The organism is Streptosporangium sp. NPDC000239, from assembly GCF_040300765.1.
Classification (GTDB): Bacteria; Actinomycetota; Actinomycetes; order Streptosporangiales; family Streptosporangiaceae; genus Streptosporangium.
Map to the genome: position 1 here is coordinate 1 of NZ_JBEPEI010000004.1, position 455,172 is coordinate 455,172.

General features: G+C 69.8%; 440 protein-coding genes, 4 tRNA genes and 6 pseudogenes (1 of these 450 only partly in view). 167 read left to right on the top strand and 283 right to left on the bottom strand.

Going from position 1 to position 455,172, the window contains the following annotated elements:
* Positions 1–369: 369 nt before the first annotated feature.
* The 7 genes from ABT340_RS12095 to ABT340_RS12125 form a co-directional block, all read right to left on the bottom strand.
* Complete coding sequence (locus ABT340_RS12095; protein ID WP_352010743.1) at positions 370–1,329, bottom strand: anti-sigma factor RsbA family regulatory protein; 960 nt, start codon at positions 1,327–1,329, stop codon at positions 370–372.
* Positions 1,326–2,147, bottom strand: coding sequence for an MEDS domain-containing protein (locus ABT340_RS12100; protein ID WP_352010744.1), 822 nt, complete (start codon positions 2,145–2,147; stop codon positions 1,326–1,328). Before ABT340_RS12100 ends, ABT340_RS12095 begins: the two co-directional genes overlap by 4 nt.
* A gap of 267 nt (positions 2,148–2,414) precedes the next feature.
* Positions 2,415–3,056, bottom strand: a complete 642-nt coding sequence (gene lipB / locus ABT340_RS12105; protein WP_352010745.1) for a lipoyl(octanoyl) transferase LipB — start codon at positions 3,054–3,056, stop codon at positions 2,415–2,417.
* A 16-nt stretch (positions 3,057–3,072) separates the two neighbouring features.
* Complete coding sequence (locus ABT340_RS12110; RefSeq protein ID WP_352010746.1) at positions 3,073–3,258, bottom strand: PspC domain-containing protein; 186 nt, start codon at positions 3,256–3,258, stop codon at positions 3,073–3,075.
* Between the two features lie 255 nt (positions 3,259–3,513).
* Positions 3,514–4,488 (bottom strand): alpha/beta hydrolase, encoded by a 975-nt coding sequence (locus ABT340_RS12115; RefSeq protein ID WP_352010747.1) that lies wholly within the window; start codon positions 4,486–4,488, stop codon positions 3,514–3,516.
* Between the two features lie 172 nt (positions 4,489–4,660).
* Positions 4,661–5,779: a hypothetical protein gene (locus tag ABT340_RS12120; RefSeq protein ID WP_352010748.1), complete on the bottom strand. Its 1,119-nt coding sequence runs from the start codon at positions 5,777–5,779 to the stop codon at positions 4,661–4,663.
* Entirely contained in the window at positions 5,776–6,267 is a 492-nt protein-coding gene (locus tag ABT340_RS12125) for a SigE family RNA polymerase sigma factor (RefSeq protein ID WP_352010749.1), read from the bottom strand. Before ABT340_RS12125 ends, ABT340_RS12120 begins: the two co-directional genes overlap by 4 nt.
* Before the next feature lie 149 nt (positions 6,268–6,416).
* Here ABT340_RS12125 and ABT340_RS12130 point away from each other — a divergent pair, with 149 nt between their 5' ends.
* The 5 genes from ABT340_RS12130 to ABT340_RS12150 all read left to right on the top strand — a co-directional run bounded on the left by ABT340_RS12130 (position 6,417) and on the right by ABT340_RS12150 (position 12,617).
* Positions 6,417–7,256 (top strand): undecaprenyl-diphosphate phosphatase, encoded by an 840-nt coding sequence (locus ABT340_RS12130; protein WP_352010750.1) that lies wholly within the window; start codon positions 6,417–6,419, stop codon positions 7,254–7,256.
* 84 nt (positions 7,257–7,340) lie between these two features.
* Positions 7,341–9,863 (top strand): ATP-dependent helicase HrpB, encoded by a 2,523-nt coding sequence (gene hrpB / locus ABT340_RS12135; RefSeq protein WP_352010751.1) that lies wholly within the window; start codon positions 7,341–7,343, stop codon positions 9,861–9,863.
* Between the two features lie 234 nt (positions 9,864–10,097).
* On the top strand, positions 10,098–10,949 hold the full coding sequence (locus ABT340_RS12140) for an SPFH domain-containing protein (protein WP_352010752.1): 852 nt from the start codon (positions 10,098–10,100) through the stop codon (positions 10,947–10,949).
* Positions 10,942–11,139, top strand: a complete 198-nt coding sequence (locus tag ABT340_RS12145; RefSeq protein ID WP_352010753.1) for a type II toxin-antitoxin system antitoxin — start codon at positions 10,942–10,944, stop codon at positions 11,137–11,139. The genes ABT340_RS12140 and ABT340_RS12145 overlap by 8 nt, the downstream gene beginning before the upstream one ends.
* Before the next feature lie 47 nt (positions 11,140–11,186).
* On the top strand, positions 11,187–12,617 hold the full coding sequence (locus ABT340_RS12150) for an amidase (protein ID WP_352010754.1): 1,431 nt from the start codon (positions 11,187–11,189) through the stop codon (positions 12,615–12,617).
* A 48-nt stretch (positions 12,618–12,665) separates the two neighbouring features.
* Here the strand turns inward: ABT340_RS12150 and ABT340_RS12155 are convergent, their stop codons facing one another.
* The 5 genes from ABT340_RS12155 to ABT340_RS12175 form a co-directional block, all read right to left on the bottom strand.
* Positions 12,666–13,538, bottom strand: a complete 873-nt coding sequence (locus tag ABT340_RS12155; RefSeq protein ID WP_352010755.1) for an aldehyde dehydrogenase family protein — start codon at positions 13,536–13,538, stop codon at positions 12,666–12,668.
* Positions 13,531–13,728 carry a hypothetical protein gene (locus ABT340_RS12160; protein ID WP_352010756.1) on the bottom strand — a complete coding sequence of 66 codons (198 nt, stop codon included), beginning with the start codon at positions 13,726–13,728 and terminating at the stop codon, positions 13,531–13,533. The genes ABT340_RS12155 and ABT340_RS12160 overlap by 8 nt, the downstream gene beginning before the upstream one ends.
* Positions 13,721–15,148 carry an aldehyde dehydrogenase family protein gene (locus ABT340_RS12165; RefSeq protein WP_352010757.1) on the bottom strand — a complete coding sequence of 476 codons (1,428 nt, stop codon included), beginning with the start codon at positions 15,146–15,148 and terminating at the stop codon, positions 13,721–13,723. The genes ABT340_RS12160 and ABT340_RS12165 overlap by 8 nt, the downstream gene beginning before the upstream one ends.
* A gap of 3 nt (positions 15,149–15,151) precedes the next feature.
* Entirely contained in the window at positions 15,152–16,090 is a 939-nt protein-coding gene (deoC, locus tag ABT340_RS12170; protein ID WP_352010758.1) for a deoxyribose-phosphate aldolase, read from the bottom strand.
* A gap of 167 nt (positions 16,091–16,257) precedes the next feature.
* A complete protein-coding gene (locus ABT340_RS12175) occupies positions 16,258–17,817 on the bottom strand; it encodes a M4 family metallopeptidase (RefSeq protein ID WP_352010759.1) in 1,560 nt (519 codons plus the stop codon).
* Between the two features lie 222 nt (positions 17,818–18,039).
* On the opposite strand from ABT340_RS12175, the gene ABT340_RS12180 reads away from it, so the two are divergent.
* The 4 genes from ABT340_RS12180 (at position 18,040) to ABT340_RS12195 (ending at position 23,240) form a co-directional block, all read left to right on the top strand.
* Positions 18,040–19,182 (top strand): FAD-dependent monooxygenase, encoded by a 1,143-nt coding sequence (locus ABT340_RS12180; RefSeq protein WP_352010760.1) that lies wholly within the window; start codon positions 18,040–18,042, stop codon positions 19,180–19,182.
* Positions 19,183–19,369: 187 nt separating this feature from the next.
* Positions 19,370–19,543, top strand: a complete 174-nt coding sequence (locus tag ABT340_RS12185) for a hypothetical protein (protein WP_352010761.1) — start codon at positions 19,370–19,372, stop codon at positions 19,541–19,543.
* Positions 19,544–19,659: 116 nt separating this feature from the next.
* A complete protein-coding gene (locus tag ABT340_RS12190) occupies positions 19,660–22,554 on the top strand; it encodes a helix-turn-helix transcriptional regulator (RefSeq protein WP_352010762.1) in 2,895 nt (964 codons plus the stop codon).
* 47 nt (positions 22,555–22,601) lie between these two features.
* Complete coding sequence (locus ABT340_RS12195) at positions 22,602–23,240, top strand: helix-turn-helix domain-containing protein (protein ID WP_352010763.1); 639 nt, start codon at positions 22,602–22,604, stop codon at positions 23,238–23,240.
* A 7-nt stretch (positions 23,241–23,247) separates the two neighbouring features.
* On the opposite strand, the gene ABT340_RS12200 is transcribed toward ABT340_RS12195, so the two are convergent.
* Together ABT340_RS12200 and ABT340_RS12205 are read right to left on the bottom strand one after the other, a co-directional pair.
* Positions 23,248–24,495, bottom strand: coding sequence for an MFS transporter (locus ABT340_RS12200; RefSeq protein ID WP_352010764.1), 1,248 nt, complete (start codon positions 24,493–24,495; stop codon positions 23,248–23,250).
* A gap of 109 nt (positions 24,496–24,604) precedes the next feature.
* A complete protein-coding gene (locus ABT340_RS12205) occupies positions 24,605–25,009 on the bottom strand; it encodes a RidA family protein (RefSeq protein ID WP_352010765.1) in 405 nt (134 codons plus the stop codon).
* Between the two features lie 172 nt (positions 25,010–25,181).
* On the opposite strand from ABT340_RS12205, the gene ABT340_RS12210 reads away from it, so the two are divergent.
* Positions 25,182–25,796 (top strand): hypothetical protein, encoded by a 615-nt coding sequence (locus tag ABT340_RS12210; RefSeq protein WP_352010766.1) that lies wholly within the window; start codon positions 25,182–25,184, stop codon positions 25,794–25,796.
* Positions 25,797–25,966: 170 nt separating this feature from the next.
* Complete coding sequence (locus tag ABT340_RS12215; RefSeq protein ID WP_352010767.1) at positions 25,967–26,593, top strand: hypothetical protein; 627 nt, start codon at positions 25,967–25,969, stop codon at positions 26,591–26,593.
* 132 nt (positions 26,594–26,725) lie between these two features.
* Here the strand turns inward: ABT340_RS12215 and ABT340_RS12220 are convergent, their stop codons facing one another.
* Both ABT340_RS12220 and ABT340_RS12225 read right to left on the bottom strand, forming a co-directional pair.
* Positions 26,726–27,166 carry a MarR family winged helix-turn-helix transcriptional regulator gene (locus tag ABT340_RS12220; protein ID WP_352010768.1) on the bottom strand — a complete coding sequence of 147 codons (441 nt, stop codon included), beginning with the start codon at positions 27,164–27,166 and terminating at the stop codon, positions 26,726–26,728.
* A gap of 3 nt (positions 27,167–27,169) precedes the next feature.
* The gene (locus ABT340_RS12225; protein ID WP_352010769.1) at positions 27,170–27,589 is read right to left on the bottom strand and encodes an SRPBCC family protein; all 420 of its coding nucleotides are present in this window, start codon (positions 27,587–27,589) and stop codon (positions 27,170–27,172) included.
* A gap of 343 nt (positions 27,590–27,932) precedes the next feature.
* On the opposite strand from ABT340_RS12225, the gene ABT340_RS12230 reads away from it, so the two are divergent.
* On the top strand, positions 27,933–28,073 hold the full coding sequence (locus tag ABT340_RS12230; protein WP_352010770.1) for a hypothetical protein: 141 nt from the start codon (positions 27,933–27,935) through the stop codon (positions 28,071–28,073).
* 21 nt (positions 28,074–28,094) lie between these two features.
* Here ABT340_RS12230 and ABT340_RS12235 read toward each other — a convergent pair whose 3' ends face one another.
* The 5 genes from ABT340_RS12235 to ABT340_RS12255 all read right to left on the bottom strand — a co-directional run bounded on the left by ABT340_RS12235 (position 28,095) and on the right by ABT340_RS12255 (position 35,437).
* A complete protein-coding gene (locus ABT340_RS12235; RefSeq protein WP_352010771.1) occupies positions 28,095–29,861 on the bottom strand; it encodes an ABC transporter ATP-binding protein in 1,767 nt (588 codons plus the stop codon).
* Positions 29,862–29,863: 2 nt separating this feature from the next.
* Positions 29,864–30,751, bottom strand: coding sequence for an ABC transporter permease (locus ABT340_RS12240; RefSeq protein WP_352010772.1), 888 nt, complete (start codon positions 30,749–30,751; stop codon positions 29,864–29,866).
* Positions 30,748–31,830 (bottom strand): ABC transporter permease, encoded by a 1,083-nt coding sequence (locus ABT340_RS12245; RefSeq protein WP_352010773.1) that lies wholly within the window; start codon positions 31,828–31,830, stop codon positions 30,748–30,750. Before ABT340_RS12245 ends, ABT340_RS12240 begins: the two co-directional genes overlap by 4 nt.
* A 74-nt stretch (positions 31,831–31,904) precedes the next feature.
* A complete protein-coding gene (locus ABT340_RS12250; protein WP_352010774.1) occupies positions 31,905–33,821 on the bottom strand; it encodes an alpha/beta hydrolase family protein in 1,917 nt (638 codons plus the stop codon).
* Positions 33,818–35,437 (bottom strand): ABC transporter substrate-binding protein, encoded by a 1,620-nt coding sequence (locus ABT340_RS12255; protein WP_352010775.1) that lies wholly within the window; start codon positions 35,435–35,437, stop codon positions 33,818–33,820. The genes ABT340_RS12250 and ABT340_RS12255 overlap by 4 nt, the downstream gene beginning before the upstream one ends.
* Before the next feature lie 126 nt (positions 35,438–35,563).
* Here ABT340_RS12255 and ABT340_RS12260 point away from each other — a divergent pair, with 126 nt between their 5' ends.
* Positions 35,564–35,830 (top strand): glutaredoxin family protein, encoded by a 267-nt coding sequence (locus ABT340_RS12260; RefSeq protein ID WP_352010776.1) that lies wholly within the window; start codon positions 35,564–35,566, stop codon positions 35,828–35,830.
* Between the two features lie 8 nt (positions 35,831–35,838).
* Here ABT340_RS12260 and ABT340_RS12265 read toward each other — a convergent pair whose 3' ends face one another.
* The 8 genes from ABT340_RS12265 to ABT340_RS12300 form a co-directional block, all read right to left on the bottom strand.
* Complete coding sequence (locus ABT340_RS12265; protein WP_352010777.1) at positions 35,839–36,408, bottom strand: TMEM165/GDT1 family protein; 570 nt, start codon at positions 36,406–36,408, stop codon at positions 35,839–35,841.
* A gap of 236 nt (positions 36,409–36,644) precedes the next feature.
* On the bottom strand, positions 36,645–37,694 hold the full coding sequence (locus tag ABT340_RS12270) for a UDP-N-acetylmuramate dehydrogenase (protein ID WP_352010778.1): 1,050 nt from the start codon (positions 37,692–37,694) through the stop codon (positions 36,645–36,647).
* A gap of 52 nt (positions 37,695–37,746) precedes the next feature.
* Positions 37,747–39,036 carry a glycosyltransferase family 2 protein gene (locus ABT340_RS12275; protein ID WP_352010779.1) on the bottom strand — a complete coding sequence of 430 codons (1,290 nt, stop codon included), beginning with the start codon at positions 39,034–39,036 and terminating at the stop codon, positions 37,747–37,749.
* Between the two features lie 102 nt (positions 39,037–39,138).
* On the bottom strand, positions 39,139–39,567 hold the full coding sequence (locus tag ABT340_RS12280) for a MaoC family dehydratase (protein WP_352010780.1): 429 nt from the start codon (positions 39,565–39,567) through the stop codon (positions 39,139–39,141).
* Positions 39,567–40,013: a MaoC family dehydratase N-terminal domain-containing protein gene (locus tag ABT340_RS12285; RefSeq protein ID WP_352010781.1), complete on the bottom strand. Its 447-nt coding sequence runs from the start codon at positions 40,011–40,013 to the stop codon at positions 39,567–39,569. Before ABT340_RS12285 ends, ABT340_RS12280 begins: the two co-directional genes overlap by 1 nt.
* 231 nt (positions 40,014–40,244) lie before the next feature.
* Positions 40,245–40,409, bottom strand: a complete 165-nt coding sequence (gene rpmG, locus ABT340_RS12290; RefSeq protein ID WP_036325591.1) for a 50S ribosomal protein L33 — start codon at positions 40,407–40,409, stop codon at positions 40,245–40,247.
* Positions 40,410–40,482: 73 nt separating this feature from the next.
* Positions 40,483–40,556 (bottom strand) — tRNA-Met (locus tag ABT340_RS12295).
* Positions 40,557–40,756: 200 nt separating this feature from the next.
* Positions 40,757–40,829, bottom strand: a tRNA-Thr gene (locus ABT340_RS12300).
* A gap of 203 nt (positions 40,830–41,032) precedes the next feature.
* On the opposite strand from ABT340_RS12300, the gene ABT340_RS12305 reads away from it, so the two are divergent.
* The gene (locus ABT340_RS12305; protein ID WP_352010782.1) at positions 41,033–41,686 is read left to right on the top strand and encodes a hemerythrin domain-containing protein; all 654 of its coding nucleotides are present in this window, start codon (positions 41,033–41,035) and stop codon (positions 41,684–41,686) included.
* Positions 41,687–41,692: 6 nt separating this feature from the next.
* On the opposite strand, the gene ABT340_RS12310 is transcribed toward ABT340_RS12305, so the two are convergent.
* Positions 41,693–44,941, bottom strand: coding sequence for an ATP-binding protein (locus ABT340_RS12310; protein ID WP_352010783.1), 3,249 nt, complete (start codon positions 44,939–44,941; stop codon positions 41,693–41,695).
* A 40-nt stretch (positions 44,942–44,981) separates the two neighbouring features.
* Here ABT340_RS12310 and ABT340_RS12315 point away from each other — a divergent pair, with 40 nt between their 5' ends.
* Positions 44,982–45,293 carry a hypothetical protein gene (locus ABT340_RS12315; protein WP_352010784.1) on the top strand — a complete coding sequence of 104 codons (312 nt, stop codon included), beginning with the start codon at positions 44,982–44,984 and terminating at the stop codon, positions 45,291–45,293.
* Positions 45,294–45,300: 7 nt separating this feature from the next.
* Here ABT340_RS12315 and ABT340_RS12320 read toward each other — a convergent pair whose 3' ends face one another.
* Both ABT340_RS12320 and ABT340_RS12325 read right to left on the bottom strand, forming a co-directional pair.
* Entirely contained in the window at positions 45,301–45,873 is a 573-nt protein-coding gene (locus tag ABT340_RS12320; RefSeq protein WP_352010785.1) for a YceI family protein, read from the bottom strand.
* Positions 45,874–46,152: 279 nt separating this feature from the next.
* Entirely contained in the window at positions 46,153–47,097 is a 945-nt protein-coding gene (locus tag ABT340_RS12325) for a ribose-phosphate diphosphokinase (protein ID WP_352010786.1), read from the bottom strand.
* Between the two features lie 233 nt (positions 47,098–47,330).
* Here ABT340_RS12325 and ABT340_RS12330 point away from each other — a divergent pair, with 233 nt between their 5' ends.
* Both ABT340_RS12330 and ABT340_RS12335 read left to right on the top strand, forming a co-directional pair.
* On the top strand, positions 47,331–48,116 hold the full coding sequence (locus tag ABT340_RS12330; protein WP_352010787.1) for an alpha/beta fold hydrolase: 786 nt from the start codon (positions 47,331–47,333) through the stop codon (positions 48,114–48,116).
* 78 nt (positions 48,117–48,194) lie between these two features.
* Positions 48,195–48,560 carry a YybH family protein gene (locus tag ABT340_RS12335; RefSeq protein WP_352010788.1) on the top strand — a complete coding sequence of 122 codons (366 nt, stop codon included), beginning with the start codon at positions 48,195–48,197 and terminating at the stop codon, positions 48,558–48,560.
* 12 nt (positions 48,561–48,572) lie between these two features.
* Here ABT340_RS12335 and ABT340_RS12340 read toward each other — a convergent pair whose 3' ends face one another.
* From ABT340_RS12340 to ABT340_RS12355, 4 genes are all read right to left on the bottom strand, one after another.
* Positions 48,573–49,232: a hypothetical protein gene (locus ABT340_RS12340; RefSeq protein WP_352010789.1), complete on the bottom strand. Its 660-nt coding sequence runs from the start codon at positions 49,230–49,232 to the stop codon at positions 48,573–48,575.
* A 133-nt stretch (positions 49,233–49,365) separates the two neighbouring features.
* Positions 49,366–50,805: an MFS transporter gene (locus tag ABT340_RS12345; protein ID WP_352010790.1), complete on the bottom strand. Its 1,440-nt coding sequence runs from the start codon at positions 50,803–50,805 to the stop codon at positions 49,366–49,368.
* Positions 50,806–51,055: 250 nt separating this feature from the next.
* Positions 51,056–51,352, bottom strand: coding sequence for a heavy-metal-associated domain-containing protein (locus ABT340_RS12350; RefSeq protein WP_352010791.1), 297 nt, complete (start codon positions 51,350–51,352; stop codon positions 51,056–51,058).
* A 140-nt stretch (positions 51,353–51,492) separates the two neighbouring features.
* Positions 51,493–52,077 (bottom strand): hypothetical protein, encoded by a 585-nt coding sequence (locus tag ABT340_RS12355; protein WP_352010792.1) that lies wholly within the window; start codon positions 52,075–52,077, stop codon positions 51,493–51,495.
* Positions 52,078–52,223: 146 nt separating this feature from the next.
* Here ABT340_RS12355 and ABT340_RS12360 point away from each other — a divergent pair, with 146 nt between their 5' ends.
* Positions 52,224–53,135: a hypothetical protein gene (locus ABT340_RS12360; protein ID WP_352010793.1), complete on the top strand. Its 912-nt coding sequence runs from the start codon at positions 52,224–52,226 to the stop codon at positions 53,133–53,135.
* A gap of 492 nt (positions 53,136–53,627) precedes the next feature.
* Positions 53,628–53,939: a hypothetical protein gene (locus tag ABT340_RS12365; RefSeq protein WP_352010794.1), complete on the top strand. Its 312-nt coding sequence runs from the start codon at positions 53,628–53,630 to the stop codon at positions 53,937–53,939.
* A gap of 72 nt (positions 53,940–54,011) precedes the next feature.
* On the opposite strand, the gene ABT340_RS12370 is transcribed toward ABT340_RS12365, so the two are convergent.
* Positions 54,012–54,212 (bottom strand): hypothetical protein, encoded by a 201-nt coding sequence (locus tag ABT340_RS12370; protein ID WP_352010795.1) that lies wholly within the window; start codon positions 54,210–54,212, stop codon positions 54,012–54,014.
* Between the two features lie 445 nt (positions 54,213–54,657).
* On the opposite strand from ABT340_RS12370, the gene ABT340_RS12375 reads away from it, so the two are divergent.
* Positions 54,658–57,876, top strand: a complete 3,219-nt coding sequence (locus ABT340_RS12375; protein WP_352011273.1) for an amidase domain-containing protein — start codon at positions 54,658–54,660, stop codon at positions 57,874–57,876.
* A gap of 426 nt (positions 57,877–58,302) precedes the next feature.
* On the opposite strand, the pseudogene ABT340_RS12380 reads toward ABT340_RS12375, so the two are convergent.
* Positions 58,303–58,494, bottom strand: a pseudogene (locus tag ABT340_RS12380) (transposase); the annotation flags it as partial.
* A gap of 115 nt (positions 58,495–58,609) precedes the next feature.
* Here ABT340_RS12380 and ABT340_RS12385 point away from each other — a divergent pair.
* Both ABT340_RS12385 and ABT340_RS12390 read left to right on the top strand, forming a co-directional pair.
* Complete coding sequence (locus ABT340_RS12385; protein ID WP_352010796.1) at positions 58,610–59,305, top strand: hypothetical protein; 696 nt, start codon at positions 58,610–58,612, stop codon at positions 59,303–59,305.
* A 136-nt stretch (positions 59,306–59,441) separates the two neighbouring features.
* Entirely contained in the window at positions 59,442–60,203 is a 762-nt protein-coding gene (locus ABT340_RS12390) for a class I SAM-dependent methyltransferase (protein WP_352010797.1), read from the top strand.
* 299 nt (positions 60,204–60,502) lie between these two features.
* Here ABT340_RS12390 and ABT340_RS12395 read toward each other — a convergent pair whose 3' ends face one another.
* Positions 60,503–61,549, bottom strand: coding sequence for a methyltransferase (locus ABT340_RS12395; protein WP_352010798.1), 1,047 nt, complete (start codon positions 61,547–61,549; stop codon positions 60,503–60,505).
* 265 nt (positions 61,550–61,814) lie between these two features.
* On the opposite strand from ABT340_RS12395, the pseudogene ABT340_RS12400 reads away from it, so the two are divergent.
* Both ABT340_RS12400 and ABT340_RS12405 read left to right on the top strand, forming a co-directional pair.
* A pseudogene (locus ABT340_RS12400) lies at positions 61,815–62,030 on the top strand (transposase); the annotation flags it as partial.
* Between the two features lie 302 nt (positions 62,031–62,332).
* Positions 62,333–62,644: a DUF6355 family natural product biosynthesis protein gene (locus ABT340_RS12405; RefSeq protein ID WP_352010799.1), complete on the top strand. Its 312-nt coding sequence runs from the start codon at positions 62,333–62,335 to the stop codon at positions 62,642–62,644.
* A 254-nt stretch (positions 62,645–62,898) separates the two neighbouring features.
* Here ABT340_RS12405 and ABT340_RS42450 read toward each other — a convergent pair.
* From ABT340_RS42450 to ABT340_RS12435, 5 genes and pseudogenes are all read right to left on the bottom strand, one after another.
* Positions 62,899–63,960: pseudogene (locus ABT340_RS42450) on the bottom strand (IS630 family transposase).
* Between the two features lie 56 nt (positions 63,961–64,016).
* The gene (locus tag ABT340_RS12420; protein WP_352010802.1) at positions 64,017–64,640 is read right to left on the bottom strand and encodes a S26 family signal peptidase; all 624 of its coding nucleotides are present in this window, start codon (positions 64,638–64,640) and stop codon (positions 64,017–64,019) included.
* 49 nt (positions 64,641–64,689) lie between these two features.
* Positions 64,690–66,432, bottom strand: a complete 1,743-nt coding sequence (locus ABT340_RS12425; RefSeq protein ID WP_502992490.1) for an ABC transporter ATP-binding protein — start codon at positions 66,430–66,432, stop codon at positions 64,690–64,692.
* A gap of 167 nt (positions 66,433–66,599) precedes the next feature.
* Complete coding sequence (locus tag ABT340_RS12430) at positions 66,600–67,151, bottom strand: TlpA family protein disulfide reductase (RefSeq protein WP_352010804.1); 552 nt, start codon at positions 67,149–67,151, stop codon at positions 66,600–66,602.
* Positions 67,152–67,190: 39 nt separating this feature from the next.
* Entirely contained in the window at positions 67,191–67,736 is a 546-nt protein-coding gene (locus ABT340_RS12435) for a MauE/DoxX family redox-associated membrane protein (protein WP_352010805.1), read from the bottom strand.
* 1,140 nt (positions 67,737–68,876) lie between these two features.
* On the opposite strand from ABT340_RS12435, the pseudogene ABT340_RS42455 reads away from it, so the two are divergent.
* Positions 68,877–69,216 (top strand): annotated as a pseudogene (locus ABT340_RS42455) (transposase); the annotation flags it as partial.
* 260 nt (positions 69,217–69,476) lie between these two features.
* Entirely contained in the window at positions 69,477–69,896 is a 420-nt protein-coding gene (locus ABT340_RS12450) for a site-specific integrase (RefSeq protein WP_352010808.1), read from the top strand.
* A gap of 223 nt (positions 69,897–70,119) precedes the next feature.
* On the opposite strand, the gene ABT340_RS12455 is transcribed toward ABT340_RS12450, so the two are convergent.
* A tRNA-Tyr gene (locus tag ABT340_RS12455) sits at positions 70,120–70,204 on the bottom strand.
* A gap of 278 nt (positions 70,205–70,482) precedes the next feature.
* Between ABT340_RS12455 and ABT340_RS12460 the strand changes: the two genes are divergently transcribed.
* On the top strand, positions 70,483–70,977 hold the full coding sequence (locus ABT340_RS12460; RefSeq protein ID WP_352010809.1) for a YajQ family cyclic di-GMP-binding protein: 495 nt from the start codon (positions 70,483–70,485) through the stop codon (positions 70,975–70,977).
* A 461-nt stretch (positions 70,978–71,438) separates the two neighbouring features.
* Here ABT340_RS12460 and ABT340_RS12465 read toward each other — a convergent pair whose 3' ends face one another.
* Positions 71,439–71,834 (bottom strand): cupin domain-containing protein, encoded by a 396-nt coding sequence (locus ABT340_RS12465; protein WP_352010810.1) that lies wholly within the window; start codon positions 71,832–71,834, stop codon positions 71,439–71,441.
* 213 nt (positions 71,835–72,047) lie between these two features.
* Between ABT340_RS12465 and ABT340_RS12470 the strand changes: the two genes are divergently transcribed.
* The 4 genes from ABT340_RS12470 to ABT340_RS12485 all read left to right on the top strand — a co-directional run bounded on the left by ABT340_RS12470 (position 72,048) and on the right by ABT340_RS12485 (position 75,741).
* Positions 72,048–73,010, top strand: coding sequence for a GlxA family transcriptional regulator (locus tag ABT340_RS12470; protein WP_352010811.1), 963 nt, complete (start codon positions 72,048–72,050; stop codon positions 73,008–73,010).
* Positions 73,011–73,070: 60 nt separating this feature from the next.
* Positions 73,071–74,078 carry a hypothetical protein gene (locus tag ABT340_RS12475; protein ID WP_352010812.1) on the top strand — a complete coding sequence of 336 codons (1,008 nt, stop codon included), beginning with the start codon at positions 73,071–73,073 and terminating at the stop codon, positions 74,076–74,078.
* A 138-nt stretch (positions 74,079–74,216) separates the two neighbouring features.
* Positions 74,217–74,792: a pyridoxamine 5'-phosphate oxidase family protein gene (locus ABT340_RS12480; protein ID WP_352010813.1), complete on the top strand. Its 576-nt coding sequence runs from the start codon at positions 74,217–74,219 to the stop codon at positions 74,790–74,792.
* Between the two features lie 79 nt (positions 74,793–74,871).
* Positions 74,872–75,741 carry a metallophosphoesterase gene (locus tag ABT340_RS12485; protein ID WP_352010814.1) on the top strand — a complete coding sequence of 290 codons (870 nt, stop codon included), beginning with the start codon at positions 74,872–74,874 and terminating at the stop codon, positions 75,739–75,741.
* Here the strand turns inward: ABT340_RS12485 and ABT340_RS12490 are convergent.
* Complete coding sequence (locus ABT340_RS12490) at positions 75,713–76,432, bottom strand: GntR family transcriptional regulator (RefSeq protein ID WP_352010815.1); 720 nt, start codon at positions 76,430–76,432, stop codon at positions 75,713–75,715. The two genes, ABT340_RS12485 and ABT340_RS12490, sit on opposite strands and share 29 nt — an antisense overlap.
* A gap of 123 nt (positions 76,433–76,555) precedes the next feature.
* Here ABT340_RS12490 and ABT340_RS12495 point away from each other — a divergent pair, with 123 nt between their 5' ends.
* Both ABT340_RS12495 and ABT340_RS12500 read left to right on the top strand, forming a co-directional pair.
* Entirely contained in the window at positions 76,556–77,359 is an 804-nt protein-coding gene (locus tag ABT340_RS12495) for a tyrosine-protein phosphatase (RefSeq protein ID WP_352010816.1), read from the top strand.
* 16 nt (positions 77,360–77,375) lie between these two features.
* Positions 77,376–78,644, top strand: a complete 1,269-nt coding sequence (locus ABT340_RS12500) for an MFS transporter (protein WP_352010817.1) — start codon at positions 77,376–77,378, stop codon at positions 78,642–78,644.
* Positions 78,645–78,700: 56 nt separating this feature from the next.
* Here ABT340_RS12500 and htpX read toward each other — a convergent pair whose 3' ends face one another.
* The 7 genes and pseudogenes from htpX to ABT340_RS12535 form a co-directional block, all read right to left on the bottom strand.
* Positions 78,701–79,552, bottom strand: coding sequence for a zinc metalloprotease HtpX (gene htpX / locus ABT340_RS12505; RefSeq protein ID WP_352010818.1), 852 nt, complete (start codon positions 79,550–79,552; stop codon positions 78,701–78,703).
* A 75-nt stretch (positions 79,553–79,627) separates the two neighbouring features.
* Complete coding sequence (locus ABT340_RS12510) at positions 79,628–81,424, bottom strand: NADH-quinone oxidoreductase subunit N (RefSeq protein WP_352010819.1); 1,797 nt, start codon at positions 81,422–81,424, stop codon at positions 79,628–79,630.
* Complete coding sequence (locus ABT340_RS12515) at positions 81,421–83,199, bottom strand: complex I subunit 4 family protein (protein WP_352010820.1); 1,779 nt, start codon at positions 83,197–83,199, stop codon at positions 81,421–81,423. The genes ABT340_RS12510 and ABT340_RS12515 overlap by 4 nt, the downstream gene beginning before the upstream one ends.
* 187 nt (positions 83,200–83,386) lie before the next feature.
* Positions 83,387–85,270 (bottom strand): NADH-quinone oxidoreductase subunit 5 family protein, encoded by a 1,884-nt coding sequence (locus ABT340_RS12520; RefSeq protein ID WP_352010821.1) that lies wholly within the window; start codon positions 85,268–85,270, stop codon positions 83,387–83,389.
* Positions 85,271–85,470: 200 nt separating this feature from the next.
* Positions 85,471–85,752, bottom strand: a pseudogene (nuoK, locus tag ABT340_RS12525) (NADH-quinone oxidoreductase subunit NuoK); the annotation flags it as partial.
* A gap of 1 nt (position 85,753) precedes the next feature.
* Positions 85,754–86,290, bottom strand: coding sequence for an NADH-quinone oxidoreductase subunit J family protein (locus tag ABT340_RS12530; protein WP_352010822.1), 537 nt, complete (start codon positions 86,288–86,290; stop codon positions 85,754–85,756).
* Between the two features lie 8 nt (positions 86,291–86,298).
* On the bottom strand, positions 86,299–87,237 hold the full coding sequence (locus ABT340_RS12535) for a 4Fe-4S binding protein (RefSeq protein ID WP_352011274.1): 939 nt from the start codon (positions 87,235–87,237) through the stop codon (positions 86,299–86,301).
* Between ABT340_RS12535 and ABT340_RS12540 the strand changes: the two genes are divergently transcribed.
* The 3 genes from ABT340_RS12540 (at position 87,203) to ABT340_RS12550 (ending at position 91,005) form a co-directional block, all read left to right on the top strand.
* A complete protein-coding gene (locus tag ABT340_RS12540; RefSeq protein ID WP_352011282.1) occupies positions 87,203–87,412 on the top strand; it encodes a hypothetical protein in 210 nt (69 codons plus the stop codon). The genes ABT340_RS12535 and ABT340_RS12540 overlap by 35 nt on opposite strands.
* A 185-nt stretch (positions 87,413–87,597) precedes the next feature.
* A complete protein-coding gene (locus ABT340_RS12545; protein WP_352010823.1) occupies positions 87,598–88,950 on the top strand; it encodes a serine/threonine-protein kinase in 1,353 nt (450 codons plus the stop codon).
* A 96-nt stretch (positions 88,951–89,046) separates the two neighbouring features.
* The gene (locus ABT340_RS12550) at positions 89,047–91,005 is read left to right on the top strand and encodes an ABC1 kinase family protein (protein WP_352010824.1); all 1,959 of its coding nucleotides are present in this window, start codon (positions 89,047–89,049) and stop codon (positions 91,003–91,005) included.
* Positions 91,006–91,018: 13 nt separating this feature from the next.
* On the opposite strand, the gene nuoH (ABT340_RS12555) is transcribed toward ABT340_RS12550, so the two are convergent.
* Genes nuoH (ABT340_RS12555) through ABT340_RS12570 form a run of 4 tightly spaced genes read right to left on the bottom strand, consistent with a single transcriptional unit; the run spans position 91,019 to position 93,402 of the window.
* Complete coding sequence (nuoH, locus tag ABT340_RS12555) at positions 91,019–91,966, bottom strand: NADH-quinone oxidoreductase subunit NuoH (RefSeq protein WP_352010825.1); 948 nt, start codon at positions 91,964–91,966, stop codon at positions 91,019–91,021.
* The gene (locus ABT340_RS12560; protein ID WP_352010826.1) at positions 91,959–92,495 is read right to left on the bottom strand and encodes an NADH-quinone oxidoreductase subunit C; all 537 of its coding nucleotides are present in this window, start codon (positions 92,493–92,495) and stop codon (positions 91,959–91,961) included. The genes nuoH (ABT340_RS12555) and ABT340_RS12560 overlap by 8 nt, the downstream gene beginning before the upstream one ends.
* On the bottom strand, positions 92,488–92,997 hold the full coding sequence (locus tag ABT340_RS12565) for an NADH-quinone oxidoreductase subunit B (protein WP_449343621.1): 510 nt from the start codon (positions 92,995–92,997) through the stop codon (positions 92,488–92,490). The genes ABT340_RS12560 and ABT340_RS12565 overlap by 8 nt, the downstream gene beginning before the upstream one ends.
* A 33-nt stretch (positions 92,998–93,030) precedes the next feature.
* On the bottom strand, positions 93,031–93,402 hold the full coding sequence (locus ABT340_RS12570) for an NADH-quinone oxidoreductase subunit A (protein ID WP_352010827.1): 372 nt from the start codon (positions 93,400–93,402) through the stop codon (positions 93,031–93,033).
* A gap of 218 nt (positions 93,403–93,620) precedes the next feature.
* Here ABT340_RS12570 and ABT340_RS12575 point away from each other — a divergent pair, with 218 nt between their 5' ends.
* The 11 genes from ABT340_RS12575 (at position 93,621) to ABT340_RS12625 (ending at position 106,069) form a co-directional block, all read left to right on the top strand.
* A complete protein-coding gene (locus tag ABT340_RS12575; protein WP_352010828.1) occupies positions 93,621–95,075 on the top strand; it encodes a polysaccharide deacetylase family protein in 1,455 nt (484 codons plus the stop codon).
* A gap of 145 nt (positions 95,076–95,220) precedes the next feature.
* On the top strand, positions 95,221–95,310 hold the full coding sequence (locus ABT340_RS12580; RefSeq protein ID WP_352001834.1) for a putative leader peptide: 90 nt from the start codon (positions 95,221–95,223) through the stop codon (positions 95,308–95,310).
* A 208-nt stretch (positions 95,311–95,518) separates the two neighbouring features.
* Complete coding sequence (locus ABT340_RS12585; RefSeq protein WP_352010829.1) at positions 95,519–97,372, top strand: 2-oxoacid:acceptor oxidoreductase subunit alpha; 1,854 nt, start codon at positions 95,519–95,521, stop codon at positions 97,370–97,372.
* The gene (locus tag ABT340_RS12590; protein ID WP_352010830.1) at positions 97,365–98,411 is read left to right on the top strand and encodes a 2-oxoacid:ferredoxin oxidoreductase subunit beta; all 1,047 of its coding nucleotides are present in this window, start codon (positions 97,365–97,367) and stop codon (positions 98,409–98,411) included. Before ABT340_RS12585 ends, ABT340_RS12590 begins: the two co-directional genes overlap by 8 nt.
* A gap of 292 nt (positions 98,412–98,703) precedes the next feature.
* On the top strand, positions 98,704–99,666 hold the full coding sequence (locus ABT340_RS12595) for an NAD-dependent epimerase/dehydratase family protein (RefSeq protein ID WP_352010831.1): 963 nt from the start codon (positions 98,704–98,706) through the stop codon (positions 99,664–99,666).
* Between the two features lie 93 nt (positions 99,667–99,759).
* Positions 99,760–100,425: a polysaccharide deacetylase family protein gene (locus tag ABT340_RS12600; RefSeq protein WP_352010832.1), complete on the top strand. Its 666-nt coding sequence runs from the start codon at positions 99,760–99,762 to the stop codon at positions 100,423–100,425.
* A 153-nt stretch (positions 100,426–100,578) separates the two neighbouring features.
* Positions 100,579–101,502 carry a glycosyltransferase family 2 protein gene (locus ABT340_RS12605; protein WP_352010833.1) on the top strand — a complete coding sequence of 308 codons (924 nt, stop codon included), beginning with the start codon at positions 100,579–100,581 and terminating at the stop codon, positions 101,500–101,502.
* A gap of 29 nt (positions 101,503–101,531) precedes the next feature.
* Entirely contained in the window at positions 101,532–102,623 is a 1,092-nt protein-coding gene (locus ABT340_RS12610; RefSeq protein ID WP_352010834.1) for a GNAT family N-acetyltransferase, read from the top strand.
* A 147-nt stretch (positions 102,624–102,770) separates the two neighbouring features.
* The gene (locus tag ABT340_RS12615) at positions 102,771–104,087 is read left to right on the top strand and encodes a nucleotide sugar dehydrogenase (RefSeq protein WP_352010835.1); all 1,317 of its coding nucleotides are present in this window, start codon (positions 102,771–102,773) and stop codon (positions 104,085–104,087) included.
* Positions 104,077–105,255, top strand: coding sequence for a glycosyltransferase family 4 protein (locus tag ABT340_RS12620; RefSeq protein ID WP_352010836.1), 1,179 nt, complete (start codon positions 104,077–104,079; stop codon positions 105,253–105,255). The genes ABT340_RS12615 and ABT340_RS12620 overlap by 11 nt, the downstream gene beginning before the upstream one ends.
* Positions 105,256–105,289: 34 nt before the next feature.
* Complete coding sequence (locus ABT340_RS12625; RefSeq protein WP_352010837.1) at positions 105,290–106,069, top strand: class I SAM-dependent methyltransferase; 780 nt, start codon at positions 105,290–105,292, stop codon at positions 106,067–106,069.
* A 34-nt stretch (positions 106,070–106,103) separates the two neighbouring features.
* Here the strand turns inward: ABT340_RS12625 and ABT340_RS12630 are convergent, their stop codons facing one another.
* Positions 106,104–106,964: a glycosyltransferase family 2 protein gene (locus ABT340_RS12630; RefSeq protein ID WP_352010838.1), complete on the bottom strand. Its 861-nt coding sequence runs from the start codon at positions 106,962–106,964 to the stop codon at positions 106,104–106,106.
* Between the two features lie 35 nt (positions 106,965–106,999).
* Here ABT340_RS12630 and ABT340_RS12635 point away from each other — a divergent pair, with 35 nt between their 5' ends.
* The 3 genes from ABT340_RS12635 (at position 107,000) to ABT340_RS12645 (ending at position 110,592) form a co-directional block, all read left to right on the top strand.
* Positions 107,000–107,575 (top strand): dTDP-4-dehydrorhamnose 3,5-epimerase family protein, encoded by a 576-nt coding sequence (locus ABT340_RS12635; protein ID WP_352010839.1) that lies wholly within the window; start codon positions 107,000–107,002, stop codon positions 107,573–107,575.
* Positions 107,576–107,577: 2 nt separating this feature from the next.
* Entirely contained in the window at positions 107,578–108,471 is an 894-nt protein-coding gene (locus tag ABT340_RS12640; protein ID WP_352010840.1) for a hypothetical protein, read from the top strand.
* A gap of 273 nt (positions 108,472–108,744) precedes the next feature.
* Entirely contained in the window at positions 108,745–110,592 is a 1,848-nt protein-coding gene (locus ABT340_RS12645) for a DUF4082 domain-containing protein (RefSeq protein WP_352010841.1), read from the top strand.
* 88 nt (positions 110,593–110,680) lie between these two features.
* On the opposite strand, the gene ABT340_RS12650 is transcribed toward ABT340_RS12645, so the two are convergent.
* The 3 genes from ABT340_RS12650 to ABT340_RS12660 form a co-directional block, all read right to left on the bottom strand.
* A complete protein-coding gene (locus ABT340_RS12650; RefSeq protein ID WP_352010842.1) occupies positions 110,681–112,123 on the bottom strand; it encodes an O-antigen ligase family protein in 1,443 nt (480 codons plus the stop codon).
* A 3-nt stretch (positions 112,124–112,126) separates the two neighbouring features.
* The gene (locus ABT340_RS12655) at positions 112,127–112,918 is read right to left on the bottom strand and encodes a hypothetical protein (RefSeq protein WP_352010843.1); all 792 of its coding nucleotides are present in this window, start codon (positions 112,916–112,918) and stop codon (positions 112,127–112,129) included.
* Between the two features lie 130 nt (positions 112,919–113,048).
* Positions 113,049–113,981, bottom strand: a complete 933-nt coding sequence (locus tag ABT340_RS12660; RefSeq protein ID WP_352010844.1) for a hypothetical protein — start codon at positions 113,979–113,981, stop codon at positions 113,049–113,051.
* A 223-nt stretch (positions 113,982–114,204) separates the two neighbouring features.
* Here ABT340_RS12660 and ABT340_RS12665 point away from each other — a divergent pair, with 223 nt between their 5' ends.
* Positions 114,205–115,398 carry an acyltransferase family protein gene (locus ABT340_RS12665; RefSeq protein WP_386192082.1) on the top strand — a complete coding sequence of 398 codons (1,194 nt, stop codon included), beginning with the start codon at positions 114,205–114,207 and terminating at the stop codon, positions 115,396–115,398.
* Between the two features lie 28 nt (positions 115,399–115,426).
* Here the strand turns inward: ABT340_RS12665 and ABT340_RS12670 are convergent, their stop codons facing one another.
* The 9 genes from ABT340_RS12670 to ABT340_RS12710 form a co-directional block, all read right to left on the bottom strand.
* Positions 115,427–116,323, bottom strand: coding sequence for a phytanoyl-CoA dioxygenase family protein (locus ABT340_RS12670; RefSeq protein ID WP_352010845.1), 897 nt, complete (start codon positions 116,321–116,323; stop codon positions 115,427–115,429).
* Between the two features lie 66 nt (positions 116,324–116,389).
* Entirely contained in the window at positions 116,390–117,289 is a 900-nt protein-coding gene (locus ABT340_RS12675; protein ID WP_352010846.1) for a glycosyltransferase family 2 protein, read from the bottom strand.
* Between the two features lie 17 nt (positions 117,290–117,306).
* Positions 117,307–118,854, bottom strand: a complete 1,548-nt coding sequence (locus ABT340_RS12680; protein WP_352010847.1) for an oligosaccharide flippase family protein — start codon at positions 118,852–118,854, stop codon at positions 117,307–117,309.
* A gap of 56 nt (positions 118,855–118,910) precedes the next feature.
* Positions 118,911–119,951: a hypothetical protein gene (locus tag ABT340_RS12685; RefSeq protein WP_352010848.1), complete on the bottom strand. Its 1,041-nt coding sequence runs from the start codon at positions 119,949–119,951 to the stop codon at positions 118,911–118,913.
* A 5-nt stretch (positions 119,952–119,956) separates the two neighbouring features.
* Positions 119,957–121,270 (bottom strand): DUF4910 domain-containing protein, encoded by a 1,314-nt coding sequence (locus ABT340_RS12690; RefSeq protein WP_352010849.1) that lies wholly within the window; start codon positions 121,268–121,270, stop codon positions 119,957–119,959.
* Positions 121,260–122,303, bottom strand: coding sequence for an NAD-dependent epimerase/dehydratase family protein (locus ABT340_RS12695; RefSeq protein ID WP_352010850.1), 1,044 nt, complete (start codon positions 122,301–122,303; stop codon positions 121,260–121,262). The genes ABT340_RS12690 and ABT340_RS12695 overlap by 11 nt, the downstream gene beginning before the upstream one ends.
* A 5-nt stretch (positions 122,304–122,308) precedes the next feature.
* Complete coding sequence (locus ABT340_RS12700; protein WP_352010851.1) at positions 122,309–122,959, bottom strand: PIG-L deacetylase family protein; 651 nt, start codon at positions 122,957–122,959, stop codon at positions 122,309–122,311.
* The gene (locus ABT340_RS12705) at positions 122,956–123,750 is read right to left on the bottom strand and encodes a sugar phosphate nucleotidyltransferase (protein WP_352010852.1); all 795 of its coding nucleotides are present in this window, start codon (positions 123,748–123,750) and stop codon (positions 122,956–122,958) included. Before ABT340_RS12705 ends, ABT340_RS12700 begins: the two co-directional genes overlap by 4 nt.
* Entirely contained in the window at positions 123,747–124,982 is a 1,236-nt protein-coding gene (locus tag ABT340_RS12710; protein WP_352010853.1) for a class I SAM-dependent methyltransferase, read from the bottom strand. The genes ABT340_RS12705 and ABT340_RS12710 overlap by 4 nt, the downstream gene beginning before the upstream one ends.
* Positions 124,983–125,113: 131 nt before the next feature.
* Between ABT340_RS12710 and rfbC the strand changes: the two genes are divergently transcribed.
* Positions 125,114–125,713, top strand: coding sequence for a dTDP-4-dehydrorhamnose 3,5-epimerase (gene rfbC, locus ABT340_RS12715; RefSeq protein WP_352010854.1), 600 nt, complete (start codon positions 125,114–125,116; stop codon positions 125,711–125,713).
* Between the two features lie 148 nt (positions 125,714–125,861).
* On the opposite strand, the gene rfbD is transcribed toward rfbC, so the two are convergent.
* The 7 genes from rfbD to ABT340_RS12750 all read right to left on the bottom strand — a co-directional run bounded on the left by rfbD (position 125,862) and on the right by ABT340_RS12750 (position 132,356).
* Positions 125,862–126,719: a dTDP-4-dehydrorhamnose reductase gene (gene rfbD / locus ABT340_RS12720; RefSeq protein ID WP_352010855.1), complete on the bottom strand. Its 858-nt coding sequence runs from the start codon at positions 126,717–126,719 to the stop codon at positions 125,862–125,864.
* Positions 126,716–127,717 (bottom strand): dTDP-glucose 4,6-dehydratase, encoded by a 1,002-nt coding sequence (gene rfbB, locus ABT340_RS12725; RefSeq protein ID WP_352010856.1) that lies wholly within the window; start codon positions 127,715–127,717, stop codon positions 126,716–126,718. Before rfbB ends, rfbD begins: the two co-directional genes overlap by 4 nt.
* Positions 127,714–128,781 (bottom strand): glucose-1-phosphate thymidylyltransferase, encoded by a 1,068-nt coding sequence (locus ABT340_RS12730; RefSeq protein ID WP_352010857.1) that lies wholly within the window; start codon positions 128,779–128,781, stop codon positions 127,714–127,716. Before ABT340_RS12730 ends, rfbB begins: the two co-directional genes overlap by 4 nt.
* A 2-nt stretch (positions 128,782–128,783) precedes the next feature.
* The gene (locus ABT340_RS12735) at positions 128,784–130,238 is read right to left on the bottom strand and encodes a sugar transferase (RefSeq protein WP_352010858.1); all 1,455 of its coding nucleotides are present in this window, start codon (positions 130,236–130,238) and stop codon (positions 128,784–128,786) included.
* A 252-nt stretch (positions 130,239–130,490) separates the two neighbouring features.
* Positions 130,491–130,847, bottom strand: coding sequence for a hypothetical protein (locus tag ABT340_RS12740; RefSeq protein ID WP_352010859.1), 357 nt, complete (start codon positions 130,845–130,847; stop codon positions 130,491–130,493).
* Positions 130,848–130,887: 40 nt separating this feature from the next.
* Positions 130,888–131,508, bottom strand: a complete 621-nt coding sequence (locus ABT340_RS12745; RefSeq protein ID WP_352010860.1) for a GntR family transcriptional regulator — start codon at positions 131,506–131,508, stop codon at positions 130,888–130,890.
* Positions 131,505–132,356: a DMT family transporter gene (locus tag ABT340_RS12750; protein WP_352010861.1), complete on the bottom strand. Its 852-nt coding sequence runs from the start codon at positions 132,354–132,356 to the stop codon at positions 131,505–131,507. Before ABT340_RS12750 ends, ABT340_RS12745 begins: the two co-directional genes overlap by 4 nt.
* Before the next feature lie 100 nt (positions 132,357–132,456).
* Between ABT340_RS12750 and ABT340_RS12755 the strand changes: the two genes are divergently transcribed.
* Together ABT340_RS12755 and ABT340_RS12760 are read left to right on the top strand one after the other, a co-directional pair.
* Entirely contained in the window at positions 132,457–132,879 is a 423-nt protein-coding gene (locus ABT340_RS12755) for a guanyl-specific ribonuclease (RefSeq protein ID WP_352010862.1), read from the top strand.
* A 6-nt stretch (positions 132,880–132,885) separates the two neighbouring features.
* On the top strand, positions 132,886–133,386 hold the full coding sequence (locus tag ABT340_RS12760; protein ID WP_352010863.1) for a barstar family protein: 501 nt from the start codon (positions 132,886–132,888) through the stop codon (positions 133,384–133,386).
* 72 nt (positions 133,387–133,458) lie between these two features.
* Here ABT340_RS12760 and ABT340_RS12765 read toward each other — a convergent pair whose 3' ends face one another.
* The 5 genes from ABT340_RS12765 to ABT340_RS12785 form a co-directional block, all read right to left on the bottom strand.
* The gene (locus tag ABT340_RS12765) at positions 133,459–133,680 is read right to left on the bottom strand and encodes a BldC family transcriptional regulator (protein WP_352010864.1); all 222 of its coding nucleotides are present in this window, start codon (positions 133,678–133,680) and stop codon (positions 133,459–133,461) included.
* Positions 133,681–133,693: 13 nt separating this feature from the next.
* Positions 133,694–133,927, bottom strand: a complete 234-nt coding sequence (locus ABT340_RS12770) for a hypothetical protein (RefSeq protein ID WP_352010865.1) — start codon at positions 133,925–133,927, stop codon at positions 133,694–133,696.
* 348 nt (positions 133,928–134,275) lie between these two features.
* Complete coding sequence (locus ABT340_RS12775; protein ID WP_352010866.1) at positions 134,276–134,665, bottom strand: hypothetical protein; 390 nt, start codon at positions 134,663–134,665, stop codon at positions 134,276–134,278.
* Positions 134,662–135,057 (bottom strand): hypothetical protein, encoded by a 396-nt coding sequence (locus ABT340_RS12780; protein ID WP_352010867.1) that lies wholly within the window; start codon positions 135,055–135,057, stop codon positions 134,662–134,664. The genes ABT340_RS12775 and ABT340_RS12780 overlap by 4 nt, the downstream gene beginning before the upstream one ends.
* Positions 135,054–135,281 (bottom strand): hypothetical protein, encoded by a 228-nt coding sequence (locus ABT340_RS12785; protein WP_352010868.1) that lies wholly within the window; start codon positions 135,279–135,281, stop codon positions 135,054–135,056. The genes ABT340_RS12780 and ABT340_RS12785 overlap by 4 nt, the downstream gene beginning before the upstream one ends.
* A gap of 184 nt (positions 135,282–135,465) precedes the next feature.
* Between ABT340_RS12785 and ABT340_RS12790 the strand changes: the two genes are divergently transcribed.
* From ABT340_RS12790 to ABT340_RS12800, 3 genes are all read left to right on the top strand, one after another.
* A complete protein-coding gene (locus tag ABT340_RS12790) occupies positions 135,466–136,686 on the top strand; it encodes an NsdA family TPR-like regulatory protein (protein WP_352010869.1) in 1,221 nt (406 codons plus the stop codon).
* Positions 136,687–136,707: 21 nt separating this feature from the next.
* On the top strand, positions 136,708–137,016 hold the full coding sequence (locus ABT340_RS12795) for a 4a-hydroxytetrahydrobiopterin dehydratase (protein WP_352010870.1): 309 nt from the start codon (positions 136,708–136,710) through the stop codon (positions 137,014–137,016).
* A 136-nt stretch (positions 137,017–137,152) separates the two neighbouring features.
* The gene (locus tag ABT340_RS12800; protein ID WP_352010871.1) at positions 137,153–137,857 is read left to right on the top strand and encodes an HAD family hydrolase; all 705 of its coding nucleotides are present in this window, start codon (positions 137,153–137,155) and stop codon (positions 137,855–137,857) included.
* A 292-nt stretch (positions 137,858–138,149) separates the two neighbouring features.
* Here ABT340_RS12800 and ABT340_RS12805 read toward each other — a convergent pair whose 3' ends face one another.
* From ABT340_RS12805 to ABT340_RS12820, 4 genes are all read right to left on the bottom strand, one after another.
* Positions 138,150–138,476, bottom strand: coding sequence for a hypothetical protein (locus tag ABT340_RS12805; RefSeq protein ID WP_352010872.1), 327 nt, complete (start codon positions 138,474–138,476; stop codon positions 138,150–138,152).
* A 266-nt stretch (positions 138,477–138,742) separates the two neighbouring features.
* Entirely contained in the window at positions 138,743–139,234 is a 492-nt protein-coding gene (locus tag ABT340_RS12810) for a GNAT family N-acetyltransferase (RefSeq protein ID WP_352010873.1), read from the bottom strand.
* A gap of 40 nt (positions 139,235–139,274) precedes the next feature.
* Positions 139,275–139,973 carry a hypothetical protein gene (locus ABT340_RS12815; protein ID WP_352010874.1) on the bottom strand — a complete coding sequence of 233 codons (699 nt, stop codon included), beginning with the start codon at positions 139,971–139,973 and terminating at the stop codon, positions 139,275–139,277.
* 229 nt (positions 139,974–140,202) lie between these two features.
* A complete protein-coding gene (locus ABT340_RS12820; RefSeq protein ID WP_352010875.1) occupies positions 140,203–140,778 on the bottom strand; it encodes a TetR/AcrR family transcriptional regulator in 576 nt (191 codons plus the stop codon).
* Positions 140,779–140,854: 76 nt separating this feature from the next.
* Here ABT340_RS12820 and ABT340_RS12825 point away from each other — a divergent pair, with 76 nt between their 5' ends.
* Positions 140,855–141,424, top strand: coding sequence for a dihydrofolate reductase family protein (locus tag ABT340_RS12825; protein ID WP_352010876.1), 570 nt, complete (start codon positions 140,855–140,857; stop codon positions 141,422–141,424).
* Here the strand turns inward: ABT340_RS12825 and ABT340_RS12830 are convergent.
* Positions 141,326–142,666: an RNA polymerase sigma factor gene (locus tag ABT340_RS12830; RefSeq protein ID WP_502992497.1), complete on the bottom strand. Its 1,341-nt coding sequence runs from the start codon at positions 142,664–142,666 to the stop codon at positions 141,326–141,328. The two genes, ABT340_RS12825 and ABT340_RS12830, sit on opposite strands and share 99 nt — an antisense overlap.
* 11 nt (positions 142,667–142,677) lie before the next feature.
* Positions 142,678–143,043 (bottom strand): YciI family protein, encoded by a 366-nt coding sequence (locus tag ABT340_RS12835; RefSeq protein ID WP_352010877.1) that lies wholly within the window; start codon positions 143,041–143,043, stop codon positions 142,678–142,680.
* A gap of 323 nt (positions 143,044–143,366) precedes the next feature.
* Here ABT340_RS12835 and ABT340_RS12840 point away from each other — a divergent pair, with 323 nt between their 5' ends.
* Positions 143,367–144,224 (top strand): NAD(P)-dependent oxidoreductase, encoded by an 858-nt coding sequence (locus ABT340_RS12840; protein ID WP_352010878.1) that lies wholly within the window; start codon positions 143,367–143,369, stop codon positions 144,222–144,224.
* Between the two features lie 12 nt (positions 144,225–144,236).
* Here ABT340_RS12840 and ABT340_RS12845 read toward each other — a convergent pair whose 3' ends face one another.
* Positions 144,237–146,471, bottom strand: coding sequence for a transglycosylase domain-containing protein (locus tag ABT340_RS12845; protein ID WP_352010879.1), 2,235 nt, complete (start codon positions 146,469–146,471; stop codon positions 144,237–144,239).
* A gap of 155 nt (positions 146,472–146,626) precedes the next feature.
* On the opposite strand from ABT340_RS12845, the gene ABT340_RS12850 reads away from it, so the two are divergent.
* From ABT340_RS12850 to ABT340_RS12860, 3 genes are all read left to right on the top strand, one after another.
* Positions 146,627–148,144: a serine hydrolase domain-containing protein gene (locus tag ABT340_RS12850; protein ID WP_352010880.1), complete on the top strand. Its 1,518-nt coding sequence runs from the start codon at positions 146,627–146,629 to the stop codon at positions 148,142–148,144.
* 112 nt (positions 148,145–148,256) lie between these two features.
* Entirely contained in the window at positions 148,257–149,369 is a 1,113-nt protein-coding gene (locus ABT340_RS12855; protein ID WP_352010881.1) for a sensor histidine kinase, read from the top strand.
* Entirely contained in the window at positions 149,366–150,019 is a 654-nt protein-coding gene (locus ABT340_RS12860) for a response regulator (RefSeq protein ID WP_352010882.1), read from the top strand. The genes ABT340_RS12855 and ABT340_RS12860 overlap by 4 nt, the downstream gene beginning before the upstream one ends.
* On the opposite strand, the gene ABT340_RS12865 is transcribed toward ABT340_RS12860, so the two are convergent.
* Positions 150,009–150,593 carry a CGNR zinc finger domain-containing protein gene (locus ABT340_RS12865; protein ID WP_352010883.1) on the bottom strand — a complete coding sequence of 195 codons (585 nt, stop codon included), beginning with the start codon at positions 150,591–150,593 and terminating at the stop codon, positions 150,009–150,011. The genes ABT340_RS12860 and ABT340_RS12865 overlap by 11 nt on opposite strands.
* A gap of 72 nt (positions 150,594–150,665) precedes the next feature.
* Between ABT340_RS12865 and ABT340_RS12870 the strand changes: the two genes are divergently transcribed.
* Complete coding sequence (locus ABT340_RS12870; protein WP_352010884.1) at positions 150,666–151,427, top strand: class I SAM-dependent methyltransferase; 762 nt, start codon at positions 150,666–150,668, stop codon at positions 151,425–151,427.
* 34 nt (positions 151,428–151,461) lie between these two features.
* On the opposite strand, the gene ABT340_RS12875 is transcribed toward ABT340_RS12870, so the two are convergent.
* Both ABT340_RS12875 and ABT340_RS12880 read right to left on the bottom strand, forming a co-directional pair.
* Positions 151,462–151,602: a hypothetical protein gene (locus tag ABT340_RS12875; RefSeq protein ID WP_352010885.1), complete on the bottom strand. Its 141-nt coding sequence runs from the start codon at positions 151,600–151,602 to the stop codon at positions 151,462–151,464.
* A 171-nt stretch (positions 151,603–151,773) separates the two neighbouring features.
* The gene (locus ABT340_RS12880) at positions 151,774–152,349 is read right to left on the bottom strand and encodes an HD domain-containing protein (protein WP_352010886.1); all 576 of its coding nucleotides are present in this window, start codon (positions 152,347–152,349) and stop codon (positions 151,774–151,776) included.
* A gap of 117 nt (positions 152,350–152,466) precedes the next feature.
* Here ABT340_RS12880 and ABT340_RS12885 point away from each other — a divergent pair, with 117 nt between their 5' ends.
* Entirely contained in the window at positions 152,467–152,847 is a 381-nt protein-coding gene (locus ABT340_RS12885; RefSeq protein WP_352010887.1) for a nuclear transport factor 2 family protein, read from the top strand.
* A 91-nt stretch (positions 152,848–152,938) separates the two neighbouring features.
* Here ABT340_RS12885 and ABT340_RS12890 read toward each other — a convergent pair whose 3' ends face one another.
* The 3 genes from ABT340_RS12890 to ABT340_RS12900 all read right to left on the bottom strand — a co-directional run bounded on the left by ABT340_RS12890 (position 152,939) and on the right by ABT340_RS12900 (position 155,566).
* The gene (locus ABT340_RS12890) at positions 152,939–153,502 is read right to left on the bottom strand and encodes a hypothetical protein (RefSeq protein WP_352010888.1); all 564 of its coding nucleotides are present in this window, start codon (positions 153,500–153,502) and stop codon (positions 152,939–152,941) included.
* 196 nt (positions 153,503–153,698) lie between these two features.
* Complete coding sequence (locus tag ABT340_RS12895) at positions 153,699–154,286, bottom strand: hypothetical protein (RefSeq protein WP_352010889.1); 588 nt, start codon at positions 154,284–154,286, stop codon at positions 153,699–153,701.
* A 161-nt stretch (positions 154,287–154,447) separates the two neighbouring features.
* On the bottom strand, positions 154,448–155,566 hold the full coding sequence (locus ABT340_RS12900; RefSeq protein WP_352010890.1) for an NAD(P)/FAD-dependent oxidoreductase: 1,119 nt from the start codon (positions 155,564–155,566) through the stop codon (positions 154,448–154,450).
* A gap of 381 nt (positions 155,567–155,947) precedes the next feature.
* On the opposite strand from ABT340_RS12900, the gene ABT340_RS12905 reads away from it, so the two are divergent.
* A complete protein-coding gene (locus tag ABT340_RS12905) occupies positions 155,948–157,027 on the top strand; it encodes a cellulose binding domain-containing protein (RefSeq protein ID WP_352010891.1) in 1,080 nt (359 codons plus the stop codon).
* Between the two features lie 291 nt (positions 157,028–157,318).
* Here the strand turns inward: ABT340_RS12905 and ABT340_RS12910 are convergent, their stop codons facing one another.
* Together ABT340_RS12910 and ABT340_RS12915 are read right to left on the bottom strand one after the other, a co-directional pair.
* Entirely contained in the window at positions 157,319–157,930 is a 612-nt protein-coding gene (locus tag ABT340_RS12910; protein ID WP_352010892.1) for a histidine phosphatase family protein, read from the bottom strand.
* Complete coding sequence (locus ABT340_RS12915; protein ID WP_352010893.1) at positions 157,927–159,159, bottom strand: PEP/pyruvate-binding domain-containing protein; 1,233 nt, start codon at positions 159,157–159,159, stop codon at positions 157,927–157,929. The genes ABT340_RS12910 and ABT340_RS12915 overlap by 4 nt, the downstream gene beginning before the upstream one ends.
* Positions 159,160–159,218: 59 nt before the next feature.
* Between ABT340_RS12915 and ABT340_RS12920 the strand changes: the two genes are divergently transcribed.
* Complete coding sequence (locus ABT340_RS12920) at positions 159,219–159,614, top strand: DNA-binding protein (protein ID WP_352010894.1); 396 nt, start codon at positions 159,219–159,221, stop codon at positions 159,612–159,614.
* Positions 159,611–160,246: a transcriptional regulator gene (locus ABT340_RS12925; RefSeq protein ID WP_352010895.1), complete on the top strand. Its 636-nt coding sequence runs from the start codon at positions 159,611–159,613 to the stop codon at positions 160,244–160,246. Before ABT340_RS12920 ends, ABT340_RS12925 begins: the two co-directional genes overlap by 4 nt.
* 150 nt (positions 160,247–160,396) lie before the next feature.
* Here ABT340_RS12925 and ABT340_RS12930 read toward each other — a convergent pair whose 3' ends face one another.
* The 3 genes from ABT340_RS12930 to ABT340_RS12940 all read right to left on the bottom strand — a co-directional run bounded on the left by ABT340_RS12930 (position 160,397) and on the right by ABT340_RS12940 (position 162,116).
* Entirely contained in the window at positions 160,397–161,026 is a 630-nt protein-coding gene (locus ABT340_RS12930; RefSeq protein WP_352010896.1) for a Fic family protein, read from the bottom strand.
* Complete coding sequence (locus tag ABT340_RS12935; RefSeq protein ID WP_352011283.1) at positions 160,924–161,217, bottom strand: hypothetical protein; 294 nt, start codon at positions 161,215–161,217, stop codon at positions 160,924–160,926. Before ABT340_RS12935 ends, ABT340_RS12930 begins: the two co-directional genes overlap by 103 nt.
* 407 nt (positions 161,218–161,624) lie before the next feature.
* Entirely contained in the window at positions 161,625–162,116 is a 492-nt protein-coding gene (locus ABT340_RS12940; RefSeq protein ID WP_352010897.1) for a MarR family winged helix-turn-helix transcriptional regulator, read from the bottom strand.
* A 66-nt stretch (positions 162,117–162,182) separates the two neighbouring features.
* On the opposite strand from ABT340_RS12940, the gene ABT340_RS12945 reads away from it, so the two are divergent.
* The gene (locus ABT340_RS12945; protein ID WP_352010898.1) at positions 162,183–163,040 is read left to right on the top strand and encodes an alpha/beta fold hydrolase; all 858 of its coding nucleotides are present in this window, start codon (positions 162,183–162,185) and stop codon (positions 163,038–163,040) included.
* A 93-nt stretch (positions 163,041–163,133) separates the two neighbouring features.
* On the opposite strand, the gene ABT340_RS12950 is transcribed toward ABT340_RS12945, so the two are convergent.
* From ABT340_RS12950 to msrA, 8 genes are all read right to left on the bottom strand, one after another.
* Positions 163,134–163,532, bottom strand: a complete 399-nt coding sequence (locus tag ABT340_RS12950) for a DUF3592 domain-containing protein (RefSeq protein WP_352010899.1) — start codon at positions 163,530–163,532, stop codon at positions 163,134–163,136.
* A gap of 772 nt (positions 163,533–164,304) precedes the next feature.
* Positions 164,305–164,661, bottom strand: a complete 357-nt coding sequence (locus tag ABT340_RS12955) for a hypothetical protein (protein WP_352010900.1) — start codon at positions 164,659–164,661, stop codon at positions 164,305–164,307.
* Positions 164,658–164,831 carry a hypothetical protein gene (locus tag ABT340_RS12960; RefSeq protein ID WP_352010901.1) on the bottom strand — a complete coding sequence of 58 codons (174 nt, stop codon included), beginning with the start codon at positions 164,829–164,831 and terminating at the stop codon, positions 164,658–164,660. The genes ABT340_RS12955 and ABT340_RS12960 overlap by 4 nt, the downstream gene beginning before the upstream one ends.
* 66 nt (positions 164,832–164,897) lie before the next feature.
* A complete protein-coding gene (locus ABT340_RS12965) occupies positions 164,898–165,272 on the bottom strand; it encodes a type II toxin-antitoxin system death-on-curing family toxin (protein WP_352010902.1) in 375 nt (124 codons plus the stop codon).
* On the bottom strand, positions 165,269–165,472 hold the full coding sequence (locus ABT340_RS12970; protein ID WP_352010903.1) for an Arc family DNA-binding protein: 204 nt from the start codon (positions 165,470–165,472) through the stop codon (positions 165,269–165,271). Before ABT340_RS12970 ends, ABT340_RS12965 begins: the two co-directional genes overlap by 4 nt.
* Before the next feature lie 367 nt (positions 165,473–165,839).
* A complete protein-coding gene (locus tag ABT340_RS12975) occupies positions 165,840–166,256 on the bottom strand; it encodes a type II toxin-antitoxin system VapC family toxin (RefSeq protein ID WP_352010904.1) in 417 nt (138 codons plus the stop codon).
* The gene (locus ABT340_RS12980; protein ID WP_352010905.1) at positions 166,253–166,459 is read right to left on the bottom strand and encodes a hypothetical protein; all 207 of its coding nucleotides are present in this window, start codon (positions 166,457–166,459) and stop codon (positions 166,253–166,255) included. Before ABT340_RS12980 ends, ABT340_RS12975 begins: the two co-directional genes overlap by 4 nt.
* Before the next feature lie 102 nt (positions 166,460–166,561).
* Positions 166,562–167,224 carry a peptide-methionine (S)-S-oxide reductase MsrA gene (msrA, locus tag ABT340_RS12985; protein ID WP_352010906.1) on the bottom strand — a complete coding sequence of 221 codons (663 nt, stop codon included), beginning with the start codon at positions 167,222–167,224 and terminating at the stop codon, positions 166,562–166,564.
* Positions 167,225–167,362: 138 nt separating this feature from the next.
* On the opposite strand from msrA, the gene rarD reads away from it, so the two are divergent.
* Positions 167,363–168,295 carry an EamA family transporter RarD gene (gene rarD / locus ABT340_RS12990; RefSeq protein ID WP_352010907.1) on the top strand — a complete coding sequence of 311 codons (933 nt, stop codon included), beginning with the start codon at positions 167,363–167,365 and terminating at the stop codon, positions 168,293–168,295.
* Positions 168,296–168,424: 129 nt separating this feature from the next.
* Here rarD and ABT340_RS12995 read toward each other — a convergent pair whose 3' ends face one another.
* The 17 genes from ABT340_RS12995 to ABT340_RS13075 form a co-directional block, all read right to left on the bottom strand.
* Positions 168,425–169,420, bottom strand: coding sequence for a polyprenyl synthetase family protein (locus tag ABT340_RS12995; protein ID WP_352010908.1), 996 nt, complete (start codon positions 169,418–169,420; stop codon positions 168,425–168,427).
* Positions 169,421–169,434: 14 nt separating this feature from the next.
* Complete coding sequence (gene nuoN, locus ABT340_RS13000; RefSeq protein ID WP_352010909.1) at positions 169,435–170,988, bottom strand: NADH-quinone oxidoreductase subunit NuoN; 1,554 nt, start codon at positions 170,986–170,988, stop codon at positions 169,435–169,437.
* Positions 170,985–172,532: an NADH-quinone oxidoreductase subunit M gene (locus ABT340_RS13005; RefSeq protein WP_352010910.1), complete on the bottom strand. Its 1,548-nt coding sequence runs from the start codon at positions 172,530–172,532 to the stop codon at positions 170,985–170,987. The genes nuoN and ABT340_RS13005 overlap by 4 nt, the downstream gene beginning before the upstream one ends.
* Complete coding sequence (gene nuoL / locus ABT340_RS13010; RefSeq protein WP_352011278.1) at positions 172,532–174,373, bottom strand: NADH-quinone oxidoreductase subunit L; 1,842 nt, start codon at positions 174,371–174,373, stop codon at positions 172,532–172,534. The genes ABT340_RS13005 and nuoL overlap by 1 nt, the downstream gene beginning before the upstream one ends.
* Positions 174,374–174,443: 70 nt before the next feature.
* Complete coding sequence (gene nuoK, locus ABT340_RS13015) at positions 174,444–174,740, bottom strand: NADH-quinone oxidoreductase subunit NuoK (RefSeq protein WP_352010911.1); 297 nt, start codon at positions 174,738–174,740, stop codon at positions 174,444–174,446.
* Positions 174,737–175,663 (bottom strand): NADH-quinone oxidoreductase subunit J, encoded by a 927-nt coding sequence (locus ABT340_RS13020; RefSeq protein WP_352010912.1) that lies wholly within the window; start codon positions 175,661–175,663, stop codon positions 174,737–174,739. Before ABT340_RS13020 ends, nuoK (ABT340_RS13015) begins: the two co-directional genes overlap by 4 nt.
* Positions 175,656–176,171, bottom strand: a complete 516-nt coding sequence (gene nuoI, locus ABT340_RS13025; RefSeq protein WP_271216307.1) for an NADH-quinone oxidoreductase subunit NuoI — start codon at positions 176,169–176,171, stop codon at positions 175,656–175,658. Before nuoI ends, ABT340_RS13020 begins: the two co-directional genes overlap by 8 nt.
* Positions 176,158–177,510, bottom strand: a complete 1,353-nt coding sequence (nuoH, locus tag ABT340_RS13030; RefSeq protein ID WP_352010913.1) for an NADH-quinone oxidoreductase subunit NuoH — start codon at positions 177,508–177,510, stop codon at positions 176,158–176,160. The genes nuoI and nuoH (ABT340_RS13030) overlap by 14 nt, the downstream gene beginning before the upstream one ends.
* Before the next feature lie 7 nt (positions 177,511–177,517).
* Positions 177,518–179,986, bottom strand: a complete 2,469-nt coding sequence (locus ABT340_RS13035) for an NADH-quinone oxidoreductase subunit G (RefSeq protein ID WP_352010914.1) — start codon at positions 179,984–179,986, stop codon at positions 177,518–177,520.
* A gap of 64 nt (positions 179,987–180,050) precedes the next feature.
* Positions 180,051–181,337, bottom strand: coding sequence for an NADH-quinone oxidoreductase subunit NuoF (gene nuoF, locus ABT340_RS13040; protein WP_352010915.1), 1,287 nt, complete (start codon positions 181,335–181,337; stop codon positions 180,051–180,053).
* On the bottom strand, positions 181,334–182,035 hold the full coding sequence (gene nuoE, locus ABT340_RS13045) for an NADH-quinone oxidoreductase subunit NuoE (RefSeq protein WP_352010916.1): 702 nt from the start codon (positions 182,033–182,035) through the stop codon (positions 181,334–181,336). Before nuoE ends, nuoF begins: the two co-directional genes overlap by 4 nt.
* Complete coding sequence (locus tag ABT340_RS13050) at positions 182,032–183,345, bottom strand: NADH-quinone oxidoreductase subunit D (protein ID WP_386195092.1); 1,314 nt, start codon at positions 183,343–183,345, stop codon at positions 182,032–182,034. The genes nuoE and ABT340_RS13050 overlap by 4 nt, the downstream gene beginning before the upstream one ends.
* Before the next feature lie 17 nt (positions 183,346–183,362).
* Positions 183,363–184,040 carry an NADH-quinone oxidoreductase subunit C gene (locus ABT340_RS13055; protein WP_352010917.1) on the bottom strand — a complete coding sequence of 226 codons (678 nt, stop codon included), beginning with the start codon at positions 184,038–184,040 and terminating at the stop codon, positions 183,363–183,365.
* Between the two features lie 53 nt (positions 184,041–184,093).
* Positions 184,094–184,645: a NuoB/complex I 20 kDa subunit family protein gene (locus tag ABT340_RS13060; RefSeq protein WP_352010918.1), complete on the bottom strand. Its 552-nt coding sequence runs from the start codon at positions 184,643–184,645 to the stop codon at positions 184,094–184,096.
* A gap of 2 nt (positions 184,646–184,647) precedes the next feature.
* Positions 184,648–185,007 (bottom strand): NADH-quinone oxidoreductase subunit A, encoded by a 360-nt coding sequence (locus tag ABT340_RS13065; RefSeq protein WP_352010919.1) that lies wholly within the window; start codon positions 185,005–185,007, stop codon positions 184,648–184,650.
* A 134-nt stretch (positions 185,008–185,141) separates the two neighbouring features.
* The gene (locus ABT340_RS13070; RefSeq protein WP_352010920.1) at positions 185,142–186,419 is read right to left on the bottom strand and encodes a geranylgeranyl reductase family protein; all 1,278 of its coding nucleotides are present in this window, start codon (positions 186,417–186,419) and stop codon (positions 185,142–185,144) included.
* Positions 186,420–186,565: 146 nt separating this feature from the next.
* Positions 186,566–187,291 carry a demethylmenaquinone methyltransferase gene (locus ABT340_RS13075; RefSeq protein ID WP_352010921.1) on the bottom strand — a complete coding sequence of 242 codons (726 nt, stop codon included), beginning with the start codon at positions 187,289–187,291 and terminating at the stop codon, positions 186,566–186,568.
* A 391-nt stretch (positions 187,292–187,682) separates the two neighbouring features.
* Between ABT340_RS13075 and ABT340_RS13080 the strand changes: the two genes are divergently transcribed.
* Entirely contained in the window at positions 187,683–188,960 is a 1,278-nt protein-coding gene (locus tag ABT340_RS13080; protein ID WP_352010922.1) for a delta-60 repeat domain-containing protein, read from the top strand.
* Here ABT340_RS13080 and ABT340_RS13085 read toward each other — a convergent pair whose 3' ends face one another.
* Positions 188,961–189,158 (bottom strand): DUF4229 domain-containing protein, encoded by a 198-nt coding sequence (locus ABT340_RS13085; protein WP_352010923.1) that lies wholly within the window; start codon positions 189,156–189,158, stop codon positions 188,961–188,963.
* Between the two features lie 269 nt (positions 189,159–189,427).
* Between ABT340_RS13085 and ABT340_RS13090 the strand changes: the two genes are divergently transcribed.
* On the top strand, positions 189,428–189,667 hold the full coding sequence (locus tag ABT340_RS13090) for a BldC family transcriptional regulator (RefSeq protein ID WP_184711992.1): 240 nt from the start codon (positions 189,428–189,430) through the stop codon (positions 189,665–189,667).
* Between the two features lie 133 nt (positions 189,668–189,800).
* On the opposite strand, the gene ABT340_RS13095 is transcribed toward ABT340_RS13090, so the two are convergent.
* Complete coding sequence (locus ABT340_RS13095) at positions 189,801–190,040, bottom strand: hypothetical protein (RefSeq protein ID WP_352010924.1); 240 nt, start codon at positions 190,038–190,040, stop codon at positions 189,801–189,803.
* A 10-nt stretch (positions 190,041–190,050) separates the two neighbouring features.
* Positions 190,051–190,887 (bottom strand): hypothetical protein, encoded by an 837-nt coding sequence (locus ABT340_RS13100; protein ID WP_352010925.1) that lies wholly within the window; start codon positions 190,885–190,887, stop codon positions 190,051–190,053.
* 114 nt (positions 190,888–191,001) lie between these two features.
* Between ABT340_RS13100 and ABT340_RS13105 the strand changes: the two genes are divergently transcribed.
* Positions 191,002–191,304 carry a PLDc N-terminal domain-containing protein gene (locus ABT340_RS13105; protein WP_352010926.1) on the top strand — a complete coding sequence of 101 codons (303 nt, stop codon included), beginning with the start codon at positions 191,002–191,004 and terminating at the stop codon, positions 191,302–191,304.
* Between the two features lie 69 nt (positions 191,305–191,373).
* Here the strand turns inward: ABT340_RS13105 and ccsB are convergent, their stop codons facing one another.
* The 7 genes from ccsB to ABT340_RS13140 form a co-directional block, all read right to left on the bottom strand.
* Complete coding sequence (gene ccsB, locus ABT340_RS13110; RefSeq protein ID WP_352010927.1) at positions 191,374–192,342, bottom strand: c-type cytochrome biogenesis protein CcsB; 969 nt, start codon at positions 192,340–192,342, stop codon at positions 191,374–191,376.
* Positions 192,332–193,930 (bottom strand): cytochrome c biogenesis protein ResB, encoded by a 1,599-nt coding sequence (resB, locus tag ABT340_RS13115; protein WP_352010928.1) that lies wholly within the window; start codon positions 193,928–193,930, stop codon positions 192,332–192,334. Before resB ends, ccsB begins: the two co-directional genes overlap by 11 nt.
* Complete coding sequence (locus ABT340_RS13120) at positions 193,930–194,676, bottom strand: cytochrome c biogenesis CcdA family protein (protein ID WP_352010929.1); 747 nt, start codon at positions 194,674–194,676, stop codon at positions 193,930–193,932. Before ABT340_RS13120 ends, resB begins: the two co-directional genes overlap by 1 nt.
* Positions 194,666–195,247: a TlpA family protein disulfide reductase gene (locus ABT340_RS13125; RefSeq protein WP_352010930.1), complete on the bottom strand. Its 582-nt coding sequence runs from the start codon at positions 195,245–195,247 to the stop codon at positions 194,666–194,668. The genes ABT340_RS13120 and ABT340_RS13125 overlap by 11 nt, the downstream gene beginning before the upstream one ends.
* Before the next feature lie 56 nt (positions 195,248–195,303).
* A complete protein-coding gene (locus tag ABT340_RS13130) occupies positions 195,304–195,942 on the bottom strand; it encodes a histidine phosphatase family protein (RefSeq protein ID WP_352010931.1) in 639 nt (212 codons plus the stop codon).
* A gap of 219 nt (positions 195,943–196,161) precedes the next feature.
* Complete coding sequence (locus tag ABT340_RS13135) at positions 196,162–197,106, bottom strand: LysR family transcriptional regulator (protein WP_352010932.1); 945 nt, start codon at positions 197,104–197,106, stop codon at positions 196,162–196,164.
* Between the two features lie 232 nt (positions 197,107–197,338).
* Positions 197,339–197,644 (bottom strand): hypothetical protein, encoded by a 306-nt coding sequence (locus ABT340_RS13140; protein WP_352010933.1) that lies wholly within the window; start codon positions 197,642–197,644, stop codon positions 197,339–197,341.
* 498 nt (positions 197,645–198,142) lie between these two features.
* Here ABT340_RS13140 and ABT340_RS13145 point away from each other — a divergent pair, with 498 nt between their 5' ends.
* The 3 genes from ABT340_RS13145 (at position 198,143) to ABT340_RS13155 (ending at position 200,421) form a co-directional block, all read left to right on the top strand.
* Positions 198,143–198,625, top strand: a complete 483-nt coding sequence (locus tag ABT340_RS13145; protein WP_352010934.1) for a vitamin K epoxide reductase family protein — start codon at positions 198,143–198,145, stop codon at positions 198,623–198,625.
* 30 nt (positions 198,626–198,655) lie between these two features.
* Entirely contained in the window at positions 198,656–199,435 is a 780-nt protein-coding gene (locus ABT340_RS13150; RefSeq protein ID WP_352010935.1) for a DsbA family protein, read from the top strand.
* A 392-nt stretch (positions 199,436–199,827) separates the two neighbouring features.
* On the top strand, positions 199,828–200,421 hold the full coding sequence (locus ABT340_RS13155) for a Uma2 family endonuclease (protein ID WP_352010936.1): 594 nt from the start codon (positions 199,828–199,830) through the stop codon (positions 200,419–200,421).
* Between the two features lie 323 nt (positions 200,422–200,744).
* On the opposite strand, the gene hemL is transcribed toward ABT340_RS13155, so the two are convergent.
* From hemL to ABT340_RS13190, 7 genes are all read right to left on the bottom strand, one after another.
* The gene (gene hemL / locus ABT340_RS13160; RefSeq protein WP_386195059.1) at positions 200,745–202,085 is read right to left on the bottom strand and encodes a glutamate-1-semialdehyde 2,1-aminomutase; all 1,341 of its coding nucleotides are present in this window, start codon (positions 202,083–202,085) and stop codon (positions 200,745–200,747) included.
* Between the two features lie 677 nt (positions 202,086–202,762).
* Positions 202,763–203,401: a bifunctional DNA primase/polymerase gene (locus ABT340_RS13165; RefSeq protein WP_352010938.1), complete on the bottom strand. Its 639-nt coding sequence runs from the start codon at positions 203,399–203,401 to the stop codon at positions 202,763–202,765.
* 202 nt (positions 203,402–203,603) lie between these two features.
* Positions 203,604–204,590: a porphobilinogen synthase gene (gene hemB, locus ABT340_RS13170; protein WP_352010939.1), complete on the bottom strand. Its 987-nt coding sequence runs from the start codon at positions 204,588–204,590 to the stop codon at positions 203,604–203,606.
* 141 nt (positions 204,591–204,731) lie between these two features.
* The gene (locus ABT340_RS13175; RefSeq protein ID WP_352010940.1) at positions 204,732–206,312 is read right to left on the bottom strand and encodes a bifunctional uroporphyrinogen-III C-methyltransferase/uroporphyrinogen-III synthase; all 1,581 of its coding nucleotides are present in this window, start codon (positions 206,310–206,312) and stop codon (positions 204,732–204,734) included.
* Positions 206,309–207,229: a hydroxymethylbilane synthase gene (hemC, locus tag ABT340_RS13180; RefSeq protein ID WP_352010941.1), complete on the bottom strand. Its 921-nt coding sequence runs from the start codon at positions 207,227–207,229 to the stop codon at positions 206,309–206,311. The genes ABT340_RS13175 and hemC overlap by 4 nt, the downstream gene beginning before the upstream one ends.
* Positions 207,226–208,545: a glutamyl-tRNA reductase gene (locus tag ABT340_RS13185; RefSeq protein WP_352010942.1), complete on the bottom strand. Its 1,320-nt coding sequence runs from the start codon at positions 208,543–208,545 to the stop codon at positions 207,226–207,228. The genes hemC and ABT340_RS13185 overlap by 4 nt, the downstream gene beginning before the upstream one ends.
* 70 nt (positions 208,546–208,615) lie before the next feature.
* Positions 208,616–209,323: a redox-sensing transcriptional repressor Rex gene (locus tag ABT340_RS13190; protein ID WP_352010943.1), complete on the bottom strand. Its 708-nt coding sequence runs from the start codon at positions 209,321–209,323 to the stop codon at positions 208,616–208,618.
* A 215-nt stretch (positions 209,324–209,538) separates the two neighbouring features.
* Between ABT340_RS13190 and ABT340_RS13195 the strand changes: the two genes are divergently transcribed.
* The gene (locus ABT340_RS13195) at positions 209,539–209,787 is read left to right on the top strand and encodes a glutaredoxin family protein (protein ID WP_184711971.1); all 249 of its coding nucleotides are present in this window, start codon (positions 209,539–209,541) and stop codon (positions 209,785–209,787) included.
* Here the strand turns inward: ABT340_RS13195 and ABT340_RS13200 are convergent.
* Entirely contained in the window at positions 209,784–211,565 is a 1,782-nt protein-coding gene (locus ABT340_RS13200) for a putative quinol monooxygenase (protein WP_352010944.1), read from the bottom strand. The two genes, ABT340_RS13195 and ABT340_RS13200, sit on opposite strands and share 4 nt — an antisense overlap.
* Positions 211,566–211,768: 203 nt before the next feature.
* On the opposite strand from ABT340_RS13200, the gene ABT340_RS13205 reads away from it, so the two are divergent.
* The 3 genes from ABT340_RS13205 (at position 211,769) to ABT340_RS13215 (ending at position 214,170) form a co-directional block, all read left to right on the top strand.
* Positions 211,769–212,413 (top strand): sigma-70 family RNA polymerase sigma factor, encoded by a 645-nt coding sequence (locus ABT340_RS13205; RefSeq protein ID WP_352010945.1) that lies wholly within the window; start codon positions 211,769–211,771, stop codon positions 212,411–212,413.
* A gap of 154 nt (positions 212,414–212,567) precedes the next feature.
* Positions 212,568–213,206, top strand: a complete 639-nt coding sequence (locus ABT340_RS13210; RefSeq protein WP_352010946.1) for a DUF5667 domain-containing protein — start codon at positions 212,568–212,570, stop codon at positions 213,204–213,206.
* A 97-nt stretch (positions 213,207–213,303) separates the two neighbouring features.
* Entirely contained in the window at positions 213,304–214,170 is an 867-nt protein-coding gene (locus tag ABT340_RS13215) for an HAD family hydrolase (RefSeq protein ID WP_352010947.1), read from the top strand.
* 27 nt (positions 214,171–214,197) lie between these two features.
* Here the strand turns inward: ABT340_RS13215 and ABT340_RS13220 are convergent, their stop codons facing one another.
* From ABT340_RS13220 to proC, 8 genes are all read right to left on the bottom strand, one after another.
* On the bottom strand, positions 214,198–215,049 hold the full coding sequence (locus ABT340_RS13220) for a lysophospholipid acyltransferase family protein (RefSeq protein ID WP_352010948.1): 852 nt from the start codon (positions 215,047–215,049) through the stop codon (positions 214,198–214,200).
* The gene (locus tag ABT340_RS13225) at positions 215,046–216,062 is read right to left on the bottom strand and encodes an NAD-dependent epimerase/dehydratase family protein (protein WP_352010949.1); all 1,017 of its coding nucleotides are present in this window, start codon (positions 216,060–216,062) and stop codon (positions 215,046–215,048) included. Before ABT340_RS13225 ends, ABT340_RS13220 begins: the two co-directional genes overlap by 4 nt.
* A gap of 23 nt (positions 216,063–216,085) precedes the next feature.
* Positions 216,086–216,184, bottom strand: a complete 99-nt coding sequence (locus tag ABT340_RS13230; RefSeq protein WP_018654693.1) for a 30S ribosomal protein bS22 — start codon at positions 216,182–216,184, stop codon at positions 216,086–216,088.
* Between the two features lie 296 nt (positions 216,185–216,480).
* Complete coding sequence (locus ABT340_RS13235) at positions 216,481–216,684, bottom strand: helix-turn-helix domain-containing protein (protein ID WP_012887307.1); 204 nt, start codon at positions 216,682–216,684, stop codon at positions 216,481–216,483.
* Positions 216,685–217,005: 321 nt separating this feature from the next.
* Positions 217,006–217,803, bottom strand: coding sequence for a phosphatase (locus ABT340_RS13240; RefSeq protein WP_352010950.1), 798 nt, complete (start codon positions 217,801–217,803; stop codon positions 217,006–217,008).
* A gap of 44 nt (positions 217,804–217,847) precedes the next feature.
* Positions 217,848–219,011, bottom strand: coding sequence for an acetoin utilization protein AcuC (locus ABT340_RS13245; protein WP_352010951.1), 1,164 nt, complete (start codon positions 219,009–219,011; stop codon positions 217,848–217,850).
* Between the two features lie 166 nt (positions 219,012–219,177).
* Positions 219,178–220,428 carry an MFS transporter gene (locus tag ABT340_RS13250; RefSeq protein ID WP_352010952.1) on the bottom strand — a complete coding sequence of 417 codons (1,251 nt, stop codon included), beginning with the start codon at positions 220,426–220,428 and terminating at the stop codon, positions 219,178–219,180.
* Positions 220,429–220,507: 79 nt separating this feature from the next.
* Positions 220,508–221,302, bottom strand: coding sequence for a pyrroline-5-carboxylate reductase (proC, locus tag ABT340_RS13255; RefSeq protein ID WP_352010953.1), 795 nt, complete (start codon positions 221,300–221,302; stop codon positions 220,508–220,510).
* Between the two features lie 121 nt (positions 221,303–221,423).
* Here proC and ABT340_RS13260 point away from each other — a divergent pair, with 121 nt between their 5' ends.
* The gene (locus ABT340_RS13260) at positions 221,424–221,921 is read left to right on the top strand and encodes a hypothetical protein (protein ID WP_352010954.1); all 498 of its coding nucleotides are present in this window, start codon (positions 221,424–221,426) and stop codon (positions 221,919–221,921) included.
* Positions 221,922–221,928: 7 nt separating this feature from the next.
* Here ABT340_RS13260 and ABT340_RS13265 read toward each other — a convergent pair whose 3' ends face one another.
* Entirely contained in the window at positions 221,929–223,056 is a 1,128-nt protein-coding gene (locus ABT340_RS13265; RefSeq protein ID WP_352010955.1) for a CU044_5270 family protein, read from the bottom strand.
* Positions 223,049–223,618 carry an RNA polymerase sigma factor gene (locus ABT340_RS13270; RefSeq protein ID WP_352010956.1) on the bottom strand — a complete coding sequence of 190 codons (570 nt, stop codon included), beginning with the start codon at positions 223,616–223,618 and terminating at the stop codon, positions 223,049–223,051. The genes ABT340_RS13265 and ABT340_RS13270 overlap by 8 nt, the downstream gene beginning before the upstream one ends.
* Before the next feature lie 193 nt (positions 223,619–223,811).
* On the opposite strand from ABT340_RS13270, the gene dnaK reads away from it, so the two are divergent.
* The 6 genes and pseudogenes from dnaK to ABT340_RS13300 all read left to right on the top strand — a co-directional run bounded on the left by dnaK (position 223,812) and on the right by ABT340_RS13300 (position 231,376).
* The gene (dnaK, locus tag ABT340_RS13275) at positions 223,812–225,683 is read left to right on the top strand and encodes a molecular chaperone DnaK (RefSeq protein WP_352010957.1); all 1,872 of its coding nucleotides are present in this window, start codon (positions 223,812–223,814) and stop codon (positions 225,681–225,683) included.
* 26 nt (positions 225,684–225,709) lie between these two features.
* Entirely contained in the window at positions 225,710–226,306 is a 597-nt protein-coding gene (grpE, locus tag ABT340_RS13280; protein ID WP_352010958.1) for a nucleotide exchange factor GrpE, read from the top strand.
* A gap of 34 nt (positions 226,307–226,340) precedes the next feature.
* The gene (gene dnaJ / locus ABT340_RS13285) at positions 226,341–227,528 is read left to right on the top strand and encodes a molecular chaperone DnaJ (protein ID WP_352010959.1); all 1,188 of its coding nucleotides are present in this window, start codon (positions 226,341–226,343) and stop codon (positions 227,526–227,528) included.
* Between the two features lie 2 nt (positions 227,529–227,530).
* Positions 227,531–227,783: pseudogene (locus ABT340_RS13290) on the top strand (heat shock protein transcriptional repressor HspR); the annotation flags it as partial.
* Positions 227,784–227,961: 178 nt separating this feature from the next.
* The gene (gene clpB, locus ABT340_RS13295) at positions 227,962–230,547 is read left to right on the top strand and encodes an ATP-dependent chaperone ClpB (RefSeq protein ID WP_352010960.1); all 2,586 of its coding nucleotides are present in this window, start codon (positions 227,962–227,964) and stop codon (positions 230,545–230,547) included.
* An 88-nt stretch (positions 230,548–230,635) separates the two neighbouring features.
* Positions 230,636–231,376: a hypothetical protein gene (locus tag ABT340_RS13300; protein WP_352010961.1), complete on the top strand. Its 741-nt coding sequence runs from the start codon at positions 230,636–230,638 to the stop codon at positions 231,374–231,376.
* Between the two features lie 45 nt (positions 231,377–231,421).
* Here ABT340_RS13300 and ABT340_RS13305 read toward each other — a convergent pair whose 3' ends face one another.
* On the bottom strand, positions 231,422–231,910 hold the full coding sequence (locus ABT340_RS13305) for a hypothetical protein (protein WP_352010962.1): 489 nt from the start codon (positions 231,908–231,910) through the stop codon (positions 231,422–231,424).
* A gap of 220 nt (positions 231,911–232,130) precedes the next feature.
* Between ABT340_RS13305 and ABT340_RS13310 the strand changes: the two genes are divergently transcribed.
* Complete coding sequence (locus ABT340_RS13310; RefSeq protein ID WP_352010963.1) at positions 232,131–232,730, top strand: hypothetical protein; 600 nt, start codon at positions 232,131–232,133, stop codon at positions 232,728–232,730.
* On the opposite strand, the gene ABT340_RS13315 is transcribed toward ABT340_RS13310, so the two are convergent.
* Together ABT340_RS13315 and ABT340_RS13320 are read right to left on the bottom strand one after the other, a co-directional pair.
* The gene (locus ABT340_RS13315) at positions 232,706–233,344 is read right to left on the bottom strand and encodes a TetR/AcrR family transcriptional regulator (protein WP_352011280.1); all 639 of its coding nucleotides are present in this window, start codon (positions 233,342–233,344) and stop codon (positions 232,706–232,708) included. The two genes, ABT340_RS13310 and ABT340_RS13315, sit on opposite strands and share 25 nt — an antisense overlap.
* A gap of 117 nt (positions 233,345–233,461) precedes the next feature.
* The gene (locus tag ABT340_RS13320; RefSeq protein WP_352010964.1) at positions 233,462–234,574 is read right to left on the bottom strand and encodes a CapA family protein; all 1,113 of its coding nucleotides are present in this window, start codon (positions 234,572–234,574) and stop codon (positions 233,462–233,464) included.
* Between the two features lie 147 nt (positions 234,575–234,721).
* Here ABT340_RS13320 and ABT340_RS13325 point away from each other — a divergent pair, with 147 nt between their 5' ends.
* From ABT340_RS13325 to ABT340_RS13340, 4 genes are all read left to right on the top strand, one after another.
* Positions 234,722–235,141 (top strand): Fur family transcriptional regulator, encoded by a 420-nt coding sequence (locus tag ABT340_RS13325; RefSeq protein WP_352010965.1) that lies wholly within the window; start codon positions 234,722–234,724, stop codon positions 235,139–235,141.
* 21 nt (positions 235,142–235,162) lie between these two features.
* A complete protein-coding gene (locus ABT340_RS13330) occupies positions 235,163–236,614 on the top strand; it encodes a catalase (protein ID WP_352010966.1) in 1,452 nt (483 codons plus the stop codon).
* A 243-nt stretch (positions 236,615–236,857) separates the two neighbouring features.
* A complete protein-coding gene (locus ABT340_RS13335) occupies positions 236,858–237,412 on the top strand; it encodes an HD domain-containing protein (protein ID WP_352011281.1) in 555 nt (184 codons plus the stop codon).
* A 135-nt stretch (positions 237,413–237,547) separates the two neighbouring features.
* Positions 237,548–238,369 carry a Rieske (2Fe-2S) protein gene (locus ABT340_RS13340; RefSeq protein WP_352010967.1) on the top strand — a complete coding sequence of 274 codons (822 nt, stop codon included), beginning with the start codon at positions 237,548–237,550 and terminating at the stop codon, positions 238,367–238,369.
* A gap of 56 nt (positions 238,370–238,425) precedes the next feature.
* Here the strand turns inward: ABT340_RS13340 and ABT340_RS13345 are convergent, their stop codons facing one another.
* Both ABT340_RS13345 and ABT340_RS13350 read right to left on the bottom strand, forming a co-directional pair.
* Positions 238,426–238,653: a DUF8836 family protein gene (locus ABT340_RS13345; protein WP_352010968.1), complete on the bottom strand. Its 228-nt coding sequence runs from the start codon at positions 238,651–238,653 to the stop codon at positions 238,426–238,428.
* 29 nt (positions 238,654–238,682) lie between these two features.
* The gene (locus ABT340_RS13350; RefSeq protein WP_352010969.1) at positions 238,683–239,438 is read right to left on the bottom strand and encodes a sulfite exporter TauE/SafE family protein; all 756 of its coding nucleotides are present in this window, start codon (positions 239,436–239,438) and stop codon (positions 238,683–238,685) included.
* 154 nt (positions 239,439–239,592) lie between these two features.
* Between ABT340_RS13350 and ABT340_RS13355 the strand changes: the two genes are divergently transcribed.
* Complete coding sequence (locus ABT340_RS13355; protein ID WP_352010970.1) at positions 239,593–240,201, top strand: response regulator transcription factor; 609 nt, start codon at positions 239,593–239,595, stop codon at positions 240,199–240,201.
* On the opposite strand, the gene ABT340_RS13360 is transcribed toward ABT340_RS13355, so the two are convergent.
* Positions 240,142–241,815, bottom strand: a complete 1,674-nt coding sequence (locus ABT340_RS13360; protein WP_352010971.1) for a sensor histidine kinase — start codon at positions 241,813–241,815, stop codon at positions 240,142–240,144. The genes ABT340_RS13355 and ABT340_RS13360 overlap by 60 nt on opposite strands.
* 95 nt (positions 241,816–241,910) lie before the next feature.
* Between ABT340_RS13360 and ABT340_RS13365 the strand changes: the two genes are divergently transcribed.
* Positions 241,911–243,809: a serine hydrolase domain-containing protein gene (locus tag ABT340_RS13365; protein WP_352010972.1), complete on the top strand. Its 1,899-nt coding sequence runs from the start codon at positions 241,911–241,913 to the stop codon at positions 243,807–243,809.
* Positions 243,810–243,824: 15 nt separating this feature from the next.
* Here the strand turns inward: ABT340_RS13365 and ABT340_RS13370 are convergent, their stop codons facing one another.
* Together ABT340_RS13370 and ABT340_RS13375 are read right to left on the bottom strand one after the other, a co-directional pair.
* On the bottom strand, positions 243,825–244,745 hold the full coding sequence (locus ABT340_RS13370) for an SPFH domain-containing protein (RefSeq protein WP_352010973.1): 921 nt from the start codon (positions 244,743–244,745) through the stop codon (positions 243,825–243,827).
* A 94-nt stretch (positions 244,746–244,839) separates the two neighbouring features.
* A complete protein-coding gene (locus tag ABT340_RS13375) occupies positions 244,840–245,634 on the bottom strand; it encodes an ABC transporter ATP-binding protein (protein WP_352010974.1) in 795 nt (264 codons plus the stop codon).
* A gap of 66 nt (positions 245,635–245,700) precedes the next feature.
* On the opposite strand from ABT340_RS13375, the gene ABT340_RS13380 reads away from it, so the two are divergent.
* Positions 245,701–246,420: an Rv1486c family protein gene (locus ABT340_RS13380; RefSeq protein WP_352010975.1), complete on the top strand. Its 720-nt coding sequence runs from the start codon at positions 245,701–245,703 to the stop codon at positions 246,418–246,420.
* A gap of 19 nt (positions 246,421–246,439) precedes the next feature.
* Here the strand turns inward: ABT340_RS13380 and ABT340_RS13385 are convergent, their stop codons facing one another.
* Both ABT340_RS13385 and ABT340_RS13390 read right to left on the bottom strand, forming a co-directional pair.
* The gene (locus ABT340_RS13385) at positions 246,440–247,078 is read right to left on the bottom strand and encodes a response regulator (RefSeq protein ID WP_352010976.1); all 639 of its coding nucleotides are present in this window, start codon (positions 247,076–247,078) and stop codon (positions 246,440–246,442) included.
* Positions 247,075–248,205: a GAF domain-containing sensor histidine kinase gene (locus tag ABT340_RS13390; protein WP_352010977.1), complete on the bottom strand. Its 1,131-nt coding sequence runs from the start codon at positions 248,203–248,205 to the stop codon at positions 247,075–247,077. Before ABT340_RS13390 ends, ABT340_RS13385 begins: the two co-directional genes overlap by 4 nt.
* Before the next feature lie 112 nt (positions 248,206–248,317).
* Between ABT340_RS13390 and ABT340_RS13395 the strand changes: the two genes are divergently transcribed.
* The 4 genes from ABT340_RS13395 (at position 248,318) to ABT340_RS13410 (ending at position 251,612) form a co-directional block, all read left to right on the top strand.
* Complete coding sequence (locus tag ABT340_RS13395; protein WP_352010978.1) at positions 248,318–248,983, top strand: SDR family NAD(P)-dependent oxidoreductase; 666 nt, start codon at positions 248,318–248,320, stop codon at positions 248,981–248,983.
* Positions 248,980–250,107: an S-adenosylmethionine:tRNA ribosyltransferase-isomerase gene (locus tag ABT340_RS13400; protein ID WP_352010979.1), complete on the top strand. Its 1,128-nt coding sequence runs from the start codon at positions 248,980–248,982 to the stop codon at positions 250,105–250,107. The genes ABT340_RS13395 and ABT340_RS13400 overlap by 4 nt, the downstream gene beginning before the upstream one ends.
* 91 nt (positions 250,108–250,198) lie before the next feature.
* A complete protein-coding gene (locus tag ABT340_RS13405) occupies positions 250,199–250,753 on the top strand; it encodes a hypothetical protein (protein WP_352010980.1) in 555 nt (184 codons plus the stop codon).
* Positions 250,754–250,931: 178 nt separating this feature from the next.
* Positions 250,932–251,612, top strand: coding sequence for a response regulator transcription factor (locus ABT340_RS13410; protein WP_352010981.1), 681 nt, complete (start codon positions 250,932–250,934; stop codon positions 251,610–251,612).
* Positions 251,613–251,697: 85 nt separating this feature from the next.
* Here ABT340_RS13410 and ABT340_RS13415 read toward each other — a convergent pair whose 3' ends face one another.
* The 3 genes from ABT340_RS13415 to ABT340_RS13425 all read right to left on the bottom strand — a co-directional run bounded on the left by ABT340_RS13415 (position 251,698) and on the right by ABT340_RS13425 (position 253,378).
* Positions 251,698–252,324: a TetR/AcrR family transcriptional regulator gene (locus ABT340_RS13415; RefSeq protein WP_352010982.1), complete on the bottom strand. Its 627-nt coding sequence runs from the start codon at positions 252,322–252,324 to the stop codon at positions 251,698–251,700.
* On the bottom strand, positions 252,321–252,752 hold the full coding sequence (locus tag ABT340_RS13420; RefSeq protein ID WP_352010983.1) for a hypothetical protein: 432 nt from the start codon (positions 252,750–252,752) through the stop codon (positions 252,321–252,323). The genes ABT340_RS13415 and ABT340_RS13420 overlap by 4 nt, the downstream gene beginning before the upstream one ends.
* 86 nt (positions 252,753–252,838) lie before the next feature.
* On the bottom strand, positions 252,839–253,378 hold the full coding sequence (locus ABT340_RS13425; protein ID WP_352010984.1) for a hypothetical protein: 540 nt from the start codon (positions 253,376–253,378) through the stop codon (positions 252,839–252,841).
* 385 nt (positions 253,379–253,763) lie between these two features.
* Between ABT340_RS13425 and ABT340_RS13430 the strand changes: the two genes are divergently transcribed.
* The gene (locus ABT340_RS13430) at positions 253,764–254,075 is read left to right on the top strand and encodes a PASTA domain-containing protein (protein ID WP_352010985.1); all 312 of its coding nucleotides are present in this window, start codon (positions 253,764–253,766) and stop codon (positions 254,073–254,075) included.
* On the opposite strand, the gene ABT340_RS13435 is transcribed toward ABT340_RS13430, so the two are convergent.
* Positions 254,051–254,914 (bottom strand): lysophospholipid acyltransferase family protein, encoded by an 864-nt coding sequence (locus ABT340_RS13435; protein ID WP_352010986.1) that lies wholly within the window; start codon positions 254,912–254,914, stop codon positions 254,051–254,053. The two genes, ABT340_RS13430 and ABT340_RS13435, sit on opposite strands and share 25 nt — an antisense overlap.
* Positions 254,911–255,651 (bottom strand): GNAT family N-acetyltransferase, encoded by a 741-nt coding sequence (locus ABT340_RS13440; RefSeq protein WP_352010987.1) that lies wholly within the window; start codon positions 255,649–255,651, stop codon positions 254,911–254,913. The genes ABT340_RS13435 and ABT340_RS13440 overlap by 4 nt, the downstream gene beginning before the upstream one ends.
* Positions 255,652–255,766: 115 nt before the next feature.
* On the opposite strand from ABT340_RS13440, the gene serB reads away from it, so the two are divergent.
* On the top strand, positions 255,767–256,984 hold the full coding sequence (gene serB, locus ABT340_RS13445; protein WP_352010988.1) for a phosphoserine phosphatase SerB: 1,218 nt from the start codon (positions 255,767–255,769) through the stop codon (positions 256,982–256,984).
* A gap of 9 nt (positions 256,985–256,993) precedes the next feature.
* On the opposite strand, the gene ABT340_RS13450 is transcribed toward serB, so the two are convergent.
* The 5 genes from ABT340_RS13450 to ABT340_RS13470 all read right to left on the bottom strand — a co-directional run bounded on the left by ABT340_RS13450 (position 256,994) and on the right by ABT340_RS13470 (position 263,446).
* Positions 256,994–259,081 carry an FUSC family protein gene (locus ABT340_RS13450; protein WP_352010989.1) on the bottom strand — a complete coding sequence of 696 codons (2,088 nt, stop codon included), beginning with the start codon at positions 259,079–259,081 and terminating at the stop codon, positions 256,994–256,996.
* Between the two features lie 16 nt (positions 259,082–259,097).
* Positions 259,098–259,592 carry a SixA phosphatase family protein gene (locus ABT340_RS13455; RefSeq protein WP_352010990.1) on the bottom strand — a complete coding sequence of 165 codons (495 nt, stop codon included), beginning with the start codon at positions 259,590–259,592 and terminating at the stop codon, positions 259,098–259,100.
* Positions 259,593–259,798: 206 nt separating this feature from the next.
* Entirely contained in the window at positions 259,799–262,132 is a 2,334-nt protein-coding gene (locus ABT340_RS13460) for a sodium-translocating pyrophosphatase (protein WP_352010991.1), read from the bottom strand.
* 514 nt (positions 262,133–262,646) lie between these two features.
* The gene (locus ABT340_RS13465) at positions 262,647–263,093 is read right to left on the bottom strand and encodes an ATP-binding protein (protein WP_352010992.1); all 447 of its coding nucleotides are present in this window, start codon (positions 263,091–263,093) and stop codon (positions 262,647–262,649) included.
* A 2-nt stretch (positions 263,094–263,095) separates the two neighbouring features.
* Positions 263,096–263,446 carry an STAS domain-containing protein gene (locus ABT340_RS13470; RefSeq protein WP_184711921.1) on the bottom strand — a complete coding sequence of 117 codons (351 nt, stop codon included), beginning with the start codon at positions 263,444–263,446 and terminating at the stop codon, positions 263,096–263,098.
* Positions 263,447–263,600: 154 nt separating this feature from the next.
* On the opposite strand from ABT340_RS13470, the gene ABT340_RS13475 reads away from it, so the two are divergent.
* Positions 263,601–265,943 (top strand): DEAD/DEAH box helicase, encoded by a 2,343-nt coding sequence (locus ABT340_RS13475; protein ID WP_352010993.1) that lies wholly within the window; start codon positions 263,601–263,603, stop codon positions 265,941–265,943.
* A gap of 893 nt (positions 265,944–266,836) precedes the next feature.
* Here the strand turns inward: ABT340_RS13475 and ABT340_RS13480 are convergent.
* From ABT340_RS13480 to ABT340_RS13520, 9 genes are all read right to left on the bottom strand, one after another.
* Positions 266,837–267,493, bottom strand: coding sequence for a 3'-5' exonuclease (locus tag ABT340_RS13480; protein WP_352010994.1), 657 nt, complete (start codon positions 267,491–267,493; stop codon positions 266,837–266,839).
* Between the two features lie 703 nt (positions 267,494–268,196).
* Positions 268,197–268,772: an Rv3654c family TadE-like protein gene (locus tag ABT340_RS13485; RefSeq protein WP_352010995.1), complete on the bottom strand. Its 576-nt coding sequence runs from the start codon at positions 268,770–268,772 to the stop codon at positions 268,197–268,199.
* 127 nt (positions 268,773–268,899) lie between these two features.
* Positions 268,900–269,250 (bottom strand): TadE family type IV pilus minor pilin, encoded by a 351-nt coding sequence (locus ABT340_RS13490; RefSeq protein ID WP_352010996.1) that lies wholly within the window; start codon positions 269,248–269,250, stop codon positions 268,900–268,902.
* A gap of 44 nt (positions 269,251–269,294) precedes the next feature.
* Complete coding sequence (locus ABT340_RS13495) at positions 269,295–269,543, bottom strand: DUF4244 domain-containing protein (protein ID WP_352010997.1); 249 nt, start codon at positions 269,541–269,543, stop codon at positions 269,295–269,297.
* Positions 269,544–269,701: 158 nt separating this feature from the next.
* On the bottom strand, positions 269,702–270,286 hold the full coding sequence (locus tag ABT340_RS13500; RefSeq protein WP_352010998.1) for a type II secretion system F family protein: 585 nt from the start codon (positions 270,284–270,286) through the stop codon (positions 269,702–269,704).
* A 368-nt stretch (positions 270,287–270,654) separates the two neighbouring features.
* Positions 270,655–271,374, bottom strand: coding sequence for a type II secretion system F family protein (locus ABT340_RS13505; RefSeq protein WP_352010999.1), 720 nt, complete (start codon positions 271,372–271,374; stop codon positions 270,655–270,657).
* The gene (locus tag ABT340_RS13510; RefSeq protein WP_352011000.1) at positions 271,371–272,699 is read right to left on the bottom strand and encodes a TadA family conjugal transfer-associated ATPase; all 1,329 of its coding nucleotides are present in this window, start codon (positions 272,697–272,699) and stop codon (positions 271,371–271,373) included. The genes ABT340_RS13505 and ABT340_RS13510 overlap by 4 nt, the downstream gene beginning before the upstream one ends.
* Entirely contained in the window at positions 272,696–273,742 is a 1,047-nt protein-coding gene (gene ssd, locus ABT340_RS13515; RefSeq protein WP_352011001.1) for a septum site-determining protein Ssd, read from the bottom strand. The genes ABT340_RS13510 and ssd overlap by 4 nt, the downstream gene beginning before the upstream one ends.
* A 1,010-nt stretch (positions 273,743–274,752) precedes the next feature.
* Positions 274,753–275,526, bottom strand: a complete 774-nt coding sequence (locus ABT340_RS13520; protein ID WP_352011002.1) for a Fic family protein — start codon at positions 275,524–275,526, stop codon at positions 274,753–274,755.
* 324 nt (positions 275,527–275,850) lie between these two features.
* On the opposite strand from ABT340_RS13520, the gene acs reads away from it, so the two are divergent.
* The 5 genes from acs to ABT340_RS13545 all read left to right on the top strand — a co-directional run bounded on the left by acs (position 275,851) and on the right by ABT340_RS13545 (position 281,227).
* Complete coding sequence (acs, locus tag ABT340_RS13525) at positions 275,851–277,836, top strand: acetate--CoA ligase (RefSeq protein ID WP_352011003.1); 1,986 nt, start codon at positions 275,851–275,853, stop codon at positions 277,834–277,836.
* A gap of 274 nt (positions 277,837–278,110) precedes the next feature.
* Positions 278,111–279,367, top strand: a complete 1,257-nt coding sequence (gene nhaA / locus ABT340_RS13530; RefSeq protein ID WP_352011004.1) for a Na+/H+ antiporter NhaA — start codon at positions 278,111–278,113, stop codon at positions 279,365–279,367.
* Positions 279,364–279,852: a phage holin family protein gene (locus ABT340_RS13535; protein ID WP_352011005.1), complete on the top strand. Its 489-nt coding sequence runs from the start codon at positions 279,364–279,366 to the stop codon at positions 279,850–279,852. Before nhaA ends, ABT340_RS13535 begins: the two co-directional genes overlap by 4 nt.
* Positions 279,849–280,772 (top strand): alpha/beta fold hydrolase, encoded by a 924-nt coding sequence (locus ABT340_RS13540; RefSeq protein WP_352011006.1) that lies wholly within the window; start codon positions 279,849–279,851, stop codon positions 280,770–280,772. The genes ABT340_RS13535 and ABT340_RS13540 overlap by 4 nt, the downstream gene beginning before the upstream one ends.
* The gene (locus ABT340_RS13545) at positions 280,769–281,227 is read left to right on the top strand and encodes a DUF309 domain-containing protein (protein WP_352011007.1); all 459 of its coding nucleotides are present in this window, start codon (positions 280,769–280,771) and stop codon (positions 281,225–281,227) included. Before ABT340_RS13540 ends, ABT340_RS13545 begins: the two co-directional genes overlap by 4 nt.
* 443 nt (positions 281,228–281,670) lie before the next feature.
* On the opposite strand, the gene ABT340_RS13550 is transcribed toward ABT340_RS13545, so the two are convergent.
* Complete coding sequence (locus ABT340_RS13550; protein ID WP_352011008.1) at positions 281,671–282,870, bottom strand: MarP family serine protease; 1,200 nt, start codon at positions 282,868–282,870, stop codon at positions 281,671–281,673.
* Between the two features lie 73 nt (positions 282,871–282,943).
* On the opposite strand from ABT340_RS13550, the gene ABT340_RS13555 reads away from it, so the two are divergent.
* Positions 282,944–283,534: a HEAT repeat domain-containing protein gene (locus ABT340_RS13555; RefSeq protein WP_352011009.1), complete on the top strand. Its 591-nt coding sequence runs from the start codon at positions 282,944–282,946 to the stop codon at positions 283,532–283,534.
* Here ABT340_RS13555 and ABT340_RS13560 read toward each other — a convergent pair.
* The 6 genes from ABT340_RS13560 to ABT340_RS13585 all read right to left on the bottom strand — a co-directional run bounded on the left by ABT340_RS13560 (position 283,484) and on the right by ABT340_RS13585 (position 288,447).
* Complete coding sequence (locus ABT340_RS13560) at positions 283,484–284,125, bottom strand: NUDIX hydrolase (RefSeq protein WP_352011010.1); 642 nt, start codon at positions 284,123–284,125, stop codon at positions 283,484–283,486. The two genes, ABT340_RS13555 and ABT340_RS13560, sit on opposite strands and share 51 nt — an antisense overlap.
* 73 nt (positions 284,126–284,198) lie before the next feature.
* Positions 284,199–284,963 (bottom strand): endonuclease III, encoded by a 765-nt coding sequence (gene nth, locus ABT340_RS13565; protein WP_352011011.1) that lies wholly within the window; start codon positions 284,961–284,963, stop codon positions 284,199–284,201.
* 48 nt (positions 284,964–285,011) lie between these two features.
* On the bottom strand, positions 285,012–285,752 hold the full coding sequence (locus tag ABT340_RS13570) for an rRNA methyltransferase (protein WP_352011012.1): 741 nt from the start codon (positions 285,750–285,752) through the stop codon (positions 285,012–285,014).
* 51 nt (positions 285,753–285,803) lie between these two features.
* Entirely contained in the window at positions 285,804–286,625 is an 822-nt protein-coding gene (locus tag ABT340_RS13575; RefSeq protein WP_352011013.1) for a TrmH family RNA methyltransferase, read from the bottom strand.
* A gap of 101 nt (positions 286,626–286,726) precedes the next feature.
* Positions 286,727–287,824, bottom strand: coding sequence for a DmpA family aminopeptidase (locus ABT340_RS13580; RefSeq protein ID WP_352011014.1), 1,098 nt, complete (start codon positions 287,822–287,824; stop codon positions 286,727–286,729).
* Positions 287,821–288,447, bottom strand: a complete 627-nt coding sequence (locus ABT340_RS13585) for a TetR/AcrR family transcriptional regulator (RefSeq protein ID WP_352011015.1) — start codon at positions 288,445–288,447, stop codon at positions 287,821–287,823. Before ABT340_RS13585 ends, ABT340_RS13580 begins: the two co-directional genes overlap by 4 nt.
* 136 nt (positions 288,448–288,583) lie before the next feature.
* Between ABT340_RS13585 and ABT340_RS13590 the strand changes: the two genes are divergently transcribed.
* Both ABT340_RS13590 and ABT340_RS13595 read left to right on the top strand, forming a co-directional pair.
* Complete coding sequence (locus ABT340_RS13590; RefSeq protein WP_352011016.1) at positions 288,584–290,008, top strand: APC family permease; 1,425 nt, start codon at positions 288,584–288,586, stop codon at positions 290,006–290,008.
* 277 nt (positions 290,009–290,285) lie between these two features.
* Complete coding sequence (locus ABT340_RS13595; protein ID WP_086567499.1) at positions 290,286–290,966, top strand: Crp/Fnr family transcriptional regulator; 681 nt, start codon at positions 290,286–290,288, stop codon at positions 290,964–290,966.
* A 3-nt stretch (positions 290,967–290,969) separates the two neighbouring features.
* On the opposite strand, the gene ABT340_RS13600 is transcribed toward ABT340_RS13595, so the two are convergent.
* The 4 genes from ABT340_RS13600 to sp36 are packed head-to-tail and all read right to left on the bottom strand — an operon-like array spanning position 290,970 to position 293,246.
* A complete protein-coding gene (locus ABT340_RS13600; RefSeq protein ID WP_352011017.1) occupies positions 290,970–291,767 on the bottom strand; it encodes an MBL fold metallo-hydrolase in 798 nt (265 codons plus the stop codon).
* Positions 291,764–292,603 (bottom strand): NUDIX hydrolase, encoded by an 840-nt coding sequence (locus ABT340_RS13605; RefSeq protein WP_352011018.1) that lies wholly within the window; start codon positions 292,601–292,603, stop codon positions 291,764–291,766. Before ABT340_RS13605 ends, ABT340_RS13600 begins: the two co-directional genes overlap by 4 nt.
* 32 nt (positions 292,604–292,635) lie before the next feature.
* Positions 292,636–293,094: a RidA family protein gene (locus tag ABT340_RS13610; RefSeq protein WP_352011019.1), complete on the bottom strand. Its 459-nt coding sequence runs from the start codon at positions 293,092–293,094 to the stop codon at positions 292,636–292,638.
* Positions 293,091–293,246, bottom strand: a complete 156-nt coding sequence (sp36, locus tag ABT340_RS13615) for a Sp36 family protein (protein WP_221460272.1) — start codon at positions 293,244–293,246, stop codon at positions 293,091–293,093. The genes ABT340_RS13610 and sp36 overlap by 4 nt, the downstream gene beginning before the upstream one ends.
* Positions 293,247–293,404: 158 nt before the next feature.
* Here sp36 and bagA point away from each other — a divergent pair, with 158 nt between their 5' ends.
* Both bagA and bagB read left to right on the top strand, forming a co-directional pair.
* Positions 293,405–294,409, top strand: a complete 1,005-nt coding sequence (gene bagA, locus ABT340_RS13620; protein WP_352011020.1) for an ATPase BagA — start codon at positions 293,405–293,407, stop codon at positions 294,407–294,409.
* Positions 294,406–295,554 carry an ATPase BagB gene (gene bagB / locus ABT340_RS13625; protein WP_352011021.1) on the top strand — a complete coding sequence of 383 codons (1,149 nt, stop codon included), beginning with the start codon at positions 294,406–294,408 and terminating at the stop codon, positions 295,552–295,554. The genes bagA and bagB overlap by 4 nt, the downstream gene beginning before the upstream one ends.
* Before the next feature lie 158 nt (positions 295,555–295,712).
* On the opposite strand, the gene ABT340_RS13630 is transcribed toward bagB, so the two are convergent.
* Complete coding sequence (locus ABT340_RS13630) at positions 295,713–296,009, bottom strand: WhiB family transcriptional regulator (RefSeq protein WP_012887233.1); 297 nt, start codon at positions 296,007–296,009, stop codon at positions 295,713–295,715.
* A gap of 308 nt (positions 296,010–296,317) precedes the next feature.
* Between ABT340_RS13630 and ABT340_RS13635 the strand changes: the two genes are divergently transcribed.
* On the top strand, positions 296,318–298,543 hold the full coding sequence (locus ABT340_RS13635) for a transglycosylase domain-containing protein (RefSeq protein WP_352011022.1): 2,226 nt from the start codon (positions 296,318–296,320) through the stop codon (positions 298,541–298,543).
* A 192-nt stretch (positions 298,544–298,735) separates the two neighbouring features.
* On the opposite strand, the gene ABT340_RS13640 is transcribed toward ABT340_RS13635, so the two are convergent.
* The gene (locus tag ABT340_RS13640; RefSeq protein ID WP_352011023.1) at positions 298,736–299,191 is read right to left on the bottom strand and encodes a GatB/YqeY domain-containing protein; all 456 of its coding nucleotides are present in this window, start codon (positions 299,189–299,191) and stop codon (positions 298,736–298,738) included.
* An 80-nt stretch (positions 299,192–299,271) separates the two neighbouring features.
* On the opposite strand from ABT340_RS13640, the gene ABT340_RS13645 reads away from it, so the two are divergent.
* Together ABT340_RS13645 and ABT340_RS13650 are read left to right on the top strand one after the other, a co-directional pair.
* Positions 299,272–300,195: a metallophosphoesterase gene (locus tag ABT340_RS13645; RefSeq protein ID WP_352011024.1), complete on the top strand. Its 924-nt coding sequence runs from the start codon at positions 299,272–299,274 to the stop codon at positions 300,193–300,195.
* 32 nt (positions 300,196–300,227) lie between these two features.
* Positions 300,228–300,301, top strand: a tRNA-Pro gene (locus tag ABT340_RS13650).
* Between the two features lie 613 nt (positions 300,302–300,914).
* Here the strand turns inward: ABT340_RS13650 and ABT340_RS13655 are convergent.
* The 20 genes from ABT340_RS13655 to ABT340_RS13750 all read right to left on the bottom strand — a co-directional run bounded on the left by ABT340_RS13655 (position 300,915) and on the right by ABT340_RS13750 (position 323,146).
* The gene (locus ABT340_RS13655) at positions 300,915–301,739 is read right to left on the bottom strand and encodes an SDR family NAD(P)-dependent oxidoreductase (RefSeq protein ID WP_352011025.1); all 825 of its coding nucleotides are present in this window, start codon (positions 301,737–301,739) and stop codon (positions 300,915–300,917) included.
* Between the two features lie 206 nt (positions 301,740–301,945).
* Positions 301,946–303,769: an AfsR/SARP family transcriptional regulator gene (locus tag ABT340_RS13660; RefSeq protein WP_352011026.1), complete on the bottom strand. Its 1,824-nt coding sequence runs from the start codon at positions 303,767–303,769 to the stop codon at positions 301,946–301,948.
* Positions 303,770–303,940: 171 nt separating this feature from the next.
* Complete coding sequence (locus ABT340_RS13665) at positions 303,941–304,618, bottom strand: hypothetical protein (protein ID WP_352011027.1); 678 nt, start codon at positions 304,616–304,618, stop codon at positions 303,941–303,943.
* A gap of 583 nt (positions 304,619–305,201) precedes the next feature.
* On the bottom strand, positions 305,202–305,489 hold the full coding sequence (locus ABT340_RS13670) for a hypothetical protein (RefSeq protein ID WP_352011028.1): 288 nt from the start codon (positions 305,487–305,489) through the stop codon (positions 305,202–305,204).
* Positions 305,490–305,493: 4 nt separating this feature from the next.
* Entirely contained in the window at positions 305,494–306,144 is a 651-nt protein-coding gene (locus ABT340_RS13675; protein ID WP_352011029.1) for an antibiotic biosynthesis monooxygenase, read from the bottom strand.
* Positions 306,145–306,306: 162 nt separating this feature from the next.
* Positions 306,307–307,563 (bottom strand): MFS transporter, encoded by a 1,257-nt coding sequence (locus ABT340_RS13680; protein WP_352011030.1) that lies wholly within the window; start codon positions 307,561–307,563, stop codon positions 306,307–306,309.
* Positions 307,564–307,582: 19 nt separating this feature from the next.
* Entirely contained in the window at positions 307,583–307,807 is a 225-nt protein-coding gene (locus tag ABT340_RS13685; protein WP_352011031.1) for an acyl-CoA carboxylase subunit epsilon, read from the bottom strand.
* 11 nt (positions 307,808–307,818) lie between these two features.
* Positions 307,819–309,390 (bottom strand): acyl-CoA carboxylase subunit beta, encoded by a 1,572-nt coding sequence (locus ABT340_RS13690; RefSeq protein ID WP_352011032.1) that lies wholly within the window; start codon positions 309,388–309,390, stop codon positions 307,819–307,821.
* 83 nt (positions 309,391–309,473) lie between these two features.
* Positions 309,474–310,235 (bottom strand): SDR family oxidoreductase, encoded by a 762-nt coding sequence (locus ABT340_RS13695; protein ID WP_352011033.1) that lies wholly within the window; start codon positions 310,233–310,235, stop codon positions 309,474–309,476.
* Positions 310,236–310,332: 97 nt separating this feature from the next.
* A complete protein-coding gene (locus ABT340_RS13700; protein ID WP_352011034.1) occupies positions 310,333–312,297 on the bottom strand; it encodes an SDR family oxidoreductase in 1,965 nt (654 codons plus the stop codon).
* A 15-nt stretch (positions 312,298–312,312) separates the two neighbouring features.
* On the bottom strand, positions 312,313–313,260 hold the full coding sequence (locus tag ABT340_RS13705; RefSeq protein WP_352011035.1) for an aromatase/cyclase: 948 nt from the start codon (positions 313,258–313,260) through the stop codon (positions 312,313–312,315).
* 41 nt (positions 313,261–313,301) lie between these two features.
* On the bottom strand, positions 313,302–314,087 hold the full coding sequence (gene fabG, locus ABT340_RS13710; protein WP_352011036.1) for a 3-oxoacyl-ACP reductase FabG: 786 nt from the start codon (positions 314,085–314,087) through the stop codon (positions 313,302–313,304).
* Between the two features lie 64 nt (positions 314,088–314,151).
* The gene (locus ABT340_RS13715; RefSeq protein WP_352011037.1) at positions 314,152–314,424 is read right to left on the bottom strand and encodes an acyl carrier protein; all 273 of its coding nucleotides are present in this window, start codon (positions 314,422–314,424) and stop codon (positions 314,152–314,154) included.
* Between the two features lie 65 nt (positions 314,425–314,489).
* Positions 314,490–315,707: a ketosynthase chain-length factor gene (locus tag ABT340_RS13720; protein ID WP_352011038.1), complete on the bottom strand. Its 1,218-nt coding sequence runs from the start codon at positions 315,705–315,707 to the stop codon at positions 314,490–314,492.
* Positions 315,704–316,957, bottom strand: coding sequence for a beta-ketoacyl-[acyl-carrier-protein] synthase family protein (locus ABT340_RS13725; protein WP_352011039.1), 1,254 nt, complete (start codon positions 316,955–316,957; stop codon positions 315,704–315,706). The genes ABT340_RS13720 and ABT340_RS13725 overlap by 4 nt, the downstream gene beginning before the upstream one ends.
* 23 nt (positions 316,958–316,980) lie before the next feature.
* Positions 316,981–317,307, bottom strand: coding sequence for a TcmI family type II polyketide cyclase (locus ABT340_RS13730; protein WP_352011040.1), 327 nt, complete (start codon positions 317,305–317,307; stop codon positions 316,981–316,983).
* 65 nt (positions 317,308–317,372) lie between these two features.
* Positions 317,373–318,842, bottom strand: a complete 1,470-nt coding sequence (locus ABT340_RS13735) for an FAD-dependent monooxygenase (protein ID WP_352011041.1) — start codon at positions 318,840–318,842, stop codon at positions 317,373–317,375.
* Positions 318,843–318,890: 48 nt separating this feature from the next.
* A complete protein-coding gene (locus ABT340_RS13740; RefSeq protein WP_352011042.1) occupies positions 318,891–319,928 on the bottom strand; it encodes a methyltransferase in 1,038 nt (345 codons plus the stop codon).
* 619 nt (positions 319,929–320,547) lie between these two features.
* Positions 320,548–321,240, bottom strand: a complete 693-nt coding sequence (locus tag ABT340_RS13745; RefSeq protein WP_352011043.1) for a helix-turn-helix transcriptional regulator — start codon at positions 321,238–321,240, stop codon at positions 320,548–320,550.
* A 439-nt stretch (positions 321,241–321,679) separates the two neighbouring features.
* On the bottom strand, positions 321,680–323,146 hold the full coding sequence (locus tag ABT340_RS13750; protein ID WP_352011044.1) for a DHA2 family efflux MFS transporter permease subunit: 1,467 nt from the start codon (positions 323,144–323,146) through the stop codon (positions 321,680–321,682).
* 132 nt (positions 323,147–323,278) lie between these two features.
* On the opposite strand from ABT340_RS13750, the gene ABT340_RS13755 reads away from it, so the two are divergent.
* Positions 323,279–323,929: a TetR/AcrR family transcriptional regulator gene (locus ABT340_RS13755; RefSeq protein WP_352011045.1), complete on the top strand. Its 651-nt coding sequence runs from the start codon at positions 323,279–323,281 to the stop codon at positions 323,927–323,929.
* A 205-nt stretch (positions 323,930–324,134) separates the two neighbouring features.
* Here the strand turns inward: ABT340_RS13755 and ABT340_RS13760 are convergent, their stop codons facing one another.
* Positions 324,135–324,395, bottom strand: coding sequence for a hypothetical protein (locus tag ABT340_RS13760; protein ID WP_352011046.1), 261 nt, complete (start codon positions 324,393–324,395; stop codon positions 324,135–324,137).
* 143 nt (positions 324,396–324,538) lie between these two features.
* On the opposite strand from ABT340_RS13760, the gene ABT340_RS13765 reads away from it, so the two are divergent.
* Complete coding sequence (locus ABT340_RS13765; RefSeq protein WP_352011047.1) at positions 324,539–324,796, top strand: holin; 258 nt, start codon at positions 324,539–324,541, stop codon at positions 324,794–324,796.
* Positions 324,797–324,968: 172 nt separating this feature from the next.
* Here the strand turns inward: ABT340_RS13765 and ABT340_RS13770 are convergent, their stop codons facing one another.
* Positions 324,969–325,565 (bottom strand): TetR/AcrR family transcriptional regulator, encoded by a 597-nt coding sequence (locus tag ABT340_RS13770; RefSeq protein WP_352011048.1) that lies wholly within the window; start codon positions 325,563–325,565, stop codon positions 324,969–324,971.
* Positions 325,566–325,706: 141 nt separating this feature from the next.
* Here ABT340_RS13770 and ABT340_RS13775 point away from each other — a divergent pair, with 141 nt between their 5' ends.
* Positions 325,707–326,726 (top strand): aldo/keto reductase, encoded by a 1,020-nt coding sequence (locus ABT340_RS13775; protein ID WP_352011049.1) that lies wholly within the window; start codon positions 325,707–325,709, stop codon positions 326,724–326,726.
* 131 nt (positions 326,727–326,857) lie between these two features.
* On the top strand, positions 326,858–327,163 hold the full coding sequence (locus ABT340_RS13780) for a hypothetical protein (protein WP_352011050.1): 306 nt from the start codon (positions 326,858–326,860) through the stop codon (positions 327,161–327,163).
* Positions 327,164–327,280: 117 nt separating this feature from the next.
* Here ABT340_RS13780 and ABT340_RS13785 read toward each other — a convergent pair whose 3' ends face one another.
* The 3 genes from ABT340_RS13785 to ABT340_RS13795 all read right to left on the bottom strand — a co-directional run bounded on the left by ABT340_RS13785 (position 327,281) and on the right by ABT340_RS13795 (position 332,254).
* Positions 327,281–328,414 carry an acyl-CoA dehydrogenase family protein gene (locus tag ABT340_RS13785; RefSeq protein WP_352011051.1) on the bottom strand — a complete coding sequence of 378 codons (1,134 nt, stop codon included), beginning with the start codon at positions 328,412–328,414 and terminating at the stop codon, positions 327,281–327,283.
* The gene (locus tag ABT340_RS13790) at positions 328,404–330,323 is read right to left on the bottom strand and encodes a B12-binding domain-containing radical SAM protein (protein WP_352011052.1); all 1,920 of its coding nucleotides are present in this window, start codon (positions 330,321–330,323) and stop codon (positions 328,404–328,406) included. The genes ABT340_RS13785 and ABT340_RS13790 overlap by 11 nt, the downstream gene beginning before the upstream one ends.
* 95 nt (positions 330,324–330,418) lie before the next feature.
* Positions 330,419–332,254, bottom strand: a complete 1,836-nt coding sequence (locus tag ABT340_RS13795; RefSeq protein ID WP_352011053.1) for a non-ribosomal peptide synthetase — start codon at positions 332,252–332,254, stop codon at positions 330,419–330,421.
* Between the two features lie 1,111 nt (positions 332,255–333,365).
* On the opposite strand from ABT340_RS13795, the gene ABT340_RS13800 reads away from it, so the two are divergent.
* Together ABT340_RS13800 and ABT340_RS13805 are read left to right on the top strand one after the other, a co-directional pair.
* Complete coding sequence (locus ABT340_RS13800) at positions 333,366–334,328, top strand: hypothetical protein (RefSeq protein WP_352011054.1); 963 nt, start codon at positions 333,366–333,368, stop codon at positions 334,326–334,328.
* Positions 334,325–335,719: an MFS transporter gene (locus ABT340_RS13805; RefSeq protein WP_352011055.1), complete on the top strand. Its 1,395-nt coding sequence runs from the start codon at positions 334,325–334,327 to the stop codon at positions 335,717–335,719. Before ABT340_RS13800 ends, ABT340_RS13805 begins: the two co-directional genes overlap by 4 nt.
* Here ABT340_RS13805 and ABT340_RS13810 read toward each other — a convergent pair.
* The 11 genes from ABT340_RS13810 to ABT340_RS13860 form a co-directional block, all read right to left on the bottom strand.
* Positions 335,710–336,702 carry a LacI family DNA-binding transcriptional regulator gene (locus ABT340_RS13810; protein ID WP_352011056.1) on the bottom strand — a complete coding sequence of 331 codons (993 nt, stop codon included), beginning with the start codon at positions 336,700–336,702 and terminating at the stop codon, positions 335,710–335,712. The genes ABT340_RS13805 and ABT340_RS13810 overlap by 10 nt on opposite strands.
* 179 nt (positions 336,703–336,881) lie before the next feature.
* A complete protein-coding gene (locus ABT340_RS13815; protein ID WP_352011057.1) occupies positions 336,882–337,835 on the bottom strand; it encodes a diiron oxygenase in 954 nt (317 codons plus the stop codon).
* On the bottom strand, positions 337,832–338,107 hold the full coding sequence (locus ABT340_RS13820; RefSeq protein ID WP_352011058.1) for a PqqD family protein: 276 nt from the start codon (positions 338,105–338,107) through the stop codon (positions 337,832–337,834). Before ABT340_RS13820 ends, ABT340_RS13815 begins: the two co-directional genes overlap by 4 nt.
* Positions 338,107–338,886 carry a hypothetical protein gene (locus ABT340_RS13825; RefSeq protein ID WP_352011059.1) on the bottom strand — a complete coding sequence of 260 codons (780 nt, stop codon included), beginning with the start codon at positions 338,884–338,886 and terminating at the stop codon, positions 338,107–338,109. Before ABT340_RS13825 ends, ABT340_RS13820 begins: the two co-directional genes overlap by 1 nt.
* Entirely contained in the window at positions 338,876–341,059 is a 2,184-nt protein-coding gene (gene asnB / locus ABT340_RS13830; RefSeq protein ID WP_352011060.1) for an asparagine synthase (glutamine-hydrolyzing), read from the bottom strand. The genes ABT340_RS13825 and asnB overlap by 11 nt, the downstream gene beginning before the upstream one ends.
* Before the next feature lie 31 nt (positions 341,060–341,090).
* The gene (locus tag ABT340_RS13835; protein WP_352011061.1) at positions 341,091–341,234 is read right to left on the bottom strand and encodes a hypothetical protein; all 144 of its coding nucleotides are present in this window, start codon (positions 341,232–341,234) and stop codon (positions 341,091–341,093) included.
* 54 nt (positions 341,235–341,288) lie between these two features.
* On the bottom strand, positions 341,289–343,055 hold the full coding sequence (locus ABT340_RS13840; RefSeq protein WP_352011062.1) for an alpha/beta hydrolase family protein: 1,767 nt from the start codon (positions 343,053–343,055) through the stop codon (positions 341,289–341,291).
* Positions 343,052–343,576 (bottom strand): DinB family protein, encoded by a 525-nt coding sequence (locus ABT340_RS13845; protein ID WP_352011063.1) that lies wholly within the window; start codon positions 343,574–343,576, stop codon positions 343,052–343,054. The genes ABT340_RS13840 and ABT340_RS13845 overlap by 4 nt, the downstream gene beginning before the upstream one ends.
* A gap of 25 nt (positions 343,577–343,601) precedes the next feature.
* A complete protein-coding gene (locus ABT340_RS13850) occupies positions 343,602–344,630 on the bottom strand; it encodes an ArsR/SmtB family transcription factor (protein ID WP_352011064.1) in 1,029 nt (342 codons plus the stop codon).
* Positions 344,630–345,811 carry an adenylosuccinate synthetase gene (locus ABT340_RS13855; protein ID WP_352011065.1) on the bottom strand — a complete coding sequence of 394 codons (1,182 nt, stop codon included), beginning with the start codon at positions 345,809–345,811 and terminating at the stop codon, positions 344,630–344,632. Before ABT340_RS13855 ends, ABT340_RS13850 begins: the two co-directional genes overlap by 1 nt.
* A gap of 11 nt (positions 345,812–345,822) precedes the next feature.
* Positions 345,823–347,250, bottom strand: coding sequence for a coproporphyrinogen-III oxidase family protein (locus tag ABT340_RS13860; protein ID WP_352011066.1), 1,428 nt, complete (start codon positions 347,248–347,250; stop codon positions 345,823–345,825).
* A 327-nt stretch (positions 347,251–347,577) separates the two neighbouring features.
* Here ABT340_RS13860 and guaA point away from each other — a divergent pair, with 327 nt between their 5' ends.
* The 3 genes from guaA (at position 347,578) to tmk (ending at position 350,866) form a co-directional block, all read left to right on the top strand.
* The gene (gene guaA / locus ABT340_RS13865) at positions 347,578–349,167 is read left to right on the top strand and encodes a glutamine-hydrolyzing GMP synthase (protein ID WP_352011067.1); all 1,590 of its coding nucleotides are present in this window, start codon (positions 347,578–347,580) and stop codon (positions 349,165–349,167) included.
* Positions 349,168–349,321: 154 nt separating this feature from the next.
* Positions 349,322–350,104 carry an SDR family NAD(P)-dependent oxidoreductase gene (locus ABT340_RS13870; protein ID WP_352011068.1) on the top strand — a complete coding sequence of 261 codons (783 nt, stop codon included), beginning with the start codon at positions 349,322–349,324 and terminating at the stop codon, positions 350,102–350,104.
* A gap of 114 nt (positions 350,105–350,218) precedes the next feature.
* Positions 350,219–350,866 carry a dTMP kinase gene (gene tmk, locus ABT340_RS13875; RefSeq protein ID WP_352011069.1) on the top strand — a complete coding sequence of 216 codons (648 nt, stop codon included), beginning with the start codon at positions 350,219–350,221 and terminating at the stop codon, positions 350,864–350,866.
* 174 nt (positions 350,867–351,040) lie between these two features.
* On the opposite strand, the gene ABT340_RS13880 is transcribed toward tmk, so the two are convergent.
* Positions 351,041–352,924 carry an ABC transporter ATP-binding protein gene (locus ABT340_RS13880; protein ID WP_352011070.1) on the bottom strand — a complete coding sequence of 628 codons (1,884 nt, stop codon included), beginning with the start codon at positions 352,922–352,924 and terminating at the stop codon, positions 351,041–351,043.
* A gap of 449 nt (positions 352,925–353,373) precedes the next feature.
* Between ABT340_RS13880 and ABT340_RS13885 the strand changes: the two genes are divergently transcribed.
* Positions 353,374–353,622 (top strand): DUF6400 family protein, encoded by a 249-nt coding sequence (locus ABT340_RS13885; protein WP_352011071.1) that lies wholly within the window; start codon positions 353,374–353,376, stop codon positions 353,620–353,622.
* Positions 353,609–353,839: a hypothetical protein gene (locus ABT340_RS13890; protein WP_352011072.1), complete on the top strand. Its 231-nt coding sequence runs from the start codon at positions 353,609–353,611 to the stop codon at positions 353,837–353,839. The genes ABT340_RS13885 and ABT340_RS13890 overlap by 14 nt, the downstream gene beginning before the upstream one ends.
* Positions 353,840–353,842: 3 nt before the next feature.
* Here the strand turns inward: ABT340_RS13890 and ABT340_RS13895 are convergent, their stop codons facing one another.
* From ABT340_RS13895 to ABT340_RS13915, 5 genes are all read right to left on the bottom strand, one after another.
* Positions 353,843–354,958, bottom strand: a complete 1,116-nt coding sequence (locus ABT340_RS13895; protein ID WP_352011073.1) for a methyltransferase domain-containing protein — start codon at positions 354,956–354,958, stop codon at positions 353,843–353,845.
* The gene (locus ABT340_RS13900) at positions 354,955–355,095 is read right to left on the bottom strand and encodes a hypothetical protein (RefSeq protein ID WP_352011074.1); all 141 of its coding nucleotides are present in this window, start codon (positions 355,093–355,095) and stop codon (positions 354,955–354,957) included. Before ABT340_RS13900 ends, ABT340_RS13895 begins: the two co-directional genes overlap by 4 nt.
* A 140-nt stretch (positions 355,096–355,235) precedes the next feature.
* Complete coding sequence (locus ABT340_RS13905) at positions 355,236–356,093, bottom strand: helix-turn-helix domain-containing protein (RefSeq protein ID WP_352011075.1); 858 nt, start codon at positions 356,091–356,093, stop codon at positions 355,236–355,238.
* 5 nt (positions 356,094–356,098) lie between these two features.
* Positions 356,099–356,611 carry a DUF6879 family protein gene (locus ABT340_RS13910; RefSeq protein ID WP_352011076.1) on the bottom strand — a complete coding sequence of 171 codons (513 nt, stop codon included), beginning with the start codon at positions 356,609–356,611 and terminating at the stop codon, positions 356,099–356,101.
* Positions 356,580–356,855 carry a hypothetical protein gene (locus tag ABT340_RS13915; RefSeq protein WP_352011077.1) on the bottom strand — a complete coding sequence of 92 codons (276 nt, stop codon included), beginning with the start codon at positions 356,853–356,855 and terminating at the stop codon, positions 356,580–356,582. Before ABT340_RS13915 ends, ABT340_RS13910 begins: the two co-directional genes overlap by 32 nt.
* A 218-nt stretch (positions 356,856–357,073) precedes the next feature.
* On the opposite strand from ABT340_RS13915, the gene murJ reads away from it, so the two are divergent.
* On the top strand, positions 357,074–358,636 hold the full coding sequence (murJ, locus tag ABT340_RS13920) for a murein biosynthesis integral membrane protein MurJ (RefSeq protein WP_352011078.1): 1,563 nt from the start codon (positions 357,074–357,076) through the stop codon (positions 358,634–358,636).
* Positions 358,637–358,726: 90 nt separating this feature from the next.
* Here murJ and ABT340_RS13925 read toward each other — a convergent pair whose 3' ends face one another.
* The 3 genes from ABT340_RS13925 to ABT340_RS13935 form a co-directional block, all read right to left on the bottom strand.
* Complete coding sequence (locus ABT340_RS13925) at positions 358,727–359,350, bottom strand: hypothetical protein (RefSeq protein ID WP_352011079.1); 624 nt, start codon at positions 359,348–359,350, stop codon at positions 358,727–358,729.
* Positions 359,334–360,611 carry an aspartate aminotransferase type Ic gene (locus ABT340_RS13930; RefSeq protein ID WP_352011080.1) on the bottom strand — a complete coding sequence of 426 codons (1,278 nt, stop codon included), beginning with the start codon at positions 360,609–360,611 and terminating at the stop codon, positions 359,334–359,336. The genes ABT340_RS13925 and ABT340_RS13930 overlap by 17 nt, the downstream gene beginning before the upstream one ends.
* 117 nt (positions 360,612–360,728) lie before the next feature.
* Complete coding sequence (locus ABT340_RS13935; RefSeq protein WP_352011081.1) at positions 360,729–361,736, bottom strand: aldo/keto reductase; 1,008 nt, start codon at positions 361,734–361,736, stop codon at positions 360,729–360,731.
* A gap of 106 nt (positions 361,737–361,842) precedes the next feature.
* Between ABT340_RS13935 and ABT340_RS13940 the strand changes: the two genes are divergently transcribed.
* Both ABT340_RS13940 and ABT340_RS13945 read left to right on the top strand, forming a co-directional pair.
* Positions 361,843–362,385, top strand: a complete 543-nt coding sequence (locus tag ABT340_RS13940; protein ID WP_352011082.1) for a TetR/AcrR family transcriptional regulator — start codon at positions 361,843–361,845, stop codon at positions 362,383–362,385.
* Between the two features lie 136 nt (positions 362,386–362,521).
* Positions 362,522–363,265 carry a group II truncated hemoglobin gene (locus tag ABT340_RS13945; RefSeq protein ID WP_352011083.1) on the top strand — a complete coding sequence of 248 codons (744 nt, stop codon included), beginning with the start codon at positions 362,522–362,524 and terminating at the stop codon, positions 363,263–363,265.
* Between the two features lie 2 nt (positions 363,266–363,267).
* Here the strand turns inward: ABT340_RS13945 and ABT340_RS13950 are convergent, their stop codons facing one another.
* Positions 363,268–364,236, bottom strand: coding sequence for a magnesium transporter CorA family protein (locus ABT340_RS13950; protein WP_352011084.1), 969 nt, complete (start codon positions 364,234–364,236; stop codon positions 363,268–363,270).
* A gap of 20 nt (positions 364,237–364,256) precedes the next feature.
* Positions 364,257–365,312: an FAD-dependent oxidoreductase gene (locus tag ABT340_RS13955; protein WP_352011085.1), complete on the bottom strand. Its 1,056-nt coding sequence runs from the start codon at positions 365,310–365,312 to the stop codon at positions 364,257–364,259.
* 237 nt (positions 365,313–365,549) lie between these two features.
* On the opposite strand from ABT340_RS13955, the gene ABT340_RS13960 reads away from it, so the two are divergent.
* Positions 365,550–365,981: a hypothetical protein gene (locus ABT340_RS13960; RefSeq protein WP_352011086.1), complete on the top strand. Its 432-nt coding sequence runs from the start codon at positions 365,550–365,552 to the stop codon at positions 365,979–365,981.
* Positions 365,982–366,052: 71 nt separating this feature from the next.
* On the opposite strand, the gene ABT340_RS13965 is transcribed toward ABT340_RS13960, so the two are convergent.
* Positions 366,053–367,249 carry a benzoate/H(+) symporter BenE family transporter gene (locus ABT340_RS13965; RefSeq protein ID WP_352011087.1) on the bottom strand — a complete coding sequence of 399 codons (1,197 nt, stop codon included), beginning with the start codon at positions 367,247–367,249 and terminating at the stop codon, positions 366,053–366,055.
* Positions 367,250–367,379: 130 nt separating this feature from the next.
* Here ABT340_RS13965 and ABT340_RS13970 point away from each other — a divergent pair, with 130 nt between their 5' ends.
* A complete protein-coding gene (locus ABT340_RS13970) occupies positions 367,380–367,946 on the top strand; it encodes a helix-turn-helix domain-containing protein (protein ID WP_352011088.1) in 567 nt (188 codons plus the stop codon).
* A gap of 241 nt (positions 367,947–368,187) precedes the next feature.
* Positions 368,188–369,432 carry an MFS transporter gene (locus ABT340_RS13975; RefSeq protein ID WP_352011089.1) on the top strand — a complete coding sequence of 415 codons (1,245 nt, stop codon included), beginning with the start codon at positions 368,188–368,190 and terminating at the stop codon, positions 369,430–369,432.
* On the opposite strand, the gene ABT340_RS13980 is transcribed toward ABT340_RS13975, so the two are convergent.
* Both ABT340_RS13980 and ABT340_RS13985 read right to left on the bottom strand, forming a co-directional pair.
* The gene (locus ABT340_RS13980) at positions 369,413–370,162 is read right to left on the bottom strand and encodes an MBL fold metallo-hydrolase (protein WP_352011090.1); all 750 of its coding nucleotides are present in this window, start codon (positions 370,160–370,162) and stop codon (positions 369,413–369,415) included. The genes ABT340_RS13975 and ABT340_RS13980 overlap by 20 nt on opposite strands.
* A 182-nt stretch (positions 370,163–370,344) precedes the next feature.
* On the bottom strand, positions 370,345–370,773 hold the full coding sequence (locus tag ABT340_RS13985) for a hypothetical protein (protein ID WP_352011091.1): 429 nt from the start codon (positions 370,771–370,773) through the stop codon (positions 370,345–370,347).
* A gap of 121 nt (positions 370,774–370,894) precedes the next feature.
* Here ABT340_RS13985 and ABT340_RS13990 point away from each other — a divergent pair, with 121 nt between their 5' ends.
* A complete protein-coding gene (locus tag ABT340_RS13990; RefSeq protein WP_352011092.1) occupies positions 370,895–371,725 on the top strand; it encodes a putative RNA methyltransferase in 831 nt (276 codons plus the stop codon).
* Between the two features lie 175 nt (positions 371,726–371,900).
* Positions 371,901–373,667: a S9 family peptidase gene (locus ABT340_RS13995; protein WP_352011093.1), complete on the top strand. Its 1,767-nt coding sequence runs from the start codon at positions 371,901–371,903 to the stop codon at positions 373,665–373,667.
* On the opposite strand, the gene ABT340_RS14000 is transcribed toward ABT340_RS13995, so the two are convergent.
* Entirely contained in the window at positions 373,668–375,206 is a 1,539-nt protein-coding gene (locus ABT340_RS14000; RefSeq protein ID WP_352011094.1) for a PP2C family protein-serine/threonine phosphatase, read from the bottom strand.
* 121 nt (positions 375,207–375,327) lie between these two features.
* Here ABT340_RS14000 and ABT340_RS14005 point away from each other — a divergent pair, with 121 nt between their 5' ends.
* Positions 375,328–379,506, top strand: a complete 4,179-nt coding sequence (locus ABT340_RS14005) for a HAMP domain-containing protein (protein WP_352011095.1) — start codon at positions 375,328–375,330, stop codon at positions 379,504–379,506.
* Positions 379,507–380,139 (top strand): response regulator, encoded by a 633-nt coding sequence (locus tag ABT340_RS14010; RefSeq protein WP_352011096.1) that lies wholly within the window; start codon positions 379,507–379,509, stop codon positions 380,137–380,139.
* An 89-nt stretch (positions 380,140–380,228) separates the two neighbouring features.
* On the opposite strand, the gene ABT340_RS14015 is transcribed toward ABT340_RS14010, so the two are convergent.
* On the bottom strand, positions 380,229–381,455 hold the full coding sequence (locus ABT340_RS14015) for an NYN domain-containing protein (protein WP_352011097.1): 1,227 nt from the start codon (positions 381,453–381,455) through the stop codon (positions 380,229–380,231).
* Between the two features lie 267 nt (positions 381,456–381,722).
* Between ABT340_RS14015 and pyrE the strand changes: the two genes are divergently transcribed.
* Complete coding sequence (gene pyrE / locus ABT340_RS14020; RefSeq protein WP_352011098.1) at positions 381,723–382,259, top strand: orotate phosphoribosyltransferase; 537 nt, start codon at positions 381,723–381,725, stop codon at positions 382,257–382,259.
* Here the strand turns inward: pyrE and ABT340_RS14025 are convergent, their stop codons facing one another.
* Both ABT340_RS14025 and ABT340_RS14030 read right to left on the bottom strand, forming a co-directional pair.
* A complete protein-coding gene (locus ABT340_RS14025; protein ID WP_352011099.1) occupies positions 382,260–382,667 on the bottom strand; it encodes a hypothetical protein in 408 nt (135 codons plus the stop codon).
* 88 nt (positions 382,668–382,755) lie between these two features.
* Positions 382,756–383,475, bottom strand: coding sequence for a DedA family protein (locus ABT340_RS14030; protein ID WP_352011100.1), 720 nt, complete (start codon positions 383,473–383,475; stop codon positions 382,756–382,758).
* A 167-nt stretch (positions 383,476–383,642) separates the two neighbouring features.
* Between ABT340_RS14030 and fbaA the strand changes: the two genes are divergently transcribed.
* Positions 383,643–384,665, top strand: coding sequence for a class II fructose-bisphosphate aldolase (fbaA, locus tag ABT340_RS14035; protein WP_352011101.1), 1,023 nt, complete (start codon positions 383,643–383,645; stop codon positions 384,663–384,665).
* Between the two features lie 228 nt (positions 384,666–384,893).
* Here the strand turns inward: fbaA and ABT340_RS14040 are convergent, their stop codons facing one another.
* The 4 genes from ABT340_RS14040 to ABT340_RS14055 are packed head-to-tail and all read right to left on the bottom strand — an operon-like array spanning position 384,894 to position 387,845.
* Entirely contained in the window at positions 384,894–385,568 is a 675-nt protein-coding gene (locus ABT340_RS14040; protein ID WP_352011102.1) for an NAD(P)-dependent oxidoreductase, read from the bottom strand.
* Complete coding sequence (locus ABT340_RS14045) at positions 385,565–386,386, bottom strand: SGNH/GDSL hydrolase family protein (protein WP_352011103.1); 822 nt, start codon at positions 386,384–386,386, stop codon at positions 385,565–385,567. Before ABT340_RS14045 ends, ABT340_RS14040 begins: the two co-directional genes overlap by 4 nt.
* Positions 386,383–387,093, bottom strand: a complete 711-nt coding sequence (locus ABT340_RS14050; RefSeq protein WP_352011104.1) for a hypothetical protein — start codon at positions 387,091–387,093, stop codon at positions 386,383–386,385. The genes ABT340_RS14045 and ABT340_RS14050 overlap by 4 nt, the downstream gene beginning before the upstream one ends.
* Positions 387,090–387,845, bottom strand: coding sequence for an SDR family NAD(P)-dependent oxidoreductase (locus ABT340_RS14055; protein ID WP_352011105.1), 756 nt, complete (start codon positions 387,843–387,845; stop codon positions 387,090–387,092). The genes ABT340_RS14050 and ABT340_RS14055 overlap by 4 nt, the downstream gene beginning before the upstream one ends.
* A gap of 68 nt (positions 387,846–387,913) precedes the next feature.
* On the opposite strand from ABT340_RS14055, the gene ABT340_RS14060 reads away from it, so the two are divergent.
* The 3 genes from ABT340_RS14060 to ABT340_RS14070 all read left to right on the top strand — a co-directional run bounded on the left by ABT340_RS14060 (position 387,914) and on the right by ABT340_RS14070 (position 390,289).
* Entirely contained in the window at positions 387,914–388,402 is a 489-nt protein-coding gene (locus tag ABT340_RS14060; RefSeq protein WP_352011106.1) for a MarR family winged helix-turn-helix transcriptional regulator, read from the top strand.
* A gap of 73 nt (positions 388,403–388,475) precedes the next feature.
* Positions 388,476–388,892, top strand: a complete 417-nt coding sequence (locus tag ABT340_RS14065; RefSeq protein WP_352011107.1) for a DUF3151 domain-containing protein — start codon at positions 388,476–388,478, stop codon at positions 388,890–388,892.
* A gap of 113 nt (positions 388,893–389,005) precedes the next feature.
* On the top strand, positions 389,006–390,289 hold the full coding sequence (locus ABT340_RS14070) for an adenylosuccinate synthase (RefSeq protein ID WP_352011108.1): 1,284 nt from the start codon (positions 389,006–389,008) through the stop codon (positions 390,287–390,289).
* A 94-nt stretch (positions 390,290–390,383) separates the two neighbouring features.
* Here ABT340_RS14070 and ABT340_RS14075 read toward each other — a convergent pair whose 3' ends face one another.
* Positions 390,384–390,782 (bottom strand): nuclear transport factor 2 family protein, encoded by a 399-nt coding sequence (locus ABT340_RS14075; protein WP_352011109.1) that lies wholly within the window; start codon positions 390,780–390,782, stop codon positions 390,384–390,386.
* A 62-nt stretch (positions 390,783–390,844) separates the two neighbouring features.
* Between ABT340_RS14075 and ABT340_RS14080 the strand changes: the two genes are divergently transcribed.
* Positions 390,845–391,342 carry a winged helix-turn-helix transcriptional regulator gene (locus ABT340_RS14080; RefSeq protein WP_352011110.1) on the top strand — a complete coding sequence of 166 codons (498 nt, stop codon included), beginning with the start codon at positions 390,845–390,847 and terminating at the stop codon, positions 391,340–391,342.
* A 5-nt stretch (positions 391,343–391,347) separates the two neighbouring features.
* Here ABT340_RS14080 and ABT340_RS14085 read toward each other — a convergent pair whose 3' ends face one another.
* Complete coding sequence (locus tag ABT340_RS14085) at positions 391,348–391,932, bottom strand: HD domain-containing protein (protein WP_352011111.1); 585 nt, start codon at positions 391,930–391,932, stop codon at positions 391,348–391,350.
* Positions 391,933–392,053: 121 nt separating this feature from the next.
* Between ABT340_RS14085 and ABT340_RS14090 the strand changes: the two genes are divergently transcribed.
* The 3 genes from ABT340_RS14090 to ABT340_RS14100 all read left to right on the top strand — a co-directional run bounded on the left by ABT340_RS14090 (position 392,054) and on the right by ABT340_RS14100 (position 399,661).
* Complete coding sequence (locus ABT340_RS14090) at positions 392,054–393,163, top strand: GlxA family transcriptional regulator (protein ID WP_352011112.1); 1,110 nt, start codon at positions 392,054–392,056, stop codon at positions 393,161–393,163.
* A 382-nt stretch (positions 393,164–393,545) separates the two neighbouring features.
* Positions 393,546–399,092 (top strand): LamG-like jellyroll fold domain-containing protein, encoded by a 5,547-nt coding sequence (locus ABT340_RS14095; protein ID WP_352011113.1) that lies wholly within the window; start codon positions 393,546–393,548, stop codon positions 399,090–399,092.
* Positions 399,093–399,295: 203 nt separating this feature from the next.
* Positions 399,296–399,661, top strand: a complete 366-nt coding sequence (locus ABT340_RS14100) for a hypothetical protein (protein WP_352011114.1) — start codon at positions 399,296–399,298, stop codon at positions 399,659–399,661.
* Between the two features lie 180 nt (positions 399,662–399,841).
* Here ABT340_RS14100 and ABT340_RS14105 read toward each other — a convergent pair whose 3' ends face one another.
* Positions 399,842–400,765, bottom strand: a complete 924-nt coding sequence (locus ABT340_RS14105) for an alpha/beta fold hydrolase (protein ID WP_352011115.1) — start codon at positions 400,763–400,765, stop codon at positions 399,842–399,844.
* A 55-nt stretch (positions 400,766–400,820) separates the two neighbouring features.
* On the opposite strand from ABT340_RS14105, the gene ABT340_RS14110 reads away from it, so the two are divergent.
* On the top strand, positions 400,821–401,396 hold the full coding sequence (locus ABT340_RS14110) for a TetR/AcrR family transcriptional regulator (RefSeq protein ID WP_352011116.1): 576 nt from the start codon (positions 400,821–400,823) through the stop codon (positions 401,394–401,396).
* Between the two features lie 47 nt (positions 401,397–401,443).
* Here ABT340_RS14110 and ABT340_RS14115 read toward each other — a convergent pair whose 3' ends face one another.
* Positions 401,444–403,135: an SGNH/GDSL hydrolase family protein gene (locus ABT340_RS14115; RefSeq protein ID WP_352011117.1), complete on the bottom strand. Its 1,692-nt coding sequence runs from the start codon at positions 403,133–403,135 to the stop codon at positions 401,444–401,446.
* Between the two features lie 311 nt (positions 403,136–403,446).
* Here ABT340_RS14115 and ABT340_RS14120 point away from each other — a divergent pair, with 311 nt between their 5' ends.
* Positions 403,447–404,838 carry a hypothetical protein gene (locus ABT340_RS14120; RefSeq protein WP_352011118.1) on the top strand — a complete coding sequence of 464 codons (1,392 nt, stop codon included), beginning with the start codon at positions 403,447–403,449 and terminating at the stop codon, positions 404,836–404,838.
* A 57-nt stretch (positions 404,839–404,895) separates the two neighbouring features.
* On the opposite strand, the gene ABT340_RS14125 is transcribed toward ABT340_RS14120, so the two are convergent.
* The 4 genes from ABT340_RS14125 to ABT340_RS14140 form a co-directional block, all read right to left on the bottom strand.
* Positions 404,896–406,011 (bottom strand): hypothetical protein, encoded by a 1,116-nt coding sequence (locus ABT340_RS14125; protein WP_352011119.1) that lies wholly within the window; start codon positions 406,009–406,011, stop codon positions 404,896–404,898.
* A complete protein-coding gene (locus ABT340_RS14130; RefSeq protein ID WP_352011120.1) occupies positions 406,008–406,526 on the bottom strand; it encodes a SigE family RNA polymerase sigma factor in 519 nt (172 codons plus the stop codon). The genes ABT340_RS14125 and ABT340_RS14130 overlap by 4 nt, the downstream gene beginning before the upstream one ends.
* 115 nt (positions 406,527–406,641) lie before the next feature.
* On the bottom strand, positions 406,642–407,118 hold the full coding sequence (locus tag ABT340_RS14135; RefSeq protein WP_352011121.1) for a lamin tail domain-containing protein: 477 nt from the start codon (positions 407,116–407,118) through the stop codon (positions 406,642–406,644).
* Positions 407,119–407,199: 81 nt separating this feature from the next.
* A complete protein-coding gene (locus tag ABT340_RS14140) occupies positions 407,200–408,114 on the bottom strand; it encodes a sigma-70 family RNA polymerase sigma factor (RefSeq protein WP_352011122.1) in 915 nt (304 codons plus the stop codon).
* An 83-nt stretch (positions 408,115–408,197) separates the two neighbouring features.
* Here ABT340_RS14140 and ABT340_RS14145 point away from each other — a divergent pair, with 83 nt between their 5' ends.
* Complete coding sequence (locus ABT340_RS14145; RefSeq protein WP_352011123.1) at positions 408,198–408,647, top strand: carboxymuconolactone decarboxylase family protein; 450 nt, start codon at positions 408,198–408,200, stop codon at positions 408,645–408,647.
* A 73-nt stretch (positions 408,648–408,720) separates the two neighbouring features.
* Here ABT340_RS14145 and ABT340_RS14150 read toward each other — a convergent pair whose 3' ends face one another.
* The 3 genes from ABT340_RS14150 to ABT340_RS14160 are packed head-to-tail and all read right to left on the bottom strand — an operon-like array spanning position 408,721 to position 411,688.
* The gene (locus ABT340_RS14150) at positions 408,721–409,155 is read right to left on the bottom strand and encodes a DUF6463 family protein (protein ID WP_352011124.1); all 435 of its coding nucleotides are present in this window, start codon (positions 409,153–409,155) and stop codon (positions 408,721–408,723) included.
* Entirely contained in the window at positions 409,152–409,748 is a 597-nt protein-coding gene (locus tag ABT340_RS14155; RefSeq protein WP_352011125.1) for a DUF2867 domain-containing protein, read from the bottom strand. The genes ABT340_RS14150 and ABT340_RS14155 overlap by 4 nt, the downstream gene beginning before the upstream one ends.
* Positions 409,745–411,688, bottom strand: a complete 1,944-nt coding sequence (locus ABT340_RS14160) for a fumarylacetoacetate hydrolase family protein (RefSeq protein ID WP_352011126.1) — start codon at positions 411,686–411,688, stop codon at positions 409,745–409,747. The genes ABT340_RS14155 and ABT340_RS14160 overlap by 4 nt, the downstream gene beginning before the upstream one ends.
* An 85-nt stretch (positions 411,689–411,773) precedes the next feature.
* Here ABT340_RS14160 and ABT340_RS14165 point away from each other — a divergent pair, with 85 nt between their 5' ends.
* Entirely contained in the window at positions 411,774–412,421 is a 648-nt protein-coding gene (locus ABT340_RS14165; RefSeq protein ID WP_352011127.1) for a TetR/AcrR family transcriptional regulator, read from the top strand.
* A 246-nt stretch (positions 412,422–412,667) separates the two neighbouring features.
* On the opposite strand, the gene ABT340_RS14170 is transcribed toward ABT340_RS14165, so the two are convergent.
* A complete protein-coding gene (locus tag ABT340_RS14170; RefSeq protein WP_352011128.1) occupies positions 412,668–413,453 on the bottom strand; it encodes a GntR family transcriptional regulator in 786 nt (261 codons plus the stop codon).
* A gap of 202 nt (positions 413,454–413,655) precedes the next feature.
* Between ABT340_RS14170 and ABT340_RS14175 the strand changes: the two genes are divergently transcribed.
* From ABT340_RS14175 to ABT340_RS14195, 5 genes are all read left to right on the top strand, one after another.
* Complete coding sequence (locus tag ABT340_RS14175) at positions 413,656–413,979, top strand: hypothetical protein (protein ID WP_352011129.1); 324 nt, start codon at positions 413,656–413,658, stop codon at positions 413,977–413,979.
* Between the two features lie 228 nt (positions 413,980–414,207).
* Entirely contained in the window at positions 414,208–414,432 is a 225-nt protein-coding gene (locus ABT340_RS14180) for a hypothetical protein (RefSeq protein ID WP_352011130.1), read from the top strand.
* Positions 414,429–414,773 (top strand): hypothetical protein, encoded by a 345-nt coding sequence (locus ABT340_RS14185; RefSeq protein ID WP_352011131.1) that lies wholly within the window; start codon positions 414,429–414,431, stop codon positions 414,771–414,773. Before ABT340_RS14180 ends, ABT340_RS14185 begins: the two co-directional genes overlap by 4 nt.
* 637 nt (positions 414,774–415,410) lie before the next feature.
* Positions 415,411–415,644 (top strand): hypothetical protein, encoded by a 234-nt coding sequence (locus tag ABT340_RS14190; protein ID WP_352011132.1) that lies wholly within the window; start codon positions 415,411–415,413, stop codon positions 415,642–415,644.
* 10 nt (positions 415,645–415,654) lie between these two features.
* Positions 415,655–415,948 (top strand): BldC family transcriptional regulator, encoded by a 294-nt coding sequence (locus ABT340_RS14195; RefSeq protein ID WP_352011133.1) that lies wholly within the window; start codon positions 415,655–415,657, stop codon positions 415,946–415,948.
* Between the two features lie 404 nt (positions 415,949–416,352).
* Here ABT340_RS14195 and ABT340_RS14200 read toward each other — a convergent pair whose 3' ends face one another.
* Positions 416,353–416,862 carry a GNAT family N-acetyltransferase gene (locus ABT340_RS14200; protein ID WP_352011134.1) on the bottom strand — a complete coding sequence of 170 codons (510 nt, stop codon included), beginning with the start codon at positions 416,860–416,862 and terminating at the stop codon, positions 416,353–416,355.
* 90 nt (positions 416,863–416,952) lie between these two features.
* Positions 416,953–417,819, bottom strand: a complete 867-nt coding sequence (locus tag ABT340_RS14205; protein WP_352011135.1) for an SDR family NAD(P)-dependent oxidoreductase — start codon at positions 417,817–417,819, stop codon at positions 416,953–416,955.
* A gap of 80 nt (positions 417,820–417,899) precedes the next feature.
* Here ABT340_RS14205 and ABT340_RS14210 point away from each other — a divergent pair, with 80 nt between their 5' ends.
* Positions 417,900–418,463, top strand: a complete 564-nt coding sequence (locus ABT340_RS14210; RefSeq protein WP_352011136.1) for a TetR family transcriptional regulator — start codon at positions 417,900–417,902, stop codon at positions 418,461–418,463.
* A gap of 649 nt (positions 418,464–419,112) precedes the next feature.
* Here ABT340_RS14210 and ABT340_RS14215 read toward each other — a convergent pair.
* Positions 419,113–420,288: a hypothetical protein gene (locus ABT340_RS14215; RefSeq protein WP_352011137.1), complete on the bottom strand. Its 1,176-nt coding sequence runs from the start codon at positions 420,286–420,288 to the stop codon at positions 419,113–419,115.
* On the bottom strand, positions 420,285–420,848 hold the full coding sequence (locus tag ABT340_RS14220) for an RNA polymerase sigma factor (RefSeq protein ID WP_352011138.1): 564 nt from the start codon (positions 420,846–420,848) through the stop codon (positions 420,285–420,287). Before ABT340_RS14220 ends, ABT340_RS14215 begins: the two co-directional genes overlap by 4 nt.
* 159 nt (positions 420,849–421,007) lie before the next feature.
* Here ABT340_RS14220 and ABT340_RS14225 point away from each other — a divergent pair, with 159 nt between their 5' ends.
* Entirely contained in the window at positions 421,008–421,934 is a 927-nt protein-coding gene (locus ABT340_RS14225; protein ID WP_352011139.1) for a glycerophosphodiester phosphodiesterase family protein, read from the top strand.
* Between the two features lie 2 nt (positions 421,935–421,936).
* On the opposite strand, the gene corA is transcribed toward ABT340_RS14225, so the two are convergent.
* Entirely contained in the window at positions 421,937–423,052 is a 1,116-nt protein-coding gene (gene corA / locus ABT340_RS14230; protein ID WP_352011140.1) for a magnesium/cobalt transporter CorA, read from the bottom strand.
* Positions 423,053–423,492: 440 nt separating this feature from the next.
* Between corA and purD the strand changes: the two genes are divergently transcribed.
* The 5 genes from purD to ABT340_RS14255 all read left to right on the top strand — a co-directional run bounded on the left by purD (position 423,493) and on the right by ABT340_RS14255 (position 430,287).
* Complete coding sequence (gene purD, locus ABT340_RS14235; RefSeq protein WP_352011141.1) at positions 423,493–424,725, top strand: phosphoribosylamine--glycine ligase; 1,233 nt, start codon at positions 423,493–423,495, stop codon at positions 424,723–424,725.
* Positions 424,726–424,847: 122 nt separating this feature from the next.
* On the top strand, positions 424,848–425,882 hold the full coding sequence (locus ABT340_RS14240; RefSeq protein ID WP_352011142.1) for a hypothetical protein: 1,035 nt from the start codon (positions 424,848–424,850) through the stop codon (positions 425,880–425,882).
* Between the two features lie 268 nt (positions 425,883–426,150).
* On the top strand, positions 426,151–427,416 hold the full coding sequence (murA, locus tag ABT340_RS14245; protein ID WP_352011143.1) for a UDP-N-acetylglucosamine 1-carboxyvinyltransferase: 1,266 nt from the start codon (positions 426,151–426,153) through the stop codon (positions 427,414–427,416).
* Positions 427,417–427,643: 227 nt separating this feature from the next.
* Positions 427,644–428,933, top strand: coding sequence for a GTP cyclohydrolase IIa (locus ABT340_RS14250; protein ID WP_352011144.1), 1,290 nt, complete (start codon positions 427,644–427,646; stop codon positions 428,931–428,933).
* Between the two features lie 415 nt (positions 428,934–429,348).
* Positions 429,349–430,287 (top strand): EamA family transporter, encoded by a 939-nt coding sequence (locus ABT340_RS14255; protein WP_352011145.1) that lies wholly within the window; start codon positions 429,349–429,351, stop codon positions 430,285–430,287.
* Between the two features lie 94 nt (positions 430,288–430,381).
* On the opposite strand, the gene hisC is transcribed toward ABT340_RS14255, so the two are convergent.
* From hisC to ABT340_RS14290, 7 genes are all read right to left on the bottom strand, one after another.
* A complete protein-coding gene (gene hisC, locus ABT340_RS14260; RefSeq protein ID WP_352011146.1) occupies positions 430,382–431,443 on the bottom strand; it encodes a histidinol-phosphate transaminase in 1,062 nt (353 codons plus the stop codon).
* Between the two features lie 195 nt (positions 431,444–431,638).
* Entirely contained in the window at positions 431,639–432,502 is an 864-nt protein-coding gene (locus ABT340_RS14265; protein ID WP_352011147.1) for a hypothetical protein, read from the bottom strand.
* Positions 432,503–432,859: 357 nt separating this feature from the next.
* A complete protein-coding gene (locus ABT340_RS14270; protein WP_352011148.1) occupies positions 432,860–433,525 on the bottom strand; it encodes an NUDIX hydrolase in 666 nt (221 codons plus the stop codon).
* A 19-nt stretch (positions 433,526–433,544) separates the two neighbouring features.
* On the bottom strand, positions 433,545–435,359 hold the full coding sequence (locus tag ABT340_RS14275; protein WP_352011149.1) for a DUF4434 domain-containing protein: 1,815 nt from the start codon (positions 435,357–435,359) through the stop codon (positions 433,545–433,547).
* A 60-nt stretch (positions 435,360–435,419) separates the two neighbouring features.
* Positions 435,420–436,508, bottom strand: coding sequence for a glycosyltransferase (locus ABT340_RS14280; RefSeq protein WP_352011150.1), 1,089 nt, complete (start codon positions 436,506–436,508; stop codon positions 435,420–435,422).
* Positions 436,509–436,527: 19 nt separating this feature from the next.
* Complete coding sequence (locus ABT340_RS14285; RefSeq protein ID WP_352011151.1) at positions 436,528–437,790, bottom strand: nucleotide sugar dehydrogenase; 1,263 nt, start codon at positions 437,788–437,790, stop codon at positions 436,528–436,530.
* 195 nt (positions 437,791–437,985) lie between these two features.
* On the bottom strand, positions 437,986–439,659 hold the full coding sequence (locus tag ABT340_RS14290) for a glycosyltransferase family 4 protein (protein WP_352011152.1): 1,674 nt from the start codon (positions 439,657–439,659) through the stop codon (positions 437,986–437,988).
* 56 nt (positions 439,660–439,715) lie between these two features.
* On the opposite strand from ABT340_RS14290, the gene wecB reads away from it, so the two are divergent.
* Both wecB and ABT340_RS14300 read left to right on the top strand, forming a co-directional pair.
* Entirely contained in the window at positions 439,716–440,885 is a 1,170-nt protein-coding gene (gene wecB, locus ABT340_RS14295; RefSeq protein WP_352011153.1) for a non-hydrolyzing UDP-N-acetylglucosamine 2-epimerase, read from the top strand.
* Positions 440,886–440,947: 62 nt separating this feature from the next.
* Positions 440,948–443,020, top strand: coding sequence for a glycosyltransferase family protein (locus ABT340_RS14300; RefSeq protein WP_352011154.1), 2,073 nt, complete (start codon positions 440,948–440,950; stop codon positions 443,018–443,020).
* Positions 443,021–443,032: 12 nt separating this feature from the next.
* Here the strand turns inward: ABT340_RS14300 and ABT340_RS14305 are convergent, their stop codons facing one another.
* Positions 443,033–443,431: a hypothetical protein gene (locus tag ABT340_RS14305; protein WP_352011155.1), complete on the bottom strand. Its 399-nt coding sequence runs from the start codon at positions 443,429–443,431 to the stop codon at positions 443,033–443,035.
* Between the two features lie 286 nt (positions 443,432–443,717).
* On the opposite strand from ABT340_RS14305, the gene ABT340_RS14310 reads away from it, so the two are divergent.
* A complete protein-coding gene (locus tag ABT340_RS14310) occupies positions 443,718–444,464 on the top strand; it encodes a MerR family transcriptional regulator (protein WP_352011156.1) in 747 nt (248 codons plus the stop codon).
* A gap of 40 nt (positions 444,465–444,504) precedes the next feature.
* Complete coding sequence (locus tag ABT340_RS14315) at positions 444,505–445,335, top strand: hypothetical protein (protein ID WP_352011157.1); 831 nt, start codon at positions 444,505–444,507, stop codon at positions 445,333–445,335.
* A 119-nt stretch (positions 445,336–445,454) separates the two neighbouring features.
* On the opposite strand, the gene ABT340_RS14320 is transcribed toward ABT340_RS14315, so the two are convergent.
* On the bottom strand, positions 445,455–446,915 hold the full coding sequence (locus tag ABT340_RS14320) for a flotillin family protein (RefSeq protein WP_352011158.1): 1,461 nt from the start codon (positions 446,913–446,915) through the stop codon (positions 445,455–445,457).
* 46 nt (positions 446,916–446,961) lie between these two features.
* Positions 446,962–447,162: an NfeD C-terminal domain-containing protein gene (locus ABT340_RS14325; protein WP_352011159.1), complete on the bottom strand. Its 201-nt coding sequence runs from the start codon at positions 447,160–447,162 to the stop codon at positions 446,962–446,964.
* Between the two features lie 408 nt (positions 447,163–447,570).
* Between ABT340_RS14325 and ABT340_RS14330 the strand changes: the two genes are divergently transcribed.
* Both ABT340_RS14330 and ABT340_RS14335 read left to right on the top strand, forming a co-directional pair.
* Complete coding sequence (locus ABT340_RS14330; RefSeq protein WP_352011160.1) at positions 447,571–450,279, top strand: M4 family metallopeptidase; 2,709 nt, start codon at positions 447,571–447,573, stop codon at positions 450,277–450,279.
* A gap of 184 nt (positions 450,280–450,463) precedes the next feature.
* Positions 450,464–452,338: an NAD(P)-binding protein gene (locus ABT340_RS14335; RefSeq protein WP_352011161.1), complete on the top strand. Its 1,875-nt coding sequence runs from the start codon at positions 450,464–450,466 to the stop codon at positions 452,336–452,338.
* Between the two features lie 68 nt (positions 452,339–452,406).
* Here the strand turns inward: ABT340_RS14335 and ABT340_RS14340 are convergent, their stop codons facing one another.
* Both ABT340_RS14340 and ABT340_RS14345 read right to left on the bottom strand, forming a co-directional pair.
* Complete coding sequence (locus tag ABT340_RS14340; RefSeq protein ID WP_352011162.1) at positions 452,407–453,438, bottom strand: acyltransferase family protein; 1,032 nt, start codon at positions 453,436–453,438, stop codon at positions 452,407–452,409.
* 66 nt (positions 453,439–453,504) lie between these two features.
* Positions 453,505–454,311 carry an SDR family NAD(P)-dependent oxidoreductase gene (locus tag ABT340_RS14345; RefSeq protein WP_352011163.1) on the bottom strand — a complete coding sequence of 269 codons (807 nt, stop codon included), beginning with the start codon at positions 454,309–454,311 and terminating at the stop codon, positions 453,505–453,507.
* Between the two features lie 158 nt (positions 454,312–454,469).
* Here ABT340_RS14345 and ABT340_RS14350 point away from each other — a divergent pair, with 158 nt between their 5' ends.
* On the top strand, positions 454,470–455,172 hold the 5' portion of the coding sequence (locus ABT340_RS14350) for a sensor histidine kinase (RefSeq protein ID WP_352011164.1). It continues 1,598 nt past the right edge of the window; the window shows 703 of its 2,301 coding nt (coding positions 1–703); the start codon lies at positions 454,470–454,472; the stop codon falls past the right edge of the window.

Below are 455,172 nucleotides of genomic sequence, written 5' to 3' on the forward strand. Positions count from 1 at the left end.
TCGCAATCACGAAGGATCACGCGATGGCCGTCCTCATTCACGGCGCCACGCCATCTAGCTGGGGAAACTCATACACCACGTCCGTGGACGCAACCCCGGCCTCCGACCTCGGCCGCCGACTGGCCCCGCCCCGCGCCGCGCCGGGCCCTGCGGGCCGAGCAGATACGTCCCCGCCGACCCGGCCCTCTTCCCAAGATCGTCGCGCGGGTCTTGGGCGCGTTCGCGGCAGCGCATGATGACCGGATGCGCTCGAAACCCTGGCCGAGACGCTGGGGTTCGCCTCCACCGCCGAATCGGCCGACGCACTGCGCCCCTACGGGATCACACCGCTGTCCACACTGTTCGAAGGAAGACGCCCAGCCACACGCTTCAGGGGAGGACACCGGGAAGGGTGACGTGCAGGCGGATGATCGTGCCCGTCTCCGGGGCCGAGCGGACCTGCACCAGGTCGCAGATCTGGTGCACCAGCCACATGCCCCGGCCGCGCAGCGAACGCGGGGAGGGCGCCATGCGGCCGATCATGGGGTCGCTCATCACCCCCGCGTCACGGAACTCGCAGATCAGCGACCCCTGCTGCACCCACGTGCGCAGAGTCCCGTGGCCGCCGCCGTGCGCGATGCTGTTGCCCGCGACCTCGGTCACCGCGACGAGGGTCTCCCGCAGCCGGTCTCCCGTCAGCCCGTGCGGCGCGGCGCAGGCGATCACCTTCTCCCTGACGGCCGCGAGGTCCCCCCTGGCGTAGGGGAACTCCTCGTACGGGTCGCAGGCGGGTTCGAGCTCCGCCCAGGAGAACGGTTCCCTGACGTAGTCGGAGGAGGGCCGCGAACCGTCGTCCGTCAACGTGTACGGATGACAGCGGCTGATCGCCCGCATCATCTCGGGGTCGATCGTCGCGGTGTCGTAGGGGCACAGCAGCCACCAGGCGGGGGAACCGGTGAAGGCGAGGTTCAGCAGCCATTCGTGGTAGCGAAGCTCCTCGATCTCCGCGCCTCCCCGGCCGTGCCAGTCGGTCTCGCCGATGCCGCGCACCGGTCTGCCCTCCGCCGTCCGTTCGCCGATCCAGCGCTGCCAGGCGGGGATGAGCCTGGCGGGGTTGCGGCCGAGCGCCTCGGTGTCCATGAACACCACGCCGGGGTCGGTGCCGGGCAACTCCTCGCGCAGCATCCGTTCGCGGTCCTCGGGCACGGAGATCAGGACGATCTCCCCCGCCGCCAGGGCGTCGTCGATGAAGGAGCGGACCCCGGCGAGGAACTGCTCCTCCCCGGAGTAGGTGTAGAGCTCGTGGCGCAGGCCCGCCGTGTCCATCACACCGGTGGTCTCGGTAGTCATGGCGTCAGCTCCACGCGTATCTCGCAGTTGCCGTAGCCGAGCATCTCCCAGCACGACCTCACTGTCGGATTCGCGCCCTCGATCGTGATCCGGTGGACCGAGGTGTCGGCGGCGGCCTCGACGAGCGCGCGCATTCCGGCGGCGTCCATCAGCTCCAGCTCGTCGAGATGGAGCCGTAATGTCGGTGAGAGCGCCGTCGCGGCGGCCAGGGCGGCACCGAACGCCGCGGCTCCGTCGGAGTCGACGACTCCGCACACGGCCCAGTCTCCGGGCCCCGAGCTGAACATCCGAAACGACGGTCCCGCGCGTCCGGTACCCAGTTCGCTGGGGTGCACACACGCCACATGGTCAAGGGTCGCGGCGCCGAAGCTGTCGTGGCCGTACGCGCAGACCATGATGGCCTCGTGGTCGGCCACCAACCGGTCGAGGCGCAGTTCGTGGTCGATCAGCGCCTCGATCCCGATCTCGGGTGGGACGAGCTGATCCATCACGGCCAGTACGCGCAGGGCTCGATATCCCTGTCGTCCCGCCATGTCGGCCTCGCGCCGTACGAGACCGAGCATCGGGCCGAGGTCGGGGGTCGGGCCGTCGCCCAGGACGGAGCGGGGGTCGACGAGGGTGGCGTCCCTGGGGACCTCCGCGGAGGCGATGGGGTCGAGGGGCGAGCCGACGATGACGACCTTGTCGCCGAACAGCTCACCGTCGGCCAGGAAGGCCGAGGTCACGGCCGCGTATCCCTGGTGGGGCTCGACGATCCAGCACACGTGCTCGCCGACGTCGACCAGGTCGAGTGTCGGCGTAGTGCCTGACTTCCGCACCGCGAACCACCCCGCTCTCGCCGCGTCACCCCGGCGTAGCCTACTGCGCCTGGATCAGCCGACTGCCCCACGAGGCCCGCCGGAACCGTACGGCCAGCCGACCGCCCAGAAGCCCCGTGGGCCGTACGACCAGGCAGCCGTCCCGAACCCGGGTGACCGTACAAGCCAGGCGGTCGTTCCAAAGCCGGGCGAGCTGTACGGCCAGGCGGTCGTTCCGAAGCCCGGTGGGTCGTACGGCCAGGCGGTCGTGAAGGCCGGGGGAAGGGGTCAGCTCGCCTCGAAGGCCGCCGCGACCGCGGCCCTGACCCGGTCCATGACGCCCGTCGTCGAGGTGATCTCCCTGTCCAGGGAGGTCATGTCCACCTCGGGCATGCCGCAGGCCACCGCCCAGCCCCACGGGGTCAGGTCGCCGTCGACGTTGAGGGCGAAGCCGTGGCTGGTCACGCCACGGCTCTGCCGCATGCCGATCGAGACGATCTTCCGCCCGGTTCGCTTCGTCCAGACGCCGGTGAGCAGCGGTGAGCCGGGCGGGGTGTCGCGGCGCTCGGCCGGGACGTCGAGCGCGTCGAGCGCCCGCACCAGCCTGAGCTCCACCTCACGGACGTAGTCGACGATCCCCTCGTCGTCGCCCAGCTTGACGATCAGGTAGCCGACGAGCTGTCCGGGGCCGTGGTAGGTGAGCTGGCCGCCCCTGCCCGTGTTGACGACGGGAATGCCGTGGGAGGGGTCGGGCAGATGCTGCTGCAGGGTTCGTCTGCCCGCGGTGTAGACCTGCGGGTGGCTGAGCAACCAGAGCGTGTCGGAGCGCTCGTCGCGCTGCCGCTGACCGACCAGGTCGGTCATCCGTTCCATCGCCTTCTCGTAGTCGACCAGGTCGTCCTGCAGCAGTGTCAGCGGCCGTTCCCTCATGCCCCCAGATTAGTTGTCAGTAGCGAGTCGCCGGTGCCTTGGGGAGGAAGATCCACATCAGGACGTAGGCGACCCACATGGGGCCGGGCAGCAGGGAGAGCAGCAGCCAGAGGATCCGTACGACGGTGGGTGACCAGCCGAGGCTCTCCGCGATGCCGCCGCAGACTCCAGCGATGATCTTGTGGTTTCTCGAACGGTGCACTTCTTCTCCCCGTGTCGTGGTCTGTTCGTCTGGTTCAACGAGTGGCGGGAGAACCCCCGTTCCCTCGCCGACCCTGAGAAAACCCTGACAGGGTTCGACGGGCGGGCGCCCAAGGCGAACCGACGCCCCAGACCGGACCGACGGCTCAGGCGGAGCGGCGACATGGACGGGCCGTGACCCAGGCGGGTCACGGCCCGCATGGATCACGGCCCTTGTGGGTCACGGCCCTTGTGGGTCACGGCCCTTGTGGGAACCTCAGCGGCCGAGGATCCTGCGTACCCAGGTGTCGCGGGTCCGCAGCGCGTCACGGCCGAGCCCGCTGTCCGGGAAGTACATCTCGAAGCCGTGGAAGCCGCCGTTCCACACGTGCAGTTCGGCCTCGCCGCCCGCCGCCCAGATACGGCTGGCGTACTCGACCGACTCGTCGCGGAACAGCTCGGCCGACCCCAGCTCGATGTACGCCGGGGGCAGACCGGACAGGTCCGTCGCCCTGGCGGGAGCGGCGTACGGCGAGACGTCGGGGCCGCCGACCCCGTCGCCGAGGACCGACTTCCAGGCGAAGAGGTTGGCGGCCCTGTCCCAGGTGCCGATCCCGTCGTACTGGTGGGTCGAGACGGACTCGTTGCGGTCGTCGAGCATGGGGACCAGCAGCAGCTGCCCGGCCAGCTTGGGACCCTTGCGGTCGCGGGCCATCAGCGACATGGCGGCGGCCAGGTTGCCTCCGGCGCTGCCGCCCATGACGATCAGGCGCTCCGGGTCGTAGCCGAGCTCCTCGGCGTGGTCGGCCGTCCAGAGCAGGCCGGCGTAGCAGTCCTCGGCGGGCCCGGTTCCGGGGTTCTCCGGGGCGAGGCGGTACTCGACGTTGACCACGACGAAGCCGAACTCGACCACCATGTCGACCAGGCGGGGGGTGTCCATGTGCCGGTCGCCCATGACCAGGCCGCCACCGTGCATGTTGTACAGGCCCGGCGCGCCGGGCACGCGCTCCTTGGGCCGCAGGATGGTGACGGCCAGGTCGGGGGCTCCCGGCCTGCCCGGGATCGTGCGTTCCTCGGCCTCGACGGGCCGGTCGCCGATGACCACCGCGGCGGGCTGGGCCATGGCCTCAAGTCCGGCCCGGGAGGCGGCCAGCGTCTCGGCGTTCAACGGCTGGGGCGGGCTGTCGCCGCGCATCGCGGCGAGCAGTTGTCCGAGCTCGGGGTCGAAGGGGACGGGGGAGACAGTCGTCATGGGGACCTCGGTCGTTGTGGAACGGCAGGCAGGGACAGCCTAAATCGCCCTTTTCTCCCCCTTCACCTGGCCCCTCTTCGATATACGATTTTTATATACGATTTCTTGGTCCGGCCCCTGTCCGCCCCCGGAAGGCGGACAGGGGCCGCAGCGCCCAGTCGTCGAACGCCTACTAGTCCAGCTGATGCAGGGCGACGTGCCAGGACCCCGCCTCGGGCCTGAGCCCGGACAGCAGGCGGTCGGCCTCCTTCGAGGCGGCCTGCAGGTCGGAGCCGAGGTCACCCCCGCGCGGCAGCCGGTCGCGCCGTACGACGGCGACCGTGACCTCCGCCGAACCGTTGCCGAAGAACTCCCACATGACGGGCTTGGCGCCGCAGGGTGCGGACCTGGCGAGGACCCCGGTCCTGTCGGCCTTGTCCGCCCAGATGAGGGCGTGCAGATCCTCTCCCTCGCAGCGGACGTACACCCGGCCCTTGCCCTCCACCGTGCCCTGGAAGGCGTGCTTCTCGTTGATCTGGGTGAGGTGACCGCCCGCGACCTGGTGGCTGTTGGGCAGGCCCCCGAGGTTGAACTCGCCCTGGGTCGCGAGGCGGGCTCCGTTGTCCAGGCAGATGTCCGGCGAACAGGAGGCACTGGAGACCCCCTGGTCGTGGATCGCGATCTCCCACAGGGCGGGGCCACGAACGGCGTCCGCGAGCGCCCGGTCGTACCCCTGGGGAGACTGCTCCTCGGGAGAGGGATCCTTGGGGGTGTCCTCGACCGTGGTGGGGACGGTGAACACCTCGACCGTGACGGGGACCCCGGCGGTGAGCCCGTCGAGGCTGCCGAACGCCGTCCACTCCTGTCCCCGCTCGTTCTCCCCGCAGGTGCCCACGTCCACCCGGTCGCCGTAGCGCACGAACACCCGGCTCGCGTGGGCGCAGTTGACGCGGTAGGAGGTCTTTTCGCTCTTCGGGACGAACGAGAGCCGCTCCACCTTCCCCGTCTCCTCCGAGCGGACGCCCGCCAGCCGTACTCCCTCTTCGCCCACCCGTTTGATCGGTTCGCCCACCTGGGCCATGATGCTGCCGCCGTCCCGCGTGCCGCCGTCCCGTGTGCCGCCGGACAGCAGGGTCGGCGTCAGGACGAGCGCGGCGGCGGTCACGGCGGCGACCGTTCCCACCGCGGCCCACCTGCGCCGTCTGATCCTCCTGCCCTCGGTGAGGATCTCCTCAAGCCGGGCGCCGCCCCCGTGGCCGCCCGTGCTGCGTTCGGCGAGCAGTTCCCTCAGGTCGTGCTCGGTGTGGCTCATCGCTGTGCTCCCGTCATCGTCCGAACCCCCTGGTCGACCCGCAGCCGGGCGAGTGCCCTGCCGAGTTGGCTCTTGACCGCCCCGACCGAGCAGCCGAGCACGCCGGCGACCTGGGCCAGGGTCATCTCCTCGAAGTAGTGCAGGACGACCACGGCGCGCTGACGCCCCGACAGCGTGCCGATCGCCGTCCACAGCGCGTCCCGGTCGCCGATCTCCCGGGTGAAGTCCCGTCCGTCGTCCCGGTCGGGCATCACCTCCGTCGGGACCTCGCCCCGCCAGCGTCGCCGCCACCAGGAGGCATGGGTGTTGGCGATGATCCGGTACACGTACGGATCGGGGTCGCCGTCGATCCGGCGCCAGGCGAGCCATGCCCTGGCCAGCGCCGTCTGCACCAGGTCCTCGGCGATCGCCCAGTCTCTGGTGAGGAGGTACGCCGTTCTTCGCAACCGTTCATGACGTTGCGCGACGTACTCCGTGAACTCGGTCATCTTGTCCTCCAGAGTGACGTCCTCATGGAGGACTACCGGTTGGCCCACGGATTCGGATGACACCGGCGTATCGGCCGAATGACCGGGTCACGTCAGGTGCCCGGCTCCGCTAGCCTCGCCTACGTCACGCACGTACTCCGGGACGGAAGGTGCCCAAGTTGATCGGCTGGTTCGAAGCGGTGGTCCTCGGCCTCGTTCAGGGGTTGACGGAGTTTCTGCCGATCTCCTCAAGCGCCCACATCAGAGTCGTCTCCGCGTTGTTCGGCTGGACCGATCCCGGCGCGGCGTTCACCGCCGTGATCCAGATCGGTACCGAGGCGGCGGTCGTCATCTACTTCCGCAAGGAGATCTGGGAGATCATCTCCACCTGGGTCAGGTCCCTGTGGACGCCTGACCTGCGCTCCCACCACGCCGCCAGGATGGGCTGGTACATCATCGTCGGCACGCTGCCGATCGTCGTGCTCGGCCTGCTGTTCAAGGACAGCATCGAGACCGTCTTCCGCGACCTGCGGCTGATCGCCACGACCCTGATCGTCTTCGCCGTGATCCTCTGGTTCGCCGACCGTACGGCCCGCAACAAGCTGACCCTGCAGCGCCACCTCAGCTTCCCGCACGCCCTGATCTACGGCTTCGCCCAGTCGCTGGCCCTCATCCCCGGCGTCTCCCGCTCCGGCGGCACGGTCAGCGCGGGTCTGCTGCTCGACTACCGCAGGGAGGAGGCCGCGAAGTACTCCTTCCTGCTGGCCATCCCGGCGGTGCTCGGCGCGGGCGTGCTGGAGCTGTTCAAGATCGGTGAGGCCGACAGCCCCGACTGGGGGCCGACGATCCTGGCCACCGTGATCTCGTTCGTCGTCGGCTACGCGGCGGTCGCGTGGTTCCTGAAGTACATCAGCACCCACAAGTTCACCGGCTTCGTGATCTACCGGATCATCCTGGGCCTGGTCATCATCGCCCTGGTGAGCACGGGCGTCCTCGACCCCATGTCCTGAGGCCCCGTGAGAACCCCGGAAGAGCCCTTCGTGAGGTCCCCGGCGGAGCCTCACGAGAACCCCGTGAGATCCCGGTAGTTCCCCGTGCGCCCCGACTGGTCCGCCCTTCCCGTCCGGCACGCCCTGCCCGAACTGTCCGCCGCCCTCGACGAGTACGGCGCGGCCGTGCTGACCGCGCCGCCGGGGACAGGGAAGACCACGCTCGTCCCGCTCGCGCTGGCCGGGCTGGTCGGTGACCCGCCGGTCCGGCCGTTCGTCGCGACGGAGCCGCACAGGGTCGCGATGGCGGAGCCGCGCAGGGTGATCGTGGCGGAGCCGCGCAGGATGGCGGTGCGGGCCGCGGCGCGGCGGATGGCGTGGCTGCTCGGGTCCGAGGTCGGCGGGCCGGTCGGCTTCGCCGTACGGGGGGAGCGGCGGGCGGGGCCCGAGACGGTCGTCGAGGTCGTCACCACGGGTGTGCTGCTGCGGCGGCTCCAGCGTGACCCCGAACTCGGCGGTGTGGACGTGGTGCTGCTCGACGAGTGTCACGAACGCCACCTGGACGCCGATACCGCCCTGGCCTTCCTGCTGGACGTCAGGTCCGCGCTCAGGCCCGACCTGCGGATCGTGGCGGCCTCGGCGACGGCGGACGCGGCTCCCCTGGCGGCGCTGCTCGGCCAGGACGGGCCGCCCGCGCCGGTCGTGCGGGCCGAGGGCGTCGCGCACCCGGTCACCCCGGTCTGGGCGCCCGCCCCCGCCACGGTCGCTCCCCCGCACGGCCTGCGGGTCGATCCGGCCTTCCTGGCCCATGTCGCCGCCGTCGTACGGCGGGCGCTGGCCGAGCACGAGGGGGACGTGCTGTGTTTCCTGCCGGGGGTCGGGGAGATCGCCAGGGTGGCCGCGCACCCCCTCGGGGACGTCGAGGTGCTCCAGGTGCACGGCCAGGCCCCGGCCCGGGTCCAGGAGGCCGTGCTCGCGCCGGGCACGCGCAGGCGGGTGGTGCTGGCCACCTCGGTCGCCGAGTCGAGTCTGACCGTTCCCGGGGTCCGGATCGTCGTGGACTCCGGGCTGGCCAGGGAGCCGAGGACCGACCACGCCAGGGGGCTCGGCTCGCTGACCACCGTGCGGCTCTCCCGGGCCTCGGCGACCCAGCGCGCGGGCCGAGCGGGGCGCGAGGCGCCGGGGGTGGTCTACCGGTGCTGGTCGCCGGTCGAGCACGAACGGCTGCCCGAACACTCCGCCCCCGAGATCGCACTGGCCGATCTGACGGGCTTCGCCCTGCAGGCGGCCTGCTGGGGGGACCCTTCCGCGAGCGGTCTGGCGTTGCTGGATCCCCCTCCGGCCGCCGCGATGGAGGCGGCCCGCCGTACCCTGCACGCGCTCGGCGCCCTCGACTCCCCCGGGGGCCGTGTCACACCGAGGGGGCGGGAGATGGCCGGGGTGGGGGTCCATCCCCGCCTGGCCAGGGCCCTGCTGGACGTGGGGCCGGAGGCGGCCGAGGTGGTGGCGCTGCTGTCCGAGCGGCTGCCGGGGGACGCGGGGGACGACCTGGTGGCGTTCTGGCGTGCCGTACGGCGAGGCGGGGACGGTTTCGCCGCCCGCTGGCGTCAGGAGGCGCGGCGGCTGGCCCGCGACGCGGGTCGCGCCTCCCCTTCGGGCATGGGGGACGACGCGGTGGCCGGGCTGGTGGTGGCGCTGGCCTATCCGGAGCGGGTGGCCAGGCGCCGGGGCGGCTCCTATCTGATGGCCTCGGGGACGGCCGCCGAGCTGCCCTCCGGGTCGCGACTGGGGAGCGCGCCGTGGCTCGCGGTCGCGGTCGCCGACCGGCCCGCGGGGTCGGCCGCCGCCCGGGTCAGACAGGCCGTGGTGATCGACGAGGAGACCGCCAGGCTGGCCGCCGCCCCTCTGTACGACCGTGCGGAGGAGGTGGTGTGGCGGGTCCCGCCGGGTGAGCGGCGCGGTGACGTCTCGGCTCGCCGGGTCGAACGCCTGGGCGCCGTCGAGCTGTCCTCGGTCCCGTTGCCCGACGCCGACGTCAGGCCCGCCCTCCTGTCCGGCCTGCGCGCCGAGGGTCTGTCGATCCTGCGCTGGACCCCCGAGGCCGTCGCCCTGCGGGAACGGCTGGCCTTCTGCCACCGGGCGCTGGGTGAGCCGTGGCCCGCGGTGGACGACGACGCCCTGCTCGACGCGGTCGATCTGTGGCTTGAGCCCGAACTGTCGCGGGCCCGTCGCAGGGCCGACCTCGAACGGCTGGACGTGGCGGGCTCCCTGGGCCGGCTGGTTCCGTGGAGCGCGCGTCTCGACGAGACCGCTCCCGAGCGGATCGAGGTGCCCAGCGGGTCGCGGATCAGGATCGACTACTCGGGTGAGCGGCCGGTGCTGGCCGTCAAGCTCCAGGAGTTGTTCGGCTGGGACGAGGCGCCCAGGATCGCGGGGGTCGCGCCGGTCGTCCACCTGCTCTCCCCCGCCGGGCGGCCCGCCGCGGTCACCGACGACCTGGCCTCGTTCTGGCGCGGCGACGGCTACCGCTCGGTCAGGGCGGAGCTGCGCGGGCGCTATCCCCGGCATCCGTGGCCCGAGGACCCGCTGTCCGCGACGGCCACCCGCCGAACCAACCCCCGGCGCTGACCCCTCACCACCGCCCCCCACCACAGATCCCCACCACGGACCCTCATCGCGGCCCTCGCCCCCGGGCCCTCAGCGCCGGGTGAAGCGGCCCTGGGCCGCCCGCCGTACCGGCCGCACGCTGAGCGAAGAGTCCCTGGCCGTCCCCTCTGTCACTGAGCGTGCCGAATTCCGGTTCACACATCGATGATCACGCGCTATCTTAGTGATATCACTCCGATAGCAAAGGTGGAGCACATGGAACGACGTGCCTTCCGGATCAACGGTTTCGCCGTTCTCCTCGGACTTCTGGTCCTCCTCGCCGTCCTGGCCGGGATCGCGTTCTCCGGCGGCGACGTCGTCAAGATCGTGGCCGGGGTCGTTGCGGTGCTGACCCTGGTCGTCCTGGGCAGCGGCTTCGTCGTGGTCAACCCCAACGAGGCCCAGGTCGTGCAGTTCCTCGGCCGCTACGTCGGCTCGGTCAACGACGCGGGCCTGCAGTGGGTGCTTCCCTTCACCACCAGGCGCCGCATCACCCTGCGGGTGCGCAACTTCGAGACGGCCAAGCTCAAGGTGAACGACGCCGACGGCAGCCCCGTCGAGATCGCGGCCGTCGTCGTCTACCGGGTGACCGACACCGCCAAGGCGGCCTTCTCCGTGGACGACTACGAGGAGTACATCGCGATCCAGTCGGAGGCGGCCGTGCGGCACCTGGCCACCAGCCACCCCTACGACTCCCACGAGGGCAGCGGCACCAGCCTGCGCGACGGCGCCGAGGTGGCCGCCGAGCTGACCACCGAACTGGTCGACCGCACCGAACTGGCCGGGGTCGAGGTGCTTGAGGCCCGCATCACCCACCTGGCCTACGCCCCCGAGATCGCCCAGGCCATGCTGGTCCGCCAGCAGGCCGCCCAGGTGGTCGCGGCTCGCACGCACATCGTCTCCGGCGCCGTTGGTATGGTCCAGCTTGCACTCAACCGGCTGGCCGAGGAGGGCGTCGTGGAGCTCGACGAGGAGCGAAAGGCCCAGATGGTGTCCAACCTCCTGGTCGTCCTGTGCGGCGACCGGGCTACCCAGCCGGTGGTCAACGCCGGCAGCCTGTATGCCTGAGCGGAAAAAAGTCCTGCTCAGACTCGATCCGGCCGTCTACGAGGCGATCGCCAAGTGGGCGGCCGACGATCTGCGGAGCGTCAACGCCCAACTGGAGTACGCGCTGCGCCTGGCGCTCAAGGGGGCGGGCCGCGATCTGCGGCGCGCCGGGGCGGATAACGCCGATGAGCCGGACAAGTCATCTGATTGAGACGTGATGCGCTTCCCCTGGCGCACTTGCCGGATAACACTCGGTTCATGTCCTGGGTGGGAAGGTCCGCAGCCGAGATAGCCGAGGCCGTACGCCGGGGGGAGGTCACCGCCCCCTCGGTCGTCGAGGACCACCTCCGGGTGATCGCCGAACGCGACGGACGGATCGGGGCCTTCCGCAGGGTCCGCACGGAACGGGCGCTCGCCGAGGCGCGGGCCCTGCAGGAACGCGAGGACCTGGCCACGCTGCCGCTCGCGGGCGTGCCCGTCGCGATCAAGGACGTCGTCGCGGTCAGGGGCGAGTCCATGCGGAACGGCTCCGCGGCCACCTCCTCCGTCGCGGCGGCCGAGGACCACCCGGTGGTGGCCAGGCTCAGGGCGGCGGGGGCGGTGGTCGTCGGGATCACCAACGTGCCCGAACTGTGCCTGGCCGGTTTCTGCGACAGCGTCTACGCCGTCACCCGCAACCCGTGGGACCCCCGGCGCACCCCCGGCGGCTCCTCCGGCGGCAGCGCCGCGGCGGTCGCCGCCGGGATGGTCCCGCTGGCCCACGGAACCGACGGCCTCGGCTCCCTGCGCGTCCCCGCCGCCTGCTGCGGGATCGTCGCCATCAAGCCCGGCCAGAAGGTCGTCCCGCCCCCGGAGCACGACTGGTACGGCATGGCGGAGAACGGCCCGCTGGCCACGACCGTGACCGACCTGGCGCTGGCGCTCGCGGTGATGGCGGGCGACATGTCCCTGGCCCTGCCCACCACCTCCCACCGCACGTCCGGCTCCCCCGGCTCCTCTGGCGACTACGGGGCGCTGTGGAGCGACGGAGGACGGGGCGCGCCGATCCCGCCGCGCCCCTCGGGACTGCGGGTCGGCGTGGCCCGCCTGCCGGTGCCGCCGGGCTTCGCGATCGACCCCGAGCTGCAGCGGGCGGTCGTCGAGGCGGGCCACACCCTGGCCGCCGCCGGGCACACCGTGGTCGAGCACGAGACGCGGCTGCCGAGCTGGCTGGGCAGCGCCACGATCGCCGCCTGGTTCGCCTGTGCCCTGCGCGAGACCCGGGGACTCGACTCCCGCAGACTTGAGCGCCGTACCCGGGCACTGGCCAGGGCGGGCAGGCTGCTGGCCAGGATCGGCAAGGACGGTTCGCGGGGCAGGGAACGCTGGCGCGCCCGGGGCGCCGACCACTGGTTCGGCAAGGCCGACGTGCTCATCACCCCGACGCTCGCCGCCTCCCCTCCCCCCGCCGAACGCTGGGGCCGCCGGGGGCTGCTGGACAACACCCGCGTCAACCTGACCTACGCCCCGGCGACCGGCGCCTGGAACATGGCCGGCTGGCCCGCCATGAGCGTGCCGTACGGCTGGCACTCGACGGGCATGCCCATCGGCGTGCAGCTCGTCGCCCCGCCGGGAGGTGAGGCCCGCCTGCTCGGCCTGGCCCAGCAGTTGGAGGCCGCCCACCCCTGGCTCCGCCACGCCCCTTCGTGAAGAGGTCCCCCGGTCCGTGGCGGAGGGTTCCGCCACGGACCGGGGCGGTCACACGCCGGTCGGGTGCCAGACCGTCTTGGTCTCCAGGAAGGTGGTCATCCGCCGGGTTCCGGGGTCGGCGTACCAGTCGGTCACGGGCACCGGGCGCAGGACCCGCTTGAGGTTCTCCGCCGCGGCCTCCTCGCACGTGACCGCCAGCTCCGCGTCCGCGACGCCGGTGAGGTCGAGGGCGTTGACGTCCATGTGCGAGGCCAGCCAGGGCGCGATCTCCGCCGTCGAGCCGGTCAGCACGTTGACCACCCCGCCGGGCAGGTCGGAGGTGGCCAGCACCTCCGCCAGCGTGACGGCGGGCAGCGGCGCCCGCTCACCGGCGACCACGACGCAGGTGTTGCCGGTGACGATCACCGGGGCGACGACCGAGACGAGGCCGAGCAGCGGGTCCTCGGGTGCGACGACCGCGACGACCCCGGTCGGCTCGGGCGTGGAGAGATTGAAGTACGGCCCGGCGACCGGGTTGGCCGCCCCCATCACCGCGGTGATCTTGTCGGACCATCCGGCGTACCAGACCAGCCGGTCGACGGCCGCGTCCACGTTCCTGCCCGCCTCGGCCCGGCCCGCGCCCGCCGCGACCAGCTCCGCGACGAACTGCGCCCGGCGCCCTTCGAGCATCTCGGCCACCCGGTACAGGATCTGACCCCGGTTGTACGGCGTCGCGCCCGACCAGCCGGGGAAGGCCTTGCGGGCCGCGGAGACCGCGTCCCTGGCGTCCTTGCGGGACGCCTTCGCGGCGTTGGCCAGGAAGTCGCCCTTGGAGGAGGTCACCGGATAGGACCTTCCGCTCTCCGAGCGCGGGAACGCCCCGCCGATGTACAGCTTGTAGGTCTTACGTACGGCCAGCCGTACGGGATCGGTCTTACTCATCGCCCCGCCCTCTCCACGTGCTCTCCTGCTGGGAGAGCCGGGCGGGCACGAAGACCTGACCGCAGCGGCTCACCCCGCACCGGTGGGCGAACCAGCCGCGCAGCGCGGGACGGCCCGCCCTGGCGAAGCCGTGTCCCCTGGTCGCCTGGCCACGGCGGCGACGGCGCCCGGACTCGCGGTGGTCACACATCGAGATACGCCTCCAGCCCGTGTCGTCCGCCCTCTCTGCCGTATCCCGACTCCTTGTAACCGCCGAACGGCGAGGTCGGGTCGAACCGGTTGAAGGTGTTGGCCCACACGACGCCGGCGCGCAGCCGGTCCGCCATCCACAGGATGCGTGAGCCCTTCTCGGTCCACACCCCCGCGGACAGGCCGTAGGGGGTGTTGTTCGCCTTCTCCACGGCCTCGGCGGGCGTACGGAAGGTCAGCACGGACAGCACAGGCCCGAAGACCTCCTCTCGCGCGATCCGGTGCGACTGCGCCACCCCGGTGAAGATCGTCGGCGGGAACCAGAAGCCCCGTTCCGGCAGCGGGCACACCGGGGACCAGCGTTCGGCCCCCTCTGCCTCCCCGGCGTCGGACAGCTCACGGATCCTGGCGAGCTGCGCGGCGGAGTTGATCGCGCCGATGTCGGTGTTCTTGTCCAGCGGGTCGCCCAGGCGCAGTGTGCTCAGGCGCCGCTTCAGTGCCGTGAGCAGCTCCTCGGCGACCGACTCCTGGACCAGCAGGCGGGAGCCCGCGCAGCACACGTGCCCCTGGTTGAAGAAGATGCCGTTGACGACGCCCTCGACGGCCTGGTCCAGCGCGGCGTCGTCGAAGACGATGTTGGCGGCCTTGCCTCCGAGCTCAAGGGTGAGCCGTTTGCCGGAGCTCGCGGCGGACCTGGCGATCCGGCGCCCCACCTCGGTCGAGCCGGTGAAGGCGATCTTGTTCACGTCGGGGTGGTCGACCAGGGCCGCGCCGGTCTCGCCCGCGCCGGTCACGATGTTGACCACGCCCGGCGGCAGGTCGGCCTGCTGACAGATCTCGGCGAACAGCAGCGCGGTCAGCGGGGTCGTCTCGGCGGGCTTCAGCACGACCGTGTTCCCGCAGGCCAGCGCGGGCGCGATCTTCCAGGCCAGCATGAGCAGCGGGAAGTTCCACGGGATGATCTGGCCCGCGACGCCCAGCGGCCTGGGGTCGGGACCGTACCCCGCGTGCCCGAGCTTGTCGGCCCAGCCCGCGTAGTAGAAGAAGTGCGCCGCCACCAGCGGCAGGTCCACGTCACGGGACTCGCGGATCGGCTTGCCGTTGTCGAGCGTCTCCAGCACGGCCAGCTCACGCGAGCGTTCCTGGATGATGCGGGCGATCCTGAACAGGTACTTTGCCCGTTCGGAGCCCGGCATCGCCGACCAGGCGCCGAAGGCCTTGCGTGCGGCGCCGACCGCCCTGTCCACGTCGGCCTCGGTGGCCCACACGACCTCGGACAGGACCTCTTCGGAGGCGGGGTTGACGGTCTTGTGCGCGGTGCCGCCCTGGGAGTCGACCCACTCGCCGCCGACGAACAGCCGGTAGGAGGGCCTGATGTCGACGACGGCGCGGGATTCGGGGGCCGGTGCGTATTCGAACATCGATCAGTCCAGGGTGAAGTAGTCGGGACCGGCGTAGCGGCCCGTGGCCAGCTTCTGACGCTGCATCAGCAGGTCGTTGAGCACGCTTGAGGCGCCGAGCCGGAACCAGGCGGGGTCGAGCCAGCCGTCGCCGACGGTCTCGTTGACGAGCACCAGCATCTTGATCGCGTCCTTGGTGGTCTTGATGCCGCCCGCGGGCTTCACCCCGACCTTGCGGCCCGTGACGGCCAGGAAGTCGCGGACCGCCTCAAGCATCACCAGCGTCACCGGCAGGGTCGCGGCGGGCTGCACCTTGCCCGTCGAGGTCTTGACGAAGTCGCCTCCGGCCAGCATGGCCAGCCAGGCCGCGCGCCGTACGTTGTCGTAGGTCACCAGCTCGCCGGTCTCCAGGATCACCTTCAGGTGCGCCGTACCGCACGCCGCCTTGACCGCGGCTATCTCCTCGAAGACCTTGAGGTAGTCGCCGGACAGGAAGGCGCCTCTGTCGATCACCATGTCGATCTCGTCGGCGCCCGCCGCGACCGCGAAGGCCGTCTCGGCGACCTTGACGTCCAGGGAGGAACGGCCGCTGGGGAAGGCGGTGGCGACGCTGGCGACCCGCACCCCGGAACCGGCGAGCGCCTCGACCGCGCGGGGGACCAGGTCGGGGTAGACGCACACCGCGGCCACCTTCGGCACCGAGGGGTCACCGGGATCGGGGCGGACCGCCTTGGCGCACATCGCGCGCACCTTGCCCGGCGTGTCGGCCCCTTCGAGGGTGGTCAGGTCCACCATGCGGATGGCGAGGTCGATGGCCAGCGCCTTGGACGTGGTCTTGATCGATCGGGTGCCGAGCGTCGCGGCTCGCTGGTCGGCGCCCACACGGTCGACACCGGGTAGGCCGTGGAGGAGGTTTCGCAACGCGACGTTGGACGAGGCCACGTCGGCGAGCGAAGGAGTCATAGTCGACACCTCTCCAGCATGCCGACTGGTGTCTTCAGTTCCAAACCGGGTGTCGGCCAGTCACGGCACCGGTTTTCGTCAACATTCGCCGATTCCTTCGGGAAATCGGAGGGATCTTCCCCCTGAGGGGGCGGGCGGGGCCGAAAAAACCCCGCCCGCCCCAGAGATCAGCAGGTGTCCTCACCGGACTGCGGGCCGACGTTGACGGCGGTCCACGCCGCCTTGGTCGCGGTCACCTCCGCGCAGGTGAAGAGCATCTTGGCCGCGTGGACGGTGGCCAGTCTGCTCCTGCCGAGCGTCCAGGCGGAGCTTCTGAGCTGCAGCCCCGAGTAGAAGATCTGCCCGGCCTTGACGATCCCGATGCCGGTCAGCCTCGACGGCCCCCCGCAGACCGGGCTCACGGGCTTGCCCACCGGATTGGTGCCCTCGGCCAGCAGGTAGAACCAGTGGTTCTGCGGCCCCGCCGCCCTGTGCGGATCGAGGCCCGAGGGCACCGGGTAACAGTTCGGGTCGCCCGCGAGGGACGGATTGAACATGTAGCGGATCGGGCCGGTGCCGACCATGTTCACCTCCTCGCCGACCAGGTAGTCCGGCTCGTCCAGGTCGGCGGGGTGGTTGACGTAGTGCTCGGTCAGCGCGCCGAAGATGTCCCCGGTGGACTCGGCCAGCGCCTTTCCTTCCGCGTCCCTCGCGGGGCCGCCGACTCCCGAGGTGTCGAAGACGGCGTGGCCGTACTCGTGGGCGACCATGTCCAGCGAGACGAGTTGCCGGTCGTTCGCCTGGTTGTGGCCGAAATAGACGTAGCTGCCGTTCCACTGGTTGTCGACCGTGTTCAGTCCGACCCGAGCCGGATAGCCGCCTCCCGTGCCGTTGACGCCGCTACGGCTCAGCCACTGCTTGAGCATGTCCGAGAACTTCTGCACTCCGAACATGACGTCGACGCAGGCCGTCTCCAGGTTGGTGCCCTGCCCGTTGCCCCAGCTGTCGGTCGACTTGGTGTAGGGGCCTCCCGACACGCCCCCGCACTGCAGGTTGGGGAAGTTCGGGTCGATCATGGAGTAGCGTCCCCCGGACCCCGAGGTCCGGATGGTCACCGGGTTGCCGTTGAAGCGGCTGTTGCCGATGCCGTGGGCGATCTGGTCGACGGAGTCGACGACGGTCCCGTCGAGGGCGTCCACGAAGACACGCCGCGAGACGGGAGCCACCTGCGTCCCTCCGGTGACGACGGTCTCCCACGCCAGTCTGGGGTGGCCGGTCATGGCGTGGACCAGCAACCTGGGTGTGCCGACGCCGTACCCGGCCTTCTCCCCTGTCCCCGCGGTCTCGCCGAGGGCCTTGGCGGCGGCCTCCGCGGCGCTCACCCGTGGCGTCACGCCCGCCGCGCCGAGGTTCAGCGTGGCCCGCTGGCCGGTGACGACGGCGTTGCCCACGGTGCCCGTGCCGTCGGTGGACACGATCACCTCGCCGCCGTACACCGGCAGCCCGTGGTGGGTCCGCCGGTAGAGCAGGTAACGCAGGCCGCCCGGCCCCGAGGTGATCGTGGGAGGGGTGAGGGCGTCTCCCGGCGCGAGACGGAGTTCCTCCGCGTGCTCGCGGATGCTCCTGTCCGCGCCGGCGATCGCGCGCTGGTCCGGTGTTCCCGGGGAGGCTCCGGCGCTTCCCGTCAGCCCGGACACCCCCATCACGGCCACGGCCACGACGGCGCCCAACTTCGTTCTGGGGTTCATCCTTGAAGACTCCTTCGGTCAGGAGCCACAGCCGGCCGGGCTGCCTCAAACATGACACCGGAAACAACCCGGAAGAACCCCATAAACATCCATATTTCCGACGTATGGATGCTTTCTCAGGAAGCCTCGCTCTTGATCGGAAATCCCGGAACGGCGATGCTGACATCGATTCCCATGCACGACCGGTTAGGCGGGGGAGTTTCATCCGGTTAGTGAGGTGCCATGACCGAGCGGACAGTCCTGATCTCCGGAGCCGGGGTCGGCGGGCCGACGGCGGCCTACTGGCTGGCCAGGCACGGCTTCCAGGTCACCGTCGTCGAACGCGCCGGGACGCCGCGCTCCAGCGGGAACCCGGTGGACGTCAGAGGCCCCGCCGTACGCGTCGCGGAACGGATGGGCGTCCTGTCCCGGCTGCGCGAGGCCGCCACCGGCACGACGGGCCTCACCTTCGTCGACGCGGCGGGCAGGCGGGTCGGCCGGATGGACATGCGCGCCTTCCAGCAGCCGGACGAGGTCGAGGTACCGCGCGGTGATCTCGCGGCGATCCTGTACGAGGCGAGCCGCGACCACGCCGAGTTCCTCTTCGACGACTCCGTCGTGACCCTCGACCGTGACGGGCGCGGGGTCGAGGTCACCTTCGAGCGCGCCGGGCCCCGCCGCTTCGACGTGGTGATCGGCGCCGACGGCCTGCATTCGCTGACCCGCCGGCTGACGTTCGGCACGGGGGACGGACTCATGCGCCACATGGGTCTCTACGTCGCGACGCTGCCGTTCCCCGGCCGGTCCGGGCCTGACCGGGACATCCTCATGCACAACGTCCCCGGCAAGGCGGTCGCCGTCAGTTCCACGCCCAGCGGCGCGTTCTTCCTGTACCGCAGCCCGGCGGAACCCGGCTTCGACCACCGCGACGTCGAGCAGCACAAGCGGCTGCTGACACGCGCGTACGCGGACGTCTCCTGGCGCGTGCCCGAACTCCTGGAGCGGGTACGCGCCGCCGACGACCTCTACTTCGACTCGGTGAGCCGGGTGAGCCTGCCGCGCTGGTGGAACGGCCGGGTCGTCCTCCTCGGCGACGCCGCGTCCTGCGTCTCCCTGTTCGGAGACGGCTCCACCATGGCCATGGCCGGGGCGTTCACCCTCGCCGAGAAGCTGGCCGCGAGTCCGGACGACCCCCAGGCGGCCTTCCGCCGGTACGAGGCCACCCACCGGCGCCTGGTCGAGCCCAGGCAGCGGGCCGTCGGGCAGGCGTCGGCGCTCATGGTGCCCGCGACGCGGGGCGGCATCCTGGCGCGGAACCTCGCCACCCGCCTGTGGCCCGCCGTGGCCGCCGCCGCCCGGCTGAAGCGCTCCCTGCGTGCGGGATAGGCCTCTGCGGGGCCGAACCCGTGGAGGGCCTAAGGCGGCCCCGCCCCGGCCTAGGTATGCCCCCGACCGCCGGGGCCGTGGAGATAAGGCATCCGTCCGATGTGGCGACGGGGGCCTTAGGAGGAGTCTCGAAGGTGTAAGGAAATCGCACCACCGGGGGCAGTCGCCCCGTGAGGAGGAAGCCGAAATGGCTCCCGAGTTCCACCACCAGCTGATCGAGCAGCGCGCCGCCGACCTTCGCAGAGAGGCCGTCGAGTACCGCCGCGCCCGTGAGGCCACCCGGCGGCAGGAGGCGGAGCAGAAGCGACAGTCCTCCGGTGAGCGCCGCAGGGGTCTGTTCCGCAAGCCCGCTTCCGCATGACCACGTCACGAGGGCCCGGCCACCGGTATTCACCCGGCCGGGCCCTCCACCCCCCGTAGGTCGTCACCTCTTCTGCCGAGAGATAAATGGGAAGAAGAGTTCGTATAAGGCATGACATGCTGGAAGACATGGTGGGTCGGGCGGCAAGCCCCGTCTTCGTAGGGCGGGAGATAGAACTCGCCGCTTTGTCCGAGTCGTTCGAGCAGGCCCGGAGCACCGCGGCCGCGACGGTGCTGCTCGGGGGCGAGGCGGGGGTCGGCAAGTCACGGTTGATCGGGTTCTTCGCCGAGCGCGCCGCGAGCCGGGGGGCGCACGTGCTCATCGGCGGCTGTGTCGAACTGTCGACGGAGGGCCTGGCCTACGCGCCGTTCACCGCGGCGATCCGCCAGCTCGTGCGTGAGACGAGCGCCGAGGAGGTCGCGGCGCTGCTGCCGGTCGGCGGGGCGCGCGACCTCGCCAGACTGCTGCCCGAGTTCGGCGAGCCGAGCGGTGAGGTCGAGACCGACACCGCGAGGGGGCGGCTCTTCGAGCAGATCCTCACCCTTCTGGAACGGCTGGCCGAGCGCAACCCGGTGATCCTGGTCATCGAGGACATCCACTGGGCCGACCGGTCGAGCCGTGACCTGATCGCCTTCCTCAGCCGGAACCTCCGTACCGCCCCGGTCCTGATGGTCATGACCTACCGCTCGGACGAGTTGCACCGCCAGCACCCGCTCCGTCCCGTCCTGGCCGAGCTCGGCCGGGTCGAGGGGGTCGCCAGGCTGGAGCTGCCCAGGCTCACCCGTGACGAGGTCGCCGCCCAGATGGCCGGCATCCTCGGCACGACCCCGGAGTTCTCCCAGGTCGGGCAGGTCTTCGAACGCAGCGAGGGCATCCCCCTGTTCGTCGAGGCGCTGCTCGAATGCGGCGTCGACTCCTCCTACCCCGACTCCCTGCACGACCTGATCCTCGGCGCCGTCGAACAGCTGCCCGACGAGACCCAGCGGCTGCTGCGCATCGCCGCCGCGGGCGGCATCCGGGTCGGCCACGACCTGCTGGCCGCCGTCAGCGGCCTGTCCGACGTCGATCTTGAGGACACCCTGCGGCCCGCCATCGCGGCCAACGTGCTCCAGGTCGCCGACGGCCGCGCCTACGCCTTCCGGCACGCCCTGATCCGCGAAGCCGTACACGACGAGCTGCTGCCCGGCGAGCACGTACGGCTGCACGCCCGCTTCGCCGAGGAGATCGGCAGGGACCGCACCCTGGTCCCCATGGGCCGGGCCGCCATCGAGATCGCCCACCACTGGTACTCCGCCCGTGACGACCTGTGGGCCCTCATCTCGGCCTGGGAGGCCGCGGCCAAGGCGTCCAGGACCTTCGCCTACAACGAGAAGATGCAGCTGCTCGAACGGGTGCTCACGCTGTGGAACAAGGTTCCCGACGCCTCCTCGCGCATCGGCGTCGACCACACGACGGTCCTCGAAGAGGCCTCCGAGGCCGCCCACTCCTGCGGTGAGATCGACCGCGGCATGAAGTTCGTCAAGGCCGCGCTGGACGAACTCGACGAGCAGACCCAGCCAGGCCGGGTCGCCGAACTCCTCGTACGGCTTGCCCAGTTCAAGATGTCGAAGCGCAGGCCGGGAGCTCTCGACCACTTCCGCTACGCGGCGCGCCTGGTCCCCGACCCGAGTCCGGAACGCGCCGTGGTGCTGTCCAAGCTGGGGTCCTACCTGATCTTCAGCGGTGAGGTGACGGAGGGGACCGCGCTCACCGAGGAGGCGCTGCGCATCGCCCGCGAGCACAACGACGAGTGCCTCGAAGCCGACCTGCTGCTCAACCTGGCCCTCGGTCCCTCCATCGAAGGCCGGCTTGAGGAGACGGTCGCCATCAACGAGACCGCCCAGGCCATCGGCCTGCGCAAGGCCTCCGGCCGTATCGTCCTGCGGGCGCTCAGCAACACCGTGGACGCCCTCAACAACATGGGCCGCTCCGCCGAGGCGGTCGAGCTGGCGCTCGAAGGCGAGCAACTGGCCAGGAAGTACGGCCGTTACCGCGTCTCGGGGACGTTCCTGGCCAACAACCGGGCCGAGGCCCTTGAGTCGCTCGGCCGGTTCGAGGAGGCCGCCCAGCTCGCCGAGCAGGCGCTCACCATGGACCCCACCCTGCGCACCCGCCACCACCTGCGCCGCATCAGGGCCGACGTGGCGGTCGCCCGGGGTGAGACCGAGGTGGTCAGGTCCGTGCTGAACGAGGTCGAGGCGTTCACCGTCCTGGACGAGTTCACCCAGGAGCGTTCGGCCAACTCCCGGCTCAGGATCGGCCTGCACCTGCTGGACGGCGAACCCCTGGCCGCGCTCGACGTCACCGAACGGGTGGTCGGGGAGGCGCAGATCACCAGCAAGCCCATGCTCGGCTGGCGGGTGCTCTCCCTGCTGGCCGCGGTCGCCGAGGCCGCCGAGCCCATCGCTCCTGAGCGCGCGACGGCGCTGCGCGCCCAGGTCCAGGGGGTCGGGGCCACGATGGGCGTGCACAGCCCGGTCGCCGAGGCCTACCGGCTCAGCGTCAACGGTGACCACGACGCCGCCGCCATCACCTGGGAACGGCTCGACCGGCCCCACCCCCGTGCCAAGTCGCTGCTCCACGCGGGGCGGGCGGCGGCGGGCGCGGGTGATCGTGAGGGCGCCGCCGTACGGCTGCGTACGGCGCACCCCATCGCCGTCGCGCTGTCGGCCCGGCCCCTGCAGGCGGAGATCGAGGCGCTGGCCCGCAGGATCGGGGTTTCCCTCACCGGGGAGGGCGTCCCGGCCGCGACGGCGCCGGCAACGGCTTCCGCGACGGCGCCGCTGACCCCTCGCGAGCAGGAGGTGCTCCGCCTGGTCGCCCAGGGACGGTCGAACCGCGACATCGCGGCCGAGCTGTTCATCTCGGCCAAGACCGTCAGCGTGCACGTCTCCAACATCCTGGGCAAGCTCGGTGTCTCCACCAGGGGCGAGGCCGCCGCCGCGGCCCACCGCCTCGCCCTCATCGGCTGACGTCCTGCATCATGTGATGCGTACGGGCAGCCATGTGAGGGGGAGCCATGCGGAGCGAGAACGGCGCCGCCTTCGACGTGACCGGTTCTCTCGCGGCCTCCTTCGCGGCTCCCGCCGTACGTGACGCCCCCGCCGAGGCGGCCGGGGTGCGTGAGGCGATCGCCGCCAACCTGCGCCGTGTCCGCCTGGCACGCGGTCTCAGCGTCCGTGAGCTGGCCGAGCTGACCGGGGTGAGCAAGGCGTTGATCTCCCAGGTCGAGCGGGGCGTCGCCAACCCCACGGTCGAGGTGCTCTCCCGGCTGGCCACCGCCCTCGAACTGACCTTCGGCGAGCTGACCCGCGTCAACCTGGTGGGGCCCGAGGTCGTCCGGCGTGGGGAGAACGCCCCCCTGCTGGTCGGTGACAGCGCGGTCCGCACCCTGTTCGCCGCCCCCGACCGCCGCCGTTTCGAACTGGCCGAGGGTGACATCCCGGCCGGGACCCGCAGCGCCAAGAGCTCACACGGCCGGGGGTCGGTCGAGCACGCCTACGTGGTCTCCGGGGAGGTGACGGTCGAGACGGCGGAGTGGTCGGTCACCCTGGCCGCGGGGGACGCCCTGCGGTTCGCCTCCGAGTCCGACCACCTCTACGTCACCGGCGCCCTCCCCTGCCGCGTCCTGACCCTGATCTCCTTCTCCGAGGACTGAGCCCCGTTCAGGGGGTCTCCCGCGCGGGACCCGTCCTGAGCAGGGGAACGGCGAGCAGGGCGATGGTCAGGATCGTGGCCAGCCCGGCCACCAGTATGGGAACCCGCAACGTGGTGGCGGCGGCCAGCACTCCCGCCAGCCCGCTGCCCACGGGCATGAGGCCCCAGGCCATCATCCGGTAGGCGCCAGAGACGCGGCCCATCGCGCCCGGCGGGGTGAGGCGCTGGCGGCGCGTCGCGGAGAGCACGTTCCACAGCCCCACGCCCGCGCCCATCATCGCCACACCCGTCCAGGCCGCGGCGACGGTGCCCACCAGGCCGACCAGCGTGATCCCGCCGCCGGAAACGACCATCCCCGTGATCATCACCGGGCCGTCGGAGACCCGCCTGGCCAGGCGCGGGGCCAGCCAGGTTCCCGCCAGGGTGGCGACGCCGAACGCCATGACCAGCGACCCGACCGTACGGGGGCCCATGCCCAGGCTGTCGACGGCGTAGAGCGGCAGCAGGGTGTCGAAGGCGGTCGAGGCGACGCCGGCGACCATCACCATGGTGGCGAGCGTGCGCAGCCCGGGGTGTCCCAGCAGGAGACGGATGCTCTCCCCGACCCCCGCCACCAGCCGGGTACCTGTCGCCCCGGCGTCGGCGGGGAAGGCGGGGAGGGTGGCCACGAGCAGCGCGGCCGCCACGAAGCTGAGCCCGTCGACGGTGAAGGCCAACACGGGGTTGACGGCGATCACCAGGCCACCGGCGAGGGGACCGATGACGGTCATGGCCACCGTGTTGACGGCGTAGAAGCGGGAGTTCGCCTCCTGGAGATCATCCGGTCCGGCCAGGTGCACCATCATGACCTGGGAGGCGGGGTCGGCGAAGGTCTCGGCGAGCGTCAGCAGGAAGGCGAAGACGCACAGCAACGCCACCGAGTCCGCGCCTGCCGCCATGGCCGTCACCAGCACGGCCGTCAGTACGGCCCGCACCCCGTGCGCGGCGACCAGCACGGTCCGCGGCGGCGACCGGTCCACGACGGCCCCGGCGGGCAACGCGCCCAGCAGCCACGGCAACGTCTCCGCGAAGGCCACCGCGCTCGTCGCCAGCGGATCCCTGCTGCGCAGCGCGACATAGAGGGGAAGGGCCAGGAACCGCACCCCGTCCCCGCACAACGAGATCGTCCACGACCACCAGAGCCGCCGGAACCGCGGAGTCCGCACACCCACCGGCGGATTTCCCTCGGTGGCGCCGTCGGCCCGGGCGTCCGCCATCGTCCACCTCCGTGTCATGGAAACTGAACGAGGCGGTCCCGATGCTATCGAAAAACAATCTTCTTACTAAGGGATTTTCTTCTGCCGGAGACGGCCTACCGCGCTTTCCCTACGATTCGGAAATGGCGGCCACGGCTTCGATCTCAATGAGGATGTCAGGCCGGAACAGGCCCGCGACCTGGACGAGGGAGCTCGTCGGAGGACGCTCCAGGTTGATGAACTCGTCCCGTACGGCCCGCACGGTCGCCAGCGCCGAGGTGTCCACCACGAAGATCGTCAGCTTGAAGACGTCGTCCCAGGTCGCCCCACCCGCTTCGAGGGCGGCTCCCACGTTCCGCATGACCTGGCGGGTCTGCGCCTCCCAGTCACCCGCCGTCGCGACCGTCCCCTCGGCGTCGATCGGGACCTGCCCCGAGGTCCACACGATCCTGCTACCAGGGGGAATGCTCGCCACGTGGCTGTAGCCGTTGGTCGGCGGCAGGGTCGAGGGCGTTCCGAACTCGATGGATGTCATGGTCCCGTTCCTTGTGCTGTGTCACCCGTAACACCCGAAACTCTGCCAGGCCCTCCCGTTCACACGACCACGGGGTCGGGGCGTGAGGGCCTTTCGGATCCGCCGGCCCAGGACCGGAGAAGTGGAATTCTTTCCGTCCGGCCATGGAACGGGATTTGTATAGCGTGGCCATATGGATTTCTTCACCGCGCCACCGCCTCCCGAGCGGAAACCGATGAAGCGGGAAAAGAGACCACCCTGGCTCGGCCCTCCCGAGGATTTCGTCGGCGCCGTCGTTCCCGTCGACCGGACACTGTTCCGCACGGAGGCACTGGCCATCGTGCTCACCGACGCCCTCGCCTTTCCCGAAGGGGTGACGCTCAACGTGCGAATGGCGTTCCGCCGGTTGGAGGGAGTCAACGACGACGTCTGGTGGGACCGCCACGACCGGCTGTTCGATTTTCACGGCCATCACGGCTCCCGCCTCTCGGATGAGGTCATGCGGCTCGGCGTCCGTTTCTCCGACGGGTCGAAGGCGACGACCGTGGACGGCGCTCCGGGGACCGGGGAACAGCCCTCTCCGCACTCGGACGGGCCGGTCCTGCACCTCCAGGGATCGGGCGACAGGTCGGGAGGCGACGACTTCGCCACCGGGCACTGGCCGTTGTGGTTGTGGCCGTTGCCGCCGCCGGAGCCGTTCGAGGTCGCCGTCGAGTGGCCCGCCTTCGAGGTGCCGCTGACGTTCACCGAGATCGACGGCGCACCGCTCGTCGCCGCCGCGAGGCGCGCGCACTCCTACTGGCCCTGACCCTCCCCTGGCCGACGAACCGCGCGGGTGCGCCAGCCGTACAGGAAAAGGATTTTTCTGGATAAATCCGTCTATATGGGTGCGCCGTATCGATCGGGACACCGCACTTATGGGGTGCTATGTGGTGAAAAAACACCCGGACGGGCTGTGAGGTTGCGTACTTTGACCGCATGGATTTCTTCACCCCCCCTCCACGACTCGGCCGGGACCTGGCCTCGGAGGAGAGAGATCAGCCCCCGTGGGCAGGCCCCCCGAAGGATCTGCTCGGCGGCACCGTGGCCGTCGAGCAGACGCTGTTCCAGAGCGACTCGATCACGATCGTCCTCGCCAGTGCCGTCGCCTTCCCCGAGAACGTGAAGTTCCACGTACGGCTGGCGGCACGGCGACTCCTCGACGAGGACGAGGACAGCTGGTGGGAGCGGCGCGGCCTGATGTTCGAGGGACGCCGCAACCGGACCCGCCCCAGCCGCCTCCTTGAGGACGAGGTCCTGCGCTTCGGCGTGCGCCTGCCCGACGGCTCCAAGGCGACGACCGTGGACGGCAGGACGAACTCCGACGAGTGGCCGCCGCCGCGTCCCAAGGGACCCGTCCTGCGTCAGGGCGGCGGAGGCGGCGGGGGCGGTGGAGGCCGCCTGGCCACCGGCCACTGGAACCTGTGGATGTGGCCGCTGCCGCCGCCGGAGCCGTTCGAGTTCGTGGTCCAGTGGCCCGCGTTCGACGTGCCGCTGACCTTCACCAAGATCGACGGCGAGGCCCTCACCACCGCCGCAGAACGGGCCCGCTCCTACTGGTCCTGACCACCCGTCACGCGGGCCTGGCCGCCTCCGGCGCCCACACGACCACCGGTCATCCGGCGAAGAACACCGAGCACGCCGCCGGTCCCAGGAAACACACGGCCAGGACCGGCGGCTCCCTCGACCCGGCCCGGCTCAGGGGTCGGCGAGAGGGCGGTCGGCGAGAGGGCGCATCAGGGCCTGCAGGGTGGACAGGTCGGGAGTGGCTCCGAAGAAGGCCGCGTCGGCGGCCTCCACGACGCCGATGGCCCGCCGTGCCAGCTCGGCGCCCTCGTCGGTGGTCCTCAGCAACTTGGCCCGGGTGTCCGCCGGATCGACCTCCCGCCTGAGGAGGCCCTTGTCCTCCAGCCTGCGCAGCACCTGCGAGGTCATCTTCACGTCGGTGCCCGCGCGCCTGGCCAGGCTGAGCTGGTTGGGACTCTCGCCGTGGGAGTTCATCCACCAGGCGGTCGCCAGCAGCACGAACTGCACGTGGGTGAGGTCCAGCGGGGCGAGGGCGGCGACGATCTCCCGCTGCCAGCGCAGCGTGACGTGCCACAGCAGGAACCCCGGGCTCTCGTCCGGATGGGCGACCACGGCCTAACCCTCCTCCGCCCGCTTCACCAGCGCGGCCACCACGTCGGGGAAGTCCGCGGTGATCGCCGGACCGAGCTGGGGCCCGACCTCGTCCGCGGCCTGTCCGACGATCTCCGTACGGTAGGTCACCCGGGTCCGTCCCGCGTCGAGCCGCTCCAGCCGGTGCACGGTGCGCACGACGAACCCACCGGCGTCCATCTCGTCGGTGAACACCTCGCCCGGCACGATCTCCACCAGGCGCAACTCGATGGGGCCCTCCCCCGGCGGGGTCATCCTGAACGCCGTGCCCACGGCGAACGGGCCGTCGACCTCGATCTTCTCGATCCCGTCGTTCCACTGTGGCCACGTCTCCATGTCGGACCAGCGACGCCACAGCGCCTCAGGAGCGGCGGTGGTCTCGACGCTGTGCTCGTACTCCCACATGGGTCTCCCCTTCGACATTTAGGATGCGCGCAGACTATCTTCGCGGCGACTAACCCGTCAAACCCTCCCCGAACCCATCCGGCGACGTCCACGTGCAGGGATGTCGAGGACCCGGCCAACGGGCCCGTCCTCACCCACGGCCCGATGGACCACCACCAGGCCGTTCCCGCCGAGGGCGGCCCATGACCACCGGCACCGACACGACGCCGACACGACGCCGAACTCGGCCACCACAAGGACTGGCAGGAGTCCGAACGCCGGTACCTGCGTTCGGCCGGGAGCGGCGGGGGCCCGGCCGCGATGTTCGCGGGCAGGCTGAAGGCGCGGCGCGTACGCCGAGGCGGTGCCGCCGCTGCGCGTCGCCGCCGAACGCCGGCGCGAGATCAGGCGGCGCTACGACCCGGACGACCTTGAGCTGCTGACCAGGATGGTGGATCCGGCGAGGGAGTTCGCCGAGGCGGAGGCCGCCCTGACCCCCGGGTGACCCGGGCAGGCCACTGCGGCGTTAACCGAGCCAGCCCGGGGAGCCGTCGGGGACGCTGGCCAGCAACGTCCGCGTGTAGGGGTGGGAGGGGGCGTCGAGGACCTGGTCGACGGGGCCCGTCTCCACGCACCGGCCCGCCTCAAGCACGTAGAGCCGGTCGGCGACCTGACGGACGACCGCCAGGTCATGGGTGATGAACAGCATCGCCATGGACAGCCGTTCCCGCAGCTCTGCCAGGAGGGCGAGGATCTGCGCCTGCACCGAGACGTCGAGCGCGGAGACCGGTTCGTCGCAGATCAGCAGCCGGGGCTCACCCGCCACCGCACGGGCGATCGCGACCCGCTGACGTTCACCGCCGGACAGCGCGGCGGGGCGCGTCCCGGCCGTGTCGCGGCTCAGGCCGACCGATTCGAGCAGCCGGGCGACGTCTCCCGGGGCAGCCGACCGGTCGTCGGCGCGCAGGGCCTCGGCCAGGGTCGCCCCGATCGTGCGGACGGGGTTGAGCGTCGAATAGGGGTCCTGGAAGATCATCTGCGCGGTGCGCCGGGCCTGGCGCACCGCCGTACGGCTCAGCCTGCCGTAGTCGGAGCAGTCGATCCCGTCGAGCAGGACCGTGCCCGCGTCGGGGCGTTCCAGCCCGGCGACGCAGCGGGCGAGCGTGGTCTTGCCCGACCCAGACTCACCGACCACGCCGACCACCTCGCCGGGTGCGACGGTGAGGCTCACCCCGGCGAGGGCGGGCCGGGCGGATCCGGCGAAGGTTCTGCGCAGGTCACGCAGGTCGAGCACCGGGGCGGCCGTGACCGGGGCGCCAGGCGCGACCCCCGGTGCGGGCGCGGGCCTGGCGGGCAGCTCGGCGGCGCGCAGGCAGGCCGACTCCCGCCCTGGCCGTACCGGCAGAGCCGAGGGCCGTACGGCCAGGCACCCGGGCACGGCCAGGGAGCAGCGGGCGGCGAAGGCGCACCGGTCGGCGACCGCGTCGTGGGCCGGCACGGAGCCGGGGACGGCCGGGATGACGGCCAGGCGCCGGTCGGCGGGCGGTTCGGCCGCCAGCAGGGCCCGGGTGTAGGGGTGGAGCTGCTCGTCCCGTACGGCCGCCGCCCCACCACTCTCCATGATCCGCCCGGCGTACATCACCATGACCCGGTCGCAGGTGGAGAAGGCCAGCCGCAGGTCGTGGGTGATGAGCACGAACGCCATGCCCCGGTCCCGCTGAATGCGCCGGACCAGGGCGAGCACCTCACGCTGGGTGGTCGCGTCGAGCGCGGTCGTCGGCTCGTCGGCGACCAGCACGCGGGGCCCGCCCGCGAGCGCGGCGGCCAGGCCGACACGCTGCCGCATGCCGCCGGACAGCTGGAACGGGTAGCGCCCGGCCACGTCCCCGGGCAGCCCGACCTCGGCCAGCAGCCTGGGCACCTCGGTCGCGGCGTCGGCCCCCTTCGGCAGCCCGTCGGCGATCTGCCTCCCCACCCGGCGCAGCGGGTTGAGCAGCGTGAACGGGTCCTGCATGAGGAGGGAGACCACGCCGCCGCGCTGCCGGGCGCGGGTTCGGGGGTCGTCGTCGACCCGCACGCCGTCGACGCTCACCCGGCCGGAGGCGTCGAGTCCCCTGGGCAGCAGGCCGAGCGTCGCCCTGACCGTGAGCGACTTGCCGGAGCCGGACTCACCGACGATCGCGAGGGACTCCCCCGGCGCGACGTCGAAGGAGACCTCGGACAACAGGGTCCTGCCGGTCGCGGGCTGCCGTACGGTCAGCCCCTCGACCGTGATCCCGCCCTCTTGTGCCATCCTCAGCGCGCCCTTCCCCGCGCGTCCACGCGTTCGTAGAGCCAGTCACCCACGATGTTGAGCGCGGCGGCGACGGCGATGATCGCCAGGCCGGGGGCGATCACCGTCCAGGGGTTGGCCAGGAACTGGGTGCGGTTGTCCGACAGCGTCCGCCCCCAGTCGGGTGAGCCCGCCGCGACGCCCAGACCGAGGAAGGACAGCGAGGCCAGCGAGACCAGGGCGTAGGCGAAGTTGAGGAACACGTTGGCCAGTGCGACGGGCGCGATGTTCGGCCACACGTGCCGCGTCATGATCCGCCAGGAGGAGAGGTTCTTCATCTGGGCGGCCTCGACGTAGGGGCGGTGCCGCTGTTCGAGTACGGCTCCGCGCACCACCCGTGTGTCGGTCGGCGAGAACAGCACGACCAGTACGGCGATGGCCAGGCCGTACCCGCCGCCGAGCACGCCCGCCACGACGATGGCGACCAGCAGGGCGGGCAGCGAGAACACCAGGTCGGCCCAGCGCATGACCAGCGCGTCCACCCAGCCGCCGAGGTATCCGGCGGGCAGCCCGGCCAGGTTGCCGACGACCATCGAGCCGAGGGCCACGCACAGTGCCCCCGGCACGGCCGTACGGGCTCCGGCGACCAGCAGGTCCAGCACGTCGCGGCCCAGGTCGTCGGTGCCGAGCGGGTGGCCGGGGCCGGGGCCGCTGATGCCCAGCATCAGGTCCTGGGCGGTGGCGTCCGGCACGATCCAGGGGGAGAAGGCGGCGGCGACAGCCGCCAGGACAAGCACCAGGAGCGCGACGGCCACACTCACCGGGGCGCGCAGCCACGCGGGCCGCGCCGCGCCTCTCCTGCGGACCTCCACGGCCTCCTGCGGACGACGGCCGGTGAACGGGCGCCTCACGAGGCCCTCCCGCCGATCCTGACCCTGGGGTCGGCCAGGGAGTAGCCGACGTCGACCAGGAGGTTGACGGCGGCGATGAGCAGGGTGAGCAGCAGCGCGAGCGCCTGGACCACGGGCACGTCCTTGAAGGTGACCGAGTCGACCAGCAGGGAGCCGAGGCCGGGCAGCGCGAAGGTCACCTCGACCAGTACGGTCCCGGCCAGCATGCCGGTCACGACCAGCCCGGCGGCGGTGAGGATCGGCACGAGCGAGTTGCGCAGCGCGTAGGCCAGGACCCCGGCGCCGCCCAGGCCGCGTGCCCTGGCGAAGACCACGTAGTCCTGGTCGAGTTCGCGGATGAGCGCGGCCCTGCTGAAACGGACGAGCATGCCCACGGCGCCCACGGCCAGCGCGGCGGCAGGCAGCGTCAGGTGCCAGATCCGGTCGGCCAGGCCCTCGCCGGTGCCGTACACGGGGAACCAGCCGAGCCAGGCGGCGAAGACCACGAGCAGCAGCAGTCCCACGGCGAACGGCGGGGCGCTCAGCCCGACCACCCCGGCGGTGACCGTGAACCGGTCGGTCGCCCTGCCCCGCCGTACGGCTCCCGCGACGCCGAGGGGGACGCCGACGAGCACCGCGAGCAGCGTGCCGTACCCGGTGAGCGCCAGGGTGAGCGGCAGTCGTTCGCCGATCATGTCCGCGACCGGGGAGCCGGTCCTGATGGAGACGCCGAGGTCGCCGCGCAGGGCGCCGCCGAGCCAGGTGAGGTACCGCACCGGCAGCGGGTCGTCGAGGTGGTAGCGGGCCTGGATGGCGGCGATGGTCTCCGGCGTGGCGGGACGGGTGCCGAGCAGGGTCTGCTGGACCGAGCCCGGGGCGAGGTAGAGCAGGCCGAATACGCCCACGGAGACCAGGGCGACGACGACGGCGGTCCCCGCCAGCCTGCGCGCCAGAAAGGCGCCCCAGCCCCGCCCGGCGCGCCGGACACGGTGACCGCCCTCTCCCGGAGCGGCCTCCCGGACGCCCCCGTGAGAGCCGTCCCCCGTGGCGTCCTCGCGCGAGCCGTTCTCCCGGACGCCCTCGTAAGCGCCGCCTCCCACGGCGGCCTCCCGGACGTCCCCGTGAGAGCCGTCGTCCCCGTCCCACGGGAGGCCGTCCCGGCTCCGCCCGTCCATCACAGCACCCCGTTCTCCGTCAGCCAGGCGAGCACGCGGCCGGCCGCGTCGTGACGGTGTCCCGGCTCGGTCAGCTCGTGGCCCTCCCGAGGGTAGACGACGAGCTGAGTCCTCACTCCGGCCGCTGACCAGGCACGATAGAGCTGGTCCGCCTGCCCGGCGGGGGTGGTTCTGTCCTCGGCGCCGTGCAGGATCAGCGTCGGGGTGGTCACGGCTCCGGCGTGACAGACCGGGGAACGCGCGGCGAGAAACTCCCTGCCCTCCGGGGTGGTCGCGTCGGCGCCCCGGTGGTACAGCGGGTCGTAGCCGCCCGCGAGATTGCTCGCGGTGGTGAAGCTGAGCCAGTCGGCGACGCCGGACATCACGACCGCCGCCCTGAACCTCCTGGTCCGTGTCACCGCCCACGCGCTGAGATAGCCGCCGTAGCTCAGCCCGAGCACCGCCATCCGCCCGGGGTCGGCGATCCCGGCCGCCACGAGGTGGTCGGTCCCGGCGAGCACGTCCCCGAGGTCCTCCTCGCCGACGTGCCCGATGACCCGGCGGGCGTAGTCCTGCCCGCGTCCGCTGCTGCCCCGGGGGTTGGGCAGCAGTACGGCGGCGCCCGCGTGCGCCAGCGGCAGCGCGAGCTGGTTGGACTCGGCGGGGGCGAAGGCGCTCGACCACAGCCAGGTCGGCCCGCCGTGCGCGATCACCACCAGCGGCCTCGGCCCCGGCGCCTCCCCGGAGGTCAGCAGCAGTCCCTGGACCGTGAGCCCGTCGGGCCCGGTCCAGCTCACCTCCTCCTGCCGTACGGCCAGCCGCGCGAGGTCGGTGTTGAGGGCGGTGACCTGGTGCCACTCACCCTCGGTGAGGACGGCGAGCGCGATCTCCGGTGGTCGCCCGGCCGTCTCCCAGACGGCGGCGGCACGGGTGCCGGTGCGGTCCGGCGACAGCGACGGCTGACCGTCGCGCCCGCCGAGGGTGCCCCAGGCCGTCCAGCGGCTCAGCACCCGCCCTTCGGCGGTCATGGTGCCGCCGTGCGTGCCGGTTCCCGACCACCCGGTGAACCACAGGGTGTGCTCGTCGAGCCAGCCCAGGTCGGTGACGTCGTCCACGGTGGTCAGCCGGGTCACCGTACCGCTCTCCAGGTCGAGGTGGACGACCCGTCCCGAGACGATGGACAGTCCCTCGACCACGACGGCCGCGCGTCCACCGGGGGCCAGCCTGGGGCGGCTGAGCTGCCAGGAGGTGGTCAGCAGGGTCCGGGTCCCCCCGGTGGCCGGGTCGATCAGGACGAGGCCGGGCCGGTAGTACCCGCCGGGGGTCTCATCCGCCGAGGTCACGGCCAGGGCGAGGCCGTCGCGCCAGTCGGCCTCCCAGACGGTCAGGCCGGGGGTGGGGACGGGCCTCGGGGCCGGGTCCCCGACCCTGAGCAGGGCGAGCCGCCGCAGCCGTCCGCCCGGGGTCCTGACGAAGGGGTCGGCGGCCGGGTCGGCCACCCGGAGCCCGAGGTGGCTGCCGTCGCGTTCGCTTCCGGGGTCGGCGAGCCGTACGAGGACGGTGCCGTCGGCGTCGGCGACCAGGTCCTCGATCTCCCCGCCGACCCCGGCCCGCCAGACGGTGACGAGGTCGTCGCCCGCGCGGACCTCGACGTGGTCGAGGGCCTGCCCGTCGCCCGAGGCGAGCAGCAGCCGCCCGTCGGGCAGCCAGCGGGTCAGCGCGTGCCCGCGTCCCGCGACCTCGGGAACCGGGGTGGGGACGGCGTCCGCACGGGTGAGGTCGAGCACGTGGGCGACGGGTTCGGCCTCGGACGGGGGCAGGACGCAGGCGACGCGGGTGCCCTCGGGGTGCAGCGCGACGGCGTCGGGCACCCGGAGGGTCGCCAGGGCCGCGTGCGCCCGCAGTCCCGCGTCCCGCGAGAGGTCCACGACGGTCATGGGCGGGTGGTGAGCTTGGCGGCCCAGGGGCCGACGAAGAAGTAGGGGCCGAACTCCCCGGCGCCGATCTTCGGTCCGAACGCGGTGGCCGCCTCTCCCCACCACAGCGGCTGGTAGGGAACGTCGGCCGCGGCCCTGACCAGCGCGTCGCCCAGCAGCCTGCCCCTGGCGGCGTCGTCGGTGCTCTTCTTGGCGTCGTCGAGCAGCCCGGTCACCTCGGCGTTGGCGTACTCGGCGATGTTGGAGCCGTTCTCCCCGGCGTAGGCGCCGTTGAGCAGCTGCTGGACGTACTCGGAGGGGTCGCCGGTCGTGGCGAAGTACCACCCGAGGTAGACGCCGGAGTCGTGCTTGCCCAGCTCGGAGATCCACTGTTCGAGGGGGATCTCCTTGACCTCCAGCGTGATGCCGATGGTCTTGAGGTTCTCGGCGAGGGTGAGGGCCGCCCTGCCGAGCTGGGGGCCGCTGCTTGGGTAGGTCAGCACGTCGGAGAAGCCACCCGGCACCGAGGAGAGCGCCAGCTCCTCCTTGGCCTTGGCGAGGTCGAAGCCGTACTGCGGGATGCGCGCGTAGAGGTCCTTGACCTGGGCCTCGTCGAGCACGCCGCCCCACTGGGCCGGGTCGGGGACGGTCGTCGCGACCTGGCCGTGGCCGCGCAGCACGCTGCGCACGATGCCCTCGCGGTCCACGGCGTGGGCGACCGCCTTACGGACGTGGACGTCGTTCCAGGGCTTCTTGGCGGTGTTGAAGGCCAGGGTGACCAGGGACCGGTCGCTGGCCGTGCGGACCTCGACGCCGGAGATCGCCTTCCACTGGTCGATCTGCTCGGCGGGGACGTTCAGCGCGACGTCGACGGATCCGCCGCGCATGGCCAGCAGCCGGGTCGACTCCTCGGGGACGAAGTCCAGCCTGATCTGCCGGTAGGGGACCTTGCCGCCCCACCAGGCGTCGTTGCGCTCCAGCGTCACGTGCGAGTCGGGCGCGAACTCGGTCACCTTGTACGGCCCGGTGCCGAGGATCTTCCCGGCCGGGGTGCCGATGTTCTCGCCGGTCGTCTCGACGAACTTTCTGCTCGTGATCTGCAGGGTGCCCGGGGAGGGGGTCCAGGCGAAGGAGGCGTCCGGCTCCTTCAGGGTGATCGTGACCGTGGAGCCGTCGGCCTTGATCTCGTCCACGTTGGCGTAGGCGTAGGCGTAGGCCGAGGTGGAGCCCTTCCTGGCGTGCAGGTCGAGGCTGGCCACGACGTCGTCGGCGGTCAGCGGGGTGCCGTCGGTGAAGGTCACCCCGGAACGGATCCGGTAGAGGTAGGTCTTCGGGTCCTTGCGCTCCCACGACTCGGCGAGGGCGGGCTGGAGACCGCCGTCCTGCCCGACGCCGACAAGCGCCTCCTGGCAGAGGAGGGCGACGACGTAGTTCATGATGCCCGCCTCCTTGCTCGCGTCGAGTGAGCCGATCGAGGAGGGCAGCGCGACCCTGAGCAGGTCGGTCTTCCCGGCGGCGGGAGAGGGAGGGGTCGAGCCGCAGGCGGCGAGACCGGGGATCGCGGCCAGGCCGCCCACGATGGCGAGGGATCTCAGGAGGGAACGCCGGGTGAGGGCGACGTCGGGGAGACCGGTCACGGAGACCTACTTTCTGCGACCAGCCAGCCTGTCTAGCTGCTGCGTCTACCATTACTATCCACTTGGCTCTGGAGAGTATTCGCCCGACGGCGCCCCGGTCAAACCCACCTTCCGAATGGGAAATGCATGGACTCCCTCACCGTTTACAGCGCCCCCTGGTGCGGCCACTGCCAACGCCTGAAGTCCCAGCTCACCCGGGCCGGCATCCCCTTCACGGAGGTGGACGTCGACCACACCCCGGGGGCGATCGAGCGCATCACCGAGATCGGCGGTGGCTCCTGGCTCATCCCGACCGTGGTCATGCCCGACGGCACCGGCCTGGTCAACCCGAGCCTGCGGGAGATCCGCGAACGGCTCGGGCCGGCCGAAGGCGAGGCTCCGGCCGCCCCGTGAGCCCCGGCTCAGGCGAACAGCGGCTCGACCAGCAGCACGACGCCGAAGACGGCGAACGCGGCGGCGGCGCCGTACTTGATGACCTTCTCCGGCAGGTGCTTGCCGAGCATGCGGCCGACCAGGATGGCCAGCGCGTCCGCGGCGACCATGCCGACCGTCGAGCCGAGCCAGGTGCCGAACCAGCCGTACTGCGTGGCCAGCGTGATGGTGGCCAGCATGGTCTTGTCGCCGAGTTCGGCGAGGAAGAACGCCACGGTCACCGCCACGATCGCCGACCTGGTCGTACGGCTGGCCTTCTGCTCCTCCTCGTCGGTCAGCTCGTCCCCGCGCAGCGTCCACACGGCGAACCCCAGGAACGCCAGGCCCGCCACGATCGTGATGGCCGTGGTGGGGATCAGGTCACCGGCCAGCCTGCCCAGGCCGACGCTGACGAGGTGGACGACCGCGGTGGCCAGGGTGATACCGGCCAGGACCGGCCACGGTTTGAACCTGGTCGCGAAGGTCATCGCCATGAGCTGGCTCTTGTCGCCGAGTTCGGCGACGAAGATCACGGCGAGACTGATCCAGAATGCTTCCAACGAGCTGCCCTTCCGCGCGCGGCCGGGCCGGAAGGGGCACCCGGGGAGTCTCGGGCACGACTTCGGCCCGGCGGCATCGATGTATGCCTGCCAGGCCGAAGGTCTCGTCCGCCTCGGCGTCTCCGCCTCAAGGCCCGCGCGACCGGGCGCCGTGGCGCCAGTATGTCGATCACGCGATTGGGACTACTCCCCCTCGGGTGTTACCGGTCCACGATAACAGGCGCCCGCAAATGCCCTCACAGGCCGGTTCCGACCATCACGGGCTCGTTGACCAGCGTGACCCCGAACTTCTCCAGCACGCCGTCACGCACCTCGCGGGCCAGGTCGAGCAGCTCCTCGGTGGTCGCGGAAAGCTCGGGGTTGGTCATGGCCAGGGTGTGCTTGGTCGAGATGCGCGCCGGGCCGCGCCGGTAGCCCTTGGGGAAGCCCGCGTTCTCGATCAGCCAGGCCGCGGGGACCTTGACGGAGCCCCCGGGCATGTCCCAGCGGGGGAAACCGGGCACGCGCAGGTCGAGTTCGGCCGCCTCGGCCGCACTGAGGACCGGGTTGGTGAAGAACGAGCCCGCGCTGTGGGTGTCCGGGTCCGCCGGGTCGAGCACCATGCCCTTGCCCGCGCGCAGGGCGAGCACGGCCTCACGGGCCCGCCCGAGCGGCACCCGCTCCCCCAGCTCGACGCCCAGCCTGAGGGCCAGTTCCTTGTAGGCAACCGGCCCGGACAGGTCGTCGGCGGCCAGCTCGTAGGTGACCGAGAGCACGACGTGCCTGCCGAGTTCCTCCTTGAACGCGCTGTCGCGGTAGGCGAAGCCGCACTCCGCCGCGTCCATGTCCCTGACCTCGCCCGTCCCGCGGTCGTAGACCCGCACCCCGGTGATCGTCTGTGACACGTCCTGCCCGTAGGCGCCGACGTTCTGGATCGGCGTCGAGCCGACCAGCCCGGGGATGCCGGACAGGCACTCCACCCCGGACCACCCCTCGGCGACGGTCAGGGCGACCAGGGCGTCCCAGTCCTCCCCCGCCTGCGCGGTGACCCGGACCCTCCCGCCCTCGGTCTCGGTCCGCACGCCCCTGGACGCCACCCGCACCACCAGGCCGTCGAAGCCCTCGTCGGCCACCACCAGGTTGCTGCCGCCGCCGAGCACGAGCACCGGCTCCCCCGCCGCGTCCGCCGCCGCGACCAGCTCGACGATCTCCTCCGCCGACCCGGCCTCGGCGAACGCCCTCGCGGCCCCGCCCAGCCCCAACGTCGTGTACGGCGCCAGCCGTACCCCTGCGACCCGCTCAGTCATGCGCTTCCCCACGCCCGGTGCGACAATCCGGCGACCAGCCTACGGGGAGCCGCTATGTGGAGCGGAGCAGGCCGAGCACCCGGTCGTAGGTCCTGCGCGACTCCCTGTCCCGGTAGGCCGGGTCGACGTCGTGGTAGCCGCGGTGCCGTTCCTGGTGGACGGGCAGGTCCCGGTCGAGGGCGACGACCGTGCCGGGCAGCAGCAGGGAGAACTCCAGGTCGGCGTTGCGGTAGTAACGCGCGTCCCGGGAGAAACCGCCCGCCGCGAGCGCGGCGTCGCGGCGTACGGCGAACAGGTGGCCGAGCACCCCCTTGACCTCCCCGGGCCCCGCCTCGTGCCAGTCGTGGCCGTCCTCCCCCGGGTCGACGCCCTTCCAGCCTGCCGCGACCACGTCGTCCTCAAGCACCTTGATCAGGGGGGTGATCGCGTCGCCGTCCAGGATGGTGGAGGTCTCCATCACCACGTGCACGTCCGCGCCGTCGAGCTTCAGCAGTTTCGTACGGCTCTCGCCCCACCCCGCCGTGCCTCCCCGCCAGTGCGCGATCTCGGCCACGTGCCAGGCCTCGACCCGGTGGGGGTACTCCTTGACCAGTTCCTCAAGGACCTCGCCTGCCCCGTCGACGTTGCCCAGGTCGAGGGCGATGATCCTGGCCTCGGTGCGGGCGACCACGGCCCTGACGCACTCAAGCAGGTCCTCCGGCCAGCCGTCCACCACGAGCGCGACCGTCACGCTCGGCGGCGCGACCGGCTCCTCGGGCTCGACCGGGGTGACCTCCTCGTCCAGCCGGGAGACCGACAGGCTGGCGTCCCACAGCAGCTGGGATTCGATCATCCGCTCGGGGTCCCCGCGGTCCTCCCCGGTCCTGTCGCGGCCGCCGGCTCCGGAGGCGTTCCCCGGCCCACGGTTCTTCCCGGCTCTGCCGGTGAGTTCGACGCCCTCGGGCTCCTGGGCGGGAGCTGCCTCGGTCCCGGCGACCCGTTCGGCCTCCAGGTCACCGAGCCGTTCCGGGCGGGCGCCGGGTGCCGCGGCCTCCCGCACCCGCTCGGCCTCCGAGGTGCCCTCCTCAAGCGGTACGGTGCCGGTCACCCGGCCCGCTTTTACCGATCCCTCGGCATTCTCCGGATTTATCGGCTTTTCGGGTACTGGTACGGCGCTGACCGTCGGCCACACCTCGAAAGACGGCCGGGGAACCAGGTCGAAACCCTCGCCGAGCGCGCGGACGAGCCAGCCCTCGGCCTCGATCTCCCCGCGCAGCGTCTCCGCCCCCGCGAGATCGTCACCGGTCCTGGCCCTGACCCACCGCTCGGCGAGAGCGGTCACGTGAGGTGGTACTTCGCTCATTCCAGGACGCTACCCACGCACGGAAGGAGAAATCAGGCGAAACAAATCCCGCCGGGCACGACACTCCACCCCCGGACCCCGGGGCCCGGGGAGGCCGTACCGTCAGGCCAGCTGGACCACCGCGCGGGCCTTGGAGAGCACCCTGGAGTCGGCGGAACGGGCGGTCAGCGCGACCACCACGCGCTTGTCCTCAAGCTTCTGCTCGATGAGGCCGCTGACCGTGATGACCGCCCCCTGCTCGTCGTCCGGGACGACCACCATGGAGGAGAAGCGCACGCCGTAGTCGACGACGGCACCGGGGTCGCCCGCCCAGTCGGTGACGAACCGGCCGCCCTGGGCCATGGTGAACATGCCGTGCGCGATGACGTCGGGCAGGCCGACGGCCTTGGCGAAGCGCTCGTTCCAGTGGATGGGGTTGAAGTCGCCGGAGGCCCCGGCGTACATCACCAGGTTGACGCGGCGGACCGGGTAGTCGACCGCGGGGATCTCCTGCCCCGTCTCGACGTCGTCGTACTTGACCGTCGCGGCCATCAGCCCGCCCCTCCGCGCTCGACGATGGTGTTGTAGGTCGTGCAGACAGGCTCGCCCTCGACCGTGGAGACGTCGCTCCTGACGGTGATGAGCTCGTTGCGGCCCACGCTGCGGATGTCGGTCACCGTCGAGACGGTGACCAGCTCGTCGCCGGCGTGGATCGGCCGCTGGTACTCGAAACGCTGCTCACCGTGGACGACCATGGCGAAGTTGAGCCCCAGCTCCGGGTCGGCCAGGATCGAGCCGCCCGCCAGGCTGAACACGATGGGGAAGGTCGGAGGGGCGATCACGTCCGGGTGACCGACGGCCCGCGCGGCCTCGGCGTCCCGGTAGACCGGGTTGTCGTCCCCGATCGCCGCCGCGAACTCCCTGATCTTCACACGGCTGACCTCGTAGGGCGGAGAGGGCGTGGACGCCCGCCCGACGAAATCGCGGTTCAGAGCCATCGTGCTCCTTTACGGATATCGAGCTGGTTGGGGGCCGCCGGTACGGCCACCAGGAAACCGTAGCCCTCCCCGGCCTCCGCGCGGCTGTCGGTCATGGTCAACACCCGGGCAGGAAAGCTGTGCGAACGCGACAAACCGGCGCCCTCTCGAAGAGGACGCCGGTTCGCGTTGAGTTTGCGGGTGCTACCGAGGCAGCCGTCTCCCGAAGAGATGCGGGAGTCCTCGCGAGAACTAGCGGGTCTCGCGGTGCGCCCGGTGCGTCTTGCAGTTGGGGCAGTACTTCTTCAGCTCAAGCCGATCCGGGTCGTTGCGCCGGTTCTTCCGCGTGATGTAGTTGCGGTGCTTGCACTCCTGGCAGGCCAGCGTGATCTTCGGCCTAACGTCGGTGGCAGCCACTTGGGAGTGCCTTTCTACGTTCGGGACTGGGACAACCCGCACCGGTGCCCCGTAAGGGAGACCGGGAGGGTAGTAGCGGAGGCCGGACTTGAACCGGCGACACAACGATTATGAGCCGTTTGCTCTGCCTGACTGAGCTACTCCGCCTTGGAGCCATCTGAGTGACGGCCCCCGCAAGGATACCCGACCTGTGGACTGACTGCGTACTTGCGCAGGTCAGGGCCATCTTCCGGGTTTCCCCGGTTATGCCCCGTCCACTCGCCGGGTCCTTGAGCGTCTTGCGGTGGGCCTCAACGTCCACCCAAGCCGAAAGCCCCAACCGATTGGTCAGGGCCTGGAGGCTGTCGAGCCCCTTTACGGAATCGAACCGTAGACCTTCTCCTTACCATGGAGACGCTCTGCCGACTGAGCTAAAGGGGCCTGCCCGCTCTGACTTGGCGTCTTTTCTTCGCCTCGTCGCTGCGGACAGGTGTAACCATACACGGCTCGGCGGCGTGATGCGAAATCAATCCGGATCATCACGGGACCGGGGCCCGCGCCCACGCCAAGTGGTCACCAAGTGCCACATAAGCGGCCTCTCACATCGTGGTCTCACCACGAGACACACCACCGAGGAGAGAGCCGTGACGACCCCCGAACTACTGGGTTTCCAGATCACCCATCGCGCCATGCGAGGGGAGACCCGCCGCCTGGCCGTACTCGCCACCGAGCTGGCCGAGGGAAGGCAGACGGCCGACGTGGCCCGCGCGGCGGCCGTCGGCGCCTACGTCACCCGGCTGTGCGCGGGCATCCACCACCATCACGTGTCGGAGGACGAGGTGCTCTGGCCCGTCATCGAACGGTCCGCGGGGGCCGAGGTCGACCTTCGGGACCTGAGCGACGACCACTCGGAACTCGACCCGCTGCTCGCGGAGGTCGTCGGCCAGGCCGCCGCCTTCGCCTCGACCGTCTCGACCGGGGACGCCTCCCGCCTCGCGGCCCTGCTCACCAGGCTCGCCGACATGCTCGACGAGCACATCGAGGAGGAGGAACGGCTGCTCTTCCCGATCATCATGAAGTACGTGTCCGTCGCCGACTGGGCGAAGGTCGAGAAGGCCGTCCGCAAGGGCGGTGACATCAGGACCGAGCTGCCCAGGATCGAGGAGTACGCCAGGCCCGAGGAGCTGGTCCGGCTGCGCAGGATGGCGGGTCCCGTGCTGACGGTGCTGCTCTCCCTGCTGCGCGGCGGCCACCGCCGCCGCAGGCGGATGATCTACGGCCCCCTCGCGGACGGCTGAGCGCTCTCAGGTCTCGCGCGCCGAGGCCAGGGCTCGGGCCGCCTCACGCGCCCAGTGCGGGGAACCGATCCGTTCCGCGACCCGTACGGCCCTGGCGTAATGGCCTGCCCCGTCCTCGCCGAGGAGCTCCGCGAGGTCCCCGAGGACATGCGCGACCGGCCCCAGGGTCACCGAGCCCGACGACAGCCCGGCCAGCTCGTCGTCCCACGGCAGCAGGTCCTCGTAACACCGCCGGGCGACCTCCCGATCGCCCAGGGTCACGGCGTTACGGGCCCGCAGCGTCAGCCGGATCAGCCAGTAGTAGTCCTGCCTGGCCCGCCAGTACGGCTCCCAGACCGCCCTGGCCTCCTCGTGCCTCCCCTCGGCGGCCAGCGCCGCGACCAGCAGTTCCGAGGTGTCGGGCGGGAGCAGCTCGTAGACGGCCCTGATCTCCTCGACGTCCTGGGGCAGCCCACCGGCCAGGCGGGTCACGAACCGGCCGAAGACACCGACGGCCAGGGCCTGCGGCCCCCCGGCCGCCGCCATCCGCTCCGCCGTACGCGTGTAGGAGCGCTCGGCGGCGGCGAAGTCGCCCCTGACCAGCAGGACCAGGGCGTCCAGCATCGCCAGCACGCTCAGCGCCAGCCCCAGCTGGCCGGTGGTCGAGTGTTCGAGCGCCCGGTCGGCGTGGTGACGGGCGGCGGCCAGGTCGTTGCGGCCCAGGCTCACCATGAAGAGCGCGTGGTGGCCCTGCATCCGGTATCCGGGCAGCCCGGCGCGCCCGCCGAGCTCGACCAGTTCCCGCCCGACCGCTTCGAGCTCGGCCCGCCGGTGCGGCGTCAGCAGGACGAAGTAGCGCGCGTTGAGCGCCAGGCAGACCAGTTCGGCGCGGCCCGACTCCCTGGCCAGGCGCAGCGCCTCGGCGCTGTGGACCTCGCACTCCTCCTCCCGGTGCCCTTCGAGCTCGAAGGTGAGCGTGGCCAGCAGCCTGCAGCGGGTCTCGTCGTCGTTCTCGCCGGTCAGGGCCTCCTCGACGGCGGCGACGAACTCCTCGTCCACCCGCCGGGCCGGCTGGATGGACCAGGTCACCGGGGCGTCGTAGGCGGTCAGCGCCCGGGTGAGCCCCGTCCCGAGCCGCCGCGCCACCTCGATGGCCCGCCGCCGGTCCGCCCTGGCGGCCAGCACGTCGCCCACGTGCGCCTCGGCGCCCACCAGGCCGCACAGCAGGTCGAGTCGTTCCCTGTCGTCCTCGACGAGGCCGAGCGCGCCCCGGTAGAGGGCCCCCGCCTCCCGGTGGGCGTGCAGGTCCGCCGCCCGCCGCGCCGCCGCCACCACGTACGGCACCGCCCGCCCGGCCGTGGCCGGGGTCGCGGCGGCCAGCGCGTGGTGTCCCAGGGCCAGGACGTCACCCGGCCTGGCCCGTTCGAGCGCCCCGAGGACCCTGCCGTGCAACCGGGTACGGCGCAGCCCCGGCGTGTCCTCGTAGAGGGTCTCGCGGACCAGGACGTGGGCGAAGCGCACCCGCCCGGGGGCCGGCTCGGTCAGCAGCCCCGTCATGACGCCCGCCTCAAGCCCTTCGAGCACGGTGTCCTCGTCGCACCCTTCGAGCGCGAGCAGCACGTCCACGTCCACGTCCCTGCCGACGACCGCCGCGTCCCGCAGCGTGGTCCGCGCGGTCGCGGGCAGCCTGGCGATCCTGCGCCTGATCAGGTCCCGCACCCCGGGTGGCAGGGCCAGGGCGGCTCCCGTGCCGTCCGTGCTGATCAGCCTGGCCGTCTCGGAGACGAAGAGCGGGTTGCCCCCGGTCCGTTCGGCGACCGCGCGGACGGTCTCCGGATCGACGTCGTGTCCCGAGCGTTCCCGCAGCAGTGTGGCCACGTCCGCGACGTCCAGGCCGCCCAGGGCGAGCCGGTGGGTCTCCCGCCCGGCCAGGGCGGCCCAGGTCGCCTCAAGGTCGTCGGTCGTCTCGGCGCTCCGGTAGGTGGCCAGCACCATGATCTCCACGGTCGCGAGCCGTACGGCCAGGTGGCGCAGCAGGCGCAGTGTCTCGGCGTCGGCGCGGTGGACGTCCTCAAGCACGACCAGCAGCCGGGTTCCGCCGGTCACGACGCGCGTCAGGTAGTCCTCGGCCGCCATGGCGAGCCGGAACCGGCCGGTCGCCGGGGTCTCGTCGGCCAGCAGGGGCGTGAGCCGTACGGCGAGGTCCTCCTGGGGCGGGCGGACGGCGGCCAGGGCGCGCAGGGCCTCGCTCCACGCCCAGGCCGGCGGCGCCCCGCCGTCGGTCTCCGGGCACCGTCCGGTGACGGTCAGCCATCCCCTCCCCGCCAGGCGCCGGGCGAAGGCGTTGGCGAGCGTGCTCTTGCCCACGCCCGCCTCCCCGCCCAGCCAGACCGTGCGCGGCCCACGGCCGTCGGCGACGGCGTCGAGCGCGGCCAGCTCCTCCGTACGGCCGACCATCTCGACGGCCGGTTCCTCGGACGGCATCGGGCGTGGGGACGGCAGGGGACGTTCCGGTACGGCCGAGCGCAGCCGGGCCGCGTGGGTGAGGATGTCGCTCTCCAGGGCACGCAGTTCGGGGCCGGGATCGACGCCGAGCTCCTCGGCGAGGGTCTCGCGGGCCCTCCTGATCGCGGCCAGCGCGTCCGCCTGCCGCCCCGCCCGGTAGTGGGCCAGGGCGAGCAGCCGTACGGCGTTCTCCCTGAGCGGGTGGGCGCGGACGTGCTGTTCAAGCCGTACCTCGGCGTTGCGGCCGAGGGCGAGCAGCGCCTCGGCGCGGTGTTCGACGGCGGCCAGCCGCAGGTCGTCGAGGCGCGCGGCCTCGGCTACGGCCCATTCCTGGTCGGCGAACTCGGCGTAGGCCTGCCCCTGCCACAGCGCCAGCGCCCGGTCCAGCAGGTCGAGCGCCCGCGCCGCCCCGTCCCCGGCGAGCGCCGCGGCGGCCTCCTCGACCGTCGCGGCGAAGGCCCAGGCGTCGACCAGTTCGGGGTCGAGCCGCAGCCGGTAGCCGGGCGCGGCGCTGACCAGCACGGTCGCGGGGGTACGGGGCCGCCGGTCGGGTTCGAGGGTCCGCCGCAGGTTGGACACGTACACCTGGAGCGCGGCCAGCGCCTTGGGCGGGGGTTGTCCACGCCAGAGGTCGTCGATGAAACGATCTGTCGAGACCACGTGGCCGCCCGCGGCGACCAGCCGGGCCAGTACGGCCCGCTGCCGGAAGGCGCCCAGGTCCGCAGGACGACCGTTGACCTCCGCCTGGAGCGGACCAAGAACACGCAACATAACGGAAAGTAGCGTATTTCACATTACGCAAAGGAGCGCGATGTCCCAGGAACCACGCAGGGCGGCGATCCGGGCGCTCGACGAGAGCGACCGGCGGCACTGGTACTGGTACGGCAGGGACGGCGACGGCCACGTGTGGCTGTTCGAGGCCGTCATCGACGACGGCGGCGAGTACTGGCCCGTCAGGCACGCCGAACTCGGCGCCGACGGCGTCGCCCGCCGGTACTCGTGGCGGCACATCTCCGACGAACACGGTTTCCTGGCCGAGGGCCCGCTCTATCCCGACGACTTCGGCCTGAACCCGCTGACCGAGGAGGAGTTCGCCACCCTGTGGGACGCGCTCGGCGGGTGATCCCCTCTCACACGACGAGCGCCGCCTGGATCTCCAGGAAGATCTGCACCTTCTCCCCCAGTGTCAGTCCCTCACCGCCGGGAATGGGGCTGTTGAAACTGACCCCGAAATCCGTGCGGTCGATCTCGCCGCGCGCCGAGAAACCGACCCGGGCACCGGCCCTGGGGTCCGGAAGATAGGGGTCGGGGCCGAAGCCGTTGATCTCGACCCTCAGCGGGACCGGGCGGGTGACCCCCTTGAGTGTGAGTTCGCCGTCCAGGACGAACTCCTCCCCCTCACGCCGCAACGCGTCGGCGTGGTAGGTCAGGGTCGGATACCTGTCGATCTCCAGGAAGTCCGCCGAGCGCAGGTGGTCGTCCCGCTGCGGGTTTCCGGTGTCCACCGAGGCCAGGTCGACCCGCGCGGTGACGCTCGACTCCAGCGGGTCGGCCCCGGTGACGATCCGCCCCTCGAACGCGGTGAACCGCCCGCGCACCTTGCTGATCAGCAGGTGCCGTACGACGAAACCGACCTCGGAATGGGCCGGATCTATCGTCCACGTCCCCGCCACATATCCCGGAATTTCCACGGTCTGTGTCACTGTCGCCTCTTCTGGTATGCCGGATGAGCTACACGACCTCATCCTGGAATGCCGGGAGGAAGGACACAAGAACGCACTTCGGCGCCAATCTGCGACCTGGAGACGACCATGGAGCCCTTCGTGGGCTTTCTGTTTTCCGGCCCCTTCGTGAACACCGTTTTTGAGAAGCCCGGAAATCGGAAAGACCGCATTCTCGAAGTGGTTCCCCGTACGGGAAAGACACCTTTCCCGTACGGCGCATTTCCGTACGGCGGATTTCCCGTACGGCGGTGCCGGGTTTCAGGAGGCGTCGAACAGGGCGCTGACCGACTCGCCGTCGTGGATGCGGCGCATGGCCTCGGCGAGCACGGGGGCGATCGACAGGACGCGGAGCTTGGAGTCCGGCTTGAGATCGGGAAGCGGGACGGTGTTGGTGCAGACGATCTCCTCGACGTCCGGCTGCTCCCCCAGCCTGTCGAGGGCCCCTGCGGCGAACACCCCGTGGGTGCAGGCGATCCGCACCGACCTGACGTCCCGCTCGCGGAGCCGGTCGAGCAGTTCGATCACGGTCGTGCCCTTGGCGATCTCGTCGTCCAGGACGATGACGTCCTTGCCGGTGACGTCGCCGATCACCGAGCCGATCGTGACCCGGTCGTCGCTGAAGCGCTGTTTGGCCCCCATCGCGACCTCGGTGCCCAGCAGCCGGGCGAAGGCCGCGGCCTCCTTGGCGTTGCCCAGGTCGGGAGAGACGACGACGGTGTTGGACAGGTCGTACTGCCGGAAATGGGCGGCCAGCTCGCGCAGGGCGTGCAGGTGGTCGACCGGCACGCTGAAGAAGCCGTGCACCTGCGGGGAGTGCAGGGTCATGGTGAGCACCCGGTCGGCGCCCGCGGTCGCCAGGATGTCGGCGACCAGCCGCGCCCCGATCGAGATGCGCGGGGCGTCCTTCTTGTCGGAGCGCGCGTAGGAGAAGTGCGGCATCACCACGGTCGTCCTGGCCGCCGACGCCCCTCGCGCGGCGTCCAGCATCAGCAGCAGCTCGACCAGGTTCTCCTGAACCGGCGGGACGAGCGGCTGGATCAGGAACACGTCCCGTTCCCGGCAGTTGGCCTGCAACTGCACCTCAAGACAGTCGTTGGCGAACCGTTTGATCCTTACCGGATGCAGCGGTGTCCCCAGGTGGGAGCAGATCTCCTCCGCCAGTTCAGGGTGGGCGCTTCCGCTGAACACGGTGATGTCTCGCACAGCCGCTCCTCGCTCGGACTGGTGCTGAATCGGTCAGGCGAGACGCATGTTACATGTGCCCTCAAATCGGACTTACCCCCACTCCGTTGGCGCCTTCACCAGGTGGAAACGCCCGGATGTCGACCTGATCGCCGAAGGAGGGACCGAAAGTGTCGGTCCCCCTCCCTACCCTTGGCCGCGACGGTGGCGCGCCCACGCGTCCCTCACCCGACCTCACGAATCGAGACAGGATCTTGAGCACAGTCATCTCCCAGGACGGCACGGTCGTCGACTACGACCGATACGGTGACGGACCCGCCGTCGTCTTCGTCGGCGGCGCCACCCAGCACCGTGCCATCGACCACAACACCGGCCAGGTCGCGCGACTGCTCGCCGCCGAGGGCTTCACCGCCGTCGACTACGACCGGCGCGGCCGTGGGCGCTCCGGCGACACCGCGCCGTGGGCGCTTGAGCGCGAGGTCGAGGATCTCGCCGCGCTGGTCAAGGCCGTCGGAGGGACCGCCACCCTCTACAGCAGTTCCTCAGGGGCCACCGTGGCCCTGGCCGCCGCGGAGGCCGGGATCGGCGTCACCGCACTGGCGCTCTACGAACCGCCGCTGTTCGCCGGTGCCGACCACACCGAGCACCTGGCCGCGCTACGCGCCCTGCTGGCCAAGGGCGAGAACGACGAGGCGATGCGTTACAACCTGACCTCGGTCATCGGGGTTCCGGCCGAGGTCGTCGACGGGATGGCCCAGTCTCCCGGCTGGGCGGAGATGGTCTCCGTCGCCCCGACGCTCGTCTACGACCTCGCCGGCGTCCACGAGATCAACGTCGACCCCGACTGGGCCGGTCGCTGGTCCTCGGTCACCGTGCCGACGGTGGTCTACTCCGGTGACCAGACCTTCCCCGGCCTTCCCGAGGCCGCCGACGCGGTGGCCGCGGCCCTGCCCAACGCGACCCGCCGCGTCCTTCCCGGCCAGGGCCACGGTCCCGCCCCCGAGGCCATCACCCCGGTGCTCCTGGAGTTCCTTCGCTGAGTCCCGGTTCTGTCGGACCTCCCTGGCATGATCCCTGTCGTCCGAGGCGACATGCCGCGTTCGAGGGGAGCATGGGCGATGAGCGTTGACGATGTCCGAGAGCGTGCCGTCCAACCGGAGGATCTCAGCCGGTTCGTCGTGGAGCGCCTCAACGCGGGCGACGTCGAGGGGCTGGTGGCGCTCTACGAGCCGGACGCGGTGCTGGCGCTGCCCGGCGGCCTGCTCGCCCGGGGGGCCGACGAGATCCGCCAGGCCTACACACGGCTGGTCGGCGACCGGCCCGTCTTCACCCCCGGACGGAGGCTGCCCGCACTGCGCAACGGCGACCTGGCGCTCACCTCTGTGCTCCTGCCCGACGGCGGTGTCACCGTCGAGGTGGCCCGTCGTCAGAGTGACGGCACGTGGCTGTGGACGATCGACCAGCCCGACCTGCTGGGGCGGTGACGCCCTCGGTGTTCACTCGGGCTCCGGGACCGGTGGTGCGGAACGGCGTCCGCTGAGGAAGCGGGCGCCGACGAAGCCGACGAACAGGGCGGCGAGCGTCCACACGACCGTCTGACCGATGGTCGTGATCCGTTCGTTCCTGCCCGGAGGAAGCACGACCATCTGTACGGCCGCGCCGACCGGCACGACCATCCTCGCGAGAAGACCGATCGCTCCCGGCCGTACGGCACAGGCGCCCACGGCCCCCAGGGGCGCCCCGAGGACGACACCGGCCACCCACCATATGGGCGATTCGGAGAGATACCAGGAGAGCAGCGGTTCGCCTCTCCAGACGGTGTCCACGAAGGCGTAGGCCGCCGTGGCCGCGAGCAGCGCCACGGCCCCGGCGACGGCCCCCCGGACGAGCGGCCTGGAAGTCCTCTCCCCTGGGTCACCCCCCATGGTGCGGGCCATCAGCCATCCCATGGCGACCGCCAACCCCGCCCAGGCCCAGCCGGAGTCGATCATCACGCTCACGATCTCGATGGCCGACGCCCCACTGGTCGTGGCGACCCGGCTTTCGAGGTCCGCGTAGTGGTTGGAGGTCGCGTTGACCAGAGAGGTCGCCGCCCCGAAAACCGCCCCGAACAGCACCCCGATCCGGACGCTCGCTCCGAGCTTCACGAGTCTCACGGGCGAATGTTCTGCGGTCATGCTTCTTACTTCTACCGCATATGGCCTGACATGCCGGATCATCCACTGGAATACCGGTCCACGGCTGAACCGACGATCCGGGGGCCCGCCGAAGCGGACCCCCGAAACCGTCTCACGCGTGGGCCGTCTCCTTTTCCCCATCTGTTTCCCCACCCGTGCTCTCGGCCGCCCGCTTCGGTCTGCGGATGAGCAGCAGGGCGAGGACGGCTCCCACGACGGCCACCGTTCCCGCGCCGACGAAGGCACCCTGGAAACCGTCGGTGAGACCGGCGAGGTCACCCGGTTCGACCGGCCGGGAGGTGGCGATCGCGGTCATGGCCGCCAGGCCGATCGCCGAACCGATCTGGTAGGTGGTGTTGACGATGCCCGAGGCCAGTCCGCTCTCCTGCGGTCCCACCCCTGACATGGCCGACATCATCGCCGGGATGTACGCCAGGGACATGCCCACGGCCGCGATCAGGGAGGCGGGCAGGACGTCCACGGCGAACACGCCGTCCGGCCGGGCGAGGGACAGGCCTCCGACACCCGCCGCCATGACCGCGAGGCCGATGACGATGAGCGGCTTGGCGCCGAACCGGCCGAGCAGCCGGGCGGTGATGCCGATCATGAAGATCATGATCGCGACGGTCATCGGCAGCAGCGCGGCGCCACTGGGGAACGCGCCGTAGCCGAGGACCTGCTGGAGGTAGAGGTTGAGGAAGTACCACATCGGGATCCAGGCCGCGCCGAGCAGCGTCATCGCGAGGTTCGCGGTGGCCAGGCCCGGGGTGCGCCAGACGGCGAGCGGCATGAGGGGTTCGCGAACGGTGCGCTGGACCACCAGGAACAGCGCCAGCAGCGCGAGCGCTCCGGCGAACTCAAGCACCGTCGCCGCCGAGGTCCAGCCCTGCTCAGGGGCCCGCACGATGGCGTAGACCGCCAGGGCGATTCCCGCGGTCACGGAGACCGCGCCCAGCACGTCGACCGAACCGCGCCTGCCCCGGACGGAGGGAAGTAGCGCGGGCACGGCCGCCAGGGTGGCCAGGCCGATGGGCACATAGACGATGAAGACCCACGGCCAGCTCAGGTACTCGGTGATGACGCCGCCGAGGAACACCCCCGCGGTGCCTCCCGCCGGGGCGGCCGCGCCGTACAGGGCCATGGCCTTTCCCAGCTCACGGGGGTTGTGCCCGAAGAGCATCATGAGCAGGGTCATCGAGGCGGGGGCGATGAGCGCTCCGCCGACTCCCTGGATGCCACGGCCGAGGATCTCGACCCAGGCGGTGCTCGCCGCCGCGGCGACGACCGATCCGGCGATCAGGATGACCCAGCCGGTGGTGAAGACCTTACGGGCGCCGAGCAGGTCGGACAGCCGCCCGCCGAGAAGCAGCAGGCCGCCGAACGCGATCACGTAGGCGTTGAAGACCCACTGCAGACCGCCCGGGGAGAAGCCGAGGTCGCGCTGCATGTCGGGCAGGGCGACACCGATGATCGAGGTGTCCATGATGACCATGAACTGCGCGGCGGCGAGCACGACGAGTGCCTGCCACCTGCGTGGATTGACGGCATTCATGCCGCACTCCTGATTTCTCGCATTCCTGCCGACGAGGCAGGATGGGGGTGGGGATTGGGTGTGATTCGACTCGACCGGCCCCGCGGTGGGCGTGCACGCCAATGCACGCCCACCACCTGTTGTCGGGCAGCTTGTTCTGGTTCCTGTCCTTGGGTGGCCTGTTCCTGGGCGGCACCTTGTTTCCGGGAGAACGCCGCCCCCTGTACGGCACCGCCCACAGGTCGTGTTCGCTACCCCCAGGGGGCATCGCCTAGGCGGCGCCGGCGGGCGAGGCGGTGGCCAGCGTGTAACCCGCCTGCTCGACCGCCACACGGATCTCCTCGTCGGAGAAGCCCGCTCCGCTGACGGTGACCGCGCCACTGGACAGGTCGACCCGGACGTCGGTCACGCCGCCGACCTTGCCGATCTCGGCGGAGACCGACGAGACGCAGTGGCCGCAGGTCATGCCGCTGACCGTGTAGACGTTCGCCTCAGCCGCCCCGGCGCCACCGGTCACCGCCTGCGCGGAGTCGCCGTTCTGGGTGCCGCACGCACACGCAGTGCACATTGCCCTCTCCTCTCGTTACCCACGGGGGGTATGTCGTCGTGTGGCATCAACATACCCCCCAGGGGTTCTATTTCCAAGTGCGGCGACGAATCTTCCGGGCGACGGAACCCGATCGGGGCGCACCGGCGGTCCCGGTCGCCTCAGCTCTGCCCGGAGACGTTCGCGCTTCCCTCCTGGCGTTTCGGGGGGAGCGCGGCGAGCACCTGCGGGATGCTCCTGCCCAGCACGACCCGCTCGTCCGCCGTCAGCTCCCACCTCCCGCACGACCGCGCCTCCTCCCCCCGGCAGACGATGTCCACGACCTCCCCGAGGACCGCCACACCGTTCTCGAACCGGCCCCCGACCACCGGATCGGCCCGCAGGCAGGCTTTCAGCACCTTCTGCTGCGCGGGCTCGGTGAGCATTTCGTGGATCACCTTGAGTGATCCGGAGTGGTAGGAGGAATACTCCGAATTCTCGACAAGTCCCCGGATCGCGTTCCATCCGGCGAGCAGAGGGACGGCGAAAGCGGTGTAGTTCTTTTTGCAGGCCTCCTGCCAGTCGTCCGGCGGCGTGTAGGCACCGGGATCGAAACCGGAGGGATAAAGGCCTTCGCCGCCGGCGCCTCCCGTCGGCGTGGCCGTCGCACTGCTCTTCACCTGCGCGGAGGAGGTCGGCGCCGAACCACAGGAGGTGAGAAACGCCCCGGCCATGACAACCGCGACAACGGTCCTGAGGGAATTCATCCCACAATCATGGCCAGGTGCCGATCGGAAAATCTCCCGTTCCAGCCGGAGGCTCTCTGTTACGAGCACCTTTCGCCGAAATTTCACCATATTTCCATACCTGGGTGGCTATGGTGCTCCTTGATCTAGATCACCGGAGCGTGGCGATGAACACGAGAGAGCCCGACTGGGCGTACGCGGCCAAGTCCCTCCTCAAGGTCCTGAGCGTCAGCGTCCTGCTGTTCCTGGCGCTCAACGCGGCCGAAGGACTCCTGGCGAGATACGTCGACCTCGACGACGAACGACTGGCCCAGGTGTACGGCACGGTCGCCCGCGTCGCGAACCCCGACAAACGCCTGTCGGACGGCTACAGCGACGGTGGAAGGCTGCTGGGTGCGACCTACACGTTGACCGGGGAACCGCGCCGGGCCGGTCATGACCAGCCCCAACAGGGGTACGAGATCACGGAGAACCTGTTCGGCACCATACGAGCCCCCTCTCTCTCCGGCCCCTCCGGCGCCCTGGGAGACGCGATCACCGCCGTGGAGACGAATCCCGGTGCCGACGACGCGCTCGCCGAGAAGACCCGCAAGACCGTGGACGCCCTCCCGAAGACGCTCGAAACCGTCGCGGTCGTGGAGTTCACCCACGCGATGACCACCGAACAGCTCATCGCCTTCAACCGGAAACACCGGATCTGCGCGGGAGCGGACGTCTCCTACGTCTACGACCCGTCCTTCTACGACGACTCCTCCTTCGTTCCCCGGACGAACGCGATCGTCTGGAACCGCGGCATGCTCCCCGGCAACAGCCCCACCTACCAGTGCGAGGCCGAACCCGCGACGGCACTGGCCGAGTTCCGCCGATGGACCGGGCTGCTCCACGAAACGGACGACTTCCAAGAATTCGGGCTGACCCCGTACCAGCTGACCGGAGCCGCCGAGGAAGGCGTCGTGCACGCCCTCCTCCTCGACCGCTGGAAACTCGCCGCCCTCCGCGAACTCCTCGACGACCCGGAGGTGAGAACGGCCCACCTGACCGACGCCGCCTTCGATCTGGGCTATCCGGATCAGACCTGACTCATTTGGTGAGACGGCGGTGGCGGACAAGCGGGCGGCACTGACTGAGATGCGGGACACCTGTAGACAGGTCGGCCAGGAAGCAGGAGCGGGATGGCGAGACGGCACAGTACGAGGACGAAGTAGTCGTAGGGCCGGGCGGCTGACGACCGATGAGGCGGGCGTGATCACGGGGGATGTCACGGTGGTCACCGAAGCCGACGGCGACCAGGACCCTGGTGCGGATGCAGTAATGGCATGTCCTGGCCGGTTCGCCCATCCAGTTCGAAGACCGGACCGTCGAGCAGGTGCCAGGCGGTGCCGAAAGCCGCCGAGGCCGGGCATGAGGGCGGCGTGACAGCCGACCAGGTGAGCAGCTGATTCGGTTCCGAGCCGACAGGCGCCGAAGCGGGACCATGCAGCCGAAATATGGAAATCCGAGAGCTCCCCGGCTCCGCTGATCGGTGCTCATCTGAAGGTGTTCTCCCACCCACCCGACCGAGGAGAGTCACCGTGAAGATCCGCCGATTACCTGCCGCGCTACTCGCGACGGCGCTGGGCGCCGCCGTTCTGGCCGGCGCCGCATCCGCATCCGCATCCGTCAACTACCAGACCGCCTCGGTCGGGAGCGCCGGAAGCCACGCCTTCGCTCCGCTGCCTCCGGACTGGTATTGGTCCAAGTGGTACGCGACGATGGACGACTGCCGGGCCGGCTGGCAGGATGCCGCCGAGCACGGCGATTTCACCGGGCTGGCCGGCTGCCGCTACTACGCCGGTGACCAGTACCGCCGGGCGGGCTTCTACTTCCTCATATACATCCCCTGAACCTGACGGGCGCGCCCCGGCCACCAGCGCGGGGCACGCCTCCCTGTCAGCCCTCCTCCCGTGCCGCCTCCTTCAACGCCTTCTCCCGGGCGCGACGCCGGCCTGTGCCGGCCCCCACTCGTCGCCGTTGAGCGCCTTGAAGGCCTCCATCCGGTCGGCGCGCAACCGGGCCGGCCTGGTGTGCTGCTCGTCGGTCGTCTCCGGGGAGGACGAGCAGCACAGCGTTGACTTCTTCGATCCGGCGGGCTCATGATCGCGGAGAAGTGCTCGCACGGGGACTCCACATGGACGCCGGCGAGCGCGATCGCCTCTGTCTTCCCGGGGCGTACGTTTTGGTCAGCCCGGCGGCGCGGACGGCGGCCGATCCGGTCACTGTGTCCTGCCCGGTCATGGTGAAAATCGTCGGAGCGGTGAGGTTGAGGGAGCATCGGCCGATGCACAGCCTCAGGACCCATGCGGGTGTGGACGAAAGATAACCGTCGGTAAAAATCCTGCCTCACCGCACTCTGAAGGCGTGGAATCCTGCCTCCACCTGCCGGGACGGCATGCCTCCGTCATCGATGTGCCTATCCGGCCTTATTCGCTCTCTTGACAAGTTGTTTCGTGCGGCGAAGACTCTTGGCGAAGGTATTCCAATTTACATGCTTCGGTGTTTTCTCCCGATTTATCATTCAACCTTTCGGCAGGTGGTCCCGTGTGGCGAAGAATCTTGGCGACGGTGTTCGCATTCAATGTACTTGCTTCATTGGTCATTATGGTGCCCGCCGTCCCGGCGGCAGCGTCCAACGAAATGCTGAACGAGGTTTTCCGCTACGACTTCAATGACGGTAAACTCGCCCCCGTAATCGACGTCACCGGCCAGAAGCACCACGGCACCGTCAAACCCGACACCACCGTGCTTCAGCTCGTCCCAGGCGAAAACGGTCGGCTCGCCGTCCAGTTCCCGTCCACCGGTTCGGCGCTCATCGAAGTAGGCGGCGCCGCCGTCCCCGCCGCCGGGGCGAGAACCTTCCGCTTCGGGGCAAGGATCCGGTTCGGCTCCGCGCCGGTGGCGGGGAAGCACACTGTGATCCAGCAGGGTTTCCCCAGCGCCTCCGACCAGTGGAAGCTGGACGTCGACGACGGAGTGGCCAGCTGCGTCGTCAAGATCGACGGTGGTGCCGAAGTCCGGGTCCAGGCAGGGACCATCGTGGACACGGCCTGGCACGACGTCGAATGCCGGAAGACCGGCACGACCCTAGCCGTCTACATCGGCAACGTGCTGAAGGGCAGCAAGCCTGTTCCGGGCGGTCTCGTCGACCAGCTCGGCAGTGGCCGACCGACGTTGGGCGGCATACCGAACTCGGCGGCCGACCAGTATCGCGGCTCGCTCGACGCGGTGTTCTTCGCCGTCGACAAGGAAACCACCCCGGATCCGGCTGGTGACCTCAGGGCCACACCGGCCGTGTCGAACACCTCGTGGGCGGATGTCGTCGCTACCACCACTCCCACGCTCACCGCCAAGGCCGTCGATCCTCACGGGCGTCCGCTGAAGCACTCGTTCGTGGTCATGCCCAAGGGCGGGAGCGACGTCGTGGCCAGCGGGGACGTTCCGGACGTTCCCTCAGGGGGCACGTCGTCATGGACGGTCCCCGCGGGTGTCCTTGAGAATGCGAAGTCTTACGACTTCAAGGTGAAGGTGAGCACCGGCAGCGACGTCAGTCTCTGGTCCGTCCGGCGCAAGTTCACCACCGATGCCGCGAACGTGCCCACTGACCTTGCCACAGGCCTTGAAGAACCGACCAGCCCGGTGCTGTCCGGTGTCGTCAGCAGGGTGTCCACCCGATCCATGACCGCTCGGTTCTACCTCTTCGACATCGACGGCAAGCCTGTCGGAGCCTCGCCACTCGGCGTGGCCACGGCCGAAGGGGGTCAGCGTGTCAGCCTTCGCGTCCCCGAGGGGCTTGTCGAGCAAGGGGGCGCCTACCGCTGGCAGATGGAGTCGTGCGCCGACGGAGGCGCGTGCAGCGCGCGTTCCGGTGCGATCGACTTCACCGTGCCTCGGCAACCGGAGTCGCCGGCCGAGCGGACCGTGACGCTGGGCAGGCAAACGATCACCTTCCGGGTGGCGTATTCGGCGCCGGACGCGTGCGGCGGCACGGCGTGTCAGCTGGCGGTGACGAATGACGCGCAACTGGGCGGTGGGGGCGCCTCCCGGAAGCTGACCCTGGTCACCATCGATCCGGCGTCGATTCCCGCAGGCGCGCAGATCACCTCCGCCACGGTGAACATGGGGAGCGCGCACTGCGCCGCCGGGTGCCCCGTCGACGCGAAGCTCAAGCTCCACGCGCTCAAGCAGCAACTTCCCGAGAACGCGACAGGCGCCGACGTCGTCCAGCAACTGGTGGAAGAACCCGAGGCCGAGTACGGATTCGGCGATGCCGCGCTCGACGTCACGCCCTTCGTCCAGGACTGGCACGCGACACCGGCCGACTCGGAGTTCCGTGACCCTGGTCTGGTCCTCATCGCGGATGATGGCGTGCCCGCGGCCTCGCTGGGGGAGGACGCCACCGTCCAGATCCGGTATGTGGCGCCCACGGCACCGGGAGCGATCACGAAGATCGACACCCGGCCCGGCGACGGCGGGGTGCTCCTGAACTGGTCCCAGCCCGACGACGTCGGCGCGGCCGTTCCTGTCGACGGCTACGACCTGCAGGTGATCGGAGCGGACGGCGGTGTCGTACGCACCGTCGACAGCGAAGGGCAGCGCGTCGTGGTCGGCGAACTGACCAACGGCACCGCCTATCGCTTCCGGGTACGCGCACGGACCACGTTCGGCAGCGGGCCGTGGGTCACCAGCGAGGTGACCACCCCGGCCGCCGTCCCCGGGGGCCCCGGGCAGTACCTCGATGCGGTGCGCGCCTACGTCCAGGCGCGTGCCGGGATCGCCGACGGTCAGTACACGACCGCTGACGACGCCCTGGCCGAGAGCCCGCAAGGTGAGACGGTGAACGCCGTGCTGAGCACGGTGGCCGACGACATCCCCCCACCCGCGCAGGAGAACAGCCAGACCACGAGGAACATCCGGCTGAGCGACACGCTCGTGTCGGTCACCTCGGCCGGGAAGATCACTGTTCGCGCGACCGTGAGCGCCGACCTGGTCTATCCCGCGCAGGACGCGGACACACCCACCGGTGGTGACTGGGAGGAGACCACCGACTACGTCTTCGAGCAGCGAACGCCGGCGGCGTCCTTGCACCTCCGGGCCCAGGCCGCGCAGACATCGGGCTATGAGATGACCCGGCAGCTCGGCGGTGACTATGTCGATGCCAAGGTCGAACCCTCCTCGTTCGAACTCAACGGCCTGACAGACGGGGAGGAGATCCCCGAACCGCCGGTGAGCACTGTCTCAGCGGCCCGGACACCCCGTGCCGGCGTGGTGTCCCAGAGCGCCGTGAACACCGGAGGAATGGTTCGTTGGGCCCACAAGCACGCCTATGACCGTTGGGAATACGGCCAGGACTGCACCAACTTCGTTTCCCGTGTCCTCAACCACGGCGGAGGGCTACGGATGTTCGGCAAATGGGATGGCTGGAAGCATCGGAAAAACAACAGGCTCTGGTATGAACGGTTCGATCACGATTCATACTCCTGGGCGGCGGTACGGCATAACTTTGACCACTTCTACAGCAAGCGGAGAAGAGCCACCGAAGTCCGCCTTTACGGTACCTGGCCCGAGGTCCGGGTCGGTGACATCATCTATTGGTTCAACCATCACAAGAAGTCCGCAGGCCAGGACCCATGGCGTCACGCGGCCGTTGTCACCAAAAAGGGGAGCCCCAATGTCGCCTGGGGAGGTGTCTTCATCACCCAGCACGGTCACACCAAGGGGCGGGACATCCCTCTGAAAAGGCCCGACAGCGGCGTCCAGTACATAATCCTCCGACCCCATTGGTGATGGTCTGAGGTACTCCTCAAGCTTCACCGGCGGCTCGTCGGACGAACTTGAGCGCAAGGATTCGCCGCCGGACGTCACTCGCGTGGCGTTCGACGGCGAATCGGCCGATGCATGGCGGAGAATCCTTCCCAGGCCCGCAACGGCGTAGAGGATCACCGGGACAGCCAGGACGGGGCCGACGAAGCCCTTCACCCCTCGCCGCGCGGCGGCCGGGTGGCGAGAGCGGCCTCGGCCGGGCTGAGCACGCCGCCGTCGAACAGGAAGTTGCTCAGAGGGGGCGTCCGTCCCGTTGGGCGGGGACGACGTGCGAGTGCGCTTCCCTGACCGGGCCGACGCCGAAGCGACCACAGTCGAGCACCTGGGCCCGGCCCTGGACCGGTTGCGTGCCGACCCCAGACACCGGCCTTCGATGAGGAGGCGGCGGTGAACGGTGGACGTGGAGACCCCGAAGCAGGGCGGCGACGCACGCCATGCGCACCCGCTGACCAGCACGTGAACGATCGCCGCGAACAGCGTCTCATCGGGCGTGTTCCGCGTCCCACCGCCCTGCGGGATCAGCGGCTTCGCGATCTCCCACAACCCGTCCGGAACAATCCAACTCCACGTACCCCGCCCCATGCCTCAACCAACAAGCCATCACCACATAGGACACGGTCTTAATGCCGATACCTTCAACAATCGCGCGACATATGCCATAAGAAGTGGACGGGGCTAACTTTGGAGGGAATGTCCGGTGAACGCTGACAACGGTTTGGGCGACGCGCTCCGGCGCTCCGTCGGAACACGCACCCGCCGCCGACTGGTCACGATCACCCTGCTGGCGGGCGTGGCGGCGGCCGTGGGCATGAGTAAGGCACCACCCGCAGGCCGGACGTTCGCCATGCTCACGGAAGCGGCGCAGAGCCTGATGTCGATCACGGTGCCGTTCCTGGGCGTACTGCTCACCCACGACCTGCGAAGAACACCTCGTACGGCACGGCTCGCCCCGACCCTGCTGGCGGCAACCCTGCTGGCCGCCGCCTTCGGCGTGTTCGGGGCCCTGACCTGCGCCCTGGCCCTCACCCTCACTCCGGCCGTCCCCGGAGCGAACCCCTGGCTCAACGTGGAGACTCTCGTCCTGGGCGGCGTGCTGGTACAGGTCGTGGCCCAGCTGACGGGTACGGCGCTGGGCCTGCTGCTACGGTCACCCGTGGTCGCCTGCCTCGGCACCATCGTGTTACCGATGGGCCTGTGGCTGGTGCTGCGCGCCAGTCCCGTCCAAGGTTGGCTGGCGCCGTACGCCACCGCCCGGAACCTGCTTTCCGGCCAGATGACCCCCCTGGCATGGCTGCAATGGGGCACCGTCCTCCTCATCTGGGGCGTAGGTCTCAACGCCGTCGGCGCGGCCCGGCTGAGGCGTCTGCCCGTCGGTTCCGGGAGCACGTCGTGAACGTGCCGCCGCGACTTCCCGACGAGTGGCTTTTCTCCATCGCTTTTCACTGTGCGATCAACGGCTTTCCAATACCCACGGTCCGACCGATACCGGAAGCGATCGTCAACATGAACCGGATAAAGATAATGAGGAGATGACCACCGAATCCCGCGCCCATTCGTTCAACGCGGCAGCCGCCCAGTACGAGGCGAGCCGTCCTTCGTACCCTCCCGCGCTCTTTGACTTCATTGAGGAATCACTGGGCCGTTCACTGGCGGGTGCCCGTGTCGCGGACATCGGCGCGGGAACGGGAATCGCGACCAGACTCCTGAGCGAGCGGGGCGCCGACGTGATCGCCGTCGAACCCGGTGAGGCGATGGTCACCGAGTTCCGCCGGACGCTCCCTGACGTGCCGGTCGTCCGGGGCGACGGCAACGCCCTGCCGCTGGCCGACTCCTCTCACGACCTCATCACGTACGCGCAGTCCTGGCAGTGGACCGACAGCGAGCGTTCTGTCCCGGAAACGCTGCGTGTCCTGCGCCCGGGTGGCGCGCTCGCCCTGTGGTGGAACACCAACGCCTTCGACATTCCGTGGATCCGCGCCCAGGACGAGCGCATCGCGCGTCACTGTGGAGTGCCCCCGCACCCTGTGACACGTCCCGACGACGGCGAGGCCATCCGGCTCACCGGTCTGACCGGCCTACGGGTCGTCCGCCGACTGCTCCGCTGGCAGCGGACGGTCTCCTTCGACACGCACCTCGCCAACATCGGCAGTCGCTCGGCGTTCCTCGTCCTCGACCAGGCCACGGCCCACGCCTTCTTCACCGAGGAGCGTCGACGCCTGCACGACGCCTTCCCCGACGAGACCCTGGAGGAGACCTACGTGGTCGATCTACTGGTGGCCACCCGTCCGTGACCTCCCAAAGGTGGGCCGCCTGTGACCGCACGAGTTGAAACCTGGGACGGCCCGGAGCGCTTCGAGCACCACCCTCCCCCCGCGACGTGCGGGATCCGGGAGAAGCTCGCCGACCGCTCCCGCCAGCCGGGAGACGGACCGACCGCCCCCCTGTCCGTACGACGGAGACACCTGGAACGCGTGCCGGTGCCCGTTGACGTCGTCGCTCAGGCAGATCGGCTCGACCCCGCGGGGCGGTGGCGGCGGGCAACCGCACAGGAGTTCTCACCCGCTCGCCGGAGGCTCGGCGCGGGCCGGGATCAGCCGTCCGGGTCCTTCGGAGTCGCCTCCACGACGGACAGGACGGTACCGGTGGGGACGACGCGGGACAGCCGCAGATCGGCCGCCTCGAAAAGCTGTGAGAACTCCTGCGCCGTGCGCTCACGACCGACGAGAGAGGCCATCAGCAGAAGGTCGACGAGCTTCGCCTGGTGCGGGGCGTTGCCGGGGGGAACGACCGCGTCGATGACCAGGATCCGCCCGCCCGGCCGCATCGCCGTACGGCAGTTGCGCAGAATGGCCACGCACTGGTCGTCCTCCCAGTCGTGCAGGATGCGCTTCAGCAGGTAGACGTCTCCTTTGGGGACCTCGGTGAAGAAGTCCCCCACGGCCAGTTCCCAGCGGCCACGGGTCTCCGCCACGTCCAGCAGGTGGTCTCGCAGGACGTGCTCGGCGTCGAAGAGCACGCCCCGCAGGCCGTCCCCCCGGCCCAGCACCTCCCGCAGCAGCCCGCCCTGGCCACCGCCGACGTCGACGACGACTCCCGATTCGGGGAATTCGCAGGCCGCGGCGATCGGCGCGTTCTCCTGGGCGGACATGGCCGCCATCCCATGGTGGAAGATGGCCGCCGTCGCCTGATCTTGTGCGAAATGGTCGAAGAACGGCATGCCGAAGATGTCGTCGAACGCCGGACCGCCCTGCTGCAGGCAGCGTTCCATCTCGCCGGCGGGTCGCCACATCGACTGGTCTGTGAGCATCAGTACGGCCGACCGCGCCGACAGGGGCGCGTCCGTGCGCAGCGCGTCCCCCGCAGGGGTGAGGCGGAACCGGCCGTCGTCCAACTCCTCGAAGATCCCGCGGGTCGCCGACACCCGCAGGGCCCGGTACAGGCTCTGCGCGTTGACACCCGTACGCCGGGCCAGGTCTTCGACGGTACGCGGACCGTCCGCGAGATGATCTGCCACGCCGGTCGCGGCCACGGCCCGCAGGGCGGCCGGGTAATAGAACATGAGCGCTTCGTCGATCAGGAAGGACGCCGACGTTCGGCCGTCGGCGGTCGCGCTGTCCTGTTCGTGGCGGCCTTCCATCGAGGTGCCTCCCCTGGTGGGATCTGCGTGTCCTTCGCCGGCGCGACGGAACACGCCGTCCGCCGACGCTGCGGTGTGGGACCTCGTTCGAGCCTATGGGCCTGCCGGATCTTCAACCATTGGTCCGGGGGGCGATATACGGCTGCACCACGAGTGAGCATAGTGTCGCGCGAGTCACCGTGGGTGCTCAACGATTTCCGGACAGTCAGGCGCATAACCTGACAGAGAGCCTGGAAGAGATAGGCACGCGACGCGACGTCGCAGGCGGTTCTCGCCCGAGTTCAAGGAGGAAGCCGCCCGCATGATGCTGGACGGCCCCCGCACGGTCGCCTCAGCGGCCCGCGAGTCCGGCATGAACCCCACCACCCTCGGTAGCCGGGTCAACATGCACAAAACCATCCACCCCTCGGCCGGCCGCACCGGCGTCCGCTGCGACAACGCGATGGCCGAATCGTTCTTCACCGCGATCAAAACCGAGTAGCCGGACCGGTTTGTCTTCTTAAAGACCAGCACCGACCGGCAAACCGCACATCGGCGACGGCTCCACCGTTGGCGCCGAGACAGGAACAGGCACCGATACCCGGTGAACGCCCTCATTGCCTGGGGTGCCGTCAAGCGAACCACCGCTCCGAAGACGTTAGTTCTCACAGGGCAGGGGCAACACGGCCGAGGGACTTTGGCAGAAAACCTTGACTGTTTGGCAGGAATCACGGTGGAGCAACCCAAATCCCACTGGATACTGTGGATGAAATTACGCACGACGCGAAGGGAAGTGAAATACGAATGCTTACCCGGATCCTCAAGACGGTTGGCGGCACGCTAGCCGCCCTGGCACTGACCACTGCTCCGGTATACGCCAACGCCATCACGACCGCCGGCGAATCGGGCGGCGCGGGGGCGCTCGTCGAATGCGGTTACGACGAGGTCGGCGGGAGTGCCTACTACACCCACTGCAACTCAGATGTCAATGTCCTTATCCGTGTCGAACGACACTGGGACCTGCCCGGATACGACCAGTGCGTACGTCCGGGGTCAACCTTCCTTGGCCTTACATACGAGATCAAGTTCGCGTGGTACAAGGGCGTTCTTTGCTGAACCGGTCATTGAGGTGATCTCAGCGAAATAGCTCGAACGACTGGATTTATTGGACGCGGACTTCCGGCCTTCGAGAGATATTACCGAAGGCCGGAAACAGGTACGGAGCCCGAGTCAGAAAAGGGTCGTCTTCACGGAGGGAAGGCTTACTGCCCGGTTGATGACGGCCTTGGAACGCATGGCCCCACTCGTACGCCTTGTCCACGTCGATGCCGTAGTTCTGGGCGACGATCACTGATCTTCAATTCGTGGTGTTACGACGACTTGAGGACCAGGCCGGTCCCTGCCAGGCAGCCGTCGATCAGATGCGGCCGGTACTGGATCTTCTTCAACCCGCGCTTGATCACGCGCACCAGGTGATCAACGCTTGTCGCGGCCAGGTTGGCCAGACCGCTGCGGTTCAGCAGCGACCAGAGGCCCTCCACCGCCCTTGAGATCCGGAGCATACGACGGCAGCTGGAAGATCCGCAGCCAGTCGGCGATGAAGCGCCGCATCCGCGGGCAGATGTGCCGGTTCGGCTTGTCCCGGACGAGCACGATCGGAGCACCGAGCCGCACATGGGCCATGACGATCAAGTCCCGGTAGTCGCGCCAGGTGAAGCTCGCCGCCTCGCCCTTGCGCCGCCGGTAGCGATGGATCCGGTAGATCAGCCGGAACCGTTGCCCGGGCCGGTAACAGGTTAGGCGGCGACCGAGGCCCTGCTCTCCCGGCGACCCGGCGCCCTCACCACCGGCGTCGCCCCGCGCCGTCCCCAGGCGCGGGCCATCGGTGACCTCATCGTCCGGCCGCACCCGTCTTCGAAGCAGACCCACGCCCCCAGGTCCGCCGCGGTGGTCCCACGGTCGGCCACACCTTGCGTCTTCCACGCCGCGATCGCCTCCTCGTCGCGCTCGACCACCCGGCGCGCCGGTACCTGACACGACCAGCCGTGCCGCCTGAGCAGCTTCCACACCCCCGGCAGGGAGTAGGTCAGGTGGAACATCCGGCCGATCACCCGCCGGATACGGGCCGGCGTCCAGCGCTGGTCGTCCCAGCCGTGCGCGACAGGTCCCTGTGTCAGCGCGGCCTCCAGCCGGGCGAACCGCGCCTCACCCAGCCTCGGCAGCGACGCCGGGCCCCTGGAGGCCAGGGCCGCGCCGCCACCGCGGGTCCAGGCGCGGCACCACCGGTTGGCCGACGTCCGCGTGACCCGCAGTTCCCTGGCCGCCTGCTCATCGGTGTAGCCGCGAGCAAACAGCTCGGCCGCGCGCAGCCGTATCTGCTGACGCTTGGCTCGTTGGACGGCGGTCAGCCCGCCGTCTTGCGCATACCGCATGACCTGGGCATACCGCAGCGACCCGGTACATTCACATGATCGCTGAACGTCACGAATTAAAGATCGGTAAGGACAACACCCAAAACTCTCTCCTGAGGGAAGTAACCAAAATACCGAGAATCGAAGCTGGCTTCTTCGTTATCGCCGAGGAGGAGCACCATTCCGGGCGGCACCCATGCCGCCCCCTCCCTCCCCAGACGATGAAGAAGCGCTGGAGGAACATGATCCCCCGGGACTGCGGCAACCCGCTTGATCATCCACCTTCGCCCTGAGATCTCGGCCTCTCCCGCATATGGGGATGGCGAAGGCAGAAGCCACCCCTCATCCGCCTCAGGCAGTTCCACAACGACCACGAGACCGGTTCTTGGCCTTGCCCGGCGGCGAACGATCACTCGATCACCTTCTCGATAGGTAGGCAGCATGCTGCTGCCCTCGATCGTCACCGAGATCAGCACACGACCGACCAGAAAGGAGGAGATCAAGATCAGTGCTAAGAATATCCCGAATAGGACGAAGGCCGCCGCCAGTGCATGTCGTTCCCACGCGAACAATGCAATGCCGCCACCCCAAAACAACACGGTACCGGTGATCAAAAACATCCGGGCAAGGTGCGGCCTTCTCCCGCCCGCCTCGGCTTTTTCCGGCGGCGCCATAGGAGCTGGAACGGCCTCATGGTCCATGCATTCATCCGATCTGTCGCATCCTAGCGACCAAGCGTTCCAGCAGAACTCAAAAAGGTCCCGGAGAACTCACCGAGACAGAAGAGGATTCCACGGTGGACTGATCCTGATAGCCGGACGCTTGTAGCGTGAACAAGCACGAGTATTCTCCGCCCAGATCCATGAGAGAATCATGATCTCCTTCTTCAACGATTTCGCCGGATGAGATCACAAAAATTCGATCGGCGGCACGAACGGTGTTCAAACGATGCGATATAAGCAGACTGGTTCGTCCGTGACGATGCTGAGCCAGCCTCGCATGCATCTCGAACTCGGCTATGGCGTCGAGACCGGCCGACGGTTCGTCAAGGATCATGAGATCGGGTGAGGAGCGAAGGAGACCTCGCGCGATGGCCAGGCGTTGCCACTGTCCTCCGGAGAGGACGACCCCGACCTGATCGTCCTTCTGTTCTGAGCCGGCGAAGAAGGCGCGTGTCAACAGCGTGCCGTATCCCTGCGGCAGGGAGACGAGGTCGTCATGAACACCGGCGAGCCTGGCGGCCTCCTCTATGCGCCGACGGTCGCCCGCAGCCGCCACGTCTCCCAGCTCTATGTTTTCAGCTGCGGTCATGTCGTAGCGCATATATTCTTGGAAAACTGCGACGACCCGTTCCCTGAGTTCACCCACGGCGACGTCTTTGATATCAACGCCGTCCCAAAGGATCACCCCCTTGCTGGGATCGTAGAACCTGCAGAGCAACTTCACGAGAGTTGACTTGCCAGAACCGTTCTGCCCGACCAGAGCGATACTTTTCCCATGGGGTATGAAAAGGTTCACTCCGCGCAGGATCCAGGGATGCTCTTCGGAGTAGCGGAACCATACGTCCCGGAACTCGATGCCGTCGCGCAGAGCCGGCAGCCTCTCGGAGGCAGACGCGGGCAGATCAGGGCGAGCGTTGACAACCTCGCTGTAGTTTCCGAACATCAGTAGGGCGTGGTGTATGCGAGAAAGTTCTCCGGCCAACGACACCAGGCTGCTCTGAAGGCTGGCGATCGCAGCGATGAACATCGTGATTCCGCCTACCGTAAGCGCCCCCCGGTAAGCGGAGTGGACCGCCCAGAGCACGCCCCCGCCAAAGACAACCGAAGCAAGAAAGGAAAGGCCGGACTGCACCAGGGCGTTCCGCCGGTCGACACCTCTCTTCACCGCATCGGCGGATCGGCGCTCCTTTTGCATTCGCTCACGGAGCAGCGGACCAATGCCGAACAGCCTTATTTCCTTCGCGGCCTCCACGGAAGAGAGGAGGTCGGCGTAGAAGAACTCCTTCCGTTCGACTGGACTGATCTCCAAGATCATGCGAGCACGGCGCCGCGACAACCATATCTCGACGCACAGCACCGGCACCCCGGATATCATCACCATCACGGTAAGTGTCGTATTGATCAGAAGGAGTGAGCCGAGGAAACCAGTAATGGTTATCGCGGACCGGATGACGCCCAGCAGACTGTCGACCACGCCGTTCGGCATGCCGCCGGCGTGGTGAGCCAGTCTTAGCTGGTCCAGGAAACGTGGATCCTCAAACTTTCCGATCCCGATGAAGCGCTCGACCGCGCAGAACAACTCGTGCTGGGCCATGAAGCTAACACAGCGGTCCATTTCAGCCCGCACATATTGCATCAAGTGCGGTAGAAGACCGGTAACGACGCTGACCGCGGCGAGGAGCACAGCCAGCGTCACGAGCGTATCGATCGGCGCGTTAAGCGCCAAATGGTCCAGCAGTTCCGTGGTGAGCCAGGCGATCCCCACAGGCATGGCTCCGGCTGCGAGAGTACAGAGGAGATAAACCGTAAGAAGCCCAGGCGCAGCTTTGGCGCTCAGTAGGGACGACGCCGTGAGACGATGAAGTCCTCCCAAAATTCTCAGCCTGTCAGATTTCCCGTTCATCATGTCCGCATCGCGGTCCGAGCCCTGAACAGGCTTCATGTACGCGCGACGGAGACCACGGAGAGGTCCACGTCCTCTTCGGTGACGATCAACCGTCCCGCCTCAGGACCGACTTTGACAAGGGTCGGGTACGCCAGGACCCTGAATGCCTTGCTGAGCGGTCCGTTCGTGGGCTCCAGAACGACTGTGGCCGCCCCGGAGAGCTCGGTGACGAATTTTTCAGCCGTCGCCATGTCGGAGCTGACCACCACCGCGACGGCGCCACGCGACCCTTCCGGCAGGGATCTGCAGTACTGGACGAATCGAGGAAGCTTTTCCTCGCAGGGTGCGCAGCCAGGGGAGAAAAACCCGACAAGCGTCTCACCGTCAATCGAGCCTCTACTGATCTCCCGCCCTTCCAGAGTCATAGCGGCGAAGTCCCCCACCTCTTCGCCGACGCCGATGGATGGCCTGACGTTCTCGCCCTGGCGCATCGTGGAGATCAGTTCCGTGTGCTCACGCAATCGTTTGATGACGCCGGCCATCAGAACGAGGTTGAGAAGAGTCACAAGGATCGCTACGGACGAAATACCAACTGCAAAGCTCACCGTTCCTCCTGAACGTTTCGGTTTCCATGTCTTGGTCACTCAGCCTCTGGGAGAACCCTCGATGGGCGCAAAGATCGTGAATATGTCATCAAGTCGCGTAACGACAAGGCCGCAGAGGGCACCCGCCAGGGCTACCACTCCTGCCTCGGGCAGGGTCGACGGATGGGTCGCGCTCAGCTCCGCCACTCCGGCGACCAGGGCGACCAGGGTGAGCGATGCGTTCCGTACGACATGACGACGGCCAAGGGCGGCCCTGGACGCACCGAAGCAGTGGCACTCGATCTCGGCTCCCCGGTGCAGCACAATCCACAGCGCGACGGTAAAGGTAGCCAGGAGTCCTACCGCGAGAGCGGCACCCAGCACCGAGGTGATTCGCGTCGGCGTGACAAGCAGCAGGGCGACGACGGTCTCAGCGGAGACAATGACCACACCGACCGGCTTCGAGAGGCGCGCATTCAAGAGGCCGGTGCGGCGAAGCATGTCAAGAAATTTATGGAAGTCACCCGGCCGGGACAGTTTACTTACCGAAGAAACGAGAAAGACAACGCCCAGCATGTATCTCATGGTGATGGCTACATACTCCACGGCAATCCCCCTATCGGATTCGCAGTCGAGCGCACACTATGAGTTAAATTGCAATTCTCCTTCAGAAGAAGGATTATGCATCGTTGATGACTCGTGTCAACCCGCCACTCGGCCGCACCGGACTTCAAAACTGCCGCCACCTCAGCTCCATGCTGACGCTCCGTCATACCGGTTGACCGAAACAATAAAAAATGATATTGAGCACACAGCACCAGAACCACATCGCGTCCCGAATAAAAAACCTTGACATAGCAGAAGGCGCATGTTTTAGCTGTTTACCATACGCACCATGCCATCCAGGCAGGTCAATCTCCAGAAGGGACGTGAGATTGGTGTTAAGCAAGATCGAAGCGATCGGGACGAGGCTCCTCGGCATGCTCGTTCCGCAGATCCAGGCGGGAGCGTGCGGCCCCGAGGAATGGAAGGTGTTCGCTTGCTGCTGGCAGTGTCAGGAACCCTGTAACCGCCACTCCAAGTGCGGAGCTTGGTGTCGCAGCGGTTGTGGCTGCGACAAGATCCTGTGCTACTGCGACGCCGGTGGATGCTGAGAGTCTTTCTATTAAGACCGTGTTTCTGATTCATGCGGCAGGCCTCCCCTTGCCGGGGTTCCGCCCTGAGGAATCGGCATGATATGCGGCGTGGAGTTCGATGCGCGATCTCCAACATGCGGAGCCGGCGCCGTTTGACGTCACCGCCTTGGGACACCTCCGACGGCGCGACCCCGTAGGGGACGAAAGCGGTGGGTGAATCGGTACGCGGCTGCGGGCCAGATAATGGTTTACGGAAAGCGGGTTTCCCATGCCGCGCAGCACGGTCAAGCTGAAACCGGACTCAGTAAACGCGGCGGAAAGCTCTTCATTCATGAATGGGATCCGCCGGTCTGGTCAGCAGGTCTCCGTGCGAAGCTCGCGTGTATCGACTCGGTGACATCTAGCGAGCCTGTCACGGCGGGTGGCCGACGTCCGGAACCACTCATCCCGGTTCATCGGCCACTCGATCTGATGGCACCGCCGATAGCATGTGGTTACTCATCTTTAATTCGTGATGTTCGGTAATCATATGAATGTGTTGGTTTGCTGCGGTATGCGCAAGGCGGCGGCCTGACCGCTGCACAACGAGCCAAGCGTGAACAGATACGGCTACCGGGACCTGATCGTCATGGACCATGTGCAGCTCGGCACGCCGATCGTCCTCGTCGGGGACAACCTCAACCGGCACGTCTGCCCGGACATGCGACGCTTCATCGCCGGCAACGCCGACTGGCTGCGGGTCTTCCAGCCACCCTTCTACGCTCCCGATCTCAAAGGCGGTGGAAGGCATCTGGTCGCTGCTGAACCGCAGCGGCCTGGCCAACCTCGCCACGGCGAACCTGGAGCATCTGGTACGTGCGATCAAGCGCGGGTTGAAGAAGATCCAGTACCGGCCGCATCTGATCGACGGCTGCCTGGCCGGGACCGGTCTGACTCTCAAGTCCTCGTAACTCCACGAATTAAAGGCCAATGAGACCGTTGACCCTCGCGTGGCGGTCAATCCGCGGCGGGCTCAGGAGCTCCTGACCATGGTCACCCACGTGGGCGGTCGCGGCCGGGGTCGCCGGCCATGGCGCTGTTCGCGTACATGTGTTACGCGGCCCTGCGCCCGGCCGAGGGCGGTCGGCCTGCGAGTGCAGGGCTGCCACCTCCCGCTCAAGGGCTGGGGGCGGCTGACGGTCGACGTCTCCCGTCTCGAGGTCGACACGCGGTGGACCGACAGCGGGGACTCAAGCATCGAGGGCGTGACGACGTACGGCCGGTACCGATCCCGCCGACGCTGGTCGAGATCCTCCGGGAGCACATCGCCGAGTACGGCACCGGCCAGGACGGGCGGCTCTTCCGGAGTGAGCGCGGCGGGGTGGTCGCCTCGACGGCCTACACCGAGGTCTGGCAGAAGGCCAGGAAGCTTGCTCTCACTCCTGCCCAGGTGGCCTCTCCCCTGGCGCGCAGGCCGTACGACCTGCGGCACGCGGCGGTGTCGCTGTGGCTCAACGCGGGTGTCCCCGCTCCCGAGGTGGCCGAGCGGGCCGGGCACAGCGTGGACGTCCTGCTGCGGGTCTACGCCAAGTGCCTCGACGGGCAGAAGGACGTGGCCAACCGGCGGATAGACGACGCACTGGCCGCCTGAGCTGCCTGCCGTACGACCAGGACCTCGGGGTCCTTTGGCGTTCCGGGGCCGATTCTCGCCCCGGCACTGCCCGGAAACCCCAGCTCCACCTGGGGAAATGCCTTCAAGATCATTGCACGTATGTCGGTGGAGCGGTGACATACGGCTGCTCCTGGCCGCGTACGGCCGCATGTCCCGGAAAAGCAAAAGAGCCCCTCGCGGGGCTCTGAGCTGCCGTTTTGGCTGGTGGCAGGTGCAGGACTTGAACCTGCGTAGGCTGAGCCGACGGTTTTACAGACCGCTCCCTTTGACCACTCGGGCAACCTGCCTTGTCCTCCGCCTGCGGCGGCGACAGGAAGAAGAATAGCGGACTTCCGGGTGTGACGTGACATCGGCGGAGACTGCCTACCGAAAGCCCGCCGTACCAGGACTTTTGCCGTCCGCGCCATGGGGGTACCGGCTGGGAACGAAGGGGATGACGGTTCACGTGGGGTGCTGGGCCCGGCGGTTTTCGACACCGTTGTCGTGGTGTTGGTGGTCACGTTCATCATGAGCCGACAGGTGAGGCGCTAGGGTCGGCAGGAGAGCTAGAGAGGACAGTCGACGCATGGCCGACAGCAGTTTTGACATCGTCAGCAAGATCGACCACCAGGAGGCCGACAACGCGCTGAACCAGACGGTCAAGGAGGTCGGGCACCGGTTTGACTTCAAGGGCACCGGCGCGACCATCGCTTGGTCGGGCGGGCAGAAAGCCATCGAGATCAAGGCCAACAGCGAGGAGCGCGCCAACGCCGTCCTTGACGTGTTCAAGGACAAGTTGATCAAGCGGGGGCTCTCCCTCAAGATCCTGGACGCCGGTGAGCCGAAGCTGTCCGGCAAGGAGTACCGGCTTGTGGTCACCCTCAAGGAGGGCATCGACCAGGAGTACGCCAAGAAGATCTCGAAGATCATCCGGGATGAGGGCCCCAAGGGCGTCAAGGCCCAGATCCAGGGTGACGAACTGCGGGTGAGCTCCAAGAAGAGGGACGAGCTCCAGGAGGTCATCGCCCTCCTCAAGGGCAAGGACCTGGAGATCGCGCTGCAGTTCACGAACTACCGATAGCGCCAACGGGTATGCCAGGGGCACACGGCCGAAGGCCTGTGCCCTGACCCGACGAAATCTCCGATCCGGCAGAACTCCGGCCCCACGGAGCCCCGCTTCGGCAAACCCCGGTCCGGCGGACCGGGACGCGCCCATCTGGACCGGTGTACGGCCTCAGCCGCGGGGAGATGGTGGCGCAGCCTCCGCGCATTTCCTCCGGAAAGAAACCCGGCGTGTCCGCAGAGAGGCCGCCGCGCCCTAAAGAGGTGTGGTGTGCGTCCACGATGACGAGGCCCCCGTACGGCGACCGTGTCCGTTCCCGGGAAGAAACGCCCGACGAGAAGCCTGGCGTGCGTCCACGGCGACGAGGCCCGAAGTGGAGCCCCCGTACGGCGCCCCGCCCTCCCCACGACGGCGGCCGTGTCCGTGTGATGCCGGCCCCCGAAGGTTGACGGTTCTGTGCGGCATCACGGGTCTTCTGGTCAGGTGCCGAGGGGGTGGCCCGTCGTGGCGTCGATGTGGGCGGGGATCTCGGTTGGCCGGTCACCGACCGACGAGGTCCCGGTCGGCTCGAACATGAGGATCGCGGCGCCGGTGGGTGCCGACGGCCGGTGCTCCGTACCACGGGGGACGGTGAACACCGAGCCGCGCGGGAGCCGTACCGTGCGTTCTCCGGTGGGTTCGCGCAGGCCGATGGTCAGTTCCCCGTCGAGCACCAGGAAGAACTCGTCGGTTTCCTGGTGGACGTGCCAGATGTGTTCGCCTTCGACCTTGGCGATCCGAACGTCGTAGTCGTTGACGTGCGTGACGACGCGGGGACTCCAGAGGGCGTCGAACGAGGTCAGGGCCTCGTCGAGGGCGATGGGTTCGTTGCTCACAGGTGAATCCTGGCCCACCGGTACGGCCGGGGCGAGTGCTAGGAATAGCACATGGCGCAAGAATCCTCGCACACAGAGCAGGCAGAGCAGCCAGCACGCACAACCTGCGAAGCGCACACAGAACAGGTGGCGCACACGGTTCGAGAAGCGCGCACGGAACAGGCGGTGCATACGGCCCGCGAAGCGCATACGGAGCAGGGCAAAAGACGAGCGGTGGGTGCGGGGGAGGCGCTGCACCGGGTTGTCGTGATCGTGGACGAGAACTCCAACCCGTTCGAGCTGGGGTGCGCGACCGAGGTCTTCGGTCTGCGCAGGCCGGAGCTCGGGCGTGACCTCTACGATTTTCGGCTGTGCTCGCCGGAGCCGCGTACGCCGATGCGGGACGGCTTCTTCACACTCACGGGCGTCGCGGGCCTTGAGGCGGCCGAGACGGCGGACACGTTGATCGTCCCCAACCGTCCCGACGTGGAGGTTCCCCGGCGGCCCGCCGTACTCGCGGCCATTCGGCGGGCGCACGCACGGGGCGCCCGGCTGGTCGGGTTCTGCAGTGGTGCCTTCACCCTTGCCGAGGCCGGGGTCCTCGACGGGCGACGGGCCACGGCGCACTGGCAGTGGGCGCACTCCTTCCGGTCCCGTTTCCCGTCGGTACGGTTGGAGACGGACGTGTTGTTCGTGGACGACGGCGACATCCTGACCGCCGCGGGGAGTTCGGCGGCGCTCGATCTCGGTCTGTACATCGTCCGGCTCGACCATGGCGCGGAGGTCGCCAACGCCGTGAGCAGGCGGCTCGTCTTCGCCGCGCACCGCGACGGTGGGCAGCGGCAGTTCGTGGAACGGCCGGTTCCCGACGTACCGGACGAGTCCCTGGCGCCCCTCCTGGCCTGGGCGCAGGAACGGCTGGACACCGCGCTCACGGTCTCCGACCTGGCGGCGCGGGCCTCGGTCAGTCAGGCGACGCTGCACCGCCGTTTCCGGGCGCAGCTGGGCACCACGCCGCTGGCCTGGCTCACCGGGGAACGGCTCGACGTGGCGTGCCGGATGATCGAGCGCGGCGAGTCGCGCTTCGAGGTGGTCGCGCGGCGCAGCGGGCTGGGAACCGCCGCCAACCTGCGCGCGTTGATGCGCCGCAGGATCGGGCTCACCCCGCTGGAGTACCGGAACCGGTGGTGTGGCTGATCCGTGACAGAACCTTTCGCCCGGAGGAGGCATCTACCTCGGTGACGAAAGGAAGACGCGATGTCCTCGATCCGCGGCCTGGCCGTACTCGCGCTCGGCACCGTGACAGCCACCGTGGTGGCCATGACCATGACCGTTCCCCCGGCGGAGGCCAGGACGGACGACCTGGTCCGGTACGCGTGGATCAAGAGCTGCGCCAAGGGAGACCACACGGTCCCCTGCGGGAAGTGGACGTTGACGCTGCGCAGCGGCAGGACCGTCAGGCTCGACGACGCGCGGGTCAATCCCCGGCGGGCCAACGGCACCGTGGACAAGGACGCGGGCACGACCTTCGCGGTCAGCGGTGACGGCCGGGTCGTGAACTACCTCAGGGGGGACGTCCTCGTCGTTCGTGACGTCACCAGTGGGAAGGTCGTCCCGCTGCCGGGAAGGGCCGCGACCCTGCCCAAGGGGCTCGACCAGGCCAGCGTGGACACCATGCTCTCCGAGGACGGATCGGCCGTCGTGATCGACTACCTCGACGAAGAGGAGCGACTGCCGTCCCTGCTCGTCGACCGTGAGAGCGGGAAGATCGCCACGCTTCCCGCGAAGATCAACGTGATGGGCTTCAGCCCGGACGGACGGCACGTGCTCACCAGCCGCTACACCGATGACAGCACCACCGAGTTCGTGATCTTCGACGGTGCGGGGCGGGTGACGGCCAGCCGGGTCGTGCCGCAGATCGTGGCCAACAACTCCCCGGTCGCGTTGGCGAACGACGGCACCACGACGGCGTTCGTCGTCACCGGGGCGATGACGAAGAAGGCTCGGCTGCACACCTACAGCCTGACCTCGGACACGGTCTCGGCGGCGGTACGGCTCGGCGTCTCGGTCAACGACGGCGCGCAGCGGCTCTCCTGGAACCCGGCGGGCACGCTGACGCTCTGGACGAGCTTCAGCGAGGCCCACGGCGGACAGGTCACCTCGGCGGCGAAACGTACGGTGAACGCGAGGACCGGCACCGTCCACACGGTGGACTCCTTCCCGATCAAGAACGCCCCGTGGAGCTGGTGGCTACCCGGCGAGTGATCCAACGCCTGGCCGATGCCCCAGGCCCGGCAATCGGCCCAGAGCCCGGCTGATGGGTCGAGGCCCGCTGATGGCCGGTGGTCTGGAACCCGGCGGGTGCGCCAAGGCTCGGCGGGTGGGAGGACATATCTTCTCTTCATGGGGAAAGTCCATGAAAAGCTCAGTGACCGGTTGCGTGCGTTCATCGAGGCGCAGCCGGTCTTCTTCGTCGCCACCGCTCCCGAGCAGGGTGGCCACGTCAACGTCTCCCCCAAGGGATACGCCGACACGTTCTCCGTGATCGACGACACCACCGTGGCCTACCTCGATCTGGACGGCAGCGGTGTGGAGACCATCGCCCACCTCCGCCAGAACGGGCGTATCACGATCATGTTCTGCGCCTTCTCCGGTCCTCCGAACATCCTTCGCCTGTACGGCACAGGCCGGGTCGTCACCCCCGGTGACGTCGAGTTCTCCGGGCTGCTCACGAGGTTCGGGTCGCATCCGGGTGTCCGGTCGATCATCGTCGTCGACTGTGAGCGCATCGCCGACTCCTGTGGTTTCTCGGTGCCGTTCATGTCGTTCGACAAGGACCGGGCGCTGCTCGACGAGTGGGCGGAGCGCAAGGACGTGCAGCAGCGACGGATCTACCGGGCGAAGAACAACCGGGAGAGCATCGACGGCATCGCCGGCCTGGCCCCCGAGGAGACGGACCCGGTCACCCAGCACTCCTGACCGGTGCGCCGCGAGCCGTACGGCCGTAATTCATATAGATGACCGGTCACGTTCAGTGGCGTGGACGACCGTTGTGGTCATGAAGCGTTACACCCTCATCCATCTCACCGACGTCCACGCCGTCGCCGACGGCCTGCTCCACGGCCACGTCGACTCGACCACGGCGTTCAGGAACGCGCTGGACACCGTGGTCGCCGCGGGGCAGCCCGTGGACGCGATCATCCTGTCCGGCGACATCGCCGACCAGGGGGACGAGCCCTCCTACCGGCTGGTCGCGCGGGCGCTGGAGAAGGCCGCCGGTGAGCTCGGCGCGGCCGTCGTGGTCGCGATGGGCAACCACGACGAGCGGGGCGCCTTCCGTTCGGCCCTCGTCAACGACCAGGCGGACGGCCGAGAAGGTGACCGGACAGGCGACCAGGTGGGCGGTGAGCCGTACGACGTGGTGACCTGGGTCGGCGGGTTGCGGATCGTGACGCTGGACAGCACCGTGCCCGGTGAGCACCACGGCGAACTGTCCGCCGACCAACTGGAGTGGCTGGCCTCGGTGCTGGCCGAGCCCGCGCCCGACGGAAGCGTGCTGGTGCTGCACCATCCGCCCATCCCCAGTGTGCTGCCGCTGATGGACGGGATCGGCCTGCGGGAGCCGGAGAGGCTGGCGCGGACGCTGACCGGCTCCGACGTACGGATCGTCCTCGCCGGGCACACGCACAGCGCGTCCGCGGGCACACTGGCGGGCATCCCCGTCTGGATCGGTCCCGGCGGGGCCTACGCCGCCGACACCATGGCGCCCGCGGGAAAGACCAGGGGCATACCGTCACAGGCCTTCAGCCGGGTGGACGTCACCGAGGACGGTGTGATCACCACGGTCGTCCCGATGACGTCGGCTCCCCCGGTCTACGAGCTGGACACCGAGGTGCTGCTCAGTCACCTGGCCGGTCATAGCGGGTGACGAAGGAGACGAGGTCGGCCCGGCAGCGCCGTTCGACGTGACACAGGGGCTCGTCGCCGTGCATGACGAGCCCCTCACGCACCAGTACGGCGGCGCCCGCGTCGAGCGCGAGGGCGGACTGGTCGGCGAGGTCGGCGAGGTCCGCCGAGATCGCGTGCCAGGTGTAGCGGTAGGAGACCCCACCGGCCTCCAGAGAGCCGAGCACGCCGAGTTCGGGGTCGCAGAGCAGGTCGGCGCGCTCCGGGTGGAGCCGGTAGCGGCTCAGCACACATGGCGCCCCCTCGGACCTGAGCAGGGTGGTGATCTCGTAGACCTCCTCACCCGCGACCCTCAGGTGCCGCGCCCCCGCCGGATGCTCGACGAGCCCCCGGCCGAGGATCTCCTCTCCCCCGGCGAAGACCGTCGCCAGCCCCTCCAGGTCGGCCCGCCGGTGCCTGCGGGTCACCGGGTCGATGGACACCTCGATCCGGCGCGGGACACGCCTGACGAAACTCCCCAGACCGTGCCGTGTCTCGACCAGCCCGGCCCTGCGCAGCTCGACCATGGCCTGCCTGGCGGTGAGCCGGTGCACGCCGAACCGCTCGGCGAGCGCGTCCTCGGTCGGCAACCGCTCACCGGGGGGCAGCTCACCGGACTCGATGCGCCGCCCGAGCTCACGGGCGATCGCGCGGTAGCGGGCTTCTCTGGGCATCTGGACAACTGTACGGCTCCCGCCTTCCCGGCCCCGCCGATGATCCAGGGATTGCCCGGCCGTTCATCGCGAATCCATCTTTTCGCCGCGTTCACGCAGGTCAGCCAGTCATATATATGACTCATGCCGCTCTTGAACCTCCGTGACGTCGCCGAAGGCGCCGGAACTCCTGTCCGCTCCGGGATGCTGCTGCGCTCGGCGCAACCCCACCGGCTGACCGCCGCCGACACCGACCGGTTGGCGGATCTGCTCGGCGGGCAGCTCGAAGGACTACGGCTCGTCGCGGACCTGCGAAGCGAGGCCGAACTCGCCGGGGACGACTGGACCCTCCTGACCGACCTCGGTGTCAGGGTCACCCGCCTCGGCACCTCGGGATCCCCCGCCGACCTGTCCGCCCTTCCGCCGGGAATCAACCTCGGCGACCTCTATGTGCTGATGCTCGACCACCGCACCGCCTGGTTCGCCTCCGTCGTGGCGGAGATCGCCGACGGGCTGCCCGCCCTGGTGCACTGCGCGGCGGGCAAGGACCGCACCGGCCTGGTCGTCGCCCTGATCCTCGATCTGGTCGGGGTGGATCACGAGGCGATCGTCCGCGACTACGCCGCGACCGTGACGCACCTCCCCCAGATCATGACGATGCTCGGCCTGACCACCCCACCCCCGGCCGCTTCGCCTCTGGCCGTTCCGTCCCCGGCCGCTTCGCCTCTGGCCACCCCGCCCCCGGTCGCTCTGTCCCCGGTCGCTCTGTCCCCGGCCGCTTCGGTCTCGGTCGCGGGGGCCGTGTCCGGGTTGCTCGACGCCCCCGAGACCGCCATCCGTACCTTCCTGACCGCTCTCGACGCCCGCGGGGGCGCCGAACGGCTGCTCACCGCCCACGGTCTGACCGAGGGCCACGTCCAGCGGCTGCGCGCCGCCCTCGTCGGCTGACCAGAAAGGCGACCCCGTGTCCCTCACCCTTCCCCGGGAAACCGGCGCACCCCAAAAAACCGGCCGTGGGCTGGTCGCGGCCATCGGTGTGGCCGAACTCTTCTACGCGGCGGCCGGGGCCCTGCCGCTGATCCTCGGTCTCGGCCTCAAGGTCCAGGAGATCGCGCCCGCCAACAAGGAGGCCGTACTCGGCTTCGTCGCCGCGCTCGGCGGAGTGGCCACGGTGATCTCCAACCCGCTCAGCGGCCACCTGTCCGACCGCACCACCAGCCGGTACGGCATGCGCAGGCCGTGGATCCTGGGCGGTTCCCTGCTCGGCCTGGCCGGGCTGATCCTCCTGGCGCTCGCCGGGTCGATCGCCCTCGTCGCGGTCGGCTGGATGGTCGCCGTCACCGGCTACCAGGCCATGGTCGCCGGGCTGACCGCGACGGTCGTCGACCAGTTCCCCGTGGAACGCCGCGTCCGGGTGGCGGGCGTGTTCTCGATGTGCAACATGCTTGGCGTCGTCCCGGCCATGGCGCTGTCCCAGATGTTCAAGGGCGAGTTGCTGCTGCAGTTTACGATCTGCGGTGGACTCGCCGTGACGGCCGCCGGCGTGCTCTGCGCGCTGTTGCCCGACCGTCGTCTCGACCCGGCCGAGCGACGCCCGGTGAACGTCGGCAGTCTCGCCTCGGCGTTGCTCGTACTGCCCCGGCACGCCCGTGACTACCGGCTGCTGTGGGTGCAGCGGCTGCTCGTCAGCATCGGCTTCGCGTTGATCTCGTCCTACTCGCTCTACTACCTGCAGAGTCGCATCGGCATGCCGACCGCCGAGGCCGTCGCGCTGGTCGGGCTGACCACCATCGCCAGCACCCTGCTGTCCGGTCTCTTCGCCTATCTCGGTGGCCGCTGGTCGGCCCGGATCGGCAGGGGCCGTCCGTTCGTGCTGTGGGCGACGGCGATCCTGGGTGTGACGCTGCTGCTGAAGGCCGCGACCGCCAGCGTCGGCGTGGTGATCGTCGTAGCGGTCATCAGCGGCGCCGCCACCGGCGTCTACTACGCCGTCGATCTCGGCCTGGTCACCCAGGTGCTTCCTGACGAGCGGGACGCGGGCCGCTATCTCGGCGCCTTCGCGATGGCCAAGCACCTGCCCAGCGCTATCGCCCCGGCGCTGGCTCCGGTCCTGCTCGGCCTGGGGTCCGACCCCTTCGCCGAGGGGCCGAACTACTTCGTGCTCTTCTCGGTCTGTGGCCTGCTGACGCTGGCCGCCGCCCCGCTGGTCGGCCTGCTGAGAGACGTACGGTGACCGGCGGCGAGGTGTGTGCCGGGCATACGTGACGGCCGGTCGGGCTACCGCCCCGCTCAGCGGCGGTAGCCCGCCATCCGCTCCAGACGGGCGATGCGCTCGGCGGTCGGCGGGTGGGTGGAGAACAGCCTGCCGATGCCCGCGCCCCGGAAGGGGTTGGCGATCATGAGGTGTGAGGCCGAGGCGAGGCGGGCGTTCTCCGGGAGGGGAAGCTGCCGGGCGCCCATCTCGATCTTCCGCAACGCGGAGGCCAGGGCCAGGGGGTCTCCGGTCAGCCGGGCCCCCGACTCGTCCGCCTGGTACTCCCGGGAGCGGGAGACCGCCATCTGGATCATCCCCGCGGCGACCGGGCCGAGCACGATCATGAGCAGCGCGCCGAGGAAACCGGGCCCCTCGTCGTCGTCTCCTCCGCCGAAGAACAGGCCGATGTATCCGAGGTAGGTGATCATCGTGGCCAGCGCCCCGGCCACGGAGGAGATCAGGATGTCGCGGTTGTAGACGTGGGACAGCTCGTGTCCGATGACCCCGCGCAGCTCGGACTCGTCGAGCAACTGGGTGATGCCGTAGGTCACGCAGACCGCGGCGTTGCGGGGGTTGCGTCCGGTGGCGAAGGCGTTGGGCTGCATGGTCGGCGAGACGTACAGCCTGGGCATGGGCTGACGGGCCTCGGTGGAGAGTTCACGCACGATCCGGTACAGGGTCGGCTGCTCGACCTCGCTCACCGGACGGGCCCGCATGGCCGACAGGGCGATCCGGTCGGAGAAGAAGTAGGCGAAACCGTTGGTCAGCAGGGCGGCCAGAACCCCGATCTGCAGGCCCACGCCACCGCCCAGCCACGCCCCGACGGCGATGATCGCCGCGGACAGTGCGCCAAGGAGGACGGCGGTACGCAGACCGTTGTGGTGCACTACACCCCCCTTGTCGGTTGATGCCGATTCACCTTCTCCAACGTCTCCGGCCTGGCCGAACGTTCCCGAAAACGTTCACCTCCCGATGCCGGAGCCCCCGGGGAGGAGGTCGAGCACCACCTGTGGCGCGACCGAGAACACCAGGGAGACGACAACGGTCAGTCCGATCGCGACGACGACCGGCAACCACCCCCTGCGACCGCCGCCCGTTTCCTCCCCCGAGCCGACCGGATTTTCCGGGGCCGTCACGGCCCCCGGAGCCGATATATCCGGCATATCCGAAACAACCCCCTGGCTGGCTCCGCGCGGGGCCGGGGTGAAGATCCGTGCCGCCCAGGCCACGTAGTAGTAGAGGCCGATGACCGTGTTGACCGCCATCACCACGGCCAGCCATGCCACGCCGCCACCGACGAGCTCGCGGAACACCACGATCTTGGCGAACAGACCCGCCAGCCCCGGCGGCAGGCCCGCCAGGCAGAGCAGGAAGAACGCCAGCGCCGGCCCGGCGGCCGGGTCGCGGAAGGCGAGCCCCCGGTAGTCGTCCAGTTCGTTGCGTGCGGCGCGCCGCGAGACCAGCATGACCACCGCGAACGCCCCGAGGTTCATCGCCGCGTAGAACACCAGATAGGCGATCGACGCGCCCGTCGCCTCGTCGTCACGGACGGCGAGCGGCGCCAGGATGTAGCCCGACTGCGCCACCGAGGACCAGGCGAGCAGCCGTACGGCGTGGCGTTGCCGTAGCGCCAGGAGGTTGCCGACCGTCATGGTCAGCGCCGCGACGAGCGCCACCGGTGGGCCCCAGGTGCTCGCCTCGCTCCCCAGCGCCGTGACGAGGATGAGGATCAGCCCGGCGAACCCGGCCGCCTTGGAGATCACCGAGAGCAGCGCGGCCACCGGGACCGGCGCCCCCTGGTAGACGTCACCCGCCCAGGCGTGGAACGGCACCGCGGCGACCTTGAAGGCGAACCCGGCCAGCACCAGGACGACGGCCACGGCCAGCACGGACGACAGGTCGGGAGGCGGCGAGTCGTAGGAGAGGTGAAGCGCGGAGACGTAGGCCTCGGTGGTCCCGGTCACCTGGGGCAGCGCGTCACCGGCCGCCTGGCCGGGACCGGGGACGGCGGGAACGGCCGCGCGTTCACGCAGGGTCTGGGCCAGCCGGTCGAGGTGGACGGTTCCCGTCGCGCCGTACAACAGGGAGACGCCGAAGAGCGTCACCGCCGTCGAGACCACGGAGACCAGGAAGAGTTTGACCGCCGCCTCTGAGGCACGGCCGTCGTGGCGTCTGAGTCCGGTGAGCGCGAAGACCGGCAGCGAGACCAGCTCAAGCGCGACGACCAGCATGATCAGGTCTCGGGAGGCGGGCAGGGCGACGGCGCCGGTGAGCGTGCACAGCAGCAGGAAGTGCCACTCGCCGACGGGGATCTCACCGGAGGCGAGCAAGGTCATGGACAGCAGCACCACGACGATCCCGGCGGCCAGGGCGAGCCCGGCGAAGACCAGGGTGAAGTCGTCGACCACGAACGAGCACGACGGCACGGCCCCCGTCTCAGGCCCGGAGGCGGCGACCGCGATCGTTCCGGTGGGTTTCCCCGTCGTCGGCCGCACACCCGGTGGGAGGGCCGGGACGATCCTGGGCGCGGTGGTCAGGCCCTCGGGCACGCAGAAGGTCCGGAGGGCCTCGCCCGACCGCGACGCCTGCGCGACCACGAAGCCCAGGGCGGTGAGCACCCCGGCCAGCGTGACCACGCCGAGCATCGGCCTGACGTACGGCCTGCGCGGCAGGAAGGCGTCCAGGAGCAGCACCAGCCCGGCGGCCAGCGCCAGAACCAGTGGCGGCGCCACCGCGAAGTAGTCGATCGACTGGATCATGGCGTCCCCAGCAGGCTGTGGACCACCGGGTCGGTGAGGGACAGCAGTGCCTTCGGCCACAGACCGAACAGCAGGATCAGGGCGACCAGCGGCACCCAGGCGGCCAGTTCGTGGGCGGTCACGTCCCGCGTGCGCCCGCTCCCGGCTCCTCCGGTGCCTCGGCCGCTTCCGGTTTCTCCCGCGCTTCCCGAACCTCCGTCTCTCTTGGTCGTGTCCGGCGGGCTGCCGCCCGCCATGGTCTCCTCGACCACCTGTTCGGCGTCCGCGGTGACCTTCTCCGTCACCCGCTCCGCGGCCACCATCGCCTCCTGAGCCTCCCGGGCCTCCTGGGCCGCCTCACCCGCCTCCGGCGTCCCGGTGGCGCCCGCCGCGGTGAGCAGGGGGGCGTGGACGGTCTCGGTCGGACGGCCGTGGGTGACCCTGGACAGCATGACCAGGAAGTAGGCCGCGGTCAGGACGGTGCCGACCCCCGCGACGACCATGAAGAGCAGGAAGAGCGGCCGGGACAGACCCGGCGCCGGGTCGAAGGCGCCGAGGAGGGCGAGCATCTCCCCCCAGAAGCCCGCCAGACCGGGCAGACCGAGGGAGGCGAAGCAGGCGAAGGTGAGCAGGGACGCGAGGTGCGGCAGGCGCGCCAGCATGCCGCCGCCGAGTGCCGGGATGTCGGCGGTGCCGTAGCGCTCCTTGATCGCTCCGGCGACGAAGAAGAGCAGCGCGGTGATCAGGCCGTGGGCGATGTTGCCGAAGAGCGCGGCGTTGAGCCCGACCGGGGTGAGCGTGGCGAAGCCCAGGAGCACGAACCCCATGTGGCCGATCGAGGAGTAGGCGATCATCCGCTTCAGGTCACGCTGGGCCAGACAGGCCAGGCAGCCGTAGATGACGCCGATCACCGCGAACGCGCCGAGCCAGGGGGCGACGGCCGCGGCGCCCTCGGGCAGGATCGGGATGGCGATGCGGGCGAAGCCGTAGGTGCCCATCTTCAGCAGCACACCCGCCAGGAGCACCGAGCCGACGGTCGGCGCCTCGGTGTGGGCGGCCGGCAGCCAGGTGTGCAGCGGCCACATCGGGGCCTTGACGGCGAGCCCGACGCCGATGGCGACGAAGGCGAGGATCTGCGCCGGGCGGGACATGCCCGCCCCGTGCGCCGCGGCGAGGGAGACCATGTCCAGAGTGCCGGTCCCCGCCCAGACGAACAGCAGGCCGATCAGGAGAACGACCGAGCCGAGCAGCGTGTAGAGGATGAACTTGGTCGCCGCCGCCCGCCGGGCACGACCGCCCCAGATGGCGATCACGAAGTACATCGGGACCAGGACGACCTCGAAGAACACGAAGAACAGCAGCAGGTCGAGGGCGAGGAAGGTGCCGACCATGCCGACTTCGAGGAGCAGGAGCGTGAACACCAGTGCCCTGGCCCGCTCCGGCCCCGGCCTCCCTCTTGGCAGCCGGTCCGTTCCGCCGGCGCCCCCACGGCACAGGTAGACGAAACACAGGAACGTCAGCAGCGTGGTCAGCACGACCAGCGGCAGGGAGACCCCGTCGACGCCGAGGTGGAACCTCAGGTTCAGCCAGGGGACCCAGGCCAGGTCGGTCTCCAGGCCGATGCCCGTCGCGCCGCCACGGACGTACGTGACGGCGGCCACCAGGGAGAGCGCGAACGTCACCCCGGAGACCGTCAGCGCGTGCGCCCTGAGCAGCCGCCCCCTCCCGTACGGCATGAGCAGCGCCACGGCCCCGGCCAGCGGAACCGCGAGCATCGCCACCGGCACCCAGCTCATCTCCCGGCCCCCCTCTCCTGGGCCGGGACGGTGCCCCGGGCGGTGAGATCACGGTGGGAATCGCGGCGGGAACGGTCGGCGGGAGAGACCTGGCACGCGGGGCCGTGGCGGAGGCGGCCGGTCATCCGAGGACCACCGCCTGGGTCACGGCGACCAGGGCGCGGCGCTCGGCGTTGGAGATGGCCGGTCATCCGAGGACCACCGCCCCCACCGCGAGAAGGAGGACACCCGCAAGGACGGCGGTGACGTAGAGCTGGGCGTTGCCGTTCTGTGTCGCCCTGACCAGGCCGGACAGGCTCAGTGTCGCCCTTCCCGAGCCGCGGACGGCGCCGTCGACCACCCGGTCGTCGGCGCGGGCCGTCAGACGGGCCAGGCGCAGCACCGGCAGGACGAACAGCGCGCGGTAGAGGGAGTCGACGAAGAAGGCCCGTTCGAACAACACCCGGAAGGGGCCGAGCACCCGGGCGGGGTCGTCCAGCGGGGCGCCGCGCCAGACGACGTAGACCGAGGCGGCCCCGAGCAGCGCCAGCAGGACGCTGAGGACGGCGGTGCCCCAGTGGACGTCGGCGGCACCCGCGAAGCCGACGCCCGTGAACCCGAGGAGCAGCGTGGGCACCGCGAGCACGACGACCGGCCAGAGCATGCTCGCCGGAGCCTCACGGGAACCGCCGGTGTGCGGAGCGGCGGACACCGGAAGCGGTACGGCCCGGCGCTCGCCGAAGAAGGTCCGCAGCCACGCCCGGGTCGCGTAGGCGCCGGTCACCGCGACCGTGGCCAGGGCGCAGCCGTACAGCAGGAGGGCGGCGGCGTCGGTGAGCGGCCCGATGGACAGGGCCCGCTCCATGGACACCAGCACCTCGTCCTTGCTGAAGAAGCCGCTGGCCGGGGGCAGGCCCATCAGGGCGGCGAAGCCGACGGTCATCGCGGCGAAGGTGACGGGAAGCCTTCCCCGCAGGCCGCCCATCGCGCTCATCAGGTTGGAGCCGACCGTGTGGATGACGACCCCTGCGCACAGGAAGAGCAGGGCCTTGAAGGCGCCGTGGGTGATCAGGTGAAGGATCGCGGCGTCGTCCGACCCGGCGGCCAGGGCTCCGGCCATGTAGGCGAGCTGGCTGATCGTGGAGTAGGCCAGGACCCGTTTCAGGTCGTCCTGCGCCAGGGCCGCCAGCGCGGCGCCGAGCATGCCGAGCGCGGCGGCCACGGCGAGCACGTCCAGGGTGGGACCCGCCCCGGCGAAGACCGGGTGGAGACGGGCGACGAGGAAGATCCCGGCCGCGACCATGGTCGCGGCGTGGATGAGCGCGCTGATGGGGGTCGGGCCCGCCATCGCGTCGGGAAGCCAGGTGTGCAGCGGCACCTGGGCGCTCTTTCCCGCGACCCCGGCGAGCAGCAGCAGGGTCGCGGTGACGACCGTGCCCGAGGACATCAGCGGGACCGCCGCGATGACGTCGGCGATCCTGAAGCTCCCGGCCGCCGTGCCGAGGACGAAGACCCCGAACAGGAAGCCGACGTCGCCGACCCTGGTGACCAGGAACGACTTGATCGCGGCCCGGGAGTTGGCGCGGTCTTCCCACCAGTGGCCGATCAGCAGGTAGGAGCACAGGCCCATGACCTCCCAGCCCACGTAGAGGACGAGGAGGTCGGCGGCGTGGACCACCAGGAGCATGGCACTGGTGAACAGGCTGACGAAGGCGCTGTAGGAGGGGTAGCGCCGGTCTCCTGACAGGTAGCCCACCGAGTAGACCTGCACGGCCAGCGCGACCACGGTCACCAGCACCGCGACCGAGGCGGACAGGGGGTCGACGAGGAGGCCGACCGAGATCGGCAGTGACCCGGTGGGGATGACGTCGAGCGTGCCCGTTGACACGCCCCCGCCGGTGAGGGCGGTGTAGGCCGTCCAGAGGGCGAGCAGGGCGGAGAGGGCGGCCGGGACGACCGCGATCAGGGCCGCCCTGCGGTTGGCGGCCAGGTCGGCGGCCCCGCCCCTGGCTCCCCTGGGCAGTCTGGAGCCCAGCAGCCCGGCGACGGCGGCGAGGAAGGGCAGCAGGATGACGAGGGCGACGGCGGTCACGGCGTGACCTCCGGGGGGTCGTCCCGGCCCGGCGGGTGGGTGGGAGCCGTGACGACGGCCGCCCTGGCGGTCTGCCCCGCCGCGCCCTTCTGCGGCCCTCCCGAAGGGCTCCCGGTGGGAGTCTCGGTGGGAGTCTCGGCGGGAGTCTCGGCGGGAGTCTCGGCGGGCGGGTCGGGGGACTCGGCCAGGGCGCGGAGGCGGTCGAGGTCGACGGTCGCGCGGTTGCGGTAGAGGCCGAGGACGATCGCCAGCCCCAGGCCGACCTCCGCCGCGGCGATCACGATGACGAACAGCGTGAGCACCTGGCCGCTGTGCAGCCGGTCGCGCAGCCACACGTCGAACACGACGAGGTTGAGGTTGACCGCGTTGAGCATCAGCTCGACCGACATCAGGACGAGGATCGTGTTGCGGCGGGCGAGCACGCCGTACACCCCGATGGAGAACAGCAGCGCGGAGACGACCGCCGGATAGACGACGTGCACGTCATCTCCTCCCACGGATGTCGGTGCGGGACAGGACGATGGCGCCGACGAGGGCGGCCAGCAGCAGGACCGAGAGCACCTCGAAGGGAAGCACCCAGGTGCGGAAGACGCTGGAGCCGATCTCTCTGGCGGACCCGCCACCCGGCTCAAGGGGGGCGTAGGCCGTACGGAAGCCGTCGACGACCACGGTGACCAGCACGACCGCGGTGGCCGTCGCCACGACGGCGGCGACGGGCCGGTTACGGCTGTCGAGATCGGCGGCCCTGCCGATCGGGGCCCGGGTGAGCATCAGGCCGAACAGCAACAGGACCACGACCGCGCCGACGTAGATCAGCACCTGGACCCACGCGACGAACTCGGCGGTCAGGACGAGATAGCCCCCGGCGAGGGCGCCGAGACAGACGACCAGCCACAGGGCCGCGTGGACGAGCTGTCTGGTCGTCACCACGAGCAGCGCCGCCCCGACCGCCACGACGCCGAGCAGCAGGAAGACGATCTCCTGCCCCGTCGGTGACAGATAGGACGGCACGTCGGCCACGTCTCCTCCTAGGACTCCCCGGGCTCCTCAGGCCTCTGAGGCCCGCTGTTCGGTTCCGTGGCAGAAGTCTGCTCCGTCGCGCCCTCCGCCGGTGGCACGCCACCCCCACCTGTGGACAACTTCTCACCGGCGGGCTCGCCTGTGGAAAACTTTCCCCCCGCTTCCTCCTCGGGAGGCGTGTCCTTCTTGGGAAGCGCACCCGGCGGCCTGATCGCCCGGACATTCGCATGCCCCGCCGAAGCACGCCGCGCGGGCCTGCCCCCGGCCGAGGCCCCGGAAGCCGCAGAAGGCCCCGAAGCACCTGAAGGCCCCGAAGGACCCGAAGGATCGGAGGAAGACCCGGAGGCCCCCGAGGCGTCCTGTGCAGGAGGCGTGTCCTTCCCCGGAAGCGCACCCGGCGGCCTGATCGCCCGGACATTCGCATGCCCCGCGGAAACACGCCGTGCCGGCCCGTCCCCAGCCGAAGAACCCGGTGGTCCGGAAGCGTCCCGAGGCGGCCGCGCACCCGAGTCTCCGGAATCACCTGAAGGAACATCCGGGGAGTCGCCCGGAGCCACGGGACCGCCCCCCGCCGTACGGCCCCCGCCGGGCCTTGACGGCGGGGTGCGGGTCGGCCGGGACCCGGCGGCCAGTTCCTTCGGCGGTTCGGCGTTCGGCTCGTGCGCGGGCGGCGGGGGCACGGTCTCCGCCCATCCGGTCAGCCTGTCCTTCTCGTGCAGGAGGTTGCGGATGTCGCCCTCGGCGTACTCGAACTCGGGGGACCAGAAAAGCGCGTCGAAGGGACAGACCTCGATGCAGATGCCGCAGTACATGCACAGGGAGAAGTCGATCGCGAAGCGGTCGAGCACGTTGCGGGCGCGGGGCCGTCCTCCCTCGGGGGCGGGGAGCGTCTCCTTGTGGGAGTCGATGTAGATGCACCAGTCGGGGCACTCACGGGCGCAGAGCATGCAGACCGTGCAGTTCTCCTCGACCAGGCCGATGACGCCCCTGCTACGGGCGGGCAGGTCGGGCCGCACCTCGGGGTACTGCTGGGTCACCGACTTGCTCAGCATGTGGCGAAGGGTGACGGAGAGCCCCTTCGCCAGCCCCACTCCTGGTATCCGTGCCACCTCAACATCTTGACATCCCCGTCCCCCGCGAACGAGAACCCGTGCGCGAGAACCTCGCAAAACACAACACGTCCGCCGATCATCCCAAGTTATCCACAGCCGTTATCCACAGACTGTGTGTTCGAGTGTCGCCTTCCGCCGAAGAATCACCCTTGAAGAGGACTGCAAGACCAACCAGAAATACGTATTCTTCGCCACATGTCCCACCAGTACGGTGCCCCGTGGCACAACCAGCCGCCACCTCCTCGATCGAATACGGGGCTGAGTGTGGTGTGGGCACTGGTCCCCCTGTTCACCTGTGGCATGGGGACGCCCCTGATCATGGCGCACGCCGCCCGCAGACTGCGCAGCCCGCTCCACGCCCTGGCCGCGGTCCTGTACGCCCTGGGCATCGGGGTGTTCATCGTCGCGATCTCCGTCTACGACGACACCGACCTGATGCCGGGCTGGCTGGACGCCGTCACGACGATCGGGCTCTTCGGCAGCTGGCTCGGCGGCATGGGGCACGCGCTGATCATCAGAGGATCGGTCTTCAGGCAGGACCCCCACAACGCGCAGGGCCCGCGGAACATGCCGAACTACGGCGTGCAGTCCTTCAACGCGCCCCCGCCCCCGGTCCATGCCGTGCCGTACCCGACCGCGCCGACCGTCGCCTCGAACGTCCACCCGCCCGCCCACCGGCCGGTCCAGCACACCGTACGGCCCCAGCCCCAGCCTCACCTCCAGCACTCCCAGCCGTCCCGGCCGCAGCCGGCTCCCACCCAGCAGCAGAACCCGACCAAGGGCTGGCTGGGGCCGTACCGGCTGATCGGGGAGCTGGGCAAGGGCGGGCAGGGCACGGTCCACCTGGCCCTCACCCCGCAGGGGCAGAAGGTCGCGATCAAGCTCCTGCACCAGCACCTCACCGGCGACCAGATGGTCAGGGAGAGGTTCCTGCGGGAGGTCGAGGCGACGCGCAAGGTGGCGACCTTCTCGACGGCCAGGGTGCTCGACGTGAACATCACCGACGACCAGGCCTACATCGTCAGCGAGTTCGTGGACGGCATCTCGCTGGAGCAGCTCGTCCGCGACCAGGGTCCCCGCAACGAGGACGGCCTGACCCGGCTCGCCCTGGCCACGGCGGGCGCGCTCGCCGCGATCCACCGGGCGGGGGTCGTGCACCGTGACTTCAAGCCCGCGAACGTGCTGATCGGCCCGGACGGCCCCCGGGTGATCGACTTCGGCATCGCCCGCGCCCTCAACCAGGTCACCGCGACCTCGGGCAACATCATGGGCACCCCCGCCTACATGTCCCCCGAGCAGCTCGCCGGGGGGAACATCGGCCCGGAGACGGACGTGTTCAGCTGGGCGGCGACCATGATCTTCGCCGCGTCCGGGCGCGTGGCCTTCGGCGAGGACACGATCCCGGCGATCCTCAACCGGGTGATCAACCAGCATCCCGACCTGTCGGCGCTGCCCCAGTCGTTGCGCCCGCTGGCCTCGGAGTGCCTGGACAAGCAGCCGGGCAACCGGCCGACCGCCGCCGACATCATGCTGCGCATCGTCCAGTGAACACGGCGCCGGACATACCGATCTATGTCCGGAAAACGCATTAGGGTTGCGCCATGGCACCCGGGGACGGCCCGAACGGCGGAGACGGATACTGACATGTCCAACCTGATCGCTGTTTTCGCCACCATCGTCAACGCCTATCTCGTCGCGCTCTTCGCCAGAAGGACGCTCGGGGTGCCGGTCGGCTGGCCGCGTGCCCTCGTCATGGGCGTGGTCCTGGGCCTGAGCGTCGCGTGGGCGGCCACCGAGGTCGGCACGATGACCGGCGTCTACGCCAACGGCAGGATCAACGCCCCGCTCAGCGTGGTCTTCGCCGTCATGGCCCTGGTCACCGCGTGGACCTTCGTGATCGGCCTGATCGTCCTGGTCCTGCTCGAACTGTTCGTCCCGACGGGCACGCTTCCCGCGCCCTCGGCGTTCCTGCGCGGCTGGAAGGCCCGCAGGAGCAGGGCCCGGCGCTACACCCAGGTCATGCGGATCGCCGCCAAGCACGGGCTCGGCGGTTACCTCGGACGACGCAGCAGGGCCGGGGAGAGGCCCGCCGCGATCGCCCGTTCGCTGCGTGACGCGCTCAACGAGGGCGGCGTCACCTTCGTCAAACTCGGGCAGATGCTCTCGACCCGGCGCGACCTGCTGCCCGAGGTCTTCGTCGACCAGCTCGCGACCCTGCAGACCAGGGCGGAGCCCGAGCCGTGGGAGCAGATCGAACGGGCCATCGAGGAGGAGCTCGGCAGGCCGCTCACCGAGGTCTTCCAGACGGTCGATCCCACCCCGCTCGCCTCGGCCTCGGTCGCGCAGGTCCACTCCGCCCGGCTGCTCGACGGCAAGCCCGTCGTGCTCAAGGTGCAGCGTCCCGGGGCGCGCAAGCAGGTCACCTCGGACGTCGAGATCATCCTGAGGCTGGCCGCGTGGCTTGAGCGGACGACGCCGTGGGGCAGGTCGCTGCGGGTGTCCCGGCTGGCCGAGGGCTTCGCCGCCTCCCTCGACGAGGAACTCGACTACACCGTCGAGCTGGACAACCTGCGGGGCGTCGCGGCCACCCTGGGCGACGGGATCAGGGTGCCCGTCGCCCACGAGGGGTACTCGACCGGCAGGCTCCTGGTCATGGACCGCCTCGACGGCACCCCGGTCGGTGAGGCGGGCGAGCTGCTGACCGCGCTGCCCCCGGCGGAACGGGAGGCGATCGCCGGACGACTGCTCGGCGAGATCCTCAGGCAGCTCGTGCACACCGGCGTCTTCCACGCCGACCTGCACCCGGGCAACATCCTCCTCACCGAGGACGGCAGGCTCGGGCTGCTCGACTTCGGCTCGGTCGGCCGTCTCGACCAGTCGACCCGTAACGCGCTCGGCATGCTGCTGCTGGCCGTCGACAACAACGACGCGATCGGCGCCACCGACTCCCTCATCGAGATGCTCGACCGGCCGGACGGGCTGGCCGAACGGGAGCTCGAACGCGACCTGGGCCAGCTCATGGTCCGCTACCGCTCGGGGTTCGGCAGGAACGGCAGCGCGGGCCTGTTCGCCGCGCTGTTCAAGCTGATCCACGCGTACGGCTTCGCCGTACCGCCCCAGATCGCGGCCGCCTTCAGGGCGCTGGCCGCGCTCGACGGCACGCTCACCCTGATCAGCCCCGACCTCGACGTGGTCGGCGCGGTCAGGAAGCAGGGCAGGGAGATGATGCGCGAGTTCCTCTCGCCAGAGTCGGTGCGCGCCGACCTGGAGAGCCGTCTCGCCGGTTTCCTGCCGATCCTGCAGCGGCTGCCCAGGCGGCTCAACAAACTCACCGAGGACCTTGAGCACGGCAGGATCTCGATCAACATCAGGCCGCTGGCGGACGAGGGGGACCGGCGTTTCCTGACCGGTCTCGTGCAGCAGGTGGTCGTCGCCGTCCTGGCCGCGGCGGCGACGCTGGGGGCGATCGTGCTCATCGCGGCGGACTCGGGGCCGATGGTGACGCCCGAGCTGCGGCTGTTCGCGCTGGTCGGCTTCGCGTTGCTGCTGGTCGGCTTCGTGCTCGCGCTGCGCTCGCTCGCGCTGGTCTTCCGCCGGGAGTGATCCGGCCGGTGCGTCAGAGGACCCTGACGATCCCGGTCAGCGCGAGCTGGAGCAGCGCCAGCGGCACCAGGGCGACCCAGGCGAGCCGTTGCAGCTGGTCCTCACGGAGTCTGGGGTAGCTCACCCGCACCCAGATCACCACGAACACCAGCAGGGCCGTCTTCAGCAGCGTCCACACCGGCCCGGGCAGCAGGGGGCCCTGCCAGCCGCCGAGGAACAGCACCGTGGTCAGCGCGCAGAGCACGATGATCCCGGCGTACTCGGCCAGCATGAACAGCGCGAACCGCATGCCGGTGTACTCGGTCATCGGGCCCATGATGATCTCGGAGTCCGCGATCGGCATGTCGAACGGCGGGCGGCGCAGTTCGGCGAGCCCGGCGACGAAGAAGACCACCGCGCCGATCGCCTGCCAGGGCAGCCACCACCACTGCCAGGCCTCCACGACGCCCGGCAGGGAGAGCGTGCCCGCCGCCATCGCGACGCTGGAGGCGGCCAGGACCAGCGGCAGCTCGTAGGCCATGAGCTGGGCGGCCGAGCGCATCCCGCCCATGAGGGAGTACTTGTTGCCCGAGGACCACCCGGCCATGATCGAGCCGAGCACGCCGACCCCCATCACGGCCAGCGCGAAGAACAGGCCCGCGTCCAGGTCGGCCCCGACCAGGCCGGGACCGACCGGGATGACGACCATGACCAGCAGGTACGGGATCAGCGCGACCGCGGGCGCCAGGCCGAAGACCCGGCGGTCGGCCGCGGCGGGGATCACGTCCTCCTTCTGGGCGAACTTGACGCCGTCGGCGATCAGCTGGGCCCAGCCGTGGAAACCCCCGGCGTACATGGGGCCGAGGCGGGACTGCATGTGCGCCATGACCTTGTGTTCGGCCTGACCGGCGACCAGCGGCAGCACCAGGAAGGCGGCGACGACCAGGACGAGCCTGAGGGCCGCCTCCAGCACCTCAGCCATCGCGCCCCCAGTCGGCGGGCACGCCGGGGGGAAGCGTCTTGCGGCGGCTCGGCGAGCCGTGGTCGGACTCGCCCGGCTCCTTGGCCCCCGGCCACGCCTTGGCGACCCTGGCGGCCAGCACGAAGTCCTTGCGCAGCGGGTGGCCCTCGAAGCCCTCGGGCAGCAGCAGCGGGACGAGGTTCGGGTGCCCGTCGAAGACGACGCCGAACATCTCGAAGGTCTCCCGTTCGTGCCAGTCGGCGCCCCTGAAGACGCCGACCGCGCTGGGCAGGCGGGGGTCGGCGCGCGGCACCCGGGTGCGGGTCAGCAGCCGCCGGTGCGAGACGGGGTCGAGGAGGTGGGCGACGACCTGGAAGGCGTCCGGCGGGTCGTCGACCGCGGTGAGCCAGTCGAAGAACTCGTACCCTCCGGCGCGGGCGAAGGCGAGCAGGTCGAGCCAGTCGCCCGGCTCGACGTCGGCCGTGGTCTCGCCGAAGGACTCCGAAAGCCGCACGCGCGGGCCGTACCGCTCCACGAGGGCCTCACGCACGGTGGTCCTCCATGCCCTCGGCGGCGATCTTCTCCTGGAGGAGCATGATGCCGTTGAGCAGCGCCTCGGGGCGGGGCGGGCAGCCGGGCACGTAGACGTCGACCGGGATGATCTGGTCCACCCCCTTGGTCACGCAGTAGGAGTCCCAGTAGGGGCCGCCGGAGTTGGAGCAGGCGCCGAAGGAGATGACGTACTTGGGGTCGGGCATCTGCTCGTAGAGCCGTTTGACGGCCGGGGCCATCTTGTCGGTCACCGTGCCGGAGACGATCATCAGGTCGGCCTGTCGCGGGCCGTTCGCGAACGGGATGACCCCGAACCTGATGAAGTCGTGGCGGCTCATCGAGGTCGCGATGAACTCGATCGCGCAGCAGGCGAGCCCGAAGTTGAACGCCCACAGCGAGTAGCGCCGCCCCCAGTTGAGGATGAAGCGCATGGGTTTCGGGGCCAGCCGTGAGGCCGGTCCGACGGTGGGTGCCCGGGTGGGCATCGGAAGGTCCGCCATGTTGTTCATTGTCCCCCACCTGCCCGGCGGTTCTCAGGCCCAGGCGAGCACGCGTTTGCGCCAGGCGTACAGCACGCCGAGCGCGACGAAGCCCAGGAAGACGAACATCTCGGCCAGCGCGGCCGTACCGAAGCCGGGGTCGGCGAAAACCGTCGCCCACGGAAAGACGAAGACGGCGTCCACCGCGAAAACGACATAGAGGTAGGTGAAGACGTAGTAACGCACCTGGGACTGCGCCCAGCCCTCACCGACCGGGTCGACGCCGCACTCGTAGGTCGTCAGTTTGTCCGGGGTGGGACGGCTCGGACGCAGGAGGCGGTTGACCAGCAGCGCGCCGGACACGATCACGACGCCCAGGACGAGCAGCGCGCCGACCACCGCGTAGGGGCCGTAGTAACCGTGCATGACTCCCCCTCTCCACGGGGTTTCCCGAAGTCTCTCCGCGTACGGCGAGGCCTTCCCCACCAGCTATAGCAGCACCGTCCTCCCCCGTCATGCGGCCCTGCCGTCAATCCCAAACTCTGCACCCTTTAATACCAAGCATCCGTAAATACCACTCTTTTTCAAGTAATGTGCCGTTTATGCCTAAAATCCGGTTTTCCGGAGGGATCGCGCTTATCGCCGTGCTGGCCGCAGGGTGCGGCACCGCGACAGCGACACCCAGGGCGCAGGAGCCGATCCCCTCGGAACCCACACTGATCGATTCCGTGGACCCGGCCGACGTCCCCGGACTCACCATGCACACCGTCACCGAAGGGGAGACCGGGGGCCTGCGCGCCCACGCCGTCTACCCGTCCGTCAGCGACGCGCCACGCCTGACGGAGAGACTGCACCGCACGATCACCGAGCATCTGCGGTCGTTCAACCAGGCCAACAGGGGCGGCACGGAAACCGGCCGGCCCGGGCCCGAGTTCAATGTGGACTGGCAGCTGCCGACGGTCTCGACCCAGATGATGGGCGTGAACCTCACCATCGGCAGAACCGTCGACTCCCGCTGGTCGGAGGAGCGCACCACCGTCTGGTACGACCGGGTGGACAAGCGTGTCCTCGACTCCGCGGACCTGCTGAAGGACAGGGCCGCGCTGGGCGAGCTCGCCAGGCTCACCCGTGACCAGCTGGGCCGGTCGGGATCCGGGATCGACCCCGAGGCGATCACCGCCGACGCGAGGCTGTTCGACTCGCTGGCCTTCAACCGCCGCGGCGACCTCGTGGCCGAGTTCGACGACCAGCAGGTGGGAAGCGCCACCCTCAGCAGGGTCGCCGTACCGGCCGCGAAGGTGAAGGGGCTGCTGTCCCCCGCCGGTGAGCGGGCACAACGCTCCGCGGTCGAGTTCGGCGCCGGGGTCGACCACCGGGCCGAGCGGATGGCCAAGTACAAGGAGTACGCCGCCCTGCCGGTCGCCGAGAGCACCGCCTACGGCAGCGTGGACTGCGCCAAGGTCAAGTGCGTCGCACTCACCTATGACGACGGTCCCGGCCCGGGCACCGGGAGGCTGCTGGACGCGCTGAACGCCCAGCGCGCCAGGGCGACGTTCTTCGCCGTCGGCACCAACTCCATCGCCCACACCGCGCTGCTGCGGCGGATCATGCGGGAGGGTCACCTCGTCGGCGACCACACCTGGTCGCACCGTGACCTGACCACCCTGGACGACAGCAGGATGGGCGACCAGTTCGGCCGCGCCCAGTGCACGCTGGGACGGGCCGTCGGACGCCATCCCGGCCTGGTACGCCCGCCGTACGGGGCGGTCAACGACCGGGTGCCGCCCGTCGCCAGGCAGTACCGCCTGGCCCTGGTTCGCTGGAACGTCGACGCCAAGGACCTGCAGACCCGGGATCCCAAGGCCGTCGCCGACCGGGTCGTCTCGCAGACGAGGCCCGGATCGATCGTCCTCATGCACGACGTCGGCGGCACCGCCGCGAAGGCGACTCCCGAGATCCTGCGACGACTGCGCGACAAGGGCTACACCTTCGTCACCGTCCCCGAGCTGTACGGCAAGGCCGGCATGAAGCCGGGCGAGGTCTACGACTCGGGTGAGGGACCGCGCGAGATGATCTCGGCCGACGGCTCACAGGGCTGAGGAGCTGGGCGAAGACGCCCTCCGCGGGACGCGAGAACCGGTGTCCCGCGGAGGGCGTCTCCATGTCACCCCATAGCCGCCGGCTATGAGTACATAGCCACCGGCGATGAGGCCGCCTCCCTGGTGGGACATATAGTTAGGCATCGTGACCCTTACCGTCCTGTTCGGCCGCCTGCACGTGGATCTGTGTCGGCTCGCCGCCGGGCTGTGTCGGGCCTGCCGCTCGCGATCATGACCTCCTTCACGGCCGCCGCCAGGCCGCCACGCGCGTCTTCACCGCGCCCGGATTTCGACTCGGCCTCCACCGAGGGATCTGCGACATGCGTCACACTCCTCCGCCGAGTGGAACGCGAAGCCACTACGGGTTATCCCCAGGGATCTAGCATGGAACTGAGAACATGCCACCATCAACGGCGCCTTTTCGCGTCGAGGAGGACTGAGCTGTGACCAAGCAGGTTCAGCAACTCGATCGCGTCATCATCCGCTTCGCCGGTGACTCCGGCGACGGTATGCAGCTGACCGGTGATCGCTTCACATCGGGCACGGCGGAGTTCGGCAACGACCTGTCGACCCTCCCCAACTTCCCGGCGGAGATCCGCGCCCCCGCAGGCACTCTGCCAGGCGTTTCGAGCTTCCAGCTCCACTTCGCCGACCACGACATCCTCACCCCAGGTGACGCGCCGAACGTCCTGGTGGCGATGAACCCCGCCGCGCTGAAGGCCAACCTCGGCGACCTGCCGCGCGGGGCCGACATCATCGCCAACACCGACGAGTTCACCAAGCGCAACCTGCAGAAGGTCGGCTACGACGTCAGCCCCCTTGAGGACGACTCGCTCGCCGAGTGGCGGCTCCACCCGGTGCCGCTGACCTCGCTGACGGTCAAGGCGCTTGAGGGCTTCGACCTGTCCAAGAAGGACGCCGAGCGCTCCAAGAACATGTTCGCCCTCGGCCTGCTGAGCTGGCTCTACCACCGGCCGACCGAGACCACGATCAAGTTCCTTGAGACCAAGTTCGCCAAGCGGCCCGACATCGCCAAGGCCAACATCGCGGCCTTCCAGGCGGGCTGGAACTACGGCGAGACCACCGAGTCCTTCTCGGTCTCCTACGAGGTCAAGCCCGCCCAGCTGCCGCCGGGCGTCTACCGCAACATCTCCGGCAACCAGGCGCTCGCCTACGGCCTGATCGCCGCCTCGGTCCAGTCGAAGCTGCCGCTGTTCCTGGGGTCCTACCCGATCACCCCGGCCAGTGACATCCTGCACGAGCTGTCCAAGCACAAGCGCTTCGGCATCCGCACCTTCCAGGCGGAGGACGAGATCGCCGGTGTCGGCGCGGCGCTGGGGGCCTCGTTCGGCGGCGCCCTCGGCGTCACCACGACCTCCGGGCCGGGTGTCGCGCTCAAGGCCGAGACCGTCGGCCTGGCGGTGACCACCGAGCTGCCGCTGATCGTGGTCGACGTGCAGCGGGCCGGGCCGAGCACCGGAATGCCCACCAAGACCGAGCAGACCGACCTGCTGATGGCCATGTACGGCCGCAACGGCGAGTCGCCGCTGCCGATCGTGGCGCCCGCGACCCCGTCCGACTGCTTCGACGCCGCGATCGAGGCGGCCCGCCTGGCGGTGAAGTACCGCACGCCGGTCATGCTGCTGTCCGACGGCTACCTGGCCAACGGCTCCGAGCCGTGGCGGGTGCCCGGCAGCGCCGAGCTGCCGGACATCTCCACCGAGTTCGCCGACGGCCCCAACGGCGAGGACGGCGTGACGTTCCTGCCGTTCAAGCGCGACCCGGAGACCCTGGCCCGTCCCTGGGCCATCCCGGGCACCGCGGGTCTCGAACACCGCATCGGCGGCATCGAGAAGGCCGACGGCACCGGCAACATCTCCTACGACCCCAACAACCACGACAAGATGGTCCGGCTCCGCCAGGCCAAGATCGACGGGATCGCCCAGGACATCCCGCCGCTCGACGTCGACGACCCCGACGGCGACGCCCGGGTGCTCGTTCTCGGCTGGGGCTCGACCTACGGGCCGATCGCGGCGGCCGTACGGCGGATCAGGAGGGCGGGGGGCAAGGTCGCCCAGGCCCACCTGCGCCACCTCAACCCGCTGCCCGCCAACACCGGCGAGGTGCTGCGCGCCTACGACAAGGTGCTGCTTCCGGAGATCAACCTCGGCCAGCTCGCGCTGCTGCTGCGCGCCCGTTTCCTGGTCGACATCATCAGCTACAACCGCGTGCGCGGGCTTCCGTTCAAGGCCGAGGAGCTGGCCGGCGTGATCCAGGACGTGATCGACAGTGAGTGAGATCCAGAACGGCAGGGGCCTGTCCCTGGTGCCGAAGTCCGACGTCAAGCTGGGGATGAAGGACTTCAAGTCCGACCAGGAGGTCCGCTGGTGCCCGGGGTGCGGTGACTACGCCATCCTGGCCGCGGTCCAGTCCTTCGTTCCCGAGCTGGGCCTCAAGCGCGAGAACATGGTGTTCGTCTCGGGTATCGGCTGCTCGTCCCGGTTCCCGTACTACATGAACACCTACGGGTTCCACTCGATCCACGGGCGGGCCCCGGCGATCGCGACCGGCCTGGCCGCCTCCCGGCCCGACCTGTCGGTCTGGGTGATCACCGGTGACGGCGACGCGCTGTCCATCGGCGGCAACCACCTGATCCACGCGCTGCGCCGTAACGTCAACCTGAACATCCTGCTGTTCAACAACAGGATCTACGGTCTGACCAAGGGCCAGTACTCCCCGACCTCCGAGGTCGGCAAGATCACCAAGTCCACCCCGATGGGCTCGCTGGACAAGCCGTTCAACCCGATCTCGCTGGCTCTGGGCGCCGAGGCCTCCTTCGTGGCCAGGACCATCGACTCCGACAGGAAGCACCTGCACTCGGTGCTGCGCCAGGCCGCCGAGCACAGGGGCACCTCGCTGGTCGAGATCTACCAGAACTGCAACATCTTCAACGACGGGGCCTTCGACCAGCTCAAGGACCCCGACCAGCGTGACTCCATCACGCTGCGCCTTGAGCACGGCCAGCCGATCGTCTCGGCGACCAAGGCCGTACGGCGCAGGCCGGACGGCGGCATCGAGGTCGTCCCGCGCTCCGAGGCGAGCGAGGAGGAGATCCTCGTCCACGACGTCAGCCGGCCTGACCCGACGCTGGCCTTCGCCCTGTCCCGGCTGGACGAGCCCGCCTTCGAGCACGTCCCGATCGGCGTCTTCCGCAGCGTGGACCGTCCCTCCTACGACGAGCTGATGGCCGGCCAGCTGGCCGAGGCGACCGGCAAGGGCGGCCCCGGTGACCTGGACGACCTGCTGCTCGCGGGAGACACCTGGCGCATCGGCTGACCACGACGACCGACCCCGACTCCCGGGATCTCCCGGACGGGGCCGTACCGGAAAGCCCGGAAAGCCCGGAAAGCATGGCAACGGGGTCGCTCGCCCGAGCGACCCCGTTTGCTTTTCCGGAAATCCAGGTTAGTTTCAGGTGAAGTTGATATCTTCCACATTCGCCTGTCAGGCGAGGTATGGGGACAAAGACCCGCACACAACGTGTCACCGTGTTTCGGGAGACATACCCTATGTGGCAGGGTCTGACGGAAAGCATCCGACGAACTCGTCCCATGCGAGGAGAACGCCAATGCTCACGGTTCCGTTAGCCGGAGATCGCCTCACCTCCGGGCAGGAGGATTTCAGCCGGTACAGCGGATCACGCGTCCTGGTCACGGGTGCGAGCGGCTTCATCGGGACCCATCTGGTGCGGCGCCTGGGCGAGCTGGGCGCGCGGGTGCACGCCGTGAGCCGTACCCCGAGGCAGGACTCCGACGACCCGGCGACCTGGCACGTCGCCGACGTCGGGGACGCCGAGACGATCGGCGCCCTCATCGCCTCCCTGCGCCCCTCCGTCGTCTTCCACCTGGCCAGCGAGGTCACGGGCACCCGGGATCCCGGCGTCGTGCGCGCGATGCTGGACAGCAACCTGGCCAGCGTGGTCAACCTGCTGACGGCGGTCGCCGAGCACCACCCGGAGACCCGGACGGTGCTGGCCGGGTCGCTTGAGGAGCTCAGGCCGGAGGAGGGCGGCAAGGCTCCCTCCTCCCCCTACGCGGTCGCCAAGTGGGCGGCCAACGGCTACGCGAGGATGTTCCACCAGCTGTGGGACGTGCACGCGACCACCCTGCGCGTCGGAATGGTCTACGGCCCCGGGGACATGAACCACCACAGGCTGGTGCCGTACGTCACTCTCTCGCTGCTGCGGGGCGAGGAGCCGGCCATCGGCAGCGGGACGCGCCTGATCGACTGGGTCTACGTGGACGACGTCGTCGACGCCTTCCTTGCGGCGGGCAGGAGTCCGGGCTCCGCGGGCCTGAGCCTGGACGTGGGGACCGGGACGGCCACCTCCATCCGTGACACCGTCGAGGCGCTGGTGCGGATCACCGACAGCCCGCTGCGTCCCCGGTACGGCGCGCTCCCCGGCCGCCCGCTGGACGGTGCCAGGATCGCCGACATCGTCCCGACGACCGAGGTGCTCGGCTGGCGCCCCACCGTCGGCCTTGAGGAGGGACTGGAGCTGACCGTGGAGTGGTACGCGAAGCATCTGTAACGGTCCAACCAAAAATACGATATCCACCAAGACACCGGACATAAGTCAGCACCCTTCTACGATCAGGGTGCCGAATCAGAAACGAGGAAGTCGGTGCATTCGGTCGTCAATCTCACGGTGCACGGCATCGGTCCGACCGACCGTGAGCTCGACCCCGGCGAGGACCAGACCTGGGTCAGCGTCGAGCAGTTCGAACAGGTGCTCGACGCCGTGGTCGGCCGGGAGGACGTCCGCATCACCTTCGACGACGGCAACGCCTCGGATCTGGAGATCGGCCTGCCCCGCCTGCTCGAACGCGGCCTCACCGCGGAGTTCTTCGTGCTGGCGGGGCTGCTCGGCGAGCCGGGAAGGCTCGACGAGGCCGGGGTGCTGGAGTTGCAGGCCGCGGGCATGCGGATCGGTTCGCACGGCTGGGGGCACCGCGACTGGCGCAAGCTCGACGCCGAGCAGGCCGTCCAGGAGATCACCGAGGCCAACCGGTTCCTCGGCACGCTCACCGGACGGCCGGTCTCGCGGGTCGCGATCCCCTTCGGCTCCTACGACAGGCGCGTGCTCAGCAGGCTGCGGCAGGCGAACGTGACACGCGCCTACACCAGCGACGGAGGCCGCGCCAGGCCCGCCTCCTGGCTCCAGGCCCGCAACAGCCTGCGCCACGACATCGACGCGACATGGGCTCCTCGTGTCCTGGACGGGACCCCCCCTTTGCCTGTTCGTGCGCGCCGCATAGCCTCTCGGACATACAAACGCGTTCGCGGCTGAACACGTCTGTAAAGGTCGTCTACTGACGATCTGAACGTGAGTGCGAAAAGGGGAATCCGGCTGCCAAAGTAGGCGCCGGGCCAGGTGCCGGACAGGCGGGAGCGTGGTTTGGAACGTAGTAACGGCGTCACGCCGGTCGACGATGACCCGTGTATGACGCCTGGTCCCCCCCGGATCGCCATAGTGATCGTCACCTACAACAGCGCCCAGGTGATTGAAGGCTGTCTGCGGTCCCTCGGTGAGGGCGCGCGCGGCGTCAACCTCGTACACGTGATCGTGGCCGACAACAACTCCAAGGACGACTGCCTCAAGGTCGTCGGCGAGGTCACCGACCTTCCCGTCCAGGTCGTCCAGGTCGGAAGGAACGCCGGATACGCCGCGGCGATCAATGCGGGCGTCGAGGTGCTGGACGTCGCCACCCTCGACGCCGTCCTGGTGCTCAACCCCGACTGCAGGCTGCGCCCCGGCTCCCTGCTGCCGCTCGCGGAGTCGCTGCGGCGGCCGGGGCGCGGCATCGCCGCCCCGCTCCTGGTCAACCCGGACGGCAGCCTGCAGCCCTCGCTGCGCCGGATGCCCGCCGTCGGCAGGGCCGTGGTCGAGGCGGTGATCGGAGGCAACCTCGCGGGCCGGATCGGCACGCTGGGCGAGATGGTCACCCACCCGCGTGAGTACGCCAAGGCGGGCGAGGTGGCCTGGGCGACCGGCGCCGCCATGCTCATCTCGACCGACGTCATCAAGGAGATCGGCGCCTGGGACGAGTCGTTCCTGCTCTACAGCGAGGAGACCGAGTTCTCGCTGCGCGCCCGCGACCACGGCTGGATCACCTGGTACGAGCCCGCCTCGGTCGTCGAGCACATCGGCGGCGACTCCGCGATCAACCCGATGCTCGCCTCCCTGCTCATCGTGAACAAGGTGAAGCTCTTCCGCAGACGCAGGAGCACCCCCGCCTTCCTCGCCTACTACCTGGCGGTCGTCCTCGGCGAGGCGCTTCGCGCGCTCATGGGACGCCGCATCTCCAAGGCCTCGGTGGTGGCGCTCCTGCGCCCCTCACGCCGCGTCCACAAGCTCGCGGACTGACCCCGCCGCCTTCGAGAAGAGAGACCACGATGAGCATGCCCGCGAGCACGGAGCCCGCGCGGGTGCACGCCGTACGAACGGTCCGCCTCGACGCGCTCACCGCGCAGGAGCTGGAGACCTGGCACCGGCTGCGGGAGACCAACCCCGCCCTGGACAGTCCCTACTTCCACCCCGGCTTCGCGCAGGCCGTACACGCCAGCGGGCGGCAGGTGACGGTCGCCGTCGGCAGGGACGGGACGGGCGCGGTCAGGGCGCTGCTGCCCCACCACCGTGAGCGGTCGCTGATCAGGCCCGCGGGCTGGCCCGCCGCCGACTTCCAGGGGCCCGTGCTCGCCCCCGGCACCGGTTTCCCGCCGCTCGGGCTGCTCACCAACGGGGTACGCGGCTTCGCCTTCGACCACCTCGTCGAGGACTGCGCGGACTTCGAGCCGTGGATCGAGTCCCGCAGGCCCTCGCCGTTCCTGGACGTCTCCGGCGGCCTCGACGGCTATCTGGGACGCGCCTCGCGCAGCGGCAAGGACAACATGGGCCAGGCCCGCCGCCGCGCCGCCAAGGCCGAGCGGACCCACGGCCCGGTGCGCTTCGTCGCCGACAGCACCGACCAGGACGTCCTGGAGCGGGTGATCGAGCTCAAACGCGCGCAGTACGCCGCGACCGGCGCCAAGGACTACTTCGCCGCGCCCGACCGGCACGAGCTGATGAGCGGGCTGCTGCGCACCCGGGGTACCTCCTTCGCGGGCGTGCTGTCCACGCTGCACGCGGGCCCGCACCTGCTCGCGGCGCACTTCGGCATCCGCTCGGGCTCGGTGCTGCACTGGTGGTTCCCTGTCTACGACCCCGACTTCGGCAACCTCGCCCCCGGCTGGATGCTGCTGCGTGAGCTCGCGATCGCCGCCCCGGCGATGGGAATCACGCGTATCGACCTCGGACGAGGCGACGATGAGTACAAAAGGCGTGCCAAAACCGGCGAAACGCTGGTATGCCAAGGAATGGTGACACGTAGCTCGGCCCGGCAGACACTGCGGCGGGCGCGCGACTCCGTGGTCGAGACGGCGAAGTCGTCCGCTCTCGGCCCCGGCCTGCGAAAGATCGTCCACGGCCTCCGGAACCTGAACCGCTAGCCACGCCGGGACCCTGACGATGAACCACCACACAGAACGCAACGACCACAAGGAATCATCCGGCCGTCGGGTGAGTCGGGCGAGGCTTGGCAAGACGCCCCCTGCCTCGCGCCCGGCCGCACATGACGCGATGGAGGCAGCGCACAAATGAGAATCAGCGTGTTCGGGCTCGGCTATGTGGGTTGCGTGTCCGCGGCCTGCCTCGCGGCCAGCGGGCACGAGGTGGTCGGCGTCGACGTCAACCCCGTGAAGGTCGACCTCATCTCCCGGGGCAACGCCCCGGTGGTCGAGGAGCGGATCGGCGAGCTGACCGCGGAGGTCGTGGCCAGTGGCGCGCTGCGGGCGACCACCGACGTGGCGGAGGCCGTCGGCGCGACCGACATCTCCCTGATCTGCGTCGGCACCCCCTCGGCCCAGAACGGCAGCCTGTCGACCGTCTACCTGGAGCGGGTCTCCGAGGAGATCGGCCAGGCCCTGACCGCCAAGAACGGGCGGCACACGATCGTCTTCCGCAGCACCATGCTGCCCGGCACCTGCACCGACCTGCTCATCCCGATCCTGGAGAAGGCCTCGGGCTACCGGGCGGGCGTCGACTTCGGCGTCGCGGTCAACCCGGAGTTCCTGCGCGAGGGCACGAGCGTGCGCGACTTCTTCGAGCCGCCGAAGACCGTCATCGGCGAGTTCGACGCCGCCAGCGGTGACGCGGTCGCCGCGCTGTACGAGGGGCTTCCCGGCGAGGTCTTCCGGGTGCCCGTCGCGGTGGCCGAGATGACCAAGTACGCCGACAACGCCTTCCACGGTCTGAAGATCAGCTTCGCCAACGAGATCGGGGCGATCTGCCAGGCCCTGGGCCTCGACTCGCACCGGGTCATGGACGTCTTCCTCGCCGACCGCAAGCTCAACGTCAGCACGGCCTACCTGCGCCCCGGCTTCGCCTTCGGCGGCTCCTGCCTGCCCAAGGACCTGCGCGGCCTGGTCTACGCGGCCAGGCGGGCCGACGTCTCGGTGCCGCTGCTGTCGCACGTGCTGCCCTCCAACGAGGACCACCTCAGGCGCGCCTTCGACCTGGTGACCGCCGCGGGCAGCCGCAAGGTCGGGCTGTTCGGGCTGTCCTTCAAGCCCGGTACGGACGACCTGCGGGAGAGCCCGCTGGTCGAGCTGGCCGAACGGCTCCTCGGCAAGGGCTACGACCTGCGCATCTACGACGCCAACGTCACCCTGTCGCGGCTCATGGGCGCCAACAGGGAGTACATCGACGGCAGGCTCCCGCACCTGGGCGACCTGCTGACCAACTCCGTCGAGGAGGTGCTCGCGCACGCCGACGTCTGCGTCGTCGGCTGCAAGGACCCCGCGGTGCTGAGCGCGCTCGACAACGCGGGAGACCGCACGATCATCGACCTCGTCCGCCTTCCCGACGCGGAGACGCGCCGGGCGCACCCTGGATACGTTGGCCTTGGCTGGTAAAGCACTCATCCTCGTCGAGAACCTCTCCGTCCCGTTCGACAGGCGGGTGTGGCAGGAGAGCACCACGCTGCGCGACGCCGGGTGGGACGTGCACGTCATCTGCCCGCAGGGCACCAAACGCGACACCGAACCGTACGCCGAGATCGACGGGGTGAAGATCCACCGCTACCCGCTGAAGGCGGCGACCGGCGGCCCCCTCGGCTACGTCCAGGAGTACGGCTCGGCGCTGTGGCACACCTTCCGGCTGGCCAGGCGGGTCGGCCGGGTGGACGTGGTGCACGCCTGCAACCCGCCCGACCTGCTCTACCTCGTCGCCAAGCGGCTCAAGCGGCAGGGCGCGCGGTTCGTCTTCGACCAGCACGACCTGGTGCCCGAGCTGTACCTGTCCCGCTTCGACCGGGGTGAGGACTTCCTCTACCGGGCGGTGTGCAGGCTCGAACGGCTCACCTACCGGACCGCCGACGTGGTGATCGCCACCAACGAGAGCTACCGCGACGTGGCGGTCAGCCGGGGCGGCAAGCGGCCGGAGAAGGTGTTCGTGGTGCGCAGCGCGCCCGCGGTCGAGCGCTTCCGCCAGGTCCCCGTCGAGGAGGGCCTCAAGAAGGGCAAGCCGTACATGCTGTGCTACCTGGGGGTCATGGGGCCGCAGGACGGCGTCGACTACGCGCTGCGGGCGCTGGCCAAGCTCCGCGACGAGGTCGGCCGTAAGGACTGGCACGCGGTCTTCCTCGGCGGCGGCGACACCTTCGACGAGATGGTCGCGCTCTCCCACCGGCTCGGTCTGTCCGACCAGGTGGAGTTCACCGGGCGGATCTCCGACGAGGACCTGCTGCGCTACCTGTCGGCGGCGGACGTGTGCCTGGCCCCCGACCCGCTCAACCCGCTCAACGACGTGTCCACCATGAACAAGATCATGGAGTACATGGCGATGTCCCGCCCGATCGTCTCCTTCGACCTGAAGGAGGCCAGGGTCTCCGCCGGGGAGGCCGCGCTCTACGCCCCGGCCAACGACGAGTCGGAGTTCGCCAAGCTCGTCGCGCACCTGCTCGACAACCCCGCCGAGCGCAGGCGGATGGGCGAGATCGGCAGGGCCCGTGTCGCGGGCCCGCTGTCCTGGGAGCAGTCCTCCAAGGCGCTCCTGGCCGCCTACGAGGCCGCCGTCTCCTGACGCCGGGAAAGACAACGAGAGAGGAGCGCCCCCGATGAGCGGGCTTCTGCTGAGCGTCACCACCGGTGAACTGGCCTCCTTCGTGGAGGCCGTCACCGAGGCCACCGTCGAGGTCACGGCCGGGGCCGGCGCCCTCCTCGGCGGGGTCGCCGGTGGGTTCAGGCGCCACTACCGGTCGCTGCGCAGCGGCGCCGTACGGCTGCTGTTCGAGCGCCGGTACGGCGTGCGGACCTCCGACGTCGTGAGCCTGGAGAAGTTCGGGCTCGCGCACGAGGAACGGGTCTACTACTCGGCCGCGAACTGGCAGACCCTGCGCCGCACGCTCCCCCGCGACGCCGTCGGCCCGGACGACGTGTTCGTCGACCTCGGCTCCGGCATGGGACGCATGGTGCTTGAGGCGGCCTGGCGCTACCCCTTCAGGAAGGTGATCGGGGTCGAGCTGTCCGCCGAGCTGAGCGAGATCGCCAGGCAGAACGTCGCGGGCACCCGGCTGCGCCTGCGCTGCGCGGACGTCGAGCTGGTCAACTCCGACGTGCTCGACTACGAGATCCCCCGGGACGTCACGGTCGTCTTCCTCAACAACCCCTTCAGGGGCGAGACCTTCGCGACCGTGATGCGCAGGCTGATCGCCAGCGTGGACGACAACCCGCGCGAGGTCACGGTGATCTACTTCAACCCCACGGAGGACGAGTTCCTGATGAGCACCGGGCGCTTCCGGCACCTCAGGACCGTCAACCGGGGACGCCGGGACAAGCAGGAAGGGCCTTTCGGCACGATCAGGATATACACCATCACCGAGCGTGCCGGTGCCTGACAGGCCGCGCCGTACGGCGGGGCGGCCCGTCCGGCTACCCCGCCTCGGAGCGGCTGCCGGTGTCGGTGCCCCACTGCACCTGGCCGCCCCGCGAGGTGCGCGCCCTGGTCATGGCACGGTCCATCACCAGGACCGCGAGGTAGCAGCCCGCGTCGAGCGGGCTCACCTTCCCCCCGGTCAGCAACGCCCCCAGGGAGCCCAGGCGCAGGCGTCCCTCGGGGGCGGAGCGGCCGAGTGCGGCGAGCTGGCGGTTGCCCAGGCGTACCCGCACCCGCCGCTTCAGGTGCGCGGACACGGTCCTGGCCGGGCGCACGAGCGACCTGGCCTGCGGCACGACGACCCGCTCGTGGACCGCGAAGCTGCCGTGTGCCCAGCCGTCGTCGGACAGCACGTCCGGGATGGGGAAGACCTTGGCGTGTCCCTCCTCGGTGAGCACGTAGACGCCGACCCCGGCCAGCGCCCTGAACGGGGCCACCAGCTCGTTGTGAACCTTGTGCATGCGCCTGGCCACCCAGCTCACCCCCGTCATGTCCCACACCGGGACGGGGGCGCAGGCCAGCACGCCGGGACGGTCGAGGGCGGCGACGAGCGCGCGCACGGAGCCGGAGTCGAGTTCCACGTCGGCGTCCAGGTAGATCCTGGGGAAGGTCGCGCAGAGCTCGTCTCCGAGGCGCAGCGCGTTGGCCTTGCCGGGGACGGGGGTCTCGACGACACGCACGCCGGGCCGTACGGCCACCTCGGCGGTGCGGTCGGAGCAGGCGTTGGCCACCACGATCACGTCGAACTCGCCGGGTTCGGTGCCCGCGAGCAGCCGGTCGAGGTTGCCCGCGAGGACGGCCTCCTCGTTGTGGGCCGGGACCACGATGCTCACGATCGGCCTGGTGACGTCGTTCACCGGCCCGCCTTCCGCCTCTCGAAGGGATTCACAGCATGAGAGTAGAACGAACCGCCATCGACGGGGTGTTGTTGTTCATTCCGACGCCACACCGTGACGACCGGGGGCTGTTCACCAGGACGTTCGACAACGCCGTGGCCGAGAAGGCCGGACTCGACCCGGCCCGCTTCGTGCAGGACAGCCAGTCCCGCTCACGGCAGGGGACGATCCGCGGGATGCACGGCCGTTCCGGGCGGGGAGAGGCGAAGCTGGTGCGCTGCGCCCGCGGCGCCGTACAGGACGTGCTGGTCGACGCCCGGCCCGGTTCGCCGACCTTCGGCGAGCAGGTCTCGGTGCTGCTCGACGACGAGACGTTCGTCACCCTGTACGTGCCGCCGGGCATGCTGCACGGTTTCCAGGCGCTGACCGAGCAGACGGACGTCTGCTACCGCATCGACAGGGAGCACGACCCCGCCGAGGACCTCTCCGTCCGCTACGACGACCCCGACCTGGGCATTCGCTGGCCGCTTCCGGTCTCATCGATCAGCGGGAGAGACCTTTCCGCCGGTTCGTGGGCACAATTGCAGAGGCGGCTCATCGGCCCTGACGTTGCCCCTACCGCGACGGAGTGAAGATGCGACGGCTCGTCCCGCTCGGTGTCCTGTCGGCGGCCGCGCTGGCCCTGGTGACGGCGTGCAGCACGTCGGGGGACACCCCGGGAGCCGCCTCGCCGACTCCCAGCGACCTCTCCCGCCCCGTGGCCCGCTGCCCCGGCCATCCCACCCCCGCCTGCACCGGTGTGCCGCCGGGCACCAAGCTGGAGAAGCTGACGCTGACCGAGCCCGGCGCCTACCGCGTCACCGAGCCCGGGAGCGTGCTCGACGGCGTGCACATCACCGCCGACCTGCTGGTGGCCGCCAACAACGTGACGATCAGGAACAGCCGGATCGACGGGCTGGTCATCAACGCGATCGGCCCGAAGACCTTCAGATACACCATCGTCGACTCGACCGTCGGCCCGGAGACCGGCTGCCAGTCGCTGCCCGGCGTCGGCCAGGACAAGTACACCGCCCTGCGGCTGCACGTCCGCAACCACGGCGACGGCTTCCGGGTCGGAGGCGACGACGTCGTCATCCGCGACTCCTTCGTACGGCTCTGCTCCAACCCCGACGACCACTCCGACGGCATCCAGACCTACGGCGGAGGCAAGGGCCTGGTCTTCAGCCACAACACCGTCGACCAGCGGGGCGTCAAGGACATCACGGCGCCGATCTTCCTGACCGACCCGAAGATCGTCGACGCGGTGGTCACCGACAACCTCGTCATGGGCGGCACCTACAGCATCCAGCTGCGTAACGGACGGGGCAGGCTCGTGATGCGGGGCAACAAACTCGTCGACGGGTCATGGGTCTACGGGCCGGTCGACTCCGAGTGCGAGAAAATCGACTGGGCGGACAACACGCTGGTCACGATCGACTCCGAGTACCGCGTCACCTCGACCGTCGGCCCGCTGAAGTGCGTGGGGTGACCGTTTTCGATCTTCATTTTCGGTCCCTGCCGTATACACGAAAAATTTGATCTTCGCATCGCCATCAGACCGATATGTCATAACACTTACGGATAATCATCTGAAAATGATGCGTATCTCTGGCCTCTGTCGTAACAATGTCCTCTGCACGAGGACCAAGCAGACATGTCGTCGAGCCGACCTCAGGTCGGTGCGGAGGTCAGAGAGATGGCCAGTACACACCCCCCTCGCCGGGGTGGGGAACCCCAGCACGGCTTATCCCCTCGCAAACGGATGCGTCCCGGCCTGGTGGCGGCCCTGGTCGTCGCCCTGGTGGGGGTGACCGTTCCGGTCGCCTGGGTCGTCACCCACAACGACGAGGTCACCGTCACGCCCGCGGCGGCGGCCGGGCCCGCCGCCTCCGAGGAGCCGGAACAGCCTCAGGAGACCAGTCTCTGGTCGTCGGAGGAGACGGTGAAGGCGCCCACGCACACCGACCGCTCCCCTGTCGAGCTCGGCACCCGCTTCACCGCCGCCAAGAGCGGCTCGGTGACCGGCGTCCGCTTCTACAAGGCCTCCGGCGAGAAGGGACGGCACACCGGCAGCCTCTGGGACTCCCGGGGCCGCCGCCTCGCCCAGGTCACCTTCCCCAAGGAGACCGCCTCAGGCTGGCAGGAGGCCCGGTTCGCCTCCCCCGTGCAGCTGCGGGCCGGCCAGGTCTACACCGTCTCGTACCACAGCACCAACGGCACCTACGTCGGCTCCCAGGCAACGGGACCGGCCACTTCCGGCCCGCTCAGCACGACATCGCGCAACGCCGGGGTGTTCGGGTACGGCACCAGCGCCTTCCCCAAGCGGTCCAACCCCAAGGGCTACAACTACTGGGTCGACGTCGTCTTCCGCTGGCACGAGCGGCACCGCAGGCCGACCACCCCGAAGCCCACCTCCACCCGCTGGCCGTCCTCCTCCCCCACGTGGACGCACTGGCCGACCAGCAGTCCCACGGACCTGCCGACGGGCCTGCCCACGGATCTCCCGACGGACCTTCCGACGGGCCTGCCCACGCACAAGCCGACGCCGACCGTGACCTTCACCCGGACTCCCACGCACCGGCCGACCCCGACGCCCACGTGGACCCGCTGGCCGACCTCGGAACCCACCGACGAGCCCACCGAAGAGCCCACCTCGACGCCCACCCGGAGCAACACCCCCACCCCGACCAGGACCAGGACGGCTGAGCCGACCCCGACCAAGTCCCCCACCGGGACCCCGGAACCGACGCGCTCCCCGAAGCCGACGGACTCCCCCGAACCGACGGACTCCCCCGAGCCGACGCACTCCCCCGAGCCGACCAGGCCCCAGGAGCCGGGCGACCGTAGCTGCGACGGCCACCCCACCCCCGACTGCACCGGTGTCCCGCCCGGCACGAGGCTGACGACCAAGAGCCTGAACGACGGGCACAGCTACCGGGTCACCACGGCGGGGGCCGTGCTCGACAGCGTGCGCATCCCCGGCGACCTGGTGATCACCGCCAACAACGTGACGGTCAGGAACAGCCAGATCGACGGGAGGGTCATCAACGAGTACGGCCCGAACACCTACAGCTTCAAGATCTTCGACTCGACCGTCGGCCTTGAGAACAAGTGCCAGAGCCTGCCCGGCGTCGGGGAGAGCAAGTTCGCCGCCGAGCGGGTGCTCGTCAGGAACCACGGCGACGGCTTCCGGGTCGGGGGCGACAGCGTCAGCATCCGCGACTCCTTCATCGACCTGTGCTCCAACCCCGACGACCACTCCGACGGCATCCAGACCTACGGCGGAGGCAAGGGCCTGGTCTTCGACCACAACACCATCGACCAGCGGGGCGTCAAGGACATCACGGCGCCGATCTTCCTGACCGACCCGAAGATCGTCGACGCGGTGGTCACCGACAACCTCGTCATGGGCGGCACCTACAGCATCCAGCTGAAGAACGGGCGCGGCACGCTGATCGTGCAGGGCAACCAGATCGTCGACGACAGCTGGCAGTACGGCCCGGTCGAGGCCGACTGCGACAGGATCAGGTGGAAGGACAACTCGGTCGTGACGATCGACAGGAACTACAACGTCACCTCCATCGTCAGACCGCTGCAGTGCGAGGGCTGACACTCCTTCATCCGGCGTGAGAACGGGGCGGGCGCGCACGCGTCCGCCCCGTCGTCGTGTCAGACCTCCGGGCGCCCTCTCCCGGGGCTCAGCCCTGCGCCGCCGAGCGCCTCGACCGGCCGAACAGGCGCCGCATCCCCAGCTGCGCGGCCTCCCGCCAGGTGAGGCGGTGCGTGCGGGGCCGTGGTACGGCGGTGCTCACCGTGGCGCGCAGCAACGCGCCCGTCGCGCCGATCAGCACGAAGGACAGGCCGGTCACCGTGGCGAAGGACATCAGGTCAAAGGTCGCGGCCCCGATCAGCGGGACCACCAGGCAGGAGGCCAGGGTCAGCGCGAGGTCCCTGACCGCGGGGTCGGTGCTGAGGTGGCGGGCCCTGAGCGCCGAGTAGATGCCGCACACGAACATCGCCACGACCGCCCCGATGCCGAGCAGTCCCGTCTCGACCGCGGACAACAGGTACTGGTTGTCGAAGACCTGGTGCTTGGGGGCGTACCAGGTGCCCATCCCCCGGCCCAGCCACAGGTGCTTGGCCAGCTCGTAGGCGGCCACGTCGTAGTCGTGCGTGCGGTACTGGATGCTGTCGTCGCTGCCCGCGTTGGCGAACAGGTTGTAGAAGGTGTTGATGAGACCGGGGACCGCGATCCGCATGCCGACCAGGAACACCAGCGCGACCAGCACCGCCTGGACACGCCGCCTGGCCGGCCAGCCGAGGAACAGCACGAAGGCGACGCCCGCCAGGCTCAGCACCGCCGAACGGGAGACCGAGAACATCAGGCCGAGCGCGATCAGGCCCGCGCACGCCCACCAGCGCAGGGCGGGCTGGGCGAGCTGACGGGCCTTGAAGCCGTAGTGGGCGGCCAGCGGCAGCACCATCGCGCAGATGACGCCGAACTCGATGGGGTGGCCGGTGGTCGCGGCCACCCGGCGGAACTCGGACCTGGCGATGATGGAGGCGTCCTCCGAGGTGTACCGCAGGCCGGGCAGCGCGAGATAGCGGGTGAGGTCGAACTCGATCAGGAACTGCAGGGCGCCGACCAGCGCGACGGCGGCACCGGTCACCACGACGGTCTTCAGCACGAAGTCCAGGCGGTCGGCGCCCCGGACCCCGTCGCACATCATCAGCCCGATCCCGGCGTTGGCCACCAGCAGGATCAGCGCGTGGTCGGCGAGGTTGAGCTCGTCGGAGGGCAGGTAGCCGTACGTGGAGTAGCCGAACGTGGCGATCATCGCGGTCAGGAAGACGAACAGCGCGGTGCGCACGGGGGTTCGTCCCTTGGCCATCCCCAGCGTGGTGGTGAAGTGCGCGAACATCCAGCAGAAGACGGCCAGCAGGGCCATGAAGTTGGCCGGGGTGAGCGAGAGCGGGATGCCGCGGAACACCAGGCGGGCCGGGATGATCGTCAGGGAGACGACGAAGAAGCTGACGAGGGTCGCGCCGTCGGCGTGCCTGGGCAGCGGCGGGGCGAGGTCACGGGAGACGGCTCGCGCGCTTGCGGTGGAGCCTCTGGTGGAGGTCGGGGAGGACGCCACGGGTCACGGCCTCGTGACCGGGGAGCCCGCGGGCAGACGGCCGTTGAGCCGGCCCGTCACCGGCTCCGCGGGGGGCGTCGCCTTCCTGGAGGTCCCCGGCGGGGTGCCCGGGTCTCCTCCGGCCTTCGCCTCCGCCTCCTCACGGCGCCGCCTGCGGTTGGTGACGAAGCTCTCGACGGTGAACGCCATGAACAGGCTCGCGATCACCCCGACGCCCGCCGCCGCGGCGACGGCGCGCATCTTGCGTCCGCGCTGGGCCAGCGGCTCGGTCGGCGGCACCGCCTCGTAGGCGCTGATGTAGGTCGCCTTCGGCGCCTTCACCGCCTCCTGGCGGTTGATCAGCTCAAGCTTCGTCTTGGCGATGACCCTGACCACGATGTCCTTGGCGGCCTGCGGCGTCGAGCTCTCCCCTTCGATGAACACGTACGGCCCGGTGGCCAGCGACTCGATGTTGCTGCTGCCGTTGTTGACCTTGAAGGCCGTGTCGCCGCCCTCGACCGCGCCCAGCTGGGTCGCCATGTCGGGGGTGCCCATCGCGGCGATGAGGATGGAGGCCGAGATGCTCAGCCCCCGGTCGAAGTTCAGCATCGGGTTGGTCAGGCCGTTGGGCATGCGGGGGTTGGTCGGCAGGCTGCCGCCGGTGGTCGGCGTGGTCAGGATGAGGACGGCTGAGGAGGTGTAGGTCGTGGGAACGGTCGAGTAGATCCCCGCCGCCGCGACCAGCGAGAGGACGAAGGTCGGCAGGACCACGTACCAGCGCCGGAACAGAACAAGGACTGTTCCCCAGAAGTCCACGCGCGCCTCCCCGAACCGGATCGCGGCCGCCGTGACCGTGATCCGTCAATGTCATCGCCCGCACCGGCGGGCCGTTACTGTCCCGGCCTGCCGTACGGCGGGGCCCCGTGGCCCCGGGCTTCCGGAGATGTCATTTCCGCTCGTCCCGCCAGCCGACCCGGGTGAAGACAACCGTGTCCGAGGCCTGGTCGTGCTGGTCCTCGTCGTCGACCACGACCACCAGACCTGCGGACTCGTCTTGGAACGGTCCTTCAGCGGAGTCGGAGACGACGGGTGCGTGCGGCACCATCACGGGCGGGTCGGCGGCCGGGGTCCTGCTCTCACGGCCCGCTCCCGCGGCCTCCCAGGCCTGCTCCTCCTGGGCCTCGCGCTCGTCGCGCGCGGCACCCGCGGAGTCCTGCGGAGGACGCCTGCGGCCTCCCCTGATCTGGGTCACGCCGTACACGATGCTCAGGCCGCCGAGGAGCACGAGGAACATCGTCGCGCCCGCGGCGGTGAGCTTGCCGGAGATCTTCGCCGTCGGGACGGAGGAGGGCACGACGTCGACGACCGTGATGAAGGTCGAACGCGGGGCCTTGAGCGCCTGCTGACGGTCGGCGAGTTCCTTGCGGATGCGCTGCTTGGCGCGCAGCACGACGTCCTGGGCCGCGGCGGCCGACCTGCTCTGCACCTCGACGTAGACGAACGGGCCGTTGGTGCTGATGCCCAGCAGGTCGGGGTTGGTCCGCCCGTCGTTGATCACGATCTGGGTGGGGCCGTTCGGGACGACGCCGAGTTCGGCCGCGACCTCGGGGGTGTTCATGGACAGGATGAGAATGCCCGAGGTGACGCGCAGGCCGTCACTGAACTGCAGGAGCGGGTTGGTCAGGCCCAACGGCTTGGTCGGGTCGGCTGAGAGCGTTCCACCGGTGGCCGGGGTCGTCAGGACCATCGACGCCGTGGACACGTAATAGGTCGGCAGCAGGAAGAAAACCAGGCTCGCGGAGATGATGGACAGGACCGCCAGGGGCGGGCCGATGGCCTTACGTCTGGCGAGACCGAAAATGGTCTTCCAGAAGTCCATATGCCTCCGCCCCTCATTCACACCGGGGCACAGCGAACCCCCGAGACAACACAGTTACCCATCGCCGAGTGCGCTCTTCCTGTTACATGATCGAAAGGAGGCCGAGCCTTCGGCGCCCTCTGGGGATGTTACGTCTGGGGACCATACAGCGATAGACCCGTTGATAGGCCAAGATAGGGTAGAAATCAGGAGCCCGTGAGGGCCCGAGACGGGAGTTGATCGGATGGGGTCGTCCCACCAGGACGCCCAGGAAAGCCGGCCAGAGACTCCCGCCGAGACGCTCGCGGGTCGCGGCAGGCTCGCGGGACTGGACGGTATCCGAGGCGTGGCCGCCCTGTTCGTCATGCTCCACCACTGCTGGCTGATGGCCTTCCCGGGATTCCCGGCAAGCGCCGGGCCGGTTTGGCTTGGTTTTCTCCTTTACGGACACTTTGCCGTAGTGGTGTTCATTGTACTGTCCGGTTTCTCTCTCGCGGTCTCCCCCGCCCGGTCCGGATGGCGACTGGGCAGCCTGCGGAGATTCGCCCGGCGACGCGCCTGGCGCATTCTGCCGCCTTACTGGGCGGCCCTGGTCTTCAGTCTGGTGATCGCCTGGACACTGGCCGCCCAGCCGGGTGAAGGAGCGCCGACCGCCAAGTCCGTCCTTGTTTACGGTCTCCTGCTGCAGGACGTTTTCGGCGCGCCGAGCCCCAACGGGGCCTTCTGGTCCATCGCCGTCGAGGCCCAGCTCTACCTGCTCTTCCCGGTGATGCTGATCCTGCTGCGCAGGGCGGGCGCGGTCGTGATGCTCGCCGCCGTCACCGCCGTCGTCGCGGTGATCGGGCTGCTGGCGCCGAGCGTGCACGTGGTGAGCATGCTGCTGCGGCTGACCCCCCAGTTCGCGGTGCTGTTCGCGATCGGCGTCGTGGCCGCGGGCGTCCTGGCCGCGGGCGAGCGGGTACGGCGGCTGCCCTGGCAGTGGCTGGCCCTGGCGGCCGCGCTGCCGGTGCTCGCGGTGATCCTCGCTCGCGGCTCGGTGTGGACGGTCGGGAACTTCTTCTGGATGGACATCGCGCTCGGCCCGGCCGTCGGCCTGACACTGGCCGCGATCGCCACCGGCCGGGCGAAACTCCTGATCAGGCTGCTCGACCTGCGGCCGATCCGGAGCCTCGGCTCCTTCTCCTACACGCTCTACCTGATCCACGCGCCCATCGTCGTGACGGTCTTCCTGCTGGTCGTCGCCCCGAACGTGCCCACGGGGCTGCCCGCCTTCCTGGTGGGCACGGCGCTGGTCGTACCGCTGTCGCTGGTCACGGCCTGGCTGTTCGCGGCGGTCTTCGAGCTGCCGTTCCAGCGTCACCGGAGCTGGCCCGCGCTCCGTACGGCGATGCGGGCCAGGATGTCGCGGACGCGCGCGGAGGTACGCCCCGCGCCCTGACGGCGGGGGCGTACGGTCGGCGCGGTCCTCAGCTCACCCGGGCGAGAGCCTCGGCCTCGTACGCCAGCGCCAGTTCCTCGGGCATCGGGTCGAGGTCGGCACAGCGCACGAAGTCGCGCAGGGTGGTCCCAGTGCAGGCGGCGTCCACGTTCACCGCGCCCCTGCGCGCCCGGACGTCGTCGATGTTCACGGTACGGAAGTCGATGCTGAAGCGGGTCCTGCCGGAGGTGTTCGGGACCGTGGAGTGCAGCTGGGCGCCGGAGAACAGCATCACCCCGCCCGGCTCGGGCACGACCCGTACCTGCGGGTCGAGCTCGATCGGCTCCTCCGGCTTCGGCTGTTCCCTGGTGTCGCTGCGCACGTGCTGGGCCGCGGAGAGCCTGCTGCTGCGGTTCCACTCGGCGTAGTCGTAGCGGGCGCTGCCGTTGCGCACGGGGGCGTCGAAGTAGGCCGGGTGGAAGGCCATCACGTTCTCCGGCACCACCGGGTAGATCGGGATCCACCAGTTGACCTGGTTGAACGGCGCCGAGTACCAGCAGTCCCGGTGCGGGTGGAAGGCGTAGGAGATGCCGGAGGTGAGGTAGTCGTTCGAGGTCGAGGTACGCATCCTGGGGACGTCGAAGTAGGTCCGGTCGAGCCGGCAGCCCAGCTCCTCCAGCACGGCCGGCAGGAGCTTCTTGCACTCCGGGTGGTGGATGAACCGGGGCTTGAGGTCGGCCAGCAGCGCCGCGAACTCCTCGACCTGCATGTCGTACTGGGCGGTCTCCGGGTCACGGTCGCCGAAGGCGTCGGCGATCAGTTCCTGGGCGAAGGCGATGAGGTCCCTGGAGGCGGGCGTCGAGGAGTAGACGAACACCTTCCCCTCGTAGAGCAAGCCGCGCCGGGTGTCGTCGTCCACCACGCTGTTGGAAAAGACGGTGGTCATCCTGTGCTCCTTGTCCGCGACGTTAGGGGCTTACGGGGGTTGGCTGGGGTTGGGGTCTCACGGTGGTCAGTTCCCGGGCCTGAGCGCCCCGGTGGCCAGCCGTACGAGCTTGCGGCTGCGCCGGGACACCACCCGCCGCTGGCGGCGGGTGTACATCTGGCGGGCGGCGGCACGCGCGCGGCGCCGCTGTTCCTCGGTCAGCCCGAGGTCGGCCTCACGCAGCCAGTGGAGGATCTCCATGTACTGCAGGGTCGTCGAGAAGTGCACCTGCCAGCCGGGGACGCCGAGACGGCCGCTGATCACGTTCATGCTCTCGTGCTTCCAGTGCCGGTGGGCGAGCACCTCGTGCACGTGGCCCCACGGCCCGGCCAGCGCGAGCTTGGTGGCGAACACCTCGTCCTCGCGGAGCATGTTCCGCCGGGGGATGGACATCACGGGCTCGCGGCGCATGAGGCCGTACAGCGGGTCGATCAGCAGGTGACTCTCGTTGAGCAGGCGCAGCATCTCGGCGAACCGGTCGACCGGGTCGTCGGAGAGCAGCCCGCTGCCCTCGTAGGCGCTGGTACTGGTCGTGCCCTCCGGGTCGGTGTAGGACATCTGCGTGGTGACGAGGATGAGCCGCTCGTCCGCCGCGAACGCCCTGAGCGTGGTGGAGACGTAGTGGGACTCCAGCCGGTCGTCGTCGCCGATCCACCGGAAGAACGTCCCCCGCGCGTTCCTGCCCGCGTACATGAAGTTGTTGAGCAGCCCGATGTTCTCCGGGTGCCGCCGGTAGACGATCCGCTCGTCCGAGCGGGCCAGTTCCCTGCAGAGCTCCTCGGTGCCGTCCGTCGAGGCGTTGTCGCAGATCAGCAGTTCGATGTTCCGGTGGTCCTGCGCCAGCACCGACCGGATCACGCCTTCCAGCCGATCGGCGCCGTTGCGCACCGGAAGTCCGATGGACACCAGTGTGTCGGAATCAACCATCCGATTTCCTTCTCGGGTCAACGTGAACGTGCCGGGATCAGCCCGGTCACCCGGCTGCCCAGTTGCTTGAGTACCGCCTGCGGTACGACGACCAGGACGTAGACGAGCAGCCCCGCGCCGCCGGCCACGGCCAGGTGGACGAAGGGGATGCCGTCGCTGATCACGGTGACGAGCGTCACCGTGACGGCGGCGCAGAGCACCCCGCCGAGCACCGGGCGCCCCAGGGCGGAGACGACCGGGCCCAGGACGACGCCCGCGCGGCGCATCGTCAGCACGGAAAGCGGTACGGCGACCACCAGCGCGACCACCGCGTGGGCGATCGCCGCGCCGCGGATGCCGCCCACCTGGGCGCCCAGGATCAGGCTGGGAATCAGCGCGACCGCCCAGCCGAGGTTGAGCCACATGGTGGCCTTGGTCGCGCCCATGGCGGCCAGGATGTCCACCACCAGCGCCGTCATCATCCGCACGACCATGAGGACCGACAGGAAGCTCAGCACCTCGGCGGCCGGTTCCCAGCGCGGGATGTACAGGAAGCCGATCACCGCGGGCGCGAGCACGCCCAGCAGGACACCGAACGGCAGCACGATGGACAGCAGCAGCGGTATGGCCCGCTGCACCCCCTCGGAGACCGAGTCACCGCCCTGCTCGGCGAGCCTGGAGAAGCTGGGCAGCGCGACGTAGCGCACCGCGGTGCCGACGAGCCCGGGGACCCAGCTGGAGATGTTGAAGGCCAGCAGGTAGAAGCCGAGCTGCTCGGCGCCGAGGGCGTCGCCGACGATGACGGAGTCGACGTTGAGCAGCAGGCCCTCGATGCCGAGGGTGACGCACAGCGGCAGCCCGAAGACCAGCAGCTTCTTGGCCATGGCGCGGTCGAGGCCGAAACCGACCTTGACCCTGGCGTACAGGACGACCAGCACCCCGGTGGCGACGGCGCCCAGGAGCTGACCCCAGGCGAAGCTGTAGGCCCCGGCGCCGTTGGCGGCAAGGGTGATGGTGACCGGCGCGGTCACCAGGAAGCCGACCAGGTTGGCCTTGGTGAGCTTGTCCTGCTCGAACCTGCGCAGCAGCGCCGCGCTGCGCACGGCGGTCAGGCCGTAGACCAGGTTGACCGCCGTGAGGACCCGGATCACCCCGGTCGCGCTCTCGCTGCCGGACATCTCAGCGAAGTAGGGGGCGAAGACCCAGAAGAACGCGTACAGGAGGGTGCTCGACGTGATCGCGACGACCGTCGCCGTCGGCGCCATCTCCTCAAGCTTGCCCCGCCACTGCACGGTGGCCGCGATGATGCCCGCGTCGTTGATGTAGATGACGAACTGGCTGGCGGCCAGGGCGATGGCGAAGATGCCGAACTCCGCCGGCACGAGCAGCCGGGCCATGACCAGGCTCATGGCGAAGGAGCCCGCCTTCATCACCATGTTGCCCAGCACGCTCCACCGCAGCCCCCGGCCCGCCTGGCGGCCGATCTCCCCGAGCTGGGAGGCGGGCGTGTCCGGCCCGCCCTCCGGATCGGGGGCCCCGGACTCCGCCTTCGTCACGACCGGCCCGGAGTCCCGCGTGTGTTCCATCTCTTACCTTTCACCGTTCGCCGCCGAACCGCCGTCGCCGCAGCGTCCCGGTCCGATCAGGCGGGCTCGTGGACCCGCTCAAGCCAAATCTCCCGCCAGAACGGGAGGAACTGCCGGGGGCAGCTCACGCTGTACGCGCCCGCGCAGACGATGTCCTCAAGGATGATGCAGGGGCTCTTCATCGTGAGCATGCGACCGGTCTTCTCGTCGATGCACCGGTCGACCCGGGAGAGGACCCGCGCGGTCTTCCCGCAGTACCGCGACATCTCCTCCTCGAACCCCATCCCCCGGTTGAGCAGGTCCTGGTTGAGGGTCTTGAGGATCTCCTCCTTGGGCTTGATCCGGACGAGCTCTCCCGGCTGGAGGTCGAGCGTCATGCTCGGCGTCGCCCCGGTGAGCCGCCCCTTGACGAAGCCCCATTTCAGGCCGCCCCTGATCTGCAGCCACGACGGCAGGAACCGCCGGCTGCGCTCCTGGTAGCGGTTGAACAGGCCGACCAGGAGCGCGCGGAGCGTGAAGAACACACTCGCGTTGCCCGTCTTCACGTCCGTGACGTACTGCCCGAACTCCTTCAGCGGCAGGCAGGTCGGCGCGGCGCGCAGCAGCTCGGTCGCCTGGCAGGAGTAACGCTCCTGCCCGTCCTCCCCCGGCTCCTTCCTGGACGCCACCTCCAGGATGGGCAGCAGCGCGCGGCCCTTCGCCAGACCCCCTCCTGACCCCTCGGCCTCCTTGGCCGGTTCCGGCTCCGGGGAACCGGGATCGACCCGCTTGAGCCAGGACTCCTTCCAGTACATCAGGCAGGCCGTCTGGCATCCGCCGTGCGCCGACCCGTCGCAGCGCGCCCCGGTGAGGTGTACGGCACGCTCCATCCTGCGCATGCCGCTGCGGCTGATGGTGTCGCACAGTTTGTAGGCGACCTTGTGCACGGTGAGCCGCTTCCCGCAGAAAGCCAGCATCTCCGGCATGAAGGGCAGCTCGTCGAGCTCTCCCCTCTCGTCCAGAGTGGCCATGATCTCGGCCTCGCTCAGGACCTCAACCGTCTCCCCCACCCGGAGGTTGAGCACCCCGGGCTCCGTGACGGCCTGCAACCGCGTCATCTCCACTACTCCTTGAGGAGTCCTGCACCACGCAGGGCCTGTGCCGCTTCCGCCACGACGGCGAAGGGCAGGTCTGACTTTTCGGCGATGTCGAGCAGGGTGTGCTCCCCGTCGGAGAGGTTCAGCACCCACAACATCGCCATCTGGGCCTGCTTGGTGTCGCTACGGCCCCCCAGCGAGCCGTACAGTCCCCGACGGCCGAGCTGCGGCTCGCCGTACGGGCTGAGGTTGAGGTAACGGCGGTTGCCTTCGAGCACCCGCGTCACCTCCCAGCAGGTCTCCAGCGTGTCGGCCATCGCCTCGGGCGAGACGAAATCCGGGTTGTCGCCCGAGGTGTGGTACTCCGGGTATCCGGCGTACGGCGTCCTGGTGAGGGAGCCGACGGGCAGGTTGAATCCGGGCGAGCAGTACTGCCGCTCGTCGTAGCCGTACGGGGAGAAGTCCAGGACCGTGTGCTCACGCCCCGAGGAGCGCAGAACGTGCCGGACCGCCCTGTCGATCTCGGCGTCGGCCCGCCTGCTGCGCTTGTAGGTCAGCGATCCGCTGTCGCCCGCGCAGGCCAGCACCAGGCCGTGCTTGACGCGCCCGGCGCGCTCCCTGTTGCGCGCCAGCCAGGTGATGGCGCCGATGGTGCCCGGCGCGAACACGAACCGGTAGGTGTAGTGCGGGTCGCTCCTCGCGAGCCGCCGGGCGAGGCGGGTGGCGACCGCGACGCCCGCGAGGTTGTCGTTGGCCAGGGAGGGGTGGCAGACGTGGCAGGAGATGAGTACCTCGTCGGTGCTGCGCCCCGGCACGACGTGCTCGCCGTAGGTGAGGTGGCCGTCGGCGAGCGTCGAGTCGATCACCACCTCGTACGGCCCCGGCCCCATCGCCGCCAGGGTGTTCTCCCTGAGGCAGAACCCCCAGTTCTCGGCGTAGTAGCTGGTGCGGTACGGAACCAGGTCCGGCTGTTCGGGCAGGGTGTGCAGGTGCCCGCGCAGCTCGTCGAGGGTCATGGTCGCCGAGACCGGCACGCTGTAGCCGACCACGTGCAGGTTCGACGCGGCGAAGTCGATCACCCGCTCGCCCGAGGGGTCCTTGACGTAGGCGTCGCGGATGTTCCACTCTCTGGGCACGGTCCAGTCGAGGACCTCGGTGCCGGTCGGCACCTCGCTGACCTCCAGCGGGATCTCCCCGGAGACGATCTCCAGCGTACGGCGCAGCCCGTCGCCGGTGATGCTCCTGCAGAGCGGGTAGAGCCGCTCGACCAGGGCGTGCATCTCACGGCCCTCGGTCTCGCGGCTCTCCCCTGCTGCCGTCTGGGGGGCGTCAGTTGTCACCGACGCCCGCCTCACGCGGTCTCATCGTCTCGTCCACGGTGCCGTCGGCGCTCCTGGCGGCCAGCTTGGCGAGCCGGGTGAAGCTGTTCTTGAACAGGTCCTCGGTCATCCCGAACCTCCGGTAGGCGTCGACCAGCTCGGCCGCGCCCGCCTTGACGCTCCAGCTCGCCTCGTAGCCGGGCAGCGCCGCACGGATGCGGGAGAAGTCGACCCGGTAGGAGCGCGGGTCGGCGCCCGCCTCACCGGTGATGACGAGCTTGGAGCCGGGAACCGCCTCCACGACCTCGGCCGCGATGTCCGCGACGGTCACGTTGTTCTGCTCGGTGCCCACGTTGAACGCCCTGGCGTGTACGGCCTCCCGCGGGGCGGCCAGCGCGAGCACGAACGCCTCGGCGATGTCCTTGGCGTGGACCAGCGGGCGCCAGGGGGTGCCGTCGGACAGCACCCGCACCTCGTTGGACAGCAGGGCGTGGCCGACCAGGTTGTTCAGCACGATGTCGGCGCGCAGCCTGGGCGAGAACCCGAAGGCGGTGGCGTTGCGCATGAAGACGGGGGTGAAGTCGTCGTCGGCCAGCGCGGTCAGGTCGTCCTCGACCCGGACCTTGGACTCGGCGTACGGCGTCACCGGACGCAGCGGCGCCTCCTCCCCGACCAGCTCGTCGCCGCCGGAGGCGCCGTAGACGGAGCAGGTCGAGGCGTACAGGAACCGCCGCACCCCGGCGTCCCTGGCCAGCCTGGCCAGACGCACCGAGGCGTGGTGGTTGATGTCGTAGGTCAGCTCGGGTGCCAGCGACCCGAGCGGGTCGTTGGACAGCGCGGCCAGGTGCACGACCGCGTCGATCCCGGCCACGTGCTCGGCGGTGACGTCACGCAGGTCGACCCGGTGCCCGGCGGGGTCGGCCGGAGCGGGCCCCAGCAGGCAGTCGGCGAACAGCCCCGAGTCCAGGCCGATCACCTCGTGGCCCGCCTCGGTGAGTGCCGGGGCCATCACAGTTCCCAGGTAGCCCTGGTGCCCGGTCAGCAGCACGCGCATCCGGTTCATCCTCCAGCCAGGTCGAGAGTCATCTTGCTTGTGTAGAACGCCTCCGCGTAGCGCGATTGGCACTCGATGCCGCGGATGCGGGCCAGCCCCAGGAAGGCCTCACGGTCGTACCAGGGGCGTTGCCGTTGTGAGGGGTAGTGCTGTTGGAGCAGGGTCACCTTGGCCTCGGCCACCTCGGGCGTCAGCGGCTGGTAGACCGAGGGCCGCCCGAGGTCGCCGTCCCATTTGACGATCTCGTAGCCGAGTGCCTGGTGACCGCGGAAGGCGGTCGGCACCAGCTTGGCCAGGCCCCGGTGGTCCTGGTGGGCGTCGGCCGGGTTGGGGGCGAGGACCAGGTCGGGATCGGTCCTGGAACGCAGGTCCTCCACCGCGGCCTTGGCCTCCTCCCAGTTGGCCGGCAGCCGCCCGTCGGGCATCTTGAGCACGGTCAGCCGCAGGTCCGCCCCGGGACAGAAGGCGGTCAGCGCCGCGTGCTCCTCCTCCTCGCGCTCGGTGCCGCCGCCGGAGAGCACCAGGGCGTCGACCCTGAGGCCGGGACGCGCGGAGCAGAGGGTCAGCAGGCTGCCGCCCGCCCCAATGGCGAGGTCGTCGCAGTGGGCGGCGAGCAGGACGACGCCGCCGACCGCCGCGGGCCGGAATCCGATCATCTGGACCGCACCTCCGGTTCGCGTTCCCACAGCGCCCACGGCCGGTCGCCCCTGGAGTAGGCCTCGTCGAGCGCGATGCGCTCCTTGACCGTGTCGGTCGGCTTCCAGTAGCCCCGGTGCGGGTAGGCCAGCAGCCTGCCGCGCTTGGCGAGCTGTCCGCAGCCGTCGGCGACGAGGTCACCGCCCTGCGGGATGTGGTCGAAGACCTCCTGGCGGAGCACGAAGTAGCCGCCGTTGATCCACAGGGGCATGTCGCTGACCGGGGTGATCCCGCCGACCATGCCGTCCTCGCCGAGTTCGATGCAGTGGAAGGTCTCCGCGGGCGGGACGACCATCATCGAGGCTCCGGCGTCCGAGGCGGCGAAGCGGTCGATGATCTCCGGCAGCGGCGCGTCGGTGAGCACGTCCGCGTAGTTTGCCAGGAAGATCTCGTCTCCGTCGAGGTGGTCGCGGACCCGGCGCAGCCGTTCGCCGATCGGTGAGTCGATCCCGGTCTGCACGAACGAGATCGACCAGTCGGAGATGTCGGTGGACAGCAGTTCCACCTCTCCCCCGCGCAGGACGAAGTCGTTGGAGGTCGTCTCCTGGTAGTTGAGGAAGAAGTCCTTGATGTGGTGCGCGCCGTACCCGAGGCACAGGATGAACTCGGTGTGCCCGAAGTGGGCGTAGTAGCGCATCACATGCCAGATCAGCGGCCGGGGACCGACGAGCTGCATCGGCTTGGGCACGTCACCGGGGGTGCCGCTGCGCATCCGCGTGCCGTACCCGCCGCAGAAGAGGACGACCTTCACGGGTTCACCTCGACTATCTCCAGGTTCGGGATGGGGAAGACCAGCCGCCCGCCCCACTCGTGGACGTAGGCCAGCTGCGCGGAGAGCTCCTCGCGCAGGTTCCAGGGCAGCACCAGCACGTAGTCGGGCCGGTCCTCGGCGATCCGCTCGGGCGCCACGATCGGGATCCGCGTGCCGGGGGTGAACCTGCCGTGCTTGTACGGATTGCGGTCCACGGTGTAACGCAGCAGGTCGGGCCGGATCCCGCAGTGGTTGAGCAGCGTGTTGCCCTTGCCGGGGGCGCCGTAGCCGACCACGGTCTTGCCCTGCTCCGCGGCTTCGACCAGGAACCTCAGCAGGTCCCGCCGTACCCGGGCGACCCGGGCGGCGAACTCCGCGTATCCGGACAGCTCGTGCAGCCCGGCCGCCTTCTCCGCCGCGAGCACCTCGACCACCCGGGAGGTGGGTTCGCCCGCGACCTCCTGGGGACGCGCCCACAGCCGGATCGAGCCACCGTGCGTGGGCAGCAGTTCGACGTCGACCAGCGCCAGCCCGCCGGAGGCGAGGGCGCGCTGCGCCGAGGCGACCGTGTAGTACTGGAAGTGCTCGTGGTAGATCGTGTCGTACTGGTTGAGCTCCATCAGCGTCAGCAGGTGCTGCACCTCGATGGAGACCCAGCCGTCGTCGGCCACGAGCGCGCGCAGCCCCTGGGTGAACCCGATGACGTCGGGGATGTGGGCGTAGACGTTGTTGGCGACCACGAGGTCGGCGGGACCGTGCTCGGCCCGCACCTCGGCGCCGGTCTCCGGGCCGAGGAAGGCGGTCAGCGTCGGCACGCCCCTGTCCCTGGCGGCCTGGCCGACGTTCTTCGAGGGCTCGACGCCCAGGCAGCGGACACCCCGGTCGACGACGTGCTTGAGGAGGTAGCCGTCGTTACTGGCCACCTCGACCACGAACGAGTTCTCGTCGAGCCCGAGCCGGTCGGCCGCCCCGTCGACGAACCGCCTGGCGTGCTCGACCCACGAGGTCGAGTAGGAGGAGAAGTAGGCGTACTCGGTGAAGGTGTCCTCGGGAGTGATCAGCGGCGGGATCTGTGCCAGCCAGCACCCGGTGCACACCCTCAGGTGCAGCGGGTAGGTCGTCTCCGGCTCGTCGACCTGCTCGGCGGTGAGGAACAACTCACAGGGCGGCGTCGCCCCGAGGTCGACCACACTGGCAAGACTCGTGGACCCGCACAGGCGGCACGTTGTCATCAATACGCTCCCTCGCCGCGCGACGCGGCTCGACCGGTGACTTGCAAGATCGTTCCAATGAGGGCGAACCCTAGGATTTCGCCCAGCGGTCCTGGGGTGTTACAGCCACGCGCTGTGTCATGCTTCCGCCCATGGAACCCCTGAGCATCGACGGAGCCTGGTGCCACACCCCGCGTGTCCACACTGACCCGCGCGGCGCCTTCCTGGAGACCTACCGTGCCCATGACCTGCGGGAAGCCGTCGGGCACGCGATCGATCTCGCACAGGTCAACTGCTCGGTCTCCCGGCGCGGCGTGCTGCGCGGCATCCACTTCGCGGACGTGCCTCCTGGGCAGGCGAAGTATGTCACATGCCTCTCCGGCGCCATCCTCGACGTCGTCGTGGACATCCGCGTCGGCTCGCCGACCTTCGGCCGCTGGGAGGCCGTACGTCTGGACGAGGAGTCCCGGCGCGGTCTCTACGTCGCCGAGGGGCTGGGACACGGGTTCATGGCGCTCAGCGAACAGGCCACGGTCTCCTACCTGTGCTCCGAGCCGTACGCCCCGGGCCGCGAACACGGCCTCAACCCCCTGGACCCCGACCTGGGCATCGAGTGGCCCGCCGGCCTCGACCCGGTCCTCTCCGACAAGGACGCCGCCGCCCCCACCCTCAAGGAAGCCCTCGAAACCGGCCTTCTCCCGACCTACGCGGCGTGCCAGGCGTACTACCGGGAACTCGCCGCCCGAAGCTGACCCGGTGCCGTGCGTGAGGGGTGTCCGGCTTGGGCGCGTCGGTGCTTGGACTGAGGAGCGAAGGAGCGAAGCGGATGAGCGACGAGGGAAAGCACCGACCCTGGGCGCCCAAGCCCGCGACGCCGAAGGCGGAGCAAAGAAACACAGCTTAATCACTAGTCAAGATCTTTGATTCTCGAAGGGCCTCTCGCCAGTCGCGCATCGGCGGTAGACCGGCCGTGGCCCAGCGGTCGTGGCCCAGCACGCTGTAGGCCGGGCGGGGCGCGGGGCGCGGGAACTCCGTGGAGGAGACCGGCCTGATCCGCCCCGGGTCGGCGCCGAGCAGCGTGAAGATCTCCCGGGCGAGTTCGTACCAGCTCGCCTGCCCGGAGCAGGTGGCGTGGTAGACCCCGGGCTCCGGGGCGATCTCGGCCAGTTCGACGATCCGGGCCGCCAGGTCGCCCGCCCAGGTCGGCTGGCCGAGCTGGTCGTCGACGACGTCCAGGGTCGGCCTGTTCCCCTCCAGACCCGCGATCGTGCTGACGAAGTTCCCGCCCGCCGCGCCGTACAGCCAGGCGGTGCGCAGGACGTAACCGGTGTGCGGCAGCGTGTCGAGCACGGCGCGTTCCCCGGCCAGCTTGGTCCGCCCGTAGGCGTTGACCGGCGAGGTCGGCGCGTCCTCCGCGTACGGCTCGGCCCCGGTGCCGTCGAAGACGTAGTCGGTCGAGGGGTGGATCATGAGCGCGCCCAGGCGCTCGCACGCCTCGGCCAGCGCCCGCGCACCGTGCCCGTTGACGGCCAGCGCCTCGTCCTCGTGCGTCTCGGCGTCGTCGACCGCCGTCCAGGCCGCGCAGTTGACCACGACGCCGGGCCGGTGCTCGGCGACCACGTCCCGTACGGCCCGCTCGTCACGCAGGTCGAGATCGTCCCTGGTCAGGGCGACGACCGACTCCTCCCGCGCGCGCAGCAGGCCGAGCAGTTCGGCGGCGAGCATGCCGGAGGCGCCGGTGACCAGCCACCGGCTCATCCGTTCTCCCCGGCGACGGCCCGTTCCAGGGCGATCTTCTCCTCGGGGGTCCTGTCCTGGGCCTCGGCGGCGGCCTTCCACCAGTCGGGGTTGTCGGCGTACCAGCGGACGGTCGCGGCCAGACCCCGTTCGAACGGCACCGAGGGCCGGTAGCCGAGGGCCCGCAGCCGGGAGTCGTCCAGGGAGTAGCGGCGGTCGTGTCCCTTGCGGTCCTCGACCCGCTCGACCATGTCCCAGTCCGCGTCGCACGCCTCAAGCAGCAGTGTGGTCAGCTGGACGTTGGTCAGCTCCGCCGTACCGGCGATGTGGTAGACCTCGCCGGGTTCGCCGCGCTCGGCGACCAGCCTGATGCCCGCGCAGTGGTCGGCGACGTGGATCCAGTCCCTGACGTTGCCGCCGTCGCCGTACAGCGGCACCTTGCGCCCCTGCAGGAGGTTGGTGACGAACAGCGGGATGACCTTCTCCGGGTACTGGTTGGGCCCGTAGTTGTTGCCGCAGCGTGTGATCGAGACCGGCAGGCCGTGGGTGACCGCGTAGGCCTGGGCGATCATGTCGCCGCCCGCCTTCGCCGCCGAGTACGGCGAGCGTGGCCGCAACGGCGCGTCCTCGGCCCAGGAGCCGACGTCGATCGAGCCGTAGACCTCGTCGGTCGAGACCTGCACGACCCTGGGGGTCGAGGCTTCGAGGCAGGCCTGCATGAGGGTCTGGGTGCCCAGCACGTTCGTCCTGACGAACTCCCCGGCACCCGTTATGGACCGGTCCACGTGCGATTCCGCGGCGAAGTTGACGACGACGTCGTGCCCGGGGACCACCTCGGCGAGCAGTTCCGCGTCGCAGATGTCACCGAGCACGAACCTGTGCGGGACGCCTCGCAGGTTCGCGAGGTTGCCCGCGTAGGTGAGCTTGTCGAGCACCGTCACCGAGACACCGTCCGCCGCGAGCGTGCGGACGTAGTGGGAACCGATGAAGCCGGCCCCACCGACGACCAGGACCTTCATGAGCTGATCTGCACCTTGCTGTGATCGCCCAGCACGAGGCGGTGGGCTCTGGGGGTGTTGGGGGCGGGGGTGACCTCGACGTCGTGACCGATGAGCGAGGCCTCTATCCGGGAGACCCCGGAGATCGAGGCCCTGGGCAGCACGATCGAGTACTCGATCTCGCTGCCGTCGACCACGCAGTCCGCGGCGATCGAGGTGAAGGGACCGACGTAGCTGTCCAGGATGCGCGCGCCCGCGCCGATGATCGCCGGGCCGACGATGCGGGAGCGTTCGACCACGGCCCCCGGTTCGACGACCACCCGGCCGATCAGCTCGCTGACGTCGTCCACCCGGCCTTCCAGGCGGGTTTCGAGGGATTCGAGCACCAGCCGGTTGACCTCAAGCATGTCGGTGACGTTGCCGGTGTCCTTCCAGTAGCCGGAGATGACGGACGACTCGACCCGGTGACCCCGTTCGATCAGCCACTGGATCGCGTCGGTGATCTCCAGCTCGCCGCGCCACGACGGCTTGAGCTCGGCCACGGCCCGGTGGATCAACGGGGTGAACAGGTAGACGCCGACGAGCGCGAGGTCGCTCTTCGGCTCGGCGGGCTTCTCCTCAAGACCGACGACCCGGCCGTTGCCGTCCAGCTCCGCGACGCCGAACTGCCTGGGGTCGCCGACCTGGGTGAGCATGATCTGCGCGTCGGGCCGGTCCCGGGTGAACCGGTCGACGACGTCGCCGATGCCGCCGACGATGAAGTTGTCGCCGAGGTACATGACGAAGTCGTCCTCGCCGAGATAGTCCCGGGCGATCAGCACCGCGTGGGCGAGTCCGAGCGGTGCCTGTTGCCGCAGGTAGGTGACCTGCAGGCCGAGAGCGGAGCCGTCACCGACGGCCGCCTCGATCTCCGCCTGCGTGTCGCCGACGACGATGCCGATCTCCCTGATCCCGGCCGCCGCGATGGCTTCGAGCCCGTAGAAGAGCACGGGCTTGTTGGCCACCGGGACGAGCTGTTTGGCCGAGGTGTGGGTGATGGGCCGGAGCCGGGTGCCCGACCCCCCGGCGAGCACGAGAGCCTTCACAGCTAGTAAGCCCCTTCTCCGCCCATGACGGCGCTCCATGTCTTCCACAGGATCTGCAGGTCAAGGAAGAGCGACCAGTTCTCGACGTAGCGCAGGTCCAGGCGGACCGACTCCTCCCAGCTGAGGTCGGAGCGTCCGCTGACCTGCCAAAGTCCGGTCATGCCCGGTTTGACGACCAGGCGGCGGCGCACGTCGGCGCCGTACTGCGCGACCTCGCTCGGCAGCGGCGGGCGCGGCCCGACGAGGGACATCTCCCCGCGGACCACGTTGAGCAGCTGCGGCAGCTCGTCGAGGGAGTAGCGGCGCAGGAACGCCCCCACCCGGGTGATCCTTGGATCGTTCCTCATCTTGAAGAGCACGCCGTCGAACTCGTTGCGCTCCTCAAGCTCGACCTTGAGCCGTTCGGCGTTGTTGACCATCGTGCGGAACTTCACGACGTTGAACTCCCGGCCGCCCCTGCCGACCCTGACCTGCCGGAACAGCGCGGGCCCGGAACTGGTCGTCCTGATCAGCAGGCAGATGACCAGCATCGGTACGGCGAGCAGCAGCAGCGCGAAGCCCGCGGCGGCCTTGTCGAACAGGCTCTTGGCGAGCTGTTTGGCGCCGTCGAACTCGGGGTGTTCCACGTGCAGCAGCGGCATTCCGGCCACCGGGCGGATGCTGATCCGGGGTCCGGCGACCTCCATGAGGGCGGGCGCGACGAACAGGTCGGTTCGCGCGTCCTCAAGACCCCAGGCGATCCGGCGCAGCGCGACGCCGTCCAGTTCGGGGCAGGCCAGGATGGCCACGGCGTCGGCGTCCACCTTGGCGACGACGGCGGGGACGTCGCTGAAGCCGCCGAGCACGGGGATCCCGTCCACGTCCATGTCGTCGGGACCGGAGGGCAGGCAGGCCGCGGCCACGGTCATGCCGTGGTGGGGCTGCCTTCTGAGTTGCATGACCAGGTCGAGCACCGACTCCCGGTGCCCGACGGCGACCACCTGACGCATGTACTCGCCGAGGGCGCGCCTGCGGTGCAGCCGCTTGCGCATCCAGTAGCGGAAGGCGACCGTGAGCGCCAGCGCCAGCGGCAGCATGGCCATCACGAAACTTCGGGCGATCGTGGCCTGCGTGGCGTACGCCCCGATCGCGACGGCGGCCGTCAGTCCGACCCCGCCGTCGAAGACCGCACGGAACTCCTCTGTCCCCTCGCCGTGCGCGCGCTTGCGGTAGGCGCCGCCGACCGCCAGGAACAGGGGCCATGCCAGGGCGAGACCGAGCCCGAACAACGCCTCCGTCCTGGGGATGAAGGCGCCGAACCAGAGTCGAACTCCAAGGACGGTCTCACACGCGACAACCGCGCACGCGAGATCGCCGGCCAACAGAATCCGTGCGTAGGATCGCGTCCAGATACTTGGAGCGGTCCGCACTGAATCGCCGAGGAGCGTAGCAGCGGGCTCCTCTGTCCCCACTCTCATACCACCCCACCCAGATGCCCCATCGTTACCAGGTAACGGGACGCGCATCTCATTTCATTGGTTGACAGCTTTCCCGAATGCACCAGGAGCGTGGAAACCCACTGAAATCCTAGTGATCACCTCTGGGCAGGGGAATACAGCCTTACTGTCCACTACTGGCCGAAGAGGGACAGAAGGAACGCCTTGACGGAACGGTCCACGCGTGCACGATTACCATCCGGTTGGTTTGAGGGCGCGCCGGACCGCACGACGTCAGTCGTACTCGAAGTCGGGCAGCGGATTGGGAGGATCAGGGCTGCGCCAGACCACGACATGACCCTCACCGAGGCTCTCGACGGCCTCACCGAGCCGCTCCACGTCGAAGTCAGGCAGGTACCGCAGGCGTGCGAGGAAGGTGGTGTCGGTTGCCGATTGTGGCACCACACATCCCTGTCCACCCCGGTTAAGTAAAATGTACAGTATGTCTGACTCGGTTTCCGAGTCACCCTCCACGCGAACTTCGACGACGTCTTCCCAGGCGAGAGCGTCGACGCTGCCGTCCGCGTAGTGACGGGCCACGCCTTCCTCCGTGACGTACACGTAGGAGTCCGGCACTGAATTGCCGTGCATGGCCGCGATTGTGACGACTACCGGGCGCCGGGTGCAAGCCTCATTCGCCCCAGCCGTGATCCAGATGCGCCGCCACCGCCCGCCTCGCCTCCTCCGGCGACCCCGCTCCGATCGCGTCGAGCAGCTCCCGGTGCTCGGCCACCAGCACCTCCCGGTCGGGATAGACCGTGCGCAGCCGTACCAGGCCAAGACGGGTCTCCGCGGCGAGCGAGGTGTAGAGCCGCTCAAGACGCGGACTGCCGACCGCGACGACCAGGGCCTGGTGCAGCGCCATGTGCTCGGCCACCATCTCCGACCAGGGCGCGTCCGCGGGCAGCGCGGCCATCCTGCCCAGCGCCGCGTCCGCCTCCTCGACCCTGCGCCCGGCCAGCGTGACGGCCATCAGATCCTCAAGGGGGCGCCTGACGAACATCAGGTCGTCGAGATCGGCCACGGTCACCTCGACGACCTGCGCGCTGCGGTGCCGTTCCCGCCTGAGCAACCCCTCGTGCACGAGTACGGCCAGCGCCTCCCTGACGGTCGGGCGGGCCACGCCGTACAGGGTGGACAGCTCCTGCTCGGGCAACGGGGTCGCCGGGGGGATCTCCCCGGAGAGCACCCGCCTGCGCAGCGCGTCGGCGAGGGCGTTCACAGCGGAGACAGGGCGCAGGGGAACGGTCACGCCGAAGACCCTAACGCCGCCACGCGTTCGGGAAGGGCGACCACCACCAGGCTCGCGCCGAGCAGGGCCAGGCCGCAGGCCGAGACGAGCGTGAGCCGCTCACCGAGCACCACGACACCGAGCAGCGCCGCGACCGCGGGCTCGGCCAGGGCGAGGGTCGCCGCGGTGGCCACGGGCGTCACCCGCAGGCCCCTGCCGTACAGGACGTAGGCGAGCGCGGTGGAGACACAGCCGAGATAGACGGCGGTGAGCAGGCCACGCGGTTCGGCCAGCCAGGCGGTGCCCGTCCACAGCAGGACCGGCAGCATCACCACGGCCGCGCCGCCGAACATCGCGGCCATCACCGCGTCGGAGGGGACCCCGGTGGCGATCACCCTGGCCGCCGTCACCGCGTAGAACGCGTACAGCAGACCGCCGAGCAGCGCCAGCAGCACCCCGTCAAGGCGCACCTGCCCTCCCCCACCGGTCAGTACGGCACAGCCCGCCACGGCCGCCGCCGTCGCCGCCGCCCAACGCCCCGACGGCACCCGCCTGTCGAGCAACCAGGACAGCAGTCCGGTGAAGACGGGACCGCTGCCGATGGCGACCACGGTGCCGACGGCCACCCCGGTCCTGCCGACGGCGGCGAAGAAACAGAGCTGGTAGGCGGCCACGGCCAGGGCGGCGAGCGGGAGCATCCCCCCTCGGGGCAGCCTGGGCAGGAGTCTGCGCGCGGCGACCACCAGCACCAGCCCTCCGAGGACCAGTCGGGCGGCGGCCAGGGAGACCGGATCGACTCCGGCGGCGAGCATCCCCACGGTGCCCGCGGTCCCCCAGAGCACGGCTGCGGCGACGACGGCGAACTTCATTCGGACATTGTCTGACAACTAGACAATGTCTGTCCAATCCTTGCGTCGGCCACACACCCCCGGCCGTTTTTCCTGACGTGGTCACGGGTAGCTTGGCCAGGTGACACCTCGGGGAACCGCCGCTCTCGTCTCGTCCGCAGTGCTGTCCTTGGTGATGGCGCTGTCCGGATGCACGACCCCCGAGCAGCCGGCCCGCGCCAGTAGCGCGCCCGCGGCGAGCCCTCGGGCTGACGGCACGATGCCCACCAGGACGCTGTCGGCGCTGCCTCCCGAGGCCGCCGCCACCTGGAAGCGCATCCGGCAGGGCGGTCCCTTCCCCTACTCCCGCGACGGCGTGGTCTTCCAGAACCGGGAACGCCGCCTGCCCGTCAGGCAGCAGGGCTACTACCACGAGTACACCGTCCCGACCCCCGGCAGCCGCGACCGGGGAGCACGGCGCCTGATCAGCGGCGACGGGACCCGGGAGCTCTACTACACCGGCGACCACTACCGGACTTTCGTCATCGTCGACGTACGGAGGTGACCGACGTTGCCCAGGGGAACGTTCGAGGAGGGGCCGGCCGCCCAGGAGAGTCTGCGCACCCTGCGCGCCATCCGCGGCCCGCAGGACCCCACGGTCGCGAAGGCGACGGAGATCACCGAGTCGTCCTCGGGGGCGCCGCGCGTCTCCAGGGTCACGGAGGTCCCCGAGGTTCCCGGGGTCGCCGAGCAGGTGGAGACCGACCACGGCGACGCCGTCACGCACCGGGTCGACGGCTCCGGGATCACCACCTCGGCGGAGGCCATGTCGGCGATCGCCGAGGCCCTGTCGTTCCCCGACTACTTCGGGCACAACCTCGACGCCCTCTACGACTGCCTCACCGACCTCGAATGGCTGCCTGCCGGTGAACACCTGCTGGTCTGGACGCGCTCCTCGACACTGCGCGAGGCCGACCCGCCGGCGTTCGAGTCGATCCGCTCCGTCCTCTCCGACGCCGTAGCCGACGACACCGCCTCAGCGGCGTTCCTGTCGGTCCTCCTCCCGGACTGACCCGCACGCCTCGTCGCCTTCCCCGGCTGACCTACGCCTCGCGGCGTTCGCAGGGCTTTTCCGGAGGTTGGATCAGCCGGCGTTGAGAAGGGCGTTGATGTCACTCTCCCGGTAACGCCGCTGCCTGCTGGGTGTCCTGACCGAGGGGATGCGGCCGGTCAGCGCCCACCGGTTGACGGTCTTGGGGTCCACACCGAAGATCCGCGCGACCTCACCGGGAGTGAGGAGACGTTCGGTGGTGCCGGGCCCGGTGGCGAAGGTGCCGTCGGGGGCGACGGCCTTGAGGGGGGACATTGGAGGGACTCCTTCAGTAGCGGCTTCGGTGGATGATCTCGTCGTGCCAGGCCAACGCTCCGGCGAGGCGGCGCAGTGTCGTACGGCCGAGCATGTCTCTGGCCCCGGCCCTGCGCTGGTCGGGTCGCAACGGCCGGTACCGGATGGCCCACCATGTGGGCAGGCCGGGCAGGTGGAGGCGTTCGTACCGCCAGGCGGGGTGGGTGCTGATGAGCAGATCGATCATGCGTCGCTCGTCGTCGGTCATGGTCGTCCCTGGGTGCGGGAGTGGTCAGGGCGGGTGCCTTTTCAGGGGGCGGGTGCCCGGCCCCGAGCCGGGGAGCACGACGGCCGGGCACCCTGGAGGAGGACCGGCCCCACACGATCGGGGCCGGTGCGCCAGACGGCCCCCTCCTTCCCCGGCACGCTCGGCGTGTGGGAGCCGTCCTGCGAGGGTGTGCGGCCCAGGTCCCTCCTACCTGAGCCGCACGTTCAAGGAGGTACGGCGGGCGACGGGTGGGATGACGTCCATGCCCGCCGTACCGGCTTTCAGGAGGTTGGGTGCGGCCCAGGTCCCTCATCCCTGGACCGCACGCTCACGGGGTCGCCGTACCGGCTATTGGGAACGCAGCAGTCCGCGCAACGCCGTGGACCCGTCCGGCGCAACGGCCTGACCAGGGCATACGGCCTGAACAACCCAGGAGACCCGAGCCGGCTTCCTGACCCGGGCGGTCTGGATGGCACGGGCGACGGCGACGGCCTGGATGCTCGGCGGCACCACCGGGGCCGTCTGGGCGCTCAACTTGCGGTCCAGCTCCTCGGCCGACCCGGCTCGCACCAGCAGCACGTCCCCGGCGTACGGCCTGCCGAACAGGACGCTCCGGTAGGCACTCCACAGCCCGGTCGTCGAGCTGTGGAACACCAGCCAGCCCGGGTGGACCGCCTGCACGGAGTCACAGGTTCGATCGGAGAACTCAGAAACCTGACGAGGAATCCAGGTCGTCATGCCGCCCTCCCACCCGGCGAACGCCCTCCGGCGGACACCGTCTCCCCGCCGGGCTCCTCGGCGACCGCCACCCCGGAGGGCCCTGCCCGCCTACGGGAAGCCCCGCCACGAACCGGCGCCGGGGAAGACCGCACCGCGAGCCGCGTCGCCCGGATCATCTCCGCCTCCCGCATCCGCTCCTCCAATCCCTCACCGGTCGAGTCCTCGACGATCACCGGCCGAGGACCGTCCCAGGCGGCCATCGCGTAGAAGCACCGTCTCCCCAGGCTGTAGAGCACCGTCCAGTCCGTCCACGACTGGTTGATCCGCTCGGCCTCGGCGCGGGCCGGGCCGTCCCAGACCCGCCGATACACCGCCGCGTACGGCAGCCCGTCCCGATGCCGCCCGGTCACGAGGACACCCCCGCAACGGCGCCCCGGGCCTTCTCCTCCTGCTCGGTGACGGCGGCCTGGACCTCCTCAAAGGTGTCGGCGTCCACCGTCGGCTCCGCACCGACGCACAACGCCGTACGCGGGAAAGCCCGGTTGCGGATGGCCCAGAACCGGCCGGTGTCGCTGATGATCAACCGCCAGCCGGGGATCGCCGGTGCGGTCGTCGTGGACGTGCCATCGTGCACGACTCAGACCTCCTCTGTTCGATCAAGGAACCTCTCGGTGGTTCAGCCGCCGGGCGAGTCCGCCGGTTGCCTCAAGTGCTGATCTGTAGTCATCACAGCGCGTTAAGTACACGCGCGAACAGGTGGCAGTGAGGGAGACTGAGGGAAGTCGTGGTTCCCCAACCCCGTGAAGAGGTGCGTTGCGATGCCCGGCACAACACCCCCATGGGCCGTGCGGCTACGGGCCGAACGACGTAAGCGCCGCTGGACCCAAAAGGAAATGGCGCGAGAACTCGTCAGGGCCGCCGGGCCGGAAACGCAGAGCCGCCTTCCCGAACGTGAAAGCATCATCCGCAACATCAAGAAATGGGAAGCTGGCGAACACCAGCCCAAAGACCCCTACCGCCTGCTGTACTGCCAGGTGTTCTGCCTTGAAGAGGCCCGGCTCTTCGATTCCGCCCGGCCAGAACAGCGCACCATCACCGACGTGGACGCAAGTACCATCGAGCCCACTCCGTACCCGCCCCATCAAGGCCCCGTAGCACCGGAGCTCGTCATGTACTTCCTCGAACAGCTTCCCGGCCACTACAAGGCCGACATGTGGCTAGGACCTCGCCACCTCATTCCCACCGTCGCAACCCAGGCTCAGCTGATCAGAGAACTCGCCCAAGCAGCTGACGCGCCCGTGCGCCGTGGCCTGTTGAGCGCCGGAGTCGCCTACGCGGCGCTGCTCGGCTGGCTCTACCAGGACGCGGGCGACATCAAACACTCCGGAAATTGGCGAACCCTCACTCTGGACATGGCCCATCGTTCCCAGAACCCGCAACTCATCAGCTATGCCCTCACCAACAAGGCGATGCTGGCCGTCGATCTGGAGGACGGCCGGATGGTGGTCGACTACGCAGAGGCCGCGCTGACCGAGGAGAGCAAACTGTGCCCAAAGGTCCGCGTTCTCGCTCTGGTGCATCAGGCGCATGGCCATTCGATGCTTCCCGCGAAGGACAAGGAGCAGGTCGATCGTCTCCTTGACCGGGCGGCCGAACTGGTAGGTCGTGTGGATGACGAACACCCGTGGGGCAACGCATGCCGCCGAACCCCCGGATACATCGACATCCAACGGGCGACCGCGTACCTGCGGCTCGGGGCCTACCGTGAGGCCATCACGCTCTGGGACCAAATCCTGGGCGCAGCCCCGGAATCAGCCCGGCGCGACAACGGCGTTTTCTGGGCGCGTCAGGCAAGCGCTCTGGCGGCGATTCCCGAGCCGGAACGAGTCATCCAGATCGTTTCGACCACCGCACCGATCGCTCAGGGCACAGGATCGGTGCGGCTACGTCAGGAGCTCAAGGCCATTCCGCGACACGCGACGGCATGGGCGGCCACCGCTTCAGGCCGGGAACTGGCTGAGATCATTTCCTTGGTTTGACCCCTCACGATGGAGATGACGATGACCCTCCACCCGTTGTCCGATGAGGAGATCGCCGAGCGCCTGGCCGGGCTGCCCGGCTGGGAACGGAACGGGCACACGATCGAGCGCACCTTCCAGCACACCTACCACGAGTGCGTCCACCTGGCGATGTACGTCGCGGCCAAGGCCCGCGAGGTCGGACACCACCCCGACATGCACATCACCTGGCAACGCATCCGCTTCGCCGTCACCACCCACGACGCCGGACACCGCCTCACCGCCAAGGACTTCGACCTGGCCCACCACATCGACACCATCGCCACCGCCCACGGCGCCGAACCAGCCTGAACACGCCCCTCCCTCACACCTGGCGTTGAGGCCTCCCCTCACCGGGAACCCCGCATAAAGTGATCCTCTTACCGACATTTGATCTTCGGGCGATCCGGATTCCGACAAGAGCGAGCCGTACATCGAGGGGGTGGCGGTGACCCGGGTGGTGTTGTGGGACATCGATCACACACTGATCGACATGCGAGGCATCGGGCGTGAGCTGTCGGCGCAGGCGTTCGAGCGGGTGACCGGGGTGGTCATGCGGCAGCAGGCCAGGATCGACGGCCTCACCGAGGCGGTGATCTTCCGGGAGACCGCCCGGCTGCACGGCCTGACGACCGGCAGGGATGATTTCGAGCGGTTCGCCGCCGCCCTGGCCGAGGCTCATCTACTGCGGCGGGTTGAGGTACGACAGCGGGGCCATGCCCTGGCGGGAGCGGCTGCCGCGCTGCAAGCCGTGGCCGACCGAGACGGGGTGGTGCAGACGGTGGTGACCGGTAACGTCCGCGAGGTCGCCCGGTTCAAACTGCACACGTTCGGGCTTGACCGTGCCATCACCTGGGAGGCGGGCGCGTTCGGTGAGGACGACGACGTGCGGGCCGAGCTGGTGCGGATCGCGGTGAAACGCGCCGCCGCCCTGTACGGCGGGCCGCTGGAACCGCACGAGGCAGTGGTCATCGGCGACACCCCGGCTGATGTGGAGGCCGCCGTTCAGAACGGTGTGCCGGTCATCGCGGTGGCGACAGGCCGCACCGGGGTCGAGGAGCTTCGACAGGCGGGGGCGTCCTGTGTCCTACCGGACCTGAGCGACACCACACGCTTCCTGGAAGCCCTCCACGACCACGCCCACTGCCCCTGACCCCTTACGTGGAAGGCCACCCCATCCGGGTCCGTACGAAGACGGGTTCGCCGGGAGACCGCTGGTTCACGCGAACATGCCGCTAAAGCGGTGATCTCCCTGTCGAAGAAGGAGATGAGGAAGGGAGGTTGTCACTCATCGCCCTGAAGGGTTCGCAGGCAACGCCCACATGATTGGGCCCGTGATCGCCTCAAGCGGCGGCGCTCATCAGTCCTGGAGGGATCTCACCCCGACAAGCCCACCCCACGGGCCTGGCACCGGTGCGGGTGCCAGGGGGTGCGTCAGGGCCTGTTCACACGGCCATCGGGCGTGAGGTGTTGCGGGGCTGGAGGGCCTCGGTGCGTCGGACGGCTCCGGCGACCGAGTTGGCCGTCGCCACGCAGTGGGCGCAGAAGTTGCCCTTTCTGCCTGGTTCGCAGGTGCAGAACCAGCGCAGGTCCTCGTCGACGATCTGGAACCGTACACAGGCGGCGTCGTCGTCGACCTCCGCCGTGATCAGCGTCGGGCAGAACCTGACGAGCTGGACGGCGCCCGCGCTCTCCAGGTCACCGCCGTGAGCCAGCGCCTCCTGCGACGCCAGCTTCGCCTCGAAGCCGATCAGCCTCGCGATGTCATCCACTGTGGATCGCCTCCCCCTTTCTCAGTGTGGACGCGCCTTAGAAGCCAAAGGTTCCCGTTTCCGAGAAAACTCTATATTTCCCGAAAAACGATTAGCTTCCGCCCCCCGCGTTGTTCATCAGCTGTTGGCACGGCGCCCACCCCGGCACCCGTTTCCCCGCCCTGACCAGGGCGTCAAGCACGGATATTGCAGCTATCGACAAACTCCCCTATAGCGCGAAAAATCATGCTTTGGGATCAGTATTTTGGCCCGTACGGTCCATTGGATCAGTCCGTGGCCAGGCGCGCGTGCCGCTCCACGTCGTGCCGCACGCCCCCGTAGTTCAGCTTGGCCCGCTCGACCCCCTCGGCCGGGAAGCCCGCCCGGGTCGCCACCGTACACGAGGCCGGGTTGTTCATCCGGTGCCCCAGTTCGAGGCGGAACAGCCCCCGTTCGGCGAAGGCCCAGCGGGCCAGTTTGGTGACGGCCGCGACCGCCACCCCCCGGCCCCTGGCGTGTGGAACCGTCCAGTAGGACACCCAGCCGGTGTCGTGCGCGTCGATGTTGCTCACCGCGACGTTGCCGACCACCTGGCCGCCGGAGACGACCGCGAAGGCGTGGGCGTCGTCACGAAAGCCCCACGTCCCCATCCATTCGAGCGCGGCCCGCCGCGTGTCGATCGGCCGTGCCGCCTGGTCGGCCATGTCGGGCGACTCGAACGCGCCGATCACGACCCCCACGTCGTCCGGCCCCCAGCCGCGCAGCTCCACCTCAATCATGCCGTGCAGGGTATTTCCCCCGGTCCTCCGCGAAAAGCCCTCAGACCGCGAAGCGGTAGATGTCCCTGAGCCAGCCGTCGTGGTAGGAGCAGACCCCGTTGAGACCGCCGGACATGCTCACTTTCCCGTCCCGGCACATGACCAGATAGCCCTCGCCCGCATAGAAGTTGTCGATACAGCCGAACACCTGGCAGGCCTCCGTCACGGGCGTGGTCACCCTGGCGCCTGACGTGCAGAAGGTGAAGCCGTAGGAGTTGACGGGCGCGCCGCACGTGTCCACGGCCCCCGGCGGAGGAGCCGTGACGGTGACGGTGACCGTGGGGGTGGCCGCGACGACGGGAGCGAGGGTGACCGTCTCCCGTACCGTCTCCCTGACCGTCACGGTCACCGTCGGCGTGGCGACGGGCAGCGGAGCGGCGGGTACGGCGGGCGGCGCGGGCGGGGCGGTCGCCGTGACACGGGGGGCGCCGCTTCTGCGGTAGGAGCCGGTGCCGAGATACCTCTCCTGCCAGCCTGTCATGCCCGCCCCGACGGTCAGGACGACGTCGACCGTCCGGCAGGTGCGGGCCGCGCAGACGCGCTGCTTCACGGTGAACCGCCTGGCGACGCCGTACGTGCTGGTCACCCGGGCGGAGAGGTAGGACTTCCCGCCGACCTTCAGGATCGAGGTCTTCACCGTCTTGGTGCCGGCGGCGGCCACCTGAGCTCCCGCCGCCCGCACTCCCTCGGCAGAGGCCACCTCGCGCACGGTCGCCGCCGAGTTCACCGAGCTTACCGATGAGGTGGAAAAGCCACTTTCTCCACTTAACTCACCAAGCACTCCAAAAGCCACTAAAACCGCCATAACAGCCCCGGCGACCAGCGCGAAAATTCTCATATCACCACGAATATTCTGTTCATCGAGGTTTCACGAAACGACAATTCTCGCCACTTATATCACGCTTTGTAGTGCTTTTTCGTCGAAACGGTCACCCCTCCGGGATGAGGCGTTCGACCGCGCGTTCGACCAGCTCACGCGCCTGTTCCTCCCCGAAGACCCCGGGCAGCGTGAGCCGTTCCACGATCAGCCAGTTCATCGCCAGATAGAGCAGGGTCACCGCCGTCGCGTCGCCGGGAAGCCCCGAGTTCAGGTGATAGCCGATGTTCGCGTCGACGTCCGCCCTGATTCTCGGAGTGAGCACGTCGCGCAGTCCGGGTCTACGGGTCGCCTCAAGGCGCAGTTCGAGCAGGGCCAGATAGCCGGCCCGGTAGGTGCTGACCCGCTCAACCAGTTCGTGCATGAGCTGCTTCACCCGCTCGCGGTCACGGGTGCCCTCAAGACTCCTGGCCACGGTCTCGGCGTCCGGCTCAAGGTGCTCGTAGACGCGCACCCCCGCCTGGGTCAGCAGGTCGTCGCGGTTGGCGAAGTAGTTGGAGGCCGTACCCCCCGGCACCCCCGCCTGGGCGTCCACGGCACGGAAGGTCAGGCCGCGCGCGCCCTCGCGGGCCAGCACGTCGATGGCGGCGTCGAGCAGCGCGGCCCGTCTCGCCTGGTTCTGTCGCATCTCGGTTGACACCACTCCACATGTAGTACTACGGTCCAAACCACTACGAACATAGTACTTCAAGTGGAGTGAATGTATGCGAAAGCTTGTCTACTACATCGGTGTCAGCATCGACGGCTACATCGCGGGTCCCGGCGGCGAGTACGACTTCTACCCCCTGGCCGACGACATGACGACGTGGATGAACGCCAGGTACCCGGAGACCGTCCCCGTCCACGTCCGGGCGCACTTCGGCCTCGACGCGCCGAACAACCGCTTCGACACGATCCTGATGGGACGCGGCACCTACCAGCCCGCCCTCGACGCCGGGATCACCAGCCCCTACACGCACCTGAGGCAGTACGTCGTCTCGACCACCATCCCCGAGATCGCCGACCCCACGGTCGATCTCGTCTCCGGCGACCCCGTGGAGCTGGTCCGCGCGCTGAAGAAGGAGGACGGCCTGGACATCCTGCTGTGCGGAGGCGGCAAGCTCGCGGGCTCCCTGCTCCCGGAGATCGACGAAATGATCGTCAAGAGCTACCCCGTGGTCGCGGGCGCGGGCGTCTCAGCCTTCTCCGGAGCCTTCGGTCCCACGCTCTTCACCCCGGCCGCGAGCCGCTCCTTCAGCAACGGCGCGACCGTCACCTGGTACGACCGGGCCTGAAGCGCGGGCCAGGAAGACGGCCCGCTCCCGCTCGTTGCGGGTCAGCGCGGCGGCGCGCCCGAACTCCGCCCGCGCCTCCTCGGTACGGCCGAGCCGCGCCAGCAGATCCCCCCGTACAGCGGGCAGCTGCGGATAGTCCCTGAGCCCGCGTTCCCCGGCCAGCCCGTCCACGATCTCCAGGCCCTTCGCCGGGCCGTACGCCATGGCGACCGCGACCGCGCGGTTCAACTCGACGACGGGAGAGGGCGCCACGTGGGCGAGCACCCGGTAGAGCGCGGCCATCCGCTCCCAGTCGGTGTCCTCGGCGTGGAGGGCACGGGCGTGACAGGCGGCGATCGCCGCCTGCAGGCCGTACGGGCCGAGGGTGCCGAGCGCCTCGGCCCGGCCCAGCGCCTCCAGGCCACGGCGGATGAGCAGCCGGTCCCACATGCTCCTGTCCTGGTCGAGCAGGAGCACGGGTTCACCGTCCGGCCCGGTCCGCGCGCCGAGACGGGACGCCTGGATCTCCATCAGCGCGACCAGGCCGTGCGCCTCCGGCTCGCCCGGCACAAGACCCACGGTGAGCCTGCCCAGCCGCAGCGCCTCCTCACACAGCGCCGGACGCGTCCAGTCGCCGCCTCCGGTCGCCGAGTAACCCTCGTTGAAGATGAGGTAGATCACTTCGAGGACGGACGAGAGCCGCTCCCCCATCTCGGCGGGCGCGGGCATCTCGATCCGCACCCGCCGTTCGGTGAGGGTCCGTTTGGCCCGGGAGATCCGCTGTCCGACGGTCGGCTCGGGCACCAGGAAGGCCCGCGCGATCTCCCGCGTCGTCAGCCCGCCGAGCAGACGCAGGGTGAGCGCGAGCCGTCCCTCCGTGGGCAGCACGGGATGGCAGGCGGTGAAGAGCAGTCGCAGCACGTCGTCGCCGACGTGGTCGTCGAGGACGTCGTCCAGTTCCGCCTCCGCCGCCTGCCTGCGGATCTCCATGTCCCTGCCGACCTCTTCGAGCTTGCGGTCGTAACGGGTCACGCGGCGCAGCCGGTCGATCGCCCGGTGCTTGGCGGTGAGGGTGATCCAGGCGCCGGGGTTGTCCGGCACGCCCGTCTCCGGCCACTGTTCGAGCGCGGCGACCAGGGCGTCCTGCGCCAGTTCCTCCGCGAGCCCGACGTCGTGCACCATGCGGGCGAGCCCGCCGACCACCCGGGCGGACTCCATCCGCCAGACCGCCTCGACCACCCGGCGAACGTCATCACCCGTCACGGCCACCGATCCTAGGCGGAGGCGGCGAAGTCCTCGGGGCCGAAAACGCGCCGAATGTCCGCCTGCCCCTCCCAACCGGCCCAGAGGTCCCGGTGCAGCCGCAGGAAGCGTGAGGCCCACTCGACGGCCTCCTCCTTCGAGCCCACCTGGTAGAGCGCGTAGCTGATGAGCTCCTTCGACTCGGCGAAGGGGCCGTCCGTGACGCTCAGCCGTCCGCCGGTCAGCTCGACCCGTGCCCCCTGGTCGCTCGGTGCCAGCCCCGCGGTGTCGAGCAGGACACCGGCGGCGGTGGCCTCCTCCCCCAGCTTGGCGATGGCCTCCATCAGTTCGGCGGGCGGCGGGGTCTGCGGCTGCTCGCTGAGGCTGAGGGTGATCATGTACCGCATCGTGTGTCTCCTTCTTCGCCCGGATCGTCCGGGCGTGTGTCCGGCCTTCTGACCACGCTTCGAACGGGCCGACGCGATTTCGACACCCCACCCGAAACTTTTCTCAGGATTTTTCCGTACCCCCGGGCCCCGGCCTCCGGGCAGCGGCCCACGGAACCCGACGGTCACTTACCGGGAGGTAAGCAGCTGACAGGAGAGTGGGTACTTGAGGAAATCCGGGCTGGGAACCAGCATCGAAACGTCCCCGCCGGCAGGACATCCCCTTTCCCAGACTCAGAGACGGATGGAAGATGACACACGACCACCGTGTTCCGGTGACGGTTCTCGGCCTGGGGCCGATGGGCCAGGCGCTGGCGGGCGCCTTCCTCGACAACGGCCACCCGACGACCGTGTGGAACCGTACGGCGGACAAGGACGAGACCCTGGTCGCCAGGGGCGCGGCCAGGGCGGGCACCCCGGCCGAGGCCGTCGAGGCGAGCCCGCTGACGGTCGTCTGCGTGATCGACTACGACGCCGTGCACGCGATCGTCGAACCCGCGGGGTCCGCCCTCAAGGGCAGGGCCCTGGTCAACCTCACCGCCGACACGCCGGAACGCTCCCGCCGGGCCGCCGCCTGGGCCGAGGAGAACGGCGTGCGCTATCTCGACGGCGCCATCATGACCCCGACGACGTCCATCGGGGGTCCCGAGGCCGTCATCCTGTACAGCGGGGACCAGGAGACCTACCAGGAGCACCGCGCGACGCTGGGGGCGCTGGGCGCGGGCGGCGTCTATCTGGGCGCCGACCCCGGGCGGGCCGCGTCCTACGACGTCGCCCTGCTCGACCTGTTCTGGACGTCGGTGAGCGGCCTGGTCCACGCCTTCGCGCTGGCCAGGGCCGAGGGCGTGTCAGCCAGGGAGCTGGCCCCGTTCGCCAAGGGGATCGGCGCCCTGCTGCCCGTCGCCATCGACGAGTTCGCCCGCCACGTCGACGAGGGCGAGCATCCCGGCTCCGCCTCGGCGCTGCTGTCGGCCCTGGCGGGGATGGACCACATCGCCCACGCCTCGCAGGCGAGGGGGCTGGACACCGGGGTGATCGACGCGGCCAGGGCGGTCGCGCGGCGGGCCGTCGAGGCCGGTCACGGGGGTGACTCCTTCTCCCGTCTGACCGAGACCATCGCCCGGCCCGCCTGAGCGGGCCCGCGGTCAGCCGAAGGGACCCCGGCCGTTGCCCCCCGTGTCGTTCTCACGGCCGTGGTTCCCCCAGCCGCCCCGGTCGCCGTTGTCGCTCCGCCAGTCGTCGTTGTTGTCGTCGCCCGGACCCCGGTCGTTCTCGTCCGGCGGGGGCGCGGGCTGGCAGCTCTGGCCGCATCCGCCGAACCGCGAGGTGTTGATCGGGGTGAACTTGGTCGGCGGGACGTCCTTCAGGGCCGCCAGCATGGTGTCCTTCCAGATCGGCCCGGAGATGCTGGCACCGACGACCGAGCCGTAGTAGGTGCCGCCGATGGTGACGCCCACCAGCTTGTGGGTCTGCGAGCCGCGCGGGTCGCCGATGCTGACGGCGCCCGCCAGGTCGGGGGTGAACCCGGCGAACCAGGCGGAGGCGTAGCCGTCGGTGGTGCCGGTCTTGCCCGCCGCGTCCCGGCCGATGCCGCCGACCCCCCGCATGGTGCCCTTGGTGAGCACGCCGGAGAGGACGTCGGCCGTCGCGTCGGCGACCTCGGGGTCGAGTGCCTGACGGCACTTGGGCTTGTAGGTGGTGACCTTGCCGTCGCGGTCGGTGATCTGGGAGATCGCCATCGGCGCGCAGTACTTCCCGCGGGCGCCGATCGCGGCGTAGGCGTTGGCCACGGTCACCGGGTCCATCTCGTTGGTGCCGAGGGTGAAGGTCTCGTACTCCTGGAGCTTGGCCCCGTCGGAGCGGTGGATGCCCAGCGACTTGGCGGTCTTGACCACCTCGCAGAGCCCGACGTGCTGTTCGAGCGTCATGAAGAAGGTGTTGACCGAGCCCCACGTGCCCGTCTGCAGGGTCCGCCAGCCGGGAGAGCCCTCGTCGTTGGTGACGGTGTGGCTCGGGTCTCCGGCGGTGCCGCCCGCGCAGTTCTTGAACGTCGAGTAACCGGCCGCGGTGTAGCCCGCGCCGACGTTGAAGCCGTCGCTGATCTTCATGCCCTTGCTCAGCGCGGTGATCAGGGTGAAGGTCTTGAAGGTCGATCCGGCCTGGAAGCCGGTGAGGCCGCCGTGCGCGGCGTCGGCGACGGGGTTGTAGGCCAGCTCGTGCTTGTCGGTGTCCCCGCCGTACGGCTTGCTGGCGGCCATGGCCTTGATGGCCCCGGTGCCCGGCTGGACCAGCGCCTCGGCGGCGAGCGGGTTGTCCGAGGCGTGGACCCGCTTCTTGATGGCCTTCTCCGCTGCGGCCTGCATGTCGGAGTCGATCGTGGTCTTGATCGTCAGGCCGCCCCGGTTGAGGAACTTCAGCCGGTCGGCGGCCTTCTTCCCGAAGTCCGGATTTTTCAGGATCTCGTTGCGGACGTAGATGCAGAAGTACGGGTACTTGCTGGACTCGCAGCCGCCGGGGAGGCCCGTGCCCCTGTAGCCGAGCTTGGTGGCCTTCGCCTTCGCGGCGTCGTCCTTGGAGATCTTGCCGAGCTCGGCCATCCGGTCGAGCACGACGTTGCGCCGCTTCAGCAGCTTCTCCTGCTGCTTCCTGCCCAGGTTGGGGTCGGTGGCGTTGGGGTCCTGCACGGCCCCGGCCAGCGTCGCGGCCTGCGGCAGGGTGAGCTGGTCGGCCCTGATGCCGAAGAACCGCTTGGCCGCCGCCTCGACCCCGTAGGCGCTCGCACCGAAGTAGGCGATGTTCAGATACTTCGCCAGGATCTCGTCCTTGGTGTACTTTTTCTCGACCGCCATGGCGTAGCGCAGTTCCTTGAGCTTGCGCGCGTAGCTGGCCTCAAGCGCCTTGTTCTTGGCCGCCTCGGTGTCGGCGGCGTTGAGCAGCACCTGCTTGACGTACTGCTGGGTGATGCTGGAACCGCCCTGGGCGACCCCGCCCGCCTGCAGGTTCTTGGCGAGCGCCCGGATCGTGCCCTCGATGTCGATCGGGCCGTGCTCGTAGAAGCGGTAGTCCTCGATCGAGATGATGGCCGTCTTCATGATCGGGGCGATCTCGTCAAACCCCACGACCTCGCGGTACTGCTCGTAGAAGCGGGCGATCGGCTTGCCCTTGGAGTCTTCGACGACCGTGACCTCGGCTGGGGGCGGCTCCACGAGCTCCTCGGGTGCGAGGTTCATCTCGTTACTCGCTGAGATCAGTCCGAAGCCCGCGCCGCCCACCGCCGGTAGCGCGAGTCCCGCGACCAGCGCGCCCGCCGCCACCCCGGCACCGGCCAGCAGGGCGATCTTCGACAGGGCGCTCGTCTGCTTCTCCACCGGTTCCTGCATGCCCCACAGCCTATGGCGCCCCACGAACCTCCCAGGCCACCAAGAGAAAACCCGCACCTGACGAAAGTCAGGGGTCACCCCTTACTTCGGGCTCCTGACCTGGTGATTCACGGTGTTTAGCGTGACGTTCGTCAACGAGACGATCGGAGCGCGTTGTGTGGCGGAACAGAGGTTCGAGGCGGAGAACGGCGACCACGGCGGTCGCCCTCCTGATGGCCCTGACGACCACGGCGGTCACCGTACCGCCGGCCGCGGCGGTCGCCGCGCGGGAGGCGCGAGCCGTACGGGAGCCGACTCCCGCGGCGATCGAACGGGTGGTCGCCGAGTACGCCGCCAGGACCGGCTACCCGGGCATAGCCACCGCGATCACCCTGGGTGACCGGGTGCTGTACACCGGCGGGTACGGCCACGACTCCTCGGGCGCGGCGGTGACCGCGACGACGCCGATGCCGGTCGCGTCGGTCAGCAAGTCCTTCACCGCGCTCGCCGTGATGCGGCTGGCCGAGGCGGGCAAGGTGGTCCTGGACGCCCCGGTGCGCAGCTATCTGCCCGGCTTCCGCATCGCCGACCCCCGTGGCGAGCGGATCACCGTACGCCAGTTGCTGGAGCAGACCTCCGGGCTCAGCGACGGCACCTTCCCGGAGAAGAGCCTGCCGCAGCCCGACTCCCCCGCCGACGCCGTGACGCGCACCAGGACGGCGACGCTGGCCGCGGAGCCGGGCACCCGGCACCTCTACACGAACACGAACTACCACCTCGCCGCCCGGCTGGTCGAGGTCGTCACGGGTGAGCCGTTCGCCGAGTACATGCGGCGGCAGGTGTTCGGGCCCGCCGGGATGCGTTCGACGACCACGATCTCCCAGACGCCGCGTGACCTGCCGCCCGGGGTGCGCGAGGGACACCTCTACGCCTACGGGATGTCGGTCCCCGCCCCGGAGCCGAAGCGGTTCGTCGGCGGCTCGGACGGCGTGATCACCACCGCCGAGGACATGGCCGTCTGGCTGATCACGCAGAACAAGGGGGGCGTGGCCCCGAACGGTACCCGGCTGCTGTCCACCGAGGGCGTGCGGACCACGCACACCCCCTCCGACCGGCGCTGGACGTACGGCCTCGGCTGGGACACCGACGCGAGGGGCCGGGTGAGCCACAGCGGCATCTGGTTCACCTACACCGCCCACCAGCTGCTGCTTCCCGGCGGCTACGGCATCGCGGTCATCGGCAACGGCGGCATCGGCCTCGGCAACGAGGGCATCGGCGCGCTGGCGGAGGAGCTGGCCACCCTCGTGACCGGCGCAAGCCCGGAGACCGGTTCCTCGTTGCGGCTGATCATCGACCTGGTGCTGGCCTGCCTCACCCTGCTGAGCCTGGTTCTGGGGGTGCGCAACCTGCGGCGCACCGGACGCTGGGCGGAGCGGTTCGTCTCCCGGCCGGCGTGGCGGCTCCTGCCGAGGCTGCTGCCCCGGCTGTTCCCCCTCGTCCTGCTGGTCCTCCTGCCCCGCCTGCTCGGCATGCTCGCCGGGGGTGGACGGGACCTCACCCACCTGCAGCTGTTCTACTACTCGGTCGCGCTGGTCACCTGGACGGCGGTCGCGGCCCTGTCGAACCTCGCCGTGCTGACCACCCGCGTCGTCGCCCTCGTACGGCTCCGCCGTACCTTTCGTCCCGGCAGGTGACCTCCTGACCGGTGATGACCTGGGCAGTGACGACCTGGGCGGTGACGACCTGGGCGGTGATGACCTGGGCGGTGATGACCTGGATGGCGATGGCCTCGATAGTGTCGGTGTCATGACGAGCTGGATACGCCGGGCGGCGGCGCGTTCGCCCGTCCCGCCGTGGGCGTCGGTCCTGCTCGTGGGGCTGCTGGCCGTCGTCGCCATGTCCCATGACGAGCTGGCCGGGTGGGCATTGGTCGCCGCCCTGCTCGCCCCCGTCGCGGGGGTGGCGTTGCTGGGGCCGTACCCGGTGGCCGCGCTCGGGGTGTGCGCGGTGACGAGCGTCACCGTGGCGCTGAGCATGACCGACAACGTGCCGGTGTGGAGCAGCGCGCTCTGCGTGGCCGTCTTCGTGATCAGCCTGCTGGCCGGGCGCGGGGCGCCGAAGGTGGCTCCCGCTCTGGGCGCGTGCGCGGCCGGGGTGGTGCTCGACGTCGTGTTCGGCCTGGTCAGAGGCGAGGTGTGGGGGGTGGGGGCGCTGCTGCTCGGCCTGACGGTCGCGCTGCCGTGGCTGCTCGGCCGTTCCGCGCACCAGCAGGCCGAACTGGTCGTGGTCACCGCGGAGCGGGCCATGCTCCAGGAACGCGCCCGTATCGCCCACGACATGCACGACACGCTCGGACACGAGCTGAGCCTGCTCGCGCTGCGCGCCGGGGCCCTTGAGATGGCCTCCGACCTGGACGAACGCCACCGCAGGGCCGCCGCCGAGCTGCGGGAGGGCGCCGGGCTCGCGACCGAGCGCCTGGCCGAGGTCCTCGCCCTGCTGCGCGACGGCGGCCCCGCGCCGCTGAGCCCGGCCCCGGCCCGCGACGCCGAGGACGTGCGGGCCCTCGTCGATCGGGCCTCGGGCGCGGGCCTGCCGGTCTCGCTCGAATGGCACGGCGTAGGGCACCTGCCGCCCGTGGTCGGCCGGGTCGCCCACCGCGTCGTCCAGGAGGCGCTGACCAACGCCGCGAAACACGCCGCCGGGGAGGCCGTGCGGGTACGGCTGGCCACCTCGGACGGCACGACCGTGGTCACCGTCGTCAACCCCCTCCCCCGGCGTGTACGGCGGGGCGCGGGAGGAGGAGCGGGCCTGGCGGCGCTGCGGGAGTACGTCCCGCAGCACGGCGGGACCTTCCGCGCGGGACCGCGCGGCGGGGAGTTCGAGGTCGTGGCCACGCTGCCACACGTGGGGGAGTCATGATCAGGGTGCTGCTGGCCGACGACGACGAGATGGTCAGGGCCGGGGTCGGCGCCATCCTCGCCACCGATCCGGCCATCGAGGTGGTTGCCGAGGCCGGGGACGGGCGGGAGGCCGTCGAGATGGCCCTCGCGCACCGGCCGGACGTCGCCCTGCTCGACATCCGCATGCCCCGGCTCGACGGCCTCTCCGCCGCCGTCGAGATCATCCGTGCGGCCCCCTCGGTCTCCGTCGCCGTGCTCACGACCTTCGGTGAGGACGCCTACCTGACCAGGGCACTCGACGACGGTGTGCGTGGTTTCCTGCTCAAGTCGGGCAACCCCCGGGAGCTGATCGCCGGGGTGCACGCGGTCGCCGGGGGCGGCGCCTACCTGTCGCCGAGGATGGCCGCGCGGGTGATCGGGGAGCTCCGCTCGCCCCGGCTGGGCCGTGCCACGGCGGCCCGTGCCAGGGTCGAGACGCTCACGGAGCGGGAGCGCGACGTGCTCGCCCTGCTCGGCGCCGGGCTGTCCAACGCCCAGATCGCCAGGCGGCTCGGGCTTGTCGAGGGCACGGTCAAGGGGCACGTCAGCGCCATCCTCACCCGTCTCGACCTGCGGAACCGGGTCCAGGCCGCCGTTCTGGCCCACGAGGCGGGCCTGGTCACGGAGTGAGTCTCCCCCTGGCCTCCCTGGCGCGGAAGGCCGCGGTCTTGACGCGGTTCTGGCAGGCGGTGCCGCAGAAGCGGCGGGTGCCGTTGCGGGAGACGTCCACGTAGACGCGGTCGCAGTGCGGGGCCGTACAGACGCCGAGGCGGTCGCGGAACTCGCCGCCCAGCACGATCGCCAGGCCGGTGGCGCAACTGGCCCCCCAGTCGGCGGACACGGTCCCGCCGGGGCCGTGGAAGTGCAGGTGCCAGGGTTCGCCGTCGTGCCGCTGGAGTGAGGGCCGGGCCCGCGTCTCGGTGAGCAGGTCGTTGACCCTCAGGGCGGCGGTGTCGACGTCCTCGGCCGCGACGGCCTCGAAGACCTCGCGCAGTCTGGCCGCGATCCCGGTCAGTTCGGCGGCCTCGTCCTCGGTGAGCCTCTCGTGGTCGGGGTATCCGGCGTCCCGCAGCACCTCGGTGGCCGCGGCGGCGAGGTCGTGGGGCGGCGCGAAGGGACGGCCTCGGGCCTCTCCCGGCGTCAACGCGTTGACCAGTGCGACCGCGATCCGGACGACCCCATCGGTGTGACTGTTGAAATCCACTTGACCGGTTACCTTCTCGCGTTCTAGTTTGTAACTGCCTAAAGCATAGAAGACGGTCACAAGGAGGCCTGTGTGCTCACCTACGATGTCGCACACGAGTGGATCACGCGTTGGGACCGCCAGCAGGAGGGTTACCTGCCCGACCGCGAGGAGCGTTTCACCGCGTTGATCGACGCCGTCGAGGCGGCGGGCCGTCCCGACCCTCTCGTCCTCGACCTCGGCTGCGGGCCCGGCTCACTGGCCGCCCGAATCCTGGAACGCCTCCCCGAGGCCAGGGTGGTCGCGGTCGACGCCGACCCGCTGCTGCTCGGTCTCGGCCGGGCCGCCTACCCCGATCCGCGCCTCAGGTTCGTCTCCCTCGACCTGCGCGTCCCCGGCTGGAGCGACCTGCTCGGCCTGGACGGGCCCGCCGACGCCGTGGTGAGCACCACGGCGCTGCACTGGATCTCCCCGCAGGACATCGCGAAGATGTACGCCGAGGTGGCGACCGTACTGCGCCCCGGCGGGCTGCTGCTCAACGGCGACCACCTGGAGACCGACGACACCACCCCGGTCCTGGCCCGGCTCGAACGCGTCGTGCACGACCGGGAGGCCGAGCGCAGGTTCGCCGGGAACCGTCCCGAGGACTGGCGTCAGTGGTGGGACGCGGTCGCCGCCGACCCCGACTTCGCCGAGCTCAACACCGAGCGGGCCACCGCGGGCGCCGACCACCACGGCTCCGAGTCCCCGCTGCTGTCCACGCACGTCGACGCGCTGCTGGACGCGGGCTTCGTCGAGGTCGGCTGCCTGTGGCAGCGCGGCCACAACCGTCTCCTGTGCGCCGTACGCGCCTGACCCGCGCCCTCGCGCGCCCCGGACGGCGGGGGGTTCAGCGCTCCGGCTGTCCCTCGTCGGCCCGGTGGACCCTCGTCCAGGTGGCGCCGCACCCGCAGCGGTAGCCCTCGACCAGGTCGCCGGTCTCGGTGACGGCCAGGCCGTCGCTGACACGGACGTGAACGTGAGTGCTCATGGGGCTTTCCTAAGCTTTCCGAGCTTCCCCGTGGCTCTCCCCTGCCTTCCTCCGGCGGTTCCCCGAACGGGGCCGCCGAGCAGGCGGAAGGGGGCTGAGCTGGGCGAACATCCTCACGATACCTTCCCTTGACGGTTCCCTGACCTCCGGGCCCGCCCTCTCGGGAAGCGCTCAGTCGCCGTTGAGGACCTGGGTCACCCACTCCAGCGACCCCGTGTCGAGCACCTCGTCCGCCAGCCGCTTGGCCGAGGCCGTCCGCAGCGCGGCCAGCGAGCTGTCGATCCACGGCTGGACGTTCTGGTGCCCCTGCTCGCGGTACTCGACGGCCTGGACGAGGCATTCGAGCTTGTCGGCGTCACGGGCGCAGACGGCTTCGAGACTGGTCTTCTCCTCGTACTCGGCGACCGCGCCGCGCACCATCCCCGCCACGACCTCGGGCACCCCGCTCACCTGGTCGGCGGTGACCTCCTCGTTCGAGGCCGCCTTCAGATAACGCTTGCCGAGGTAGGGAATGTCGGTGATCCGGGTCTCCTGGGTGTCGTGGAACAGGCTCATGAACGCGGCCCGCTCGGGATTCCCGCCCTCAAGCGCCGCGATCACGCTCGCGATGACCGCCGCCCTGAAGGAGTGGTCGGCGATGCTCTCCGGATCCCGCACCCCCGCGACCAGCCACCCCGTGCGCCGGTACCGCTTGAGCAACCCCATCTCGTACAGCAGCCCCGCCAGACCCGTCAGTTCCTCCGCCATGGCCCCCACCCCCTTCCCAGGATCGTAGAACGCCCCTCCCCCACGACCTAGGACATCTTGACCGTCGTACGCTCGCTGTAGCGTGTCGGGAACGTACCGTCGAAAGGACCCGGGGCCATGGGCGACGATCTCCACGATCTCCACGCGCAGGCGATCGACGTCTTCGTCGAGGCCACCGCCACCTCCGACCCCGAGCGTCGCGCCACCCTCCTGAGCCGTGCGGTGAGCGCCGACGTCGTCTTCTGGGGACCGCTCGGCCGGGGTGCCGGCCGTGAGGCCGTCAACGACTTCATCACCGAGGTCGTCCACGGCCACCCCGCCGGGCCGGGGCGCCTCGTCAGGACGACCCGGGTGGACGCCCCGGGAGAGTGGGCGAGGTTCGGCTGGCGTTACGAGACGGCCGACGGCGAGACCGTGCTGTCCGGCACGGACGTCGTTCACGTGACCACCGCCGGAGACATCGACGAGATCATCGTCTTCGCGGGCCCCCTGACCTGACAGCCTTCGCCGTACGGCGGGCACCTCGGAAAACGGCTGATCGCCGCCGTGGGGGGTGTCGGCGGCGATCAGGGTCACAGGGGGCCTCGGATCACTCCGTGAAGGTCACCGTGGCGTACAGGTAACGGGTCTTGCCGTTCTCGTCACCGCTGTGCGAACGGCCGACGATGACCTGGTTGTAGCCGGCCTGCGCGTTGTGGTTGCTCTCCTTGTACTCACCGCTCCAGGTCAGGTTGGTCAGCCGCACCTGACGGCCCTGCCAGTACAGGGCGCCGGTGCGGTAGCGCGTCATGCCGTTCTCGTCACCGGTGTGCCACCTGCCGACGAGCGCCTGGTCCGTGGGGGCGATGTAGCTGGACTTGCTCTCCCGCTGGCTGGCGGTCCAGTCTCCCGAGTGCACCTCGACCTGCTCGCCGTTGATGAAGATCCAGCTGCAGTAGTACGTGGTCCTAGTGTTCTCGTCACCGATGTGCGAACGACCGGTGAGCACCTGGTTCGCCGGGCAGTCGAAGGCGTCCGCCCGTTCCAGCACGGTCTCCTGGTAGATGCGCTCGACCTTGATCGTCGCGGCCGAGGCGGGAGAGGCCATGGTCAGCGCCGCCGCGGCGGCGGCCGCCACCACGGGTACGGCCCTGCCGTACGTCCTCGTCTTCATCTTCTCGGTTCCCTTCTGCGTGCGTTTGCGGCCGAAAGGCGGGACACGGATCACGGTGCGGCACGGACCCGCGTGAACCTGCGCGGAACCGCGCGGCCTCGTACGGACCCGCACGGCCTGTGCGATGACGGCCACAGGACCCGTCTCCCGCCGGGATGGCCCGATCACCTCGGCGACCGGGCCGACGATGGGCGGATCAGCCCTCGAAGGTCACAAGGGCGTGCTGGTAGCGGGTCTTGCCGTTCTCGTCACCGCTGTGCGAACGGCCCACGAGGACCCGGTTGTAGTCCGCCTGGAAGGTGTGCCTGCTCTCCTTGAGGTCGCCGCTCCAGACGGCGCCGGTGAGCCGTACCGGACGGCCCTGCCAGGACAGCGTGGCGGTGCGGTAGCGCGTGGTGCCGTTCTCGTCACCGGTGTGCGAACGGCCGACGAGCGCCTGGTCCGCCGGGGCGCTGTAGCTGGACCTGCTCTCCTTCTGGCCGGGGGTCCAGTCCCCGAGGGACACCCGGACCTGCTCGCCGTTGATGAGGATCCAGCTGCAGTAGTACGTGGTCCAGGCGTTCTCGTCACCGGTGTGCGAACGGCCGGTGAGCACCTGGTTCGTCGGGCAGGTGAACTGCGTGCCCCACTCCGGCACGTTCTCGGAGTAGGCCCGCTCGACCCTGATCGTCACCGCCGCGGTGGACGCGGCCGAGGCGGGAGAGGCGACGGTCAGTGCCGCCACCGCGGCGGTCGCCGCCACAAGGGGCACGACCCTGCCATACGTCCTCATCTTCATCTCCATCGGTTCCCTTCTGCGTGCGATCACATTCAGAGAGGCGGCGCGGTGAAGATCAATTTTTGGTCGTACCCCGGGTGAAGATCGTCCCCCTGGGAGGTGATCCACCGGTCCCGCTCGCGGCCTACCGAGGATCCCCCTGACTGTTGACGACGCCCCCGCGCCCGTCAGCGTCCGGGCATCCGCGTCGGCATCCACGGGTGACGCAACGCCATGACGGTGCCCCTCACGATGGCCTCCTTGTAGACGGCGGCCGTCCGCCCGGTGAGCACCATCTCGACCGGGCTGTCGTCCCCGCGCACGAACTGGATCAGACCGTCGTCGCGGCCCAGGCTGACGCACTGGTTGGCGTACCTGAAGCGCACCGGATCGGGCGTCCGCCCCGCCAGACGCGCGGTGATCGCCCGTACGGCCTGCTGGGCCACCGGAAGCCCCGTCGCGCAGGCCATCCGCAACTCCACGCCGTCGGCCGTGCGCACGGCCGCCGCGTCGCCGATGCCGTACACCTCCCGGTGCGAGACCGAGCGGAGCGTCGGGTCCACCAGCATGCGCCCGTCGTCGTCGACGGAGAACCCGGCCTGGCGCGCCAGCTCGGGAACCCGGAAGCCGGTCGTCCAGATCGTGACGTCGGCACCGAGCCGGTCTCCACCCTCCAGCGTGACGTGGTCGCCGTGCACCTCGGCCACCCTGGCATGCTCGCGCACCTCGACGGCGAGACGGCCGAAGGCCGCGTTGAGGTGCCGTTGGGCCCGCCGCGACAGCGCGCCGCCCAACGCCCCCTCGGTGACCAGCCGTACCTTCACCTCCGGCAGGCACTCCGCCAGTTCGGCCGCCGTCTCGATGCCGGTGAGCCCGCCCCCGACGACGACCGCGGTGCCGCCGTCCCGCAGCCGAGCCCTGAGCCGCTCGGCCTGGTCGAGGGTGGCGACGGTGTGGGCGTGCTCGGCCGCTCCGGGCACCGGGCTCAGGTCGGCCTGGCTCCCCAGCGCGTAGACGAGTGTGTCGTAGCCGATCTCCGGGGCGTGCGCCGGCCGTACCGTCCGGGTGTCGGCGTCGATCCCGGTCACCGTGTCGACGACCAGCTCGACCCCGGTGCCCGCGAGCAGGTCGGCCAGCGGCAGGTCACGAAGACGCTGACCGGTGACGAGCTGGTGCAGCCGTACCCGCTCCACGAAGTGGTCCCGCCGGTTGACCAGGGTGACCCTGGTCCCCTTCTGTCGCGCCGCCAGCTTGGCTGCGACCAGCCCCGCGTACCCCGCTCCGAGAACCACGATGTGATGGGTCATCTGTCTCTCCCTTTCTCGCCCGCTGAGAACCGGTCAGGGGCCGGGAACGTGACGTGAACTGCGTCACACCGCCCGAGCTGGGCGTGACCTGGGGCGATGACGGCCTGGGCGGCCGCCCCGCGCTCTCTCCGCCACGGAGGTCGAGCGCCTGCGGGCACGGCCGGTGACGGCGGCCCGTGCCGGACGCGCCAAGCGCCGACCGACGTCGTACGGCGGGACCTGGGCTTTCGCCAGCCTGCAAAATCGTGACTTTACGGAATGTCAAAAACACTCCACAATCACCGCGGGGGGACAAACGCCAAAAGACGATTCGACAGGGACATCATGCAAATCGGCAGACGATCCTCCGGGACGGTCCTCCTCAGCCTCGGGTTTCTCACGGTGGCGTTACTGACGGCCATGCTGGCGATCAGCATGGCCGCCGCCCCGTGGGGGGGCATCGCCCACGCGTCCACTCCCAGCCCCAGCCCCACGAGCACGCAGACCAATCCCGGCTCCCCGACGCGCCCTGTCGGCCTGTGGCACTGCCCGGTGCCACTCGCCCCCGTCACCCAGACCGGCTACGCCTCCATCTGCTGGAGCGCCTCGTCGGACGAAAGCGGGGGCGTCATCTACGACGTGTACCGCCTGGACGTCGACGGCTTCGTCCTCGCCGCCACCACGACCTACCCGAGCAGCGTCGTCTCCGGCGAGTTGAACCGCCGGTACACGCTGTACGTCGTGGCCAGGGACGCGGAGGGGAACGTCAGCCCGCCGTCCGAACTGATCACGGTGCCGGCGCTGACCGGGATGACCCCGTCGCCCTCGCCGTCCCCGAAGCCCGGCGACCGCGTGCCGCCGAGCCGGCCGACCGGCCTGCAGGACGCCTGCCTGCAGGACTACCGGGGCGCCACGTTCTGCTGGCAGCCCTCGACCGACAACGTCGGGGTCAAGGAGTACGACGTCTACCGTGAGAACCCCTCGGCCTACGACAGGGTCGGCACGATCTCGTCCTCCGGCATCCTGAACTTCGCCGAGTCCGACGTGGTCGTCGGGCGGCGCTACAACTACTTCGTGGTCGCCCAGGACGAGGCCGGCAACCTCAGCGAGCCGTCCTCCATGCTGTCCGTCCTGGCCAGGGAGGGCTTCCCCACCCCGACCCCGACGTGCACGGTCTCCTACCGCGCGGCGACGTGGAGCTCGACGCTGAACGCGGAGATCAACGTGCGTAACATCGGCACGACCCCGATCGACGGCTGGACGCTGTCGGTCGACTACCCGGCGTCGTCCGCGCAGCTCACCTCGGGCTGGTCCGCGGACTGGACCCAGAACGGCTCGCGGATCAGCGGCACGAACAAGCAGTGGAACAAGGTCGTCAACCCGGGTTCGACGACCCAGATCGGGTTCACCGCCTCCTACAGCGGCGCCCAGCCCGCCCCCCTGAGGTTCGCCCTCAACGGCAGGCTCTGCTCCGTCGAGTAACGACCACCTGACGAGAACGGGCCCACGGGATCGGCGCAATCGCCCGTGGGCCCGTTCCTCTTCTCCGGGGCCGGGGAAGCCCGGCCGACGCCGCGGACGAACGCGTCACGACTTTTCGTCGGCGGCAGAGAAAACGCCGAAGGCGTGACCGCGCGGAGAAACCCTCGCCGAAAAAAGCCCAGGCTCAATTGAACGCGGAACGAACCAGGTGAACCCGGGCCGGAATTCGGCGCTTTCCGCCCACACAGAAACCCCTGCCGATTGGCCTTGAACAGTCCGGGCCTGGTGATCTCACGGCCTGACGCCTTCGGGGAATCCGGTCCAGCGCAGGCCGGGCGGGAGGTGACTCATGTCGTTGAACATCACGATCGTCGGTGGCAGGCCGTCGCGGTACTCGATGACCGTCAGGGCGGTGTTGGCGCTGTTCAGCCCGAGCCACCGCGACGGCGGCGCGTCCAGCGCGTGCCGTACCAGCCACGCGATCGGATAGGCATGCGTCACCAGAACCTCGTGGGTGGACCTGGGAGCTTTCTCGGCCGAGCCGGTGACCTTCGCGAACCGGGCGACCAGGGCCTCGGCGAGGCTCTGGCCGAAGGCCGCCTCGGCATCGTCGTAGCCGTCGAAGAAGCCGGCCCAGGACGGAGGCGTCTCAGCCGCGGTGGGAACGTAGGGCACATGGTCGACGAGTTCGGCGGCCTCGATCACCGGCACGTCCGGTAGACGACGGGCGAGTTCACGCGCGCTCGCCACGGCACGCGGTAGCGGAGAGTGCCACACGACGTCGACCGGTACACCCGCGAGCCGTTCGCCCAGCAGGCCCACCTGCCGACGCCCGGTGTCGGTGAGTTCCCCGAACGCGTCGGCCGCGCCGTGACGCACGAGGTAGAGGTGTCTGGTCGTCATGCGTGGTCAGGGGCGGGGGCCCCGTCTCCTCTCGGACGGAGGTGGTCGGCCGTGACGGTTCCGGCGGTGCCGTCGACGGTGATGACGGCGCCGTCGCGGAGCCTGTTCGTCGCGTCAGGAACGCCGAGGACGGCGGGGATGCCGTGTTCTCTGGCGACGATCGCGGCGTGGGAGAGCACGCCTCCCGTCTCGGTGACGACTCCCGCGGCGACGCGCAGCAGCGGCGTCCAGGCAGGGTCGGTGAAGGGGCAGACGAGGATGTCCCCCGGGCTCACCCGCGCGAAGTCGCCGAAACCACGGACGATCCTCGCGGTGCCGGTCACGGTCCCGTGGCTGCCCGGCGTCCCGGCGAGCCCGGCGGCCGTGACGTCCGAGGCACCGGAGAGGGGTGGCGGGAGCGCGGCGGTGACCGGCCGTGCCTGCAGAATCCAGACGCGGCCGTCGGCGATCGCCCACTCGACGTCCTGCGGGCCGCCGAGCACGGCGGCGATCCGTTCGCCCAGCTCGGCCAGCCGCGTGGCGGTCGCGTCGTCGATCACCGGCCGGTCCCGGGCGGCGACGGGCACGTCGTGGACGACGAGCCGCGTGCCCCTCCGGTCAAGACGCCGCCGTTTGTCCGCGACGGTACGGATGACCGACCCGTCCCGGGAGACACGGTAGGCGTCAGGGGTGACCCTGCCCTCGACGACACTGGGGCCGAGACCCCAGGACGCCTCGATCCGGGTCACGTCGTCCGGACCCGCGGAAGTGAACATGACCCCGGACACCTCGGCGTCCAGGTGGCGTTGGACGATGACGGCCATCAGAAGGTCGTCGCAGCCGGAGCCGGCCCGGTAGGCGACGGCACGCGGGGAGAACAGCGAGGCCCAGCAGGCTCCTACGGCTTCGGCGACCTCGTCGGGTCCGTGCACGGCGAGGAAGCTCTCGTGCTGACCGGCGGCCGACGCCTGACCGGTGTCCTCCTTCGCCGCCGATGACCGTACGGCCACGGACGGCTCGCCGAGCTCGTCCAGCGCGCGCCCCAGCGCGTCGATCACGGCGGCGGGGACCGGGCGGGCCCCGATCTCCTGCCGCGCCGCGTCGGCGTCGTCCGGTCCGGCCGCGAGGTAGGCGGCGAACGGGACGACGAAGCCGTCGGGAACCGGCAGACCCGCCCTGAGCAACGCGCCGAGCGCACCGGCCTTGCCCCCGCAGGTGTCGGCGACGGCCTCCCCAAGGGAAACGATCATCCGCTTCGCCCTTCAATATAACGTTGACAACAATTTGTTGATTGTGCATGCTGGGACGCATGTCACGCAAGGACGACATCGCCTCCGGCGCGCACGCCGACCACGCCCAGGCCGGGCGTGAGCGGGACGCGCGTGAGCGGCTTCTTGACCTGGGCGCGAACGAGCTCGACGCCCGTCCGTGGCGTCCCCCGCCCGCCCCGCTGTCGGCGGTCGACCTCGTGCAGTTCGCCGTCTGGCGCAACGCCGACCTGGACCCGGAGGGCATCCTGGACGCGCTCGCCCTCCTGCCCGCCGCACGAGCCGAGGTCGAAGGGCTCGAATCCGCCCTGCTGTTCATCGCCAGAAGCGCGGGCCTGACCTGGGCGCAGATGGCGCACGTGATGGGGTTCAACTCCCCGCAGGCATGCCAGCAGCACTACACCCGCCTGACCGCACGACAGGACACCGGCTCATGACACACGACTCCTCGCCCGACCTCCTGATCCTGCACGCCGTACGCGTCACCGGGTTCGCGGACACCCCGGTGATCGCCCGCCGGTACGGGCTCGACACGGCCACGGCGGAAGAGGTACTACGCGAGGCCGAGAGCCGTGGCTGGGTCGAGCACACCTCCTTCGCCGACACCAGAGGCTGGTCGTTGACCGAAGCCGGCCGGGCCGAGAACGAGCGCCGGCTCGCGGCCGAACTCACCCTCGCGGGCGCCGCCGACGAGGTCCGAGACGTCCACCGCAGGTTCCTCCCGCTGAACGCTCTCCTGCTGCAGGCCTGCACCGACTGGCAACTCCGGCCCGCCGCCAACGATCGGCTCGCCGTCAACGACCACTCCGACCCCACCTGGGACGCCGGAGTCCTCCACGAACTCGCCTGCGTCGGCCGGGCGCTCACCCCGCTCGTGGGCCGGCTCGGTCACGTCCTCACGCGGTTCCGCGGATACGACACACGTTTCACCGCGGCCCTGGCACGCGCACAGGCGGGGGACGGCGCCTGGGTCGACCGCACCGACGTGGACTCCTGCCACCGTGTCTGGTTCGAACTCCACGAGGACCTCATCGCCACCCTCGGCCTCACCCGCCACGCCCAGCCCTGACCCGCCGTACGGTGCCCACCTGGATCACCCACGGATCGGCGATCCCGCAGCGGCGAGACGACCGGCTTCGCGAATCACCGTCCAGGCCGAGACGCCGAACCTCTTCAGCGGTCCTGCCACCTGGGCGACTTCTCATCCGCAGCGGACGCATCACGACCTGCGGTGCCTTGACTTGAGATAGTCGTTCACCCACTTCTTGCTGCTGCGCCACATCCCGTCGTCGCCCTTGACCGCATGCAGGCGCCCCCGTGCGGCAGCCACCCGGAGGGCGTTCTCGGTGACGTCGCGTGTCGCGAGGGCGGGCAGGGGGACGAGCTTGACCGGACCGGCCATCGCCGGCATGACAAAGCGATACAGATTCGTCGTCACGCTGCGTGCGACGAGTTCACCCAACGGGCCGAACTCGTCATTGTCGGCTCGGCGCATCGCCTGCAGATACTTGTCACGGTCGCGCTTGTAGATGATCGCCGGTGGATAGCCGATCCTGCCGAGTACCAAGTTGAGCACCAAACGACCCGTCCGCCCGTTGCCGTCAAGGAACGGATGTATCTGCTCGAACCGATTGTGAACATGTGCCAAGCGTTCGGGGAGGGGCTCCTCGGACTCACCGCGGAGGCCATCGACGATCCTCACCCAGTCCCGCATCCGGGAGTCGACCTCCGGCCATGACGGCGGCTTCACACCCCCGGGGAACTTGGCGATCTCATGTCGCCGGAAGTTCCCCGGGCCTTCGGCAGGAGTGGCGTGCGGGTGAGGGTCCACAGCCCACACGAGCGACATGGCGGTGTGATGTATCGCCGAATCTCCTGGAGCGTGATGAGATCTCCGTTCTGCCAGTCTCCCGGCTCCAGCGCCTGCCCGTACACCCACTTCGCGGCGTCGCCGTACCCCCTCACCTCCATGTAGTCCCTGAGAGGCTTCGCGCCTACCGCCCGGCCCTCCTCAAGGAGCTTCTCCACCTCCTGCAACACGAGCGTGTTGCCCTCGATCGCAGTGCTGTTGTGAGCCTCCTGCTACCAGATGTCCTCCGCCTCAGCAGGCGAAGGCAGCCCACCCAGACGGTCACGAAGCTCTCGAACGGCCTCGTCGAGACGTTGGCACACAGTCGCCCTGGACGGTCTGCCCGGTCCTGACACCGGCTCTCCCATGATTTTGTTCGGCTGAGTCGATGTAACCCGAACAAAACCAACCCGCCTTGTTCGCTCCGGCCGAAGAGATCGAACCGAACAACTTACCGACGGGGCGGCACCGCGGCCGAGCCTCCACCCCGAGCACGGACCCCTACGCCCGGCGAATGAACCGCTCCCTCCGAAGACCATGAACGACAGCAGCGGGCAGCGGCCGACCTTGGTAAGGCATCGCCGATGACACGCGGAACCTAGTCCTGGGCGGTTCGCCCCAGGGCGACGGCCTCGTGCACAACGCCGAGGAAGCGCTCGATGGTCGCCTGCTCCGCGGCGTCGAACCGGCCCATGACGGCGACGATCTCGTGGATGAGCGGGCCGAAGAAGCCCCATCCGAGCGCGACGGCGCTCTCGTCCACTTTCAGCAGCACCCGCCGACGGTCCCGGGTGTCGCGTTCCCGGCGTACGTGACCGAGTCTTTCCAGCCGGTCGACCACCGCCGTGGTACCCGCGGAGTTGAGGCCGAGACTCGCCCCCAGCGTTCCCGGGGTGGCGGGCGTGCCCGTACGGGCGGCGTCCAGCAGGCAGATGAGCGCGCGCACATCGGTCGGATGAAGATCGTGTCCGGCGGCGAACCTCTCTCCCATGCGGTCGAGTTCCACGGTGATGGCGCGCAGCAGATGGACCACCCGCATCCCGGCGTCCTGTTCGTACACGTCCCCGCCGCCCTCCCGGCTCCTCGTCACCGCCCCAGTATGGCATTATCTCGCTCAACGAGATTATTGCCGAGCGAGACACTTATCGGGGTGGGCATGTCCGACGACGGGAACACGGCCTTCCTCTCCGCCTACGACACGGTCCTCGGGCGCTGGCCGGTCCGGGTCGAGTCGATCGATCTGCCGTCGGTGTACGGCACGACACGGGTGAACGCGTGCGGCCCCGTGGACGGCCCACCGCTGGTCCTGTTGCACGGCGGTGGCACCACGGCGGCGATGTGGTTCGCCAACGTCGCCGCGTTCGCGCACCGCCATCGGGTGTACGCCGTGGACCGCATCGGCGAGCCGGGACGGAGCGTCCGAGGCGAACGTCCCCCTCGCGACGTCCGTGACCTGCTCGGCTGGCTGGACGGGGTACTCGACGGGCTCGGGGTCGAAAACGCCGCGGTGTGCGGGCACTCCTACGGCGCGTGGATCGCCCTGACGTACGGTCTCCACGCGCCCCGGCGGGTCCGGCGGCTCGTCCTGCTCGATCCGACACAGTGTTTCGGAGGGTTCCGGGCGGGATACCTGGCACGCGCGCTGCCGTCCCTCGCGCGGCCGACGGCCTCGCGCGCGCGGGCGTTCCTGGCATGGGAGACCGGCGGCGCGCACGCCGACCCCGCCTGGCTGCGGCTCTACGGCCTGGCCGCGGAGTTCCCGGACACGAGGATCGTGACCGGGAGGCGGCCCAAGCCCGGATCGCTGCGCGCGCTCACGACTCCGACCCTGATCCTCCTCGCCGGCGGCGGCAGGGCGCACTTCCCGCACCGCGTCGCGTCCGCCGCCGCACGCCTTCTCCCCCACGCGGAGATCGCGGTACTGCCGGGCCTGTCCCACCACGCGATGCCGTGGCACGAGGCCGCCGACCTCAACACCCGCGTCGTCGACTTCCTCCACAGGACAGCGACGTGAGACCCCGAACGGCCCGAGACCGTACCTCCGCACCGTGGGACCCGGACGAGCCCCAGCCGGACGTCGGCGCCCCCGATGCCGCAGTGGTCGTCCTCACAACCAGGCCCTGACCGTGAAGAACAGGGAGACCACCAGGACGACCACCCCGACGATCAGGAACAGCGCGCCGTGAAGCACGCCACCGCCGCCCATCCCGTCCACACGGACACGCTGGGGCCGCTCGGGGTCGTAGACCACCATGACCTGCTGGCCCGGACGAACCGGCGACGGGTTGAAGCCCAGATCCGACTCGATCTCCACCACGGAACCCTGCACCGTCTGGAACCGCAGGGTGGGGTAGTACACACCCCTGTGATGGCCGCCGGACCGGCGCAGTCTCACGACGACGCCCGGCACCCGCGCCCCGTGCCGCCGTAACCACCGTCCAACGGTGATGGTGCGGACGCTGGTCCCGATGAACACCGCTCCGAACACGATCCCGACCAATGGCATGATGCCTGTGTCCACTGCCTCCCCATCTCGTTCGAGGGCCGCCGTTCGCGATTTCGTTCGAGGGCCCGCACCGCCGAACCCGACCCGGTCGATCACCCGCCGGTGATCGCGTCAGCAGAAGGAGCGACGGGGTCGCGGCAGCTTGCCGGACGCCTCGTGGCCCTTGCGATTCCCCGGCATGAACCTGCCCCGGCGCATGACGCTCCTGCGTGACGGCCCGGTGTGATGTACGGCAGCAGGATTCCGGACCGCGATTGCAAGCGACTTGGATCTTGCTGCAGGACGCACGACCGTTCGCGGCGGCGGAACGCGCCACCTCGCCGAACGGCTCGCCGTACGGAGGTCCACGGCCGATCTCCGGTGCCCACGACGCTTCCGCACCGGCCCGTGACCCGGCATCTGGATGGCGGTTGGGGAACCATCCGCTGATCCGCCGCCGAACTACCGGATGAAGTCCAGGCAGCGAAACGGCTCGTCCCCGGGCGAGCCGTACGGCGAGAGGCGCGGAGCCACGCCTCGGCCGACACCGGCCACTCGGATCCGATTCCATCGCAAGGCGAGCCGTCACCATGTGTTTTCGGGCCTGAGCCAGCAGTTCCTCCGCCTATGCTCGGCTCGCCGCCACTCTTTCGATCTCACCGCGGCCGAGCATGCCCTCAAGTGCGGCACGCCCCTGCTCCCACCTCACCGGCTCTCCCTCTTTTCAATCTTGAGCCGGACAACTGTCGCGGCCCGGACAAAGGATCACCTGATCGGCTCCCCATCTCCGGCTTCAGGTGTCGGTGTCTTTCGGGTGACGGGGTGAGGCATGGACGATCCAGACAGTGCGAGTGGCGTCATCGATGACATAGCGGACGCGCCCGCCGCTGGTGATCTCGAATTCCCATTGCTCCAGGTCCTGGCCATTATGACGATGAGTCGCGAGGTCACCGCGTAGGCGATGTCGACGCTCGTGATCCGCTCGTGAGCGGGGATCGGCGCGCGGTGCCTCGAAACATCGGCGTGTGTTGCCCAGGGCGTGGCGGCACAGTTCCTCCCACCCCTTGACCGCATCACTGGCACCGAACCGGATGCCCCATTCGTCATCCGGAGGCGGGACCGTGACCCGGTCACCGCGTTTCGGGCTCACGCCGAAACCTCTACCGGCCCGTAGTCACCGCCTGTGGCCTTGCGAGCCTGGGCGTAATGGGCGGGATGGGCGGGATCGGCCTTGATCCGAGCGGTCGCCCGCCAGCCCGCGATGACCTCCTGTGTGGTGAGGTCGACATCCAGTTCCGCGGCGTCGGAGAGCGCCTCCACCAGTTCGAGAGTGAAGGCGCGCAGCTCGTCGGAGGTGAGGTGGCGAACCCAATCGTGCGTCGGTCTTCACTCACGAAGTTTGCGAAGTCGCTGCGCCAGATCGGGGATGTCCTCCAGCTCGCCCGTCGCCACGGCAATGACGAGCCTTTCGGCTTCGTCCACGTCCTGATACTCCAGGATCTCCCCGTTGTCCTCCAGAAAGGCGACGGACGCCGCCCAGGCGAGCCGCTTGTTACCGTCCACCAGAGGGTGCCCGATCAGAATGCTCTGCATCAGAGCCGCAGCCTTCTCCCACAGGTCCGGATAGGCGTCTTCGCCGAAGACGGTGGTCTGCGGGCGCAGCACGGCTGCGTGCAGTTGGCCGCCGTCGCGGAGAAGGACCTCGGGCAGCACCACCTCGGCCAAGGCGAGAAGGTCCGAGGTCGTCGGATAGAGCGTCATCGAGCGAGCCGCTCCAGCAACTCCCGGTCTCGTTCAGCGATCTTCCGGCCCATCGTCTGATAGCGCTCCCGCCTCCGTCGGGCGATGTATTCCTCGATGGCCACCACCATCGCCGAGTTGACGCTCTGCGCGTCATTCCCGGCGATCTGCTTGATCTGCTCGTACGTCTCATCCGGCAGCCGAAGCCGTGTCTCAGCCATACGACCGACGGTACCATTTTTTGGTACCACTTCTCGGTGACACAAGGACCCTTAAGTCCTGTTCCCGAGAAGTGAACACCGCTACTGGTCGGCAAAGCCGACATCATGAGCCGCACCGCTGTCCGCCCTCACCGAGTTGTCGGCGACGACCCAGGTTCGAACAGCCGATACGACGGACGACCTCAGATCAACCATGACCAGACAGCAGACGACCCGTGTCCAGAAAGTTGAGCGCGAGCCATACGGCGGAGCGCCGTGGAGCTACTCCTCGGTCGGCACCAAGCCCACCGGGCAGGCCACGCCGTCCCACCCAAACCGCAGTAACCGATACGCGTACAGGACACCAGACGCGTCCTCGATCTCGTGCTTAGAGCCGTTCGGGCAGGAGAGTGAATGCATCCACATGCCGGGGGCGTACGACGGTGAAATGACGGCGATCGAGTGCGGCCACCTCGGTCAAGCCAAGCCGCTCAGCTACTGCGACCACGGAGGCGTCGACAGCACCCAGCGGAAGGTTGGCGTACACCTCCACAAGCTCGCTCATCCGGTCCAGATCCTCGGTGGTGACCTGGACCAGAACCAACCCAGCCCGAAAGGAGCTGAGAAACGCCGCCTCCGCCTTGCTTCCTTGCCGTCTCTCTATGAGCTGACAGACTTCCGTAACGACCGTCGTGGGAACGAGAAGCGGACCGGAGTGGCTCCGCAGAAGCCTGGCGCAGAGGTCGTGATACCGGTCCCGGATGTTGACTGCTGCGACCAAAGGCCCTGAATCGATGACGATCACAAAGAGTGATTGTCCTCCGAGCGCAAGATCTCTTCAGAGCGTTCCGCGAAATCTGGCTCGGCCTCAAGCATCCCGATGAACGGCAGGTCACGGATGACCGGCCGCTCATCGAACTGGTCACGCACAAGGCGAAGCAGAGGGGCCACCTTCTCCTCGGGCAGGCAGTCCACCAGGTGGTGCAGTTCCTCACGCATCACGCTCATGCGTCGAGTGTAACCAGGCGGTGCCCGACACACGTGGTCTCACCGCGACGCGGACCGAACAACGGAGCGCCCCACATCCGAAGACCGGTACTCCTTGGAGAGCTACTCCTCGGTCGGCACCAGGCCCACCGGGCAGGCCACGCCCGTGCCGCCGATGCCGCAGTAGCCGTTGGGGACCTTGTAGAGGTACTGCTGGTGATATTCCTCGGCGTGGTAGTAGTCGCCCGCGGGGGCTATCTCTGTGGTGATCCTGCCGTAGCCCGCCTCGTCGAGCACCTTCTGGTAGGCGTCGCGGGAGGCCAGGGCGGACTTCTCCTGCTCGGGCGAGTGGTAGTAGATCGCCGAGCGGTACTGGGTGCCGACGTCGTTGCCCTGGCGCATGCCCTGGGTCGGGTCGTGGTTCTCCCAGAAGACGCGCAGCAGTTCCTCGTAGGAGACGCGGGACGGGTCGAAGATCACGCGAACGACCTCGGTGTGGCCGGTCTGGCCGGTGCACACCTCCTCGTAGGTCGGGTTGGGCGTGTAACCGCCCTCGTAGCCGACCGAGGTGGAGACCACGCCCGGGGTCTGCCAGAACTTGCGCTCGGCGCCCCAGAAACAGCCCAGGCCGAAGTCGGCGATCTCGGTTCCCTCGGGGTACGGCGGAGCCAGCGGGGCGTCGAGGACCGCGTGGCGTGCGGGCACCGCGATCGGGGTGGTACGGCCCGGCAGCGCGTTCTCCGGGACGACCATGGAAGTCTTGTCCTTGCCGAACAGCCAGCCCATGCTGCGAACCTCCTTCTGACACGTTCTCACCAGCTAGGAACCATCCTGGCCGCCCCCGTGTTCCCTTAAGCGCACCTTAATCGTCGGACAAGTATCACTAATTTGTGTTAAATCGCGTAAGCAGTAAAAATGGGGGACATGCCTGAATCACGACGTGGGGTCCTCTACGGCATCGCCGCCTACGGCATGTGGGGGCTGTTTCCCCTGTACTGGCCGCTCCTGAAGCCCTCCGGAGCCCTGGAGATCCTCGCCCACCGCATGGTGTGGTCCCTCGCGGCCGTCGTCGTGATCCTGGCCGTGCGGCGCCACTGGTCGTGGTTCCGTGAACTGCTGCGCACCCCGAGGAAGCTCGCCCTCCTCGCCCTCGCCGCCGCGATCATCACGGTCAACTGGGGTGTCTACATCTACGCGGTCAACGCCGGACATGTGGTCGAGAGCGCGCTCGGTTACTTCATCAACCCGCTGGTGAGCGTGTTGTTCGGCGTCGTGCTGCTCAAGGAGCGCCTGCGGCCGTGGCAGTGGGGAGCCGTCGGGCTCGGCGCCGTAGCGGTCCTGCTGCTCGCCATCGACTACGGCAGGCCGCCGTGGATCGCGCTGACGCTGGCGGCCAGCTTCGGCACCTACGGCCTGGTCAAGAAGATCGCGCAGGTGGGGGCCGCGGAGAGCATGGCCGTCGAGACCCTGGTGCTGCTGCTTCCCGCGCTCGGCTACCTGGCCTTCCTGCAGGGGCAGGGGCAGAACACCTTCGGGACCGAGGGCCTGGGGCACGCCCTGCTGCTCGTCGGGGCGGGCGTCATCACCGCCATCCCGCTGCTGCTCTTCACGGCGTCGGCGCTGCGGGTGCCGCTCACCACGGTCGGGCTGCTGCAGTACATCGCCCCGGTTCTGCAGTTCCTCGTCGGCATCCTCGTGGTGCACGAGGTCATGCCGGCCAGCCGCTGGGTCGGGTTCGCGATCGTCTGGCTGGCCCTGTCGGTCTTCACCTGGGACGGTCTCCGTACGGCCCGGCGCTCCCGCCGCGCCGTACGCGAGAGCGTCACGGCTCAGCCCGCGGGGATGACGAGCCGCTGAGGAGCACTGAGGAGCCGGGCCGGCTGGCACAGCCCACCCATCCACAAAAGACGAAAAATCCAGAAAAGTCGGGTTGGCCGGAAAGCCGCTGGAAAGCCCGCAGCGGGGCCGTACGCCCCGATGGGCGGATCAGCCCGAGCGCTCGATGACGTAGTCACACAGGGCGAGATAGGCGGCTCTGGCGGGTATGTCCGGAAGGCCGGAGAGATCCTTGCGTGCCCGATCGATCCAGGAGACCAGTTCCGCGCGGGCCCGCTCCATGGCCGGGTGCGCGCGCAGCAGGCGCAGAGCCTCCTCGACGTCCTCCTCGGCCACCGGCCCGGCCAGCAGCTCACGCAGGCGCGCGTCCTCCGGCGACTCCGAGGCCAGGACGTACAGCATCGGCAGGGTGTGAACGCCCTCACGCAGGTCGGTTCCCGGCGTCTTGCCCGACTCGGCGGACTCGGAGGCCACGTCCAGCAGGTCGTCACCGAGCTGCCAGCCGATTCCGATCGCCTCACAGGCCCTGGTCAGCCGGTCGACGACCTCCGGAGCGGCGCCGCTCAACAGGCCACCGAACCGGCCGGAGGTGGCGATCAGGGACCCGGTCTTGTCGGCCAGCACCTCGATGTAGTGGGCGATGGGGTCTTCGCCCTCACGGGGGCCGATGGTCTCGCGGATCTGCCCGCGCACCAGCCGGGAGAACGTCTGCGCCTGGATGCGGATGACCTCGGGGCCGAGATCGGCGAGGATCTCCGAGGCCTGGGCGAACAGATAGTCGCCGGTCAGGATGGCCACGGTGTTGTCCCAGCGGGCGTTGGCCGACGGTGACCCCCTGCGCACCGGGGCCTCGTCCATCACGTCGTCGTGGTACAGCGTGGCCAGATGGGTCAGCTCGATGACCACGGCTCCGGGAACCACCCCCGAAGCCCCGGACGAGCCGAACTGGGCCGCCAGCAGCACGAGCATCGCCCGGAACCGCTTGCCGCCCGCCTCGATGAGATGCCGGGACGCCTCCGTGACGAAGGAGTCCCGGCTCTCGACCGAGGACCGCAGCAGCTTCTCGACCTCCGCCAGTCCGTCGGCGAGGTCCTGCGCCAACCGCTCGTCGACGAACGGGAGATCAACAACGGGTGGCGCAGCCATGAAGCACTACTCCTCTAACGAATGAACAACGCGGACGCAGCCTGGTCCGCCAGAGTCAGCACCGGCTGCGGGAAGACCCCCAGCACTACGGTAGCCGCTGCCGCCAGAGCGACCACAGCCGAGGTGCCGACGCTGGGCGTCGCGATGCTCGGGCCGTCCGCCGCGGGCTCGTTGAAGAACATCAGCACGATCACGCGGACGTAGAAGAACGCCGCGATCGCCGAGCTCACCACACCCACGATGACCAGCGGCAGCACCCCGCCGCCGACCGCCGCGGTGAACACCGCGTACTTCCCGAAGAAACCGCTCGTCAGCGGGATGCCCGCGAAGGCCAGCAGGAAGAAGGCGAAGATGCCCGCCAGCATCGGGGACCGCTTGCCCAGACCCGCCCACCGGGACAGGTGCCCGGCCTCGCCGCCCGCGTCGCGGACCATGGTGACGACCGCGAAGGCGCCGACCGTGGTGAAGCCGTAGGCCGCCATGTAGAACAGGACCGCCGACAGCGCCTGGGAGTTCTGCTCCGCGGCGCCGGTGGCGATCACGCCGGTGAGCATGAAGCCCGCGTGCGCGATGGAGGAGTAGGCGAGCATGCGCTTGATGTCGGTCTGGGTGATCGCCAGGATCGCACCGACGATCATCGTCAGGATCGCCACGCCCCACATGACCGGGCGCCAGTCCCAGTCGAGGTTGCCCAGCGCCACCCAGAAGACGCGCAGCAGCGCGCCGAAGGCGGCGACCAGCACGGTCGAGGCCATCAGCGCGGTGACCGCGGTCGGCGCGCCCTGGTAGACGTCGGGCTTCCACGCCTGGAACGGCACGGCGCCGATCTTGAACAGCAGGCCGACGCCGAGCAGCGCGATGCCGACGAGCAGCAGGGTCTGCTGACCGGAGACGCTGCCGAGCGACTCGCTGATGGCCCTCAGGTCGACCGACCCGGCGTAGCCGTACACCAGGGCCGTGCCGTAGAGGAAGAAGGCCGAGGAGAAGGCGCCGAGCAGGAAGTACTTGACCGAGGCCTCCTGCGAGAGCAGGCGGCGACGGCGGGCCAGGCCGCACAGCAGGTACAGCGGCAGGGACATGACCTCAAGGCCGACGAACATGGCCAGCAGGTCGTTGGCCGCGGGGAAGAGCAGCATGCCGCCGACCGCGAACAGCAGCAGCGGGTAGACCTCAGTCTGGGCGAATCCGCTGCGGACCGCCTCCTCCTCGTCCACGCTGCCCGGTACGGCCGCCGCCTGCGCGACGAACTGGTCGTCGTCGTTGATCAGCAGCGCGCTGACGAAGGCCAGGATGAGGATGATGCCCCAGATGAACAGCGCGGGACCGTCGACCGCGACCGCGCCCATGGCGGCGGCCCGCTCCGGCAGGCCGTTGAGGGCCGTCAGGATGGTCGTGACGAACGCGCCGACCAGCGCCAGCAGCGTGAGCGGCATCTGGATCGACTTGCGCAGGTAGCGAGGCGCGAACGCCTCGACCAGCACACCGACGAGCGCCGCGCCGAACACGATCAGCATCGGGGACAGCAGCGCGTACTCGATCGTCGGGCTGGTGATGGTGGTGCCGTTCACTGCCCGGCCCCCTTCTTCTCAGCGACGGCCGGAGTGATGTGGACGTTGGAGATGTGGACGTTGGACAGCGTGTGGTCCACCGCCGGGTTGATCATGTCGAGCGCCGGCTTGGGGAAGAACCCAAGAGCGATGATCATGACGATCAGCGGGCCGACCACCCACCGTTCCCTGGCGTCGAGGTCGGGCAGGCCCTTGACCTTCTCCGCCGTCGGGCCGTTCATCGTGCGCTGGTACATCCACAGGATGTAGATCGAGGCCAGGATCACACCGGTGGTCGCGATGACCGTCGGGACGACGTAGCGCTCGTAGCTGCCGAGCAGGACCATGAACTCGCTGACGAAGGTCGACAGACCCGGCAGCGAAAGGCCGGAGAGCCCGGCGATCAGGAAGGTGCCCGCCAGCACGGGGGCGACCTTCTGCACGCCTCCGTAGTCGGCGATCTGGCTGGAACCGCGGCGGTAGATCAGGAACCCGGTGATCAGGAACAGCGCACCGGTCGAGAAGCCGTGGTTGACCATGTAGAGCGTGGCGCCGGCGCCCGCGTTCGTGGTCATCGCGAACACGCCGAGGGCGATGAAGCCGAAGTGCGAGATCGAGGTGTAGGCGATCAGGCGCTTCATGTCGGTCTGGCCGATGGCCACGATCGCGCCGTAGATGATGCCGATCACCGAGAGCGCGATCACCAGCGGCGTGAAGAACTTGGCCGCGTCGGGGAACAGCTCAAGGCAGAAGCGGAGCATGCCGTAGGTGCCGACCTTGTCCAGCACACCGACCAGCAGTACGGCCGCGCCGGCCGGGGCCTGCGCGGCGGCGTCGGGCAGCCAGGTGTGGAAGGGCCACAGCGGCGCCTTGACCGCGAAGGCGATGAAGAAGCCGAGGAAGAGCCACTTCTGCGTGGTCGGGTCCTGGATGACCCCGACCAACTCGGGGAACATGAAGGTGCCCTTCTCGGCGATCACGTAGAGCGCGATCACCGCGACCAGCATCAGCAGGCCGCCGAAGAGCGAGTAGAGCAGGAACTTCACGGCCGCGTAGGACCGCTGGGCGCCGCCGTACGACCCGATCATGAAGTACATCGGGATCAGCATGGCTTCGAAGAAGACGTAGAAGAGGAAGACGTCGGTCGCCGCGAAGACGCCGATCATCATCGCTTCCAGCACCAGCAGCAGCGCGAAGTAGGTCTTCACGGACCGCTTGGGCGGGGCCGCGGCCCCGGTGCCGTCCGCGTCGTGCCAGGAGGCCAGGATCACGATCGGCACCAGGATGACCGACAGCGCGATCAGCACCAGGGCGATGCCGTCGACGCCGACGCCGTAGTGCACGCCGAAGGCCGGGATCCAGTTGTAGACCTCGGCGAACTGGAAGCGGGTCTCCTTCGCGGCGCCCAGGGCCGGGTCGAACCTGAACGCCATCACGGCGGTCAGGACCAACACGACCAGCGAGACCACGAGGGCCACCTGCTTGGCGAGCTTGTCACTCTTGACAAGGGAGACACCCACCGCGCCCACAACGGGCACGGCTATCAGGGTCGAGAGCCAGGGCATCACATGTTCCCTACGTAGAGCAGCGCGCCAACGACCACGGCGGCACCGAAGAGGATGGACAGCGCGTACGACCGTACGTAGCCGGTCTGCACGCGGCGCAGCCGCCCGGAGGTGCCGCCGATCGCCGCGGCCAGCCCGTTGACCAGGCCGTCGATGCCTCGGTTGTCGAAGAACACCGCGAGCCGGGTCAGCCACTGGCCGGGGCGCATGAGCAGCGCCTCGTTGAGTGCGTCGCCGTACAGGTCACGGCGGGCGAAGGTGGTGAGGAACGAGCCGCGCGGGGCGACCCGGGGCACCTCGGCGGCGCCGTACCTGAACCAGGCGAAGGCGGCGCCGACGGCGACCAGCGCGAGCGTGGCCAGGCCGGGGACGCTGAAGGGGTGGAAGCTGGGCAGCTCCTCCGGCAGGCCGACGGCCGGGCCGAGGAAGAGCATGAACCGGTTGCCCAGGACCAGGAAACCACCCAGGAAGATCGATCCGATCGACAGGATGATCAGCGGAACCGTCATGACGGCGGGCGACTCGTGCGGGTGGGCGTCCTCCTCCCAGCGCCGCTTGCCGAAGAAGGTCATGAAGACCATCCGCGACATGTAGAAGCCGGTGATGCCCGCGCCGACGACGGCGAGCCAGCCGAGGATCTGGTTGTGCTCCATGGCGGTCTCGATGATGCCGTCCTTGGTGAAGTAACCGGACAGCAGCGGGAAACCGATGATCGCCAGGTAGCCGATCATGAAGGTGATCGCGGTGATCTTCATCACCGAGAACAGCCCACCGTACTTGCGCATGTTGACCTCGTCGTTCATGCCGTGCATGACCGAACCGGCGCCGAGGAACATGTTGGCCTTGAAGAAGCCGTGGGTGATCAGGTGCGCGATGGCGAAGGTGTAGCCGACCGGGCCGAGGCCCGCGCCGAGCATCATGTAGCCGATCTGCGACATCGTCGAGCCGGCCAGGCCCTTCTTGATGTCGTCCTTGGCGCAACCGATGATCGCACCGGCGAGCAGCGTGGCCACACCGACGATCGTCACGACGAGCTGCGCGGTCGGGGCGGCCTCGAAGAACGCGCCGGAGCGGACGACGAGGTAGACACCGGCGGTGACCATGGTCGCGGCGTGGATGAGGGCCGAGACCGGGGTCGGGCCCTCCATCGCGTCCAGCAGCCAGGACTGCAGCGGCAGCTGGGCGGACTTGCCGCACGCGCCCAGGAGCAGCAGCAGGCCGATGGCGGTGAGCGTGCCCTCCGAGGCGCCGCCCGCCGCGCCGAAGGCCTCCTTGAAGGTGACCGAGCCGAACGTGGTCCAGATCGTGAAGATCGCGATCAGGAGGCCGAAGTCACCGACCCGGTTGACGATGAAGGCCTTCTTCGCCGCCACCGCGGCCGAGGGCTTGAACTGCCAGAAGCCGATCAGCAGGTAGGACGCCAGACCGACGCCCTCCCAGCCGATGAACAGCCCGACGTAGTTGTCGGAGAGCACCAGCAGCAGCATGGCCGCGACGAACAGGTTCAGGTAGGAGAAGAACCTGCGACGGTCGGGGTCGTGCGACATGTAGCCGATCGAGTAGATGTGGATCAGCGAACCCACACCGGTGATCAGCAGGGCGAAGCTGATCGACAGCGGATCGATCAGCAGGCCCATGTTCGCGACGCCGGGGATGAACTGGTAGAGCTCGACCGCCATCCGGCGCTTGTCCTCCGGCTGACCGAGCAGCTCGACGAAGGACAGCACCGCGACGACGAACGCGGCCAGCGACATGGCGACGCCGAGCAGGTGCCCCCAGCGGTCGGTACGGCGGCCGCCGAGCAACAGGATCGCGGCGCCGATCAGCGGCAGCGCGATCATCAGCCAGGAGACCCCGACCACCCCACCGGAGTGCGGGACGATCTCAGCGAGAGATTGCACCTGCCACCTCTTAGTACTTCAGCAGGTTCGCGTCGTCGACCGACGCGGACCTGCGGGTTCGGAAGATCATCACGATGATGGCCAGACCGATCACGACCTCTGCCGCGGCCACGACCATCACGAAGAACGCGATGATCTGGCCGTCCAGGTTGCCGTGCTGTCTGGCGAAGGTGACGAACGCGAGGTTGCAGGCGTTGAGCATGAGCTCAATGCACATGAACACCACGATCGCGTTGCGTCGTGTCAGGACACCGATGCCGCCGATCGCGAACAGCAGTGCGGAGAGCACCAGATAGTGGGTGGTCACTTGCCGTCCTCCTGGTGGGCTTCCCGTACGGCCTCGCCCGTCGCGGTCTCGTCCGCGACGGTTTCGTCCTCGGTGCCGGCCTGGGAGGAGTCCTGAGCGACGTTGTCCTCGACGACGGCCCGCGCGTCCGCGTGGGAGTCGTCCGGGGTCACGTCCTGCTCCGCCAGCCGCTCCTCGACGAGGATCTGCTTGACGATCGCCGCCCGCCGGGGGTCGGTCGGCGTGACGCCGTCCTCCTCCTCGTGCCTGGCGAGCACCCGGTTGATCGACTTGGTCGCGATCGTGCCGTCGGGCAGCAGGGCGGGCATGTCGATGGCGTTGTGCAGGGCGTAGGTGCCGGGGCCGGGCAGCGGCGAGGGCTGCGGACCGCTGAAGCGGGCGCGGGCCAGGTCACGCTGGGTGGCCTTGGGCCGTACGCGCTCGCGGTGGGCCAGGACCATCGCGCCGAGCGCCGCCGTGATCAGCAGCGCCGAGGTGACCTCGAAGGCGAAGACGTACCTGGTGAAGATCAGCTGGGCCAGGCTGGGCACGTTGCCGCCCGCCTGCTTGACCGCGTTCTCCAGGCCCTTGGCCGGGCCGATCAGCGTGTTGCCGACCGCGAGCGCGAGCAGGGCCGCGAAGCCCAGGCCCGCGACGGCCGCCCAGAACCGCTGTCCCTTGATCGTCTCGACCAGTGAGTCCGCCGAGTCCACGCCGACGAGCATCAGCACGAACAGGAAGAGCATCATGACCGCGCCGGTGTAGACGATGATCTGCACCGCGGCCAGGAAGGGCGCGTCCTGGACGGCGTAGAGAACCGCCAGGGAGAGCATGACCATGCCCAGCATCAGGGCCGAGTAGACCGCCTTGCGGCTGAAGACGAGGCCGAGGGCCGCGCCGACGGAGACCACCGCCAGCACCCAGAACGTGATGGTCTCACCCATTGTTTCGTCCCAGCCGGTAGTAGTCCTCTTCGGTCTCGCCGAGACGCATGGCGTGGGGCGGGGCCTCCATGCCGGGACCGAGCGGCGCCAGCAGCATCTCCTTGGTGTAGATGAGGCTCTCGCGGCTCGAATCGGCGAGCTCGTACTCGTTGGTCATGGTCAGCGCCCGGGTCGGGCAGGCCTCGATGCACAGGCCGCACAGGATGCACCGCAGATAGTTGATCTGGTAGGTGCGCCCGTAGCGCTCGCCCGGCGAGAAGCGCTGCTCGTCGGTGTTGTCCGCTCCCTCGACGAAGATCGCGTCGGCCGGACAGGCCCAGGCGCACAGCTCGCACCCGACGCACTTCTCCAGGCCGTCGGGCCAGCGGTTGAGCTGGTGACGGCCGTGGAAACGCGGAGCCGTCGGCCGCTTCTCCTCGGGGTAGTTGACCGTTTCGACCTTCTTGAACATCGTGTGGAAGGTCACGCCGAACCCCTTGACGGAGTTCAGCCAATCAGTTGCTCCCACTGGGAACCTCCTTGCGCGCTACCCCGTGGTAGTGCGGCAGGTCGAGCGGCGGCACTGGGAAGCCACCCGCGGCCGGTTCTGCGTCGAGCTGCGCGAACTCCGCCTCGACCTGGGCCGCCTTGGCGTCTCTGCGCTTCTGCAGCACGTTGTCGAAGCGCCACCACAGCGCGAAGCACCCGACCAGCACGAGGCCGGCCAGGATCAGGATCAGCTGCCTGTTGACGCCCGGGATCTGGAAGGCCTTCATGGTCGCCACCAGGAGGATCCAGCCGAGGTTGACCGGGATGAGGACCTTCCATCCGAGGGCCATCAGCTGGTCGTAGCGGACTCGCGGCAGCGAGGCGCGGCACCAGATGAAGAACGAGAAGACGAGCACCATCTTGAGGAAGAACCACAGCAGCGGCCACCAGCCGGTGTTGGCCCCCTCCCACATGGAGATCGGGAACGGCGCCCGCCACCCGCCCATGAACAGGGTGATCGACACCGCGGAGACCACGAAGACGTTGACGTACTCGGCGAGCATGATGACCGCGAACTTCAGCGAGTTGGAGTACTCGGTCTGGAAGCCGCCGACCAGCTCGCCCTCACCCTCGGGCAGGTCGAAGGGGACCCGGTTGGTCTCACCCAGCATCGTGATGACGTAGATGAGGAAGGAGGGGATGAGCAGGACCATGTACCACGAGGGCAGCTGCAGGGTCAGCCCGCCGAGCGTGACCTCCCTGCCTCCGGCCTGCGAGGCGACGATCTCGGAGGTGGACAGCGTCCCGGCGTACAGGAAGACGCCGACGAACGACAGGCCCATCGCGATCTCGTAGGAGACCACCTGGGCGCTGGCCCGCAGGCCACCCAGGATCGTGTACGGCGAGCGCGAGCCCCAACCGGCCAGGACGATGCCGTAGACGCCGATGGAGGCCATCGCCAGCACCAGCAGCACCGCGACCGGCAGGTCGGTGAGCTGCAGCGGGGTCTTGACGCCGAACATCGAGACGATCGGCCCCATCGGGATGACCGAGAAGGCGAGGAAGGCCGGGACCGCCAGGACGACCGGGGCGATGAAGTAGATCACCTTGTCCACGGTCCTGGGCATGAGGTCTTCCTTGAGACCCATCTTCAGACCGTCGGCGACCGACTGCAGAAGGCCGAACTTACCGGCCCTGTTGGGGCCGTAGCGGTTCTGCATACGGGAGATGAGCTTGCGCTCGAACCACACGCCGAACAGCACGCCCAGCATCAGGACGACGAAGATGACGACGGCCTTGATGATGCTGATCCAGAGCGGGTCGTGGCCGAAGTCCGCAAGGGACGGATCGCCCGCAACCGCGAGCAAGTGCGTATTCATTGGTCGCTCACCGCTCCTCATTCACTTCGCGGACGGCGCCCGAGACCTGGGCGGCGGTCGCGGCGCCGAGCCTGACGACGTCACCGGCCGTGGCGCGCAGGTCGCGGGTCACCGAACGGCCCGCGGAGTTCGCGGGCAGCCACACGACCCGGTCGGGCAGGTCGGCGACCAGGACCGGCAGGCTCACCGCGCCGCCTTCGGCGGTGACGGTGATCTCACCGCCGTCCGTGAGACCCGCCTCGGCCGCGGTCGCGGCGGAGACCAGTGCGACGGTCGCGCGCTCGGTGCCCGCGAGGTACGGCTCGCCGTCCTGCAGGCGGCCGTCGTCGAGCAGCCGGTGCCAGGTGGCCAGGATCGCCTCGCCCTCCTTCGGGGCGGCGGCCCGGGAGGCCCCCACGTTCGGCGCCTCGGCCCTCGGGCCGCGCCAGGCGCCGATCGCGGCAAGCTCACGGCGGGCGGCGGCGGGGTCGGGCAGGCCGAGGTGGACGTCCATCTGGTCGGCGATCGAGGAGACGACCCGCAGGTCGCTCATGACGCCGGGGACCGGGACGGCCGCCTCGAACGTACGGCCGCGCCCCTCCCAGTTGACGAACGTGCCAGCCTTCTCGCTCACCGAGGCGACCGGCAGCACGACGTCGGCGCGGTCGGTGACCGCGCTGGGGCGCTGTTCGAGGCTCACGATGAACGGGGTGTTCTCCAGGGCCGCCAGGGCGGCCTCCGGGTCGGCCAGGTCGTAGGGGTCGACACCGGCCACCACGAGGGCGCCCAGCTCGCCGCCGAGCGCCGCCGTCAGGATGGCGGAGGTGTCACGGCCGGGGGTCGAGGGCAGCGAGGAGACGTTCCACGCCCTGGCCACCTCGGTGCGGGCGTTCTCGTCGTCGATCGGCCTGCCGATGGGCAGCAGGTTCGGCAGCGCGCCCGCCTCGACGGCGCCGCGCTCCCCCGCCCGCCTCGGGACCCAGGCGAGCCTGGCGCCGCTGGTGTCGGCGAGCCGTACCAGGGCCGAGAGCGCGCCCGGCACGGTGGCCAGCCGCTCACCGGCGAGGATGATCGCGCCTGCCCGCCTGATCTCCTCGGAGATCGGCGAGACGCCGGAGACGAGGTCCTCGACGGCCGCGGTCTCCGCGCCCGGCAGGGTGCGCACGAGCGTGCCGCCCATCTTGGCCAGGCCCTCGGAGGCGAACGGCGCTACCGAGAAGACCTTCAGGCCCTTCTTGCGCCACGCCTTGCGCAGACGCAGGAAGACGATCGGCGACTCCTCCTCGGGCTCGAAGCCCACCAGGAGCACGACCGGGGCGCTCTCCAGGTCGCGGTAGCGGATCTCGATGCCCTTGCCCGCGACCGCGTGCGCCAGGAAGCGCTCCTCCTCGGCGGAGTGCGGCCTGGCGCGGAAGTCGACGTCGTTGCTGCCGAGCGCGATCCTGGCGAACTTGGCGTAGCCGTACGCCTCCTCGACGGTGACCCGGCCACCGACCAGGACGCCCGCCCTGCCCCGCGCCGCGGCCAGGCCGCGGGCCGCGACGGCCAGCGCCTCGGGCCAGGAGGCCGGGACCAGGTGACCCTTCTCGTCACGGACGAGGGGGGTCTTGAGCCGGTTGGGCTGGGTCGCGTAGGTGAAGGCCCAGCGACCCTTGTCGCAGTTCCACTCCTCGTTGACCTCGGGGTCGTCCCCGGCCAGGCGGCGGGTGACCTTGCCGCGGCGGTGGTCGGTGCGCAGCGAGCAGCCGCTCGCGCAGTGCTCGCACGCGCTGGGCGTGGACACCAGGTCGAACGGCCGGGCCCGGAAGCGGTAGGCGGCGCCGGTGAGCGCGCCGACCGGGCAGATCTGCACCGTGTTGCCGGAGAAGTAGGACTCGAACGGCTCGCCGTCGGCGGTCCTGACCTGCTCCTTGGCCCCGCGCTCGAAGAACTCGATGAGCGGGTCACCGGCGATCTCGTCGGAGAAGCGGATGCAGCGCGCGCACTGCACGCAGCGCTCGCGGTCCAGCAGCACCTCGGTGGACAGCGCGATGGGCTTGGGGAAGGTCCGCTTGCTCTCCTGGAAGCGGCTCTCGCCCTGGCCGTTGGACATGGCCTGGTTCTGCAGGGGGCACTCGCCGCCCTTGTCGCAGACCGGGCAGTCCAGCGGGTGGTTCAGCAGCAGCAGCTCCATCACGCCGCGCTGCGCCTTCTCGGCGACGGGCGAGGTGAGCTGCGTCTGCACGACCATGCCGGGGGCGACCTCGATGGCACAGGACGGCTGCGGCTTCGGGAAGCCCCTGCCGTTGCCCGCATCGGGGATGTCGACCAGACACTGGCGGCAGTTGGCCGCCGGGTCCAGCAGCGGGTGGTCGCAGAACCTGGGGATCTGGATGCCGAGCAGCTCGGCCGCCCGGATGATCAGCGTGCCCTTCGGGACGCTCACCTGGAAACCGTCGATGGTGAGGGTTACCAGTTCTACCGGCGTCTGCGCCGGGGTGGTCGCTTCGACGGTCATGGCGCCTCCTCCGTCGGCCTCATGACCGAAACGGTGCTGTGCTTGCCGGTTGCGTGCCGTCCGCTCACTTGTTCCCCCAGAGCCTTGAGGGGGCGTGGTCGAACGGGCAGCCACCGATCTCGAAGTGCTTGAGGTACTCGTCCCTGAAGTGCTTGACCGACGAGTGGATGGGGCTGGTCGCGCCGTCGCCCAGGGCGCAGAAGGAGCGTCCCAGGATGTTGTCCGCGATGTCGGTGATCGTGGACAGGTCCTCCTCGGTGCCCTGTCCCTTCTCCAACCGCTTGAGCACCTGCTTGAGCCAGTAGGTGCCCTCCCGGCAGGGGGTGCACTTACCGCAGGACTCGTGCGCGTAGAACTCGGTCCAACGCAGTACGGCCCGCACCACGCAGGTCGTCTCGTCGAAGATCTGCAGGGCCCGGGTGCCGAGCATGGACCCCTTGGCCCCGACCGACTCGAAGTCGAGCGGGACGTCCAGGTGCTCGTCGGTGAAGATCGGCGTGCTCGATCCGCCGGGGGTCCAGAACTTCAGCCGGTGCCCAGCCCGGATTCCGCCCGCCATGTCGAGCAGCTCGCGCAGTGTGATGCCCAGCGGCGCCTCGTACTGGCCGGGCCGGGTGACGTGGCCGCTCAGCGAGAAGATGCCGAAGCCCTGGGACTTCTCCGTGCCCATCCCCGCGAACCAGTCGGCCCCGTTCGCGATGATCGAGGGAACACTCGCGATCGACTCCACGTTGTTCACGACGGTTGGCGAGGCGTACAGGCCCGCCACGGCCGGGAAGGGGGGCTTGAGCCGAGGTTGGCCGCGATGTCCCTCAAGCGAGTCGAGCAGTGCCGTCTCCTCGCCGCAGATGTAGGCGCCCGCGCCGCTGTGGACCACCAGCTCCAGGTCGAACCCGGTGCCGAAGAGGTCCTTGCCGAGCAGGCCCTTGGCGTAGGCCTCGGCGACCGCCGCCTGCAGGCGGCGGATGACGTGCAGCACCTCGCCGCGCACGTAGATGAAGGCGTGGTTGGCACGGATGGCGTAGGAGGCGATGATGACGCCCTCGACCAGCGCGTGCGGGTTGGCCATCATCAGCGGGATGTCCTTGCAGGTTCCCGGCTCGGACTCGTCGGCGTTGACCACGAGATAGTGCGGCTTGCCGTCGCCCTGGGGGATGAACCCCCACTTCATGCCGGTGGGGAAGCCCGCACCGCCACGGCCGCGGAGACCGGAGTCCTTGACGGCCTGGATGACGGCGTCCGGGTCCATGCCCAGCGCCTTCCTGGCCGCCGCGTAGTCGCCGTAGCCGTCCAGGGTGAAGGAGTCCGGCCGGTCCCAGTTGGCCGTCAGGACCGGAGTGAGAGTCGTCATGATGGCTCAGGTGCCTTCCATCCGTTGGCCTTGGCGACCTTCAGGCCCTCCAGGGAGGCGCCCGCCGCGGAGGGGCCGTCACCGGCCTGGCCGTCGGGCAGGCCCGCCAGCACGCGCGAGGCCTCCTTGAAGGTGCACAGCTTCTTCGGACCCCGGGTGGGCGAGACGTCCTTGCCCGCCTTGAGGTCCTCGACGAGCTGCTTGGCCGACTCGGGCGTCTGGTTGTCGAAGAACTCCCAGTTCACCATCATCACCGGGGCGAAGTCGCAGGCGGCGTTGCACTCAAGCCGCTCCAGCGAGATCTTCCCGTCCGGGGTCACCTCGTCGTGACCGACCCCGGCGTGCTCGGACAGCTCGTCCCAGATCTGGTCGCCGCCCATGACGGCGCACAGCGTGTTGATGCACACCCCGACGTGGTAGTCGCCCATCGGCTTGCGCTTGTACATCGTGTAGAAGGTGGAGACACCGACCACCTCGGCCTTGCTCAGGCCCAGCATCTCGGCGCAGAACTCGTGTCCGGCGTCGGAGACGTAGCCGTCCACCGACTGCACCAGGTGCAGCAGCGGGAGCAGGGCCGACCTCGGCCGGGGGTACCGGCCGATGATCTCCTTGGCGTCGCGCTCAAGGCGCTCACGGACCTCTGGTGCGTACCCTGTGCCCACGGTCGCGCCCCCCTCCTCGTTCCTCTCCTCGTTCATCGGTCGACCCCTCCCATGACCGGGTCGATCGAGGCCACGGCCGAGATGACGTCGGCGACCATGCCACCCTCGCAGGTCGGGGGCACCGCCTGCAGGTTCGTGAAGGACGGGTCGCGGAAGTGCACGCGGTAGGGCCTGGTGCCGCCGTCGCTGACCACGTGGGCGCCGAGTTCGCCGCGGGGCGACTCGACCGAGGCGAAGGCCTGCCCGGCCGGGACCCGGAAGCCCTCGGTGACCAGCTTGAAGTGGTGGATCAGCGCCTCCATCGAACCGCTCATGATGTGCGCGATGTGGTCGGGCGAGTTGCCCAGGCCGTCGGGGCCGAGCGCGAGCTGCGCGGGCCAGCCGATCTTCTTGTCGTCCACCATGACCCGGTCGCCCTTGAGCGGGCCGGAGAGCCGGTCGAGAGCCTGCTCAATGATCTTGAGCGACTCCTCCATCTCGGCCATCCTGACGAGATAGCGGCCGTAGACGTCGGCGGTCTTCTCGGTCGGGACGTTGAACTCGTAGGTCTCGTAACCGCAGTAGGGCTGCGACTTGCGCAGGTCCCACGGCAGGCCCGCGGCCCGCAGCATCGGCCCGGTGACACCCAGCGCCATGCAGCCGGTGAGGTCGAGGTAGGCGATGTCCTTGGTCCTGGCCAGGTAGACCGGGTTGGCGTCGAGCATCTTGCGCATGTCCTTGATGCGCTGCGGCATGATCTTGAGCAGCTCACCGACCTTGTCGACCGCGCCTGCGGGCAGGTCGACCGAGACGCCGCCGGGCCGTACGTAGGCCATGTTCATCCGCAGGCCGGTGATGTACTCCATCACGTCGAGCACCATCTCGCGCTCGCGGGACCCGAAGAGGAACGGCGTGGTCGCGCCGAGCTCCATGCCGAAGGTGCCGATGGCCACCATGTGCGAGGAGATGCGGGTCAGCTCCATCATCATCACGCGGATGGCCTGCGCCCGCTCAGGGACGCGGTCGGTGATGCCGAGCAGCTTCTCGACGCCCAGGCAGTAGGCCGTCTCGTTGAAGATCGGCGCGAGGTAGTCCATGCGGGTCACGAACGTGGTCCCCTGGGTCCACGTCCGGAACTCCATGTTCTTCTCGATGCCCGTGTGCAGGTAGCCGATGACCGTGCGGGCCTCGGTGACCGTCTCGCCGTCCAGGTTCAGCACCAGACGCAGCACGCCGTGCGTCGAGGGGTGCTGCGGACCCATGTTGACGACGAGCTGCTCGTCCTGCTGTCCGGTGAGGGTCTCGACCAGTTCCGTCCAGTCGTTGCCCGAGACGGTGTAGACCTTGCCCTCGGTGGCGTCCGTGATCTCTTCGAACGGAGCACTCACGAGTACGACCTCCTCTGGTCGGGCGCGGGGATTTCGGCGCCGCGGTACTCGACCGGGATACCGCCGAGCGGGTAGTCCTTGCGCTGGGGGTGCCCGTCCCAGTCGTCCGGCATCATGATGCGGGTCAGCGCCGGGTGGCCGTCGAAGACGATCCCGAAGAAGTCCCAGGTCTCCCGCTCGTGCCAGTCGTGCGTCGGGTAGACAGAGACCGTGGAGGGAATGTGCGGGTCGGCGTCGGGGCACGCGATCTCAAGGCGCAGGCGCCTGTTGTGGGTGATCGAGCACAGGTGGATCACCGCGTGCAGTTCCTCCCCCTCAAGGTGGGGGTAGTGCACGCCGGAGACGCCGAGCGACAGCTCGAAACGCAGCGCGGGGTCGTCGCGCAGGGTCCTGGCGACCTCGACCAGACGCTCACGCCTGACGTGGAAGGTCAGCTCGCCGCGGTCGACGACGACACGCTCGACCGCGTCGGCCAGCTCGGGGCCCAGGGCGCGCTCAAGCTCGTCGGCGACGGTGTCGAAGTAGCCGCCGTAGGGGCGGGGGGTCGACAGCTCGGGCTTGCGCCGTACGACCAGGCGGCCGTAGCCGGAGGTGTCACCGGTCCCCTTGGCACCGAACATGCCCGTGCGGGCGATCGGCTCCTCCGGGACCCCGGGGAGGTTGTCACTGCTCATGTCGGTCCCTCACCGCTCCTCGTCCGTCGCGCGGGGCCGGTCGTCGCGGCACCTCATTTGGCGGTCCCCTGATCGATCAGGGGCAGCGCCCGCAGCGCCTGCAGTTCGAGCTCGTCGATCTGCTTGGCACGGTGCGCGCCGAACTTCATGTTCTGGATCTTGTCGTGCAGCTTCACGATCGCGTCGATGAGCATCTCGGGCCGCGGCGGGCAGCCGGGCAGGTAGATGTCGACGGGGACGACGTGGTCCACGCCCTGCACGATGGCGTAGTTGTTGAACATGCCGCCGCTGGAGGCGCACACGCCCATCGCGATGACCCACTTGGGCTCGGCCATCTGGTCGTAGATCTGGCGCAGCACCGGCGCCATCTTCTGCGAGAGCCTACCCGCGACGATCATCAGGTCGGCCTGGCGCGGAGACGCCGAGGCGCGCTCCATGCCGAAGCGCGCCAGGTCGTGCTTGGGACCACCGGTCGACATCAGCTCGATGGCGCAGCAGGCCAGACCGAAGGTCGCCGGCCAGACGGAGTTCTTCCGCGCCCAGCCCGCGACCTGTTCGACCGTGCTGAGCATGAACCCGCTCGGAAGTTTCTCTTCAAGACCCATGTCTAGTCCCAGTCCAAACCCTTGCGGCGCCACACGTAGGTGTAGGCCACGAGCACGGTGACGATGAACAGCACCATCTCGACCAGTCCGAAAACCCCGAGCTGGTCGAACGCGACCGCCCACGGGTAGAGGAAGATGATCTCGATGTCGAACACGATGAACAGCATCGCGGTGATCATGTACTTCAGCGGGAAGCGACCGCCGCCGACCGGCTGGGGCGTCGGCTCGATCCCGCATTCGTAGGCGTCAAGTTTCGCGCGGTTCCAGCGCCTGGGACCGGTGAAGGGCGCGATCGTCACCGAGAAGATCGCGAATCCCGCCGCGAGAACGGCGAGCACCAGGATGGGTGCGTACAACTCCATCGCTACGCCTCCTCTCCCATCTCCACGCGCGCCGGCGCGCAGCTCATCAGGTCGTTTCCTTGTTCAGGCCGTTGTGCAAGTCTAGGCAGGGCGATCATCGCTCTTGCCTTCCACGTTCCGTACGTTTGCTGAGGTCATGCCGACGGCGCGACCTTCGACAGAGCGTTGATGATGCGGTCTGACGCATCGCCTCGTCGGTCGGTGAGGTTACCAAGGAGTTTGAGCGCGAAGCGCATCAGTCCGGGATGTGGCAGCGCGTGCCTGGCGGCGAAGTCCATCACCCCGCGGTGCCCGATGAGCTCGACGAAACCCCTGCCCAGGGTGAAGTAGCCACCGTAGGCGTCCTTCAGCGTCTGCGGGTAGGCCCGCAGCACACGCTCACGCTGCGCCGGAGTCGTACGGCCGAGCGCCTGGACGATGGTCTCGGCCGCCACCTGACCGCTCTCCATCGCGTAGGCGATGCCCTCGCCGTTGAACGGGTTGATCATCCCGCCCGCGTCCCCGACCAGCACCAGACCCCTGGTGTAGTGCGGCTGACGGTTGAACGCCATCGGCAGCGCCGCCCCCCTGATGGGGGAGGTCATGTTCTCCTGGCTGAAGCCCCACTCCTCGGGCATGCCCTTGACCCAGCGCTTGAGCAGGTCGCGGTAGTCCATGCCCTTGAAGGACTCGGTGGTGTTCAGCAACCCGAGACCGACGTTGGAGGTGCCATCGCCGACGCCGAAGACCCAGCCGTAGCCGGGCAGCAGCGTCTCGCCGTCCCACAGCTCAAGCCAGATCTCAAGGTAGTCGTCGTCGTGACGGGGGCTGGTGAAGTAGGTCCGCACGGCCACGCCCATCGGGCGGTCCTCGCGCTTGTGCAACCCCATCGCCAGCGAGATGCGGGTGGAGTTGCCGTCGGCGGCGACCACGAGGCGGGACCGGTAGGTGACCTCCTCGCCGTCCTTCTTGGCGACCACGCCCACGATGTGGCCGCTGCGGTCGTCGAGGATCGGGCCGGTGACGTTGACGCCCTGCAGCAGGCGGACCCCTCCGCGCACCGCGTTGGAGGCGAGGATCTCGTCGAAGTCCTGGCGGGTGCGGACAAGCCCGAAGTCCGGATAGCTGGCCAGTTCGGGCCAGTCGAGCTCGAAACGTCTGCCGCCGCCGACCACGCGCAGGCCCTTGTTCCTGACCCAACCGGGGGCGTCGATGTCAATGCCCATCGCGATGAGCTGCTTGACCGCTCTGGGCGTCAGCCCGTCACCGCAGACCTTCTCGCGGGGGAAAGTGGTTTTCTCAAGCAACAGGACGTCAAGCCCGGCCTGTGCGAGATGGAAAGCGGTTGTCGAACCGGCGGGCCCGGCGCCGACGACGATGACGTCGGCGTCAGCCTCAGCGACATTCCGCTGTACGGCGGCTGGCACGGTCACGGGACCTGTCCTGTCCTACACGCTTTGAGGGCCTCGGGGTGGGGCCTTTCGTTCCTTTGTGAAGACCTTCACAAACTTGTCGCGCCGAAGTCTAACCCCTTTGCGGCGAGAAGTGTCAGGCGGGTACTGCTATCGCCTGTCAATGTTCACGCGGGCTTATATGCCCGATGAAGGGCCACGATGCCCAGAGCGAGATTCCGCCAGGCGACCCGCTTCCAGCCCGCCTCCTGAATGATCTTCGCCAGCCCCGCCTGGTCCGGCCACTCCCTGATCGACTCGGCCAGATACTCGTAGGAGTCGTCGTTCGAACCGAACACCTTGGCGGCCTTCGGCATGAACCGCATGAGGTACTGCGTGTAGATCAGGTCGAAAGAACGCAGCGTGGGGTGGGAGAACTCCAGGATCACCAGGCGTCCGCCCGGCTTGGCCACCCGCAGCATCTCGCGCAGCGCCTGCCCGGTGTCCTGCACGTTGCGCAACGCCGTCGAGATCGTCACCGCGTCGAACACGTCGTCGGCGAACGGCAGCCGCAACGCGTCACCCGCGATGAAACTGACCCCCCGCACCCCGCCACCGGAGATGCCGGAACCGCCGCGCCGCCGTACCCCGGTGCTCAGCATGCCCAGCGAGAAGTCGGAGGCGACGGCCCGCGCCCCGAGGGAGGTGAAGGTGTCGGTCGAGGTGCCGGTGCCCGCGCCCAGGTCCAGGACCAGCTCCCCGGGGCCCGCGTCGACCGCCGCCGCGGTCGCCTTGCGCCACAGCCTGACCTGGCCAAGGGAGATAACGTCATTGACCAGGTCGTACCGCCGGGCCGTGCGATCGAACATCGCGGCGACCTCATGCGGCTGCTTGTCCAGCGAAGCGCGCGTCATGGGGCCCAGCCTATTAGCGCCGTCTGCGTCTCTTTGCTCCGCCTGCGGCGTCGCGGGGCTGTGTCTCTTTGCTCCGCCTGGCGGCGTCGCGGGTTCGGGCGCCTCAGGCCAACGCTTTCCCTCGTCGTTCGTCCGCTTCGCTCCCTCACTCCTCAGTCCAAGCGCCGGCGCGCCCGAACCGAAACCCCTCACACTTGGCGCCGGTAAAGCGCAAGATCAAAAACCTCGCGCACGGCGCCGAGAAGCACGGGGGCTGGTCCTCGTTCCCGGTGTCGGGGGCGGTCGTGGCCGGGGGCACTCCGGCATCCACGGAAAGTGACGGCTTGAACACTGTGGGTCTGCTAGGAATTACCGAATGTTTACCAGGAGCGTTTCGGCGCTGGTCGCAGCAATGGTTCTTCTGCCGCCCTGGGCGGCCTCGCCCGCGGCGGCGGGCACGATACGGCACACGCGGGTCGTCTCCGCCAACCCGGTGAACAACACCCCCCATGTGCTCGACGGGATCGTCAACGCCATCGCGCTCGTCGGCAGGACGGTGGTGGTCGGCGGATCCTTCAGCCAGGTGAGGAACGCCGGGAGCAGGACCACGGTGGAGCGCTCCAACATCTTCGCCTACGACCTGGTCACCGGGCGTGTTCTCGCGGGCTTCGCGCCGATCCTGGACGGACAGGTCAGGGCGCTGGTCGACGGCCCCGGCGGCACGGTCTACGCCGGGGGCGAGTTCACCGAGACCACGGCCACCCAGACCGAAGGCCTGTCGTCGGTCGGGCCCGCCGCCTCGGGGGCGGACACCAACGGCCTGGTCAGGCTGCGGCTGTCCGACGGCGCCCCGATGACGGACTTCGGCGCCCAGACCTACGGGGGCGGGGTCACCGCGCTGGCCAGGTCCGGTTCCCGGCTCTACGTCGGCGGTGACTTCATCGGGATCAGCGGGACCGGCCGTACGGCACTGGCCAGGCTCGACGCCGTGAGCGGGGTGGTCGACGCGGGCTTCGCCGTACGGCTTGGCGATCCGAGGGGGCGGAGGGTCAAGATCGCCTCGATGGCGCTGAGCGGGGACCGGCTGGTGGTCGCGGGCGACTTCACCACCATGAACGGCCTTTCCCGGCCGCAGCTCGGGCTCGTCGACGTCGCCGCCCGTCCCGCGAAGGTCGCCGACTGGCGGACCTCGACCTACGCGGCCAGGTGCAAGGCCGTCTTCCCCTCCTACGTCCGGGGGGTGGACTTCGCCCCGGACGGGAGCTACTTCGCGATCGTCACGACCGGCGGCCCCCAGGGGCCGGACAAGCCGTGTGACAGCACGGCGCGTTTCGAGACGCGCCCCCGGGGCTCACTGGAGAACGTGCGGCCGACCTGGATGAACCTCACCGGGGGCGACTCGCTCTACGCGGTCGCCGTGACGGGCGCGGCCGTGTACGTCGGCGGGCACCAGCGGTGGCTGAACAACCCGCTCGGCCACGACTCCGCGGGCCCTGGAGCGGTCCCGAGGCCGGGAATCTCGGCGATCGATCCGCGCACCGGCAAGGCCCTGTCGTGGAATCCCACCAGGGAGCGCGGAATCGGCGTCAAGGCATTCCTCGCCCATCACGGAGGGTTACTGGTTGGTAGTGACACAACGCGGCTTGGTCACGAGTACCATGCCCGAGTCGGCATGTTCCCGTTGCCGTGATCACTCCTGATTCTTAGTGAATCGCTGACTCACCGCGTCGCGCTGCTTCGACAGCAGGACGTAGCTGGCCACCCCACTGACCAGGAATGCGGCGACCAGCAGGATGAAGGGCTGGCGAAGGCCGAGGAGATAGAGCACACCGATGCTCACGGCCAGGAGTCCCAGCCGGGAGACGGTGTAAACGAAGACGGGATGCACAGCGTTGAGGTTACGTCACCCCACACCCGGCCTGCTCAGGGGTAGGTGTGGGGTGCCGAAGTGGGTGCTTCGCACTGCGCGTGAGCGCTGCTAGTGTGCACAACAGATCAGTTTCGTAAAGAAACACCCACGAGACTCTCAAAGAGGCTCTATCATATAACAATCGGGCAGTCAGTCGATAACAACCCGTGATCTTTGTAGAAAAGCACGGATAAATCAGACTTCGCTCGGCACACTGGTTACCTGTCCGCCCGCTGGCAGGAAGCGGGATGCGAGGGGGAGAGATTGTGGAGAGTAGCAGCGAGCGTCTGCTGACGCCCGGAGAGGTTGCCGCCCTCTTCCGGGTCGACCCAAAGACGGTTACACGCTGGGCCGCGGCAGGCCGCATCAGCAGCATCCGTACCCCCGGAGGGCATCGGCGGTTCCGCGAGTCGGAAGTGCACGCCCTTCTGCGCGGGGAAGACGTCTTGACGGCCGAAAGGCCGGCAGGCGACGCACCGCGTGTCTGACGACTTATGACGTCACACCATCGGTGGTCCTACGGGGCCCCCACCCGGAAAGCCGCAGGGTCACCGATGGAGTCGTACGGCTCGCACCCCCCGAGCCGCAACCCCGCCCCCACCCGGGGTGTCCCCAGGGACCTCAGCCGTCCTGTTCGGCCTTGAAGGCCAGGAACTCACGTTCCAGATCGTCGTTCTCCTCAAGCCAGCGCCGTCTGCGCTCGGCGAGTTCCTCCTCGGTGAACGCCTCCGCCAGCCACCGGTCGTAGTCCGGATCTCCCGGTAGCAGTTCCACGTACGCGTTGCCGATCAGACGCCCGTCATCACTGGACAGAGTCTGCGGCACGCGCAGCGTTCCGTCAGCGAGCCGGATGACGTACATCCCAGATCACCTAGATTCCGTAACGCCGGTTGAAGAACAACATGACATCGAGCGCCAGCCTCGTGTTACCGCCGAGCATGTCCACCAGGGCCGGACGCTGCCGCGAAACGATCGCGGCGAAGGCGTCAGCGAAAAACTCCTTACGCCCCAGATCGCCCGACTGAAGGTGGAACCCGGAGGCCAGCATAGGGACGCATCTCTCATAAAGGGCCGCGAACTCGGGAGAGTCGGAGACCCAGTCTCCGTGGGGAGCGTCCACGTCGTCCAGGGCGTGCCCGACCTCGTGCATCATCACGTCCGGAGTCGGCGAGGGCCGGTCCCCCACGACGATCTTGCGGTCGCCGTACGCTCCCGCGCAGATGTCCCAGGTCGCCCGGCCCGAGGGCAGCGGCGCGCCCCGCAGATAGCCCATGTCGTCCAGGTCGGGCACCCCGCCCGCGCCGACGTAGATGCCGTCGAGCCCCTCGGCGAGTTTCCTCTTGAGGATGTCGGGCAGCCTGGCCAGGCTCTCGACCGCCCGTACGGCGTCCGCGGACGGCGGCCCCTGGTCGGCGTCCCACTGGCGGTGCAGGATGCGTTCGAGCCGCCCGCAGTGCCGTAGGCCGTCGCCCATCCCGGGGGCGTCCGGAGGGTTCGGCATGGCCCTCGGCCGCTCGTCGTCGAGCTCGAAGTCCCGCCAGGTGTACTGCGGGCGGTCGACCACCGGAGCCGTCACGGCGCCCATCCGCCACTCCGGCGCGAGCGGCGCGTCACGGACCGCTCTCCCTGCGACACTCTCCGTGCGCTGTGGCAGGCTCCGCTGCCACCAGCGCCGCCGATGACGGCCCTTGTCCGCCGAATTCGCCATCACACGCCCCAGGAGGAAGTGGCAACAGGCTCCACCGTACGGCGTGGGCCCCCGTCAGTCACCCGGATCGGGGCCACGACCGCACCCTGCCGCCGAATGGCTTACAGTTCGGGCATGCCCCTGCTTGTCGGTCTGGCGATACTCGCCTTCTGGCTCTACTGCCTGTTCGACGCGATCACCACGCCGGACGAGGACGCCAGAAACCTGCCCAAGCTCCTATGGGTGATCATCGTGCTGCTGCTGCCCGTCGCGGGCGGCGTGTTCTGGCTCCTGCTCGGCAGGCCGAGCGTCTCCGGGGCCAGGGGAACGCTCCCCCCCGACGACCACAGGCCCGTGCGCCGCGAGGCCCCCAGGGGCCCCGACGACGACCCCGAGTTCCTCAGGGACCTGGAGCGGCGGCTGCGTGACGAGGAGTGAACAGCGCATGCGAAAGCCCGCCAGGAGGTACGGCACGGCCGCCCTCCTGACGGGCGGGAAGGACCGGTCTCAGCCGGGAACCTCGGCGTAGGAGTGCAGACCGCCGAGGAAGATGTTCACCCCGACCAGGTTGAACATCAGGCAGGCGAAGGCGATGAGTTGCACGATCATCGCGGCCCTGCCCCTGAACCCCGCAGTCGCGCGGGCGTGCAGGTAGGCCGCGTAGGCGATCCAGGTGATGAACGCCCAGACCTCCTTGGGGTCCCAGCCCCAGTAACGTCCCCACGCCTTGTCCGCCCAGAGGGCGCCCGCGATGACGGCGAACGTCCAGATCGGGAAGCCGACCACGATGGCGCGGTGCGCGACCCGCTCCAGGTCCTGCCGGGACGGCAGCCGGACCGCGCTGTCCTTCCTCACCAGGAAGAGGACACCGGCGACGCCCGCCATGATGAACAGGCCGCTGGCGATGATCGCCGCCGACACGTGGATGGCGACCCAGTAGGAGTTCAGCGCCGGCACGACGGGACCGGCCTGCACGTACAGATACCGTACGGCGAAGCCGAGCCCGAGGGCGGCGGCGACCGTGACGAAGGCCCCCAGGAACAGGTTCCGGTAGCGCAGGTGCATGAACAGGAACGCGCTCACCGCCGCGAAGCACATCGCGACCACGAACTCGTACATGTTGCCCCACGGCCAGCGGCCGATGGCCCAGCCCCTGGTCAGGATGGCCGCCAGGTTCGCGGCCCAGCCGAGCCAGGTCAGCGCGAGCGCGACCGGGGCCGCCCGCAGCGCCCAGGCGGGCGGTGCCTTCTCCTCGGGCGCCTCGTCCCGGGGGGTGTCCTGGGAGACACCCGCCGCGTCCCCGCCGACCGTGACGAGCGCGGGTTCACCGGCGGTCCTGGCCTTCGCGGTGCTTCTGACCCGGCCGAAGCCGAGGTCGAGGGCGTAGCCGATCATCGCGACGATGTAGAGCAGCACGGTCGCCAGGGTGAGCTGGTCGCTCAGCGTGGCGAGGCCGACATCGACCTCAACGGGCATCGTTGTTCACTCCTGGATTCAAAGCGGCGACGATCCCGGCGAACTCCTCGCTGAAATCGCTGCCTTCGGTGCGCGTGAGACCGCCGATCTCGACGTGTCCACTGTCCTTTTCCTGCCGGTCGCCGATCCGCACCCACACCCGGCGGCGGCGGACGGTCAGCGAGAGCACCAGGCCGATCACCGAGAGCGCGGAGGCGACGAGCGCGGGCATCCGGCCCGGGTCGTGGGTGATCTGCAGCGCGATCCACTGCCTGAGCCCGGTGAACTCGATCGACCCCATACCGTTCGGCAGGTCGAGCTTCTTGCCGACGGCCAGCGGGTCGGCCTTCATGACCAGCGGCTTCATCTTCTTCAGGCTCGTCGGGTCCAGCTCGTAGACCGACTGCGGCCTGCCGTTGCGCAGCCCGAGGTCCCCGGCGAACGCGCCGTACACCTGGGCGGTCGGGTTGGCCGCGCCGGGGAAGACCGAGATCCACTCACCGTTCATCGGCACCGTGGTCGGCAGGAAGCCGATCAGGAGGCCGAGCTGCTCCGGCTGGGCGTCGGGCACCTTGATGACGCACTCGGAGGTGAACGTCGCGGGCTGGACGACCAGGCACGGCACGGGACCGTCGAAGGCGACCTGCCCCCTGCCGTCGGTGATCTTGAAGGTGGGGGCGTAGCCGTGGTCGATGAGGTAGGTCAGCGTGCCGTTGACGTCCAGCGGGTCGTTGACCTTCAGCGTGTAGTCGCGCTGCCCGGCGCCGGGGGCGTCGGTGACCTTGAGCCTGGCCTCGAAGTCGAGTGGCTGGCCACGCCGCTCGCCCTGGGCGATGTAGGTGGCCTGGAAGTCGTCAAGGGTGAAGGAGAACGGTTCGAGCGACTCGGCGCTGACCTGCTGGCCGGGCATGTAGCGGTCGTAGGCGGCGACCGTGTTGGCGAAGCCCTCCCCCTCGACGACCAGCACGTTGCCGCGGTAGCCGTACAGGGCGCCCGCGCCGACCGCGACGAGCAGGCCGAGCAGCGCGACGTGGAAGATCAGGTTGCCCGTCTCACGCAGGTAGCCCTTCTCGGCGGAGACCCAGCCGGGCCCGGTGACCACCCGGAAGCGCATCCGGCGCAGCCGCTTCGCCGCCTCCTCGACGGTCAGGTCACCCTCGAAGGAGGCGTTCTGCGGCAGCCGAAGCAGGTTGCGCGGCGGCGCCGGGGGCTTCTTCCGCAGCTCACGCAGGTGCGTCGCGGCACGTGGGAGCACGCAGCCGATCAGGGACAGGAACAGCAGCAGGTAGATCGCGGCGAACCACGGCGCCCTGAACACGTCGAACAGCCACAGCCGGTCGAGCCACTCGGCCAGGGCCGGGCTGTCGCTGAAGTACTGCGAGACCTTGGCGTCGGAGACGCCGCGCTGCGGCCAGATCGACCCCGGGACCGAGGCGAGGGCGAACAGGAACAGCAGGATCAGGGCCGTGCGCATCGAGGTGAGCGTGCGCCAGAACCAGCGCGCCCACGCGACCACGCCGAACGAGCCCGGCCGTACGGCCCGCTCGTCCCCGTCCGGCTCGCGCCGCCCGGCCGTACGGCCAGGCTCGGCCTGCTTGACTTCCTCCATCAGATCACCGGCTCGAATCCGCCGATCCACCCCTGCATGGTCGCGACGAGCTCTCCCCAGAGTCCCGTGACGAGCAGCAGGCCGACGGCGACCAGCATGGCCCCGCCGATCCGGGTGATCAGCTGCGAATGGCGGCGAACCGCCTTGAACGTGTGCAGTGCCCTACGGTATGCCAGCCCCGCCACCAGGAAGGGCAGTCCGAGGCCGAGCGCGTAGGCGAAGGCCAGCAGGGCTCCCCGCCCCGCGCTGCCCTCGGTGAGTCCCAGGGTGAGCACGACACCCAGGGTGGGGCCGATGCAGGGGGTCCAGCCGAGGCCGAAGACCACGCCGAGCAGCGGCGCCCCGGCCAGCCCTGCGGCTGGAATCCGGTGGATGCGCAGGTCACGCTGGAGACCGGGCAGCACCCCCATGAACGCCAGGCCGAGCACGATCGTCAGTACGCCGAGCACCCGCGTGATGATCGCGGCGTTGTCGGCCAGCGCCTCGCCGAGACTCCCGAAGATCGCCCCGCCCGCCACGAAGACCAGCGCGAAGCCGAGCACGAACAGCCCGATGCCCGCGACCATCCGGCCGCGCCTCGGATCACCGCTCATCCCCGTCACGTACGACAGGTAGCCGGGCACCAGTGGCAGCACGCAGGGCGACAGGAAGGAGACAAGGCCGGCGGCCACCGCGATCGGCAACGCCAGCAGCAGCGACCCGCTCGCGACCGTCGCGGTCAGGTCGGTTCCCACCTCAGTGCTCACCGCCGACCTTGGTGACCACGTCGAGGAGGTCGTTGTACTTGACGGCGCCGAGGGCACGGGCCGCGATCCGGCCCTGGCGGTCGATGACCAGCGTCGAGGGGATCGCGGCCGGGGGCACGGTGCCGTGGAAGGACAGCGCGATCCGGCCCGGCTGGTCGAAGATGCTGGGGTATCCGGGCTGCTGGCTGCGTTCGAAGGCCTGGGCCTCGGCCTTGCGGTCCTTGAAGTCGATGCCGAGGAACTCCACGCCCGACGCCTTGGTCTTGGCGGCGATGTCCTTGAGCACCGGCGCCTCAGAGCGGCAGGGCGCGCACCAGGCGGCCCAGAAGTTCAGCACCACGACCTTGCCCTTGTACGAGGCCAGGGAGACGGTCTTGCCGTCGAGGGTCTCGCCCTCGACGGCTGGAGCCGGTTTGCGGCCGGCGGCCTCGAACGTGGTGATCTTGCCGTCACCCGGCACGAAGCGGGTGTCCCCGCTCTGCGGCTGCGATCCCTGGTTACCGGCACATCCGGCCACGGTGACGATCGACACGGCCACGAGCAGCACGGCGGCGAAGGGTTTTGCGCGCATCAGGGGCTGAGTCTTCCTGTACTACAACCGGTAGAGCAGTCACTCTACCGGCGTGGTCAGGCGCCCGGTACGGCAGGGCGCCCGACGAGCGCGCCCGCGGGTTCGCTGTATCCGACACTGACCAGCCGGTCGCCCTCGAAGGAGAAGCTCGTGAGGCTGGCCAGCGAACACTGCCTGCGTCTGGGGTCGTGCGGCAGCCGCCTGCCCTCGGCCGCGAGCCGGATGATCCAGATCGGCAGCTGGTGGCTGACCAGCACCGCCTCGTGACCGCGCGCCGCGTCCCTGGCGGTGTCGATCACGCTCTTCATCCGCCGGACGACGTCGGTGTAGCGCTCTCCCCAGGAGGGACGCAGCGGGTTCCACAGGTGGCGGTAGTGGCGCGGGCTGCGGAAGACGCCGTTGCCCCCGGCGACCGAGACGCCTTCGAAGATGTTCTCCGCCTCGATGAGACGTTCGTCGAGGGTGACCTCAAGGCCGAAGGAGGAGGCGATCGGAGCGACGGTCTCCTGGGCCCGCTCCAGAGGGGAGGAGAACAGGGCCGTGACGTCTCGTCCCGCGACGGACTTGGCGACCAGTTCGGCCATCTGCTTTCCCGTCTCCGACAGGTGGTATCCGGGGAGCCTGCCGTACAGGATGTTCGCGGGGTTGTGCACCTCACCGTGGCGCAGGAGGTGAACGACGGTCGTCTCAGCCATGGTGCCGCCAGCCTACCGACAGGTATGGATGAATAGGGCGCATAGATGGACCAGTGTGGCTGTGCCGCCCGGACGACGCCAGCGCCGAAGACAGTCGACTTCCGGGTTTAGCGGCGTTTTCCGGTGCTTCGTGCATGATCTCACCGTTCTACGGCCGATCTGTGGCCGATATGGGACACCTGTTCACGGGCCGGTCACCGTGGCGCCCGGCCCGCGCGCTCAGCCTTCGACGGGTTCCCCGACCGGATCGGCCGTACCCGCCGGACAGTGGGGCTCGGAGGCGAGCCTGAGCGCCTCGACCGCGGCTCTGATCGCCGGGCGGCGGGCCGCGTCGGTGCGCCAGAGCGCGTAGATCTTCCGGGTGGGACGCGGCCTGAGCGGGACGATCCGCACCCCCTCGGGCACGAAGTCGCGGCCGAGACGGGGGACGATCGCGCAGCCCTGTCCGGCCGCGACGAGGGCGAGGTGGGTCGGATACTCGTCGGCCATGCAGGCGATGTCGGGTTCGAGCTCGGCCGAACGCAGCGTGTAGACGAGCCAGTCGCGGCAGACCGTACCGGGCGAGGAGCTGATCCATCGCTCGCCGGACAGTTCGGAGAGCTCGATCTCCTGCCGGTCGGCCAGCGGATGGCACGAGGGCAGGATCGCGTCGGCGACGTCGTCGAAGAGCATCGCCCTGGAGAGCCCCTCGGGAACGGCCAGCGGCCGGTTCATCCAGTCCTGGACGACCGCGAGGTCGAGCTCACCCCTGCTCACCTCACGGAGCTGGCGCTCCGGCTCCCGCTCGTGCAGCTGGAGCCTGAGGTCGGGGTGGCGCCGCTGCAGGTGGGACAGCGCCGCGGGCAGCAGCCCCCGCGCCGCCGTGGGGAACGCCCCGATGCTCAACCTGCCGACGACCGCTCCCCGCAGCGCCTCGAAGTCGGCCTCCGCGGTCTCGACCAGCGCGAGGATGCGCTCGGCGTGGTCGGCGAGCAACCCGGCCGCGTCCGTCAACCGGACCCCGCGCCCGTTGCGCTCAAGCAACGTCGCGCCGGTCTCCCGTTCGAGCTTGGCGAGCTGCTGAGACACGGCGGACGGGGTCACCATGAGGGCGTCGGCCGCCGCGCCGACCGATCCGTACACGGCCACGGCGTGCAGAGCTTTGAGGCGGTTGAGATCCAGCATGTAGCAACTCTAAACGCCCGTAGCGGAAAAAGCTCCCTTTGCTAAAGAAAAAGCACGAACAGGGACGAAAGTCGCCGAATCCATCACACCTTCGCCCAGCCCGGCCCATCGCCTTCGTTCATACCCTTTCAAGCCACCCGTACAGCTTCGCGACGCCTGGGTGGTTTTGCGGCATCAGGTCCCGTACGGCCGCCGCCCCCGGAGGCCGTACGGGGACCGAAGAACGGAGACCTCAGTCCTTGGCGCTGACCTGCCCGCTCCCCTTGCAGGGACGGCAGGTGATCTCGACCTGGGTCACCACCGTCCCGCCCGCGGCGGTCTTGGTCTCACGGGTCTCGTAATAGTGGCCGTTTCCCTCACAGTTGCCACAGGGGCGCGTCGCTCCCATCGGCCTCTCCTTCACCTGGGCCGCGGCCTGGGCGACGTCCGCGAACGACGCCCTGACCCGCTCCGCCTGCTCCCCCGTCAGGAAAGGCAACACCACCTTGCCGCCCGCGGCGGTGGGAATGCCCAGCACATACGTTCCTCGTTCGGTCACAGGCTTTTCCAATCGGGGGACGATGATCGATCCGGAGGGCGACCGTCTACCACGTATCTCCGATGATCATGGTAGGCCGCCCATGACACCACACCGGCACATGCACGACCGTCCGGCGCGTCTCCCCTCGGGCACCGCCCTGGGGAGTCACCGGCACGGCCCCACGACCGACTCCGTCAGGCTACCTGCCCGATCCTCGCCGCCACCCTCGACTTCTCACAACCCCCACTTCCGGGAGGAACACAACCACTCCCCACACCGAAAAGTCCCCACCGAACCGCAGAAATCACGAAAGGAAAACCACCCCGGGTCTTTCCAAGGACTTTGTCCCCTACTTCGGGAAAGCCTGTCCCGGCTATCGTCGCTCAGACCCGACAGATCCCCATGAGCACCCAAAGACGCACTACCAAGCCCCTTACCGCCCTCTTACGCCCTTTGTTCTAGCCTCGCCTCTGTCCCGCACGGCGACGCGAAGCCGGAACCCCCATAGGAAACCCCATGGCCACAGACGTTCACCCGCACCCCGGTCGAGCACCGGAACGGCCGCGCTGGTTCCTCGTCGCGACGATCCTGCTGAGCGTCATGGGCCTGGCGGTCTCGGCCTACCTGACCCTCGCCCACTACGACACCGCGGTGCCCCTCGTGTGCGCGGAGAACTCCACGATCGACTGCGCCTCGGTGACGTCGAGCAGCTACTCCGAACTGCTGGGCATCCCGGTACCCGTGCTCGGCCTGCTGTTCTTCGCCGCGATCACGGTGCTGACCACCCCGTGGGCCTGGCGCTCGGCCTCCCCCCTCATCCGCTGGGTACGGCTCGGCAGCGTGATCGTCGGCGTGCTCTTCGTGGTCTACCTGGTGAGCGCCGAACTGCTCGTCCTCGGCAAGATCTGCCTGTGGTGCACGGCCGTACACGTGATAACCGTGGCGCTTTTCGGATGCGTCGTGACCGACGAATACCGGCGGGCGGGCCAGCCGGTCTGACCGCCGCAGCGATATCGATGAGGAGTCCTCATGAGCAAGAACGCCCGGCGGCAGTCGGCCAGGGAGCGCGTCGCCGAGGAGCGCAGGCTGCAGGCCGCCAAGGACAGGCAGCGGAAACTGCTGCTGGGCGTCCTCGGTGGCATAGCCGCCGCGGCGGTCATCGTGGTCGCGGTCGTCGTGGCGCAGAACAACGCCGGTCAGAGCAACCAGAAGGCCGTCGCCTACACCGGGCCGCTGGCCCCGACCACACGCCAGGAGGACGGCTCGATCCTCATGGCCAAGGAGGGCGTCACCGCCCCCACCCTGGAGATCTTCGAGGACTTCCAGTGCCCCTTCTGCAAGAAGCTTGAGGACACCGCCGGCGACGCGATCTACAAGGCCGCCGCCGAGGGCAAGGCCCGGGTGATCTTCCGGCCGTTCCAGCTCTTCCAGGCCCCCGCCCACCCCGAACCCGTACCGTCGGTCTCCCGGCGCGGCGCCAACGCCGCCCTGTGCACCCCGCCCGACAAGTGGGCCTCCTACGCCAAGACGCTGTACGCCAACCAGCCGGTCGAGGGGCAGAACGGCTTCGAGAACAAGGACCTGCTCAACTGGGCCCGGGACCTCGGTTTCTACGACGCCGGGTTCGACAAGTGCGTCACCGGCCTGGAGATGGGGGCCGACGTCGACAAGGCCACCGAATACGCCCAGAAGCAGAAGGTCAACAGCACCCCGACCCTCCGCCTCAACGGCAAGGACCTGACCGCCGAACAGGTCAACGAACTCCTCTCCGCTCCTGAGAGCTTGGAGCAGATCCTGAGCTCGAAATAATGTTGTGTCTCTTTGCGCCGCCTTCGGCGGCGCGGGTTCGGGCGCTTCGGGCCGGCGCTTTCCCTCGTCACTCCGTCGCTGCGCTCCTGCGTTCCTCAGTCCAAGCGCCAGCGCGCCCGAACCGAAAACCCCTCACACTTGGCACCGGGAAAGCACAAGACCAAACTCTTCACTTCTGATGCCGGGGCGTCCGGGGCGGACCTTTTCACGCTTGGCATCGGGGCACTCGAACAGGAGGGCTCCGCCGTGGGCGGCGGAGCCCTGTGTTCCCTGTGTCTTCTTCGCGTCCAGGTCGTGTTCATGGCCTCGGGGCGGGGAGGCAGGAGACAATGGACGGAGGGCAACGGAGATGATCTGGGATGAGCACACCGGGTGACGAGGATGACGCCACGGTGAACACCGTGAGTAGCGCGCTCGAATACTGGCCGTCACCACCCCCCTGGGGGTGGAAGGCCGACGACCTCGACCACCTTCCGGCAGAGGGACCCAACGGCGAGCCCGACTTCTTCAAGCACGTCGAACTCATCGATGGAGCCCTCGTCTTCATGTCCCCCCAGAAGCGTTTCCACCAGCGCATGATCCGTCGCCTCACCGAGGCGCTCGACGAACAGACCCCGGAGTCGCTGTCAGCGGTGGACCAGATGGACGTCAAACTCGGACACCGCACACGCCCCTGCCCCGACATCGTCGTCATCGACACCGTGGCGGCCGATGACGACGAACGGACTTTCTACACGCCCGACGAAGTGCACCTCGTCGTCGAGATCGTCTCTCCCGAGTCAGAGGATCGTGACCGCAAGACCAAGCCGTTCCGTTACGCCGAAGCGGGGATCACCCACTTCTGGCAAGTGGAGACCAACGACGGCAAGCCCGTCGTCTACGTCTACGAACTCGACCCCGCCACCGGCGCCTACGGCCTCACCGGCATCCACCACGGCCGCCTGACCGTCCCGGTCCCTTTCGACATCGACATCGATCTCAGCTAGTTGCGGCTGTGTCTCCTTGCGACGTGTCTCTTTGCGCCGCCTGACGGCGGCGCGGGTCCGGGCGCTTCGAGCCGGCGCTTTCCCTCGTCACTCCGTCGCTTCGCTCCTGCGTTCCTCAGTCCAAGCACCGGCGCGCCCGAACCGAAAACCCCTCACACACAGCACCGGTAAAGCACAAGACCAAACTCTTCACTTCTGGCGCCGGGGCGTCCAGGGCGGAGCTCTTCAGGCTTGGCGTCGGGGCACCCAGGGCGCCTCTCAGCCTGGGGGCGGGGGCACACCCAGGCCGAGGTGTTTCGGGTCGGCAGGTCCGAGCGACGGCTTCAGAAGGCCTGGGCTGCGGCTTTGGCGGCTGCGGGGAGGGCTTCGACCACCTGGGAGAGGGCCTCCTCGTCGTGGGCGGAGGAGAGGAACCACGCCTCGTACGCCGAGGGAGGCAGATAGACGCCCTGGTCGAGCATGGCGTGGAAGAACGCCCGGTAGGCGGCGGTGTTCTGGGTCTGCGCACCGGCGAAGTCGGTGACCTGGTCCTCGGTGAAGAAGATGGAGAACAGGCTGCCCGCACGCTGCAGGCGGTGCGGCACTCCGGCCGCGGCCAGGGCGTCGGAGGCGGCACGGCCGATGATCAGGGCGGCGGCGTCGACCCGGTCGTAGACCTCCTCGTCGCAGGAACGCAGGGTGGCCAGGCCCGCCGCGCAGGCCAGCGGGTTCCCCGACAGGGTGCCCGCCTGGTAGACCGGCCCCTCGGGAGCGAGATTGGCCATCACGTCGGCACGACCACCGAAGGCGGCGGCGGGCAGACCACCACCCATGACCTTGCCGAAGGTCATCAGATCGGCCTCGACCGGGTCGAGGCCGTACCACCCGGCTTCGGAGACCCGGAAGCCGGTGAGCACCTCGTCGAGGATCAGCAGGGCGCCATGGGCGGTGCACAGCTCACGCAGCTTGGCGTTGAAGCCGTCCAGCGGAGGGACGACGCCCATGTTGGCCGGGCACGCCTCGGTGATCACGCACGCGATCTCGTCGCCGAACTCCCGGAAGGCCTCGGTGACGGCCTCGACCGAGTTGTACGGCAGCACGACCGTGTCGGCGGCCGACGCTCCGGTGACACCGGGGGTGTCGGGCAGCCCGAAGGTGACCAGTCCCGACCCGGCGGAGGCGAGCAGCGCGTCCACGTGGCCGTGGTAGCAGCCGGCGAACTTGACGATCTTCGCCCGGCCGGTGAACCCCCGCGCCAGCCGTACGGCCGACATCGTGGCCTCGGTGCCCGAGCTGACGAGGCGGACCTTCTCCACGGGCTCGACGAGGGAGACGATCTCCTCGGCGAGTTCGACCTCGCCGGGCGTGGCCGTACCGAACGAGGTCCCGGCCGCGAGCGCCTCCTGCAGGGCCTCGACCACGGCCGGGTGCCGGTGCCCAAGGATCATGGGCCCCCAGGAGCACACCAGGTCGACGTAGCGATTACCGTCCACGTCGGTGATGTACGGCCCCTGCCCCGAGGCCATGAACCGGGGCGTACCACCGACGGCGCCGAAGGCGCGGACGGGAGAGTTCACCCCTCCAGGGACGATCTCGCGGGCACGGGCGAACAGGTCCTCGGACTTCTCAGTAAGGCTCACGCCCCCAGCGTAACCACGACAGGCCCAGCCCCCACCCCAGGGCATCCCAACCCCCGCCCCGGGCCTCAACCTGCGAAAGGCCACGGTAGGAGCACCGTCCCTGGCCGGATAGGGGTCCGCTCCGGACACCACAATTACTCAGCGTGCAGAGACCCTGCCCTCGGCAACCAGCGCGAAAAGCCCCTATGCCAGAAGTGCAGGGCTTCACCCCGACCGTCCGGCGCGGTGCGTGAAGAGTTCCGGCCTGTGCCTTACCGCCGCCAGGCGGATCAAAGAGGCATGATTCGGGCGCGCCAACCTCGGGCGTGAAGAGTTTGATCTTGTGCTTCACCGGCGCCAAGCGTGAGGAGTGTCGGCTTGGGCGCGTCGGTGTCTGGACTGAGGAACGCAGGAGCGAAGCGACGGAGAGACGAGGGAAGACACCGACCCGAAGCGCCCAAGCCCGCGACGCCGCCAGGCGGAGCAAAGAAACCCGGTTCGGGCGCGCCGGTGCTTGGACTGAGGAACGCAGGAGCGAAGCGACGCAGAGACGAGGGAAAGCACCGGCCCGAAGCGCCCGAACCCGCGACGCCGCCAGGCGTCGCAAAGAAACCCGGCTTGGGCGCGTCGGTGTCTGGACTGAGGAGTGAGGGAGCGCAGCGGACGAACGACGAGGGAAGACACCGACGCGAAAGCGCCCAAGCCCGCGACGCCGCCAGGCGGAGCAAAGAGACGCTGCGCCATCAGCAGGTATCGGCCAGCTTTTCCAGCACGACCAGCGGGTCAGGAAGCGGTCGCCCGTCCGGGGGGCGGAGCCAGGTGGCGGGTTTGCCTGTCGGCAGCAGGGAGGGCGGTGCCATGACGTAGCTGTCGCGGCAGTGCCACCGTAGTCCGGGCATCTCCTCGATGGTCGAGGGGCCGTAGTCGAGGGAGCAGGACCACCACTCGTCCTCGTCGTCGGAGGTGTTGCGGGTGGCCACATAGAACAGGACCCGGTCACCGTTGGCGGCGACCGGGCCCTGGGCGGTTCCGGCGGAGTCCATGTTCGCGAAGGCGGTCAGGCCCGCGGCGAGCGGCACGTCGAAGACGTCGAAGACCCTGCCCGTGGGGAGGATCACGTTCGCCTCCGGGTCACGTTGCCACCAGTGGCTCAGCAGGGCGGGGTCGGTGGTCGCCTGCATCTGCCAGGCGCGGGAGAGCGGGTGGGCACCGGCGTCCGGGCAGCCGATGCGGTCGCACGAGCAGGCGCGGGAACCGCTGTTCAGGGGCCGCGCCCCGGGACAGCTCGCCCAGCCGAGGGCGGCGTACTCCAGCACGGAGGCGACCGTCTGCTTCGGATGAGCGCGTCGTTTGCCCCGACGAGTCAGCGGTACCCCCACCATCGTGTCCTCCGTCGTCCGCGCGTCCCGCGTGCCTTCGGATGCGATGACATGCCCGTGTTCGGTCGATCAGCGAAAGAAGTCAGACAGCCAGGGTCTACACCACCTGGGACACATCCGCACCGGTCCTCGCACTCTAACGCACAGACCCCATGTGCGAATGACAAACCCCCGGTTCTCACCACGTGCCTGTCGTCACACCAGGTCAGCCGAGCTTCCTGGCCACCTCGGTCGCCCAGTAGGTGAGGATCATGTCCGCCCCGGCCCTGCGGATCGCGATCAGGGACTCCATGATGGCGCGGTCCCGGTCGATCCAGCCGTTCGCCGCGGCGGCCTCGATCATGGAGTACTCGCCGCTGACCTGGTAGGCGGCCACCGGGACGTCCACCAGGTCGCGGATCTGGCGCAGGATGTCGAGGTAGGCGAGGGCGGGTTTGACCATGACGGCGTCGGCCCCCTCCTGGAGGTCGAGGCGCACCTCGCGCAGCGCCTCACCGACCGGGCCCGCGGGGTCCTGCTGGTAGGCGTTGCGGTCGCCGAACTGCGGCGCGCACTCGGCGGCCTCCCTGAAGGGGCCGTAGAACGCCGAGGCGTACTTGACGGAGTAGCCCAGGATGGGGATCTCCTGGAAGCCGTCGGCGTCCAGCGCGGCGCGGATCGCGGCGACCTGGCCGTCCATCATGCCGCTGGGCGCGATGACCTGGGATCCGGCCCTGGCCTGGGCGACCGCGACGGCGGCGTAGCGCTCCAGGGTGGCGTCGTTGTCGACCTCCCCGCCGGGGGTCAGGATGCCGCAGTGGCCGTGGTCGGTGAACTCGTCCAGGCAGGTGTCGGTCATCACGACCAGCGCGTCGCCGACCTCGGCGACCAGGTCGGCGACCGCGCGCTGGACGATGCCCTCGGGGTCGTCGCCGGCCGAGCCCCTGGCGTCCTTGACCTCGGGCACGCCGAACAGGATCAGGCCGCCGACGCCCGCCTGCGCGGCCTCGTTGGCGGCCTTGAGCAGGGAATCGCGGGTGTGCTGCAGGACGCCGGGCATGGAGGTCACGGGACTGGGCTCGTCGATGCCCTCCTTGACGAACACCGGCAGCACCAGCTCCGCGGGATGCAGCCGGGTGCCCGCTGACATCCGGCGCATCGCCGCCGTACGGCGGAGCCTGCGTGGGCGCGCGACAGGGAACTGGGCGGTCATGATGTCTCCCCCTCCCCCCGGCACACGGGCACCACGGAGGGTGAGAGGAGCCGGGGGACGTATTCGGTTTGTCCAACGTCTTCCCGGGTGCCGACGCGCCGACCTCCTGCCGCGCGGCACCCGTGTCTACCGTCCTCCAGGCTACTTGGCGCGGCGCCTGGCCCCTCGTCTGGTCTGGGAGGGCCTGCGGGGGACGTCTCCCGCGGCGACGGCCGCCTGGCGCTGCTTGGCGCCGTACTCCGCCAGTGCCGAGGCGAGAGCGGAGGCGGAGGGCTTGTCGGCCATGACGTCCACCCTGAGCCCGAACTCCTCGGCGGTCTTGGCGGTCTGCGGGCCGATCACGGCGATGACCGTGACGTTGTGCGGCTTGCCCGCGATGCCCACGAGGTTGCGCACGGTGCTCGACGAGGTGAACATCACCGCGTCGAAGCCGCCGCTCTTGATCGCCTCCCGGGTCGGCGCGGGCGGCGGCGCCGCCCTGACCGTCCGGTAGGCGGTGACGTCGTCGCACTCCCAGCCGAGTTCGGTCAGCCCGGCGACCAGGGTCTCGGTGGCGATGTCCGCGCGGGGCAGCAGGACCCGGTTGATCGGGTCGAGCATCGAGTCGTACGGCGGCCACTCGGCGACCAGTCCCTCGGACGACTGCTCCCCCGAGGGCATCAGGTCGGGCTTGACGCCGAAGCTCACCAGGGCCCGCGCGGTGGCCTCGCCGACGGCGGCGACCTTGAGCCCGGCGAAGGCCCTGGCGTCGAGGCCGTACTCCTCGAACTTCTCCCTGACGGCCTTGACGGCGTTGGCGCTGGTGAAGGCCACCCACTCGTAACGGCCTGTGACCAGGCCCTTGATCGCCCGGTCCATCTGCTGCGGGGTCCGGGGCGGCTCGACGGAGATCGTGGGGACCTCCTCGGGCACCGCGCCGTAGGAGCGCAGCTGTTCGACGAGCCCGGCCGACTGCTCCTTGGTCCTGGGCACGAGCACCCGCCAGCCGAACAGCGGCTTGGTCTCGAACCACGACAGGCGTTCCCGCATGCCGACGGCCTCGCCGACCACGATCAGCGCGGGTTCGGTCATCCCGGCGTGCTTGAGGTCGGGCGCGATCCGGCCGAGGGTCGTCACCACGGTGTACTGCTCGGTGGTGGTGCCCGAGCCGCTGATCGCGACCTGTGTCGAGTCGGGACGGCCCGCGGCGATCAGTGCCTTGCCGATCGCGGCGGCCTGGGAGAGCCCGTTGTAGATCACCAGGGTGCCCGCGCCGGTCGCGTGCGCCGACCAGTCGTCGACCTGGGTGGCGTCCACGACACGGAATTCGGGCACGGAGACCGCGGCGGGAATGCCCGCGTAGGTGAGGACGGCGGTCGCCGCCGGCACGCCGGGGACGATCTCGAAGTCCACCTCGGCCTTGGCGCAGGCCGCGACCTCGTCGGTGATCGCGGAGAAGAACATCGGGTCGCCCGCGCACAGGCGCACGACGTCACGGCCCGCCTTGGCGGCGTTGACGGCCCGTAGTGAGACGGCCTCCTCGTTCGCGGTGTCGACGACCTCGACGTTCTCCCGGCAGTGGCGCAGCAGCGTGCCGTACGGCTCCCGATCGAGCACGACGACGTCGGCCTTCGAGAGCAGGTCGGCGCCGCGAAGCGTGAGCAGGCCCTCATCGCCTGGCCCGGCGCCCACGAAGGCGACGAACCCGGCGGAGCGCTCGAAGGTGGTACTTCCGGAGCTCAATGTGCTCGCTCCCCTATCAACGTGCCTGCCCCTTCGGCGATCATCTCGGCCGCGAGGTCGCGACCGAGATCCATGGGCGCCGAAGAGGTCCCGGCGGCGGACTTGCGTACCGCTCTGCTGCCGTCCACGGCGACGACAGCGGCGGTCAGGAACAGATCGTGCCCGCGCTCGGCGGAGTAGGCGCCGACCGGAGCCGAGCACCCCGCCTCAAGTGCGGCGAGCACCGCGCGTTCGGCGGTCACCGCGGCGCGTGTCGCGGCGTCGTCGAGCACGCTCAGGAACTCGGCGAGGTCGGGGCGGTCGGCACGGCACTCGACGGCCAGCGCGCCCTGCCCGGGGGCCGGGAGCATCTCCTCGACCTCGAAGACCTGGGAGATCTCGGCCTCGCGCCCGAGACGGCCGAGTCCGGCGGCGGCCAGGACGATGCCCTGCAGCTCACCGGAGGTGACCTTGCCGATGCGGGTCTCCGCGTTGCCCCGGATCGGGACGTACTCCAGGTCGGGCCTGAGGACCCTCAGCTGGGAGACCCGGCGCGGGGAGCCGGTGCCGATCTTGGCGCCCGGCGGCAGGTCGGCCAGCTTGGCGGGGCCGACCAGCGCGTCCCTCGGGTCGTCGCGGGGCGGGATGGCGGCGATGACGATGCGCGGGTCCGGCGTGGTCGGCAGGTCCTTCAGCGAGTGGACCGCGAAGTCGATCTCGCCCTCGATGAGCTTGTCGCGCAGCGCGCTGACGAAGACGCCGGTGCCGCCGAGCTGGGTGAGGTTGGCCTTGGTCACGTCGCCGAAGGTGGTGACGCCGACGAGTTCGACGGCGCGGCCGGTCAGCTCGGTGAGGCGGGCGGCGACCAGGCCGGACTGGGTCGTCGCCATCAGGCTGCGCCGGGTCCCCATCCTCAGTGGAGAAGCGGTGTCGCTCATCTGCCCACCTCCTTCTTGTTCGTCTCCGTTTCCACCGAATCGACCCGTCTCACCGCATCGGGCACCTTCGGGTCAAGATTGAACAGCTCGCGCAGCGCCTCCGCATAATGATCGCCTGCCGGAGACTCGGCGAGCTGTTTGACACGCACGGTGGGCTCGTGGAGCAGCTTGTCGACCACGCGCCTGACCGTCTGCGCGACCTCGTCGCGGACCCGTCCGTCGAGGCCGGGCACCCGGGAGGCGAGCCGTCCGAGTTCGGCCTCGACCACGTCGGCCGCCTTGCTGCGCAGCGCGACCACGGTCGGGGTGACCCGCGCGGCGCGCTCGGCCGACAGGTAGGCGGCGACCTCGCGGGTGACGATCTCCCGTACGGCGGCGACCGCCTCGGCCCGTCCGCCGTCGTCGGTCTCGGCGATGTCGCCGTCCTGCATCGACTCCAGGTCGACGAGGGTGACGCCGGGCAGGCTCCGCACGGCCGGGTCGACGTCGTGGGGCAGGGCGAGGTCCAGCACGAACATCCGCCTGGCGGGGACCATGTCGACGGTGACGACCACGTCGGTCGCGCCGGTGCACGAGATCACCAGGTCGGCCTCGGCCAGTTCGGCCGTCAGGTCGTCGAACCGCGCGGCCCTGCCGCCGACCGTCTGCGCCAGCCGTACGGCGCGCTCGTGGGTGCGGTTGACGATCACGATGTCGGTGACACCGGCCCGCTGGAGGGTCGCGGCCGACAGGGCGCTCATCGAGCCCGCGCCGACGACCAGGGCGCGCCTGCCCTGGATGGGGCCGAGGGCGCGTTCTGCGAGGGTGAGGCCGACGCCGACGAGGGAGGCGCCCGCCCGGTCGATGCCGGTCTCGGTGTGGGAGCGCTTGCCGACCCGCAGGGCCTGCTGGACAAGCTCGTTGAGCGTCGGGCCCACGGTGCCCTGCTCCTGGGCGAGCCTGAGCGCCGAGCGGATCTGGCCGAGGATCTGCCCCTCGCCGAGGACCATCGAGTCGAGTCCCGAGCCGACGGAGAACAGGTGCTCGACGGCCCGGTCCTCGTAGTGGACGTACAGGTGGCCGGCCAGCCGCTCCATGGGGACGCCGGAGTGGACGGCGAGCAGCTCGGAGATCGCGTTGACGGCCGCGTGGAAGCGGTCGACGGTGACGTAGACCTCGACCCGGTTGCAGGTCGAGACGACCATGGCCTCCGCGACCCGGACGTCCTGTTGCACGTCGTGCAGCAGTTTGACCAGCGCGTCACCGGTGACGGAGACCTGTTCGAGCAGTGCGACGGGGGCGGTCCTGTGACTCAGACCGACGACGAGGACGCTCACCGGGCCTCCTCGGGTCGTGGTGAACCCGTGATCTCCCCGCGGGAGACGTCGTGCCTTCGGGCTCTGTCGTTCACAAGTCCACCGCCTCGGGCCACTCCTCGGCCATCGCGGGCCCCCCAGTCATCCGATCCGTCTTACGTTGTTCGTGGAACGCGAGGATCTGCAGTTCAATGGATAGGTCGACTTTACGGATATCGACGCCTTCGGGTACAGCGAGTACGACCGGGGCGAAGTTCAGAATGCTCGTCACACCGGCGGCTATGACCCGGTCGGCCAGTTCCTGCGCCGCCGCGCCCGGGGTCGCGAGCACGACGATCGACACGGCCCGCCGCCTGATGACGGCCTCAAGCTCGTCGACGTGCTCGACGGTCAGTCCCGCGATGTGGTCACCAACCACCTCCGGGTCGGCGTCCAGGAGCGCCGCGACCCGGAACCCCCTGGAGACGAACCCTCCGTAGTTGGCGAGCGCGCGCCCGAGGTTACCCACCCCGACGATCGCGACCGCCCAGTCCTGGGTCAGACCCAGTTCACGGGAGATCTGGTAGATGAGGTACTCGACCTCGTAGCCTACCCCGCGGGTGCCGTACGAGCCCAGATGCGAGAGGTCCTTGCGAAGCTTGGCCGAGTTCACTCCGGCGGCGACGGCCAGGTCCTCCGAGCTCACGGTCGCCAGGCCCCGCTCGGCCATGCCGTTGAGCGCTCGCAGATAGAGCGGCAACCGGGCGACGGTCGCCTCGGGAATGCCACGTTCACGAGCTTGGGAAAGACGGCGAATCACGTGCCGGAGCTCCAGGGGGACAGGCGGCCGGCGCGGCCCGGACGCGACGGATGACGAGGTGAGGCCACTGTCTTTCAGGTTAGTCCCTTTGTGAACCGGTGCACAAAGTGGGTCTTCCCAGTGTCGGGTACGGAACGGGACGACGAGAACTCCCAGGTTGCTCTCCTGTCCCCCACGTTCCCGGACCGGCCGTGCCCTGGGCTAGCGTGACGGACATGGCACCGCAGGACCACCGCATCACGCTGTACGGCAAGCCCGGCTGTCACCTGTGTGACGACGCGCGGGCGGTGATAGGCCGCGTGGCGGCGGAGCTGGGCGTTCCGTGGGAGGAGCGTGACATCACGCTCTCCGAGGAGGACCAGGCGAAGTACTGGGAGATGATCCCGGTCACGCTGATCGACGGCGTCCAGCACGACTTCTGGCGGGTCGACGAGGGTCGGCTGCGCGCCGCGCTGGCTCGCTAGATCCTGAACGCCGTGGGCAGCGGCATCACCTTGGCGGCGTTGACCGTGAGTTCGATCACGTTGGTCGCCAGCACCATGCTCTGCCGCTCGGCGACGAAGCGCTCGACGTGGGGCTGCCGCTGGTGCTCGGCGTAGGCCACCTCGTCGCGGTACAGCTCGTAGACGATGCGCTGCAACGGGGCCGACTTCACCGAGTGGCAGGCGTAGATCAGCGTGTCCGGCTCGGCGCGGCGGACGGCCTCAAGTGTCTCCTCGGCCAGCCGGTCGAACCTCTCCCCGGTGCCGTCGAGGAGGGTGAACACGGTCAGCAGCCCGAAGATGGCCGGGGAGGGACGGCCCGCGCCACCCGCCTGCTCGGGCCCGGCGCCGGGATACATGACGCCGGTCTCCGGGGCGGCCATGGGCGGCTGGCCGTAGGCGCCGAAGGCGGGCACCCCGGGCTGGGACTGTTCGGGCGCCTGGCCGTGCCTCGCGCCCCGTGAGAGGTCGGGGCCGCCGGGCGGGACGGGCGGGGCGCCGAAGGCCTGGTCGGCGGGCATGGGGGCGAGGCCGTTGTTGTGCCTGCCGCCGTACAGGGGGTCGGCGGCGAACTCGCCCGTGCCGGGACCGACGGCGGGATCGACGGGTTTGGCGCGCCTGCCGCCGCCGCGCCTGCCGTACTCGTTGGTCTGGATGTCGTACTCACCGGTGGCCGGGCCGCCGGAGGTCATGCCGAACTGGCCGTTCCCCTGCGGCTGCGGGCCGTACGCGCCTGCCGGGGGCGGTGCGGCGGGGGGCGCAGAGGGCTGCGCGGTGGGCGGCGCGGCGTAGTCGCCCGCCATGAACATGCCCGTCGCGGGCCCGCCGAACATCTCGTTCCCCACGGGCGGCGCGTTCGGCGGAATCGGTGCCTGCCGTGTGTGCGCCGCGTAGTCGGCCTCCCGCTCCCCGGCCCGATATTCGGCCACCAGGTCTCCGAGACCGGAATGGCGCGCGGAGTCCTCGGGTACGGCCCGGCGCCCGGCGACCTGGACGTCCTGGAAGGGCGGCTGCTCCGGCGCGGCCCTGCGGCCCGCGGGCCGTGTCTCGCGTCGTGCGTCCTCCACCGGTTCCTCCTCGTCCTCGTCCTCGTACGGCGCCAGCGGGCGCAGCACGACGTACCACACGGCGGCCCCGGCGACGGCGAGCAGGACGATGGTGAGCATCCCGGGGACCGCGAAGCTGACCGCCCCGATCGTGGCCAGGCCCACGGGGCCGAGCACGAGCATGGCGTGCAGGTTGTCGGCGTCGTAGTCGTCGCCGTTGCGGCGCAGCACCGCGAGGATCAGGGCGCCCAGCAGGACGAGCGCGGCGCCCGCGTGAACCGCCCAGAGCAGGTAGGCCGGGAAGACGTCCCAGTGGCGGCTGCCCAGCGGCAGGCTGGTGGTGAACTCCTGTTCGAGGTCCACCCGGTCGGAGATCATGATGACCGTTCCGACAATGGTGAACGCCACGCCGAGGAGCCAGGAGGCGAACCTTCCCGCGGACCCGCGTCCGATGAGCTGGACCACTCCGACGGCCAGCCAGAGCGGGGCGAGCAATGATCCGGAAAGCTGGAAAACGCGGAATGTGGTCGCCCCAAATCCAATGAGACAGCCGGTTCCGATTACTGCGAGTGACACGCCCAGCGTCGCCGTCGTGAGGCTCCAGGCGATCAGCCATCCCTTGCGTTCATCCCGGATACGGCTGATGAGAGCGACTGTGGCGATGATCGCGAGCAGCGCCCCGGCGAACGCGATGACAGCGACGAGGAGATTCATGGTGCCTCCAATGCTGCCGGACATTACCCGCTAACCGGTAGCCGAACTGATGACGGGCTGCTCGGACCGACGTAAAACCACCGGCGCCCTACCGTACCGACCGATTACCGGCAGTCACGACATTGCCCAGTGGATTGTGGAATTTCAGGTTGTTTTCCTAGAGTGTTCGAGCACGCCGTGCCCCCTCCCCCAAGGGATACCGGATGCCAGACACGTGGCCGTTCGCCGGGCCCCTCCCCACGACCACCGGGGTGACCCAGCCTGCCCGCAGTAATGAGCTCGCCGCACGCGAGGACGCCTCGGAGGAACTCCGGAGGCTTGTTCTGCGTGCCAAGACAGGGGACACGGACGCCTTTGGCACGCTCTACGACCGCTACCTGGACCTGGTCTACCGGTACGTCTACTTCCGGGTCGGCTCCCATCCACTGGCCGAGGACCTCACCAGCGAGACCTTCCTGAGGGCCCTGCGCCGGATCGCCGACTTCACCTGGCAGGGCCGCGACTTCGGGGCCTGGCTGGTGACCATCGCCAGGAACCTGGTCGCCGACCACTTCAAGTCGGGCAGATACCGCCTTGAGGTCTCGACCGCCCAGGTGTTCGACGTCCCCCTCGACGGCCCGCACATCCCGGAGAACGCCGTCGTCACCGCGATGATCAACGATCGGGTGCTCAGCGCGGTGCGCGCGCTCGGTCCCGAGCAGCAGGAGTGCGTGGTCCTGCGGTTCCTGCACGGCATGTCCCTGGCGGAGACCGCTCTCGTCATGGGCAAGAAGAGCGGGGCGATCAAGGCCCTGCAGTTCCGTGCCATCCGGGCGCTGGCTCGTACGCTGCCCTCGGATCTCGGCTGACCGTACCGATGGCAGGGGATCGCGTAACCTGGCACGCGGGGCTGTCGTTAGGCAAGTGCACAGACGGATCATGACCTGGGGGCGGCAGGGAGCGTTCATGGGTAAGTGGCTGCCCGGCATCTCACACAGATCGCGGACACACATCCAGGATCGCGTGTCCCGGCTCGGTGCCGACATGAGCGGCGACCCCCGGCCCGAGTTCCGCGCCGAACTGCGTGAACGCCTGATGAACGCCGCCGAGGAGGACCTGCCCCCCGAGCCCGTCGTCGCCGACGGCCCGGACGCCCCCCGGCGGGCGCGGCGCCGTACGGCGCTGGTGCCCCAGCTGGTGAGCCTGGCGTTGGCGGGCGCGCTGGTGGCGGGAGGCGTGGGGACCTACCGGTCGATGCCCGGCGACGCGCTCTACCCCCTCAAGCGGGCGGCGGAGAGCACGTTGTTCCACCTGAGCACCGACGACGCCGAGCGGGCCGACCGCTCCTTCGGCTACGCCGAGACGCGCGCCCACGAGGTCGAGGAGCTTCTCGGCGCGACCAAGCGGGAGAGCGGCCTGATCGACGAGACCCTCAAGGACATGGAGGACACCACCCGCTCCGCGGTCACCTCCCTCACCCGGGTCGAGCGCCGCAGCGGCAGGAGCACCGGGCAGCTCAGGCGTTTCGTCCAGAAACAGCGCAACCAGATCGAGATCATGCTCCCCAAGATGGACGAGGAGGACCGCCGCAGGGCCAACGGCTACCTCGACTACATCGACGGCCTGACCCAGCCCGACTCGCGGCCCGTCACCAGGGACTGATCCACACCAGGACGTCACAGGGCGTCACGACGACTGTCACGGGGTCTAGAGAGCGGCGCACGGGCGCGGTGCACGGGCGCGGTTAAGCTGAGGGGCTATGAGGCGGCTACTACGACGGCGGGACGAACCTCGGACGGCCGGAGAGGTGGCGGCCGCGGCGGCGGTGGCCATGCCGATGGCCGAGCCCGACCCGTCCTCGGCCGCCTTCTTCGACGTCGACAACACGATGATGCGCGGCGCCTCCATCTACCACTTCGCCAGGGGGCTGGCCTCGCGCGGCCTGTTCACCACCAAGGACCTGCTCAGGTTCGCCCTCGGCCAGGTCATCTTCCGCGTCCGCGGCGACGAGAACCCCGACCACATCGCCAAGGCCAGGGAGACCGCGCTGGCGTTCGTCGCGGGCAGCAAGGTCGAGGAGATCGTCAGGCTCGGCGAGGAGATCTACGACGAGGTGATGGCCGACCGCATCTGGGCGGGCACCCGCGCCCTCGCCCAGGGCCACCTGGACGCCGGCAGACGGGTCTGGCTGGTCACCGCGACGCCGGTCGAGCTGGCCCGGGTCATCGCCCAGCGCCTCGGCCTGACCGGCGCCCTGGGCACGGTCGCCGAGACCAGGGACGGCGTCTACACCGGGCGTCTGGTGGGCGACCTGCTCCACGGTCCCGCCAAGGCGGCGGCCGTACGGGCGCTGGCCCGCCGGGAGGGGCTCGACCTGGACCGCTGCTCCGCCTACAGCGACTCGGCCAACGACCTGCCGCTGCTCTCGCTCGTCGGTCACGCGACCGCGGTCAACCCGGACGCCGAGCTGCGCGAGTACGCCAGGGAGAACGGCTGGGACATCAGGGACTTCCGTACCGGCCGTAAGGCGACCATGATCGGGCTGCCCATCGCCGCGGGCGCCGGGGCGGTCGCGGGCGGAGTCGCCGCGGCCGTCGCCCTGCGCCGTTTCTACCGCTCCAGGTGACCCGTCCCCGTTCCAGGTCCGAGAGGGTCAGAGGAACGGCGGGAAGGCGTGTCCCCGCCGCAGGCGCAGCTCGTTCAGCTGCTGCTGGATGACCTCACGGACCTGGTCGGTGAGGTTGAGGACCAGCATGGGGTCGTCGGCGTCCGAGGGGGCGAACTCGTCGGTCCTGATGGGCTCGCCGAAGCCGATCACCCACTTGGACGGCAGCGGCACCAGCCCGAGCGGGCCGAGCCAGGGAAAGAACGGCGTGACCGGCAGGTACGGCAGGCCGAACGCCCTGGCCAGGAAGCGCAGGTCGCCGATCTTGGGGTAGATCTCCTCGGCCCCCACGATCGCGCAGGGGATGATCGGCACCCCCGCCCTGATGGCTGAGGCGACGAACCCGCCACGGCCGAAGCGCTGCAGCCGGTAGCGCTCGGAGAACGGCTTGCCCACACCCTTGAACCCCTCGGGGAAGACCCCGACGAGTTCGCCCTTGCGCAGCAGGCGGTCGGCGTCCTCCGGGCAGGCCAGGGTGTGCCCGGTCTTGCGGGACAGATGCCCGAGCACGGGGAGTTGGTAGACCAGGTCGGCGCCGAGCAACCGTACGGCGCGGTGGCTCGGGTGCTCGTCGTGCAACGCCACCTGGAGCATGAGCGCGTCGAGCGGGACGGTGCCCGAGTGATTGGCCACGACCAGGGCGCCGGAGTCGTCGGGGACGTTGTCCATCCCGACGGTCTGGACGCGGAACCAGTGCCGGTACAGCGGGCGGATGAGTTCGAGCAGCACCCGGTCGGTGAGCTCGGGGTCGAAGCCGAACTCGTCCACGTCGTACTGTCCGGAGACCCGGCGCCGCAGGAAGTCCAGCAGTCCCGCGACGCGGTCGTCCTTCTCGCTCACCGTCCGGCCACCGTCGGGAGAAGCCGGGAGGGCAGGCCCCGCGAACGGACGAAGTCCTCGAACGCGGCGGCGGTGGAGAACTTGGGCCGCCAGCCGAGCTCCGCGGCGAGCCTGGTGGTGTCGACCACGCGTCCGTAACGCATCAGGCGCACCTGCTCGGCGGAGTAGCCGGTCAGCCCCGTGCCCTTGACCAGGTCGCCCATGAGGTCGCCCATGAGCCGGAAGGCCGGTGAGGGCAGCGGGATCGTCGGCAGGCCCGCCCTGCGGGCGCACTGGGACAGCAGCAGCACACCGTCCCCGGCCACGTTGAACGTTCCGGGGTGGTCCTCGGTGGCCATCCGCCTGAGCACCTCGACGGCGTCGTCCTCGTGGACGAACTGCAGCCGGGGGTCGAAACCGAGCACGGTCGGCAGGACCGGCTGGGTGAGGTAACGCGTCAGGGGCGAGTCGATGCCCGGTCCCATGAAGTTGGCGAACCTGAGTGTCGAGACGACCACGTCCGCGCGTCGCCTGGCGAAGCCACGGACGTAGCCCTCGACCTCTGAGGCGTCCTTGGCGTAGCCATGGCCCGGGTGCTCGCCGGGATCGCTGTCCTCGGCGAAGACCGCCGGGTCGTGCGGGGAGGAACCGTACACCGCCGTGGTCGAGCGGATCACGACACGGCGGACCGTCGCGGACCGCTGACAGGCACCGAGCAGTTGCATGGTGCCGATGACGTTGTGCTCTTTCATGAGGGCCCTGCCACCGCTCCGCGAGGGAGCGCTGACCAGGCTCATGTGGACCACAGTGTCGATGTCGGCGGCCGCGATCACCTGGGCGATGTCGGGGCTGCGCAGATCGACACGGACGAACTCCGTCCGGCCGGGAGGTACGCCGCCATCACGTGAGAGCGAGGGCGGCGGCACCGTGTCCACTCCGATGACCCGGTCGATGGCCGGGTCAGCCGCGAGAACGCTCGCCACTCGGGCGCCGATGTGGCGCGAGACCCCGGTGACAAGCACGGTATGGGTCATCGGCGCCTCGCAGATCCGCGTCGCTACTTCTTGTTACGCCGCTGGATGCGGGTCTTCTTGAGCAGCTTACGGTGCTTCTTCTTCGCCATGCGCTTACGGCGCTTCTTGATCACAGAGCCCACGGGACCCCCAGGTAGCTGGTAGCCGAGTTTGTCAGACCGGTGCGCGCGAGCACACCGGCTCAACAGACTACCGGCGATCCGTGGTAGATCGCCCCCTGGGGGGAGCCCGGGTACCGGAACTCACGGCGTGACGCGCACGCCGCTACCCCACCGTCGTCTTGTCGAAGGCCGGGTTCCCGTCACCGGATCTCACCCGGGGACCGGAACCCGTCGGCCGTTCGCCCGTCTTCGCTCACCCGGTGGCCGGGTCACCCAGGACCCCGGCCGCCGGGCTCACCCGTCGGGCTCGCACCGCTTCAACCAGCCTCGATGTAGGCGTCCCTGAGATAGTCGTGGACCGCCTGCTCCGGCACTCTGAAGGATCGGCCGACCCGGATGGCCGGCAGCTCGCCCGAATGCACGAGTCGGTACACCGTCATCTTGGACACCCTCATGACAGTGGCCACTTCGGCCACGGTCAGGAACTTCACCTCACTGAGAGGTCTTTCGCCTGCACCCATCGGACGCCTCTTCCGCACGTGTTTCCGGGTTATCCCCACTGGTGCCATTGCTCACGCACGTGTACTGCCGTCAGCGTAAGACGGGACTCCGAGTGTGCAAACCCCCCACTGTCTCAGTCTTCGCAGTCCCACGTCAGCGAAACGGAAGAAAACGCTGGCCAGCAGCCGGAACCCACCTCTCCCCCTGGTCTTGGAACGGACCAACTGTCTCTTCTCAGAGTCGCCCACAACGGCCAAAAATTTGGCAAACGGGTGGCGAGGCAGATGGAATGCAGGCGCGAAAAGCACGTAAGGGTCGGGCCGATTCGTGCAACGCCCGTCTCAGAGAGCCCGTACGACTCTCTCGATCAGATGATCCGTCAGCGGAGCGTAATACCTCGGTAGCACGTTGTCGTCAAGGGGCACGGTGACCGCGATCTTCCCCTCGGCCTCGCCGACGAAGAGCGCGGGGTCGTTGCTGTCGGCGAAACCGACCGTGAGGACGCCCGCCTCCCCTGCCGCCCCGGCCCAGCCGTGGTCGGCGATCACCAGGTCCGGCCGCCCGTCGCCGAGTTCGGCGAGCATGGCCTCCATGGGGGCCGCGTCGTGGGTGTGCGCGAAGTTGCCCCGGTCCGCGACCATGGCGACACCGCCCAGGTAGCGGATCTCGTGCTTGCGGCCCGAGGCGGGGCTGCGGTGGGACCAGCCCTCGGCCGGGTCGAGCAGCGTCGCGCCATGCCTGCTGAGCAGCCCGGCCAGCACCAGGTGCACGGCCAGCAGCCCGGTCGGGTGGCCGGTGGCGATCAGCACCCTCGGCGAGCCGACGCGCAGCGCCCCGGCGATCGTGTCTCCCATCGCCTCGACGGCGTCGATCGTCAGGTCGGGGTCGATGGTGTCCTGGCCGTCGCGGTGGTCGGGGTCGGCCACGACCCCGGCGGACTTGGCCATCAGTTCGAGGACGTCCCGCTCGTCCCAGCGGCCCTCCGGCCTCAGCCCGAACAGGTGGCGCGGCTCCCGCTCGGCCAGTGCCCGGTAGTGGTCGAGGTTGTTCTCCCTGCTGGTGGCCACGTCCCCGGCGATGCGGGTGCGGACCAGGTGCGCGCGGAGGCTCTCACGCGTCATCGGCCGCCGGTCGCTCATCCGTCCTTCCCCTCCTGTCTCGGCGTGCTCTCCCACCGTCACGGTCATGGGAGGGGGTCCAGTCCGTGGAAGGGGAAGATGGCCTTCCTTGTCGCCATGATGGCTCTGTCGATCGGGTCTGCTGGATCATAACCAGCAGAAAAATCCCGAAATTCCGGGTTCCTGCCATCGGTCAGCGTGAGCGGCGCCGTCTCCCCCGTGCGCTCGGCGACGAACCGCCGCCAGCCGGGAGGCGTCTCGGTCTCCGGGTCGAGCGGGTGACCGGAGACCTCGGCGATCAGGTGGGTCCAGGCCCTGGGCACCACCCGGACCAGCTCGTATCCCCCGCCGCCGGTGACGACCCAGCGCCCTCCCGCGGTCTCGTGCGCCAGCTCGTGCAGGGCCGCGTAGGCGGCGCGCTGGCCGTCCAGGCTGAGCATGAGGTGGGCCAGCGGGTCCAGCGCGTGGCTGTCGCAGCCGTGCTGGGTGACCAGGACCTCGGGGGCGAACTCCCGCAGCAGCGGCGGCACGACCGCGCCGAAGGCCCTCAGCCAGCCGATGTCCCCGCATCCGGCGGGCAGCGCGACGTTGACCGCCGTCCCCTCCGCCCCGCGCTCGTCGGGGAAGCCCGTCCCGGGGAAGAGCGTGCGTGGGCTCTCGTGCAGGCTGATCGTCAGCACCCTGGGGTCGTCGTAGAAGGCGGCCTGGACCCCGTCGCCGTGGTGCACGTCCACATCGACGTAGGCCACCCGGGTCGCGCCCTGGGCCAGCAGCCAGGCGATCGCCACCGCCGGGTCGTTGTAGACGCAGAACCCGCTCGCCGCGTCGGGCATCGCGTGGTGCAGCCCGCCGGCGACGTTGACCGCGTGCTCGGCCTCGCCGTGCCACACGGCGCGGGCCGCGGCGAGGGTGGCACCGGTGATCAGCGCGGAGGCCTCGTGCATCCCGGCGAAGGCCGGGGTGTCCTCGGTGCCGATCCCGTGGGCCCGGTCGGGGCGCCCCTCCGCGGAGGCCCGCCTGACGGCCTCGATGTAGCCGCGCCCGTGGACCATCGCCAGCTCGTCGTCGGTCGCGGCCACACAACCGGCCACCTCGACGGCGTCGAGCACACCCAGCTCCCTGGCCAGCGCCATGGTCAGCTCGACCCGCACGGGCGCGAGCGGATGCCCCGGCCCGAAGTCGTATCCGGTGAGCGCGTCGTCCCAGACGACCCTCACGGACCGGCTCATGCGCCCTCCCTGTTCGACCGCGACGCGAGAAACGGGCGCTCCGGTACGGCCCCGCCCCCGGATCTCCCCACCCCGGCCGACGTTACCGCACGTGCAGACGCACAGACCCATCCGGCCTCTGACGGCCCCCAGGCGGCCCCTCGGACAGGCACCCCGCCTCGGACCCTCAGGCGGGCACGACCTCGGCGACCCTGCGCAGTCTCCTGACCGCGGGCACCAGCAGCAGGCAGACGCAGCCGCACACCGCGACCACCGCGGAGACGGCCAGCGTCTCCCGCGCGCCGAACACCCCGGCGAGAGGCCCGGCGAGCACCTGCCCGACCGGTACGGCGAGCGTCGAACCGCCGACCTCGTAGGCGGTGACCCGGTTGAGCGCCTCCGGAGGCACCTGCGTCTGGATGCTCGTGGCCCACATGACCGACCAGAACGCCCAGCCGACACCGCCGACCACGTGCCCGGCCATCAGGACCCCCAGCGGCGCCCCGATCGCGATCGTCAGCGGTTCGAGCGCGAAGCCGAACATGCCGATCGCCCCGGCCATCAGCGGGCGGGCGGGACGCACCCGCATCGCGAGCAGGCCGCCCAGGATCGTGCCCGCGCCCGAGGCCGACATGACCAGTCCGTACGCCTGGTCCCCCAGCCTGCCGCCGATAAGCACAGAGCCCAGCGGGATCAGCGGGCCGAACAGGGTGGCGCCGAAGATGATCCAGACCAGGATCACCGACCACATCCAGGTCCTGGACCGGAACTCCAGCCAGCCGCCGCGCAGGTTGCGCCACATCGACTCCTCGGCGACGACCGGGGAGCCCGGGGGCAGACGCATCAGGAGCAGGCAGGTGGCACTGATCGCGAACCCCACGGCGTCGAGCGCGAAGACCACCCCGACGTTGACGAAGCCCGCGACGGCCCCGGCGACCCCCGGCCCGACCAGCATCATGATCGACTCGGAGACGCGCAGGGTGGCGTTGGCCCGCTGCACGTCCCTGGCCACCCTGGGGATCGTGCTGGCGACGCCCGGCTGGTACATGGCGGCCGCGGCGCCGTTGATCGCCGAGATGACCAGCACCTGCCACAGCGTGGGGGTGCCGAAGACGAACAGCGAGGCCAGCAGCGCCTGGGTCACGACCCTGACGACGTCCGCGCCGATCATCATGCGGCGCGGGGTGAACCTGTCGGCGAACACCCCGCCGAACAGGATCAGCAGCGCGACCGGTGCCATCCAGGCGGCCAGTGCCAGCCCGACGCCGGTCGGGCCGTACCCCAGGCCGCCGACGCCGAGCGCGGTCGCGATCGGCACCATCGCGCTGCCGAGCATGGAGACCGAACGGGCGGTGAAGAAGAGGCCGAAACCCCGCGACCAGACCGCGGGTCTCTCCCGTTCCCCCTGGCCGACGGCTCGTACGGCTTGCCCGCCCATCACATCACTCCCCGAGGCTTCCGTGGAGATGATGCCGCTTATCGCAAGAAAAGGAAACTTTACTGACTAATAGGGGATATCACCCACCGGCGAGCTGACGGCTTCGGTCCCTGGCGGCCTCGATGGCGGCCAGGAAGGCCGCGCGGACGCTGTGGCGCTCCAGCTCGGCGATGGCCGCGATGGTCGTGCCGCCCGGCGAGGTGACCGCCTCGCGGAGGATCACCGGGTGCTCGCCGGAGTCACGGAGCATGATGGCCGCGCCGACGATCGACTGGGTGACCATGTCGAGGGCGGCGGAGCGGGGCATGCCGAGCAGGATGCCCGCGTCGACCATGGCCTCGACGAGATAGAAGAAGTAGGCCGGGCCGCTGCCGGACAGCGCGGTCGCGGCGTCCTGCTGGGACTCGGGGATGCGCAGCACCTTGCCGACCGGCCGCAGCAGGTCCTCGGTCAGCCGCAGGTGCTCCTCGGCGGCGTGGGCGCCCGCGGAGATCACGCTCATCGCCTCGTCGACCAGCACCGGGGTGTTCGACATGACCCGTACGACCGGGACGTCGCCGGCCAGCCTCGACTCCACGAACGAGGTCGTGATGCCCGCCGCCGCCGAGATCACCAGCCTGTCGGCGGAGACGTGCGGGGCGATCTCGGTCAGCAGGGAGCCCATGTCCTGCGGCTTGACCGCGAGGATGATCGTCTCGGCGCTCTCCGCGGCCTCGGCGTTGGTCACGATGCGCACGCCGTACCGCTTGCCGAGGTCGGCGGCCCGCTCAGGGCGCCGCGCCGTCGCCAGCACATCGTCCGGCTCGAACCCGGCCCGCAGCAGGCCCGACAGCAGGGCCTCGCCCATCTTCCCGGTTCCCAGAATCGCGATCACGTCAACGCACCTTGCATGAGGAGAAGCGGATGACCAGCCTAAGGGCAGCCCTGACGAGCCACGACGCGGGTGGTTGAACCGTACGGCGCCGTGATCCGTTGACAGGGTTATGCGTAGGATCGTGATTCCCGTCCTGGCCGGAGGCCTGCTGCTGACGGCGGCCTGCGGTACCCAGAGCGTCCAGAGCGGCGCCGTCGTCCCCGAGGCTCCCGCGGGCGCCGCGGGCGGCGCCGTCCCCTCCCTCTCGGTGGGCCACACCGTCGCCCCCAGGGTCGAACCGACAGAAAAGGGCGCCCCCAAGCCGGTCAAGCCGGAGGGCCACGCCATCGGCCCGCGCAAGGTGGCCTGGCTGTCCGCCAAGCCGTCGAAGGACGGCCGGAGCCTGCGGGTCGTCTGGTGGTCCGGGGTCGAGCCCTGCCAGGTGCTCGACCGGGTGACCGTCAAACAGACCTCCAAGCGGGTGACCGTCACCCTCTGGGAGGGCCAGAGCGGCAAGATCCAGAACCCGGTCTGCATCGACATCGCCATCAAGAAGGTGACGACCGTCAAGCTCAAGGCCCCCCTCGGGCACCGCAAGGTCGTGGACGGCGCCAAGCCCGCCCCCAAGCCCAAGAACTGACCCTGCGTCAGGGAACGTTCGCCACCCGCCTGCACCCGCCGGGCCGGGCGGGCCGCTCGTCGGTCCAGCCCTGCTCGGTGTAGGCCGTGTAGTCGAGCACCGTACCCCGGGGCAGCCCGCCACGGTTCGTCACCGCAGTGCTCCTGTCCCCGGCCAGCTCCCCCGTCCGGGGGTCGACCATGATCTGGTAGTCGGTGGGAATCCTGACCTTGGACGGCCGGTCGGCGTTGATCCGCACGGCCACCTCGGTACGGCCCAGCGCGTCGACGACCTCCCCGACGACCTCCGTGCCGGGACGGCCCGCGAGGATCCGCAGCGCCGCGGCCCGCAGGGCGGGAGGGCTCGGCAGATCCAGCAGCGAGACCGCGGCGAGGCTCAGGTACTCCTCCTCCCCCGCGTCCTTCGGCACCTCCCTCCGCGCCGCCCTTCCTGAGACGGGGGGCGCCTGGCGCGGGCGGGTCCGCAGGGTCCTCAGCCGTTCGAGCAGCGCCGCCGGGTCCGTCGGCAGCGCCTGCAGTTCGGCGAAGGTCAGCTCGGCCGCCCTGTGGTCGTACAGGATCCTCCCGGACCCGGTGTTCCAGGAGTATCCACACATGTTCGACATATCACCCAGCGTGTAGTCGTACTTCTCGGCCGGGTTCCACGGCTTGCGCGCCTTTCCACGCGGCAGGACCAGGGAGCGTTTCGGCTGTGCCTCGGAGATGACGAGGGTGGGATCATCGGGCTTCCGCGGTGCCCAGAGCACGACGTCGTAGGTGTTGATCACGACACCGCTGGAGACGGCGTCCGACGGGAAGAGCGACCCGACGACGGAACGGCGCCGCCAGTAGGCACCGGTCCCCACCGGAGCCTTCTCCACCTTGTCCGCGAGGTCCAGGAGGACCTGCCCTCCCTTCGCCGGGACCACCACGGTCGGCGGTACGGCGTCGCCCAGGCCGGACACGACGACCGTGACCGCCACCGCGACCGCCACGGTCGCGGTGGCCACCCCGGCGACCGGTGTCCATCGCCGCGCCCCGGCCCTGGCCGTACGGGTCCCGGGGTCCTTCAGGCGCGCCCTGGCACGGGCCACGATCTCGGGCGTGGGCGGCGGCGCGTCGGGCAGGTGGGACGCCATCAGGGTGATCTCATCCATCGTGGGCCTCCTCCAGCGGGTTGACGCCGCCCAGTGCCTTGCGTAGCTGTTTGCGGGCCCGGTTCAGCCGGGAAGCCACGGTTCCGTAGGGGATGCCGAGCGCCTCGGCGACCTCGGCGTGCGCCAGGCCGCCGAGCGCCAGGAGCAACACCACGTCGCGGTCCCGCTTGGCCAGACCGGCGAGCGCCCCCGCGAGCCTGCCCGTCACCTGCTCCGCGGTGACCCTCGCCGCCACCGCGTCCTCGTGTCCCTCGTGCGCCCGCCCCCACGGGGTGCCGGTACGGCTGAGCGCCTTCCAACGGCGTACCTCCTGGCGCCGATGCCTGGCGACGAGGTTGGTGGCGATGCCGTACAGCCACGGTCTGACGGCACCCCTGGCCGCGTCGAAGCGGTGGCGGTCGCGGAAGGCGATCAGGAAGGTGTCCGCCGCGAGATCGTCGGCGGCGTCGGTGTCCAGACGCCTGGCGACATAGCGGTGGATCTCGGCGAAGTGGGCGTCGAAGACCCGGTCGAAGGCCTCCCCGACCCCCTCCGCCAGGTCCACATCGGAGGGGTCGATCATGTCGGGGCCGTCCCGGGAGCGATCATGCGTGTTCCTTCGTTGGGGGATGTGGATCGCCCGTTGTTTCCCGGATTCCGGGAACCCTTTCACGCGCCCAAGGGTTGAGCGACATAGACTCAAGTCGTTTGACAAACACCACTCGAAGCTCCACTATGAGTCTGACCCACTCAACTTTGACTACAAGGACGTACTCATGGCACGTGCGGTAGGTATCGACCTGGGGACGACCAACTCCGTCGTCTCGATTCTCGAAGGCGGTGAGCCCACGGTCATCGCCAACGCTCAGGGCTCGCGGACCACCCCGTCCGTGGTCGCCTTCGCGAAGAACGGTGAAGTCCTCGTTGGTGAGGTCGCCAAGCGGCAGGCCGTCACCAACGTCGACCGGACCATCCGCTCGGTCAAGCGCGAGATGGGCACCACCTGGGCTCAGGAGATCGACGGCAAGAAGTTCTCCCCGCAGCAGATCAGCGCCTTCGTCCTGCAGAAGCTCAAGCAGGACGCCGAGGCCTACCTGGGCGAGAAGATCACCGACGCGGTGATCACCGTCCCGGCCTACTTCAACGACGCCCAGCGTCAGGCCACCCAGGAGGCGGGCACCATCGCCGGCCTCAACGTGCTGCGCATCATCAACGAGCCGACGGCGGCCGCGCTCGCCTACGGTCTCGACAAGGAGAAGGACGAGACCATCCTCGTCTTCGACCTCGGTGGCGGCACCTTCGACGTGTCCCTGCTCGACGTCGGCCAGGAGGACGGCCACGGCTTCGTCGAGGTCAAGGCCACCAGCGGCGACAACCACCTCGGTGGTGACGACTGGGACCAGCGCGTCGTCGACGAGCTGGCCAACCGCTTCAAGAACGCGCACGGCGTCGACCTGACCAAGGACAAGATGGCCCTGCAGCGTCTGCGCGAGGCCGCCGAGAAGGCCAAGATCGAGCTGTCCAGCCAGTCCGAGACCTCGATCAACCTTCCCTACATCACGGCCTCCGCCGAGGGTCCGCTGCACCTGGACGAGAAGCTCACCCGGGCCGAGTTCCAGCGGCTGACCGCCGACCTGCTTGAGCGGTGCAAGGGCCCGTTCAACCAGGTCGTCAAGGACGCCGGCATCAAGGTCTCCGACATCGCCCACGTGGTCCTCGTCGGCGGCTCGACCCGTATGCCCGCGGTCGCCGAGCTCGTCAAGGAGCTGACCGGCGGCAAGGACCCCAACAAGGGCGTCAACCCGGACGAGGTCGTGGCCATCGGCGCCGCCCTGCAGGCCGGTGTGCTCAAGGGTGAGGTCAAGGACGTCCTGCTGCTCGACGTGACCCCGCTGTCGCTGGGCATCGAGACCAAGGGCGGCATCTTCACCAAGATCATCGAGCGCAACACCACGATCCCCACCAAGCGCTCGGAGGTCTTCACCACGGCCGAGGACAACCAGCCGTCGGTGCAGATCCAGGTCTACCAGGGCGAGCGTGAGATCGCGGCCTACAACAAGAAGCTGGCCACCTTCGAGCTGACCGGCATCGCCCCGGCGCCGCGCGGCATCCCGCAGATCGAGGTCACCTTCGACATCGACGCCAACGGCATCGTCAACGTCTCCGCCAAGGACCTCGGCACCGGCAAGGAGCAGACGATGACCATCACCGGCGGCTCCGCGCTGCCGAAGGACGACATCGAGCGCATGATGCGCGAGGCCGAGTCCTACGCCGAGGAGGACAAGCGCCGCCGCGAGGAGGCCGAGACCCGCAACAACGCCGAGTCGCTGGTCTACCAGACCGAGAAGTTCCTCGGCGAGAACGCGGAGAAGGTCCCCGACGACATCAAGAACGAGGTCAACGAGGCCCTCACCGAGCTGAAGAAGTCCCTTGAGGGCACCGACTCGGCGACGATCCGCGCCTCCGCGGAGAAGCTCGCCACGGTCAGCCAGAAGATGGGTTCCGCCATCTACGCCCAGTCCCAGGCCTCCGAGGGCCAGGCCGGTGCGGCGGGCGCCGCGGGCGCCGACGGCCAGAAGGCCGACGACGACGTGGTCGAGGCTGAGATCGTGGACGACGAGCCGAAGCGCGACAACGGCGCGAAGTGACGTCGCAGGCCGAGGGGAGCACGAGCGTGAACACGCGTGAGAACGGTTCCGAGCAGGAGCCGGTGATCCGCGACAACCGCAAGATCGACCCCGAGACGGGGCAGGCGCGCGCGGCGGACGGTGAGCAGGTCAAGGAGCAGGCCGAACAGCCCGCTCCGGCCGCCGACCTGGCCTCGGCCGAGCTGGCGATCCAGCTCGCCGAGCGCACCGCGGACCTGCAGCGTCTCCAGGCGGAGTACTCCAACTACCGCAAGCGGGTCGATCGAGACAGGACCCTGATCAAGGAACAGGCGGTGGCCGGTGTGCTGACCGAGCTGCTCCCGGTTCTCGACGACATCGGCAGGGCCCGCGACCACGGCGAGCTCACCGGCGGTTTCGCCAAGGTGAGCGAGTCGCTGGAGGTCGCGACGGGCAAGCTGGGGCTGAGCGCCTTCGGGACCAAGGGCGAGCCCTTCGACCCGACGGTGCACGAGGCCCTCATGCACAGCTACTCCCCCGATGTCACCGAGCCGACCTGCGTGGAGATCCTGCAGCCCGGCTACCGAATCGGCGACCGCGTGCTCCGCCCCGCGCGGGTCTCGGTCGCCGAGCCCGAAGAAGAGCCTGTCGCGAGCGACAGCTGAACCCCCCGTATCTGAGATCTGAAAAGGAACTGAGATGAGCACCAAGGACTACCTGGAGAAGGACTACTACGCCGTCCTTGGTGTGCCCAAGACCGCCACCGCCGAAGAGATCAAGAAGGCGTACCGGAAGCTGGCCAGGCAGTACCACCCGGACGCCAACCAAGGCAGCACGGAGACCGAGTCGAAGTTCAAGGAGGTCTCCGAGGCCTACGACATCCTGTCCGACACCAAGCGCCGCAAGGAGTACGACGAGGCGCGGACGCTGTTCGGATCAGGACTCGGCGGCTACGCGGGGGCCGGGGGGGCCTCGCGTGGGGGTGGGTTCCCCTTCGACCTGGGAGACCTGTTCGGAGGCACCCAGCAGGGCGGCACGGGCGGCGGGGGTGGCATCGGCGACATCTTCGGAGGCATCTTCAACCGGGGTGGCGCCCAGCGCTCCGGGGGGACGACCACGAGGGCGCGGCGTGGCCAGGACATCGAGTCCGAGGTCACGCTCTCCTTCGGCCAGGCGGTCGAGGGGACCACGGTCTCGCTCCGCCTGACCAGTTCCTCGGCCTGTACGGCCTGCGCGGGCACGGGGGCGAAGGCCGGGACGACCCCGAGGGTCTGCCCGACCTGCGAGGGCACCGGGGCGGCCAGCAGGAACCTCGGCAACTTCGCCTTCTCCGAGCCGTGCCGTGACTGCAAGGGCAGGGGGCTGCTGGTCGACAACCCGTGCGAGGTCTGCGAGGGCAGCGGACGGGGCAAGAGCACCCGGACGATCCAGGCGCGCATCCCGGCGGGGGTCGGAGACGGTCAGCGCATCAAGATCAAGGCCAAGGGCGCACCGGGCGAGAACGGCGGTCCCGCCGGTGACCTGTACGTCCAGATCCACGTCAAGCCGCACCCTGTCTTCGGCAGGACCGGCGAGAATCTGACGATCACCGTGCCCGTCACCTTCACCGAGGCGGCGCTCGGGGCCGAGATCAAGGTGCCGATCCTGAAGGGGCTGCCGGTCACACTGCGCATCCCCGAGGGCACGCCCAACGGCCGCACCTTCCGGGTGCGGGGCAGGGGTGTGGCCCGCAAGGACGGCACGAAGGGCGACCTGCTCGTCACGGTCGAGGTCCTGGTGCCTCAACAGCTGGAGGACAAGGCCAGGGGGGCCCTTGAGGACTTCCGCGACGCGACGGCTGGTGGTGACCCCAGAGCCGAGCTCATCGAACTGGCCAGAAGCGAGTAGCCATGGACGCCAACTACTTCGACCTGTCGGACGACACCCCCGTATATGTGATCTCGGTGGCGGCCCAGCTGTCCGGCCTCCATCCCCAGACCCTGCGCCAGTACGACCGTCTCGGCCTGGTCAGTCCGGGCCGTACGGCGGGGCGCGGACGCCTGTACTCGACACGCGACATCGTCATGCTCCGCGAGGTGCAGCGGCTCTCCCAGGAGGAGGGCATCAACCTCGCGGGCATCAAACGCATCCTGGCGCTGGAGACCGAGGCACTGCGCCTTCGTGACGAGAACCATCGCCTGCGCGCGGAGATGGCCATGATCCGCGCCCTGATCCAGTACCAACTGCCGCCCGCCTGACACTCCAACTCGAAGGCCGGGGGGACATCATCGCGCCGGCCCGCCCGGCGCCGTAGCCGCCGAACGGAGCAAGGCAGACAAGCATGGACTACAAGCTCACCCAGAAGAGCCAGGAGGCTCTCTCCTCAGCGATCAGGCGGGCGGCCGCCGAGGGCAACCCCGAGGTCGCCCCCGCCCACCTGTTCACCTCGCTGCTCGCCCAGACCGGCGGCACCGCCGTACCCCTGCTTGAGGCCGTCGGCGCCGACTGGAAGAAGCTGCGCACCGAGGCGGAGACGCAGCTGGCGGCCCTGCCGAAGGCGCAGGGTTCGACGGTCAGCGCCCCGTCCAGCTCGCGGCAGCTGCTGACGGTGCTGAACACCGCCGCCCAGCAGGCGACCCAGCTTGAGGACCTGTACGTCTCGACCGAGCACCTCCTGGTCGGCCTCGCCGCGGACGGCGGCCCGGTCGCCGAGCTGCTCAGGCGCAACGGGGCGACCCCGAACGCCCTGCTCGACGCCTTCGAGAAGGTTCGCGGGCACGCCAGGGTGACCAGCGAGACACCCGAGGACACCTACCAGGCGCTGGAGAAGTACGGCGTCGACCTGACCGAGCGGGCCAGGGCGGGCAAGCTGGACCCGGTGATCGGCCGTGACTCGGAGATCCGCAGGGTGATCCAGGTGCTCAGCCGCAGGACCAAGAACAACCCGGTGCTGATCGGTGAGCCCGGCGTCGGCAAGACCGCCGTCGTCGAGGGGCTGGCCCAGCGGATCGTCGCGGGCGACGTGCCCTCAAGCCTGCGCGACAAGCGCCTGGTCGCGCTCGACCTGGGCGCGATGGTCGCCGGGGCGAAGTACCGCGGTGAGTTCGAGGAGCGCCTCAAGGCCGTGCTCGGCGAGATCAAGGAGAGCGACGGGCAGGTCATCACCTTCATCGACGAGCTGCACACCATGGTCGGCGCGGGCGCGGCCGAGGGCGCCATGGACGCGGGCAACATGCTCAAGCCCATGCTGGCCCGCGGCGAGCTGCGGATGATCGGCGCGACGACGCTCGACGAGTACCGTGAGCGGATCGAGAAGGACCCCGCCCTCGAACGGCGTTTCCAGCAGGTCTACGTCGGCGAGCCGACCGTCGAGGACACCATCGCGATCCTGCGCGGCCTCAAGGGCCGCTACGAGGCCCACCACCAGGTGCAGATCGCCGACGGCGCGCTGGTGGCCGCCGCGGCGCTGTCCGACCGCTACATCACCTCCCGGTTCCTGCCGGACAAGGCGATCGACCTCGTCGACGAGGCCGCCTCCCGGCTGCGCATGGAGATCGACTCCCGTCCCGTGGAGATCGACCAGCTCCAGCGGAACGTGGACCGGATGAAGATGGAGGAGCTGGCGCTCGCCAAGGAGACCGACGAGAGCAGCCTGCAGCGCCTCGAACGGCTGCGCAGGGAGCTCGCCGACCGGCAGGAGGAGCTCAACGGCCTGGTCGGCCGCTGGGAGCGGGAGAAGGCGGGCCTGAACCGGGTCGGCGACCTGAAGAAGAAGCTCGACGAGGTGCGCGGCGCCGCCGAACGCGCCCAGCGCGACGGCGACTTCGAGGCCGCCTCCCGGCTGATGTACGCCGAGGTGCCCAGGCTGGAGGAGGAGCTGGCCGAGGCGACCGCCGCCTCCCAGCCCGAGGACCCGATGGTCAAGGAGGAGGTCGGCCCGGACGACATCGCCCAGGTCATCTCCTCGTGGACGGGCATCCCCGCCGGCCGTCTGCTCGAAGGCGAGAGCTCCAAGCTGCTGCGCATGGAGGACGAGCTCGGCAGGCGCCTGATCGGCCAGCGTCAGGCCGTGCAGGCGGTCTCCGACGCCGTACGGCGCGCCCGCGCGGGCATCGCCGACCCCGACCGGCCGACCGGCAGCTTCCTGTTCCTCGGCCCGACCGGCGTCGGCAAGACCGAGCTCGCCAAGTCGCTGGCCGACTTCCTGTTCGACGACGAGCGGGCGATGGTCCGCATCGACATGAGCGAGTACGGCGAGAAGCACAGTGTGGCGCGTCTCGTGGGCGCCCCTCCCGGCTACGTCGGCTACGAGGAGGGCGGCCAGCTCACCGAGGCGGTCCGGCGCAGGCCGTACGGCGTGGTGCTGCTCGACGAGGTCGAGAAGGCCCACCCCGAGGTCTTCGACATCCTGCTCCAGGTGCTCGACGACGGGCGGCTGACCGACGGGCAGGGCAGGACCGTCGACTTCCGCAACGTGATCCTGATCCTCACCTCCAACATCGGCTCGCAGTTCCTGGTGGACCCGGGCCTCGACAAGGAGACCCAGCGCAAGGCGGTGCTGGACACGGTCAGGAGTTCCTTCAAGCCGGAGTTCCTCAACCGGCTCGACGAGGTCATCCTGTTCGACGCGCTCGGCACCGAGGAGCTGTCCAGGATCGTCGACCTGCAGGTGGCCCACCTGGCCAGGCGCCTTGCCGACCGGAGGCTGACGCTGACGGTCACCCCGGCCGCGCGTGACTGGCTGGCGCTGACCGGCTACGACCCCCTGTACGGCGCGCGTCCGCTACGCCGTCTGGTGCAGTCGGCGATCGGCGACACGCTGGCCAAGAAGGTGCTGGCCGGGGAGATCCAGGACGGCGACGAGGTTCTGGTCGATCTCGACGAGAAGGGGGACACCCTGGTCGTGGGACCGTCGGCAAGAGTTTGACCAGCATCGGTCCAAACGCTCCCGGCGCAGGGCTCTTCCTGTTACTTTCAGCATTCTTCCGACAACCGAAAGTAACAGGGAGACGCGCATGTCGAACGGGTCACGCAAGACCCGCGGGATCCTCGCGGGGGCGGTGCTCAGCACCGCCCTCGTCGGTGGACTCGCGGCCGGGTTCGGACTTCCGGCGGCTGCTTCGGCCTCCGTCGTGGACTCGCTGGTGCCATGCCTGCTGCAGGCGCCCGGGACCGCACCGACGGTCTGTGAGGGAACCAACGATTTCCTGGACGCGCAGCGGACGACGGTCGCCAACGGGCTCGCGGCCGGGAAGGCTCCACTGCGGGTCACCGACAAGGTGATAGCCCCTCAGGCGGCGAACGCGCTCTCGTTCGCCAAGAACCTCTTCGGTCTGGTGAACGAGGTCGTCGCCGCCGAGGGCATCATGGACCCCAAGTACAGCAACTTCGCCAAGAACGCCACTGAGTCCGCCAGGACCCAGTCGGTCAGCGTCGCCGAGGGCAACCTGTCCGACCCACCCGCCTACGGTGTGAGCGTCGGCGAGACGCGCAAGAACGTCAACGCCGGCCGTCCGCAGTCGGCCCCCGTGCCACCGGAGACCCACGGCCGGTCGGACAACCCCTACGAGCTGACGCCGCTGCCCCGCCCCGCCTCGGCCAGGGAGATCGGCGACGAGCGCCCCTCGGCCGAGCCGGAGCAGTACGTCCAGCCGCCCGCCACCCGGCCCGCGGCTCCGAAGCCGGCGCCGAAGCCTCAGCTGCTGTCCCCGCTGGGAACGCTGCTTCCGCTCCTGGGCCTGGGCGGCCTGGGATGACCTGTGGGCCGTGGCTCTCTCTGCGCGGGGACCACGGCCCGACCCTCAGCGCGAGAGGTCGAGCAGCGCGTCCAGCTCGTCCTCGGGAAGCCCCAGATCGACCCTGATCCGGTAACGGGTGCGCAGTAGAGCCGTGTGCTCCCCGCTGTCCCGCACCGCCCTGTGCGCCCCCTCAGTGGCCCACAGATGCGCCTGCCGCAGATCGCCGTAGGCGACGAGGGTCTCGGCGACCGTGAGAGCGGTCGCGGCTGTCACCTCCCCCTCATGTCTGATCGTCTCGATGACCTGCCGTGCCTCGTCCGGCCGTTCGAGCTCGAAGAGGGTGTCGGCGATGCCCGCCCTCGGATCGACGCCCACCTCCCCACCGTCGTCAACGGCCCGCTGGAAGCAGACGAGGGCATGGGCCGGCTGCCCGGCCTGCCGCCACTCCTCGGCGGCGAGCACCAGGATCGCGGCCCGCGAGATGTCTCCGGACACGTACTCCTCGACCAGCCCTTCCAACCGCCGGGCGAGGTCTCCGTGATCGTCGGCCAAAAGTGCCTGCTCAAGCAACCGATCAAGTTGCCCACGTGTCACATGCGCCACATCGCGAGAGTAGCGAGCGGCGCTTGGTTTCGTCCGCACAACGGCAGGTATTCCTTCATCCACCAGTTGTAAACGATTGACTACCAAGCGCGTGTTTCGCCAGGAAAGCGGGCATATGGCAGGCGTCTCCTGCTCGTGGAGCGTTATGTTCGGAGGGGCTGCGATGGGCATGTCCAAGCAGACAACCTTCACTCTGACCTTCCTCGCGGGACTCTCCGTGATCGTCCCGGGGTGTGCCGGATACCTCTCGGCGAGGATGGACGCCGTCGAACGGGCGCATCGCGAGCTCGTCTCCCTGGAGAGCCGGATACGTCAGGAACGGCTCATCTCGCCGGTCGTCGAGGCGGAGGACTCCCCGGCACGGTTCCGCAACGAGACGGTCGCCGTACCGGGCGTGACGTTGTGCGGCCCCGGGGAGCGCGCGCGGGCGGACAACCGCAGGGAGCGAGGGGCCGGAACCCTCGCCGACGGCGCCCGGACGCCCGACGCCACCTCCGACGGCCGCCCGGGGATCGTCTCCGGGGCACGGGTTTCCGCCTCGGCAGGGGCCTCTGCGGGGACCTCGGTCACCGAGGCCGCGCAGGCGCGGGCCGCGGAGCGCGAGCAGCGGCGCAGGCACCGGCAGGAACGGCTGTGCGCGGCGGCTCAGGAAGAGCCCGCGGCCGACGCCCCCGCCGGCACCTCCGGCGGGGCCTCTGACAGGGCCTCTGACGGGGCCCCGGCCGACCCCGTGAGCGGCTCCTCTCAGGCGGAGGCTCCAGCGAACTGACGGTTCAGATAGCCCCTGATCAGGCGTTTCGCCTCGGCGACGATCTGGGGGTCGCCCTCGGAGTCACGCCGGAAGGCCAGTTTCAGCACCGCGTCGGCGGCCTCGACCGCGACGAGGATGGCCAGGTCCAGCTCCTCGCTGTCGGTCAGGCCGTACTCCTGGAGCAGGAGGCCGCGCAGCCTGCCCGCGATCACCGTGTTGCTGTCGGAGACCCCGTCGAGCAGGTTGAGGCCGACGACGTCGCCGAAGTGCAGGACGCCGAAACCTGGAACGGTCCTGTGCATGTCGACGTACTCGTCGATGATCGCGTCGACCGCGTCCCACCAGCCGCCGTAGTCCTCCGACAGGAAGCGCCTGCCGACTCGGGAGACGAACCGTTCGACATGGCGCCTGGTCACCGCCTGGGTGATGGCCCGCTTGTCGGGAAAGAACTGGTAGATCGAACCGATCGCGACACCCGCGCGTTCGGCGATCCTGGTGGTCGAAAGCGCCTCGTATCCGATCTCGTCCAGCAGTTCGGCACAGGCGTCGAGCATCTTCTCGACACGGCGTGCGCTGCGTCGCTGGGTCGGCTGGCGCCGCAGCGGGGCCTCACATGTCTCCTCGGCAGGCATGGTCACCCACCCATCTTGCCCGCCCGTCCCCCTTCCGGTCAGGTTCTCTCTGTCAATCGCATGATTTTCCCCGTACATCCCGTATGAGCCCTGTCAATTTCCGGCCCGTCCGGGGGGTCAGCTCGGGGTCGGCGTCAGGCCCGTGCAGCCGCGCAGCGCCTTCCAGTTCGCCGTCGCCCGCTGTCCGTTCGTACCGGTGACCGGGACGGGGACGCCGCCCTGGATGGTCGCCGGGGTCCAGCGATCCTTGATCACCCGGCGCCCGTTGATCGTCAGGGTGAGGACACCGGTCCTGCCGGTCTCCGGCCCCCAGTTGTAGAAGACGAAGTTGCCCATGCCGTAGTTGACGTAGCCCCTGCCGAGGTAGCCGCTGCCGAGCAGGATGTGCGCGTGCCCGCCGACCACGACGTCGGCGCCCGCCGCGACCAGCTTGGGGGCCAGTGAGCGCTGGGCCTCGTTCGGGCACTTCTGCAGCTCGGTGCCCCAGTGCAGGTGGACGATCACCGTGTCGGAGTTCTTGCGCGCCTTGCGCACCTCCTGCAGCAGCCGTGCCTCGTTCTTGGCGGAGGCCAGACCGCCCTGCTGGTCGGTGGCGGTCCACGCCTGGATGAACTCGGCGTCGAGCACCTGGGTCGCGCCGATGACGGCCACCCGGTTGCCGTTCACCGTGGTCCGCCACGGCTTGTAGGCCTCGGCGGCGTTCCTGCCGATGCCGACGACCGGGAACCTGGAACGTTTGATCGCGGCCAGCGAGTCGGCCAGGCCGCTCTGCATGTAGTCCATGCCGTGGTTGTTGGCCATGGACGCCACGTCGACCCCCGCCGCCTTCAGCGCGGTCAGCGCGCTGGCCGGGGCGCGGAAGGTGTACTGCTTGCCCGGCGCCGGGGTCCCGCCGGTGGTGATCGCGGTCTCCAGGTTCACCATCGCGATGTCGGCGGCGCCGAGCACCTTGGCGATGGGGCCGAGGGCGGTCTTCGGGTTGGCGTTGAGCCTGCTGCGCAGCACCCCCTCGAAGTGCACGTCCCCTCCGAAGGAGATGGTGTACGGCCTGCGTTCCGGTTTGGTCTCCGGCTCGGTGGTGGAGGAGGAGACCGGCTTCTCGACGACGTCGGGCGTGCTCCCCGAGGCTTCCGGGGTGGCCGATTCAGCCGCTGAGCAGGCCGTACCGAGGAGGGCTGAGGCTGCGACGACCGCGGCCACTGTGAGGCGGCGGGGGATATACGTGTTCATCGCTATCCGAGGATGCCATCCCGGCCTCGCGATGGGGAACAGGCAGGCCGTGATGACCCTAAGCAGACAAAGCGGTTACCTGAACCAGACAAAATGGAATACGTCAATTGGTTGAATCGTTCAGGTTTGGTGCATAACGTGGACTTCATGGAGGACGAGGACCGGCTCCGACAGGCGGGCCTACGGGTGACCGCGGCGCGCCTGGCGATCATGCAGACCGTACGGGAGGGCGATCATCTTGACGTGGACGCCGTCCACCGAGGCGTACGGGAGCGGGTGGGTCATGTCTCCCTGCAAGCCGTCTACGACTCCCTTCACGCGCTGCATCGTGAGGGGTTGCTGCGCCGGGTCGAACCGGCGGGCAGCCCCGCCCGATACGAGACGCGGGTCGGTGACAACCATCACCACCTCGTCTGCAGACGGTGTGGGCGGGTCGCCGACGTTGACTGCGCTGTCGGACACGCCCCATGCCTCGACCCCGCCTCGGACGCCGGCTATCTGGTCGACGAGGCGGACGTCATCTACTGGGGCGTGTGTCCCGAGTGTCGTTCCGAAGATGCTCGATGAAGAGAACCCGGAGGACCGATCATGAGCACCAGGCCCACTACCACGACCGATGCCGGAATCCCCGCCCCCAGTGACGAGCACTCCCAGTCGGTCGGACCGAACGGGCCCCTGCTGCTGCAGGACCACTACCTGATCCAGAAGATGGCCCACTTCAACCGGGAACGGGTTCCCGAGCGGGTGGTCCACGCCAAGGGTGGTGGCGCCCACGGCATCCTTCAGATCACCGAGGACGTCAGCCAGTTCACCAGGGCCGGACTGTTCCAGAAGGGCAAGGAGACCCCGCTCTTCCTGCGCTTCTCCTCGGTCGCCGGGGAACTCGGCAGCGCCGACACCCAGCGTGACCCGCGCGGGTTCGCGATCAAGTTCTACACCGAAGAGGGCAACTACGACATCGTCGGCAACAACACGCCGATCTTCTTCATCCGCGACCCGCAGAAGTTCTCCGACTTCATCCACAGCCAGAAGCGCCGCGCGGACACCAACCTCCGCGACCACAACATCCAGTGGGACTTCTGGACGCTCTCCCCGGAGAGCGCCCACCAGGTCACCTTCCTGATGACCGACCGCGGCACCCCGGCCTCCTGGCGGCATATGCACGGCTTCGGCTCGCACACGTTCCTGTGGTACAACGCGGCCGGCGAGAAGTTCTGGATCAAGTACCACTTCAAGACCGACCAGGGCATCAAGAACCTGACCGACACCGAGGCGGGCGCGCTCGTCGCGCAGGACGCCGACCACCACATCCGCGACCTGCACACCGCGATCAAGAACGGCGACCATCCGTCCTGGACGGTCAACGTCCAGGTCATGCCGTTCGAGGACGCCGCCGACTACCGGTTCAACCCGTTCGACCTGACCAAGGTGTGGCCGCACTCCGACTACCCCGAGATCACGATCGGCAAGTTCGTCCTGAACCGGAACCCGGAGAACTACTTCGCCGAGGTCGAGCAGTCGAGCTTCGAGCCCGCCAACCTCGTGCCCGGCATCGGCCCCTCTCCGGACAAGATGCTCCAGGGACGGCTGTTCTCCTACCCGGACGCCCACCGCTACCGCATCGGCACCAACTATCTGCAGCTGCCGATCAACCGGCCGCTCTCGCCCGTCCACAGCTACAACAAGGACGGCCAGATGGCCTTCAACAACCCGGGGGACCCGGTCTACGCCCCCAACACCGTCGGCGGCCCCGTGGCCGACCCGGCGCTGTACGCGGGCGAGGACTACCACGTCAGCGGTGAGATCATCCGCTCCGCCTACACCCTGCACCGCGAGGACGACGACTACGTCCAGCCGCGCGCGCTGTGGGAGAACGTGCTGTCCGACACCGACCGCTCCCACCTGGTGAGCAACGTCGTCGGCCACGCCTCGGCCCCCGAGGTGACGGACGAGATGAAGAAGCGTGTCGTCGAGTACTGGACCAACATCCACAAGGACCTGGGCCAGGGCGTCGCCCAGGGGCTCGGCGTCACCGAGTGACGACGTCACGGCCCGCGCCGGCTCTCCGGCGCGGGCCGTGCGCCGTCATGCCGTGCCGTACGGCACGCGACACGCGGGGTGCCCGCCGTACGGCGGGAAAGGCGTGTTCAGCGGGGTCGTGGTCACTCTGGGTCCCGTGTCATCGCCTGACCGTCCGATGACCGGCGAGCGGCGCGCACTAGGCTTGCGCGCGTGACCACCCCTCCAGAACAGGACCGCCTCCACGCCCAGCTCACCTTCGCCATGGAGATCGACAAGCTCAGACGCGTCGTTCGCCGTAACACCCTCATGGACGGGTCCCGGCGGGAGAACGACGCCGAGCACTCGTGGTACGTCGGGATGCTGGCCATGATCCTGGCCGAGCACGCGCCGCCGGGCACCGACATGGACAAGGTCGTCGCGATGCTGCTCGTCCACGACATCGTCGAGATCGACGCGGGAGACACCTTCATCTACGACGCCGGGGCCGTCGAGGCCCAGCTCGGCATCGAACGCAAGGCGGCCGACCGCATCTTCGGCCTGCTCCCCGAGGACCAGTCGACGCGGCTGCGCGCGCTGTGGGACGAGTTCGAGGAGCGCGAGACCGCGGAGGCGAAGTTCGCCAAGGCCCTCGACAGGATCGCGCCGATCATGGCCAACCACCACAACGAGGGTGGCACCTGGTCGTTGTACAAGGTGACGGCCGATCAGGTCCTGGAGAAGGTGAAGATCATCGAGGAGGGTTCGCCGACGCTCGGCTCCTACGCCAAGGAGATCATCGAGCTCTCTGTCAGCCGGGGGCACCTGGCGCGTGCGTGATGCGGTTCCCGGGTAGGTCCCTAAAGGGTTGAGAAGGGGGCGATCGTGAAGGAATCAGTCAAAACGAACCGCCGCAGTTTCCGGCATCTCGTACCCCCGGTCGACATCGCCGGCCGTATCGAACGGTCGGAGAGGATGGACAGGCCCATCCGGGTCCTGGCCAAGGCCGTACGGCAGCGCATCGGCCCGGGGTGGCTGCGCGACCTGCTGCACGGGGTGCCGACGGGGAAACCGCTCCATCCACCGCTCACCGACCTCAGCCTGGGCTGCTGGCTGGCGACCGCGGTGCTCGACCTGGCCGGGGCCGACCCCCGCGCGGCGCGCGCCGTGCTCGCCACGGGCATCGCGGGGGCGATTCCCACCGCGGCCTCCGGGATCACCGACTGGTCGGCGCTCCACCGGGAGCAGCAGCGGGTGGGGTTCGTGCACGCGATCGCCAACGTCACCGCGCTGGGACTGTACGTGGGTTCCCTGGCCTTCCGGCTCGCCGGGCACGACAGGCGCGGCAAACTGCTGTCGTTCATCGGCCTGGGCGCCGCGGGCGCGGGCGGCTACCTCGGGGGGCACCTGGCCTACCGGCAGGCCGCGGGCTCCAACCACGCCGAGTCGGTCGCCCACCTCGTCCCGCTGGGCTGGCACGACCTGTGTGAGCTCAAGGACCTGCCAGAGGGGCGTCCCGTGGCCAGGCGTCTCGGCTACATCGACCTGTTCGTGCTGAGGGTCGGCGAGGGGGTCACCGTGCTCGCCGACCACTGTTCCCACCTGGCCGGGCCGCTGCACCAGGGTCAGCTGATCTCCGACGACGGCATGGTCTGCGTGGTGTGCCCGTGGCACGGCAGCGCCTTCCGCCTGGCGGACGGCACGGTCGCCCACGGTCCGGCCACGGCGCCGCAGCCGTACTTCGAGACCCGGATCCGCCGTGACGGCGTGCTCCAGGTCCGTCCCGCTCCGATCTGACCGCCCGCACCGGCCGTACGGTGTCCGGGCCGCCTCGTGGGGAGGCGGCCCGGCGGTCAGTCCGCCTCGCCGTCGGCGGGGTGTTCGACCAGGGCGAGAATCCTGCTGGACATGAAGCGGGCGGTGCGCACCGCCGTACCACTGCGGGTGACCTCGGTGACCTCGATCACGCCGCCCCGGCTGTTGGCCACCTCGACGCGGCGGCCCGCGCGGGTGGCGACGACTTCGTAGGTACGCGAGCTGTCACCCGCGTCGATAACGATCTCTACCCGATCGCCTTTCATGCCTGATTCATGCCCATTAACGGGAGAATCTAGGCGTATATCAACTTGACCATCGCCACGATGCCGACGACGACGATGATCCCGCGCAGCACCGGGGCGGGCAGTTTCCTGCCGAACCTCGCACCGAAGAAACCGCCGATCGTCGCACCGAGCGCGACCAGCGCGACCGCCCGCCAGTCCACGTCCGCGACCAGGACGAACAGCAGGGCCGCGGTCCCGTTGACCAGCAGCGCGAGCACGTTCTTCGCGGCGTTGATCCGCTGCAGGTCCTCGTCGAGGACGCTGCCGAGCAGACCGATGAGCAGCACTCCCTGGGCAGCGCCGAAGTAGCCGCCGTAGGCTCCGGCGCCCAGGACCCCCAGCCACAGCCACGGGCCACCGTGCGGATGGGCGTTCTCCCGCCGGGCGGCGAGCCACCGGTTGAGCCTTGGCTGGACGACCACCAGCACACACGACAGGCCGATCAGGATCGGGACCACGACGTTGAACGTCCTGGCGGGCAGGGAGAGCAGCAGCAGGCCGCCGATGAGCGACCCGATGACGGAGCCGACCCCCAGCCTGACGAGCCGGGCACGCTGGCCCTTCAGCTCCGCCCGGTAGCCGAGCACGCTGGTCAGCGACCCGGGAACCAGTCCGATGTTGTTGGAGACGTTCGCGACGACCGGCGGTATCCCCACCGCGACCATCGTCGGGAACGTGATCAGTGACCCCGAGCCGACGACGGCGTTGATGCCCCCGGCTCCGATTCCGGCCGCGAAGATCGCGACCGCCTCCCACGGTGTCATGCCTCTCCTCACTTGTACGGCTCGCGCCCGTGAACCGGTGCACTGCCTTACCGGATGCTAGGAGGAGAACGCTCTCCGCCCGGCGGCGGGGTGGGCGGTGCCCCCGTCAGGAACACCGGGATCATTGGCACGGAGGACGTGTTGAGGGGGGATCGTGATCGGGGTTCTGCTGGTCGAGGACATGCACCTCATCAGAGGGGCGCTGGCCGCGCTGATCGGGCTTGAGGACGACATGCGGATCGTCGGGGAGGTGTCGACCGGGCGGGAGGCGGTCACGCTGGGGCTCGAACTCCGCCCCGAGGTGGTGGTGCTGGACATCCAGCTGCCGGGGGAACTCGACGGGCTCGACGCGGCACGGGAGCTACGGGCGGGGGCGCCGGAGTGCGGGCTGCTCATGCTGACCTCGGCGGGCGGCACCGAGACCCTGCGCAGGGCGCTGGAGATCGGGGCGCGTGGATTCATGCTGAAGGACGCGCCGCCCGCCCGGCTGGCCGAGGCGATCCGGCGGGTCGCCTCGGGGGAGACCGTCGTCGACCCCGGCCTGGCCGCCGCGGCCATCACCGGCCGGCCGAACCCGCTGAGCCCGCGCGAGGCCGAGGTGCTGCGCCGGGCGGGCGAGGGCGCCGACCTGGCCGAGATCGCCGCCGAGCTGTTCCTCAGCAAGGGGACGGTGCGCAACTACCTCGGGGCGGTCGTCACGAAGCTAGACGCGCGCAACCGGCTCGACGCCGTCCGCATCGCCGCTGAGAACGGCTGGATATAGCACCACAAGCCGGTATTCACCGTCGGCGTACTCGGCGGTCAGCGTGCCTCCCGCCGCGGTGACCCGCGCGGTGAGGTTGGCCGTCCCGCTCCCGCCTCCCCCGGCGCCGGGAGGGCCGTGGACGCCGTCGTTGACGACCAGCAGCCCGTCCTCGGTGATCTCGATGAGGCAGTGACCGGCCTCGCTGTGCCGCAGCACGTTGGTGACGGCCTCCCGCAGGACGATCGCCGACAGCGCGTCGTCCCTGTCCGACTCCCTGCGGACGGTGACCTCGACGCCCGCCGCCCGCAGGACGGAGCAGGCCGAGTCGATCTCGGCGGCCAGCGAGAGCCGGGGGTCGGGCTCGGCCGGGATGTCCCGCAGCGCGGCCAGCGAGCGGCGGGCGATCGCGGCGATCTCCACGAGCTGCTCCCTCGCGTCCTCCTCCCCCGCCCGTACGGCCAGCTCGGCCTTGACCGTGATGGCGGAAAGCCCGTATCCGAGCAGGTCGTGGACGTCCCTGGAGATGCGCCTGCGCTCGTCGGCCGCCGCCAGCGCCGCCAGCGCCCGCTGTGCCCGCCTCGCCTGCAGGACCAGCGAGGTCTGTACGGCCAGCCCGTGGAACATGGCCGCGACGGCCACGGCGTCGAACGTCCAGTACAGGTTCTCCGCCGGAGCCTGCCCCCGTACGGCCAGCACGACCGCCAGCGCGGCCACGACCGCCCCGGCCACGGGCCACCAGGCCCGCCCGAGGGCCAGGAACCCGGCCACCGCGAACCCGGCCAGCTGTGGATGGGCCTGTCCCGGGAGCAGAAGCGTGACGGCCGTGAGCAGGAGCAGCAGGCAGGCCGTCCAGACGCCGTGTCCGGGGCGGGCGCCGTACGGGCGGGGCAGCGCGTGGTGCAGGTGCAGCCCGAGGATCCCGGCGGCGAGCAGGGAGAGGACCGGACGCCCACCGAGATAGATCAACGCCGTCACGAGATATCCGGCGTGCACCGCGACCAGGATCGGCAAGGCGAGCCTGGGCATGAGGTCCGGCTCGGGAGTCGCCGCTGCCGCCGGGGCCGGGACGGCGCGGGCCCGCGCGGCCGTCGCCCGGGAGACCTCGGCGATCTTCGCCGCCTCACCGCGTCCGGCGAGGGAGACGATCGTGGACAGGGCGGCCCCGAGGACGGAGTCCAGCTCCCGGGCGGCCCGTGAGCGCTCGTCGGAGACCGACCCGGCGGCCAGTTCCGCACGGGCCGCGTGGAGGGCGGCACGCGTGTCACCGAGCCGGGTCACCCCGAACAGGACAAGCCCCTGGCAGGCGGCGTTCAGCACCGCGAGCGTGATCCCGAACGGCGTCGCGGGCGCGAGTACCGCGGCTGTGACGGCGGCTGTGACGACCACTGTGGCGAACGCGCACCAGCGGGCCGTCCCGCGCAGGATCAGCAGCGCCGACGCCGCGACCATGCCCGCCGCAGCGGGGCCCGCCCAGGGCAGGAGCAGTGCCTGAACGGCCAGTGACCAGCGGCTTCGCCACGGCGTCAGGCAGTGCAGCACCTGCAGAGCGACGACGAGGGCGAACGGCGCGCTCGGCACCGGATGGAGCGGATCGAACGCGGCGCCGACGAGGACCACCACAACGATCAGCACTTTATGCACCATATGCCCTGATCGTGCATTCTCCACGTCGAACACAGGTGCAGGACACTGATGGCGGGTCCCGGCGAAACGGCACGCTGACGGGCATGAAGAGAGCGCTAACCGCCGCCCTCGCGTCCCTGGCGGTCCTCCTCACCCCGCACACCGCCGGAGCGACGTCCCAAACGTCCCAGGCGTCCCAGGGCCGGGCGGGCGACCTCGGCGCGGCCCTCGACCGCCTCGTCCCCGAACTCCTCGCCAGGGACAGGATCCCCGGCGCGGCCGTCGTCGTCGTGGAGAACGGCCGGATGGTGTTCGGCAGGGGATACGGACTGGCCGAAACGACCTCGAACCGTCCCGTCGATCTCACCACCCCCTTCCTCACCGGGTCACTGGCCAAGATCTTCACGGCCGAGGCCGCACTGCGTCTGGTCCGGAAGGGCAGGCTCGACCTGCGCGCCGACGTCAACCGCTACCTCACCTCGTTCAAGATCGAGGACACCTGGCCGGGCCGCCCGGTGACCCTGGAGAACCTGCTCACCTACACGGCGGGCTTCGACGACGACATCGTCGGCCTCGCGAGCGACGGCCCGGCGAAGCCGCCCTCCCTCGCCGAGAGCCTGCGCGCCCGCACGCCGCCCCGGGTACGGCCACCGGGCACCCTGGTCGCCTACGACAACTACGCCCTCGCCCTCACGGGGCACCTCGTGGAGATCGCCTCCGGCGAGCCGTACGCGCGCAACGTCGCCGAGCAGGTCTTCGCCGCGCACCGGATGACCGGCTCGACCGCCGCCCTGCCGCACCCCGCCGCGATCGGGGCGCGGCTCGCCAGGGGCTACCGGCCGGACGGAGAGGGCTACGTCGAGCAGAGGGGCCAGTACTCCCCCTGGACGCCCTCGGGAACCGGCCCCGCCGTCACCCCGGCCGACATGGCCAACTACATGATCGACCAGCTTGGGGACGACCCCGTCGCCCGGATGATGCGGGAACGGCACTTCACCGTGGACGACCGCATGCCCGGCATGGGCTACGTCCTTGAGGAACGCCCCCGGGGCGGCAGAAGGCTCCTCTACAAGGACGGCGACGTCCCCGGCTACCACAACGCCATGGCCCTCATGCCTGACCAGGGGTTCGGCGTCTACGTCGTCCTCAACGGCGACGGCGTCTCGGGCGTGGGAGCCTGGGACGCGCAGTGGCTCACGGGCCGGATCGTCGACCTGCGCTTCCCCGACCCCGCGGACCGTACGGCCACGCCCGCCCCGCTCACCACGGACGTCTCCCGGTACGCGGGCTCCTACCGGTCGGCCCGCACCAGCCGTACCGCGCTGACGAAGGTCTCCGCCCTGTTCGCCACCCCGGTCGTCACCGCGGGCTCCGACGGGACTCTCACCACGACCGGTCTCTCCCCCGACCCCGGACGGCCGGTCCAGCACTGGGTCCAGACCGCCCCCGGCCTCTTCGCCGAACGCAGCGGCCCGGCCCGCGTCTCCTTTCCCCGCGACGGCGTCCTCGTCTCCTCGATGCTCCCCTCGGAGACCTACGAGCGGGTCCCGGGGTACGAGAGCCTGGCCATGCCGCTCTTCGTGACCGGCGCCCTGGCCCTGTCGCTGGCGGCGCTCGTCCTGCCCCTGACCGCCGCCGTCCGCCGCCTGCGGGGAGCACGGCGCCCACAGGGAGCACGGCCGCCGCTGCCCGCCCGCCTGGCCGTCCTCACCGCCTGGGCCTGCGCCGCCCTGGTCGCCGTCTTCCTCGCCGGGTTCGGCCTGCTGACGGCCGACCCCAACGTCCTCATGGCCGACATCCCGCTGTACTCCCCGAGGCTGGCCGTCCTGCCCGTGCTGGGCACCCTCGCGTTGGTCCTCGCCGTACCGATGGTCCCGGCCGCGGCGCTGGCCTGGCGCGCCCGCTGGTGGAGGCCACCCGCCCGGATCGCCTACACCCTGCTCACCCTGAGCACGGTCGCCTTCTTCGCGGTCGCCCTCGACTTTCGCCTGCTGTTGCTGTGAGCCCCCGGACGGCCGTCAGCCGGTCTCCTCGGCGGTCTTCTCCTTGGTCGAGAACAGGCCGCCGAGGTTCTCCACGGCCTTGGCCATTTCGGATGGAACGATCCAAACCTTGTTCGCGTCGCCCTTGGCGATCTCGGGAAGGGTCCTGAGGTACTGGTAGGCGAGGAGCCTCTGGTCGGGCTTGCCGTCGTGGATCGCGCGGAAGACCATGCCGATCGCGTCCGCCTCGCCCTTCGCCCGCACCGCCTTGGCCTCGGCGTCGGCCTGGGCCCTGAGCACCACGGCCTCCGCCTCGCCACGTGCCTTGAGCACCGCGGCCTGCTTGAGCCCCTCCGCGCTGAGGATGGCCGCCTGCTTCTGTCCGTCGGCCGCGAGCAGGGCCGCCTTCCTGTCCCGGTCGGCGCGGATCTGGCGCTCCATCGACTCCTGGATCTCGGCGGAGGGCTGGATGGCCTTGAGCCTGACCCTGCCGACCTTGATCCCCCAGTTGCCCGCGCCGTCGAGCGCCACGCGCAGCTCGGTGTTGATCTCGTCTCGGGAGGTCAGCACCCGTTCGAGCTCCATGTCGCCGATCACGTTACGCAGAGTGGTCACGGTGAGTTGCTCGACCCCGGTCAGGAAGTCGGAGACCTCGTAGGTGGCGGCCTTGGCGTCGACGACCCGCAGGTGCACGACCGTGTCGACGGAGACGACGAGGTTGTCCGAGGTCACCACGGGTTGCGGAGGGAAGGACACGACCTGTTCGCGCAGGTCGACCGTACGCTTGAGGCGGTCGACGAAGGGGAGCACGAGATTCAGGCCTGGGGAGAGCGTCCGATGGTAGCGCCCGAGGCGCTCCACTACCCCCGCGGTGGCCTGAGGGATGATGTGAATCGCCTTAAAAAGGACGAAACCTGCGACGGCCACCGCGGCGAGCGTGACAAGAAGCGTTTCCATGAGCCACTCCGGACGGTCGAGTCAAGTGGATCTCTCTCATTCGGAATGGTATTTGGTTTTCGCGTTACCGACCTCTGAACAGCGTAAACAGCTTTCAGAACTGGTAGGCGCGGGCGTACCACCGGTCGCCTTGGCCGCGTTCCAGGGTGAGCGGAACGGCGAAGGTGCGCGAGAGGTTCTCCGCGGTCATCACCTGATCCATCGGCCCCTGCGCGACGATCGAGCCGTGCCGCAGCAGCAGCGCGTGGGTGAAACCGCTGGGCACCTCCTCGACGTGATGGGTGACCAGCACCATGGTCGGCGCCTTCGGGTCGTTGGCCAGCACCGAGAGACGGCGGACCAGGTCCTCCCTGCCGCCGAGGTCCAGGCCCGCGGCGGGCTCGTCCAGCAGCAGCAGCTCGGGGTCGGGCATGAGCGCCCTGGCGATCTGCACCCTCTTGCGCTCACCCTCCGACAGGGTGTTGAACCTGCGCCTGATCAGATGGGCGCAGCCGAGCTGGTCGATCAGCTCGACGGCCCTGGTGACGTCGTTGGAGTCGTACTCCTCCGTCCAGCGCCCGAGGATCGCGTACGACGCGGTGAGCACCAGGTCGATGACCTTCTCGTCCGGCGGGACCTTCTCGGCGAGCGCCGCGCTCGCCAGGCCGATCCGGGGCCGCAGGTCGAACACGTCCGTCTGGCCGAGCCGTTCTCCAAGGATCTCGACGACGCCCTCGGCCGGGAACAGCATCGTCCCGGCGACCTGCAACAGCGTCGTCTTCCCGGCGCCGTTGGGACCGATGACGACCCACCGCTCGTCCTCGTGAACGGTCCAGTCGATGTCCCGCAGCAGGGCCGCCCCGTCCCTGCGGACGGTGACGTCCTGTAGCCGAAGCACCTGACCGCCCATCCCTCACGCCTCCTTGAGTATCGCTCGAACAAAACCTATTGCAGGGCAAGCGCATATCGTGGATCGGTGCACCCTGATTCACAGATCTCGGCCACCTTGGTCTGCTGGGGCAACGCCTGGCTCACCGGACAGGTCGGCCTCGACGAGGCCGCCGACCGGGTGGAGCGACAGGCCGGCCCCCAACTCGTCGCCGGGGAGACGGGCGACGTCTCCCTGCGCGGATTCCTCGCCGACCTGCGGGTCGAGGGCATGCGTTCGCTGCGCCTGGCGCTTCCCGTCGCGGGCGACCCGCTCGGTCTCACCGGACCGCCCTCCTTCAACTCCGCGGCGATCGAGGCCGGGCAGGCGGCGACAGCCGTTTTCCCCGGTAGATGCCTGGGCCTGGTCCCCGCAAGGGACCGCCGCGGCTCATCGTACGCCGGGGTGCGCTGGAGCGTGCTTGAGGCCAGCATTAACATTCCGGACATTCCCTCCCTGGCGGAGGCCGAGCACGCCCTGACCATGGCGATGCGCGAGGCCACGGACGCCCTGACGGGGGTCGGCGGGCCCGCCCAGGGGCACCGGAACACCCAGCCCCTCGACGACGGCCTGGCGCCGGGCTACCCCGCCCGTGCCCACCGCGTCGCCGCCCTGGCCGCCCGGCTCACCGCGGTGCTCAGGATCGCCGACGAGCGGGGCCTCACCTCCGGCCAGGTCGCGGTCAGGGCCCAGGCGCTGCGCGCCCTCGACCGTGCCGTACGGCGGGCCCGCGTGGCCGCCCACCACGCCATCTCCGAACTGGTCTGATCCCGGCCCCCAGGGCCTCTCAGGCCAGGCCGTGCCGTACCGCGTAGAGGGCGGCCTGGGTGCGGTCCTGGACGCCGAGCTTCATCAGCACGTTGGAGACGTGGGTCTTGACGGTCTTCTCGGCCACGGTCAGCTCACGGGCGATCTCGCGGTTGGAGCGGCCCGAGGCGATCAGCGCCAGGACCTCACGCTCACGTTCGGTGAGCGAGGGCGTCGGGGCCGGGACCGTGCGCGGGGGCACGGCACCGGGGGTCGTCAGCATCGCCTCGGCCGCCTCGGCCGCCAGCAGCACCTGCCCGCCGCTGACCGCGCGGATGGCCTGGACGAGCGCGGCGGGATCGACGTCCTTGTAGAGGAACCCGGTCGCGCCCGCCCTGATGGCCGGGGCGACGTCCTGGCGGTCGCCGACCGAGGTCAGCACCAGCACCCGGGGGGACAGGCCAAGCTCCCTGAGCCGCAGCAGCGTGCCGTGGCCGTCCAGGACCGGCATCTTCAGGTCGAGCAGCAGCACGTCCGGGTTGAGCGACTCCGTCAACGCGACGGCCTCGGCGCCGTCCGCGGCCTCCCCCACCACGTCGAGGTCGTCCTGCAGCGCGAGGAAGGTCCGCAGACCCTGCCTGACCACGGGGTGGTCGTCCGCGATGAGCACCCGGATCACACCGGCACCTCCATCCGCACCAGCGTCCCCTCTCCCGGGGCCGACCTGACGAGCACGTCCCCGCCCAGGGCGTGCGCCCTGTCCTCCATCGAGGCGATGCCCAGGCCGCGGCCCGTCGCGGCGGCCACGTCGAAGCCCGTCCCGTCGTCGCGCACCTCAAGGACCACCCTGCCCGCCTCACAGCCGAGCCGTACGGCGACGGCGACGGCCCCGGCGTGCCGGGAGGCGTTGTGCAGGGCCTCCTGGGCCACCCGCAGCACGGCGGCCTCGGTCGCCGGGTCCAGCTCGCACACCGGCCTCTCCTCGAACGTGAACGACGCCGGGTGCAGCCGGTCGAGCAGGCGGACGTGCTTGCGGAGCGTCTCGGCCAGGCCGTGCCGGTCGAGTTCGGCGGGACGCAGCTCGACGATCACCGCGCGCAGCTCGGCGAGCGCCTCCCCGGCGAGCCGTTCGACCCGCTCCAGCTCGCCGAGTGCCCGGTCGGGGTCGCGGCGCACCAGCGAGGAGGCCGCCTGGGCGGTGAGCCTGAGGGAGAAGAGCTTCTGGGTCACGGCGTCGTGCAGTTCCCTGGCCATCCGGGTGCGCTCCTCGACCAGCGCGAGCTCCCTGCCGCGTTCGTAGAGGCGCGCGTTGGTGAGGGCGATCGCGGCGTGCGCGGCGAACATGGTGAGCAGGTCCTGGTCCGCCTCGGTGAAACCGCCCGGCGAGCGTTTGTTGGACAGGAAGATGATGCCCAGCACCGCCTCGCCGTCGCGGATCGGCACCCCGAGGAAGTCCTTGAGCACCGGATGCGCCCTCGGCCAGTACTCGAAGCGGTGGTCCCTGCGGATGTCGGCCAGCCTGACCGGCGCGCCCTCGCGCAACATCGCGCCGAGCATGCCGTGCTGGCGGGGCATCGGCCCGATCGCGTCCCACTCCTCGTCCGAGATGCCCTCGGCGACGAACTCGGCGAAGGCGCCCTCGTCGTCGGGTACGCCGAGCGCGGCGTAACGGGCGTCCAGCAGCCGCCTCGCCGAACGCACGATGACCTGGAGCACCTCCCTGACGGACAGGTGCCTGGTCACCGCAAGGACGGCGGAACTGACCGCGTGCAGCACCGCGTCCCGGTCGTCTCCCACACTCTCCACGGTGAAACTCTAGGTGCTCACCGGGCGGAACCTCTGGGCCGCAGGTCCTAGGACCTTCAGCCCGGTCCCTCGGCCGATGCGGACGGCGCCTTCCGGTTCCTACCGTCGAGGCATGACGAAGACGGCACTCATCACCGGCGCCTCCCGTGGTCTCGGCCTGGAGCTGGCCCGTTCGCTGGCCGCCGACGGCTGGCGGCTCGTCCTCACCGCGCGGGGCGCGGACGCGCTCGAATCCGCCGCCGCAGAACTCGGCGAGGGCGCCCTCGCCGTCGCCGGGGACGTCGCCGACCCGGCCCACCGGGAACGGCTGGCGCTGGCCGTACGGGACGGACTCGACCTGTTGGTCAACAACGCCTCGGGGCTCGGGGCGCTCCCGCTGCCCTCGCTGGCCGACTACCCCCTCGACGAGCTCAGGGAGCTGTTCCTGGTCAACACGCTGGCGCCGCTCGCGCTGATCCAGGCGACGCTGCCCTCGTTGAGGCGCAGCGGCGGCGCGGTCGTCAACATCTCCTCCGACGCCGCGGTCGAGGCGTACGCGGGCTGGGGCGGTTACGGGGCGACGAAGGCCGCGCTCGAACAGCTGTCCAACGTGCTGGCCGTGGAGGAGCCGGACGTCACGGTCTGGTGGGTCGATCCGGGGGAGATGAACACGGCCATGCTCGCGGCGGCGGTCGGCGCCGAGGAGGCGGGGACGGCCCCCGGGCCGGACAGGAGCGCGGCGGCCCTGCGGCGGCTGATCGAGGAGCGCCCGGCGAGCGGACGGATCGGGGTCCGGTGAACGCCCTGGCCGCGGACTTCACGCTTCCTCCCGAACTTGAGGCGCACGAGCCACCGGAGGCACGGGGGCTGGCTCGTGACGAGGTGCGGCTGCTGGTCTCGCGGGGCCGTACGGGGGAGATCGGCCACCACAGGTTCACCGACCTGCCCGGTCTGCTGCGCCCCGGGGACCTGCTGGTGGTCAACGACTCGGCCACGCTGCCCGCCGCGGTACGGCTCGACCGGCTCGCGGTGCACTTCTCGACGGAGCACGAGGACGGGACGTGGCTGGTCGAACTACGCCGCCGTGGCGTGCCCCGCGACCCGAAGATCCCAGGGGTCCTGGGGACTTCGGGGGGCTCGGGGGCTTCGGGGGACGAGCCCGCGGGCGAGCCGTACCGGGGTGGGGCCGCCGGGGAGTGGCTGCCGCTGCCGGGGGGCGCGACGCTGCGGCTGCTGGAACGGCACACGCCCCGGCTGTGGCGCGCCGTGCTGGACCGTGACGTCCCCGCCTACCTGCACCGGTACGGCGTGCCGATCCGCTACTCCTACGTGGGCAGGGACTGGCCGCTGTCGCACTACCAGACCGTCTTCGGGGTACGGCCAGGCAGCGCGGAGATGCCCAGCGCGGGACGGCCGTTCACCACCGAACTGGTGACCCGCCTGGTGACGCACGGGATCGGGGTGGCGCCGATCACCCTGCACACCGGTGTGGCCTCCCCGGAACGGGACGAACCGCCCTATCCCGAGCGCTTCGAGGTGCCGGAGGCCACGGCACGCCAGGTGGAGTTCACCAGGGCCTCGGGCAGACGGGTGATCGCGGTCGGCACCACCGTGGTCAGGGCGCTGGAGACGGCGGGCCTGGCGGACGGCCCCATGGAAGGCGCCGGGGAGGGCCCCAGGGAGGGCCCCGTAAAGGGCAGGGTGCGGGCGGCACGCGGCTGGACCTCGCACCTGGTCACCCCCTCCTCGGGGACGCGGGTGGTGAACGGGCTGATCACCGGCCTGCACGAACCGCGCTCCAGCCATCTGCTGATGCTGTCGGCGATCGCCGGGGAGGATTTGCTCGTACGGTCGTACGCGGAGGCGCTCAAAGAGGGTTATCTCTGGCACGAGTTCGGCGACATTCACCTCATTCTCGGGTGAGTCAGTCATCCGCAAGAGGTTCTCAAGTGGGACACCGCATGCTTGCTCCAGCGAACAAAACGGGAAACCAAATTTCCGACTGGAGTATGAAATGCGCCGGCACCTTATCGCCTTCGCCGCCACAGCCATGGCCGGGGGCCTGCTGTTCGTCCCGCAGAGCGCGAACGCCGCCGTGACGCCACCCACCGTGGCCTCCGTGGGAGCCTCCGCGGGAGCCCTCGCCTCTCCCCCGCTCTCCCCGCTGAAGCTGACCGCCTACTACCCGCGCAGGGCGTGGGCGGGTGACACGATCGTCTACACGCTCAAGACCAGGAACGTGGGCAGCTGGCCGACCGACATCGCCTACGTCGGGGGCTACGTCCCCAAGCAGGCGCGTCGCGTCCAGATCACCGGCCCCTCCGGTTCCTACTGCGAGGCCGACGGGCGCGAGGTCGGCTGCCTGCTCGACAGACTGCGGCCCGGCAGGACCGCGACCATCAAGGTGAAGGTGTGGCTCAGGGGAAGCGCCCGGGGCACCGCGACGGCCGAGTTCGCCACGGCCTCCATCGACGTCCCCGCGGGCGGCATCGACACCCTGAACATCCACGGCATCGACGCCGGTGTCGACCTGAAGTACGTCAAGGTCAGGACCCGCATCCTGCGCTAGCCGTACCCGGCACCTCCCTACGACGAGCACCGGGACCCTCACGGGGATCAACGAGGACCCCCTCCTGATCGTCCCGCCCACGGACCCCCGTCCCACCGGACGGGGGTCCGTCGCGTTCCCGGCGGTTGTGCGGACAGCCCCATGTACGGCATGTCCCCTCACCAGGCAGGATCTCCTTATGACTGAGCTGAGGGTCGTCCTGGCCGAGGACCACTACCTGGTGCGCGAGGGCACCCGCAGACTGCTTGAGGCCTCGGGTGAGATCGGCGTGGTCGCGGCCGTGGGCACCGCCGACGACCTGCTGGACGCCGCCAGGCGGCTGCGCCCCGACGTGGTGGTGACCGACATCCGGATGCCCGGCTCCCCCGACCTCGTACGGCCCGGCATGGAGGGCATCGACGCCGCCCACCGGATCAGGGCGGCCTCGCGGGACATCGGGGTCGTGGTGCTCTCCCAGTTCTCCGACGCGCTGTTCGCGCTCGACCTGTTCAGGGACGGCACCGAGGGCCGCGCCTACCTGCTCAAGGACCGGGTCGGCGACATCGACGAGCTGCTCGGCGCGATCCGCTCGGTGGCCGCGGGCGGTTCGGTGATCGACCCCAAGGTGGTCGAGGGCCTGCTGGCCAAACGCGGCGTCAGGGACAGTCCGCCACCCGCCGAGCTGACCCCCCGCGAGCTGGACGTGCTCAGGGAGATGGCGCACGGCCTGTCGAACGGCGGCATCGCCCGCGCCCTGCACCTGTCGGTCTCCGCCATCGAGAAGCACGTGAACTCGATCTTCATGAAGCTGGCCCTGGAGAACAGCCCCGACACCCACCGCAGGGTCGCGGCCGTCATCGCCTATCTCGGACCCCGGTAGCCGAAACACGTCCACACGGATCTGCGCGGACCGCTCTCCTGCCGCCGCGCCGTGCCTTCCGCACCCCAGAGCCGGGCCGGTCGTCTCACCGGTCTCCGGCGAACCGCCTCTCGAACCCGGAGACCATGGCCGCCAGCCCCGCCTCGAACCACCGGTCGTAGAACACGGCCGCGGCGGGGTCGGTGGCTGTGGTCGAGGCCGTACCGGACGGGGTGCCGACCTGGGCCAGGGCGTGACCCAGGACGTAGACCGCGACGGACTGCACGGCGGTCAGGGCGTCCTGCTCGCCGATCCCCGAGTCCTCGAAGCGCCCCAGCAGCCCGGCCAGCAGTGCCAGCCCCCTGTCGGTGTCGACGGGGTGGGTGGCCAGCAGGGGTACGGCGTGCGGGTGGGCCAGCAGCGTCCCGCGATAGGCCACGGCCAAACGGGTCAGCGCCTCGTGCCAGGGCTCCTCGGGGCCGAGTTCGATCACGGCCTCGGAGAACAGGTGGGTGACGACCTCGGCGAGCAGGGCGTCGCGGTTGGGGACGTGGCGGTACAGGGACATCGCGGCCACGCCCAGGTGCGCGCCGAGACGGCGCATGGTCAGGGCCTCAAGACCCTCGGCGTCCAGGATCTCGACCGCCGCGGCGACGACGCGCTCGGGAGTGAGCGTGGCGGGCCTGCCTCCACGGCCGCCTCCCTGGCTTCGGCGACGGGCTGTCTGGGTCACCCGGTCAGGGTAGCGGTGAGCGTGGTGGCCAGCATCACCACGGAGAGCGCGCCGACCACCATGTGCTGGACGTCGATGACGACGTCACGCCCCTCGGTCGGCAGGACCTTCAGGGTGCGGGCGTAGTCGGTCCGGTAGAGCTCTCGCTGGGCGGCGGAGCTGACGCCGAAGTAGGGCAGCCACCAGCTCTGGACGTGGCCGACGATGATCAGGCAGCACAGGACGGTGGCCGCGACCAGTGACCAGGTCCGGTGCAGGGCGACTCCCCCGGCGATCAGCAGGGGGATCGGGTAGTTCACCGACGCCGCGATCAGCCGGTTCCTGAGATTGCCCGGGGCCAGGTCGTTGAGCGGGAACATCGGCACCCACTCGGTCAGGATCAGCCAGGCGAGCCAGACGAACGGAACGACGATCGCGGCGGCGGTCATGGTGCGGCACTCCTCGGTTCACGCGCACAGGTTTGCGTACATCGTAAGCTTACGGTGTACGCAAACCTGTGCGCAACGCGGGAACCTCAGGAACAGCCGTCCTCCCGCACCGGAGCCCGGCGCTCGACCTTCAGCTGCCGGTTGCGCAGCTCGAACCTGGCCTCCGCCGAACTCTTGGCCAGGACCCTTACTCCGAGGTCACGGAGAGACTCCTGGTAGGGGACACAGACGGTACGGCTGAGCACGCGCTTCCCCCACCCGCTCTTCCGCCAGACGGTGTCGGGCGCGCCCTTCACGGTGCGCGGACGGGTTCGCTGCCCGCCGACCTCGATCGCGACCTCACAGGCCCCCGCACCGGAGGACGCGACACAACGGCCCTCCGCCGCGAAGGTGACCAGGACCACCGAGGGGCCGCCCGAGACGAGGTCGGGGACGACCCCACTCGGCGGAACGGCCCACTCGGTCGAGTCGGTCGCCCAGGGCGAGGAGGAGAACTGCGAACTGGTCCGGGAACCGACGTAGGAGACCGGAGGGTCGGCGCAGGCGGCGGGAGCCAGCGCGGCCACGGCGGGCAGCGCGATGGGCAGCGCGGCGGCCAGGGCGCCGATCCGGCGTATGGATCGCACGGATGCATCACCTTTCCCGGCCGGCGACCGATCGGACCGCCTCCCAGCCGCCGGAAACGGCACCGGTCACACCGGCCGAACATTAACGGAGTGTAACGAGTCACTTCCTCTACGTGACGGAACGAGTGTCCCCTGAGCCACCTCAGCCCCACACCTCCCAATCAGCCAGGGTGCTCTTACCTTTCGGATACCCCACGCTCGCCGCCTCCGCATGGACACCGGCCCCGGAAAACCTCGAAGTCGTGAATCTCCGGAAGTCCGCCGGGCATGCCCGCCCTTCGCCACCGCGAAAACCCCGGGTTACGGCCGTAGGCCGGCCGGCCGAAACCCTGTGGGGGCTGCGCATCCGATTTCCTCGGCGTACTCTCGGCACGGGTGAGGAGACTTGGCTGACTTCGTGGTGGTTCCTGACTTCTGCGGAAGTCAGGCGTTGAACGCCTGGCTGGCCGGGCACGACGCCGGGGTGCTTCTGCAGGGGCCGAACCCCGACAGCCCTCAACCGGTCATGGACGGCGTCGTGGTGGCCCAGAAGCCCCCGCCAGGCAGCCGGATCGAGCGCTGGGGCGCGGTGACCGTGTGGACGCGCCACGATCCCGGTGAGGGCGGGGTCCGTGAACCACGGCGCCCGTCCGCGCCCCTGGGCACGCCGGCGGCCGAACCTCCCGGGGAGGATCAGGCGGCCACCCGGGCTCCGTGAGCGGTCGGCGCGATCACCACCGAGGCGATCGACGACTCCGCGGCCCACGCCAGCGACCTGCGGTCGCGGGCCTGGACCGGCGGCAGCAACGTCACCTCGACGGTCAGCCCGCGCAGCCCGGCGACCCGCAGGACCGAGGCGGCGAGCGAGTCGTCGCCCAGGTAGGCGGCCTCCACGGCCGGGGTCCCGCCGGGTCCCAGATACCTCATCGCGACCGGCCTGACCGGCGCCCCCGCGTCCAGTGCCGCCTGGAACACCGCGCGCCTGAACACCCCCATCTCCCTGCCGCACCACCTGGTCCCCTCGGGGAAGGCCGCGACCGGGTCCCCCTCCCCCAGTGCCCTGGCCACCCCGGCGACCGCCTCGGGCAGCCTGGACGGCCTCTCCCTGTCCATGAGCACCGCCCCCGCGCCGACGGCCATCTCCCCGACCAGCGGCCAGCCACGGACCTCCCGTCTGGCGAGCACACGGCACGGCACGACGGCCATCATGACGAGCGGGTCGAGCCACGACACGTGGTTGGACACGATCAGCGGCGCGACCCCGGAGACGGGCAGGGCGCGCGGCCCTGCCGCGGAACCCGCGAGGAAGGCGAAGCCCGGCCTGGCCGCGACCCGGACGCCGAGGGCCCGCAGCGCGAGCCTGGACCACACGCTCGCCAGCCGGGCGCGGCCCGCCGTACCGAGGAGCCTGACCGGCAGGGCGAGCAGCGCGCCCGTGAGGACGACCAGCGAGACCGCGACCAGGCGCAGCGCCCGCAGCGGCGGGCCGACCTTCGGGCCCTGGGGCGTCAGGCAGGTGCCCGACCGGCACGGCGCCTCGGGGGACCACACGATCATGCCGGGGCTCCCAGGAAGTGCCGCCGGTAACGCGGGTTCAGGTTCGCCATCGACAGCAGCACGAAGAAGTCCGCCGTGCCGAGGTCGGGGTTGTGCGCGGGCGGCCCGCAGACCCAGGCACCCAGCCTCGCGTAGCCCCTGAGCGGAGCGGGGACCGTCGCCGTCCCCGCGCCCCGCCTCCTGGTGCCGCGCCAGGGCAGGCGCGGGGTGACGCGGTACTCGGGAGGGCACAGCGGGAGCCTCCGCATGACCTCGGCGACCCCGGTGACCCCGGAGACCGGGACCGAGCAGCACCCCGCGACCCACCGGTGGCCCCCGGCGACCACGTAACGCGCGATGGCCGCCCACATCAGCCCGATCACGGCGCCGCAGCGGTGGTCGGGCCGCACGCAGGCCCTGGCGGCCTCGACCATGTCCGGCCTGACCCCGGCCAGCGGGCGCAGGTCGAAGGTCGAGTCCGCGTACAGCCGGTCGGCCCTGCGCGGGGACAGCAGCCGGTGGGTCCCCACGACCTCGCCGCCCTCGCCGTGCCGTACGAGGAGGTGGTCGCCGTAGGCGTCGAGGGGGTCGACGTCGAGACCGGTTATGGGGGTGTCCAGCCGAGCGCCCATCTCCTCGGCGAACACCTGGTGACGCAGGCGTTGCGCCTCCCGCATGTCGGCGGCGGTCTCGGCCAGCCCGACGGTGTATCCGACGGCGTAACGGGTGGCCCGCTGCCGGGCGGGGGTGGTCGTCATGACCATATGAAGGCAGGGCCAGATGACGTGTGACGGGAGGTCGCCGAGAACGTCAGGCGTCCGGATGATGAACCGCATTCACGATCGTTTTGGGGGCCAAGTAGCGTAGATACCGATGAACCAGCGCACGCTTCTGATCACGTTGTCCGGACCGGACCGCCCAGGGGTAACCTCGCGGCTCTTCTCCGTCCTGTCCGGCTTTCCCATAGTCGTCGCCGACGTCGAACAGGTCGTCATCCGCGGCAGGCTCACCCTCGGCGTCCTCGTCGCCTACTCGGGCGACACCCCCACCGGGACCGGCGGAACGCTCGGTGCCCTGTGGACCGCCGTCGAGCGGACCGCCGGGGACCTGGGCCTTGAGGTCGAGCTGTCCACCGGCTCGGACCTGCAGGAGAAGCGCAGGCGCGGACGGTTGCACGTGACCGTTCTCGGCTCACCCCTGCAGCCGGCCGCGATGGCGGGCATCTCAGGCCGGATCGCGGCCGCGGGCGCCAACATCGACCGGATCGAGCGGCTGTCGAACTACCCGGTGACCTGCTTCGAGCTGGCCGTCTCCGGGGCCGACCCCGACACCCTCCGCGCCGAACTGGCCGTCGAGGCCGCCGCCCAGCAGGTCGACGTGGCCGTACAGCGCAGCGGCCTGCACCGCAGGGCCAAGCGGCTGATCGTGATGGACGTCGACTCCACGCTCATCCAGGCCGAGGTGATCGAGCTGCTGGCCGCGCACGCGGGCTGCCTTGAGGAGGTCGCCAGGGTCACCGAGGAGGCGATGCGCGGGGAGCTCGACTTCGCCGAGTCGCTGCGCCGCCGGGTCGCCCTGCTGGCCGGTCTGCGCGAGGAGACCTTCGAGAAGGTCCGCAAGGAGCTCGTGCTGACCCCCGGCGCCCGCACGCTGGTGCGTACGCTCAAGCGGCTCGACTACCGCTTCGCGATCGTCAGCGGCGGCTTCACCCAGCTCACCGACGCCCTCGTCGAGGACCTCGGCATCGACTACTCGGCGGCCAACACCCTTGAGGTCGTGGACGGCGTGCTGACCGGCCGGGTCGTCGGCGAGATCGTCGACCGTCCCGGCAAGGCGCGGGCGCTCGAACGCTTCGCGCGTGAGGCGGGCATCCCGATCAGTCAGACCGTGGCCATCGGCGACGGCGCCAACGACCTGGACATGATCGCGGCCGCCGGACTCGGCATCGCGTTCAACGCCAAGCCGGTGGTCCGCCAGGCCGCCGACACCGCGGTCAACGTGCCCTACCTCGACGCGATCCTCTACCTGCTGGGCATCCCCCGCGCCGAGGTCGAGGCCGCCGACGCCGAGGACGGCGTCGTGACCGCCTGAGCCGGCCGTTCAGGCGCGCGGGGCGGTGAACGAGGCCAGTCCGAGCGCCTCGGCGCCGAGCCCCCTCAGGGCGGGCCGCGCGGCGACGGCGTGCATGACGCCTCGCCGCACACCGGTCATCCGGTCCGCCGCCCCCTCGTCCACCTCGCCGAGACGGCGCTCGGTCAGCCGGTCGACCTGGGCGCCCAACTCGTCGAGCACCCGGTCGAGATCGTCCGCCCTGGTCAGCGGCCGACCCGTCCTGACCGCCTCCGCGACGTCCTCAAGCCGGTCGGCGACCATGTCCAGGAGGGTGACCGTCGGCCCCGACTCCTCGACCGGCGCCGGTACGGCCAGCAGCGCCAGCGCGTTGTCCCGCAGCCGTCTGGCGGCCGTCACGGCGTCCCTGAGCCGTTGCGGGGCGCTTCCGCCCGGCTCCTTGTCCAGCCGGTCGAGGGAGTCGCCGAGCAGCCGGGCAGCCTCCGAGGCGTCGGAGATCCGCTCCAGAACCGCCTTCGGGTCCCGGTCGACCAGCGAGCGCACCAGCGCCGCGTGCCGTTCGAGGGTGTCCACGATCCTGCCGGTCAGGCTGGCCCGGTGCCCCCTCGGCCACAGCAGCCGCGCGACGACCAGCGCCAGCGCCCCGCCCGCGACCGTGAGCGTCACCCTGGCCGCCGCCGCGCCCCAGTCCAGCGGCAGCGTGAAGTCCGACAGCATCAGCGACAGGGGTGTGGCGAACATCGTCCAGTAGCCGTAGCTGACCCCCCTGAACGCGAACCCCAGCAGGGCGCACACCCCGATGAACACGATCAGGTACGTGTGGCCCGGCGCGACCGCGAGCACGACGGCCGCCCCGGCCGCCCCGACCGCGGTGCCGACCACCCGCAGCGTCACCCGGTCGACCGTGTCCCGGTAGGCGGGACGGAGGCTGACCAGCACGGTCACCACGAACCACTTGGCGTAGTGCTCGTGGGCCAGCAGCATCAACGCCATCGCCAGGGTCACCGCCAGGCCGAGCCGTACGGGGTGGTGGCCGGTCGACAGGACGGGCAGGCGGGGCCGGGTGAACCTGGGCAGGCGCGGCCCGACCTCGACCGCCTCCTCCGCCTGCTGGGAGATCGACCGCACCGCCGTACCGACGCGGTCAAGGCAGCGGCGGATCTGCCCGAGCAGCACGGCCGCGGGCAGCGGTGTCCTCCTGGCGTGGGCGGCTCTGCGGACCTCCTCGTTCAGGTCGGCGAAGCGCCCGACCGCGTCCATGGCCTCCGGGGCCGCGGCCTGACCACCGAGGGTGACCGCCTCCCGCAGCGCGTGGGCCAGCGCCTCGGTCGTCTCGTCCAGTTCCTCGGCCCACCGGCCGTCCGGATCCTCCTGTACGGCGGCCGCCCGCAGCACCCGCAGCGCGATGGTCTCGCGGAAGATCCGGTCCAGGGTCGTCAGCAGCCGTTCGAGGGCCCGGTCGTCCTCCTGCGACACCCGGTAGAGGGAGAAGGCCCTGGCCGCGGCGTCGTGGGTCGTGACGGCCCGCCGCCGCAGCGACTCCCAGCTCTCGTCGGACAGGGGGGCGCGTCCCGCCGCGACCAGAAGGTCGGCCAGCGCCGTACCGGCCTCCTCGAAGGCCGTGCGGAGCGGTTGGAGACGGCGCACCGGCCACAGCACCAGGACCAGCGCCGTGATCAGCAGACCACCCGCCGCGGTGATCGCCATACGGGCAGGCAGACCGGCCCCGGAGGGCGCGAAGTAGGTCAGGGCCACCGCCAGCACGGCCGGGACGCTGATCACCGGCCAGACCGCCCCCGCCGCGGCGACCAGGCCGATCACGACGGCCGCGAGCCACGGCCACGGCTGGATCAGCTGCCCGAGTCCCACCCCGAGCGTGGCCATGAATGCGGTCCGCAACAGCTTGCGCGCCCTCTCCCCGTACGGCAGGCCGGGGGCGTCGCCGAAGACGGTGAGATAACCGCCCAGGGCAGCCGTCGCGCCCTCGCGGACGTGGCCGGTCAGAACCCCGGCGACCAGCGGCAGGCAGATGGCCACGGCGCACAGCAGGCCGTACCCCCACGCGGGACGCGCGGCGACCGCGAAGTCACCGCGTAGCGCCCCGGCGATCCTGCGCATGCCACCCCGTGTTCCCCTACTGCTCCTTGGGGCTCCAGCGCGCGACGGCACGCCCGGCGTCGAGGCCGGACCACTCGTCGTCGGTCTCGATGACCGCGAACGCGCCGGGCGGGAAGCCCTCGTCGTCTCTTGTGGTGAGCAGCTGGACCAGCTCGTGGACACCGGGGTTGTGACCGACCAGGACCAGCGTGCGGACCTCGGGGTCGCCACGCCTCAGGAGGGCGAGCAGCTCGTCGGCGTAGGCCTCGTAGATCTCGGACTCGTAGACGACGTCCGTGCCCGGCAGCGCCAGCTCGGCGGTCTGCCTGGTGCGCACGGACGGCGAGCAGAGCACCAGGTCGGGCTGGACACCCAGGTCGGCGAGCACCCGCGCCACCCGGTCCGCGTCGCGGCGCCCGCGCTCGGTGAGAGGCCGCTCCCTGTCGGCCAGCCCGGGGATGTGCGCCGCCTTCGCGTGCCTGAGGACGACCAGCGTCCGTGCCCCGTTCGCCCCGTTCGTCCCGGTGCTCATCGCGACGCCCACATCGCCATGCCCGCGATCGCCGCGAAGACCACGACCATCGCCAACAGGATGAACACGAGCGTTCTGCCTCCTCCGGAGGGCTGCTGTTCCATACGGATCAGTCTTCCACCGTGGGGTCCCGCACACACCGATGGGCTCATGTACGGGAAAAGGGGTGCACGAGGACCGTGCACCCCTTCACACCGGTTCGCCCGTCAGCTGGTGACCGGCTCCCGCGTACGGTCCACGTGGTTGTCCTCGGTCGGGGAGATGCTCGCCGACCGGCGCTTGGAGACCACGACGGCGCCGACGACGATGGCCACCGCGACCAGGGCGATCCCGGTCCGCAGCGCGACGTTGTCGGCGTAGATCACCACGGCCGGGGCGATCAGCAGCGCCACCAGGTTCATCACCTTGAGCAGCGGGTTGATCGCCGGTCCTGCGGTGTCCTTGAACGGGTCTCCGACGGTGTCGCCGATGACGGTCGCCTCGTGGGCGGAGGAGCCCTTGCCTCCGTGGTGACCGTCCTCGACCAGCTTCTTCGCGTTGTCCCAGGCGCCGCCCGAGTTGGCCAGGAACACCGCCATCAGCGTGCCACAGGCGATGGCACCGGCGAGGAAGGCGCCCAGCGAGGGGTAGCCGAGGGCGAAACCGACGGCGATCGGGGTGAGTACGGCCAGCAGACCCGGCGTGGCCAGCTCCCGCAGCGAGTCACGGGTGCAGATGTCCACGACCCTGCCGTAGTCGGGCAGCTCGGTGCCCGCCATGATGCCCGGCTTGGTGCGGAACTGCTCGCGGACCTCGAAGACCACCCGTCCGGCGGCCCTGCCGACCGCCATGATCGCCAGACCGGAGAACATGAACACCACCGCCGCGCCGACGACCAGGCCGACGAGCACGTTCGGCGAGTCGACACTCAGGTTGAACACGCTGAACGAGCCGAGCGCGTCCTTCACCGCCTGGCTCGCCGAGCTGAGCTGGGTCTCGACCGCTGTCCTGAACGCGCCGAACAGGGCCGTCGCGGCGAGTACGGCGGTCGCGATCGCGATGCCCTTGGTGATGGCCTTGGTGGTGTTGCCGACCGCGTCGAGCGAGGTGAGCACCCTGGCGCCCTCCCCCTCGACGTCGCCGGACATCTCGGCGATGCCCTGGGCGTTGTCGGAGACCGGGCCGAAGGTGTCCATCGACACGATCACGCCGACCGTGGTCAGCAGGCCGGTTCCGGCGAGCGCGACGGCGAACAGGGCGACGGTGACGTTGCCGAAGCCGAGCAGGAACGCCCCGTAGACGGCGGCGCCGATGACCAGCGCCGAGTAGACCGCCGACTCAAGGCCGACGCTGATGCCGGACAGGATGACGGTCGCGGGACCGGTGCGGGCGCTCTCCCCGATGTCCTTGACCGGACGCCGGTTGGTCTCGGTGAAGTAGCCGGTGAGGATCTGGATGGCGCTGGCCAGCACCAGACCGATGAGCACCGCGCCGATGGCGATCAGACGGGGGTCGGTGGTGATCGCGGCGATCTGCGGGTCGACCCCGCTCAGCGCGGAGAAGCTGCTGGGCAGGTACAGGTAGGCCGCGACGGCGACCAGGACGGCGGAGATGGCCGCGGAGATGAAGAAGCCCCGGTTGATCGCCGCCATCCCGTTGCGGTCGCCCTTGCGGGGGGCGGTGGTGAAGATGCCGATGATGGCGGTGAGCACACCGATCATGGGCACGACCAGCGGGAAGACCAGGCCCTCCGTGCCGAAGGCCACCTTGCCGAGGATGAGGCTGGCCACCAGCATGACCGCGTACGACTCGAACAGGTCGGCCGCCATGCCCGCGCAGTCACCGACGTTGTCGCCCACGTTGTCGGCGATGGTCGCGGCGTTGCGCGGGTCGTCCTCGGGGATGCCCTGCTCGACCTTGCCGACCAGGTCGGCGCCGACGTCGGCCGCCTTGGTGAAGATGCCGCCGCCGACCCTCATGAACATGGCCAGCAGCGCGGCGCCGAAGCCGAAGCCCTCAAGGACCGCCGGGGCCTCGCCGCCGTAGACGATCACGACGATGGCGGCGCCGAGCAGGCCGAGGCCGACGGTGATCATGCCGGCCACGCCGCCGGTGCGGAAGGCGATCCGCATGGCGACCTTCTCGCCGGACTCACGGGCGGCCGCGGCGACCCGGACGTTCCCCCGGACCGCGAGCCACATGCCGACGAAGCCGGTCAGCGCGGAGAAGACCGCGCCGACCACGAAGAAAACGGAACGGCCGACGGCCACTCCGGTCGAGTCCGCGGGAAGCAGGTAGAGCAGGAAGGGAATGAGGACCACGAACAACGCCAGGGTCCTGAACTGCCGCGTCAAATACGCGGAAGCCCCTTCCTGTACGGCGCGCGCGATGTTCCGCATGCGCTCGGTGCCTTGGCTGGCAGCGAGCACCTCCCGGACCAGCACGGCCGCCACGGCGAGTGCTATCAGGGCCACGACGGCCACAGCGATCACGATGTTGAAGTGAGAACCGCTCAGGGAAACCGCTGGCTCTGCAGCAGCGGCGAGATCGAGCACAGGCATCCGACTCTCCTTGGCAAGACGGGAACACGTCCTGCCCGGACTGCGCCGCGATAGATGATCGGCAGTGGGAGCGGCGCGCATCCGGGGTGGTTGGCAATGCCGCTTCCGGTTGCGTCCGCAGACCTCCCACGGAACTCAGCCCTCCTACGAGCCGTTTCCGAAGGACAAACCTTGGCCGGTGCCGGGAGTCTACGCAGCGAGGACGCCGATATGAAGCCTCCGCGCGTGGCCATTTGATGACAGGGTCAGTAATCCTTCCCGACTCCCATGGTTAACAGGAGACTCAAATCGGGGCAGGAGGTTCTTCGCCAGCCTTCACGCCTGTTTCGGTCTGCACGTATCAAAGTTATGTTTGCCCCGCTTCGCCCCCCCCAAACAGACAGCCGGACGCGCCCTGGAGGACGCGCCCGGCTGCCGGGGTGTTCACGCTGTCAGATCACGCTGGGGAGCCGCTCGCCGGTCCCGTGTCCGGATCATGTCCGGACCGGGAGCGGTTCGTGGGGGGTGCGGACGGTCAGACCGCGGACAGGCCGTTGGCCGTGGCGGGCCAGCTCATGCGGATGCACATGCCCTTCTGGCTCGGATAGACCTGGACGTCGTCGGCCAGCCCCACGATGACCGCGATGCCGAAACCGGACATCAGGGTGTCGGGAAGTTGCACGAGCGGGTCCTCGAAACCTAACGAGACCTGCTCCTGCTCCAGCTCGTCGCTCGGGGCCGCATCCGTGACGGTGACCTCGAACCGCCCGAGATCATCACGTAGCTCGATGCGGATCGGCTCTCCCGGACAATGGAGACGATGTGCCTCGACAGCCCGGGAACACGCCTCACCGACTGCGAGCCGTACCTCGTCCAGCAGCGACTCCTCCACCCCGGTGCGCCTGGCGATCGCCGTGGCGACCAGGCGTGCCGTACGCACATGGGCCGGAAGGGCGCTGAACGTCAGCTCGACGGTAGCCATGATTACTTGTCTGAGCCGTGAGCTTCCTTGGCCTCCTCAACCGAGGCGTAGATCCCGAAGACCTTGGTCAGTCCGGTGATCCGGAAGATCTTCAGGATGCGCTCCTGGGTGCAGACCAACTCCAGTGAGCCGTCGTGCGCCCGAACGCGCTTGAGCCCGCCGACCAGGACACCAAGGCCCGTCGAGTCAAGGAAGTCGACCTTCTCCATGTTCACGAGAAGGTGGAAGTTTCCCTTGTTGACCAGGTCGATCAGGAGCTCACGCAATCTGGGCGCGGTGTAGACATCGATCTCACCCTCGACCTCAACGATGGTGAGACGGTCCTCGGAATGGTGGTCCAACTTCAGATCCACAGATCCTCCAGCGCCTTGCCTGCGAAAGTACCGATTCAGGCGTGACTCCCGGGACCGGGTGGCCCCCAGACGACAAGCCCCGACGCGCGGCATTCAACCATGCGTACGCTCAGTGTCTATACGAAATCACGATTCCCGGCGACTCTGCCCACAGATGCCAGACTGGAAACCAGTGACTCCGACCTCATCCTCCTCCCTCGGAGCGGGTTCCGCGCTCGACGCCCTGCTCCGTGTTCCCGCACGTCACGATCGCGTGACCCACGTCGAACACGTTCCCGCACGTCAGAGTGGCCAGGTCGGCTGGCCGGACTGGGTCGAGGAACGACTGGTTACGCGCTGGGCGAACCGTGGGATACCGGGCCTGTGGCCGCATCAGGTCGAGGCCGCCGAGCTGGTACGTCGCGGCCAAAACGTGATCATCGCCACCGGCACCGCGTCGGGCAAGTCCCTGGCCTATCTCGTCCCCGCCCTGTCCTCCGTACTGGACGGGGGCACGGTCCTGTATCTGACGCCGACGAAGGCACTGGCCGCCGACCAGCTTCGTGCGTTGAACGAGCTGGACCTCCCCGAGCTGCGCGCGGCCACCTACGACGGCGACACCCCCTACGAGGAACGGCTGTGGGTCCGCAAGCACGCCAACTACGTCCTGACCAACCCCGACATGCTCCACCGCTCGCTGCTGCCCCGCCACGCCCAGTGGGCGGCCTTCTGGCGGCGGCTGAGGATGGTCGTGATCGACGAGTGCCACGGCTACCGGGGTGTGTTCGGCTCGCACGTCGCGCAGATCCTGCGGCGCCTGCGCCGGGTCTGCGCGCGCCACGGCGCCCGGCCCGTGTTCCTGCTCTCCTCCGCGACCGCCAGTGAGCCCGGAGCCTTCGCCGAGCGCCTGACGGGCCTCCAGACGGCCGAGGTGACCGTGGACGCCTCTCCCCGGGGCGCGACCACCTTCGCCCTCTGGGAGCCGCCCCTGACCGACCTGCGGGGCGAGAGGGGCGCCCCGCTGCGGCGCCCGGCCACGTTGGAGAGCGCCGACCTCCTGGCGGACCTGGTCGCCGCCGAGGTTCGCACGCTCGCCTTCGTCCGCTCGCGCAGGGCCGCGGAGTCGGTCGCCCTGACCGCCAGGGCCAGGCTCCAGGATCTCGTGTTCGGCACCGGGGCACCGGCGGACCTGCCCGACAGGGTGGCCGCCTACCGGGCCGGATATCTCGCCGACGACCGTCGCTCGCTGGAGAAGGCGTTCCGTTCGGGAACGCTCGCCGGGCTCGCGACGACCAACGCGCTGGAACTCGGCGTCGACGTGTCCGGACTGGACGCCGTGCTCATCGCGGGCTGGCCCGGGACGAGGGCCTCGCTGTGGCAGCAGGCCGGCCGGGCGGGACGCGCCGGGCGGGACGCGCTGGCCGTGCTGATCGCCAGGGACGACCCGCTGGACACCTATCTCGTCCACCACCCCGAGGCCCTCTTCGGCCGCCCGGTCGAGGCGATCGTGCTCGACCCCGGCAACCCTTACGTGCTCGGGCCCCACCTGTGCGCCGCCGCCGCCGAGATCCCGCTGGCCCAGGACGACCTGGAGATCTTCGGGGAGGGCACGAAGGAGGTGCTGGCCGACCTCGTCACGGACGGCCTGCTCAGGGAGCGGCCGACGGGCTGGTTCTGGACCAGAAGGGAACGGGCGACCGACCTCGCCGACATCAGGGGGTCGGGCGGGCCCCCCGTACAGGTCGTCGAGGCGTCGACGGGGCGGCTGCTCGGCACCGTCGACGAGGCCTCCGCGCACACCTCCGTGCACACCGGCGCGGTCTACGTCCACCAGGGGGAGACATTCCTGGTGGAGGAGCTGGACCTCGACGCCGGGGTCGCCCTCGTGGAGGAGGGCAGCCCCGACTACACGACCTTCGCCAGGGACGTCACCGACATCTCCGTCCTGGAGTCGCTCCGCTCCCACCCGCTCGGCCCGGGGGAACTCCACTTCGGCTCGGTCGAGGTGACCCGCCAGGTCGTCTCCTACGTCAAACGCCGCGCCCAGAGCGGCGAACTGCTCGGCGACGAACCCCTTGAGCTTCCCGCGCGCACCCTGCGCACCCGGGCCGTCTGGTGGACCCTGCCCGCCTCCGCGACCGCCTCCCTGGCCCAGGAGGGCCTGGACCTGGGTGGGGCGGCGCACGCGGCCGAACACGCCTCCATCGGCCTGCTGCCGCTCTTCGCGACCTGTGACCGCTGGGACATCGGCGGCGTCTCGACCGAACTGCACCCCGACACCGGCCTGCTCACCGTCTTCGTCTACGACGGCCACGAGGGGGGCGCGGGCTTCGCCGAACGTGGCTACGCCCGTGCCGTCGACTGGCTCACGGCCACTCGGGAGGCCATCCTGGCGTGCGAGTGCGAGCGGGGCTGCCCGTCGTGCATCCAGTCTCCCAAGTGCGGCAACGGCAACGACCCTCTCGACAAGGCGGGAGCTCTGCGCATGCTCGCCGTTCTGCTCTCGGTCGGCTCCTGATTCCGTTTCCCGGCCGTCAACCGAGGGCCTGCCGGAAGGCCTGTTCCGTACATCCCTCCGCTGTCGCTCCACATGAAATCGCGTACGAGATCTCGGCATGGGGATCGGTAACGGGGTCTGGTACGGGGGCCTGATGTCAGGAATCGACATGAGGGCTCAACCACGTGAGAGAACGGCTCATGGGGTGCGGGATTTTTCTTCGGGCAATGGAACTACGGAGAGCCGACTTCGCGTACTCCGGGGAACACGTTCCATCTCCATGGTGGCCAATCATCCAACCGGCGCTTCCCTACTGCTTCGCGAACCTCCACTACCGGCGCTCTCGTCATCTGGTGTCCTCCTGTCTTCTCCGAGGGCTTTCCGTCCGTCGTTCTGGGCGTCGTTCTGGCCCTCGTTTCGGCCCGGCAGACGGTTCCGGGGTGTACATGGTGATCGACGAGGAGCACCCGCTGAGGTGATGATGAGACCCGAGCCCCGCAAGCCTCATGAAGCTCCGCAAAACCTCATGAAGCTCCGCGAAGCCTGACGAAGTCCCGCTAAGCCCGGCGAGATGGAGATCCCCCGCGAGTCCCGGTGGAGGGCAGGGGAAGTTCGGGAAGGACGAGGCGAGAAGGTCAATGCGTTCCTAACAAAAACCCCCTTCATAAAATCAAACTTCCGACATAACCGTTTTTATGTGAATTACTTCCCGGGAAGTTTCGCCTCTCCCGTTCCCGCGCCGCGTGAGGTTCTCCGCCCGCCGGAGAAGGCCGCCACGGGCCGTACGGCCGACGGTCCATGCGTGCCGGGTCGAGAACGGCCAGGAGGCCGACGCCCGAGGCAGGTCACCCGTCGATACCTCATGGGACCATCGCCAGAGCGTGTCGGGACGCTCCCCGGAACAAGAACGCTCCCTAGAACAACTGTGACCGGTCGTCCTCATGCGACCTGCTCTCCTCGGCACCGGTCGCGTCAGGCAAACCTGCCGCCGTGTTCAGTTGGGCGAAGGTGTAGTCGACGCCTCCCGGGATGTCTCGCAGCAGACTTCCCAGCAACAGGGCGGCTCCCACCGCGTCCCACAGCGCCCGGTGCGGCACACTGCCGGTCAGCCCGTTCACCTCCTCGGTGAGCCCATAGTGATCCAACAGCGCCGTCAGCCCCAGCCGCCGGTTGTGGGGGTGGACAAACCGGGCGAGCTTGAGCGTGTCGATCAATCCGGCCAGGCGGATGCCGGGGCAGCACAACTCCAACAGCCGCGCGTCGACACGTACGTTGTGGCCGACGACGACGGCACCGCCCAAACGGGTCGCCAGCTCCGGGCGGATGTGCTCCAGCGGTGGGGCGAGCCCGAGCAGATCGTTGGTCAGTCCGGGCGAGATCCACCGGTGGGGCGGGATGTAGCGGCCGGGGTTCACCACGGAGTGGTAGGCGCCCGAAAGGTCAGGGCACCCGTCGTCCAGCGGGACGACGGCCACTTCCAGGACCGCTTCCCGCTCCCTGTCCTGGCCACCGGTCCCCTCCAGATCAAAGGCCACCAGACGGGGCACAGCGGTCCACGGCTGATCATGCATGGTGTTCTCTCCCCGGTTCGGGTCAGTCGTCGTGGCGAACCGTGGTGTGGGGAGCGCCCTGTCGGCAGCTCTTCACTCCGGCCGCGATATGAGGTTGGTGTTCAGCGACAGCTCCCGAGAGGAGACAGGCGATCCGCGCAGTCGTTTCGCCTTCTGCCGGGTGAATCGGAGAGGAGGGGCCGGAGGGGAGGTTCCGCTGTTTTTTGGTGTAACCGATGTCCTGCCCGTCTGGCCAGGGCATCCGGCGTCACACATCAGGATCAAACCGCCATGGCATTCGCAATCATTCGACACCACATGGGCCTTCTCCTTACTGACCGGCTGTTCACCGCGGTCACCCTGGGTCGCCCCAGGTTCGCTTCACGGATCTTCGCGCCCATCGTGGTCGGCCAGACGCCGACCGCCATGCCGGTTCACCCACGGTGACGTTCCGCCGGTTCCGCGCCTGCCGTGAACGCCGGGAAGGCCCTTACCGCCCACAGCACCGTTACGGACTCCTTCCCTCGCGACACGCACGACCGGCCGGTCCTCACCACGGCGAAGATCCAAGGAACAGACCCTAGCGTGAAGAGCGGGCACGTCTTGGCAGGTCACCGGGAAATTCACGTCGTCGGCCGACGGTGACCACCCCCCTGGGATCTCCGCCACCGGCACGTAGCCGACGACCGCGGCACCTGGCCGGCGCGTGCAGCCACCTGGTCGGTCAGGACCCGGAATCCACCGCCGGAACGGGCGCAGCCGATCTTCGCGAAGGAGAGGGTCTTTCCGGGGGTGGGCCTCTCACCGCTTCGTCGGCCTCTCCTGTGGGGACGGTGAGCTGGACGGGTCCGGCACGGGCGACGGCTGTGACCGTTTGGGGGCCCAACGTGGGCAGGCGGAGCCGTACTGTCACCTGGACGTCGGCGACCCCGTGACCGTTGACAGAGCACCGGGTGAGCCGCACCCCGTTGCCCTCGGCCAGTGAGGCCGCCTGGGCGCACGCGCGTCGTGGATCGGCGAAGGCCAGGCGTGCGGCGGCGAGGGCACTCAGATCCGCGGCGCTCATGGCGCGGTGCCGGGCGACCCTGACCGTTCCGGCGAGCATGATCACGGCCATCGCCATGAGGACCAACGTCATGAACCCGGCCATCCAGATCGTCGCCCCTCCCCGGTCAGCTCCCCGCCGTCTTCCTGCTGTTCTGCTTGTTGTGCCTATCGAGCCGCCTGTCGGGCCCGCTGCTGTTTCAGCGTTTCTTGTCGCTTTTCTCGTCTGTCGCCCGTCTGGCCCACGTCGTCTCATGCCTGTCCCCCGTCCTTCCTTCGTGCTTCCTCCGTGGCTTGGTCGCCTTCTTCCACGATTTCTTCACCGTGTGGCCGTCTCGTCCGTGCGACCTGCCCCGGCTTCGCCTCGCGGGGCTCGGCCCCCCTCACTCCGGCGTTCCACCTGGCTGTTCCACACCCGGCTCGGTGATGGAGACGGCGGTCGCGTGAACGGTGACGCCGGGCAGCGACGCGCCCCAGCCGGGAACGACGTTCACGGACACCTCCACCCGGGTGGTCTCCGCTCCTCGGGTCACCGTCACCCGCGCCCCCGCCGGAGCCGCGGCCAGGACGACGCTTCGCACCCGCTCCAGGGGCTCGCCTCGCGACGCGGCCCTGGCACCCGCCCGAGCCGCGTCCACGCACTCAAGCCGCGCCCCCACCGTCGTCACCGCCCACAGCGCGACCGCCAGGACAATGACCAGGGCGGGAAGCGCGACCGCGGTCTCCGCGGTCACCGACCCCCTCGATCGGCGGAGGGACGCAGCGGATCTCACGGGGGTCATCCGGCCACGTTGAGCGCTCGCTTGATCAGATTGCTGATCATCTGCCGGACCTCGGGGCTGGTCACCACCTTGAAAAGGAGCATCGCGAAGGCGCAGGCGGCGATCGTGCCGACGGCGTACTCGGCGGTGGACATGCCTCTGTCGCGGCCGGTGAGCATGGTCAGCCGGGCCCAACGGTCGTGAAGCCACCGCCTCAGCCTGGGGCGGCCACAGCCGGTGGACGGTGGGGACACCATCGGGGACATCGTTTCCTCCTGAGAGGGTCGTCGGGGTTGTCGCCGGGCGGGCACCCGGCGCCGGTCAAGGTCAGCTTTCTCGATGAGGACCGGGCTCCGGGGCCGCGAACAGCGTTCTGTGGATAACTCGGGGACGCGAGCGCGCCCTGTGGAAAACATCGGGGGATTCAGGGAAACAGCACGTCACCGGCGAGGCCCGCCACGACGGGAACGATGCCCAGGCAGACGAAGGCGGGCAGGAAGCAGAGCCCCAGCGGGGCGACGACCTGAACACCGACCCTCCTGGCAGCGGCCGAGGCGGCGGAACGGGCCTCCTCGCGGGCGTCGTCGGCCAGCCTGGTGAGAACGTCGGCCACGGGCGCGCCGCTGAGCGTGGCGCGGCTCATCGTCCGCGCCAGCGCGGCCAGCGGTCCCTCGGCCGACATCGCCCGCCAGGCCTCCTCAGGAGCGGCTCCCAGCCTCAGTTGCCCGCCCACCCACGCCAACCGGTCACCGAGCGGCCCACCGAGCGCTCCGGCCGTCATGTCGACGGCACCGGCGATCGGCTGTCCGGCGCGCAGGCAGGCGACCATGAGGTCGACCGCGAGGGGCAGGTCGGTCATCACGCGGTCGCGCTCCTGACGGAGCCAGGACGGCTGCCGCCTTCGCGCGGCCTCCAGCGCGATCGCGGAACCGGTCACGCCGGCGACGAGCCCGGTGGCGCCCCCGAGCGCGAGGAACGCCGTCAGGCCGACGATCGCGCAGAGCACCACCTCTCTACGCTCCGGCCGTCGCCGTCCTCCTGAGGCGGGGGCCGAGGACGGCGTCCAGACCCGCTCCGTGACGGGTGAGCCCCGTACGGCGGGCCGTGAAGAGAAAGGCGGCGGAGAGGACGGACTCGAAGGAGCTCGCAGGGCCCGGTGGACCCGATCCGCGGGACCCTCGGGCGACGTCCACAGCCATCCGGCGGTCCCGGCGAGGACGACGGCCAGCACAAGGATCACCCCGGCCGCCGTGGTCGTCCGGCGAAGGCGGAAGAGACAGGGAACAAAGGACACCTCCAAAACGCGGCAGGGATCAGGAACGCCGGACACAGGCGACGAACCGGCACCGAGGCCGAGGCCCTGCGACAGCCTCGGGATCAGAAACGCTGGGCACGGGCGACGAGGCGGTTCGTCCACCACAGGCCGCAACCGTCGAGGGCCAGACCGCCCAGGAGGCACCCCGCACCGGCGGGACCTCCGAACAGGAAGCCCAGAGGATCCATGCCGAGCCCGGTCGCCATCAGCAACCCGAGCGCGGGCAGGAAGGCCAGCAGGCGGGCGGTGGCCCGGGCACCGGCGAGTTGGGCGGCGAGATCCTGGCGGTGGGACCGTGCCTCCCCGAGCGAGGCGGCCACGCGGTCGACCAGGACGGACAGGGCCGCCCCGGTCGTCGTGCTCACCCGCCAGCAGGCCGCCAGGTCGTGGAATGCCTCTCCGCCCTGTTCGGGAGCGACGGCCAGCAGGGTGGAGGGAACATCGCCGCCGTCTCTCGCGACCGCGGCCAGAGGACGCGCCACCGCGGGATCGGGAAGATCGGTGGCCGACACGGCGCGGGCCAGCGCCTCTCCGGCGGTCCGCCCCGCCGCCAGTTCGGCGGCGAGGCCACGACACAGTTCGATCGACGCGATCCGCCAGGCCTTCGCACGTCTCGACGGCAGAGAGCCCAGGAGAAGACCGAGCGGCGAACCCGGTCGGCGCGAACGCCCGGCCGGACGACGCCGATCGCTCCCCGCCCGGAGCAGGCGTGCGGTCGCCTGATCTGCGCCGGTCCACAGCCACCCCGACAGAGCGGCCAGCAGCACGGCCACCACCGTCATGGCGGCACCCCATGCGCACGGGCTCTTCCACCGATCCGTACGGCGGATGGAGGACCGGCTCGGCCGCCCACGGCCTCGGGAGGCTCTTCGCGCGACCGGCGGCCCGCCTCCGGCGGCCGGGTCTCTCCCCGCGTCAGAGCCAGGACGGGCGAGTGGGGCACACCGGGAGCACGGGCCGTGAGGACGGGCAGCCCCGGCCCCGTGGTCGTCCGGCCGTCGGAAGAGAAGGTGAGGGCGGGCTCGACCTCGACCAGCCCGGAGGGACGCCGGACCATCACGCATATCTCGGCCACCCGGCGGCGCCCGTCGGTGTGGTCTCGGACGAGGTGGACGACGACGTCCAGCGCGGCGGCGAGCTGACTGTGGACGGCCTCCCTGCTGAGGCCGGCGGCACAGGCCAGGGCTTCGAGGCGGGGCGGGACGTCGGCCGCCGTGTTGGCGTGCAGTGTGCCGCATCCGCCTTCGTGGCCGGTGTTGAGGGCGCTGAGGAGGTCGACCACCTCGGCACCGCGGACCTCGCCGACGACCAGACGGTCGGGACGCATGCGCAGGGCCTGACGCACGAGATCGCGCAGGCACACGCCACCGGCCCCTTCGAGGTTGGCGGGGCGGCTCTCCAGCCGCACGACGTGCGGGTGGAGGGGACGCAGCTCGGCCGAGTCCTCGACCAGCATCAGCCGGTCTCCCGGATCGGCCAGGGACAGCAACGCCGACAGCAGCGTGGTCTTTCCCGTGCCCGTCCCACCCGTGACGAGGAAGGCGAGTCTCGATCGGACCACGGCGCTGAGCACGGGCACGGCTTCGGCCCTGACGGTGCCCGCCCTGACCAGGTCGGGCAGGGTGAACGTACGGCGTGGCGGAAGCCGTAGGGACAGGCAGGTGCCTCCCGCGGCGACGGGCGGCAGGACCGCGTGCAGCCGCACGCCCCCGGCGAGACGGGCGTCGGCGTAGGGGCAGGCGTCGTCGAGACGCCTGCCCGCGGCCGCCGCCAGCCGCTGGGCGAGCCGCCGGAGCGTCTCCTCGTCGGGGAAGACGACGGATGTACGGCGCAGGCCCCTGCCGTCGTCGACCCACACCTCCTCCGGGCCGTTCACCAGCACGTCGGTCACGTCGGGCTCGGCCAGCAGCGGTTCGAGGGGCCCGGCGCCGATCAGGTCGGCGCACAGGGCACGGGTCACCGCCAGGATCTCCGCGTCGCCGAGCACCGCGCGCTCGGCCCTGAGGGCGGCCGCGACGTGGGCGGCGCTCGGCTCGGTCCCGGCGCGGGCCAGGCGTATCCGGACGGCCTCGACCACCTCGGGTGAGACCGTGACCTCCCGGATCATCGTTCGGCCTCGGGCAGCGAGTTCAGGAACGACGCGCAGAAACGCCCCAGTGGGGTTCGCCCGCCGAGCGGAGGTGGATCGCCCCGGTTGAGGGCGGCGGTGAGCCTGGGCTGGTCGGGAAGGCCTCCGGCGCACGGCAGGCGGAGGGAGGAGGTGACGACGTCGTCGTCCAGGACGCCGCTCCGCACGACGGCCCGTATCTCGGTGGTGTGCTCACGCAACCGGGCCAGCGCCTGCGCCGCGGCCAGCACACCGCGCACGTCGGCGGTGACGACCAGCAGGGTCGCCGCCGCCCTGGCGAGCGCCTGCGCGGCGGCGTGGTCGCAGTGGCGCGGCAGATCGACCACGACCAGGTCGAAACCGCGCATTCCCGCCTCAAGGACCGAGCGCATCGCCTCCGCGGGGATGGTTTCGACCTCTCCCCTGCCGAAGGAGAGCAGGGTGAGCTCCGCGAACGTGGGAAGGGCGGCCTGGAGCGCTGCGGCGTTGATCCTGCCCTCGCGGGCGACCAGGTCCGGCCAGCGGGCGCCTTTCGCCTCCTCCTGACCGAGGAGCAGGTCGAGTCCGCCACCGAGTGGGTCGGCGTCGACGAGCAGGGTGCGCAGGCGCCGCCGGGAGGCGGTCAGCGCCAGGGAGGCCGCCAGGACGCTGGCCCCGGCTCCGCCGCGCCCGCCCGCCACGCAGACCACGGGCCCCGCCCTGGAAACCGGCTCGACGGCGTCGGCGAACTCCTCGACCAGCCGCCGCTCGGCCGAGGGCAGTTCCAGGACCGTCTGGGCACCGACGGCGACGCACCTGCGCCACGCGTCGGGATCGCCGGGAGCGCGGGTGACCAGCAGAACGCGGTCTCTGGGCGGTGGCCCGGTCGCCGCCAGCGTGTCGGCCATGTCACCGCCGACCACGACGAGCGGGGCCCGGTTCCAGTACGGCCTGGCGTGCGTGGGCGCGTGGGCGACGTCGAGCTCGGCGCCCGCCGCGGCGGCGACCCGGAGAAGGTCGTCGAGCAGATCGTGGTCCTCGGTGATGACCAACGGACGGTCCAATGGTGCCTCCCTGGGATGCGGGAAGCCCACTTTCCGCCAAACGCCCTCCCCTCGACGGCGCCGAACGCCGTTCTGTGGAAAACCCGGGAGGGACGGTCCCGCCTGTGGACAACCGCCGACAGGGCGCGACCAGACGGTGAGATACGACAGGGAACAAGGACGGGACAGGAGCAGGCGGTGAGACACAGCCGGAAGGCAGGACACGACCAGACCGGAAGGCGGGGCGCGGTCAGGTCGCGAGACGAGAAGAGCCCAGGGACCCGGCCCTCGTCGATCCGGTCGGGGCCTCACGAAGGAACGTCCCGGCCGTCCTCCGCGTACCGCCGTACGCGGGGTGGGGAGAAAAAGTGGCGACCCCCGCCGGGGGGGAGAGCGGGGGCCGCCAACCGGTCCGGCTCTGGGGGGGTAGAGCCGGTCCCGTTTCAGAAGAAAGCCTCAACGGTTGACCAGGGCATGGCAAGGACATTGCATGCCCAAGCGTGCGTGGTCTCTCCACTTTGTGGAGATACCACCTCATGCTGCCCGATCAAGTTGAGTTTCGTCGAGGAGCAATCTGCAGTTTCCGCTAGTTTTTTTCAATGTAACGATCTCGCATAGGCATAGCGGCCAATCGGGCGCGTCCCTAATAGGCCCGTTTTCGATCACACAGCGTGACCGGTCGCCAGGGGTCACGAAGATCACCCGGCATACCAGGCGCCCTACATGGGCGATTTGTCCATAAATGTCCCATGTTCGGTAAAGGACCCGCCCCAAGGGGTTCCCAACAGCCCGAATCCGTCATACAAAGGGTGCACGGACCACTTGTCCGAGTTGTCCGAGCACGAACCGCCGGGTACCCACGTGCCGCCGAGCCGCGGGAGGCACGTCGAGTACGGGTCTCGACCCGTTCCGACGATAGACAGGTGCACGCTTGGTAACCCGGTGGCGTCGTGTTAGCGACGGCGCCCCATGACCAGGGGCGCCGTCTGCTGTGTCCGAAAGGCGCGTCGGCGAAAGGCCGCAAGGACACCTCAGCCGCGCTGCATGGCCTCACAGATCGCCGTGGCCTCACGCACCCCGAGGACGACCGCGTCCGCGCAGTGCCGTACCCACGTCGCCATCCCGTCCGGCGTCCCGCTCAGGTAGGCCCGCAGGCCCCGCGGATAGGCGGCTCCGAGTTCGAGGTGACCGACCTCCACGACCGCCAGCGACTTGGGGTCGAGGCCGTATTCGACCAGCGTCAGACGCTCCGCCGCCCTGGCGATCACCCCGTCGGCCGATCCGAACGGCCGCAGCACCGCCAGCTCCGCGTGGACGACGGCGGCCAGCACCAGGGCGGGTGCCGAGGTCGGGCCGGTCAGGAGGCCGACCAGGCCGTCCACCCGGGCCACTGTCTCCTCGGGCCCGGGAGCGGCGCCCAGGCCGAGCGGGTCGGGCGCCGTCGTGGAGGACCGGGGGCGGCCCAGGTCGTCGCCCTGTCCCGACGCGGCGAGGGTGTGCAGCCTCGCCAGCACCTGGCGGGGTGCCGTACGCCAGGTCGCGCCGAGTCGTCCCAGCTCGGCCGAGACGCGTAGCGCGCCCTGGACGACCGGGTCGGCGGTCTCGGGGACGGCTTCCAGCGGGACGTCGGCGCCGTCGAGGGCGGCGGACGCGCGGGCACCGCGCAGCGCCGACCTGGCGGAGACCTCGGGACTCTTGCGCCGCAGCACACGGTGGCCGTAGAGCCGGTCGACGGCCTTGCGCGCCTCGGCGACGGCCTCGGGTACGCCCGGCATCTCCGCGATGACAGCCAATGGGTCGCTCACGCTCCCCGACCATAGCGGCCGGGTGCCGGGAGGCGGACACACCCCGTCCTTACGGACAGCCCGTAAGTACGGGACCTCCGGGGGCGGGAGGCGCTCAGTACGGCCCCCCGCTAAAGGCTGCCGAATAGCGTCATCTACATTCTTACGATGACAAAAGAGCAACGTTTCCGCTGCGGTTGTTATCCGGTGTTAAGGCGCCTGTGAACCGTACGGACCGCTATCACCGATTGGTACAGACCAGTCTAGACCTCTTGTGGCGGGCACCTCTGGCCTGGTGAAGTGGAACACGAACAGTAGACGAGCAGTACGTATAAGGAGTGTGCAGTGGCCCCGGAGACCCCTGGTTCCGAGTCGCGTGAGACCCAGGAGACGCTGTCAAACCTGCTGAACGAGACCCGGCGGTTCGCCCCTCCTGCCGAGCTGGCCGCGTCCGCGAACGTGACCGCAGAGGCTTACGAGGAGGCCGCGCGTGACCGTCTGGCGTTCTGGGACAAGCAGGCCGACCGGCTGACCTGGTCCAAGCGCTGGGACAACACCCTTGAGTGGAACGCGCCCTTCGCCAAGTGGTTCGTCGGCGGGGAGCTGAACGTCGCCTACAACTGTGTGGACCGGCACGTCGAGGCGGGCAACGGCGACAAGATCGCCTACCACTGGGAGGGCGAGCCCGAGGGCGACAGCCGTACGATCACCTATGCCGACCTGCAGCGGGAGGTCGCCAAGACGGCCAACGCCCTGCAGGAGCTGGGGGTCGGCAAGGGTGACCGGGTGGCCGTCTACCTGCCGATGATCCCCGAGCTGCCGATCACGATGCTCGCCTGCGCCCGCATCGGCGCCATCCACTCCGTGGTGTTCGGCGGCTTCTCCGCCACCGCCCTCAGCGGCAGGATCAAGGACGCCGACGCCAAGGTCGTGGTCACCGCCGACGGCGGCTACCGCCGTGGCGCGCCCAGCGCCCTGAAGCCGACCGTCGACGAGGCCGTCAAGGAGTGCCCCGGCATCGAGCACGTCGTGGTCGTCCGCCGGACCGGCCAGGAGGTCGAGCAGACGGACAAGGACATCTGGTGGCACGACCTCGTCGAGCGCCAGTCCGAGACCCACGAGGCGCAGCCGCACGACGCCGAGCACCCGCTCTACATCCTCTACACCAGCGGCACCACCGGCAGGCCCAAGGGCATCCTGCACACCACGGGCGGCTACCTCACCCAGACGGCCTACACCCACTACTCCGTCTTCGACCTCAAGCCGGAGACCGACGTCTACTGGTGCACCGCCGACATCGGCTGGGTGACCGGCCACTCCTACATCGTGTACGGCCCGCTCGCCAACGGCGCCACCAGCGTCATCTACGAGGGCACCCCCGACACCCCGCACCGGGGCCGGTTCTGGGAGGTCGTGCAGAAGTACGGCGTCACGATCCTCTACACCGCGCCCACCGCGATCCGCACGTTCATGAAGTGGGGCGACGACATCCCCGCCAAGTTCGACATGTCGTCCCTGCGCGTCCTGGGCAGCGTCGGTGAGCCGATCAACCCCGAGGCCTACGTCTGGTACCGCGAGCACATCGGCGGCAACCGCACCCCGGTCGTGGACACCTGGTGGCAGACCGAGACCGGCGCGATCATGATCAGCCCGCTGCCCGGTGTGACCAGCGCCAAGCCGGGTGCGGCCATGCGCCCGCTGCCGGGCATCACCGCCGACGTGGTCGACGACCAGGGCAACAGCGTCGGCAACGGCGGAGGCGGCTACCTGGCCATCCGTGACCCGTGGCCCTCCATGCTCCGTACGATCTGGGGCGACGACCAGCGCTACATCGACACCTACTGGTCCCGCTTCGAGGGCATGTACTTCGCGGGCGACGGCGCCAAGAGGGACGCCGACGGCGACATCTGGCTCCTCGGCCGGGTCGACGACGTCATGCTCGTCTCCGGTCACAACATCTCGACCACCGAGGTCGAGTCGGCCCTGGTCTCGCACCCGAAGGTCGCCGAGGCCGCGGTCGTCGGCGCGACCGACCCGGTCACCGGCCAGGCGATCGTCTCGTTCGTGATCCTGCGCGGCAGCGTGGAGGAGAGCGCGGACATCGCGGCCGAGCTGCGCAACCACGTGGCCAAGACGCTGGGCCCGATCGCCAAGCCGCGCCAGATCCTGGTCGTCCCCGAGCTGCCGAAGACCCGTTCCGGCAAGATCATGCGGCGTCTGCTGCGTGACGTCGCGGAGAACCGCAGCATCGGTGACGTCACCACGCTGGCCGACAGCACGGTGATGAACCTCATCTCCGAGAAGCTGCCCAGCGCCAAGAGCGAGGACTGAGGACCGTCTCGGGCGCCGTGGGCGGTCACCCCGCCACAGGCGCGGCGCGCGGATGAAGAGCGAGACAGATGATGGCTCCCGGTTCGCGCCCCTCGATGTCGCCGCCCACAAGGCGAGGGCGACCGAGGGCGCGACCGCCCATCATGAGTGATATGCGACACTGAGGTACTGCGAATCCCATTCGTCGGCCTTCTGTAGGCTGGCGATCAGGTGTGCCGGGAAGTCTGGTCGGCCAGGGAGGGAACCGGCCCTGCCTGTACTCCCCGGAGGTCGCATGCGTCGCGTTGCCGAAATCTGGCCGTTCAGGCCCACCATCCACCACTCCCGCACGCTCGCCGAGGCGCTGAGGACGGAGACGGTCGGCGGCGTCATCATGCTGGCCGCCACGGTCGTCGCGCTGATCTGGGCGAATGTGTCCACCGGCTCGTATGAGGCGCTGCGCGAGACGACGTTCGGCCCCGCCTCTCTCCACCTGGACCTCAACCTCCGCGAATGGGTCCAGAACGGCCTGCTCACGATCTTCTTCTTCGTGGCCGGCATCGAGGTCAAGGAGGAGTTCGTCCACGGCGAGTTGTCCAACCTCCGCAAGGCCGCGTTGCCCATCCTCGCGTCGATCGCCGGGATGGTCGTCCCCGTGCTGGTCTACCTGGCGGTGAGCTGGGGGGCTCCCGGGGCCGGACAGGGCTGGGCCGTACCCACCGCGACCGACATCGCCTTCGCGCTCGCGGTGCTCGCCGTGACGGCCAGCGCGATGCCCCCGGCGCTACGCGCCTTCCTACTGACCTGCGCGGTGGTCGACGACCTCGGTGCCATCGCCGTGATCGCCGTCTTCTTCACCAACCACCTCAACCTCCTCGCCCTGGCCGCCGGAATCGCCGTCATCGCCCTGTACGGCCTGCTCCAGGCCAAGCGGGTCCGCGGCCCGTGGATCTATCTCCCCCTCGCCCTGGCCGCCTGGTACCTCGTGGAGATCAGCGGTGTTCACGCGACCGTCGCCGGGGTAGCCCTCGGTCTGATGACCCGTGTGCGTAACGATCCCGGCGAGGAGAACTCCCCCGCCGAACTGGCCGCCCACCGCCTGCGCCCCCTGTCGGCCGGGTTCGTCGTGCCCGTGTTCGCGTTCATGTCCGCCGGGGTGACGCTCGCCCCGGAGGCGCTGGGCACGATGTTCACCGACCGCGTGGTGCTCGGCGTGATCGCGGGGCTGGTCGTCGGTAAGTTCCTCGGCGTCTTCGGCGGGGCGTGGCTGGCCGTACGGCTCGGCCTGGCGAGACTGTCCGAGGAGCTGCACTGGCGGGACATGGCGGCCGTCTCGACACTGGCCGGGATCGGCTTCACCGTGTCGCTGCTCATCGGCGGCCTGGCATACGGGGACGATCCGGGACGGGTGAACGCGGTGACCACAGGTGTGCTCGCGGCGAGCCTCATCTCGTCGGTCCTGGCGGCGATCCTGCTCCGGCTACGCGTGCGCAAGCGCGCCGGCGCACAGGATGATGATGGACACCGGCGCTCGATAGGAGATCCTTCATGACACACAACCCGGCCGCGGAGCCACTGTCCGCAGAACCACAGGAGGAGTCGCTCGGCCTGCTCGTCGCCAACGCGACCGACCACATCTCCACCCTGGTCCGCGCCGAGATCGAACTGGCCAAGGCCGAGCTGAGGTTCGACGCCAAGCGGGTGGGCACGGCCGCCGGACTCTTCGGCGCCGCCGCGTTCATGGCCCACCTGTGCCTGATCCTGGCCTCCTTCGCCATCGCGTACGGCCTGGTCGCCCTGGGCGTGTGGGACTGGCTCGCCTTCACCATCGTCACGGTGTTCTACCTGGTCGTCGCGGCCCTGCTGGTCCTGTTCGGGGTGCGCAGGCTCAAGGGCCTGACCGGAATGCGCCGGACCATGCGCTCGCTCAAGAACCTCAAGGGAGGCGAGCCGGAGACCGGCCTCGCCGCCGCCCCCGCCCCGCAGGGCGCCGGGCAGGTCGGTTCCCACCGCGAACCGGTGAGTCCGGACCAGTGAACGAGCCGGACGAGTCCCTGGTCAGGATCGAGGGCCCGTGGACCCATCGCTCGGTCCACGCGGGGGGCACCCGCTTCCACGTGGTCGAGGCCGGTGAGGGCCCACTCGTCCTGCTGCTGCACGGTTTCCCGCAGTTCTGGTGGACCTGGCGCCACCAGCTCGTCTCACTGCCCGCCGCGGGCTACCGCGCCGTCGCCGTCGACCTGCGGGGGTACGGCGCCAGCGACAAGCCGCCGCGTGGCTACGACCTGCCGACCCTGGCCGGTGACGCGGCCGGGCTGATCAGGGCTCTCGGCGAGAGCGGCGCGACCGTCGTCGGTCACGACTGGGGCGGGCTGCTGGGCTGGACCATGGCCGTCCGGGACCCGAAGTCGGTCCTGCGGCTGGTCCCGGTCGCGGCGCCGCACCCGCTCAGGCTCCGCTCCGCCCTGCTGACCGGTTCCCTCCGCCAGATCAGGGCGAGCGCCTACGCGCTGGGCTTCCAGCTGCCCTTCCTGCCGGAGTGGCGGCTCACCGCGAAGGACGGCGCGCTGGTCGGACGGATGCTCGACGAGTGGTCGGGGCCCGGCTGGCCGGAGGCCGAGGTCGCACGGACCTACCGCGAGGCGTTCCGCATCCCGACCGTGGCGCACTGCGCGCTGGAGTACCACCGGTGGTTCGCCCGCTCCCAGCTCCGTCCCGACGGCCTGCGCTACGCCAGGATCATGCGCGGTGAGGTCCACGCGCCCACGCTCCAGGTCCACGGCGCGCTCGACCCGCACACCCTGCCGCGTACCGCCCAGGGATCGAGCCGCCACGTGACCGGGTCCTACCGGTGGCGGCTGATCGAGGGGGCCGGGCACTTCCCGCACGAGGAACGGCCAGAGGAGTTCGACGCCGAACTCCTGTCCTGGCTCGCGGACGCGGATCTCGACCGATGACGGACCATCCGATCCCCAGAGACCGCGACCCCGAGGGCAGGCCGCGCAACCGCCGCCCCAGGGACGCCTTCGGCCGTCCCCTGCCGCACGACGCGCAGGGTGTGGAGCGTGTCCCCGACGACTACGCGCCGGACGCCGCCGAGGCGCTCCATGAGGCACGCAGGCTGCTCGGCGAGGGCAGGCCCTTCCACGCGCACGAGGTGCTCGAAGGCCGTTGGAAGACCTCTCCTCAGGAGGAACGCGAGCTGTGGCAGGGCCTGGCGCAGATCTGCGTCGGGCTCACCCACCTCCAGCGAGGCAACCCCCGCGGCGCCGCCGCCCTGTTCACCCGCGGAGCCACCAGAATCGCCCCGTACGGCCCGCCGTACGAAAAACTAGCCCAAGCAGCCCGATCCCTAGCAGAAACCCCAAAAACCCCAGAAGAGGCCATAAGCACCATCAAGCACCTTCTCTGATCCGGCTTAGGAAACTCTCGGTGCCAGGAGTGAAGGGTTCGGGGTACCGGCGCTAAGTGTGAGGGGTTTCGGTTCGGGCGCGCCGACGCTTGGACTGAGGAGTGAGGGAGCGAAGCGGACGAACGACGAGGGAAAGCGTTGGCCTGAGGCGCCCGAACCCGCGACGCCGCCAGGCGGAGCAAAGAGACAGGGCTTGGGCGCGTCGGTGCTTGGACTGAGGAACGCAGGAGCGAAGCGACGCAGAGACGAGGGAAAGCACCGACCTGAGGCGCCCAAGCCCGCGACGCCGCCAGGCGGAGCAAAGAGACAGGGCTTGGGCGCGTCGGTGCTTGGACTGAGGAACGCAGCGACGCAGAGACGAGGGAAAGCACCAACCCGAAGCGCCCGAACCCGCGACGCCGCCAGGCGGAGCAAAGAGACCCAGCCAGGCGGAGCAAAGAGACTCAGCCGTTACGGTCGCACTCCTGGGTGCTTACCTGGTTGAACAGCTTGGAGCCGTCCTCGGCGTCCGGGGAGACCTCGGCCGCCGTCAGTGCGAAGCCGGTCTCCTGCTGGTCGAGGGCCGCCGCGAAGACGACCCCGTACACCCGGCCGTCGGGGGTGAGCAGCGGGCCGCCCGAGTTGCCCTGGATGACCGAGCCGCGGATGGAGTAGATGTCGCGGACGACGGTCTTGCGCTCGTAGATGTCGGGGCCCTTCGCACGCTGTTTCACCCGGATGCGGGCCTCGGCGAGGGTGAAGCCCTGGCCGTGGGGGAAGCCCGCGATGATGGCGTCGTCGCCCATCGTCGCGGTGCCGTCGAAGCGCAGCACCGGCATGTTGAGGCCGGGGACGTACAGGACGGCGATGTCCCGGTCGGGGTTGTAGAGCACGACCCTGGCCGGATGGTTGTTGTTGAGGTAGTCGGTGACCTCCAGCTCCTGGTCGACCCCGGCGACCACGTGGGCGTTGGTCATCACCCTGTTCTGCGAGAAGACGAACCCGGTGCCCTCGATGTGCCTGCGGCAGCTGGTGGCCACGCCCTGGACCTTGACGATGCCCCGGCGGGCCCGCTTGAGCTGGACTCCCTTGGCCACGCTCTGGTCCGGGGGCGGGACCTCGACGAGCTGGTTGCCGCCGATGGCGCCGAACACCTTCGGGAAGCCCGAGGTGTCGATGAAGCGCTTGAACGGCTTCTGGAAGTCCTTGGCCGCGGGAGGCAACGCCTGGTCGACCGTACTGATCAGCAGAGAGCCGTTGATCTGCTCGCTGAGCAGCGTGAACGGCGAGGAGGCGATCAGTGAGCCGATCAGCCAGGCGATGACCAGCACGGAGAAGGCGCTGGCGAAGGTGCCGCCGACCGCGTCGACCACCTTGGCCGGTTCCCAGGTGACGTGGCTGCGGACCACCGCGCCGATCGTGGAGGAGGCGAACTGCCCGATCGTCGCGGCGAGGAAGACGATGACGATGGCGAGCAGCGCCCGCTCGGTGTCGCCGTCGACTATGGCCCCGGCGATGGGAGGGGCGATGAACATGCCCAGCAGGGCACCGCCGACGAATCCGATGAAGCTGAGGGACCCGATGATGAACCCCTGACGGTACCCCGACACCGCGAAGGCCACCATAAGGGCGATCAGGATAAGGTCGAGGAGATCACCACGCACCCCTTAACGGTATCCAGCCCTTGGCCCGCGCGTGCACCCCTTGCCGGAGGTCCCGGCCGTTATCGTGGGCCGTATGGCAACGATCGGGGGGTCGCCGGCTGTGGAAACGCTCATCGAGACCGCGCTGCGGGACAGGGACCAGGACGGCACGATCCGCTGGAAAGCCATCGCCATGCTGCACGAACGGGGCGATCTGGAGACCTTCACCGCGGCCAGACGACTGTGCGCGGGCAACACGGCCACCGAGCGGATGCTCGGGGTGGACATCCTCGGCAGATTGCCGTTCGTCGACCGAAGTCTGCCGGTTCTGCGCTTCCTGGCCGCCGCCGAGGACGACTGCATGGTGCTCTACTCGGTGCTGATCGCCTTCGGTCACCTACAGGACGGCCGCGCGCTGCCCTCGGTGGTCACGCTGAGCGAGCACGAGGACTCCAGGGTCAGGTACGGCGTCGCCCACGCACTCCCGAAGATCATCGGTGCTCCGCCGGACCCGGCGGGCCTGGCCGTACTCGAACGGTTGACCGGGGACCCCTGCGAGGACGTGGCCGAGTGGGCGCGTCTCGGGCTGGCCCTGTCCACCGGGCGTGAGATCGAGGGGGGCGGCTGGGAGGGGTCAGCGGGCGGCGAGGTTGACGACGTCGGGAGGCATGTCCTCGACCCGTGACCTGTCCCAGGGGCGTTCGAAGGCGGAGCCGGCGAGCACCCCGTCGAGCACCCCGGCGGTGAAGCCCCACACCAGCAGCCCGCGGACCCGGAAGGCCGGGCCGGCGAAGCCGCTCGGGTGACGCAGGGTGACGCGGTTGGCCGGGTCGGTCAGTTCGGACAGCGGGACCCGTTCCACCGACTCGACCTCGTTCGGCGAGGCCGCGTGCACCACGGAGGGGGTGTGCCACCAGCCGACGACGGGGGTGACCCGGTTGTCGCTGCGCCAGATGTACAGCTCGGGCATGGTGCCGACGACATGGACGCCCGCCGGGTCGAGCCCGGTCTCCTCGCGGGCCTCACGCAGCGCCGCGGCGACCGGACCGCCGTCGTCCGGGTCGATCCCGCCGCCGGGGAAGGCGGGCTGTCCCGCGTGTCTGCGCCCGCGTGAGCTGCGCTGGATCAGGAGCACGTCGGGGCCGAGCGGCCCCTCGCCGAACAGCATGAGCACCGCGGCGTGACGGCCGCCGGTCTCCGGCGGGCGCATGGCCAGGGGAACCGGTTTCCTCGCGACCCGTTCGGCGAGCGTCTCCAACCAGCCGGGCACTTCCACGGGCACACCTCCGGTCTGTTCCGGTCTCTGCAACACGCCGTACGGCCTCGTGCTTCCCGACGATCCGGTCATGTCAGGGAAGAGGGCCGGAACGGACCAGTTTCGCGGCCTCGACGGGGTCGGTCGGGCCGGTGCCGTACGAGGGGCAGAGGGCGACCAGGGGGCAGGCGCCGCAGGCGGGTTTGCGGGCGTGGCAGACGCGGCGGCCGTGCCAGATCAGGCGGTGGGAGGCCATCGTCCACTCCCGCTTCGGGATGAGCTCGCCGACGATGTGCTCGATCTTGACGGGGTCGGTCTCCTCGGTCCATCCGAAGCGCCGCACGAGCCGCTGGAAGTGGGTGTCCACGGTCAGGCCCGTCACCCCGAACGGTTCTCCCGTCTTGGGGTCACGCGCGTTCCCGAGGACCACGTTGGCCGTTTTGCGGCCCACACCGGGCAGGGTGACCATCTGTTCGAGGGTCCTGGGCACCTCGCCGCCGAATTCGTCGCGCAGCGCGATCGACAGTCCGATGATCGACTTCGTCTTGGCCCGGAAGAACCCGGTGGACTTGATGATCTCCTCGACGTCCTCCGGGTCGGCCGCCGCGAGGTCCTCGGGGGTCGGATACTTCGCGAAGAGCGTGGGCGTCACCATGTTCACGCGGACGTCGGTCGTCTGCGCCGACATGACCGTGGCGATCAGGAGCTCGAACGGGCTGTTGAAGTCGAGCTCACAGTGGGCGTCGGGGTAGGTCTCCATGAGCACCCGGTCCATCCGCCGGGCCCTGCGCACCAGGCCGAGCCGGGTCTCGTTCTTGAATCGTCTCGTCCTCTGCCCAGGGGTCAACTGCGTCGCCATGGCCTCAAGCGTAGGTGGTGTCCGGCCCTGCGGCCTCGGAGATTCCCGTTAACCGGCGGAGAGGTCGGCCGCCTTCAGGAGCACGGTTGAGCGGTTGCCGACACGGAAGGAGACCCGTGGGCGCGCGACGTCCCCGACCGGGACCCGGCGCCCCTTGGCCGTGACCGCGATGACCGATCCGCCGCCGAGGACGGAGGCCAGGGAGCCCAGCATCTCCGGCACCCCGGTGCCGCCGATCCAGCTGGTCTGCTCCTCGTAGGGGACGTCGGTGATCACGATGTCGGGCGCGGCCGTGGAGACGACGGCAGCGAGCTCGGCCGGCCGGAACACGTCCGCCCGGCTGACCGTGGTGGGCAGCGCCCCGCCCTCCCTGGTGAGCCGTCCGCCCAGGCGGCGCGCGCTCGCCGCCGCGTCCAGGTAGCCGGGTTTGCCGAAGCGTCCGGCTCGCTCCTCAAGCACCCTCGCCCGGCGTTCCATGGCCTCAGGATCGACCAGGGCCAGGTTCTCCCGGGCGAGCACCAGCGCGTTCTCCGCGACGTCCGAGGCGACCAGCGAGGAGACCTCACGCCGGTGCAGCAGCCCGAGAACGGTGAGCAGATAGCCGCTCCCGCAGCAGGGGTCCCATATCACCGCCGGGGCGTCGCCGCCGCGCAGCTCCAGGGCGCGCAGGAAGATCTCCGAGACCAACCTGACGGGAAAGGCCGGGAATCCCGGGGCCGAGCGCAGGACGGTGCCGCTCGCGAGATCCGTGTAGTCGTCCTTGGCGACCACATGACGGTAGCCCGTCACTCCCGCCCCCTTCTCCGACGCCTTTCCACTGAGAGCCAAGGCGGTCTCACATCAGTCCCTGGCTGTGGGGAACCCGCGCTGCCGGGCGGCCTCGTAGAGCATCAGGGTCCCCGCGGAGGCCGCGTTGAGCGAGCTGGCGGCACCCCCGATCGGAATCCTGACGATCTCGTCGCAGGCCTCGCGCCAGCGGGCGCTCATCCCGACGGTCTCGTTGCCCACCACCAGCAGGACCGGGCCCGTCAGGTCACAGTCCTGTACGGAGGTCCCGCCGGTCTCGTCGGTCCCGATGATCTTGACCGGGGTGCCCCGCCCGCGCAGGGACTCCACCCATTCGAGCACCTCGTTGACGCCGGGAGCCCTGACCACCGGCAGCCTGAAGATCGATCCTGTGCTGGCGCGCACGGTCTTCGGGTCGTAGACGTCCGCGGCGTGGCCGGTGATGATCATCCCCGAGGCGCCGAACGCGTCCGCTGAACGGGTCAGCGTCCCGATGTTGCCCGGGCTCGTCGGACGGTCGAAGGCCACTCCCAGCAGGTCGTGCCCCTGGGGCAGGCGTCCCAGGTCGTCCGGCCGCAGCGCGCCGACGGCCACGAGCTCCGGCGCCGCCGACTCTCGTTCTCCGAGTTCGAGCAGCAGTTCCGGGGCCACCGGCACCGAACGGACCCCGCTGTCACGGATGAGACCCTCCGCCCACGCCGACAGGTGCTGACCGTGTGGGTAGAGCAGACAGCGCAGCGGCCAGCCGTGCTCGACCGCGAGCGTGATCGGGCGGACCCCGTGGATGAGGAACTCGCCGAGCTTCTGCCGCTTGTTCCGGTTGGTCAGCAACGCCTGCCACGTCTGGAACCGGTCGCCGCGGCTGTGCACCCCCACGGCGCCACTTGCCGGACGCGTGCCCCGGCCCGTGCGGGCACCGTGGTTGCGCGATCCGTCACGTTGTCTGTCACCCGGCATGGGCAGGAGCCTACCGGCCCTCACTCCACGCGGTTCGCGGACGACACCTGGGTGCCGAGCAGGTCGAGAAGCTGGGCGACGGGGATGGCGGGTGAGCGGCGACCCTCACGGCCGATCATGGTCTCGGCGCCCAGGAGGGCGTTGAGCACGGCCTCCTCGACGGCCTCGACGACGGCCTCGTAGAAGACGTCGAGCCGGCTCCACGGGATGAACCGCATGCTCTCGTAGACCGGTTCCTCCCCGGGGAAGCCCGAGGTCAGCGCGCCGGGGTTGCCGGTCGAGAAGGCCAGGAAGATGTCTCCGGAGAAGTGCGAGCCGGTGGTCCCGGTACGGGCGAGGCCCAGCGGGACCCTGCGGGCCAGCGCGGTGCACTGCAGCGGCAGCAGCGGCGCGTCCGTGGCGACGACGACGATGACGGAGCCCGCCCCCGCCGGGGAGTCGTGCCCGTCCATGGGGTCGTCGTCCGTGAGCGACCTGCCGACGGGCACGCCGCAGACGGTCAGCTCCTTGCGGGCGCCGAAGTTGGCCTGGAGGAACGCCCCGACCGTGTAGGTGTCGGCCCCATAGTCGACCAGCCGGGAGGAGGTGCCGTTGCCGCCCTTGAAGCCGTAGCAGTTCATCCCGGTGCCGCCGCCGACCGAGCCCTCGGCGACCGGTCCCGGGCGGGCCGCGTCGATGGCGGCCACGGCGTGCTCGGGCCGTACGTGGGGGCCGTTGATGTCGTTGAGGTAGCCGTCCCAGGTCTCGGCGACCACGGGCAGCAGCCACTCGGCGGCGACCTCGGGCTTCTCACGGGCCACCCAGTCGATGACCCCGCGGTGGCAGGTGCCGACGGCGTGGGTGTTGGTGATGAGCACGGGCAGCCGAAGGGAGCCGGTCTCGCTGAGCCAGGAGGTGCCCGTCATCTCGCCGTTGCCGTTGAGCGAGAACCACCCCGCCGCGCACGGCACCTCGAAGTCCGCGCGCCCGCGTGGCAGCAGCGCGGTCACGCCGGTGCGGACCGACTCCCCCTCGATCAGCGTGGTGTGGCCGACCTCGACCCCGGGAACGTCGGTGATCGCGTTGTCCGGCCCCGTACGGCCCGGCAGCGGCAGGCCGAGTTCGCGCGCCCGTGTCATCGTTCTTCAGGTCCTTCCAGGTTCTCCAGGTCGCAGCCGGTGACGTCGGCGGCGTAGGTCAGCAGCAGGCGCTCGGCCTGCCCGGCGTCGAGGGTGGGTACGGCCTGCGTGACGTGCAGGCCGAGGCCGTCCTCAAGCATGACGAGGTTGCGGGCGAGGGTGACGGCGTCACGGGTCAGCGTGAAGACCCCCGTCGCGGCCCCGGCCTCCAGGATGGAGGCGTACAGGGTGACCTGCCGTTCGCACAGGCGGATGTGCTGGGCGGAGTAGGCGGGGTCCCTGCGGGCGTAGGTGCCCAGCTCGTACAGCAGGACGCACAGTTCGTCGTCGCTGCCGGCCGGCAGGCCCGCGCGGATCATGCCGAGCAGCCTGCGTCTGGGGTCGGGTTCCTCGGAGGCCGCCCGTTCCCGCTCGACGCAGAAACGCTCGACCGCCTCGTGCTGCACCTCCTTCAGCAGGTCGGTCAGCGCCGGGAAGTAGTACAGGACCGACCCCGCCGACATGTCCGCCTGCTCGGCGACGTCCCGCAGACGCAGGTCGACGACGCCGTGCCGCAGCACCGCCCGGCGGGCGGCGGCGACGAGCTCGGCGCGCTTCTCGTGTGCTCGGCTGGGTCGTGCCATGCCGGTGATTCTCTAGACATCGGTCAAAGAACGCAACCGGGGAAGGTGACACGGAGCTTTTACACGGAGGTGTATTGACGTACATCTCACAGAGTTCTTTGATGCATGTTCAAAGAACCACGCCTGAGGAGGCGCCGTGACCCCCCACGACACGAGCCCGTCCACCCCCACACCGCCACCCGCCCCGACCGGCTCCCACCCCCACCTGCACCGGGGCCTGAAACTGCTGGGCACCCTGTTCATCACCCTGTCGGCGATCTCCCCGGCGTCCTCGGTGTTCATCATCGCCCCGGGTGTCATCGGCCAGGCGGGCTCGGGAGCCTTCACGGCCTTCCTGGTCGCGGGCGTCGTGGGGATCTTCATGGCCTTCGTCTACGCCGAACTCGGCTCGGCCTACCCGCTCAGCGGCGGCGAGTACGCGATCGTGGCCCGTACCTTCGGGCGGCTGCCCGGTTTCGTGGTGCTCGGCCTGTTCATGGTCACCCAGCTGCTGATCATCGCGGTGATCGCGCTCGGCGTCGGCACCTACCTGGCGGTCATCTTCCCCGGCCTGCACGCCCCGACCGTCGCGGCCGTGACCACGGTCGTCGCCACCGTGCTCGCCGTGTTCGACATCAAGCTCAACGCCTGGGTGACCGGCGTCTTCCTGGCCATCGAGATGCTCGCCCTGGTCGTGGTGAGCGCGCTGGGCTTCCTCAACCCCGAGCGCTCCCTGGCCGACCTGGTGCTGCACCCGGTGGCCGCGGGCCAGGACGGCACGGTCGTCGCGGCCTCGGCCGGGGTGATCGGCGCCGCCACCGCGGTGGCCCTGTTCGCCTACAACGGCTACGGCGCCGCCGTCTATCTGGGCGAGGAGACCCAGGACGCCCACCGGGGCATCGCCAAGACGGTCCTGTGGGCCCTGGGCATCACCGTCGCCGCCGAGCTGATCCCGGTGACCGCGGTGCTCATGGGCGCGCCCTCGCTCCCCGGTCTCTTCGGCGCGGACAACATGATGGAGTACTTCATCACCGCACGCGCCGGGACGACGCTGAACAACGTCCTCAGCCTCGCCGTCGCCCTGGCCATCTTCAACGCGGTCCTGGCGATCATCCTGGTCACCGCCCGCATGATCTTCAGCACCGGCCGCGACACCACCTGGCCGTCCCCGGTCAGCAGGGCGCTGGCCTCGATCCACCCCCGCTTCGGCAGCCCGTGGATCGCCACCATCGGGGCCGGGCTCATCGGCGCCGGGTTCTGCTACGCCGACGAACGGTTCCTGCTGGTCGTGACCGCGACCACGATCATCGCGATCTACGCGGCGCTGTGCGTCGCGACCCTCACCGGGCGCCGCAACGGCTCGACCTCGCACGCCGCCTACCGGATGCCGTGGTTCCCGGTGGCGCCGGTGCTCGCCCTGCTGGCCATCGGGTACGTCGCCTACCGCAACCTCCTCGACCCCGAGGTCGGGCGGCCGAGCCTCCTCATCACCGTCGGCATCGGGATCGTCTTCGCCGCTTACTACCTGCTGGTCCTGCGCAGACGCGGCGCGTGGGAGCTGCGCGGCGCGGCCGACGACTGACAACGCCTCTGTTAGGGGACCCCGTGCCCGCGGGTGCGGGGTCTGAGAGACGGTCTGGGACGCGGGAGGAGGGACCGACGTCGGGTTCGCCCATCTATATGGGTAGATTTCCGGATGAGCGTGATCCAGCCGTCGAACACGGCGGACCACCGCGAGCCGGGTCCAACCCAGCGGAACCACCGCCGTGGAGTCCCGGCGGCCTTCACGCCGGGCCCCTTGAGAACGACTCGGTGTGATAGGTCACAATAACTGCGTGAGCCGTGAAACAGGAGGCACTGTGAACACCGACGACGTGCTGGCCAAGGCGCCTCTGTTCTCGGCGCTCGACCGTGAGGGCGCCGCCGCGCTGCGTACGAGTGTCTCGGAGGTCGAGCTGTCCAAGGGACAGACCCTCTTCAGCGAGAACGAGACCGGAGACCGCCTCTACGTGGTCCTCGAAGGCAAGATCAAGCTGTCCAGGACCGCCCCCGACGGGCGGGAGAACCTGCTCAGCGTGCTCGGCCCCGGTGAGATGTTCGGCGAGCTCTCGCTGTTCGACCCCCGTCCCCGTACGGCCTCGGCGACGGCGCTGACCGACGTCCGCCTCGCCGGTCTGGGCCACGACGACCTGCGCCCGTGGCTGACCGGCCGTCCCGAGGTCGCCCTGCACCTGCTGCGCGCCCTGGCCCAGCGGCTGCGCCGTACCAACGACGTGCTGGCCGACCTGGTCTTCACCGACGTCCCCGGCCGGGTCGCCAAGGCCCTGCTCGACCTGGCCGAGCGCTTCGGGCAGCGGATCGACGACGGTGTCCGGGTCCACCACGACCTCACCCAGGAGGAGCTGGCCCAGCTGGTCGGCGCCTCCCGCGAGACCGTGAACAAGGCTCTGGCTGACTTCGCCCAGCGCGGCTGGCTGCGCATCGAGGCCAAGGCCGTGGTCATCATGGACCTGGAGCGCCTGCACAACCGCTCGCGCTGACCCTCACTCGCCGAGGCCGTCCAGATAGGAGAGCTGGGCGCGGACCGACATCTCCGCGGCCGGCCACAGCGACCTGTCGACCTCCGCGTAGACGACCTCGACGATCTCCCTCGCCGTCGTCGCCCCCTGCCGCCTGGCCCGCCTGATCTGGTCGAGCCGCCGCCTGCGGTGCGCGACGTAGCCGTCGAGCGCGCCGACCGGGTCGGGCAGCACCGGGCCGTGTCCCGGCAGCAGCGCCCGCGCCCCGACCTTCTCGACCGTCGCCCGCAGACGGTCGAGGGAGCGCAGATAGTCTCCGAGGTCCCCGTCCGGGGCGATCACGGTCGTCCCCCTGCCCAGCACGGTGTCCCCGGTGAGCACGGCCCCGTCCTGCGGCAGCCAGAAGCACAGCGAGTCGAACGAGTGGCCCGGAGTGCCGACGACGTGCAGTTCGAGGTCGCCGACCGTGATCACGTCTCCGTCGCCGAGCCCCTCCGTGCCGAGACGGTGCCGGGGGTCGAGGGCCCTGACCGGGGCTCCGACCAGCTCGGCGAACCTCCTGGCACCGCCGCTGTGGTCGTCGTGACCGTGGGTCAGCAGGACCGCCCGCACCCGGCGCTCCCCGAGGTGGGCGGCGACCCGCCGCAGATGGGCCTCGTCCTCGGGGCCGGGATCGACGACGAGTGCCTCCTCCCCGACGCCGACCACCCAGGTGTTGGTGCCCTCCAGGGTCATCGCGGAGGGGTTGGGGGCCAGGATCGCGAACGCGTTGGCGGTTCCCGACCCGTCGGGGCCGTCCAGGGGGATCCGCAGCCCGCTCATCCCACACCGGGTCCGTAGTCGTCGTCGAGCACGATCCGCATCTCCCCGTCGACCTCGGCGATACCGGGCATGTAGCTCACGATCTCACGTTCGGCCGCCAGGACGCCGGCCACGGCCGGGTGCGCGGAGACCTCCCGCAGCGTGCGGTAGGTCGGGGGCATCAGCCTGATCAGCCCCCGCCGCGCCTGGTCCAGCGCGTCGGCCGGCCGTACCCAGATGACCTTGTCGGCCTCGCCGCCGACGTCGCGGGTGCGCTGGCCCGGCGGGAGCGCGGCGACGAAGAAGCGGGTGTCGAAGCGCCTCGGCTCGGCCACGGGGGTGATCCAGTGCCCCCAGGGGCGCAGCAGGTCGGCGCGCAGCACCAGGGACCGCCTGGCCAGGAAGTCGGTGAAGGACAGACTCCTGTCGATCAGGGCGAGCCGGTCGGCCTCCCAGTCGTCCCCGGTGGTGTCGGCCACCACCTCCCGCGCCGAGGGACCGGCGAGCAGCACGCCCGATTCCTCGAACGTCTCCCTGACCGCCGCGCACACCAGGCCGCGCGCGGTGCCCTCCGACGTGCGGAAGGCCCGCGCCCACTCGGCGGGCGGCGGACCGGCCCAGGCGAGCGCCTGGTCGGCGTCCCGAGGATCGACGGAACCGCCGGGGAAGACGCAGGCGCCCGCGGCGAAGGCCATGCTCGCCGTACGTCTCAGCAGGTAGACCTCGACCCCCTGGCGTGGGTCCTCGCGCAGGAGGACCACGGTCGCGGCGTCCCGGGCCGGGACGGGCTCGGCCCGCCCGGCCAGGATGTCCCGTGCCCGCTCGCCCAGCTCACCGCGGAGCGGAATCCCGCCCATCAGATCCCTCCGGTTTCGGCCCTGTCATCCGGTCAGACGACCTCGGCGACCAGTTCGACCTCGACCGGGGCGTCCAGCGGCAGTACGGCGACGCCGACCGCGCTGCGGGCGTGCTTGCCCGCGTCCCCGAGGATCTCGGCGAGCAGCTCACTGGCGCCGTTGACCACCTGCGGCTGGCCGGAGAAGGCCGGGTCGCTGGCCACGAAGCCGACGACCTTGACGATCCTGACGATGTTCGACAGGTCGCCGACCACCGACCCGACAGCGGCCAGGGCGTTGAGCGCGCAGGTCCTGGCGAGCTGGTGGGCGTCCTCCGGGCTCACCTCGGCGCCGACCTTGCCGGTCGCCAGAAGCTTGCCGTCCACCACCGGGAGCTGGCCCGAGGTGTAGACGTGGTTTCCCGAGCGGACCGCGGGGACGTAGGCCGCCAGCGGCGCGACGACCTTGGGCAGCGTCAGGCCGAGCTCGCTCAGCCGCTCCTCCGGCGTCACTGCTTCGGCCGCTTCAGGTAGGCGACAAGCTGCTCGGGGTTGGGCCCCGGCACGACCTGGACGAGCTCCCAGCCGTCCTGGCCCCAGTTGTCGAGGATCTGCTTGGTCGCGTGCACCAGCAGCGGCACCGTCGAGTACTCCCATTGCGTCATGGGGGACACATTAGCGACAGCCGCCCCGGTGGACGGCCGTCCACCGGCTCCCACCACGTCCGTGTCCCTTTTCGGATGGATCGCCAGTGAGAATCGGCATATTCGTGGGTGGACGGTCCGGGCGAATCGGCAGGGGGCCGTTGGGTAGCCTTCGAAGCGTGAGAGCTCGTGACACCGACTGGGACGGCGTACGCCTCCATGTCGTCACCGGTAAGGGCGGGACCGGCAAGACCACCGTCGCCGCCGCCCTCGCCCTCGCGCTCGCCTCGGGCGGGCGCAGGGTCCTGCTGGTCGAGGTCGAGGGCCGTCAGGGAATCGCACAGGTCTTCGACCTGCCGCCGCTGCCGTACGAGGAGCGGAAGATCGCCGTCGCGCCGGGAGGCGGTGACGTGCACGCGCTGGCCATCGACCCCGAGGAGGCCATGCTCGACTACCTGGAGATGTTCTACGGGATGCGCAGGGCGGGCAAGGCTCTCACCAAGATGGGCGTCGTCGACTTCGCGACCACCATCGCCCCCGGTTTCCGCGACGTCCTGGTCACCGGCAAGACCACCGAGGCCGTACGGCGCAAGGGCAAGGACGGCAGGCGGATCTACGACGCCGTCGTGCTCGACGCCCCGCCGACGGGGCGGGTCGCCCGCTTCCTCAACGTCACCAGCGAGGTCGCCGGGCTCGCGAGGGTCGGGCCGATCAAGAATCACGCCGACCTGGTCAACGGCGTCGTCTCCTCCCCGGAGACCGCGGTGCACTTCGTCACACTTCTTGAGGAGATGCCGGTCCAGGAGACCCTGGACGGGCTCGACGAGCTGCGGGAGGCGGGCCTGCCGCCCGGAGGGATCTTCACGAACATGGTCAGGGAGTCGCTGCTGCCCGCCTCGGTCCTCGACGCCGCGGCCAAGGGCCGCTTCGACCCGGCCGAACTGGCGCTCGGGCTGAAGGCCGCCGGGCTCGCCGAGGGCGGCGCGGACGCCGCCGCGGTGGCCGACGCCCTGACCGAGGAGATCGCCGAGCACGCCCACCGCACCAGGCTCGAACGCCGTGAACGGCGCTCGCTGGACACCTCGGGCAGGCCCCGCTACGAGCTGCCGCTGCTGTCCGACGGGGTCGACCTGGCGGGACTCTACGAACTGGCCGAGTCGATCCACGCGCAGGGAGCGGCATGAACGAGCGGTCCGGCAGGCTCAGGGCGGTCCCGGTCCTCGACCTCGACGCGATCATCGACGACCCGGGCACCAGGATCGTGGTCTGCTGCGGCTCCGGCGGCGTCGGCAAGACCACGACGGCCGCGGCGCTCGGGCTGCGCGCCGCCGAACGCGGCCGATCCGCCGTCGTGCTCACCGTCGACCCCGCCAGGCGACTGGCCCAGTCCATGGGCCTGACCGAGCTCGACAACACCCCGCGGCCCGTCGCCGGGGTGAAGGGCGAGGGCAGGCTGCACGCCATGATGCTCGACATGAAGCGCACCTTCGACGAGATCATCGAGGCGCACGCCGACCCGGAACGGGCCCGGCAGATCCTGACGAACCCCTTCTACCAGTCTCTCTCGTCGAGTTTCTCCGGCACCCAGGAGTACATGGCGATGGAGAAGCTCGGGCAGCTCCGCCGCTCCGGCGACTGGGACCTGATCATCGTCGACACCCCGCCGTCGCGCTCGGCGCTCGACTTCCTCGACGCCCCGGAACGGCTCGGCCGCTTCCTCGACGGCAGGCTCATCAGGCTGCTCATGGCTCCCGCGAAGGCGGGCGGGCGCAGCGCGTTCAAGCTGCTCAACGCCGGGTTCGGCATCGTGGCGGGCGCCCTGACCAAGCTGCTTGGCGCGCAGGTGCTCAAGGACCTGCAGACGTTCGTCTCGGCCCTCGACGCCGTCTTCGGCGGCTTCAGGGCCAGGGCCGAGCAGACCTACAAGCTCCTGCAGGCCCCGGGGACGGCCTTCGTCGTGGTGGCCGCGCCGGAGCGCGACGCCATGCGGGAGGCCTCCTACTTCGTGGAGCGGCTGGCCGAGGAGCGCATGCCGCTGGCCGGTCTGGTGGTGAACCGGGTGCACCGGGCGCCCGCCGCCGTGCTGTCGGCCGCGCGCAGCACCGCCGCGGCCGAGGATCTGGAGACGCGGGGCGAACACGACCTCACCGCCGCCGTCCTGCGCCTGCACGCGGGCCGGATGCAACTGGCCGCGCGTGAGGACCGTGAACAGGAGCACTTCCTGTCGGCGCATCCCACGGTGCCCGTGGCCCGGGTCCCGGCGATGTCGCAGGACGTGCACGACCTGGCGGGCCTGCGCAGGGTCGGTGAACTGCTGACGGCCCAGTAGCGAGGGTTCTCAGGCTCTCGGAGGCCTCTTTCTGGCCTCCGAGAGCCTGACACCCCGCGGTCTTCGGGAACCTGGCATCCCGTCTCCGGGAACTGACGTCCCGCGGACGCGCGGGTACGGCCGGCGCGGTGCGCCAGCCGTACGGGATCTGCGCGAACTCAGCCGGCGATCAGCTCGTTCGTCCGCTCGTACTCCTCCTTGGCCAACTCCAGCAGGTCACGCCAGGAGTCGACGTCCGGTCGCCGGCGTAGCAACGCCCGGCGTTCGCGCTCGGTCATCCCGCCCCACACCCCGAACTCGATGCGATTGTCCAGCGCATCGGCGAGGCACTCGGTCCGGACCGGGCATCCCCGGCAGATCAGCTTCGCCCGGTTCTGGGCAGCGCCCTGAACGAAAAGCGCGTCAGGATCCGCACCCTTACAGGCCGCACGGGAGGTCCAATCCGTGATCCACATTCGACCCCACTCCCCTTAGGTGGTCAGTCGTGACTTGGGGCCGACGGGCGCGGGCGTCGAGCCTCCGTATTCAGTTGCCGCAGAAGGAGAACGTACGCAATCAGACGTTCGGGCCGACAGACCCCGGCGGGACCAATTTCCCGCATGGTCATCGGCGGCCATCTGGCCGGTAATGACTAGTCACCTGCGTCCGATACGGGAGTGAGGCACAGCGAAGTGGTGTTCCGTTACCGTTTGGGCTATCCGTCCGACGTACCCTTGGTGTCGTGCAAGCTCAAGGCAAAGCTCACAGGTCAGTGCTCCGTGGCATGGGCAACGTGGTGCGGTTGCTCGCCGCGGCCACCGTCACTGGCGTGCTGGTCGCCGCTGTGGCGTTCCCCGCGGTCGGCGGGGCGGGGCTGACGGTCAAGTCGGCCACGGAGGAGTTGCACCTGCTCCCCGAGGAGCTGAAGGAACCTCCGCTCGCGGAGAAGACCACCCTGCTCGACGCGAACGGCAAGCAGTTCGCCCAGTTCTACTACGAGAACCGCGAGTCGGTGAAGCTCGACGAGGTCTCCGACATCATGAAGACCGCGATCGTCGCGATCGAGGACTTCCGGTTCTACGAGCACGGCGCGATCGACCCCGAGGGCACACTTCGCGCGGCCATGAAGAACTTCAGCGGGGGCAGCGTCCAGGGTGGTTCCTCGATCACCCAGCAGTACGTCAAGCTCGTGCTGCTCAACGCGGCCGAGACTCCCGAGGAGCAGAACGCCGCGATCGAGCAGACCCTCGAACGCAAGCTGAACGAGCTTCGCTACGCGCTGGCCATCGAGGAGAAGTACACCAAGTCGGAGATCCTTGAGCGCTACCTCAACATCGCCTACTTCGGTGCCGGAGCCCACGGCATCCAGGCCGCGGCCAAGCGTTTCTTCGGCAAGGACGCCTCCAAGCTGAACCTCGTCGAGGCGGCGACGCTGGCCGGAGCCGTGCAGAACCCCAACAGGACCGACCCGAACGTGGGCAAGGCGAGCCGTGAGCGGCTGCTCGAACGGCGCAACATCGTCCTGAACCGGATGGCCGAGCTCGGCAAGATCACGACGCAGGAGGCCGCGGAGGCCAAGGCCAAGAAGCTGGGTTTCAAGGACACCCCGGTCCCCGGCGGCTGCGACGTGAGCTCCTACCCCTACTTCTGCCTCTACGCCCAGAACGAGCTGCTCAACGACGAGTCCTTCGGCAAGACCCCCGAGGAGCGCAAGAGGCTGCTCCAGCGGGGCGGTCTGACGATCAAGACGACGCTCGACCCGAAGATGCAGTCCGCGTCCGAGAAGGCCATCAGGAAGTTCGTCAAGGCCAGCGACAAGCCGGTCGCCGCGCAGGCGATGGTCGTGCCCGGCACCGGCGCCATCAAGGCGATGGCCGCCAGCCGCGACTTCGGGCGCAACAAGAAGAAGAACCAGATGAGCTACAACCTGGCGGGCGACAGCCAGCACGGTGGCGGCACCGGGTTCCAGGCGGGTTCGACGTTCAAGGTCTTCACCCTGCTCACGGCGCTGAACAAGGGCTTCAAGATCAACGACGGTTTCAGCACCGGCGCCGGTTACAGCGCCTCAAGCTATGGCTCCTTCCGCGACTGCAAGGGCAACCCGGTCGGCATCCCCAGCCACACCGTGCAGAACTCCAGCGAGGGCGAGGGCGGCTTCAACACGCTGCTCACCGGCACCCGGAACTCGGTCAACACCTTCTTCATGCGCCTTGAGGAGGAGGTCGGCCTCTGCGACGTGGTCAAGACCGCCAAGAGCCTCGGCATCAAGCGGGCCGACGGAGACAAGCTCAAGGAGGTCGAGACCTTCACCCTCGGCGTCAACGAGATGGACCCGGTGACGGTCGCCGCGGCCTACGCGGGCATCGCCGCGCGCGGCACCTACTGCAAGCCGATGGCCATCACCGAGATCCGTGACCGCAACAACAAGGCCACGCAGTACAAGCCGAAGTGCCAGCAGGTCCTGGACGAGAAGGTCGCCGACGCCGCCGCGCACATCATGTCCGGGGTGTTCACCAAGGGCACGATGAGCCAGTACGGCGGCATCGGTCGTCCCGCGGCCGGCAAGACCGGCACCACCGACGGCTACACCGCCGCCTGGTTCGCCGGGTTCACCCCCGACCTCGCCTCCTCCGTCAGCCTCGGCGACCCGCGCGGCGCCTTCCAGCACGACCTGACCGGGGTGACCATCGGCGGCACCTACTACCCCTACGTGTACGGCGCCACGATCTCGGGACGGATCTGGAAGTACTCCATGATCGACGCGCTGAAGGGCGTCGACCCGACACCCTTCACCGCGGTGGACAAGGACCGCTTCGGCGGTTGCACCAGGTGCGCCCCCAAGCCGCCGCCGAAGCCGGACAAGCCCGGTGACGGCGGCCCCGACCGGGGCCGTGGCGGCGGCGACCGCCCCGACGACAACGGCACCATCGAGAACGACGGCAACGGCGGCTGGTTCGGCGGCCGGGGCAAGAACAAGAAGGGCGACTCCAACCGTCCCATCGGCCGCTGAGCGGCCCGCACATGGCCGGAGCCCCTCCCCGATCGGGGAGGGGCTCCGGCCATGTCGTGGACTTCCAAGCCCGCCGTACAGCTTCCGTACTGGCCGACGCTCAGCGCGTGCTCTCAGTGCGCGTCCCAGCCCGCGCTCTCAGCCCGCGCTCTTCAGCCTGCGCTCCCAGCCCCGTGCTCCCGGCCCGCGCTCTCAGCGCGCCAGACGGCTCCGTACGGCCTGCGCGACCCTGCCGCCCTCGGCCCGGCCCGCGACCTTGGGGGTCAGGACCTTCATGACCTGCCCCATGGCCTGCGGCCCCGAGGCCCCGCTCTCCGTGACGGCCTCCTCGACCAGCGCCGCGAGCTCCTCGTCGGACAGCTGGGCGGGGAGGTACTCCTCAAGGACGGCCTGCTCGTCCACCTCGGCCTGGGCCTGCTCGGTACGGCCGGCGCCGCTGAACGCCTCCGCCGCCTCACGGCGCTTCTTGGCCTCCTTGGTCAGCACCTTGACGATCTCCTCGTCGGAGAGCTCGCGGGCGGCCTTGCCCGAGACCTCCTCGACGTTCACGGCCGCCAGGGCCATGCGGATCGTACGGGTGCGGACCTCATCCCTGCTCTTCATGGAGGCCGTGAGGTCGGCCTTCAACTTGTCCTTCAATGCGCTCATGCGGTCCATCTTGCCGTCTTAACCGCCTCGTTGTATCGCAGGTTTCCTGCGGGGGGTCGTTCGTCGGGCATGATGAGAAGGTGAGGAAAGCAGCCGCGGTGCCCCTGTCCCTGATCGGTCTCGGCCTGACCGGCCTCGCCTACGCCTCGGTCGTCGAGCGCAACACCTTCCGCCTGCGGCGTTTCGACGTGCCCGTTCTCGAACCCGGCCAGCGGCCCGTGCGTGTCCTGCACCTGTCCGACCTGCACCTCACCCCTGGCAGGCGGATGCTCATCAACTGGGTCCGCTCGCTGGGCACCCTCAAGCCCGACCTGGTGGTCAACACCGGCGACTCCATCGCGCACCCCGACGCCGTCGGCCCTCTCATGCACGCCCTCGAACCACTGCTGTCACGCCCAGGCCTGTTCGTCTACGGCTCCAACGACATGTACGCGCCGATCTTCAAGAACCCCGTGCGCTACCTGTGGCGTACCTCGAAGGGCGACCACGGCAGGAAGATCCCCTCCCTGCCCTGGGAGGAACTGGGCACCGCCATGTCCGACGAGGGCTGGCTGAACATGAACAACACCACCGCCCGCCTCAAGGTCGGTGACCTCGACGTGGCCGTCGGCGGCATCAACGACTCCCACATCAACCTCGACCGCTACGACGAGATCGCCGGACCCGCCCCGGCGGAGGCCGATCTCCGTCTGGGCGTGATGCACTCCCCCGAGCCCCGCAACATGTCCCGCTTCGCCGACGACGGCTACCAGCTGCTGCTCGCAGGCCACACCCACGGCGGCCAGGTCTGCGTGCCGTTCTACGGCGCCCTGGTCACCAACTGCGGCATCGACAGGGCCCGGGTCAAGGGGCTGAGCAGGCACGAGTCCGCCTTCCTCCACGTCTCGGCGGGACTGGGCACCAGCCCCTTCTCCCCCGTGCGTTTCTCCTGTTTCCCCGAGGCCAGCCTGCTGACCCTGGTGCCCCGCCCCAGAGGTGACGCAAGCACGCGCGAAGTCCGCTAGACTTTCCGAAGCACGAGCAAAACGGCGTGCACCGGGGTGTAGCGCAGCTTGGCAGCGCGCTTCGTTCGGGACGAAGAGGTCGTGGGTTCAAATCCCGCCACCCCGACAGTGTTTGGCCAGATCAAGGGCCTGATTCGTTAAGCGGATCGGGTCCTTTTTCTGTTTCCGGGAGAAATACGGGAGGCGATCTTTGCTTCCTCCTGTCAGGCCGTGAGCTCACGGTCCGGGGACGGCGCCCGTGACGGCGGCCGACCTCAAACTCCTGGGAGGACGTCTCCCACGGCCCCTGCTCGGCCCCAGGAGGAAGACCCGTGTTTCCTCGGCGTGGACCGTTCAGGTCCTCACGGTCTGTTCGATCCTTGGCGGCTCGTACACGGACCCGCCTGGCCGCCGAGGTTCGTGCCGTCCGGAGATCCACGGCCGAACAGCCGTAACCGGGCCGGTCCGGTGGCAGGGCCGCGTGACGGCACGAAGTGGTCAGGAGGAGCGGGGAGGCCGCAGGATCGGCCCGGCCGTGGAAGACCGCCATGAGACGCCGGTCACGGGAGGGGCCACCTCGTCGGCGTCGGGTTCGACGTCGCGGACGAGGCCTTCCACGGGGGGCGACCAACGTGGGCCGAGACAGTGGACCGCCTCCGGGACCGGCCTGGTCCCGGGACGAACCATGTGGTGCGGCGCGCGTGCCCGTCGCTCGACGCGTCGGCCCGACCGGCGTTCCGTCAGCGCGACAGCAGCTCGCGGGTCACCTCGTCGAGTCTCCTGGCATGCCGCGGCTCGAAGGACTCTCCCACAAGATCCATCCTCCGTCCTTCCACGAAGGCGCTCAGCGGTTCGGCCGGAGGATTGTCGATGGTCGCGATGATCGGCTTTATCCCCGCCTCGACCGGCTTCGCGCTTCTCTTCATCGCCTCGACGTGGAACCTCGTCATCTCGTCATATTCTCCGGAGAAACCGGTCGACACGCTGCCGGGGTTGAAAAGCACATATCTGATCGGCCCGGATCCGTATCTCTCCGCGAAGGAGACCCCCAGCAGGTCGTTCGCCTTTCCGCCCTGCATCTGCGCGGCCAGACCGTCATAGTTCCGCTCGAACCCGAGGTCGTCCCACTGGATCTCCCCCATCGGGGAGCCCGGTCCCGCGACGTTCATGATGACCGGTCTCTCCCCCTTCTCCAGAAGGCCGCGCAGATCGTGGCCGAGCAAGAACCGGCTCAGGTAGAAGAGCGCGAAGGTGTACTCGAACCCCTCGGCCGTCTCCCGGCGCTCCGAGAGGAAGTGCCGTGCGCACAGGACGAGTACGTCCACCGCGGGAAGCCTCTCACCGATCTCGCGGACCACCCTGCGGTTCTCACTCACCAGGCTCAGGTCCGCCCGCACGAAATGGGCTCGCCCGCCTGCGCCGATCTCCCTGGCAGCGGAGAGGAAGGACTCCCCCTTCCTCTCGTCGCGCCCGATGACGACGACCTCGTCGCCCCGCTCCAGGAATGCGGCACCCATTCCCCTCCCCATCCCGTCACTGCCCCCCTGAATAACGATTCTTTTCACATTTGTCCTTTCGAATGGTGTGATTCCCGGCTGATTTTACGTCGAGACGGACCTGGCATCGCAAAGAACAAAGAAAATCTCCGAGCACGGTTTTCCAGGTGGATGACAAATCCATCTCCAAGATGGGACGGAAACGGAGGAGAAAGAAAAGCGGCGGCTCCGTCCAGGCGGGTGACGGAGTGGGCGGCGGTCCCCGCGACTCCTCCTCACCGTGATCGGGCGGCCTGCGCGGAAACCAGGGACAGGCGGTCCTCCCCGTCGAATGCGAAATCCCCCACAGAGGCACTCCATGGCCGGTCCGCCCAGGTGGACAGCATCAACCGCAGCAGCCCGGGAACCTCCAGCACCGGACCGTCGTGACGGTCGCGCACCTTCAGCGAGTGGGACGCGAGGAGGGACTCCACCAGACGACCGAACTCCCTGGCGTACGGCCCCGGCCGTCCCGCCTCGTTCCAGAGGTCGACCTCCCGCACCGGCCCGGGAAGCCGGGACAGGGTGGACAGCAGGCGCCGCTCCGCGGCGGGGAGCCGCAGATACGCTTCTCTGAGCCTTCGCAGGCAGTCGTTCCGCGGCCCCTGGAGCAGCGCCAGCCGCTCGGTGTGGTCGCGCGCCCGGCGGAGCACCTCGTGCAGGAAAAGGTGCGGCCGGGCCCTGAGCCGCTCTCCCAGTGCGACCAGGGCCAGCGGCGATCCCTCGTACAGCCGTACCAGTTCCATGGCGGCCGCCCGCTCCCGCGCGACGCGTTGGGCACCGATGACGGAGCTGAGAAGTACCACTCCTTCGTGGTCGGACATGCCCTCAAGCGGGACGTGGGTGACGGCGCCGGGTAAGCCCTCCAGTCGCCAGCGTGAGGTGACGATCACCGCGCAGCCCGGACTGTTCGGTATGAGGGGAAGCACCTGCCCGCAGGAGTGGGCGTCGTCGAGCATCACCAACATGCGCCGTTCCGACGTCCAGCTGCGGAAGAGCCGCGCCATGTCCTCCGTCGACTCGGGCAGGTGCCGTTCGAGGTATCCGGCCGACAGAAGCAGCGACGTGAGCGCGTCCCGGACGGGCACCGGGGTGCTGTCCGGACGGTGCAGTGTGGTGAAGAGCTGGCCGTCGGGATACCGGCGGCGCAGGCAGTGGGACGCCTCGACCGCCGTCACCGTCTTACCCACTCCCACACCGCCCGCCACGAGCACGATGCGCACCGTCGACGGGCCGCTGGAGGCCGCGGCGGCTGGCCGGACGGCGCGTACGATGTCCGCGACCTCGCGACTGTGCGCGGTGAAGCCGGGTGTCCTGGCCGGCAGCTCCGCCGGAGGTTTCTGGGGCGGCCCGCCGACGACGCGCACCCTCGGCCTCTCCAACGACACCTGGCCCTCCAGGATGCGGCGTTGCAGATCCCTCAGTTGTGGGGAGGGTTCCAGACCGAGTTCGTTCGCCGTCGTGGTCCGCAGCCGTCTGTAGGCGTCGAGTGCCACGTGCTGCCGTCCGGAATGGGCCGCCGCGCGCATGAGCTGCCCGCAGATCACCTCGTTCAGCGGATGACTGATCACCAGGCCGCTCAGCTCGGTCAGCAACTCACGGTGCCGCCCCAGTGCCATGTCGGCCTCGATCCGCTGTTCCAGAGCGTGCATCCGCAGCTCTTCCAGCCTGGCCTGCTGGGCCATGAGCAGCACCCCGGTCTCCACGTCCTCGAAGGGCCGCCCACGCCACAGCGCGAGCGCCCTTCGATAACTGTCCGAGGCCGCCTCGACATCTCCCCCGCCCAGCTCGGAGAACCCCGCTTCGCACAGTTTCTGGAAACACCAGAGGTCGAACCGGTCCTCTTCCGGCCGGATCCGGTAACCATGCTGTCCGGTCTCTATGGGAGGCTTTCCCTCCATGTTCTTCCGCAGCGCCTTGCGCACGGAGTAGATGTACGTCTGTACGGTCTTGCGGGCGAGTTTCGGGGGCCTTTCCCCCCAGAGCTCCTCTATCAGGGTCTCGACCGAGACCGTCTGCCCGGCGTGGGCGAGCAGCAGCGAGAGCACTCGGCGGCCCATCGGGGACATGGGATCAAGGAGCCCCCGCTCTCCACGCACCTCCAATGGGCCAAGAATGGCGAAGTACATGATGACCCCCGTTCATCAGCCGGCATTCATGACGTTTCCACGGCGTCCAGCGTGCTTTCCTGGACGGAGAAGGACCGCCACGGCACCCCATCGGCAATCAGGTCACGGGCCCGTGAGCGTCAGCGCGTGCGTGTAGCGCGCTCCCGCGTCGCCACCGCCCGCCTGGTCGAGCAACGGCTGGATCACCTCCTCGATGTGTTCGGCCGCCTCTTTCTCCGAGGCCCACTCAGAGAGCACGAAGACGCCACCGTCGCCCAGACCCACATGGAAGTTGGCCGCGATCGCACCGGGATAGGCGCGTTCCTCTCCCTCGACCTCCTCCTCCGAGGCCAGCAGATCGTCGATCCAACGACACGCGGCGTCCTCGCCGGGCATCGGGAAGACCGCGGCGGGGAAACATTCGGGGACCGGTTCGGGTTCGGTGATCGCCCCACCTCTCACGACCCGGTACAACCGGTACGGCACGGCGCCGAGGGAGTGAGCCCCCTCAACGCCCAGGTAGGGGCCCTCCTGCGGTCCGTCCCCCTCCTCCCGCAGGGCGTTCAGCGCGGCCTCCCTGGACGACCACTGCGCGTACGTGAGCACGGAGTCTCCGTCGGTGCTCACGTAACAGCTGAAGGAGAGGAGTTCCGCGGGCCAGGGGCGGGACCGCCGATGGGCGGCCGTCGCGTCCACGACGGCGCCCTGTCCATCGGCTCCGCCGACGGATATCACCTCCACGCACACCGCGGCGGCGTCCGGACGGTCGATGACGGGAAGACTGTCAGCGGTACGGAACATTCTTGACCCCTTATCAAGGATTTTTCGGCCGCGCCGCACCCGGTGATCCGGCGCGACATGTCATACCGTTGAATGCGCGGACAGGAAATCTTTAAGGAGAGCGAGGTCCCGTTACCAGGGAATCGCCGAAGCGGCCACATTATTTCGGCTCATGCATTCGGTGCCGTCTAAGAGACTGTTCGCGACCTCATTGCCATTCTTCATCCTCCCGCACGGCGGGAGTAGCCCCCTGCGGGCGCCCGAACGGGTTTCATTCGCCCCTACACCCGAGCGCCCCAAACGGGTAGGCCGACCGTCCGCGCCGGACGCGTCACGCGTATCATCCGCAAGAAAGGGAATCACTCCGCACGGCGAGCCCGCAGACAACCCCTGGCCTGCGCGTTCGCCACCTTCACCCGGGTGGGGAAAACCACGACGGCACGTCCGTCGGAATGTGTTCGCGAAACGATCAGGAAACGTTTCCCGTCACCCTAAGTCAATTAGGGGCTACGATACACAGTCGGGTGCGAGCGCTCAAGGCGCCTCTTCTCACGACCATGTCGAAAAATGCGGCGGAACAGGCCCGAAGTGCGGAACCGTCTTTTCACGCCTCGTTCTGCGCCCCGGCCCGCCGGGTCCGCCGTACGGGCTCCTCCGGGGGGACCGCCTGCCCGTGCTCGCCGCCCGGATCGAGGCCACCGCCGTCGTCGTGGTCCGACGTGGCGACACCGGAGAGTCCTGTGTGCCCCTCCGCGATCCGGCCCGCGGGTGTCCCGCCGCCCGCGGGCCGATGCCGTCGAGGGCGTCGCGGCTGGAACGGCCTCGCGGTTCCGCCCTCCCGGCCCTTGACGAGGCGCTCAGGACCGGGAGAGCGCCGGACGCCCTCGTGCACGGCTCTACGCCTGTCTATCGAATCCTCGGTAGAGGTGGTAGCGCTTGAACCCGATGGGCCGTACGCCGGGAATGTCGTCACTGACGCTCCTGGTCGTGACCCGTGCCGCGCTGTCGAGGAACGCCGTGTGCGTCTCGTCGGACGTCCACTCCGCGTAGTTGAGGACCCGGGTGGCGTCGGTGCTCACGTGGAAGTTCGCTGAGAGCATTCCGGGGGATCGGCCCGCCCGCGTCCTCTCCAGCGCGTCGGTCAGGGAGTCGATGACCCTGTCCTGCCGTTCGGCGCCGTCGACGTCGAACGTCGCGACGACCATGCATCCGGGGGTCCCCGCCGCCCCCCGCGGCACCACGCTCCCCCGCAGGCGGTACTCCACCGCTCCGGCGTTGGCGGCTCCGTGCAGGGAGGCGACGAACGGCCGGTACACCGCCGCGTCGGAGCACTGCGCGTAGGTCAGTACGGTGTCCTCCTCGACGCTGAGGTAACAACTGAAGGAGAGAACGCCGACGGGCCACGGCGTGCCGCTCCACTGCTCGACGTGCTGCTGCAGTACCTCGATCGCCGCCTGCCGGGTCGGCACGTACCGTTGTCCGACGAAGACGGCCCGCGCGTCCGTGCGGCGAACGTCCGGCATGCGCGCGGAGGTGAGCCGGGTCATTCCGCCTTCCCTTCGAGGAAAGCCAGGCGGTGTCCATGGGGAACAACCGTTCGCGGGGTTTCTCGCCGCACGGTGGAGCTCCCCTCGTCATGGGCGGCGACGCCGGGACTGACGGGCCCCTCCCGGACGCCGCCGACGGTCACGACGAGGTCGGCAGGACGATCAATCATGAACAGGGCCTCCCATGTGTTCTCCGGGGCGCCGTAACGCGCCCCCGCGTAGTCCGGCGAGCGCCGCCAGCAGGCCCAGTGCCCCGGCGGCGGCGATCGCCAGCGTCGCCGCCCGGGGGGTGGGCCGAACGGTCACCAACACCGCGACGAGCGGCAACATCACGGCGGCGCCGAGTTGGACCCCGGTCTGGTAGAGCGGAACCGCCAGCCCCCGTTCTGCGGGCCGGATCCCCGCCGTGGCCTGCATGTTCAGCGCGGCGAAGGAGAGGACGAACCCGGTCTCGACCAGCAGCAGCGTCGGCAGTGTCCCGGACCAGTACGGCCTCGTCTCCGGCGACAGAAGGTAGAGCGCGTAGCCGAGAAGCGAAGTGGAGGCACCCGCCGTTATCAGCTTCTCCGTTCCGAAACGGGCGGTCAGACGCCCGGCGAACGGCACCGTCACCGCCAGTGGCACGCAGGCGGGCAACAGCGCCAGGGCACACCGCCAGGGGGACCATCCCAGCCTCTGCTGAAGATCGAAGGTGACCATCAGGAGCAGGCTGACGTAGCCCCCGTTGAGCGTGGCCGCGCCGATCGTCGCGTTACGCAGCCGTCCGTCGCGGAGCAGCGACGGCTTCACCCAGGTCACGCGTCTCCCCTCGCCGGGTTCCTCCGTCATGGTCCGTGCCGCGAGGAGGAGCAGCACCAGTGCGACCGGGGCAGGGAAGAGGAAGGTCCACCGCCAGTTCACGGCGAGGAAGGCCGCGGAGAGCAGCAGACCCGCGGTGAACCCGACGGCGCCGAACAGGGCGTAGACGGAGACGGCCCTGCGCCGCCTCGGCCCCTCTTCGAAGGTGGTGGCGATGACGGCCAGACCGGTGGGCGCGGTCAACGCGGCACACACCCCCTTGACGACCCGGCTCGCGACGAGAAGGGCCTCGCTGTCCGCCGTACCGCCGGCCACCGAGGCGACGACGAACAGCAGCATGGCCCCGAGATAGGCGCGGCGCCGCCCCAGGCGGGCGCAGATCCAGGGCCCCAGGACGAGCAGAGCCGCGAAGCCGAGGGCGAATCCGCTCATCAGCCACTGCGCCTCCGGCAGCGACATGCCCAGGGCGCCGCCGATGGTGGGCAGCGCGAGGAGCACCACGGACACCTCGACGGCGTCCAGGAGCATGTTCCCCGACAGGACGAGCAGCAGGACCCATTGGCGTGCCCCCCGGGGGTCCGGGACGGTGAGGGAACCCCGTGTCGTGCGGTCCGCCGTCACCGTCCCACCGTTCCGGCCGTCATGTGCCGTCCCTTCGCCAGGATCGTGGGTCTTCGAAGACGGCCGTCCGTTCCGGCCTGCGCCAGCGGGCGTTCGCCTCGGCTCCCGGGGGGAGGCCGTCGCGTGGAAGATCACGTTTACGGCGCGCGCAGGCGAGCAGCACGGCCGTGATCGCGGTCAGTTCCTCCGCGGTCGGGCGCCCCCTCCTCACCCGCAGCAGGGTCCGGTCATGAGGTTCGCTCATCGGTTGACTCCTCACTGTGGCGGGTTGCCGTGTTTACGGCGGGGCAGGTCACGGTCCTTGGCGCGGAGCATGGCGAGCGAGCGGGCCAGCGCCGAACGCGTCTCCCGTGGATCGATGACGTCGTCGACGAGACCGCGTTCGGCCGCGTAGTAGGGATGCACCAGCTCCCTCCTGTACTCCTCGATCTTCTGCCTGCGCACCGCGTCGGGGTCGTCGGCCGCCGCGATCTCTCTCCGGAAGACCACGTTGGCGGCGGCGTCCGCCCCCATGACCGCGATCTCGTTCCCCGGCCAGGCGAACGCGACGTCCACACCGATCGACCGGGAGTCCATGACGATGTACGCCCCGCCGTACGCCTTGCGCAGCACCACGGAGACGCGCGGCACAGTCGCGTTGCAGTACGCGTACAGCAGTTTCGCGCCGTGCCTGATGATGCCCCCGTGTTCCTGCTCCACGCCGGGGAGGAAGCCCGGCACGTCGACCAGGGTGATGAGCGGAATGTTGAAGGCATCGCAGAACTGGACGAAACGTGCGCCCTTCTCCGACGCCCTGATGTCCAGCACACCGGCCGTCACCGACGGCTGGTTGGCGACGACGCCCACGACGTGGCCGTCCAGCCGGGCGAGCGAGCACACCAGGTTGGGCGCCCAGATGGCGTGCACCTCCATGTGCTCACCGTCGTCGACGATCTCCTCGATCACCTGGCGGATGTCGTAGGAGCGGTTGCCCTCCGCCGGGACCAGGTCCACCAGCGCCTCGCACACCCGGTCGGCCGGGTCTCCCCCGGCTCCGACCGGCGCCAGCTCACGGTTGTTCGAGGGCAGCAGGGACAGGAGGTAGCGCACCTCGTCCAGACAGGTCTCCTCGTCGTCGTAGACGAAATGGGCCACGCCGGAGGTGCCCCCGTGGACGTCCGCCCCGCCCAGCCCTTCGTGGGAGATCTCCTCCCCCGTGACCGTCTGGACCACGTCCGGCCCGGTGACGAACATCTGGGAGACACCGCGGACGGCGAAAACGAAGTCGGTCAGCGCGGGTGAGTACGAGGCGCCCCCGGCGCACGGCCCCAGCATCACGCTGATCTGCGGGATGACACCCGAGGCCCGGGTGTTGCGGCTGAAGATGCCACCGTAACCGGCGAGCGCGGAGACTCCCTCCTGGATGCGTGCCCCCGCTCCGTCATTGAGCGAGACGAGCGGCGCCCCGGCCGCGACGGCCATGTCCATGATCTTGTGGATCTTCTGCGCGTGCGCCTCCCCCAGCGCTCCGCCGAAGATGCGGAAGTCATGGGCGTAGACGAAGGTCGTGCGGCCGTCGACCGTACCCCAGCCTGTCACGACGCCGTCGGTGTACGGACGTTTCGCTTCCAGCCCGAAGCCGGTGGCGCGGTGGCGCCGCAACGGTTCGACCTCCACGAAACTCCCCTTGTCGAGCAGGAGGTCGATGCGTTCACGGGCGGTCAGTTTGCCCTTGGCGTGCTGCCGTCGCGTGGCTTCGCCGTCCGGCCCTTGGCGGGCGAGCTCCCTCACCTTCCCCAGTTCCCGCAACGGGTCAGGTGCCGGAGGAGCCTGGTGTGCGGCCTTCATCGGCGTTCACTCCTTTCCTACGTCGCCGCCCAGAGCCCTGAGAAAGCCCGTGGTCCCTGGGCTCCTGGAAGAGCACGAGGCCGTCACCAGGCCAGCTCCCGGCCGGTGTCCGAGCCGTCCTCCCCCAGGAACACGGCTGTGGGGCCGTCGTCGCCGAGGGTCGCCAGGAGCACGGGAACGCGCGCGCCCTGTTCCGGCGTCAGATGTCCTCGGTGACCGTTGATGTCGGTCGCCACGAAACCCGGGGAGACGGCGTTGACGAGGATCCCCTCCCCCCGCAGTTCGTTGGCGTAGGTGACGGTGAGGGCGTTCAGCGCGGCCTTCGACGTGTTGTACTCCAGCAACGCCGGGAAGACCCCCTCGGCGAACACCCCCGTCGGGTCGTGCCGGGCGGCCGCGTGGGTGAGGGAGCCGAGGACGCTGCTGACGTTCACGATCCGAGCGGCTTGCGAGCGGCGCAGCAGCGGCAGCATCGCGTTGGTGACGGCGATGACACCGAAGACGTTCGTCTCGTACGTCCGCCGCACCTCGTCGAGGGAGACCTCGCTGGGGGCGCTCACCGAACCGCCGACGCCCGCGTTGTTCACCAGGACGTCGAGGCGGTGGGACTCCTCGTCGATGTGCTTGGCCGCCAGGAGAGCCGAGGCCTCGTCCGTGACGTCGAGGCGTACGAACCGTGCGTCCAGCCCGTCCGCGCGCAGGTCGCGCTCGGCCGTCCGGCCCCGTTCGCCGTCACGGACGCCCAGGTAGACACGCATCCCCAGCTCTCCGAGGCGGCGGGCGACGGCGTGTCCGATGCCCTTGTTCGCCCCTGTGACGAGTGCGACGCGAGGCGTGCTGGACATGTGCGACCTTCTTCCTGTCTGGCTTCCTGTCTGGCTTCCTGTCTCGATGCCGGAGACTCCGACGGGCCGGTCTCCCGGCCGGGAGACCGCAGGGCGCTCATCGGAGCAGGGTTCCGCCGCTGACGTCGAGGAACGCGCCGGTGATCCATCGCGCCTCGTCGGTGGCGAGGAAGGTCACCACGTCGGCGACGTCACCGGCCTCGCCCACCCGGTTGAAAACCGACAGACCGGCCATCTGCTCCACCGCCTCGGGAACGTCGAAGATCGGCCCGCCGTTGTCGGTGATGCCGGGCGCCACGGTGTTCACCGTGATCCCGCGCGGACCCAGATGCTTCGCGAAGTGCAGCGTGACCTGTTCGAGGGCGCCCTTGGTCATCGCGTAGGCGACCTGGCCGGGGTTGGCGAACCGGGTGAGCCCGGAGGAGATGTTGATGACACGGCCTCCGGACGGCATGTTGGTCAGCACACGCTGCACGATGAGGAACGGGGCCTTGGCGTTCACCTCGAAGTACCGGTCGAGCTGCTCCTGTGTGACGTCCTCAGGGGAGAAGCCGTCCATGCCGGTGACCGCGGCGTTGTTCACGAGGATGTCGAGCGTGGCCTTTCCCGTGCGTTCCTTCAGCCCCTGTTCCAGGCCGGTGAAGAGGGTGTGCACGGCGCCGGGGGTGCCCAGCTCCGCGCGGACCGTGAAAGCCCGGCCCCCCTCCTTCTCGATCGTGGTGACGGTCTCCAGCGCCGCCTGTTCGTTGACGGCGTAGTGCACGGCGACCAGCGCCCCCTCGCGAGCGAGCCGTACCGCTATGGCCCGGCCGATGCCCCGGCTTGACCCGGTGACAAGCGCCGTCTTGCCGGCGAGCCTGTTCATGATGGAACTCCCGTGTGTCGAGAAAGGGTGGGTGATGTCACGCTCCGCCGTACGGGACTCCGCCCGGTCGTCCAGGCCGCTGATCATCCGGGCCAGATGACGGCGGACGACTCCCATCCGCAGCAGCCGGCCGAAGACCTCCCGCATGCCGTCCACCTCAGGCCCGCCGAACAACAGGAGGGCCTGGGCCTGGATGTTGGCCAGCGTCCGGGCGCCGACCGGGTGGCGCTCGCGGTGGTAACCGTCCAGTACGCCGTCGTCGGCCCGGCCGGTGACGCACGCGGCCAGCCTCGGTCCCAGGTCGGCCGCGTCCTGCAGGCCGAGGTTCAGCGCCTGACCACCGACGGGCATCTGGATGTGGGCGGCGTCACCGGCCAGCAGGACACGTTCCCTTCGGTACCGGGTGACCTGTCGGCAGGTGTCGTCGAAGCCGTTCAGCCAGACCGGGGTGCCTCCCGCGAGGTCCTCACCCGTCACCCGTTCCCAGGCCGCCCTGACGTCCGCGAAGTCCGTTTCCCTTGGGTGGGGGCGCGGGACGCGGGTGCGGTCGTGGACCATGAGGCGAGTGGTCCCGTCGGCGCGGCGGTACGCCGTGGCGGTGCCGTACGGGAAGCGCTGGAGGCGGCGGGCGGGGATGTCCACTCCCAGCACATCGGCTCGCAGCATCTCCCGGGTGGCGTCCCGCCCGGCCGTCTCGAAGCCCGCCAGCTCGCGTACGGTGCTCCGCTCCCCGTCGCATCCCACGACGTATCCGGCGGTGTGACCGTGTGTTCTCCCGTCGGCGTCGACGGAGACGACCTGCACCCGGTCCCGCCACTGGGTCAGCGCGGTGACCGTGTGCCCACGGCGCACCTCGGCCCCCAGGCCCACGGCCCACTCCTGCAGGACCGGCTCAAGCCGGCTCTGCAGGCACTCCCACTGACCCGCGTGGGGGTTCTCCGGGTCCGCCTCCCTCAGGTCGAGCGGGATCCCGCCGAAGTGGCCGCGCCCCGCGTCCGGCACGGCGCCCAGCCTGTGGAGGATGCCGCGCTCGGCGAAGACCTCCATGGTCCGCGCGTGGAGTATCGACGCCCGGGATTCGAGGGTCGGCTCGCTCAGCCGCTCCAGTACGACCACCCGGGCGCCGCCCGCGCTCAGGTCGCCGGCGAGCATCAGCCCGACCGGGCCCGCGCCTACGACGATGACGTCCGCGTCCACTGGGCACACCGGCGTTCAGCGCCGTGCTTCGGCGAACTCTTTGGCGTGCCGGAGCGTGGCCCTGCTGTTGGCTCCGAGAGCCTCCCGCAGGAACGCGCGCGCCTCGGGAACGCCCGCGTCCGGCCCCAGGACCGCGGCGATCTTTTCGGTGTTGACCATCACCGTGTGCCGTGAGGTCACGACGGTGGTCCCGTCGTCGTCCTCGGCGAAATCCCAGTAGCCGGTGTGCAGCGTCATCAGGGCCGGAAGCGTGGTCTGTTTGTAGGCGATCCCGCGATGAGGGAAACAGATCCTGATCGACTCGGTGGTGTGCGTGGAGCCGTCCTTCGCGACGGTGTCCATACGCAGGGTCTGGATGCCCGGTGTGTCCTCCGTCAGCCGTACGGCGGACACGTGCGGCAGCCGTTCGGTCCACAGCCGGGCCTCGTTGATGAAGTCGTAGGCGTCCTTGGCCGAGCCGTTGATCCGGACGCCGTCCTCGAACGAGAGCGTGAGTTCGGCGGACCGGGCGGCGAGTTCCAGGTTCTCCCGCAGGGCGGGCAGCTCCGCCCTGCTGTTGCGGTCCACCGCCTCGTCGATCCACCTCAGCCCCTCGGGGTCGTCGTCGACGGCCCGGTAGGCGTGCAGCAGACGGACCTCGCACCCCCCGTCGCCGCGCGGCTCGATGATCCAGGTGCCGCTCATCTCGGCGACGGGCGGGGCCGAGACCTCCTGCCAGAAGGTGATGCGGAGCCTGTCCGGCTCAAGCCTGCGGCGTGACGTCCAGTTCTTGACCTCGCCGTTTGCCGTGGCCCAGATTCGGATGCGCTCTTCGTCGCGGTTCTTCTCCACGTAGTCCACGTACACCGACGGCGGGAAGAGCCTGGGCCAGTTCTCCACCTCCGCGAGAAGGCGGTATGCCTCCGCGGCGGGGGCGGAGACGGTGATGGTGTGTTCGACCTCGCGGGACACGCTCTCGGTCATGTTCCTCTCCTTGGTCGCCATGGGGCGCGGTGCCGCCGTGATCAGAAGTTGCCCAGGCCGCCGCAGACGTTGAGCGCCTGGGAGGTGATCGAGGCCGCGGCGTCGGAGACCAGGTAGCCGACCAGGCCGGCGACCTCCTCCGGGGTCGAGTAGCGTCCCAGCGGGATCTTGGCGGTGAACTTCGCCAGGATCTCCTCCTCGCTGGTCTTGTACGCGGCGGCGTATCCCTGACGGACCCGCTGGGCCATCGGGGTCTCCACGTAGCCGGGGCACACGGCGTTCACGGTGATGCCGGTCGGCGCGAGCTCGTTGCCCAGGGCCTTGGTGAAACCGACGACGCCGTGCTTCGAGGCGGAGTACGGCGCCCCCAGCACGACGCCCTGTTTGCCGGCGGTCGAGGCTATGTTGACGATGCGGCCCCTGGCCTTGTCCCGCATCCCGCCGGTCGTGAGCACTTCCCGCGTCACGCGGAAGACACTGTTGAGGTTGGTGTCGATCACGTCGTGCCACAGCCCGTCGTCGATCTCGGCGGTGATCCCGCCCCCGCTGCGGCCCGCGTTGTTCACCAGGACGTCGACGGTCCCGAAACGGTCGACGGCGGCCCGGACCAGGTCGCGGACGTCGTCCGTCGACCGTACGTCGGCCGCCCTGCCGTCCACCTCGAACCCCTCGTTCCTGAGGTCCTTGACCGTCCGCAGGACGGCCTCCTCAGTGCGCGCGCACAGGAACACACGGCAGCCCGTACCGGCCAGCAGGCGGGCGACGGCCAGGCCGATGCCGCTGGTGGCGCCGGTCACGATCGCGGTCTTGGGTGCGTCTTGCGTCATGGCTTCTCTCCTGGGAGTGGGTCGGAGACGCGCGGCGCACGGATCTGGCCGCGGTGCGAGCCGGTCATCGGGTACGGCCGGTCGGGAGTTGCTCGTTGACCAGGTCGATCAGCGCGCGAGGGGTACGGACCTCACCGAGGGCCTCGTCATCGAGCCTGATCCCGTATTCGCGCTCTATCCGGCTGCCCGTCTCCAGCAGCGCGATGGACTCGTATCCCAGTTCGTCGAACTGCCTGTCGAGAATGTCGTTGTCGAGATCGACGGCCTCGTCGGCTCCCGCTCCTTCACGCAGGATCCGCCTGAGGTCGTCGACACCGAAGGGACTTGCGGTCGGCATGGCTGTCCTTTCTTCGCAACGTTGTGCGGGTCTGAGGGCCGTTCGCCGGAGTCGGTTCGCCGGGCTCACGGCCCGAACGCGCGCACGACCAGCGCGGAGTTGAATCCGCCGTAACCGCGGGCGAGCACCAGCGCGGTGCGCACGGGCGCCTCCCGGGGGACGTCTCTCACCAGGTCGATGTCGTAGCGGTCGGAGAGCGAAGTGTTGACGGTCGGCGGTATCACGCCGTCCCGGACGCTGAGGAACGCGGCGGCCACGTCCAGCGGCGCGGCACCGGAGTAGAGCCGTCCCGTCATGGTCTTGGGAGCCGTCACGGGTACGGCCCGCGGGCCGAAGACCTCGCTGACCGCCTCGGCCTCGATCCGGTCCAGGTCGGGTATCGCCGCGGCGTCGGCGAAGACCACGTCGACCTCGCCGGGTGTGGCCCCCGCGTCGGCCAGTGCCGACTCGATCGCCCGCCTCGTTCCGGGCGGACGCCCGCTGGAGGGCGGCGGGTCGAAGGTGGCGGCGTAGCCGGCGATCTCACCGTAGATCCGCGCGCCCCTGGAGCGGGCGTGGTCCGCGTTCTCCAGAACGAGCAGTGCGCCGCCCTCTCCGGGAACGTGACCGGCGGCGTCGTCGTCGAAGGGCAGGTAGGCCCGCGTCGGCTCCTCACCGCCGCTCAGCCGGCGGCTCGCCAGCTGGGCCACCCAACCCCAGGGACAGACCGAGGCGTCGACCGCGCCGGACACGACCAGGGGTGTGCCCCGGCGAATCTGCCTGCGGGCCTGGGCCATCGCGTCCAGCCCTCCGGCCTGGTCGCTGACGACGACGCCGCTCGGTCCGCGCATGCCGTTCCTGATCGAGATCTGACCGCTGTTGACGGCGTAGAACCAGGCGAAGGACTGGTAAGCGCTCACATACCGGCCTCCCTTGCTCCACAACGCCCTCAGCTCGTTCTGACCGAACTCGAAGCCGCCGGAGTGACTGGCCGTGATCACTCCCATGTCGTACTCGGGCAACGTGCCCGGGACGATCCCGGCATCGGCCAGGGCCCAGTCGGCACTCGCCAGCGCGAGCTGGGTCATGCGGTCCGTCTGCGGCAGCAACCTGTTGGGCAGGTGATCGGCCGCGGAGAACCCCTTGATCTCCCCGGCCAGCCGTACCGGATAGGACGAGGCGTCGAAACGGGTGACGGGGCCGATGCCGCTGACGCGCGCCAGGGTGGCCGACCAGTACGCCCGCGCGCCCAGCCCGTTGGGCGCCGCGACGCCGAGCCCCGTCACGACCGTGGCGGTGCTCATCGCCGGGCCCTGTCCGGACGGGCGAGCACCACCGCGCTCTGGAAGCCCCCGAAACCGCTGCCCACGGACAGTACGGCGTCGATCCGCCGTTCACGCGCGGTGAGCGGGACGTAGTCCAGATCGCACTCCGGATCCGGAGTGCGCAGATTGGCCGTGGGCGGCACGACGTGATGCTCCATCGCCAGGGCGCAGGCGGCGAGTTCTATGGAGCCGACCGCGCCGAGTGAGTGGCCGATCATCGACTTGATGGAGCTGATCGGCACCCGATACGCCGCCTCGCCCAGGCTGCGTTTGAAGGCCGCCGTCTCGTGGCGGTCGTTCTGCTTGGTCCCCGAGCCGTGCGCGTTGACGTAGTCGACGTCCTCGGGGACGAGCCGGGCCTCGTCGAGGGAGACCCGTATCGCCTCCGCCATCTCCCTGCCGTCGGGACGCAGCCCGGTCATGTGGAAGGCGTTCGAGCGGGTCGCGTACCCGGCGATCTCCGCGTAGACATGCGCGCCACGCCGCCGGGCGCGTTCCCACTCCTCCAGCACGAGGACGGCACAGCCCTCTCCCAGGACGAAGCCGTTGCGGCTGCCGTCGAAGGGCCGGGAGGCGTGCTCGGGGTCGTCGTTACGCGGGGTCGTCGCCTTGATCGCGTCGAAGCAGGCCGCGGTGATCGGCGAGATCGGCGCGTCCGTGGCGCCCGCGATCATGACGTCCGCGGCCCCCTCCCTGATCACCTCGGCCGCGTATCCGACCGCGTCCAGGCCCGAGGTGCACCCGGTCGAGACCACCGTCACGGGCCCCTCCGCGCCCACGGTCCACGCGACCTCGGCGGCGAAGGAGCTGGGAACCATGTGGTTGTACAGGTGCGGTACGGCGTAGCGGTGGTCGACCAGTTCCAGCCGTCCGCCATCGCTCACGACGCGATACTCCTGGTCCAGGCTCATCGTGGCGCCCACCGCGCTGCCGATGGTCACTCCCATGCGGTGCGGCGCGGGAAGGCGGTCCTCCAGGCCGCTGTCGGTCACCGCCTCACGTGCGGTGACCACCGCGAACTGGGCCGCGCGGTCCATGCGTCTCGTCTGCTGGGGACCGAGTCCCAGCGCCTCGGCGTCGAAGTCCACCTCGGCCGCGACCTGGGAACGGAAAGGTGCGGGGTCGAAGAGGGAGATGCGACGGGTGGCCGTCCGCCCGTCGGTGAGCAACTGCCAGAAGGGTTTGACCCCTGGACCACCGGGGGCGGTGACACCGATTCCGGTGATCACGACCCGTCGCCCCTCCTCACCGCTCACTCGCCGCTCCAGTGGTAGAAGCGGCCCGCCATCGCGTCGGCGGGCGAACGCCAGGTCGCGGGGTCGTACGCCTCGATGAACGGCCTCAGGTCCTCGCTGATCTGGATGAAGCGCGGATCGGTCCTGAAGGACTGGATGTGCGAGGCGCCGTTCTCGTTCTCGAAGTCCTGCAGGTGGAAGTACAGCCCGCGGTACGAGAAGAGTTCCCTGCGCCGGGTTCCCATCAGGTGGGGGACCTCTGTGCTGTCGAAGGCGGAGAAGATCTCCGAGACACTTGCCGCGGATCCTGGGTCCATCCGTGCGACGATCAAGGTGCTGTACATCTCTTCCCCTTCACACTCGTGTCTGAACAGTCCGGTCCGGTCATGTGCACAGGTGCGGCGCGGTGTCAGCGGGCGGGGCCGAACCACCGTTCCAGGGCCATGGTCAGGTCGTGGTGGCTGCCGGGAGCCGCCCAGGCGACATGGCCGTCAGGGCGCAGCAACACCGCCGAGGTGCCCTCGACCGGACCGCCCGCCTCGATGTCCCGCGGCGTGGCGAGGACGACGTCGATCCGGTCCGTCCATCCGGCCGCGCGTCGCCGCAGCCACGGGACGTCCTCCAGGTCGATCAGCACGCCTCGGCCGCTGCGGAGCAGCCGGGTGCTCGTCGTCTCCTCCGTTCCGCGTGTCAGTTCCAGGCGCGGCAGGCGCGCGCCGAGAAGCGGGTTGTCACCGCCTCCGACGTCGTAGCGGATGTCGAGCTGGCTCGCCAGCGCGGCGAAATGACGGCCGACCTCCTCGTACCGGACCAGGTCCGTGAGGATGTCGCGCAGCGACCGCACCTCGTCGTCGCCCAGGATGAGCAGGCTCTGCGCGCGGGTGTTGGCGAGCAGACGGCGTCCCACCTCGTGCCGTTCGCCGTGGTAGGTGTCCAACAGCGAGGCGGGGGCGCTTCCGCGCAGCACGGCGGCGAGTTTCCAGCCGAGGTTCACCGCGTCCTGGACACCGGTGTTCATCCCCTGGCCGCCCGCGGGCAGATGGACGTGAGCCGAGTCACCGGCCAGCAGCACCCTGCCTCGGCGGTACTCGGTGACCTGCCGGCTGGCGTCGCCGAAGGCGCTCACCCACACGGGTTCGGCGTGGGAGATGTCGATGCCGGTGAGCCGTTTCCACGTGTCCGCCACCTCCGCGAAGGCGGGCGGCTCCGTACGGCGTCGCGGCGGCGCCCCGCGCTCGCTCACGATGATCCGGTGTACTCCCTCCTCCAGCCTGGCCACCATGACCATCCCGCCGGTGATCCGGTGCGCGACCATCCGCGGTTCCAGGTCGACGCCCCGGATGTCCGCGAGGAACAGCTCGGTCGTGGCCGGGGTGCCGGGGAAGTCGAATCCGGCGGCCTTGCGCACCTGACTGTGCCCACCGTCACAGCCGACCAGATATGAGGCCGTCAGTGTGTGGTCCCCACCGGGGCCGCGCAGCCGGACCTCGACACGGTCTCCGCCGTCGGTCAGCGAGACGAGCTCGTGGCCGCGGCGGACGTCCACGCCGAGTTCACGGACCCAGGCCTCCAGCACCGTCTCGGTGAGCGACTGTGACACCGTCCTCGCGGCCCGTACGTCACGCCCGAGAACCCGGAAATCCACTGGAATGCCGCCGAAGTGGCCCTCGCTGCTGGTCTCGACGTCCCCGAAACGCCGCAGCAGGCCGCGTTGGTCGAACACCTCCATGGTGCGAGGGCTGAGACCGACGCCACGGGACTCTCCCGTGCGTCGCGCATGCCGTTCCACGAGCGTCACGTCCGTCCCGGCCAGGCGTAGTTCACCGGCGAGCATGAGTCCGGTCGGCCCCGCTCCGACGACCACGACCGGTGTGTCCATTCGCTCCTCCTGTCCAGCGGCGCGGCCCATGTCTCGGCCTCGCACCTCTCAGCGCTCCTTGTGGCCGACCACCAGGACGTCGTCGGGGGTGTCCTCGGGGCCGACCGTCTCCGGGCGGAACCCCGCCTCCTTGAGCCAGGCATGACACTCGCCGACTGTGTACTCGCCGCCGCCGCGGGACCAGACCAGCATGCTGAGGCTCGCCAGGGTCGCGTAGAGCGGCGGCGTGCCGTTGCCGACCATGGGGTCGTAGACGATGACCGCGCCCCCCGGGTGGACCGCCTCGTAGGCCTTGCGCAGCAGGTCGAGGCGGGCTTCCACACCCCAGTTGTGCAGCACGTGCCCGAAGATGAGCACGTCGGCCCGGGGCAACGGGTCGGTGAAGAAGTCACCGCCGTGGAAGGAGACCGCCTCCTGCCCGCCGAGCTCGCGCATGTACGCGGAGAAGGCGGGCTCCAGCTGCGGCAGGTCGAAGACGGTTCCTCTCAGCCGGGGGTGCGCGCTCACCAGGTGGTGTGCGAGGTTGCCTCGGGCGCCGCCGACGTCGACGAAGGAGCCGTATCCGCTCCAGTCCAGCTCCCCCATCCGCCGTGAGAGAGGGGTGTTGAACATGTCCATGCTCTCCAGGAAGAAGTTCGTCACCTCCCCGTCCTCGTACAGGGTGTCGTAGGGGTTTCCCTCAAGGGCGGCGCGGTTCTGGGGAGCTCCGGTGCGCAACGCCTCCGCGAGCCCGTCCCAGGCGGGGTTCAGCTCGCGGTCGCAGAAAAGCACGTAACCGCCGACGTACTCGGGGCGCCCCCGCACGAGATACCGGTCGGCGACCGCGGAGTTCCGGAACCTTCCTTCGTCCGTGGTCTCAAGCAGCCCCAGCCCCGCCAGCGCCAGGAGGAAGCCACCGGCTCCGGGCATGCGGTATCCGAGCCGACCGCACAACTCCTCCGCGGTGGCGGAGGAGCCCGACAGAGCGCCGAAGAGGTCGGAGTTCACCGCCGTGATGAGAATCCTCGCCTGCCAGTAACCGGCCAGCATCCCCATGACATGGTCAACAGCCGGTTCTCCGGGAGCCGGGACACGCTGATCACCCATATGAGCGCCCTTCTCGGGATCTGTTGGTCCGGTGTTCCGCCGCGCGCGGTCTGGTGTTCCGGTTACACGGTGGTTCGGTGTTCCGCCACGCGGCCGAAGGGCCGGATCTCGGTTCCCCCCGAGGATCGCAGCGCCCGACCAAGAAACGACCAAGGCTCGTTCAACGCCGCGCTCAGGCGGATGCCCGGCCGGGCGGGGACTCCGAGACGTCCCCGGTCCGGCCGACGCGGCCACCACGTGGCCCACGGCCCCGTCATCCCCGAACGATCACCGCCCGCTTAAAAGCCGGGGCCCCGCCGTACGGCCGGAGCGCCGGGCAGCCCGTCCGCCGTCACCTCGCGCGACGCGGCGTCATATTCGCGCGATGGGGTGACGCCCTGGAATTCCCGCGAAGGCCCGAGGGGCTTTCTCGCCGTTTCGGCACGCCGGCGGCGGGCACGCCCCTGCCGGGAGGGGCCGATCGGCGGCTCGCGTGGAGAACAGAACGCGTGACGGGATGAATACCGTCCGAGAAAGGATTCCGGCGTTCGACGTCCCTATTCGGAAGGGCCGGACGAACCGCGCCGGGAATGCGGTCGGCGAACGCCGGATTCTCCGCAGGAACACGTTATGGAGTGGTTCAGGCGGTGAACTCCTCCGGTTCCCGCGACGCCGTGCGGTGCACCAACCCCTCCCGCAGACTCCTCGCCACGGCCAGCGTGCGGTTCGGGGTGTTGAGCTTGGCCAGAATGCTGGTGACGAGGCGTTTCACACTGTGCTGTGAGAGATGCAGCCGACTGGCTATCTGCTTGTTGCTCAGTCCGTCGACGAGCAGGGACAGCACCTCCTGCTCCCTGGGAGTCAGGTGGACCGGGGCACGGTCGCGGTCGACCCGACAGGGCTCACCCGCCCGCCGCAGAAGTTTCATGGTCAGCTCGTAGGGCATCGGGACCTCGCCCGCGGACACGCGCTCCAGCGCGTCCGCGAGGGACTCGACGCCCAGGTCGTGCTCCGACAGGAACCCGTGCGCGGGCACCGCGGCGATGCGCGAGACGCGTTCGTCGGAAACCCGGTCGAGCAACAGCAACGTCTTGCTGTGCTCCGGGAGCCGGGCGATGAAGGCGACCAGGGATTCGTCCAGATCTTCGACCGGGATGATAAAGATGTCCGTCTCGGATTCGGCGACAGAGGCGAGTTCCGCTCCCCCCTCATAACTTGTGAATGATTCCACGAGCGGTATCCGCTGCAGCAGCTGTTCGAGCCCCAGGCGGCGGAACTCGTTCCTGCTGGCCAGCGTGACGGTCACCTTACAGGCCTTCGACGTCTTTGCCATCGTTTTTCTTCCCCCAGGACACCACGACGATAAGCCTCCAATATCCAACCACCGTCTCATTGAACGCAACTATGTATCGCATGCCATGACGATATGGCGGCCCTCCGCGGCTAGCTCATCCGGCCGGTTCCTTTCCGGCAGGCCGGGATCCGCGGAGAGGAAAACCGAATTCGCAGGCGTACGGCCGGGGCCCGATCGACGAAGAAATCAGGCCTGCACCATCCGGAATGGTTAGCGATATCTCCGCGACCGATGCGAGGTCATCGGCCGTTCCGATCCACCGTGAGTTATGGATCTCAGGTCCGATTCTCCGGAATCAGCGGCAGGAAAGCCGGACCTGAGATCCTCGACGCCGCCGGTTCGATCCGGCCATGGACCGGTCGGCGTCGGCACGGGAGGCGCGGGAGGCCGGTCGCCCCGGGGTGGGGCGGCCGGGCGCCTATCCGTCGGCGTGGACTCCCTCGGTCCGCAGGCTCGCCCGGCCGCCGCCGCTTGACACGGGCTGGGGGCGTCCCGGCAGAAGCGGGGTGGCGACCAGGATGACCAGGGCGACGCCGACCATGAACCAGTACGCGTTGTGGAATCCGCCGGCCGACTCCCCGACGCCTGTCCTGCCGACGCCCGCGGTCGCCAGGACGAGAGCGACGACCGCCACGCCGAGCGCTCCGCCGAACTGGTTGAGGTTGTACAGCACCGAGCTTCCCTGCGGGACCTTCTCCGGCGGCAGCGTCCGGTACAACGCCCCCATCGTCGGCGCGCCCACGGCGCCCAGACCCAACCCGACCGCGAAACCGGCCAGCCCCGACCACACCTCGCCGACGTCTCCGTTGATGCGGGTAAGGGCGAACGCGGCCAGCCCCGCGAGGAGGGCACCGCCCCGGACGAGGTTCCTGGCCCCCAGCCGGTCACTGAGACGGCCGGTCAGGGGCATGGCGAGGGCGGACCCCAGACCCAGGGGCGCCACCAGTAACCCGGCCGCGCGGGCGCCGTGGTCGTGGACCATCTGGTAGTAGAGCGGCAGCGCGAAGAGGCCGGCGTAGGTGGCGACGCCGACGAGTCCCTGGACCAGGACGCTCGCGGCGAAGGCGCGGCTGGCGAACAGCCGGACGTCGATCAACGGTGCGACACGCCGTACCCGAAGCGCGTGCGCCACGTAGCCGGCCAGGAACACGACACCGAGAACCAGTGGGACCAGCACGGGCAGGGTGTCGAAGCGGGCCTGTTCACCGGCTCGTGTCAGGCCGAACACCGTCGCCGCCAGGCCGGGCGCCATCAGCACGAGGCCCATGGCGTCGAGACGCGAGGCGGAACGGCTCTCGGTCGGCGGGTCGGCCGGGATCACCCGGGTCGCGAGCGCCAGGGCGACGATCCCGATCGGCAGGTTGATGAAGAACATCCAGCGCCAGCTCACGGCGTCGAGCACGACCCCGCCGAGGACGGGACCGAGAACCGGGCCGAGGGACAGCACCACTCCCATCATGCCCATGACGCGTCCCGCCCGGCTCGGCCCCGCCGCCCGCGCCAGGATCACCAGCACCAGGGGGTCGACTATGCCCGCGCCCAATCCCTGGACGACCCGGAAGCCGGTCAGGCTCGGCACATTCCACGCGACCGCGGAGGCCAGCGAGCCGACCAGGAACACCGACAGGCCGAACAACCACAGTCGCCTGACGCCGAAGCGGCCGACCGCCCAGCCGGTGACCGGAATGGTGACGGTGAGCGCGAGAAGGTAGGCCGTCGAGGACCAGCTGATCGAGCTCAGCGACGTGTGAAACTCTCTCCCGAGCGTCTCGGCCGCGACGGTGACCATCGTGCTGTCAAGGATCCCCATGATCCCGCCGAGCAGGACCACACCGATCAGCCGCAGCAGCTTGGGGTCCAGACGGTCGTCCACTAGTTGAGTCATCTCAACCTCGTTGAGGGCCGATGGCGAACATGGAATTGAACTACCTGGTTCAAGTTAGCGAACCAGGCGATCCACTTCAACTGATCGGTTCAGAAAAATGAACCGTCGGGTACAGAGAGGTACGATGCTCACGTGAACGGAGCCACGACCTCGTCTGAGCCGAGGCCGAACGTTCGGCGCGGACGCGTCGACAAACGACAGGCGATCCTCGCGGCCGCGTTCCGGGTCTTCGCCCGCACGGGTTACGACCAGTCCTGCGTGCGGGAGATCGCGGCCGAGGCCGGCGTGGCCAAGCCGACCATCTACAACCACCTGCTCGACAAAGAGGCGTTGTTCCACGAGGCGATGCGAGCCGCGGCCCATGACACGTTCGCCGAGGCGTTGACGGCGCTCGACCAGCTCCGCGCCCCGGAAGCCGACACGTACGCGATGCTGGAAAAGGTCGGTCACCACCTGCTCCGGTGCCACTGCGACGAGCGGTCCTGGGCGCTTCGCCGGCTCCTGCACGCCGAGGTCACCCGGTTCCCCTCCCTCGTGGAGGCCATCCACCAGGAGGGGGAACAGCGCGTTCGTCACGCCCTGGCCGACCGGCTGGCGCGACTCGCCCTCACCGGCCGCCTGCGCACGGACGACCCGGACATGGCCGCCGAGCAGTTCCTCGCGCTGCTGACGGGCCCGATGGAGGTACGTTCCGGGCTGGGCACCAGGCAGGTTCCGGACACCGAGACGCACGCCGTGGTGCGCGCCGCCGTCGAGACGTTCCTGCGCGCCTACGGCACCTGACGGGCGACCGTCCGTTCCACGCGTCCCCACCCTTCCGCAGAACCGTACGGTTTCCCGGCCTCCGCACTCCCCACGACGCGTTCCCCACGGCGCTTCCACACGACCGGGCCGTGGCCGGAAGGCCGGGGACACGGCGACGCCCCGCCGTCCCGCGGTGGAGTCACCACAGGACGGCGGGGCGTCGCCGACATGCTTGGCGCGGCCGTCAGCCCCTGGTCTCGACGTTGCCGCCGATCATGGAGGCGGGCGGGCACCAGGTGGAGGAGGAGGCGGTGGTGGGCACCCACGCGCCGAAGTTCTTCAGGACGGTCTGGCCGTCCCGGTAGAGGCAGACGGCCCTGTGCTCACCGGTGCCACCCGAGCAGTAGGTCGTGACCGCGCCGCTGTAGGGGTAGGTCGGCCGGCATCCGACGGGCGCCACGGACGCGGGGGCGGCGGCTGCCAGGGTTCCGGCGCCCAGCGCCACTGCGAGTACGGCCGCTTACGCACGGGTGGAGTGATGACTTCCTCACTGTGACGGTAAGTGTTCACAAAACTACAAATAGTTACGGTCGTGGAAGTATCCACCCTCCAGAGCGCCCCGACCCCGGCGCAGATGAGGAGATCACAATGACGACACGACGGCTCCTGACCGGGACGTACTGGGCGGACACGGTCGAGCGGATGATCAGGGCGGCGGCCTCCAGCGCCCTGGCCGCGCTGAGCGCCAGGCAGGCCGGGTTGTTCGACGTCGCCTGGCCCGCGGTGGTCTCGGTGGCGGGCATGGCGGCGGTGGTCAGCATGCTGACCTCGGTCGCCGCCGGCACGACCGGCGATCCGCAGACCGCCGGGTTCACCACCGGCGCCCGAAAGGGCGCGAGGCCGTAACCGTCAACGCTCCGCCCGACATCCACTCACGACGTCCCCCGTTCGTCACGACCGAGAGACGAAGGGCCGCGGTGGAAGCCGGAACCATGAGGCTCGCCCTCCTCACCGCTTCCACCGTCAGAGCCCTCGGGGCGGCCCCTGGGCGAACCTGTCGGTCCTCACCCGTGGGGATTCACGACCCGTCGGCATTCCTCAGGCCCGCCACGAGGAGTTCGACCAGGCGGCGCGCGTCGTAGCGAGGATCGCCGCCCGCGCCGATACAGAGGTTCCCGATGCCGCGCATGAGCTCGTAGGCCTGGATGCCCGATCGGATCTCACCGGCGTCGGCCGCGGCGTCGAGCAGCCGGCCGCATACGGGCACGAGACGGTCGATGAAGTAGGCGTGCAGCGTGTCGAAGCCGGGGTTGTCCGGCTGCAGCACGGCCGCGAGACCGTGTTTGGTGACCAGGAAGTCGACGAAGAGGCCGATCCATCGCTCCAGCGCCGCGTACGGCGTCGCTCCCGAGGCCAGCAGGGCCGGTCCGGCCTCGGCGCACGCCTCGACCTGGTGGCGGTAGACGGCGATGATGAGGTCCGCCCGCGTCGGGAAGTGGCGGTAGATCGTGGCCGTCCCGACGCCCGCCTTGGCCGCGATGTCACGTACCGGCGCCTCGACGCCCGAGGTGACGAAGATCGCGGCGGCCGCGTCGAGCAGGGCCTCCTTGTTGCGCTGGGCGTCCGCCCGCTTGGGGCGGGCCGTACTCCCCGCGTTCTCGTCGCTGTTCTTCACCGCGCCGTTCCCTCCGCCGTCGAGCTTGCTAAACGGGACAACGTTCCATATCGTTAATCGGGACATCGTCCCGTTTATTCATGATGGCAGAACGGGCCCCCGTGTCCAAGCTCCCCCACCTTTGACGGAAGGAACACGGCCATGCAGTACCGCACCTTGGGCCGCACCGGTGTGCAGGTCAGCTCCCTCGCACTCGGCGCGATGAACTTCGGCCAGATCGGCCGCACCACCCAGGAGGAGGTCACCGCCATCGTCGACGCCGCCCTCGACGGCGGGATCAACGTCATCGACACCGCCGACATGTACAGCGCGGGCGAGTCGGAGGAGATGGTCGGCAAGGCCGTCGCCGGGCGCCGCGACGACATCGTGCTGGCCACGAAGGCGGCCATGCCGATGGGTGAGGAGCGCAACCACCGGGGAGGCTCGCGCCGCTGGCTGGTCACCGCGCTGGACGACAGTCTGCGCCGCCTCGGCGTCGATCACGTCGACCTCTACCAGATCCACCGCTGGGACCCGAGCGCCGACGACGAGGAGACGTTGTCGGCCCTGACCGACCTGCGACGCGCGGGGAAGATCCGTTATTTCGGCTCCTCGACCTTCCCCGCGTACCGCATCGTGCAGGCTCAGTGGGCCGCCCGCGAGAACCATCTGGGGCGTTACGTCACCGAACAGCCCAGTTACTCGATCCTGCAGCGCGGTGTCGAGACCCACGTGCTGCCCGTGGCCGAGCAGTACGGACTCGGTGTGCTGGCGTGGAGCCCGCTGGCCTCCGGCTGGCTTTCGGGAGCGATCCGTGAGGGCCGGGAGATCACCACCAGCCGCTCGACGTTCATGCCACAGCGTTTCGACACCGCGATCCCCGCCAACCGCGCCAGGCTCGACGCCGTCGAGCGACTGGCCAAGGTCGCCGACGAGGCGGGACTGACCATGATCCAGCTCGCGCTCGGGTTCGTGACCGCGCACCCCGCCGTGACCTGCGCGCTCATCGGCCCCCGCACGCTGGACCACCTGCGCTCGCAGCTCGACGCCGCGGACACGGTGCTCTCCGCCGACGTCCTCGACGCGATCGACGCGATCGTCGCCCCCGGTGTCGATCTGGCCCCGCACGAGAAGTTCGACACCCCGCCCGCCCTGCTCGACCCGTCGCTGCGGCGCCGCTGAACCTCCGGGTCCGTCGACACTCTCGGTGATCAGATGAGAAGGTCCAAAAGCCTGACGGTGTGGTGAGGGTGATCCTTGGGTGGATGGGTGGATAGTTGGACAATCATCCTTTTTCAGAAAGGACACCCCCCATGTCCCTGATCAAGCGTCTCACCATCACCGCAGCCGCTGCGGCCCTCGCCGGGCCGCTGCTGATGGTTCCGGCCGCGCACGCCGCCGGAACCTACACCTGCGACAGCGGGACCTTCTTCGAGCGGGGCCCCGCCGGAGGCACCCCCATCTGGCACGTCTGGGGCAATCCGTGCACGGGCTCCGGTGATGGAGGAGCAAGCGTGATCACCATCTCGTCCGGCTCAAGCGCCGGCACCTACGAGTGCGACCGGGCGAACCTGCTCACCAGCACCTGGGTCTCCGGAAGCGGCTGCGTCAAGCTGTGACCTCCTGAAGACCCACCCACCCGGAGCCGGAGCTGGAAAACCCCAGGTCCGCACCGGCTCCGGTTCGCCGCCGGACCCGCTGGAAACCACCCGATCCGCTTGGAGCCGTCGAACCGGTCACAGGAGGGACTGGCCGATCAGTTCCTTCATGATCTCGGTGGTTCCGCCGTAGATGGTCTGGACCCGGGTGTCCACGAACGCACGGGCCACCGGGAACTCCCGCATCACGCCGTAACCCCCGTGGAGCTGGACACACCGGTCGACCACACGTTGGCACAGCTCGGTGTTCCACCACTTGGCCATGGCGGCCTCCTCCGAGGTGAGACGTCCGGCGTCGTGTTCGGCCACGCAGCGGTCGGTGAAGGCGCGGGCGACCGTGAGCGCGGTCCTCAGCTCGGCGAGCAGGAAACGGTTGTACTGGTGACGTCCGATCGGCCGTCCGAAGACCTCGCGTCTGCCGCAGTAGGTCAGGGTCTCCTCGAAGAGCCGTTCGGCGGTGGCCAATGCCGAGACGGCGAGCATCACCCGTTCCTGCCGAAGGGTCCTGATCAGGTACGCGAAGGCGCGGTCCTCACGACCGAGCAGGTTCTCCACCGGGATCTCCACGTCCGAGAGGAAGAGCTCGACGGTGTCGAGCGCGCGCATCCCGATCTTGTCGAGCGTCCTGCCCCTGGTCACCCCGACCCTGGTCGGCTCGACCACGAAGACACCGGCGTCGGAGGGCCGTTCCCCGGTGCGGGCGACGACCAGCACGAGGTCGGCCGTGGCCCCGTTCGAGACGAAGGTCTTCTGCCCGCTGAGCACGTAACGGTCGCCGTCCCGCACCGCCCTGGTCCGGATGCGCCGCAGGTCACTGCCCGCGTCCGGTTCACTGATGGCGACGGCCGTGACCAGCTCACCCGAGCAGAAGCCGGGCAGCCAGCGCAGTCGCTGCTCCGGAGTGGTGTGCGTGCGCAGGTAGAGGCCGCAGATCTCGTTGTGCAGGGAGAGCGCCGGGGCGTGGGCTCCGGCGCGGGCGAACTCCTCTCCCAGCACCGCGTGGTAGCGGTAGTCGGCGACGCCTGCCCCGCCGTACTCCGGGTCGACGTCGAGGCCGAGCAGGCCGTGTTCGCCCGCGCGCAGCCACACGGCCCGGTCCGCGGCACCGTGTTCCTCCCACCGTTCCAGGTTCGGGGTGACCTCCCTGGCGACGAAGGTCCGCACGAGGTCGCGGAACTCCTCGTGCTCCCGGGTGAAGAGGTCACGACGCATCGAGAACCCGATCCCGTACGGCCGCCGCCCGCCAGGAGGGCAGGATGTCGCGCAGCCGGTTCATCATCGCCTGGCAGTAGGCGGCGTTGTGCTCCAGACTGCGGTGACGCGGATAGGGCATCTTCCTGCGGCCTCGATGGTCGACGACGTACCTCCCGGGGTCCGTGACGCCCTCGACGAAACCCGCTTCGGCGAGTGCCCCCACGGCGGCCTCCGGCAGGTCGACCACGAGCCGGTAGCGGTCCCTGTCCACGATCCTCACCTGCGAGAGCGGCACCGTGGGTGCGGAGACGGCCTCCCGGTACACGTACGGCCTGGCCACCAGGTCGAGTTCGAAGACGGCGCGCAGCCTGGGATCGGCCAGCCAGCCCTGTTCACCGAGGAAGTCCCCAAGCAGGGTGTCCATCTCCGCCCGGTGGGAGTGCAGCACCATGTGCAGGACCTTGCCGATGTTGTTGAGGTCGTAGTTGCCCAGCCCGCGCACCGACTCGGCGAAGAACGCGCAGATCTCCGTGTCGGTGCGGCGGCGGTAGTGGTCGGCGGCGCGGACGAGGAAGTCCTCGTAGGAGCAGACGCCGCTCCGGTCGAGTTCCCTGGCGACGTGGAAGGCGGCGCGGGCGTTGTAGAGGCTGATGACCGCGTAGTAGAACCAGGCCCCGGCCTGGAAGTCCTCGCGGGTCACCCACTTGGTGGCCACGACCACGTCCGCCTCGGCCACGGGGTCGTCGACCCGTACGGTCTCGATGCCCAGCGCCTCCCGCGTGCCGTACATGGGGGTGTTGCGCAGCAGCAGTTGCGGGTAGGCGACGACGGCGTCGGCCCCGGTTCTGCACACCTTGGCGATGCCCGCCTGGAAGGACTTCAGGGTCTCACCGGGCAGCGGCCAGATCAGCTCGGTGTAGGAACTGATCTGCTTCTCGTGCAGCTTGAGCTGCAGCTCCACATAGGTGGACTCCTTGATGTTGGCGCGCTGCACGATCTCAAGCGTCTGCGGACTCAGCGTCTGCAGCGAGACCGGCTGGCTGGTCAGCAGGCCGCCCTCCACGAGGATCTCGGTGATCTCGGTGACCCGGTCGGGACGGTTCTTCGCCGCCTGGATGGCGATCATCATCGGGTAGCCGGTGCGCCGTTTGCCCTCGACCAGGTGCCGGGTCAGCTCGACGTCGCGGGGCAGCGCCCCCCAGTTGGCGTCGGCGAGGAAGACGCTCTCGACGCCGTGCTCGCTGATCCAGGTGAGGTCGGCCTTGACCCGCTCCAGGTCCCAGCGGTGGACCTTGTCGTTGGTCGCGGCGCCCCAGTAACAGTAGGAGCAGCTGTAGGGGCAGCCCCGGTTGGTCTCCACGACCGCGAAGGTGTACTCCCCGCCGTCGAACAGGCCCATGGCGAACGGCGAGGGGATCTCGTCCAGGTCCGTGATCCGGGCGGGCTTGTCGGTGGTCAGCAGCTCCCCCCGTACCCAGAAGCTCATCCCCGGCACCCGGGTGAAGTCCGGTACGGCCGCGGCCTCACGGGCGGTGAGCAGTTCGGTGAGCAGCGCGTGGAAGGGCCGTTCCCCCTCGGCGTTGCACACCAGCACGTTCTCCAGCTCCGGCGGCACGTACTCGGCGGCGTGGTTCATCACCTGCGGGCCGCCCAGGACGAAGCAGGCGTCGGGGCGGTGCCGTACGAGTTCGTCGAGCACCTCCTTGATCCGGCGCATGTTCCACAGGTAGCAGCTCATCGCGTACACGTCGGCGTCCTGCGCGAGCAGCGCCGTGACCAGTTCGGCGACCGGCGTCCGCGCCGTGGGGGCGTGCACGAGGAACTCGCAGCCGGCCGCGACGGCGGGGTCCCGCAGGGCGTAGGCCTGCAGGTAGCCCGAGGCCAGGGGCAGCGTGTTGGTGTAGAGCGGCAGTTCGAGCAGGCTCACCCGCAGCGGCCTCGGCAGTGACCCAGACGGTGACTCCGACAGCGGTTCAGGCAGCGGTTCAGGCAGGGGGCTCGTCGAAAAGCTCGTCAGGGGGCTCATCTGTCCTCACCCGCCGTCGCGTCGACCGCCGCCGCCAGTTCGTGCAGCACCTCGTGCTCGAAGACGTCCTCGGCGCCGAGCCTGATGCCGCGTTCCCTGGCCCGTGACGCCAGCCGCATCGCGCTGAGCGAGTCGCCCCCGAGGTCGAAGAAGCTGTCCTGCCGCCCGACCTCGTCGAGGTCGAGCACGTCGCACCAGATCTCGGCGAGCACCCGCTCCGCCTCGGTCAGGAAGCCGGTCTCACCTGCGACGCGGGCCGGGAGGGGGCGCCTGGCCAGGGCGTCGCGGTCGAGCTTCCCGTGCGGTGTCAGGGGCAGCCGTTCGACCGTGACGATCGTCTGCGGCACCATGTGGGCGGGCAGCAGAGCGGCCAGACCCTCCCCCGGGTCCTCCGTGAGGCCGTCGGACACGACGTAACCCACCAGCCGGTCGCCCCGCTCGTGCAGGACCACGGCCGCCTCGCGGACCCCGGGCAGGCGGGTCAGCGCCGTCTCGACCTCCCCGAGTTCGATCCGGAAGCCGCGCAGTTTCACCTGGTCGTCGGCCCTGCCGACGAAGACGAGCGCGCCGCCGGGCAGCTCGCGGACCAGGTCTCCGGTGGCGTACGCGCGCCCGCCCGGGGTGAACGGATCGGCGGGGAAACGTTCCTCGGTCAGTTCGGGTCTTCGCAGGTAGCCGAGCGCGACCCCGGCCCCCGCGACGTACAGCTCGCCGACCGTGCCCGGCGGCACCGGGCGCCGCTCGGCGTCCAGGACATGGGTCCGCAGGCCGGGCAACGGCCTGCCGATCGGCGGGTCCTGGCCTCCGACCACGTCGGCGGGGTCGAGTTCGGCCCAGGTGGCGACCACCGTCGTCTCCGTCGGCCCGTAGAGGTTGTACACGGCGAACGGCAGGCCGAACGGCGGGTGGCGGCGCAGCCTCTCCCCGCCCAGGAGCAGGACACGGGGCGCGTGGCCGTACAGGTCCCAGGGCTGGTCGAACATCTCGACGGCCAGCACCGTGGTCAGGAAGCACACGGTGATCCGTTCCCGGGCGAGCCACTCGGCGAAGTCGGCCGGGGAGTCCGGCAGCCGCCCCTCGACCAGGCGCAACGTCGCGCCCCACGCCAGGCAGGGCCACACCTCAAGCGCCCAGGCGTCGAACGAGGGGCGGGCGAACTGGGTGATCCGGTCCTCGGGGCCCACGCCGAACGCCTGGCCGTACCAGGAGACCAGGTTGGACAGCCCGCCGTGCGCCACCATGACGCCCTTCGGCGTGCCCGAGGAACCGGAGGTGTAGGTGACGTAGCAGACGTCGCCGGGCGTCACCTCCGGGAGCGGGCCCGCCCCAAGGGACAGGCCGGCCGCCGGGGACGGGCCTCTCTCCGGGGACGGGCTCACCGGCGGGAGGGGGCTCGCCTCCGGGGGCAGGCTCACCGGCGCGTCGGCGGCGAGCAGTTCCTCAACGGCCAGCACCTTGGCCGGTCCCCCGCCGAGCCGCCCGGCCGTGGCCGCGCGGGTGACGACGAGAGGGGCTCCGGAGTCGGCGACGATCGCACCGAGCCTGGCGTCCGGTTCGTCCACGTCGACGCCCACGTAGGCGCCCCCGGCGAACAGCACCGCGAGGGCGGCGACGACCAGCTCCGCGGAGCGTTCGACGACCAGGGGGACCAGCGTGCCCCGCTCGACGCCGTGGGAACGCAGCACGCTCGCCATCCGGCCCGCCCGTTCGACCAGCTCGCCGTAGGTCAGCTCGGTACCGGCGGACACGATCGCCGGATGGTCAGGACGCGCCCGCGCCCAGCGCGCGACAAGAGCGGGAACCGCGGCACCGACCGTCATCGGTTCGTTCATCGTTCCGCCTCCGAGGCATACGAAAAGAAAGGGCGTGACTCACGTGGAAAGGGCTCCGCCGAACCGACGCCTTTTGTTTCCACCGTTTGTTCGGGATTTCCGAAAAACGCCGCGCAGCACCCGCCGCACGGCCGCATCGGCGCAGGCGGAGTACGGCCGGCCGCTCTGCGATGTCCCTTTCCTCGTGCGGAGGCGGCCGGGTCCGAGCGCGGGATACTTCGTCAACCGGCTCGAATCATATGCACCGGGCAATTCCGGGAGAAGGGCCTCAGAAAACTGAGCATTCTACGATAAAAGGCCAGCGAAGGGAGGGGTGTGTCTGGATGATCGGGCCTTCACCCAGGGGCCCGTCACGGCCCGGATCCGCCGGGGAGCCCCGGGTCCTCCGCCCCGTGGAGGGGCCCCCGGGCGGTGTGACGGTCGCGACGAACAGGTACCGCTCGGGGGCGAACGGACTCAGCGGCGCCCTGGGACGGGGCCGTACTCGTCGCGTACCGCCGTTTCCGGACCCACGCACCACGAAGCCTGGGGAACCCCGGGAGTCCGGCGATTCGGCGGGGACCGAAAGAGTTGCCCGGCGATCTCCGGCGCCACGAAGGTTGGGCAGGGAACCGTATCGGCCGGAGGGCCGGAAGAGAAATCGCTGCGGCAACGGATTCAGAACGTCCTTCCCGTGGGCGGTCGCCTGTGGAAGAGGACGGCGGCCGGAAAACCCACGGCCCCGGTGAGACGGTTCCTGATAAAGACGGCCTTGTTTCGCGAGAAACACCGCCGCGACGGTCAGGAAGGGGGTGATCGGCCATGGGTGAGTCTCCGATGATTACCATCTCCACCAGGATGGAGTAGTCCTCCGCAACGGGAGACGGTTGAGTTTCCCCAGCTTGACTGGGTGCGCGTGCCCTCTGACCGAGTGCTCGCGCACCCAGCCGCCCGGTCGCCGGGTCTCCACGACCTGTCCGGCGACGATTCAGAAAAGCTGCCCGGTGACAGTTCTGGAAACCGTCCAGCGAGAGCCTCGGAAAGCGTCGGAAAGCTTATGACCACCCCCATGTCGAATGACGTCCTCGCGCGAGGGCGACGCGCCGCCGAATGGCTCGCGAAGGAACATCCCGTGTCCCGGATCTACCTCGGTGGCGCGCCGACGGCAGGGCTTGGTTCCCCGATGTCGGACATCGATCTGTTCGTCGTCAGGGCCGACTGCGAATCGCTTCCCCCGGCGCAGCTCGAATTCGAGGGCGAGCGCGCGGACGTGGAGTACCTGGATCTCGAACAACTGCGCCGGGACGTGCAGGAGAGCACGGTCTTCCGGGTGACGAACACCGACTTCAGCCAGACCGCGCGGTTCAGCCGTAACCGGCTGGACGTTCTCACCCGTTTCCTGCTCGGCGAGGTCGTCGTCGACGACGGTGAACTCGCCGCGTTGCGGCAACGCCTGGCCGACAACATGCCGGACTACAAACGGCTCCTCATGACGCGGCACGCGATCGACGCGCACAACCTCAACGAGGACATCTGCGGCGCCATTCTCAACGGGGACGCGCCCGCCATGAGGTATCTCTCCCAGGAGTACCTGCACCGCGCCACCGAGGCCTACCTGTGCATGCGGGACGACCTCTACGTGAACACCAAGTGGGTCTGGGCCCGCTGGAGGCGTTCGGCGAGCGAGTTGCTGAAGGCCTCGCTCACCGAGGTGATCGACCACGCGTACACGGCCGAGGACGACGCCGTCGGCAGGAACCGCTTCCTCGCGCAGGACCTGCTGGTGATGGCGGCGACCGGCCTGGAGTACGTGCCGGTGCTCGGCGCCGTACCCGGGCACCACTCCCGGCGTATCGACGTGAGCGTGATCCCGATGAAGGGCAGCGGTGTCCTCATCGAGTCGGTACGCGGGGAGTCCGTGCTGCTCAGCTGGCAGGGCGCCCTGTTGTGGGGCATCTCCCACGGCCGCCCCAAGGAGGAGGCCGTGCACCTGATGGGGGGCGTGCTCGCCTCGGCCGGGCTCCAGGTCGGCGAGGACGAGATCGCCGCCTACCACGCCTCGCTCGTCGACGTCGGCGTCATCGGCCTGCCATGAAGGACCCGGCCACGGAAGGCCCCGCTACGAAGGACCCCGCTGCGGAAGGCCCGGCCGTGAAAGATTCGGCCGCGGAAAACTCGGCCGGGAAAGGGCCGGCCGTTGGAAGCCCGGCCGCGGAAAGCCCGGCTGGGAAAGGCCCGCTCCGCGACGCGAACTTCCTCAGGTTCTGGACCGCGGTCACCGTCTCGGGAATCGGCTCCCAGGTCACGCTGATGGCCCTGCCCCTGACCGCCCTGATGGTCCTGCACGCCGACCCCGTACAGCTCGGCCTGCTGACCGGCCTGCAGTACGTCCCCGCGGTCGTCGTCCTGCCCTTCGCCGGGGTCGTCGCCGACCACTGGCCGGCCAAGCTGGTGAACGCCGGGTGCGACCTGGCCCGCGGACTGATCCTGCTCACCGTGCCGATCGTCACGGCGACCGGCGTGCTGAGCCTGGGCTGGCTGTACGGCCTGGGCCTGGCCATGGGCGTGTTCAAGGCCCTCGGCGACGTGGCGCACCACTCCATGCTTCCCCGGCTGGTCGGTGAGGAGCAGCTCGTCCCCGGCAACGCCGCGGTCAGCACGAGCTACTCCGTCATCGACGTGGCCGGTCCCGGGCTCGCGGGGCTGATCGTCCAGCTGCTCGGCGCGCCGTACGCCCTCCTGGTCGACGCGGTGTCCTACCTGCTGTCGGCCTCCCTGCTGTCCACGCTGAAGCTCAGGTTCTCCGGGCGGAAGGGGCCGCAGCGGCTCCGCTGGGGGACGGCGATCACCGAGGGGTTCCGGTACTTCGTCAAGGATCGGCGGGTTCTCGCCTTCGGGGTGGCCAGCGGCCTCGGCAACATGTGCATCCAGGCGTTCGACGTGACGATCCTCATCTACGTGGTCCAGCACCTCGCCCTGACGCCCGCGCTGCTCGGGGTGGTCGTGGCCGCGGGTGCCGTGGGCGGCATCGCCGGTTCCACCTTCGCCGCCTACGTCCACAACAGGTTCCCCGCGGGGCCGACCATCTTCGCGGCCCAGGTCATGAGCGGGATCGGGGTGATGGCCGCGGCCTCGGCCACGCTCCTCGACGCCACGGCGCCGCGCGTCGCCGTACTGGTGGCCTGCATGTTCGTCAGCACGTTCGCGCTGGCCGTGTACAACGTCCACGCCATCAGCGCCCGGCAGGCGATCGTCCGTCCCGAGCTGATGGGGCGGGTGACGGCGAGCTACCGGTTGATCTCGCACGGGGCCATTCCCCTGGGGGCGCTGGCCGGAGGGGTGGCGGCGCAGTCTCTCGGCAGCGCGACCACCGTGCTCCTCACCGGGACGATCCAGGCGCTCCTGCCGGTCGCCTTCCTCCTCACCTCGTTCGGGATCATCTACCGTGATCCCGGTCTCACGGGGGCTCGCGAACGTCAGGCCTGACGGGGCGGGGCGGTGGACTGCCGTACGACCAGGGAGCTCCGCAGCACGGCGGGGCTCGGCTGCCTGGCGGCGAGCCGGTCGTGCAGCGCCTGGGCACCGGCCGCCCCCAGCTCGGTGACCGGGATGTTCACCGTCGTCAGCGCCGGGTGGAGGACGTCGCTGATCGGAAGGTTGTTGTAGCCGATCACCGACAGGTCGTTCGGGACGTCGAGACCGAGGCTCCGCGCGGCGGCGAACACCACGACGGCCAGGTTGTCGTCCTCGCAGACCACCGCCGTGGGGGCCGGGTCAGAACGCAGTAGTTCCAGGGCCGCCCGCTGGGCGTCCACGGGGTCGAAGGTCGTGCCGACCACCGTGAGGCTCGCCCCCGGGCGGTGCCTGACCACCGCGCGCAGGGAGCGCAGCCTGGTCGTCAGCATCCAGGCGCCGCGCCGGTCCACGTGCAGGTAGCCGATCCTGTGGTGACCGAGGTCCAGCAGGTGGCGCGCGGCCTCGCGGCTGCCCACGGCGATGTCCACGTTGACCGCGTCGGGGTACAGCCGGGGGTCGCAGTCCAGCGGCACCATCGGCACGACGCCCTGCGGGCGGATGGCCTCCGTCCCCACGTCGCCGTAGACCAGCATCCCGTCAATGGCCTGCTGCGGTATCGGCAGCAGCCGCTCGTGCCTGTCGGTGCCCATGGGATAGACCAGGACGGTCGTCTCGTGCTGGTTGGCGACCTGGGTCGCCCCCACGTGCAGGTTGGCGAAGAAGGTGTTGGTGATCGCGGGAACGATCAGCAGCACCGTGCCGGTTCGCTCAAGTCGCAGGCTCCGCGCCGTCAGATCCGGCTGGTAGTCCATCTCCGCGGTGATGCGCCTGATCCTGGCCGCGGTCTCCTTCGAGACCCGGCCCGGCCACTTCCCGGTGAGGACGAGGGAGACCGTCGACTGTGAGACCCCGGCTGCCTGAGCCACATCCCTGCTGGTGATGCGCGCTTTCACCGGCCTAAGCATGTCTAATCACCCTATGTGTTCGTCATGGCGCACAGACAGATCGCGTTCTTCCCCGTGACCCGTGACCCCGTACACCGCTGCCACTCGATGCTCTGTGATCCGATGCCAGGACAAGTATTCCATCCAGGCATTCCCCATCGGATCGAAGGGGAAAAAGAGGCGCGCTCTCACCCGTCCCGGACGTTGTTCAGGAGCCCGGCCGAGACGAACGCCTCCATGGTCGCGCCGTCGTCGAGCGCTCCCGCCTCCTCGAAGTACCGTACGACGGTCCGCGCCCTCGACGCGGTGTCCCGGGCCGTCCATTCCACCGAGAGCGACTCGGCCGCGACGGTCCTGGCCTCCTCGCGCGACAGCCCCGCCGACCGGGCGACGACGGCCGCCGCCTCACGGTCCGGCTCGACGAACGCCGCGACGATCGCGGGCAGCAGAGGGCCGACGCAGGCGCGCTCCCCGGCGCTCAGCGCGGGCCAGAGCCGCTGGAGCAGGTCACGGAAGTAGGCGTGGTGCCTGCCCTCGTCCTCGGCGTGGTCGCGCACCAGGTCGCGTACGGCCCCCGGCAGCCGCCGGTCCCTGGGGATGTCGGTCAGGACGGTCGAGATGAGCGTCTCGCTGACGACCGCGAACAGCAGCCGTTCCAGCCCCCGGACCCGGGGGTCGAGGCGCCTGCGGACGGCGTCGAGGCGCCGCAGGAAGGCCGGGGTGCCCGCGTCGGCCCACTCGACCCCTGAGCGTGCCTCGACCTGCCTGATCAGGTCGTAGGAGAGCTGGGCGTGCCAGGCCTCGTCCGTCACGATCTTGTAGGCGTCGGCGCGCATCCGCTCCGGGAGGTCCAGCCCGGAGCGCCCCCTGGCGATCCTGGCCGCGACGGGGATGATCGCGAGCTGTTCCAGCTCGACCGTGAAGTGCAGGTAGTGGTAGAGGTGCTGGGCGAGGGCGTCGTGGACCGCCCGCTCCCCCCGCTCGGCGACCAGCGGATGGCGCAGCACGGGGACGAGTTCCGGGGGGAAGTACAGCGCGTCCGGCGCCGGGGGGTCCATGACGGGCTGCGGCTTGACCCTGACGGCCGCCCGTTCGTCCCAGCGCTCGAAACGGCTGCCGTAGTCCTCCGGCGTGTCTCTCATCTCAACCGCACGAGCCCGCCGTCGGCAAGCGCCGTCATGGTCTCCGCCGTGTCCAGCAGCGCGGTCTCGGCGTCGACCGCGTACTCCCCGGCCAGCAGCAGGGCCAGCTCGCGCAGCGACCTGCGGCCGTCCACGCGCCTCCACAGGAAGCCCGCCGTCTCGGAGAGCTCGAAGACGCTCTCGCCCCAGGCGACGGTGATCGTGCCGCCGACGTTGCGCACCCGGACGTCGAGCCTGGGCACCGGTACGGCCTCGGGGGACAGCTGTTCCATCAGATCACGACCTCCATGGAGATCCGGCGGCACGCCAGTACGACGTCCTCGACCCACGTGGCCGGGTTCGCCGGGTCGTACCCCCGCATGGTCTCGATCGTCCAGTACTCCTCGAAGGGCATGATGGTCTGCTCGACCTGGCGGAACCGGCGTGCCCGCCACTTGGCGCTGTGGCCGAACTCCCCGCACGAGACGTGCAGGGCGTTGACCGCGTAGCCGAAGGCGAGCTTGGCCGAGAGCACGGCGCTCTCCACGTCTCCCGCCTTGAGCTGGCCGACGGCGTCCTCGACGAAGAGGTCCGACAGGTTGAGCGCGCGGCTGACCAGGATCGAGCGGATCGCCGAGGACTCCAGCTGTGTCCTGCGCCCGGCCAGCCACGACTCCCCCGTGACGGACACGGCGCTGCCGAGTCGTTCGAGGAAGTCCATCTCGTGGGAGGTGAGCAGGTCGGCCACGCTGTGGTTGGTGTCGAACTCCTCCCAGGACACCTTGGCGAACATCTGGTCGACCTGGGAGTCGGTCCAGTACTCGATGTCCCACCTGACGCCGTCCACGTGGACGACCTCGACGGGGACGTGGTCGGGGGTCAGCGCGACCGGGGCGAGAGCCGTGCTCGGGGCGGTTCTCTGGGCGGTGGACACGACGTAGACGTCGAGGTCGCTGCCCGAGTTGCCCCAGCCCCGGACCAGGGATCCGGCCAGGTAGACGGCCTGGTGGTCCTCGGGCAGCAGCCCGCGCGCGGCCAGTTCCGCCAGGTGTCCGCTCGGGTCAACCCGCATGGCCCGTCCCCTCCTCGATCAGGTGCAACATCCCGTGTTCGACGGCCTCGGCGACCTGCCGTGCCACCTGGTCCCCCGGCCGCCCGGTCAGTTCGGCGATCTCGGCGACCGAGCGGGCGCCGTCGACGGAGCGCAGCAGGTCCAGCCAGTCGTCGTCCTTCTCCAGCACGTACCGGACGGCGCCGTCCACGGCGACGTACCAGGTCCCCTCGGCCGTGGTGTCCGCGAGCAGGAGGAAGCCGTCCTCCTGCGCGGGCACCGACCCCGGCTCGACGGAGGGCGCGCAGCCGAGGATCTCCTCCGTCCGCGCCTCGTTCTCACCGCCCAAGGCGACGGGGACCGGGCCGGCGGACATGTCCACGACGGGCGGGGGAAGATCGCTGACCATCTGGGACAGCAGCCCCAGGTTCACCAGCCTGAGCAGGATCTCCACCTGGGCCAGGTCGTCCCGTTCCGTCAGCGACCCCAGCAGTCCCCGTACGGCGGGGCCGTCCAGCGCGCCGGAGGCGCCCGGCGCGGCCAGGGCCTCCTCGACGAGCGCCGCCCCGTCCCCGCGCAGCATCCGCAGGAAGACCCGGTGGGTGTGGCGCTGCCCCTCGCCGTAGAAGAAGGGGACCTTCTCCCGGGCGGCGATCCGGTCCGGCAGCACGCCCCGCATGCTCTCCCGCAGGATCGTCTTGTCCCACAGCAGCCGTTTCCTGTGGCTCGGCGGGATGGACAGGACCAGTTCGACCAGGCGGTGGTCGAGGAACGGCACCCGCGCCTCGATGCCGCTGCCCGCGGCCGTACGGTCCTCGTGCCAGCAGTTGTACTGCTGGATCTTGCTGTACTCGGCGGCCAGGTAGGCCCGGTAGGGGTCCTCACGTACGGCGAGCAGCTCTCTGGACAGCAGCGGCACGTCGGTCCGCGTCCACCAGGGCGCCAGGCCGGGGCGGGTCCGCAGGGCGCCGGAGCACGCCATGGAGTCGAGGGTCGCGACGAAGGCGTCCCAGCCGCCTCCCCCGCTGTAGTCCACCGAGTAGCCGCCGTTGAACTCGTCGCTGGCGGCCCCCAGGAGCATGCCCCGCAGCTCCGGCCTGGCCTGTTTGGCGTAGCGGTGCAGTTCGTGCTTGTAGTACTGCTCGGGCCCGCACTGCGGGTGCTCCATCAGCCACAGCAGCCGTTTCCACTCGTCCGGGGAGGGGATCCGGTCGGCCTCGAAGCACACCTGGTGGTTGGGCAGGCCGAGCTTCCCGGCGAGCCAGGAGGCGTGCTCGGCGTCGCCGTTGCGCAGGGTGCTCGCCGACAGCACGGTGAAGGTGTGCAGCCGTCCCGCGTACGGCGTGGCCAGGGCGGTGACGGCCGCCGAGTCGACGCCGCCGCTGAGGAAGACCCCGAGTTCGGCGTCGGCGGTCGCGCACTCGGCCACGGACTCGGCCAGCAGTTCGCCGTAGCGGCGGACGAACTCCTCCTCCGAGGCGTCCGCGTCGGCCGTCGGCAGGGACCAGTACGTGTGCTCGCGGGTCGTCCCGTCGGCCAGGTCGATCTGCACGATCCGGCCCGCGGGGACGCACTCGATCCCGGTGAACCAGGTGGAGGGGACCTCCGCCCGGTGGGGGTACGGCGCGGCGCTGAGCATGGGGTGGGTGAGGGCCTGCTCCCAGTCCAGGGAGCGTGGCGTGGCCGGGTCGGCGAACAGCGCCTTGATCTCCGAGGCGAACACCACGCGCCGGCCGTCACGGTGGTAGTAGAGCGGTTTGATGCCGAACCGGTCGCGAGCCAGGACGAGCCGTCCCCGGCGACGGTCCCACAGCACGATGGCGAACATGCCGCGTACCTCGTCGAGGAAGGCGTCGCCCCGCTCGCGGTACAGGTGCAGGAGGACCTCGCAGTCGGAGCCCCCCTTGAGCCGGGTGCCCGCGGGAAGCCTCGCGGCCAGCTCACGGTGGTTGTAGACCTCGCCGTTGGCGATCAGGACGAGGTCGCCGTCCTCCGTCGAGAGGGGCTGGCCGCCGCTCTCCGGATCGACCAGGGAGAGCCTGGTGAAGGCGAGGCCGACCGGTCCCTGCCGCAGCAGTTCCCGGTCGTCGGGGCCTCGATGGGCGATGATCCGCGCCATCCGTTCCAGGAGCGCGTCCGTCGTGGCGTCCGTGTGGCCGCCGTCGATACGGGCCAGACCGGCCAGACCGCACATGTGCACCTCAGGGGTTGGGGGGAGTCCTTGCTCAGGCGACCACGCGCAGCACCGTGTTGTAGGCGACCTGCTTGGCCTGCGACTTGACGTAGGGCTTCAGGGGCTTGGAGGACTCGGCCGAGCCCTCCTCCTGGGGCTCCTCGGACATGGGCTGCGGTCTGACGTACGGCTTCATGGGTTCTCCCGGGTTCAGGGGTTCCTGGACGGACGGCTGATCGCCATCGTGACCCTAGGTGGCGTCCGCGGGCCCGACAAGGAATTCGGTTCCAGCCGAATGCCCCCACTGACCGGCCAACTTCTCCAGGGCCTCCATGAGGTTGCGGTGGCGGTTCAGCGCCTGCCTGAGGGTGGCGGGGCGGTGGCCGACGCCGGGCTCGACGACGAGTTCCCAGGGCAGGCCGCGTTCGGCCGCCAGCCGTGCGAGGTCCCGGACGTCCCCGAGGCTGGAGATCGGGTCCCGGTCGCCCTGGATGAGGAAGACGGGACCGCTCCCCGGGCAGGCGAGCCGTACCGGGTCCAGGGGGGCGACGGCTCCCTCGGCGGTCAGGTCCCCGAACCTGCGGGTGAACCAGGCCCGGCAGCGGGGGTCCTCCTCGACCATCCTGCGCACGTGGCGCACCAGGTCGACCAGGGGCGAGCAGGCGACCACGCCGGCCGTACCGGGCAGGATGGCGTTGCCGAGCAGCGCGAGGCCGCCGCCGAAGCTGGCGCCGAGCAGGATCGTCCGGTCGCGGGGCACGCCCTTGCGCTCCGCGAACGTCAGGCAGGCCGTCAGGTCCTCCCGCAGGGTCTCCTCCCAGGCGCGCCACGCGCGTCTGGTGTGGGCCGCCCCGTAGCCGGACGATCCGGCGTAGTTCACCGCGAGGACGGCGATCCCGCGTTCCAGGAGTCTCCGGTAGAGCCCGTCGAAGCGGAGCTCGTCCCGTTCGACGATCTCCGGCCCGCCGTGCAGGGAGATCACCACGCCGGTCGGCCTGCCTCCCGGCAGGTGGACGTGGATGGGGGTGGCGCCCTGCCAGCGGTGGCTGGAGACGGCGCCGCCGCCGAGTGGTGGGACGCCTCCCGGCGCGGTGCGCGTTGTCCCGTCCGGTGCCAGCCAGGCCCACACGCCGCCGTTCACGACGGAGGTCAGGCGCAGCCCGACACCCCCGGCGTGGGCGGAGCAGACCCGGATCCGGCCCGGCGGCAGCGGTACGGCCCGCCGGGCGCCGCTCGCCCGGTCGACGACGACCAGGCTGTCGGCGCCCTCGGAGGTGACGACCACGGCGATCGTGTCCGTGCCCGGTCCCAGGAAACGCGCGTCGACCAGGTCTCCCTCGATCCGGAGTTCGTCGGTGACGACGTCCGTGCCCGGCCGCCACATCACCGGCCTGCCGTCGCGTTCGACGAGCGCCAGGCCGTCGCGGACGTCGAGCCAGCGTCCCTCGACCCGTCTCTCCACGGGGTCGTCAAGGTCCGGATCCAGGGGCCACACGTGGAGCACCGGCCGGTCGGGGGCGTCGTGGAGCTGGGTCACGGCCAGGTTCAGGCCGCCGTCCACGTGGACCGGCGACTCGCCGGGCCACCGGTTCGGGTGGATCCGCCCGGTCCCGCCGGGGAAGGCCTCAAGGATCGCCTGGGCGCCCGTGTCCGTCTCCACGACCAGCGCGACGCCCCGGGTCCCGCCGACCGGCCGTCCCGGCAGGGCGTCGAACGGCGCCCACCCCCGCGCGGCGGCACCCGTCAGGGGGGCCTCCCAGGTGACCGGGTCACCGCGCAGGGGCCGCTGGACGACCCGCAGGGTCGTGCCGTCCCGGTGGACGGACAGGAAGGCGGCCTCGTCCCCGGCGAAGATCGTGACGTCGGCCTCGTCGTCGATCCGGTGCACCGTACCGTCGGGGCCGGTGAGCAGCACGCCCTTCTCGTCCTGGTCGGCCAGCACCGGGCCGCCCGACCAGTCGAGCATCTCGACGTGCCCTTCGGTGAAGACGGTCTCCACCTCGTGGAGCCCGCTCACCACCGGGTGTTGCCCTTCCAGTTCCCGGCGAGCCCGTCGATCTGCTCCCGCAGCACGTCGGCGTGGCCGGTGTGCCGGGCGGTGTCCTCGATGAGGTGGGCCAGCACCCAGCGCATGGTCGGCGTGGCCGGGGCGGTCGGGCGCAGCGTCCGCACGCCGGGTGCGTCCAGGGACGCGCAGCCGTCGATGACGGCGTCCGAACGGGCGGCGGCGGCACGGTAGGCCGCGATCACCTCCTCGGCCGTCTCCCCTGGCCTTACCTCCTGGTCGCACAGTTCGGAGGGGAGGTCGACGCCCGCGTACGCCCAGCTCACCCAGCCGAGCTCCATGACCGTCAGGTGTTTGAGCAGCGCGAGCAGGCTCTTGCCCGAGGGAACGAGTTCCCTGGCGGCCTGTTCGTCGTCGACGCCCGCCGACTTGGCGATCACGGACTCCCGCAGGTAGCGCAGGAAGGCGTGCAGCGTGGTCTTCTCGTCGGCGGTGAGGGACGGCGTCATCAACGGCGTCGTCGTCGGTGGCATGCGGTGGTCCTTCCTGGAACAGGCGTCAGGCGGCCGGGTGCACGGTCTCGTTGTCGAGATACTCCAGCAGCGCCCGACCTGACCGGTTCAGCTCATACATCACACGTACACCGATTCGATGCCGTTGCACCACACCGGCGGCGACCAGAGCCGTCAGGTGTTCCGAGACCGTGCTCGCCGCCAGGCCGAGGGTCGTCGCCAGCACCGAGGTGGTGGTGGGAACCGCCAGCGCCCTGACGATGGCGGCCCTGCCGCGTCCCACCAGGATCGCCAGCCGGTCACCGCGTTCCGGCTCCGCGTCCTGCCTGACCGCCCCCGACGCCCGTCCCCCGGCCAGTACGGCCGAGCCGCGCGCCTGGTAGGCGATCGCCACCTCCTCCTGCGAACCGGTGGCGCACAACGGCGTACCGCGGGCGAAGAGCAGCGGGACCAGCACCAGCCTGCTCGCGCCCCGGATGTCGCGCCGGGACGCCGAGGAGTCGTTGAGGCTCAGCGTCGGCCGGTCCCAGCGCAGCCGCCCGCCGAGCCTGCCGAGTACGGCCCCGCCGCCCGCGGTGGCCAGCACCCTGGCCTGGAGCAGCACCTCCTGGTCCAGGACGGGCCGCATGGCCGACCAGTACGGCGCGACCGTGGCCGCCCAGTAGTCCTGGAGCAGGTCCGCGTACCAGTCGAGCGCCTCCCGGGGCTCCCTGGCGAACCGGGCGAACGGCTCCGGCGTCCCCGACGGGTGGCGGCGGGCCAGTTCCTCCCTGACCGTCTCCTCGGGTACGGCGCGCAGCGCGGCGAGTTCCTCGTCGATCCCGGCCGCCCCCGGCGGCGGGGCCGGGGTGAGGAAGGCGGGCAGCGGGAGCCCGACCCCGGCGAACCACGCCAGGGCCTCACCCCCGCGTCCCCTGGCGAGCGCCTGCCTGGCGTTCCTGGCCCACACGGTGTACGGCCACGGGCAGGCGTCCCGCCTGCTGAGCAGCGACAGGCTCGCGACCGTCTCCCACAGTGGGCTGATCCCGATCCGCAGGTTGCCGAGTACGGCGTCGCCCACGTCGACCTCGATCATCAGTTCACGACCAGGGCCTGGTCGGGCGACCTCCACAGGTCTTCCTCGGCGCCGCGCCACCACCAGTCGTCCAGCCCCGCCCCGCGGCCCGCCGCGACCACCGGGGTGGCGCAGTGCCGCTCGACCTCCGCGAGGTAGGCCGCGATGGGGGGCGCCTCGGCGCCCCCGGACGCGGCGGCGACGTCCTCGGCGCTCCAGCCGGGGAGCATCCGTACCGCGGGGGCCCTGTCCTGGTCGTAGAGCCCGATCGCCGGGAAGCCCGCGAGCACGTCGAACTTGGTCATCACGATCCCGTCCGCCTGGTTGAGGCGGCAGGCGCTGCGCAACCAGCCGATGTCGAGCCAGCCGGTGTCCCGCATCAGGTCGGTCGCGCGGTCGAGTTCCTCGCCGCGTTCCTGCAGTTCGGCGTTGAGCTCGCCGTACAGCCGCGAGGGCAGTTCACCGCCGCCGACCTTGGTGACGTAGGCGGGGGTCACCAGCAGGACGCTCGCGATGTCCCTGGGGCCGACCCCCAGGCCGGTGAGGACCGCCCCGACCGTGGTGTTGCTTGAGGTCACGTAGGGGTAGTCGCCGTGGTCGAGGTCCAGCCTGCTGCCCTGGGCGCCCTCGGCGACCACCCGCGCGCCGTGGTCGAGCCGGTCGCGCAGGTAGGCGACCTCGTCGACACAGCAGTGACCGATCAGGTCGGCGAACTCCTCGGCGACCGGCCGCAGGTCGGCGGGCAGCCGGTCCCCGCCGGTCAGCAGGTCCCTGACCCGCAGTCCCGTGCGCGCCGCCTTGTCGCGGTAGGCCTGGCCGACGCCCATCCGGGTGCTGCCCACGCCGCTTCCGGCGCTGTCGGCCTCCCGGTGGTCGGCGGTGATGACGTGGGCCCGCAGGGAGACGCGCAGGCGGTCCGTCACGTCGGGGAAGGCGGCGCGCAGCGTCGCCACCTCGTTCAGCAGCATCCTGGGCTCGATGACGCAGCCGCCGCCGACGACGCCGACGGCTCCGCTCAGGATCCCGCTGGGCACCATCCGCAGCACCCACGGCTCGGTACGGCCCGGCGCGAGCACCGAGTGGGCGGCGTTCGGCCCGCCCTGGAAGCGGGCGCACACGTGGGCGTCCCGGCTGAGGGCCGCTGCGATCTTTCCCTTGCCCTCGTCTCCCCAGTGGGCTCCGAGAACGGCGAGTACCGGCATCTCGTCCCCTCTCAGACCGCGGCCGACAGGCCGGAGATGAACGAGGGGTTGCCGAGCAGGCGGGTGGCCCGGGAGTTCTGGTTGTGCAGCTCCCGGTAGAACTCCTCGTCGAGGCGCACGACCTCCGGGGAGTAGAACATCCAGGAGATGATGTCGCGGTACTTGAAGCCGGTCCTGGTGAGCTGCACCCGGTCCCCGGGCAGGCGGGTCAGCAGGCCGAGTTCCTCGGCGGCGAGCAGGACGGGCTCGAACAGGTGGGCGTGCTCGCGGTAGCCGTACCTGTCGAGGTCGTGCAGGTTCAGGTCGAACAGGTCCAGGGCCAGCCGCTTGCGGATCCGCTCGACGTCGTCGTAGACGAACCCGGCCCGGGGGGCGAGGCTGCCGGTGTTGGCGCCCTTGATGTAGTCGCCGACCTCGGCGAGCGTGGGGTTGGCGCTGCCGCCGACGATGTAGTCGACCGTGTTGGTGTAGGTCCGCGCCCCGGCGCCCAGGCCGAGCACGGGGACGCCGTGGAACTGCAGGACCTTCTGGACGTAGCCCCCGCGTCCCGGCTTCTTGTACCGGACGTTGGACTCCTGGACGTATCCCGCCGACAGCAGTTTCTCCTGCGCGTAGTCGTAGCGGTCGTACAGGGCGCCGTTGCGCATGTACCGGTACCTGCCGGTCTTGGAGAACCAGGCGTCCGGGCGGATCGTCAGGAAGTAGGTGCTGATCGTCTCGGGGGCCAGGGAGACCAGTTCGTCGACCGACTCGCGCCAGGACTGGTCGTCCTGTCCGGCGAATCCCATGATCAGGTCGGTGCTGAGGTTGGCGAGGTCCGTCGTCTTGACGATCTCGATCGCCTTGCGGACCGTGCGCTCGTTGGCCTGGCCGCGTCCCGCCTCACGGATCTCCTGCGGCCGCAGGGACTGGATGCCCATGTTGACCCTGGTCAGGCCGCGTGCGATCAGGTGGCGCAGGGTGTCGGGCCGGTCGACGATGGAGTCGGGCGTCGCCTCGACCGCGACCTCCTCGGTGGTGCTGCGCCAGTTGGGGTAGACCTCGGTCAGCGTGTCGAAGATCTGGTCGAAGTTGCGGCGGTGCAGCAGGCTCGGCGTTCCCCCGCCGATGTAGACCGTCCGTAATCGCCGGTCCCGGATCACCGAGGCGTGCCTGCGGATGTCCGCGCACAGCGCCTCGGTGTAGGCGTCGTACACGTCCGCGTCCTCGGAGATGACGGTGTACAGGTTGCAGAACCCGCATTTGTACCTGCAGAAGGGAACGTGCAGGTAGAGGTTGAGTTCGCGCGTCGGCGAATGGCTCAGGTCCTCTTCCCAGATGGCCTCGACGGCCCGCCCCGGATCCAGTGGGCGGTAGGAGGAACGCACCGGATAGCAGTAGACGAAGGGAGGGATGGCCCCGCCGTCGATGGACCGCTGGAGTTCAGATTTGGTGGACATCTGTGCTCACTCCCAGCTGCAGAGTTATGGGCGGGAGACACGCTTTTTCAGGCGGCCAAAGCACCCATTAGCCCACAAACGGGCTTACAAGTGAGCCTCATCATACGTATGACTTTGGTAGTGTCAAGGACCTATAGTTAAGAAGGTTTACCGTTCACGAGGGCCGGATCCGCTGGCTCTCCAAGCAGTCACGAGGCCTTGACCTGCATAAATGTGAAGGGCCTCACGCGGGGCTTGTTTCCAGGCCTCGTCCTCATACTTAATACGTATGATCTGAGTACTTGTGGAACCCGCGTGGGACCACCGAGACCGCCCGAATGGATTCGCATGTCACGCTCCGACGTGAGCCCCACCTTCAACCGCCCCTCCGTCGAGCAGGCTGAGCTGGTCGTGCTCGACTACGGCTCGCAGTACAGCCTCCTGATAGCCCGCCGAATCCGTGAACTGGGCGTGTACTGCGAACTGATGCCCGCGACCGCCGACGTCTCGGAGATCGCCGCGCGCAAACCGCGCGGGATCGTGCTGTCCGGCGGCCCGCACAGCGTCTACGACGACGGCGCCGCCGGACTGCCCGAAGGACTGCTCGACCTGGGGATTCCCGTCCTCGGCATCTGCTACGGAGCCCAGCTGCTCGCCCACTCCCTCGGCGGCAGGGTGGCCTCCGCCCCCAGCCGGGAGTTCGGCCGCGCCGAGGTGCTCCTCGAAGGCGACTCCCCCCTGCTCACCGGCGTCGAGTCGAACTCCGTCGCGTGGATGAGCCACACCGACCACATCGTCGAGGTGCCGCCCGGCTTCGAGGTGTTCGCGCGCAGCGGCGACGGCCTGATCGCCGTCATCGGCGACGGCGCCCTGTTCTGGGGCGTGCAGTTCCACCCCGAGGTCGCGCACACCGCCTTCGGCCGCGACCTGCTGCGCAACTTCGCCCTCGACCTGTGCGGCTGCGCGGGCGACTGGTCGGCCACGTCGTTCATCGAGAACACCGTCGACTGGCTGCGCACCCGGATCGGCGACCGGCGCGTCATCTGCGCGCTGTCGGGCGGAGTCGACTCCGGCGTCGCCGCCGCCCTGGTCTCCCGGGCCGTCGGCTCCCAGCTGACCTGCGTGTTCGTCGACAACGGGCTGCTGCGCCTCGGCGAGGCCGAGCAGTGCATGGACGTGTTCTCCCGCCACCTGAACATGCGCGTCGTCAAGGTGGACGCCAGTGAGAAGTTCCTCAGCGCCCTCGACGGCGTGGTCGACCCCGAGGAGAAGCGCCGCCGGATCGGCCGCAGCTTCATGGAGGTCTTCGAGGAGGTCGCCCCCACCCTCGGCGACGCCGACTTCTTCGCCCAGGGCACCACCTACCCGGACGTCATCGAGAGCGCCGGAGACTCCAAGCGCCACTCCTCGGCCGCGGCGAAGATCAAGACGCACCACAACGTGGGCGGGCTGCCCGACACCATGCGCCTGGAACTCCTGGACCCGCTGTCGTTCCTGTTCAAGGACGAGGTGCGCCAGGTGGGCCGCAGCCTCGGCCTGCCCGAGGAGATCGTCGACCGCCACCCCTTCCCCGGCCCCGGCCTCGCCGTACGGATGACCGGCGCGGTGACCCGGGAGCGGCTGGAACGGCTGCGCCGGGCCGACCACATCTTCATCTCGGAGCTGCGCGCGGCCGGTCTCTACCGGCACACCGCGCAGGCGCTGGCCGTCCTCACCTCCGAGCGGACCGTCGGCGTGCTCGGCGACGCCCGGACCTACGAGGACGTCCTGGCCCTGCGCGCCGTGGACACCGAAGACTGGATGACGGCCGACTGGTCGCGTTTCTCCCACGACTTCCTGGCGACGGTGAGCAACCGCATCGTCAACGAGGTGCCGGGCATCAGCCGCGTGGTGTACGACATCACCAGCAAGCCCCCGGCGACCGTGGAGTGGGAGTGACGACCTCCCGGGAACGTCAGACGCCCCGCGAGGCTCCGGGCTCCTGGGGTGGCGCACTTCCCGGCGTCTTGGGCGGTGCACTTCCCGGTGCCTTGGGCGGCGAACTCCCCCGCGCCTCGGGCGGCGAACTCCCCGGCGCCTTGGGAGGCAGGCGGTGACGGCTCCCCGTCGCGTGTGCGTGACCGGCGCCGCCAGCGGCATCGGTCACGCCGCCGCCGAGATCTTCCTCACGCGCGGCGACCAGGTCACCCTGGTCGACCGCGACGAGACCGCCCTCACCCAGGCCGCCGAACGGCTGGCCGCCGAACACGGCGCCGACCGGGTCCGGCCGTACGCGGTGGACGTCTCCGTGGCCGAGCAGGTCGAGGACCTCTTCGCCCGGATGGCGGACGCCGGGGGATTGGACACCCTGGTCCTGGCGGCGGGCGTCACCAGCGACGGGTTCGTCTCCGACATGTCGGAACACGACTGGTCCTACATCCTGGGCGTCAACCTCACCGGCCCCTTCCTGTGCCTGAAGCGGGCGGCGCCACTGCTGCGGCTCTCCTCCGGCGGCTCGGTCGTCGCGGTCGGCTCGGTCTCGGCCCACGTGATCGGCGCCGGTGGCGGGTGCGCCGCCTACGAGGCGTCCAAGGCGGGCCTGGTGCAGCTGGTACGCGCCTTCGCCGTGGAGAACGCCCCGTACGGCGTGCGGGCGAACATCGTGAGCCCGGGACGGACGGCCACCCGGCTCGGCGAGAACACCCGGAGACTCGCCGAGACCGTCTACACCTCCGCCGACGGTCCCCGGCGGGAGCGTCACTCCTTCGGGGCGCCGCTACGCTTCGAGGGACGCCCCGAGGAGATCGCCGGTGCCATCCACTTCCTCGCCGGTGACGACGCCCGGTTCGTCACCGGCACCGAGTTGCTGGTGGACGGCGGCTACACCGCCATCTGACCCGGCCCGGGGCCGGAGCACCGTCCGGCCCCGAGAGGAACCGGCTTGCCCCGTGGCCGCCCCATCAGCTGTACCGTCATCTGCCCAAGAGAGGACTCTGAGAGGAGCCCGGACATGGCCCTTCCCCTTTACGACCACGACCTCCCCGGCACGTTCATCGCCTTCTGCGGCATGGACGGCAGTGGGAAGACCAGCCTTATCGAGGGGCTCTCCAAGCGGCTGGCCTCGGGTGGTGTGGAACCGGTCGTGACCATGCAGCCGTCCAGGTATGCCCGGGAGTCCCCGCTGTTCACCCGCTACATCTACCACCCGGAGGAGCGGCACCAGGTCGACTACCGCGCCCTGATCTGCCTGCTGACCAGCGACCGGCTGCAGAACCTCCACGAGGTGGTGCTGCCCGCACTCCGCGAGGGGCGCACGGTCATCACCGACAGGTACGTCTTCACGGCGCTGGCACAGATGCGGGCACGCGGCTTCGCCAACGAGGAGTGGTTCTTCGAGATCTGCAAGCACGTGCCCAGGCCGGACCTGACGCTGCTGTGCGACCCGGGTTTCCAGGTCTCGCAGGGCCGGGTCGGACGCCGTACCGACTGGCGTGACTCCTACATCGAGGCCGACCACGACCAGCAGCTCTACATGAACTACCAGATCGTCGCCGACGAGGAGGGATTGGTCCGCTTCGACACGAACCTCCCGGTCGAGGAGAGCCTGGACCTCCTGTACGGCATCGTCAACGACCGCCTCCCCAACCTCCTGAGCTGACCTTCCCGCTGGTCGCCGGGGGCACCGGTCGCGGCCCCTCCGGCGCCCGTTCGCTCCCCCCGCGCGCCCCACCGTTTCCCCGGTCCGCGGTCTCATCGGCTGCGTCCCCACGCCCCGAGCCCTTGAGAAAGAGGGCTCAGACCGTAGGGACGAGTTCAGACCGTGGAGACTGGCTCAGTGGACGGGCTCCTTCTCCTCTGACTGGTTGAACTGGGTGCGGTGGAGCTCCTCGTAGCGGCCGCCGGCGGCGAGGAGGGAGGCGTGGGTGCCGCGCTCCACGATGCGGCCGTTCTCGACCACGAGGATGAGGTCCGCGGCGCGGACGGTGGAGAGCCGGTGGGCGATCACCACCGAGGTCCGCCCGGCGAGCGCCTCGCCCAGGGCCTCCTGGACGGCGGCCTCCGAGGTGGAGTCCAGGTGGGCGGTCGCCTCGTCGAGGATGACGACCCGGGGGCGTGCCAGCAGCAGCCTGGCGATCGTCAGACGCTGACGCTCACCACCGGACAGGCGGTATCCGCGCTCACCCACGACCGTGTCCAGCCCGTCGGGCAGCGCCGAGACGAGGTCGGCCAGCCGGGCGCGCCGCAGCACCTCCCAGATCTCCTCATCCGTGGCCTCAGGGCGGGCCAGCAGGAGGTTGGCGCGGACGGACTCGTGGAACAGGTGCCCGTCCTGCGTCACCATGCCGAGCGTCTCACGCACCGACTCGGCGCTCAGGTCACGGACGTCGACACCGGACAGCCGCACCGCGCCGCTGTCGACGTCGTAGAGACGGGCCGCCAGCTGCGCGATCGTCGACTTGCCCGCCCCCGAGGAGCCCACCAGCGCGACCATCTGCCCGGGCTCGGCGCGGAAGGACACCCCGTGCAGCACCTCGACGCCACCACGGGTGTCGAGGGTCGAGACCTCCTCAAGTGAGGCGAGCGACACCTTGTCGGCCGAGGGATAGGCGAAGCCGACCCCGTCGAACTCGATGGAGACCGGCCCCTCGGGCACCGGCCTGGCGTCCGGGGCGTCGGTGATGAGGGGCTTGAGGTCGAGCACCTCGAAGACCCGCTCGAAGCTCACCAGCGCGGTCATCACCTCGACCCGCGCGCTGGCCAGGGCGGTCAGCGGGGCGTAGAGCCGGGTGAGCAGCAGCGCCATCGCCACGACCGCGCCCGGTTCGAGCTGCCCGCGCAGCGCGTAGAACCCGCCGAGGCCGTAGACGACGGCCAGGGCGAGCGCGGAGACCAGCACCAGCGCGGTGACGAACACCGACTGGGACATGGCCGTGCGCACGCCGATGTCGCGCACCCGCCTGGCCCGCCCCTCGAACTCCGCCGACTCGCGCCTGGGCCTGCCGAAGAGCTTCACCAGCGTGGCGCCCGGCGCGGAGAAGCGCTCGGTCATCTGGGTGATCATCGCGGCGTTGTGGTCGGCCGACTCGCGTTCGAGCCTGGCCAGACGGGTGCCCATCCGGCGGGCCGGCAGCACGAAGAGCGGCAGCAGGAGCAGGGCCAGCAGGGTGATCTGCCAGGAGGTCCCGACCATCACGATGAGCGTGAGCACGAGCGTCACGATGTTTCCGACCACGCCGGAGAGGGTGTCGCTGAAGGCCCGCTGCGCCCCGATGACGTCGTTGTTCAGCCTGCTGACCAGGGCGCCGGTGCGGGTGCGGGTGAAGAAGGCGATCGGCATGCGCTGCACGTGGTCGAACACGGTGGTGCGCAGGTCGAGGATGAGCCCCTCGCCGATGCTCGCCGACAACCAGCGGGTGACCAGCCCGAGCCCGGCCTCGACGACCGCGATGACGGCGATCAGGGAGGCCAGGAGCACGACGAGGCCGAAGTCGGCGCCCTCGACGATCGCGTTGACGACCCGGCCCGCGAGCACGGGAGTCGCGACCGCGAGAACCGCCGTCGTGACGCTGAGCAGCAGGAACCACGTCAGGAACCGGCGGTGCGGCCTGGCGAAGGCGCCGATGCGCCGCAGGGTCGCCCGGGAGAAGGGCCTGCGCTCGTTCTGGGCGTGCATCGCGTGGTACATCGACGTCCACGCGGTGACTTCTATGTCCATCGCTCTTCTCCGGGGGGGTGGTGGCCTTCCGACCGCTCTTCGAACAGGTTGACGACACCGAAAGGCTCTCATCCGTCACCGACAAAACCGCCGCGTGACCGCGTCCGCGTGGAGACGGGGCGTGGCCGCCCTCCAGGTGTGGCCTCCCCGAACACTAAGACCTCAACATATGTTCAGGTCAACCATGGCACGACATCCCGTGAGACACGTCACGAACTAGGCAAGAAAAACGACATAAGGTATAAAAAGGTATAAAGAGGCCTCGTGGCGCGTCGCCGGATGTCCGACTGATCACAAAGATCCGCCACGTCTCCGTCACGGAAACCCCGTGAAGGCATGCGGGAAGCCCATGAGCTCCGCGAGCCCCACGAAGCAGCGGGGAAGCCCACGGGCCCGGCCCCCGCGAAACCCCGCCAAGGAAAGCCCAGAGCGACCCACAGGAAAGTCTCATGAGTCAGGACAACAGCAACGCACACGTCGTCGTCGAGATCGACCTCACGCTTGAGGAGGCCCGGCGGCGGGCCGCGGTCATGGAGGCCCTGGGAGACGACTGGGACCCGATCGCGGTGATGCGGGGCGAGGAGGAGGCCTACGACCTGCTCTACTCGGGCCTCGACGAGCGACAGCAGGAGATCTACGACATGCTCGTCGCCGCCGGGGTCCTGCCGTACCGGGGGGCGGGGCATGCTGCCGATTGATCCGCACGCCGACCTGGGACGCAGGGCCTGGGTCCCCTGCCCGGGATGCCGCGACGACAGGGACTGCGCCCCCTGCTCCGACGGCCGCAACTGCTCGGACCACTGGCGCTATCTCATCCGCACCACGGGAAGCCTGCTGCACCTGCAGTGCCCCGGCTGCACCCACCTGTGGAGCCACGAAACCAACTTCGGCGCAGGCGGCGGCCGCCCCTTCTGACCGTCACGGATTGACGACGCGTCCTGGATGGTCCACCCAGATGACGTCACCTTCAGGCGTGGCGGTGTAGCCATACCGGTCGCCGGCCGGGCAACCCCAGGAGATCCAGCGCAGGAACGCCTCCTCGGCTTCGCCGTACACGTCACGGTCGCCGCTGTACCGCACGATCCAGTCGTTCTCCCCTTCGCTCCAGGCCACGTAGGCGGCCGAGGTGTCGGAGTGCGCCCACAGGACGAACCCACCGTCGTGCTCAGTGGTACAGACGACGCCGGGCAGCATCGCGTTCAGGAAGACGGAGGCGGCCCACTCCCCGGTGATCCTCCGCGGGTCGATCCGGGCCGGACGCCTGCGCACGTCATCGCCGAGCCCCCGAAGCTCCTCCGGACGCTGACCGCGCATCATCATGAACGAACAGCCCGATTCGACACGACCAACCGCCGTACCGTCGCCGAGGGCACGCAGGACGACGAACGCGCCATACCGCCACATCGGCATCCACGGAAACACGACGGTGCCGCCCGGCCGCGTCTGCCTGATCCACGCGGGTGACGCCTCGGTCGCGCCGACGGTGACATGCACCGCGTCGTACGGCTGACCGCCTGGATACCCCAGGGCTCCGTCCCCATGGACCAACCGGACGGCGTCGCGACCGGCCCGCGCCAGGTTGGCTCGCGCCTGCCGGTGGACGTCGGCGTCGATCTCGACGCTGGTGACCTGGCCACCGCCGACGAAACTGGAGACGAGCGCCGCCGTCCAGCCGGTGCCGGTGCCGATCTCCAGCACGTGGTCGTCGGCGTGGAGGCCGAGAAGCCCAAGCTCGGTGGCCACGATCGTGGGCATGGAGTTGGAGGAGCTGTAGAGGCTTCCCTCCTCATACCCCTCGACCAGGGGTGTGGCCCCGTCGTCGATCTGGGTGACGATCGAGATGTCGCTGTAGACGACCTTCTCCCAGGCTGAGGTGTCCGCGTCCCGGTCGATCACATAGCCGGGCCCGTCACCCGGCGACACCCATGCCTGGCCTGGGATGAACAGCTCTCTCGGGTTCGCCTTCAGGGCCTCCAGCCACCGAGGGCCCAGCGCCTCGAAGGGCCCGGCTATCCGGTCGATGAGATCGGTCACTTCTTACCGCCGCCCGCGTGCTTGCCGTCTCCCTGCCCACCCGGCTGCTGACCATCCTGAGACGGCTTCGGCTGCTTGGGCAACGGCTTGTCGCCGGACTTCTTGTCGTCGTCGTGCTTACCCACCAGAGGTCTCATCGGGTTCCCTTCGTTTCCGGGCTTCCACGGGACCAAGCCCGCTCAGACGTCGACGCACGTGTCAGCGGCCTCTCTCAGGCACCGCTCGTGGTGCCGAGTGAAGGTCACGACCTCAATGTGCCAACGGCCCGGAGCGGAGGCTAGGAGATTTCATGTGATTGCAGAAAGTCACGCGCCTGTTCGATAAGGGCCCGTGCTTCGTCCCCATAAACGGCCTGCCTCTGCAGCAGGGTGAAAACCTTCATGAAGTAGGCGAGGTCTTCGGCACGAGTGGTCTGGAAACGCCCAGACCACATCTCGCTGCGCACAAGTCCGGAGTCGAACATATAGAAGCATTCTCCACCCCAAATCTTGCGGAATCCGGGTGGAATAATGCCAAACGCAACGTTGGGCAAGCGGGTAACCCGTGACAGGAAGTCGAACTGCTCGTTCATCGCATCCATGTCGCCGTAGGCATAGGTGAGAACGGCGGCTTCGATAACGAAGCTGTACATATGAGCCGTGCCCCCGGTGAGAAAGCGCTGTTTCCCCAGGCGGGCCTGAACTGCTCCTTCCACGCCCTCCATCGGCAGGTCATGGAGCATGGCACTGATGGTCTGGATGCCACGCGAGTAGCCCACAGTTTGCAGGATGCCGGGCACGACGATGGCTTCGTACACCCGCAAGAGCTTGGTCCGCTCGTACAACGGGGTACCGCGAGCCTGAACTGCCTGCTGGCTGTGCGTGCGGAAGGTCGTCCGATACTCCTGCCACATGCGTCGCACGTCACGGTGGACAGCGATCAGCTCGGGAACGAGGCCCTCGACGCCACAGGCTGTGCACCAGTCACGAATGTCTTGTTCAGAGGGATTCTGCCGGGCATGCTCGATACGACTGACCTTGGTGGGGTGCATGCCCGTGAGGTCGGCCAGCTTCTTGCCGTTCAGTCCAGCGTCTCGGCGCAGATCCCGGAGTCTGATGCCGAAGGCTTTCCGCGCCTCAGCCGACTGGTCTTGCACGTGGGTCAGACCGGGCGGTACTCATGATGTGGAATCGCTGCGGAGTAAGCCGCCTCGAAGATCTCCAGGCAGCGAGCGACGACAGCGGGATCGTCAGTGAACTGGATGTCGGCCCGCTCCCCGTTCCCGTCCAGAACGTTGAACATGGCGAGCCTGCCGTCCAGGACGAACATGTCGTTGCCGGGAAGCAGCACCGTGGAAGCGAGCCGCCGGGGCAGCCAGCGCAGATCCTCACCCGCGTCGACCGCGCTGCCGGAGTAGCGGAGGGACATGCGCTGGTAGTCCGAGAGTGGTTCGGAGACCAGTCTCACTCGGCGCAGATGTCTGCCATCGCGTTCCTTCTCGGCGACTTTGGCGGCCCATTGCCGGTAGGAGGCGTCCACAGCGTCCAGATCACCCGCCAGGAAGAGCTTCAGATCCTCCTTGTCAGCACCGTAATAGTCGTGTAGCTCAAGCTTGCGGGTGTCTCGACTCGCCCGCGCCAGTTCAGCCCGACGTTGGACTGAGATCGACTCCATAGTGCTCCTTGACATACATCCTCACGAACCGCTCCACCAGCGCCTCGGAGATTTCGACGAAACTCTCGTCATCCTTCAAGGCGCGTAGCTGGACCGCGACGTCCTCACCATGACGGAGACCCTGAACCATCCAGCTTCCCCGGTTGGTGCGGTAGAGGCTGGGGCAGTCTTCCTCATCCTTGGAGTCAGGGTCCTTGCAGAAGAAGGTAACCGTGATCGGCTTGGCTGCGCCGGAACCTTGCATGAGATTGCACCCCCAAGGTCGCAAATCGCCACCCTGAGCGTGTACGGCACATCAACAGAGGTCAAGCAGCTTGAGCGGAATAGAGCCGGAGCCATCCACGCCGGCACTCACACACCGTAGGACTTTCTGTCCAATATAAGCATATTTGACCGAAATTCCTGATCCGATTCCCGTCAAACGTCTCACCTTCCATGTCCTGTTCATGAAATATGGCGTTCATGGACGAAGGACTCGCGCGTGCGGGGCGGGCCATGGCCGTGGGGACGTTCGTCTCCAGGGTCACCGGTTTCCTGCGCACACTGGCACTGGTCGCCGCGCTCGGGCTCGGGAAGGGCCTGTTCGACACCTACACCGTCGCCAACACGCTGCCCAACTCGATCTACGACCTGGTGCTCGGCGGGGCGTTGACCAGCGTCCTGGTCCCGCTGCTCGTCCGGTATCCCGACGAGCTCTACGCGCAACGGCTGCTGTCGCTGGTGGTCTACGGCCTGGGCGTCACCGTGGTGGTCACCACCCTGTTCGCCCCGCAGATCGTGGACCTGTGCGCCGGTGACCTCGGCGCGGACCAGCGGCGGGTGGCGATCGTGCTCACCCGTTTCTTCCTGCCGCAGGTCCTGTTCTACGGCGTGGGGACGACCCTGGCCGCCGTCCTGAGCGCCCGAGGCCGCCAGGCCGTACCGATGTGGGCGCCGGTGGCCAACAACCTCGTGGTCGTCGCGACCACCGCCGCCTACCTGGCGATCGGCGGCACCGGCAGCCTTGAGAGGCTGACCGCCGCCCAGACCTGGCTGCTCGACGTGGGCACCACGGCGGGCGTCGCCGTACAGGCGCTCGTGCTCTGCCTGGCCACGCGCGGCACCGGGTTCCGGATACGGCTGCGCGCCGACCCGCGAGGGGTCGGTGTCCGGCGGATCGCGGCCATGGCGGGCTGGACGCTCCTGTCCGTGGCCGCCGCGCAGGTGGCGATCGTCGTGGTCAACCGGCTCGCCCTGGCCTCGGGGGAGGGAGCCCTCGGCGCCTACGCCAACGCCTACACGCTGTTCCAGCTGCCCTACGCGGTCGTCACCGTGTCCATCGTCACCGGAGTGCTGCCGGGGCTGAGTCGGGCCGCGGCGCGGCGGGACCTGTCGCTGGTGACGACCGAACTGTCCCGGTGTCTGCGGCTGTCCGGCGTGGTGCTCCTGCCAGTGGCCGCCTTCCTGGTCGTGCTCGGCCCGTACCTGGCCACGGCCCTGTTCGCCCATGGCAACGCCACCCCTTCGGCCGCCGCGCTCACCGGGTCGGTCCTGGCCGCCTACGGCCTGGCCCTGGTGCCGTTCTGCGGCTATCAGGTTCTGTTGCGCGGTTTCTACGCCATGCAGGACACCCGTACCCCGGCCATGATCGGGCTGCTCGTCACGGCGACCACGATCGGCGGCGCGGTGGTCTCGGCGTGGCTGGTGCCCGGCCCACGGATGGTCGTCGGGGTCGCGGTCGGGTACGCGCTGGCCAACTGCGCCGGGTTCCTCGTGGCGGCGGCCGTACTGCGGGGCAGACTCGGCAGGGTCGACGGTCACCGTCTGCTGCGCGCGCACGGCCGGATGCTCCCCGCCGCGCTCGTCGCGGGCGGGGCCGCGGCCGTCGTGGCGCGCCTGACCGGGCAGGTCACCGGACCGGGGTGGGCGGGTTCGCTCGCCGTGGTGCTCGCGGCGGGCGCGTGCGGGGCCCTGCTGTACGGCCTGGCCGCGTGGGCGCTGCGCGTCTCCGAGCTCCGAACCCTGGTCAGCGCCCTGCGCGCCTGACCGCCGCGCCCGCGAAACCGGCCCTGCGCGCCTGACCGGCGAACCCGTGAGCCGGCCGCGCGCCTGACCGGCGTACCCGCGAGCCGGCCCCTACGTGTCTGAGGAACCGTCCGTCGGCACGCGCCTGAGGACGGCCAGCGCCTTCGAGGCGGCGTCGCGCACCGCGGGCTCCTCCTCGGCCAGGCACGCGGCCACCGCCTCGGTCAGGTACGGCACCGCGGCCCTGAGATCGAGGACGACCTGGGCCATGATCACCTCAATGGCCTCCTCGTCCCAGACGTCCTCGCTCTCCTCGGAGTCTTCGGAGTCCTCGCTGAGCAGCGTCTCCAGGGTCGCGGCGATCTCCGCCTCCCGTCCCCGGGGGTCGGCCGCGGCCCTGATCTCCTCCTGCGGCACCTCGGGCTGGGCGGCCTCGCCGACCTCCCCGAGGAAGTCCAGCAGTACGGCCCGCAGCGGCGCCGAGGCCACCCGGCGCCGGGCCGTACGGGGATCGGACAGCAGCCCGGCGACGACCAGCGCCGCGGGCGGGGTTGCCGACCAGGGCGTTCCCTGGTGGATCACCGCCGCCCACAGGTGGTCGACGGCCTTGACCCGCGCCCGCTCGTCGTCGCCGGCCAGCGCGTCGAGGTGGGCGGGAACGTCGACGGCGACGCCGTAGGCGTGGAACAGCCGCGACCAGTCAGGCTCGCCCAAGCCGTTACCGGGCCTGCTCAAGCAGCTTCTCCGTGCCGACCAGGCGGACGCAGACGGCCAGGCCGCTGATCGCCAGCTCGACCTCGGGCAGCTCGGGGTAGGTGGGCGCGATGCGGATGGTGCTGTCGGCGGGGTCGTCGCCGTAGGGGTGGGTCGCACCGGCCGGGGTCAGCGCGATGCCCGCCTCCGCGGCGCGGCTGACCACCTGGCGGGCGCACCCCGGCAGCACGTCGAGGCTGATGAAGTAGCCGCCGAGGGGCTTGGACCAGGTGGCCAGGCCGGTTCCGCCGAGCTCCTTGCCGAGGATCAGGTCGACCGTGTCGAACTTCGGCCGGATCAGCTCCCGGTGGCGGCGCATGTGGTCGAGAACGCCCGCCTCGTCCTTGAGGAACTCCACGTGCCGCAGGTGGTTGATCTTGTCGGGACCGATGGTGCGCTTGCCGGTGTGGCCGAGCAGCCAGGACACGTTCGCCGGGGAGGAGCCGAAGAACGCGACGCCGCCCCCGGCGAAGGTGATCTTCGAGGTGGAGCCGAAGACGAAGGCGCGGTCGGGGTTTCCGTGCTCCGCGCACAGCGCCAGGATGTCGGCGATCTCGACCTGGGTGTCCGTCAGGTGGTGTACGGCGTAGGCGTTGTCCCAATAAATCCGGAAATCGGAGGCGGCCGTCGACATGGCGGCCAGGCGCCGTACGGTCTCGTCGGCGTAGGAGACGCCGTTGGGGTTGCTGTACTTGGGCACGCACCAGATGCCCTTGATCTGGGCGTCCTGCCGCACGAGGTCCTCGACGACGTCCATGTCGGGGCCCTGGTCGTTCATCGGCACCGGAATCAGCTCGATGCCGAAGCGCTGGGCCAGCGCGAAGTGACGGTCGTACCCCGGCACCGGGCACAGGAAGGCGACCCTCGGCTCGTCCACCCAGCGGCGTTCGCCACCGGGCACACCGCTGAGCAGCGCGTGGACGAGGGTGTCGTGCATCAGGGACAGGCTGGAGTTGTTCGCCGCGACGAGCTGGGCGGCGGGCACCTGGAGCAGGCCGCTGAAGATCGCCCGAAGCTCGGCCAGACCCTGCCCGCCACCGTAGTTACGGCAGTCGGTCCCGTCGGCGGCGGTGTGGCCGCTGGGCAGCGTCAGCATGGCGGAGGCCAGGTCCAGCTGGCCGGCCGAAGGCTTGCCCCGGGTGAGGTCAAGCGAGAGACCGCGCTGGACGAGCGCGTCGTAGTCGCGCCGGGCGCGGTCACGCTGAGCGGTCAGCTCGTCGAGGTTCAGAGCCGAAAAGGTCACGGGATTTCCTTCGCCTGCTGGTCAGAATGGCCTTCGCAGAATAGAACAGCCGGAAAGCGGGTTATCTGCCGGGTACGGCATGCCATACCCGGAAATATCAGCTTTTCCGAAGTTCGATCAGAAGGACGCCCCGGTCACGGGACGGCGCGCGGGCCGGGAGACCTCCTCAAGCCGGGCGGCCAGTTCGGCGGGAAGGCCGAGGGCGAATCCGGCCGCGTTCCGTTCGTACTGCCCCAGGTCGCGCGGGCCGATGACGACCGAGGTGACGCCCGGCCTGGCGGCGACCCAGGCGATGGCCACCTCGACCGGCGTGACGCCCAGTTCGGCGGCGACCCCGGCCACCTCGTCCGCGATGCCGTGACTGCGCTCGCTGAGCATCTCCCCCGCCCAGCGGTCGGCCGCGGGGCTGGACATCGCCAGCAGGGAACTCATCCTGCTGTCCGGGCCGGGGGCGACACCCCTGCGGTAGCGGCCCGCCAGGACACCGCCGCCGAGCGGGGCGTAGGTGACGACGCCCAGACCGTGGCGTTCGCACGCGGGCAGGATCTCCGCCTCGATCAGCCTGGCCAGCAGGGAGTACTGCGGCTGGAGGCTGACCATTCTCGTGCCCCCGACGCGTTCGGCGGCCCACTGCGCCTCCACGATCTGCGGCGCGGTGAAGTTGGAACAGCCCAGATAGCGGACCTTTCCCGAACGGACGAACCCGTCGAGGGTCGCCATCGTCTCCTCAACGGGGGTCTCGGGGTCCCACTGGTGGCACTGGTAGAGGTCGATGTAATCGGTGCCGAGACGTCGCAGGCTCGCCTCAAGCGCCCTGGTCAGGTGCGCCCTGGACAGTCCCCGGTCGTTGGGGCCCGGCCCCTGGGGACCGAAGGCCTTGGTCGCGACGACCACCGAGTCCCGGCGTCCGCGCAGCGCCTTGCCGACGATCCGTTCCGCCTCGCCCGCGTGGTAGATGTCGGCGGTGTCGATGAAGTTGTTCCCCGCGTCGAGGAAGGCGTCGATGACGCGGATCGCCTCCGCCTCCTCGCAGCCGCCCACGCCGGGACCGGTGCCGAAGTTCATGGTGCCCAGGCAGGCGCGAGAGACCTTCAGGCCGGAGCCGCCGAGCCGTACGTGATCCATGGAAATACCCCCGATAGAATCGGAACCAGCGTTCCGCTTGGAATGCGCGAAACGATACGGAACGCTTGTTCCGGTTGTCAACGATCGTGAAGAACGGAGGGCGAGGATGCGCACGGACGCACAGCGCAATCTGGCGCGCGTGCTGAGCGCGGCGGAGGAGGTCCTGACCCGCGACGGCCTCTCCGCCCCCATGCGGGCGATCGCCGCGCGGGCCGGGGTCGGCGTGGGCACGATCTACCGGCAGTTCCCCACCAAGGAGGCCCTCTACCAGGCGATCGTCGTCGACCGTCAACGCAGGCTCGCCGAGGAGGCGCGGGCGTTGGCGGAGGCGGCCGAACCCGGCGCCGCGTTCTTCGCCTTCTTCGCCCGCGTCGTGGAGGACGCCACCCCGAAGAAGATCTTCGCCGACGCCCTGACCGAGGCCGGGATAGACGTCAAGGCCGCGACCGCGGGAGCCCACGACATCCGCGGCGCCGTCGAGACCCTGCTGGTCCGCGCCCAGCAGGCGGGCGAGGTGCGCAGGGAGGTGGAGATGCCGGAGATCCTGGCCCTCCTGACCGCCGCCTGCCTGGCCGCCCAACACCAGAACTGGGACGAGACCCTACGAACCAGAGCACTCGACGTCGTCTTCCACGGCCTGCGCCCCTGAGGGCCCATCGGGAGGCGGGAGCACCGGACGCCCTGAAGACGCACCGCCCCCGGGACCGGACGCCCCCGCCAGGCCGACGAAGGTGGCATGAAACGGTGATGTAATGTCGATTACATAGTTACAAGGGAGTTGTGTGATGGTTGTTGAGTACATCCGCTACCGGGTTCCCGACGGGGAGGAGTTCGAGGCCGCCTACCGGCGTGCCGTCGTGCCGCTCGGGCGGGCGCCGCAGTGCCTCGACTACGAGCTGTCCCGCTGCGTCGAGGAGCCCGAGTGCTACGTCCTGCGCATCACCTGGACGTCGGCCCACGACCATCTCCAGGGCTTCCGCGGCAGTGAGCACTTCCAGGAGTTCTTCGCGGAGATCAAGCCGTATGTGTCGAACATCGAGGAGATGCGGCACTACGAGAAGGTGATCGAGAAGACCGAGCCCACGTTGTTCGAATGGGCCGGGGGCGCGCAGGCGCTCGAACGGCTGACCGAGACGTTCTACGGGCGGGTCATGGACGACGACCTGATCGGGCCGCTCTTCGCGCACATGGATCCCCGCCACCCCGCGTACGTGGCGATGTGGCTCGGCGAGGTCTTCGGCGGCCCCGCCCGCTACACCGGAGAACGCGGCGGCCACTCGCACATGATCTCCCACCACCTCGGCAGGGGCATCACGGAACCGCAGCGCCGTAGGTGGGTCAGCCTGCTCATGGACGCGGCCGACGAGGTCGGCCTGCCCTCCGACCCGGAGTTCAGGGCGGCGTTCGCGGGCTACATCGAATGGGGCACCCGGCTGGCCGTCCACTTCTCCCAGCCGGGCGTCTCCCAGCCGGGCGAGGAGCCGGTGCCGCGCTGGGGCTGGGGCGTCATGCCGCCCTACCAGCCCTGACGCTACAGCCAGCCCTTGCGTTTGAAGGCGGTGTAGAGGGCGGCCGAGGTGATCACGATGGCCAGGGTGGAGATCCAGAAGCCCGCCGTGTGGCCGAAGCCCGGGTAGGGGACGTTCTGGCCGTAGAAGCCGGTGATCATCGTGGGCACCGCGATGATCGCGGCCCAGCTGGTGATGCGCTTCATGATGTCGTTGAGCCGGAAGCCCTGCTGGTTGATGTGGGCCTCCCTGACATTGCCGACCAGCTCGCGCAGGGAGTCCGTCCACTCCGCCGCCCGCAGGGTGTGGTCGTAGACGTCCTGGTAGTACGGCGTCAGCGCCGGGTCGACCATCTCCACGCTGCGCCGCAGGAGACTGCCGACGACCTCCCGCACCGGTACGGCCAGCCGCCGGAAACGCACCAGTTTCTTGCGCATCTCGAACGTCAGCCGCTGGATGTGCACCCGGTCCCCCGGCACGTCGGCGAACAGGTCGTCCTCAAGCGCCTCGACCCGGTCGTCCATGGCCTGCAGCACGTCGAAGTAGCCGTCCACGACGTAGTCGAGCAGGCCGTGCAGCAGGTACGGCACGCCGTACCTGGCCATCTCGGGGTTGGCGTCCCAGCGCCTGACCACCTCGTCGATGTCGAAGCCGGGGTTCTCCCGCACCGTCACCAGGGCGTTCTTGGTGACGAAGACGGATATCTCGACGAGGTCGAGACTCCCGCTGTGCAGCTTGGCACCGTAGACGGTGATGAACAGGTGGCTGTCGTAGCTGTCCAGCTTGGGGCGCTGGTGGCTCTGCAGGGCGTCCTCGACGGCCAGGTGGTGGAGTCCGAGCTCCTCGCTGATCGTCTCCAGGTCGGCGGGCGTCGGCGAGCACAGGTCGAACCACACCACGGCGGAGGGGTCCCCGACATGCTCGGAGACCTCGCCGATGGGGAAACCCTCGGCCTTCAGAGCCCCGTTGCGGTACAGGCGGGTGCGGTCCATGGCGTTTCACACTAACCCGGTCAGGCGGCCTCGGAAACGGCTTCGAGAAGCCTCCTGATGTGCCTGACGGCGGTACGGCCCGCGCGGTTGGCCCCGATGGTGCTCGCAGAGGGACCGTATCCGACCAGGTGGACGCGGGGGTCGAGGACCGCGACGGTGTCCTCGACCCGGATGCCACCGCCGGGCTCGCGCAGACGCAGCGGGGCCAGGTGGTTGACGACGGGCCGGAACCCGGTGGCCCAAAGGATCACGTCGGCCCTGACAAGATCACCGGTGTCATCCCAGACCACCCCTTCGGGGACGATCCTGTCGAACATCGGCAGCCGGTTCAGCGTCCCGGCCGCCATCGCGGCCCGCACCTGGGGGGTCAGCGGGTAACCGGTCGCGCCGACCACACTGCCCGGCGGCAGGCCCGCCCGGACCCGGGCGTCCACCCTGGCGACGGCCGCACGTCCCGCCTCCTCGTCGAACGGTCCCTCGCGGAAGACCGGCGGGCGGCGGGTGACCCAGGTGGTCGTGGTGACGCGGGCGATCTCCATGAGGAGTTGCACCCCGGAGGCGCCCCCGCCGACCACCACGACGTGCCTGCCCACGAACTCCTCGGCGCTCACGTAGTCGGCGGTGTGCAGTTGCCGTCCGGCGAAGGTCTCCTGCCCCGGGTAGCGCGGCCAGAAGGGGCGTTCCCAGGTGCCGGTGGCGTTGACCAGGGCACGGGCCGACCAGTCGCCGGCCGAGGTCCGCACCAGCAGCCTGCCCTCGGGCCCCTCCTCGACGGAGCGCGCCTCGACCGGGCGCAGCACCGGCAGGTCGAAGGTCCGCTCGTAGCGGGCGAAGTACTCGGAGACGACCTCCGCCGAGGGACGGCCGGGGTCGGGGTCGCCCAGCGGCAGGCCGGGCAGGTCGTGCACCCGGTGCGTGGCGCCGAGGGTCAGCGAGGGCCAGCGGAACTGCCAGGCGCCGCCGGGAGCCGGTGAGCGGTCGAGCACGACGAAGTCGAGACCGGCCCTCTTCAGGAAGTAGGCGCTGGACAGCCCGGCCTGCCCCGCTCCGATGACCACGACGTCGATCTGCGTCATGCTCCCTGGCAACCACGGCCCGTCCACGGATAATCCCCTGCGAATCCCCCACCCGGCCGAACGCGCGCCTGACCATGTCAGCCGCGGACGCCTCCACACACGGCCCGACGCGCACCGGACCATGTCGGGCCGCCCACCTCGGGCGATCCCCCCTCCTGCGGCCGGACCCGCATAATCGGGCCGTCCCGGGGCAGTTTGGGTGACCAGCACAGCACAAGCAGCCCGAGATGAGGTCACATGTTGGTTCTTGGAGTCCTCCTGATCGTCCTCGCGGGCGCGACTGTGGTCGCGGTCTCCTGGGACGAGGCCGCCACCGCGACGGCGACCGCGACGTTCACGGTCTTCGACCGCACCCTCCAGCTCTCCCAGCTGGAATTCTTCTTCGCCGGAGCCGCGACCGGCGCGGTCTTCCTGCTCGGCCTGGCCCTGCTGATCGCCGGGACCCGCCGCTCCGCCGTACGGCGAAGCAGGCTGCGCGCCTCCCGTCTTGAGGCGCGTGACCGCATGAACCGCCTGGAGCGGGAGAAGCAGGAGCTCGAACGCAAGCTCGCGGAGACCCCCGAGACGGCCGACCCCGAGACGACGGCCCCGCACCCCCGTGTCGAGGTTCCCCGTCAGCACTCGGCCGACCAGCTCGTCGCGGGCCGCCACACCCGCCCGTCGAAGTAGGGACCACGAGGTGGGACCGCGCCTTCCCGCCCGGTACGGCTCCGCGCCCGGCCGCCGGACGGGAAGGCGGGTCAGCGTAGGGCGGGCTCGGCCTTCTCCTGCTCCGCCGGAGCCACCGGAGCCTTCCGTCCGCCGTACAGGAGGGTCATCAGGCCTCCGGCGACCAGACCCCAGAAGGCGGCGCCGATCCCGAACAGGGTCATCCCGGAGGCCGTGACCACGAAGGTGATCACGGCCGCCTGCCTGCCGTCCGGGTCGGCCAGGGCCGCGGCGAGCGCGGAGACGAGCGCGCCGACGAGGGCCAGGCCCGCCACGGCCTCGATGAGCACCGGCGGGGAGAGCAGGACCAGCGCGGTGGCCAGTCCGGAGCCGACGCCAAGGACGATCATCGAGACACCGGCCGTGACGGAGGCGATCCAGCGGCGTCCCGGGTCGGGGTCGGCGTCGGGGCTCGCGGCCAGGGCGGCGGTGATGGCGGCCAGGTTCACCGCGTGACCGCCGAGGGGGGCGCCGACCGTGCTGGCCAGACCGGTGCCGAGCAGGATGCCGCGCAGCGGGGGGCGGTAGCCGTACTGGGCGAGGACCGCCATGCCCGGCACGTTCTGGGAGGCCATGGTGACCAGGAACAGCGGCAGGGCGACGCTGATCATGGCCTGGGGGCTCCAGGTGGGGACGGTGAGCTCCACGACCGGGCGGATGCCCACGGCGCCGAGGCCGGAGCTGGTCAGCGCGATGGCCACGACCGCGACCAGCAGGGCGCAGGGGACGGCCCACCGGGCGGCGAAGCGGCTCAGCAGCGCCCAGGTGAGCACCACGGGGGCGGCCATCAGCGGCACCTCGCCGAGCGCCCTGACCGGGGCCACGCACAGGTCGAGCAGGACCCCGGCGAGCATGGCGCTCGCCATAGGGGCCGGGATGGCCGCGACCAGGCGGCCGAGCGCGGGGAAGAGCCCGGCGGCGACGATCAGCAGGCCGCAGACGACGAAGGCGCCGACGGCCGCGGGGAAGCCGCCCTCGACGGCGCCGGTTGCGACCAGCAGCGCGGCGCCGGGGGTGGACCAGGCGATGGTGATCGGCATCCGCCGCCACAGCCCGAGACAGATCGCGACCACCCCGTTGGCCAGGCACAGGGCGAGCAGTCCCGACGCCGCCTGGTCCTGGTCCGCGCCGACCGCCCGCAGCCCGGCCAGGACCACGGCGAAGGAGCTGGCGAAGCCGACGAGCGCGGTGACGATCCCGGCGAGGGCCGGTTGCAGAAGGCGTGACATCGTTCTCCGTTCTCCGCCCGGCGGCACGCGACCCCGCCCGACGGCATGCGCATCTCACCCGACCCGTTCCGAACGACGCGCGGACGATCGTTCCGTAAACGGAACAGCGGGCATGCTGCACCATAGCCCCATGGAGTGCCACTCACAAACCCCTCGTCCAGCTCTGGAGAGCAACACTCACGACATCGGCCTGCGAATCCGCCAATTGCGCGAGGAACGCGGCATGTCGCTCTCCGAACTGGCCCGTCGTGCGGGCGTGGGGAAGGCCACCCTCTCCGGCCTGGAGAACGGCACCCGCAATCCGACCCTGGAGACGCTCTGGTCGGTGACCGCCGAACTCGGCGTGCCGCTGGCCGTGGCCCTCGGCACCGCCCCCGCCGCCCCGGGCACCACCATCAGGGGTACGGCCGTCGCCGCCGTGCTCCTTGAGGTGTTCGAGGAGAGGGAGGTGACCTACGAGCTCTACCGGATGACGGTCCCGGCGGGCGCCGCGCAGACCTCCCCGGCCCATCACCGGGGGGTGACCGAGCACATCACGGTCTTCTCCGGGACGCTCAGGGTCGTCGCCGCGGACCGCACGCTGACGGCCGGGGCGGGCGAGCACATCGGCTGGGTGTCGGACGTGCCGCACTCCTACGAGGCCGTCGGCGACCGGGATGTCCACGCGAGCCTGCTCATCCGCTACCCACGACGCTGACGCCCATCCACGACATCAGCGTCACCTCGGCCCCATCCAGGACACGACACCGAAACCCGACCACGATCCCGCCCGCCCAAAGCCGGCCCGGGGCACGCACCGCCCACAGCCCGTCCGGAGCGCGACACCGAAGCCCGCCCACTACCCGCCCAAAGACGACCCGGGGCACACGTACCGCCCACAGCCCCACCCCGGGGACCCCAATGGTTCGGCAAAAAGGGCATAAACGTATATTCATCCCATGACTCCACGAGCCAAGGCGGGGCTCTTCTGGGCCGTGGGCGTCCTTGCCTACGTGATCGCGGTCTTCCACCGCCAGTCCCTCGGCGTCTCCAGCATCGAGGCCGCCGCGCGGCTCGGGGTCGGCGCGGCCGGGCTCTCCGTCCTGGCGATGCTGCAGCTGCTGGTCTACGCGGCCATGCAGGTGCCCGTCGGGGTGCTGGTCGACCGGTTCGGCTCGAAGCGCATGCTGGTGACCGGCGCGGTCGTGATGGGCTGCGGCGAGCTGGTCTTCGCGTTCGCCGACGGGCTCACCGGCGGCATCGCGGGCAGGGCGCTGATCGGCTGCGGCGACGCGATGACGTTCATCAGCGTGATCCGGCTGGTCAACGTCCACTTCTCCGCCCGCCGCAACCCGCTGATGGTTCAGCTCACCGGCCTGATCGGGCAGGTGGGCGCGATCGCCTCCACGGTGCCGCTGATCCACTCCCTGCGCGTCAACGGCTGGACCCCGACCTTCGTCGGCGCGGCCGGGCTCGGGGCGGTCTCGGCGGTGCTGCTGCTGGTCGTGCTCCGCGACGCCCGGCCCGCGCGGACGGCGGAGCGGCCGAGCCTGGGCGCCGCCTGGGCCGAGCCGGGGACCCGCCTCGGCATGTGGACCCACGCGGCGACCCAGTGCTCGGCCGCCGCGTTCCTGCTGCTGTGGGGGTATCCGTTCCTGGTCCAGGGGCAGGGCCTGTCCCCCGCGACGGCGGGTGTGCTGCTGTCCACGCTGACGCTGTGCGGCATGGTCTGCGGACCGCTGATGGGCTACCTCGCGGGCCGTTTCCCCTTCCACCGCTCACGGATGGTGTTCGTCGTGGTCGGCAGCACGGCCGCGGCGTGGACCGCCGTACTGGCCTGGCCGGGACGGGCCCCGCTGTGGCTGCTGGTGGTGCTCGTGGTCGTGCTGGCCTCCAACGGGCCGGGGTCGATGATCGGCTTCGACTACGCCAGGACCTTCAACCCGGCCGCCAGGATCGGCGCGGCGACCGGCATCGTCAACGGCGGCGGGTTCGTGGCCTCGATGTCGTTGATCGCCCTGGTCGGGATCGTCCTCGACCTGACGGGGCAGACGACCCTGGAGTCCTTCCGCTGGGCCCTGGCCGTCCAGTATCCGATCTGGGCGCTGAGCGCCCTCCAGGTCCTGCGTTACCGGCGCAGGACCCGGAGGCTGCTGGCGGCCGTACGGACGGCCGAGCCCGAGGTCACCCCCCAAGCCGGGTGAACGGCTCGGCGAAGTGGGCGGTGGCGATCACGCCCCGCTCGGCCTCGACCTGTTCGAGCAGCTTCGTACGGGTGACCACGGCGAGGTCGGGATCGTCGTCGTACAGGTAGGGGATCGACGGATCGGCCAGCTGCACCGGGTGCAGCACCACGTCACCGGTCAGCACCAGGTCTCCCACCCGGACGACCTGGTGACCGGGTGTGTGGCCCGGGGTGTGCAGGACCCTGATGCCGGGGAACACCTCGGCCCCGCCCTCGACGACCTGGACCCGCTCGCCCAGCGGCCTGACGAACCGGTCGAGGGCCGTCTCCTCCGCCGTCTCGATCTCGGCCCGCTGGAGCAGGTGCCTGGCGTTGGGGAAGGCGGGCGACCCGCCGACCACGACGCCACTCGCGTGGTCGCTGTGCAGGTGGGTGACGACCACCGCGTCGATCTCCTCTGCGGTGACGCCGACCCGCGCGAGCTCCGCGCCGAGCACGCCGGGAACCGGCGCCCAGCTCGCGGCGGGCGAGTCCTCCGGCCCGACCCCCGTGTCCACCAGCACCGTACGGCCGGCCGCGTCACGCAGCAGGTAGCAGTGGAAGTGCAGCACCCACTCGTCGGTCTCCCGGTGCCCGCCCCCGGGGAACAGCTCCGTCAGCGGGCGCCGGACCGTCCCGCCCATCGGGCCCACGGCGTCGCAGAGCGGGAACACCTCGACTCCGGCGACTGTCATCGGCTGATGTGGCATCGGCTCTCCTGTTCGTCCACGGCTTGACGGCGCTATGGCGAATGTGGGTGTGACGCACCGCAGGCCGGGCCGCGTGCGATGATCCGCCCATTCTCCCTCACCGCCCCTTTCCTCTCCCCGTGCCGACCCGTCCGAGGTCTCCCGACCAGGGCGCCAGGGGTGTCAAGCCTCGCCGACCCCGCTCAGTACGCCAGGTCCTCGTTCCTGATCGAGTCGACCCGGCAGTACCCGAGTGAACGCGTCCTGCGGTCGTAGAGGCAGATCTTGATGTCGACCCTCGTGATCTCGCCGTCCGAGCCGAGCCGGTAGGAGCCACTGGGGGCGCATGTCACGCGCGGCTGCGCCCACCCCGTCCCACCGCCCGTGTAGTGGAACCTGGCCCTGATGTAGGCGCAGTGGTCACGGTGCGGGTCGCGGTCGTAGAGCGTGCCGTACACCTTGAACGTCTCGGCGCTGAAAGAGGTGATCCTGACGGTCGCCTTCGCGTAGCCGCCGTGGCCGGCCGAGGTCCTGACCGACCCCAGCCGGTAGTCCGCCGCGGCGGGAAGCGCGGTGACCGGGCCCGCCGCGAGGGCCACGAGGACGGCACCGGCGAAAAATGTCCTTCTCATGCTTCGAATTTGTACGGCCCGCCACTTGGAACCGGCTTGTACGGCACTGAGTTGAATTCCCCTTCAGAACAGGACGAGGGGCCGGGGCGGGGCACTCCCCGGGAGGCGGGATGATGGACGGATGCTGGCCGACGTCGTCCATCTTCTCGTCTGCCCGGTCTGCGGCGGCGACCTGGCCCTCGACGAGCGGGCCGTACGGTGTGACACGGGACACACCTTCGACGTGGCCAGGCAGGGATACGTCAGCCTGCTGACCGGTTCGCGGGCGCCGGGGACGGCCGACAGCGCGGACATGGTCGCGGCCAGGGACGCCTTCCTCGGGGCCGGGCACTTCGCCCCCCTCGCCGAGGCCGTCGCGGGCGCCTGCGGTACGGACGCCGGGGTGGTCGTGGACGCGGGGGCGGGCACGGGGCACTACCTGGCCGGGGCGCTCGACCGGCTGCCGGGGGCGGTCGGTGTCGCGCTCGACGTCTCCAAGCACGCGCTCAGGCGGGCCGCGCGGGCCCATCCCCGGCTCGGCGCCGTCGTGGCCGACGTGTGGCGGCCGCTGCCTCTCAGGAGCGGTTCGGCCGAGGTGTTGCTGAACGTGTTCGCGCCGCGCAACGGTCCCGAGTTCGCCAGGGTCCTCGCGCCCGACGGCACGCTGGTCGTGGTCACCCCGACCTCCAGGCACCTGGAACCGCTGGTCGAACGGCTCGGGCTGCTCTCGGTCGACCAGGACAAGGAGCGGCGGGTCGCCGACAGCCTGGGCGACCGGTTCGTCGAGGCCGGGCGGAGCCTGCACGAGTTCGGCATGGCCCTCGGACGTGACGCGGTCGAGGCCGTCGTGGGCATGGGACCGAGCGCCTGGCACACCGATTCTCACGCTATGCGAGCGAGGATCGCAGACCTACCGGAATCCAGTGAAGTGACGGCTTCTTTCTATATGTCTATCTTTCACCGCCGTCTCTGATCAAGCCGTTAACTTGACAGATGCCTCCGAGATTCGTGTTACTGGAGTGACATTTAGTCCGAAATTCCCACACATTAATGAAGCAAACCAGTGGTGGAGGCGACATACTGGACGGCAATCCGGCGAGCCCGCGCCTGGACGCTTGAAGCCACGCCTTGACGAGGGGAAGCGATATATGAAGGCGGAGGAACGCTGGCAATCCAGGTTCCGAGCGCCCCGCGTGACCTTGCCCGTGTGGGCGCGGCGGGCCCCCGCCAGGAACGTCTACCGGAGCAACGCCTCGGGCACCTGGGAGATCTACGCCTGGGACCGCACGACAGGCGCGACCCGCCAGGTGACCACGCGTCCCAAAGGCACCTCGCACGGCACGATCGACCCCACCGGGAAGTGGGTCTGGTGGTTCTCCGACACCGACGGTGACGAGTGGGGCGGCTGGATGCGCCAGCCCTTCTACGGCGGCCCCGACGAGCCCATCGACCTGGAGCCCGGCTTCCCCTCGGGAATCGCCCTGGCCGCGACGGGTGAGGCGGCCATCGGCATGGCCAGGCCCGGCGAGGGCTTCACCGTCAGCCTCGTACGGCCCGGCGAACCCGCCCGGGTGATCTACGAGCACACCGAGGCCGCCTCCGTCGCCGCGATCTCCCTGGACGGCTCCCTCATCGCGATCAGCCACAGCGAGCACGGCGACTCGCGCCACCCCGCGCTGCGGGTGCTCAGACGCAACGGCACGGTGGTCGGCGACCTGCGCGACGGCGAGGGCAAGGGCGTGCTGGGCCTGCGCTTCGCGCCCGTGCTCGGCGATCGCAGGCTGCTGGCCCTGCACGAGCGCAGAGGCCGCAGGGAGCCCCTGGTCTGGGACCCGGAGACCGGCGACCAGCGGGAGATCTGGCTGCGCGACTCCGGTGAGATCACCGCCGACTGGTACGACGACGGCCGTTCCCTGCTGCTCGTGCGGGCCAACCGGGGCCGTACGTACCTGCACCACTACGACCTTCCCGGCGGCAGGATGTCCCCGATCGACACCCCGCACGGGGTGATCGACGGTGCCACGCCCCGGCCCGACGACTCCGTCGAGTACTCCTGGTCGAGCGGCGCCCACCCGCCGGTGATCAGGTCGACCAACGGCCACATCGTGGTGAGCCACGGCGGCCCGACCGCGCCGCTGTCCGTACCGGTCGAGGACCTGGACGTCGAGGGGCCCGGCGGGCGCATCCACGCCCTGGTCTCACGCCCGGAACGCGGCTCCGGCCCCTTCCCCACGGTCTTCCTGCTGCACGGCGGCCCGACCTCGCAGGACGACGACTCCTTCGTGCCTCAGGTGGCCGCCTGGGTCGACCACGGCTTCGCCGTCGTGCGGATCAACTACCGAGGCTCGACCGGGTACGGCTCCGCCTGGCGGGACGCCCTGGTCGGTGAGGTCGGCCACATCGAGCTGGCCGACGTGGCCGCGGTGCGGACCACCATGATCGAACGGGGTATCGCCGACCCCACCCGCCTCGTGCTGGCGGGCGCCTCCTGGGGCGGCTACCTCACGCTGCTCGGCCTGGGCACCCAGCCGGGGATGTGGGCGGCGGGCATCGCCACCGTACCCATCGCCGACCACCTGGCGACCTACCGCGAGGAGACCGAGGCGCTGCGGGCCTACCACCGCGCCCTGCTCGGCGGCTCCCCCGAGGAACAGCCCGAACGCTACGCGAGGTGCTCCCCCATCACCTACGTCGACCAGGTCGAGGCCCCGGTGCTGATCCTGGCCGGAGAGAACGACCCCCGCTGCCCCATAGGACAGATCGAGACCTACGTCTCCCGCCTGGCCGAACGCGACCACCCCCACGAGGTCTACCGCTACGACGCCGGCCACGGCTCCCTGGTCGTCGCCGAACGCATCACCCAGATGTCCGCCCAACTCGACTTCGCCCGCAAACACATAACCCCAGGCCCCTGATCACCTAGCTCTTAGAACCACGATCGCCAGGTCGTCCGCGCTGGGTTCCGTGGCGAAGTCCTGTACGGCGCGGCGGATCCGTTCGGCGACCGCCCGCGCGGACAGTCCCACGCACTCGGCGAACAGCTTGGCCAGTCCCCCGTCGTCGTCGAGCAGCCTGCCGCCCTGGCGGCGTTCGGTCACCCCGTCGGTCACCGCGAGCAGGACATCGCCGGGGTCGAGGTGGACGAGCTGGGCCTTGAACGTCGCCTCGGGGAAGACACCGAGCAGCGACTGGGAGGTCACCACCGTGTCCACGACGCCGCTCGGCCGCAGCCGTAGCGCCTCGGGGTGGCCCGCGGAGACCATGGAGACGTCCAGCCCGGTCGGCACCGGCTTGATCTCCCCGTGCAGCAGGGTCAGGAAGCGGGCGCGGTCGCCCTCTTCGAGGATGGCCTGGTTGAGGCGGTCGAGGACGGCGGCGACGCCGTACCCCTCTCTGGCGAGCAGGCGCAGGGTGTGGCGGGCGAGGCCGGTGACGGCGGCGGCCTCGGGGCCGGTGCCGCAGACGTCGCCGACCGCGAAGCGCCAGCAGTCGTCCCCGGCCGCGAACAGGTCGTAGAAGTCGCCGCCGACCTCGTTGGTCTCACCGGCGGGCTCGTAGACGACGGCCGGGTCGAGGCCCGGGATCTCGCCGGGTTCGTCGGGAGGCAGCAGGCTGCGCTGGAGCGCCCGGTTGGCCGCGGCCTGGGTGGCGTAGAGCCTGGCGTTGTCCATGGCGAGGGCGGCGCGGCGGCCGATGTCCTCGGCGTACTGGAAGACGTCCTCGGCGAAGTGGTCGGGGCGCCCCAGGCACATCGCGCCGAGTGCCCTGCCCCTGGCCAGCAGCGGGACGACGAGCACCTGCCAGTCGCCGAGCTGCATGGCGCCGCCCGCCTGCGGTATCTGGACGGTGGCGAGTTCCTCGCGCAGCCCGTCGATGCCGCGTTCGTCGGTGTGCCACAGGTAGGCGGGGCGCTGCGGGCCGCCGTTGTCGCTCCAGGTGTAGACGGCGCACCAGGTGGCCAGGCGGGGCACCACGATCTGCGAGATGATCGCGGGCACCATGTCGGGGTTGAGGGTCCCGGCGAGCAGGTCGCTGGCGTTGGCGAGGAAGCCCATCCAGAGCGGCCCGCGGCTCGGCTCCTCCGCCTTCCACTCGGCGGCCTGCCCCTCGGCCTCGCCGGACAGGCCCAGTACCGCCCAGTGGGTACGCTGGTCGTCGGTGAAGGTGACGCCCCACTCCTCCACCGGCACGGTCGGGCGTTCGAACGCCGGCTCCGAGGTGTCCTGCCGCCGCACCTCGATCCGCAGGCCGTCGCCGAGGTGACTCCAGACGACCTCGAACGGCGCGTCCCCGGCCTGGCGGGCGAACTCCGCGACCAGCCGCTCGGCGGGCGTGAGCAGGGACGCGGCCGCCCAGGCGGTCATCACCTCCATGGTGAACCGCCTGGCTGCCGGGACGGCCGTGTCTCCTGGGGCGAATGTCGCGGCCAGGACGGCGCGGGGAGCGTTCGTCACTGTTCCGTGCCTACCACACTTGCTGCTGACATGGGGTAAATCGAAGGCGGGACTCGGAGTTGCGCACCGTGACAGACTGGGATGACTCACGGCTGCGCCCCCCGGGAGTCAAGGAGGTCTCATGACCACGGCCAACACCGTGTCTGGCGTCGAAGAACGACGGTACACCGAATCGGACCTGCAGCCGATTCTCCAGACACTGATCACCTGGCGCGATGGCGATTTCCGCCGCCGGGTGCCGCATGCCCCGCCGGGCATCCTGAGCGAGATCCGCCTGCTGCTCAACGAGGTGGCCGACCGCCGTGAGCATCTCGCGAACGAGTTGCACCGGGTGCGCCGGGAGGTGGTGCGGGAGGGCCGCTTCGGTGAACGTCTCTCCCCCGGCCCCGGGGTCGGTTCGTGGACGGAGAGCGTCGATTCGGTGAACGCTCTGATCGACGCGTTGGTCGGCCCGGTCAGCGGGGCCGCGGACGTGATCGACGCGGTGGCCAAGGGCGACCTGTCGCGCAGGATCGACCTGGTTCGCGGTTCCCGGGGCGAGGTGCGCCGCCTCGGCAAGGCGATCAACGGCATGGTCGACCAGCTCTCGCTGTTCACCTCGGAGGTGACCCGGGTCGCGCGCGAGGTCGGCACCGAGGGTCGTCTGGGCGGCCGGGCGAACGTGCGGGGCATGTCGGGCAGCTGGAAGGACCTGACCGAGGCCGTGAACACGATGTCCAGCCGCGTCTCGGCGCAGGTGCGCGACATCGCGCTGGTCACGACGGCGGTCGCGAAGGGCGACCTGAGCCGCAAGGTCACCGTCGACGCGGTCGGCGAGATGTTCGAGCTGAAGACCACGGTCAACACGATGGTCGACCAGCTCTCGGCGTTCGCCGAGGAGGTCACCAGGGTGGCCCGTGAGGTCGGCACCGAGGGTGAGCTGGGCGGTCAGGCGCAGGTCCGCGGGGTCTCCGGCGTGTGGAAGGACCTCACCGACAACGTCAACTTCATGGCGGGCAACCTGACGACGCAGGTCCGCGCGATCGCCTCCGTCGCCACGGCGGTGGCGCAGGGCGACCTGTCGAAGAAGATCACCGCCGACGCCCAGGGCGAGATCCTCCAGCTCAAGGACACCCTCAACACGATGGTGGACCAGCTGTCCATGTTCGCCGACGAGGTCACCCGCGTCGCCCGCGAAGTGGGCACCGAGGGACAGCTCGGCGGCCAGGCCCGCGTCCGAGGCGTCTCCGGCGTCTGGAAGGACCTCACCGACAACGTCAACTTCATGGCGAACAACCTGACCTACCAGGTCCGTAACATCGCCGAGGTCACCACGGCCGTCGCCAACGGCGACCTGACCAGGAAGATCGACGTCGACGCCCAGGGTGAGATCCTGGCGCTGAAGACCACCATCAACACCATGGTCGACCAGTTGTCCTCCTTCGCCTCCGAGGTGAGCCGGGTGGCGCGCGAGGTCGGCACCGAGGGGCAGCTCGGCGGTCAGGCGCAGGTTCCCGGCATCTCGGGCACCTGGAAGGACCTGACGGACAACGTCAACGTCATGGCCAACAACCTCACCACGCAGGTCCGGCAGATCGCGGCCGTCTCGACCGCGGTGGCGCAGGGCAACCTGTCCAAGAAGATCACCGCCGACGCGCAAGGTGAGATCCTCCAGCTCAAGGACACCCTCAACACGATGGTGGACCAGCTGTCCATGTTCGCCGACGAGGTCACCCGCGTCGCCCGCGAGGTCGGCACCGAGGGACAGCTCGGCGGCCAGGCCCGCGTCCGAGGCGTCTCCGGCGTCTGGAAGGACCTCACCGACAACGTCAACTCGATGGCGAACAACCTGACCTACCAGGTCCGCAACATCGCCGAGGTCACCACCGCCGTCGCCAACGGCAACCTCACCCGCAAGATCGACGTGAACGCCCAGGGTGAGATCCTGGCGCTGAAGACCACCATCAACACCATGGTCGACCAGTTGTCCTCCTTCGCCTCCGAGGTCACCCGGGTCGCCCGTGAGGTGGGTTCGGAGGGCAAGCTCGGCGGCCAGGCCCGGGTCGAGGGCGTCGAGGGCATCTGGCGGCGGCTCACCGAGAACGTCAACGAGCTCGCGGGCCGCCTGACCACGCAGGTCCGCGCGATCGCCGAGGTCACCACGGCCGTGGCCAGGGGTGACCTGACCCGTTCGATCACCGTGGACGCCGGGGGTGAGATCGGCGAGCTGAAGGACAACATCAACACGATGGTGTCCAACCTGCGCGACACCACGAAGGCCAACCAGGAGCAGGACTGGCTGAAGTCCAACCTGGCCAGGATCTCGCGTCTGATGCAGGGCCACCGCGACCTGATGGAGGTCGCCAGGCTGATCATGAGCGAGCTGACCCCGCTGGTCGCGGCCCACTACGGCGCCTTCTACCTCGCCGACCCGTCCGGTGACCACGACCTGCACCTGATCGCCGGGTACGGCGCCCGCCCCGGTTCGCGGATCAGGCAGCGCTTCGCGACCGGCGAGGGCATCGTGGGGCAGGCCGCCATGGACGGCAAGGGCATCTTCCTGGGAGAGGTCCCCGCCCGATACCTGACCGTGGACACCGGGTTGAGCAGTTCGGTGCCCGCCCAGATCATCGTGTTGCCCGTCCTGTTCGAGACGCAGGTCCTGGGAGTGCTCGAACTGGCCTCCTTCAGCCAGTTCAGTGAGATACACCATGACTTCATGAACCAGCTCGTCGAGACAATCGGCGTCACGATGAACACGATCATCGCCAACTCCCGGACGCAGGACCTGCTGACCGAGTCGCAGCGTCTGACCACCGAGCTCCGTGAACGCTCCGACGAGCTCCAGCGCCAGCAGGAGGAGCTGCGCCGCTCCAACGCCGAGCTTGAGGACAAGGCCGCCCTGCTGGCCAAGCAGAACCGCGCCATCGAGATCCAGAACTTCCAGATCGAGCAGGCGCGCCGTACGTTGGAGGAACGGGCCGAGCAGCTGGCGGTGTCCTCCCGCTACAAGACCGAGTTCCTGGCCAACATGTCCCACGAGCTGCGCACCCCGCTGAACAGCCTGCTGGTGCTGGCCAAGCTGCTCACCGAGAACGCCGAGGGCAACCTCACCGTGCAGCAGGTCGAGTTCGCCAAGACCATCCACGGCGCGGGTTCCGCCCTGCTCCAGCTGATCAACGACATCCTCGACCTGTCGAAGGTCGAGGCGGGGCGGATGGACATCCATCCGCAGCGCATCTCGCTGCCCAAGCTCGTCGACTACTTCGAGGCGACCTTCGCCCCGCTGGCGCAGGACAAGGGGCTGTCGTTCGCGGTCGAGGTCGACCCCTCGGTCCCGCAGGAGCTGCGCACCGACGAGCAGCGCCTGCAGCAGGTGCTGCGCAACCTGCTGTCCAACGCGATCAAGTTCACCCCCAAGGGCGAGGTACGGCTGCGCGTCGTCCGCGCCCCCTCGAACGTCCCCTACGTCGACGACACCCTGCGTGGCGCCGAGGGCACCCTGGCCTTCGAGGTGATCGACACCGGCATCGGCATCGCCGCCGACAAGCTGGAGTTCATCTTCGAGGCGTTCCGGCAGGCCGACGGGACGACCAGCCGCAAGTACGGCGGCACCGGCCTCGGTCTGTCGATCTGCCGGGAGATCGCCCGCCTGCTCGGCGGTGAGATCCACGTCGCCAGCGAGGTCGGGCAGGGCAGCACCTTCACGCTGTACCTCCCGCCCTCCTACGTCGGCCCGCTGGCCTCACGGGACGGCGGCGCCGCCGTCTCCGAGACGCTGCCGCGCGGCCAGACGATCGTGGGGGTGGCCGAGGAGCCCGAGGAGCTGCCCGAGATCCCGATGCCGGAGGAGATGCCGGTCTCGCACTTCCCGAAGCAGGAGACCAAGACGTGGAAGGGCGACGATCCGCTCACCGGGACCAAGATCCTGATCGTGGACGACGACATCCGCAACGTGTTCGCGCTGACCAGCGTGCTCGAACGGCACGGCGCCACGGTCGTCTTCGCGGAGAACGGCCGTGAGGGCATCGAGCAGCTCGAACGCAACGAGGACGTCGCCCTCGTGCTGATGGACATCATGATGCCCGAGATGGACGGTTGGGCGACCACGTCGGCGATCCGCCGGATGCCCCAGTTCGCCGAGTTGCCGATCATCGCGCTGACCGCCAAGGTCATGCGCGGCGACCGGGAGAAGAGCATAGCCTCGGGTGCCTCGGATTACGTTCCCAAGCCCGTGGACGTCGACCGGCTACTGGAACGGCTGCGCGGCTGGCTCACCAGGGGCAGGCCGGCGGACGACTCCAACGAAGGGGCACAGTAGATGGCGGACCGCGCCAAGATCCTCCTGGTCGACGACCGGGAGGAGAACCTCATCGCGCTTGAGGCGATCCTCAGTTCGCTCGATCTGGTGCCCGTACGGGCCAGATCGGGAGAGGAGGCGTTGAAGGCCCTGCTCAACACGGAGTTCGCACTGATCCTGCTGGATGTGCGAATGCCCGGCATGGATGGGTTCGAGACCGCCTCGCACATCAAGCGCCGTGAGCGTACCCGCAACATCCCCATCATCTTCCTGACGGTGGTGGACAGCGCCCCCGACTACGCCTTCCGCAGTTACGCGGCCGGGGCGGTCGACTATCTCACCAAGCCGTTCGACCCCTGGGTGTTGCGGGCCAAGGTCGCGGTCTTCGTCGAGCTGTACAACATGAACCGCCGTCTGGCCGAGCAGGCCTTCATGCTCCGTGACCGGCTGGCCTCCGAGATCCCCTCGGGGGAGGCCGACGTCCATACGGCCGTGCTGCCGGAGCTGTCCGGGAGGCTGACGGCCGTTGAGGAGGAGCTCGCCCGGGTCGTCGAGCTGGCCCGCAAGGGTGGCGACCCGAACCTCGTCGGCCCCCTGTCCGACCTCTCCCACCGTCTCAACCATCTCAGGGCCGGTTTCGACGCCCTCTCCTGACACGGAGCATGAGGCCGCCGGGGACCTTCCCCGGCGGCCTCACCGTTTTCAGGCGACGGCTTTCACGCGGCGGCCCCGGGGCCGGGAACCTAGCGGCGGGCGCGTTCCAGGGCGTCCCAGAAGCCCCGGCGCAGGGCGTGACGGACCTCGTCGTGCAGCAGGAAGTCGATCGGCAGGGAGGAGCCCTGCAGGAGGCGGGCCTCAAGGTCGGAGGGCATCCGTGGCTTGCGGGCGAGCACGGCCTCAAGCCACAGGGCCGGGGCGTCCTTGGCGACGGACTCGCCGAAGTCGTATCCCTCCTTGTGCGCGGCCTTCACCGCCTCGGAGAGGGTGGTCGTGCCGTTGCCGCCCGTGCTCTGCTGCGGGACGGGCGCGGGGTGCGGCCCGGTGTAGGCGCCCATCTGACCCGGCCGGTAGGCCGAGGGCCCGCCGGTGCCCGCCGAGCCGTACGGCGGCTGCGGCGAGCCCGCCGAACCGCCCTGGCCGGACGAGGCGGGCGGGGCCGGAGCCTGCTGCTGCGGCTGCGGTTGCGATTGGGGGACAGGCGGCGCCGGGGGCGCGGGCGGAGGCGGCTCGGTCGAGTATCCGGGATAGGTGGGCAGCGCGTGGGCGGCCCGCGAGGGCGGGACGGCGGGCATGGGGCCGGTCTGCGAGGGCCCGGTGCCGAGGGAGACCACGGGGGCCTGCCCGTTCGCACTCGTCCTGCCGCCGGTGGGCAGCGCGGGGGTCTCGGTCGTCGCCGAGGTCACCGCGGGGGTGACCGTGACGCCGACCGAGACGCTCGACGTCACGGTGACGTACGGCCTCAGATGGGAGGCGCTGATCTCGATCAGGTCGTCGCACTCCTGGCGGAGCGAGCGCGAGACGGCCCAGCTGCCGTCCGCGGTGATGTGCACGACGGTGACCCGGACCCCGAAGTCCTGGGCGTCGCACACGACCTGGGCCAGGTCCTCGTCGCCGCTGACCACGACCGCGTCGCAGACCGCGCCGTTGCGTGCCAGGGTCATCAGGTCGCGGTGGACCTGGGCGTCCACACCCTCGCGGCGGCCGGGACGGATGCGGGACAGGCGGAGCTTGAGCCCGGGAAGGTCGGCCAGCGCGTCATGCTCGGGAGTGCGACGGCCCTCGACGGTGGCCTCGTACCAGTAGCAGCGCAGCAGCGGCAGGCCGGTGCGTTCCCTGGAGAGTTCGTTGAGCAGGGAGAGCAGCCCCCGGTAGTCCCACGAGACCTCCTCCCGATGACGGGTACTGTGCACCGCCATAGCGCCGTCGGCCAGCAGATATCCAGCGTCCACGAAAAGCGCGCAGCGATCCACGCGAAACCGCCCTTTCTTGCGTGGCCCGGCCCTTCCGGCTCACAAACGCCTGAAAGAACCCCTTGAGAGACCAGAACAGGCGGCCCTTTCTCAGGGTAATCAAGCCGCTGATCGTCCGAGGGTGAATCCCGACGATTCGACCCGCGCATGACCATACGCCGGAGGGTTTACGCAGACCGTACCAGTTTGTCCCGTTCTTGAGGCCCCCGCGGCACGTGGATTCGCCCGCCGCACGAGGCTCTCGGCGGCCACCCTAACCTTGTTGCCATGAGCGATCGCGAGAACCTGCTGACCAAGATCAAGGACAAGGGCGTCGTGCACGGAAAGGTCGTGCTGTCCTCCGGCAAGGAGGCCGACTTCTACGTGGACATGCGCAGGGTGACCCTCGACGGGCACGCGGCGCCGCTGGTCGGCCGGGTCATGCTGGACCTCACGGAGGACCTCGACTACGAGGCCGTCGGCGGGCTGACGCTGGGCGCCGACCCGGTGGCCACGGCCATGCTGCACGCCGCGGCGGCGCGGGGCCGCAGGCTCGACGCCTTCGTCGTCCGCAAGGCGCAGAAGGCGCACGGCATGCAGCGCAGGATCGAGGGGCCGGACGTGGCCGGGCGGCGGGTGCTGGCCGTCGAGGACACCTCGACGACCGGTGGTTCCCCGCTGACGGCGGTCGAGGCGCTGCGCGAGGCGGGCGCCGAGGTCGTCGCGGTCGCCACGATCGTGGACCGTGGCGCGGCCTCGGCGATCGCCGCCGCCGGCCTGCCGTACCTGACCGCCTACACCCTCGGGGACCTCGGCCTGGCCTGATCAGTCACGGGAGACGGTGAACTCCTGGCGCTTCCCCGGACTGCCCGGGGGGCGCTCCTCCCCGTTCACCAGCACCTTGACCGAGGCGGAGTCGGCCAGCACCACTTCGAGCTTCCGCTCGAAGGAACGGACCTGCTCGCCGTCGTCCATCTCCCGGTTGATCAGCACGTCGCCCCCGGCCTCCTTCAGGAAGACCGTGGGGCAACGTTCCCGTACACACCGCACCACGACCGTGGGCACCCGCCGCGGCGAGGCGGCGGAGGGCTCAGGGGACGGCGGAGTGACGGTCGGCGTCGGCTTCGGGGCCGCGACGGAGAGCGCTCCCGACAGGGACCTGACGCCGATCACGACCAAGGCGACGAGCGCCAGCACCGCCAGAGCCGCGAGGCCGAGGCGCGCTATACCCATCGGATCAGACCTGTGGCGTCCCACAGTGTGGAGAGTAGCGGCAGGCAGCGGACCTGGGAGGGGCTTCGGCCGGACTGAGGAAGAACGGTCAGAGACCGGGCTCACCAGGGGTGCCGGTCGGCGCGCCCCGGTGGTGCCTGCCCTGCGGAGTCTGTACGGCCTTGCCCTCCTTGCGGCTCTTCAGGACCTCCCGAATGATCGGGATGACGGACAGCAGGATGATCACAAGGGCGCCCGGCAGGATGTACCTGTCGACGTTGGGCACCGCGGAGCCGACCAGGCGGCCGAAGATCAACAGGCTGTCGGTCCACAGCACGGCGCCGACGCAGTTCCACAGGAAGAACCGCTTGGCGTCCATGCCGAGCGTGCCCGCGACGGGGTTCAGGAACGTCCGCACGATCGGGATGAACCTGGCGATGACCACCGCCCTGGCCGGGCCGAACCGCTGGAAGTAGTATTCGGCCTTCTCCACGTACTCCCGCTTGAAGAGCCGGGAGTCGGGCCGGTCGAACATCTTGCGGCCGTATCTGGCGCCGAGGTGGTGGCCGAGCTGGGCCCCCACGATCGCGCAGAGGGGAGCCAGGACGAGCAGCACCGGGAACGAGAGCGGTTCCAGGCCGGGTATGGCCTTGGCCGCCTCGGCCGTGCTGAACACCCCCGCCGCGACGAGCAGCGAGTCACCTGGCAGGAAGAAGCCGAGCAGCAGCCCGGTCTCGGCGAAGATGATGCCGAGCACGCCGATGGTGGCGAACGGGCCGAGAAGGCCGAGCCACCACTTCGGGTCGAGGATGTTATGCAGGAGGTCCATCGGCGTGAAGCCTACCCGGGCAAAGCCCCCGGATCGAGAGATCTTCGCGGGCACAAGTGTTGCCCGGACTGTCCGGCTGGGAAGGAACCCGGAATACTGGCTGAGGGCCTGGCCCCGGCCGGACCCCGCGCCAGCAGTTCACCGCCGTCTCTAGGGAGATGACACCGATGCCCATCGCGACTCCAGAGGTCTACGCCGAGATGCTCAACCGGGCCAAGGCCGGTGAGTTCGCCTACCCGGCGATCAACGTGACCTCGTCCCAGACCCTCAACGCCGCGCTCAGAGGGTTCGCCGAGGCGGAGAGCGACGGCATCATCCAGGTTTCGACCGGTGGCGCCGAATTCCTCTCCGGAACCACCGTCAAGGACATGGTGACCGGCGCGACCGCGCTGGCGGAGTACGCCAGGGTCGTCGCGGCCAAGTACCCCGTGACGGTCGCCCTGCACACCGACCACTGCCCCAAGGACAAGCTCCCCGGCTTCGTGCGGCCGCTGCTGGACATCTCCCTCGAACGCGTCGCCCGCGGCCAGGACCCGTTGTTCCAGTCGCACATGTGGGACGGCTCCGCCGTACCGCTTGAGGAGAACCTGGACATCGCGCAGGAGCTGCTGGACAAGACCGCCCGCGCGAAGATCGTCCTTGAGGTGGAGATCGGCGTCGTCGGCGGCGAGGAGGACGGCGTCGTCGGAGAGATCAACGAGAAGCTCTACACCACGGCCGAGGACGCCCTGGCCACCGCCGACGCCCTCGGTCTGGGCGAGCGGGGCCGCTACATGCTGGCGGCGACCTTCGGCAACGTGCACGGCGTCTACAAGCCGGGCCACGTCAAGCTCCGCCCCGGCGTGCTGAAGGAGATCCAGGAGGCCGTCGGCACGAAGTACGGCAAGGAGAAGCCCTTCGACCTGGTCTTCCACGGCGGTTCCGGTTCGCTGCTCGAAGAGATCCACGAGGCGATCTCGTACGGCGTGATCAAGATGAACATCGACACCGACACGCAGTACGCCTTCACCCGCCCGATCGCCGACCACATGTTCAAGAACTACGACGGCGTGCTCAAGGTGGACGGCGACGTCGGCAACAAGAAGGCCTACGACCCCCGTTCGTACGGCAAGGCGGCCGAGACCTCTATGGCGGACCGTATCGCCGAGGCCTGCCGGCACCTGAAGTCCGCGGGCACCAGGCTCACCTGAGCCTGAGCCTGAGTCCTTCGAGCCCGGGTCCGCCTTCGGACCCGGGCTCCTCTCGTCCGGAGATCCCGGCGGCCCGCCCCGTCCGGAGGCCCTGACCGGCCGCTTCGTTCGGAGGCTCCGGCGGGTCACCCCGTTCGGAGATCCCGGCGGCCCGCCTCGTTCGGGGTTGACGGCGGGCCGCCGGGAAACCGTTTCCGGCCCACCCCCGTCGTGGGGCCGGACACCGGGTCACGAACCGACCTCGACCGTCCTTCCCCAGGTCTCCCGGTCCTCGACGTGCCCGATCATGTAGTCGGCCAGGTCCGCCCTGGAGACGCTGCGCAGTCCCTCCAGGTGGCCGTCGATCGCGGCGCGGGGGTGCCCGGTCGCCGGTTTGTCGGTGAGCATGGGCGGGCGGATGATCGTCCAGTCCACGGAGCCCGCCTTGACGAGGCGTTCCATGGCGGCCATGTCGGCGTAGCCGTACCGGTAGAGGCGCTGGATGACAAGCCTGGTGACCAGGCGCTGGGCCAAGGGGGTTCCCGGTGGGATCTCCAGGCCCGCGGACGACAGGCACAGCAGCCGCCGTACCCCGGTGCCGAGCATGGCGTCGATGATGTTGGACGTGCCCCGCGAGTAGACGGTCGTGGGGTGTTTGCGGTCCCTGCTGCCCAGGCAGGACAGGACAGCGTCGTGGCCGCCGACGTCCTGCCGCCACGTCCCGGGTTCCAGGACGTCGCCCCGGACCACGGTCAGCCGGGGGTCCCCACCCACAGCCCCACCGACAGCCCCACCCACGGCACCGCCCGCGCCGAGCCTCGCCGGGTCCCGCACGACGGCGGTGACGTCGTGACCGGCGTCGAGGGCCCGGACCACGACCTGCAGGCCGGTGCCGCCCGTCGCGCCGAAGACGATCAGCTTCACGTGAGGTCCGCGAGGGTCTCGACCACGGCGACGGCCAGAGCCCGCTGGCCCGCGAGGGACAGGTGCACCCCGTCGTCGAGGTGGGCGTGGGCGCCCTCCTTCGCGACGGCGGGGCCGCCGCCGACCACGGGCTCCGGCTGGGCGGCCAGGAAGGCGCCCACGGGGTCGAGGTCGCGGTCGCTCCAGGAGAAGCCGCCCTGCAGGAACGGCTGGTAGGCCGCGACCCGCGCGTCGTCGATCGGGCTCGGCGCGACCCACACCCAGCGGGCTCCGGTGCGCGCGGTGACGATGTCGCGCAGCGCTCCCAGGTTGCGGCCGGTCTCGGCGGGGCTGACCAGGATCGGCCCCTCGGGGCCGCCGAAGCGCCGCACGTCGTTGGCACCCAGCATGCACAGCACCCAGTCGGGCCGCTGGAAGGCCACCGCGGGCGAGCCGGCCAGGGCCTGGGTGCTCGTCTGCCCGGAGACGGCCGTGTTCACCAGGACGATCCCGTCGCCGGGACGCCGCAGGGCGAGGAGGTGGCGCAGGATCTCGAACCAGGACAGCAGGTCGTCGGTCGTGCTCTCGCCGACGGCCACGACGCGCAGGCCGGGTTCGAAGGGCAGCCTGTCCACCTTCGCGGCGAACGCCGGGTCGTCGAGCAGTTCCTCCGCCGTCCGGCGCACCTGGTCCTCGTGGTCGCGGCGTATCCGCAGGTAGGCGTCCTCGTCGAGACCGAAGAGCGCGGCGACGCGGGTGTCGTCGAGCCCGCCGAGATAGCCGAGGACCTTCTCCGGGTGCTGGAACCTGATGAGCTTTTCGAGTATCGCGGTGTTCACGGGGTCTCCTTCGTGACGGTCGGGCGGCCGTTGCCGCGGGTCCGGGTGCGGGGCAGCAGGAATCCGGCGGCCACCAGCCAGGCCATGCCGCCGAAACGGGCCACGGGCAGCAGTACGGCCAGCCCGGTCAGCGGGATGACGAGGGTGGTCAGCTCGGCCACCACGGCGATCACCAGGCCGGCCAGCGCGAACGGGCGCGGCAGCAACCCGGCCAGCCAGCCCGGTACGGCGACGCCCGCGATGAGCAGTCCCAGGAAGACGACGTGCCCGACGCCGCCGGTGGCGAAGGCCAGGAAGTGCAGCGCACGGACCACACCGGGCTCCGCGATCACCTCGGGGCGCGAGAGCGTCCAGCTGAACAGCGCGGACATGGTCAGCATGACCGAGGCGAGCGCGCCGCCCGTCAGGGCGATGACGGCGCCGGGCGCGCGGACGCCGAGGTTGTGCAGCCGGGCCGAGGCGGTCGCGGCGTAGACGGCCAGCGGGACCGAGGCGGCGAACTGCAGGAACCCGGTCACCGCGACGGCGTTGCCGTTCTCCCTGAAGTAGTCGACGACCCCGTCCCCGAAGGGCGAGGGGAAGGTCGCGCCACCCGCCATGATCGTGCTGACGATGATCCCGGCCAGGAACAGCACGGTGAACACGACGCCGAGGACGCCCAGCGGAGGGCCGCCCTGGCCGTTGCGCCGTACGGTCGTCTCGCTCACACGATCACCCGGCCGCCGGTCAGGTCGAGGGTGACCCCGGTCACCCAGGACGAGGCGTCCGAGACGAGGTACAGGACGGCCTGGGCGACGTCCTCGGGACGCCCGATGCGGCCCAGGGGGTAGGAGGCGGCCAGCCCGTCGAGTTGCTCGTCGGACATGAACCGCCGCATGCGTTCGTTGAGCACGGCCGAGGGGGCCACGCAGTTGACGCGGACGCCGTGGCCGCCGACCTCGTTGGCCAGGTGTTTGGTGAACATCACCACCCCGGCCTTCGCGGCGGCGTAGGCGGCGTTCGCCCCGCCGGGGTGGCGTCCCGCCGTCGAGGACATGGTGACGATCGCGCCCCGGCCCCGCTCGACCATGGCGGGCAGGAACGCGGAGACCGTCAGGTAGACCGAGGTCAGGTCGGACTCGATGACCGCGCGCCAGCGGGCGGCCCCGAGATCGGCCGTGGGGGCGGGTGCCCCGGAGCCGCCCGCGAAGGCGGCGAGGATCTCGACCCGCCCGAGCTCGCGTTCGATCCGCTCGCGCATGGCCGACACCTGGTCCTCGTCGGTGACGTCCGCGGGTACGGCAAGCGCCGTACCTCCCCGTGCGGTGATGTCGGCGACGACCTCGTCGATCGCCGCCCGGTCGCGGCCGTTCACCGCGACCTTCGCGCCGCTGGCCGCCAGGACACGGGAGGTCTCGGCACCGATCCCCCGTGAGCCGCCGGTCACCAGCGCGACCCTGCCCGTCATGTCGTGGGACACGCTCTTCTCCGTTCTCTTTACTGAACTATTCATAGCAGAGAACTATTCACTACAGCTACCATCGCTCCATGACCACAGAGGAGCACGACAGCGGGACGGCGCCATGGTCGAAGCCCAGGGGCACCGCGTTCCTGCTCTCGCAGGTGGGCGCGCACGCGGCGGCGCGCTTCGCCGAGCGGGTCGGCGCCCTGGGCGTCGCCCCCTCGGACGTCGGTCTGCTGCGCATGATCGCCATGCGCCCCGGGCGCAGCCAGCAGTCCCTGGCCGGGGAGCTCGGGGTCGTGCCCAGCCGGGTCGTCACGCTGGTCGACGGCCTGGAGCGCAAGGGGCTCGTCGAACGGCGGCGCAACCCCCAGGACCGCCGCAACTACGCCCTGCACCTCACCGAGGAGGGCTCACGCGTGATGGCCGGGATGCGCGAGGTGGGCACCGCGCACGAGAACGACATCTGCGCCGCCCTCGACGAGGCCCAGCGTGAGCAGCTCGCCGCCCTCCTGGAGGCCGTCGCCGTACAGCAGGGCCTCACCCCCGGAGTCCATCCGGGCTACCGCCGCTGAGCCCGCAGAAGTAAGGCACGTCTCAGGCGGCCGATCTTGGCCTGACCCCGTCCCAACGGGTAGGACTGTCCCTATGGAATCCGAGAACCTTCTCGCCGGTCCGCCGCCCACCAGGCTGCCCGACCTGCCCGAGGCCAGGCAGGCGCTGGAGTCCGGCGCCCAGGCCTCAGACGTCGCCGCGCGCTTCCCCGCCTACCCCGCCGCCTGGGGCGCCCTCGCCGACGAGGCGTTCGCCGCCGGACACGCGGTGACCTCCTACGCCTTCGCCAGGACCGGCTATCACCGCGGTCTCGACCAGCTCCGCAGGGCGGGCTGGAAGGGCCACGGTCCCATCCCCTGGGAACACGAGCCCAACCGCGGTTTCCTGCGCTGCCTGCACGCTCTGGGCCGCGCGGCCCAGGCCATCGGCGAGAAGGACGAGGCGGAACGTTGCCAGCAGTTCCTGAGGGATTCGAGCGCCACCGCCGCCGAGGAACTGAACGGACGCTGACCCGCCAGGAAACGGACAATCCCCATTTCCCACCAGGTCAGGTATTCTCACCTCGCAAGAGCCCCTGTCGCGATTGCGTCAGGGGCTTTGGTTTTTGCGGTTGGAGACTAACGATGCCGGCTGTCGTTCTCGTGGGTGCCCAGTGGGGCGATGAGGGCAAGGGCAAGGCGACCGATCTGCTCGGTGACCAGGTCGACTACGTCGTCAGATACCAGGGTGGCAACAACGCGGGACACACGGTCGTCATCGGCGACCAGAAGTACGCGCTGCATCTGCTGCCGACGGGAGTGCTCTCCCCCAACGTCATCCCGGTGATCGGCAACGGTGTCGTCATCGACCCGGGTGTGCTGCTGAGTGAGATCGACGGCCTCCAGGCCCGTGGCGTCTCCTCGGAGCGTCTGCTCATCTCCGCGAACGCGCACTTGATCATGCCGCACCACAAGGCCCTCGACAAGGTCTCCGAGCGCTACCTCGGCAAGGCCAAGATCGGCACGACCGGCCGCGGCATCGGTCCCGCGTACGGCGACAAGATCTACCGCATGGGCATCCGGGTCCAGGACCTGCTCGACCCGGGCATCCTGCAGAAGAAGATCGAGATCGCCCTGGGTGAGAAGAACCAGATCCTCACCAAGATCTACAACCGTAGGTCCATCGACGCGAACAAGGTCCTCGACGAGTACCTCGGCTACGCCGAGCGTCTCAAGCCGCACATCGCCGACACCTCCCTGATCCTGAACAGGGCCCTCGACGAGAACAAGGTCGTGCTGCTCGAAGGCGGTCAGGGCAACCTGCTCGACATCGACCACGGCACCTACCCCTTCGTCACCTCCTCCTCCCCGACCAGCGGCGGCGCCTGCTCGGGTTCCGGCATCCCGCCGACCCGTCTGACCCGCGTGATCGGCATCCTCAAGGCCTACACGACCCGTGTCGGCTCCGGCCCGTTCCCGACCGAGCTCGACGACGAGATGGGCGACTGGCTGCGCACGACCGGCGGCGAGTACGGCGTGACCACCGGCCGCAACCGCCGTTGTGGCTGGTTCGACGCCGTCATCGCCCGCTACGCCAGCCGGATCAACGGCGTCACCGACTTCTTCCTCACCAAGCTGGACGTCCTGTCCGGCCTTGAGCGCATCCCGGTGTGCGTCGCCTACGAGGTGGACGGGGTCCGCTACGACGAGATCCCGATGACCCAGACCGACTTCCACCACGCCAAGCCGATCTACGAGGAGTTCCCCGGCTGGCAGGAGGACATCTCCGGCGCCAAGTCCTTCGAGGACCTGCCCGCCAACGCCCAGGCGTACGTCAAGACCCTGGAGAGCATGAGCGGTGCCCGCATCTCGGCCATCGGTGTCGGCCCCGGCCGTACCGAGACCCTGCAGGTCCACTCGCTGATCTGATCCCGTACGGCCCGCGGACGCGGGGACGGTGCCCGGCGCCGTCCCCGCGTCGCGTTTCCCTCTCCCTGCCTTCCCGTGCCCCCGCGCCGGGAATTCAGGCCTCGGAACCGCGCAGGGCCGCGTCGAGTTTGAGGGTGTCCTCGACGACGACGTCGTCGACCATGCGGCCCCAGCGGAGGGTGACCCACTGCATGGCGAGGTTGCGGTACGGCGTCCCGTCCCGCAGGGTGCCGACGACCTGCAGGCACACCGCGACCTTGGTGTTCCACGGCCAGCCGTTGGCCACGACGTCGACGAGCCTCAGCCGGACCCCGGGCAGACGCTCCTCGAAACGGGCGAACCACGCCCGGAACGCGTCGCGGCCCCGCACGTCCGCGCCCAGCGCCGTGTCCCCGACGAACCGGAAGCGCACATCGGGAGCGGCCATCGCGACCGCCGCCTCGTAGTCGCCCGCGCCCACCTTGCGCCAGGTTCTCCTGACAACGGACCGCACAATAGCGTGATACATGAAGCGCAAGGTATCCTGCTGACTTGCTTTAAGCAAGGGACTCAAATATGACCAGAACGGACTTCACCGGCATCGCATGTTCGATCGCCCGTTCCGCGGCGATCGTGGGTGACCCCTGGGCGCTGTTGATCATGCGTGACGTGACGCTCGGCCTGCACAGGTTCGACGACCTCCAGCGCGACCTGGGCGCCGCGACCAACGTGCTGAGCCAGCGCCTCGAACGGCTGGTGGAGGGCGGCCTGCTCCGGCGTGAGCGCTACGCCGAACGGCCCGACCGGTACGGCTACCACCTGACGGACAAGGGCCGGGACCTGGTGCCCGTCCTGCTCGCGCTGACCGCGTGGGGCGACCGCTGGGAGGCCGACGACGCGGGGCCGCCGCTGATCGTCCGGCACCACACCTGTGGCGACGACACCCGGGCCACCGTGACCTGCCGGTCGTGCGGCGGCGAACTGACCGCCGACCAGGTCGGCTACCACCCCGGCCCCGGCGGTCGCACGGACCGCGGCACCGCCCTGATCGGCACCGTGCTCGAAAGCCCCTGAGGCGGCTACTCCTCCAGCCTGTCGATCGGATTGGCGCCCATCAGGTCGGTCGCCCCGAGGGCCCGCTCCAGTTCGGCGAAGGAACCCTCCGGGTGCCGTCGGATCTCGCCGAGGAAGCGGTCGCGCATGTGCGAGGCGAAGCCGAGGCGCGGATAGGCCCTCAGAACGCCGGAGAGATCATCCCTCCTGACGTGCTCGTAGCCGAGCCCGCCGACGTCCAGGGCGGCCCCCGCCTGGATCACGCGGTACTCGGGCACCTTCTCGGCGTGGATGTTGGCGTGCCGCAGGATCGCCTCCTCGACCAGGTGGATCCGGTCCGGATCCCAGCCACGCCCTTCGAGGAAGCGGCACGCGTGGTCGGCCCCGACGCGCGCGAACTCCGCCTCGCCCCGGTAGTCCTCGGCCAGGCCGAGGTCGTGGAGCATGGCCGCGACGAAGGCCGCCTCCTCGTCGATCCCGGGTTCGGCGACCAGGTACCGGCCGAAGAGGTAGGTGCGGTAGCTGTGGTTGAGCAGATCCACGGGCTCGGCCTCGGCGGCGAGGGCGGCCGCCGCCTGGGCGATGGGCGAGTCGGGAATCGAGGGAATCATCGGGTGCTCCGTACGTCACCGGTGGATGGACGATCACCATCGTCGATCGGCGAAACCGATGTCCGCAAGGACATGCACATGTCATATCCGGCCATCGCATCCGTACGGCAGAGTGGGCACCGTGACTTCGCATCTCGTCGTGATCACCGTGTACGACGGTGTCGAACTGCTCGACGTCGCCGGACCGCTTGAGGTGTTCTCCACCGCCGACCGCCTTCTCGGCGAGGGCGCACCCGGCTACGAGATCGTGGTCGCCGGACCGGAGGCGGGCCTCGTCCGCTGCGCGGGAGGCGCCTCGATCGCCGCCGACGTCTCCTGGACGGAGCTGCGCCGCGAGATCGGGACGTTGATCGTGCCCGGTGGCCTGGTGCTGGACACGACCGGCCCCAGGGTCCTGCGGGCCGAACCGCTCGTCGAGTGGCTCACCACCCTCGCCGACCACGACGTACGGAGGATCACATCGGTCTGCGTCGGGGCCCACATCCTCGCGGCGGCCGGGCTGCTCGACGGACGGCGGGCGACGACGCACTGGGCGGCGGCGGAACGGCTCGCCGCCGACCACCCCGAGGTGACCGTCGCCCCCGACTCGATCTTCGTACAGGACGGGCACATCTGGACGTCGGCCGGGGTGACCGCGGGCATGGACCTCGCCCTCGCCCTGGTCGCCGAGGACCACGACGCCGAACTGGCCCGCCGGGTCGCCCGGTGGCTCGTCATGTACATGCGACGGCCCGGCGGGCAGAGCCAGTTCAGCGAACTCCTCGCGCACCCCTCGGCATCGGACGCCGGGATCGCTCGCCTGCAGGCGTGGATACCGGACCACCTCACCGAGGACCTCTCCAACGAGGCGCTCGCGCGCCGGGCCGGTCTCAGCGTCCGCCACTTCTCACGGCTCTTCCGCCGCCAGGTCGGGGTCACACCCGCCGACTACGTCGAGACGATCCGGGTGGAGGCCGCGGCGCGGCACCTGCTCCACACCGGCAGCGGTCTGCGGACCATCGCGAACACGGTCGGCCTCGGCTCCGTCGAGACACTCCACCGGGTCTTCAGACAGCGCTTCGGCGTCACCCCGACGGACTACCGCGAGCGTTTCACCACCGCTCGGCAGGATCTACCGAGTACCGCGACCGATTCCGACAAACGAGGAGCCGATCACCGCGCCGGCCCTTCATCGCCTTACGTCCGGGAACACCTGCCGCCGGACCGTTACCACTGTCGTCACATGGCATGAGCATTTGATTACATCGCGCCACTCCATGCCGTTTTCGAGCAGTCGAATTACATACTTTCAGGCAGCCTTCGATGTTCTTCGACGACAACTCCACCAGACCCGACATCACACCTTCACGTTCGTAACCAAAAGCTGCGGTCCATATGAAATATGTAGCGAACACCGGTACGCTACGCTGGAACTTCCTCACACTATGTGGCCATTTCCACCCCCGTCGCCCTCAGTGATGCGACAGGGACGAGAGTGACCCATCGCCTCGGAGCAGGGGTTCGTTACAGTTTTTTATTTCAAACTTATGGTGATAAATCTCATATTGATTTAAACCATTGACCAAATGTAAAGCTTGTTTACTATTTAAATTCCCGACAGATTGCGGGTGCTAGTGAACAAGTTGGTCAGCGCCGTAAGACCAAGCGGTAAACAACCCAAACGCCTCGCGGCCGCTGCGGCACTCACCGTGACGGCATCGCTGTTGGTGGTAGGCACGCTTCCCCAGGCCCAAGCGGATCCGATACCGTCCGCCGCTCCGCCTACCACCACATTCCCCCGCCCGAAAGATCCGGATGCACCATTACGTGCGGCGATCGCAGAAGCGCAAAAGCAAAACAAACCGGTGGCGGTAGAGGCCGTCTACACCGAGACCTCACGGACGTGGGCGTACCCCGACGGCCATCTGACCCTGCAGTCTTACGCCGCTCCCTCCCAGCTCAAACAGGCCGACGGTTCCTGGGCATGGATCGACACGAACCTGGTGGAGAATGACGGCGTTCTCAAGCCCAAGCTGGCCAAGGCCGACGTCGCCTTCTCTCTGGGAGGTGACGCGCCGTTCGCCGCCATGACGCGGGGCAAGGGACAGCGGTTCGCGTTGTCCTGGACCAAGAGCCTGCCCAAACCAGAAGTCACAGGCAATATCGCCCGCTACGTCGACGCCGCGGGACCTGGGGCCGACCTGGTCGTGACGGCTCTTCCAATGGGGTTCCGGCACGATGTGGTTCTGCACGAGCGCCCCACCGGCCCCGTCGAGTTACGTATCCCGGTCAGCACCAAAGGTCTGACCTTGAACGAGGGTAAAAAGGGTAAGGGGCTCACGCTGACCGATGCCAAGGGCAGACAGGTGGCCTCTGCCGCCGAACCCGTGGTCGTCGACGCCGGTCCGACTCCAGCCGAGGCCAACACACGCGAGGTGAAGCCGCCCCGGACCGGAAAGATCGACACGCGGGTGGTGACAGAGGACGGCCATCAGGTCCTGGTGCTGAAGCCCGATCAGGCGTTCCTGAACGACCCGGCTACCCGCTACCCGCTGACCGTGGACCCGACCACGACTCTGCCGCTGCTCAGCGACAAGGTGATTCAGAGCGACCCTCTGTACGACACCTCCACCTCCTCCCCCACTCTGATGACCAGCATGGAGCGGACCTTCGGTGACGGACACCTCACCCACACCAACTCGCTGCTGAAGTTCGACACCTCTGCCTTGACGGGCCGTTCAGTCGGCAACGCGAAGCTGGAGATGTACGCGGAGAAGGACGTCGCCTGCCGCTGGTTCGGCCCGGGCGGCGTCGAGGTCAAGCGCATCACCTCGGCCTGGACGCCGGATTCAGTGGGCTGGAGCAACAAGCCCACGGCGACCAGTTTCGGCTCCTCGATCCAGATCTGCCCCAGCACGCCGTCCATCGACGACAACGGCAACTGGATTCCCCGCACCATCACCTGGGACGTCACCGCGATCGCGAACGCCTGGGCGTCCGGCGCGCAGAGCGAAGGCCTCCAGGTCGCGCCCTACACCGATTTCGACCACCAGCCTTCGCAAGGGGGTGGGTTCTGGATCTACTACCACTCGGCTGAGCGGGTTGGGGGCAAGCCTCCCAAACTGACGGTGTCGTACTGGCTACCGCCCGAGATTCCCACGGTGACGGCCGAATCCATTGACTCGATGAACGGCAATGACGCCATCGCCCGCAGCCAGAGCGTCAAGGTCGGTTTCAAGTCCAGCGTCCCGGAAGGGACGAACCTGGACTACACCGTCACGGTCAACGACTCCACGATGACCCCACCACCCGCCTTCCCGACCGGCCACGTCGCCTACTGGAAATTCGACGAAGGTTCGGGGACTTCTACGGCAGCCGACTCCGGCGGCAACGGATACACCGCCACCTACTCCGGTAGCAGGCGCAAGCCGGTCCCCGGCAAGCTCGGCTCCGGCATGCAGCTCAACGACATGACCGGTAGCAACGGCTGCTGCATTCCCGACAGCTACGCCACCACCAGTGGTCCGGTGCTCAATCAGAACGCCAGCTTCTCCCTCAGCACCTGGGTCAAGCTGAACGACAGTGACTCCATTCAGTACGTGGCCAGCCAGGCTGGCACTCCGTACGGCTTCAGCATCTACTACCTGGGCAGCAGCTGGCAGAAGTGGCGCCTCCAGGTCTCCGGTACCGGCGGCACCGTCGGCACGGGCGTATGGGTCGACTCCCAGAAGCTGGTCAAGGCCGATACCTGGTCCCATCTGGTGGCGGTGTACGACGCCGGCGTGGGCAAGATCCGGCTTTATGTCGACGGCGTCCTGTCAGGCGAGACGGATTACCAGCCGACCGGCACGGTCACCAATGGCCCGTTCCGCATCGGAACCGGCGAAGCAGCCGCCTCGATCCACAACTTGCAGGGCGCGGTCGATGACATGCGCCTTTATCAGCGTGCCCTGACCCTTAAGGAGGTCAAGGATCTGTACGGCGAGGTGGCGGCCACCAGCTACAACGCCAAGCCGTCCGGTCAGTCCATCGAGCAGACCTTCCAGCTCGACAACCCGGCCAGCCTGAAGTTCGTGGTCAAAGCATGTCGCAGCGGCGTCACCCCGCCTTCCTGCAACGAGAGCCTGGCCTACCGTCTCACCTCCGACGCGCCGATGATGCCGTCCGACATCGAAACCAGCATGACGGACCCGACCCAGCCGATCCTGTCCGGCGTGGTCAATCGCCCGTCCAGGAACGTGGTGACTGCCAAGTACTACCTGTACGACGCCTCGGGCGCTCCGGTTGGTTCGACTCCTCTCGGCACCCGTACCGTGAACGGGGGTGAGCGGGCGTCGTTCCAGCTGCTGCCGGACACCGTACAACCGGGGAGCACCTACACCTGGCAGATGGCAGCCTGCGTAGGCCAGGGCAGTACGTCCCCAGAGCCGACGCCGACACCGACACCGACACCGACACCGACACCGACACCGACACCGACAGCCAATCCCAGCCTGAAGGCCTACTGGACCTTCGACGAGGGCACGGGCGGCACGGCGGCCGATTCCTCGGGGAACAACCACTCCGCCACTCTGACCGGGACGACGTGGGGAACCGGCAAGAACCAGTCCGGGCTGCAACTCGCCGGGACCTCCTCAAGCTATGGCGTCACCGGTGGACCAGCGATCCACACCAACGCCAGCTACACCGTCTCGGCCTGGGCCAAAATCGACAACATCACCGCCGACCACGCCATCGTCAGCCAGAACGGCTCCGTCAACAGTGCCTTCAAACTCGCCTACTATCCGGGCGACAAGAAGTGGCGTTTGGTCACCTACCAAGCTGACACCACCGGCGCCACACCTCTACGCGCCCTGTCCACGCAGGACGCTGTCGCCGGCCAGTGGACTCACCTGGTGGGCGTCTACGACGCCGCCGCAGGCAAGATCCGCCTCTACGTGAACGGTGTTCTCAATGCCGAGACCGCGTTCACCAGCAGCTGGGACGCGACCGGCAGCGTCCAGCTCGGCCGCACCAAGGCCAACGGGACCCTCAGCAACTACCTCAAGGGCACCATCGACGAGGTCCGTCTCTACCAGAGCGCGCTGAGCGCCACCGAGATCACCGCCCTGTACTCGACTCCGGCTTACTCAGCTCCGGCGCAGGCCGCGATCACTCCGGCCACGACCCAGGCGGCTGCCAGCGGTTCGGAGGTGTGCACCTCCAAGACCGCCCCGGTCTCCTTCACCACCACCGGCACGACCCCGCCTGCCGGGCCGCCGATGACCATCCACGAGATCACGCTCGGTGACGAGAGTGTCATCGTGAGAACAGCCAAGACCGGCGCGGACGCGTGCGACGGCCAGTCATGCTCGTTCGCCGACTCGACCACGGTCAAGGCAGGCGGTACGGGCGCGTCGCACACGGTATCCACTCTGAAGGTCAGCTTCGCCGAGCTACCGCAGGGATCAACGCCGATCGACGGAACGCTGCGCTTGGGAACACCTTCCTGCGAGGGCGCTCCGTGCTCCGGCGCTGTCGAGGTCAGCCTCGCTCCGGTCTCCGGTGAGGTCAGCTCATCCACGCGAGGTGCCGACGTCCAGGCCGCCCTTACGGTGGATCCAGGGACATCAGGGCCGATTCCGCCCGAAGGACTGCAGGTCAGCGGAGCCGCGCTGCTGAGCTGGATTGCGATCTCCTCCACCAGCGAGCAACCGGTCGAGTTCGGTGGCTCGACGCCCGTGGAGGTACACCTGCGCTACCGCTTGCCGTCCGCGCCCAGCGAGGTCAGCAATCTGCATGTCGCAGCCGCCAGCCACGGCGCGGTGCTCACGTGGAACCCGCCCGCCGATTCAGGCTCCACGGCGATCATCGAGAACTACGACCTCCAAGTGACCGACTCCGGTGGGCAGGTCGTCCAGACGCACACCATGAGCAACACTCATGCGGAGATCTCGAACCTCACTCCGGGAGCGAGTTACGCCATCGCCGTCCGCGCCAAATCGCCCTATGGGGAAAGCCCGTGGACGTCGACCGACGTCACGGTCCCGCTGACTCCGGCGAGTGCCTGCGACAATCCCACAGTCTTCGCCGCTGCCATCAAGACCTTCGAGGACGCGCTCAACGGCTTCCGCGAGCGGACGGTTCGCTCGGTGGAGGACGTCGCCTCAGCCAGCGAGACCGCGAAGTCTGCGAAGGCGATCCTGTTCACGCAGCAGCCTGACCTGGCGAATGTGGCCGAGAAGCTCAACCAACACGGGATCAAGCAGACCGATTCCTCTACCGATGTCACCGACGTGATGCTCCTGCACGATCAGGGAAGGCAGGTCACCACCGCTCGGGCCCAGGTAAGCCAGACATTCGACTATCTGGGCGACATCGGCACGAGCAACCCCACGTCCGAGGCTTCCGACACGCAGCGAACAGGTACCTACACCTTCTCGATGACGAGCTGCGACAAGATCCAGGTGCGGGGCTCCTCGGACCGGGATGCTCTCGTCTCGGTCACCCCGGATATGAACGAGGTCTCCACCGACCCGGGATCGATACCGGCGGACGGCATGGACCTGCCGATCGATGACGACGGATTCCCCTCGCTGCCCATCGACGACGCGTTCGCGAAGCAGTCAAAGGCCGCCGCCGCATCCGGCGGAATATCTTTGATCAACCGGACGGCCGCGGCGCAGTGGGCGGTCCAGCACCACCGGGATTCACCGCTCTTCGAAAATGACTGTACGAACTTCATGTCGAGAGCGCTTCGCTTCGGAGGTGGCGCTCATATCGACGTCAACGGGAAGAACGGCGTCTCCGACAATGATCGTCGTAATCCGTCGATGTGGTTCCAATCGAGCGAAAAAATCACATGGTACAACTCCTGGGCGATCAAGGCCACGACAAGCTGGAGCTGGTCCGGAGCCAACAACTTCTTCCAGTACTTCATGCGTTATTCGAAGCGCGCCGCCTGGGTGACCAGGTGGAGTGATCTTCAGGTCGGCGACATCCTGCTCTGGGACTACGACGGCGGCAGGCCGGACTTCGGCCACGCTGCCATGGTCAGCAAGCTCACCTCGAAGTCATGGAAAGGCGTACAGTACGCTCAGCACTCGGACCCCTATCCGGACCGCCCGCTGGCGGTTTCACTTCCGGGGGCCAAAAAAGACCACCCGAACATGAAGGTCTACGCGATAAGGGCACTGTTCTAGCCAGACGTCGCAGCCTAAACGAGGTGTGAGGAATGGGTGGCCTCCGGCAAGAAGGCCATCCATTCCTTGCCTCACCTCACCAGGATCGGAGCATTGTGCGAACGAAGCCGGGACGTGCGGTTCTCGCGCTGACCATCCTGTTCCTCCTGGTCAACGGCAGAAGCTGTGCCGCGTGCGACGTTTCGCAGGGGCCACCGGTCACCATGCCGAAGGACGACGCCGCCGCGGACGTGGTGGTCCGCGCCTATCTCGCCGCCGTCGCGGCGCGTGACCCCGACGCGGCCCGCGCCTTGTCGACGCCGTCCTATCACCGGCGTTTCCACGGCTGGCTGAACGACCCGATCAACACGTGGGCCGACGTGAAGGTCTCCAAAGTCGGCAGACCGATTTCCGACACCTATGGACCCGGCGGTTATCGGCAGGTTCAAAGAGTCCACGTCGATGTCGAGATCCGCCGGTGCAGCGAAGAGCCTCCTGACGACGACCGCCATTACCCCTACAGCTTCCTGGTCGGCAGGCAGTCGGACGACGCCCCCTGGAGAATCCTCGAATACGGAGGGGGCGGCTGACCACCGGGTGGCGCAGCCGACGGGCAGCGGGGCGGACGGTTCCTCGATGGGGAGGCGAGGGCGTCGGCCGCACCGGCGTCGCCGCGGTCGCGGTCACCGTGGTTGTGGGTCGTCCTTCGGGGTGATTCTCCGGAGTTCGACGGCCGCCGGATCCGCTTTCTCAGTTGACGGACGTCATGTTCACGAGCGGCGCTCGACCTCGGCCAGGAAGGCGTTGACGGTGGTCTCGACGCGCTCGGGGAACTCGCCGTTGACGGCGTGCGACGCCTCGGGCCAGAGTTCGACGGTGCCGTGCCGCAGGAGGCGGCGTGCCCGTGCCACGGCCTTCTCCGGATTGTGGATGATGCTCCGGCCGCCGATCACCACCAGGGTGGGCAGGTCGATCCCGGCGATCTGCTCGTCGGTGGGGTAGTCGGGCCGGGGAAGGGCGGCGGTGAAGTCACGCATGCCGGAGGCGATCAACTCGGCGACGGGCTCGTCCTCCGAGGCGTCGGCGCCACCGGAGATCCAGCTCAGCAGGCGTCGCCGTACCGCGCCGGGCATGGGGAGCACCGACCCCAGGGAGACGACGACGACCTTCCAGGTGATGCCGCCGAAGGTGACGGCCGGTTCGAGCAGGACGAGCGAGCGGATCCCGGCCGGTCGGCGGACGACGAGGTTGAGCGCGGACCAGCCGCCGATCGACAGCCCCAGCACGTGGAGCTCCGGCTCCGGCAGGGCGTCGACCAGCGAGGTGAGCCAGGCCGCCTGGTCCTCGGAGGAGGTCAGCGGCCGGGTCTGCACGGACAGGCCCGGCTCTCCCATGAGGTCCACCGCGTACACCGGGCGGTTCCTCGCCAGGCCCGCCAGGTTGGCCTCCCACATGGGCGCGGCCGCCGCACGACCGGGCAGCAGCAACAGCGGCACCCCGTCGGCGGGCCCGAACCGGTAGGCGCGGACGGTGCCGAAGTCGGTCGGCACGTCCAGCGTCGCGCTCGGCGCGGGCAGGGTCGCCAGCGCTCGGTCGTAGGCCTGCCGATATCTGGCGTAGGCGGCGGCGTCGTGGAAGTGACCGAGCCTGTCCGCCCTGAATGCCGCTCCGACGTTCGGCGCGATGGTGTCCATGGCAACCCCCTCGTTTACGATACGATCGTACTGTAAACGCTCCACGGAGGTGACGATGCCGAAGCGCGTGGACCACGACGCGCGGCGTGAGGAGATCGCCAGGGCGGCGCTTCGGCTGTGCGTGCGCGAGGGCCCGGAGGCGGTGACCGTCGGGCGCGTCGCGGTGGAGGCCTCGATCTCCAAGGGCCTGGTCCAGCACTACTTCCCCGCCAAGGAAGAGCTGTTGCGGCTGGCCGCGACCATGCGGCGGCACGACATCGAGAGCGCCTTCGCGGCAGCCGTACGGCCGGGTGATCCGCCGCGTACGGCGCTGCGTCAGGTCCTCCTGGCCCTCGTGGACCTCGGCGCCGAACAGATCCTGACGGGCCACGCCTTCCTCGCCTCGACCGCCGCGAACCCCCAGCTCCACCGGCTCTACCGGGAGGGGCTGTCCGCCGCGACGGCCGCCGTCACGCGGCTCGTCGCCGAGGCCTACGGTCCGGCCGTCGCCGCCGAGGCGGAGGCGCGCATCCTGCTCGGCGCGGCGGGCGCGCTCGCCGACGCGCTCATGCTGGGTGAGACCGACCGCGACACGGCCGTCGCGACCCTCGACCTGCAGCTGAACCGCCTCGCCGCCGATCCGGCCTCATGACCATCGGTGCGGGCCCTCCGGCGCCGGAGGGCCCGCACCCTGGGGCTTCACTGCATCGGCACCTTGACCATGGTGGGGGTGCAGGGGATGTACAGCAGTTGCTGACAGGTGGCGGTCGTTCCGCCGCTGTTCGGCACCCCGGTCGGGAAGGGGTTCAGGAGGCTGGGGTCCGGGACGGGGTCACCCGGCCGGACCGTCTTGACCGGCTCAAGGACGACGACGGTGCCGTGGTCGGTGCCGGTCGGGGTACCGGGGTTCGGGTTACCGGGGTTGCCCGGGTTGCTCGGGTTGCCGCCGCCGGGGAAGAGCCAGGAGGAGGGCGGGGTGCCGATGACGACGCCCGTCGGAGCCCAGGGGGAACCGCCCCTGCCTCCGCCACCGCCACCGCCACCACCGCCGCCGCCGGTGGAACCGCCGTCGCCCGGGGTCCAGTCCGGCGGCTCCCACACCGTCGACGACTGGCACGGGCGGGCCGGAGCGTCCGGTGCCGGCGCGCCCGCCTCGGGCACCGCCTTGACGCCCACCTCGGCCGCGATCATCAGCGCGTAGTAGTTCGCCAGTACGGCGGCGCCCGCCCTGGTGGGGTGCGCGGTCTGCTGGACCCTGTTGAAGGTCGTGGGCCCCGCCTGGATGGCCAGGTTGCGGACGTACGGGCTGCGGCTGCCCAGTTCGTGTCCGGCGAAGGCGTTCTGGATGTCGAGCAGGTCGGCCTGGACACCGTGGGAGACCAGGACCTGCATCGCCTTCCTCATCGAGGCGGTCAACTGGCCCGCCAGCGGCTCCAGCTGGTCGAGGTTGGTGTTGTGCCAGTTCAGGAGCCTGCCCATCACCCCGGTCGGCAGCTGCCCCGCCTTCACGCTCTGGGGGTAGTTGACGAGCATGACCCTCGTCTTCGAACCCCCGGAGGCGTGCATCGCGCGTACCAGCTGGACGTAGCGGGCCGAGAGCGTCGAGGGAGTGGTGAGCGGGCGCTGCAGCGGAGGAGTGGGGGGAGCCGAGTCCGCCCATTCGGTCTCGTCCGCGCGTGAGGTGTCCAGCAGGGGCAGGTTGTTCCTGATGATCGCGCTCTGCGCGGCGCCCCCCTTCAGCATGTCCTGGACCCGCGGCCCGAACTGGACGTCGTTGCCGCCGAATCCGGCGATGACCAGGTCCGTTTCCCGGGTGATGCCCTCCTGCTGCGGCGGGTTGTCGCGGTTCTCGTTGTCCAGCTGCCGGACGAAGTAGTGCTGCGACGACGCGCCGGAGGAGGCGTTGAACCGTACGTCGAAGTGGACGTCGGGATTGGCCCGCCGCAACTGGTCGATCGCCACCATGACGGCGGCGTTGGGCGACCTGTGCCGCCAGTCGGTCTGGTAGTCCTCGGCGGAGTATCCGGGGGCGGGAACCGGCCCGTTGGGCCCGGGAATCATCGGCGGAGGGACGACGCCCTTCTTGTTGTAGTAGTCACTCGTCCCCTCACCGGACATGTAGGAGTCACCGGTGATGACGATTCTGACGACGCGTTGCCCCGGTAACGGGACCGGCTGGGTTCCGAAGGCGTTGAAGGCCGGGCCGCCGGGTCCGCTTCCCGGTTCGCAGAGGTCGGTGTTCCCGTACTCGGCGATGATCTGCCCCAACGTGAAAGGCGGGTCCTTCTCGGTCCCCGCCGGATCGAGGGGCGGTTTCGTGGGGGAGATCTGCGCGGACGCCGCGCCCGTCGCTGCCCACGTCATACCGGCGACCAACATGGCGACCGTCATGACCTGCAATTTAGGTGTTTTGCGTCGCATGCGGCGATTTTCGCAGTGGATCACAATGGCGACAATTAGACTAAAGTAGATATATTTCCTATTAGACCGGGATATTTCACCAAAGGCACGCAAGAGCTTCCGCAACGTCGGCTCGCGATGGCCGGCGGCTTCCTGTTCCTGTCGGCCTTCGCCTCACCGCCCTCAGCGCGACGCGGCCGGGGGGATTCGCCCGGGCGGTAAACGCATTTTCTGTGGTGGGTGTCATATCTGACATACGCGACATCCGTCGCGAGGGAAAACGCGGATGTGGAAGGGAATTCATGCTGCCGTTAAGCGGTGTGACCCAGCAGGAACCGTTCACCCACCCCCAGCTCCCCCAGCCTCCGCTCCGTGCGACGCTGCACCGGTTGGTACGGCGCGCCTACGACAGGGTCCGGCCGGCCGACCTGGGCGCGTTGCGGGTCGCGCTCGGCAGTACCGGCGTGGACAACTACGCCAGGACCGCCGCCCCGTTGAACTACGCGAACGCGGCGGCCAACGACACCCTGGAAAAGCTGATCACGGTCCTCGCCGACAGGACCCCGTACGTCGCACAGGCCGGAAACCGGCAGAACCAGCCTCCGGGCGACGCCGGTCAGGCGGTGCTGAAGACCATGGTGGACGAGGCGACCACCGCCTTCACCCAGATCGCGGCGGGCAACGCCGACGCGCACATCACCGCCGTCTTCAACCTGCCGGACGGCACCAGGCTGCCGAAGATCAAGCAGAGGTTCACCGACGCCGCGAACGGGCTGAGGCGCCTCTACGACAACCGGATGATCCTGCTGGACAGCCGTGGTGACCTGGCCATCCAGGGTGCCGGGGCCGTGTCGTCACCCGAGTCGCTGACCGTCCCCATGGCGTTCGCGGACGCCCGCACCGACGGCCGGGTCCGCACCCTGCTGCACGAGTCCTTCCACATCGCCGGCAAGGACATCGTGGACCACATCTACTTCGGCGCGGCGGGCTTCGCCACGGTCGACTGGCCTGCCATGAAGACCAACGCCGACCACTACGCCGAGGTGGCCAGGCGCCACACGAACCTCGTCCTGCCCGCGCCCGCGCCGCTCGCCGTACTCGCCCCGGCCGCCGGTCCGGCCCTGACGGTTCCGCAGGAGACCAGGGTGCGCCAGGCGCTGACGGAGGCCCAGGAGCGTCTCACCAAGGGCTGGGCGCGGTCGCTGTGGGTGTGGCAGAACATGGTGTTCGTCCAGAAGTACCAGAACTCCTACATCTGGCTGGATGAGGCGCCGACCGAGTTGCTGTACCGGCAGCTCATGCTGGAGTCGCAGCAGATCTCGATGACCCTGCACCACGGGCCCGGCGGCCGCTCCACCACCCCGGTCGACACCTCGCCGGTCCTTCCCCTGATCACCGCCTACGACCTCGCGGTGATGGAGGAGGTCCTGGCCGACCTGCACCGGCTGGTCGGCTGGGGTCAGGCGCAGCAGACCGTGCACGTCCTGGCGGCCGGGACGCCCCTGCCCGCGGGGAACGCGGCCTACCTGTGGGCCGCGGACGTGACGAACGCGGCGACGCCGGTGTCCAACCTCGCCGACCAGCTCGTCGCCCAGGCCACCCAGTCTCTGGCCGGCCCCTGGCTGCCGACCGCCGCCGCCCTCAAGACCCTCGTGGACGGCATGCGCGCCCGTCACGGCCAACTCTCCAGCTGAACGCCGGAAGGGCGTCGGAGCCCCCTTGTCCGACGCCCTTCCCACACGCCCGGTGGATCAGTTACTCGCGATCCCCGGCAGGGTCAGGTACGGCGCGTTCGGATGGTCGGCCAGCCGACGGGCCTTCCCGGCGCCGATGTCGACCCCGTAGACATAGGTGCGCTTCGAGTCCTGCACGACGACCGTGAGTTCCGACCCGCTCAGCCAGGGACCGGTGGCCATGACGGGTTCCCCCTCCGGGAGGCCGCTGATGGGCACCTCGCGCACCCTGCGCCCGGTGCCGACGTCGAGCAGGGTGAGCGTACGCAGCTCCTGGACCCACTTCTTGGCGTCGCGTCTTTCGAAGGCGGCGACCGTACGGCCGTCGGGAGAGATCTCGCTGAAGCCCGTGAACGTGCCGTCGAAGTGCACCGTCCTGCCTCCGCCGGTGACGGGCATCAGCCGCAGGTCGGTCCTGAGGTACCGGACGAGCTCGGCGACGCCGCCGCGCACGCTGACCGCCTCGTACTGGCCGGGCACCCGCACCGTCGTGCCGGTGCGCACGTCGATCAGCAGCCCCGGCTTCCTGGTCCCCTCACGCGGGTCGAACACCACGTGACGGCCGTCGTCGGAGAGCACGAGCATGGAGCCCGCGCCGATCTGCGACTCCTTCACCGTGACGGGGGACGTCGTCTCGGAACCGCCCACGAGGTCGCGCACCACGTGCGCCCGGGCCTTCCTGCTATAGTAGGCGAGCATGCGCCCGTCCCGGCTGATCGAGACGGGCACGCGGTGGTTCTGGGCCGTCATGGCGAGCGCCTGCGGCAGCCGGTAGGTCGTGCCCGCGCGGGTGACCACCCGCCACTCCGCGGAGGAGCAGTCGAGGGCCTTCCGCTTGTCCACCTTGCAGGGCGTCTCGTACGCGTATTCGAGCGGTCCCACGTTCCCCCCGGGCAGGTCGGCGATCGCGCCCGCCCGCAGTGACGTGGCCACCTCCGGGGACCGGGACCGCGTCACGGTCGCCATCACCGTGCCCGTGGCCACGACCGTGACGACCGTGGCGACGGCGGCCAGCACGGCGGTCGTGTGCCGTCTGCGCCGGTTCCCCGTCAGGATCCGGTCGACCATGCCGGACAGGTCCGCCGAGGGCGCCTCCTCGGCGAGGTCGTTCAGGGCTCTGCGCAGCCTCGTCATACCGCCACCTCCTGCAGTAAGGAAAGGGAACTCCGGTCGGACAACTCGGGCGCGAGCCTGCGCAGGCGGGCCAGCGCGCGGTGGGTCTGGCTCTTGACGTTGCCGACCGAACAGCCCAGCGCCTCGGCCGTCTGCGTCTCGGTGAGGTCCTCCCAGAAACGCAGCACGAGTACGGCGCGCTGCTTACGCGTCAGCTTGGTCATCGCCTGACGCAGCATGATCCGGTCGATCGTCGCCTCGTCGTGGGAGGCGCCCCGCTCGGGTGGAGAGGCGCTCGGCCACTCCCGCTGTAACCGCCGCCGCCACGAGATGTACTGGTTCATCAGCGCCTTGCGCGTGTACGCCTCGGGGTTGCCGTCGACGGACAGCTTGGGCCACTGTTTGGCGACCTTGATCAGCACGCTCTGCAGCAGGTCCTCGGCGAGGTGCGCGTCACCCGTGAGCAGGTACGCGGTCCTCGTCAGCGCCTGCTGGCGGGCGAGCACGAACTCGCGGAAGCCGTCGTGACGATCCAATGTGATCTCCTCTCGCCGGTTCCCAACGCGACCAAACCAGCGAAAGGTTGCAGGACATCTCAAACGGAAGGAGCCCGCCCCTTCCGGCGCGGGCTCCTCGGCGGTTCACCAGGTCCTAGACGCAGTTGACGTACTCGACCCGGGACGAGTTGTAGGAGCAGGAGTCGACCAGCTTCCCCCTGGGGTCACGCAGGTAGCCGGTGTCCCTGGTCTGGTTCCAGATGTAGGCGAGCGTGCCCCCGCTCCTGCCCCAGTACCGGGTGGTCGCGGTGTTCCTCCCCTTACCGGTCCGCAGGGTCACCGTCTTGCCCGCACCGAGGGTGAAGGCGCCGAACGTGTAGACGTGGTCGGAGCGACGCGTCTCGTCGCGGATGGTCCAGCCCTTGAGGCTGACCGCTCGCCGGGTCGTGTTCTTGACCTGGATGTACTCGCCGTTCAGGCTGCTGTTCGCCCCAAAATCGGGTGACCCAGGCGAGTTGTACCAGATACGGGTGATCTGGAGGGACGGAGTCGCGGCGGCCTGAACGGGCAGGGCGGGGACGAGCGTGGCGGCGGCCAGTGCCACCGCGCAGGCCAGGGGGAGAGAACGCACCAATCCTCCGGAAGTGCAGTAAAAGGTAACTCTGCTAGTGATCCTCGCACTTCACACGTCTTTTGAGCAGGTCCCGACGGCTCACGCCGGGTCGGGCAGGTTCATCCGCGCGAGCTTGGCCGGGTCGGTGAGGGCCGTGATGGCGGCGATCCTGCCCTCGGTGACGGTGAACGCCAGGACGGAGAGTGGGGTGCCGTCCTGATGCCAGGAGACGAAGCCGGGCAGGCCGTTGACGAGGACCGCCCGGCCGAGGGCGCCCGCGCCAGAGGACAGCCGCGCGCCCGCCGCGACCCTGGTCGCGCCAAGGATGACGATCTCTCCGGTGGGGGTGTCGACGGTCAGCCTCACCTCGGGGTCGAGCAGGCGCAGCAGTTCCTCGAAGTCGCCACGGCGGGCGGCCGCCAGGAAGGCCTGGACCACCTCGCGCCGCTCCCGACCGGCACCCGCCGGACGCTCGGTCGCCCGCACCTTCCTGCGGGCCCGGCTGGCGAGCATCTTGGCGGCGTCGGTCGACCTGCCGAGGATCTTGCCGATCTCGTCGAACGGCACCGCGAACAGGTCGTGCAGCACGAAGGCCAGCCGCTCACTCGGCCGGAGCGATTCGAGGACGACGAGAAGCGCGAGCCCGACCGAGTCGGCGAGCACCGCGTCCTCCTCGGGAGCGGGACCGTCATCGGGGGTCACCACGAACTCGGGCAGCCGGTCGTCCAGGAGCACCTCGGTGCGGGCCCGGCGAGTCCGCAGGACGTCGAGGCTGATCCTGGCGACCACCGTGGTCAGCCACCCGGCGAGGTTGGCGATGCCGGCGGTGTCGGCGGTGTCACCAGCGACCGCCGCGTCCTGGCGGGACAGCCGCAGCCACGCCTCCTGGACCACGTCCTCGGCGTCGGCGTGTGATCCGAGCATGCGATGGGCGACCGCGCGCAGCCGGTCGCGTTGCGACTCGAACGCCTCGGCCATCGGATCGGCGGGCCTGGCCTGGCCGGTGTCGGGCATGTTGTTACCTTCCGCAGAACCGCTCCGTCATGGGTGATGACGAGCCGGAACGGGCTCAGGTAACCGACGAGGGAGCAGGAACCATGGAAGCACGTCTGAAAGGTACGGCAAGCCCCGAACTGATCGAGGGGATCACGAAGCTGTACAGGGTGATTCACTCCGGAGGCGTCGACGGCCGTCTGCTGTCGCTGGTCCACCTGCGCGTCAGCCAGATCAACGGCTGCAGCCCGTGTGTCTTCGCCTCGGTCGCCTCGGCGAAGAAGGCCGGTGAGACCGACGAGCGGCTGCACCACGTCGTCGCGTGGCGCGAGACGTCCTTCTTCACCGACGAGGAACGGGCCGCGCTCGCACTGGCCGAGGCCGCCACCCGGATCCAGGACGGCGCTCCCGGCGTGACCGACGAGATCTGGGACCACGCCGCCGACCACTTCACCGGCGAGCAACTGAACGCGATCACCATGGAGATCGCGCTGACCAACTTCTTCAACCGGATCAACCACACGATCCGCGAGCAGGCCGGCAAGACCTGGTGAACCGGACGGGGCGTCGTCGCGACGGACGACGCCCCGCCGGGAGCGTGAGCCGGACGCCCCCGTGGTGACCGGCTCAGCTCCCGTGCGAGGTCGGCGCACCCACCCCCCTCCGCGCCGCCAGGACGATGAGCGCTCCGGCGACGGCCCCGAGGAAGAACGGGGACGGCACGAGGACGACGCCGCCCACCACGGACCACGCCGCGACGCCCCAGCCGACTCCGGCGGGTACGGTCACCCCACGCCCGGCGAGGTGCCACGTCAGGCAGCCCAGCAGGACCAGGGGAACGGCGAAGCCTCCCGGACCGGCCCAGAAGATCGTCTTGTCCCGCAGGGTCTCCACCAGCTCACCCGTGTCGCCGCTCGTGCCGAGGAACGGGACGGCCGCCCACAGGCCCTGCCGTACCCAGTCGGAGATCTGCGCCCAGCCGGTGAGCACCACCACGGACAGGTGCCCCGCGCCCAGCGTGATCATGATCCCGCTCGCCCAGCGGAGCATCCTGGAGTTCATCGGGGCGTCCTTTCCGCGTGGTCACACCAGGCGCGTTCCCAGCGCCGGGTCAGCGCCGGGTAGACGACGAGGTACCTGAAGGGCGCGATGGCGGCCATGTAGAGCCGTCCGAACAGGCCGTTGGGCTTGACGAGGACGGCCATCCTCAGTTCGTGGTCACCGTCGGCGCCTCGAACCCAGCCCAGGTGCATCACGGTGTGCACGGTCCTGTTCGCCAGTTCCCTGGCGGACTCGGTGTCGAGTTCGTAGACCGCCTTGAGCGGCATGGTCGCGCTGTCGGCGCCACGGGGGGCGTCGCGGAGGTCGTCGGGCAGGCGGTCGCGCAGCGAGCCGACCCGCGCGCCGACGCCCGAGGACGGCCTGTCCCAGCCGAGCAGCGCGCCGATCCTCCAGCGGAGGGTGAACAGGGACCGCGCGGGCCGGGGCAGCTTCGCGATCCCCCCGGCGGTTCGCATCGCCGCGAGCATCGTGGGGAAGTCGTCGGGCCCGGCGCCGGGGGTACGGAACGACCACACGTCCTCGACCGTGAAGTCCCCGGTGAGTTCGTGGACCCGCCAGGGCAGGCGGGTGTGCGCGGTTCCGGGGAGCCTCACGAGAGCCCCCGTGTCGCGTCCCAGTCGGCCATCATCGCCATCAGCGTCAGCCGGTTCAGCTCGGGCGTGGTCTCGGGGTCGAGTTCGCGGTAGCGGCGGTGCAGGTTGACCACGATCCGCTCGGCGTCCAGCCAGGTGGCGTACTCCCCGAGGTCGACGGTCTTGGCCGCCTCCGCGAAGGGGACGCCCCGGGCGTGGGCGGCGTCGGCCTGCTCGACCACATGGGTGAGGTAGCCGCGTACCGCGAGAACGCCGTCGGGGTCGGTGACCGGGCCGTGGCCGGGGACGATCGTGTGGGCGCCGGTGGCGATCATCCTGTCGCAGGCGGCGATCCAGTTGCCGACCGGCCCGCTCCACACGATGGGCGTGCAGCCGACGAACAGCAGGTCCCCCGCGAAGAGCACCCCCGCGTCGGGCACGTGCACGACCGTGTCGGCGCCGGTGTGGGCGGGACCGAGGTTCGTCAGACGTACCTCACGCCCTCCGACGTCCAGGGTGAGCTCCCCGTCGTAGGTCCGGTCGGGCAGCCGCAGACGGATGCCGCCGAAGTCGAAGGGCCCGAACCGCTCACGGAGGTAGGAGGTCGCGGGGCCGACGTCCATGACCTGGGTGGCGGTCAGCAGCTCCGCGGGCATCTCGTGCGGCATCTCCGCACCGGTGGCCGTGGCGGCGACGATCTCGACACCCTCGCCGAGCAGTTGGTTGCCGTGGGTGTGGTCGCCGTTGGAGTGGGTGAGGACGGCGTGGGTGAGCGGGTGCCGAGCGGTGACGTGACCCATCGCGTGGAGCATCTCGGCCGTCAACGGAAGGTCGAACAGGGTGTCCACCAGGATCGAGGCGCCCTCGCCCGCGACCAGCCCGGCGTTGCTCAGGCCGTACCCGCCGTCGGGCAGCAGCCAGGCCCACACGTCCGCGCCGACCTCGTGCAGACCGCGCGTGTAGGGCAGCCGCGACGGCGCCCTGTTCACCCGGGGCCGCGGCGGACGCCGGTCGGGGTTCTCCCGAGGCGTCAGCGCGTACGGCCTGGCCGACGCGCGAACCGTCTGCCGGGTACGGCCCAGCCCCTCGACGGCCAGCTCGACGACGTCGCCGTCCTTCAGCCAGCCGGGGAAGGAGGCCGGGTCCGCCAGGGACAGGTGCTCGACGAGGCAGCAGCCGGGCACCGTACCCGAACCGAACACGTCACCGGGCACCAGGTCGACACCGCGTGAGGCGTAGGAGACGACCTCGCCGAAGCTCCAGTCCATGGAGTCCGTACGGCCCGAGCCGATGACCCGGCCGTTGACGGTCGCCTCGACCCGCAGCGTGAGCCTGCCGTCGCGAAGGTAGGGCTCAAGCTCGTCCGGGGTGACCAGGAACGGGCCGAGGGTGGTCGCGCCGTCCTTGCCCTTGGCCTGGCCGATCGCCAGCGCGGCCTCGTGCGTCTGCAGGTCCCGCGCCGACCAGTCGTTGTAGACGGTGTAGCCGACGATGCGCTCCTCGGCCTGCTCCGGGGTGAGGTCCCGGCCGCCGGGGCCGATGACCGCCGCGATCTCCAGCTCGAAGTCGAACCAGGAACTGCCCGGGGAGATCGCCACGTCGTCGTACGGCCCGACGACCGTCGAGGGAGCGGCGAAGTAGAAGGCCGGGATCTGGTACCAGGCGTCCTTGAGCGTGCGTGGCTGCCCCATGGCCTGTTGGCAGTTGCGCATGTGGTCCAGGAAGCACAGGCAGTCGCGCATCGAGGGCGGACGCGGGATCGGCGCGCGCAGCCTGACCCCGGCCAGCGGGACCGTGTGCGCCTCCGAGGTCAGTGCCGCCTCTCCTGCCGCGCGCAGCTTCTCCGAACCCTGGCCGATGAGGTCGATCAGGCTGACACCCGGCCCGATCGGGTGGATCCGGTCGTCGTCGACCACTCCGACGCGGTCGCCGTCGTCCGTTTCGTAGGTGACCCAACGCATGGATGCCTCTTTCTATGTTGGGTGACACAGAATATATCGATCAGCACTTGGTAGGTCATCGGGCATACCTGGTTTGATGGGTCACATGGCCACGCGACGTACCGAGATGACGCAGGAGAGCCGCCGGCTGCTGGTGATGGCCGCGTCCGAACTCTTCGCCGAGAAGGGCTACCGGCAGACGAGCTTCATCGACATCGCCGACCGGGCCGGTATCAGCCGTGGCTCCATCCCCTGGCACTTCGGCAACAAGCTGGGCCTGCTTGAGGCGGTGATCGACGACCGCCTCGACGCCATGCTGACCGCCTTCGGCCCGGCCTCGACTTCCGGCCCGGCCTCAGGAGGCTCGGCTTCCGGCCCGGCTTCAGAAGGCTCGGCCACAGGGGAGGTGCGCGGCGACCCGCTGGAGCAGGTGATGGCCTTCATCCGCATGCCCGTCGCACGCCTGTTCATCACCCTGCTCGCCGAGGCCGTCGAGGCCGACTCACCGATCCGCGACCACTACGCCCGGCTCCACGTGGCCCTCAGGGAGGCCGTACGAGCCTGGATCCCGGAACACGCCGTTCCCCCGGGAACCACCCCGGAGGCGTTCACGGTCGTCCTGGTGGGAACCGTCATCGGCATCCACGCCCAGTGGCGGATAACCCCGGAAGCGGTAGACCTGGAAGCCGTCCGCACCGCCCTCCGCGCCCTGCTTCCCACGGTCCTGGAGAGCACCGGGACCGACCGGGAGTGACGAGCGACCAGGATGCCGGAGTCGAGACGACCCACTGGAGGCCGCGTTGCGAACCCTTCAGGGTGATAAGTGAGCCGAAGATAAAGTCCCAGGTCAGGCATCGCAGGAGCGGGATTCGCTCGCGGGCGCCAGAGGCCGAGACGAGACATCGGTGCACGGCTCGGTCATACCGATCCCCTCGTTGAAGGCGTCAGACCAGATCCGGTAGCAACTGAGGTACGGCGAGCACCCTCAAAAGTGAGCGTTTCAGCTGGGCCGGTGTTGTTCGGGTTGGGGTGGCAGGACGATGCGGTCCACGCGGATGGCGCGGTCGGATGGGATGACGATGGGGTCGGCAACCTCGACCACTCGGCCCTGGGCGAGGGTGCGGCGAACGATGGAGAAGACGGGGATTCCGCTGCCGATGCCGAGGGTCGCGCCCTCCTGGGCGTCGGGCATGCGGGCGGTGGTCTCCTCGGTGATCTCGTCGACCTCGATGTTGAGGGTTCTGAGCTGGGCGATGTTGCCGCCGGGCCAGGGTTCGTTCTTCGGGTCGGCGACGGCGGTGCCCTCGACGTCGGCGGCCAGCAGGCAGGAGCGTGAGGTCTGGGAGGGCAGGCCGTTGGCGTAGAAGACGAAGCGGCGTTCCAGGACCCTGGTGCCGGGTTCGACGCCGAACAGGGCGGCCAGGCGTGGGTCTGCGGTGATCCACTGGTAGGCCTTGTCGAGGCGGTATTCCGACCATCCGATGCCCGCGTCCCGGGTGAAGGAGGTCTGGGGTACGGTCTGCGGTCCGGCGTCGGCGAGGTAGCGGTCCATGGAGATCCGGCGGACCGGTGGGCGTTCGCGGACGGTGGTGCCGCCTCGGCCGCGTGTTTCGACGAGTCCTTGGCCTTTCAGGTCGTCGATGGCTTTGCGGATGACGATCTCGGAGACGCCGTAGCGCTGGGCGAGGTCGGCGTGTCTGGGCAGTCGTGTTCCTGCGGGAAGGTCACCTCGCAGGATCGCCTCGCGCAGCTCGGCCGCGACGTGTTCGTAGGCATGACCCCGCACCGGTTCTCCCTTTCTTGGAAGGATCTTTGTCGAACGGCTTGACAGGCACGATACCGGTCTCCATTCTCGTATACGCCAATCAGTTAACGTATACGAGAACGGGGGCTGGGTGACAACTCCACACGATCCGGCACATCTCGCACGCCTGACATTCCGATGGCGTGACGAGCACTGGCACCTCATCGAGGAACCGGAGCCCATCGTGGTCATCGTCAGCGACCGCCTGTCGAAAGGGGACCGATACCCCACAACGGAGAGCGCCGAAAGCGCCTTCTGGGACTCGGTGACAGGCGCCCTCCTCGCTCACTCCGAGCGCCTGGCCAGCGCACAGTGGCCAGGCGCGGAACTCGCCGTCATCCGCGACCACGGCGACCACGTCCACCTGGCGGAGAAAACCATCCGAAGCGGTTGCCCACCAATATGCCAGGCCTGGACGCTCACCGACGCCGCGACCGGCATCACCGCCTTCCTGCGCCGACTACGTCTACTGGCCGAGAAGGAACTCTCCGACCACGCAAGTCCTTGATCTCGGAAAAGCACAACAGCACCCCAGGCCAAGGGCGCTGACCGCAAACGTTCGGTGATCGAAACGGATGATCGCACCCGCCCTACCAGCGTGGCCACCAACCGGAAGACACCTACGGCCACGCCAACCGCGTATCGAACACCGCACTGAGCACTTCCCGAAACAGGGCCTCTACCCGGAAACCGCTACCACCCGACAGGCCCTTGAGCAGAAGAGGAGGTTCGATTCATGGAGACTCCGGCCTGCCAGACGATCCCTGGCTGGCGGTTGATCATCAGTGATGCCGGACGGTTCTGGGCGATCCGCAATCGGGCGTTCCCGAGTACGGCGTTGCGGGCCGGTGTGGAGCCGACCGTGGACGCCGACACCTTCGAGGAGGTCCGGGAGGCCGTGGCCGCGCAGGAGGAGAAGGCCCGGGAGGCCGTCGCGGCTGTTGAGGGGGTGCCTTCGTGACCGGGCGGCATCGGGACGGCCTGCCGTACGCGCCGGTGTATCGGCGGGTGTGGGACGGGCCTGCGCGGGCTGAGGCCGAGCGGATCGACCAGTCGTGGGCGGACTGGACGGTTCTTTACAGCCTGGGGCGACGTTCCTTCTACGCGATGGCCTCCTGGGACGGTCCGCGTCCGGTGATCGTCGAGGACTCCACTTCCGAGGGGTTGGAGGAGCGGATGCGGGAGGCGGAGATGATCCGGGCGATTCGGCTCGCGCCACCTTCACTGGCTCGACGGGGACGCCTTACCTCCGAGGTGGCGAGGGTCGGTGGACGGCGTTCGCCGGGCGGGAGGGCGGCGTGATGCTACTTCCCGCAGGGCCTCGTCAAGTTTCTAAGTTTTCGGATCGAACCTGTGACTCCGTACAGACGGCTCACCCGGACTGGCTCGTCTTCCACAGCTCGCGGTCCGGCCTGTGGAGCGCCTACCGGAGCGTCCTGCCCAGCAGGCCGTACCCCGGGGACGTGCTGCTGGTGTGTGCTGCATCCGCCGAAGAACTGGACCGCAAGCTGAGCGCCCGGACGCCCCCGATGGTGCCGCCGAGCATTCAGGCCGTCGCCGTCGCCCGTGCCCTGCAGACTCGGGCCGCTCGGGCCTCCCGGGTTGTTCAGGCCGTATGTGCTGGTCAGGCCGTTGTGTCGGGTCGGGCTACGGCGTTGCGCAGACTGCTGCGCTCGTGAAGCCGGTACGGCGGGCGGAGGACGTCATCCCACCCGTCGCTCGCCGTACTCCATGACGTGCGGCTCAGGTAGGAGGGACCTGAGCCGCACACCTCCTCAAGACGGTTCCCATGCACGCTGGCGTGCTGGGGAAGGGGAGTCGTCTGGCGCACCGGCCCCGAGTGTGTGGGGCCGGTCCTCCTCCAGGGTGCCCGGCCGCATGCTCCCCGGCTCGGGGCCGGGCACCCACCCCCACTTCCACTCCCTAACCAGGGACGACCATGACCGACGACGAACGGCGCCTGATCGACCTGCTCATCAGCACCCACCCCGCCTGGCGGTACGAGGAACGGAACCTGCCCGGACTCCCCAGGTGGTGGGCCGTCCGCTACGAACCCCTGCGCCTCGACCAGCGCAAAGCCGGGGCCCGCGACGTGCTCGGCCGTACGACCCTGCACCGGCTCGTCCGCGCGCTCGCCCGGCACGACCAGATCCTGCACACCCTCCGCTACTGAAGGAGCCCCCATGTCCCCGCTCAAGGCCGTCGCCCCCGACGGCACCTTCTCCACCGGACCGGACACCACCGAACGACTCCTCACCCCCGGCGAGGTCGCCCGTATCTTCGGCGTCGACCCCAAGACCGTCAACCGGTGGGCCCTCACCGGGAAGATCCCCTCGGTCAGAACCCCCAGCAACCAACGCCGCTACCGCGAAACCGACATCAAGGCTCTCCTCAACGCTTCTCCTGTAGTGGTGCGAACCCTTCAGGGTGATGAGCGACCGGGCGACATGGCCACCGGTATCCCGCGCCTTCCGTAGTTGCGAACCCTTCAGGGTGATGAGGGACCCATCGGCCGCGGAGAGCGGTTCGCCGTTCCGCAGTGTTGCGAACCCTCCAGGGTGATGAGGGGACCGGGAGAGCGCTTCGTTCACACCGAAGAGGTCACTGGTAACCCTCCAGGGCGATGAGGGACCCGAGGTAAAGTCCCAGGTCAGGCAGGTTAGGTCGAAGGTGGGATCGGCTGATTCTGCGGCAGTCCGGCGGTAGTGCAGAAGTGCAAGTCAGGGCGTTGATCATTTTGTGGATGTGGCTGGGTCGTATGACGGTTCTTCCCTCCTCCCGGCAGCGGCCCGGTCCTCAGGAACCTGTCTGGAGGCCACTGTGTCACACGGCGCCCTCTCCACGACATGCCCATGTGATCCGGTGAGCAAGGCCGTACCCGTCACAGGGGGAGCCACATGATCCGGAGGCCGACGTGGCCTTCCGTGGGGTGGCGGAAGGCGCCGGGGGCCGTGCCCAGGGTGGTGAAGCCCAGGCTCTCGTAGAGGTGGATCGCGCTCCTGTTGCTGTCCGCGACGGCGTTGAACTGGATCGCCGCGAACCCCTCCCGCCTCGCCCAGGTGATCATGTCCGTGACGAGGGCGCGTCCGACGCCCAGGCCCCGTGCCTCCCCCGCGACCATCAGGCTGCCGGAGGCGATGTGGTCGCCGGGGCCGGGCCGGTTGGCGTACATGTTGGCGGTGCCGAGCACCAGGTCACCGTCGACCGCGACGACCACCCTGGCCGGGGCCGGCAGGAGCCAGAGCTTCCTGGCGTCGTCCTCGCTCATGGCGGGGTCGTAGGTGAAGGTCTCCTGCGCGGTGACGACGTCGTGGACGATGGGCCAGATCCGCGGCCAGTCCTCCTCACGAGCCTCGCGGATCACGGGAACGGGACGCTTCGGGTCAGCCACGGGAGCCACCGCCGACCTGGAAGGCCCAGGAGACCCGAAGAGCTCGAAGACCAGTGATACGTGACTGTGTCATCCCCCTAGCCTCCTACATCAGAGGCGTCCGATGACCTCGCGGGTCAGGTTCTCGCACAGCGCCCAGATCGTGTCCTGGTTGCGGCGGTTCAGGGCGCTCTCCGGCCAGGCCGTACGGCGGCACTTCATGCTGAAGTAGGCTCCGCTCACTCCCTCGACCTCGGCGCTTGAGGCCAGGTGGATGCTGGAGCGGGCGGGTTTGCCGAGGTCCGCGAAGAACCGGGGGGCGACCAGGCCCAGCAGCGGGACGATCGGGCGGTAGAGATAGGGGAATCCGGCCGCCTTCAGCGACTGGTTCATCGGCGTGTGGCCGTGCCCGGGGTAGGCCACGTTGACCGTGACGCCGGTTCCGGCCACCTCCTCGGCGAAGCGCAGGCTCATCGCCATCTGCATGGTCTTGGTGTGGTTGTACTGGGCGAAGGTCCACCCCAGATAGCGCCGTTCCGCCTGGAGGTTGTCCAGGTCGATCGGGCCGCCGGGGATGCCCCCGGTGATGTTGACGACCCGGCCGACGAGCAGCGGCAGCAACAGACGGGTGAGTGTGAACGGCGCCAGCACGTGGGCGGCGAAGGTGGTCTCCACCCCGTCTTCGGTGAGCGTACGGCGTGGCGGGTTGGCGCCGACGTTGTTGACCAGCACGTCCAGCCGGTCGCAGCGTTCGGCCACCCGGGCGGCGAGGGCCGCCATCTCACCCAGGCGGGTCATGTCCGCCGCGAGGGCCTCGACCTGGCCGCCGCCCGCGCCCAGTTCGTCGGCCGCCCGCCGGGCGCGTACGGGGTCACGGCCGACGAGGATCACCCGGGCGCCCAGGGCGGCCAGCCCGCGTGCGGTCTCCTTGCCGATTCCTCCGGTGCTGCCGGTGATCAGGACGGTCTTTCCACGCATGAGAGCCTCCGATCCAAAGAGCGTCGCCCTGAATATGTCACCAAGTGCCAAGCTTGGCAATGAGTGTATGATTTTGGGTCATGGAGGGGTTACGAGATCGCACCAGGCGGGCGGTGCGCGCCGAGCTGGCCGCACGGGCGCTTGAGCTGTTCACCGAGCGCGGCTTCGACGAGACCACGGTCGACGACATCGCCAGGGCGGCCGGGATGTCCAAGCGGAGCTTCTTCCGCTACTTCCCGACGAAGGAGGACGCGCTTCTCGGAGAGCTTGAGGCGACGGCCGAGCGGGTCGCCCAGGAGATCTCCGCCCGGCCACCGGGGGAAGGGGCGTGGGAGTGCCTGCACACGGTGCTGCGCGCCTGGGAGGCGCACATCAACACGCAGATCGAGGTGCTGCGGCTCATCGAGTCCACTCCCCCGCTACGGGCCAGGCTCCTGCAGAAGCGTGACGAGGCCCGCGCCCTGATCGTCGAGGCGCTGACGGGGCGCGGCCTGTCCCCGCTGGAGGCCGACCTCGCCTCGGTCGCCGCCGGGGCGGCCCTCGACACGGTGGCGCGTGAATGGCTGCGCACCGGCGGCTCAGCCGACCGCCTGACCCTGACGGACCAGGTCTTCGCCATGCTCCGCCCGGCCTTCCTCAGCTGACCCGGCGAAGCCCCGGCGAGCCGTACGACCTTGGGAGGATCCAGGTCCTCAGCCGAGCCTCCCCAAGGCCGTACGGCCCCGCCCACCCCACGACGAGCCAGATCTCGGACCCCGGCCCCTCCGGGCAACCCCACAGCGCGCCGTACGGCCCCGGAAGGGCGTCATCGGGAAATCGCCCCTACCGGCGCCGAGAGGAATTCAGCCCCCGTGGCATTGTGAATTCCCACATCCGGTGTCAAAAGAATGCGACCACCGTTTTCCTGTTCCTCCGCGATTGTTCCGAGCAGGGGATGTCAGTTCCGACATAACAGGCTCCCATTCGGGCGGCCCCGCGACGGGAAAGCCCGACGACCCGTTCGGTCCGACCGCCGTACGGGCCTTCCCACGAGTTCGCACACACCGTTTCCGAAACAAGCCTGTAAGGACCGGTTGTCAACTCCCGTCGTCACCAGGGTTTTCACGGCGGCCGACCTGTTCCGAACGAACCGGGCCCCGGGGGACGCGGTCTCCCCCGCCTCCTGAGCCGCCAGGGCGAGGACACGGGCGGACGGCTCCAGGAGGCGGCGCGGGACTTTTCCCCTTCACCACGGCTCTCCCGCGAGGTCGAGGACCCGAACCCGTTTACCAGCCGACCGAAACCAATAAAGCCTCATCGAATTATGACATTGGGGTTCACCAGAACCAGGGTTTTCTTGTCCTTCTTAAACCAGAACAGGTTCTTCTCCACGAACAGGCCGGGAGGATGATCCTTCGGGTTCAGGGAAGCCCGAACGGGGAACAGCAGGCCGGAGCGGCGCGTGGCCGCGTCGTAGAGACCGCGTCCCCCGTTGCCCGCGTGGTCCGTCTGGTCAAGCAGAACGACACGGCCCAGGAAGGACGCCCCGCCCGTCGACCCCGGCATCGCGTGCAGGCCCGTCCCGTCACGTCGCCAGGCGTTGGAGCCGCCGTAACACCATGTGAGGCCGCACTCGTACCACGAGGTGTGTCCCGCCGGAGGGACCGCGTCCCTCGTCTCACCCGTGAGCGTGTTCCGCAGGTGCTCCATGGGACGGGGAACCGACTGGTCCGTCATGGTGCCCCGCCTGGGCCACCCGGCCCACGGCCACTCGACCAGCCACTGGCCCTTCGTCCCCTCGATGAGGGACACCTTCCCGCCCTTCAGCGGAACCCGGTAGACACCGCCCCCCGGCGGGGACCACACGACCGCGTCGTCTGCCACGGCCAGGCTCATCCCCTCGTAATTGTCGTCGTCGTCGATCGCGGCGGGGAACCTGGCGAGCCGCCGTGGCGTGCCGCCGGCGATCGACACCGTCCACACCTCGGTCGTCCGGCCCCGGGTGGTCGACCACGCCAGATGGCCGTCCCCGAAGGCCGGCGACCCGTCGATCGGCTCCTTCAACGACGCGATCAGGCTGAACCTCCGCCGGACGACGTCGTACGCCCAGAGCCCGTCGAACCGGTCCTTCCGCAGACTCTGCCCGACCACGATCCAGTCGGTGACGAACGTCTCCGGAGTGAACGTCCGGCCGCCGGGCCCTGTCGCCGGGACCTCGTGCACCGCGTCCGGCCACACCTGCCTGATCGGCGGGGGAAGGGCGCCGGAGGAGGACACGGGTCGCGGGGCCGTGACCAGCCGCGTTCGCGTTCCCACGACGACGACGCCGACCACGAGCACCATGGCCGCCGCGACCGCGACCGGCGCCCACCACCCGGGCCGCGCGAGCGGCCTGTGCGGTTCGGGGAGAACGCGGGGCCGTCCGTCGTCCGTCACGGCCTCGGCCCTGGCGGCCAGCGCGTCCCTGAGCCGATCCTCGATGCCGGTCATGCCTTTCCTCCCAGTTCGCGCTCAAGCCGTCCCAGAGCCCGTGAGACGGTGGACCGTACGGTGCTCTGCCCGAGCCGCGTCACCTGGGCGATCTCGGCGTCGGACAGGTCGAGGTAGTAACGCAGGACGAGGACCTCACGCTGCCTCCTGGGCAGCCTGCCGAGCGCGGCCAGCATCTCCTGGCGCGTCTCGCCCAGCAGCACGCTCGTCTCCGCGGAGTCGGAGCCGGAGCCGGAGGCCGAATCGGGGCCGATCGGCCAGTCCCTTCGCGTGAGCCTCAGCCTGGCGGCGACCCCGCGTCTGCGCAGCAGGGAGCGCGAGGCGTTCAGCACGCAGACGCGGACGTACGGCAGCGTGAGCGTCCCGGGGCGCCCGCCGTTCAGCGTGGCGGTGTGCAGCCTGGAGAAGACGTCCTGCACGACGTCCTCCGCGCTCTCCCTGTCCCCCACGAGCAGTACGGCCAGGCGGACCAGGGCGAGCCGGTGCTCGCGGTACAGGTCCGCCAGTACCGCCCGGGCACCGGGTGGCGCGGTCGCCTGAGCGACTGTCTCACCGTTCATGACCTAGGAACGCGCACCGGGCCCGATCCGCTGCACCGTCTTGGTTGTCCGCTGGTGAGGATTTTGCGAACCACATGCGGTGACAAGGTTGACGCGCGATGGAAACAGGGGGCGAGCCGCGCTGTGGAATCGGGGTCCGGGGTCGGTAGGGTCCCCTGTGTGCATGCCGAGATCCATGGCCACCGGGGAGCCCGCGGCCTCCGGCCAGAGAACACGTTGCCCGGCCTCGCCCACGCCCTGGAGCTGGGTGTCGACGCGCTTGAGTTCGACGTCGCGCTGACGGCCGACCGGCGCCTGGTGCTGACCCATGACCTGACGGTCTCCGCGGTCACCAGCGCCGACCGCTACCCCGCCTTCCCCGGCGACCCGCTGTTCCCCTACGTGGGCAGGCCCGTCGGGACTCTGACGCTGGCACAGTTACGCACCCTCGAATGCGGTGTACGGCTGCCGCTCGTCTCGGGTGACCGGTTCGTCGCCACCCAGGTGCCGGTTCCCGACACCCGTATGCCGACGCTGAGCGCCGTGCTGGCCCTGGTGAACGCCTACGGGGCCGACCGGGTGCGGTTGCACGTCGAGCTGAAGTCCGATCCGACGCGGCCCGACCTGAGCGCCGACCCGCGTGAGCTGACCGAGTTGGTGGTCGCCGAGCTGGACCTGCACGGCAGGCTCGGCGGGGCGGCGATCCTCAGCTTCGACTGGCGGATTCTCGGCGTCGCCCGCTCCCTGGTCCCGGCGATGCCCTGTTACGCGCTGGTCGAGCGGGCGACGATGGACCCGGCGTGGTTCGGCGGGCTCGATCTCGACGACTTCGGCGGCGACCTTCCGGCCGCCGCGCTGGCGGCGGGGGGAACGGTGCTCTCGCCCGACCACGTGCTGCTCGACGAGGAGTTGATGTCCGACGCGGCCAGGGCCGGGCTTCCGGTGGTCGCCTGGACCGTCAACGACCCGGCCAGGGCCGCGGTGCTGCTCGACCTGGGGGTCGCCGGGGTCGTCACCGACTATCCCGACCGGATGCGCGTGCTGTGGGCCGAGCGGGGCCTGCCGTTGGCCACCCCGCTCTCCCCGATGCGCGCGCCGGTCGGCTGACGTCACAGCCAGCCGTTGCGGCGGAACCCCCGGTAGAGCAGCGTGCAGACGATCACCATGACGCAGATCACGAGCGGGTAGCCGAAGACGGACTCAAGCTCGGGCATGTGCTTGAAGTTCATGCCGTAGATCCCGGCGATCATCGTGGGGACGGCCATGATGGCCACCCACGAGGAGATCTTGCGCATGTCCTCGTTGGCGAGGGCGTTCGAGCGGGCCAGCGCGGCCTGCAGGACCGAGTTGCACAGTTCGTTGGACGACTCGACCTGCTCGCAGACGCGGGCGAGGTGGTCGACGACGTCACGGAAGTACTCGCGCATCTCCGAGGGGATCATCCGGCGCTGGGCGAGCGTGGCGAGCGGTGACTGCAGCGGGGTCACCGACCGCTTCATCTCGATCATCTCGCGCTTGAGGTTGTAGATCCGGCCGATGTCGCGGGCGCTGACCTCGGCGAAGACCATGGCTTCGACGTCTTCGAGCTCGGTCTGCATGAGGTCGGCCACGGTGAGGTACTTGTCGACGACGTGGTCGGCGATGGCGTGCAGCACCCCGGTCGGGCCCCTGCTGAGGAGCTTGGGCTTGTCCTCAAGGCGCTGGCGCACCTCGGTCAGCGGGCAGTGCGTGCCGTGCCGTACGGTGACCACGAAGTCGGGGCCGACGAAGGCCATGATCTCGCCGGTGCCGATGATCTCGCTGGTCGCGGTGAGTTCGTCGTGGTCGAGGTAGGCGACGGTCTTCAGGACGACGAACAGCGAGTCGCCGTACCGCTCGACCTTCGGACGCTGATGAGCCTTGACGGCGTCCTCGACGGCGAGGGGGTGCAGGGCGAAGACCTCTGCCAGCCACTCGACCTCGGGGGCGTCGGGTTCGTGCAGGCCGACCCAGACGAAGGCGTTGCCCTTCTCCTGCGCGGCGTTGTGCTCGCGGACGAGTTCGAGGGCGTCGACGATGCCCAGGGCGTCGATCTTCTTGCCGTTGACGTAGGCGGCGTACTCGACGAGCGAGTCGCTCGGCGGGACACAGGGGGAGTTCGCACGGTCGGCAGCCGAGAGGCTGGGACGCGGGGTACGAACGGCACGTACGTGCTTGATGCGGGGGAACAGAAGCGAAGAGCGCATGTCAGGCCTTCCCGCCCGAACCGGCACTGATCGCACGCGACGTTGTGTCACCTCAACTCAAAGAGAATGCGTGCGCAGCCGGTCGGACACCGGTGTGGAGTGGTCGAGAGTGCGCACAGCACGTGTGCGCGAGCACGTACTGCTGGGATCGCCAGAGGTCATCCCCAACCACCTCCAATCAGCATCAGACACGCCAAAGCCGCCCAAACTTAGCACATGCTTGGGGGCGGACTCCCAGGATACCCTCGGTCACAAGGGGCGATCATGCGGAACCCAACGAAATTCATGTCCCGTTTACAGCTAGATCAGCTCTTTCATCAGGATATGTCACAGAGAAGATCGACACGCGGAAGTTCGTCAACCCCGGGCGGTACGCGGTCGAACACCTTGTCCACAGCCTGTGGACAGTCGTCCCATGCCCGGCGGATAAGCTCTCCCGAGTGCGCATTCTTGTGATTGGATCCGGCGGGCGCGAGCATGCCCTGTGCCGGTCTCTGGCGACGGACCCCCAGGTCACCGAGGTCCACTGTGCTCCGGGAAACCCGGGGATCGCGCGGATCGCGACCCTCCACCCGGTCACCCCGACCGACCCCGGGGCCGTCGCCGGGCTCGCGGAGGACCTGCGGGCCGACCTGGTCGTGATCGGCCCCGAGGCGCCGCTGGTCGCCGGGGTCGCCGACGCGGTCAGGAAGGCGGGCATCCCGTGCTTCGGCCCCTCGGCCGAGGCGGCCAGGATCGAGGGTTCCAAGGCCTTCGCCAAGGACGTCATGGCCTCGGCGGGCGTGCCGACCGCGCGCTCCCACACCTGTGAGACGCCCGAGGAGGCCGCCGCGGCGCTCGACGCGTTCGGCGCGCCATACGTGGTCAAGGACGACGGGCTCGCGGCGGGCAAGGGCGTCGTGGTCACCGACGACCGCGAGGAGGCGCTCGGGCACGCGGCGGCGTGCGGACGGGTCGTCATCGAGGAGTTCCTCGACGGCCCCGAGGTCTCGCTGTTCGCGCTCTGCGACGGCTCGACGGCCGTGCCGCTGCTGCCCGCCCAGGACCACAAGCGCGCCTACGACGGCGACAAGGGCCCCAACACCGGCGGCATGGGCGCCTACACGCCGCTGACCTGGGCGCCCGCCGACCTGACCGACCGGGTGATGGCCGAGACCGTCCTGCCGACCGTGGCCGAGCTGGCCGAACGCGGCACGCCGTACACGGGAGTGCTCTTCGTCGGGCTCGCGCTCACCAAGGACGGCCCGAAGGTGATCGAGTTCAACGCGCGGTTCGGCGACCCCGAGACCCAGGTCGTGCTCGACCGGCTCGCGACGCCGCTCGCCGGCCTGCTGCTGGCCTGCGCGAACGGCACGCTCGACCGGTTCGGTCCGCTCTCCTGGCACGAGGGCGCGGCGGTGACCGTGGTCGTCGCGGCGGAGAACTACCCCGCGGACCCGGTCAAGGGCGATGTCATCGAGGGGCTCTCCGAGGTGGCGGACGACGCCTACGTGCTGCACGCCGGGACCGCCGCCGACGGCGACCGTGTCCTGTCGGCGGGCGGGCGGGTGCTCAGCGTGGTCGGCACCGGAGCCGACGTCGCCGCCGCCCGCGAGGCCGCCTACCAGGCGGTCGGCCGCATCCGGATGCGCGGCTCGCACCACCGTACGGACATCGCGGTCCAGGGCCTCTGAGCCCCGGCTCCGCGAAGGCCCGGCGTCCCGGGGCACAGGGACGTACCGTCGAATCGGCACACCCCGAGGGCCGGGAACACTCCCGGCCCGATCCCCCACGGCCCGCGCCCAACGGAGGAACGATGTCGCTCGACGCAGTCTCCCCGGAACGGATCGGCGACACCGGCGTCCTGCGCTGGCCCGGCATCTGGCGCGTGTACGTGGCGACCCGCAGCGAGGAGATCAGGGCCGACGCCGAGCGCGCGCTGACCGCGTGCGAGCGCACGGGCTCGTCCGCCTCGGCGGGCGAGGGCATCGGCACGCACCTGGCCCGCGCCGAGTCCTACGCCAGGAGCAGGCACGGCCTGCGCCGCTGGCTGACCGGTCACGCCGTCGAGGGCGCCTGGTCGAACGTCAACAGCGCGACCGTGATGCTGTACGGCGTGCTGCCGACGCCCGAGCTGTGCGGCCGGGCGACCGAGGTCCTCGCGATCGGCAGGGCCTACCTGCCCGGAGACGACCCCAGGCTGGTCCAGCTGCAGGCCAGGATCGCCGCCGGAGACCTGGGCGAGGGTGACCGGCCGCTGATGCAGTCGGTGCTGCGGGCGGCCTACACCGCGCAGGCGATGGAGAGCGGCCGGGTCCGCAGCTTCCGCAACCTGCTGCTCGGCGGGGTCCTCATGCTGTCGGTGATCGTGTTCGGCCTGGTGGCGGTCGGCGCCATCTGGCCGGACGCGGTGCCGATGTGCGGCAACCAGTCGGTGGTCCAGGCCCAGGGCCTGATGCCCGCCCAGATCTGCCCGACCGGCGGCCACCGGCCCGGTCACGGCGACGTCCCGCTCGTCGCCCTGGTCGGCGTGCTGGGCGCGGCGCTGTCCAGCGCGGCCTCGCTGTCCACCCGCGCCGACCTGTCCACGCGTTACTCGCTGGCGGTCGCCCAGACCCTGCTCAAGGCGCCCGCCGGGGTGGCGACGGCCGTGCTCGGGCTGCTGATCCTGAACTCCGGGTTCGTCCCGGGCATGTCCGGGCTCGGCTCCCAGCCTGCGATCCTGGTCTGGGCCATGGTCTTCGGGTACGGCCAGCAGGTCGTGACCCGCTTCGTGGACCAGCGGGCCGACACCCTGCTGACGGCCGCCTCCCCGCTGACCCCCTCGGGCAGGGGCACCCGTACCGCGTGAATAAACTCTGGCCGGTGACGCAGGCGTCGCACGGCCCGCCCGGCGGGGCACACGAACCGCGGGAGCTTTCACGGCCGAGTGGAAATTGTCATGTGGGAACCGTCGAGACTTTCGCGCGGAAGCTTCTGGTCAGTCCGCTGACCGGGTCCGGTTTCCCCACGAAATAGCAGGTTCAGGGGCATCCAACGGCTAGTGTTGGCCGACGCCTTCCGGCCACCGCCCCCCATGTCGTACGAATATCGTCCCCCACCCCCAAGGAGCATGAAGCATGGTCCGTTACCGCGTGCGCGGTGGCAATCCCCTCCGTGGAACCGCCTTCATCCAGGGCGCCAAGAACGCCGTGCTTCCCATGATCGGCGCGGCCCTCCTGGCGCCCAGAGGCCGTACCGTGCTGCGCAACGTCCCCATCATCGAGGACGTCCGCCGCGCGGTCGAGCTGGCCGAGGCCGTCGGCGCCAAGGTCGAGCTCCACGAGGCCGAACGCACGCTGGTGATCGACGCCTCGACGCTGAGCAGCCCCGTGCTGCCCGCCGAGATCGCCCGCCGGTTCCGCGGCTCGGTGCTGTTCGTCCCGGCGCTGCTGCACCGCCTCGGCGAGGCCGTCATCGAAGGGGTCGGCGGCTGCAACCTGGGCAGTCGCAACCTCGACTTCCACTACCTGGGCTACAAGCGGCTCGGCGCGGTAGTGGACGAGGGCGACGCCGTCATCCACGTCAAGACGGCGGGCTTCACCGGCGCCACGCTGTACCTCGACACCCCCTCGCACACCGGCACCGAGAACCTGATCATGGCGGGCGTCCTCGGGCGCGGCACGACCGTGATCGAGAACGCGGCCCTTGAGCCCGAGGTCCTCGACGTGATCGAGATGCTGACCAGGATGGGCGCGCGGATCAGCGGCGGCGGGACCGGCTTCATCACCGTCGAGGGCGTCGACGAGCTGCAGGCCGTCGAGCACACCGTGATGCCCGACCGGCTCGACGCCGGCGTGTTCGCCATGGCCGCCGCGATCACCGGCGGCGAGGTCAACCTGGTCGGCGCCGACCTGGACCACCTCGGTGTCGTCCGTTACAAGCTGGAGCAGATGGGGGTGGAGTTCGCCGACCACGGCGCCGTGCTGCACGTGCGCAGGGACCGCCCGCTGCGCCCGATCAACGTGATCACCGACACCTACCCCGGCTTCGCCACCGATCTGCAGTCGCCGATCATGACGGTCGCCTGTCTCGCGGACGGCGCGAGCTACATCCACGAACGGATTTTCGACGGTCGGTTCGCATTGGCCGCAGAACTGAACAAAATGGGCGCCGACATCGAAGTGAAGGAGAACAGCGCCGTCGTCCGGGGCGCCACTCCGCTCACCGGAACCGACGTCACCGCCCATGACCTGCGCTCCGGCATCGCCCTGGTCCTGGCCGGTCTGGCGGCCCAGGGAGAGACCGTGATCGGGTCAGGATATCTCATCGACCGGGGCCACTCTTATCTGGCCGAGCGTATGCAGGCGCTGGGCGCGGATGTCCACCGAGAGATTTCTGCCTGATAATCAACCGGTTTCAGTCTCCCAAAAAGCGCTCTGACCTGTGTAAACACTGTCAGTCAGGGTTTAGACCGTGGGTTCCTCCAAGAATTGACCTCTAAACGGGCGTGACATTACGGCCCTCGCAAGCGATCGTTCCAAAAGAGAGCCGAATCAACAGGGACGGCAGGATGGGACGAACATTGGTCGAGCGGGCCGAAGAAACTCCACGAGTGTCACGCCCGGGTGCCATGACACCGGACCTCACTATCGGTGTGGTGGGCCCCCATGACCTCGTAGAAAGAGTGATGCTTATGGGACATGCGGCGGCACCTCTGCCGTGCCGCCTGGTGGCCGCTGCGTACCGGGACGAACAGGAGGCGGCCGACAAGGTGACCCGCCTCGGGGCGGGAGTCGACGCCTGTCTGTTCGCCAGCCCGGTTCCCTACGACCTGGCCAGACGATCGGGGGTGCTGACGATGCCCGCGACGTATGTCCAGCTCGGCGGCGCGGCACTGATCGCCGCGTTGGCCAGGGCAGCGTTGGACGAGCGGATCGACCCCAGGAGGGTCAGCATCGACGTGCTCGGACGGGCCGACATCGAGGAGGCCTACGCCGACCTCGGGCTGCCCGCCGGGGACGTGCACAGCCGCGACGAGCCGGGAGCCACCGGCACGATCGCGTCCTTCCACGAGCGCCTGGCGCGCCAGGGGAACACCAGCGGGGCGCTCACCTGCCTGCCCGCCGTCGCCGACCGGCTGCAGACGGCCGGGGTTCCGGTGGTCAGGATCCGCCCCACCTCCGCCGCGGTCCGTACGGCGCTGCACACCGCGGCGCTGCTCGGGGCGCACCACAGGCTGGAGGAGTCTCAGCTCACGGTGGTGCTGGTCGAGGTTCCCACGCTCCGCGAGCCGGTCCGCAGGGCCGCGCCGCGCTACTGGCGTGACGAGCTGAGGCTGTCGCTGCACAGGCTGCTGGTGCAGGAGGCGAACCGCATCAACGCCTCGGTGACCGCGGTCGACGACCACAGCTACATGGTCACCGCGACACGCGGCTCGGTCGCCACGGCGACCGAGGGCTTCCGGGTGCTGCCCTTCGCGGCCCGGGTGCGTGACGAGCTGGGGCTGGCGGTCGAGGTCGGGGTCGGCATGGGCCGTACGACGCATGACGCCGAGTCGCACGCCAGGGCCGCCCTGGCGCGCACGCAGGCGGGCAAGCAGGCCCAGGGCTTCGCCGTCGACCGGGAGGGCAGGGCGCTCATCCCGGCGCCCAGGATGCCTCCGCAGGGCGGCGGGCCGCTGAAGCCCAAGGGCGTGGAGGTGCTGGCACGGCTGGCCGCCAAGCTGGAGGGCGGGGACACCGTGGTGGACGCGGAGGGCGCGGGCAAGATGCTCGGCGTCACCCCGCGTACGGCACGGCGGTTGCTGCGCACGCTGGTCGACGAGGGGCTCGCGTGGCCGCTTCCGCCGAACCGCACTCCGCAGCCCGGTCGTCCACGCCAGCTCTACCGGCTGATCGTGGAGAAGCTGGGAACCCGCTGAGGTCCGCCGAGACCGCCGAGGCCGCCGAGTTCGCTGCCGCGGCTGTCGAGGCTCCCTTCGACGCCTCCCACGAAGTCCCCACCGGAGTCCCTGCCAGGACTTCGGAGACCCCTGGGGCTTCCGGGGCGGAGAAGGGCTGTCCGGGCTCCGCCGAGGCCACTGAGACCGTTGAGGTCGCAGCCTCCGCCGGGGCCCCTGTCGCGGCCTGGGCCGCGACCTTCGTGTGTCCGTGGCTCCGGGGCCTGCGCCGTACTGCAGCACGGCCCATGCCCCGGGGCCGCCGCGCCGTCACCCTCCGGGTCCGCGAGGACATCCGGGGGTGACGGCGCTTGCTGTTTCCGAGGTTCGGGAGGGTCGTCTCAAGGACTGAAATCCGCGAGAGGTTTCTCCATATAAGGGGATATTGTCAGGAGCTATGGCTTATGACGCTGCTGACAGACGCACGTCTCTCCTCGTCTGGGGCGCGCTGGCGATCGTCTACGTGGTCTGGGGTTCCACCTATCTCGCCATCCGGGTGGTCATCGAGACGCTTCCCCCGCTGCTCAGCGGAGCGATGCGCTTCACCTCCGCCGCGGTGATTCTCAGCCTGGTCATTCTGCTGCTGAAGGGACCGGGCCCCTTCAGGATGACGGCCAAGCAGTTCGGCGGCGCCGCGCTGGTCGGCGTGCTGCTGCTGACCGCGGGCAACGGCCTGGTCGCACTGGCCGAACAGCACATCTCCAGCGGCCTGGCCGCGCTGCTGGTCGCCTCCGTGCCGCTGTGGCTGGTGATCCTGCGCGTCGTCGCGCGGGACAGGCCCCGGGCGCTGACCCTGGCCGGGGTGCTCGTCGGGTTCGCCGGTGTCGCGGTGCTCTCCCTGACCGGGGCGAGCGGCGCGTCGAACGGCACGGCGATCACGATCATCCTGCTGGCCTCGATCTCGTGGTCGGTGGGCTCGTTCCTGTCCTCGCGCATCCCGATGCCCGCCGACCCCTTCGCGGCCAGCACGGTCGAGATGCTCGTGGGCGGCGTCGGACTGACGCTGGTCGGCACGGTGTCGGGCGAGCACCTGAACCTCGCGGCCGTCTCCGGGCGCTCCTGGATCGGGCTCGCCTACCTCATCGTGATGGGCTCGCTGGTCGGCTTCACCGCCTACGCGTGGCTGCTGGGCAACGCCCCCATCTCCCTCGTCTCGACCTACGCCTACGTCAACCCCGTCGTCGCGGTCGTCCTTGGCGGACTCATCCTGAGCGAGGTGGTCACCGGCTCGATGGTCGTCGCGGGCCTGGTGATCGTCGTCGGCGTGGCGCTGGTGGTCTCGACCGAACGCAGGAAGGCGCCGGTCGTGACAGAGAAGGAACCCGCCCCCGCGTAGGGACGGGTTCCTACAAAAGGGACCACAGGGGCCTGAGAGCCCCGTGGGAGCCCTGGGACACTCCAGGGGACTTCCCCCCAGGGCCCCGGGTGCGTCAGCCCTTCAGGAAGGCCTCCGCGACGGCCAGGAAGGTGTCGTTGGCCTCGGGGGAGCCGATGGAGACGCGGGCGCCCTCACCCTCGAAGGGACGCACGGCGACGCCCTCGGCCGCGCAGGCCCCGGCGAACTCAAGGGTGCGCCCGTCCAGGCGCAGCCAGACGAAGTTGGCCTCGGTGACCGGCACCGTCCACCCCTGGGAGATCAGCGTGTCACGGACCCGGTCGCGCTCCTTGACCACGGTATCGACCCGTTCGAGCAGCTCGGCCTCGGCCTCAAGCGAGGCGACCGCGGCCACCTGGGCGAGGTGGTTGACCGCGAAGGGCACCACGGTCTTGCGGACGGCCGCGGCGACGGGTTCGTTGCCGATCAGGTAGCCGACCCGCAGCCCGGCCAGGCCGTACGCCTTGGAGAAGGTGCGCAGCACGGCCACGTTGGGCCGGTCGCGGTAGATCGTGAGACCGTCGGTGACGTCGGTGTCCCTGACGTACTCGCGGTATGCCTCGTCGAGGATGACCAGCACGTCCTCGGGGACCCGGTCGAGGAAGGCCGCCAGCTCGGCCGAGCGCACGACCGTGCCGGTGGGGTTGTTCGGGTTGCAGACGAAGATCATGCGGGTCTGCGGGGTGATCGCCTCGGCCATGGCGTCGAGGTGGTGCGTCTCGTCGGCCAGCGGGACCCGCACCGAGGTGGAACCCGACAGGTCGGCCATCAGCGGGTAGGCCTCGAACGACCGCCAGGCGTAGATCACCTCGGCCCCCGGCTCGCCCACGGTCTCGAAGAGCTGCTGCAGCAGCGTCACCGAGCCCGCGCCGACCGCGACGTGCTCCGCGGGCACGTCGTAGCGCTCCGCCAGCGCGTTGGTCAGCGCGCCCACCCCGGGGTCGGGGTACAGATGAGCCTGGGCGGCCGCCTTGGAGATCGCCTCGACCACGGAGGGAAGCGGACCGTAGGGGGATTCGTTCGAGGACAGCTTGAAGGACCGGCCGTCGGCTGACACCACGGCCTTGCCCGCCCGGTAGGGGGGCACGGTGTCCAGAATCGCACGGAAACGAGGCATGACCTTACTTTATGAGGAGCAGGCGGATGGGGCATCCTCCTGGAATGCCGGAGCGGAGGCCTCCGAGCAGGTCTCCGAGCCGAACGGGTGAAAGATGTCCGGCCGGCGACCGGACGTGGGATGTCCGGTCGCCGGCCGGTAGACGCCGGTTCCACCCCCCCGGGGACCCGGCGCCTGTCCATGGGCGTTTCGCGGTCAGGCGTCCCCTGAGGAGACCACCGACAGCGGGAGGATCGGCTGTTCCGTCACGGTCAGGCTGATCAGGTCGACCAGCCTCAACCCCCGTGACACCGTACGGCGGGCGGCCCAGTCCTCCAGGTCGGCGGCGAGCAGCGCCGCGACGAACCAGGCCTCGGCGGGGCCGACCGGGGAGGGCCCTCTGCGGCGCTCACTGCTCCAGTAGGCCTGCAGGTGCCCGGGAGTGGCGGAGGCGGCCAGCCGCCTGGCCCTGACGTCGGAGTGGGTGAGGTCCTCGGGGCCCGAGGAGATGGGTTCGAGCACCGCGGTCGCGCCCTCGACCGAGCAGCGCTGCCAGGCGATCGAGCGTTCGGTGAGCAGGACGTCGGCCTTGGCCCACTCGGCGGGCGGGTGGTCGTCCTGGCACCAGCTGACGGCGGCGCAGCCGAGGGCGGCGTCCGGGGTCGGCACCCGGTGGACCTCGGCGCCGATCCGCGCGAGCAGTTCGGACAGCGCGAGCGCGATGGCTCCGCCGCCGACCACGGCGACGGGACCCGGCCAGGAGCGGGGTTCACGCTCGACCAGCAGCCCACGGTCCTCGAAGGTCCGCAGCGTTCCCGGGTCGAGCTGGTCGAGGTCTCCGCCGATCTCCTGCTGGACGGGGAGGAACTCGCCCGCGGCGGTCCGCAGCACCGTCACCTTCGCGGACTCCTCGGGTACGGCCCGGCCCACGCGGCGTTCCGCGTGACCGTTGCCCGCCCCGGCCCGCAGTCGCCCGCGGGGCTCGGTCTCGGAACGTCCCGTCGTGCCCGCCGCCTGCCGTACCGTCCCGGTCGTCACCGAGAAGATCTCCACGCCGGGCGCAAGTGTCCGCCGCGCCATCAGCACTCTCCTGTCTTGAGAAAAGCCTGTTCCGTGCCTGGGAAGGGCGTCACGCGTCCGGACGGTTCCCGCCCCGGCCCGGCCTCCGCCCCCACCACCTGACGGTGAGGAGGCATGGCCGTTCGCCGGGTGAGCCGTCGCCGTCCGGTGCCGGGTTCACGGTCGCCGAGACCACCAGGACAATCGTCGCGGAACAACCGCGACGACATCCTGAAATTTCAAGATTTTGCGTTCTTAACCTCTCAGTGTGGAAATAGCGTAAGCGATAACCATTTTCATGTCTATAACGAGGGAATGGTTTTCATCCCTTGAGATTCGATGCGTCGGAAGCCTTCCCCGTGGGGACTGTCTCCGGACCTACTCCTTCAGGGAGCGCAGCATCGGGGGATGCAGGAAAACCGCAGGTCCCCTGCGGTACAGCTTGGCCGGACGGCCCCCGTCACGGGTGGTCGTACGGCCCGTCGGCACCAGGAAGCCCTCCGCCTTGGTGACCTTCCGGTGAAAGTTACGCGGATCGAGCGCGCGACCCCAGACGATCTCGTAAACCCGGCGAAGATCGGCGACCGTGAACTCGGGCGGGCAGAAGGCGGCGCCCAGCGGGGTGTATTCGAGCTTGCCCCTGGCCCTTTCGATCCCGTCGACCATGATGCGCCGGTGGTCGAAGGCCATCTCCCTGAGCGAGGAGACCGGCTGCCAGCTCATGTGGGCCTCGGTCGAGGCGGGCAGGTCGGGGGCCAGGCCGAGGTAGGCCACGCTCAGGACGCGCTGGCGCGGGTCACGGTCGGGATAGCCGTAGGTCTGCAGCTGCTCCAGGTGGACCGGCGCCCCGGGCAGGCCCGCCCGCTCGGCGAGCACACGCTCCGCGGCGGCGGGGAGGTCCTCGTCGAGGTGGATGAAGCCGCCGGACAGGGCCCAGCGCCCCTCGTAGGGCTGCTTGTCCCGCCGCCAGACGAGCGCGCTCAGCTCCTGGCACCGCACTGTGAGAACGACAAGGTCCACGCTGACGGGGATGCGCGGAACCATGTCAGGCACGTTACACCGCTCAGGAGCCCACGCGAACGTGTAAGGACTCGGCCGCCGCGCGCCCGTCGGGCGCGGTCACCTTGATCCGCACCCACGTCCCCTGCGGCACGCCGTTCCAGTTGAACGGGAACCACGCCGTCCTGACGCGTTCCGGCAGGTCGGCCGGGAGCGCTTCGAGATCGACCCCGGTGACCTTGGTGACCTCGGGGGTCTCCTGACCGGGCCAGGTGATCGTCACCGTCGAGCCGACCGGGATGTCGTAGCCGCGGATCTCGACGCCGTCCTGGATGTCACGCGGACGGTGGACGGCGTCGACCGGGATCGGCCTGCCCGCGTCCCTGGCGACCTCCTCGGACAGGGACGGCGAACCGCAGGTGAAGAAGTCACTCCACATGTAGGAGACGATCTTCGAGACGTACCGGCCGACCTGGGTCACCGCGGTGTCGAGCCGTTTCTTGTCGGTGCGCCCCCTGGTGCCCGTCCTGGCGGCGCACGGCTCGTCCGACGACGGCTCGAACGCCTCGACGTTGGCCCAGAGCTGCACGTCGTAGCCCTGCTCGACCATCCTGGTCCTGGCCGCCGCCATCTCCCGGTAGTAGTCGCGGGTCGAGCCGTGGTAGGCGTCGCCGTTGGTCGTCTCCCCCACGACGGACCTCAGCCGCTCGTCCACCCGCTGGCCCCGCTGGTCGGGCCAGAACAGCCCCACCTTGCCCGTGCCCCGGCTGTCCTGCGGCGCGATGATGCCGACGCCGGTCCTGGCCAGCGCCTCGAAGCCCTTGGCCACCTCCTGGGGCGTCGCGCTGAACGGCAGCCGCTTGCGCGCGTCCAGGTAGGGACTGACCAGGATGGGTTTGCCCGGCATCTCCTGTTCGACGATCTGGTGCTGGGAGGCGTAGACCGCCAGCGTCGGATGCTCGGCCTTCATGTCCCGCAGTTGCAGCTCGAACGGCTGGTAGAACCCGCCGAGCGAGGTCCGGTTCGCGAAGCGGTCGCCGTAGTCCTGCAGGATGCGCCGGGTGAGCGTGGTCAGGGTGTCGGTGCCGCGCTCCGAGGCGCGGGTGCTCTGCGCCGGGTCGCGCGGGGCCAGCGGCAGCGCCGGGAAGACCTTCACCCCGAACCGGTCGCCGAGGTCGAGCAGCTCGGTGAGGCTGTCCTTCTTCGCGGCGGCCACCAGGATCAGGTGGTAGCCGCGTCCCCTGTTCCTGATGTTGTCGCAGCTGGGGTCGTCGGTGCCGTCGTCGGGCGCGAGCAGCCGGTAGAAGACCGTGTCCCCGGCGACGATCCGGCGCTCGTAGGCCGGGCAGCGGAACAGCCCGTCGCCGAACGCCTCGTCGGTCCGGTAGACGAACGTCCAGCTCACCCGGTTGCCCGGGTTGGCCGCCTTGAGGTCCCGCTCGGCCGCCTCGACGCACGGCACGCCGTCCTCGACGCAGGAGGCGTAGCGGGGGTCGGCCTTGTTCCCCTCCTTCTCCAGGACACGGCCGTCCTCGGAGGTCCTGCGGGCCTGCAGGCCCCAGCCGATCCGGATCACGGTGTCGCCGCCCACCTCGTGGATGGCCGTGAACTGCCTGCGCCAGGTGCAGTGGTCGGTCGTGGGGATCAGCCAGTAGCCGGTCAGCGCGTACGGCGACCGCACGGCCGTGTCGAACGTCCCGCACGGATCGGTGTACGGCGTGCCCGAGGGGGAGGCCGACGGGTCCGGCGGACTCTGCGAAGAGGTGGACGGTGTGCTCCGGGCCGTGGAGGCGCTCTCGCCACGGGGCAGGACCATCACGACCGCCACGACGGCGGTTGCGAGGATCGCCAGGCCCAGGAAAGCGGTCAGCCAGCGCACTTTCAGGACACTACCGTTCTCACGATCAGGCGGACATAAACGGCTTCCCCGTGCCGGAGATCAGCTCTTGACCCCCGCCCACGCCTCAAGCTGGGAGACGAAACGACGTGCCGAGTTCGGCCAGTGATGGTTCGCACGGGCCGCCGCGTACCCCCGCGCGCCCTGGCCATGCCGCTCCTTGACGTCGTCCCGCAGGAAGACGACGGCCTGGGCCACTGCCTTGGGGTCCTGCCACGGCACGACGACACCGCTGTTGTAGCGTTCGACCAGCTCGACCGCCCGTGGCGAGGGAGTGGTGATCACCGGGATGCCGTGCGCCATGTACTCCACGATCTTCGTGGGCATGGAGTGCCGGTAGTTGGGCTCGTCACGCAGCAGCGAGAGCCCGGCCAGCGCGCCGTCGAGCCGCTTGAGCGCCTCGTCGTTCGGCATGAAGTCACGCCATTCGAGCAGGCCCTCGGCGACCGCCTCGTTCAGCATCGGGCGCGACTGCGGGTCGGCGTAGCCGATCAGCTCGACCGCGACCCGGTGCGGCCGCAGCAGCCTGGCCACCTCGATGGCCTCGCGCACCCCGCGCGCCTCCGACAACCAGCCGAGGTAGACGATCCGGTCGCCGCCCGGCGCCGTCACCTGGTCGGGGACCCACGTCTCGTTCGGCACCACCAGGTGCGTCCTGTGGAAGCGGCCCGCGTAGGCGCTCTCGGCCAGCAGCAGGTGCAGGTGGCGCTCGGCCGTACCCTCAAGCAGGCGGGCCAGGAAACGCACCGGCGGGCGCAGGAACGCGGGCAGCCAGGGCTTCAGCGACAGGGTCGCCGGGGTGTCCTCGTGGACGTCCCAGACCACCGGGGGCCGGTTGCGCACGCCGACGACCGCGAGCAGCAGCTCGGGGTCGTGCACGATCGCGAGATCCACCTGGCCACGCATGCGCTTGAAGACCTTGCGGGCGGCGCGTACGGCGGTGAGCCGCTTACGCTCGGCTGCCCTGGGGAGGTCGACGCCGTTCACCCACGACCGGGCCATGACGCCCCGCGCGGTGTACGGCGCGGCATACGTGACCTCATGACCGGCGTCCACCAGCGCGCGGATCTGCCGGTGCAGAATCCGGGCGTCCTCGGGGTGATGCACCACCGTCATGACGAGCACGTGCACTGCGCGCAGCCCTTCGTTACTAGAGCCGCTCGACGCGTTCACCCTCGGCGAGAACGCCTCGGGTGTCGAGCACGAGCCTGCCGTGGTCCTCGACGATCGATAGGTCGAAGGCGGCGTGCTGCTGGAGCAGCACCGTCACATCCGCCTCCGTGACGGCCTTCGCCAGGTCCTCCTCGCGGGGGACCTCGACGCCGTCGACCCGCCACTGTTTGACGTAGGGATCGGCGAAGACCAGGTCGGCGCCGAGCTCGACGAGCGCCCGCGCGACCGGGAGGGCCGGGGTCTCGCGCTCGTCGGCGATGTCGGGCTTGTAGGTGACGCCGAGCAGAAGCACCTTGGAGCCGTTGACGGCCTTCCTGTGCCGGTTGAGCAGCCGCTGGACGCGGGCGACCACGTAGGCCGGCATCCGCTCGTTGATCTCCTGGGCCAGCTCGACGAACCGGAAGGGGTATCCCAGCTTGCGCACCGTGTAGGAGAGGTAGGACGGGTCGACCGGGATGCAGTGGCCGCCGACGCCCGGTCCGGGCAGGAACTTCTGGAAGCCGAACGGCTTGGTCGAGGCGGCCTCGATGGCCTCCCACAGGTCCACGCCCAGTTCGTCGCAGAAGATCGCCATCTCGTTGACGAGGGCGATGTTGACGTGCCGGTAGGTGTTCTCCAGCAGCTTGGCCATCTCGGCCTCGCGGGTGCCGCTGACCGGCACGACCTGCTCGACGAAGCGGGAGTAGAACCCGACCGCGCGCTCCCGGCAGGCGAGCGTGTAACCGCCGACCACCTTGGGGGTGTTGCGCATGCCGTACTTGGCGTTGCCCGGGTCGATGCGCTCGGGTGAGAAGGCGAGGTGGAAGTCGGTGCCCGCGGTGAGGCCGGAGGCCTCAAGGATGGGGCGGGCGACCTCGTCGGTGGTGCCGGGCCAGGTGGTCGACTCAAGGACGACCAGGGTGCCCCTGGAGAGGTTACGGGCGACGGTCGCGGTCGCGCCCTCGACGGCCGACAGGTCGGGGCGGTGGTCCTCGTCGAGCGGGGTCGGCACGCAGATGACCACGGTCGCGCTCTCGGCCAGGACCGACTCGTCCAGGGTGGCGGTGAACCCACCGGCCAGCATGTGCTCCAGGTCGGCGTCCGTGAGGTCGTCGATGTAGGAGCGGCCCGCGTTGAGGGCCTCCACCTTCAGGGGGTCGACCTCGAAGCCGACGACGCGCAGTCCGGCCCCCGCGGCCTCCTTCGCCAGGGGCATGCCGACATATCCGAGACCGATGACGGCCAGGTCGTAGGTGCTCACTCGGCCTCCTTCGCCGGCCCCGCCCACGGGGGCGCCAGTGTCGCCGGCGGGCTCGTTGCGCTCGCTCACCGGGTGACCTTGGGATGCCGGAAACAACACTTCATGGTCGCAAAGGCTATCTCAAGTCCGAACGAGCCACGTCTAATGCCATTGAACGCATCACAAACCGGTTGTTTTCCAGGAGTCGTCCGAAGGTCATGAAGCGGTAAGTGATCGGTAAAGGTCACGGTACGTCTCCGCGACGCGGCTCCACGTGCGCTTGGCGGCCACCTCGGCCCGGCCCGCCTGCCCCATCTCGGCCCGCCGCTCGGGGTCGTCACGCAGCGCGGCGAGCGCGTCGGCGAGGGCCTCGGGGTCGCCCGGGGCGACGAGAAGCCCGGCGCCGTCGGAGCCGACGAGCTCCGAGAGAGCGGGGAGATCGCTCAGCACGACCGGCTTGCCGAGCGCCATCGCCTCGACAGGTTTCAATGGTGTAACAAGTCGGCAGACCCGCAGGTCCTCGCGGGGGCAGACGAAGATGTCGATGGCCGCCTGGGCCTGCAGCGCCTCGTCGGGACCGACCCGGCCGGGCAGGATCGCCACGTCGCCGAGGCCGAGTTCCTCGACCTGTTCGAGCAGCGCGGGCCGTTCGGCGCCGTCGCCGACGAGCAGGACCTTGACGGGGGTCCCCCGGTCGCGCAGCAGCGCCGCGGCGCTCAGCATCGTCGCGAAACCCTCGTAGGCCACGATGCTGGAGACCGAGCCCATGATGACCTCGCCGGGGGCGATGCCGTACGCGGAACGGAACGCGGCGCCGTCGTACTCGGCGGACAGCAGCGAGTCGTCGACCGCGTTCGGCGCCAGGAAGATCCTCTCCCTCGGCACGCCGCGCTCGACGATCTCGGTGGCCATGGTCTCCGCCAGCGTCACCACGGCGTCGGCCGAGCGCATGATGAACGCCTCGCGGTCGCGCTGGAGCACGTGCCGCTGGCTGCCGATCCGCTTGGGGTCGCGCGAGGCCCAGGTCTCCTCAAGGAAGCCGCGGACCTCGTAGACCATCGGCGTGCCGGTCCGCTCCCGTACGGCCAGCGCGACCGAGCCGTTGCGGTGGTCGGTCGCGGCGTGCAGGATCTGCGGCCTGAGGGTCCTGACCAGCTCGGTCACCTCACCGGCGCCCCTGATCATGCGGCCCTGGCTCTCGAAGGGCACCTCACCGCCGTCGGGGATCAGCCGGTGGTAGGGGATGCCGTCGATCTCCTCGTACGGCGTCGCGTCGGCGTGGCCCTGCATCATCGGCCAGCCCCAGCTCGTCACCACGTGCGGGTCGAGACCCGCGGCCTTCTGCGCGGTGACGATGCGGTGGGTGCGCACGGTGTAGCCGGCCTGGGTGAACGGCAGCGCGTTGGTGACGCAGTGCAGCACCCGCCCCTCGACCCGCTCCCCCACGATGACCTTGTCCTTGGGCGGGATCGGGTTGGGCTGGATGGCGCCCAGCTCACCGGCGTAGTAGGTGGCCCTGCGCTTGATGAAGGGATACCTGGTGTGCCCCTGGAGCACGGCGACGGCCTCGCTCATCCGGCCCGAGTCGAAGTGCTCCTTGGCCTCGGCCCACGGCCCCTTGACCATGCGCATGCCGAGCTTGCGGACGACCAGCCTGGCCTGTCGCGCCGCCGGCCACGCGAAGCGGCCCACGACGGGGCGCAGGCTCGGCGGGAGCGTCTCGGCGGCGGCCTGGGCCACACGCACCGGATCGGACTTGACCTTGGCCGCCACGACCCGGGAGACGATCACGGGGTGCTTGGCGAACCCCTTCAACAGGCCGCTCAGCCCGGCACGGGCCGACTTCGCGGAAACCTTTGAGGAGTCTGGCGTGCTGGCATCGGATACCACGCCGTGACCGTACCATAGGCATCGTTTGCCCCACTCCCGCATGAAAGGCGAGGTCAATGAGGGACTACGCCCCCACGGGGACGACCCCGGACCCCGACAATCCCCTCGTCCTGCACGTGCTCGGCGCGCGGCCCAACTTCGTGAAGGCGGCCCCGGTGGTGCGCGGGCTCGCGGAGCTGGGGGTGCGGCAGGGCATCGTCCACACCGGTCAGCACTACGACGCGCTGATGTCGGACGTGTTCTTCGCCGACCTGGGTCTGCCCGAGCCGATCGCCAACCTCGGGGTGGGCTCCGGCTCCCACGCGCGGCAGACCGCGGCCCTGCTGACCGGCCTTGAGGACGTCGTGCTTGAGCACCGTCCCACGCTGGTCGTCGTCTACGGCGACGTGAACTCCACGCTCGCGGCGATCCTCGTGTGCTCCAAGCTGCACGTGCCGACCGCGCACGTCGAGGCGGGCCTGCGCTCCTTCGACCGGGAGATGCCCGAGGAGGTCAACCGGGTCGTCACCGACGCGCTGTCCGACATCCTGTTCGCCACCTCGCCGGACGCGCTGTCCCACCTGTCCAACGAGGGCGTCGACCCGGCGCGGGTCCACCTGGTGGGCAACCCGATGATCGACAGCCTGTTCTCCGCGCTGGACCACCTCGACCCGGCCCCGATCCGCTCCCGCCTCGGCCTGACCGGCCGGTACGGCGTGGCCACCCTGCACCGGCCCGCGAACGTGGACGACCCGGCCTCGGCCAAGGAGCTCGTCGACGCCGTCCTTGAGGTGAGCGCGCGCCTGCCGATCGTGGTGCCGATCCACCCCAGGGGCAGGCAGCGGCTGGCCGACGCGGGGCTGGTGACCGGTGGGAACCTGCTCATCGTCGATCCGCTCGGCTACGTCGACTTCCTGTCGCTGGTCCGCGGCGCCTCGCTGGTCGTCACCGACTCGGGCGGGGTGCAGGAGGAGACGACCATGCTGGGCGTGCCGTGCCTGACGGTCCGGCCGAACACCGAGCGGCCGATCACCATCACCCACGGCACGAACCGCCTGGTCACCCCGGCGCAGCTGGCCGTCGCCGCGGACCGCGCGCTGGCCGAGGGCGCCACGACGCCGTCCGGGGACCTTCCCCCGCTCTGGGACGGCAAGGCCGGTCCGAGGATCGCCCGGGTGATCGCCGCCTGGCTCAAGGGAGGCAACCTCTCCCCCGCAGGCCAGGTCATACCGCCCAATTCCCTGTAAACCGCCCTTTCGGTACGGCGCACGCCGTACGCTGGCACGACCTCGGTGTAAAGGCGATTCCCATGAGTTCCCCTGAGCAGTCTGAGCAGACCCCCGAAGAGCCGAAGTTCCAGCGTCTTGGGCCGATCAACTGGCTTCCCGAGGAGCGCAAGGTCGTCGAGCGCTTCGAGGAGCGCGTCCGCGACCTGGAACGGCGGCTGGCCATCGCCGAGGCGCGCGCCGACTACGCCCAGTGGAAGCTGGAGTCCACGAAGGTGCAGCGGCCGTACCGGGTGGCCGAGGCGCTGACCGGGGCCAAGGGGTCGGGGGTCGTCCGGCTGCCCGGCAAGCTGAAGGCGGCCATGTCCACCCGCAAGGGCCCCAAGGCGCCCAGGCCCGTGTCCGAGGTGGTCGAGGAGCTCGACCAGCAGGGGCCCGTGGTGAACGTGCCCCAGGTGAAGTGGCCCGCCGGGCCGATCAACCGGCCCGACATGAAGGTCGCGGTGATCCTGGACGACTTCTCCAGGATGGCCTTCAAGTACGAGTGGGACCAGATCGAGTTCGGGCTGCGCGACTGGCCGGAGATCTTCGCCGAGCGCAGGCCGGAGATCCTGTTCGCCGAGTCGGCCTGGCACGGCAACCAGGGCCGCTGGCGCTACCAGATGACCGGTTCCAACGCGCCCAAGCCCGAGTTGCGCGCCCTGATCGACTGGTGCAGGGCGGAGGGCATCCCCACGGTCTTCTGGAACAAGGAGGACCCGCCGAACTTCGAGTTCTTCATCGACACGGCCAAGCTGTTCGACTACGTCTTCACCTGTGACGGGGACATGGTGCCCCGTTACCGGGAGGTCCTCGGGCACGACCGGGTGGACGTGCTGCAGTTCGCCGCCCAGCCCCGGGTGCACAACCCCATCCAGGAGCGCCAGGGCAGGCTGCACGACGTGGTGTTCGCCGGGATGTACTTCCGCGACAAGCACCCCGAGCGGCGTGAGCAGATGGAGACCGTGCTCGCCCCGGTCCGCGAACTGGGCCTGCACATCTTCGCCCGCAACGGCACCGTGGACGAGAAGTACGCCTGGCCCGCCGAGTACGTCCCGCACATCGTGGGCGAACTGCCGTACGACCAGATGCTGGCCGCGTACAAGATGTACAAGGTCTTCCTCAACGTCAACTCGGTGCTCGACTCGCCGACCATGTGCGCCCGCCGTGTCTTCGAGCTGTCGGCCTGCGCGACCTCCGTCGTCTCCGGGTGGTCGCGGGCCATCGAGGAGACCTTCGGGTCGCTGATCCCGATCGCGCGTGAGCCCGTCGAGTCCTACAACCAGGTGCTCCACCTGATCAACAGCCCCGAGCTGCGGGCCAGGCAGGGCCACATGGCGATGCGGGAGGTCTTCGACAAGCACCTGTTCACCCACCGGGTCGACCAGATCCTGCGGGTGCTCGGCAAGCCCGTCGAGACGCGGTCGCGGTCGGTCTCGGTCGTGCTGCCGACCAACAGGGCCGCGCAGATCGAACACGCCATCTCCTCGGTCGCCAAGCAGATCCACCGGCCCGTCCAGCTCGTCATGGTGCTGCACGGCCTCGACATCGACCCCGTCGTGGTGGCCGACAAGGCACGGGTCGCCGGGATCTCCGACGTGGTCGTGCTGCCCGCCGACCCGTCGCTCTCCCTCGGCGCCTGCATGAACCTGGGCATCTCCGCCGCGGAGGGCTCGCTCATCGCCAAGATGGACGACGACAACCTGTACGGCGAGCACTACCTGTCGGACCTCGTGCGGGCCTTCGACTACTCCGACGCCGAACTCGTCGGCAAGGGCGCGCACTACGCCTACTTCGAGGGCAGCAACACCACGATGCTGCGGCTGCCGGGGCTCGAACACCGCTACAGCTGGCTGGTGCAGGGCGGCACCTTCCTCGGCAAGGCCGAGATGTTCAAGCACTACGGGTTCGAGGACGTGACCCGGGGCGAGGACACCCGGCTGGTGCGGCGGCTCAAGGAGGACCGGGTCAAGATCTACTCGGCCGACCGGTTCAACTTCGTGTACTGGCGCAGCGGCGACGCGGCCATGCACACCTGGCAGGCCGACGACATCAAACTGACCCGTAACGCCCAGTTCTCCTTCGTCGGCCACCCCGAGGCCCACGTGATGATCTGAACCGGCCCGGGTTCAGGGTTGGGAGGCCGGACGCCACTCCTCCCTGAACCCGGGGCGCAGGTAGTAGCCGGCCGCGAGATACGACAGGACCTCGGACAGGGTCTCGTCCCTGATCGTGGCGCGGGTGAGCGCCAGCGTGTCCTCGGTGCTCAGGGACTCACCCGAGGCGACCCGCCGCCGGAAGGCGACGACGACCTCACGGGTCGCCCGGTAGCGCTGGATGATGTTGAGCTTCACCTGGGAGCTGCCGGAGATGTGGTCGATGAACTTCTCCCCGCCCCCGGGGCCGAGGGTCTTCTCCCCGAGGGTCCTGAGCAGGTCACCGTCCGCCGCGAGGACCTGGGCGCCGTTCATCTCACTCTCGATGGTGGGATACAGCCAGTCGGCGATGTCGTCGGCGATGTCGGTCACACGTCCTCCTCGACTCGGCTTCCCCGATTCAGGACGGAAGGGAAGCCTCCGGATCAACCGTCCCATGATCACCTCTTCCCTCATCCGTGTCGACCGCCATGCGCTCTCCCAAGAACTCCGGCCCGTCTGGCGTGGTGCCTTCCCCCGGGGACGAAGATCGACATAATGATGAACAGCCTGGTCAGAGCGGTCTTCCCCGCTGCTCTCCGGGTGGCTCCCGGTCGTCCGTACGGCACCCGCCGAGGCGTGTTGACGTTGACGTAACGTCAACGTTTCTAATGAGGGCATGCGGATCGGTGAACTCGCCGCGCTGGCCGGGGTCTCGACCCGGACCGTGCGCCACTACCACCACCTCGGCCTCCTGCCCGAGCCGGTACGGCTGGCCAACGGCTACCGGGAGTACGGCCTGCGCGACGCGGTCGTCCTGGCCCGGGTGCGGCGGCTGACGGAGCTCGGGCTCTCGCTCGACGAGATCCGTGACGTGCTCGGCCCCGGCGACCGGGGCGGGGACCTGCGTGAGGCGCTCATGGAGCTGGACGCCGACCTCGCCAGGCAGCAGGAGGCGATCGGCGCCAGACGTGAACGGCTGGCCGCGCTGCTCGCCGAGGAGGACCTGGGGCCGGACTCCACGGTCTCCCCCGGCCTGGCGGCGGTGCTGCGCGAGCTTCCCGCCGAGGGGTCGCGCATCGCCGAACTCGACCGGGAGCTGCTGACCCTGCTCGACGGCGTCACCGATCCCGAGGCCAGGGACAGGATGCTCGGCATGATCCGGCCGTTGACCGAGCCGGAGGCGCTGGCCCGGGGGCGGCTTCTCTACCGGCGGCTGGACGAGCTGGCCGACGCCGACCCCGGCGACCCCCGGGTGGCCGTGCTCGCCGCCGACCTGGCCGCGCACCTGCCCGGAGAGCTGGCGGGGGCCTTCGCCGGGCCGTACGCGGTCGAGGAGATGGCCGGGGCGCTGGACACGGAGATGTCGCCCGCGCAGATCGAGGTGTTCCGGCTGGTGCTGACCACGCTGAGAGGTGAGAGATGACGTTCGGATGCGCCCGTGTCATGGTGCGGGGTGAGGGCTGATGTTCAGGGCCGCGCGGGCCGCGCTGCTTGCCGTACTTCCCGCCGAGTTGCTGCTCGTGGTTCTGACCGCGGCGGGAGTGCGGCCACCGGGGCCGGTGCTCGTGGTCGTCGAGGTGGCCGTCGTGGCGGTGCTGCTGCTGGAGGCGGTGACCCTGCTGCGGCTGTTCCGCGCGGCGCGCCGGGACGGGGCCGGTCGGCGCGCGGCGCTGGGTACGGCCGTGCGGGAGCTGGTGCCGGCCCCGGTGCGCAGGCTCATCGGGTTCGAGGCGCGCGGTGTGGCCGGTCTCCTGCTGTGGGTGACGCGCCGCCGTCACGGGGTGCCACCGGGGGCGACCGCGGTGCCGTACGTCCGGGAGCAGTCCTCGATGTTGCTGGTGCTGCTGTTCGCGGCGGTCGTCGAGACGGTGGCGGTCGAGTTGCTGCTGGGGGCGCTCGGCGTGCCGTCCGGGGTGCGGACGGTGGTGCTGGTGCTCGACGCGTACGCGGTCGTGCTGGTGCTGGCGCTGTGGGCCGCCTGCGCGACCCGGCCGCACGTGGTGACCGAGGGGGAGCTGCGGGTGCGCTACGGCGTCCACTTCGACCTGCGCGTCCCCCGCGAGCTGATCTCCTCGGTACGGCTGGCGCGCGCCTACGACGAGCGGGGCACCGTCACCGTGGCCGACGGGCGGCTGGGGGTGGCGGTCTCCTCCCAGACGAACGTGGTCGTCGAACTGTCCGAACCGGTCACCGTGGTCCGGCCTCTCGGCCGCAGGGAGCGGGCCAGGGTGATCCGGCTGTTCGCCGACTCCCCCGGCCTCGTCCTCGACGCCCTGCGAACCCCGGTGCCCTGAGAGGCCGGGTGCCCGGTGCCTGAGAGGCCGGGTGCCTGGGGGCCTGGGGCCTGGGGCCTGGGGCCTGGGGCCGCCCGCGTGCCGTACGGCTTGGCGGGCGGCCCCTCCGAGGGCGCGGGTCAGGAGGTGGGCTCGACGGCCTTGCCGTTGGCCTCGGGGATGGGGACGGGAGCGGCAGCGGGGGCGCTGTTCATGTTGAGGAGGGAGCGGGCCAGGCCGAGGCCGGTCCCACCGAGGGTGAGGGCCTTGGCGAGCATCTCCTCGATGCCCTGGGCGCCGTTCAGCACGACCATGTGGTCCACGTTGCCGAAGGCCTTCGCGCCCGCCTCGACGATCTGCGGCCAGTTCTCGGCGAGCTGCTGGGCGATGACCGCCTCCTGGTTCTCGGCGAGCGCCTGGGAGCGGGCACGGATGGCCTCGGCCTCGGCCAGACCCTTGGCCTTGGCGGCTTCGGCCTCGGCGAGGCCCTTGGCCTTGGCGGCGTCGGCGGAGGCCAGACCGGTCGCCTTGGTCGCCTCGGCGGAGGCCAGACCGCGCAGCCGTACGGACTCGGCCTCGGCGGCGGCGGCCTGCTTGACCTGGGAGGCCTGCGCGGCGGCGCGCAGCTCGGTCTCGCGGGCCTCGGCCTCGGCGCGGGCGATGCGGGCGTCCCTCTCGGCCTGGGAGAGCGTGACGGTCTCGTACGCCTTGGCGTCGGCGGGCTTGCGGACCTGGGACTGCAGACGCTGCTCGGAGAGCTGCGCCTCAAGCTCGGCGGCGCGGGTCTCCTGGACCACGACCTCCTGGCGGGCGGAGGCCTCCGACAGCGGGCCCGCCTGGCGGGACTTGGCCTGGGCCTCGTCGATCTCGGCCTGGTAGGCGGCCTGCTTGATCTGGGCGTCGCGCCAGGCGGCGGCCTTGTTCGCGGCGGCGATCTGCTCGGCCTCGGTGGCCTCCTGGTCGCGCTGGGCCTCGGCGATACGGGCGGTGGCGGCGATCTTGGCGGCGTGCGGCTTGCCGAGGTTGGTGATGTAACCGGTCTCGTCGTCGATCTCCTGGATCTGCAGGGAGTCGACGATCAGGCCGAGCTTGATCATCTCATCGGCGGCGGAGGCGCGCGTCTCGCCGGTCAGCCGCTCACGGTTGAGGATGAGGTCCTCGACGGTCAGGTTGCCGATGATCGAGCGCAGGTGACCGGTGAACAGCTCGTGGATGGCCCCGTTCATCGAGTCCTGCTGGTCGAGGAAGCGGCGCGCGGCGTTGGCGATGGAGTGCAGGTCGTCGCCGACCTTGTAGATCACCACGCCCTTGACGACCACCGGGATGCCCTGCAGCGTGACGCAGGAGACCTGGAGGTTGGCCGCGCGGCTGTCGAGGCGCAGGCGGCGCGCGGTCTGGAAGCCGGGGAGCACGGCGGTGCCCTTACCGGTGACGATCTTGAAGCCGAGGCTGTCGCCCTCGTTCTTTCCCCGGGCGCCGAGGCCGGAGATGATCAGTGCTTCGTTGGGCTCGGCCACCCGCCAGACGGCCTTGAACAGCAGGATGACGACAAAGAGGGCGACAAGGACGCCGCCACCGATGATGAGGGACTCGGTTGGCAATGTGGCCTCCACGAGGGGGGAGAGAGCAAGAGAAAAGGGAGAGAGGTCAGACGAGCGCGCGAGCGACATAGACCGTGCGAGGCGGGTAGTACTCCACGACGACGACGATCGATCCGGGAGAGATCTCCTCGTCGGGGACGGCGGGATGGGCGTAGAAGGCCTCGACGCCGCCGCGGACGGCGATCAGCACCTCGCCGACCAGACCGGGACCGATCTTGCCGGTCACCCTGCCCTGCTTACCGACCACGCGCGGCTCCCCGTCCCGTCGCGGAGCAGATCCGTCATCCACCGAGCGAATCCGCGTCTGCGGACGCTACTCCGACATGTCCTGTTTCACCACCCTTCGTAGCACGCCCCGCGTCCTGCGGGGTCAATGACCGCTCCGCAGCCCGTCTCCCCCTCCAACGACCGGCGCCTCGAAAACGTTCACCATCGGTTGCGACAAGCCCAAACAATCTCGACGCATCCCCATATATACGACTGAGCAGGGCGTACCTCGTTTGGCAGAAGTCCGGTCCATAACACCGCGACATGGAAAAGCATTGGCTACTCGCCCCACACAATCCGGTGTCACGTTGAGTTGCGTTTCGAGTTGAGCCTGGCCGGCCCGGCTCCTGGTCCCCCTCCCCAGGGACGTCTTGAGGAGTCACACGCAGTGAAACCGAACGGCAGAACACGCGTCGCGGCGTTGCTCGCGGCGACACTGGGCGCGAGCGCGTTGTACGGCGCCGCGCCCGCGACCGCCTCGCCTTCCCCCACCCCTCCCGTCAGCCCCTCCGGCCCCCAGGCCACCGGAGCCCAGGGTTCCGCCTACGCTCCCCCGGACGCCCGCGCCCGCTCCCGCGCCCTCGGCACCGCGGACAGGGCCCTCACCGCGCGCTCCCGCGAGCTGCGCACCGGTGACGGCGACACCTTCGGGAGCCCGACGGTCGTCTTCGGCTCACGCGGCCTGCAGTACCTGACCTATCCGCGCCTGCACCGGGGCCTGCCCGTCTACGGCGGTGACGTGATCGTCGCGACCGACCGCGAGGGTGGCAGGGTCACCGCGGTCACCACCGGCCAGCGGGCCAAACTCGACGACGTCGCGACCAAGCCCGTCGTCACCGCCGAGCGGGCACGCGCCATCGCGCGGGACCTGCTCGGCACCGTGACCAAGCAGAGCGACCCGCGCCTCGTGGTGCACGCCGCGGGCACCAAGCCCCGGCTGACCTGGGAGAGCGTCGTCACCGGGAGCTCGAAGGACGGCCCCTCCGTCCTGCACGTCTACGTCGACGCCGCCGACGGCTCGATCGCCGACCGCTGGGACGACGTACGGCGCGGCGTCGGCCACCCGTTCCACAACGGCGACCCCGTCTACATCGACACCTCGGGCTCGGCAGGTTCCTACAGCATGACCGACCCCACCCGGGCCAACCTGAGCTGCGCGTCCACCAACGGCACCGTCTACACCGGCGCCGACGACGAGTGGGGCGACGGCTCGGCCTCCGGCCTGGAGACCGCCTGCGTCGACGGCATGTTCGCCGCGCAGCGCACCTGGGACATGGTGCGGGACTGGCTCGGCCGGGACGGCATCACCGGCACCGGCCGGACGTTCCCGATCAGGGTCGGCTTCAACTTCCCCAACGCCGTCTGGGCCGGTGACGGCGTGTGGCTCGGCCACAACGAGAGCGGCAGCAAGCAGATGTCCTCCATGGACGTGGTCGGCCACGAGTACGGCCACGCCATCTTCGAGAACACCAGCGGCGGCAACGGCAGCGGCAGTGAGACCAACGCCCTCAACGAGTCGACCGGCGACATCATCGGCACCCTCACCGAGCACTACGCCAACCAGCCGCCGGGGGTGGACGCGCCCGACTACCTGATCGGGGAGAAGGTGGACTTCAGCGGCCCCGGCCCGCTGCGCAACATGTACGACCCGGCCGTCTTCGGCGACCCCGGCTGTTACTCCGAGGAGGTGCTCACCCAGGAGCCGCACAAGGTGGCCGGTATCCAGAACCACTGGTTCTACCTGCTGGCCGAGGGCGACCGCGTCCAGGGCAGGCCGGAGCAGAGCCCGGTCTGCGCGGGCGACGGCGTGACCGGGATCGGCCTGCGCGACGCGGGTGAGATCTACATGGGCGCGCTGAACCTCAAGACCGTGCCCTGGACCCACGCCAAGGTCCGCGCGGCGACCGTGCAGTCGGCGCTGGCCCTGTTCGGCTGCCTCCACCTCCAGCGGGTCAAGGACGCCTGGGACGCGGTCGGGGTCGCGGCCTTCCCCGACGAGCCCGGCTGCCCGGCCGATTCGCGGACCTTCACGGTGCGGACCGGCGAGCCCGACGGCGTGATCGACCAGGGCACCTCGACGACCGTCGCGGTGCGGACCAGGAAGCTGAGCGGCCCGAGCCAGGACCTCGACCTGACCGCCGAGGGCGTCCCCGCCGGCACGGACGTCACCTTCACCACCCCCCGCATGCCGAGCGGCGCCTCGACCTTGATGAGGGTGACCACCTCGGCGTCGACCCCGGTCGGCACGCACACCATCGTCGTCCGCGCCACCTCGGCGGCCACCCCCACACTCTCCGAGACGACGTCCTACCGGCTGACCGTCTCCCCGGCCTCCCCGGCGAACGACTTCTCCGTCTCGCTCGACCGCCACACGGTCACCGTCAAACCGGGCCAGACGGCCACGTTGACGCTCGGCACCACGACCACGGCCGGTGACCCGCAGCAGGTCGCGCTCACCGCCTTCGGCCTGCCCGACTCCTTCTCCTTCACCTTCAACCCGTCCACGATCACCACCGGGCAGACCGCCCGGGTGACCGTCCATCCGTCCGAGGCGACGCCGCCCGGCGTCTACTTCGCCACCGTCCGGGCCACGGGGGCCTCCCGCCGTACGACCACGCTGCGGCTTGAGGTGCCCGGCGGCGACTTCGCCGTGCACCTCACCCCGGACGCGGCGACCGTCGAACCCGGGCAGACGACCGCCTCCACCCTGGAGACCACGCCCGTCTGGGTGGCCCCCCAGGCGCTGACCATCTCCGCCAGCGGCCTCCCGGCCGGGGTGAACTTCGCGGCGAGCCCGACGACCGTCGAGCTCGGCAGCCCGAGCACGATCACGTTCGCCACCTCGGCGACGACCGTGCCGGGGACCTATCCGATCACGGTCAGCGCGACCGGCGTGGAGACGCGTTCGGCGACCTTCACCCTGACCGTCACCCCGCCCCCGCTGCCCGCGTGGAAGCCGTACACCCAGTACAAGGCCGGTGACCGCGTCACCCACAACGGGGTCGTCTACCGGTGCGTGCTCGGGCACGTCTCCCTGCCCGGTTGGCAGCCGCCCAGGACTCCCGCCCTGTGGGCACGGGTCAAAAGCACGAAATAAATGACATTTCCGGCGGGTGGGTCGTAGAGCCCGCCCGCCGGAAACCACGAAAAGCCTTTCAACGCCCCGGGTAAAAAGTCCTCGTCGCCGCCCTTGGACGACCAAGTCGGGCGGCCCGATTCATGATGATCCCTCCATGACGGATCCCGGGGAGATCACTCCACACAGGGCCGGGGAACTGGGGATGAACCGCCCCATTTCCCGCCGCGACTTCTTCGACGGCGTCGCGACGACCGCCGGGGTCGCGGCGCTGGAGACCTTCACCGGCCGGCCGGTGTCGGCCGAGCCGATGGGGACGGCACCGCGGGGAGGCCACCCGGCCGCTCTGACGGGACTGCGGGGCGACACCCCGCAGGACGTCGGGGTGCCGCACGCCCTGCGCGACGGCCGGTTCTGGGCCCACGCGGGCCCCGCCGAACCGACCGGCGAACGCTACGACCTGGTGGTGGTCGGCGCCGGGATCAGCGGGATCAGCGCGGCCCACCGCTGGCTCGAACACGACCCGGACGCGCGGATCCTGATCCTGGACAACCACGACGACGTCGGCGGGCACGCCCGCCGCAACGAGTTCCACCCCACGGGCCGCCGGGGGCCGCTGGTCGGCTACGGCGGCTCCCAGGCGATCGAGGCGCCCTCCGCCTGGACCCCCGAGGGCAGACTGCTGCTCGACCGGCTCGGGGTACGGCCCGCACGGCTCGCCGCCGTGCCGTACCCGGGCCTCGGGACGCGGGAGGGGGTCTTCTGCGACCGGGAGTCCTTCGGCGTCGACCGGCTCGTGCCGACCGGCACGGACACCCGCCGGTGGATCGCCGAGCTGCCCCTCGCCGAACGGGCCAGAAGGGACCTGCTCACGCTCCACCTGGACCCGCCCGACTGGCTGCCCGGCCTGACGGAGCGGGCCAAGCACCGGTTCCTGGCGAGCCTGACCTACTCCGGTTTCCTCGGGGAGGTCTGCGGGGTCCACCCGGACGTGCTGCGTTTCGTGCGGACGATGCCGAGCGACGAGTGGGGGTACGGCTCCGACGCCTTCGGCGCCGTCGACGCCTGGGGGTGCGGTTACCCCGGTTTCCAGGGGCTCGGGCTCGACCGGTCGAAGCCCTCGGTCTACAACTCGCCGAGCGTGATCAGGCAGTGGGAGGCGCCCAGGGAGGTGCTGCTCTTCCCCGAGGGCAACCAGGCCCTGGTCAGGATGATGGTCGGCAGGATGGTCCCCGGGTTCGCCACCTCCGTCGACCCCGAGGACGTCACGACCGCGCGGTTCGACTACGACCGGCTCGACCGGCCGGGCAACCGGGTCCGGGTCCGCCTGTCCAGCCCGGTGGTCTCGGTGGCCAACGACGGCGACCCGGAGACCGCGGCCACGGCGACGGTCGGCTACTTCGACGGCGACCGGGTCAGGACCGTACGGGCCGCCGGGGTGATCATGGCCTGCTGGAACATGATGATCCCCCACCTCGTCACCGGGCTGCCTCCCGAGCAGGAACGGGCGCTGCGCGCGGCCGTCAAGGTGCCGATGCTCTACGCCACGGTCCAGCTGCGCGACTGGCGGGCCTGGCGGGCGATCGGCGTCGGCCGGGTCCGTTTCACCGGGGCCTACTGGTCCGTCGCGGAGCTGGCCCCCCGGGTCGCCGTCGGCGGCTACCGGCCCCCCGAGGACCCCGCAGAGCCGGTCCTGGCCCACCTGGTACGGGCTCCCGCGGTGCCGGGCATGTCGCCGGCGGACGGCTCTGCCGCGGGGCGACGCGAACTGCTCGGCACGCCGTACTCCTATCTGGAGTTCAGCATCCGTGAGCAGCTGGTCAGGCTGCTCGGGCCCGGCGGGTTCGACCCGGTCCGCGACATCCAGGCGATCACGGTCAACCGGTGGGGACACGGCTACGCGCCGGAGTACGCGACCCCGTGGAACCTGGACTTCTACCCCGACGGGCCCTTCCCCGCCGAGACCGCCCGCCGCAGGTGGGGCCGGATCGCGATCGCCAACTCCGACTCGGTGCCCGCCGCCTACGCCGACGCGGCGATCACCGCCGCCTACCGGGCCGTCCTCGACCTGCGGACCTGAAGGCCCGCTGACCTGCAGGCCCATGGGGCTGAAGGCTCGCGGGCCTGAAGGCTCCCGGGGCTGGGTGTTCAGGGGGACGGGCGGCGCAGCCGGGTGAAGGCCCAGCTCATCCTGGGTTCGACCGCCCAGCGGGTCAGGGCCCTGACCGGGGGCGTGCACAGCAGGGCCGCCAGCACGACGCCGAGGAGCGCCACGGCCACGACGCCGGGCACCGTCCGCGCCCAGTCGCCGTAGAAGCGCTCGGCGACCTTCACCACCAGGCCGTGCAGCAGGTAGGCGTACATGGTCGCCGCGCCGAGGCCCGAGTACCACGTCCGGCGCGAGGGGGTGATCGCGAGGAAGGCCGCGACCAGCAGCGCCCCGGCCGCCAGCATGCCGAGCCGGATCAGGCTGCCGGTGAGGTCGTCCACCCCGATCGCGTCGTTGGCGTGCCGCCAGCGGATCCACTCGGTCTTCACCGAGGTGTGCACGGCCAGCGCGAGAGCCGCCCCGGCCACCAGTGTGAGCGCCCCGGCGATCCTGACCTTCGGCCGTCTGAGCATCTCGAAGTGCTCCGGGCGCAGCATGAGGCCGAGCACGTAGAAGGGCAGCAGTCCCAGCGTGCGGTTCATCGAAAGCTCGTCGGGCAGCCTGCTCGTCCCGGACAGCAGCGACAGGCCGACCGCGACCACCAGCGGCCACCTGAGCTGCTGCCAGACGGGGGTGGACAGCCGCCACAGGAACAGCGACATCAGGAACCAGGTCAGGTAGTACGGGTCGAGCAGGCTGATGTCCAGCTTGCCGTACAGGATCAGGCGGGGCAGTGAGTAGAGCAGCTCGAAGATCACATACGGCACGGCGAGCGTGCTGATCAGCTTGCGCGCCTTGCCGGAGGAGAAGGTGAAGTTCCGCGACAGGTAGCCGCTGAGCACGATGAACAGCGGCATGTGGAACACGTAGACGAAGAAGTAGGCCGCGTGCGCCACCGCCACGTCCCGCAGGTCCTCCACCAGGTGCCCGGAGACGACCAGGGTGATCGCCAGGAACTTGGCGTTGTCGAAGAAGGGGTCCCTGCCCGCCGTGGGGACGGCGGCGACCTGGCGGGGGCTCGTGACGCTCACAGGCCACGCACCGTAGCCGCCCGTGTCCCAACGGCGGGCGAACCCGGGATGACATCCCGGGGACGGTCAGGAGACGGCCCTTTCGCTGGCCTCCCAGAGGTCGCGGGCCAGGCCGGGGTCGGTCATGCCCCTGGGAGCCCTGGCGGGGGCGCCGTTGGCGAAGTAACGCCCCGGGTGCGTGGTCCCGTCGGGGTGGGTGGCGAGGTGGACCAGGGTGCTCGCACCCTGCTCGACCGTACGGCCCACGCCCGGGATGTGGTGGGTCATCCACATCAGGAACGTTCCCGAGGCGAACCCGGTCTTGATCACGCCGGGGTGGAAACAGGTCGCGCTCACCCCGGTGCCGGACAGGCGGCGGGCCAGTTCGACGGTGAACAGCGCGTTGGCCTGCTTGGAGTCGCCGTACTGCAGCCAGCCGCTCCAGCGGCGCCGCTCACGGCTCAGGTCGGCCGGGTCGAGGTTGCCCGACCTGGCCGCCATGGACGAGGTGGTGATCACCCGCTCCCCGACCCGGTCGAGCAGCAGGGTCGTCAGCAGGAACGGCGCGAGGTGGTTGACCTGGATCATCGTCTCGTGGCCGTCCCCGGTGCGGGTCCGCTCTGTGGACATCACGCCCGCGTTGTTGACCAGGACGTCGATCCGCTCGTAGCGGGACCGAAGCTCACCGGCCAGTCGCCTGACGTCGTCGAGGGAGGTGTAGTCACAGGTCAGCGTGTCCGGGACGGACCCCGAGGCCTCCTTGACCCTGGCGGCGACCCCGGCCAGCCTTTCCTGGTTCCGGCCGACCAGAACGACCTGACGCCCGCGCCTGGCGAGTTCGACGGCAGCGGCCTCACCGATTCCGGCACTCGCCCCGGTAATCACATTAATCATCAGATCCTCCACTGCGCGGAAACCCTATCGGTGCTAGTCTCCTGTGCGATCTTCCGGAGGCATATCCATCCCCAAGGCGACGCGGGCCTCCACACACTCAGAAGTTGGGACGAGTGGGCATGGGCTCTGGAAACCGGTCAATTCGGTTCAAGATCTTCTTGCTGCTGCTCCTGCCCCTGTTGTCACTGAGTGCCCTGTGGGGTTTCGCCCTTAATCTGACGGTTGGCGATGGCGCCGCGCTGTTACGGTCGAACAACCTCTACCAAACGGTCGGCCTCACCTCCACCGAGCTTGGGCTCCAGCTTCAGGCGGAACGGACGCAGTCCTCGGTCGCGATCAGCTCCCGCGTCCTCACCAGCGGGATCGCCGACCAGCGCGCCCGCACCGACCGGGCGGCCGAGAAGTTCCGCGCCGCCGCCGCGTCCACCGGTTCCGGCAGCCCGGAACTCCGCACCGCGCTGAACGGGGTGCTCAGCCAGATCGGCAGGCTGGCGACCATCCGCGCCGGCATCGACAGCGGCCGTGACGCGCGCCTGGACGTCCTGACGAACTACAACCGGGTCCTCGACTCGGTCTTCCTCCTGTACGACCAGCTCGTCGCGGTCCCCGACCTGGGCATCTACCGGCAGGCCGCGGCCATGCAGTCCATGGGCAACGCCCGCGAGATGATCGCCAGGGAGAACGCGCTGATCAGCGGCGCGCTGATCGACTACCGCCTCACCCCGAGAGAGCGCGAGGCCTTCGGCGAGTACGTCGCCACCCGGCGCTACCTGCACGCGCGGGGCCTGTCCGCGCTGGACGCCGAGCTGGGCAGGCCGTACCGGGAGACCTTCGACTCGACGGCCTTCGAGCGGTTCACCG

Coding starts and splice junctions, on each gene's coding strand:
- ABT340_RS12095 (WP_352010743.1), bottom strand. CDS start 1,329: ATGACTACCGAGACCACCGGTGTGATGGACACGGCGGGCCTGCGCCAC.
- lipB (WP_352010745.1), bottom strand. CDS start 3,056: ATGAGGGAACGGCCGCTGACACTGCTGCAGGACGACCTGGTCGACTAC.
- ABT340_RS12115 (WP_352010747.1), bottom strand. CDS start 4,488: ATGACGACTGTCTCCCCCGTCCCCTTCGACCCCGAGCTCGGACAACTG.
- ABT340_RS12120 (WP_352010748.1), bottom strand. CDS start 5,779: ATGAGCCACACCGAGCACGACCTGAGGGAACTGCTCGCCGAACGCAGC.
- ABT340_RS12125 (WP_352010749.1), bottom strand. CDS start 6,267: ATGACCGAGTTCACGGAGTACGTCGCGCAACGTCATGAACGGTTGCGA.
- ABT340_RS12140 (WP_352010752.1), top strand. CDS start 10,098: ATGGAACGACGTGCCTTCCGGATCAACGGTTTCGCCGTTCTCCTCGGA.
- ABT340_RS12145 (WP_352010753.1), top strand. CDS start 10,942: ATGCCTGAGCGGAAAAAAGTCCTGCTCAGACTCGATCCGGCCGTCTAC.
- ABT340_RS12150 (WP_352010754.1), top strand. CDS start 11,187: ATGTCCTGGGTGGGAAGGTCCGCAGCCGAGATAGCCGAGGCCGTACGC.
- ABT340_RS12155 (WP_352010755.1), bottom strand. CDS start 13,538: ATGAGTAAGACCGATCCCGTACGGCTGGCCGTACGTAAGACCTACAAG.
- ABT340_RS12160 (WP_352010756.1), bottom strand. CDS start 13,728: ATGTGTGACCACCGCGAGTCCGGGCGCCGTCGCCGCCGTGGCCAGGCG.
- ABT340_RS12165 (WP_352010757.1), bottom strand. CDS start 15,148: ATGTTCGAATACGCACCGGCCCCCGAATCCCGCGCCGTCGTCGACATC.
- deoC (WP_352010758.1), bottom strand. CDS start 16,090: ATGACTCCTTCGCTCGCCGACGTGGCCTCGTCCAACGTCGCGTTGCGA.
- ABT340_RS12175 (WP_352010759.1), bottom strand. CDS start 17,817: ATGAACCCCAGAACGAAGTTGGGCGCCGTCGTGGCCGTGGCCGTGATG.
- ABT340_RS12180 (WP_352010760.1), top strand. CDS start 18,040: ATGACCGAGCGGACAGTCCTGATCTCCGGAGCCGGGGTCGGCGGGCCG.
- ABT340_RS12185 (WP_352010761.1), top strand. CDS start 19,370: ATGGCTCCCGAGTTCCACCACCAGCTGATCGAGCAGCGCGCCGCCGAC.
- ABT340_RS12190 (WP_352010762.1), top strand. CDS start 19,660: ATGCTGGAAGACATGGTGGGTCGGGCGGCAAGCCCCGTCTTCGTAGGG.
- ABT340_RS12195 (WP_352010763.1), top strand. CDS start 22,602: ATGCGGAGCGAGAACGGCGCCGCCTTCGACGTGACCGGTTCTCTCGCG.
- ABT340_RS12200 (WP_352010764.1), bottom strand. CDS start 24,495: ATGGCGGACGCCCGGGCCGACGGCGCCACCGAGGGAAATCCGCCGGTG.
- ABT340_RS12205 (WP_352010765.1), bottom strand. CDS start 25,009: ATGACATCCATCGAGTTCGGAACGCCCTCGACCCTGCCGCCGACCAAC.
- ABT340_RS12210 (WP_352010766.1), top strand. CDS start 25,182: ATGGATTTCTTCACCGCGCCACCGCCTCCCGAGCGGAAACCGATGAAG.
- ABT340_RS12215 (WP_352010767.1), top strand. CDS start 25,967: ATGGATTTCTTCACCCCCCCTCCACGACTCGGCCGGGACCTGGCCTCG.
- ABT340_RS12225 (WP_352010769.1), bottom strand. CDS start 27,589: ATGTGGGAGTACGAGCACAGCGTCGAGACCACCGCCGCTCCTGAGGCG.
- ABT340_RS12235 (WP_352010771.1), bottom strand. CDS start 29,861: ATGGCACAAGAGGGCGGGATCACGGTCGAGGGGCTGACCGTACGGCAG.
- ABT340_RS12250 (WP_352010774.1), bottom strand. CDS start 33,821: ATGACCGTCGTGGACCTCTCGCGGGACGCGGGACTGCGGGCGCACGCG.
- ABT340_RS12260 (WP_352010776.1), top strand. CDS start 35,564: ATGGACTCCCTCACCGTTTACAGCGCCCCCTGGTGCGGCCACTGCCAA.
- ABT340_RS12270 (WP_352010778.1), bottom strand. CDS start 37,694: ATGACTGAGCGGGTCGCAGGGGTACGGCTGGCGCCGTACACGACGTTG.
- ABT340_RS12275 (WP_352010779.1), bottom strand. CDS start 39,036: ATGAGCGAAGTACCACCTCACGTGACCGCTCTCGCCGAGCGGTGGGTC.
- ABT340_RS12280 (WP_352010780.1), bottom strand. CDS start 39,567: ATGGCCGCGACGGTCAAGTACGACGACGTCGAGACGGGGCAGGAGATC.
- ABT340_RS12285 (WP_352010781.1), bottom strand. CDS start 40,013: ATGGCTCTGAACCGCGATTTCGTCGGGCGGGCGTCCACGCCCTCTCCG.
- ABT340_RS12310 (WP_352010783.1), bottom strand. CDS start 44,941: ATGTTGCGTGTTCTTGGTCCGCTCCAGGCGGAGGTCAACGGTCGTCCT.
- ABT340_RS12315 (WP_352010784.1), top strand. CDS start 44,982: ATGTCCCAGGAACCACGCAGGGCGGCGATCCGGGCGCTCGACGAGAGC.
- ABT340_RS12335 (WP_352010788.1), top strand. CDS start 48,195: ATGAGCGTTGACGATGTCCGAGAGCGTGCCGTCCAACCGGAGGATCTC.
- ABT340_RS12345 (WP_352010790.1), bottom strand. CDS start 50,805: ATGAATGCCGTCAATCCACGCAGGTGGCAGGCACTCGTCGTGCTCGCC.
- ABT340_RS12350 (WP_352010791.1), bottom strand. CDS start 51,352: ATGTGCACTGCGTGTGCGTGCGGCACCCAGAACGGCGACTCCGCGCAG.
- ABT340_RS12355 (WP_352010792.1), bottom strand. CDS start 52,077: ATGAATTCCCTCAGGACCGTTGTCGCGGTTGTCATGGCCGGGGCGTTT.
- ABT340_RS12360 (WP_352010793.1), top strand. CDS start 52,224: ATGAACACGAGAGAGCCCGACTGGGCGTACGCGGCCAAGTCCCTCCTC.
- ABT340_RS12390 (WP_352010797.1), top strand. CDS start 59,442: ATGACCACCGAATCCCGCGCCCATTCGTTCAACGCGGCAGCCGCCCAG.
- ABT340_RS12395 (WP_352010798.1), bottom strand. CDS start 61,549: ATGGAAGGCCGCCACGAACAGGACAGCGCGACCGCCGACGGCCGAACG.
- ABT340_RS12405 (WP_352010799.1), top strand. CDS start 62,333: ATGCTTACCCGGATCCTCAAGACGGTTGGCGGCACGCTAGCCGCCCTG.
- ABT340_RS12420 (WP_352010802.1), bottom strand. CDS start 64,640: ATGGACCATGAGGCCGTTCCAGCTCCTATGGCGCCGCCGGAAAAAGCC.
- ABT340_RS12425 (WP_502992490.1), bottom strand. CDS start 66,432: ATGCCTGTGGGGATCGCCTGGCTCACCACGGAACTGCTGGACCATTTG.
- ABT340_RS12460 (WP_352010809.1), top strand. CDS start 70,483: ATGGCCGACAGCAGTTTTGACATCGTCAGCAAGATCGACCACCAGGAG.
- ABT340_RS12475 (WP_352010812.1), top strand. CDS start 73,071: ATGTCCTCGATCCGCGGCCTGGCCGTACTCGCGCTCGGCACCGTGACA.
- ABT340_RS12480 (WP_352010813.1), top strand. CDS start 74,217: ATGGGGAAAGTCCATGAAAAGCTCAGTGACCGGTTGCGTGCGTTCATC.
- ABT340_RS12485 (WP_352010814.1), top strand. CDS start 74,872: ATGAAGCGTTACACCCTCATCCATCTCACCGACGTCCACGCCGTCGCC.
- ABT340_RS12490 (WP_352010815.1), bottom strand. CDS start 76,432: ATGCCCAGAGAAGCCCGCTACCGCGCGATCGCCCGTGAGCTCGGGCGG.
- ABT340_RS12495 (WP_352010816.1), top strand. CDS start 76,556: ATGCCGCTCTTGAACCTCCGTGACGTCGCCGAAGGCGCCGGAACTCCT.
- ABT340_RS12510 (WP_352010819.1), bottom strand. CDS start 81,424: ATGATCCAGTCGATCGACTACTTCGCGGTGGCGCCGCCACTGGTTCTG.
- ABT340_RS12515 (WP_352010820.1), bottom strand. CDS start 83,199: ATGAGCTGGGTGCCGGTGGCGATGCTCGCGGTTCCGCTGGCCGGGGCC.
- ABT340_RS12540 (WP_352011282.1), top strand. CDS start 87,203: ATGCACCAGTCGGGGCACTCACGGGCGCAGAGCATGCAGACCGTGCAG.
- ABT340_RS12535 (WP_352011274.1), bottom strand. CDS start 87,237: ATGCTCTGCGCCCGTGAGTGCCCCGACTGGTGCATCTACATCGACTCC.
- ABT340_RS12545 (WP_352010823.1), top strand. CDS start 87,598: ATGTCCCACCAGTACGGTGCCCCGTGGCACAACCAGCCGCCACCTCCT.
- ABT340_RS12550 (WP_352010824.1), top strand. CDS start 89,047: ATGTCCAACCTGATCGCTGTTTTCGCCACCATCGTCAACGCCTATCTC.
- nuoH (WP_352010825.1), bottom strand. CDS start 91,966: ATGGCTGAGGTGCTGGAGGCGGCCCTCAGGCTCGTCCTGGTCGTCGCC.
- ABT340_RS12565 (WP_449343621.1), bottom strand. CDS start 92,997: ATGGCGGACCTTCCGATGCCCACCCGGGCACCCACCGTCGGACCGGCC.
- ABT340_RS12570 (WP_352010827.1), bottom strand. CDS start 93,402: ATGCACGGTTACTACGGCCCCTACGCGGTGGTCGGCGCGCTGCTCGTC.
- ABT340_RS12595 (WP_352010831.1), top strand. CDS start 98,704: ATGCTCACGGTTCCGTTAGCCGGAGATCGCCTCACCTCCGGGCAGGAG.
- ABT340_RS12605 (WP_352010833.1), top strand. CDS start 100,579: ATGACGCCTGGTCCCCCCCGGATCGCCATAGTGATCGTCACCTACAAC.
- ABT340_RS12610 (WP_352010834.1), top strand. CDS start 101,532: ATGAGCATGCCCGCGAGCACGGAGCCCGCGCGGGTGCACGCCGTACGA.
- ABT340_RS12615 (WP_352010835.1), top strand. CDS start 102,771: ATGAGAATCAGCGTGTTCGGGCTCGGCTATGTGGGTTGCGTGTCCGCG.
- ABT340_RS12625 (WP_352010837.1), top strand. CDS start 105,290: ATGAGCGGGCTTCTGCTGAGCGTCACCACCGGTGAACTGGCCTCCTTC.
- ABT340_RS12635 (WP_352010839.1), top strand. CDS start 107,000: ATGAGAGTAGAACGAACCGCCATCGACGGGGTGTTGTTGTTCATTCCG.
- ABT340_RS12640 (WP_352010840.1), top strand. CDS start 107,578: ATGCGACGGCTCGTCCCGCTCGGTGTCCTGTCGGCGGCCGCGCTGGCC.
- ABT340_RS12645 (WP_352010841.1), top strand. CDS start 108,745: ATGCGTCCCGGCCTGGTGGCGGCCCTGGTCGTCGCCCTGGTGGGGGTG.
- ABT340_RS12660 (WP_352010844.1), bottom strand. CDS start 113,981: ATGGACTTCTGGAAGACCATTTTCGGTCTCGCCAGACGTAAGGCCATC.
- ABT340_RS12665 (WP_386192082.1), top strand. CDS start 114,205: ATGGGGTCGTCCCACCAGGACGCCCAGGAAAGCCGGCCAGAGACTCCC.
- ABT340_RS12670 (WP_352010845.1), bottom strand. CDS start 116,323: ATGACCACCGTCTTTTCCAACAGCGTGGTGGACGACGACACCCGGCGC.
- ABT340_RS12675 (WP_352010846.1), bottom strand. CDS start 117,289: ATGGTTGATTCCGACACACTGGTGTCCATCGGACTTCCGGTGCGCAAC.
- ABT340_RS12680 (WP_352010847.1), bottom strand. CDS start 118,854: ATGGAACACACGCGGGACTCCGGGCCGGTCGTGACGAAGGCGGAGTCC.
- ABT340_RS12685 (WP_352010848.1), bottom strand. CDS start 119,951: ATGACGCGGTTGCAGGCCGTCACGGAGCCCGGGGTGCTCAACCTCCGG.
- ABT340_RS12695 (WP_352010850.1), bottom strand. CDS start 122,303: ATGCGCGTGCTGCTGACCGGGCACCAGGGCTACCTGGGAACTGTGATG.
- ABT340_RS12700 (WP_352010851.1), bottom strand. CDS start 122,959: ATGATCGGATTCCGGCCCGCGGCGGTCGGCGGCGTCGTCCTGCTCGCC.
- ABT340_RS12710 (WP_352010853.1), bottom strand. CDS start 124,982: ATGACAACGTGCCGCCTGTGCGGGTCCACGAGTCTTGCCAGTGTGGTC.
- rfbC (WP_352010854.1), top strand. CDS start 125,114: ATGGAACCCCTGAGCATCGACGGAGCCTGGTGCCACACCCCGCGTGTC.
- rfbD (WP_352010855.1), bottom strand. CDS start 126,719: ATGAGCCGGTGGCTGGTCACCGGCGCCTCCGGCATGCTCGCCGCCGAA.
- rfbB (WP_352010856.1), bottom strand. CDS start 127,717: ATGAAGGTCCTGGTCGTCGGTGGGGCCGGCTTCATCGGTTCCCACTAC.
- ABT340_RS12735 (WP_352010858.1), bottom strand. CDS start 130,238: ATGAGAGTGGGGACAGAGGAGCCCGCTGCTACGCTCCTCGGCGATTCA.
- ABT340_RS12740 (WP_352010859.1), bottom strand. CDS start 130,847: ATGCACGGCAATTCAGTGCCGGACTCCTACGTGTACGTCACGGAGGAA.
- ABT340_RS12750 (WP_352010861.1), bottom strand. CDS start 132,356: ATGAAGTTCGCCGTCGTCGCCGCAGCCGTGCTCTGGGGGACCGCGGGC.
- ABT340_RS12765 (WP_352010864.1), bottom strand. CDS start 133,680: ATGTCCCCCCTCAAGGCCGTCGCCCCCGACGGCACCTTCGCCACCGGG.
- ABT340_RS12770 (WP_352010865.1), bottom strand. CDS start 133,927: ATGACCGACGACGAGCGACGCATGATCGATCTGCTCATCAGCACCCAC.
- ABT340_RS12775 (WP_352010866.1), bottom strand. CDS start 134,665: ATGACGACCTGGATTCCTCGTCAGGTTTCTGAGTTCTCCGATCGAACC.
- ABT340_RS12790 (WP_352010869.1), top strand. CDS start 135,466: ATGCCCGGCACAACACCCCCATGGGCCGTGCGGCTACGGGCCGAACGA.
- ABT340_RS12795 (WP_352010870.1), top strand. CDS start 136,708: ATGACCCTCCACCCGTTGTCCGATGAGGAGATCGCCGAGCGCCTGGCC.
- ABT340_RS12810 (WP_352010873.1), bottom strand. CDS start 139,234: ATGATTGAGGTGGAGCTGCGCGGCTGGGGGCCGGACGACGTGGGGGTC.
- ABT340_RS12820 (WP_352010875.1), bottom strand. CDS start 140,778: ATGCGACAGAACCAGGCGAGACGGGCCGCGCTGCTCGACGCCGCCATC.
- ABT340_RS12825 (WP_352010876.1), top strand. CDS start 140,855: ATGCGAAAGCTTGTCTACTACATCGGTGTCAGCATCGACGGCTACATC.
- ABT340_RS12835 (WP_352010877.1), bottom strand. CDS start 143,043: ATGATCACCCTCAGCCTCAGCGAGCAGCCGCAGACCCCGCCGCCCGCC.
- ABT340_RS12845 (WP_352010879.1), bottom strand. CDS start 146,471: ATGCAGGAACCGGTGGAGAAGCAGACGAGCGCCCTGTCGAAGATCGCC.
- ABT340_RS12855 (WP_352010881.1), top strand. CDS start 148,257: ATGACGAGCTGGATACGCCGGGCGGCGGCGCGTTCGCCCGTCCCGCCG.
- ABT340_RS12860 (WP_352010882.1), top strand. CDS start 149,366: ATGATCAGGGTGCTGCTGGCCGACGACGACGAGATGGTCAGGGCCGGG.
- ABT340_RS12875 (WP_352010885.1), bottom strand. CDS start 151,602: ATGAGCACTCACGTTCACGTCCGTGTCAGCGACGGCCTGGCCGTCACC.
- ABT340_RS12880 (WP_352010886.1), bottom strand. CDS start 152,349: ATGGCGGAGGAACTGACGGGTCTGGCGGGGCTGCTGTACGAGATGGGG.
- ABT340_RS12885 (WP_352010887.1), top strand. CDS start 152,467: ATGGGCGACGATCTCCACGATCTCCACGCGCAGGCGATCGACGTCTTC.
- ABT340_RS12890 (WP_352010888.1), bottom strand. CDS start 153,502: ATGAAGACGAGGACGTACGGCAGGGCCGTACCCGTGGTGGCGGCCGCC.
- ABT340_RS12895 (WP_352010889.1), bottom strand. CDS start 154,286: ATGGAGATGAAGATGAGGACGTATGGCAGGGTCGTGCCCCTTGTGGCG.
- ABT340_RS12900 (WP_352010890.1), bottom strand. CDS start 155,566: ATGACCCATCACATCGTGGTTCTCGGAGCGGGGTACGCGGGGCTGGTC.
- ABT340_RS12910 (WP_352010892.1), bottom strand. CDS start 157,930: ATGACGACCAGACACCTCTACCTCGTGCGTCACGGCGCGGCCGACGCG.
- ABT340_RS12915 (WP_352010893.1), bottom strand. CDS start 159,159: ATGATCGTTTCCCTTGGGGAGGCCGTCGCCGACACCTGCGGGGGCAAG.
- ABT340_RS12920 (WP_352010894.1), top strand. CDS start 159,219: ATGTCACGCAAGGACGACATCGCCTCCGGCGCGCACGCCGACCACGCC.
- ABT340_RS12925 (WP_352010895.1), top strand. CDS start 159,611: ATGACACACGACTCCTCGCCCGACCTCCTGATCCTGCACGCCGTACGC.
- ABT340_RS12930 (WP_352010896.1), bottom strand. CDS start 161,026: ATGTCGCTCGTGTGGGCTGTGGACCCTCACCCGCACGCCACTCCTGCC.
- ABT340_RS12945 (WP_352010898.1), top strand. CDS start 162,183: ATGTCCGACGACGGGAACACGGCCTTCCTCTCCGCCTACGACACGGTC.
- ABT340_RS12950 (WP_352010899.1), bottom strand. CDS start 163,532: ATGCCATTGGTCGGGATCGTGTTCGGAGCGGTGTTCATCGGGACCAGC.
- ABT340_RS12965 (WP_352010902.1), bottom strand. CDS start 165,272: ATGACGCTCTATCCGACGACCTCGGACCTTCTCGCCTTGGCCGAGGTG.
- ABT340_RS12970 (WP_352010903.1), bottom strand. CDS start 165,472: ATGGCTGAGACACGGCTTCGGCTGCCGGATGAGACGTACGAGCAGATC.
- ABT340_RS12980 (WP_352010905.1), bottom strand. CDS start 166,459: ATGAGCGTGATGCGTGAGGAACTGCACCACCTGGTGGACTGCCTGCCC.
- msrA (WP_352010906.1), bottom strand. CDS start 167,224: ATGGGCTGGCTGTTCGGCAAGGACAAGACTTCCATGGTCGTCCCGGAG.
- rarD (WP_352010907.1), top strand. CDS start 167,363: ATGCCTGAATCACGACGTGGGGTCCTCTACGGCATCGCCGCCTACGGC.
- ABT340_RS12995 (WP_352010908.1), bottom strand. CDS start 169,420: ATGGCTGCGCCACCCGTTGTTGATCTCCCGTTCGTCGACGAGCGGTTG.
- ABT340_RS13005 (WP_352010910.1), bottom strand. CDS start 172,532: ATGCCCTGGCTCTCGACCCTGATAGCCGTGCCCGTTGTGGGCGCGGTG.
- nuoL (WP_352011278.1), bottom strand. CDS start 174,373: ATGATCGCGCTGCCGCTGATCGGCGCCGCGATCCTGTTGCTCGGCGGC.
- ABT340_RS13020 (WP_352010912.1), bottom strand. CDS start 175,663: ATGGGTGAGACCATCACGTTCTGGGTGCTGGCGGTGGTCTCCGTCGGC.
- nuoH (WP_352010913.1), bottom strand. CDS start 177,510: ATGAATACGCACTTGCTCGCGGTTGCGGGCGATCCGTCCCTTGCGGAC.
- ABT340_RS13035 (WP_352010914.1), bottom strand. CDS start 179,986: ATGACCGTCGAAGCGACCACCCCGGCGCAGACGCCGGTAGAACTGGTA.
- nuoF (WP_352010915.1), bottom strand. CDS start 181,337: ATGACGACTCTCACTCCGGTCCTGACGGCCAACTGGGACCGGCCGGAC.
- nuoE (WP_352010916.1), bottom strand. CDS start 182,035: ATGAACGAGGAGAGGAACGAGGAGGGGGGCGCGACCGTGGGCACAGGG.
- ABT340_RS13055 (WP_352010917.1), bottom strand. CDS start 184,040: ATGAGCAGTGACAACCTCCCCGGGGTCCCGGAGGAGCCGATCGCCCGC.
- ABT340_RS13060 (WP_352010918.1), bottom strand. CDS start 184,645: ATGGGTCTTGAAGAGAAACTTCCGAGCGGGTTCATGCTCAGCACGGTC.
- ABT340_RS13065 (WP_352010919.1), bottom strand. CDS start 185,007: ATGGAGTTGTACGCACCCATCCTGGTGCTCGCCGTTCTCGCGGCGGGA.
- ABT340_RS13075 (WP_352010921.1), bottom strand. CDS start 187,291: ATGACGCGCGCTTCGCTGGACAAGCAGCCGCATGAGGTCGCCGCGATG.
- ABT340_RS13080 (WP_352010922.1), top strand. CDS start 187,683: ATGGTTCTTCTGCCGCCCTGGGCGGCCTCGCCCGCGGCGGCGGGCACG.
- ABT340_RS13090 (WP_184711992.1), top strand. CDS start 189,428: ATGCGAGGGGGAGAGATTGTGGAGAGTAGCAGCGAGCGTCTGCTGACG.
- ABT340_RS13095 (WP_352010924.1), bottom strand. CDS start 190,040: ATGTACGTCATCCGGCTCGCTGACGGAACGCTGCGCGTGCCGCAGACT.
- ABT340_RS13100 (WP_352010925.1), bottom strand. CDS start 190,887: ATGGCGAATTCGGCGGACAAGGGCCGTCATCGGCGGCGCTGGTGGCAG.
- ABT340_RS13105 (WP_352010926.1), top strand. CDS start 191,002: ATGCCCCTGCTTGTCGGTCTGGCGATACTCGCCTTCTGGCTCTACTGC.
- ccsB (WP_352010927.1), bottom strand. CDS start 192,342: ATGCCCGTTGAGGTCGATGTCGGCCTCGCCACGCTGAGCGACCAGCTC.
- resB (WP_352010928.1), bottom strand. CDS start 193,930: ATGGAGGAAGTCAAGCAGGCCGAGCCTGGCCGTACGGCCGGGCGGCGC.
- ABT340_RS13125 (WP_352010930.1), bottom strand. CDS start 195,247: ATGCGCGCAAAACCCTTCGCCGCCGTGCTGCTCGTGGCCGTGTCGATC.
- ABT340_RS13130 (WP_352010931.1), bottom strand. CDS start 195,942: ATGGCTGAGACGACCGTCGTTCACCTCCTGCGCCACGGTGAGGTGCAC.
- ABT340_RS13135 (WP_352010932.1), bottom strand. CDS start 197,106: ATGCTGGATCTCAACCGCCTCAAAGCTCTGCACGCCGTGGCCGTGTAC.
- ABT340_RS13145 (WP_352010934.1), top strand. CDS start 198,143: ATGGCCACAGACGTTCACCCGCACCCCGGTCGAGCACCGGAACGGCCG.
- ABT340_RS13150 (WP_352010935.1), top strand. CDS start 198,656: ATGAGCAAGAACGCCCGGCGGCAGTCGGCCAGGGAGCGCGTCGCCGAG.
- hemL (WP_386195059.1), bottom strand. CDS start 202,085: ATGCCCTGGGGTGGGGGCTGGGCCTGTCGTGGTTACGCTGGGGGCGTG.
- ABT340_RS13165 (WP_352010938.1), bottom strand. CDS start 203,401: ATGGTGGGGGTACCGCTGACTCGTCGGGGCAAACGACGCGCTCATCCG.
- hemB (WP_352010939.1), bottom strand. CDS start 204,590: ATGACCGCCCAGTTCCCTGTCGCGCGCCCACGCAGGCTCCGCCGTACG.
- hemC (WP_352010941.1), bottom strand. CDS start 207,229: ATGAGCGACACCGCTTCTCCACTGAGGATGGGGACCCGGCGCAGCCTG.
- ABT340_RS13195 (WP_184711971.1), top strand. CDS start 209,539: ATGGCACCGCAGGACCACCGCATCACGCTGTACGGCAAGCCCGGCTGT.
- ABT340_RS13200 (WP_352010944.1), bottom strand. CDS start 211,565: ATGAATCTCCTCGTCGCTGTCATCGCGTTCGCCGGGGCGCTGCTCGCG.
- ABT340_RS13205 (WP_352010945.1), top strand. CDS start 211,769: ATGCCAGACACGTGGCCGTTCGCCGGGCCCCTCCCCACGACCACCGGG.
- ABT340_RS13215 (WP_352010947.1), top strand. CDS start 213,304: ATGAGGCGGCTACTACGACGGCGGGACGAACCTCGGACGGCCGGAGAG.
- ABT340_RS13225 (WP_352010949.1), bottom strand. CDS start 216,062: ATGACCCATACCGTGCTTGTCACCGGGGTCTCGCGCCACATCGGCGCC.
- ABT340_RS13235 (WP_012887307.1), bottom strand. CDS start 216,684: ATGGGTGCAGGCGAAAGACCTCTCAGTGAGGTGAAGTTCCTGACCGTG.
- ABT340_RS13240 (WP_352010950.1), bottom strand. CDS start 217,803: ATGAGCGACCGGCGGCCGATGACGCGTGAGAGCCTCCGCGCGCACCTG.
- ABT340_RS13245 (WP_352010951.1), bottom strand. CDS start 219,011: ATGAGCCGGTCCGTGAGGGTCGTCTGGGACGACGCGCTCACCGGATAC.
- ABT340_RS13250 (WP_352010952.1), bottom strand. CDS start 220,428: ATGGGCGGGCAAGCCGTACGAGCCGTCGGCCAGGGGGAACGGGAGAGA.
- ABT340_RS13265 (WP_352010955.1), bottom strand. CDS start 223,056: ATGGATGAGATCACCCTGATGGCGTCCCACCTGCCCGACGCGCCGCCG.
- ABT340_RS13270 (WP_352010956.1), bottom strand. CDS start 223,618: ATGATCGACCCCTCCGATGTGGACCTGGCGGAGGGGGTCGGGGAGGCC.
- dnaK (WP_352010957.1), top strand. CDS start 223,812: ATGGCACGTGCGGTAGGTATCGACCTGGGGACGACCAACTCCGTCGTC.
- dnaJ (WP_352010959.1), top strand. CDS start 226,341: ATGAGCACCAAGGACTACCTGGAGAAGGACTACTACGCCGTCCTTGGT.
- clpB (WP_352010960.1), top strand. CDS start 227,962: ATGGACTACAAGCTCACCCAGAAGAGCCAGGAGGCTCTCTCCTCAGCG.
- ABT340_RS13300 (WP_352010961.1), top strand. CDS start 230,636: ATGTCGAACGGGTCACGCAAGACCCGCGGGATCCTCGCGGGGGCGGTG.
- ABT340_RS13310 (WP_352010963.1), top strand. CDS start 232,131: ATGTCCAAGCAGACAACCTTCACTCTGACCTTCCTCGCGGGACTCTCC.
- ABT340_RS13315 (WP_352011280.1), bottom strand. CDS start 233,344: ATGCCTGCCGAGGAGACATGTGAGGCCCCGCTGCGGCGCCAGCCGACC.
- ABT340_RS13320 (WP_352010964.1), bottom strand. CDS start 234,574: ATGAACACGTATATCCCCCGCCGCCTCACAGTGGCCGCGGTCGTCGCA.
- ABT340_RS13325 (WP_352010965.1), top strand. CDS start 234,722: ATGGAGGACGAGGACCGGCTCCGACAGGCGGGCCTACGGGTGACCGCG.
- ABT340_RS13330 (WP_352010966.1), top strand. CDS start 235,163: ATGAGCACCAGGCCCACTACCACGACCGATGCCGGAATCCCCGCCCCC.
- ABT340_RS13335 (WP_352011281.1), top strand. CDS start 236,858: ATGGAGATCGACAAGCTCAGACGCGTCGTTCGCCGTAACACCCTCATG.
- ABT340_RS13340 (WP_352010967.1), top strand. CDS start 237,548: ATGGACAGGCCCATCCGGGTCCTGGCCAAGGCCGTACGGCAGCGCATC.
- ABT340_RS13345 (WP_352010968.1), bottom strand. CDS start 238,653: ATGAAAGGCGATCGGGTAGAGATCGTTATCGACGCGGGTGACAGCTCG.
- ABT340_RS13350 (WP_352010969.1), bottom strand. CDS start 239,438: ATGACACCGTGGGAGGCGGTCGCGATCTTCGCGGCCGGAATCGGAGCC.
- ABT340_RS13365 (WP_352010972.1), top strand. CDS start 241,911: ATGAAGAGAGCGCTAACCGCCGCCCTCGCGTCCCTGGCGGTCCTCCTC.
- ABT340_RS13370 (WP_352010973.1), bottom strand. CDS start 244,745: ATGGAAACGCTTCTTGTCACGCTCGCCGCGGTGGCCGTCGCAGGTTTC.
- ABT340_RS13375 (WP_352010974.1), bottom strand. CDS start 245,634: ATGGGCGGTCAGGTGCTTCGGCTACAGGACGTCACCGTCCGCAGGGAC.
- ABT340_RS13395 (WP_352010978.1), top strand. CDS start 248,318: ATGACGAAGACGGCACTCATCACCGGCGCCTCCCGTGGTCTCGGCCTG.
- ABT340_RS13405 (WP_352010980.1), top strand. CDS start 250,199: ATGCGCCGGCACCTTATCGCCTTCGCCGCCACAGCCATGGCCGGGGGC.
- ABT340_RS13410 (WP_352010981.1), top strand. CDS start 250,932: ATGACTGAGCTGAGGGTCGTCCTGGCCGAGGACCACTACCTGGTGCGC.
- ABT340_RS13420 (WP_352010983.1), bottom strand. CDS start 252,752: ATGACCGCCGCCGCGATCGTCGTTCCGTTCGTCTGGCTCGCCTGGCTG.
- ABT340_RS13435 (WP_352010986.1), bottom strand. CDS start 254,914: ATGATCGTGTGGTCCCCCGAGGCGCCGTGCCGGTCGGGCACCTGCCTG.
- ABT340_RS13440 (WP_352010987.1), bottom strand. CDS start 255,651: ATGACGACCACCCCCGCCCGGCAGCGGGCCACCCGTTACGCCGTCGGA.
- serB (WP_352010988.1), top strand. CDS start 255,767: ATGAACCAGCGCACGCTTCTGATCACGTTGTCCGGACCGGACCGCCCA.
- ABT340_RS13450 (WP_352010989.1), bottom strand. CDS start 259,081: ATGCGCAGGATCGCCGGGGCGCTACGCGGTGACTTCGCGGTCGCCGCG.
- ABT340_RS13455 (WP_352010990.1), bottom strand. CDS start 259,592: ATGAGCACCGGGACGAACGGGGCGAACGGGGCACGGACGCTGGTCGTC.
- ABT340_RS13460 (WP_352010991.1), bottom strand. CDS start 262,132: ATGCCTGTGCTCGATCTCGCCGCTGCTGCAGAGCCAGCGGTTTCCCTG.
- ABT340_RS13465 (WP_352010992.1), bottom strand. CDS start 263,093: ATGGCTACCGTCGAGCTGACGTTCAGCGCCCTTCCGGCCCATGTGCGT.
- ABT340_RS13475 (WP_352010993.1), top strand. CDS start 263,601: ATGCCAGACTGGAAACCAGTGACTCCGACCTCATCCTCCTCCCTCGGA.
- ABT340_RS13480 (WP_352010994.1), bottom strand. CDS start 267,493: ATGCATGATCAGCCGTGGACCGCTGTGCCCCGTCTGGTGGCCTTTGAT.
- ABT340_RS13485 (WP_352010995.1), bottom strand. CDS start 268,772: ATGAGACGACGTGGGCCAGACGGGCGACAGACGAGAAAAGCGACAAGA.
- ABT340_RS13495 (WP_352010997.1), bottom strand. CDS start 269,543: ATGTCCCCGATGGTGTCCCCACCGTCCACCGGCTGTGGCCGCCCCAGG.
- ABT340_RS13505 (WP_352010999.1), bottom strand. CDS start 271,374: ATGACGGTGGTGGCCGTGCTGCTGGCCGCTCTGTCGGGGTGGCTGTGG.
- ABT340_RS13510 (WP_352011000.1), bottom strand. CDS start 272,699: ATGATCCGGGAGGTCACGGTCTCACCCGAGGTGGTCGAGGCCGTCCGG.
- nhaA (WP_352011004.1), top strand. CDS start 278,111: ATGCGTCGCGTTGCCGAAATCTGGCCGTTCAGGCCCACCATCCACCAC.
- ABT340_RS13535 (WP_352011005.1), top strand. CDS start 279,364: ATGACACACAACCCGGCCGCGGAGCCACTGTCCGCAGAACCACAGGAG.
- ABT340_RS13545 (WP_352011007.1), top strand. CDS start 280,769: ATGACGGACCATCCGATCCCCAGAGACCGCGACCCCGAGGGCAGGCCG.
- ABT340_RS13555 (WP_352011009.1), top strand. CDS start 282,944: ATGGCAACGATCGGGGGGTCGCCGGCTGTGGAAACGCTCATCGAGACC.
- nth (WP_352011011.1), bottom strand. CDS start 284,963: ATGGCGACGCAGTTGACCCCTGGGCAGAGGACGAGACGATTCAAGAAC.
- ABT340_RS13580 (WP_352011014.1), bottom strand. CDS start 287,824: ATGACACGGGCGCGCGAACTCGGCCTGCCGCTGCCGGGCCGTACGGGG.
- ABT340_RS13585 (WP_352011015.1), bottom strand. CDS start 288,447: ATGGCACGACCCAGCCGAGCACACGAGAAGCGCGCCGAGCTCGTCGCC.
- ABT340_RS13600 (WP_352011017.1), bottom strand. CDS start 291,767: ATGAGCGGGCTGCGGATCCCCCTGGACGGCCCCGACGGGTCGGGAACC.
- ABT340_RS13605 (WP_352011018.1), bottom strand. CDS start 292,603: ATGGGCGGGATTCCGCTCCGCGGTGAGCTGGGCGAGCGGGCACGGGAC.
- sp36 (WP_221460272.1), bottom strand. CDS start 293,246: ATGACGCAATGGGAGTACTCGACGGTGCCGCTGCTGGTGCACGCGACC.
- bagB (WP_352011021.1), top strand. CDS start 294,406: ATGAACGAGCGGTCCGGCAGGCTCAGGGCGGTCCCGGTCCTCGACCTC.
- ABT340_RS13630 (WP_012887233.1), bottom strand. CDS start 296,009: ATGTGGATCACGGATTGGACCTCCCGTGCGGCCTGTAAGGGTGCGGAT.
- ABT340_RS13635 (WP_352011022.1), top strand. CDS start 296,318: ATGGGCAACGTGGTGCGGTTGCTCGCCGCGGCCACCGTCACTGGCGTG.
- ABT340_RS13640 (WP_352011023.1), bottom strand. CDS start 299,191: ATGAGCGCATTGAAGGACAAGTTGAAGGCCGACCTCACGGCCTCCATG.
- ABT340_RS13660 (WP_352011026.1), bottom strand. CDS start 303,769: ATGGGCCGCCGAGTGCTCTCGCTGCTGCTCGCCCACGCCGGGCAGACG.
- ABT340_RS13665 (WP_352011027.1), bottom strand. CDS start 304,618: ATGTTCCGTACCGCTGACAGTCTTCCCGTCATCGACCGTCCGGACGCC.
- ABT340_RS13675 (WP_352011029.1), bottom strand. CDS start 306,144: ATGACCCGGCTCACCTCCGCGCGCATGCCGGACGTTCGCCGCACGGAC.
- ABT340_RS13685 (WP_352011031.1), bottom strand. CDS start 307,807: ATGAGCGAACCTCATGACCGGACCCTGCTGCGGGTGAGGAGGGGGCGC.
- ABT340_RS13690 (WP_352011032.1), bottom strand. CDS start 309,390: ATGAAGGCCGCACACCAGGCTCCTCCGGCACCTGACCCGTTGCGGGAA.
- ABT340_RS13695 (WP_352011033.1), bottom strand. CDS start 310,235: ATGTCCAGCACGCCTCGCGTCGCACTCGTCACAGGGGCGAACAAGGGC.
- ABT340_RS13705 (WP_352011035.1), bottom strand. CDS start 313,260: ATGACCGAGAGCGTGTCCCGCGAGGTCGAACACACCATCACCGTCTCC.
- fabG (WP_352011036.1), bottom strand. CDS start 314,087: ATGACGCAAGACGCACCCAAGACCGCGATCGTGACCGGCGCCACCAGC.
- ABT340_RS13715 (WP_352011037.1), bottom strand. CDS start 314,424: ATGCCGACCGCAAGTCCCTTCGGTGTCGACGACCTCAGGCGGATCCTG.
- ABT340_RS13720 (WP_352011038.1), bottom strand. CDS start 315,707: ATGAGCACCGCCACGGTCGTGACGGGGCTCGGCGTCGCGGCGCCCAAC.
- ABT340_RS13730 (WP_352011040.1), bottom strand. CDS start 317,307: ATGTACAGCACCTTGATCGTCGCACGGATGGACCCAGGATCCGCGGCA.
- ABT340_RS13735 (WP_352011041.1), bottom strand. CDS start 318,842: ATGGACACACCGGTCGTGGTCGTCGGAGCGGGGCCGACCGGACTCATG.
- ABT340_RS13740 (WP_352011042.1), bottom strand. CDS start 319,928: ATGGGTGATCAGCGTGTCCCGGCTCCCGGAGAACCGGCTGTTGACCAT.
- ABT340_RS13745 (WP_352011043.1), bottom strand. CDS start 321,240: ATGGCAAAGACGTCGAAGGCCTGTAAGGTGACCGTCACGCTGGCCAGC.
- ABT340_RS13750 (WP_352011044.1), bottom strand. CDS start 323,146: ATGACTCAACTAGTGGACGACCGTCTGGACCCCAAGCTGCTGCGGCTG.
- ABT340_RS13765 (WP_352011047.1), top strand. CDS start 324,539: ATGACGACACGACGGCTCCTGACCGGGACGTACTGGGCGGACACGGTC.
- ABT340_RS13775 (WP_352011049.1), top strand. CDS start 325,707: ATGCAGTACCGCACCTTGGGCCGCACCGGTGTGCAGGTCAGCTCCCTC.
- ABT340_RS13780 (WP_352011050.1), top strand. CDS start 326,858: ATGTCCCTGATCAAGCGTCTCACCATCACCGCAGCCGCTGCGGCCCTC.
- ABT340_RS13785 (WP_352011051.1), bottom strand. CDS start 328,414: ATGCGTCGTGACCTCTTCACCCGGGAGCACGAGGAGTTCCGCGACCTC.
- ABT340_RS13795 (WP_352011053.1), bottom strand. CDS start 332,254: ATGAACGAACCGATGACGGTCGGTGCCGCGGTTCCCGCTCTTGTCGCG.
- ABT340_RS13805 (WP_352011055.1), top strand. CDS start 334,325: ATGAAGGACCCGGCCACGGAAGGCCCCGCTACGAAGGACCCCGCTGCG.
- ABT340_RS13815 (WP_352011057.1), bottom strand. CDS start 337,835: ATGAGAGACACGCCGGAGGACTACGGCAGCCGTTTCGAGCGCTGGGAC.
- ABT340_RS13820 (WP_352011058.1), bottom strand. CDS start 338,107: ATGGAACAGCTGTCCCCCGAGGCCGTACCGGTGCCCAGGCTCGACGTC.
- ABT340_RS13825 (WP_352011059.1), bottom strand. CDS start 338,886: ATGCGGGTTGACCCGAGCGGACACCTGGCGGAACTGGCCGCGCGCGGG.
- asnB (WP_352011060.1), bottom strand. CDS start 341,059: ATGTGCGGTCTGGCCGGTCTGGCCCGTATCGACGGCGGCCACACGGAC.
- ABT340_RS13835 (WP_352011061.1), bottom strand. CDS start 341,234: ATGAAGCCGTACGTCAGACCGCAGCCCATGTCCGAGGAGCCCCAGGAG.
- ABT340_RS13845 (WP_352011063.1), bottom strand. CDS start 343,576: ATGCCACCGACGACGACGCCGTTGATGACGCCGTCCCTCACCGCCGAC.
- ABT340_RS13850 (WP_352011064.1), bottom strand. CDS start 344,630: ATGATCGAGGTCGACGTGGGCGACGCCGTACTCGGCAACCTGCGGATC.
- ABT340_RS13855 (WP_352011065.1), bottom strand. CDS start 345,811: ATGCCGGTACTCGCCGTTCTCGGAGCCCACTGGGGAGACGAGGGCAAG.
- ABT340_RS13860 (WP_352011066.1), bottom strand. CDS start 347,250: ATGTCCACCAAATCTGAACTCCAGCGGTCCATCGACGGCGGGGCCATC.
- guaA (WP_352011067.1), top strand. CDS start 347,578: ATGTCACGCTCCGACGTGAGCCCCACCTTCAACCGCCCCTCCGTCGAG.
- tmk (WP_352011069.1), top strand. CDS start 350,219: ATGGCCCTTCCCCTTTACGACCACGACCTCCCCGGCACGTTCATCGCC.
- ABT340_RS13880 (WP_352011070.1), bottom strand. CDS start 352,924: ATGGACATAGAAGTCACCGCGTGGACGTCGATGTACCACGCGATGCAC.
- ABT340_RS13885 (WP_352011071.1), top strand. CDS start 353,374: ATGAGTCAGGACAACAGCAACGCACACGTCGTCGTCGAGATCGACCTC.
- ABT340_RS13890 (WP_352011072.1), top strand. CDS start 353,609: ATGCTGCCGATTGATCCGCACGCCGACCTGGGACGCAGGGCCTGGGTC.
- ABT340_RS13900 (WP_352011074.1), bottom strand. CDS start 355,095: ATGAGACCTCTGGTGGGTAAGCACGACGACGACAAGAAGTCCGGCGAC.
- ABT340_RS13910 (WP_352011076.1), bottom strand. CDS start 356,611: ATGGAGTCGATCTCAGTCCAACGTCGGGCTGAACTGGCGCGGGCGAGT.
- ABT340_RS13915 (WP_352011077.1), bottom strand. CDS start 356,855: ATGCAAGGTTCCGGCGCAGCCAAGCCGATCACGGTTACCTTCTTCTGC.
- murJ (WP_352011078.1), top strand. CDS start 357,074: ATGGACGAAGGACTCGCGCGTGCGGGGCGGGCCATGGCCGTGGGGACG.
- ABT340_RS13935 (WP_352011081.1), bottom strand. CDS start 361,736: ATGGATCACGTACGGCTCGGCGGCTCCGGCCTGAAGGTCTCTCGCGCC.
- ABT340_RS13940 (WP_352011082.1), top strand. CDS start 361,843: ATGCGCACGGACGCACAGCGCAATCTGGCGCGCGTGCTGAGCGCGGCG.
- ABT340_RS13945 (WP_352011083.1), top strand. CDS start 362,522: ATGGTTGTTGAGTACATCCGCTACCGGGTTCCCGACGGGGAGGAGTTC.
- ABT340_RS13950 (WP_352011084.1), bottom strand. CDS start 364,236: ATGGACCGCACCCGCCTGTACCGCAACGGGGCTCTGAAGGCCGAGGGT.
- ABT340_RS13955 (WP_352011085.1), bottom strand. CDS start 365,312: ATGACGCAGATCGACGTCGTGGTCATCGGAGCGGGGCAGGCCGGGCTG.
- ABT340_RS13960 (WP_352011086.1), top strand. CDS start 365,550: ATGTTGGTTCTTGGAGTCCTCCTGATCGTCCTCGCGGGCGCGACTGTG.
- ABT340_RS13965 (WP_352011087.1), bottom strand. CDS start 367,249: ATGTCACGCCTTCTGCAACCGGCCCTCGCCGGGATCGTCACCGCGCTC.
- ABT340_RS13970 (WP_352011088.1), top strand. CDS start 367,380: ATGGAGTGCCACTCACAAACCCCTCGTCCAGCTCTGGAGAGCAACACT.
- ABT340_RS13975 (WP_352011089.1), top strand. CDS start 368,188: ATGACTCCACGAGCCAAGGCGGGGCTCTTCTGGGCCGTGGGCGTCCTT.
- ABT340_RS13980 (WP_352011090.1), bottom strand. CDS start 370,162: ATGCCACATCAGCCGATGACAGTCGCCGGAGTCGAGGTGTTCCCGCTC.
- ABT340_RS13985 (WP_352011091.1), bottom strand. CDS start 370,773: ATGAGAAGGACATTTTTCGCCGGTGCCGTCCTCGTGGCCCTCGCGGCG.
- ABT340_RS13990 (WP_352011092.1), top strand. CDS start 370,895: ATGCTGGCCGACGTCGTCCATCTTCTCGTCTGCCCGGTCTGCGGCGGC.
- ABT340_RS13995 (WP_352011093.1), top strand. CDS start 371,901: ATGAAGGCGGAGGAACGCTGGCAATCCAGGTTCCGAGCGCCCCGCGTG.
- ABT340_RS14005 (WP_352011095.1), top strand. CDS start 375,328: ATGACCACGGCCAACACCGTGTCTGGCGTCGAAGAACGACGGTACACC.
- ABT340_RS14010 (WP_352011096.1), top strand. CDS start 379,507: ATGGCGGACCGCGCCAAGATCCTCCTGGTCGACGACCGGGAGGAGAAC.
- pyrE (WP_352011098.1), top strand. CDS start 381,723: ATGAGCGATCGCGAGAACCTGCTGACCAAGATCAAGGACAAGGGCGTC.
- ABT340_RS14025 (WP_352011099.1), bottom strand. CDS start 382,667: ATGGGTATAGCGCGCCTCGGCCTCGCGGCTCTGGCGGTGCTGGCGCTC.
- ABT340_RS14030 (WP_352011100.1), bottom strand. CDS start 383,475: ATGGACCTCCTGCATAACATCCTCGACCCGAAGTGGTGGCTCGGCCTT.
- fbaA (WP_352011101.1), top strand. CDS start 383,643: ATGCCCATCGCGACTCCAGAGGTCTACGCCGAGATGCTCAACCGGGCC.
- ABT340_RS14060 (WP_352011106.1), top strand. CDS start 387,914: ATGACCACAGAGGAGCACGACAGCGGGACGGCGCCATGGTCGAAGCCC.
- ABT340_RS14065 (WP_352011107.1), top strand. CDS start 388,476: ATGGAATCCGAGAACCTTCTCGCCGGTCCGCCGCCCACCAGGCTGCCC.
- ABT340_RS14070 (WP_352011108.1), top strand. CDS start 389,006: ATGCCGGCTGTCGTTCTCGTGGGTGCCCAGTGGGGCGATGAGGGCAAG.
- ABT340_RS14080 (WP_352011110.1), top strand. CDS start 390,845: ATGACCAGAACGGACTTCACCGGCATCGCATGTTCGATCGCCCGTTCC.
- ABT340_RS14085 (WP_352011111.1), bottom strand. CDS start 391,932: ATGATTCCCTCGATTCCCGACTCGCCCATCGCCCAGGCGGCGGCCGCC.
- ABT340_RS14100 (WP_352011114.1), top strand. CDS start 399,296: ATGCCGAAGGACGACGCCGCCGCGGACGTGGTGGTCCGCGCCTATCTC.
- ABT340_RS14105 (WP_352011115.1), bottom strand. CDS start 400,765: ATGGACACCATCGCGCCGAACGTCGGAGCGGCATTCAGGGCGGACAGG.
- ABT340_RS14110 (WP_352011116.1), top strand. CDS start 400,821: ATGCCGAAGCGCGTGGACCACGACGCGCGGCGTGAGGAGATCGCCAGG.
- ABT340_RS14115 (WP_352011117.1), bottom strand. CDS start 403,135: ATGACGGTCGCCATGTTGGTCGCCGGTATGACGTGGGCAGCGACGGGC.
- ABT340_RS14120 (WP_352011118.1), top strand. CDS start 403,447: ATGCTGCCGTTAAGCGGTGTGACCCAGCAGGAACCGTTCACCCACCCC.
- ABT340_RS14125 (WP_352011119.1), bottom strand. CDS start 406,011: ATGACGAGGCTGCGCAGAGCCCTGAACGACCTCGCCGAGGAGGCGCCC.
- ABT340_RS14140 (WP_352011122.1), bottom strand. CDS start 408,114: ATGCCCGACACCGGCCAGGCCAGGCCCGCCGATCCGATGGCCGAGGCG.
- ABT340_RS14145 (WP_352011123.1), top strand. CDS start 408,198: ATGGAAGCACGTCTGAAAGGTACGGCAAGCCCCGAACTGATCGAGGGG.
- ABT340_RS14150 (WP_352011124.1), bottom strand. CDS start 409,155: ATGAACTCCAGGATGCTCCGCTGGGCGAGCGGGATCATGATCACGCTG.
- ABT340_RS14160 (WP_352011126.1), bottom strand. CDS start 411,688: ATGCGTTGGGTCACCTACGAAACGGACGACGGCGACCGCGTCGGAGTG.
- ABT340_RS14165 (WP_352011127.1), top strand. CDS start 411,774: ATGGCCACGCGACGTACCGAGATGACGCAGGAGAGCCGCCGGCTGCTG.
- ABT340_RS14180 (WP_352011130.1), top strand. CDS start 414,208: ATGGAGACTCCGGCCTGCCAGACGATCCCTGGCTGGCGGTTGATCATC.
- ABT340_RS14190 (WP_352011132.1), top strand. CDS start 415,411: ATGACCGACGACGAACGGCGCCTGATCGACCTGCTCATCAGCACCCAC.
- ABT340_RS14195 (WP_352011133.1), top strand. CDS start 415,655: ATGTCCCCGCTCAAGGCCGTCGCCCCCGACGGCACCTTCTCCACCGGA.
- ABT340_RS14205 (WP_352011135.1), bottom strand. CDS start 417,819: ATGCGTGGAAAGACCGTCCTGATCACCGGCAGCACCGGAGGAATCGGC.
- ABT340_RS14210 (WP_352011136.1), top strand. CDS start 417,900: ATGGAGGGGTTACGAGATCGCACCAGGCGGGCGGTGCGCGCCGAGCTG.
- ABT340_RS14215 (WP_352011137.1), bottom strand. CDS start 420,288: ATGACCGGCATCGAGGATCGGCTCAGGGACGCGCTGGCCGCCAGGGCC.
- ABT340_RS14220 (WP_352011138.1), bottom strand. CDS start 420,848: ATGAACGGTGAGACAGTCGCTCAGGCGACCGCGCCACCCGGTGCCCGG.
- corA (WP_352011140.1), bottom strand. CDS start 423,052: ATGCGCTCTTCGCTTCTGTTCCCCCGCATCAAGCACGTACGTGCCGTT.
- ABT340_RS14240 (WP_352011142.1), top strand. CDS start 424,848: ATGTCGCTCGACGCAGTCTCCCCGGAACGGATCGGCGACACCGGCGTC.
- murA (WP_352011143.1), top strand. CDS start 426,151: ATGGTCCGTTACCGCGTGCGCGGTGGCAATCCCCTCCGTGGAACCGCC.
- ABT340_RS14250 (WP_352011144.1), top strand. CDS start 427,644: ATGACACCGGACCTCACTATCGGTGTGGTGGGCCCCCATGACCTCGTA.
- ABT340_RS14255 (WP_352011145.1), top strand. CDS start 429,349: ATGGCTTATGACGCTGCTGACAGACGCACGTCTCTCCTCGTCTGGGGC.
- hisC (WP_352011146.1), bottom strand. CDS start 431,443: ATGCCTCGTTTCCGTGCGATTCTGGACACCGTGCCCCCCTACCGGGCG.
- ABT340_RS14265 (WP_352011147.1), bottom strand. CDS start 432,502: ATGGCGCGGCGGACACTTGCGCCCGGCGTGGAGATCTTCTCGGTGACG.
- ABT340_RS14270 (WP_352011148.1), bottom strand. CDS start 433,525: ATGGTTCCGCGCATCCCCGTCAGCGTGGACCTTGTCGTTCTCACAGTG.
- wecB (WP_352011153.1), top strand. CDS start 439,716: ATGAGGGACTACGCCCCCACGGGGACGACCCCGGACCCCGACAATCCC.
- ABT340_RS14300 (WP_352011154.1), top strand. CDS start 440,948: ATGAGTTCCCCTGAGCAGTCTGAGCAGACCCCCGAAGAGCCGAAGTTC.
- ABT340_RS14310 (WP_352011156.1), top strand. CDS start 443,718: ATGCGGATCGGTGAACTCGCCGCGCTGGCCGGGGTCTCGACCCGGACC.
- ABT340_RS14315 (WP_352011157.1), top strand. CDS start 444,505: ATGTTCAGGGCCGCGCGGGCCGCGCTGCTTGCCGTACTTCCCGCCGAG.
- ABT340_RS14335 (WP_352011161.1), top strand. CDS start 450,464: ATGAACCGCCCCATTTCCCGCCGCGACTTCTTCGACGGCGTCGCGACG.
- ABT340_RS14345 (WP_352011163.1), bottom strand. CDS start 454,311: ATGATTAATGTGATTACCGGGGCGAGTGCCGGAATCGGTGAGGCCGCT.